419 protein-coding genes, 2 tRNA genes, 2 other RNA genes, 2 pseudogenes and 2 riboswitches (2 of these 427 running past the window's edge) are annotated in these 461,373 nt (G+C 58.1%); of the genes and pseudogenes, 222 read left to right on the top strand and 203 right to left on the bottom strand.

Features of this window, described 5'->3' with window-relative positions:
- The 3 genes in view from D0851_RS08410 to D0851_RS08420 are tightly spaced (at most 9 nt apart) and all read right to left on the bottom strand, a layout consistent with a single transcriptional unit that may run on beyond the window.
- Positions 1-1,997 carry the 5' portion of an FtsX-like permease family protein gene (locus D0851_RS08410; RefSeq protein ID WP_117618237.1) on the bottom strand. It extends 511 nt beyond the left edge of the window, so only the first 1,997 of its 2,508 coding nucleotides appear in the window; its start codon is at positions 1,995-1,997; the stop codon falls past the left edge of the window.
- Complete coding sequence (locus tag D0851_RS08415; protein ID WP_117618238.1) at positions 1,994-2,680, bottom strand: ABC transporter ATP-binding protein; 687 nt, start codon at positions 2,678-2,680, stop codon at positions 1,994-1,996. Before D0851_RS08415 ends, D0851_RS08410 begins: the two co-directional genes overlap by 4 nt.
- A gap of 9 nt (positions 2,681-2,689) precedes the next feature.
- Complete coding sequence (locus tag D0851_RS08420) at positions 2,690-3,451, bottom strand: outer membrane lipoprotein-sorting protein (RefSeq protein WP_227539489.1); 762 nt, start codon at positions 3,449-3,451, stop codon at positions 2,690-2,692.
- 297 nt (positions 3,452-3,748) lie between these two features.
- On the opposite strand from D0851_RS08420, the gene D0851_RS08425 reads away from it, so the two are divergent.
- The 4 genes from D0851_RS08425 to D0851_RS08440 all read left to right on the top strand — a co-directional run bounded on the left by D0851_RS08425 (position 3,749) and on the right by D0851_RS08440 (position 9,879).
- Positions 3,749-4,114 (top strand): hypothetical protein, encoded by a 366-nt coding sequence (locus tag D0851_RS08425; protein WP_117618239.1) that lies wholly within the window; start codon positions 3,749-3,751, stop codon positions 4,112-4,114.
- Positions 4,115-4,217: 103 nt separating this feature from the next.
- The gene (locus D0851_RS08430) at positions 4,218-5,459 is read left to right on the top strand and encodes a TolC family protein (protein ID WP_117618240.1); all 1,242 of its coding nucleotides are present in this window, start codon (positions 4,218-4,220) and stop codon (positions 5,457-5,459) included.
- Positions 5,460-5,472: 13 nt separating this feature from the next.
- Positions 5,473-6,666, top strand: coding sequence for an efflux RND transporter periplasmic adaptor subunit (locus D0851_RS08435; RefSeq protein WP_117618241.1), 1,194 nt, complete (start codon positions 5,473-5,475; stop codon positions 6,664-6,666).
- A 15-nt stretch (positions 6,667-6,681) separates the two neighbouring features.
- Positions 6,682-9,879 (top strand): efflux RND transporter permease subunit, encoded by a 3,198-nt coding sequence (locus tag D0851_RS08440; RefSeq protein WP_117618242.1) that lies wholly within the window; start codon positions 6,682-6,684, stop codon positions 9,877-9,879.
- 131 nt (positions 9,880-10,010) lie between these two features.
- Here the strand turns inward: D0851_RS08440 and D0851_RS08445 are convergent, their stop codons facing one another.
- The 6 genes from D0851_RS08445 to D0851_RS08470 all read right to left on the bottom strand — a co-directional run bounded on the left by D0851_RS08445 (position 10,011) and on the right by D0851_RS08470 (position 15,234).
- Positions 10,011-11,084, bottom strand: a complete 1,074-nt coding sequence (locus tag D0851_RS08445) for a YncE family protein (protein WP_117618243.1) — start codon at positions 11,082-11,084, stop codon at positions 10,011-10,013.
- A 53-nt stretch (positions 11,085-11,137) separates the two neighbouring features.
- The gene (locus tag D0851_RS08450) at positions 11,138-11,524 is read right to left on the bottom strand and encodes a DUF302 domain-containing protein (RefSeq protein ID WP_117618244.1); all 387 of its coding nucleotides are present in this window, start codon (positions 11,522-11,524) and stop codon (positions 11,138-11,140) included.
- 11 nt (positions 11,525-11,535) lie between these two features.
- Positions 11,536-11,889, bottom strand: coding sequence for a hypothetical protein (locus D0851_RS08455; RefSeq protein ID WP_117618245.1), 354 nt, complete (start codon positions 11,887-11,889; stop codon positions 11,536-11,538).
- Between the two features lie 157 nt (positions 11,890-12,046).
- Positions 12,047-12,796, bottom strand: coding sequence for a copper resistance protein B (locus tag D0851_RS08460; protein WP_117618246.1), 750 nt, complete (start codon positions 12,794-12,796; stop codon positions 12,047-12,049).
- On the bottom strand, positions 12,793-14,574 hold the full coding sequence (locus D0851_RS08465; RefSeq protein WP_117618247.1) for a copper resistance system multicopper oxidase: 1,782 nt from the start codon (positions 14,572-14,574) through the stop codon (positions 12,793-12,795). The genes D0851_RS08460 and D0851_RS08465 overlap by 4 nt, the downstream gene beginning before the upstream one ends.
- A 96-nt stretch (positions 14,575-14,670) precedes the next feature.
- Positions 14,671-15,234 (bottom strand): cupredoxin domain-containing protein, encoded by a 564-nt coding sequence (locus D0851_RS08470; RefSeq protein WP_117618248.1) that lies wholly within the window; start codon positions 15,232-15,234, stop codon positions 14,671-14,673.
- Between the two features lie 199 nt (positions 15,235-15,433).
- Between D0851_RS08470 and D0851_RS08475 the strand changes: the two genes are divergently transcribed.
- Together D0851_RS08475 and D0851_RS08480 are read left to right on the top strand one after the other, a co-directional pair.
- Entirely contained in the window at positions 15,434-16,099 is a 666-nt protein-coding gene (locus D0851_RS08475; protein ID WP_117618249.1) for a response regulator transcription factor, read from the top strand.
- A complete protein-coding gene (locus tag D0851_RS08480) occupies positions 16,089-17,420 on the top strand; it encodes a sensor histidine kinase (RefSeq protein WP_117618250.1) in 1,332 nt (443 codons plus the stop codon). Before D0851_RS08475 ends, D0851_RS08480 begins: the two co-directional genes overlap by 11 nt.
- Before the next feature lie 33 nt (positions 17,421-17,453).
- Here the strand turns inward: D0851_RS08480 and D0851_RS08485 are convergent, their stop codons facing one another.
- Positions 17,454-18,824: a hypothetical protein gene (locus D0851_RS08485; protein WP_117618251.1), complete on the bottom strand. Its 1,371-nt coding sequence runs from the start codon at positions 18,822-18,824 to the stop codon at positions 17,454-17,456.
- A gap of 85 nt (positions 18,825-18,909) precedes the next feature.
- Positions 18,910-20,370: a hypothetical protein gene (locus D0851_RS08490; RefSeq protein ID WP_162893706.1), complete on the bottom strand. Its 1,461-nt coding sequence runs from the start codon at positions 20,368-20,370 to the stop codon at positions 18,910-18,912.
- A gap of 231 nt (positions 20,371-20,601) precedes the next feature.
- On the opposite strand from D0851_RS08490, the gene D0851_RS08495 reads away from it, so the two are divergent.
- Positions 20,602-21,894, top strand: coding sequence for a hypothetical protein (locus D0851_RS08495; RefSeq protein ID WP_117618253.1), 1,293 nt, complete (start codon positions 20,602-20,604; stop codon positions 21,892-21,894).
- A gap of 61 nt (positions 21,895-21,955) precedes the next feature.
- Here D0851_RS08495 and D0851_RS08500 read toward each other — a convergent pair whose 3' ends face one another.
- Positions 21,956-24,382 (bottom strand): copper-transporting P-type ATPase, encoded by a 2,427-nt coding sequence (locus D0851_RS08500; RefSeq protein ID WP_227539492.1) that lies wholly within the window; start codon positions 24,380-24,382, stop codon positions 21,956-21,958.
- Between the two features lie 294 nt (positions 24,383-24,676).
- Here D0851_RS08500 and D0851_RS08505 point away from each other — a divergent pair, with 294 nt between their 5' ends.
- Both D0851_RS08505 and D0851_RS08510 read left to right on the top strand, forming a co-directional pair.
- A complete protein-coding gene (locus D0851_RS08505; RefSeq protein ID WP_117618254.1) occupies positions 24,677-25,717 on the top strand; it encodes a type II glyceraldehyde-3-phosphate dehydrogenase in 1,041 nt (346 codons plus the stop codon).
- Between the two features lie 2 nt (positions 25,718-25,719).
- Positions 25,720-26,835 (top strand): phospholipase D-like domain-containing protein, encoded by a 1,116-nt coding sequence (locus tag D0851_RS08510; protein WP_117618255.1) that lies wholly within the window; start codon positions 25,720-25,722, stop codon positions 26,833-26,835.
- 23 nt (positions 26,836-26,858) lie between these two features.
- Here the strand turns inward: D0851_RS08510 and D0851_RS08515 are convergent, their stop codons facing one another.
- Positions 26,859-29,207 (bottom strand): heavy metal translocating P-type ATPase, encoded by a 2,349-nt coding sequence (locus D0851_RS08515; protein ID WP_117618256.1) that lies wholly within the window; start codon positions 29,205-29,207, stop codon positions 26,859-26,861.
- 286 nt (positions 29,208-29,493) lie between these two features.
- Between D0851_RS08515 and D0851_RS08520 the strand changes: the two genes are divergently transcribed.
- On the top strand, positions 29,494-30,762 hold the full coding sequence (locus D0851_RS08520; RefSeq protein WP_117618257.1) for an SAM-dependent methyltransferase: 1,269 nt from the start codon (positions 29,494-29,496) through the stop codon (positions 30,760-30,762).
- 152 nt (positions 30,763-30,914) lie between these two features.
- On the opposite strand, the gene D0851_RS08525 is transcribed toward D0851_RS08520, so the two are convergent.
- Genes D0851_RS08525 through D0851_RS08540 form a run of 4 tightly spaced genes read right to left on the bottom strand, consistent with a single transcriptional unit; the run spans position 30,915 to position 35,885 of the window.
- Positions 30,915-32,324, bottom strand: a complete 1,410-nt coding sequence (locus tag D0851_RS08525) for a hypothetical protein (protein ID WP_117618258.1) — start codon at positions 32,322-32,324, stop codon at positions 30,915-30,917.
- Positions 32,325-32,355: 31 nt separating this feature from the next.
- The gene (locus tag D0851_RS08530) at positions 32,356-33,204 is read right to left on the bottom strand and encodes an outer membrane lipoprotein-sorting protein (RefSeq protein WP_117618259.1); all 849 of its coding nucleotides are present in this window, start codon (positions 33,202-33,204) and stop codon (positions 32,356-32,358) included.
- Positions 33,201-35,663 carry an efflux RND transporter permease subunit gene (locus D0851_RS08535; protein ID WP_117618260.1) on the bottom strand — a complete coding sequence of 821 codons (2,463 nt, stop codon included), beginning with the start codon at positions 35,661-35,663 and terminating at the stop codon, positions 33,201-33,203. The genes D0851_RS08530 and D0851_RS08535 overlap by 4 nt, the downstream gene beginning before the upstream one ends.
- A gap of 18 nt (positions 35,664-35,681) precedes the next feature.
- Positions 35,682-35,885, bottom strand: coding sequence for a DUF2892 domain-containing protein (locus tag D0851_RS08540; RefSeq protein WP_053113999.1), 204 nt, complete (start codon positions 35,883-35,885; stop codon positions 35,682-35,684).
- A 224-nt stretch (positions 35,886-36,109) separates the two neighbouring features.
- On the opposite strand from D0851_RS08540, the gene D0851_RS08545 reads away from it, so the two are divergent.
- Complete coding sequence (locus tag D0851_RS08545; RefSeq protein WP_117618261.1) at positions 36,110-36,415, top strand: ArsR/SmtB family transcription factor; 306 nt, start codon at positions 36,110-36,112, stop codon at positions 36,413-36,415.
- A gap of 493 nt (positions 36,416-36,908) precedes the next feature.
- On the opposite strand, the gene D0851_RS08550 is transcribed toward D0851_RS08545, so the two are convergent.
- From D0851_RS08550 to D0851_RS08565, 4 genes are all read right to left on the bottom strand, one after another.
- On the bottom strand, positions 36,909-37,262 hold the full coding sequence (locus D0851_RS08550) for a c-type cytochrome (protein WP_117618262.1): 354 nt from the start codon (positions 37,260-37,262) through the stop codon (positions 36,909-36,911).
- The gene (locus D0851_RS08555) at positions 37,263-37,574 is read right to left on the bottom strand and encodes a c-type cytochrome (RefSeq protein ID WP_117618263.1); all 312 of its coding nucleotides are present in this window, start codon (positions 37,572-37,574) and stop codon (positions 37,263-37,265) included. It abuts the gene before it with no gap.
- Between the two features lie 12 nt (positions 37,575-37,586).
- Positions 37,587-38,774 (bottom strand): porin, encoded by a 1,188-nt coding sequence (locus D0851_RS08560; RefSeq protein WP_117618264.1) that lies wholly within the window; start codon positions 38,772-38,774, stop codon positions 37,587-37,589.
- 432 nt (positions 38,775-39,206) lie between these two features.
- Positions 39,207-39,665 carry an ATPase gene (locus tag D0851_RS08565; RefSeq protein ID WP_117618265.1) on the bottom strand — a complete coding sequence of 153 codons (459 nt, stop codon included), beginning with the start codon at positions 39,663-39,665 and terminating at the stop codon, positions 39,207-39,209.
- Between the two features lie 515 nt (positions 39,666-40,180).
- Here D0851_RS08565 and D0851_RS08570 point away from each other — a divergent pair.
- Entirely contained in the window at positions 40,181-40,903 is a 723-nt protein-coding gene (locus tag D0851_RS08570) for a cytochrome c biogenesis CcdA family protein (RefSeq protein ID WP_117618266.1), read from the top strand.
- Here the strand turns inward: D0851_RS08570 and D0851_RS08575 are convergent.
- The 3 genes from D0851_RS08575 to D0851_RS08585 form a co-directional block, all read right to left on the bottom strand.
- Entirely contained in the window at positions 40,900-42,486 is a 1,587-nt protein-coding gene (locus D0851_RS08575) for a hypothetical protein (RefSeq protein WP_117618267.1), read from the bottom strand. The two genes, D0851_RS08570 and D0851_RS08575, sit on opposite strands and share 4 nt — an antisense overlap.
- 58 nt (positions 42,487-42,544) lie before the next feature.
- On the bottom strand, positions 42,545-43,966 hold the full coding sequence (locus tag D0851_RS08580; RefSeq protein WP_227539493.1) for a hypothetical protein: 1,422 nt from the start codon (positions 43,964-43,966) through the stop codon (positions 42,545-42,547).
- Between the two features lie 298 nt (positions 43,967-44,264).
- Entirely contained in the window at positions 44,265-44,618 is a 354-nt protein-coding gene (locus D0851_RS08585) for a hypothetical protein (RefSeq protein ID WP_117618268.1), read from the bottom strand.
- A gap of 361 nt (positions 44,619-44,979) precedes the next feature.
- Here D0851_RS08585 and D0851_RS08590 point away from each other — a divergent pair, with 361 nt between their 5' ends.
- Both D0851_RS08590 and D0851_RS08595 read left to right on the top strand, forming a co-directional pair.
- Positions 44,980-46,809, top strand: a complete 1,830-nt coding sequence (locus tag D0851_RS08590; RefSeq protein ID WP_117618269.1) for a copper resistance system multicopper oxidase — start codon at positions 44,980-44,982, stop codon at positions 46,807-46,809.
- 20 nt (positions 46,810-46,829) lie between these two features.
- Positions 46,830-47,594: a copper resistance protein B gene (locus tag D0851_RS08595; RefSeq protein ID WP_117620335.1), complete on the top strand. Its 765-nt coding sequence runs from the start codon at positions 46,830-46,832 to the stop codon at positions 47,592-47,594.
- Between the two features lie 156 nt (positions 47,595-47,750).
- On the opposite strand, the gene D0851_RS08600 is transcribed toward D0851_RS08595, so the two are convergent.
- From D0851_RS08600 to D0851_RS08610, 3 genes are all read right to left on the bottom strand, one after another.
- The gene (locus D0851_RS08600; protein ID WP_117618270.1) at positions 47,751-48,224 is read right to left on the bottom strand and encodes a hypothetical protein; all 474 of its coding nucleotides are present in this window, start codon (positions 48,222-48,224) and stop codon (positions 47,751-47,753) included.
- A 117-nt stretch (positions 48,225-48,341) separates the two neighbouring features.
- Positions 48,342-48,572: a hypothetical protein gene (locus D0851_RS08605; RefSeq protein WP_117620336.1), complete on the bottom strand. Its 231-nt coding sequence runs from the start codon at positions 48,570-48,572 to the stop codon at positions 48,342-48,344.
- 27 nt (positions 48,573-48,599) lie between these two features.
- On the bottom strand, positions 48,600-49,955 hold the full coding sequence (locus D0851_RS08610; protein WP_117618271.1) for an APC family permease: 1,356 nt from the start codon (positions 49,953-49,955) through the stop codon (positions 48,600-48,602).
- A 364-nt stretch (positions 49,956-50,319) separates the two neighbouring features.
- Here D0851_RS08610 and D0851_RS08615 point away from each other — a divergent pair, with 364 nt between their 5' ends.
- From D0851_RS08615 to cadR, 4 genes are all read left to right on the top strand, one after another.
- Positions 50,320-51,228, top strand: a complete 909-nt coding sequence (locus D0851_RS08615) for a cation diffusion facilitator family transporter (RefSeq protein ID WP_117618272.1) — start codon at positions 50,320-50,322, stop codon at positions 51,226-51,228.
- 179 nt (positions 51,229-51,407) lie between these two features.
- Positions 51,408-52,250 (top strand): cytochrome c oxidase assembly protein, encoded by an 843-nt coding sequence (locus D0851_RS08620; RefSeq protein ID WP_117618273.1) that lies wholly within the window; start codon positions 51,408-51,410, stop codon positions 52,248-52,250.
- Complete coding sequence (locus D0851_RS08625) at positions 52,247-52,867, top strand: SCO family protein (protein ID WP_117618274.1); 621 nt, start codon at positions 52,247-52,249, stop codon at positions 52,865-52,867. Before D0851_RS08620 ends, D0851_RS08625 begins: the two co-directional genes overlap by 4 nt.
- Before the next feature lie 56 nt (positions 52,868-52,923).
- Positions 52,924-53,382: a Cd(II)/Pb(II)-responsive transcriptional regulator gene (gene cadR, locus D0851_RS08630; protein ID WP_117618275.1), complete on the top strand. Its 459-nt coding sequence runs from the start codon at positions 52,924-52,926 to the stop codon at positions 53,380-53,382.
- 153 nt (positions 53,383-53,535) lie between these two features.
- Here cadR and D0851_RS08635 read toward each other — a convergent pair whose 3' ends face one another.
- Positions 53,536-54,453 (bottom strand): AEC family transporter, encoded by a 918-nt coding sequence (locus D0851_RS08635; RefSeq protein ID WP_117618276.1) that lies wholly within the window; start codon positions 54,451-54,453, stop codon positions 53,536-53,538.
- Positions 54,454-54,647: 194 nt separating this feature from the next.
- On the opposite strand from D0851_RS08635, the gene D0851_RS08640 reads away from it, so the two are divergent.
- Genes D0851_RS08640 through D0851_RS08665 form a run of 6 tightly spaced genes read left to right on the top strand, consistent with a single transcriptional unit; the run spans position 54,648 to position 60,200 of the window.
- Entirely contained in the window at positions 54,648-55,097 is a 450-nt protein-coding gene (locus tag D0851_RS08640) for a c-type cytochrome (RefSeq protein ID WP_117618277.1), read from the top strand.
- A gap of 10 nt (positions 55,098-55,107) precedes the next feature.
- Positions 55,108-56,523, top strand: a complete 1,416-nt coding sequence (locus D0851_RS08645) for a cbb3-type cytochrome c oxidase subunit I (RefSeq protein ID WP_117618278.1) — start codon at positions 55,108-55,110, stop codon at positions 56,521-56,523.
- 57 nt (positions 56,524-56,580) lie between these two features.
- On the top strand, positions 56,581-57,537 hold the full coding sequence (locus tag D0851_RS08650) for a 4Fe-4S binding protein (RefSeq protein ID WP_117618279.1): 957 nt from the start codon (positions 56,581-56,583) through the stop codon (positions 57,535-57,537).
- A gap of 9 nt (positions 57,538-57,546) precedes the next feature.
- On the top strand, positions 57,547-59,370 hold the full coding sequence (locus D0851_RS08655; RefSeq protein ID WP_117618280.1) for a nitric oxide reductase activation protein NorD: 1,824 nt from the start codon (positions 57,547-57,549) through the stop codon (positions 59,368-59,370).
- Positions 59,371-59,375: 5 nt separating this feature from the next.
- Positions 59,376-59,948 carry a cytochrome c oxidase subunit 3 gene (locus D0851_RS08660; protein ID WP_117618281.1) on the top strand — a complete coding sequence of 191 codons (573 nt, stop codon included), beginning with the start codon at positions 59,376-59,378 and terminating at the stop codon, positions 59,946-59,948.
- Positions 59,949-59,960: 12 nt separating this feature from the next.
- Complete coding sequence (locus D0851_RS08665) at positions 59,961-60,200, top strand: cytochrome C oxidase subunit IV family protein (RefSeq protein WP_117618282.1); 240 nt, start codon at positions 59,961-59,963, stop codon at positions 60,198-60,200.
- A gap of 97 nt (positions 60,201-60,297) precedes the next feature.
- Here the strand turns inward: D0851_RS08665 and D0851_RS08670 are convergent, their stop codons facing one another.
- Genes D0851_RS08670 through D0851_RS08690 form a run of 5 tightly spaced genes read right to left on the bottom strand, consistent with a single transcriptional unit; the run spans position 60,298 to position 63,795 of the window.
- A complete protein-coding gene (locus tag D0851_RS08670; RefSeq protein WP_117618283.1) occupies positions 60,298-60,672 on the bottom strand; it encodes a hypothetical protein in 375 nt (124 codons plus the stop codon).
- Positions 60,638-61,426 (bottom strand): CbbQ/NirQ/NorQ/GpvN family protein, encoded by a 789-nt coding sequence (locus tag D0851_RS08675; RefSeq protein WP_117618284.1) that lies wholly within the window; start codon positions 61,424-61,426, stop codon positions 60,638-60,640. Before D0851_RS08675 ends, D0851_RS08670 begins: the two co-directional genes overlap by 35 nt.
- The gene (locus tag D0851_RS08680; RefSeq protein WP_117618285.1) at positions 61,423-62,133 is read right to left on the bottom strand and encodes a hypothetical protein; all 711 of its coding nucleotides are present in this window, start codon (positions 62,131-62,133) and stop codon (positions 61,423-61,425) included. Before D0851_RS08680 ends, D0851_RS08675 begins: the two co-directional genes overlap by 4 nt.
- Positions 62,134-62,170: 37 nt before the next feature.
- A complete protein-coding gene (locus tag D0851_RS08685) occupies positions 62,171-63,403 on the bottom strand; it encodes a cytochrome D1 domain-containing protein (RefSeq protein ID WP_117618286.1) in 1,233 nt (410 codons plus the stop codon).
- Between the two features lie 26 nt (positions 63,404-63,429).
- A complete protein-coding gene (locus D0851_RS08690; RefSeq protein ID WP_227539495.1) occupies positions 63,430-63,795 on the bottom strand; it encodes a c-type cytochrome in 366 nt (121 codons plus the stop codon).
- A 215-nt stretch (positions 63,796-64,010) separates the two neighbouring features.
- Here D0851_RS08690 and D0851_RS08695 point away from each other — a divergent pair, with 215 nt between their 5' ends.
- The 9 genes and pseudogenes from D0851_RS08695 (at position 64,011) to D0851_RS08735 (ending at position 72,260) form a co-directional block, all read left to right on the top strand.
- Positions 64,011-65,735, top strand: coding sequence for a nitrite reductase (locus D0851_RS08695; protein WP_117618288.1), 1,725 nt, complete (start codon positions 64,011-64,013; stop codon positions 65,733-65,735).
- A 27-nt stretch (positions 65,736-65,762) separates the two neighbouring features.
- Complete coding sequence (locus tag D0851_RS08700) at positions 65,763-66,227, top strand: AsnC family transcriptional regulator (protein ID WP_117618289.1); 465 nt, start codon at positions 65,763-65,765, stop codon at positions 66,225-66,227.
- 41 nt (positions 66,228-66,268) lie between these two features.
- Positions 66,269-66,769, top strand: coding sequence for an AsnC family protein (locus D0851_RS08705; protein WP_264756480.1), 501 nt, complete (start codon positions 66,269-66,271; stop codon positions 66,767-66,769).
- Positions 66,753-67,235, top strand: coding sequence for an Lrp/AsnC family transcriptional regulator (locus D0851_RS08710; protein ID WP_117618290.1), 483 nt, complete (start codon positions 66,753-66,755; stop codon positions 67,233-67,235). Before D0851_RS08705 ends, D0851_RS08710 begins: the two co-directional genes overlap by 17 nt.
- A complete protein-coding gene (locus D0851_RS08715) occupies positions 67,210-67,725 on the top strand; it encodes an Lrp/AsnC family transcriptional regulator (protein ID WP_117618291.1) in 516 nt (171 codons plus the stop codon). The genes D0851_RS08710 and D0851_RS08715 overlap by 26 nt, the downstream gene beginning before the upstream one ends.
- Before the next feature lie 13 nt (positions 67,726-67,738).
- Complete coding sequence (gene nirJ / locus D0851_RS08720) at positions 67,739-68,935, top strand: heme d1 biosynthesis radical SAM protein NirJ (RefSeq protein WP_117618292.1); 1,197 nt, start codon at positions 67,739-67,741, stop codon at positions 68,933-68,935.
- A 38-nt stretch (positions 68,936-68,973) separates the two neighbouring features.
- Positions 68,974-69,804, top strand: a pseudogene (gene cobA, locus D0851_RS08725) (uroporphyrinogen-III C-methyltransferase); the annotation flags it as partial.
- Between the two features lie 4 nt (positions 69,805-69,808).
- The gene (locus tag D0851_RS08730; protein ID WP_117620338.1) at positions 69,809-71,302 is read left to right on the top strand and encodes a nitrite reductase; all 1,494 of its coding nucleotides are present in this window, start codon (positions 69,809-69,811) and stop codon (positions 71,300-71,302) included.
- 250 nt (positions 71,303-71,552) lie between these two features.
- Positions 71,553-72,260: a Crp/Fnr family transcriptional regulator gene (locus D0851_RS08735; RefSeq protein ID WP_117618294.1), complete on the top strand. Its 708-nt coding sequence runs from the start codon at positions 71,553-71,555 to the stop codon at positions 72,258-72,260.
- Between the two features lie 96 nt (positions 72,261-72,356).
- On the opposite strand, the gene wrbA is transcribed toward D0851_RS08735, so the two are convergent.
- The gene (gene wrbA, locus D0851_RS08740) at positions 72,357-72,956 is read right to left on the bottom strand and encodes an NAD(P)H:quinone oxidoreductase (protein WP_117618295.1); all 600 of its coding nucleotides are present in this window, start codon (positions 72,954-72,956) and stop codon (positions 72,357-72,359) included.
- Between the two features lie 189 nt (positions 72,957-73,145).
- Between wrbA and trhA the strand changes: the two genes are divergently transcribed.
- Positions 73,146-73,811, top strand: coding sequence for a PAQR family membrane homeostasis protein TrhA (gene trhA, locus D0851_RS08745; protein ID WP_227539496.1), 666 nt, complete (start codon positions 73,146-73,148; stop codon positions 73,809-73,811).
- Here trhA and D0851_RS08750 read toward each other — a convergent pair whose 3' ends face one another.
- A complete protein-coding gene (locus D0851_RS08750) occupies positions 73,812-74,375 on the bottom strand; it encodes a Yip1 family protein (RefSeq protein WP_117618297.1) in 564 nt (187 codons plus the stop codon).
- Between the two features lie 73 nt (positions 74,376-74,448).
- Here D0851_RS08750 and D0851_RS08755 point away from each other — a divergent pair, with 73 nt between their 5' ends.
- The 3 genes from D0851_RS08755 (at position 74,449) to D0851_RS08765 (ending at position 78,042) form a co-directional block, all read left to right on the top strand.
- Positions 74,449-75,606 (top strand): NnrS family protein, encoded by a 1,158-nt coding sequence (locus tag D0851_RS08755; RefSeq protein WP_117618298.1) that lies wholly within the window; start codon positions 74,449-74,451, stop codon positions 75,604-75,606.
- Positions 75,607-75,864: 258 nt separating this feature from the next.
- Positions 75,865-77,457, top strand: coding sequence for an antiporter (locus D0851_RS08760; RefSeq protein ID WP_117618299.1), 1,593 nt, complete (start codon positions 75,865-75,867; stop codon positions 77,455-77,457).
- Positions 77,458-77,625: 168 nt separating this feature from the next.
- Entirely contained in the window at positions 77,626-78,042 is a 417-nt protein-coding gene (locus D0851_RS08765; RefSeq protein WP_117618300.1) for a globin, read from the top strand.
- 79 nt (positions 78,043-78,121) lie between these two features.
- On the opposite strand, the gene D0851_RS08770 is transcribed toward D0851_RS08765, so the two are convergent.
- Positions 78,122-79,624, bottom strand: coding sequence for an MFS transporter (locus tag D0851_RS08770; protein ID WP_117618301.1), 1,503 nt, complete (start codon positions 79,622-79,624; stop codon positions 78,122-78,124).
- A gap of 47 nt (positions 79,625-79,671) precedes the next feature.
- A complete protein-coding gene (locus D0851_RS08775; RefSeq protein ID WP_117618302.1) occupies positions 79,672-80,133 on the bottom strand; it encodes a universal stress protein in 462 nt (153 codons plus the stop codon).
- Positions 80,134-80,432: 299 nt separating this feature from the next.
- On the opposite strand from D0851_RS08775, the gene D0851_RS08780 reads away from it, so the two are divergent.
- On the top strand, positions 80,433-81,800 hold the full coding sequence (locus tag D0851_RS08780) for an MFS transporter (RefSeq protein ID WP_117618303.1): 1,368 nt from the start codon (positions 80,433-80,435) through the stop codon (positions 81,798-81,800).
- A gap of 229 nt (positions 81,801-82,029) precedes the next feature.
- Here the strand turns inward: D0851_RS08780 and D0851_RS08790 are convergent, their stop codons facing one another.
- The 3 genes from D0851_RS08790 to D0851_RS08800 form a co-directional block, all read right to left on the bottom strand.
- On the bottom strand, positions 82,030-82,473 hold the full coding sequence (locus tag D0851_RS08790; protein ID WP_117618304.1) for a YtoQ family protein: 444 nt from the start codon (positions 82,471-82,473) through the stop codon (positions 82,030-82,032).
- 52 nt (positions 82,474-82,525) lie between these two features.
- Positions 82,526-83,983, bottom strand: coding sequence for an NAD-dependent succinate-semialdehyde dehydrogenase (locus tag D0851_RS08795; RefSeq protein ID WP_227539497.1), 1,458 nt, complete (start codon positions 83,981-83,983; stop codon positions 82,526-82,528).
- Between the two features lie 111 nt (positions 83,984-84,094).
- Complete coding sequence (locus D0851_RS08800; RefSeq protein ID WP_117618306.1) at positions 84,095-85,402, bottom strand: M24 family metallopeptidase; 1,308 nt, start codon at positions 85,400-85,402, stop codon at positions 84,095-84,097.
- Between the two features lie 126 nt (positions 85,403-85,528).
- On the opposite strand from D0851_RS08800, the gene D0851_RS08805 reads away from it, so the two are divergent.
- Positions 85,529-86,665 carry a LacI family DNA-binding transcriptional regulator gene (locus D0851_RS08805; RefSeq protein ID WP_117618307.1) on the top strand — a complete coding sequence of 379 codons (1,137 nt, stop codon included), beginning with the start codon at positions 85,529-85,531 and terminating at the stop codon, positions 86,663-86,665.
- Here D0851_RS08805 and D0851_RS08810 read toward each other — a convergent pair.
- The 6 genes from D0851_RS08810 to D0851_RS08835 all read right to left on the bottom strand — a co-directional run bounded on the left by D0851_RS08810 (position 86,662) and on the right by D0851_RS08835 (position 93,285).
- A complete protein-coding gene (locus tag D0851_RS08810; protein WP_117618308.1) occupies positions 86,662-88,209 on the bottom strand; it encodes a sugar ABC transporter ATP-binding protein in 1,548 nt (515 codons plus the stop codon). The genes D0851_RS08805 and D0851_RS08810 overlap by 4 nt on opposite strands.
- Entirely contained in the window at positions 88,206-89,156 is a 951-nt protein-coding gene (locus D0851_RS08815) for an ABC transporter permease (protein ID WP_117618309.1), read from the bottom strand. Before D0851_RS08815 ends, D0851_RS08810 begins: the two co-directional genes overlap by 4 nt.
- 28 nt (positions 89,157-89,184) lie before the next feature.
- Complete coding sequence (locus tag D0851_RS08820) at positions 89,185-90,189, bottom strand: ABC transporter permease (protein WP_117618310.1); 1,005 nt, start codon at positions 90,187-90,189, stop codon at positions 89,185-89,187.
- 65 nt (positions 90,190-90,254) lie between these two features.
- Entirely contained in the window at positions 90,255-91,229 is a 975-nt protein-coding gene (locus D0851_RS08825) for a sugar ABC transporter substrate-binding protein (protein ID WP_205422298.1), read from the bottom strand.
- Between the two features lie 120 nt (positions 91,230-91,349).
- Complete coding sequence (gene groL, locus D0851_RS08830; protein WP_117618311.1) at positions 91,350-92,951, bottom strand: chaperonin GroEL; 1,602 nt, start codon at positions 92,949-92,951, stop codon at positions 91,350-91,352.
- A 40-nt stretch (positions 92,952-92,991) separates the two neighbouring features.
- A complete protein-coding gene (locus D0851_RS08835) occupies positions 92,992-93,285 on the bottom strand; it encodes a hypothetical protein (RefSeq protein ID WP_162893707.1) in 294 nt (97 codons plus the stop codon).
- A 147-nt stretch (positions 93,286-93,432) separates the two neighbouring features.
- Here D0851_RS08835 and D0851_RS08840 point away from each other — a divergent pair, with 147 nt between their 5' ends.
- The 9 genes from D0851_RS08840 (at position 93,433) to D0851_RS08880 (ending at position 103,172) form a co-directional block, all read left to right on the top strand.
- Positions 93,433-94,236 carry an SDR family NAD(P)-dependent oxidoreductase gene (locus D0851_RS08840; protein WP_117618313.1) on the top strand — a complete coding sequence of 268 codons (804 nt, stop codon included), beginning with the start codon at positions 93,433-93,435 and terminating at the stop codon, positions 94,234-94,236.
- Between the two features lie 331 nt (positions 94,237-94,567).
- Entirely contained in the window at positions 94,568-95,821 is a 1,254-nt protein-coding gene (locus D0851_RS08845; protein WP_117618314.1) for a hypothetical protein, read from the top strand.
- A gap of 178 nt (positions 95,822-95,999) precedes the next feature.
- Positions 96,000-96,980: a sialic acid TRAP transporter substrate-binding protein SiaP gene (locus tag D0851_RS08850; RefSeq protein ID WP_117618315.1), complete on the top strand. Its 981-nt coding sequence runs from the start codon at positions 96,000-96,002 to the stop codon at positions 96,978-96,980.
- A 91-nt stretch (positions 96,981-97,071) separates the two neighbouring features.
- Positions 97,072-97,602 (top strand): TRAP transporter small permease, encoded by a 531-nt coding sequence (locus tag D0851_RS08855; protein ID WP_117618316.1) that lies wholly within the window; start codon positions 97,072-97,074, stop codon positions 97,600-97,602.
- Between the two features lie 10 nt (positions 97,603-97,612).
- Positions 97,613-98,887 carry a TRAP transporter large permease gene (locus tag D0851_RS08860; RefSeq protein WP_117618317.1) on the top strand — a complete coding sequence of 425 codons (1,275 nt, stop codon included), beginning with the start codon at positions 97,613-97,615 and terminating at the stop codon, positions 98,885-98,887.
- Positions 98,888-98,910: 23 nt separating this feature from the next.
- Positions 98,911-99,951, top strand: coding sequence for a thiamine pyrophosphate-dependent dehydrogenase E1 component subunit alpha (locus D0851_RS08865; protein ID WP_117618318.1), 1,041 nt, complete (start codon positions 98,911-98,913; stop codon positions 99,949-99,951).
- 13 nt (positions 99,952-99,964) lie between these two features.
- Positions 99,965-100,960, top strand: a complete 996-nt coding sequence (locus tag D0851_RS08870) for an alpha-ketoacid dehydrogenase subunit beta (protein WP_117618319.1) — start codon at positions 99,965-99,967, stop codon at positions 100,958-100,960.
- The gene (locus tag D0851_RS08875; RefSeq protein ID WP_117618320.1) at positions 100,950-102,266 is read left to right on the top strand and encodes a biotin/lipoyl-containing protein; all 1,317 of its coding nucleotides are present in this window, start codon (positions 100,950-100,952) and stop codon (positions 102,264-102,266) included. The genes D0851_RS08870 and D0851_RS08875 overlap by 11 nt, the downstream gene beginning before the upstream one ends.
- A gap of 21 nt (positions 102,267-102,287) precedes the next feature.
- Entirely contained in the window at positions 102,288-103,172 is an 885-nt protein-coding gene (locus tag D0851_RS08880; protein ID WP_117618321.1) for a 2-oxo acid dehydrogenase subunit E2, read from the top strand.
- Between the two features lie 204 nt (positions 103,173-103,376).
- Here D0851_RS08880 and D0851_RS08885 read toward each other — a convergent pair whose 3' ends face one another.
- Positions 103,377-103,751, bottom strand: coding sequence for a SirB2 family protein (locus D0851_RS08885; RefSeq protein ID WP_117618322.1), 375 nt, complete (start codon positions 103,749-103,751; stop codon positions 103,377-103,379).
- Between the two features lie 126 nt (positions 103,752-103,877).
- Here D0851_RS08885 and D0851_RS08890 point away from each other — a divergent pair, with 126 nt between their 5' ends.
- On the top strand, positions 103,878-105,062 hold the full coding sequence (locus tag D0851_RS08890) for an NnrS family protein (RefSeq protein WP_117618323.1): 1,185 nt from the start codon (positions 103,878-103,880) through the stop codon (positions 105,060-105,062).
- Positions 105,063-105,119: 57 nt separating this feature from the next.
- Here D0851_RS08890 and D0851_RS08895 read toward each other — a convergent pair whose 3' ends face one another.
- Positions 105,120-105,650, bottom strand: coding sequence for an SRPBCC family protein (locus D0851_RS08895; RefSeq protein ID WP_117618324.1), 531 nt, complete (start codon positions 105,648-105,650; stop codon positions 105,120-105,122).
- A gap of 344 nt (positions 105,651-105,994) precedes the next feature.
- On the opposite strand from D0851_RS08895, the gene fabA reads away from it, so the two are divergent.
- Complete coding sequence (fabA, locus tag D0851_RS08900) at positions 105,995-106,504, top strand: bifunctional 3-hydroxydecanoyl-ACP dehydratase/trans-2-decenoyl-ACP isomerase (protein ID WP_117618325.1); 510 nt, start codon at positions 105,995-105,997, stop codon at positions 106,502-106,504.
- Between the two features lie 11 nt (positions 106,505-106,515).
- Positions 106,516-107,727 (top strand): beta-ketoacyl-ACP synthase I, encoded by a 1,212-nt coding sequence (gene fabB, locus D0851_RS08905; RefSeq protein ID WP_117618326.1) that lies wholly within the window; start codon positions 106,516-106,518, stop codon positions 107,725-107,727.
- Positions 107,728-107,733: 6 nt separating this feature from the next.
- On the opposite strand, the gene D0851_RS08910 is transcribed toward fabB, so the two are convergent.
- Positions 107,734-108,090 (bottom strand): helix-turn-helix transcriptional regulator, encoded by a 357-nt coding sequence (locus D0851_RS08910; protein WP_117618327.1) that lies wholly within the window; start codon positions 108,088-108,090, stop codon positions 107,734-107,736.
- A gap of 207 nt (positions 108,091-108,297) precedes the next feature.
- On the opposite strand from D0851_RS08910, the gene yegQ reads away from it, so the two are divergent.
- From yegQ to D0851_RS08950, 8 genes are all read left to right on the top strand, one after another.
- Positions 108,298-109,614: a tRNA 5-hydroxyuridine modification protein YegQ gene (gene yegQ / locus D0851_RS08915; RefSeq protein WP_117618328.1), complete on the top strand. Its 1,317-nt coding sequence runs from the start codon at positions 108,298-108,300 to the stop codon at positions 109,612-109,614.
- Positions 109,615-110,094: 480 nt separating this feature from the next.
- Positions 110,095-111,543, top strand: coding sequence for a Fe-S cluster assembly protein SufB (gene sufB, locus D0851_RS08920; RefSeq protein WP_117618329.1), 1,449 nt, complete (start codon positions 110,095-110,097; stop codon positions 111,541-111,543).
- A gap of 90 nt (positions 111,544-111,633) precedes the next feature.
- The gene (sufC, locus tag D0851_RS08925; protein WP_117618330.1) at positions 111,634-112,419 is read left to right on the top strand and encodes a Fe-S cluster assembly ATPase SufC; all 786 of its coding nucleotides are present in this window, start codon (positions 111,634-111,636) and stop codon (positions 112,417-112,419) included.
- A 15-nt stretch (positions 112,420-112,434) separates the two neighbouring features.
- Complete coding sequence (sufD, locus tag D0851_RS08930; protein ID WP_117618331.1) at positions 112,435-113,721, top strand: Fe-S cluster assembly protein SufD; 1,287 nt, start codon at positions 112,435-112,437, stop codon at positions 113,719-113,721.
- 6 nt (positions 113,722-113,727) lie between these two features.
- Entirely contained in the window at positions 113,728-114,981 is a 1,254-nt protein-coding gene (locus D0851_RS08935; protein ID WP_117618332.1) for an aminotransferase class V-fold PLP-dependent enzyme, read from the top strand.
- A gap of 13 nt (positions 114,982-114,994) precedes the next feature.
- Positions 114,995-115,348: a HesB/IscA family protein gene (locus tag D0851_RS08940; RefSeq protein WP_117618333.1), complete on the top strand. Its 354-nt coding sequence runs from the start codon at positions 114,995-114,997 to the stop codon at positions 115,346-115,348.
- 104 nt (positions 115,349-115,452) lie between these two features.
- A complete protein-coding gene (gene sufT / locus D0851_RS08945; RefSeq protein WP_117618334.1) occupies positions 115,453-115,995 on the top strand; it encodes a putative Fe-S cluster assembly protein SufT in 543 nt (180 codons plus the stop codon).
- A gap of 125 nt (positions 115,996-116,120) precedes the next feature.
- Positions 116,121-116,591 (top strand): SufE family protein, encoded by a 471-nt coding sequence (locus D0851_RS08950; protein ID WP_117618335.1) that lies wholly within the window; start codon positions 116,121-116,123, stop codon positions 116,589-116,591.
- 13 nt (positions 116,592-116,604) lie between these two features.
- On the opposite strand, the gene D0851_RS08955 is transcribed toward D0851_RS08950, so the two are convergent.
- Both D0851_RS08955 and D0851_RS08960 read right to left on the bottom strand, forming a co-directional pair.
- A complete protein-coding gene (locus D0851_RS08955; protein ID WP_117618336.1) occupies positions 116,605-117,834 on the bottom strand; it encodes a flagellar assembly protein T N-terminal domain-containing protein in 1,230 nt (409 codons plus the stop codon).
- Between the two features lie 9 nt (positions 117,835-117,843).
- A complete protein-coding gene (locus D0851_RS08960; protein ID WP_117618337.1) occupies positions 117,844-118,392 on the bottom strand; it encodes an LPP20 family lipoprotein in 549 nt (182 codons plus the stop codon).
- A gap of 248 nt (positions 118,393-118,640) precedes the next feature.
- On the opposite strand from D0851_RS08960, the gene traF reads away from it, so the two are divergent.
- From traF to trmL, 5 genes are all read left to right on the top strand, one after another.
- On the top strand, positions 118,641-119,945 hold the full coding sequence (gene traF / locus D0851_RS08965; protein WP_117618338.1) for a conjugal transfer protein TraF: 1,305 nt from the start codon (positions 118,641-118,643) through the stop codon (positions 119,943-119,945).
- Positions 119,946-120,071: 126 nt separating this feature from the next.
- A complete protein-coding gene (locus D0851_RS08970; RefSeq protein ID WP_117618339.1) occupies positions 120,072-121,193 on the top strand; it encodes a multifunctional CCA tRNA nucleotidyl transferase/2'3'-cyclic phosphodiesterase/2'nucleotidase/phosphatase in 1,122 nt (373 codons plus the stop codon).
- Positions 121,194-121,202: 9 nt separating this feature from the next.
- Positions 121,203-121,949, top strand: a complete 747-nt coding sequence (locus tag D0851_RS08975; RefSeq protein WP_117618340.1) for a pteridine reductase — start codon at positions 121,203-121,205, stop codon at positions 121,947-121,949.
- A 129-nt stretch (positions 121,950-122,078) separates the two neighbouring features.
- Complete coding sequence (locus D0851_RS08980) at positions 122,079-123,257, top strand: acetyl-CoA C-acetyltransferase (RefSeq protein ID WP_117618341.1); 1,179 nt, start codon at positions 122,079-122,081, stop codon at positions 123,255-123,257.
- A 5-nt stretch (positions 123,258-123,262) separates the two neighbouring features.
- The gene (trmL, locus tag D0851_RS08985; protein WP_117618342.1) at positions 123,263-123,727 is read left to right on the top strand and encodes a tRNA (uridine(34)/cytosine(34)/5-carboxymethylaminomethyluridine(34)-2'-O)-methyltransferase TrmL; all 465 of its coding nucleotides are present in this window, start codon (positions 123,263-123,265) and stop codon (positions 123,725-123,727) included.
- Positions 123,728-123,812: 85 nt separating this feature from the next.
- On the opposite strand, the gene secB is transcribed toward trmL, so the two are convergent.
- Both secB and D0851_RS08995 read right to left on the bottom strand, forming a co-directional pair.
- Positions 123,813-124,316 (bottom strand): protein-export chaperone SecB, encoded by a 504-nt coding sequence (secB, locus tag D0851_RS08990; RefSeq protein WP_117618343.1) that lies wholly within the window; start codon positions 124,314-124,316, stop codon positions 123,813-123,815.
- A 144-nt stretch (positions 124,317-124,460) separates the two neighbouring features.
- Positions 124,461-124,877, bottom strand: a complete 417-nt coding sequence (locus D0851_RS08995) for a rhodanese-like domain-containing protein (protein WP_117618344.1) — start codon at positions 124,875-124,877, stop codon at positions 124,461-124,463.
- A gap of 147 nt (positions 124,878-125,024) precedes the next feature.
- On the opposite strand from D0851_RS08995, the gene gpmI reads away from it, so the two are divergent.
- From gpmI to D0851_RS09015, 4 genes are all read left to right on the top strand, one after another.
- Entirely contained in the window at positions 125,025-126,572 is a 1,548-nt protein-coding gene (gene gpmI, locus D0851_RS09000) for a 2,3-bisphosphoglycerate-independent phosphoglycerate mutase (RefSeq protein ID WP_117618345.1), read from the top strand.
- Between the two features lie 20 nt (positions 126,573-126,592).
- Positions 126,593-127,726, top strand: a complete 1,134-nt coding sequence (locus D0851_RS09005) for a murein hydrolase activator EnvC family protein (protein ID WP_117618346.1) — start codon at positions 126,593-126,595, stop codon at positions 127,724-127,726.
- A 97-nt stretch (positions 127,727-127,823) separates the two neighbouring features.
- The gene (locus D0851_RS09010; protein WP_117618347.1) at positions 127,824-129,233 is read left to right on the top strand and encodes a S41 family peptidase; all 1,410 of its coding nucleotides are present in this window, start codon (positions 127,824-127,826) and stop codon (positions 129,231-129,233) included.
- A 38-nt stretch (positions 129,234-129,271) separates the two neighbouring features.
- Positions 129,272-130,054, top strand: a complete 783-nt coding sequence (locus tag D0851_RS09015; protein WP_413773555.1) for a divergent polysaccharide deacetylase family protein — start codon at positions 129,272-129,274, stop codon at positions 130,052-130,054.
- Between the two features lie 38 nt (positions 130,055-130,092).
- Here the strand turns inward: D0851_RS09015 and hisF are convergent, their stop codons facing one another.
- The 5 genes from hisF to D0851_RS09040 form a co-directional block, all read right to left on the bottom strand.
- Positions 130,093-130,866 carry an imidazole glycerol phosphate synthase subunit HisF gene (hisF, locus tag D0851_RS09020; RefSeq protein WP_117618349.1) on the bottom strand — a complete coding sequence of 258 codons (774 nt, stop codon included), beginning with the start codon at positions 130,864-130,866 and terminating at the stop codon, positions 130,093-130,095.
- Positions 130,867-130,874: 8 nt separating this feature from the next.
- The gene (gene hisA, locus D0851_RS09025) at positions 130,875-131,612 is read right to left on the bottom strand and encodes a 1-(5-phosphoribosyl)-5-[(5-phosphoribosylamino)methylideneamino]imidazole-4-carboxamide isomerase (protein WP_117618350.1); all 738 of its coding nucleotides are present in this window, start codon (positions 131,610-131,612) and stop codon (positions 130,875-130,877) included.
- 182 nt (positions 131,613-131,794) lie between these two features.
- Positions 131,795-132,436, bottom strand: a complete 642-nt coding sequence (hisH, locus tag D0851_RS09030) for an imidazole glycerol phosphate synthase subunit HisH (RefSeq protein WP_117618351.1) — start codon at positions 132,434-132,436, stop codon at positions 131,795-131,797.
- A 71-nt stretch (positions 132,437-132,507) separates the two neighbouring features.
- Positions 132,508-133,101: an imidazoleglycerol-phosphate dehydratase HisB gene (gene hisB / locus D0851_RS09035; RefSeq protein ID WP_007153401.1), complete on the bottom strand. Its 594-nt coding sequence runs from the start codon at positions 133,099-133,101 to the stop codon at positions 132,508-132,510.
- Positions 133,102-133,239: 138 nt separating this feature from the next.
- Positions 133,240-133,701, bottom strand: coding sequence for an SRPBCC family protein (locus D0851_RS09040; protein ID WP_117618352.1), 462 nt, complete (start codon positions 133,699-133,701; stop codon positions 133,240-133,242).
- Between the two features lie 193 nt (positions 133,702-133,894).
- On the opposite strand from D0851_RS09040, the gene D0851_RS09045 reads away from it, so the two are divergent.
- The 8 genes from D0851_RS09045 to D0851_RS09080 all read left to right on the top strand — a co-directional run bounded on the left by D0851_RS09045 (position 133,895) and on the right by D0851_RS09080 (position 141,844).
- Entirely contained in the window at positions 133,895-136,057 is a 2,163-nt protein-coding gene (locus D0851_RS09045; RefSeq protein ID WP_117618353.1) for an AsmA family protein, read from the top strand.
- Positions 136,057-137,124, top strand: coding sequence for an A/G-specific adenine glycosylase (gene mutY / locus D0851_RS09050; protein WP_117618354.1), 1,068 nt, complete (start codon positions 136,057-136,059; stop codon positions 137,122-137,124). The genes D0851_RS09045 and mutY overlap by 1 nt, the downstream gene beginning before the upstream one ends.
- Positions 137,125-137,199: 75 nt before the next feature.
- Positions 137,200-137,472, top strand: a complete 273-nt coding sequence (locus D0851_RS09055) for an oxidative damage protection protein (RefSeq protein ID WP_117618355.1) — start codon at positions 137,200-137,202, stop codon at positions 137,470-137,472.
- Positions 137,473-137,593: 121 nt separating this feature from the next.
- Positions 137,594-137,669: transfer RNA gene (locus tag D0851_RS09060), tRNA-Phe, on the top strand.
- A 332-nt stretch (positions 137,670-138,001) separates the two neighbouring features.
- Complete coding sequence (locus D0851_RS09065) at positions 138,002-138,286, top strand: type II toxin-antitoxin system HigB family toxin (protein ID WP_117618356.1); 285 nt, start codon at positions 138,002-138,004, stop codon at positions 138,284-138,286.
- 12 nt (positions 138,287-138,298) lie between these two features.
- On the top strand, positions 138,299-139,498 hold the full coding sequence (locus D0851_RS09070) for an ImmA/IrrE family metallo-endopeptidase (RefSeq protein WP_117618357.1): 1,200 nt from the start codon (positions 138,299-138,301) through the stop codon (positions 139,496-139,498).
- Positions 139,499-140,283: 785 nt separating this feature from the next.
- Positions 140,284-141,375, top strand: a complete 1,092-nt coding sequence (locus D0851_RS09075; protein ID WP_117618358.1) for a helix-turn-helix domain-containing protein — start codon at positions 140,284-140,286, stop codon at positions 141,373-141,375.
- A complete protein-coding gene (locus D0851_RS09080) occupies positions 141,350-141,844 on the top strand; it encodes a type II toxin-antitoxin system VapC family toxin (RefSeq protein ID WP_117618359.1) in 495 nt (164 codons plus the stop codon). Before D0851_RS09075 ends, D0851_RS09080 begins: the two co-directional genes overlap by 26 nt.
- 390 nt (positions 141,845-142,234) lie before the next feature.
- Here the strand turns inward: D0851_RS09080 and D0851_RS09085 are convergent, their stop codons facing one another.
- The 3 genes from D0851_RS09085 to D0851_RS09095 form a co-directional block, all read right to left on the bottom strand.
- Entirely contained in the window at positions 142,235-142,675 is a 441-nt protein-coding gene (locus D0851_RS09085; protein WP_117618360.1) for a universal stress protein, read from the bottom strand.
- 220 nt (positions 142,676-142,895) lie between these two features.
- Positions 142,896-143,648, bottom strand: coding sequence for an NYN domain-containing protein (locus tag D0851_RS09090; RefSeq protein WP_117618361.1), 753 nt, complete (start codon positions 143,646-143,648; stop codon positions 142,896-142,898).
- Positions 143,649-143,728: 80 nt separating this feature from the next.
- Entirely contained in the window at positions 143,729-143,884 is a 156-nt protein-coding gene (locus D0851_RS09095; protein ID WP_162893708.1) for a hypothetical protein, read from the bottom strand.
- A gap of 197 nt (positions 143,885-144,081) precedes the next feature.
- Between D0851_RS09095 and D0851_RS09100 the strand changes: the two genes are divergently transcribed.
- A complete protein-coding gene (locus D0851_RS09100; protein ID WP_117618363.1) occupies positions 144,082-144,960 on the top strand; it encodes a sodium:calcium antiporter in 879 nt (292 codons plus the stop codon).
- 3 nt (positions 144,961-144,963) lie between these two features.
- Positions 144,964-145,584 (top strand): homoserine/homoserine lactone efflux protein, encoded by a 621-nt coding sequence (gene rhtB, locus D0851_RS09105; protein WP_117618364.1) that lies wholly within the window; start codon positions 144,964-144,966, stop codon positions 145,582-145,584.
- A gap of 12 nt (positions 145,585-145,596) precedes the next feature.
- On the opposite strand, the gene D0851_RS09110 is transcribed toward rhtB, so the two are convergent.
- The 8 genes from D0851_RS09110 to dctP all read right to left on the bottom strand — a co-directional run bounded on the left by D0851_RS09110 (position 145,597) and on the right by dctP (position 153,773).
- Positions 145,597-146,040: a DUF4124 domain-containing protein gene (locus D0851_RS09110; RefSeq protein ID WP_117618365.1), complete on the bottom strand. Its 444-nt coding sequence runs from the start codon at positions 146,038-146,040 to the stop codon at positions 145,597-145,599.
- A gap of 136 nt (positions 146,041-146,176) precedes the next feature.
- A complete protein-coding gene (gene glcF / locus D0851_RS09115; RefSeq protein WP_117618366.1) occupies positions 146,177-147,385 on the bottom strand; it encodes a glycolate oxidase subunit GlcF in 1,209 nt (402 codons plus the stop codon).
- A gap of 2 nt (positions 147,386-147,387) precedes the next feature.
- Positions 147,388-148,455 carry a glycolate oxidase subunit GlcE gene (glcE, locus tag D0851_RS09120; protein ID WP_117618367.1) on the bottom strand — a complete coding sequence of 356 codons (1,068 nt, stop codon included), beginning with the start codon at positions 148,453-148,455 and terminating at the stop codon, positions 147,388-147,390.
- On the bottom strand, positions 148,448-149,920 hold the full coding sequence (locus D0851_RS09125; protein ID WP_117618368.1) for an FAD-linked oxidase C-terminal domain-containing protein: 1,473 nt from the start codon (positions 149,918-149,920) through the stop codon (positions 148,448-148,450). The genes glcE and D0851_RS09125 overlap by 8 nt, the downstream gene beginning before the upstream one ends.
- A gap of 40 nt (positions 149,921-149,960) precedes the next feature.
- Positions 149,961-150,386, bottom strand: coding sequence for a GlcG/HbpS family heme-binding protein (locus D0851_RS09130; RefSeq protein ID WP_117618369.1), 426 nt, complete (start codon positions 150,384-150,386; stop codon positions 149,961-149,963).
- 22 nt (positions 150,387-150,408) lie between these two features.
- The gene (locus D0851_RS09135; protein ID WP_117618370.1) at positions 150,409-151,944 is read right to left on the bottom strand and encodes a TRAP transporter large permease; all 1,536 of its coding nucleotides are present in this window, start codon (positions 151,942-151,944) and stop codon (positions 150,409-150,411) included.
- Positions 151,941-152,645, bottom strand: coding sequence for a TRAP transporter small permease subunit (locus tag D0851_RS09140; RefSeq protein ID WP_117618371.1), 705 nt, complete (start codon positions 152,643-152,645; stop codon positions 151,941-151,943). Before D0851_RS09140 ends, D0851_RS09135 begins: the two co-directional genes overlap by 4 nt.
- A gap of 102 nt (positions 152,646-152,747) precedes the next feature.
- Positions 152,748-153,773, bottom strand: coding sequence for a TRAP transporter substrate-binding protein DctP (dctP, locus tag D0851_RS09145; RefSeq protein WP_205422330.1), 1,026 nt, complete (start codon positions 153,771-153,773; stop codon positions 152,748-152,750).
- 373 nt (positions 153,774-154,146) lie between these two features.
- Between dctP and D0851_RS09150 the strand changes: the two genes are divergently transcribed.
- The 6 genes from D0851_RS09150 to astE all read left to right on the top strand — a co-directional run bounded on the left by D0851_RS09150 (position 154,147) and on the right by astE (position 159,389).
- Positions 154,147-154,905, top strand: coding sequence for an FCD domain-containing protein (locus tag D0851_RS09150; protein WP_117618373.1), 759 nt, complete (start codon positions 154,147-154,149; stop codon positions 154,903-154,905).
- 154 nt (positions 154,906-155,059) lie between these two features.
- Positions 155,060-155,830 (top strand): ABC transporter ATP-binding protein, encoded by a 771-nt coding sequence (locus D0851_RS09155; RefSeq protein ID WP_117618374.1) that lies wholly within the window; start codon positions 155,060-155,062, stop codon positions 155,828-155,830.
- A 98-nt stretch (positions 155,831-155,928) separates the two neighbouring features.
- Entirely contained in the window at positions 155,929-156,681 is a 753-nt protein-coding gene (locus D0851_RS09160) for an ABC transporter substrate-binding protein (protein ID WP_117618375.1), read from the top strand.
- A gap of 48 nt (positions 156,682-156,729) precedes the next feature.
- On the top strand, positions 156,730-157,434 hold the full coding sequence (locus tag D0851_RS09165) for an ABC transporter permease (protein WP_117618376.1): 705 nt from the start codon (positions 156,730-156,732) through the stop codon (positions 157,432-157,434).
- A gap of 3 nt (positions 157,435-157,437) precedes the next feature.
- Entirely contained in the window at positions 157,438-158,160 is a 723-nt protein-coding gene (locus tag D0851_RS09170) for an ABC transporter permease (protein ID WP_117618377.1), read from the top strand.
- A gap of 158 nt (positions 158,161-158,318) precedes the next feature.
- Complete coding sequence (gene astE, locus D0851_RS09175; protein WP_117618378.1) at positions 158,319-159,389, top strand: succinylglutamate desuccinylase; 1,071 nt, start codon at positions 158,319-158,321, stop codon at positions 159,387-159,389.
- A gap of 62 nt (positions 159,390-159,451) precedes the next feature.
- Here the strand turns inward: astE and D0851_RS09180 are convergent, their stop codons facing one another.
- The gene (locus tag D0851_RS09180; protein ID WP_117618379.1) at positions 159,452-162,478 is read right to left on the bottom strand and encodes an efflux RND transporter permease subunit; all 3,027 of its coding nucleotides are present in this window, start codon (positions 162,476-162,478) and stop codon (positions 159,452-159,454) included.
- The gene (locus D0851_RS09185; RefSeq protein WP_117618380.1) at positions 162,478-163,557 is read right to left on the bottom strand and encodes an efflux RND transporter periplasmic adaptor subunit; all 1,080 of its coding nucleotides are present in this window, start codon (positions 163,555-163,557) and stop codon (positions 162,478-162,480) included. The genes D0851_RS09180 and D0851_RS09185 overlap by 1 nt, the downstream gene beginning before the upstream one ends.
- 165 nt (positions 163,558-163,722) lie before the next feature.
- Here D0851_RS09185 and D0851_RS09190 point away from each other — a divergent pair, with 165 nt between their 5' ends.
- Positions 163,723-164,367, top strand: coding sequence for a TetR/AcrR family transcriptional regulator (locus tag D0851_RS09190; protein WP_117618381.1), 645 nt, complete (start codon positions 163,723-163,725; stop codon positions 164,365-164,367).
- A 32-nt stretch (positions 164,368-164,399) separates the two neighbouring features.
- On the opposite strand, the gene astB is transcribed toward D0851_RS09190, so the two are convergent.
- The 7 genes from astB to aceE form a co-directional block, all read right to left on the bottom strand.
- Positions 164,400-165,740 carry an N-succinylarginine dihydrolase gene (astB, locus tag D0851_RS09195; RefSeq protein ID WP_117618382.1) on the bottom strand — a complete coding sequence of 447 codons (1,341 nt, stop codon included), beginning with the start codon at positions 165,738-165,740 and terminating at the stop codon, positions 164,400-164,402.
- Between the two features lie 14 nt (positions 165,741-165,754).
- Entirely contained in the window at positions 165,755-167,230 is a 1,476-nt protein-coding gene (gene astD, locus D0851_RS09200; RefSeq protein WP_117618383.1) for a succinylglutamate-semialdehyde dehydrogenase, read from the bottom strand.
- On the bottom strand, positions 167,218-168,318 hold the full coding sequence (astA, locus tag D0851_RS09205) for an arginine N-succinyltransferase (protein WP_117618384.1): 1,101 nt from the start codon (positions 168,316-168,318) through the stop codon (positions 167,218-167,220). Before astA ends, astD begins: the two co-directional genes overlap by 13 nt.
- 64 nt (positions 168,319-168,382) lie before the next feature.
- Positions 168,383-169,402, bottom strand: coding sequence for an arginine N-succinyltransferase (locus D0851_RS09210; RefSeq protein WP_117618385.1), 1,020 nt, complete (start codon positions 169,400-169,402; stop codon positions 168,383-168,385).
- A gap of 9 nt (positions 169,403-169,411) precedes the next feature.
- Positions 169,412-170,626, bottom strand: coding sequence for an aspartate aminotransferase family protein (locus D0851_RS09215; RefSeq protein WP_117618386.1), 1,215 nt, complete (start codon positions 170,624-170,626; stop codon positions 169,412-169,414).
- Between the two features lie 348 nt (positions 170,627-170,974).
- A complete protein-coding gene (aceF, locus tag D0851_RS09220; RefSeq protein ID WP_117618387.1) occupies positions 170,975-172,660 on the bottom strand; it encodes a dihydrolipoyllysine-residue acetyltransferase in 1,686 nt (561 codons plus the stop codon).
- Positions 172,661-172,670: 10 nt separating this feature from the next.
- Complete coding sequence (gene aceE / locus D0851_RS09225) at positions 172,671-175,334, bottom strand: pyruvate dehydrogenase (acetyl-transferring), homodimeric type (protein ID WP_117618388.1); 2,664 nt, start codon at positions 175,332-175,334, stop codon at positions 172,671-172,673.
- A gap of 658 nt (positions 175,335-175,992) precedes the next feature.
- Between aceE and D0851_RS09230 the strand changes: the two genes are divergently transcribed.
- A complete protein-coding gene (locus D0851_RS09230) occupies positions 175,993-177,357 on the top strand; it encodes a KamA family radical SAM protein (protein ID WP_117618389.1) in 1,365 nt (454 codons plus the stop codon).
- Here the strand turns inward: D0851_RS09230 and D0851_RS09235 are convergent.
- Positions 177,354-178,802 (bottom strand): hypothetical protein, encoded by a 1,449-nt coding sequence (locus D0851_RS09235; protein WP_117618390.1) that lies wholly within the window; start codon positions 178,800-178,802, stop codon positions 177,354-177,356. The genes D0851_RS09230 and D0851_RS09235 overlap by 4 nt on opposite strands.
- A 164-nt stretch (positions 178,803-178,966) precedes the next feature.
- Positions 178,967-179,830 (bottom strand): thioredoxin, encoded by an 864-nt coding sequence (gene trxA, locus D0851_RS09240; protein ID WP_117618391.1) that lies wholly within the window; start codon positions 179,828-179,830, stop codon positions 178,967-178,969.
- Positions 179,831-180,038: 208 nt separating this feature from the next.
- Here trxA and lon point away from each other — a divergent pair, with 208 nt between their 5' ends.
- Complete coding sequence (gene lon, locus D0851_RS09245) at positions 180,039-182,489, top strand: endopeptidase La (protein ID WP_117618392.1); 2,451 nt, start codon at positions 180,039-180,041, stop codon at positions 182,487-182,489.
- Between the two features lie 144 nt (positions 182,490-182,633).
- Positions 182,634-183,899: a PQQ-dependent sugar dehydrogenase gene (locus D0851_RS09250; protein WP_117618393.1), complete on the top strand. Its 1,266-nt coding sequence runs from the start codon at positions 182,634-182,636 to the stop codon at positions 183,897-183,899.
- Between the two features lie 14 nt (positions 183,900-183,913).
- Here D0851_RS09250 and D0851_RS09255 read toward each other — a convergent pair whose 3' ends face one another.
- The gene (locus tag D0851_RS09255; RefSeq protein ID WP_117618394.1) at positions 183,914-184,381 is read right to left on the bottom strand and encodes a MarR family winged helix-turn-helix transcriptional regulator; all 468 of its coding nucleotides are present in this window, start codon (positions 184,379-184,381) and stop codon (positions 183,914-183,916) included.
- Positions 184,382-184,546: 165 nt separating this feature from the next.
- Here D0851_RS09255 and D0851_RS09260 point away from each other — a divergent pair, with 165 nt between their 5' ends.
- The 10 genes from D0851_RS09260 to D0851_RS09305 all read left to right on the top strand — a co-directional run bounded on the left by D0851_RS09260 (position 184,547) and on the right by D0851_RS09305 (position 194,892).
- Positions 184,547-185,455, top strand: a complete 909-nt coding sequence (locus D0851_RS09260; protein WP_117620340.1) for a tetratricopeptide repeat protein — start codon at positions 184,547-184,549, stop codon at positions 185,453-185,455.
- 74 nt (positions 185,456-185,529) lie between these two features.
- A complete protein-coding gene (locus D0851_RS09265) occupies positions 185,530-186,642 on the top strand; it encodes a branched-chain amino acid ABC transporter substrate-binding protein (protein WP_117618395.1) in 1,113 nt (370 codons plus the stop codon).
- Positions 186,643-186,803: 161 nt separating this feature from the next.
- On the top strand, positions 186,804-187,727 hold the full coding sequence (livH, locus tag D0851_RS09270; RefSeq protein ID WP_117618396.1) for a high-affinity branched-chain amino acid ABC transporter permease LivH: 924 nt from the start codon (positions 186,804-186,806) through the stop codon (positions 187,725-187,727).
- Entirely contained in the window at positions 187,727-188,998 is a 1,272-nt protein-coding gene (locus D0851_RS09275) for a high-affinity branched-chain amino acid ABC transporter permease LivM (protein ID WP_117618397.1), read from the top strand. The genes livH and D0851_RS09275 overlap by 1 nt, the downstream gene beginning before the upstream one ends.
- Positions 188,999-189,004: 6 nt before the next feature.
- On the top strand, positions 189,005-189,760 hold the full coding sequence (gene livG / locus D0851_RS09280) for a high-affinity branched-chain amino acid ABC transporter ATP-binding protein LivG (protein ID WP_117618398.1): 756 nt from the start codon (positions 189,005-189,007) through the stop codon (positions 189,758-189,760).
- 9 nt (positions 189,761-189,769) lie between these two features.
- The gene (locus tag D0851_RS09285) at positions 189,770-190,471 is read left to right on the top strand and encodes an ABC transporter ATP-binding protein (RefSeq protein ID WP_117618399.1); all 702 of its coding nucleotides are present in this window, start codon (positions 189,770-189,772) and stop codon (positions 190,469-190,471) included.
- Between the two features lie 146 nt (positions 190,472-190,617).
- The gene (locus D0851_RS09290; RefSeq protein ID WP_205422302.1) at positions 190,618-191,058 is read left to right on the top strand and encodes a hypothetical protein; all 441 of its coding nucleotides are present in this window, start codon (positions 190,618-190,620) and stop codon (positions 191,056-191,058) included.
- A 557-nt stretch (positions 191,059-191,615) separates the two neighbouring features.
- Positions 191,616-192,080: a DUF3015 domain-containing protein gene (locus D0851_RS09295; protein ID WP_117618400.1), complete on the top strand. Its 465-nt coding sequence runs from the start codon at positions 191,616-191,618 to the stop codon at positions 192,078-192,080.
- Between the two features lie 89 nt (positions 192,081-192,169).
- Positions 192,170-194,035 carry a DUF4105 domain-containing protein gene (locus tag D0851_RS09300; protein ID WP_117618401.1) on the top strand — a complete coding sequence of 622 codons (1,866 nt, stop codon included), beginning with the start codon at positions 192,170-192,172 and terminating at the stop codon, positions 194,033-194,035.
- Positions 194,005-194,892, top strand: coding sequence for an alpha/beta hydrolase (locus D0851_RS09305; protein WP_117618402.1), 888 nt, complete (start codon positions 194,005-194,007; stop codon positions 194,890-194,892). Before D0851_RS09300 ends, D0851_RS09305 begins: the two co-directional genes overlap by 31 nt.
- Positions 194,893-194,995: 103 nt before the next feature.
- Here the strand turns inward: D0851_RS09305 and pnp are convergent, their stop codons facing one another.
- From pnp to ftsH, 16 genes are all read right to left on the bottom strand, one after another.
- Positions 194,996-197,131 (bottom strand): polyribonucleotide nucleotidyltransferase, encoded by a 2,136-nt coding sequence (gene pnp / locus D0851_RS09310; protein ID WP_264756472.1) that lies wholly within the window; start codon positions 197,129-197,131, stop codon positions 194,996-194,998.
- Between the two features lie 399 nt (positions 197,132-197,530).
- Entirely contained in the window at positions 197,531-197,800 is a 270-nt protein-coding gene (rpsO, locus tag D0851_RS09315) for a 30S ribosomal protein S15 (protein WP_099617538.1), read from the bottom strand.
- 77 nt (positions 197,801-197,877) lie between these two features.
- Complete coding sequence (gene truB / locus D0851_RS09320; RefSeq protein WP_117618403.1) at positions 197,878-198,819, bottom strand: tRNA pseudouridine(55) synthase TruB; 942 nt, start codon at positions 198,817-198,819, stop codon at positions 197,878-197,880.
- Positions 198,816-199,241, bottom strand: coding sequence for a 30S ribosome-binding factor RbfA (gene rbfA, locus D0851_RS09325; RefSeq protein WP_117618404.1), 426 nt, complete (start codon positions 199,239-199,241; stop codon positions 198,816-198,818). Before rbfA ends, truB begins: the two co-directional genes overlap by 4 nt.
- Positions 199,242-199,266: 25 nt before the next feature.
- Positions 199,267-201,819, bottom strand: a complete 2,553-nt coding sequence (gene infB, locus D0851_RS09330) for a translation initiation factor IF-2 (protein WP_117618405.1) — start codon at positions 201,817-201,819, stop codon at positions 199,267-199,269.
- Positions 201,820-201,837: 18 nt separating this feature from the next.
- The gene (gene nusA / locus D0851_RS09335) at positions 201,838-203,331 is read right to left on the bottom strand and encodes a transcription termination factor NusA (RefSeq protein WP_117618406.1); all 1,494 of its coding nucleotides are present in this window, start codon (positions 203,329-203,331) and stop codon (positions 201,838-201,840) included.
- A 54-nt stretch (positions 203,332-203,385) separates the two neighbouring features.
- Positions 203,386-203,847: a ribosome maturation factor RimP gene (rimP, locus tag D0851_RS09340; RefSeq protein ID WP_117618407.1), complete on the bottom strand. Its 462-nt coding sequence runs from the start codon at positions 203,845-203,847 to the stop codon at positions 203,386-203,388.
- A gap of 320 nt (positions 203,848-204,167) precedes the next feature.
- Positions 204,168-204,252, bottom strand: a tRNA-Leu gene (locus D0851_RS09345).
- Positions 204,253-204,259: 7 nt separating this feature from the next.
- Positions 204,260-204,640 (bottom strand): preprotein translocase subunit SecG, encoded by a 381-nt coding sequence (gene secG, locus D0851_RS09350; protein ID WP_117618408.1) that lies wholly within the window; start codon positions 204,638-204,640, stop codon positions 204,260-204,262.
- A gap of 24 nt (positions 204,641-204,664) precedes the next feature.
- Positions 204,665-205,423: a triose-phosphate isomerase gene (tpiA, locus tag D0851_RS09355; RefSeq protein WP_117618409.1), complete on the bottom strand. Its 759-nt coding sequence runs from the start codon at positions 205,421-205,423 to the stop codon at positions 204,665-204,667.
- A 75-nt stretch (positions 205,424-205,498) separates the two neighbouring features.
- Positions 205,499-206,842 (bottom strand): phosphoglucosamine mutase, encoded by a 1,344-nt coding sequence (gene glmM, locus D0851_RS09360; protein ID WP_117618410.1) that lies wholly within the window; start codon positions 206,840-206,842, stop codon positions 205,499-205,501.
- Positions 206,842-207,672: a dihydropteroate synthase gene (folP, locus tag D0851_RS09365; protein WP_117618411.1), complete on the bottom strand. Its 831-nt coding sequence runs from the start codon at positions 207,670-207,672 to the stop codon at positions 206,842-206,844. The genes glmM and folP overlap by 1 nt, the downstream gene beginning before the upstream one ends.
- A 92-nt stretch (positions 207,673-207,764) precedes the next feature.
- A complete protein-coding gene (locus D0851_RS21050) occupies positions 207,765-208,079 on the bottom strand; it encodes a group II intron maturase-specific domain-containing protein (RefSeq protein ID WP_413773548.1) in 315 nt (104 codons plus the stop codon).
- A 23-nt stretch (positions 208,080-208,102) separates the two neighbouring features.
- Positions 208,103-208,498 (bottom strand): reverse transcriptase domain-containing protein, encoded by a 396-nt coding sequence (locus tag D0851_RS21055; RefSeq protein WP_413773549.1) that lies wholly within the window; start codon positions 208,496-208,498, stop codon positions 208,103-208,105.
- Positions 208,419-209,024, bottom strand: coding sequence for a reverse transcriptase domain-containing protein (locus D0851_RS21060; protein WP_413773550.1), 606 nt, complete (start codon positions 209,022-209,024; stop codon positions 208,419-208,421). Before D0851_RS21060 ends, D0851_RS21055 begins: the two co-directional genes overlap by 80 nt.
- Before the next feature lie 663 nt (positions 209,025-209,687).
- Positions 209,688-211,631: an ATP-dependent zinc metalloprotease FtsH gene (gene ftsH / locus D0851_RS09375; RefSeq protein WP_264756473.1), complete on the bottom strand. Its 1,944-nt coding sequence runs from the start codon at positions 211,629-211,631 to the stop codon at positions 209,688-209,690.
- A 397-nt stretch (positions 211,632-212,028) separates the two neighbouring features.
- Between ftsH and yhbY the strand changes: the two genes are divergently transcribed.
- On the top strand, positions 212,029-212,340 hold the full coding sequence (gene yhbY / locus D0851_RS09380; RefSeq protein WP_117618412.1) for a ribosome assembly RNA-binding protein YhbY: 312 nt from the start codon (positions 212,029-212,031) through the stop codon (positions 212,338-212,340).
- 82 nt (positions 212,341-212,422) lie between these two features.
- On the opposite strand, the gene greA is transcribed toward yhbY, so the two are convergent.
- The 7 genes from greA to grpE all read right to left on the bottom strand — a co-directional run bounded on the left by greA (position 212,423) and on the right by grpE (position 222,226).
- Entirely contained in the window at positions 212,423-212,902 is a 480-nt protein-coding gene (gene greA / locus D0851_RS09385) for a transcription elongation factor GreA (protein WP_117618413.1), read from the bottom strand.
- Between the two features lie 4 nt (positions 212,903-212,906).
- Positions 212,907-216,125: a carbamoyl-phosphate synthase large subunit gene (gene carB / locus D0851_RS09390; RefSeq protein WP_117618414.1), complete on the bottom strand. Its 3,219-nt coding sequence runs from the start codon at positions 216,123-216,125 to the stop codon at positions 212,907-212,909.
- 80 nt (positions 216,126-216,205) lie between these two features.
- Positions 216,206-217,336, bottom strand: a complete 1,131-nt coding sequence (gene carA / locus D0851_RS09395; protein WP_117618415.1) for a glutamine-hydrolyzing carbamoyl-phosphate synthase small subunit — start codon at positions 217,334-217,336, stop codon at positions 216,206-216,208.
- 219 nt (positions 217,337-217,555) lie between these two features.
- Positions 217,556-218,356, bottom strand: a complete 801-nt coding sequence (gene dapB / locus D0851_RS09400) for a 4-hydroxy-tetrahydrodipicolinate reductase (protein ID WP_117618416.1) — start codon at positions 218,354-218,356, stop codon at positions 217,556-217,558.
- A 48-nt stretch (positions 218,357-218,404) separates the two neighbouring features.
- Positions 218,405-219,532, bottom strand: coding sequence for a molecular chaperone DnaJ (dnaJ, locus tag D0851_RS09405; RefSeq protein ID WP_117618417.1), 1,128 nt, complete (start codon positions 219,530-219,532; stop codon positions 218,405-218,407).
- A gap of 78 nt (positions 219,533-219,610) precedes the next feature.
- Positions 219,611-221,536 (bottom strand): molecular chaperone DnaK, encoded by a 1,926-nt coding sequence (gene dnaK, locus D0851_RS09410; protein ID WP_117618418.1) that lies wholly within the window; start codon positions 221,534-221,536, stop codon positions 219,611-219,613.
- A 90-nt stretch (positions 221,537-221,626) separates the two neighbouring features.
- A complete protein-coding gene (grpE, locus tag D0851_RS09415) occupies positions 221,627-222,226 on the bottom strand; it encodes a nucleotide exchange factor GrpE (protein WP_117618419.1) in 600 nt (199 codons plus the stop codon).
- 277 nt (positions 222,227-222,503) lie between these two features.
- Between grpE and recN the strand changes: the two genes are divergently transcribed.
- Entirely contained in the window at positions 222,504-224,183 is a 1,680-nt protein-coding gene (gene recN / locus D0851_RS09420) for a DNA repair protein RecN (protein WP_117618420.1), read from the top strand.
- A 118-nt stretch (positions 224,184-224,301) separates the two neighbouring features.
- Here the strand turns inward: recN and fur are convergent, their stop codons facing one another.
- Positions 224,302-224,712: a ferric iron uptake transcriptional regulator gene (gene fur, locus D0851_RS09425; RefSeq protein ID WP_117618421.1), complete on the bottom strand. Its 411-nt coding sequence runs from the start codon at positions 224,710-224,712 to the stop codon at positions 224,302-224,304.
- A gap of 128 nt (positions 224,713-224,840) precedes the next feature.
- Here fur and D0851_RS09430 point away from each other — a divergent pair, with 128 nt between their 5' ends.
- Positions 224,841-225,167, top strand: a complete 327-nt coding sequence (locus D0851_RS09430; RefSeq protein ID WP_117618422.1) for an outer membrane protein assembly factor BamE — start codon at positions 224,841-224,843, stop codon at positions 225,165-225,167.
- Positions 225,168-225,169: 2 nt separating this feature from the next.
- On the opposite strand, the gene D0851_RS09435 is transcribed toward D0851_RS09430, so the two are convergent.
- The 3 genes from D0851_RS09435 to D0851_RS09445 all read right to left on the bottom strand — a co-directional run bounded on the left by D0851_RS09435 (position 225,170) and on the right by D0851_RS09445 (position 227,592).
- Positions 225,170-225,451 carry an RnfH family protein gene (locus D0851_RS09435; protein WP_162893710.1) on the bottom strand — a complete coding sequence of 94 codons (282 nt, stop codon included), beginning with the start codon at positions 225,449-225,451 and terminating at the stop codon, positions 225,170-225,172.
- On the bottom strand, positions 225,448-225,894 hold the full coding sequence (locus D0851_RS09440; protein WP_117618423.1) for a type II toxin-antitoxin system RatA family toxin: 447 nt from the start codon (positions 225,892-225,894) through the stop codon (positions 225,448-225,450). Before D0851_RS09440 ends, D0851_RS09435 begins: the two co-directional genes overlap by 4 nt.
- Before the next feature lie 72 nt (positions 225,895-225,966).
- A complete protein-coding gene (locus D0851_RS09445; protein ID WP_117618424.1) occupies positions 225,967-227,592 on the bottom strand; it encodes a sodium-dependent transporter in 1,626 nt (541 codons plus the stop codon).
- A gap of 188 nt (positions 227,593-227,780) precedes the next feature.
- On the opposite strand from D0851_RS09445, the gene smpB reads away from it, so the two are divergent.
- The 15 genes from smpB (at position 227,781) to D0851_RS09540 (ending at position 247,886) form a co-directional block, all read left to right on the top strand.
- Positions 227,781-228,260 (top strand): SsrA-binding protein SmpB, encoded by a 480-nt coding sequence (gene smpB, locus D0851_RS09450; RefSeq protein ID WP_117618425.1) that lies wholly within the window; start codon positions 227,781-227,783, stop codon positions 228,258-228,260.
- A 140-nt stretch (positions 228,261-228,400) separates the two neighbouring features.
- On the top strand, positions 228,401-229,819 hold the full coding sequence (locus D0851_RS09455) for a WS/DGAT/MGAT family O-acyltransferase (RefSeq protein WP_117618426.1): 1,419 nt from the start codon (positions 228,401-228,403) through the stop codon (positions 229,817-229,819).
- 90 nt (positions 229,820-229,909) lie between these two features.
- Positions 229,910-230,274: a transfer-messenger RNA gene (gene ssrA, locus D0851_RS09460) on the top strand.
- A 179-nt stretch (positions 230,275-230,453) separates the two neighbouring features.
- Entirely contained in the window at positions 230,454-231,686 is a 1,233-nt protein-coding gene (locus tag D0851_RS09465) for a tyrosine-type recombinase/integrase (RefSeq protein ID WP_117618427.1), read from the top strand.
- Between the two features lie 31 nt (positions 231,687-231,717).
- Positions 231,718-231,936 carry a hypothetical protein gene (locus D0851_RS09470; protein ID WP_117618428.1) on the top strand — a complete coding sequence of 73 codons (219 nt, stop codon included), beginning with the start codon at positions 231,718-231,720 and terminating at the stop codon, positions 231,934-231,936.
- A 15-nt stretch (positions 231,937-231,951) separates the two neighbouring features.
- On the top strand, positions 231,952-232,557 hold the full coding sequence (locus D0851_RS09475) for a hypothetical protein (RefSeq protein ID WP_117618429.1): 606 nt from the start codon (positions 231,952-231,954) through the stop codon (positions 232,555-232,557).
- Between the two features lie 506 nt (positions 232,558-233,063).
- Positions 233,064-233,264 carry a helix-turn-helix transcriptional regulator gene (locus D0851_RS09480; RefSeq protein WP_117618430.1) on the top strand — a complete coding sequence of 67 codons (201 nt, stop codon included), beginning with the start codon at positions 233,064-233,066 and terminating at the stop codon, positions 233,262-233,264.
- Entirely contained in the window at positions 233,257-233,655 is a 399-nt protein-coding gene (locus D0851_RS09485; RefSeq protein ID WP_117618431.1) for a hypothetical protein, read from the top strand. The genes D0851_RS09480 and D0851_RS09485 overlap by 8 nt, the downstream gene beginning before the upstream one ends.
- Positions 233,655-234,575 carry a toprim domain-containing protein gene (locus D0851_RS09490; RefSeq protein WP_117618432.1) on the top strand — a complete coding sequence of 307 codons (921 nt, stop codon included), beginning with the start codon at positions 233,655-233,657 and terminating at the stop codon, positions 234,573-234,575. The genes D0851_RS09485 and D0851_RS09490 overlap by 1 nt, the downstream gene beginning before the upstream one ends.
- A 143-nt stretch (positions 234,576-234,718) precedes the next feature.
- Entirely contained in the window at positions 234,719-236,050 is a 1,332-nt protein-coding gene (locus D0851_RS09495) for a YfjI family protein (RefSeq protein WP_227539530.1), read from the top strand.
- A 3,357-nt stretch (positions 236,051-239,407) separates the two neighbouring features.
- Positions 239,408-242,164, top strand: a complete 2,757-nt coding sequence (locus tag D0851_RS09515) for a phage tail tape measure protein (RefSeq protein WP_117618436.1) — start codon at positions 239,408-239,410, stop codon at positions 242,162-242,164.
- 26 nt (positions 242,165-242,190) lie between these two features.
- Positions 242,191-242,433 (top strand): hypothetical protein, encoded by a 243-nt coding sequence (locus tag D0851_RS09520; RefSeq protein ID WP_117618437.1) that lies wholly within the window; start codon positions 242,191-242,193, stop codon positions 242,431-242,433.
- Between the two features lie 1,247 nt (positions 242,434-243,680).
- Positions 243,681-246,086, top strand: a complete 2,406-nt coding sequence (locus tag D0851_RS09530) for a type I restriction-modification system subunit M (RefSeq protein ID WP_117618439.1) — start codon at positions 243,681-243,683, stop codon at positions 246,084-246,086.
- Complete coding sequence (locus D0851_RS09535; protein WP_117618440.1) at positions 246,079-247,398, top strand: restriction endonuclease subunit S; 1,320 nt, start codon at positions 246,079-246,081, stop codon at positions 247,396-247,398. The genes D0851_RS09530 and D0851_RS09535 overlap by 8 nt, the downstream gene beginning before the upstream one ends.
- Before the next feature lie 35 nt (positions 247,399-247,433).
- Positions 247,434-247,886 (top strand): macro domain-containing protein, encoded by a 453-nt coding sequence (locus D0851_RS09540; RefSeq protein WP_117618441.1) that lies wholly within the window; start codon positions 247,434-247,436, stop codon positions 247,884-247,886.
- Positions 247,887-248,078: 192 nt separating this feature from the next.
- On the opposite strand, the pseudogene D0851_RS09545 reads toward D0851_RS09540, so the two are convergent.
- The 7 genes and pseudogenes from D0851_RS09545 to D0851_RS09585 all read right to left on the bottom strand — a co-directional run.
- Positions 248,079-248,534 (bottom strand): annotated as a pseudogene (locus tag D0851_RS09545) (IS3 family transposase); the annotation flags it as partial.
- Positions 248,535-248,623: 89 nt separating this feature from the next.
- Positions 248,624-250,147 (bottom strand): group II intron reverse transcriptase/maturase, encoded by a 1,524-nt coding sequence (gene ltrA / locus D0851_RS09550; RefSeq protein ID WP_117618443.1) that lies wholly within the window; start codon positions 250,145-250,147, stop codon positions 248,624-248,626.
- A gap of 594 nt (positions 250,148-250,741) precedes the next feature.
- Positions 250,742-251,062 (bottom strand): IS3 family transposase, encoded by a 321-nt coding sequence (locus tag D0851_RS09560; RefSeq protein ID WP_162893711.1) that lies wholly within the window; start codon positions 251,060-251,062, stop codon positions 250,742-250,744.
- Between the two features lie 137 nt (positions 251,063-251,199).
- Positions 251,200-251,484 (bottom strand): helix-turn-helix domain-containing protein, encoded by a 285-nt coding sequence (locus D0851_RS09565; protein WP_061333982.1) that lies wholly within the window; start codon positions 251,482-251,484, stop codon positions 251,200-251,202.
- Between the two features lie 335 nt (positions 251,485-251,819).
- A complete protein-coding gene (locus D0851_RS09575; protein ID WP_162893712.1) occupies positions 251,820-252,617 on the bottom strand; it encodes an XRE family transcriptional regulator in 798 nt (265 codons plus the stop codon).
- 210 nt (positions 252,618-252,827) lie between these two features.
- Positions 252,828-253,046 carry a hypothetical protein gene (locus tag D0851_RS09580; protein WP_117618447.1) on the bottom strand — a complete coding sequence of 73 codons (219 nt, stop codon included), beginning with the start codon at positions 253,044-253,046 and terminating at the stop codon, positions 252,828-252,830.
- Positions 253,047-253,128: 82 nt separating this feature from the next.
- Complete coding sequence (locus D0851_RS09585) at positions 253,129-253,701, bottom strand: hypothetical protein (protein WP_117618448.1); 573 nt, start codon at positions 253,699-253,701, stop codon at positions 253,129-253,131.
- A 193-nt stretch (positions 253,702-253,894) separates the two neighbouring features.
- Here D0851_RS09585 and D0851_RS09590 point away from each other — a divergent pair, with 193 nt between their 5' ends.
- From D0851_RS09590 to D0851_RS09610, 5 genes are all read left to right on the top strand, one after another.
- Positions 253,895-257,227 (top strand): type I restriction endonuclease subunit R, encoded by a 3,333-nt coding sequence (locus tag D0851_RS09590; RefSeq protein ID WP_117618449.1) that lies wholly within the window; start codon positions 253,895-253,897, stop codon positions 257,225-257,227.
- Positions 257,227-257,922 (top strand): M48 family metallopeptidase, encoded by a 696-nt coding sequence (locus D0851_RS09595; RefSeq protein WP_205422303.1) that lies wholly within the window; start codon positions 257,227-257,229, stop codon positions 257,920-257,922. Before D0851_RS09590 ends, D0851_RS09595 begins: the two co-directional genes overlap by 1 nt.
- Before the next feature lie 139 nt (positions 257,923-258,061).
- Positions 258,062-258,736 (top strand): phosphohydrolase, encoded by a 675-nt coding sequence (locus tag D0851_RS09600; protein WP_162893713.1) that lies wholly within the window; start codon positions 258,062-258,064, stop codon positions 258,734-258,736.
- Positions 258,737-258,739: 3 nt separating this feature from the next.
- Positions 258,740-259,282, top strand: coding sequence for an ImmA/IrrE family metallo-endopeptidase (locus D0851_RS09605; RefSeq protein WP_117618452.1), 543 nt, complete (start codon positions 258,740-258,742; stop codon positions 259,280-259,282).
- The gene (locus D0851_RS09610) at positions 259,279-260,370 is read left to right on the top strand and encodes a beta family protein (protein ID WP_117618453.1); all 1,092 of its coding nucleotides are present in this window, start codon (positions 259,279-259,281) and stop codon (positions 260,368-260,370) included. Before D0851_RS09605 ends, D0851_RS09610 begins: the two co-directional genes overlap by 4 nt.
- Here D0851_RS09610 and D0851_RS09615 read toward each other — a convergent pair.
- Complete coding sequence (locus D0851_RS09615; RefSeq protein ID WP_117618454.1) at positions 260,359-261,069, bottom strand: sce7726 family protein; 711 nt, start codon at positions 261,067-261,069, stop codon at positions 260,359-260,361. The two genes, D0851_RS09610 and D0851_RS09615, sit on opposite strands and share 12 nt — an antisense overlap.
- A 191-nt stretch (positions 261,070-261,260) precedes the next feature.
- Between D0851_RS09615 and D0851_RS09620 the strand changes: the two genes are divergently transcribed.
- Positions 261,261-261,884 (top strand): DUF6088 family protein, encoded by a 624-nt coding sequence (locus D0851_RS09620; RefSeq protein ID WP_117618455.1) that lies wholly within the window; start codon positions 261,261-261,263, stop codon positions 261,882-261,884.
- A gap of 221 nt (positions 261,885-262,105) precedes the next feature.
- On the opposite strand, the gene D0851_RS09625 is transcribed toward D0851_RS09620, so the two are convergent.
- The 4 genes from D0851_RS09625 to D0851_RS09640 form a co-directional block, all read right to left on the bottom strand.
- A complete protein-coding gene (locus tag D0851_RS09625; protein ID WP_117618456.1) occupies positions 262,106-262,993 on the bottom strand; it encodes a hydrolase or metal-binding protein in 888 nt (295 codons plus the stop codon).
- Between the two features lie 62 nt (positions 262,994-263,055).
- On the bottom strand, positions 263,056-264,057 hold the full coding sequence (locus D0851_RS09630) for a YqaJ viral recombinase family protein (protein WP_205422304.1): 1,002 nt from the start codon (positions 264,055-264,057) through the stop codon (positions 263,056-263,058).
- A gap of 86 nt (positions 264,058-264,143) precedes the next feature.
- Positions 264,144-265,106, bottom strand: a complete 963-nt coding sequence (locus tag D0851_RS09635; protein ID WP_117618458.1) for a DUF932 domain-containing protein — start codon at positions 265,104-265,106, stop codon at positions 264,144-264,146.
- Between the two features lie 31 nt (positions 265,107-265,137).
- The gene (locus D0851_RS09640) at positions 265,138-265,488 is read right to left on the bottom strand and encodes a hypothetical protein (RefSeq protein ID WP_117618459.1); all 351 of its coding nucleotides are present in this window, start codon (positions 265,486-265,488) and stop codon (positions 265,138-265,140) included.
- Between the two features lie 190 nt (positions 265,489-265,678).
- Here D0851_RS09640 and D0851_RS09645 point away from each other — a divergent pair, with 190 nt between their 5' ends.
- Both D0851_RS09645 and D0851_RS09650 read left to right on the top strand, forming a co-directional pair.
- Positions 265,679-267,628, top strand: coding sequence for an ATP-dependent nuclease (locus D0851_RS09645; RefSeq protein WP_117618460.1), 1,950 nt, complete (start codon positions 265,679-265,681; stop codon positions 267,626-267,628).
- A gap of 16 nt (positions 267,629-267,644) precedes the next feature.
- Positions 267,645-269,519, top strand: coding sequence for a UvrD-helicase domain-containing protein (locus tag D0851_RS09650; RefSeq protein ID WP_117618461.1), 1,875 nt, complete (start codon positions 267,645-267,647; stop codon positions 269,517-269,519).
- A gap of 259 nt (positions 269,520-269,778) precedes the next feature.
- Here the strand turns inward: D0851_RS09650 and D0851_RS09655 are convergent, their stop codons facing one another.
- Positions 269,779-270,168 (bottom strand): S41 family peptidase, encoded by a 390-nt coding sequence (locus D0851_RS09655; protein ID WP_117618462.1) that lies wholly within the window; start codon positions 270,166-270,168, stop codon positions 269,779-269,781.
- Between the two features lie 109 nt (positions 270,169-270,277).
- On the opposite strand from D0851_RS09655, the gene istA reads away from it, so the two are divergent.
- Together istA and istB are read left to right on the top strand one after the other, a co-directional pair.
- Positions 270,278-271,783 (top strand): IS21 family transposase, encoded by a 1,506-nt coding sequence (istA, locus tag D0851_RS09660; RefSeq protein WP_162893660.1) that lies wholly within the window; start codon positions 270,278-270,280, stop codon positions 271,781-271,783.
- Entirely contained in the window at positions 271,770-272,510 is a 741-nt protein-coding gene (gene istB / locus D0851_RS09665) for an IS21-like element helper ATPase IstB (RefSeq protein ID WP_092034459.1), read from the top strand. Before istA ends, istB begins: the two co-directional genes overlap by 14 nt.
- A gap of 39 nt (positions 272,511-272,549) precedes the next feature.
- On the opposite strand, the gene D0851_RS09670 is transcribed toward istB, so the two are convergent.
- On the bottom strand, positions 272,550-273,560 hold the full coding sequence (locus D0851_RS09670) for a S41 family peptidase (RefSeq protein ID WP_162893714.1): 1,011 nt from the start codon (positions 273,558-273,560) through the stop codon (positions 272,550-272,552).
- A 138-nt stretch (positions 273,561-273,698) separates the two neighbouring features.
- Between D0851_RS09670 and D0851_RS09675 the strand changes: the two genes are divergently transcribed.
- Together D0851_RS09675 and D0851_RS09680 are read left to right on the top strand one after the other, a co-directional pair.
- On the top strand, positions 273,699-274,355 hold the full coding sequence (locus D0851_RS09675; RefSeq protein ID WP_117618464.1) for an SDR family NAD(P)-dependent oxidoreductase: 657 nt from the start codon (positions 273,699-273,701) through the stop codon (positions 274,353-274,355).
- A 187-nt stretch (positions 274,356-274,542) separates the two neighbouring features.
- On the top strand, positions 274,543-275,430 hold the full coding sequence (locus tag D0851_RS09680) for a chemotaxis protein (RefSeq protein WP_117618465.1): 888 nt from the start codon (positions 274,543-274,545) through the stop codon (positions 275,428-275,430).
- 30 nt (positions 275,431-275,460) lie between these two features.
- Here the strand turns inward: D0851_RS09680 and D0851_RS09685 are convergent, their stop codons facing one another.
- The 4 genes from D0851_RS09685 to mqo form a co-directional block, all read right to left on the bottom strand.
- Positions 275,461-277,131: an acetolactate synthase large subunit gene (locus D0851_RS09685; protein WP_117620345.1), complete on the bottom strand. Its 1,671-nt coding sequence runs from the start codon at positions 277,129-277,131 to the stop codon at positions 275,461-275,463.
- 47 nt (positions 277,132-277,178) lie between these two features.
- A complete protein-coding gene (locus D0851_RS09690; RefSeq protein ID WP_117618466.1) occupies positions 277,179-279,209 on the bottom strand; it encodes a hypothetical protein in 2,031 nt (676 codons plus the stop codon).
- A gap of 52 nt (positions 279,210-279,261) precedes the next feature.
- Complete coding sequence (locus tag D0851_RS09695) at positions 279,262-280,494, bottom strand: ATP-grasp domain-containing protein (RefSeq protein ID WP_117618467.1); 1,233 nt, start codon at positions 280,492-280,494, stop codon at positions 279,262-279,264.
- A gap of 157 nt (positions 280,495-280,651) precedes the next feature.
- Complete coding sequence (mqo, locus tag D0851_RS09700; RefSeq protein ID WP_117618468.1) at positions 280,652-282,133, bottom strand: malate dehydrogenase (quinone); 1,482 nt, start codon at positions 282,131-282,133, stop codon at positions 280,652-280,654.
- Positions 282,134-282,484: 351 nt separating this feature from the next.
- Between mqo and D0851_RS09705 the strand changes: the two genes are divergently transcribed.
- The 3 genes from D0851_RS09705 (at position 282,485) to D0851_RS09715 (ending at position 285,217) form a co-directional block, all read left to right on the top strand.
- Positions 282,485-283,468 carry a calcium/sodium antiporter gene (locus D0851_RS09705; protein WP_205422305.1) on the top strand — a complete coding sequence of 328 codons (984 nt, stop codon included), beginning with the start codon at positions 282,485-282,487 and terminating at the stop codon, positions 283,466-283,468.
- A 134-nt stretch (positions 283,469-283,602) separates the two neighbouring features.
- A complete protein-coding gene (locus tag D0851_RS09710; RefSeq protein WP_117618469.1) occupies positions 283,603-284,829 on the top strand; it encodes a sulfite oxidase in 1,227 nt (408 codons plus the stop codon).
- 58 nt (positions 284,830-284,887) lie between these two features.
- Positions 284,888-285,217, top strand: a complete 330-nt coding sequence (locus D0851_RS09715; RefSeq protein WP_117618470.1) for a c-type cytochrome — start codon at positions 284,888-284,890, stop codon at positions 285,215-285,217.
- A 35-nt stretch (positions 285,218-285,252) separates the two neighbouring features.
- Here D0851_RS09715 and msrB read toward each other — a convergent pair whose 3' ends face one another.
- Both msrB and msrA read right to left on the bottom strand, forming a co-directional pair.
- Complete coding sequence (msrB, locus tag D0851_RS09720) at positions 285,253-285,678, bottom strand: peptide-methionine (R)-S-oxide reductase MsrB (RefSeq protein ID WP_117618471.1); 426 nt, start codon at positions 285,676-285,678, stop codon at positions 285,253-285,255.
- 10 nt (positions 285,679-285,688) lie between these two features.
- Positions 285,689-286,342 carry a peptide-methionine (S)-S-oxide reductase MsrA gene (gene msrA, locus D0851_RS09725; RefSeq protein WP_117618472.1) on the bottom strand — a complete coding sequence of 218 codons (654 nt, stop codon included), beginning with the start codon at positions 286,340-286,342 and terminating at the stop codon, positions 285,689-285,691.
- Positions 286,343-286,621: 279 nt separating this feature from the next.
- Between msrA and D0851_RS09730 the strand changes: the two genes are divergently transcribed.
- Positions 286,622-287,596, top strand: a complete 975-nt coding sequence (locus tag D0851_RS09730; protein WP_117618473.1) for a metallophosphoesterase — start codon at positions 286,622-286,624, stop codon at positions 287,594-287,596.
- Here the strand turns inward: D0851_RS09730 and D0851_RS09735 are convergent.
- From D0851_RS09735 to D0851_RS09795, 13 genes are all read right to left on the bottom strand, one after another.
- Entirely contained in the window at positions 287,593-288,075 is a 483-nt protein-coding gene (locus D0851_RS09735) for a CDP-archaeol synthase (RefSeq protein ID WP_117618474.1), read from the bottom strand. The genes D0851_RS09730 and D0851_RS09735 overlap by 4 nt on opposite strands.
- 40 nt (positions 288,076-288,115) lie before the next feature.
- Entirely contained in the window at positions 288,116-289,492 is a 1,377-nt protein-coding gene (locus tag D0851_RS09740; protein ID WP_117618475.1) for a class II fumarate hydratase, read from the bottom strand.
- Positions 289,493-289,559: 67 nt separating this feature from the next.
- Complete coding sequence (locus tag D0851_RS09745) at positions 289,560-289,844, bottom strand: hypothetical protein (RefSeq protein WP_117618476.1); 285 nt, start codon at positions 289,842-289,844, stop codon at positions 289,560-289,562.
- Between the two features lie 134 nt (positions 289,845-289,978).
- The gene (locus tag D0851_RS09750) at positions 289,979-291,739 is read right to left on the bottom strand and encodes a NahK/ErcS family hybrid sensor histidine kinase/response regulator (protein WP_117618477.1); all 1,761 of its coding nucleotides are present in this window, start codon (positions 291,737-291,739) and stop codon (positions 289,979-289,981) included.
- Positions 291,723-292,886 (bottom strand): alcohol dehydrogenase-like regulatory protein ErcA, encoded by a 1,164-nt coding sequence (gene ercA / locus D0851_RS09755; RefSeq protein WP_117618478.1) that lies wholly within the window; start codon positions 292,884-292,886, stop codon positions 291,723-291,725. The genes D0851_RS09750 and ercA overlap by 17 nt, the downstream gene beginning before the upstream one ends.
- Before the next feature lie 44 nt (positions 292,887-292,930).
- Positions 292,931-294,769: a prolyl oligopeptidase family serine peptidase gene (locus D0851_RS09760; protein WP_117618479.1), complete on the bottom strand. Its 1,839-nt coding sequence runs from the start codon at positions 294,767-294,769 to the stop codon at positions 292,931-292,933.
- Between the two features lie 164 nt (positions 294,770-294,933).
- Positions 294,934-295,596 carry a hypothetical protein gene (locus D0851_RS09765; RefSeq protein ID WP_117618480.1) on the bottom strand — a complete coding sequence of 221 codons (663 nt, stop codon included), beginning with the start codon at positions 295,594-295,596 and terminating at the stop codon, positions 294,934-294,936.
- Between the two features lie 257 nt (positions 295,597-295,853).
- A complete protein-coding gene (gene pqqE / locus D0851_RS09770) occupies positions 295,854-297,008 on the bottom strand; it encodes a pyrroloquinoline quinone biosynthesis protein PqqE (RefSeq protein ID WP_117618481.1) in 1,155 nt (384 codons plus the stop codon).
- Positions 297,005-297,280 carry a pyrroloquinoline quinone biosynthesis peptide chaperone PqqD gene (pqqD, locus tag D0851_RS09775; RefSeq protein WP_117618482.1) on the bottom strand — a complete coding sequence of 92 codons (276 nt, stop codon included), beginning with the start codon at positions 297,278-297,280 and terminating at the stop codon, positions 297,005-297,007. The genes pqqE and pqqD overlap by 4 nt, the downstream gene beginning before the upstream one ends.
- Positions 297,280-298,035: a pyrroloquinoline-quinone synthase PqqC gene (gene pqqC / locus D0851_RS09780; RefSeq protein ID WP_117618483.1), complete on the bottom strand. Its 756-nt coding sequence runs from the start codon at positions 298,033-298,035 to the stop codon at positions 297,280-297,282. Before pqqC ends, pqqD begins: the two co-directional genes overlap by 1 nt.
- Positions 298,032-298,961 carry a pyrroloquinoline quinone biosynthesis protein PqqB gene (gene pqqB, locus D0851_RS09785; RefSeq protein WP_117618484.1) on the bottom strand — a complete coding sequence of 310 codons (930 nt, stop codon included), beginning with the start codon at positions 298,959-298,961 and terminating at the stop codon, positions 298,032-298,034. The genes pqqC and pqqB overlap by 4 nt, the downstream gene beginning before the upstream one ends.
- 55 nt (positions 298,962-299,016) lie before the next feature.
- Positions 299,017-299,088 carry a pyrroloquinoline quinone precursor peptide PqqA gene (gene pqqA / locus D0851_RS09790; RefSeq protein ID WP_007153157.1) on the bottom strand — a complete coding sequence of 24 codons (72 nt, stop codon included), beginning with the start codon at positions 299,086-299,088 and terminating at the stop codon, positions 299,017-299,019.
- A 270-nt stretch (positions 299,089-299,358) separates the two neighbouring features.
- The gene (locus tag D0851_RS09795; RefSeq protein WP_117618485.1) at positions 299,359-300,879 is read right to left on the bottom strand and encodes an aldehyde dehydrogenase family protein; all 1,521 of its coding nucleotides are present in this window, start codon (positions 300,877-300,879) and stop codon (positions 299,359-299,361) included.
- Positions 300,880-301,252: 373 nt separating this feature from the next.
- Positions 301,253-301,359: riboswitch (guanidine-I (ykkC/yxkD leader) on the top strand.
- Positions 301,360-301,416: 57 nt separating this feature from the next.
- Here D0851_RS09795 and D0851_RS09800 point away from each other — a divergent pair.
- From D0851_RS09800 to D0851_RS09820, 5 genes are all read left to right on the top strand, one after another.
- Positions 301,417-302,142 carry an urea amidolyase associated protein UAAP1 gene (locus tag D0851_RS09800; RefSeq protein ID WP_117618486.1) on the top strand — a complete coding sequence of 242 codons (726 nt, stop codon included), beginning with the start codon at positions 301,417-301,419 and terminating at the stop codon, positions 302,140-302,142.
- A gap of 12 nt (positions 302,143-302,154) precedes the next feature.
- Complete coding sequence (locus tag D0851_RS09805; RefSeq protein ID WP_117618487.1) at positions 302,155-302,793, top strand: urea amidolyase associated protein UAAP2; 639 nt, start codon at positions 302,155-302,157, stop codon at positions 302,791-302,793.
- The gene (uca, locus tag D0851_RS09810) at positions 302,784-306,419 is read left to right on the top strand and encodes an urea carboxylase (RefSeq protein ID WP_117618488.1); all 3,636 of its coding nucleotides are present in this window, start codon (positions 302,784-302,786) and stop codon (positions 306,417-306,419) included. Before D0851_RS09805 ends, uca begins: the two co-directional genes overlap by 10 nt.
- A 69-nt stretch (positions 306,420-306,488) precedes the next feature.
- Positions 306,489-307,556: a putative urea ABC transporter substrate-binding protein gene (locus tag D0851_RS09815; RefSeq protein ID WP_117618489.1), complete on the top strand. Its 1,068-nt coding sequence runs from the start codon at positions 306,489-306,491 to the stop codon at positions 307,554-307,556.
- Positions 307,557-307,779: 223 nt separating this feature from the next.
- Entirely contained in the window at positions 307,780-308,391 is a 612-nt protein-coding gene (locus D0851_RS09820) for a TetR family transcriptional regulator (RefSeq protein WP_117618490.1), read from the top strand.
- On the opposite strand, the gene D0851_RS09825 is transcribed toward D0851_RS09820, so the two are convergent.
- Positions 308,374-309,273, bottom strand: a complete 900-nt coding sequence (locus D0851_RS09825; RefSeq protein ID WP_117618491.1) for a bifunctional transcriptional activator/DNA repair enzyme AdaA — start codon at positions 309,271-309,273, stop codon at positions 308,374-308,376. The genes D0851_RS09820 and D0851_RS09825 overlap by 18 nt on opposite strands.
- A 91-nt stretch (positions 309,274-309,364) precedes the next feature.
- Positions 309,365-310,723, bottom strand: a complete 1,359-nt coding sequence (glnT, locus tag D0851_RS09830) for a type III glutamate--ammonia ligase (protein ID WP_117618492.1) — start codon at positions 310,721-310,723, stop codon at positions 309,365-309,367.
- A gap of 421 nt (positions 310,724-311,144) precedes the next feature.
- Positions 311,145-311,258: riboswitch (guanidine-I (ykkC/yxkD leader) on the top strand.
- A 66-nt stretch (positions 311,259-311,324) separates the two neighbouring features.
- On the opposite strand from glnT, the gene D0851_RS09835 reads away from it, so the two are divergent.
- Entirely contained in the window at positions 311,325-312,140 is an 816-nt protein-coding gene (locus D0851_RS09835; protein ID WP_117618493.1) for an ABC transporter permease, read from the top strand.
- Positions 312,140-312,925 (top strand): ABC transporter ATP-binding protein, encoded by a 786-nt coding sequence (locus D0851_RS09840; protein ID WP_117618494.1) that lies wholly within the window; start codon positions 312,140-312,142, stop codon positions 312,923-312,925. The genes D0851_RS09835 and D0851_RS09840 overlap by 1 nt, the downstream gene beginning before the upstream one ends.
- Before the next feature lie 72 nt (positions 312,926-312,997).
- Here D0851_RS09840 and D0851_RS09845 read toward each other — a convergent pair whose 3' ends face one another.
- The 3 genes from D0851_RS09845 to pedF form a co-directional block, all read right to left on the bottom strand.
- Positions 312,998-314,773, bottom strand: a complete 1,776-nt coding sequence (locus D0851_RS09845) for a PQQ-dependent methanol/ethanol family dehydrogenase (protein ID WP_117620347.1) — start codon at positions 314,771-314,773, stop codon at positions 312,998-313,000.
- A 193-nt stretch (positions 314,774-314,966) separates the two neighbouring features.
- On the bottom strand, positions 314,967-315,923 hold the full coding sequence (locus tag D0851_RS09850) for a substrate-binding periplasmic protein (protein WP_117618495.1): 957 nt from the start codon (positions 315,921-315,923) through the stop codon (positions 314,967-314,969).
- 75 nt (positions 315,924-315,998) lie between these two features.
- Positions 315,999-316,427 carry a cytochrome c-550 PedF gene (gene pedF / locus D0851_RS09855; protein ID WP_117618496.1) on the bottom strand — a complete coding sequence of 143 codons (429 nt, stop codon included), beginning with the start codon at positions 316,425-316,427 and terminating at the stop codon, positions 315,999-316,001.
- Positions 316,428-316,742: 315 nt separating this feature from the next.
- On the opposite strand from pedF, the gene D0851_RS09860 reads away from it, so the two are divergent.
- From D0851_RS09860 to D0851_RS09875, 4 genes are read left to right on the top strand one after another with little or no spacing between them, the layout of a single operon-like run.
- The gene (locus D0851_RS09860) at positions 316,743-317,867 is read left to right on the top strand and encodes an ABC transporter substrate-binding protein (protein WP_264756481.1); all 1,125 of its coding nucleotides are present in this window, start codon (positions 316,743-316,745) and stop codon (positions 317,865-317,867) included.
- 42 nt (positions 317,868-317,909) lie between these two features.
- Positions 317,910-318,887, top strand: a complete 978-nt coding sequence (locus D0851_RS09865) for a YVTN family beta-propeller repeat protein (protein WP_117618498.1) — start codon at positions 317,910-317,912, stop codon at positions 318,885-318,887.
- A complete protein-coding gene (locus D0851_RS09870; protein ID WP_117618499.1) occupies positions 318,884-319,606 on the top strand; it encodes an ABC transporter ATP-binding protein in 723 nt (240 codons plus the stop codon). Before D0851_RS09865 ends, D0851_RS09870 begins: the two co-directional genes overlap by 4 nt.
- Positions 319,607-319,608: 2 nt before the next feature.
- Positions 319,609-320,415, top strand: a complete 807-nt coding sequence (locus tag D0851_RS09875) for an ABC transporter permease (RefSeq protein ID WP_117618500.1) — start codon at positions 319,609-319,611, stop codon at positions 320,413-320,415.
- 15 nt (positions 320,416-320,430) lie between these two features.
- Here the strand turns inward: D0851_RS09875 and D0851_RS09880 are convergent, their stop codons facing one another.
- The 3 genes from D0851_RS09880 to D0851_RS09890 are packed head-to-tail and all read right to left on the bottom strand — an operon-like array spanning position 320,431 to position 322,896.
- The gene (locus D0851_RS09880) at positions 320,431-321,105 is read right to left on the bottom strand and encodes an ATP-binding cassette domain-containing protein (protein ID WP_117618501.1); all 675 of its coding nucleotides are present in this window, start codon (positions 321,103-321,105) and stop codon (positions 320,431-320,433) included.
- A complete protein-coding gene (locus D0851_RS09885; protein WP_117618502.1) occupies positions 321,098-321,874 on the bottom strand; it encodes an ABC transporter permease in 777 nt (258 codons plus the stop codon). Before D0851_RS09885 ends, D0851_RS09880 begins: the two co-directional genes overlap by 8 nt.
- Positions 321,871-322,896: an ABC transporter substrate-binding protein gene (locus tag D0851_RS09890; RefSeq protein WP_117618503.1), complete on the bottom strand. Its 1,026-nt coding sequence runs from the start codon at positions 322,894-322,896 to the stop codon at positions 321,871-321,873. Before D0851_RS09890 ends, D0851_RS09885 begins: the two co-directional genes overlap by 4 nt.
- Positions 322,897-323,161: 265 nt before the next feature.
- On the opposite strand from D0851_RS09890, the gene D0851_RS09895 reads away from it, so the two are divergent.
- The gene (locus tag D0851_RS09895) at positions 323,162-323,839 is read left to right on the top strand and encodes a response regulator (RefSeq protein WP_227539531.1); all 678 of its coding nucleotides are present in this window, start codon (positions 323,162-323,164) and stop codon (positions 323,837-323,839) included.
- A 29-nt stretch (positions 323,840-323,868) separates the two neighbouring features.
- Here the strand turns inward: D0851_RS09895 and D0851_RS09900 are convergent, their stop codons facing one another.
- From D0851_RS09900 to ltnD, 10 genes are all read right to left on the bottom strand, one after another.
- Complete coding sequence (locus D0851_RS09900; RefSeq protein ID WP_117618505.1) at positions 323,869-324,738, bottom strand: NAD(P)-dependent oxidoreductase; 870 nt, start codon at positions 324,736-324,738, stop codon at positions 323,869-323,871.
- Between the two features lie 29 nt (positions 324,739-324,767).
- Complete coding sequence (locus D0851_RS09905; RefSeq protein ID WP_205422306.1) at positions 324,768-326,228, bottom strand: aldehyde dehydrogenase family protein; 1,461 nt, start codon at positions 326,226-326,228, stop codon at positions 324,768-324,770.
- A 23-nt stretch (positions 326,229-326,251) separates the two neighbouring features.
- Positions 326,252-327,526 (bottom strand): TRAP transporter large permease, encoded by a 1,275-nt coding sequence (locus D0851_RS09910; protein WP_117618507.1) that lies wholly within the window; start codon positions 327,524-327,526, stop codon positions 326,252-326,254.
- Positions 327,523-328,137, bottom strand: coding sequence for a TRAP transporter small permease (locus D0851_RS09915; RefSeq protein ID WP_117618508.1), 615 nt, complete (start codon positions 328,135-328,137; stop codon positions 327,523-327,525). The genes D0851_RS09910 and D0851_RS09915 overlap by 4 nt, the downstream gene beginning before the upstream one ends.
- 66 nt (positions 328,138-328,203) lie before the next feature.
- Positions 328,204-329,205 (bottom strand): TRAP transporter substrate-binding protein, encoded by a 1,002-nt coding sequence (locus tag D0851_RS09920; protein ID WP_117618509.1) that lies wholly within the window; start codon positions 329,203-329,205, stop codon positions 328,204-328,206.
- A 62-nt stretch (positions 329,206-329,267) separates the two neighbouring features.
- Positions 329,268-330,230, bottom strand: coding sequence for a D-erythronate dehydrogenase (gene denD, locus D0851_RS09925; protein ID WP_117618510.1), 963 nt, complete (start codon positions 330,228-330,230; stop codon positions 329,268-329,270).
- Positions 330,231-330,300: 70 nt separating this feature from the next.
- On the bottom strand, positions 330,301-331,095 hold the full coding sequence (gene otnI, locus D0851_RS09930) for a 2-oxo-tetronate isomerase (RefSeq protein WP_117618511.1): 795 nt from the start codon (positions 331,093-331,095) through the stop codon (positions 330,301-330,303).
- 20 nt (positions 331,096-331,115) lie between these two features.
- Positions 331,116-331,763, bottom strand: coding sequence for a 3-oxo-tetronate 4-phosphate decarboxylase (gene otnC, locus D0851_RS09935; protein WP_117618512.1), 648 nt, complete (start codon positions 331,761-331,763; stop codon positions 331,116-331,118).
- Positions 331,760-333,040 carry a 3-oxo-tetronate kinase gene (gene otnK, locus D0851_RS09940; RefSeq protein ID WP_117618513.1) on the bottom strand — a complete coding sequence of 427 codons (1,281 nt, stop codon included), beginning with the start codon at positions 333,038-333,040 and terminating at the stop codon, positions 331,760-331,762. The genes otnC and otnK overlap by 4 nt, the downstream gene beginning before the upstream one ends.
- Positions 333,041-333,042: 2 nt before the next feature.
- Positions 333,043-333,978, bottom strand: a complete 936-nt coding sequence (ltnD, locus tag D0851_RS09945) for an L-threonate dehydrogenase (RefSeq protein ID WP_227539499.1) — start codon at positions 333,976-333,978, stop codon at positions 333,043-333,045.
- Between the two features lie 114 nt (positions 333,979-334,092).
- Here ltnD and D0851_RS09950 point away from each other — a divergent pair, with 114 nt between their 5' ends.
- A complete protein-coding gene (locus D0851_RS09950) occupies positions 334,093-335,133 on the top strand; it encodes a LacI family DNA-binding transcriptional regulator (RefSeq protein WP_117618514.1) in 1,041 nt (346 codons plus the stop codon).
- Between the two features lie 213 nt (positions 335,134-335,346).
- Here the strand turns inward: D0851_RS09950 and D0851_RS09955 are convergent, their stop codons facing one another.
- The 4 genes from D0851_RS09955 to D0851_RS09970 all read right to left on the bottom strand — a co-directional run bounded on the left by D0851_RS09955 (position 335,347) and on the right by D0851_RS09970 (position 341,726).
- Positions 335,347-337,611 carry a hybrid sensor histidine kinase/response regulator gene (locus D0851_RS09955; RefSeq protein WP_264756482.1) on the bottom strand — a complete coding sequence of 755 codons (2,265 nt, stop codon included), beginning with the start codon at positions 337,609-337,611 and terminating at the stop codon, positions 335,347-335,349.
- Positions 337,586-338,755, bottom strand: coding sequence for a nitric oxide-sensing protein NosP (gene nosP, locus D0851_RS09960; RefSeq protein WP_413773556.1), 1,170 nt, complete (start codon positions 338,753-338,755; stop codon positions 337,586-337,588). Before nosP ends, D0851_RS09955 begins: the two co-directional genes overlap by 26 nt.
- 240 nt (positions 338,756-338,995) lie before the next feature.
- Positions 338,996-340,108 (bottom strand): porin, encoded by a 1,113-nt coding sequence (locus tag D0851_RS09965; protein WP_117618516.1) that lies wholly within the window; start codon positions 340,106-340,108, stop codon positions 338,996-338,998.
- A 172-nt stretch (positions 340,109-340,280) separates the two neighbouring features.
- Positions 340,281-341,726, bottom strand: coding sequence for a WS/DGAT domain-containing protein (locus tag D0851_RS09970; protein WP_117618517.1), 1,446 nt, complete (start codon positions 341,724-341,726; stop codon positions 340,281-340,283).
- A 368-nt stretch (positions 341,727-342,094) separates the two neighbouring features.
- On the opposite strand from D0851_RS09970, the gene D0851_RS09975 reads away from it, so the two are divergent.
- Both D0851_RS09975 and D0851_RS09980 read left to right on the top strand, forming a co-directional pair.
- A complete protein-coding gene (locus D0851_RS09975; protein ID WP_117618518.1) occupies positions 342,095-343,018 on the top strand; it encodes an alpha/beta hydrolase in 924 nt (307 codons plus the stop codon).
- Positions 343,019-343,109: 91 nt separating this feature from the next.
- Positions 343,110-343,859 carry an FFLEELY motif protein gene (locus D0851_RS09980; RefSeq protein ID WP_117618519.1) on the top strand — a complete coding sequence of 250 codons (750 nt, stop codon included), beginning with the start codon at positions 343,110-343,112 and terminating at the stop codon, positions 343,857-343,859.
- 20 nt (positions 343,860-343,879) lie between these two features.
- Here D0851_RS09980 and D0851_RS09985 read toward each other — a convergent pair whose 3' ends face one another.
- A complete protein-coding gene (locus D0851_RS09985; protein ID WP_117618520.1) occupies positions 343,880-344,158 on the bottom strand; it encodes a polyhydroxyalkanoic acid system family protein in 279 nt (92 codons plus the stop codon).
- A gap of 125 nt (positions 344,159-344,283) precedes the next feature.
- On the opposite strand from D0851_RS09985, the gene ubiE reads away from it, so the two are divergent.
- The 9 genes from ubiE to D0851_RS10030 all read left to right on the top strand — a co-directional run bounded on the left by ubiE (position 344,284) and on the right by D0851_RS10030 (position 350,364).
- The gene (ubiE, locus tag D0851_RS09990; RefSeq protein ID WP_117618521.1) at positions 344,284-345,075 is read left to right on the top strand and encodes a bifunctional demethylmenaquinone methyltransferase/2-methoxy-6-polyprenyl-1,4-benzoquinol methylase UbiE; all 792 of its coding nucleotides are present in this window, start codon (positions 344,284-344,286) and stop codon (positions 345,073-345,075) included.
- Complete coding sequence (locus D0851_RS09995; RefSeq protein WP_117618522.1) at positions 345,075-345,716, top strand: SCP2 domain-containing protein; 642 nt, start codon at positions 345,075-345,077, stop codon at positions 345,714-345,716. Before ubiE ends, D0851_RS09995 begins: the two co-directional genes overlap by 1 nt.
- Positions 345,713-347,356 (top strand): ubiquinone biosynthesis regulatory protein kinase UbiB, encoded by a 1,644-nt coding sequence (gene ubiB / locus D0851_RS10000; RefSeq protein ID WP_117618523.1) that lies wholly within the window; start codon positions 345,713-345,715, stop codon positions 347,354-347,356. The genes D0851_RS09995 and ubiB overlap by 4 nt, the downstream gene beginning before the upstream one ends.
- Before the next feature lie 27 nt (positions 347,357-347,383).
- Positions 347,384-347,800: a phosphoribosyl-AMP cyclohydrolase gene (gene hisI / locus D0851_RS10005; RefSeq protein ID WP_117618524.1), complete on the top strand. Its 417-nt coding sequence runs from the start codon at positions 347,384-347,386 to the stop codon at positions 347,798-347,800.
- Between the two features lie 12 nt (positions 347,801-347,812).
- A complete protein-coding gene (locus tag D0851_RS10010; protein WP_117618525.1) occupies positions 347,813-348,142 on the top strand; it encodes a phosphoribosyl-ATP diphosphatase in 330 nt (109 codons plus the stop codon).
- An 89-nt stretch (positions 348,143-348,231) separates the two neighbouring features.
- Positions 348,232-348,465, top strand: a complete 234-nt coding sequence (tatA, locus tag D0851_RS10015) for a twin-arginine translocase TatA/TatE family subunit (protein ID WP_117618526.1) — start codon at positions 348,232-348,234, stop codon at positions 348,463-348,465.
- Positions 348,466-348,476: 11 nt separating this feature from the next.
- The gene (gene tatB, locus D0851_RS10020; protein ID WP_117618527.1) at positions 348,477-348,866 is read left to right on the top strand and encodes a Sec-independent protein translocase protein TatB; all 390 of its coding nucleotides are present in this window, start codon (positions 348,477-348,479) and stop codon (positions 348,864-348,866) included.
- Complete coding sequence (gene tatC, locus D0851_RS10025; RefSeq protein ID WP_117618528.1) at positions 348,863-349,648, top strand: twin-arginine translocase subunit TatC; 786 nt, start codon at positions 348,863-348,865, stop codon at positions 349,646-349,648. The genes tatB and tatC overlap by 4 nt, the downstream gene beginning before the upstream one ends.
- The gene (locus tag D0851_RS10030) at positions 349,645-350,364 is read left to right on the top strand and encodes a 16S rRNA (uracil(1498)-N(3))-methyltransferase (RefSeq protein WP_117618529.1); all 720 of its coding nucleotides are present in this window, start codon (positions 349,645-349,647) and stop codon (positions 350,362-350,364) included. Before tatC ends, D0851_RS10030 begins: the two co-directional genes overlap by 4 nt.
- 6 nt (positions 350,365-350,370) lie before the next feature.
- Here the strand turns inward: D0851_RS10030 and D0851_RS10035 are convergent, their stop codons facing one another.
- Genes D0851_RS10035 through D0851_RS10055 form a run of 5 tightly spaced genes read right to left on the bottom strand, consistent with a single transcriptional unit; the run spans position 350,371 to position 355,761 of the window.
- The gene (locus D0851_RS10035) at positions 350,371-351,285 is read right to left on the bottom strand and encodes a DUF808 domain-containing protein (protein ID WP_117618530.1); all 915 of its coding nucleotides are present in this window, start codon (positions 351,283-351,285) and stop codon (positions 350,371-350,373) included.
- Between the two features lie 24 nt (positions 351,286-351,309).
- Positions 351,310-352,533, bottom strand: coding sequence for an FAD-dependent monooxygenase (locus tag D0851_RS10040; RefSeq protein WP_117618531.1), 1,224 nt, complete (start codon positions 352,531-352,533; stop codon positions 351,310-351,312).
- The gene (gene ubiH / locus D0851_RS10045; protein ID WP_117618532.1) at positions 352,526-353,809 is read right to left on the bottom strand and encodes a 2-octaprenyl-6-methoxyphenyl hydroxylase; all 1,284 of its coding nucleotides are present in this window, start codon (positions 353,807-353,809) and stop codon (positions 352,526-352,528) included. The genes D0851_RS10040 and ubiH overlap by 8 nt, the downstream gene beginning before the upstream one ends.
- A 6-nt stretch (positions 353,810-353,815) precedes the next feature.
- Positions 353,816-355,135 (bottom strand): Xaa-Pro aminopeptidase, encoded by a 1,320-nt coding sequence (gene pepP, locus D0851_RS10050; RefSeq protein WP_117618533.1) that lies wholly within the window; start codon positions 355,133-355,135, stop codon positions 353,816-353,818.
- 26 nt (positions 355,136-355,161) lie between these two features.
- A complete protein-coding gene (locus D0851_RS10055) occupies positions 355,162-355,761 on the bottom strand; it encodes a UPF0149 family protein (RefSeq protein WP_117618534.1) in 600 nt (199 codons plus the stop codon).
- A gap of 260 nt (positions 355,762-356,021) precedes the next feature.
- On the opposite strand from D0851_RS10055, the gene D0851_RS10060 reads away from it, so the two are divergent.
- From D0851_RS10060 to D0851_RS10075, 4 genes are all read left to right on the top strand, one after another.
- Positions 356,022-356,228, top strand: a complete 207-nt coding sequence (locus tag D0851_RS10060; protein ID WP_117618535.1) for a TIGR02449 family protein — start codon at positions 356,022-356,024, stop codon at positions 356,226-356,228.
- Entirely contained in the window at positions 356,228-356,524 is a 297-nt protein-coding gene (locus D0851_RS10065; RefSeq protein ID WP_117618536.1) for a cell division protein ZapA, read from the top strand. Before D0851_RS10060 ends, D0851_RS10065 begins: the two co-directional genes overlap by 1 nt.
- Before the next feature lie 63 nt (positions 356,525-356,587).
- A non-coding RNA gene (gene ssrS, locus D0851_RS10070) (6S RNA) lies at positions 356,588-356,769 on the top strand.
- A 4-nt stretch (positions 356,770-356,773) separates the two neighbouring features.
- Positions 356,774-357,409 (top strand): 5-formyltetrahydrofolate cyclo-ligase, encoded by a 636-nt coding sequence (locus D0851_RS10075; RefSeq protein WP_117618537.1) that lies wholly within the window; start codon positions 356,774-356,776, stop codon positions 357,407-357,409.
- Here D0851_RS10075 and D0851_RS20190 read toward each other — a convergent pair.
- Positions 357,391-357,552 (bottom strand): hypothetical protein, encoded by a 162-nt coding sequence (locus tag D0851_RS20190; protein ID WP_162893715.1) that lies wholly within the window; start codon positions 357,550-357,552, stop codon positions 357,391-357,393. The genes D0851_RS10075 and D0851_RS20190 overlap by 19 nt on opposite strands.
- Positions 357,553-357,821: 269 nt before the next feature.
- Positions 357,822-359,357 carry a threonine ammonia-lyase, biosynthetic gene (gene ilvA / locus D0851_RS10080; RefSeq protein WP_117618538.1) on the bottom strand — a complete coding sequence of 512 codons (1,536 nt, stop codon included), beginning with the start codon at positions 359,355-359,357 and terminating at the stop codon, positions 357,822-357,824.
- A 151-nt stretch (positions 359,358-359,508) separates the two neighbouring features.
- Between ilvA and rpiA the strand changes: the two genes are divergently transcribed.
- The 3 genes from rpiA (at position 359,509) to ppa (ending at position 362,504) form a co-directional block, all read left to right on the top strand.
- A complete protein-coding gene (gene rpiA, locus D0851_RS10085; protein WP_117618539.1) occupies positions 359,509-360,189 on the top strand; it encodes a ribose-5-phosphate isomerase RpiA in 681 nt (226 codons plus the stop codon).
- 145 nt (positions 360,190-360,334) lie between these two features.
- Complete coding sequence (locus D0851_RS10090) at positions 360,335-361,474, top strand: acyl-CoA dehydrogenase family protein (RefSeq protein ID WP_117618540.1); 1,140 nt, start codon at positions 360,335-360,337, stop codon at positions 361,472-361,474.
- A gap of 502 nt (positions 361,475-361,976) precedes the next feature.
- On the top strand, positions 361,977-362,504 hold the full coding sequence (gene ppa / locus D0851_RS10100; protein WP_117618542.1) for an inorganic diphosphatase: 528 nt from the start codon (positions 361,977-361,979) through the stop codon (positions 362,502-362,504).
- 79 nt (positions 362,505-362,583) lie between these two features.
- Here ppa and D0851_RS10105 read toward each other — a convergent pair whose 3' ends face one another.
- Positions 362,584-363,636, bottom strand: a complete 1,053-nt coding sequence (locus D0851_RS10105; RefSeq protein ID WP_117618543.1) for a DUF2333 family protein — start codon at positions 363,634-363,636, stop codon at positions 362,584-362,586.
- Between the two features lie 360 nt (positions 363,637-363,996).
- Between D0851_RS10105 and D0851_RS10115 the strand changes: the two genes are divergently transcribed.
- The 13 genes from D0851_RS10115 to D0851_RS10175 all read left to right on the top strand — a co-directional run bounded on the left by D0851_RS10115 (position 363,997) and on the right by D0851_RS10175 (position 380,117).
- On the top strand, positions 363,997-365,607 hold the full coding sequence (locus tag D0851_RS10115; protein WP_117618545.1) for a diguanylate cyclase: 1,611 nt from the start codon (positions 363,997-363,999) through the stop codon (positions 365,605-365,607).
- Positions 365,608-365,890: 283 nt separating this feature from the next.
- Entirely contained in the window at positions 365,891-366,331 is a 441-nt protein-coding gene (gene aroQ, locus D0851_RS10120; protein WP_117618546.1) for a type II 3-dehydroquinate dehydratase, read from the top strand.
- Between the two features lie 27 nt (positions 366,332-366,358).
- Entirely contained in the window at positions 366,359-366,820 is a 462-nt protein-coding gene (gene accB, locus D0851_RS10125; protein ID WP_117618547.1) for an acetyl-CoA carboxylase biotin carboxyl carrier protein, read from the top strand.
- An 18-nt stretch (positions 366,821-366,838) separates the two neighbouring features.
- Positions 366,839-368,185, top strand: a complete 1,347-nt coding sequence (accC, locus tag D0851_RS10130; protein WP_117618548.1) for an acetyl-CoA carboxylase biotin carboxylase subunit — start codon at positions 366,839-366,841, stop codon at positions 368,183-368,185.
- A 2-nt stretch (positions 368,186-368,187) separates the two neighbouring features.
- Positions 368,188-369,084 carry a 50S ribosomal protein L11 methyltransferase gene (prmA, locus tag D0851_RS10135; RefSeq protein ID WP_117618549.1) on the top strand — a complete coding sequence of 299 codons (897 nt, stop codon included), beginning with the start codon at positions 368,188-368,190 and terminating at the stop codon, positions 369,082-369,084.
- Between the two features lie 61 nt (positions 369,085-369,145).
- On the top strand, positions 369,146-370,369 hold the full coding sequence (locus D0851_RS10140) for a DUF3426 domain-containing protein (RefSeq protein ID WP_117618550.1): 1,224 nt from the start codon (positions 369,146-369,148) through the stop codon (positions 370,367-370,369).
- 224 nt (positions 370,370-370,593) lie between these two features.
- Positions 370,594-371,592: a tRNA dihydrouridine synthase DusB gene (gene dusB / locus D0851_RS10145; protein WP_117618551.1), complete on the top strand. Its 999-nt coding sequence runs from the start codon at positions 370,594-370,596 to the stop codon at positions 371,590-371,592.
- Complete coding sequence (gene fis / locus D0851_RS10150; RefSeq protein WP_117618552.1) at positions 371,589-371,906, top strand: DNA-binding transcriptional regulator Fis; 318 nt, start codon at positions 371,589-371,591, stop codon at positions 371,904-371,906. The genes dusB and fis overlap by 4 nt, the downstream gene beginning before the upstream one ends.
- A gap of 78 nt (positions 371,907-371,984) precedes the next feature.
- Positions 371,985-373,565 carry a bifunctional phosphoribosylaminoimidazolecarboxamide formyltransferase/IMP cyclohydrolase gene (gene purH / locus D0851_RS10155; protein WP_117618553.1) on the top strand — a complete coding sequence of 527 codons (1,581 nt, stop codon included), beginning with the start codon at positions 371,985-371,987 and terminating at the stop codon, positions 373,563-373,565.
- 122 nt (positions 373,566-373,687) lie between these two features.
- Positions 373,688-374,974 carry a phosphoribosylamine--glycine ligase gene (purD, locus tag D0851_RS10160; protein ID WP_117618554.1) on the top strand — a complete coding sequence of 429 codons (1,287 nt, stop codon included), beginning with the start codon at positions 373,688-373,690 and terminating at the stop codon, positions 374,972-374,974.
- Between the two features lie 194 nt (positions 374,975-375,168).
- On the top strand, positions 375,169-377,310 hold the full coding sequence (locus D0851_RS10165) for a TonB-dependent receptor family protein (RefSeq protein ID WP_117618555.1): 2,142 nt from the start codon (positions 375,169-375,171) through the stop codon (positions 377,308-377,310).
- Positions 377,311-377,494: 184 nt separating this feature from the next.
- Complete coding sequence (locus D0851_RS10170; RefSeq protein ID WP_117618556.1) at positions 377,495-378,433, top strand: alpha/beta fold hydrolase; 939 nt, start codon at positions 377,495-377,497, stop codon at positions 378,431-378,433.
- Between the two features lie 109 nt (positions 378,434-378,542).
- Positions 378,543-380,117 carry a cation:proton antiporter family protein gene (locus D0851_RS10175; protein WP_117618557.1) on the top strand — a complete coding sequence of 525 codons (1,575 nt, stop codon included), beginning with the start codon at positions 378,543-378,545 and terminating at the stop codon, positions 380,115-380,117.
- Between the two features lie 2 nt (positions 380,118-380,119).
- Here D0851_RS10175 and senA read toward each other — a convergent pair whose 3' ends face one another.
- A complete protein-coding gene (senA, locus tag D0851_RS10180; RefSeq protein ID WP_117618558.1) occupies positions 380,120-381,511 on the bottom strand; it encodes a selenoneine synthase SenA in 1,392 nt (463 codons plus the stop codon).
- A 380-nt stretch (positions 381,512-381,891) separates the two neighbouring features.
- Between senA and D0851_RS10185 the strand changes: the two genes are divergently transcribed.
- On the top strand, positions 381,892-383,268 hold the full coding sequence (locus tag D0851_RS10185; protein ID WP_117618559.1) for a sigma-54 dependent transcriptional regulator: 1,377 nt from the start codon (positions 381,892-381,894) through the stop codon (positions 383,266-383,268).
- A gap of 12 nt (positions 383,269-383,280) precedes the next feature.
- Positions 383,281-384,354, top strand: a complete 1,074-nt coding sequence (locus D0851_RS10190; RefSeq protein WP_117618560.1) for a transporter — start codon at positions 383,281-383,283, stop codon at positions 384,352-384,354.
- A 117-nt stretch (positions 384,355-384,471) separates the two neighbouring features.
- Here D0851_RS10190 and D0851_RS10195 read toward each other — a convergent pair whose 3' ends face one another.
- The 5 genes from D0851_RS10195 to D0851_RS10215 all read right to left on the bottom strand — a co-directional run bounded on the left by D0851_RS10195 (position 384,472) and on the right by D0851_RS10215 (position 389,129).
- Positions 384,472-384,951: a hypothetical protein gene (locus D0851_RS10195; protein WP_227539252.1), complete on the bottom strand. Its 480-nt coding sequence runs from the start codon at positions 384,949-384,951 to the stop codon at positions 384,472-384,474.
- Between the two features lie 17 nt (positions 384,952-384,968).
- Entirely contained in the window at positions 384,969-385,661 is a 693-nt protein-coding gene (locus D0851_RS10200) for a C39 family peptidase (RefSeq protein ID WP_117618561.1), read from the bottom strand.
- 12 nt (positions 385,662-385,673) lie between these two features.
- A complete protein-coding gene (locus D0851_RS10205) occupies positions 385,674-386,024 on the bottom strand; it encodes a hypothetical protein (protein WP_117618562.1) in 351 nt (116 codons plus the stop codon).
- A gap of 59 nt (positions 386,025-386,083) precedes the next feature.
- Positions 386,084-387,163 carry a hypothetical protein gene (locus tag D0851_RS10210; protein WP_117618563.1) on the bottom strand — a complete coding sequence of 360 codons (1,080 nt, stop codon included), beginning with the start codon at positions 387,161-387,163 and terminating at the stop codon, positions 386,084-386,086.
- Positions 387,164-387,536: 373 nt separating this feature from the next.
- Positions 387,537-389,129, bottom strand: coding sequence for an isocitrate lyase (locus D0851_RS10215; protein WP_117618564.1), 1,593 nt, complete (start codon positions 389,127-389,129; stop codon positions 387,537-387,539).
- 279 nt (positions 389,130-389,408) lie between these two features.
- Here D0851_RS10215 and D0851_RS10220 point away from each other — a divergent pair, with 279 nt between their 5' ends.
- Genes D0851_RS10220 through D0851_RS10230 form a run of 3 tightly spaced genes read left to right on the top strand, consistent with a single transcriptional unit; the run spans position 389,409 to position 391,652 of the window.
- Complete coding sequence (locus D0851_RS10220; protein WP_117618565.1) at positions 389,409-390,902, top strand: DUF1538 domain-containing protein; 1,494 nt, start codon at positions 389,409-389,411, stop codon at positions 390,900-390,902.
- Positions 390,899-391,276, top strand: coding sequence for a transcriptional regulator (locus D0851_RS10225; protein ID WP_117618566.1), 378 nt, complete (start codon positions 390,899-390,901; stop codon positions 391,274-391,276). The genes D0851_RS10220 and D0851_RS10225 overlap by 4 nt, the downstream gene beginning before the upstream one ends.
- A complete protein-coding gene (locus D0851_RS10230) occupies positions 391,263-391,652 on the top strand; it encodes a CBS domain-containing protein (protein WP_117618567.1) in 390 nt (129 codons plus the stop codon). Before D0851_RS10225 ends, D0851_RS10230 begins: the two co-directional genes overlap by 14 nt.
- Positions 391,653-391,659: 7 nt before the next feature.
- Here the strand turns inward: D0851_RS10230 and D0851_RS10235 are convergent, their stop codons facing one another.
- Together D0851_RS10235 and dauA are read right to left on the bottom strand one after the other, a co-directional pair.
- A complete protein-coding gene (locus D0851_RS10235; protein ID WP_117618568.1) occupies positions 391,660-393,606 on the bottom strand; it encodes a CASTOR/POLLUX-related putative ion channel in 1,947 nt (648 codons plus the stop codon).
- Between the two features lie 71 nt (positions 393,607-393,677).
- Positions 393,678-395,429 (bottom strand): C4-dicarboxylic acid transporter DauA, encoded by a 1,752-nt coding sequence (dauA, locus tag D0851_RS10240; protein ID WP_117618569.1) that lies wholly within the window; start codon positions 395,427-395,429, stop codon positions 393,678-393,680.
- A gap of 112 nt (positions 395,430-395,541) precedes the next feature.
- On the opposite strand from dauA, the gene D0851_RS10245 reads away from it, so the two are divergent.
- Together D0851_RS10245 and D0851_RS10250 are read left to right on the top strand one after the other, a co-directional pair.
- Positions 395,542-395,721, top strand: coding sequence for a CopG family transcriptional regulator (locus D0851_RS10245; protein WP_117618570.1), 180 nt, complete (start codon positions 395,542-395,544; stop codon positions 395,719-395,721).
- 25 nt (positions 395,722-395,746) lie between these two features.
- A complete protein-coding gene (locus tag D0851_RS10250) occupies positions 395,747-396,751 on the top strand; it encodes a ChaN family lipoprotein (RefSeq protein ID WP_227539253.1) in 1,005 nt (334 codons plus the stop codon).
- Between the two features lie 32 nt (positions 396,752-396,783).
- Here D0851_RS10250 and D0851_RS10255 read toward each other — a convergent pair whose 3' ends face one another.
- The gene (locus D0851_RS10255) at positions 396,784-397,851 is read right to left on the bottom strand and encodes a beta-N-acetylglucosaminidase domain-containing protein (protein WP_117618571.1); all 1,068 of its coding nucleotides are present in this window, start codon (positions 397,849-397,851) and stop codon (positions 396,784-396,786) included.
- A gap of 128 nt (positions 397,852-397,979) precedes the next feature.
- Here D0851_RS10255 and D0851_RS10260 point away from each other — a divergent pair, with 128 nt between their 5' ends.
- From D0851_RS10260 to D0851_RS10285, 6 genes are all read left to right on the top strand, one after another.
- Positions 397,980-398,438 carry an ATPase gene (locus D0851_RS10260; RefSeq protein WP_117618572.1) on the top strand — a complete coding sequence of 153 codons (459 nt, stop codon included), beginning with the start codon at positions 397,980-397,982 and terminating at the stop codon, positions 398,436-398,438.
- A gap of 148 nt (positions 398,439-398,586) precedes the next feature.
- Complete coding sequence (locus D0851_RS10265; protein WP_117618573.1) at positions 398,587-399,663, top strand: TRAP transporter substrate-binding protein; 1,077 nt, start codon at positions 398,587-398,589, stop codon at positions 399,661-399,663.
- Positions 399,664-399,764: 101 nt separating this feature from the next.
- On the top strand, positions 399,765-400,310 hold the full coding sequence (locus tag D0851_RS10270; protein WP_117618574.1) for a TRAP transporter small permease subunit: 546 nt from the start codon (positions 399,765-399,767) through the stop codon (positions 400,308-400,310).
- Positions 400,307-401,602, top strand: coding sequence for a TRAP transporter large permease (locus tag D0851_RS10275; RefSeq protein WP_117618575.1), 1,296 nt, complete (start codon positions 400,307-400,309; stop codon positions 401,600-401,602). The genes D0851_RS10270 and D0851_RS10275 overlap by 4 nt, the downstream gene beginning before the upstream one ends.
- Positions 401,603-401,846: 244 nt before the next feature.
- Positions 401,847-403,160: an SAM-dependent methyltransferase gene (locus tag D0851_RS10280; protein ID WP_117618576.1), complete on the top strand. Its 1,314-nt coding sequence runs from the start codon at positions 401,847-401,849 to the stop codon at positions 403,158-403,160.
- Positions 403,160-404,284, top strand: a complete 1,125-nt coding sequence (locus tag D0851_RS10285) for an NAD(P)/FAD-dependent oxidoreductase (RefSeq protein ID WP_117618577.1) — start codon at positions 403,160-403,162, stop codon at positions 404,282-404,284. Before D0851_RS10280 ends, D0851_RS10285 begins: the two co-directional genes overlap by 1 nt.
- Positions 404,285-404,384: 100 nt before the next feature.
- Here D0851_RS10285 and D0851_RS10290 read toward each other — a convergent pair whose 3' ends face one another.
- Entirely contained in the window at positions 404,385-405,827 is a 1,443-nt protein-coding gene (locus D0851_RS10290) for a dihydrolipoyl dehydrogenase (RefSeq protein WP_117618578.1), read from the bottom strand.
- A gap of 173 nt (positions 405,828-406,000) precedes the next feature.
- On the opposite strand from D0851_RS10290, the gene D0851_RS10295 reads away from it, so the two are divergent.
- Complete coding sequence (locus tag D0851_RS10295; protein ID WP_117620352.1) at positions 406,001-406,672, top strand: LysE family translocator; 672 nt, start codon at positions 406,001-406,003, stop codon at positions 406,670-406,672.
- Here D0851_RS10295 and D0851_RS10300 read toward each other — a convergent pair.
- Positions 406,617-407,669 (bottom strand): 3-deoxy-7-phosphoheptulonate synthase, encoded by a 1,053-nt coding sequence (locus D0851_RS10300; protein WP_117618579.1) that lies wholly within the window; start codon positions 407,667-407,669, stop codon positions 406,617-406,619. The genes D0851_RS10295 and D0851_RS10300 overlap by 56 nt on opposite strands.
- A 352-nt stretch (positions 407,670-408,021) precedes the next feature.
- On the opposite strand from D0851_RS10300, the gene D0851_RS10305 reads away from it, so the two are divergent.
- Positions 408,022-408,810, top strand: a complete 789-nt coding sequence (locus D0851_RS10305) for a secretin N-terminal domain-containing protein (protein ID WP_117618580.1) — start codon at positions 408,022-408,024, stop codon at positions 408,808-408,810.
- Positions 408,811-408,812: 2 nt separating this feature from the next.
- On the opposite strand, the gene D0851_RS10310 is transcribed toward D0851_RS10305, so the two are convergent.
- Positions 408,813-409,319: a DnaJ domain-containing protein gene (locus D0851_RS10310; protein ID WP_117618581.1), complete on the bottom strand. Its 507-nt coding sequence runs from the start codon at positions 409,317-409,319 to the stop codon at positions 408,813-408,815.
- 335 nt (positions 409,320-409,654) lie between these two features.
- Between D0851_RS10310 and D0851_RS10315 the strand changes: the two genes are divergently transcribed.
- Complete coding sequence (locus D0851_RS10315; protein WP_117618582.1) at positions 409,655-410,752, top strand: efflux RND transporter periplasmic adaptor subunit; 1,098 nt, start codon at positions 409,655-409,657, stop codon at positions 410,750-410,752.
- On the top strand, positions 410,752-413,847 hold the full coding sequence (locus D0851_RS10320) for an efflux RND transporter permease subunit (RefSeq protein WP_117618583.1): 3,096 nt from the start codon (positions 410,752-410,754) through the stop codon (positions 413,845-413,847). The genes D0851_RS10315 and D0851_RS10320 overlap by 1 nt, the downstream gene beginning before the upstream one ends.
- Before the next feature lie 66 nt (positions 413,848-413,913).
- Here D0851_RS10320 and D0851_RS10325 read toward each other — a convergent pair whose 3' ends face one another.
- Together D0851_RS10325 and D0851_RS10330 are read right to left on the bottom strand one after the other, a co-directional pair.
- Positions 413,914-414,879, bottom strand: a complete 966-nt coding sequence (locus D0851_RS10325; RefSeq protein ID WP_117618584.1) for a helix-turn-helix domain-containing protein — start codon at positions 414,877-414,879, stop codon at positions 413,914-413,916.
- Between the two features lie 113 nt (positions 414,880-414,992).
- The gene (locus D0851_RS10330) at positions 414,993-416,660 is read right to left on the bottom strand and encodes a putative bifunctional diguanylate cyclase/phosphodiesterase (protein WP_117618585.1); all 1,668 of its coding nucleotides are present in this window, start codon (positions 416,658-416,660) and stop codon (positions 414,993-414,995) included.
- Positions 416,661-416,896: 236 nt separating this feature from the next.
- Here D0851_RS10330 and D0851_RS10335 point away from each other — a divergent pair, with 236 nt between their 5' ends.
- The 5 genes from D0851_RS10335 to D0851_RS10355 all read left to right on the top strand — a co-directional run bounded on the left by D0851_RS10335 (position 416,897) and on the right by D0851_RS10355 (position 422,224).
- Positions 416,897-418,156, top strand: coding sequence for a methyl-accepting chemotaxis protein (locus D0851_RS10335; protein ID WP_227539254.1), 1,260 nt, complete (start codon positions 416,897-416,899; stop codon positions 418,154-418,156).
- A 111-nt stretch (positions 418,157-418,267) separates the two neighbouring features.
- On the top strand, positions 418,268-418,582 hold the full coding sequence (locus D0851_RS10340; RefSeq protein WP_117618586.1) for a DUF3301 domain-containing protein: 315 nt from the start codon (positions 418,268-418,270) through the stop codon (positions 418,580-418,582).
- A gap of 139 nt (positions 418,583-418,721) precedes the next feature.
- The gene (locus D0851_RS10345) at positions 418,722-419,648 is read left to right on the top strand and encodes an esterase/lipase family protein (RefSeq protein ID WP_117618587.1); all 927 of its coding nucleotides are present in this window, start codon (positions 418,722-418,724) and stop codon (positions 419,646-419,648) included.
- A gap of 7 nt (positions 419,649-419,655) precedes the next feature.
- A complete protein-coding gene (locus tag D0851_RS10350) occupies positions 419,656-420,750 on the top strand; it encodes a lipase secretion chaperone (RefSeq protein ID WP_117618588.1) in 1,095 nt (364 codons plus the stop codon).
- Between the two features lie 79 nt (positions 420,751-420,829).
- Complete coding sequence (locus D0851_RS10355) at positions 420,830-422,224, top strand: sensor histidine kinase (RefSeq protein WP_117618589.1); 1,395 nt, start codon at positions 420,830-420,832, stop codon at positions 422,222-422,224.
- Here D0851_RS10355 and D0851_RS10360 read toward each other — a convergent pair.
- Positions 422,157-422,816 carry a response regulator transcription factor gene (locus tag D0851_RS10360; RefSeq protein ID WP_117618590.1) on the bottom strand — a complete coding sequence of 220 codons (660 nt, stop codon included), beginning with the start codon at positions 422,814-422,816 and terminating at the stop codon, positions 422,157-422,159. The two genes, D0851_RS10355 and D0851_RS10360, sit on opposite strands and share 68 nt — an antisense overlap.
- Positions 422,817-423,025: 209 nt before the next feature.
- Here D0851_RS10360 and D0851_RS10365 point away from each other — a divergent pair, with 209 nt between their 5' ends.
- The 3 genes from D0851_RS10365 (at position 423,026) to D0851_RS10375 (ending at position 426,680) form a co-directional block, all read left to right on the top strand.
- On the top strand, positions 423,026-424,348 hold the full coding sequence (locus D0851_RS10365) for a substrate-binding domain-containing protein (RefSeq protein ID WP_227539255.1): 1,323 nt from the start codon (positions 423,026-423,028) through the stop codon (positions 424,346-424,348).
- Positions 424,349-424,503: 155 nt separating this feature from the next.
- Positions 424,504-425,799, top strand: coding sequence for a pyridoxal phosphate-dependent aminotransferase (locus D0851_RS10370; protein ID WP_117618591.1), 1,296 nt, complete (start codon positions 424,504-424,506; stop codon positions 425,797-425,799).
- Between the two features lie 56 nt (positions 425,800-425,855).
- Positions 425,856-426,680 (top strand): inositol monophosphatase family protein, encoded by an 825-nt coding sequence (locus D0851_RS10375; protein WP_117618592.1) that lies wholly within the window; start codon positions 425,856-425,858, stop codon positions 426,678-426,680.
- Between the two features lie 425 nt (positions 426,681-427,105).
- Here D0851_RS10375 and slmA read toward each other — a convergent pair whose 3' ends face one another.
- The 9 genes from slmA to D0851_RS10415 all read right to left on the bottom strand — a co-directional run bounded on the left by slmA (position 427,106) and on the right by D0851_RS10415 (position 435,721).
- On the bottom strand, positions 427,106-427,693 hold the full coding sequence (gene slmA, locus D0851_RS10380) for a nucleoid occlusion factor SlmA (protein WP_117620354.1): 588 nt from the start codon (positions 427,691-427,693) through the stop codon (positions 427,106-427,108).
- A gap of 159 nt (positions 427,694-427,852) precedes the next feature.
- On the bottom strand, positions 427,853-428,662 hold the full coding sequence (locus D0851_RS10385) for a thiazole synthase (RefSeq protein ID WP_205422176.1): 810 nt from the start codon (positions 428,660-428,662) through the stop codon (positions 427,853-427,855).
- A gap of 78 nt (positions 428,663-428,740) precedes the next feature.
- Positions 428,741-428,941 carry a sulfur carrier protein ThiS gene (thiS, locus tag D0851_RS20320; protein ID WP_205422177.1) on the bottom strand — a complete coding sequence of 67 codons (201 nt, stop codon included), beginning with the start codon at positions 428,939-428,941 and terminating at the stop codon, positions 428,741-428,743.
- A gap of 22 nt (positions 428,942-428,963) precedes the next feature.
- Positions 428,964-429,377, bottom strand: coding sequence for a DUF423 domain-containing protein (locus D0851_RS10390; protein WP_376788048.1), 414 nt, complete (start codon positions 429,375-429,377; stop codon positions 428,964-428,966).
- Complete coding sequence (locus D0851_RS10395; protein WP_117618593.1) at positions 429,367-430,167, bottom strand: symmetrical bis(5'-nucleosyl)-tetraphosphatase; 801 nt, start codon at positions 430,165-430,167, stop codon at positions 429,367-429,369. The genes D0851_RS10390 and D0851_RS10395 overlap by 11 nt, the downstream gene beginning before the upstream one ends.
- On the bottom strand, positions 430,160-430,990 hold the full coding sequence (gene rsmA / locus D0851_RS10400) for a 16S rRNA (adenine(1518)-N(6)/adenine(1519)-N(6))-dimethyltransferase RsmA (protein ID WP_117618594.1): 831 nt from the start codon (positions 430,988-430,990) through the stop codon (positions 430,160-430,162). The genes D0851_RS10395 and rsmA overlap by 8 nt, the downstream gene beginning before the upstream one ends.
- Entirely contained in the window at positions 430,987-431,997 is a 1,011-nt protein-coding gene (gene pdxA / locus D0851_RS10405; RefSeq protein ID WP_117618595.1) for a 4-hydroxythreonine-4-phosphate dehydrogenase PdxA, read from the bottom strand. The genes rsmA and pdxA overlap by 4 nt, the downstream gene beginning before the upstream one ends.
- Positions 431,997-433,337 (bottom strand): peptidylprolyl isomerase, encoded by a 1,341-nt coding sequence (locus D0851_RS10410; RefSeq protein ID WP_117620356.1) that lies wholly within the window; start codon positions 433,335-433,337, stop codon positions 431,997-431,999. The genes pdxA and D0851_RS10410 overlap by 1 nt, the downstream gene beginning before the upstream one ends.
- Before the next feature lie 62 nt (positions 433,338-433,399).
- Positions 433,400-435,721, bottom strand: coding sequence for an LPS-assembly protein LptD (locus tag D0851_RS10415; RefSeq protein WP_117618596.1), 2,322 nt, complete (start codon positions 435,719-435,721; stop codon positions 433,400-433,402).
- A gap of 246 nt (positions 435,722-435,967) precedes the next feature.
- On the opposite strand from D0851_RS10415, the gene D0851_RS10420 reads away from it, so the two are divergent.
- The 3 genes from D0851_RS10420 to D0851_RS10430 are packed head-to-tail and all read left to right on the top strand — an operon-like array spanning position 435,968 to position 438,454.
- The gene (locus D0851_RS10420; RefSeq protein ID WP_117618597.1) at positions 435,968-437,008 is read left to right on the top strand and encodes an aminoglycoside phosphotransferase family protein; all 1,041 of its coding nucleotides are present in this window, start codon (positions 435,968-435,970) and stop codon (positions 437,006-437,008) included.
- A complete protein-coding gene (gene murU, locus D0851_RS10425; RefSeq protein ID WP_117618598.1) occupies positions 437,005-437,703 on the top strand; it encodes an N-acetylmuramate alpha-1-phosphate uridylyltransferase MurU in 699 nt (232 codons plus the stop codon). Before D0851_RS10420 ends, murU begins: the two co-directional genes overlap by 4 nt.
- Positions 437,690-438,454: a DnaJ domain-containing protein gene (locus D0851_RS10430; protein ID WP_227539257.1), complete on the top strand. Its 765-nt coding sequence runs from the start codon at positions 437,690-437,692 to the stop codon at positions 438,452-438,454. The genes murU and D0851_RS10430 overlap by 14 nt, the downstream gene beginning before the upstream one ends.
- A gap of 2 nt (positions 438,455-438,456) precedes the next feature.
- Here D0851_RS10430 and D0851_RS10435 read toward each other — a convergent pair whose 3' ends face one another.
- Positions 438,457-439,404 (bottom strand): DUF3530 family protein, encoded by a 948-nt coding sequence (locus D0851_RS10435; RefSeq protein ID WP_117618599.1) that lies wholly within the window; start codon positions 439,402-439,404, stop codon positions 438,457-438,459.
- 117 nt (positions 439,405-439,521) lie between these two features.
- Between D0851_RS10435 and rpe the strand changes: the two genes are divergently transcribed.
- The 6 genes from rpe (at position 439,522) to trpC (ending at position 445,047) form a co-directional block, all read left to right on the top strand.
- Positions 439,522-440,208, top strand: coding sequence for a ribulose-phosphate 3-epimerase (gene rpe / locus D0851_RS10440; protein ID WP_117618600.1), 687 nt, complete (start codon positions 439,522-439,524; stop codon positions 440,206-440,208).
- Positions 440,205-440,894: a phosphoglycolate phosphatase gene (locus tag D0851_RS10445; RefSeq protein WP_117618601.1), complete on the top strand. Its 690-nt coding sequence runs from the start codon at positions 440,205-440,207 to the stop codon at positions 440,892-440,894. Before rpe ends, D0851_RS10445 begins: the two co-directional genes overlap by 4 nt.
- Positions 440,895-440,925: 31 nt before the next feature.
- The gene (gene trpE, locus D0851_RS10450; protein WP_117618602.1) at positions 440,926-442,413 is read left to right on the top strand and encodes an anthranilate synthase component I; all 1,488 of its coding nucleotides are present in this window, start codon (positions 440,926-440,928) and stop codon (positions 442,411-442,413) included.
- A 16-nt stretch (positions 442,414-442,429) separates the two neighbouring features.
- Complete coding sequence (locus D0851_RS10455; RefSeq protein WP_117618603.1) at positions 442,430-443,011, top strand: aminodeoxychorismate/anthranilate synthase component II; 582 nt, start codon at positions 442,430-442,432, stop codon at positions 443,009-443,011.
- Between the two features lie 11 nt (positions 443,012-443,022).
- Positions 443,023-444,051, top strand: a complete 1,029-nt coding sequence (gene trpD, locus D0851_RS10460; RefSeq protein WP_117618604.1) for an anthranilate phosphoribosyltransferase — start codon at positions 443,023-443,025, stop codon at positions 444,049-444,051.
- 174 nt (positions 444,052-444,225) lie between these two features.
- A complete protein-coding gene (trpC, locus tag D0851_RS10465; protein ID WP_117618605.1) occupies positions 444,226-445,047 on the top strand; it encodes an indole-3-glycerol phosphate synthase TrpC in 822 nt (273 codons plus the stop codon).
- Positions 445,048-445,196: 149 nt separating this feature from the next.
- On the opposite strand, the gene D0851_RS10470 is transcribed toward trpC, so the two are convergent.
- The 3 genes from D0851_RS10470 to D0851_RS10480 all read right to left on the bottom strand — a co-directional run bounded on the left by D0851_RS10470 (position 445,197) and on the right by D0851_RS10480 (position 447,376).
- A complete protein-coding gene (locus tag D0851_RS10470; RefSeq protein ID WP_117618606.1) occupies positions 445,197-445,811 on the bottom strand; it encodes a DUF4202 domain-containing protein in 615 nt (204 codons plus the stop codon).
- Positions 445,812-445,910: 99 nt separating this feature from the next.
- A complete protein-coding gene (locus D0851_RS10475; RefSeq protein ID WP_117618607.1) occupies positions 445,911-446,528 on the bottom strand; it encodes a glutathione S-transferase family protein in 618 nt (205 codons plus the stop codon).
- Between the two features lie 113 nt (positions 446,529-446,641).
- Entirely contained in the window at positions 446,642-447,376 is a 735-nt protein-coding gene (locus D0851_RS10480) for an alpha/beta fold hydrolase (protein ID WP_117618608.1), read from the bottom strand.
- Positions 447,377-447,793: 417 nt separating this feature from the next.
- On the opposite strand from D0851_RS10480, the gene D0851_RS10485 reads away from it, so the two are divergent.
- The 4 genes from D0851_RS10485 to D0851_RS10500 all read left to right on the top strand — a co-directional run bounded on the left by D0851_RS10485 (position 447,794) and on the right by D0851_RS10500 (position 451,888).
- Positions 447,794-448,762, top strand: a complete 969-nt coding sequence (locus tag D0851_RS10485) for an ABC transporter substrate-binding protein (RefSeq protein WP_117618609.1) — start codon at positions 447,794-447,796, stop codon at positions 448,760-448,762.
- A 98-nt stretch (positions 448,763-448,860) separates the two neighbouring features.
- Positions 448,861-449,895: an ABC transporter permease gene (locus D0851_RS10490; RefSeq protein ID WP_117618610.1), complete on the top strand. Its 1,035-nt coding sequence runs from the start codon at positions 448,861-448,863 to the stop codon at positions 449,893-449,895.
- Between the two features lie 10 nt (positions 449,896-449,905).
- The gene (locus tag D0851_RS10495; RefSeq protein WP_117618611.1) at positions 449,906-450,964 is read left to right on the top strand and encodes a quaternary amine ABC transporter ATP-binding protein; all 1,059 of its coding nucleotides are present in this window, start codon (positions 449,906-449,908) and stop codon (positions 450,962-450,964) included.
- 84 nt (positions 450,965-451,048) lie between these two features.
- Positions 451,049-451,888 (top strand): substrate-binding periplasmic protein, encoded by an 840-nt coding sequence (locus tag D0851_RS10500; RefSeq protein WP_117618612.1) that lies wholly within the window; start codon positions 451,049-451,051, stop codon positions 451,886-451,888.
- Here D0851_RS10500 and D0851_RS10505 read toward each other — a convergent pair.
- Positions 451,864-452,838, bottom strand: coding sequence for an META domain-containing protein (locus D0851_RS10505; protein ID WP_227539258.1), 975 nt, complete (start codon positions 452,836-452,838; stop codon positions 451,864-451,866). The two genes, D0851_RS10500 and D0851_RS10505, sit on opposite strands and share 25 nt — an antisense overlap.
- 144 nt (positions 452,839-452,982) lie before the next feature.
- On the opposite strand from D0851_RS10505, the gene D0851_RS10510 reads away from it, so the two are divergent.
- The 5 genes from D0851_RS10510 to modC all read left to right on the top strand — a co-directional run bounded on the left by D0851_RS10510 (position 452,983) and on the right by modC (position 457,396).
- Positions 452,983-453,720 carry a glutathione S-transferase family protein gene (locus D0851_RS10510; RefSeq protein WP_117618614.1) on the top strand — a complete coding sequence of 246 codons (738 nt, stop codon included), beginning with the start codon at positions 452,983-452,985 and terminating at the stop codon, positions 453,718-453,720.
- Positions 453,721-453,940: 220 nt separating this feature from the next.
- On the top strand, positions 453,941-454,873 hold the full coding sequence (locus D0851_RS10520; RefSeq protein WP_117618615.1) for an alpha/beta hydrolase: 933 nt from the start codon (positions 453,941-453,943) through the stop codon (positions 454,871-454,873).
- Positions 454,807-455,616, top strand: coding sequence for a molybdate ABC transporter substrate-binding protein (modA, locus tag D0851_RS10525; RefSeq protein WP_117618616.1), 810 nt, complete (start codon positions 454,807-454,809; stop codon positions 455,614-455,616). Before D0851_RS10520 ends, modA begins: the two co-directional genes overlap by 67 nt.
- Positions 455,617-455,648: 32 nt before the next feature.
- Complete coding sequence (modB, locus tag D0851_RS10530) at positions 455,649-456,326, top strand: molybdate ABC transporter permease subunit (protein WP_117618617.1); 678 nt, start codon at positions 455,649-455,651, stop codon at positions 456,324-456,326.
- Positions 456,323-457,396, top strand: a complete 1,074-nt coding sequence (gene modC / locus D0851_RS10535; RefSeq protein ID WP_117618618.1) for a molybdenum ABC transporter ATP-binding protein — start codon at positions 456,323-456,325, stop codon at positions 457,394-457,396. The genes modB and modC overlap by 4 nt, the downstream gene beginning before the upstream one ends.
- A 23-nt stretch (positions 457,397-457,419) precedes the next feature.
- Here modC and crp read toward each other — a convergent pair whose 3' ends face one another.
- Positions 457,420-458,061, bottom strand: a complete 642-nt coding sequence (gene crp / locus D0851_RS10540) for a cAMP-activated global transcriptional regulator CRP (protein WP_007153756.1) — start codon at positions 458,059-458,061, stop codon at positions 457,420-457,422.
- 264 nt (positions 458,062-458,325) lie between these two features.
- On the opposite strand from crp, the gene D0851_RS10545 reads away from it, so the two are divergent.
- The 3 genes from D0851_RS10545 to D0851_RS10555 all read left to right on the top strand — a co-directional run bounded on the left by D0851_RS10545 (position 458,326) and on the right by D0851_RS10555 (position 460,785).
- A complete protein-coding gene (locus tag D0851_RS10545) occupies positions 458,326-458,748 on the top strand; it encodes an OsmC family protein (RefSeq protein ID WP_117618619.1) in 423 nt (140 codons plus the stop codon).
- Positions 458,749-459,008: 260 nt separating this feature from the next.
- Complete coding sequence (speD, locus tag D0851_RS10550; protein WP_117618620.1) at positions 459,009-459,803, top strand: adenosylmethionine decarboxylase; 795 nt, start codon at positions 459,009-459,011, stop codon at positions 459,801-459,803.
- A gap of 136 nt (positions 459,804-459,939) precedes the next feature.
- Complete coding sequence (locus D0851_RS10555) at positions 459,940-460,785, top strand: pirin family protein (protein WP_117618621.1); 846 nt, start codon at positions 459,940-459,942, stop codon at positions 460,783-460,785.
- A gap of 13 nt (positions 460,786-460,798) precedes the next feature.
- Here the strand turns inward: D0851_RS10555 and D0851_RS10560 are convergent, their stop codons facing one another.
- Positions 460,799-461,373 carry the 3' portion of a phosphoribulokinase gene (locus D0851_RS10560; protein ID WP_117618622.1) on the bottom strand. Its footprint extends 292 nt past the window's final position, so only the last 575 of its 867 coding nucleotides appear in the window; the start codon falls outside the window, past its right edge; the stop codon is at positions 460,799-460,801.

Consider the following 461,373-nt stretch of genomic DNA (forward strand, 5'->3'; position numbering starts at 1 on the left):
GACTTGTTCAGGGTGCGCGCCAGCGCGGCGCTCCCGGCGCGGTCCGACAGCCGCAGCGCGATCCGCGAGGCTTCGTCCCCCTGCAGGCTGCCCAGGCGACGGGCGGCCTCGATATCGATAAACGCATACTCACTGTCGAACAGGTCACTTCCGGTACGGTAGATACCGCGAATCGCCTGAGCCCCGGAGGCCAGGTCGCCGCCGGCCTGTTGTACCGTGATGACCAGTTTGTCGCCCAGCCGGGCATCCAGCTCCTCAGCCAGCTTTCGGCCAATCACGATCCCCTGGTCGCCTGACTGAACGTAGGCTCCCTGCTCAATATAACCGGCAAGTTCGGTGACGGCCCTCTCCTGTTCCGGCGCAATACCCACCAGTTCCACCGGCAGACTTTTCCCCGGATTCGCCACCATGGCACGAAGCACCACCCGCGGCGCGGCGGCCTCCACTTCAGGGCGCGCCCGCAACTGCCTCAGCAGCGTCGGGCTGTCGGCGATGCGCAGGGCTGGCGACAGATCGACGGCGTGCCCCGCTTCCATCACCTGCACGTGCCCGCTGAGCTGCTGGGTCGAGTTCTGGATCATCTGCTCGAAGAAGCCATCGGCAAAAGCGTACAGGAACAGATAGGCCGCCAGCCCGAACGCGGTGGCGGAGCCGGTAATCACTGACCGTCTCGGGTTGCGGAACACCGAACGGAGTGCCATTTGCGCGAAAATCAGCAGCCGGTGATCGGACGTCACCTGCCAGTGAATCCGGCGGATGCGGTTAATCACCTTGCGCCTGGCTCCCATCGCCTCCAGCGGACTGTTGCGACTCGCCTTCCAGGCCGGGAGGGCGGCCGCCAGCAAGGCTACCGAGACCACCACAACGCCAATCACCACCAGACGCTGGAATTCAATGGTGGGATAAACGATGCCGCTGAGCCCCGGCATGGTATCCATGGCCTTGATATAGGCGCTGAAATCCAGCCCATACCTGCCGAAATAGCCGGTCAGCGACAATCCCAGCACCAGCCCCAGCAGGTAGCCGAGGCCGGCCAGAATCGTGGTTTCCAGAAGCACCAGCCAGACCACACGGCTGCCGGGTGTACCCAGCGCCAGCATCACGCCAAACTCCCGGCTACGCTCCAGTACCGACATCAGGATGGTGTTGACGATACCGGCGGCCACTACCACGAACACCACGAAGATCACGATATAGGCGACGGCGTCGTGAAAGGCCACCATCTGCACCAGCGATGGCATCAGGGCCGGCCAGCCCAGGACCTCCACGTCGTGGCCCTGCAGCCGATCCCGCACGGCGCCGACCACCTGGTCGAGCTGGTCGGCATCCTGTACCCGGGCCGCGATCTCGGTAAACCGCCCCTGAAAGGCATACAGCGCCTGGGCCGAGGCCAGGGGCATCTGGGCCAGGAAGCCATCAATGCGCTTGATGCCGGTCTCGAACACGCCCACCACCTCGAACCGGTCGGCGCCGATGGAGCCGTCCGCCGCCTGCACCACCAGCACGAGCTCGTCGCCGGGGGAGACATCGAGGGCACTGGCGGCGTCCACGCCGACAAGGATCTCATTGCCGGCGGCCAGATAGCGGCCGCGGACAATCGACCGGTCGAGCCGGGTGACCCTTGGCTCCGTCGCGCTGTCGACGCCCATCACCTGCAATGCCCGTGACTGGTCCGCTCCGCTGGCCAGGGCATGCCCCATCACCCTGGGCGTGGTTGCCGCCACACCGGTTACAGCCGACACCTCCCCGGCAAGATTCCGACGCTCGGCCAGGGCGATGTTCATTTCCCGATCATCATGAAAGCCGCGCTGATGCACCTTCAGGTCGCCGGTTACATAACCGGTCATGTTATTGATCATCTGGGCGTTGATGCCATCGATGAATGCCCAGATAAACACCAGCCCGCCGACACCCACGGCCACCGACAACAGTGTGATGGCCGTGCGCCGGCGATTGACCCGGAGATTGCCAAAAGCCAGCCGTAACCACGCCATCATGGCCGTCGCTCCTCACGCTCGACACGGCCATCCCGGAGATGGATTATCCGCCGTGCGCGTTCCATCACCATCGGGTCGTGGGTGGAGAACACAAAGGTAATGCCGTGCTCGGCATTGAGCCCTCGCATCAGGTCCAGAAGGGCCGCGCCGGTGGTGGAGTCGAGATTGGCCGTAGGCTCGTCTGCCAGGACAATGGCCGGCTTGCTGACAATCGCCCGGGCCACCGCGACACGCTGTTGCTGGCCGCCGGACAATTCATGGGGCAGGCGCCGCTCCAGTCCCTGCAGACCGACCTCCACCAGAATGCGCCCGGCCTCGGCGCGGCGCTCCCGAAACGGCACTCCGCGAAGCATCAGCACATATTCGACATTCTCCTGCGCCGACAGCACACCGATCAGGTTGTACTCCTGAAACACAAAGCCGATCTTCCACAACCGCAGAAGGGTCCGCTTCTTGCGGCTGAGCCCGGTGATTTCCTCACCCGCCACCTGGATACGCCCGCTATCCGGCTCGTCCAGGGCTCCAATCTGGTTCAGCAGGGTGGTCTTGCCCGACCCTGACGGGCCCACCAGCGTTGTGAACTCACCGGCGTCGATGGCGACCGACACTTCATCCAACGCCTTGACGGCAATCGAATCCTGACGGTAGATCCGCGACGCTTTCTCCACATTGACGATGCTCATACCGGGCCCTCACTGTGGGTTGCGCAGGCGGCGCAATGAAAACAGCGCCTCATCGAGCGGCAGGTCGAATTCGATGGACTCAATCGTGATCACCGTGCGGGACTCGGGGTTATCGGCGTCCACCATCGTCCAGCGGGTGGGAATGCGGCGCCCGCCCATGGTTTCGATCTGGTCATAGGTCATGCGCTTGACGACCTGGTCGCGCTCGCCATAGTAAGCAGCCGACACCGGGATAGCATCGGCGCGGATCCTGAATTCCAAACGGCTCCACACCACCGGCGCGTCGGGCCGGGGCGTCGAGACGATCCGGTACACAGGCACCTCGCCCGAATCGTCGGTCTCGACCAGCTCATGGGTGTAGTCTTCAACGAACGAGCTTTCCTTGACCAGATCGTCGTTGCTGAAGTTTGAACCCATCCAGGGCTGCAGCATCATCGATGGCGGGATCTTGATGGTGCGATCAACCTTGGGCAGGTAATTCCACATGGCATCGCCGATTCGCAGCGAGCCAATGCCAGCCTCTTTTTTGGGCGCGTGAATGCGGATCAGCGTGTACTCCGGGCGGTCCATCCAGGCTTCCAGTTCCAGAGTGCGGGTCCAGTACTCCGATTCGATCCGCATGGCGAAACGGCCGTGATTGCTGTCGGACCAGAGGGTGTCCTCCATGCCGGCCACCAGTTGTTCAGCATCCGGAGCCTGGGCCAATGCCCGGAAGGAATAGACCGCCAGGGTCAAAATGAGTGCAGTAAGGGTAAACGATTTGTGGCTCATACGCGTTCTCGGATTGTCTGGTTATCGTTATTTTCTGCTTATTGTTGCTTTCTAGCAGGTATGAGTGCTCAAAGGTCAAGCAAATAGTCCGGTTGCTGCGGAAGAACCGACAAATTTAACAGTTTTAGGCGAAACGGCCGGACCCGATGCTGGAAATTATAGCCAAAATCAGGCCAACCCGTTGGCATTGTTGATGTTTTAATCTTGTTTGGAGCGGCAGCGGGATCTCGTCTATAATCCGATGGTCTTTCGACACTCGTGTAGTGAGCCTGCCCGCTTAAGGATTTCTCCGTTCTCATGATCCGCCATTATTTGACCTGTTTACTGGCTTTACTGATTGCCCTGCAATCGGCGGTTGCCATGGCGGACACCCATAGGTTTCATCAATCGGGGACGGAACACCTGGAATTCGACCATACGCACCCGCCCACTGATACCCCGAACAACAGCCAGCTCGCCAAGCAGACCGCCAACCAACCCGACCTGTCTTTATACGATTGTCGCCATTGCTGCCATTGCCATGGCCAGGTCCAGGGCGCAGTGGTCCTGACCGGAGCGGCTTCACACCTGGCTGTCTTGCTCTCAGGAAACGGCCAAGCCGACTATCAGGCCAACCTCACCTCCGGCATTTTCCCTTCCCTGTTCCGCCCTCCCATCGCCTGATTACATCGCAAAAGCGCGTCACCAGCCGCTGTAGCCCAGGGCTACAGCACCACAATGGCATTTATTCCAGGGTGATACATCATGGAACCGCAGGACTATCATTATGAGACGATTTGACTGGCCCTGGCAGGCCTTGCTGAGCGCGTGCGTGCTTGTCCTGCCCCTGCTTGCCCACGCACAAACTTCCGGCTGGGACGCCTGGCTGGCATCCCAGGTACAACAACACCCTGACGTGCTCGCCGCTCGCGAGCAATGGCTGGGTTCCAACGCCAGTGCCGATGCGGTGGAGCAGCCTATCTACAACCCGGAGCTGTCCACCGATCTGGAGCGTAATGGCGACGACGACAACTACCGCGTCGGCGTTCAGCAGACCATCGACTGGTGGGACAGACGGGGCGCAAGACGGCAGCAAGCGGGCTATCTGCGAAGCGCTGCCGAAGCGCTGTACCGGCAACGAGTACTGGACAAGACCGCTGAGGCGGTGGCCGCGCTGGTTGAGTGGCAGTCGGCCAGTCGCGCCGCGGCCATTAGCCAGGCGCAACAGGAGCAACTCAACACCCTGCTCGAACTGGTGGAGAAGCGCCAGCAGGCGGGTGATCTGGGCAGCATCGATGCCGAACTCACCTTCCTTTCCCTGTCGCAACAGTTGGCCCAGGTCGCCGAGGTGGAAGCCACCTTGCAGAGGGCTGAAACCAGGGTACGCGAGCTGCTGCCGCGGTGGACCCCGGAGCGGGGCGGCATTCCCGATGATTTCTGGCCGTCCACGCCAGGCCCTGTCCCGGATCGGGAGCTGCTGGGGCATCCGGCGGTGGCCAGCGCGCACGCCCGCTGGCAGTCGCTGAAGGAGGAAGCCGAGGTGACACGGCGTAGCGCCCGGGCGGAACCGACCGTTGGGCTCAATGCCGGTCGTGATGAAGGCGAGAGCGTTGTCGGGCTGACCTTCTCCATCCCGCTGAATGTGCGCAACAACTTTCGCTTTGAGACCCGCACCGCCGAACGCGCCGCGCTGGAGGCGGAAGCCCGCTTCCAGGCCGTTTACCGCAAGCAGCGTTTTGACTGGCAAGCCGCCTACGCCGCCTGGCAGCGCTATGAACAGCAATACCGCCGTTGGCAAGACGTCGTCCGGGGGCGGGTGGAGAACAGCGCCGAACTGCTGGAACGCCAGTGGCGCAGCGGTGACCTGTCCACCACCGATTATCTGCTGGCCTTGAATCAGCGCGCCGAGAGCCTGCGTTCAGGCATCGAATTGGCAACACAGACACGGCTTGCGCTCACCGAGGTGCTCCAGCAATCGGGCCGCCTGATGCGCGCGACTATGCCCGCAACAGCGCCAACGAATGAATAACAGGATGACAAATATGAACAAAACACTGACAGCTCTTCTGGTCGCTGGTCTTGCGACAGCAACCGCAAGCCTTGCCAGGGAATCTGAGTCGGGGCATGCCCACGAGTACGAGAAAACCACGCCTGCCGCAGCCCATGGCGATCAGGGTGAAGGTGACGATCACCGCGAGGAAAGTCACGGGGAAAGTCACGGGGAAGCCGCTTCCACGTCCTTGAATCCCGCGCAGATGACGCGGGCGGATATCCAAGTGGAGGCCCTTGCCGCCAGCCCGGTCGATTATCGGCTTTACGCGCCGGGGGAAGTCCTCTCCAACGGCTACACCAGCTACCGGGTATCACCCCGGGTAGCATCAGTCGTGCTGCGCCGACACGTCGCACTCGGTGATCACGTCAAGCAAGGTCAGTCTCTGGTCACCCTGTTCAGCGAGAGCGTGGCACAGGCACAAGCCGGCTACCGCACGGCCTGGTCCGAGTGGCAAAGGGTGCGGGAACTGGGGCGTACAACCGTGGGGGAACAGCGTTATGTCAGCGCCAAGGCCAGCCTTGAGGCGGCCCGGGCAACGCTGCTGGCCTACGGCCTGTCCAACTCGGATCTGCAATCGCTGGCGTCACCGCAATCCGTGGCATTGGGAGAATATACCCTGCGCGCCGAAATCGATGGCGCAGTGCTTTCCGACGATTTCGAGCAGGGCCAACGTATCGAGGCGGGCGCACCGTTGATTGCGCTGGCGGATGAAGAGCAGCTCTGGGTGGAAGCCCACCTGCCCGCTAACCTCTCCCTGACCCTGGGTGCCGGAACACAGGCCGACGTCGTAACCGGCGATGTACGCGCAACGGCCGCGGTCACGCAGGAGGCCCACACCATCGATCCCATCACCCGCACCCGCACCGTGCGCCTGCTGGTGGACAATCCGGAACACCGCCTGCACCCGGGCCAGTTTGCCGAGGTGTATTTCCGGTTCCGCACGCAAAAACCCGTGCTGGCGGTACCGGAAACCGCGCTGATGCGCTCAGCGGACGGGGACTGGACGGTATTCGTGGAAGACCATCCCGGCGAGTTCCAGCCGGTGGAGGTCGAGTTGGGCCGTGCACTCGGGCAGTTACGTGAAATCACCGGCGTCCGGCCGGGGACCCGTATCGTAACCAGGGGCGCGTTCTTTGTTGCCTCGCAGATCGCCAAGGGCGGCTTTGACCCCCATAACCACTGAGCAGCAGGAGACCCCATGTTTAACCGAATCATTGATTGGGCGGTCACCAACCGGTTGCTCGTGGTAATAGCGCTTATCACACTGACGGTCAGTGCCGTTTTTATTATTCCCAAACTGAACCTGGATGCCTTTCCGGATGTGACCAACGTGCAGGTGTCGGTGAATACCGAGGCGCCAGGGCTCGCCGCCGAAGAGGTGGAGCAGCTCATAACTTACCCCATCGAAGCAGTGATGTATGCCCTGCCTGACGTCGAGGAAGTGCGCTCCATTTCCAAGACCGGCTTGTCTGGCGTCACCGTGGTATTCAGGGGCGGCACGGACATCTATTTTGCCCGGCAACTGGTGTTTGAGCGGCTTCAGGCCGCCAGGGAGCTGATTCCCGATGGGGTTGGCACGCCGGAAATGGGACCGAATACCTCCGGCCTCGGTCAGGTCTATCAGTATCTGCTGGTGGCCGAACCGGGCGCGGGTTTTGATGCCATGGCCCTGCGCAGCCTCAATGACTGGGTGGTAAAGCTGCTGCTGATCCCGGCCGAGGGCGTGACCGATGTACTCTCTTTCGGCGGTGAGGTGCGCCAGTACCAGGTCAACCTGAACCCATCCCGGCTATTGGCTTACGGCCTCAGCCAGGACGACATTATGGCGGCGCTGGAGCGCAACAACACCAATGTCGGCGGCTGGTATATGAACCGGGGCCAGGAGCAACTGGTGATCCGGGGTACCGGCTGGCTGGATCATGGCGGGCAGGGGCTGGAGCAGATTCGCCAGGTGCCGCTGAAAACCGTGGACGGCACCACCATCACCGTAGCCGACGTGGCTCAGGTGGCGCTGGGCAGCGAGATCCGCCAGGGCGCGGTGACCATGACTCGCAAAAATGCCGTCGGCGAGGTGGAGAATCTCGGCGAGGTGGTGTCCGGAATCGTGCTCAAGCGCATGGGGGCCAATACCAAGGCGACCATCGACGGAATCAATGACCGCATCGGGCGTATCAACCAGGCATTGCCCGAAGGTGTCCGCTTCGAGGCATTTTACGACCAGGCCGATTTAATCACCCAGGCGGTGCGGACCGTCGTCAATGCCCTGTTGCTGGCTTTCGTTTTCATCGTGGTGATCCTCGCGCTGTTCCTGATGAACCTGCGCGCCACTTTTCTGGTGTTGATCTCAATCCCGATCTCAATTGGTATCGCCTTGATGGTTATGTCGTGGTTTGGCCTGTCAGCGAATCTGATGTCCCTGGGAGGGATCGCGGTGGCCATCGGGATGTTGGTGGACGGCTCTGTGGTGATGGTGGAGAACATGTTTAAACATCTGACCCACCCGGATGCAGAGCATGAAACCCATAGAAAAGCGCTGGTGAGTTCCGATGACGAAGACCCGGCTGATGCAGCCCATGACCGCCACGGCATTGCCTTGCGCCTGCAGGAGGCCGGCAAGGAGGTGGCCCGCCCCATCTTTTTCGCGACCGCCATCATTCTGGTGGTTTTCATGCCGCTGTTCAGTTTCGAGGGTGTCGAAGCCAAGCTGTTTCAACCCATGGCCATCAGTATCATGCTGGCCATGCTCTCCGCGGTTTTGGTGGCCCTGATCATCGTGCCAGCATTAGCGACCTACCTCTTTCGCAGCGGGGTCCGGCAACGCGAGAGCTTCGTATTGAGGCCGCTCGATTTGCTCTATCGCAAGGGTTTAACCTGGGCGATGGGGCACGGCAAACTGGTGGTGGGTATTGCCGTTGTCATGGTGGTGTCCGCCGCGCTGGTCCTGCCCCGCCTGGGCACCGAGTTCGTGCCGGAACTGGAGGAAGGCACCATCAACCTGCGCGTGACACTCGCCCCCTCCTCCAGCCTGGACACCGCGCTGGAAGTGGCCCCCAGGCTGGAGGCCATGCTGATGGAGTTCCCGGAGGTCACCTATGCCCTGTCGCGTATTGGCCGGGCTGAAATCGGTGGCGATCCTGAACCCGTCAACAATATTGAGATATATATCGGCCTCAAACCGGTGCCGGAATGGACCAGCGCCGACAACCGCTATGAACTCCAGTCGTTGATGGAGCAGAAACTGGAGCAACACCCGGGCTTGCTGTTCAACTTCTCGCAACCTATCGCAACCCGCGTGGATGAGTTGCTGTCGGGTGTCAAAGCACAGCTTGCCATCAAACTGTTTGGGCCTGATCTCACCGTGCTGGCCGAGAAGGGCCAGGCCATTGAAGCGGTGGTTAAGGAAATAGCAGGTGCCCGCGATGTGGCCATGGAACAAATCGCCGGTGAGTCGCAACTGGTGGTGAAACCGGATCGCCGTGCCTTGTCCCGTTACGGCCTGGCTGTGGGCGACGTGATGGAGCTGGTGCGCGAAGGGCTGGGTGGCGCCAGTGCCGGCCAGATCATCAATGGTAACGAACGCTACGATATCTATGTCCGCCTCGCCGAACGTTTTCGCGAGAACCGCGAAGCCATTGCCGACCTGCGCTTACAGGCCCCGTCGGGTGCCTGGGTGCGCCTCGGAGATGTGGCCGCGGTCGGTATCGCATCGGGACCGCCACAGGTGCGTCGTGATGACGTACAGCGCCGGGTGGTGATACAAGCCAATGTCCAGGGGCGCGACATGGGCAGTGTGGTCGCAGATATTCGTCAGGCGATTGCCGGGCAGGTGGATCTGCCAACCGGCTATTCCGTGGATATCGGAGGCCAGTTCGAGAACCAGCAGCGGGCCCAAAAACGCTTATCACTGGTGGTGCCGGTTTCGCTGGGACTGATCGCCTTGCTGCTCTATTTTGCCTTTGGCTCGGTTGGCCAGGCCATGCTGATCCTGGTGAATGTTCCGCTGGCCGTGATTGGCGGCGTATTTTCACTCTGGGTTTCCGGCCAGTACCTGTCAGTGCCCAGTTCCGTGGGCTTCATTACCCTGTTCGGTGTCGCCGTGCTGAACGGGGTCGTCATGGTGGAAAGCATCAACCAACGGATTGCGGACGGTCTGACCATTGCCGATGCCGTGTTTGACGGGGCCGTTTCAAGACTTCGGCCGGTGTTGATGACCGCCATCACCTCGGCGCTGGGGCTAATCCCCATGCTGCTCTCCAATGGCGTTGGTGCGGAAATACAAAAGCCTTTGGCCAGTGTCATCGTGGGCGGGTTGGTGACAGCCACGTTTTTGACACTGTTTGTCTTGCCGGTGTTGTTTGCCTGGTTTTCAAAAGGCAGGTTAAAGGACAGGGAATAAACCTTTGAGCCTGCTGCTGCCGTTCCGGTGGCGGCAGGCCTGTTTGCCATCAATCCACGCGGGGTATACCCGGGTATCCGCCCGCCATGGTCGGGTTATGGGTCGCCGGTTCAGGCCCTGCGCCGGCCCGGTCAATGAGACTGGATCGAAATCTGATGGCCGGTGCCATTCAGCGCAATCTCGTCAATAATTTCAAGGGATGCCGGATCGAGCACCCAAAGCCTGCCTTCGGCACGACTGGTAACCAGCAGGCGGCCATTGCCGGGAGATACCGCCAGATGGTAGGGGGCCGGCGCCAGTGACACGCTGTGGCGGGTCCCGCTGGCAAGATCGATCCGGACGACCCGGTCGCCGCCCTTACTGGTTGCGTACAGTATCCCGCCGTCGGCGCTCAGGCCAACGCCATGAGATTCCGCCCCGACATCATACCTTGCCGCCACGGCGCCTTTGGAAAGCTCCAGGGCAACAACCTGGCCCGCGTCGACATCATTGACATAAAGCCGTTCGTTGCCGGGGGCGAGCACCATATGCTCCGGACTACCGCCAACCCGAAGATTGCGTTTGACGAACCAATGCCGGGTATCCACTTCGCTGACCGTGCCGTTGCCGGTATTGCTGACCAGCAGGGACTGACCGTTGTCGGTCGCTGCCAAGTAGTTGGGCGCCGGGCCCGTCGCCACGGTTTCAACCAGCTGTCCGGACTCCAGGTCAACCACACTGATACCGCCGCCCATGGGATGCGTGGAAACAGCGTAGCGACCGTCAGGGGTCACCAGGACATGGTGCACCGGCCCAGGCACCTCCAGCGTGCGGGCAATCGCGTTCGTGGAGGTATCGACAACATAGATCCGACCGGTATTGGCGTCTTCCGGAGTTGCAGCGGGCGCACCACCCCCATGATGGGCGGCATGTTCGTCTTCCGTCACGCCCTCCGGGCGACTGACCGGTTCCTGGCTGTCGTGAGCGGTCAGGCTGCCGGCAACCAGATAGCGGCCATCGGGTGTCAGTGCCGAGCCATGGGTATTGATGGTCCCGCTGATCGTCGACGTTATCTGGTAACTTTCCAGATCAATAACGCCCACGGAATCCGCCGTCCCCATGGGTACGAATGCCCGGGCACTGTCTCCCATCGCCGTCAGGGATAGGCTCATCAGGACAGTGGCTACCAGCGAGGAGCGCCACCGGTTACGCGCCTGGAGTTTCATAAAACCACCTCCTCAGGTCAGGATACAACGGGAATCAGATCTCTCTCGGTCACTCAAATCGATTCAACAACCTTTAAAAGCATTTCCCTGACTTTTCCAGCAACCTGCTTGAGCTCGTCGTTATCAATAGCGGTCATGGAAGCCACGGGGTCTATCGCGCTGACCTCGATACCCTCCACAACTTCGCGAAGAATGACGTTACACGGCAGCATCGCGCCGACACGAGGCTCCACGCCAATGGCTTCCCAGGCCATACCTGGATTACAGGCCCCGAGAATCCGGTACGCAGACATATCCTTGTCCAGCTTTTTCTTCATCGTGGCCTTGACGTCAATTTCCGTCAGCACCCCGAAGCCGTGATCGGTAAGCGCCTGACGCGTTCGTTTGTCCACCTCCTCGAAACCCACATTGCTGACAAGTCGATTGATAGTGTATGACATACAACCTCCTGTTATTTTTTCATGGGTGGAATTTTAGAACAGCAAAACGGCTCATGCTTGGCATTGGCCCGGACGTTGTCGTCCGTATAGCGATACCACGCCAGTTTCCGCCGGGTCCACCAGCCCGCTTTCAACCGGCCTCCATGGAGCTCGATCAGCTCCAGCAGCTCATCGGTGGACCAATGGGTCCCATCGAAGGTGACATGCAGCTGGTTGCCCGGTTTGCGCTCGGCAAAATCGACGCAGGGATGGTGGTTGAGTTCGTGGATAAAATCGTCCCACTCACTCTCGCCAAGGTCTTCGACGGTCAGTTTTCGGCGCAACAGAAACTGCGCCTGATTACTTGCTTTGTGTGCTTTGGTCATGGGAGTGCACCTCGTTGCCTCGCTACCTACCCTCTATCACACCATGCCAACCTGAACTGCGACTGAATACAGGTGGAAATTCCAGGTGGACTTGACCCAGATCAAAGTGTAGACAGAAACGGGCCCGGGGAGTATCCCGGGCCCGTCAGCCCCACGATCAGAACGCGATGCGGGCGCCGATCACGGCAAACCAGTCTTCCGTACCACCGCCCCCGGCTTTGGCGAAATCCGCGGTATCGCCGTACTTGCGCTCGTGCACCACACCCACATAGGGCGAGAACGTGCGGTCAATCAGGTCATAACTCAACCTGAGGCCGGTTTCGGTGGACACCAACCCCTTGCCGACGCCAATTTCCCGGTCCTCGCTGAACGCTACCGTCGCATCCAGAGTCGCATACAGGATCCAGTAGTTGGTCAACAGCCACTCGTATTCGGCATCCAGGTCGGCGGATGTGTCGCCCTCGTCACTCATGTACAGGTTCGCATCGATCTCAAACCACTGGGGCGCCAGCCCGACAACACCGAGCACCGCGTACGTCCGGTCCGGACCCTCGGGCGTGTCGAACCGGACGCCGGCTTTGGCATCAAAGAACCTGGAAATCGGCACCTGCCCCACCAGCTGATTTTCCAGTGATTCGTAGGCCCGCTCCTCCAGGCTGTACTCACCTTTTGAAATCCACCGGAGTTTCAGATCGTCGGTGCCGTAGAAGGAATCCGCATCCCAGACTCCCAGCTCCTCATCATCGTCACTGTAGCGGTATTCAAACTCCTCCAACTGCACACCCCAGGTCGTGAGCGGCTGCTTACGCGCGGTGGTGTCGGAAATCATCTCCTGAGCCGCTAACGCGGTTGGGAAGCCGATCGAAACAAGCAGGCTCACGGCACCCAGGAATCGGATACGGCTCATGCATCACCTCCTTCTTCGGTCGTGGCGTCTGCCTTTGCCTGAGCCGACTCCGGGCCACCCTCAACAATCACCTTGCGGAACATACCGGCTGCCGCGTGATAGGACAGGTGACAATGGAAGGCCCACTGCCCGGGTTCATCAACCTCGGTTTCCATATAAACTGTGGTTCCGGGCTGTACGCTGACAGTGTGCTTGATGGGATTCCACTGGCCTGCACCGACCTCGAGAATGGACCACATACCGTGAAGGTGCATAGGGTGGGTCATCATGGTTTCGTTCACAAACTTGAAGCGGACTCGCTCACCGTACTGGAGACGAATCGGATCCGCATCCTCGTACTTAACGCCGTTGATGCTCCAGATATAGCGCTCCATGTTGCCGGTCAGTCGAAGCTCGATTTCCCGGGTCGGTTCCCGGTCTTCATACAGCGGGTTTTGAGCTTTCAGGTCTGCATAGGACAGGAATTTGCCGCCATTCGCCGCCACGGGCACAAGGCCACTGCCCTTCGCGTAGAACGGATCGCTCGCGCCACCTTTGGGCATCTCCATGGAACCGTGGTCCATGCCCGCCATGCCCGAATGATCCATCTCCTGCATGTTCGAATGATCCATACCGGCCATACCGGAGTGATCCATCCCCTTCATGGACGGGTCGCCCATGCCGGACATGCCGTCGGTACCGCTCATATCCATACTGCCGTGGTCCATGCCAGCCATGCTACCGTGGTCCATACCGGGCATGCCGCCCATATCGGCCATGGTCAGGCGCGCAGGCTCACGCAGTTGGGGAACGGCGGCTTCCATTCCTTCTTCCGGAGCCAGCGTTGCTCTTGCATAGCCCGAACGGCCCATGGACTCAGCGAAGATGGTGTAGGCCTGCGCCTCCCTGGGCCGGACAATGACATCGTAGGTTTCTGCCACGCCGATCCGGAATTCGGCGACATTGACCGGCTGTACGTTATTGCCGTCTGCCTGCACAACCGTCATATCCAGGCCGGGAATCCGAACGTCAAAATACGTCATCGCCGAGGAGTTGATGAAACGCAGCCGGACGCGCTCCCCCGGTTCGAAGAGGCCGGTCCAGTTCTGCTCCGGCCCCTTGCCGTTGATCAGACCGGTAAAGCCCTGCAAGTCCTCGACATCCGCTTTCATCATGCGCATGTTACCCCAGGCCATCCGGTCCCGGACTGTGCTCATCAGTCCGTTTTCAGAAACGTCCGAAAAAAACTCACCCACCGTTTGCTGCTTGCGGTTGTAGTAATCGGGTATCATTTTCAGGTTCCGCATGATGCGGTCACCGGAGTGCGGGTGTTTGTCGGTCAGCTGAACCACGTACTCACGGTCGTAACGGAACGGCTCACGCCCCTCGGGTTCGATGACAATGGCACCGTAAGCACCGTCAGGCTCCTGGAAGCCGGAGTGGCTGTGAAACCAGTAGGTACCCGTCTGCTGGATGGGAAACTGGTAGGTAAAGGTTTCTCCCGGCCTGATTCCGGGGAAACTGATACCGGGCACGCCGTCCTGATCGAAGGGAAGGATCAGCCCGTGCCAGTGAATGGAGGTCATCTCATCGAGGTTATTGGTCACATTGATGGAAACCTCTTCGCCTTCCCTGAAGCGCAGAACCGGCCCGGGGGATTTGCCATTGTATCCGATACCCGTTTTGACAAAGTCGCCGGTATCGATTTTTACCCGATCTACTGTCAGGCTGTATTCCCCTGCCAGGCCGATCACCGGCAACAGCAGAGCCGCAAGGCCTGCCAAAAGGGTTGTGTTCATGGTTTTGATTTCTCCCGACTACAAAACAGTCTATGAGGAATGCCCGCCACGCCGACGATTTCGCCGGCGCGGCGGGTACGATTGATCAGAAAGGGATCAGTCGAAATCCACTTCGCCATACATGCCGGCCTGATAGTGCCCGGGCACGTTGCAGGCAAACTCGATATCGCCTTTATCGGAAAACTTCCAGACCACTTCCCTGCTCTGTCCCGGCTCCAGCAATACGCTGTTCGGATCGTTGTGTTTCATGGCCTTGCCATTCCCCATATCCATTTCCATCATCTCGTGGTTGAGCGTGCCGCCCTGGATAATCCCGTGCTCAACCATCATCATCATTTCCTTCTGATGGGCTTCGTGCATGGCGGGCGTGCCAATATTGAATTCGTGAACCAGGTTACCCTTGTTCTGCACCACGAAGCGCACGGTTTCCCCGGGCTTCACGTCAATCGAGTCCGGCTCGTAGTAGTTGTCATGCATTTCGACGGTGATTGTCCGGGAGGCTTCCGAGGCCTTTCCCGGTTCGCCGTTGCCGGCACCGTGCCCACCGCCGTGCCCGCCACCATGACTGTCGCCATGCCCGTCACCGTGAGCACCCGCTGCAAACGCCGTTGCGGACATCGAGATCGCGGCTGCCGCAACCAAGAACTTTGATGCTTTCATCCCATCTTCTCCTGTAGTGATTTATAGTAAACGCCTGAGGCGTCTTGCCCCGAAAATTGAGCAATGTCCAGAATCGGTTGATACCATCACTCACCAACCTGAATTCTTGCTGAAAATACCAAAATAATTATTATTCAGGCTGAATTCAGGCGTTTCAGCGAGACTGCGCCGGTCATATTGCCACTGGAAAGGAACAACTATGCGATTACTATTGGTCGAAGATGATCGTTTGCTTTCACAAGGCCTCACACGCCAATTAGAGAAATCAGGGTTCAGTGTGGATGCCGCCTACACGGCGAAAGAGGCTATCGTTCTTGGCGAGCAGGAGGATTACCGGATAAGCATATTAGACCTGGGCTTGCCCGATGGTAACGGTCTGGATGTGCTGAAAAAATGGCGAGCGAACCGCGTCAGCTTTCCTGTATTGATTTTGACTGCAAGGGACGATTGGCACGATAGAGTCAATGGGCTGAAAGCCGGGGCGGACGACTACCTGGCGAAACCTTTCCAAACGGAAGAACTGATCGCCCGCCTTAACGCCATAGTGCGTCGAAGCGAAGGAAGAGTCCATTCCCTGGTAAAGGCCGGCCGCTTCGAGCTGGACGAGAATCGCCAGAGCCTGAAACTGGAGGGAGGCACGGAACACCCCCTGACAGGCACCGAGTTCCGCCTGTTGCGCTGCCTCATGAGCCGGCCTGGCCAGGTTTTCTCGAAAGAGCAACTGATGGAACAGCTTTACAACCTTAATGACAACCCGAGTGAAAACGTTATCGAGGCCTATATCCGGAGGCTAAGGAAGCTGGTAGGCCCCAAAACCATCTCAACACGGCGCGGCCAGGGGTATCTGTTCAACGATGTTTCATAGGAAACCAGCGTCAGTCAAGGGAACTCTGCTTGCCCTGCTATTGCCGGCCAGCATTGGCCTGATGGTTCTTGCGTGGCTGGTGCACGGCTTGTTGCTGGAACGGATGTCCAGGGAATTCGTTGAAAGCAGGCTCAAGGACGAAGTCGCGTTCCTTGTACACCAGATTCGCACGTCGAATGGTCGCGTGGATACGCTCCAGACCGGTGATTACTTCCAGGATGTCTTCCATCACGCCTTTGCCATACGGTCGCCCTCCGGGACAATCATTTCGCCCGAGGCCTGGGCGCCTCTTTTAACGCCCTTGATTGAGTCCGGCAATGACGGAACCCTTCGGGTGCACGACACAGAAATAGCTGACGCACCCTCGGATATCCTTGCCTATCGAAAATCCTTTCAGGTAGGCGAAACGCCTATCACTGTGATTGTCTCCGAAGATCTCGGCGCATTGAAACGCAGTCAGGCAGAACTGCATGCCTGGACTGCCATCGTCTCCGTTTTGCTGATACTGCTTCTGGTCGCCGTGATCTGGTTCGGCATTACCCTATCCATGCGCCCTGTTGTAACACTCAAGGCTGCACTAAAAAGGCTCCAGGATGGCAAAATTTCGCGTATTGACGTCCAGTCTCCCGAGGAGTTTCAGCCCCTTGTGGAGCAGCTCAACCAGTTGCTCGACTCTTTGGATCAGCGACTGGAGCGCTCACGAGACGCCCTGGCAAACTTGTCCCACAGCGTTAAAACACCCATCGCAGCTGTCCGGCAGATTCTGGACGACAAAAGCCACCCTCTAAACAACGATCTGAGGCACCAGATGGCAGCCCGGCTGAATGACATCGACAAACAGCTTGAAGCGGAAATGCGGCGCAGTCGTTTCGCCGGCCCGCAGGTTGGAAAAAGTGCGTACCCCTTGAAGCAGGCCCGGGATCTTCTTTGGATGCTAGGCCGTTTGTACCCGGAAAAATCCTTTGAGCTGTCCAGCGCCCTTCCCGAGGAAAGCCGCTGGCCGGTTGAAGAGCATGATTTGAACGAGATCCTGGGAAATTTGCTGGATAACGCGGGAAAATGGTCGAACGGTTACGTTGAACTTTCCTTATCACAAGACAACGGGTTAACTCGCATGGTCGTGACCGATGATGGCCCAGGAGTCAACGAAAACGAAATGACCAGCCTGGGTCAGCGCGGGCTACGTCTGGACGAACAAACACCGGGGCACGGCCTTGGGCTCGCCATAGCGAGAGAAATCGTTGAGCGTTACGGTGGGCACGTTACCTTCTCAACAGCTTCTGGTGGTGGCTTGCAAGTGACTGTCGAGATTCCTAATTGACCCTCTATCTGACGCTTTTAAAGGGTCGACGAATTAGCCAGACGGGACACTGTATATGTATATGTGGCTAGCTCCCTGACTGTCACTCTCCTCATTAGCCAGAACGACCAATATCGATTCGTCTCCAGTTATCACGTATGAAAAATCGATCACAAAGGAATTAATCTCACGAATTGGAGTAATCGAGAACCCAGCGCCCGGCGAACTTCTATCCCAACTTGCGCTAACCATTACATCCGATCCTGAAGCGGACGTTAACCCTGCAAAAGCCCCCCTGCGCTTTCTCAGAAAGGTTATAACCTCCCCCTCCTCAGCCATAACCTTCCGGGGAATAGAAAGGTATTGTTCGTTGACGGAATAAGCGTAATCGGGAGTAGTAACGATTTTCCTCTCCTTTAATGGCATAGCGACCCTTGGCAAAGAAACTCTACCCAACTCAAGCCTGGGGAAAGGCTTCCCACCGGGAGACTGCAGCTCAAGATAGCTTTCCGCGACACTGACCCTCGTAGCGTCGTCGATGGGGAAAACTGAAAAGATTTCTCTGTCAGAAAGCGACGAACTCTCTTCGCCAGCTCCGATCCCTGAACCCTTCACAGAGGCAACCATCAGTTTCCCGATGTCTCCGGCGAGCAATTCATATCGCTGGACATGCAACTGGTTATTAATAAACCTTATGGCAACATTCTCTGTTTTTTCAGTTTCTTCCCGCAGCTCCTCTCCAGAGACCTCGAAAAGTTGAGAGTAGATCTTCGTGTATTGCCCCTTGCCTGAGATGTCCCGATCCTGCCCCCATACCACTGCAATCTCAGGATTCGGATCTGAGTCTGACTGGCCAATGGAAAGGTAAATCGCTTTCGAGTTTTTGATGTCTGATTGGAGTTTATCAATTACCTGTATGTTACCGTCCTTGAGTGACCCCAACGCCAGCGTTGCATTGGAAAGAAAAATCAGTCGGCTATCCGCACGGGCTGACCCAGGCAGCGCTTCAACCCTCTCTGGATTAAAACCTGCCGGCAACGGTAGAATTCTCTGTGGAGAAGTACTGAAATCAGTGACTGAAGTTGCCTGTTCCGCCTGATCAACAAACGTTGAAAGCAAGTATTTCTGTGAGTCAGCGGATTTAATGGAGATCGCAATTTTATCATTTACTTCAAGAACTTCCAGAACAAGCCCTTCATCGGAAAATCCGGAACGACCGAAATTAACATCAAACCCCCTAACACTAAGGCGCCCCAACAGCGCCAGGAATTCTGTATCTTTATCCAGATCCGGCACATTCGAAACAACACTAATGGCTTTTTTTCCAGTCCATTCCGACAGTGAATCCAGAGGAAGGTCGTAGCCCTCGGCCAGGGCATTCGGCAACACGAATAAAAAGACAAGAAAGGCCAGAACTCGTTTCACAATATGCCCCTTAAAAAGAAATTGAGGCCGCCGGTTACGGCGGGCCTCAATCGTTTTGCGATAAATTGAAAAACCTCTCTAGCTTTTAGTAATTCCAGTTAAGCTCGAGCATTGCAACATACCCCGCATCGTCTGCACCGGTCGCATCTTCAACGCCCTTACCCGGCAGGAAGCTGGAAAGCACCAGTCTTGGAGCAAAGTACTCATTGGCCTGGTATTTCACGGCTAAATCCAGCTCGGTACCCGCGAAACTGTCCACCGACCCACTGGCCGTGCTAAGCGATTCAAGCCCCCCGGTCTGTTGGAACCACATCGGGAAGATCTGTGCCTGGTAGGACAGCTTCGGCGAGATTGCCGCAAGGTTACCGGAGCTTCCGAACGACAGCATGATCTGTCCCGGGTTGTTACCGGTACCCGCGTTGGATATACCACCGTAACCCGCTCCTCCAGGACCGGCCTGATCAAGGGCCACACCAAAGAGACCCGAAGCAATAGCCCGGTTGGAGTTAGGCTGCCAGCCCATGAACTGGCCATCGATACCGATCAGCGGCGAATACCGGCCAATATCGGTTATCCCCAGCCAGCCTTCTACGTCGTTGTCGGTTGGATCGTCATCACCGCTCGCCACCCGGAGTGCGATAAAGGGGTTGAACGCCTCACTCACCGGGTATTCGACGCTCGCGTAGCCCGCATAGGCGCTGATGTCATTGTCGGAATTATCAACCACTGTGCCATTCTCAAGCGTGGATGACCCGCCATTGAAACTTCCCGTTACCCCAAGCACTTCGGCGCGGATTTTCAGGGCTCCGATATTGCCAATGTACTCCACACCGAAATAGGTCGCCACGGCGTTCTGCTGCTGATTATCACTAAACGTCAGGATTGGAGAGATTCGACTGCCGCCCCCCAGATCGATATCAAACTTCGAGGCATAGACATCCCAGTCCTCCTGCCCGTTGACCTGAGCTATGGTGGGCGAACCCGACCGCGAGATCAACCCATCGTTGATTGGCATCCAGTAAATGTCGTAACCGCCCCACGAGGTCTTTCCCATGGCGCCGAACAAGGGATGGTCGTCGCCGTACAGCAGCCCCCCGGAGGCCAGATCGATATTTTTGAAGGTCCAGCCGCCCTGAACGGTGAAGGCCGGATCAAAGGTATAGGTAAAGTAAGCCTGCTCCAGGCCAAACCGCTCACCACGGAATGCACGGTCAACGGAGTTGGCGTCCAGGGCAAAGTCGTTTTCAAGGAGTATCTTCCCGGTCCAGTTCTTACCGGTGGCGACAACACCAAGCCTCACTTCCGCCCTGACGTGCTCATCGCCCACCTGAACTGCACCGGCAGACGTTCCCGTGGCACCATCATCAAGACTGCTGTCCAAATCAAAGTTGGAAAAGTAAGTTGGCTGAAACTTGCCCTGGGTGATTATGTCCAGTTTCACGCCCGATGCTGTGGGCACCTCCAAAGCCATGGCAGCGGGAACCCCATTTACGGCAAGCAACGCGCCCAAGCACCCCTGACCGATGCGTTTTCCTGTTATTTTCATTGTTCCTCCGACGTCTCTATATGAGATTTTTGTTATCTGGTAACGGCCGAATTCTCCAGCCTGTCAGAGGTATAGCAAAGAAAGCTCAAACTGTAAACTGAAACAGACCTGAAAACCGTTGTCTGGCATCTGTTTGACGAGGATTAATGCCGACACTATAGTCCAGACCGTTTATGATAACTGACACCCGCTTCCACACGCCGAACAACCCACCTCAGCTACGGGCTCCAGATGCAAGACTCGACCCACGGTTACCAACGGACGGCCAATACCCACGCGGATCGACTTAACCAACAGTGCTACTGCGTCACTCTCGACCGCAAAGCCCTCGACAAAAGCCTGCTGACTCAGTTGGCGGACGCTGGAAACGAACCATCCACGGTCTCCGAACTCCACCATCTTTTTTCAAACACACCGGTTTTCGTCCCCCGGGCCGACATAGCGACGATGGAACGGATCGTTCAGGCGATCGAATCAGCCACCGAACTTCCGTCGTACCTTGAGCGTGTACTGTCCTGGGCACCGGAAATCGCACGCTTCGATCCCGGCCCCATAGGGGCGTTCATGGGCTATGACTTTCATCTGGGCCCCGACGGCCCCCGGCTGATCGAGATCAACACCAATGCCGGCGGCGCGTTTCTGAACGTTGTGCTGGCGAGGGCCCAGCACCGATGCTGTGACCCATCTCAACCGACCGCCGTAACCCATCGGGCGCTCGATGGGTTCGAGGACGCGGTGTTCACAATGTTCAGCCGGGAGTGGCAAAGACAGCATGCCAATTCCGTACCCAGCCGCCTGGCCATTGTAGATGATGCCCCGAAGACCCAGTTTATGTTCCCCGAGTTCCGGTTGGCCCAACAGCTTCTCCAGGCGAAAGGAATTGAGACGTTGATACTCGATCCCTCGGAGCTTGAGTATGCCAGCGGCACGTTGACAGCCTGTGGCAGGCCCATTGACATGGTGTACAACCGGCTGGTGGATTTCGCACTGGACGCCCCGTCCCATGCGACGCTCAGGCATGCGTATCTGGACGGCGCGGCGGTGGTAACGCCCAACCCCCATGTGCACGCCGTGCTGGCTGACAAGCGAAACCTGACCCTGCTATCCGCTCCCCAGTCGCTACGGGACTGGGGGCTAAATGAGGCGGATGCAGACTATCTGGAGAGGGCCGTGCCGAGAACCAGGCAGGTTTCGAGGAATGACGCGGCTGAGTTGTGGAGTGCCAGGCGCCAACTGTTCTTCAAGCCGGTTGCGGGCCATGGCAGCAAGGGCGTCTACCGGGGCGACAAAGTGACCCGGCGCGTTTTCGAAAACATTCTGAATGGCGGTTATATCGCACAGGACCTGGTTCCCGCAGGAGAACGAACCCTGAGAATTGACGATGCCGTGGCCACCAGAAAAGTCGACATTCGCCTGTACACATACGCTGGCAAAAGTCTGCTTGCCGCTGCACGTATATATCAGGGTCAGACAACCAACTTCCGCACGCCCGGAGGTGGGTTCGCGCCGGTCTTTCAGGTGTGAAGATTACCTCTCAGTCAGTCTTCACCCAGTGAGAATAAGGTTGGGGGGCTTTTCAGCCCCCCTAGATTTTCTCGCGACGCAGACGCAGGGAGTTCATCACCACTGACAAAGAAGACGCACTCATTGCGAACGCCGCAAAGATAGGTCCTATCAGAATGCCAAAGAATGGATAGAGCACGCCCGCCGCTATCGGCACGCCCGCACCATTATAGATCAACGCGAAAAACAGGTTCTGTTTGATATTGCGCATCGTCGCCCGGGACAGCCGTCTGGCGCGGACAATACCGTCGAGGTTGCCCTTGACCAGGGTAAAGCCTGCGCTCTCAATGGCGACATCCGCGCCGGTTCCCATCGCAATACCGACATCGGCCTGGGCCAGGGCAGGCGCGTCATTGACCCCATCCCCTGCCATCGCCACCTTGCGTCCCTGGCTCTGAAGCTCGCGAATGATACTGGCCTTATCTTCTGGCAGCACGTCGGCGCGAATCTCATCAATACCGAGTTTGCCCGCCACTGCCTTAGCTGTGCGCTCATTGTCACCCGTTGCCATGATGACGCGGAATCCCGCGGCATGTAGCGCCCTCAGCGCGGCCGGCGTTGTTTCCTTGACGGGGTCGGCAACGCTTACAAGGCCCGCAACGGCGCCCTCAAGCACCACAAACATAACCGTTTCACCCTCGTCGCGCCTGGCATTGGCAACCTCCATCAGATGGCCGCCGTCCAGCCCCAGTTCCTCCAGCAGCCTGGCATTGCCCAGTGCCACCGGCTTGCCATCAACAACCCCTTTAACCCCTTTGCCCGTGACCGCTTCAAAGTCGTCGGCCTTGCCGAGTGTCACGTTGCGTGCCTCAGCACCGGCAACAATGGCTTCGGCAAGCGGGTGCTCCGACCCCTTCTCCAGCGTGGCCGCCAGCCTCAGGACTTCGGTCTCGTCATGATTCGATTCCGGCAGCACGGCCACCAGCTTTGGCTTGCCTTCTGTCAGGGTGCCGGTTTTATCGACAATCAGGGTGTCCACCTTGGCAAAACGCTCCAGGGCTTCGGCGTTCTTGATCAGCACACCCACCTGGGCGCCTCGCCCCGTCGCTGTCATGATCGACATGGGTGTGGCCAGCCCCAGTGCGCAGGGACAGGCAATGATGAGAACCGCCACGGCGGACACGAGCGCGTAAGACAGAGCCGGCGCCGGCCCCCAGATGGCCCACGCCACGAAGGACAGGGCCGCCACGGCAATCACGGCCGGCACGAACTTGCCGGCCACCATATCGGCAAACTTCTGGATAGGCGCCCGACTGCGCTGGGCATTGGCGACCATTTCGACGATCTGGCTGAGCATGGTATCCGCCCCCACCCGGGTCGCCTCCATAACCAGACTCCCGGTACCGTTGATGGTGGCCCCGGTTACCTTGTCACCGTCGACCTTCTCCACCGGAACCGGTTCGCCGGAAATCATTGATTCATCGATGGATGAGCGACCTTCAACAACCACGCCATCCACCGGCACCTTGTCACCGGGGCGCACCCGCAAATGATCACCGACCTTCACATCCTCCAGAGCGACCTCTTCCTCGGTGCCATCGGGCCGGATCACGCGCGCCGTTTTCGCGGCCATATCCAGCAGCGCCCGAATGGCTTTGCCGGTGCCCTCACGAGCCTTCAGCTCCATCACCTGGCCCAGCAGGACCAGCGTGACAATAACGGCTGCCGCCTCAAAATAAACGCCAACGTTACCCTCGGAGTCCCGGAAGCCTTCCGGGAAGATCCCTGGCAGGAGCACCGCCACGATGCTGAAGATGTAGGCCGCCCCGACCCCCATGCCAATCAGGCTGAACATGTTCAGGTTCATTGTGCGAAACGAGTTGTAGCCCCGGACAAAAAAGGGCCAGCCGGACCAGAGAATCACGGGCGTGGCGATCACGAGCTCAATCCAGAGCGAGACCCGCTCACCAAAGAATTCGCGAACGGCCATGATGCCAACATAGGGGGTCATGGTCAGAATCAGCAGGGGGACCGTAAAGACCAGGGCAACCCAGAAACGGCGGGAGAAGTCCACCAGCTCCGGGTTGGGGCCCTCATCGTCAACGGCGGCGGACTCCGTTTCCAGCCCCATGCCACAGATAGGACAGGCGCCGGGCTTGGTCTGGCGCACCTGAGGGTGCATGGGACAGGTGTAGACCACACCCGAATATCCAGGCGGCACGCGATCATATTTCCGGTCATCGCCTGACGGTTTTTCATGCTCTCCGGAACACTGGTGCGAATGACCGGAATGATGGTGCGAATGACCGGAATGATGGTGCGAATGACCGGAATGGGAGCTCGTTCCGGCCTGCTCCATAGGCACAAGGTGCATTCCGCATTTGGGGCAGTCTCCCGGCTCGTCGGATACCACCTCCGGATGCATCGGGCAGGTATACTTCCCCCCTGCTTCTCCGGCTACAGTATTCTCGTCATTCTCGTCACGAGCGCTATTATGTTTTGCAGACATCGTCCGTTCATCCTTTCGTTTGTTCCAGGCCAGCCACACAGTGTTCGACCTGGCTCCCGGTAATGGAATTGCCGCATGATGGTTTATCATCCCACTACACCAGACTGAACTGAATCTGAAAAGGACTTTAGCGCCATTTCTTTTTTGACTGGCATCAACTTTTCGCAACTGCCAGTGCACCAAGATACATATTCACAGGGATGTTCAGTTGAAATTCAGCCTTTGCCTATACTGTGGTTACACTGGGGATTTGGCAGGATCGTTCACTCTTTTTCAGGAAACCGGGGGGCAAATATGGCCGTTCAGGGAATTATTCGGGTCGCCATCAATGGCTATGGCGTTATTGGCAAACGGGTAGCTGACGCCGTTGCCGTACAGAAAGACATGGCCCTGGCCGGCGTGGCTGACATTGCCACGGACTGGCGGCCACGGGCCGCCCTGCACAAGGGATACTCGCTTTACGGCGCCACTTCGGAGCATGCCGCCAGCATGAGGGCCGCAGGGCTTGATGTCTCCGGCACGCTTGACGACCTGCTTGAGGCCGCGGACATCGTGGTGGACTGTACACCGAAACACCTGGCCAGCAAGAACATCGAAACCTACCGGCGGCTCGGTATCAGGTTCATCGTTCATGGCGGCGAGAAACATCAAAGCACGGGCCATTCATTCGTTGCCGAGGCCAACTACGCCAGCGCTGTCGGCCGTGACTGCACGCGCGTTGTATCGTGCAACACGACGTCGATCATTCGTACCCTGTCAGCGCTCAAACGCCACGGGCTGCTGGACCGGGCACGGGGAACCCTTCTGCGCCGGGCCACCGATCCCTGGGAGAGCCATCAGGGCGGGATCATGAATACCCTCGTGCCAGAGCCGGAGATTCCCAGTCACCAGGGCCCGGACGCCCAAAGTGTCGACCCGGACCTGGATGTGGTAACCATGGCGGTCAAGGTTCCGGAGACACTGGCCCACCTGCACTACTGGTCGGTACAACTGACACGTGATGCGAGCAGGGACGAAGTGCTCGACGCGTTTCGCACTTCCTCCCGCATCGCCCTTATCCGGATCAGTGACGGGCTCAGCGCGATCAACAGCGTCAAGGAGTTGATGGCCGACCTTGGCCGGCCTCACGACAGCCTGTATGAAGTCGCGCTTTGGGAAGACATGCTCAAGGTGCAGGGTAATGAGCTGTTCTATGCCTATATGGTCGACAACCAGGCGATTGTTGTTCCGGAAACCATCGATGCCATACGCGCACTTACCGGGGCCGAACACGATGCGGAAGCGTCGATCAGAAACACCAATGACAGCCTGGGTATCGGCTCTGTTGGCTTATAGATATGAACGGCAACCCCGGCGACGCCGCCTGTGAACCCGCGAGCGGGGCCGTGAAGGATGTGTTCAGGCTGTTCGGTGAGGGAGACCAACTCTATGCGGAGATGGCCCGCTCGATCCGTACCGCCAGCCAGCGTATCTTTCTCGCTTCGTATATCCTGGCGGCGGACGAGGTGGGGGCTGAGCTGCTCGATGAACTGATGAAGCAGTCCCGCCACGGCCTCGACGTGCGAATTCACGTTGACGCGCTGGGCTCAAGCGGCGTCCTTACGCGGCAGCACTGGCGCCAGCTCAGGGCCGCCGGCGTCCGCCTGCAGCGCTTTCACCGCTGGAGCTGGCGGCAACCGATGCGCTATAACCGTCGCGATCATCGTAAACTGCTGGTCATTGATGGTGAAACGGCGTATATCGGCGGGTTCAACATTCATCGCGAGGGTTCAAGGCGCTTTTACGGCCCCCAGCGGTGGCGCGACATGCATGTCTGCATCAACGGGCCCCTGGCCACAGAGGCTGACGCTCTGTTCAACGCCTTCTGGTGCGGTGACACGCAATGGAACCCAGGCAGTCACACAGTCGGCGACAGCCGGATCATTCCCAATACAACACGCACCTGTCGTGTCCAGTTGCGGTGTGCCATCAAAGAGCAACTGGCCGGAGCATCAGACAAAATCTGGCTGGCGACGCCCTATTTCGTTCCGGATCGTGGATTACGCAAACTACTTGTTCTCGCGGCCCGCCGGGGGGTCGATGTGCGGATTCTGACCACCGAAAAGACCGACTCGACCCCCGCACAATGGGCTGCCCGCGCCATTTACGGAGAACTGTTGGAACACGGCGTTCGCATATTCGAGTACACACCCCGGCTATTGCATTCCAAAGTACTGCTCGTTGACGATGCCTGGGGCAGCATAGGGACCGCGAACTTCGACTACAGAAGTTTGTTTATTAACTATGAACTGACGCTGATCTCCACAAACGAAGCCCTGAATGACCAGTTAAGAAACGAGTTCATAACTGACTTGCAGGATGCCAGTGAAATCACTGGCATCACCTGGAAACACCGCGGCTTCATAAAAGGTGTGTATGACACGCTTGGACTGTTGCTACGCAAGTGGCTTTGACGCGGGCCCACGCAGATCGGGGCTCAGCTTGCCGCCGCATGGATACCCTCCAGCCGCGTCCGTTTGAGCAGCATGGCATTCACCGCGACCAGGACCGAACTCCCCGACATGGCCAGCGCCGCCACTTCCGGGCTGATGACAAAGGGGTAGAACAGGCCAGCGGCCACCGGAAAGGCAATCACATTGTAGGCAACTGCCCAAAACAGATTCTGGTACATCTTCCGCAGCGTCGCCCGTGACAGCTCAATCGCCCCCACAACGTCGTAAGGGTCGCTTTTCATCAGCACCACGTCGGCACTTTCGATGGCAACGTCCGTGCCGGCGCCAATCGCGAAGCCTACGTCGGCCTGTGTCAGCGCCGGGGCGTCATTGACGCCGTCGCCGACCATGCCCACTCGCTTGCCCTGGCCTTGCAGCTCTTTTACCTTGTCTGCTTTTTGCCCCGGCAGGACATCGGCGAGAACGGTGGTGATGCCAAGGCTCGCCGCGATCCGGTCGGCGGTCGCCTTATTGTCCCCGGTCAGCATGGCAACCTCGACGCCTCGTTCACGCAACTTGGCTACCATTGCCGCAGCCGTCGGTCGCGGGGCATCCGCAATGGCGATCAGGCCAACCAACTGGCCCCCGTGCGCGATGTGCACGACCGTCTGCCCGGCCCCCTGGAGCCGCTGAGCCTCGGAATCCAGACCATTCATCGCAACCTGGCGTTCGTCCATCAGACGACGGTTGCCCAGAAGAACCTCCCGGCCCCCGATTTCGGCCTGCGCACCTTTGCCTTCGATGTTCTGGAAGCCGGACAATGTCTGCACCTCCAGATCTGCCGCACGCTTCGAAATCGCCTGCGCCAGCGGATGATCGGAGCCCTGTTCCACAGTGGCCGCCAGCGCGAGAACCTCATCAACCGTCACATCGGAAGCGGCAACCACCTCGACCACCTCGGGCTCGCCCATCGTCAGTGTCCCGGTCTTGTCAAAGACCACCATGTCGAGTTTGGTCGCCTCCTCCAGCGCGCCGGCGTTCTTGAACAGAATCCCGTTCATGGCGCCCAGGCCGGTACCCACCATGACCGCCATCGGCGTGGCAAGCCCGAGCGCGTCAGGACAGGCAATAACGAAGACCGTGATGGTCAGCGTCAGGGCGAAAAGCAGCGGCTGACCTATCCACCAGAACCAGGCCGCGAAGGTCGCAAGACCAATGACGACCGCGATCAGCACCAGCCATTGGGACGCCTTGTCGGCAAGCAGCTGCGCCGGGGCCTTGGAGTTCTGGGCTTCCTGCACAAGCTTGACGATCTGTGCGAGCGCCGTGTCGGCACCAACCTTGGTTGCGCGGTATTTGAAACTTCCGCTTTTGTTGATGGTCGCCCCGATCACCGCATCGCCGGGCTTCTTAGGCACTGGCATGGATTCGCCGGTCAGCATGGATTCATCAACCTGCGACTCACCTTCCAGGACTTCACCGTCAACGGGGATCTTGTTGCCGGGCCGGATGATGATGACATCATCCTTGAGGACATCCGAGGTGGGGACCTCAGTTTCGCGCCCGTCGCGCAGTACATTCGCCATGGGCGGAGCAAGATCCATCAGCGAGCGAATGGCATTTGAGGCCCCGGCGCGGGCACGCATCTCCAGCCAGTGACCGAGCAGGATAAAGACCAGAAGCACTGCCACCGCTTCATAGAACTGAACACTGGGAAAGAAGAAGGTCGCGCCGACGCTGAACAGATACCCCGTGCCCACGGACAGGACCACGAGCACGGCCATGTTGAGCACTCCGTTGCGAAGCGCTCGCCAGGCGGCGACGAAAAACGGCCAGCTCGGGTAGAGTACGGCGGCGCTCGCCAGGAAAAACAGCCACAGATCCAGGCGGAGGCCAAATGGCGGCGCCGGGGGTATGAACACCTCGCCCATGGGCGAATAGGCAAAGATGGGGATGCTGAAAATCAACGCAATCCAGAAGCGATTGCGCATATCGCGCGCCATGGCTTCCATGCTCATGCCGCCGCCATGGCCCATCTCATGGGCCGCGTGATCCACGGGCGGCGCTGCCTCGGCTTCGGCGCGGGTATTGTCCGCGCCCGGGTGATGATGACCGGCCGGTTTTGCGGCGGCACCAGACTTACCTTGCGAAGCCTCCGGCGCACAGACGCGCTTCGGCACCAGCTCGCCGCCGCAGTGATAGCCGCACTCGACGACTTTCGCCTTGATCGCCTCAAGGTCGGTACGCGTTTCGTCATAGACCACGGTGGCACTGCCCGCGACGTAATTCACTTCAACCTTGCTCACACCCGGCAGCCGGGAGAGCTGTTTTTCAACGCCCCTCGCGCTCAATGTGGAGATCAGGCCAGCTACCTCGATAACCTTGACTGTCATAAATCAATCCTTTTGATTTTGATATGAGACAACATAGACCATAAACCAGAAAACCAGACGCAAAAAAAAGATATCCGTTACAGCTGTTTTGGGGCCGGGTGATCCGGGGCAAGCCGCGGGCGTGTAACGAACAGGCCGACTTGCCGTCATAGTATATAGTTTACTGATGTGATTACTCGAACAGCGAAGTGCCGGTACGCCGGCTTCGCTAGCACAACCCGGAATCAAATGATCCGGAGAAGTGATCATTTCAACGACACAAAGGTCGCAGCAACGAGAAAACACGATGTGGATAAAACTGCTTTCGATTTTTCTGAAGCGTCTGATCAGGCAGGGGAGCCTGGTTGTCGTCTATCCTGACGGACGATCAATACAATACGGTGACGGGTCGACACCCTCCGCCACCATGCGTTTTCACGCGCACTCCCTGCCACGCAAACTCCTGATCAATCCCGAGCTCACACTGGGCGAGGCCTATATGGACGGTACACTCACGGTCGACCAGGATGACCTCTATGGTCTGATTGAGTTGCTGGTCATCAACCTGAAGCGCCAGTCCGATGCATGGCACCTTCGCTGGCAGGCAAACCTCCGTCAGCTTCATCGCAGACTGGCGCAGTTCAACCCGGCCGGGCGGGCTCAGCGCAACGTGGCACACCATTACGACCTGTCCGGCACGCTGTATGACCTGTTTCTGGACCCCGACCGCCAATACTCCTGCGCCTATTTTCGCGAACCGGGCGACACCCTGGAAACCGCCCAAAGAAACAAGAAATCCCTGATCGCCAGCAAACTCCTCCTGGCGCCGGAACAACGGGTTCTCGACATCGGCTGCGGATGGGGCGGGCTTGGGCTTCACCTTGCCCGTGACTATGGTGCCCGGGTCACCGGGGTAACCCTGTCGCAGGAGCAACACAGGATCGCCGAAGAACGTGCTCGCGCCGAGGGTCTTGGCGACCAGGCCCGGTTCCGGCTGCAAGACTACCGCGACATCGACGGCACTTTTGACCGGATCGTGTCGGTGGGCATGTTTGAGCATGTCGGAGTGCCACACTACAAGGAGTTCTTCGCCACCCTGCGAGACCGGCTCAAAGACGATGGTGTGGCACTGCTGCACACAATTGGCCGGGCCGACGGACCAGGATCAACCAACCCCTGGATCACCAAATACATATTTCCCGGTGGCTACAGCCCGGCCCTGTCGGAAATCCTTGCCGTCGTCGAGCAATCCGGTCTCTATGTCACCGATGTCGAGGTGTGGCGGCTTCATTACGCCGAGACTCTGAAGGAATGGCGCAATCGGTTCGAGGCCAGCCTGGACCGGGTACGGTCGATCTATGACGAGCGGTTCTGCCGCATGTGGCGGTTCTACCTGGTTGCCAGCGAAGTGGCATTCCGGCACGACGGTCTTGTCGTCTTTCAGATCCAGCTTGCCAAAAAACAGGACGCGGTGCCGCTCACGCGGGATTACCTGGCCAGCCGGGACAGACTGGGCGAACCGGCCACCAGGGACGGAGAGAAGATCACTGATCGCGAGGTATGGAACGCCAAGTGATGGTTTTCATTCGGCCGGAGGAGTCAATAAAAAACAGGCCCGACTCAATGTTATTCGTCATGTGATGTCACTGGTGGACTGTCCGGAAAAAGATGGACTGGCCCCGCCCGGCAAGAGCTCAACCGGCACTTCGGCATCAACACCTAACCTTTTCAGAACCCATAGCGCACCCCCAGATACAGGTTATTGTTGTCCTGAAACTGACCGAAGAAGGTTTCCTCCCGGGCGCCGAAAAACAGGTTCCCGCCGGCTTCAACAGAGAGATGATCATCAACCTGATAGCCCACCCGGGGGCGCAGGTACGCGTCCCGGTCCGAGGGCGAGTAGAACAGGAACAACGACCACTCCAGATTCTGGCTGTGTGTCAGCCATGTCAGCCGCTGGGTGAGGACGTGGCGATTCTCGTCCCGCACCGGGGCACCAGGGGGCAAGGCCCGCCGGTAGGCCTCAAACTCGCCCATGCGCTCAAGGTAGTATTGCAGGCCCAGGGTCAGGTTACGGGCAATTTCCTGCTCATAGCCGAGCAGCAGGCGCAGCTCGCTGTTGCGCACCGTGGGATCGTCGCCATCGCGGTCGGCGCGGGAATCGTAATAGCCCAGTTCGACGTTGCCGATGCCCGGCCCCACCGGCCCGCGCAGGCTGGCGCCGAGCACCGACAGCGGAGGAAACCTGGCCCGACCGCTGGCCGGATCAGCCCCGGCCGGGCTCTTCCAGAAGCCGTCGTAGCCGTAGAGCGCGACCTCGTAGGCGCCAAGGTTACGGTACAGCCGGGCGGCCCACTCGTCGTCTTCGAACGCGTCCGCCGGGCGGTCCGCCAGTACAACCGCATTGCGCCCGGTCAGCCGCCCTTGCCCTGTGTTGAAGAAAGAGAGACGGCGGCCGTCGATGAAGCGATCAGCGTCAAACCGGGGGGTGTAGACAAGGTCAAGATTGGCCCAGCTGGAAAAAGCCGAGACCTTCAGCGCGTCCGAGGGCGCCTTGAGGTACTCCACATCGCGGCCGATAAAAAACGAGACCCAGTCCTTGGGAAACAGATCGTTGATGAACACCAGGTCGCCGGTTCCCCAGGTTAGTATCTGGCGCCCCAGCTTGACATCGGTGTCCGCGCTCGGCGAAAACACCAGGCTGGCCTCGCGCAGGTCGAAGGCGCCCTCACCCGATTCCAGGTCCACCGACCGATCATCGTCCAGGTCGTCATAGAGAAAATCGCCGGTAAGGCGCAGCGTTGCTCCCTGGAAATACTTCTCCGCCTCAAGCTGCAACCGGGTCTCGGCGATGGAGAGATCGCGCTCGTAAGGATCATCGCCCAGCCGGGTTCCGCCCCGGGCTTCCCAGAAGCCACGCAGGCGAAATGGCAGCGCCGCCGCAGCCGGTCGGTCGGTGGTTTGTTCTGCCCCGGCCTCACCCCCGAGGCCTGCCGGCAGGGCCGGTTCCTCGGTATCGCTGGCTGGCGCGCCCAGCCCCTCCGGCAGCTCGGGCGCAGCCGCCCATAGCGCCCCGGGCGCCACACCGAGACCGATACCCGCCAGCAACATGCCCCAGAGCAGGCTTCTGGTGTTCATCCACGCCCTCCTGCCCTCAGTGCAGCCGAGGTCACCGCAGGTACTCCATCGGTGCCCGGCGCAGGTAACGCTCCGAGAAGACGTCTTCCGGCAGACCCAGGTCATAGTCAATGCCGCTGTAGGCCAGCTCCGTGGTGCCACCGTTGCGCAGGTTCTCCATCCTCGCCTTCGTGACCGTGGGGTAACCCTGCACCTTCTCCACCGCCAGCGCGGTGTAACGCCGGTAGAGGTTGCCACTGTCGTCGACATACTCGGTGCGAACCGGCAGGAAGGACTGCTTGTGGATATAGACATCGTAGTAGGCGAATTCAACCTCCCCGGGCCGCCTGGGTGTGTTGCGCACTACGTAGTAGTTGTCCGTGGTCTCGATCAGCTCGTGGCTGTCGTCATCAATACTGCGCCCCGAGATATCCTCGTAGAAGAAATCCGAGCCGACGAAGCTGGTGCGTTTGTCGGAAGCGGCAATTCGCTTAACCAGATCCAGCGCCGGCAGGTACAGCCAGCGGTCGTCGTCCCGGTCCTGGTGTTTCCACACCAGCAACGTCATCTGGCTCACATCCGCCGGTCGCCGGAAATAGACATAGTACTTCTGCTCGCCACGGTAGGCGCTCCCCTCAATGGCATCTGTCTCCGGGCCGTCCCGCCGCAAAATGGTAAGCTCGCGACTGCGGGTACGCCCCTGGCGGTCAGTGATGGTCATGGCGACCCTGGCGCGGCCATCACGCCCCTGGAAGTAGGAGACCATATTGGCACGGTTGACAATGCGCTCCACCGAGGGCGCAGCGCCGGCATCCTGGGCCAGGGCAATGGGCGCGATGCCCAGCGCCATCACCATCAGGGCCAGCTTTCGGAACAGGGTAACAAGCCAGTATCTACTCATTGCACGCCTTCCTCTTGGTTTTGCGGATTCGGGACGGCCCTGTGGGCGCCGGGAAACAGCCACCGTTGCAGCAGGGTTACCAATGCCGGCAGGATCAGCAGTGTGCTCAGGCCGGCGGTCAACAGAATGGCCGCGATAAACACCCCCACCGTCTGGTAGGGCACAAGCGGTGCCGCCAGCAGCGGCAGGAAACCAACGCCAAGCACGATGGCGTTGCGGGTTATTGCCCGTGCCGGCTCGCCGAACATCGGTGCCACCGAGCGACGCCAGGAGCCTGTCTCGGCCTGGATGGCGCGGGCGCGGGCCAGGAAGTGGATGGCGTAGTCCACGGCGAGCCCCAGACTCAGGGCGCTAAGCACGGCGACCGGCATATCGTAGTTCTTGCCGATGATACCGATCAGACCGTAGATGGCCCCGATGGTCACAGTCAGGGGAATCATGCACAACAGTCCCCAGAGCAAAGAGCGGAACAATAAGGCCATCAGCAGGAGCACGACCACGAAACTGCCGAACAGGGCCATGGCCATGCCGCTGACCATTTTGTCCTGCCAGACCACATTGATGTAGTTAAGACCAAACCAGCGTGCCTGGATCGACGCAGGCGGAGGGTTGGCCGCGATGAAGTCGTCGAGCGCCTGAACCACCCGGCTCATATCCCGGTTGTCGCCACTGGTAAGCTGAACCCAGATGCTGGCACGGCGGTAGTCGGGGGTAACGAAGTGCCAGAGATCCTGGGGGCGGTGGCCATTCTGGTAGGTGAGCAGGGTCTGCGCAACCGCCGCCGGACTGTCCGGAATGCGAAAGGCTCCGGCATCGCCGCCCAGCAGTTCGCGGTGAACGGTTTTGACCAGATCGGCGACGGAGTTGGACTTGCCGACCACGCCGGTCTCGCCCAGCCGCTGCTGCAACCTGGCGATGTAGCGCAGGACTTCGGGGCGTTTGAAGATCTGGTTGTCCTGGGCCGCGTTATCCCCCTCCGGAACCAGCGCCAGATAGGCCATGTAGGTGCCGCCGAAATGTTCGTTGAGCACCCGGTCTGCCACCCGGATGGGGTGCTCGGGCTCGAACCACTTGACCGGGTTATCGTTGATGCGGATCAGGCTGATGCCATAACCGGCGGCCACCACCACGACCATGGTAACCACCAGCACCGCCCTGGCGTGGCTGACCACGCCCTCGCCGAGGCGACGCAGCCAGCGCCCCATGACCGTATCCTGGTCCGGGTCCCCGGCGGCGTGACCGAAGCCGGTGAGCCGCCGCTCCGGCATCAGCATGATGTAAGCCGGAATGAAGGTCACCGTGCACAACCAGGCCAGGAACACACCAATCGCGATAAAGATGCCGAACACCTGAACGGGCGGGATCGGGGTGAGTGCCAGTGAGGCAAACCCCGCCATCGTCGTCAGGGTGGTGAACAGCATCGGTTTGAACAGTATCCCCATAACCTCCCGGATGGCCCGGTGGCGGTCACGATGCAGGGGATAGCGGTCGAAGAATTCCGAGAGGATATGCACCGCGTCCAGCACCGCAATGGGCATGATGAATACGGGGATCATCGAGCTCATGATGTGGACGGTGCTGCCGCTGATCACCAGCAGCGCCATGGTGCTCGCGGCCGCCACCATGGCCACGATCATCGCCGAGGTAATGAGCCGGACGTGGCGGAAGAACCACCACATCACCAGGAAGATGACCAGCATTGCCAGTGGCGCCGAGATCGCCATCTGATAGAACATCTGCACACCAAAGGTGTCCTCCGCCACGGGCAGCCCGGTGATGTAGACCTGATCGCCGGTATCCTTCCAGCCAGCGACTTTGTCAAGCAGGGCTTCGCGGACCCGGTAACTCATGTCCTTGCTGGTCAGCGGCAGGTAAAGGGCGACTGCCTTACCATCGGCGCTGACCAGGGTATTGTCGAACAGCGGAATGCGTTGCGCACGCTCAAGAATAGCGAGCGCCTGGTTGCGGGTATCCGGCGGCTCTGGCATGAGCCAGCTGAAACGAACCGAGCCGACCCCCTCTTGCTCAATGTTGTCGACCCGCGAGAGCGCGAGCATATCCTCCTCGACCACGCCCTCCTGCCGGCCCGGGTTGTCCGGATCGGGCCACCTGAGCGTACTGGCATACTCCGTCAGCTCATAGATGCGCCGCAGCGAGCCGACATTGAATACCCCGTCAGGGTTGCTTTCGTTGACCACACCCACCACGACCATGTCATAAAGCGAGAATTGCTCCTTCATGTCGTCGTGGAAAACGCGCACGGGTTCGTCGGAAGAGAGCATGTTCTCGGGGTCGGTATCGATGGTCAGCGGATTAAGCAGACCAAACCGCTCGGGCCAGACGCTTGGCAGCGCCGCCAGCGCCACCAGCGCCAGCGTGGCAACCACCATGGCCCAAACGGTCAGTCGAGGACGGTCAGTGGCGAACTCTAGCCAGGAACCCTCGGTCTTTTCAGCCATTGACAGCGCCTCCGCAAGTCAGTCGAAGGCGGCGCCGGGCTTCTTGCCCAGGGCCTTGAGGATCTTCGCCAGAGGGCAGAATCCGCTGAAGGCAGCCTGCAGCATGTTGGCGCCCACAAACGCGGTGAACCACAACCAGTAAGGTGAGTGGAGCTGGGAGAGAGCCAGACTTACAAGAATGAAAGATCCTGCGAAGGCGAGTACAAGGCGGTCGATAGACATATGCCCCTCCTGTTATAGTAGCGCGTTCCGGCACTTTCAGCAGATTGCGCACTGCGCTGGCTGCGCTGAAAGTACCCGTACATAATACCTGGCATGGCCACGTGCCGGGCCATGGAGGACCGGAGCCTGCCAGACGACGACGGGCAACACTTGACTACCTGGCCAAGAGCAGCCGATCATCTGAACCAAGCCTAACATATTCACGATTGCAGAGCTATGAATGTATGAATAAAAATCAGATGTCGGAAGCGGCGGATCAGGCCACCAATCTGCTAAAGGCCCTCTCCGGGCGGAGCCGGCTGATGATCCTCTGCCAACTGGTCGACGGAGAGCAGGCGGTGAGCGAACTTGCGGATGCACTGGAGATGCGCCAGGCGGCCGTCTCCCAGCAACTCGCCCTGCTGCGCAAGGACGGCCTGGTATCTGCGCGCCGCGAGGCGCGGACCATACACTACTCCCTGGCGGGAGAGGAGGCGCGCCGGATCATAGAAGTTCTGTATGAGCTGTTCTGCGATACCGACGCACTATAAAAAGCAAGCCTTTACCATGGCCGCAAGAGAAACTGATGATGCCGGCGAAGTGGTGTTCACCTACTCGAATCGACCCGGACCACACGGTCGCGCCCGATCTTTTGGACAATACCCTCGCTGCGCCACCCTTCATGAGCTTCGCGGCTGCTTTGCGAAGCAAGTTGTCAACCTGCTCAACTCGCTCTGGCTCAACGATAGGAAAGCCTGTCTGGCACTTGATACTCGTAGTCTACTCCCGGACATGGCACCACAGGATCCATCGGTCAATTTGACCGCCAGGGTATCGCGCCTCAAAGCCTATCTAGGGTTATCTGCGGGGGCTACGGGGATAGTAGTAACCAGGATCGCAAGAACGCAGCGCGACTGAACTGCGCACCCGGGGATTCTCAGGAGGGTATGGGCGGGTAGGCGGGCAGGGGCCCGCTTCCCCGACTCACGAACAATCAGGGCAACACGGGCATGTACCAGCCCCGTGTTGCCCCGACTTCAACTGCTATTTGCCTGAGAAGGCCTGGCGCATGTATTGGACGATGGCCTCGGCCTGCTCCATGGTCAGTGAACTGATGCCGCCCTTGGCGGGCATCGCCATGGACGAGCCGGGGCTCTTGAACCCCTCCATGATGTGAGTAGCCAGTACGTCATCACCCTTGGACAGCCGGCCATCGCTCTTGGTGAAGTCCGGAACGCCGGGCAGCTTGCCTTTCCCGTCTGCGCCATGGCAGGCGACGCACGTGGTGTTATACAGTTTTTCGCCGGCTTCCACCTGGTCAGACGAAGCCGCGGCTCCGGCTGGGTACGCAAGTATCCCGGCGGCCAGGCTGGCGATCAGAAAAGATGACCTTTTCATTTATTCCCCCCCCTTGCTATCTGCGGGATCATTGCTCTTCTGGAGAAAGGCTAGTATGTCCCGCACCTCCTGCCCGGTCAAGCCCGCCCTGATGCGCATGTGAATCATGGTTGGCTCCCAGACATCGTCGCGGAACTCGGCCGGGTCGCGCATGTTATGGCACCGTGCGCAGTTGTCGGCCCATGACTGGGCGCCCCGGATGAATGCCATGGGATCGTCTGCGTCCTGAGCCGCTGCCGAGCCTGCGCCACCGACAACAAGCGCGGCGACTAATACAGCGTTACTGATGAGGTTCCGGTTCAATAATTTCATGCTAATACCCTCTTAAAATCCGTAAGCCAACTGAACGTTGAAGCGCTCGTCATCGTCAATAGCGTTGTCATCGTAGTCATCCACGGTGTACGCCGCCTTGATGATAACATTGTTTGCGAACAGGTAATTCACCCCCGCGGACCACTGGGAGCGGTTTGTATCGGCATCCGGGGTGTCCAGGTCACCCAAGCGGACAACGCCTTCCCACTTGGTATCCGGCACCCGGTACGCCGCCTGCGCATACCAGGCTGTGTATTCGAGCTCTTCAGCCGCCACACCATCGAAGATCGTGCTGTTGGCTTCGCTTCCCACGGTCTGCTGTATGAATTCACCACGCAGTTGCAGGGTGGCAATGTTGTAAACGGCGTCCGCACCCAGAACGGTGTAATCACGGTCCGGCTCTCCCACGGCCAGCTCAGACACCTCGTGCCCCTGGCCCACTCCGATCTTGCCAAACGCGCCGGACAGCCCCAGCTCCAGCGCCGGCACCGGCAGGAAGCCCACCCGGCCACCGTACACAAAATTGCCATCGGCGTTGGATGCGGCAGCCTCGGTTTCCAATTCAACTTCCGCTTCTTCGTTGGGATCATCCTGATCAACTAGAAGTGTCGGACCGTTCGAGGTGAACAGGGCATAGTTGGCGCGCATCGACCCGCTCAGGGGAAAACCGCCTCGCAACTGAACGCCCAGGTCGGCAAGCGGCGCCGCGCCTCCGTGGCCAAAGCCCACGGGTGCGGTCGGCAGCTTGTTGATCCAGGCTGGGTGAACATTCTGGCGGAACTGGCCAATGGGGCTCAGAAACTTACCCGCGACCAGCGCCATGTAATCGTTCAGGATGAGATCAATGGTCGCGTATTCCGCTGCGATTTCGGTTTCACCATCGGCATTCGTCTCGATTTCAAGCTCGCCTTCAAACAGCACCCTGTCGGAAAACTGAAAATGAAAGATCGGCGCAAATCGCGCTGCTGTAAAACCGTCCTCTTGCCTGTCGGAGCCACCCACGAAATCAATGTTGCTGTACCCGGACATATGCAGCTTGGACAGCGTATCGAGGTTGTTGCTCTTTACATCCTCCCGCAGGGCCGCCATCTGCGACTCAAGGTTAGCAATTTTTGATTCGGTGTCTTCGTTTGCGATCGCGGCCCCGCTTGCGAATACGGAGGCTGCCAGCGACAGCTTAATAAAATGGAGTTTTTTCATAGGTGCACCCTTCTGGGTTAGATGAAGAGACGTATATAGCTGTTCCGGAAAAAGGCTTTCGAAAAGCTACTGATCCAAAACATGAACAATTAGACACCTTGAAACTGAAACGAAACTGAATTTTTCGGCCTGGCCGCCCCGACCTTGATTCACGTCAGTTTTTATTCCCGCCTGGCGGCAAAAGCCCCGGGCCCCGGGCCCCTGCCTCCGCGGCGACAAAGACTTGATAATTGTCACGCTGCACTATCCGAACCCCAGGCCCTGCTTCCAGACCGCAATCGACCAATACACGTGTCTGGCCGGTTTCAACCTGGAGCCGGTCGCGGTCTCCGTTCCACCCGGGAATGTGATGTTCATCTGCGCTCATCCTCCGCCTGATTGAGAAAATGCCGGATCGGTGCCCGGAAATCAGAGCGCTGCTTCAGTGGATGATCAGAGGTCGTCCATTCGTCCGACCTGACGGGCCAGTCGCATCGATTCGTTCTGTTCCATGGTTAACAAAGCCTGGAACAGTTCCCTTGCCTCGGGAATCTCCGCCCGGTCCGCCATGGCTTTATAGAGGTCGGCGATCTGATCATGAAAGTCGAATACCTCCCGGCAAATACCCTGGAAATCAAGCTTTGCGTACGGCTCATCACAGGTACGGTGAGTTTTGACGGGATTATGCGAAAGGTAATCAAAGACTCTTGTTTCTAGCGCCCTGGAATCCCCCTGACGTTCAAACTCGCTCACGATCCGCTCCATTTCGGACTCATGGGCCGCCAGATAGTCCAGCAGTGCCCGGGCCCGCTCCTCTTCATTTTTTGTCGCACAGTGGGACAGACAACTCGCCAGGTGTGAGTGCAGATCCCGCGTCCAGTCAATCAATTCACCAAAGGTTCTGATATGCATTTCGTTGTCCCCGCTTTGTTTGGGTTGATGGCTTTGTTTGGGTTGATGATTGCCAGCCCGGTATAAGGTTCCCTGTTCGAAGTAAAACCCTGCAATCTGAACTCACCCTGAAAACCAGCAAAAGAAAGTAAAATTCCGGCCCTGGCACTGGTTAATATGATTTGCATCAATCCCATACCACACCGGGGGCGGCAACTCATACTGCGCTGAACCGAAACTGAACAATCGCCACTAACTGATCCGGATCTGACAGGAGTCAAGTCTGGATCATTTCATGGACACTCAATACCTTACTGCTTGACATGTGAGTGGCTCAGAGGTTTTATGATCCGATGCGGCTTCATCGCCGGGCCACAGGGCCGGGCAGACCGGATATCCATTCATATTCACCGGCAGTGCCGGCGGCGCCTGGCCACCCCCGGGGCTGGCTGTCAGGAGATCAGCATGAGAAAATCACTTGTCGCAGGCTTGCTCTCGCGTGCCATCGCTTCCATAAAACGATACGAGGTCTGACTATGCCCGACCTGGCAAGCTGGGGAATCCTGGCCGCGTTCCTGGGCGGACTGGTGTCTTTCTTCTCGCCATGTACATTACCCCTTGTGCCCGGCTACCTGTCCGTTGTTACCGGCGGCGCCGTTAGTGAGGCATCAAACCGCCTGAAAGCCTTGTGGCTGAGCTGCTGTTTTGTCCTCGGGTTCAGCGTGGTTTTCGTGGCGCTGGGCGCAAGCGCCAGTCTTCTGGGGCAATGGCTGATGGCCTACCGGCAGGAAGCCAATCTGGTGGCGGGCCTGCTGATCGTGCTGATGGGCCTGTTCATGCTGGGCTGGTGGAGCATGCCGGCAATGCAACGGGACTGGCGCCTGGGGCAAACGCTCGAGGGAGGACGCCCCACAGCGGCCTTTTTGCTGGGCATCGCCTTTGCCGTCGGCTGGACGCCCTGCATCGGCCCGATACTCGGAGCCATACTGGCGCTCAGTTCCACCCACGCCAACGCAGAAACGGGCATGTTGTACCTAGCGGTGTATTCGCTCGGCCTGGCACTCCCGTTTCTCGGAACCGCGCTGTTCATCGAGCATTTTCGCAAGCGAGTGCGCGGATTCAGCCGCTGGAGCAGGCCGCTAAGGGCACTGGCGGGCCTGGTGCTGATCATCATGGGCATAATGGTGCTGACCGGCCAGATGACCTGGTTCGCCACCTGGATGCTGTCGACCTTTCCCGTGTTGGGAAGGCTTGGCTAGTGTCCCAGGTCGGCTGGAAGCCGGTAGAGCCTTGTTGCGCCTTCCCCGGCCTTACTATCTCCACCTCGGCTTCCTACCGAGAAAAAGAACAGCCCACCGCTCCCATAGGCCGGCTTCGCCGAGCGGGGTATGGATACCCGGGATCTTCCCAGAACCGATGGCGAGCCCGGGTTTGCGTCCAGCCAGTCGATAGCGACGACATCCCTGGGACCTGCGGCCTCCGCAGGGCTCGGGCGCTGCGCGATACCCACCATGGGGCGCGAAATCCTATCCGCCCCTCCGGTGCCGCCGACAAACGGGTTACCCAGGGACAGGGTTCTTGTCGGACTGAAAATCAGTTCCGGGTTTACCTCAAACCGGATTTCCGAGCTGACAAGAGGGTCCATATCGTAGCTGAACTGCAATTCCGGGCCATTACCGGAATACACAGAGGCTTTACCGTCAAACGCACTTACAAAAGCCAGATCGCCGCTGTCTGTCTTGCCCAGAACCCGGGAGCCCAACACCCTGAAACCCGGCGTCAGGGCGCTGAATGTGTCATTGGCGCTTTCCGCCATCTTCTCTTGCCCCGGCATAACCGTGTAAATCTTTGACCCGAAGCCGTGCTCTGCCGTATAGGACTGCCCCAGAATGGTGTCACTCCGCCCATCCAGGTCGGTATCATGCACGCCCATCATCAATGGCGAAAACCCGACCAACATGGCTCGGTCCCCGTCAAGCCTGACAACAGAACCTGACACCCGGTAATCATCCCATTGGTTGACCAGCAGATAAAGCTCACCGGCACGGCTATACCAGTCCATGTAAATGATTCTCTCGCCACGCGGAATATCAACCTCGGCGATTTCGCTTACAGAGCCATCGGAGCGCCCCGAAAAAAACCTGATTGTCTGCTTGCCTTCCAGTGCCACGACATAACGCCCCGGGATTTCATGGACCGCAATCGAACCTGCCCGGCCCGGCAACTCAAGAGCAAGCTCGGCCTCCGCCTCTCCCGCAACACGAAAACTCTCTTCCTTTGAGTATGAAGCTGCGCCGATATCAATCATCCCGACCAGCCAGGTTTGGTCATAGGTGACAACTACCCTGCCCTTGCTTATTAACTCGAACGTCAGAGAGGGCTCTGCCTTGCTTTCCTCATTTTCCCAGACCAGGCGTGGAAACATGGATTTCAGTTCTTCTGCCACGGGCCCGCTTTTTTCGGTTGTACTTTTAATTACGGCCGGCAAAGGGCCAAACCTCTCCACAACGGCATTTACACCAGGCATGGGCCCGGACAGCAGCTTGCCAACGAATTCTTCCGGATTAATCCGTAAAATACCGATTACGGACCGGCGGTCACCGACCAAACTGGCATCGCCGTTCTGAACGGGTTTTGCCGTAACGAAAACATCCCCCACCCCCGCGACACTATTGTGCCGGTCTATGTAAACCAGACCTTCGTCCTTGTCGATCCGGCTGATCGCGGAAACAAAAGGATCGAAGCGCTCAGCTGCGAAACAGAGCTGTCCGGTTATTGTAAAAACAATTAAAACGACAAAACGAAAGATCCGGACGGTGGCACAGCTGATTACATTCGTCATACAGAGGCTCTTCGAAAGGAATAAGGTGCGAAGCGTCGGCTTCGCACCTTCTGGTCAGTTAAAACTTATACCGGACGCGGCCGGCAACATGCACAATGTCCTTATCACTCTGGCCGTTTTGAAGCGCGCCTTCCTCAAGTGCATCCACTGCATCTCCCGCAAGCAGATAAGCCGCTTCCGCCGCAATTTCCAGGGACGGATACGGAAGATAGCTCACCCGTCCACCGAACTCCAGGCCCAGATCTTTTGATGAACTCCCGTCAGCCAGCGTAATGGCTTCCGCCAGCCGGTTGTACACCAGCATTCCACTGAGCTTCAGGTTAGGCCGGACCTTGTGATCGAGCTGGATCTTATTCAGGAAATAGCCCTTATCCAGGATATAAGGCGTCTCGGCGAAATAATCATCGTCCGTGAAATTTTCCTGGAAAATCATGCTGTCCGTCAGATCGACGTCCGTGGAGATGAACGCATCGAAATTGGAATCCTGCTCATTGCTGTCCCCTGATGCATACACCATTGTGTAGGTGACGGTATTGGGACCGAACTGCAGGCCAAGCTCGCCACGGCCCAGAAAGGTGGACAGGTCATAGCTGGTGTTCGGATTCACAGCCCCGTTTATAGGGTTGAAGTTAACACCTTCTATCGTTCCCGTCTGGGCGATGGCGGTACCCTTGAGGAAAAGCCGGCCTGCCGACGTCTCCCTGTTGTAGTCGAAGGTCGCACCCAGGTTTGACACCGAGTATTCCGAGTTATCAGCAATCAGCTTCAGCTCGTAGTTCCTGCTATTGATTTCGCCGACCCCCTCTGCAACCTGATTGTTCATCTGATACAGATAAAAAATTCCGGCGTTCAGGTTGGGCGAAAAGTGCTTATCCAGGTTCAGCGCAAAGTTATCAGCGCCATCCCAGCCCTCGTCTTCCGGGGAGTCGTTGGCGCCCTCGTTGGTGGAGTCACCACGCCCCCACAGAAGCTGATAGTCAATACCAGACTGAAGCTTCCCGGTCAGCACCACAGCGGTTGCGGTCTCATTCCAGACATTGGCGTTGACCGAAACCGGCTGCAACCCGATTTTCAGACGCTGATCAACGGTATCGGGCAAAGCGAAGTCGACGTAAGCCCAGCGAGTCTCGACATTTACACCGTCACCGGAAAAGTCGCCACCTGAACCCTCGCCGAAGCGAATGCCGCCGATTTCGGTTGCGTACACGCCCTTGACCATTCCATCGTCAGAGGCGGCGGTGAACCAGAACCGGTATTTCATTTCACCATAAGTCTCGGTGGGATCGCTGTCTTTCAGCGTACCGCCACCCGAGTTTCCTGTTCTGAACCAATCCCTCTGATTGGTGTAGGCCTGAAACCGGTTGTTCATGTCGCCATGAAAATCAAATTCGGCCGCCATGACAGGGTTTGGAGCATACACTGCGGCTGCTCCGAGAATCGCCAGGTAAAGCGGGCTGCGCTTAAGTTTCAGTTGCTTCATTGTGATCCCTATTATTAGTCGTCTTATTAGTCGTCAGAAGAGCTCAGCAAACGGACCTGATGGTCGGTCATTCCGCCGTGTCGCATACAGCAGGGCAACCAACCTCCTGATTGCAGGCAGGCCGCAACCAATGAAACCTGAAACGAAGCTGAAAATCCAGAGGGCTTACGACTTATGTCTTAGGCAGGACTGGTAACATGTCGGAAACAAAGGAGTTAAGGCCGTTTTTGGTGACCGCCTGGACGGTCACCTTTACAACAGATCGAATATCAGCGCGAAGGATAAGGGCTTGATGACCTCAATGGCCGGATTTCTCCGCCCCTTTCGATTTCATCGGCTGATCCTTCATCGACCCCTCCATTTCCTTCATCATTCCCATGCAGCCCTTCATGTCTCCATGCATCATCTGCATGTTTTCCTGCATGGCTTTCATATGGTCCTGCATCAGTTCCTGGCGCTTGGCAGGGTCCTCCTCCTGTTTGATCCGGCTCATCAGCGCCTGCATTTCTTCCATATTCTGCTGCATCGCCGCTGCGCTCTTCTGGTCCTGCTCATGATGCTTTGCATTGCGATGCTGATCGTGATCCGCCGCCAGGGCCGGCATGGAAAGCAGACCGGCAATGACAGTAGCAACAAGTGTCAGTCGTTTCATGGTGTTCTCCGTCCGTCGAGTAATTGGGAACTGCGATTGCGTCAGCAGGTGTCCCCCGCTGACCGGGCCAGATTCTGACCGTCTGCCTATAAGATAGTACAAGCTTCGGTCAAGGTGAAGCCAGCCAATACCAGGAGGGATCGGCCGGCTCGCCGGAACACTGCCAGGGGCCGGACCCCGTGCCCACGGCCGCGCCAGGCGGTTCAGTCTCGTTTCAGCTACAGTGTGTAGGATAAAAACGGTAATGCGAAAGCGAGCGTGTGAGCACGCCCGCAGCGATTCAAGCAGTCATCAGTAGATTCACGCAGTCATTAATACACGCAGTCATTAATAAAAGTGCCATGAAAGGCAGGAGCAGCGTATGAACGAGCAACATCCTGACACCGGATTATCCAGGCGGCGCCTGATCCAGGGGGCTGCCGCAATGGGCCTTATCGCCGGTTTTGACAGCCTGATGCCGGCGTTTGCCAGGGGCAACCTGGACAACTCGAATGTTTATCATACCGTGCGTGACGGTGCCGATATCTATGATCTGACCATCGCACGAACGCCTCTCACGATCGGGTCCAAACTCTCGAAACAGCCTATTACCATCAACGGCACTCTGCCTGCACCCCTGATTCGGCTCAAGCAGGGCCGCGAAGCGATCATGCGCGTGACCAACACCCTGTCCGAGGCAACGTCCATTCACTGGCACGGTCTGATACTGCCGTTTCGGATGGATGGTGTTCCGGGGGTCAGTTTTCCGGGCATCATGCCGGGCGAAACCTTCGAGTACCGTTTTCCGGTCGAGCAGCACGGCACCTACTGGTATCACAGCCACTCCGGGTTTCAGGAGCAGCTTGGCCACTATGGACCGATCATTATAGATCCGGCTGAGCCCGAGCCAGTCAGCTATGACCGCGAATACATTGTGGTTCTCTCCGACTGGACCTTCGATTCTCCCGCCGATGTCTTCCGCAACCTCAAAGTGTTTGAAGGCTATTACAACTACAACCAGCGCACCGTTGGCGACTTCTTCAAGGATGTCGAAACTATGGGTTGGGATGCCGCGTGGAGCAAAGCCGGCATGTGGGGCAGAATGCGAATGAGCCCCCGGGATATCCTGGATGTAACCGGTTCTGAATACACCTACCTGATGAATGGATCGCCTTCCGCCAGCAACTGGACCGGGCTGTTCCGTCCCGGCGAGAAAATTCGCCTGAGATTCATCAACGCCTCGGCGATGACCTTCTTTGATGTCCGTATCCCGGGACTTCCGATGACGGTTATTTCCGCCGACGGTCAGCCAGTGCAGCCGGTCGAGACCGATGAATTCCGCATTGGCGTGGCCGAAACCTACGACGTTATCGTGGAGCCAACGGACATGGCTCATACCGTGTTTGCACAGGCCCAGGACCGGTCCGGGTTCGTGCGCGGCACACTGGCTACCCGAAAGGGTCTGGAGGCCCAGGTTCCCCCCATGTACCCGCGCACTGAACGGGGCATGGCGGCCATGGGAATGGGCGCCATGGGCAAGAGTGGCGGCCAGGCAATGCACGGCGGCATGGACATGGCCCACGGCGACATGGCCGGAGATTCAGGTGGCATGAATATGGACCATGGCCGGATGAACATGGACACCTCGCCTGACAAATCCAGCCTGAGCCCCGTTCCGACCGCGGGGCGCCCGGTATCCCATGGCCCGGACAATCACGGCCCCGGAGCAGCAATGGTGGCTTCCAGCCCCCAGTCACGGCTGGATGAGCCCGGCGTTGGCTTCGAAACCGTGGATCACAGGGTGCTGACCTACTCCCAGTTACGGAGTATTGATGGCTGGCCCGACAAGCGCCCGGCGGAACGGGAAGTGGAGCTCCACCTTACCGGCAATATGGAGCGTTACATGTGGTCGTTTGATGGCAGGAAATTTTCCGAGGTGGATGGCCCGGTCAAATTCTACCATGGTGAACGCCTTCGCCTGATCCTGGTCAACGATTCAATGATGGACCACCCCATTCATTTGCACGGCATGTGGATGGAGCTGGAAACCGGGGCGGGTGAGCATCGACCGCGCAAGCACACGATCTCTGTCAAACCCGGTGAGCGGGTGTCTGCACTGATAACGGCGGACGCACCCGGCGACTGGGCGTTCCACTGCCACCTGCTCTACCACATGGACGCAGGTATGTTTCGTGTCGTGTCGGTCGTTTAACGGGATAGGGGATGATCACTATGATAAATCGCATAAAGCTGGTTGTGGGCGCGTCGGTCTTCACCATTGCCTCCGGGGCCGGTGCCGCGGGTACCGGAGTGCAGGCCGAGCCGGACTGGACACTGCCTGTTCATGACAATGAGATATTTGGCCAGTTACTGTTTGACCGGATGGAATATCAGCGTGATGGCAACAACGAGATCGCGCTCTGGGATGCCCAGGCCTGGGTCGGCACAGACCGCAAGCGGCTCTGGATTGAAACAGAGGGTGAGACTAATCTGGCCACCGAGGGTGGCGACGTCGAAAACTTTGATGCTCAGTACAGCTATCGCCTGGCCCCCTTCTGGGATATACAGACAGGGCTGGGCGCTCAGGCAACCTTCGGCCCGGGCCAGAACAAAGAGCGTTATTCGGCACTTATCGGCCTGCAGGGCCTTGCTCCCTACTGGTTTGAGGTGGATACCAACCTCAGGGTGACGGAAGACGGCGACCTGTCGTATGATTTCGAGGCCGAATACGACTGGTTACTGACCCAAAGGCTCATTCTGCAAGGCCGGGGGGAAACCCTGGTGGCCTTCAGTGATGTCGAGGAATGGGGCGTCGGCAGCGGGATCAACAATATTGGCCTGGGACTCCGGTTGAGATACCAGCTTTCCCGGGAGTTCGCTCCTTACGTTGGTGTTTCCTATACACGCTACCTGGGCAACACAAAGGATCTCCGTGAACGCGAAGGCGAGGATGTCGAGTCCTCCAGTTTTGTGGCGGGTATCCGGTGGTGGTACTAAGGCGCCCGCGAGGCCCCTGCCAGCACCGGCAATAACCAGTAACAAGACGGCATTTTGCAGGAGGATTTCAGGAGGCAGGCCCATCGACCGGGCCTGCCTTAACCCTGAGCAAAACCACTGCAAGGAAGCGTCGGGGTTAACGACGCACAGCGGCCCCTACTCCAGCCCGTGATGCTTGCCTTCAAATAACTTGACGTTTCTGATGGTGCCCCCGTCATTTATAAGCTCATAACCACCATCACCGAGGGATTTGATTTTATTGCAGGAATAGTACCGCCCGTAGACAGTGGTACAGAATTTCCCGTCTTCAACCTGCCAGCTACCGAGATAGTGGGTGAGATTTCCTTGTTGTTCCCTGAACTTTGTCATGCCATAGATCGACCCGTCGGGGTCGTAGTATTCGTGAAACGTGCGGGTGCGGAAATTATCCTGCGCATCCCGAAAGACCATTTGAACCGTGTTACCCACTAAAATATCTGCAACATCCTGACCTGAAAGGACTTCGCTCGCCTGTAGCAGTGGCGCTTTAAATACCATGAAAACCAACACCAGTTGTAAGATTTTCGTTCGCACTATCTGATCTCCCATCAATAAACTCGACAATTGTTCATCCGTTCCTGTCACTTCCATCAACGAACACTGAATTCAACCTGGAATATATCCCTTCCTGTCATTTTTTTCGATATCAAGCCGCCCCTTTTAAGCACCTCTCGAAGAAATGAATTGCGAGCGACGGGAATCCGTTGCTCAGCTACCATCATGGTTTCCCGCTTTGCCTGCCGGCCAATCCGCGAATGCGATAAAATAGAGCAGAACAAGGTTGACGATGGGTATCAGTATCAGAATGCCCATCCAACCCGGATAGCCCGTGCGCTGGCAAATACGCCAGGCCGGGATGACGACTACGATGGCAATCACCAGCATCCACAGCCAGTGCCCGGCCCACATGGTGTTGCCAAACATGTTTTCCCCCATCATGATACTGCCCTCCATGTTGAATTCCGATTACTGGTGACCGTGAGCATGGGATTCCTCGTGGCCGGTTTCTTCGGCGGCGGCAGCTCTTTTCAGGAAAAGCTGCCCGGATACCGCGATCACGATCATTGTGGCAACCGCCACGCCAATGACAAACGGGTCGGTATTCAGTTTGACCCAGACAAAGCCGCCCAGCACGAGCAAATCCAGACCGATGGCCGTTGCCGGCACCCACGCCCTGGCCTTCACATCGTCGCGCAGGTAGCGAAGCACGCCCCAATGGATGGCAATGTCCATAACCAGGTAGAACACGATACCCAGGGCGGCAATCCGGGAAAGGTCAAAGAAGGCTGTCAGAGCCAGCCCCAGGACCACAGTGTAGACCAGCGTGTGCTTCTGGATGCTGCCCGGCATACCAAAATGACGGTGAGGGACCAGTTTCATTTCAGTCAGCATGGCAAGCATGCGCGAGACCGCAAAAATGCTGGCCAGAATGCCACCCGCGGTGGCCGTCATGGCAATGGCGACCGTGAACCAGAGGCCATAATCCCCCAGCGCCGGACGCGCGGCAGCCGCAAGGGAGTAATCCTGGGTCTTGATGATTTCCGCCAGGGACAGGTTGCTGGCCACGGCAAAACCGACCAGGGTGTAGATCACCACGCAGGCGGCAATGGAAATAATGATGGCGCGACTCACGTTCCGGTTAGGGTTTTGCACCTCGGAGCCGCTGTTGGTGATGGTGGTGAAGCCCTTGAAGGCCAGTATTCCGAGCGCCGTCGCACCCAGGAAATTGCCTGCGGTTCCGGCCTCGCCCGGGCTTGAGAAATCCACCGCCAGGCTGTCGGCAATCCAGACGCCCACCAGCCCGAAAACCAGTATACCGCCGATTTTCAGAAACCCGATAAAGGAAGCCACGCCCTGAATCATCCGGTTACCGAGCAGATTGATCAGAAACGCCGCCAGGATCAGCGACACACCCAGAATGGACACCATGCGACCACTTTCATCACCACCGAACAGTTGCATGGTGTAGGAACCGAAAGTACGCGCGAGGAAGCTCTGGGCGATCACCATCGAGAAATACATCAGCAAGGCGTTGAACGCGGTCGGCAGCCGATTGCCATAGGCTTTGTAAAGGTACATGCCAATGCCCCCGGCTGACGGCCAGGCATTGGAAATCTTGACGTAGGAATAAGAACTGAAGCTGACGATCACCGCGGCCGCCAGAAACGCCAACGGGAAAAGAACCCCCGTCATCTGCGCCATTTGCCCCGTAAGGGCAAAGATACCGGCGCCGATCATGACGCCGGTACCCAGCATAACGGTTCCCGTGAGGGTGAGACTGCCTTCCTTGTAGCGGGTGGTTCTGTCTTGCCCCCTGCTCATTCAACCTCCTGTTTTTTCATGGGTGGGATTTTCGAACAGCAAAATGGCTCATGGTTGCCTGTTGTGTGCCTTGGCCATGGGAGTGCGCCTCGTCGCCTGAGTTACCCCCTTTCCTGTATCACACCATCCCAACCTGAACTGCAACTGAATACAGGAGGCAGTTCCGGGTGAACGTGATCTATATCAAAGTGTAGACGGAAACGGGCCGGGGGAATACCCCGGCCCGTCAGAGCAAAGCAATGGCGAACCCGGGTCAACCGAGATCAGGACTCGACGAGCAAACACCGGCCGCCGTCCGGGATTGACTCTGTAGTTACTATAAGGTTTAAAACATGCACTCAAGCTCCGTTCAATAGAGGCAGGAATGCACAGCCACGAACCTAACAGCCACGACCACGGCCATCACTTCGACACTCATAACCGCTCCTTTGCCATCGCGGTGATTCTCAATACCCTGTTTGTGGTTATCGAAGCGGTTTATGGCGTTTTATCAGGGTCTCTCGCACTCATCGCAGATGCCGGCCATAATCTCAGCGATGTCATGGGACTGATAATGGCCTGGGTGGCCAGTTGGCTGGCCAGCCGGGCGGCGACCCATAGCAAAACCTATGGCCTGAAAAAGACCACCATTCTCGCGGCTCTATTCAACGCACTCATTCTTATCGCCGCGGTTGGCGGGATTACCTGGGAGGCAATCCAGCGCCTGACAAACCCCGCTGGGGTTGCCGGTTTGACCGTGGTCGTGGTTGCCGGAATCGGGGTGCTGATCAACGGCGCAACAATGATGTTGTTTGTCAAAGGTCAGAAAGGCGATATCAACATACGGGGTGCCTTCCTGCACATGGCCGCCGACACTGCGGTATCGGTGGGTGTCGTGATCTCAGGCATAGTACTGATGTACACCAGCCTGACCTGGATCGATCCGGTAGTCAGCCTTGTCATTGCCGCTGTTATCTTCCTGGGCACCTGGCAGTTGCTAAAAGACTCCGTAAATCTGGCTGTAGATGCCGTACCCAAAGGGATCGATCCCGCAGCTGTTCGCGAGTGTCTGGAGAGTCTGCCAGGCGTGCACTCTGCCCATCATCTTCATATCTGGGCCCTGAGTACGACCGAGAACGCGCTGACAGTCCACCTGGTGAAGCCTGATCCACTGGGCGATGACCGGATCATCAATGATGCCTCAGCGATACTGGCAGAGGAGTTCAACATCCAGCATACGACGATTCAGTGGGAACGATGTGATAGCGAATGCCCGAACACCACCCACTGTTAACGCTGTATGCAGATGGTTACGGGGGAGCTCGTGCGCGACACGACTGAACGCTATCAGCGTCTGGGCCTACCTCACCGCCGCCGGGCGATGTATCCTTACGTAAAACAGATTCTCACTGAATATCCAGGCAACGTGCGCTCAGGCCAACAACAAAAGACAACAACTGACCCGGCAACCCTATGTCTCTGATTGAGTACCTGGCACCATACGATTTCTCGCCGCTGACCGTACTGAGCTTTATGCTGGTACTGGGTTTTTATGGCGTCGGTCTTTTACGGATGCCGGAAGAAGACAGGCCCGGGTCGGTAAGGATTATGGTCTTCGTTCTGGGCGTTCTGATTGCTTATGGGGTCATGCAAACCCGATTCGATTACTACTCCCAATACATGTTCTTCGTCCACCGCGGCCAGCACCTCGTTCTTCATCATCTGGGCCCCATACTGATTGCCCTGTCCAACCCATTGCCGGTAATGCGGTTCTGGTCCCGGCAAATAAGCCCTGGATTGAAGAGCCGGCTTCGCCCCCTGGGATGGCTGTATCGATTTCTTCAACACCCCCTGATCGCCTCCGTCCTGTTTGTGGGGCTCATCTATTTCTGGTTATGGCCGCCAATTCATTTTGATGCCATGCTCAGCCGAAACCTTTACTGGGTTATGAACTGGAGTATGTTGATTGATGGAATACTCTTCTGGTGGTTGATTTTTGATCCTCGCCCACCTGCCACCACCCCTTCTCTGGGCTATGGCAAGCGCATACTGCTCCTGGCCCTGGTGGCGATACCGCAGATGGTGCTCGGGGCTATGATCGTGTTTTCAAGAGGTATGGTGTACGACGTTTACGAGGTCTGTGGCCGGGCCTGGCCCATGGCGCCGGAGACCGACCAGCTTCTTGGCGGCATGCTGACCTGGATACCACCCGCGATGATGAGCATCCTCGGCATTCTGATTATCCTGAGACGCGCCATGCGGGAAGACGGGAGTTTCACCAGCCGTTCCAGCCAAGTGGGGGAGACAACGTCATGAATACCAGCCCTTTTCGGCGACACACCGGCACACTGTCGCTTCTCGCCCTTATTCTGATGACGCTTGTTGTCAGCGGCTGTTCAGGGGAAGAGGAAAACTGGAACGGCAAAGACATCAGCGGCCTGATGCCCGGTCTGGAGTTTGAATTAACAGACAGCCAGGGCAGATCCGTAACGGCCGAGCAGTTTGACGGCAAGGTAAGGTTGCTGTTTTTTGGCTTTACCTCGTGCCCGGACGTCTGCCCTACTGCCTTGCAAAAACTCAACCAGGCCACTGAAGGCCTGCCACCGGGGCTGCAGGACGATGTCCTGACACTCTTTGTCAGCGTTGATCCAGAGCGGGATTCGCCGGAACGCCTGGCGGCCTACGTCAATTTCTTTGGCGAGGGGATCATCGGGTTAACCGGAAAAGAGCCGCAGCTTCGCGAGCTTGCCAAACGGTACCGAACGACCTTCGGTTATGAGCAGCCCGACGAAAACGGCAACTATGCTGTTTCTCACAGCAGTGCGGTTTACGTTTTTGACCGCGAGGGAAAAGCGCGACTTCTGATCAGGCCAGATCTTGGCGTGAACGAGATTCGCCAGGACCTGATCGCCCTCGCCAAAGCTGACACGTAATGACCGGTCAGAATGATGACTGAGCCCGGCTACCGGAGTTACTGAGAGGATACACATTGAAGATCGGCGAACTTGCAAACGCAACGGCTGTGCCCTCGGAAACCATCCGTTATTACGAAAAAATCGGTTTGCTGCCGGAACCGGACCGGGACAGCAGCGGCTACCGCTGCTACCGCCCCGCCCATCTGGACCGCCTGCTGTTTATCAGGCGTTGCCGCAATCTTGATATGGCCCAGGACGAAATCCGTGAGCTGATCCGGCTGGCCGAGCTGCCGGAGGCGGATTGCAGCGAAGTGGATGCCCTGCTGGCACGCCATCTGATCCACGTTCGGGAGCGCCTGAGGGAACTGGCGAGCCTTGAAGAAACCCTGGTGCAACTCCAGGAGGCCTGTTCGGATCGTCGCACGGTCAGGGAATGCGGCATTCTTGGCGGGCTCAAGTCTGAACTCGAGACTCCGGAACCTGAGGGCCGGCACAACCATGTGCCAGGCACCCACGGCCCCGGCCAGACCTGACCCAGAACCCCACCAAAACGCTTGATCCTGTAGTTACTACAGGGTTTTCAATAAGGCCATCTGAACGCAGGAGGTCTTTATGGCGTGCAACTGCTCCGCCCCCGAACCCAAATCCCCGGCGCCGCCGGCAACGGCGTTGTCCTCACACAGCCATTAAAATGCCAGGGAAATCATCACCGGAATAAACGCCAGGGCAAACAGCGTGGTCAGCAGCACCGTGCCTGCTGCCTGCCTTGGCGAGGTATCGAGCAGGGTGGCAATGACCACCGTGTTGGCGGCAATCGGTGTGATCGAAATCAGGAACAAGGCCTGGTGCACCGCCGGCCCATAGATCCCCAGAAGCGTTGCATCGACCCACCAGAACACGATGGCCACCAGGGGCCAGACCACAAACTTCCCGAAAAAGGCCAGCGCGGTGAAGCGGACGTTGCCCGCCAGTCCCCGGAAACTGGTGATACTCATACCGATGATCATCATGCCCAGGATGCTGTAGGCGCCGCGCAGGTTATCGAACAACGGCACAAAAATCTCCGGAATGCTCACACCCGCCAGGTTCAGGGCCACCGCGACCAGAAAGGCGTACACCGAGGGCAGCCTCAGCACCCGCCAGAGGGCATCCCTTAAACCATACCGGCCTCTCGCGGCGAGGTAAAAGCCCACTGAATTCTCGAACAGCGTGGTACCCAGCATACACACAATGTAGAGCCCCAGCCCCTCTTCCCCGAACAGTAACAGCGCCACCGGCACCCCGAAGTAGCCGGTGTTGCCGGAGCCCACACAGAGGGGAATGAGGTTGGCACTGCCATCGGTAAGAACCTTTTGCGCCAGCTTCAACTGAACGATCCCCAGTACGGATGAGATTCCGAAAACGAGGAAGGGCAGCAGGATGACCTCTGGAGAGAGCGGCGCCACCATAACGCCGGAAAACACCACCGACGGGGTCACGATGTACAGCATGATGCCGGCTATATGCCGGCCGCTGGCCTCAAGATAGCGGCCGGCAATCCAGCCGAGGACGACGGTTACATAGAGCGGAATCAGCTTGAAGAAAAGGGCAAGAGCGGCAGCCATCGGCTCTCCATGGGAAAGGCAACATTTCCGGACAGATAGGGCGCGAAGTCTACCACCTACCCCTCCGGAGGTAACTCCCCGGCGCAATGGTGAAATAGCCAGCCATGCTTGATAATCATCAACAGCATTGTGGATGCATCTTTATATCCTAGCAGGGCAGTCAGGTATTTCACAAAGACCGAGGAGAGAGACCCATGGCCGAGCGCTTTACCAAAAGCATGGCCAGGAACATATACCTGGGAGGAAGTGCATTCTTCGTCCTGTTGTTTCTGGCGCTGACTTTTGATACCCAGTTGCGGGCAATGCCCGAGCGGGACAACCGAGACCAACTCACCGACCAGGTGGTTCGTGGCAAACATGTCTGGGAGAACAACAACTGTGTCGGTTGTCATTCCCTGATGGGTGAAGGTGCGTACTTCGCGCCGGAACTTGCCAATGTATTCGACCGCCGCGGTGGTAGTGACAGCGACGTCTTCAAGGCATACATGAATGCCTGGATGAACGCCATGCCCACCAACGTGCCCGGCCGCCGCCAGATGCCCCAGTTCAATCTGACCGATCAGGAAATCGAGGATCTCGCCGCCTTCCTGGAATGGACATCAAAGATTGATGACAACAACTGGCCACCCAACATCGAAGGCTGAGGGAGCAGACATGAAATACGAATCTCAAAAAGTGGCAATGCCCTACTTCATCTTTGCCCTGGTTCTGTTTGCCGGCCAGATTCTGTTCGGCCTGATCCTGGGACTCCAGTACGTGGTGGGTGACTTCCTGTTCCCGGAAATCCCCTTCAACGTAGCGCGGATGGTTCATACCAACCTGCTGATTGTCTGGCTGCTCTTCGGCTTTATGGGGGCAACCTATTACCTGGTTCCGGAAGAGGCACAAACCGAGTTGCACAGCCCGCTGCTCGCCTGGATCCTGTTCTGGGTTTTCGCCGTTGCCGGCACCCTGACCATCCTTGGCTACCTGTTCGTGGACTACGCCACCCTGGCCGATGTCACTATGAACAAGCTGTTGCCAACCATGGGGCGGGAGTTCCTTGAACAACCCACGATCACCAAGATAGGCATCGCACTGGTAGTTGTCGGTTTCCTCTACAACATCCTGATGACCGCCCTGAAGGGTCGCAAAACCGTGGTCAATATTGTCTTGATTACCGGCCTGATCGGCCTGGCGGTTCTGTGGCTGTTTTCTTTCTACAACCCGGGCAACCTGACCCAGGACAAGTACTTCTGGTGGTTCGTGGTGCACCTGTGGGTGGAGGGCGTCTGGGAGCTTATCATGGGTGCCATCCTGGCCTATGTGCTGATCAAGCTCACCGGTGTTGACCGTGAAGTCATCGAAAAATGGCTGTACGTGATCATCGCTATGGCGCTGATTACCGGCATTATTGGTACCGGGCACCACTTCTTCTGGATCGGGCCGCCCGAATACTGGTTGTGGCTGGGGTCTGTATTCTCCGCCCTTGAGCCGCTGCCGTTCTTCATGATGGTGATCTTCGCCTTCAACATGATCAACCGGCGCCGCCGCAACCACCCCAATAAGGCCGCCATGCTGTGGGCCATGGGGACTGCCGTGATGGCGTTCCTGGGCGCTGGCGTGTGGGGCTTCCTGCATACCCTGGCCCCGGTCAACTACTACACCCACGGCAGCCAGGTTACCGCGGCCCATGGCCACATGGCCTTCTACGGCGCCTACGTGATGATTGTACTGACCATCATCTCCTATGCGGTTCCCATCATGCGTGGCAGGCCTTACGGCAACAGCAATACCGCGCAGATTGTCGAGATGTGGGGCTTCTGGCTGATGACCATCTCCATGGTGTTCATCACCCTGTTCCTGACCGGCGCCGGTATCCTGCAGATCTGGCTGCAGCGGATTCCGGAGAGCGGTGAGGCACTGTCGTTCATGGCAACCCAGGACAACATAGCCCTGTTCTACTGGATGCGCCTGGTCGCCGGCAGCTTCTTCATGGCAGGCCTGGTGGTGTACTTCGGCAGCTTCTTCATCAAGGGGCAGGCGTCCCCGGCTGAGGAAGTCCGTGGCCCTGCCACTCAGGACGCATAACAACCGCAGGCCGGGGCCAATCGCTCCGGCCTGCCCAACCCTCAACGGATACTTGCCGTGCATGAGCAGAATTTCCCGAACAAGGACACTCTCCAGAACAAACGGTTGCTGACCCGCACCGCGTTCTTCGGGCTGTTTCTGCTTGCGCCGGTACTTAATATTTTTCGATACGACCTTACGGAAACCCACTTTGTCATTTTCGGGTTTCCCCTGTCATTCAATCTCGAACTGGCCTGGGTCAGCCAGAGCTCACCGGCGGAAGTGGCCGGGCAGATCCTCGTCTGGTTCGTACTTCCCATTACCCTCCTGGTACCCCTGGTGCTCTGGATCGCCTGGAAGTGGGGGCGAATCTACTGTGGCTGGCTGTGCCCGCACTTTTCGGTGGTAGAAACCATCAACCATCTGATGACCCGGGTTACCGGCCGCCCCACCCTTTACGAGGCGCTCCGGAAAGGCCGGCGCGGCAAGGTCCTGCACTGGGCCGGACTGGTTCTGGTATGCGCGCTGATCGGTTTTTCCTGGGCACTGGCGATGCTGTCTTATCTGTTGCCGCCGATCCCGCTGTATACCGATCTGGTTACCGGCAACCTGGCGGTCTACCCAGGCATTTTCCTGGCGGTAGCCACCACTCTGTTTACACTGGATTTCCTGTTTGCCCGGCACCTGTTCTGCAAATACGGCTGCGCCTTCGGGGTGGTGCAGAGCATTGCCTGGATGACCAACGGCAAAGGCAGGGTTGTCACCTTTGATACCGAACGGGCCGCAGCCTGCCGCGACTGCACCAGGGCCTGTGACGAAGCCTGCCCCATGCGGTTGCCGACCCGCAGCCACAAGCGGGCAAAATTCACCTGTACCCAGTGCCTGCAGTGTGTCAGCGCCTGCCGTGAGGTGCAGAAGAACAACCCGGAAGGCTCCCTGTTGAGCTGGGAACCCGGAGAACCCGGCAAACAGACCGTGCTGATTCCGGTTCGCCAGGTTGATCCGTCACCACGCAAGCAACACGCCGGAGCCTGAGGAGTTGAAATGGAAGAGTGGGTAGGCTTCAAATGGCACGAGTACATCACCCGGCAGGCCATGGGAGAGTTCCCCGAGCACGCGGTGCATCTGAAAGACGAGGCGCGAACCCTGGGTGTGCTGTTCCGGGCCCTGGGCGGCGACCCGGCCCTCAGCCTGGTTACCGCGGAACCCCGGCATTTCCGTACCCGGCGCCGTTTCCTGCAGAAGCTGGCAGGCACCCACAGAAAGTTCGAACTGGCCTGGCGGGATGAGCAAAGCCTTCGGCTGCCGGAACGCCTGGCCCTGTTTCCCTCCAAAGCCGTTAACCGGGATCTCTATCTCTGGCTGGCAGCCCTGGCCTCCCTTGGTGAACTGACGGACTCCGACTGGCTGACCGGCAACCAGGCCATGGTCCAGACCCTGCTGGCCAAATGGCCGGGGCTTGAGCCGGTTTACCAGCGCCTGGTACGCCATACCCTGCAATGGCGCCCGGATCCGACCACCCTGCCGCCAGCCGAAGGTCGCCGTGAAAAGGCCATTCGCCAGGCGCTGATTGATCCTGGCAGCGTGGAATGCCTGCCGCGTGCGGAGTCCGACCCCTGGCCGGTTGTCATCTGGCTTTACCCCACAACCACACCCGGCAAGGCGACCGGCCCGACCACCGGAGATGATGAAGCGACCCCGACACCGGGTGGACTGGCGAAAAAGCGCAAACGCCGGCGGGCCGAACGGGTGGACGCCTTCGATAAAGATCAGGGCCTGATGCTGTTCCGGCTGGAAAGCCTGTTTTCATGGAGCGAATTTATCCCTGTGGACCGGGCCGGTGATGACACGGAGGAAGAGGATGCCGACGCGGTGGCTGACGACATGGACATGATTTCTGTCTCTGAAGACCGCCGGGAAGCCTCCTCCGCCATCAAGTTTGATCTGGACCTGCCCTCGGAAGAAAACGATGACCTGCACCTGGGGCCCGGCATCCATCTGCCGGAATGGGACTGGCGCAGCCAGAGTTACCGGGAACGTTTCTGCTGCCTGCAGCCAATGCTGAGCAAGGATTCTATTCCGACCAGGCTGCCGGACCACCTGTCCAGATCGGCCATGAGACTGCGCCGACAGTTCAGTGCCCTGAAGCCACTCCGGCAATGGCAACGCCGACAGACCGAAGGCGAGGAACTGGACCTGGACGCCTGCATGGAACGGGAAGTCCAGCACCGCCGGGGCACCGGCGTCATCGACCAGAAGCTGTTTCGCCGCTGCAAACAGAATCAGCGGGACCTGGCGTGCCTGATTCTGGCGGACATCTCCATGTCCACGGATACCTTTATCAACAACAGCCAGCGGGTGATCGAAATTGCCCGGGACGGCTTACAACTGCTCAGCGAAGCCCTGCAGGCAAGCCGGGACCCCTTTGCGATTTTTGCCTTCTCCTCACGCCGCCGGGACCATGTGCGCTTCCATCACATCAAATCGTTCGACGAGCCCTACAACGACATCAGCCGGGGTCGAATCCAGGCACTGGAGCCGGGCTATTACACCCGCATGGGCGCGGCCATCCGTCAGGCCACCCGCATGCTGCAGGGGCGCCACGAACACCAGAAAATCCTGCTCCTGCTCACCGATGGCAAACCCAATGACCTGGACCTGTACGAAGGCCGATACGGCGTGGAAGACACCCGAATGGCGGTTCAGGAAGCCCACAAGGCTGGCCTGACCCCCTTCTGCGTCACCATCGACGACGACGCCAGCGAATACCTGCCCTATATCTTTGGCAGCAACCATTTCGTGGTGATCAAAGACCCAGCGCAGTTGCCGCTTCAGCTCCCCAAACTCTATATGAACCTGACCCGCTGACACCCATGCACGCATCTGCCCCGACACGCCATCACCTCCCCGGCGATCTGGCCGTCTGGTTCTTCATATTTGCGGAACTGGCCGTTTTCGGCATCCTGTTCATCGGCTTCGGCGTTGCCCGCAGCCTGGACCCGGCAACCTTCACCGCCGGCCGAGAGGTATTACACCCCTGGACCGGCCTGATCAACACCATCGGCCTGATCACCGCCAGCTACCTGGTAGCCGTCGCCGTCCACCGCCTCCGTCACCGCCAGCCATGCGTTACCCCGTTGCTCTGGGGCGCCATCGCCGCCTCCTCCATCTACACCTTCGGCAAACTCTGGGAGTACGCAGACCTCTACGGTAACGGCTATAACCTGGGTACCGACACCTTCTTCATGTTCTATTTCTTCCTGACCTTCTTCCACTTCATGCACGTGGTACTGGGCCAGATTATCCTGGTGGTACTGGCGGTGAAGGTTAAGCGAGGCGACTACAACGGGGACGACATGAATGGCATGGAGTCCGGCGCGTCTTACTGGCACATGGTGGATCTGGTGTGGCTGGTGTTATTTCCGATGCTGTACGTTCTGGCGTAAGGAGGAGAGCCCATGTTAGCGGTTTACATCGCCCTGATGGTTTGCACCATGACGCCAGTGATTGCCATGCAGGCAGGCGCTGATGCTTCCGTTCTGGTGTGGCTGGTATTTGCACTGGTGATCGTGAAAGCCGTTCTTCTGGTCGATCACTTCATGGAAATGCGGCATGCACCCATTGGTTGGCGCTTTGCCGCGCAAGCATGGGCGCCGGTAGTGGTGGCAGTAATTGCAGGATTTCATGCCGTGAGCTGAACATGGGGTCAGATGAAAGCGTTCATCTGACCCCGTCTTCACATGGCTCCGCACGGTTTTGGAAAGCCTCCCCTGATCGCCGCCCAGAGCTCTGCGGTTACCGATGTTTCTGAGGAAAATAAGGCGGCTTGTCACCAATCGCCTGAGCCAGTGCGATCATCCCCCACAGCACAAACGACGTGTGCAGAGTGATCGACCAGACAATGGCACCGGTCCAGAAGTTACCGGTGTTGCCAAACAGCAGCCAGAGTACCCCCACACCGGAGAAAATCACCACCGCCCCGATGATCGACATATAAAACGCTGCGCGCGTATGAGCCTGTCGCAACGCCGGTGCCTCCCCGGAACGGATGAACAACCAAACCAGCACCGAAAACCCGATAACCGGCAGGGCCAGCAGGTTCAACAGATACCAGATCACTGGCACTACCGCACCACTACTGTCCTTCGCCTGACCTCCCGAATACCGCATACACCACCTCCATGAGTGCGCTGACCGTTGCTTCGTCGTCTGATAGTGGCTCTATCATCCCGGCACGGCAAGCCTCGCCGACCGGCACGCCGGCCCGAACCAGGTGGGCGGTGTGAATCAGCAGCCGGGTCGATGCCGCCTCTTCCAGATCGTGATCCTTCAGGTTACGAATTGATCGGGCCAGGTTGACCAATCGTTCCGCCAACTCCCTGTCGCAACCGGACTCCTCGATCACGATTGTCTGCTCCTCCGCCGCGCCCGGGTAATCGAAACTCATTGAGACAAAGCGCTGCCGGGTGCTCGGCTTCATTCCTTTCAGCAGGCTCTGGTACCCGGGGTTGTAGGAAACCACCAGCATGAACCCGGGCGCCGCTGTCAGCACCTCGCCGGTACGCTCAATCGGCAGTTCCCGCCGGTCATCCGCCAGCGGGTGCAGGACCACGGTCGTGTCCTTGCGCGCCTCCACCACCTCATCAAGGTAGCAGATGCCGCCTTCACGCACTGCCCGGGTCAATGGCCCGTCTTGCCAGTAGGTGCCTTCCGGCCCGATCAGGTGTCGGCCCACCAGGTCAGCGGCGGTCAGGTCATCGTGGCAGGCAACGGTATACACCGGCCGCCCCAGTTTCTCGGCCATGTGCCGGACAAAACGGGTCTTGCCGCAGCCGGTGGGACCCTTGATAAGCACAGGCAGGCCGTTATTTGCCGCGGCCTGAAAGAGTTCGATCTCGTTGCCTGCCGGTTGGTAAAACGTCATTGTGTTGAATCCTCTGAATACTGACTGTCGGGCAAGGCAAAGCCGTATACCCATTCGGGGAAGACCACAAACATCTGCGGGTCGTCTGACCGCTGCCTCCGGCCCAATGCCTGTTCACAGGCCTCTGCGGCCTGGTTCCAGCCGGCCTGCCGGAACCAGCCTGCGGCCTTCACCGGTTCGCCCCGCCAGCTCACCACCAGGTTATTCCCGGTCAGGAACGGCTTCACAAATCCCAGCTCGGAAACCGCCGCATGGGTGTTGTTGTGAAGCAGCAACCCCAGGGCAGAACTGTAATCACCGGCTTCGTAAAGGCGCCCCGGCTCAGGGATGATGCCTTGTTGCCTGAGCGCGGCCAGCGGCAGGCTGGCCCCCAGTGGCTCCTTGCCGGCAACCGTTGCCAGGTCACGACCCCGCAGTTCCCGGATATGCCTCACACCGGCCGTCCTGCGGGTTACCCAGACAGGAACCGGTAGCCGGCCATCCCGGTTAACCGCTTCCAGAATTGGCACCGAACCCTCCGGAACGGCTGGCAGGAACGCCAGGGCAAGGCCCGGGGCCTCGGTATTAAACCGGATATCGGCCTCACAGCCCTGAGTTCGCAGATAGTCTGTCAGCCGATAGCGGGCGACCTCGGTGACACTGGTCGCGGACTCAACCCCAATCAGAATCCGCGCGTCCCCGGCACTGGCAGGTGCTGTAAACGACAAGCCAGCCAGTAGGACGCCAGGCAACGCCCGCCGTAATTCAAAGACCGAGCGCATGGGCCCGGCTGGTGAAGAAGATGCCGCTGGGCTTTTCGGCACTGAGCGTTGCAACCGGCTCCAGCGTACGGGTGTTGTATACGGTCACCCGGTTACTGTCCCTGGCTGACACCCACACTTCTTCGCCCCGGGGCGTGAATTCCATGTGCAGAACCGCATCGCCGGGCTCCAGGGTGCGGATAATTTCCCGGGTCTGTGAATCGATCACCTGAACCACATCGTTGTCCGGGTGGGCGAAGCTCACCCAGATCCGGCGATTGTCCGGGCTGGCCATCACGAACACGGGCTGGCCCTGCACCGGGATACGATCGGTCAGGGACCAGTCGCTCAGGTCAGCCACCAGCACCTGGTGGTGACCAACGGCCGGCACAAAGGCCTGGCCATCGGCGATGGCCCAGCCCTCCAGGTGGGGCATCTTGTACACCGGCAGCTTCTGCTCGCCCTTGCCATAATCCGGCAGAATTTCAGTCACTCCCTGCCCCGGTCTCCACAGATCCAGCATCGACAAGCCGTCTTCGCCAAACAGGCCGGCAATGTAGTAACGGCCGTCCGGGGTGATCAGTGCGTCGTAGGGTGATTTGCCCGCTTCGAACCGGGTGATTTCGGCCGACGTATTACTCATGTCGAGGGTCCAGATCTCTCCCGCGTCGAACAGGCTGAACACAAACAGGTTCCCCGGCGCGTCCACCAGCCCGACTGTTTTTGACTGGCCAGGCTCATCGTGCCCGCTGGTGTAGGTGGCCGGGACATCCGCCACCAGTTCCAGGGTCTGGCTGTCGAACACCTTCACACCACCGGGCTGGTAGTTGGAGACAGCCACATAGCGGCCATCCTGAGAGATAGCGCCGCCAATGCTGTTACCAGACTGGATAACACGGTCGACAATGGTTCGGGTCAACAGATCGACTTTGGTGAGGCCGCCATCCCGCCCGAATACGTAGCCGTATCGGGCGTCCCGGGAGTAGACCACTGACGCGTGGGACAGATCCCCCAAACCCGCAATTCGCCCCAGCACCTCATGGCGGGAGGTGTTGATAACCAGCACCGAGCCGGTGGCCCGCTCAATGATCAGGCCAAGATCGCCGGTGCCCATGAGTTCCGGTCGGGACTCTGATCCTGAGCCCTCCGATCCGGGGAACGCCTGGCAACCACTCAGGCCAATAGCCAGAAGTAGTGCCAGTAACAGATGTGCGGGCCGCTTGAATGCAGGATCCATGATTGATCATTCCTCCAGATTGGCCCTCAGGGCGAAACCAGTGCACCGGATTTCAGCTGCTGGCTGATCCAGTGAATTTCTTCCGGGGACAACAGTGGCTTCCAGGGTGGCATGGCGGTATCCGGAACACCTTCGCGGATAATGGCTGCGATGGCCTCCACCGGAAGCTCTCCGAGATCCTCTGGCCGCAGCGGCGGGCCCAGGCCACCACGCAGGGTGAGGCCATGGCAGGAGCCGCAATCCTGAACCACCAAATTGGCAAGCCGGGCCTCGTCCGCATTCCGGCCCCGGGCGTCGTCACCCATGGTCACGACTGGCGCCGTGGCCAGACCGGACAACAGGACAGCCGAAACCAGAATCCGCCTTTGGTCTTCCCGCCAGAAACCCTTCACACGCTGCATCCTCCCGAGTGTTGTCCGCATCCTGACGACACCCATAAAACCCATCGTTGATATTGGTTAAAAGAGATCACTAACACCAGCACTATTATGGCATACCCCTGTTAGGGTAGATGGCGGTCAAACAACAGATATCTGACATAAATCAAGGTTCATCAGGGTAAAGAAGCGAAACCTAGAGGGACTCTTAAATCCAAGGAGAGAACCTGATGAGAGTCACCAACCTGTTTTTCCAACCACTGGCACTGGCCGTCGCTGTTGCGTCCTTCGGCGCACTGACGGCTCATGCCGCTCCCAAGGACCCCGACCCCTCGGCGACCGCCTATGAGGGCACAGCCAGCTCTGTCGACCCCGGATCCGCGAAAGTGGTGCGCACGCCGGGCGCCCCGGACCTGACCGACGCCGAGTTCGAAAAGGCCAAACAGATTTATTTCGAGCGTTGCGCCGGTTGCCACGGCGTTCTGCGCAAGGGCGCAACGGGCAAGCCACTGACCACCGACATCACCCAGGAGCGGGGTATCGACTACCTCAAGGCCTTTATCAGCTATGGCTCACCCGCGGGCATGCCGAACTGGCTGACCTCCGGCGACCTGACCGAGGAAGAAGTGGAGCTGATGGCCAAGTATGTGATGCATGAGCCGCCCCAGCCTCCGGAATACGGGCTGGAAGAAATGAAGGCGACCTGGGAGGTTGTCGTCCCGCCTGAAGAACGTCCGACGAAGCAGATGAACGACCTGAACCTGAAGAACCTGTTCAGCGTGACCCTGCGGGATGCCGGCCAGGTGGCACTGATTGACGGCGACACCCATGAAATTGCGCACATCATCGACACCGGCTATGCGGTTCACATTTCCCGCATATCCGCTTCCGGCCGTTATGTCTTCGTGATCGGCCGGGACGCCCTGGTCAACATGATCGACCTGTGGATGGAAGAACCCAGCACCGTTGCCAAGATCAAGGTCGGCATGGAAGCCCGCTCCGTGGAAACCTCCAAGTACAAGGGCTACGAGGACAAGTACGCCATCGCCGGTACCTATTGGCCACCCCAGTTCGTAATCATGGATGGCCAGACTCTGGAGCCAAAGAAAATCGTCGGTACCCGGGGCATGACCGTGGATACCCAGGAATATCATCCGGAACCCCGGGTGGCCGCCATCGTAGCTTCCCACAAGCACCCGGAATTCATTGTCAACGTGAAGGAAACCGGCAAGATCATGCTGGTGAACTATGAGGATCTGGACAACCTCTCTATCACCAATATTGATGCAGCCCGCTTCCTGCACGACGGTGGCTGGGACAGCAGCATGCGCTACTTCCTGACGGCCGCCAACCAGTCCGACAAGATCGCCGTGGTTGACTCCAAGGACCGCAACCTCGAAGCCATGGTGGACGTGGGCAAGATTCCCCACCCCGGTCGCGGCGCTAACTTCGTGGATCCGGAGCATGGGCCGGTCTGGGCAACCAGCCATCTGGGCGACCCAACCATCCAGCTGATTGGCACCGACCCTGAAGGTCACCCGGACAAGGCCTGGAAAGTGGTCAGAACCCTGAATGGCCAGGGCGGCGGCTCACTGTTCATCAAAACCCACCCGAAATCCACCAACCTCTGGGTTGATACCGCCCTGAACCCTGCTGAAACAGTGAGCCAGAGCATTGCGGTATTCGACATCAACAACCTGGAAGCGGGATATGACGTGCTCCCGATCGCCGAATGGGCCGATCTGGGAGAGGGCCCGAAGCGGGTCGTGCAGCCGGAGTACAACGTTGAAGGCGACGAAGTGTGGTTCTCGGTCTGGAACAGCCAGGACAAGAAATCCGCCCTGGTGGTTGTCGACGACAAGACCCGGAAGCTGAAGAAAGTGATCAAGGACGAACGACTGGTAACACCTACCGGCAAGTTCAACGTCTACAACACCCAGTACGACGTGTACTGACCGGTTCCGGCCCGGGGGAGAGCACTGATGAGACTGGATACCACTGACAAACAACTGATCAACCTTTACCAGCGGGACCTGCCCGTCTGTGACAGGCCCTACCAGGCCATGTCCCGACAGCTGGGCATCGCCGAAGAGGAGGTCATTGAACGACTTCAGTCACTCCAGGACAGCCAGGTTCTCAGCCGGGTCGGACCGGTTTTTGAGCACAGCCGGGCAGGCGCGAGCCTGCTGGCTGCCCTGGCGGTGCCGGACGAACAGATCGATCTGGTGGCCGCCCGGGTGAATCTCGCTCCCGGGGTGAATCACAACTACGCCCGGGAGCACACCTACAACCTCTGGTTTGTCATGACCGCGCCCGATGAGGACACCCTGGAAGAGCGGCTTGATGAACTGGAACACCAGCTCAGGCTCCCCATGCTTCGACTGCCGATGGTGGAGGCCTACCACATTGACCTGGGCTTTGAGATTGACTGGGAGGCCCTGCCGTGAACCTTCGCCACGCCCCGGAATATCTGGCGGTGGTGCCGGAAATCGCCGGGGCCGGGCCGGTCAGTGCCTGGGGATTGCTTCGGCTTCGGCGCCAGCTGGAGCTTGGTCTTCCGCTAACACCACGGCCCTATGAGAAACTGGCTGAGATGACCGGGCTCTCCGAACAGGAAGTGATGACAGCCATCAGACAGTGGCAGGCCCAGGGGCTCATCAAACGACTCGGGCTGGTGGTCCGGCACCGAACGCTGGGTTACGCCGCCAATGCCATGGTGGTCTGGGATGTCCCGGACAGTCAGGTTCAGGATCTGGGCCGCACACTGGCCCGCAAATCCTTCATCACCCTCTGCTATCAGCGCCCTCGCCGACTCCCGGATTGGCCCTACAACCTGTTCTGCATGATTCACGGCGTTGACCGGCAGCGGGTCATTGACCAACTGAACATGTTGATCGCAGAGCATGGCCTGGAACAGACACCCCATGCCGTACTGTTCAGCACCAGGGCCTATCTGCAACGGGGAGGCCGTTATGTCAGCAGCAACTGAGCAAACTCAGGCAACTGCCGAATTCACAGAGATGGAACGGGCGGTCATTAACCGTTTGCAAACGGGGCTACCACTGGTGCACCGACCCTATGCCGCGGTCGCCGGCGAACTGGGCATAACCGAGCAGGCGCTTCTGCACACCCTTGAGGACCTTCTGGACCGTCGAATTCTTACCCGTTTCGGTCCCATGTTTCACGCCGGAGAAATGGGCGGCGGCCTCACGTTGGCCGCCATGCGGGTCCCGGAGCAGGACTTTGAAGATGCCACCCGAAAGGTTAACGCCTTCGACGAGGTGGCCCACAATTACCGTCGGGAACATGAACTGAACATGTGGTTTGTTCTGGCCACGGAAGCCCCGGAAGACATCGCCCGGGCGATTGCCGGGATCGAATCCGCAACCGGCTATGCCGTCTACAACATGCCCAAAGAGGAAGAGTTCCATGTCCATCTCCACTTCCCGGTCTGACCAGGAATACGTGCTCTGCGAGCTGGACCGGAAACTGATCCTGGCCACCCAGGGCGGTTTGCCCCTGGTGCCGGATCCCTGGGGCACCCTGGGCAAGGAACTGGGGCTGCCGGCCGACGAGGTTCTGGCCCGTTTTCAGCGCATGCAGGACGCCGGCGTTATCCGCCGGGTCGCCGCCGTCCCCGATCACTACCGCCTGGGCTATTGCTTCAACGGCATGACGGTCTGGGATGTCCGCGACGACGCCATCACCGACATGGGCCGGCAGGTGGGCGAGTTGCCCTTCGTCAGCCACTGTTACCGGCGCCCGCGCCACTTGCCCTACTGGCACTACAACCTGTTCGCCATGGTTCACGGCACCAGCCGTGACGAAGTCGAGGCCAAGGCTTCGCAGATTCAGTCAGTGCTCGGAGACACCTGCCGGGGGCACACCATTCTTTACAGCTCGGCCATCCTGAAAAAAACCGGTCTGCGGCTGCGGAAATCATGAGAGAGGAAGCACCATGTTCAGAATGACCCGCTACATCAAGAGCCTGATGAACCCGGCTCCCGTGCGCCCGGTCCCGAAACCGGCCGGGCCGGTGGTAATCTGGAACCTGATTCGACGCTGCAACCTGACCTGCAAACACTGCTATTCCATCTCCGCCGATGTGGATTTCAAGGGCGAACTGAGCACTGATGAGGTCTACACCGTGATGGACGACCTCAAGGCCTTCGGCGTGCCCGTGCTGATCCTGTCCGGCGGCGAGCCGCTGATGCGCCCGGATATCTTCGACATCTCCCACCGGGCCAAAGCTATGGGTTTCTATGTCGGTCTTTCCACCAATGGCACGCTGATCACCGAAGAGAATATCCGGCAAATCGCCGAGGCCGGCTACGACTACGTGGGTATCAGCATCGACGGACTGGAACAGACCCACGACGAGTTCCGCCAGAAAAAAGGCGCCTTCGCGGCCTCCATGAAAGCGGTTGAACTGTGCAAGCAGGCGGGTATCAAGGTCGGCCTTCGCTTCACCCTCACCCAGGACAATTTCCCCCAGCTACCGGACATGCTCAGGCTGCTGGACGACCACGACATCGACAAGTTCTACCTGTCGCACCTGAACTACTCCGGCCGGGGCGGCCGCAACCGTAAGCGGGATGCCTGGTACGAGATGACCCGGGAAGCCATGACCCTGCTGTTCGATCACTGCCACGACGAGCTCCGGCGCGGCATCGAACGGGAATACGTCACCGGCAACAACGATGCCGACGGCCCCTTCCTGCTGCAGTGGGCCGCGGAACACTACCCCGATCAGGTTCCGGCCCTGGAACAACGATTGACGTACTGGGGTGGCAATGCCTCTGGCGTGAATATTTCCAATATCGACAACCTCGGCGAGGTTCATCCGGATACCTTCTGGTGGGACTACAACCTGGGCAATGTCCGGAACCAACCTTTCTCCCGGATCTGGTCCGAAGCCAGCGACCCGCTGATGACGGGTTTCCGCCAGACACCAAGGCCGGTGAAAGGCCGCTGCGCCGACTGCCGTTACCTGGCCATCTGCAACGGCAACACCCGGGTACGGGCCTATAATATTTCCGGTGATTTCTGGGAAGAGGATCCCGGCTGTTACCTCACCAATGACGAAATCGGTGTCCTTGATATGCCCCGGCGCGTCGCCGCCCCGGTTACCGAGATTCCGGTTCACAACCTCTAAGGACAAGCATCATGACAACCAGTCAAAGGAAGAAGTGCCTGGTGGAGTTCCAACTGGCGGAACAACCCTTACGGGCCGGAGAGGTAGCCATCGTGGGAGCCGGCCCGGGAGACCCCGGCCTGCTGACCCTGCGGGCGCTGATGCTGATACAGCAGGCCGATGCCATCGTGTATGACCGCCTGGTGTCGCCCCAGATCATGGAACTGGTGAACCCGGCTGCCGAACGCATCCACGTGGGCAAAGCCAGCGGTTGCCACTATGTACCCCAGGAAGACACCAATGAACTGCTGGTGCAACTGGCCGTAAAACAGCGCCGGGTTGTGCGCCTCAAGGGCGGTGACCCATATATTTTTGGCCGTGGTGGCGAGGAAGCGGAGTTCCTGGTGGACAACCACATCGATTTTCAGGTGGTACCAGGCATCACCTCCGCCGCCGGCTGCGCCTCATACTGTGGCATCCCACTGACGCACCGGGATTACTCCCAGAGCGTGACCTTCGTAACCGGCCACCGCAAGGCCGACCAGTCCCTGGAACTGAACTGGCGTGTGTTGGCAGCGCCGGGCCAGACCCGGGTGTTCTACATGGGGCTCCACAATGCCCCGACCATTGTCCGGGAACTCACTGCCCATGGCCTGCCGGGAGACTGCCCTGTGGCCCTGGTGGAGCGGGGAACCACGCCACAACAACACATGGCGGTCACCACCCTGGCAGACCTGGAAGCGACCATTCTCCGTGAAGGTTTCCAGCCCCCGACACTGATCATTGTCGGTGAGGTTGTCCGTCTTGCCGACAAACTGGCGCAACCCTCCACAGCAGGCTGGCATTGCTGCCAGAGTGAGGCCGCTGCAGCCAGTGCGGGGGCCGGCTGACATGATGAACCGAAAAAACGCCCTGCTGATTCTGGCCGCCAGCCTGCTGATCCCCGCATCGCTGCAAGCCAGCCCAGCCCCGGAAACCGGGGCGCTTTACCAGCAACACTGCGCCAGCTGCCACGGCTCCGATCGCCTGGGCGGCATGGGCCCTGCCCTGCTGCCAGAAAACCTTTCCCGGCTGAAAAAGCCCGAAGCCGAGAACACCATCCGCAACGGCAGGCCCGCAACCCAGATGCCGGCCTTTAACGATATCCTTGGCAGCGAATCCATCACGGCGCTGGCGGACTACATTTATCGCCCGCCCGCCAGCACACCCACCTGGGGCCGGGCAGACATCCTCGACAGTCATTTGCTGCCCCACCCACAAGGCACGTTACCCGATCAGCCGGTTTACCAAGCCGATATGATGAACCTGTTCCTGGTGGTGGAAATCGGTGACCACCAGGTTACCCTGCTCGACGGCGACAGGATGGAGCCCATCCATCGTTTCCCAAGCCGCTACGCCCTGCATGGCGGTCCGAAATACAGCCCGGACGGCCGTTACGTCTACTTTGGCTCCCGGGACGGCTGGATCACCAAATACGACCTGTACAACCTGAAAGTGGTGGCGGAAGTGCGTGCCGGCATCAACATGCGCAACATCGCCGTCTCCGCTGATGGCAACTACGTAATGGCCGCCAACTACCTGCCCCACACCCTGGTGCTGTTCGATGCCGACAACCTTGAACTCATGGACATCGTCCCGGTGGAAAACGATGCCGGTGAAAGCTCCCGGGTCAGCGCCGTGTACGCGGCCCCACCAAGGGACAGCTTCATCGCCGCCCTGAAGGACATTCCCGAAGCCTGGGAAATCAATGTGGAAGATGGCGAGGCCAAAATCCGCCGGATGCAAACCGACACCTGGCTGGACGACTTCTTCTTCGACCCTGGCTACGAACACCTCATCGGCGCCGCCCGCGACGGCAAGCACGGCTACGTGATCAACCTCGACACCGGTAACACCATCGCCGAACTCCCTCTCCCCGGCATGCCGCACCTGGGCTCCGGCATTACCTGGGAGTACCAGGGCAAACGGGTCATGGCCACTCCGCACTTCCGGACAGGCGCCGTTTCCATAATCGACATGGACAACTGGGAGGTGATCAAAACTCTGGAAACGCAAGGTCCCGGATTCTTCATGCGCAGCCACGAGAACTCCCGCTACGCCTGGGTGGACGTATTCTTCGGCCCCAACAAGGACAAGGTCCACGTTATCGACAAGCAGACGCTTGAAATCGTCAAAACGTTACAACCCGCTCCCGGCAAAGTTGCTGCCCATGTGGAGTTTGACCGATACGGCAAAAAACTGCTGCTGAGCATTTGGGACAAGGACGGTGCCGTCATCGTCTACAACGCAGACACGCTGGAGGAAGAAAAGCGCATTCCGATGAACAAACCCTCCGGCAAATACAATGTCTGGAACAAGATCAATTATGAGGAAGGGACCAGTCACTGAGGGCTTACTCTGATGGCCAGCAGGAATGAACCCGGGGTCAGATGTGAACCTGTGAACCTGTGAACCTGGGGTCAGATGAAAGCGTTCATCTGACCCCGTCTTCAACCCCGTCTTCACCGAGCCATCCCTGGCCCTCCCGCTACTTCGCTGCTCTAATCGATTCAGTGAAAAAGCCTTAATGATTTAAGTCATTTCAAAACATGCTTTTTTGATACGATAATTGACCCACAGTCCAAACAGGGTCAAAGCCATGAATTCAATTTTCAGGCCAGACGTATCCTCGCCCCCCTGCATGCTCGGAGAAGACAATACGGATATCATCCGGCAAGATACCGCACCAGAGTCAACGGCGCTGCTGAATGGCCTGAGCCGGGTATTTGGTATCCGCCTGGCAGGCCATGAAAACGATCCGGACGCACGGTTTCTGGCAGACCTGGCCCGCCTGTTTCATCCGTGCAGGGTTGACGCCGAAACCGCCATGGAGAAGCACGACACCCCCTGGGCGAACGTTTACCTGGTTCAGTACGGCATCCTGCGGCTTTTCCGGGAAGCACCCAGCGGCAAGGTCTCCGTACACCATTTCTTTTCCGAGGGCGATATGGTCTGGCCGGTCTTTGGCCGCAGCCGCACCGTACGAAACACGCTCTGCCTGACCACGGTAACGCCGGTAACCGCCTGGATGGCTGATTTTTCCGCTTTCCGCTCCGCGATCCAGTCTCACGGTGAGGGGCTCTGGCCGAGGTTCGCCCTTGCCCTGACCGAGGAGATAGCGGAGCTGACCAGCATGAGGGAGTTCCGGAAGCACACGATGCCCGCCCGGGAACGGTATAAGCTGCTGCTTGAAGAATATCCGGAACTGGTCAGGCGTGTACCAGACAATCAGCTGGCGTCCTGGCTGGGAGTGGTTCCTGCCACCTTCTCCCGACTGAAAACCGGTGCTGCAGGCAACCGGTCGTAAGTTCCGGAACAGGGCCGGCTACAACATAAAAAAATGGGCAGCAAGCTCTCACCTGCTGCCCTGAAAAACGCTCAACGCCTGACCAATACTTTGCTGTTAGCCGTGCAGCTTTACCGCCAGCTCAGCCACATGCCTGCCCTGATAACGGGCAATCGTCAGTTCTTTCTCGCTGGGCTGCCGGGAGCCGTCACCACCGGCGATGGTGGACGCACCGTAGGGCGTTCCGCCGTTGGCTTCGGAAATGTCGAACAACTCCGGAATGCCATAGCCCAAGGGCACGATCACCATGCCGTGGTGGGCCAGCGTGGTCCAGAACGAGCTGATCGTATGCTCCTGACCGCCACCGGTTCCGGTAGAGGCGAATACACTGGCCAACTTGCTGTGGAGTTTGCCTCCAGCCCACAGGCCACCGGTCTGGTCCAGGAAGGTGCGCATCTGGCCGGCCATGTTGCCGAACCGGGTCGGAGTGCCGAAGATGATGGCGTCGTAATCCGCCAGCTCTTTCGGATCTGCCACGGGGGCCTCCTGTTCCGCCTTGCCGCCAGCGCTCAGAAACGCCTGATCAGCCATGGTTTCCGGCACTCGCTTGATGGTGACTTCAGCGCCGTCCACATCCCGGGCGCCGTCTGCAACGGTGTTGGCCATCGTTTCAATGTGGCCGTACATGGAATAATAAAGCACAAGTACTTTTGCCATTGGAAAAACCTCCTCTGCCTGTCATTTGATAAGCCAAGAATAACCAGCGACGGGTTACAGAGAAACCGGAAGTTTTCCGACAGGTCGTTCAGTTTTTCTGAACAGGGTCACAGGATGTTCATCCGGCCTGTTGCGTACACCTGTACGCTCAAGTAGTTTAGGAGCATGACTAATACGGAAGACCTTTCAATGACAACAACTCCATCCCCTGCGCAAAACATCCACCATCGCATCGAGGAATGGCTTAACAGCGCCACCCATGGTCTGGGTGCCTTGCTCAGCGTTGTCGGGACCATCACTCTGGTCGTGGGTGCCAGTCAGCTCGGTGACGTCTGGAAAATTGTCAGCTTCGGTATTTTTGGCGCTTCTCTCATCCTGCTCTACATGGCTTCTGCCCTTTATCACGGCGCCCGGCATCCGGAATTGAAAAGAGCCTTCAAAACCCTTGACCATTGCGCCATCTTCCTGCTGATTGCGGGCACCTACACGCCTTTTCTCCTGGTGAACATGCGGGGAACTGTGGGCTGGACGCTATTTGCGGTAATCTGGTCGCTGGCCATAACAGGCGTGGTGCTTAAGGTTATTTTCAGGAACCGCTTCAAGCTGGCGCGTGTCGGTATCTACGTGGCCATGGGCTGGCTGATCACCGTTGCTTCCTCGGATCTGGTTGCCAGCCTGAGCGAGACGGCCCTGAACCTCACCATCGCCGGCGGCATTTTGTACACCGCCGGCGTCGCCTTTTATCTGGCAGACCGCATTCCCTACATGCACGCCGTCTGGCATCTGTTCGTGATCGGCGGCAGCGCTTGCCATTTCAGCGCCATTTATTTCGGCGTCCTGCCCTACACAGCCTGATCAGAACCCCCACACCATCGCCATCAGTACGCCCCAGGCAAGCAAGGACGCCGCCATAACAATGTAGGTGGCAGACATGGCTACCACGTCATTATCCGTTCGCTCACACAGGGAACGAACGCCCTGATATACCAGCGCACAGGACAGGAACAACCCTGCAAACACCGCAACCACGCTCACCGCCAGAGCCGGCACCAGCAACGCCAGTGACGACAGCCAAAGCGGCAGCGGAGCAATTGCAGCCAGCAGATAGGCATCCCCGTAACTCATCTTCAATTGATGGCTGTTCATCACGGCGTGAATCAGCCACCCCATGACAAAAAACGTGAGCAGTTCGGCCAGAAACAGAATGGTGGTGATAAACCGCCATTGCTTGTCACCGAACCCCTGAATAAAACCATCCCCATAGTGCGTGCCTGCGTAGTAAAGCAGCACCGGTGGCAGGAACGACATAGGGACGACAACAACCCACGCCAGGAATGGAATGGAAAGATTAAGGCGCCGAAGCTCAGACCAGGCACCATTGCCGGAAAACGGTAAGCGAGCAAGTTGTGTAATATTCATGATGCACCTTTACAATGTACCCCATGTTATTTTTACTGATAGCCCCGGGACGTGAACGGGTCAAGGACACGAGATGACTTCGGACAACTCGGGGATGCCCCGTAAAAACATGCATGCGTTCTGGCTGTTCTTTCCTGCGGCCTCGCTTCTGGCTGCATTGGCGGTGCCTCTGTCCGTATACAGCGCCCTGTCTGGCACAGGCTGGCCTCCGGGGCTTTTGGGCTCAGGGCATGGCCATGAACTGATTTTCGGCTTCGCCCTGGCCCTTGTTGCAGGCTACACCCTTGGCCCCCAACCACGGCGCGTACTTGCGTTGTTATTTCTGCTGTGGATCCTCGCCCGGATCAGTTGGCTTCTGGCTCCGGAGAACCTGGCCGCTCAACTGCTCAGCCCGGCTTTTGCCCTGTTGCTCGCCCGCCACGCCGTGCCAAGATTCCAGGCTGCAAAAAAATGGCGTAACCGGATTACAGGCCCGCTGATTCTGATTCTTTGCCTGTTGTCGGTCGTTTTCTGGTTTGCCAATAGCATACTGGCCGGAAGTATTCAGCCAATGCCCGGAACCCGGCCGGTAATGATGGCCGCCATTGTCGGCCTGCTGCTGCTGATGACGTTTATCGGGGGCAGAATCATCGCGCCGGCAGTGGCGGGAACCCTGGAGAAAAGAGGCATTCCCCTCAAGGCAAGGGTGCAACCACGGATTGAAGGGATGCTGTTGATCATTCTGCCGCTGGCACTGGTTCTGACCTTTCTGCCATTCGCGGCTGCGGGGGCAGGACTCTTATTGCTGATCTCGGCAGTTCTGATTGTGATTCGCGCTATCCGCTGGGAGCTCTGGCATTGCGGAAACCGGCCGGACCTGCTGGTTCTGGCCCTTGGTTATCTGTGGCTGGCGGCAGGCGCCGGCGCCACCGGGTTCAGTCTTTTGCAGGGAACTGACCCAATCCCCGCCATGCATCTGATCACCATTGGCGCCCTTGGCACGCTGTCCACCAGTGTCATGCTCCGGCTGGCCTGGCAGCGCGCCAGACGGACCACGCCACCCTCCTGGCAGGTTATCGGTATTGCTGTCGGTATGGCTATTGCGGTGCTCGCTCGGCTTGATGCGGGCGTAACGCCTTTCGCGAAACCCCACGTACTCTGGTTGTCGGCTGTGAGCTGGTCCGGCACCTACGCTCTCGTCGCCCTGCAGCTTGTTGTACTGTTCCGGCATAGCCAGAACCGCCGGAAATGATTGGCTACCTCTACTGCGCCAGCAGTCTGAATGCCTACTCATTTCGAGATATCACCATCGTACTCAATTGATTTTATTAGATTTTAAGAAACAAAAACGCATCGGTATTTTCGCCGGGAAACCGGTCAACTGACACGCCGTTTTGTCCTTGAGAAATATCAAGCATGACTCCCTGCCCTGCTTTGCACAATGGTGTCGAGAAACCCGGATGCCGCCAGGTTTGCGGTCAGGGGCACGTTAACCGAGGGAGTCAAAATCATGGCCAAAACCAACGCAGACATCGAAAACTGGGATGTCGAGAATGAAGAATTCTGGGAGCGGGAGGGCAAGCGCATTGCTTCCCGCAACCTGTGGATTTCCATCCCCAGCCTGCTGATGGGCTTTGCCGTCTGGCTGATGTGGGGAATGATCACCGCCCAGATGAAAAACCTGGGTTTTCCCTTCAGCATTGAACAGCTGTTTACCCTCTCTGCGATTGCAGGCCTGTCCGGCGCAACCCTGCGGATCCCGGCCTCATTCATGATCAAGATTGCCGGCGGGCGGAACACGGTGTTCCTGACCACCGCCCTGCTGATGATCCCGGCGGCCGGTACCGGCATCGCCCTGATGAACCCGGATACACCCTTTATCGTGTTCCAGGCCCTGGCGCTGCTCTCCGGTATCGGTGGTGGCAACTTTGCCTGCTCCATGAGCAACATCAGCACCTTCTACCCGAAAAGCAAACAGGGCTACGGCCTGGGCATGAACGCCGGGCTGGGTAATTTCGGCGTGACCACCATGCAGGTCGTCATTCCACTGGTGATGACCGTTGGCATCTTCGGCGCCCTGGCCGGTGACCCGATGCAACTGCAAAGCCCCAGCGGCACCCTTATCGGCCGTATTGAGGCAGGTACCGACACCTGGATCCAGAACGCCGGATTTATCTGGCTGGTGTTTTTGATTCCGCTGGCGTTTGCCGGCTGGTTCGGCATGAACAACCTGAAAGTGGTTACCCCGAATCCCGGTAATCCGCTTTCGGCGTTTGGCAAGATTCTTGGCCTCTATGGCGTCGGCATTCTGACGTCCATTGCAGGCGTCTGGGCCCTGGGCGTGCTGAACATGTGGCTGGCCCTGCCCCTGACCATCGTGCTCACGCTGATTCTTCTGCGGCTGATCCCGGGCGACATCAAGCCCAACATCCAGAACCAGTTTGCCATCTTCAGCAACAAGCACACCTGGTCCATGACCGTGCTCTACATCCTGACCTTCGGCTCGTTTATCGGCTTCTCCGCCGCCCTGCCGCTGTCCATCAGCGTTATCTTCGGGAACATGATGGACGTTGCTGCCGACGGCACGGTAACCCGGGTGGTGAACCCTGATGCGCCGAGCGCACTGACCTGGGCCTGGATGGGGCCGTTTGTGGGCGCCCTCATTCGCCCGGTCGGCGGCTGGATTTCCGATAAGGTCGGCGGCTCCATCGTTACCCAGATCATCTCGGTTGTGATGGTTGCCGCCTCTGTGGCCACCGGCTACGTGATGATGCTGGCGTACAACTCCACTGATCCGAACGTCTACTTTGCGCCCTTCCTGATTCTGTTCATTATCATGTTCGCCGCCAGCGGTATCGGCAACGGCTCAACCTTCCGCAGCATCGGTTTCATCTTTAACCAGCAGCAGAAAGGCCCGGTTCTGGGCTGGACATCAGCGGTTGCTGCCTACGGTGCATTCATCGCGCCACGGGTGATGGGCCAGGAAATCCAGGCCGGCACACCGGAAGTGGCCATGTATGGGTTTGCGGTGTTCTACGCCCTCTGCCTGGTAGTTAACTGGTGGTTCTACCTGCGCAAGAATGCCTACATCAAGAATCCGTAGAGCTGACACTGCCCGTAACAGAACCGGCGCCAGCGATGGGGTCGGTTTTTTTGTTTGCGGTACGGAGGCAGTAGCTCCGTCTTAAGGTTTGCATTTGGCAGTAAGACTGACCAGTGCTAGGTTTTAAACAGGGGCGAAGCGCAACCCTCTCGCCGGCCGGAGCCAGTCATGTCCTTCGATGATATCTTTGACGCCAGCTATGAACGTGTCGTAATACCCCGTCCCGGCAGTCCGGACTTTTTTGAAGCCTTTTACCGCCGCTTTCTGATGTCGTCGTCGGAAGTCCGCATGCTCTTTCGCAATACGGATATGGCAGAACAACGACATATGCTGAAGAAATCGTTTTTCAGCCTGGTTTCGTTTTACGCAAGCGGCATTATTGACGACGTTCTCCGTCGGACGGCCTACCTGCACAGTGCCCGTCAACTCAACATCAAACCGCACCTCTACGACCTATGGCTGGAGTGCCTGATCGACACCGTAAGGGCTTACGATCCGGAGTTCAGCGACGATGTTGAGCTGGCCTGGAGGCTCATCCTCAGCCCCGGGATCACCTACATGAAGTTTGGCTATTACCATTTCTGAGTATCGAAACAGGCATTCGACAAAAACAAAAAAGCCGCCGGGGGGTGACCCGGCGGCTTTACGGCTGCTGGCTATCAGGTTATCCGACAACAACAGCCTGCCGGCGACGCTCTTCCTCTTCAATCTGCAGATCCACGGAAGACACGTGGTATTCCTCCGAGAACCCGCTCTCAGGCTCTTTCAGCCACATCATGCACAGCAGCCAGCTGACAAATGCGCCACCGGCAATGATGTAGAAGAACTGAGAGGGCGTTACAAAGGTGAAAATAGTGAGGTACACCACCGCGCCCACATTGCCATAGGCACCCGCCATCCCGGAAATCTGGCCGGTGAGGCGACGCTTGATAGAGGGAATGATTCCGAATGTCGCACCTTCCGCACCCTGCACAAAGAAGGATGTGAACACGGTGATCCCCACGGCGATGATCAGGGGCCAGTTGGAGTTCATCAGGCCCATCAGCGCGAAGCCCACCGAGATCCCGAACATGTAGCTGAGCATCACAAACCGGCGATTGCCCATACGGTCTGAAACCAGGCCACCCATCGGGCGTGCCACCAGGTTCACGAAGGCGAAGGAAGCAGCGATCAGGCCGGCAGCGGTGGCGCTCAGGCTCCAGGTTTCCTCGAAGAACATCGGCAGCATGGAAACCACCGCCAGCTCGGCACCAAAGTTCGCGAAGTAGGTGCTGTTCAGCGCAGCAACGCTGTTGAACGGGTATTTGTCATCCTCGGGCACGCCTTTTTTAAGGATCGGCACGTTCACCCTCAGGATCTGGACAATCTGGTAGCCCACAATGGCGACAATCACAGCGTAACAGATGGCCGCTCCGGTGGCACTCAGGTACCCCATGTTTTCGATACGCCAGACCAGAATACCAAGCACACCCACCAGCGGAATGGTCCACAGGATCAGCTTGATCATGTCGCCCCAGTTGCTGACTTCCAGCGCCACCGCCTTGCGCGGCTTGCGATGAACCGTGCCAACAGGGCCGTCGGTAATCGCGAACCAGTAGTAAACGCCGTAAGCCGCCATCACGATCGCGCTTTGGGCGATGGCCCAGCGCCAGCCATCTTCACCGCCATACATTTGCAGGGCGATGGTCGGCAAGGTGATTGCCGCGGCAGCGGAACCGAAATTGCCCCAGCCAGCATAGAAGCCTTCGGCAAAGCCGATGTCTTTCGGTTTGAACCACATGGCGGTCATGTGGATACCCACCACAAAGCTGGCACCAATGGAGCTGAGCACCAGGCGGCTGACCAGGAGCTGGGTCATGGTGTTGCCGAACGCAAATACCAGGGCAGGGATGGCCATCAATACCATCAGTACCGAAAACACCCGGCGGGGGCCGAAGCGGTCCAGGGCCATGCCCACGATAATCCGGGCAGGTATGGTCAGCGCTACGTTGGCGATGGCAAACAGGCGAAGATCATCCGCGGTGAGCCAGTTGACGCTTTTGAGCATACTGGATGCCAGCGGCGCCATGTTGAACCACACGTAGAAGGTTATAAAGAATGCGATCCAGGTCAGGTGCAGGGCCCTGACTTCCGGATTTTTGACGTGGAAAACGTCTGCGACTTTCATGTCAGCCTCCCTGGGCTATCAGATACAGAAACGGTTAGGCGCCAGTCTCAACGGCTGGGCAAAATAAGGAGCGGACACTGGATCCGGCGGGCGAGGAAGGAACTCACGCTGCCGAAGGTCATGTAATCCAATTCGTCCACGAAATAGGTCAGCGAGCGGGCGATAAATCCGCCGTCCGGTTCATTGCTGTGGCGCGCAATAACGAGCATATCGGGATGGATCTTTTTCTCCGCGGCGTACAGCAGCATTTTCCGCGCATCCCCCTCAAGCAGCATGCTTTCGGCGGAAATCTGCTCCTGCTCGCACACTCCCAGGGCCTCAGCAAGGTGCTCTTTCAGTTCGGCCACTTCCTGCTGGAACAGGTCTTCGTTTCCGGAGGTGATATCCCGTGGGTTTTCAGCAACCGCAACCAGGGTGATCACGGGTTTGAGATCGCGGAACATGGTGATGGTCTGAGCCAGAGCCAACCTGGCGTTCCTCGAACCGTCGTAGGCAATCATAATGTTCATTTTATGGGTTCTCCCGAAGGCGTTTTTCATCGCCCGTGTAAGGGGCAGGCATTGGTATCTGCCAGCATTAGCCCACACTCCGGCGCCCCCCATAATTGACGGAAATCAACGTTCGCAGCATGTACCCCACGAGAGAAATCAAGGGTCTATCCCTCCGGCCTCGAAAAGCTCCGATCACCTACCACCACCGCCCCCAGCAGGAGGTACCTCCAATGCCCCGCATCGGAAAACCCTGTTTTTGGTAAGGTTTAGGCGATGTTTTCAGACATCGTTTAATGAATGTCCGGAGGGAGCGGAGCATGGCCAATAGCCCGTCAAAACCAGAGCAATATCGTGCGCTCGGTTTATCCACATTTGCCTTCACCCTGTGCTTTGCGGTGTGGACGATTTTCTCCATCATCGGAATCCGCATCAGCGAAGATCTGGGGCTGTCGGATACCCAGCTTGGCCTGCTGATGGCCACCCCGATTCTCACCGGCTCCATCAGCCGGCTGTTCCTCGGTATCTGGACGGACCGCTATGGTGGCCGCTGGGTATTTGGCATCCTGATGCTCACCACCGCCGCCTGCGTGTACCTGCTGACCTTCGCAACCACTTACCTGATGCTGCTGGTGGGCGCCCTGGGTGTCGGCCTGGCCGGTGGCGCCTTCATCGTCGGCGTGGCCTACACGGCGGCATGGTTTGAACCGGAACGCCAGGGTACGGCGCTGGGGATTTTTGGCGCGGGCAATGTGGGTGCTGCGGTAACCAACTTCGGGGCCCCGTTCCTGTTGGTCGCGTTCGGCTGGCAGAGCACGGCTCAGATCTACGCCACCGTGCTGGCAATCATGGGTGTGGTCTTCATCCTGCTGGCCAGGGAGGACCCTCTGGCCGCAGAGCGGGCCGGCACCAGGGCCAAATCATTCATGGAGCAGATGGAGCCGCTGCGTGAGCTGAGGGTCTGGCGGTTTGCTTTGTACTATTTCTTCGTATTCGGCGCTTTTGTCGCCCTGGCGCTCTGGTTGCCTCACTTCCTTATTGGCGTTTACGGCCTGGACATCAAAACGGCGGGCATCATCGCCGCGCTCTACACCATTCCGGCGTCACTGTTCCGTGTCCTCGGGGGTTGGATGTCGGACCACTTCGGTGCCCGCCGGGTGATGTACTGGACCTTCGGTGCCTCCGTTGTCTGTACCTTCCTGCTGAGCTATCCGCCCACCGAGTATGTGGTGCAGGGCATCGATGGCGATATCCGCTTTACCCTTGAGATGAGCCTGCCGGTGTTCGTGGCGCTGATCTTTATTCTGGGTTTCTTCATGTCCCTGGGTAAGGCGGCGGTCTACAAGCACATTCCTGTCTACTATCCGATGCACGTGGGCGCTGTGGGTGGCGTTGTCGGGATGATTGGCGGACTCGGGGGATTCATTCTGCCACTGGCCTTCGGCGTGCTGAACGACCTCACCGGAATCTGGCAGAGCAATTTTATGTTGATGTTTGTGATCGTCGCAGCCGCCCTGGTGTGGATGCACTATGCGATCCGATCCGCAGAGCGGGTTGAGTGGGCTGCCAACGAGGAACGAACCGATTTGCCAGAGCTGGCCTCTCCCCAACTTTTCTACCCACTGAACCGGAAAAAACAGCAGGAGCCTCTGATCGAGCCACCCCGGCGAAAGAGCCGACTGCAGTGAGCGAACCGCCGATGCGTATTCCAGACGAAGCCTGCCACCCATTCCACGCGAAAGCTGCCACTGATTCCACGGCAAGGCTGTCACCTTGGCAGGCTGCCTGACTCACTCCATCAAACTATCAAAATCGTTCGGCACGGGATAACTTAACGGTACTCTGCCCCTTTTCATCCGGAGAGGGCCAGATGCCAGCGAAGAGGTTACCAATGTAAGATCAAAATTGCTGCATCCGTCACCGCACAGTGGTTACATATTGCAACACCTCAACCACCTGTTCCGGTGTCTGAGCCCACGCCATGGCTGCAGCATCTACCTCCTTCAAGGGATGTACGATGTCCTCGCCGTGAAGCGTGATATAGGGCCTACCTAAAGCCGCACAGTAACCGGCATCGAAAGCGGCGTTCCACTGCTTGTATTTATCGCCGAATCGGATCACGGCCAGATCGCACTGTTCCAGCATCGTCTTGGTGCGAATGCCATTTACTTTGGACGACTGATGATCCCGCCAAAACGGAACCTCCGGCACGCCCAATATATCACCGGCGGCATCACTGGCTCCGTGATCGGTGACGGGTGCTGTAAACTCGACGGGCAACCCCAGCGCTGCCACACCGGCCTGAAGCTGTTCACGCCAGTCAGTATGAATTTCACCAGAAAGGTACACAGTCCAGCTCATTTAAAACTCCTAGCTTGTTGTCGGGCTATTCTTTATAAATACCTGAAAAGGCCTACCATGATGTCGCTATATATTGGGTTTCGAGGAACTCTTTTATACCATCCTGAGCACCTTCCCGGCCTATACCACTTTCCTTCATACCACCGAACGGAGCGGCGGGGTCAGATACAAAGCCGCGGTTTACGCCAACAATGCCTGCGTTCAGCCTCTGTGCGATTCTCATCGCATTACCGACATCCTCGCTGAAAACATAGGCAGCGAGGCCGTAAGGCGTGTCGTTGGCCTGCTGGATAACAGAACCCACATCCCGAAAGCGGACCAGGGGCGCAACGGGACCAAACACCTCCTGATCAAGAATACGCGCGTCTGGCTCGACATTTTTAAGCACCGTTGGTGCGAAGAAAAAACCTTTCTCGTGAAGCGCCGTACCACCGGTTGCAACAGTGGCTCCGTCCTCCACTGCCTCAGCAACGATGGCCTTTAGTTTTTCCAGTTCCTTACGGGAAATGATCGAGCCCACATCGCTGTCCGCGTCTAACCCGTTGCCAACTTTCAGTTCCTCAAACCGCTCTACAAGTCTGTCGCAGAACTCATCGTATATCGCGTCGTGAACAAAAAGTCTGTTTGCAGCAATACAAGACTCGCCGGCATTGCGCAATTTGGCAACAAAGGCCCCCTCAATAGCCGTATCAATATCCGCGTCCTCACAGACAATAAGCGGGGCATTTCCACCGAGCTCCATCGATGTATTGAGAACCCTTTTGGCCGCCGTACCAAGCAGAAGTCGTCCGACACCCGTGCTACCTGTGAAGGAAATTTTTCGCAACCGATGATCACTCACCAGCGCCTCGGTTAGCATACCCGCATCATCAGTCGTTAAAACGTTTACAAGACCATCGGGAACGCCGCAGCGTTGCATCAAATCTGCAAGGTACATGGAGGTAAGCGGGGTCTCTTTTGGTGGCTTTACAACGACACCGCAACCAGCGGCGATCGCTGGCGCAATTTTTCGGGTAATCATCGCTGCCGGGAAATTCCATGGCGTAATCAGCAAAGCCGTTCCCACCGGTTGGTGTGTCACAACAATCGTATGTTTGCCACTGGGGGACTGTCGCATTTCCCCGCCCAAACGCAGAGATTCCTCCCCATACCAACGGAAAAATTCCGAGGCGTAATCAACCTCGCCAGTTGACTCCTTCAGGGTTTTACCTTCCTCAAGCGTAATCAATCTGGCAATGGTGTTCTTTTCTTCCTGCATCGTGTCGAAAATGGTCCTCAAAACCTCGGAACGCTCTCGTGGCGTTCGGGCCAGCCACTCGGTCACCGCCCTATCGCATGCATTCATAGCCATTTCTGCATGCTCGGATGTGCAGTTAGGGACAGCCGTAATGACCTCCTCCGTTGCGGGATTGATCACATCGAACTTTGTTGCGGTTTCTGTAATCCACTCGCCATTTAAAAACAGCCCGTTAGGCACGCTTTTCCCAACTTCTTCAATATAAAATTTCACAAAAAAGACTCCCATGTTCGGGATTTAAAAACATCTACGGAACGACCGGCCTGGCCCTGAAGACGGTGCTGAACACAAGATCGCAGTCACCGTCTTCATGTCACATTACGATCAGTACTTGTTAGCGATGAAAAGATCCTTGGACGGGAATAATGTGATCACCTGACATCCGTCCGGAGTCACAACAACCTCTTCTTCGATGCGAGCAGCACCGTTTCCGTCAGCGGCGGGGCAGTATGTTTCGAGTGCAAAAACCATCCCCTCCTGTAATTCAAACGGACTGTCAAACGATACAAGCCGGCTTATGATAGGTCGCTCGTGCAGCGCCATTCCCAAACCATGGCCAAACTGCAGACCAAACGCCTCCATCTCATTGGGGAAGCCAAAGTCAGTCGCCTTAGGCCACACGGCGGCAATTTTATCGGTAGTCATCCCGGGACGAACCAACTCGATTGCAGAGTCTATCCACTCCCGCGCCTGCTTGTAGGCGTCTTCCTGCGACCTGGTAGAGCTGCCGATATTCAGAGTGCGGTAGTAACAGGTGCGATACCCCATGAACGCCTGAATAATATCGAAAAATGCTTGATCACCCGGCCGGTACATGCGGTCAGTAAAATTATGAGGGTGCGGGCAACAGCGTTCACCGGATACGGCATTGATTGCCTCCACGTCATCAGAGCCGTTGTCGTAGAGAAACTTATTGACCAGGGCCACCATCTCGTTTTCCCGGGTACCCGGGCGAAGCTTCTCCGCCAGGTGATCGTAGGCGCCATCCACCATCGTGGCGGCCATATTCAGGAGAGTGATTTCATCCTGGCTCTTGATCTGTCGCGCATCCAGCATGATCTGTTGCACATCTCGTATTTCCAGACCGGCTTCCTGGAGTGCAAATAACATTGGCGGCTCGGCGACATCTACGCCCACCGGCATATCGGCAACTCCCTCAGCTTTGAGGATATCCCGAATCTCTTCCGCCGCACGCTTGAAAAGACCAGCTTCCTGGCCAATAGACCCTCTCAAGCCAAGCATGCCAGCCCGACAACGATCCTGCTTCAGCCAGGGTGCGTAGATCCGATGGTGAGCGGCAGCTGATCCGAAATCCCACAAATAGGGATCAGAATTGCCGGTAAACAGGGCGTAACGACAAAACTTATCCCGCGTCCACTCGCCAATAACCGAGCTGGTAAGGTAGCGAATGTTGTTGTTGTCAAAACACAGAATGGCGCCGAGATCGGAATCTGCCAGAGCGTTTCGGGCCCTCCCCGTCCTGTAGCGATGCAAACGGTCATAGTTCACGCGCTCCTCGAAATCCACATGCATTCTGCCCGGCGCCGGTATGGGACGTCCCCAAACCCAGTGTGGATCTACATCTTCGGAGCGAACAATGGTTGGCTCGCTGGGTTTCACTGTTTTAGCCATGATTCCTCCTGGTGCAACGGCAAAGAAAAGCCTGATTCGCGTACGATTGCTAACACAAAACACTTTAGTGCAAACGTTTGCGTAAATCAATTTTAAATCTGCAAAGAAGCCATAAGTTCAGTGCTTATGTATACTGTTGATATCGGATTCATAGTTCCGGCACACAGTCCGCAATCAGCTTTTCAGTCTCCTTTCGGGTTTTTTGCTTTGATACAGAAAAAACGAGTCACGCTTCGCGATTTGGCGGAGCACCTGAACATTAATACCTCCACGGTTTCCCGCGCTCTTAGCGAGAAATCGAATGGGATGATCTCTCCTGAAGTAGTGAAACGCGTAAGAAAGGCCGCTGAGGAAATGGGCTATAAGCAAAATGCGGCTGCCTACGCGCTCAAGGTTGGGAGTACCAAAACCATTGGTATGATTATTCCGGACCTGATGAATCCGGTGTTTCCTCCGATTATCAGAGGCATACAGAGCGTGCTCGACCAGTACGGGTACACTGCATTTCTGGCTTATAGCCAGAACAATGAGGGAGTCGCCCGTACTGAAGTAGAGAGGCTTATAAGCCGCGGGGTGGATGGCATCATTTACGCCGCAGCTTTCCGCAAGGACAGTGTTGTGGATTTATGCAAAAAGCAGGGCGTACCGCTGGTTCTGGTTAATCGAGTGGTAGATCAGGGCGATGTAGACACCGTGAAAGTCGATGACACGCTTGGTATCAGAATGGCGGTCGACCACCTGTTAGATCTTGGCCATCAGAAAATCGGGTTTATTGCAGGCCCCAAAGACATATCTGTTTCACACATCCGGCTACGCGCCTTTACGCAAACCATGTCCGACCGTGATTTGGCCGTGGACCCGCACCGCATTGTCGAGGCCCACGCGCTTTCAGAAACCGCCGGGGAGGAAGCAATGTCGCTATTTCTCCAAAAAAATCCCGACGCAACAGCGGTGATTGCGTCAAACGACCTCATTGCGCTGGGCTGTATTACTGCTATGACACAATTTGGTTATACCTGTCCAAAGAGAATGTCCATCGTTGGCTTCAACAATATGCCTTACCTGGACTGGTTCGCGACGCCTCTCACGACGGTGTCCATTCCCCATTTCCAGATGGGGGAACGATCCGCCGATCTGCTGCTGAAACGGATCAAGTCCGGTAACGCTGACTTTCACGAGGAAGTGTTACTGAAGCCCAGGCTTGTCGTCCGTAAATCAACGGCCGCGCCGGCCAAAACCAGAAAGAAAATCGAGGCCTCTTAAGACGCCTCGGCAACCTGCCCGGTAATGGCCCGGATTAGCAGGTCCTCAGTCACTTCGCTACGATCAAAGCATCGTGTTATCCGGCCATCGTACATGCCGATAATGCGGTCACTCACAGTGAGAACTTCGGGCATTTCAGAACTGACAACAATCACCGCAAGGCCGGATTTTGCCAGCTCCCTGATCAGGTGATGGATCTCTGATTTTGAACCGACGTCAATCCCCCGTGTTGGCTCATCCAGAATCAGAATCTTCGGCGAGGTGCTCAACCATTTGCCAATCACCACTTTCTGCTGGTTGCCGCCACTTAAGTTCTGCGTGGAATAATCCCAGCCCGGAGTCTTGATCCGGAGTTTTTTCCTATACTCTTCAAAGGTCTCTTTCTCAGCAGCTGCATTGATCCAGCCAAGCTTGGTAAAGGTGCTGATATTGGCCAATGTGGTGTTATCTTTACAACTCATCCCCAGCACAAGGCCCTGCTCTTTCCGGCTTTCCGGTACCAGCCCAAGCCCTTGATCTATAGCGTCAGAGGGCGAATTTATGCCCAGCTGTTTGCCATTGATCCTGATTTCGCCCGAGTCCGGCTTGCGCAGGCCGAAGATGGTTTCCATCACTTCGGTGCGGCCAGCCCCTACCAGGCCATAGAAACCAACCACCTCACCGATGTGTACGTCAAAAGAAACGCCCGAGTACAGACCTTCCACGCTCAGATCACTGACCTGAAGGGCTTTCTCGCCAAGTTCAGGGGGTTCGTGGGTAATGTCGGAATCAAGATCGCGGCCGATCATGCGCTGGGTCACTTCGTCTTCGTTGGTTTGCGCCGTATCGAAGGTCTCCTGGTAGACACCGTCGCGCAATACAGATATCCGGTCAGACAGCTCGAAAATCTCATCCATGCGGTGGGAGATATAGACAATCGCAGTGCCACTCTCTCTCAGCTCCCTGATGACACCGAAAAGAACCACTTTCTCATAGTCTGTCAGCGACGCCGTCGGCTCATCGAAGACCACGACTTTCGGCTGGAAAACCAGCGCACGGGCAATTTCAACCATCTGTTGATTGGCGATCGACAGGCTGCCCAGGCGCTCCGTGGGCTTGAACTTGCAGTTAAGGCGCTCCAGGATTCCCTCGCAACGCCTGTTCAGTAGGCCATTGTTAACGAACCACTTCGCCATTCGGGGCATATTCCCCAGGAAAACATTCTCACCTACGGTCATATCCGGCACGAGGGACAATTCCTGATGGATCAGCAGCACGCCGTGATCTCTCGCTTCCAGCGGTGTTCGCATCTGGACCCGCTGATCTTCAAGAACAACCTCACCGGTGTCCGGCTGATAGATGCCCGCCAGTATTTTCATCAAAGTGGATTTGCCCGCGCCATTCTCTCCCAGAAGCGCATGAACCTCTCCGGCTCGAACATCCAGATCCACACCATCCAGAGCCTTCACACCCGGGAAGGATTTACTGACGTTTTTCAACTCAAGCAACGGTTTCTGGCCTGAGACCGGGCCTATCGACTCTTTCACGTCAACTTGTGTGCTCATGCGCCTACCCCTTGACCTTGCTGTTCCGCAAAGCGTTTATCAATAATCAGAACGATGATTAAGATCGAGCCCAGAATAATCAGAACGTAGAATGACGGCACCTGAAGCAGGTTCATCCCGTTTCTGAGTATCGCAATAGCCAAAACGCCACCAAAGGTTCCAATGATGCTGCCAAAGCCGCCCGTCAGGCGCGTGCCGCCGAGAACCACCGCAGTAATTGCCCAGAGTTCGTAATTACGACCAAGGTTAGGTGTGGACGCACCCATCTGGGTGGACAGAAGAATGCCGGACAGCGCCGCCAGGAAACCCACCAGAATAAAATTGATCAACATGTGCGGCCCAACGCGAATACCAGCCTCTTTGGCCGCAACCCGGTTACCACCCACCGCAAACACATTGCGACCGTGAACGCTGTATTTGAGCATCAAATGGGCAAGGATGGTCAGTGCAATGAAAATGAGCGCCAGCGTCGGAACAGAAAACAGCGTACTTGAACCAAAGTCGGAATAGGCAAAGTCGAATGCGTAAAAGGATTGCTCTTCGGTGTAGATAAAAACGAGCCCCCGCACACCAATCATCGCCCCCAGTGTGACAATGAACGCATCAACACCGGTTTTCCAGGCGATGATGCCGTTCAGCGCACCGATGGCAATACCGGACAGCAGCCCGACGCAAACCGCCCCGGGGATGCCGAGGGCCGGCTGCAGCCCTACCGCAAGGCTGGCAGCCAGAGCCACCGTAGCGCCCACAGACAGATCAATGTTGCCGTTGATCATGACGTAGGTCATCCCGAGAGCAATCAGCCCGATCGTCGACGCCTGCACCAGGATATTGCTGAAATTATTCAGATCGAAAAAATAGGGCGACGAAAAGCTGAAGAAAATAGTAATGGCAAGAACGAACAGCCAGATGGGCTGTTTTGTTGCGATGGCGAATATACGTTTCATTGTTTTTGTCCCCGTTATCTGTCGGGTTTTAATAAGTGCTGAGCAGCTTTCCACGCTTGGCGGCGATATCCAGCCATACGGCGACGATAATAACGCCCCATGTAACGAGCCACTGGGTGTAATATGGGTAGCCCAACAGCAGCAAACCGTTCTGGATCAATGCAAGAATGAGCACGCCAATGATGGTCCGTACAATGCTGCCAGAGCCGCCCAACAGGCTCGTTCCCCCGAGAATGACACCAGCGAGCACAAGCAACTCATAGCCCTCACCCACATTGTTCTGGGAACCCATAACCCGGGAGCCCAGAATCAGGGCCGCGCAACCGGTTGTGAACGCAGATAACAGGTAGGTGCTGAATACCAGGCGATTCCTCCGCAGCCCCGAGAACAGAGCCGCCGTGCCATTGCCGCCGATGGCGAATATCTTTCGCCCGAAACCGGTTTTGACCAGCACGATTTGCAGAATGATTCCAAGCGTGATGAAAAGCAGTGCCGGTACAGGTATGCCAAAAAGCTCCTCTCGGCCAAAAAAGGCAAACCAGGTGTTTTCCTGGTCAGCAATATCGACGTTCTTGCCGCCGGTATAAACGAGCGTGATCCCTTGAATGGCAGACAGCATCCCCAGGGTCACGATCAGCGAATTCAACCTCAGATAACCAATCAGGTAACCGTTTACCGCACCTATCAGAAGGGTGAACAAAAACATCAGCACGATGGCCATGCCAGGGTCCACCTTGTCATGCAGATCCACCACCAGAACAGTTGAAAAGGACAGCAGAGATCCAACCGAAAGGTCGAGATTACCGCCGATGACCACAAAGGTGACGCCCAATGCAATGGTGCCGATAATTGAGGCCTGCATCACGACGGTAAAAAAGTTGTCAGCACTGAGAAACTTGCTGCTAGCCAGTGAAAAGACCACCACGCAGACAACAAAAGCCACTGAAATGCCGTGCTTTCCAAAAAACTGAAGCGGCGATACGTCCTTTCCAGGCAAACCTGACTTTAACGACTCCACCCATGCTTTCATCATTTGACTCCAACCAATGGAGGGGCCCCTGTTTTCCGGGGCCCCTTATTACCTTCAGATTACCCTGATCAGAAAACGGGCTTTTCGAATTCGTCCATGTTCTCCGGTGTAATCTTTGGCGTGTCAAAATAACTCAGTTTCTCAACCTTTTGGCCCTGTGCAACAGCAATTGCAGTCTTCAACGCGTTGCGGGCATCCTCGGCGGGTGACTGATACACTGATCCGTGGTATTCGCCGCGGGCCATGGCCTCGTATCCAACCGCAAAGTTGGTTGCACCAATGAAAACAATATCGTCAGCTCGGCCCGCAGCTTTTGCGGCGTTGAGCGCTCCAACACCCATGTTATCGTCGGCTGCATACACACCATCGATGCTGTCATAACGAGTCAGGAAGCCTTCCATCGTCCGCTGTGATTTCTCGCGATTCCAGTCGCCGGGTTGCGTATCCAGAATAGTCACATTGGGGCAAACCTCAGGGAGACGATCCTCAAAGCCTTTTTGCCGCTCAACGGCGGTTGTATATCCTGGCTTCCCAGTGATCTGAACGATCTGACCTTTGCCGCCGAGCTGGTCACACATCATTTCAGCAGCATACGCGCCCTGTTGGATGTTGTTAGGACCGGAGAACGACGCAATCAGTGGCTGTCCCGCTTCCGCAATATTGGAGTTTGTAACGACTACAGGAATTCCCTTATCCACAGCGCCTTTAATAGCCGGGACAACCGCCTGACCATCGGTTGGCCAGATGATTATCACATCAACCTGCTGTTGAATCAGATCCCTTACCTGGGAAATCTGGCGGGCAACATCCCCGCCTGCATCAAGCACCACGGCCTCTACGTTATCTGCCTCAGCAGCTGCCTCCTCAAAGGCCTGCTCATAGGTGGTCTGATAGCTATCTACGCCGACGTTATTCTGGGTGATGCCAATTCTAAAGGTTTCTGCCTGCGCCATTGCTGACAACCCGAGGCTGACTGCTCCGGCGATCGATAAGACTTTGCCGACATTTCCGATAGTGCGAACTGAATTGATCTGGGTTTTCATTGTTAAAGCTCCGTTGATTGTTTTTAGACGGATCGTGAGGGTTTTCTACAGCCCATTACTCACTATGGCAAAGCCAGTCACACAATGCAAACGTTTGCATGAAAGCTTCCGTTTTCCTTCTTAGTGTTGATGCCCCTCCTCTACTTCACCCTTTTCAACAAGCAAAACCTCGGTCGTAATGAGCAGAGTTGCGAGTGAGGACGCCGTCTGCACAGCCAGCCGTGTAACTTTTGTCGGATCAATAATGCCTGTTTCGAACAGAGACTCCATTTCCCCCGTTGCTGCGTTCAAGCCGTAATCCAGCCTCTGACCCCGAATATTTTCGATAACCACCCCGGGGACCAGGCCTGCATTCTCTGCAATCGTAGACAACGGAGCTTCCAATGCTCTGATAGTGAGGGCATATCCGGCCGCTTCATCCGGGGACAGCTCGTCCGCAGGCTCCATTACTTCAATTGCCCGGACCAATGCTACGCCACCGCCTGGCACATACCCTTCTTCGACAGCAGCACGCGTGGCCTGAATAGCATCGCCAATACGATCTTTTCGCTCTTCCATCTCTATTTCGGTAGCGGCCCCTACCTTGATTACCCCAATACCGCCGGAAAGTCGTGCCTTGCGCTGCATAAGCTTTTCCCGGTCATAGTCTGAAAATGCATCCGGTAGCTGCTGCTTAATCTGGTCAATTCTGTCAGTAATCGCATCGGGATCGCCCAGACCGTCCACGATCGTGCAGGTATCCTGAGTGATAACCACTCTTTTAGCGCTGCCAAGATCAGCTTCCTGAAGATGAGAAACAGCCACTCCAAGTTCATCCGATACCAGGCGGGCACCCGTCAATATCGCGATATCTGCAATCATGTTTTTACGCCGGTCACCGAATCCCGGAGACTTTACAGCCGCCACTTTTACCCGGCCTTTCATATGATTAACGATAAGCGTTGGCAGGGTGTCATGCTCAAATTCTTCGGCAATAATCAGAAGTGGACGCCGACTCTTCCCCACCTCTTCCAGAAGCGGGACCAGGTCATTAAAGGCATCGAATTTTCCGTCGATGGCCAGAATCAGCGGGTATTCAAAATCCACCGACATGGTCTTGTGGTCGTTAATAAAATGAGGCGATGCATATCCACGGTCAAACTGCATGCCTTTGACCAGGTTCAGCTCAAGGTCAAATCCTGTTCCGTCCTCAACCGTTATCACACCTTCTGTGCCAATTACGCTCATGGCGTCGGCAATCATTTTGCCGACTTCAATATCTCCATTTGCGGAGATAGTGGCTATACGGCGAATGGACTCAGGATCATTGCACGCCTGTGACATTTCATTGAGCGCAGTAACCGCATCTCTGGTTGCCCGCTCTATCCCACGCTTGACAGCCACCGGGCTCATATTTGCCGCGACCGCCCTCATACCTTCAACCATAAGCGCCTGAGCCAGAACCGTCGCGGTTGTCGTTCCGTCCCCGACCTCTTCATTTACCCTGGACGCAACGTTCCGGGCCAGACGCGCCCCGGTATCCTCTATCTCGTCAGACAGTTCCGTCTCTTTTGCAACCGACACACCATCCTTTGTTACGTATGGAAGGCGATCTTTCTTACTGATCACCACATGTCGACCACAAGGGCCTAGCGTCGCCTTAACCGCATCACCGAGTGCGTTGATTCCCCGCAGCAACGAATTCCGTGCTTCCTGATTAAACTGAATATGTTTCGCCGACATAAGCAATAAGCTCCTGATTAATAACGATTGGATGTTCTTTTTATTGTTCGCTGACCCAGGCGAGCACGGCGCTGGTATGAATGATTAATCTTTCACGACCAGCGGCTGTTACAAGTTCGCCCTGACCGGTTGAAAAAAAGACGATATCGCCCCGTTTTATGCCTTCAAGACGGGACAGCGCTTCATAGCCCCCCTCAACAAAACGCCCTTTCGGGGATTCTCCCGAGCTTCTGTTCGACATCACGATACCTTGGGCTGACTCGTGCCGTTGCTCAATGAATTCCAAAACCAGTCGATCCGGAGCGGGATGCAACGTCATAATCAATTTCTCCAATTGGTAAATGCTTTCTGCTTACTGACACTTTCTTGTTTGCGTAGCGCACACCATCAAACTTAGCGCAATCGTTTGCATTTGTAAAATTCGTTCGCTAGACTTATTTTTCCACTCGATACCCAAACAACGATAAGATGCGGGGAAACTATGGATAAGACACGTTTACAAAGTAAAAACTGCCTGATTACTGGATCAGCCAGAGGTATTGGTGCGGCTGTTGCCGAGTATTATGCGGAACAGGGCGCAAAGGTTTGTATTGCAGACATCAATATCGAAGGGTGCGAACAGGTTGCTTCCCGGATTCGCGAGAAAGGCGGGGAGGCGATAGCGGTTGCTCTGGATGTAACCAGCCGAGAACAAATGAAAGCGGCTGTTAAGGCCACAGTTGATGCGTTCGGCAGTTTAAACGTGATGGTTAATAACGCTGGCATCAACAAGCCTCTGATGTTCATGGATATTACCGAAGAAAACTGGCGACAGATCATGGACGTGAACGCCTGGGGCTGCCTGGTTGGTATGCAGGAAGCAGCCAGGCAGATGATCGAACAGGGGAAGGAAAATGGCCCCTACAAGATCATTAACGTAGGCTCAATCCTGAGCAGGCAGGCTTTTGACGATGTCATTCCCTACTCATGCAGCAAGCACGCTGTTATGGCAATGATTAATGGTGGGGCCAAGGCACTGGTAGACCACAACATCACGGTTAACGGCTATGGCCCAGGTGTCGTGAGAACAGAATTGTGGGAGCAGCTAGACAAAGACTTGGTGGCCATTGGGAAATTTGAAAAACCCGGACAGTCTATGGATGAGTTGGCCGAAAACATGATTCTCATGAAGCGTTACTCCTATCCCGAGGACATCGTGGGAACCGCGTCATTCCTGGCAAGCAGTGAATCTGATTACATGACTGGCCAGCTGCTCATGATCGATGGCGGCATAGTGATGCAATGACCCACCTCCACTCATAGGGGCCTCTGAGTAGTGGTAACTCGTCAATAATGGCCTGATGTTGAACAGGCGCCCCAATATTGTGCTCAACATACCCCCTCCCAATTCATGGGAGTTTGCGCCAGCTTTTTGCTGGCGCCTTTTTCTGACCATTCCCGATCCATGCAAGCGTAGAAAAACTACTTTTCCGGCCCCGCCGCCAGTGATCTTCACTGATAAGAGAGCAAAAAATTTTTGATTTTCGTGCAATCGTTTGCATTGCTTCGATTGTTCTGCTAGAAAGTAACTGCGGACTTGCATATTCCACACAAACAAGAACAAAGCGGAGATAACTATGATTAGCGCGATGCTAAAGGTTCAGACTAATTTTCGGAGATTATCTGTTTTCACTGGCGTGCTCGCAATGCTTTGCACTTCCACAGCTATTGCTAACACATCACCTGGTTACCAGATAGACGATATTGAGAAACGTCTCGCAGACATCGAGAACACCATACCCCTCAGATTTGGTGTTGGCGTCGAGACCCTCTACATTTACGCGGACCATTCCGAATCCAGTCGCGAAAAGGTCGGTGATTTCTTTCTCGACAAGCTCGAACTCATTGTCAGCGGGGAGTGGGACAACGGGCTCTATTACGAGTCGAGATGGGATTATCAGGTGACCCAACAGGGTTTTTTCCCAGCCTGGACCTACGTGGGTCTGAAACATAACGAAGCGTGGTCAACCTCCGTAGGCGTTATTATCCAGCCTCTTGGAGCAGGTGTAGACGGTTCTTATTACGACAACAGCTTTCTCAGTGATGTGCCTCTGTGGATAGGCTTGGCAAACAACCCCGAGCTTGGCATCAAAACCCACTACAAGCAGGACAATTGGCACTGGGTGTTCAGCTTCACTAAAAATACCGAGCGAAGCGGCGGTAATGCCAATGCCCGTTATCGGCCCGACGTCGTTGCCCAGGGAGAGATAAACCCGCGCGGATTTGCTGACGAAACCTTTTTCGCAGACGTTGAGCCCACGAACACTTTCCACGGTGGTGGTGCTTACACGTTTTACCTGGATGGGGGTTCGACGTTGCAGTTGGGGTCAAACGGACAGTTTGGAGATTACTTTAACACTCGTACCAACGGTGATGGTGGCGACCATTGGGCAGCTACTGCTTTTGCAAACTATAGAAACGGTGGCTTTGCACTCACCGTTCAGGGCCTGGCTTATGACCGGAATGTCAAAAACGCGCCTGGCGTGAATCAGACCGAAGATTCAATTGCGCTTTCAACAGGTGCCTTGATACCGGCCGATGGAAAGGTCTATTCAACCCGTATCTCCTACTCCATGCCTCTGTCTGTCGGCATCTTTGAAGACGTTAAGTTCTATCACGATTACGACTATCTCGCGAGTGGTAGCGAGGACATGTTTACCTCACTTGACACACAGTTCAGCATCGTTGGTGTTCATCTCTCGAGGGGTGCGTTTAATACGTGGATAAGCATGCTGACGTCAAAAAACGCGAACTTTGCGAATGGTGGGCCGGCCAGGAACGATGATGAGTGGAACTCACAGTTCAACATCGTGGGCGCTCTTTATTTCTGATCAAGTCGCGTAAGAGCGGCTCAGGCCAAGGATTGCCCGTGCATTACTCAGAATATCAGAACGAGCCCGCCCGCACTTCTGTAGGCGGGTTTTGCTCAAAACATTATCGAGAACGAGTAGAGCCTCGAACAAACGGACTCCGTCCGTTCTCGAACCTACCAACTTTCTTGGAGGAGAAATGACAAACATCTTCAGTATTCCGGGTGTACTTGTAGCCGGCACTCTTGCCTTGACCGGACCAGGAAACGTCCTTGCGCAGACAGAGTTGAGATGGGCCCATGTCTACGAGTCGCAGTCGCCCTACCATGAGTGGGCGGAGTGGGCCGCCAAAACCTTTGAAGACCGAACCGATGGCAGGTATACGATTGAGGTTTACCCCGCATCCTCGCTGGGCAAACAAGTTGACCTCGCCGAAGGCCTGGAACTCGGTACGGTGGATATCATCTATGATGGCCAGTTCTTTGCGAGCCGCCGCTACGGACCAATAGCAATCGGCAGTGCTCCGTTCATGTTTCAGGACTTCGCGCATTGGGAAGCCTATCGCGACTCCGACCTCTTCCTTGATCTGGCCGCCGGATATGCCAGTGCCACCGGCGACCATATTGCCGGGCTGGTGTACTACGGTCAGCGCCATGTAACGTCGAATAAGAGGATCCAGACGCCTGCCGACATGGAAGGCATGAAGATCCGCGTTCCCAACGCATCTCTCTACAAGATGTTTCCTGAAGCTGTTGGCGCCAACCCCACCCCTATGGCATTTGCCGAGGTGTATCTGGCGTTACAGCAAGGCGTAGTGGATGCCCAGGAGAACCCACTCCCGACCATTCAGCTCAAGAAATTCTACGAGGTTCAGGATTTCATCACGCTGACTGGCCACATCACCGACGCGCTGCTCACGATTGTCGCTGGTCGCCTGGAGGACCGCTTGCCTGAACAAGATCATGAAATTCTGATGTCCGTGTTGAAGGAGGCAGCCGAGGGTGCCTCGGGCGACATCCGCACCGCTGAACTTGAGCTGGTGAGCTGGTTCCGCGAGCAAGGAACGGCTGTCAATGAAGTTGATCGTGCGCCCTTCCGAGCCGCGGTAGCTGACGACCTGAACGGCCCGCAGGTGGGCTGGGACCGCGAGACTTTCGACAGGCTGCAAGCTCTCAAGTGATCAAACACAGCCGGCCGCATGTAGTTCTGTAGCAGCCGGCCACTTTTCGGGTTTAGCGCCCTGCAAGGCGCAAACTATCGAGGACCGTGACATGCCTAATCAGGCCCGAATACCCGACAACCCTAAACAAAAGGCTCACGTTCCAGCCTTTGATGCAGGACTTCTGATCATTCTGTTCTGGACTCTGGCGTTTGTGGTCTTTGTTCAGTTTTTTACGCGCTACGTGCTGAACGATTCCATCGGCTGGACCGAAGAGCTCGCGCGGTACCTGCTGATCGTTGTTACCTTTGCCGGCGCCTGCGTCGCGGTTAGACGGAATACCCACATATCGGTTGAGTTCTTCTACCGCTATTTGCCACCGGGCGCAGCGCGTGGATTATCGATGATCGTTGATCTTCTTCGGACACTGTTGTTTGCAGCACTTACAGGGCTCACCTTTCAGCTTGCAGGTAATACCCGTCAGATGATGACGGCGATCGATATGCCGAAGTCAGTGCTATACGGCTTGGTTGCCGGCTGCTTTGCGCTGATGACGATCTATTCAGTCATGGTTACATGGCGCCATCTGGTCAGCGGAAAGTCGGACGTGTCGCCTGATGTAAAGACCGGTCATGGACAGTGAGGGGTAGTTTATGCTGATCCTGTTCGGAACCCTCGCGCTGCTTTTAATCATCGGGATGCCAGTCGCGCTGTCGCTGGCAGGCGCTTCGCTGACGTTCCTGCTAATCGAAAGCTCTTTGCCTCCGGTGGTGGTTGTACATCGCATGATCAACGGCGTCGACAGCTTCCCTCTGCTAGCTGTGCCCTTCTTCATCCTGGCGGGCAGCCTGATGAATCACAGCGGCATTACCGACCGCATTTTTGCCTTCGCCAAAGCCCTGGTTGGCTGGATGCGTGGAGGACTGGGGCACGTGAACGTCGGTGCCTCGGTTTTGTTCGCGGGAATGTCCGGTGCAGCGGTTGCAGATGCCGGTGGTCTGGGAACCGTTGAGATCAAGGCCATGAAGGAAGGAGGTTATGACCCGGATTTTGCCGTAGGCATCACCGCTGCATCCTCAACGATTGGCCCACTGATTCCGCCATCCCTGCCTCTGGTCATTTACGGTGTGGTTTCTTCAACCTCAATCGGGCAACTTTTTGCAGCCGGCCTGCTGCCGGGACTGCTGATGGCGGTGGCGCTGATGGTCATGGTTGCCTGGTATGCGAAAGTCCGCGGTTATGGCCGTGATGCGGGATTTGCCTGGGTGGTGCTTTGGCATACGTTCAACCGCGCTTTTCTGTCCTTACTAACTCCCATCATCATAGTGGGCGGTATCCTGGCTGGGCTGTTCACCCCGACCGAGGCGGCCATTGCAGCCTGCGCTTACGCACTATTCCTGGGTGGCGTCGTCTACAAAGCCCTGGATTTCTCCAGGATCAAAGCGATTTCCATGGATACGATCGAAACGACCGCCATTGTGCTAATGATCGTCGCCGCCGCCTCGATCTTCTCCTGGATCCTCACTTCCAATCAAGTCACCGCGATGGTTGCGGATGCGATTCTGGGCCACACGCAGAACCTTTTCCTGGTGCTGTTGCTCGTCAATCTCGTGCTTCTGGTTGTCGGCTTTTTCATGGAGCCGGTGGCCGCTATCACCATCCTCACGCCCGTCCTGTTGCCCGTGGTGACCTCAATGGGCGTGGATCCTGTGCATTTCGGCATCATGATGATTCTGAACCTGATGCTGGGGCTGCTAACTCCACCTGTGGGCATGGTGCTCTATGTGCTCGCCCGGGTTGCCGGTATCAGGTTTGAGAGTGCGGTGCGCGCCACCGCACCCTTCCTCATCCCCCTGGTCATCGTGCTCCTGCTTATCACTTATGTTCCGGCTGTATCACTGTGGTTGCCGGAACTGCTCTATCGTTAACCGCTGAAGACTGGATAACTGACATGACTCCCAAAACCAAGACCAAGACCAAAGCGAAGACCGAACCAAGCCTGAGCAAGGACGAGTACCTGCGGATGTATACCCAGATGGTGCGCATCCGGAACTTCGAAGACAACGCAAATCAGCTTTATCTTTCCGCCAAGATGCCGGGGCTGACGCACATGTATTCCGGAGAGGAGGCCGTTGCAGTCGGCATCTGTGAAGCACTGAAAGACACCGACCGCATTACCTCGACCCACCGGGGTCACGGGCACTGCGTGGCCAAAGGTGCAAACTTCAATGAAATGTTCTGCGAATTGCTGGGCAAGAAAGAAGGCTATTGCCGCGGAAAGGGCGGCTCAATGCATATTGCCGATCAGAGTCACGGCAACCTCGGGGCCAATGCCATCGTTGGCGGCTCCATGGGGATGGCAACCGGCTCGGCCCTGCGTGCGAAGTTGCTGGGCAAGGATGACGTGACCGTCTGCTTCTTCGGCGACGGCGCCACGGCACAGGGCCTTCTTTACGAAGTCATGAACATGGCTGCGCTGTGGCACCTGCCAGTTATCTACGCCTGCGAGAACAACGGTTATTCGGAATACACCAAAACCGAGGAGATCGCCGCCGGTTCGATTACCGCCCGCGCCGAGGCTTTTGGCATTGAGGCGTTCAAAGTGGATGGCCAGGACGTGCTTGCCGTCAACGAGCTAAGTAGAAAACTCGTCGAAAGGTGCCGGAATAACGAAGGGCCTTTCTTTATTGAGCTGAAGACCTATCGCTACCACGGGCACCATGTGGGTGACATTAACCGTGAATATTATCGCTCGAAACAGGAAGAAGCCGACTGGAAAGACAACCGCGACCCGATCATCCGCTTCCGCGGTTGGCTGGTCGAACAGGGCCTTGCCACTGAAGATGAGATCGAGGCACTGAATGATCAGATCAAAGAGGACGCGAAAAAAGCCGTCGCTTACGCCGAAGCCGCGCCCTATCCGGATACCTCAGAAGTAGACATGCATGTCTACGCCGAAACCGACCCAGCCACCCTGCGCGTCGGTGGATGAAGGAGACCAAGATATGAGAGAAATCACCCTGTCCCAGGCTGTAAACGAGGCGCTTGTCGAAGAGATGCGCCGTGACCCCACCACTTTCATCCTCGGTGAGGACGTGGCCGAAGCCGGCACACCTTTTAAAGTACTTTCCGGCCTGGTCGAAGAATTCGGCACCGAACGCGTGATCGACACCCCCATCTCCGAGCCGGGATTCCTCGGTATCGCCGTAGGCGCTGCCATGACAGGCGCGCGGCCCATCGTCGACCTGATGTTCGGAGATTTCATTTATCTGGTGATGGACCAACTGTGTAACCAGGCGGCCAAACAGCAGTATATGTCTGGCGGCAAACTGAGCGTGCCCATGGTAGTGCGGACCAATCTTGGCGCTACCCGCCGCTCCGGAGCACAGCACAGCCAATCCCTGCACGCACTGGTTGCGCACATCCCGGGGCTCAAGGTGGCAATGCCCTCCTCAGCTTACGAAGCAAAAGGGCTGATGAAGACGGCAATCCGCGATAACAATCCAGTGGTCATCTTCGAAGATAAGCTGATGTACCAGGACAAGGCCCCGGTACCCGAAGAGGAATACCTGATTCCTTTTGGTGAGGCCAAGATCAAGCGAGAGGGGACTGACATCACACTGATCGGCACGTCTTCCATGGTGCAGGTGGCCGAAGCCGCTGCGAGAATTCTGGAAGCTGAAGGCATAAGTGCCGAAGTGATCGATCCGCGCACTATTGTGCCGCTGGATGAGAAAACACTGCTGGAAAGCGTCCGGAAAACCAGCCGCGCTATCGTAATTGATGAGGGCCACCAGAACTACGGTGTCACCGGCGAGATCGCCAGTCGCCTTAACGAAAAGGCCTTCTACTATCTGGATGCACCTGTACTGCGAATGGGGGCAATGGATGTTCCTGTGCCGTTCAGTCCAGTGCTTGAAGATCTAACTGTGCCAACGCCCGAAGGCGTGGCCGCGAACGCTCGTAGACTCTGCGCGGGGGAGATGATTCATGCCGCTTGATGTCATCATGCCAGCACTCGGGATGGCGCAGGACACTGGCGTCATTCTGACCTGGCACAAATCACCCGGGGACCCGGTTTCTGAGGGAGATGCCTTGTTCGAGGTAGAAACCGATAAAGCAGCCATGGAAGTCGAGGCGCAGGGCTCCGGCTACCTGACAGATGTAACCGCCGCAGCGGGCGACGAAGTCCCAGTGGGAAAGGTGCTCGCGCGCATTTCAGAAACGCCCGAGGGAGGGGGAACCACGCCTGACACCTCCGATGATCAACCCAAGAAAAGTGTGGGAAGTGAGGATCAGACAGACTCTGCCATTCCCGAAGGCGAAGAGGTCATTATGCCCGCCCTCGGCATGACACAGGATGTCGGGCTGATTGTCGCTTGGCGCAAATCGCCCGGCGACGCTGTGTCCGCGGCTGATATTCTGTTTGAAGTCGAAACCGATAAATCTGTTGTGGAAGTCCAGGCAGGCCACGACGGCTTTGTCGCGGCTCTGCTGGCAGAGGAAGGCGAAGAGGCCCCGGTCGGGGATGTGATCGCCATTATCTCCCGCGAAAAGCCGGAGGCGCCTGTCAGTCGAAGTCAGAGGGAACGTAAAGCGCCGACCACAGCACCTCCCGCTCCCTCGACGACAAAGAGGCCGGCTCCGGCGCCCAAAGGCAGTTTGCGTCCCGCCAAGCCTGCTCCGTCATCGGATTCGCGGATCCTGGCATCGCCCAAGGCACGGCGACTGGCACTCGAGCGCGGCCTGGACCTTTCGCTGCTCGCCGAACAAGGGCACCCTCAGCCTTACCATGTCAAGGACCTGGAGGTTCTGGAAAACCTTCCAAAGGCCATCGCTCCCCAAGGTTCTGCCATGACAGCCAGCCGTTGTATCTCCGCCGAGGTGAGCTCGGATGGCTTTGAAGCCTTTGCCGCATGGGCCGCCAAAGAAACTGGCCTGGCCGATGCCAGTGCCCTGCTAGCCGCATTCGCAGGAACCAGTCTTGGCCGGGAAAACACTATCGTGGCACTAGAAGCCTTCGGAGAGACTCGCCTTTATAAAGTTCGTGGACGCCGCCTTGGCAATCTGACCGAAGCCGACTCTGACACCACGCCTGACGTAAGGCTGCGTGATTTGCGATTTGGCCACCTGAGTTCCATTCAGGTGGGCCCTGAAGACACCCCGGTGATCAGCATTTTAACTACGGGTACCGGGTTGAAGCTGACGCTGGAATGCACCGCAGAGCAGATGAATGCATCCACGGCGATTAACCTTCTTTCGGATTTTGCAGGTCGCATGGAGCAACCGCTCCGTCACCTGCTCTGAGCTATAGAGTGGAAGCCAATCATGACTGATATTATTGCACCGCCCTCGGTTCGGGCCTTGGCCCGGGAAAAGGGCATCGATCTCAAGAAACTCGCCAACGATCTGGGCCGCAGGAATATTGTGCGAGAAGATCTTAATGACGAAAAGCCAGCCGCCTCAAAAGTCCCGGCCGGGGACACGTCCCACTGGGACGTCGACCACTCCCTCTACGGCCCGGTGAGCGAAGAGCCCCTCAGCCGTTTCGCGAAAGTAGCCTCCGCTAACCTGTCGGCGGCCCAGGCACTGATTCCAGCAGTCACGTATCACGAACGTGCCAATATCAGCGCTGTCGAAGCCTGGCGCAAAGAACTCAAACCAGAGGCGCAGTCTCGTGGGTTGAAGCTCACGGTGCTCGCTTTCAACGTTATAGCCCTTGCCCGTTGCCTGGAGGAATTCCCCCGTTTTAACGCATCGCTTTCAGCCGATGGTCAGACACTAGTGTTTAAAGAGTACGTGCACATAGGCATCGCTGTAGATACCCCATACGGCCTTATGGTACCGGTGATTCGCGACGCTGACACAAAGGGTCTGTGGCAAATTGCGGCTGAAATCGCCGATCTAGCCGAAAGAGCACAGAACCGACAGGTTGGCGCGAGCGAGATGGGCGGCGCCTCAATGACCATCACAAATTTAGGTAGCATTGGCGGCGTTGGTTTCACACCCATCGTTAATCCACCTGAAGTGGCTATCCTGGGCCTCACTCGTCCAGAAACCGTTCCGGTCTGGGATGGTGAGTCTTTCCATCCGGTGCCACGAGTCTCGCTGGACCTTAGCTATGATCACCGAGTGATCAATGGCGCTGATGCAGCGCGTTTCTGTGCACGCTACTCATCAATGTTGTCTGACCCGCGTCGAATGGTGGTGTAAGAGCGTGTACTGATGATTTCTGAATAAGTCGGGTTGATTGTTTTTGGCAAGACAATGGGATGCGCCGGCTCGTGCCATCCTTGCAGAAAATGGATGGGGGGGACAATATTCCCCGCCAGTTCCAGGCTTTGCAGCCACCGCTGGCGGGGTTGACAAAGCGGGTTGCCGGGAGGGACCGGGAATAAATACCGGGCGCAGTGCCTTCTAAAAAACCGGCTTCGTCACTGCCAGGTGGAAAATGACAGTGACCTGCACCAGCGCAATCACGGCTGCAGCCACCCGCACCGGCGTTGCCTGCGTTGTCCGCAAAGCAAACAGACCGGCAATGATGTAGCCGATCAACAGCAAGATTTTGGCCGTCAGCCAGCCATTCACGAATGGCATCCAGGGCGTCACAAACAACAGGCTGATGGCCGCTATCAGCAAGACCGTGTCATTCGCATGCGGAATCCAGCGCAACGGTGTTTTCCGCCAGTCGGGCCTGCCAACCGCATCCAGCAGCAGACGCAGAGCAAACAGCACAACGGTCAGATAGGCCGTGGTCATGTGTAGGTGCTTGAGAATTAGATAGGCACTCATAAATCATCCCGTTGTGAATCAAAACGATGGCGGCATTGTACGCAAAGATACCCCGAACCGGGTATGTTCTTTCTATCGGCTCGCGTATAACATGTACTGTAATTATATGTATAAGCGGAGACAACCATGCCGGCGATCCCCACCACCAGCCAAACCGAAGCCGCCAGCGTCAGCCAGCTTTTCAGCTATCCGTTCCGGATTTTCTTCCTGTCCATGACGGTACTGGCGCTGCTTGCGATCCCCCTCTGGATCATGCAGGTCAATGGTGTGATCAGCCTGCCCCTGGCCCTGCCGGGCCTGTTCTGGCATCAGCATGAGATGTTGTTCGGTTTCCTGTCGGCAGGCATCGCCGGCTTCCTGCTGACCGCAGTCTGCGTGTGGACCCAGACGGAGCGCACCTACGGAACCAGACTGGTATTGCTCTGGGGCGTCTGGCTGGCCGGCCGCCTGCTGCTTGCTTTCGGTGCGGGCCTGCCGGACTGGCTTGTGCATACCGTGAACCTGGCATTTCTGCCCCTGGTCATGCTGGATGCCGGCTGGCGGATCTGGCGCGCCCGCCAGAAGCGCCAGCTGTTGATCCTGCTGGTTCTGGGGCTACTCTGGCTGATGCAGATAGGATTCGTGACCCAACTGGATATGACCTTCAGCTACGGTGCCCTGATCATGGCCATGGCGCTGATCAGCATCATTGGTGGGCGCATCACTCCGGCCTTCACCACCGGCTGGCTTCGTCAACGAGGGCTGGACAGCGCTGCCGTGAAAACTGTCCCAGCCCTGGATATGACCACATTGTTCAGCCTGATTCTGCTGATGGTCTCCCTGGTCACTGGCTGGCAAACCGTCACCGGCGTATTGGCCATTGTTGCAGGCACCCTGATGCTGGTGCGACTGGCAGGCTGGAAAGGCTGGCTGGTTCGTAAGGAACCACTGCTCTGGATTCTGCACCTGTCCATCCTCTGGGTGCCCGTGGCCCTGTTCCTGCTGGCCGGCACACTGCTTGCCGGCTGGCCATCCAACGCCTGGAGCCACGCCGCCGGCACGGGCGCAGTGGCCTGCCTGATTTTCGGCGTCATCGCCCGCGTCTCCCTCGGTCACACCGGCCGGCCGCTGGTTCTGCCCACAGGCATGGTGACCGCATTCATCGCCATTCACCTGGCCGCACTTATCCGGGTGCTGACAGCCTTCGAGGTTATCAGCTGGCATCCGGGAATCAGCGCCAGCGCGCTGCTCTGGTTGTTCGCGTTTGGCATGTTCCTGTTCCGCTACACCCGGGTACTGGCCAGTCCACGCCCGGACGGCCGCGACGGATAAACGCCCGGAACACTCGAATAAAGGCAGACGAAAAAAGGCAGGCCCGGGAGCCTGCCTTTACCGTTCAGCCCACTCAGGCTGCCAGTTTTTCCGCGCCAACTCGGCAAATGCGGACCGCGACTCGTGAAAACGGGCGGCCGGAAATGAAATTCTGATGCCTTCCATCGCCGCCATCAGCATTTCCAGGTGCGCATCCCAGCCCGCACAGGCAATGGCGATCAACTCGTCGTCAGGGAGAAAAAGCGTGAGGGTAAGGATCGTCCCGCCACCGTCCGGGGACAACTCCCAGACCAGTGGCCGTTCCGGATCATCGCCGGCACTCCAGGAATACGCCAGCAGACAGTGGGGTTCGCAAGCGCTGATCCGGCAATCGATGGGTGTGCCACTGTTGCCAAAATCCAGCTTGACCCTGCCACCCCGCTCCTGTTCCAGAGTGCCCGGTGCCAGCCACTGGCTGAGGCACACGGAATCCGTCAGCATTTTCCAGACGACCTCGGGCGCATATCCGATTTTTCGTTGCAGCCGGGCGACAACCCACTCTCCCTCACGCCAGATGTTTCCCTGAATGTCATCAGCATCCAGTGCCATCAATGCGCCCTCCTTTTATACCATTCCACCTTGCCCCATACCTGCGGGCCAGCAGACAAATAAAAGACCCTGAACATTTATATTTCTTACTTTTCATAGCCGCAAACCCATACATACCGAATCATGAGTTGCATATTCCCCAAGGAATCCCACGGTATCCGGTGTATCAACGGCTCTGTTCAAGGGCCGGTTCACACGTTACCACCATGCCGCTGGCAGATCTTTGATGACCATCAACCCCTCACCCCGGCAAAAAAGGCAATCATCCACTAAAGGTCAATACCGAAACGCCCAATTCGCGCTAAAGTATGAGGAAATCATTTTGTAACTGAGATACTGGCACTATGAACCCGGATCATTTTGATAAAGAAGACCTGATCAGATGTGGCCACGGCACACTCTTCCCTGGCTCCATGCGTCTGCCCATTGATGAGATGCTGATGTTCGACCGCGTCACGCATATAGCAGACAACGATGGCCTGTATGGCAAGGGCAGTATCCTGGCGGAACTCGACATCAACCCGGACCTCTGGTTCTTCAAGGTGCACTTTGTTGATGATCCCGTTATGCCCGGATGCCTGGGGCTGGACGCCATGTGGCAGCTGGTCGGCTTCTTTCTGGCCTGGGGTGGCGGAGAAGGCAAGGGCCGTGCCCTGGGTTCCGGTGAAGTAAAGTTTACCGGCCAGGTGCTGCCTACTGCCAAAAAGGTGACCTACCGCCTGGATCTCAAGCGCGTGATCAGGCGCAAACTGACCATGGCAATTGCCGATGGCCGGATGGAAGTGGACGGCCGGGAAATCTACACCGCCAAGGACCTCCGGGTTGGCATGTTCACCTCGACCGATGATTTTTAGGAGTTAACAAGATGCGTCGTGTTGTAATTACTGGTATGGGCATTGTTTCCAGCCTTGGCACCAACCAGAAGGACGTTGCCCAGTCCCTCAAGGATTCCCGTCCCGGCATCGGCTTCAGCGAAGAAGCACGGGACAAGGGCCTCCGCAGCCACGTCTGTGGCCAGATAAACCTGAACCTTCCGGAACTGATCGACCGCAAACTCTGGCGCTTCATGTGCCCGGCCTCAGGCTATACCTACCTGGCCATGCTTGAAGCCATCGAACAGGCCGGCCTGACCGACAAGCACATCAAGGCCGACACCACAGGCATTATTTTCGGCCAGGGGGGCGCCTCCACCGTTGAGCTGCTCGATTCCATCGACACGCACCGTGACCGCGGCATCCGCCGGGTGGGCCCCTATCGCGTGCCCCGCACAATGGGCAGCGCCATTAACGCCTCCCTCTCAACCGGCTTTGGCATCCGCGGCATCAACTACGGCATTACCTCCGCCTGTGCCACCAGTGCACACGCCATTGGCCACGCTGCAGACCTGATTGCGCTGGGGCGCCAGGATGTAATGTTTGCCGGCGGCGGCGAGGACATCCACTGGACCCTGAGTCTGTTGTTCGACGCCATGGGCGCCCTGTCCACCAAGTACAACGACACGCCGGAACTGGCGTCCCGCACCTATGACGCAAACCGGGACGGTTTCGTTATTTCCGGTGGCGGCGGTGTTCTGGCCCTTGAAGCGCTGGAACACGCAGAAGCACGCGGCGCAAACATTCTGGCGGAGATCGTCGGCTTCGGTGCGACTTCCGACGGTGCCGATATGGTTGCCCCGAGCGGCGAGGGCGCGGTGCGCTGCATGAAGCAGGCCATGAAGCATCTGGACGGCGAGATCAGCTACGTCAACACTCACGGCACCAGCACCCCGGCAGGCGATATCACCGAGCTGAAAGCACTGAAGGAAACCTTCGGCGACAAAATCCCGCCGCTGAGCTCCACCAAACCCCTGTGCGGCCATGCCCTGGGTGCGGCAGGCGTGCATGAGGCCATTTACAGCCTGATCATGCTGCGCGAGGGTTTCATTGCTCCGTCGGCCAACATCCAGACCCTCGATGAAGGGGCCGAAGGCTACCCGATCGTTCGGGAGCGCATGGACAACCAGAATCTGGACCTGGTGATGAGCAACAGCTTCGGCTTTGGCGGCACCAACGCCTCGCTGGTGTTCAAAAAGGTCTGAGCCGGATCAGGACAGCCTGACAGAACGATATTCAGCCGGGGATGTTCCCATCCAGCGCTTGAAAGCCCGGCTGAATGCGCTCAATTCCGAGAACCCGAGCTGCTCTGCAATTTCCACGAGTGGCTTGGTTTTATCCTGCATGTAGGTCAGCGCCTGTTTACGGCGAACCTCCTCAAGCAGGCGGGCAAACGTCAGCCCTTCCCGCTTCAGCTTCTTGTGCAGCGTGTAGCGGCTCATATGCAGCTGCGACGCCACGACTTCCACACCAACCTTGCCACGGGCAAGCTGTACACTGATCAGGGAACTCACCCTAAGACTCAGCGAAGCCCGCGCCACCTCTGGCGTCAGAGGCTTTGATCCCATCTGGAACTCCTCTTTTCCGATTCTGTGGCCATATTGGCCGACGCTGTGAGCGTACACTTGTTAGCCGAAAACAATCAATACTACCTTTGAGCAGGGTCAAGGGAACCTCCGCCAACGTACGGCAAAATACCCCGCTTTTCAGAATGGCGGCATCCCCTGCCAGGGCCCGCCAACCAGACTGACCTGAACGGACCACCCGGAGCCAACATGAACACCCCGGAACTGCTTGCCCCCGCAGGCACCCCTGAACACCTCGAAACCGCCTTCGCCTACGGTGCGGATGCCGTCTACGCCGGCCAGCCCCGCTACTCCCTGAGAGTAAGGAACAACAGTTTCAAGGATGTTGCAGCCCTCGGCTCCGGAATCGCAAGAGCCCATGAACTTGGCAAACAGTTCTACCTTGTCTCCAACATAGCACCTCACAACAACAAGGTACGCAGCTATCTGAAAGACCTGGAGCCGGTACTGGAACAAAAACCCGATGCCCTGATCATGTCTGACCCCGGACTGATCATGCTGGTGCGGGAAAAATGGCCGGACCAGCCCATACACCTCTCGGTGCAGGCCAACGCCGTTAACTGGGCAACTGTGGAGTTCTGGCGCAGACAGGGCATCAGCCGGGTAATCCTTTCCAGAGAACTGGCTCTTGACGAAATTCGCGAGATCCGCGACCGGGTCCCGGACATGGAACTGGAAGTCTTCGTGCACGGCGCCCTGTGCATGGCCTACTCCGGCCGCTGCCTGCTCTCCGGCTACATGAACCACCGGGACGCCAACCAGGGCGCCTGCACCAACGCCTGCCGCTGGAACTACAAGGAAGTCCAGCACAGCCATGACCAGACCGGCGACCTGATCGCCACCTGCAGCGGCGGTGTGCAAGACGTGGAGCCAAAAGAGCTCCTGCTGGAAGAGCCCAATCGCCCCGGAGGCTTCATCCCCGCCTACGAGGACGAACACGGCACCTACATCATGAACTCGAAAGACCTGAGGGCCGTCCAGCACGTAGCGGAACTGACCAAAATGGGAGTCCACTCCCTGAAAATCGAAGGCCGCACCAAAAGCACCTACTACGTAGCCCGCACCACCCAGGTGTACCGCCGGGCCATCGACGAGGCCGTACACGGCAAGCCCTTTGACATGAACCTGATGGACGAACTCGAAGCCCTCTCCAACCGCGGCTACACCGAAGGCTTCCTCCGCCGGCACGTACCCCGGGAATACCAGACCTACGAACAGGGCTCATCGTTCCTCGGCACCCAGCAGGTTGTAGGCACCATAACGGATGCGGATGACCGATGGCTGACCATCGACGTGAAAAACAAATTCGCCCCAGGCGACCAACTGGAACTGATCAACCCGGCCGGTAATATTCGTTTCTCCGCTGATATCATGGAAAACCGGAACGGCGAAACCATGGAGTATGCCCCGGGCAGTGGCCATATCGTGAGAATTCCGAAACCAGAACATTTGCCAAAATCTCTGGATTTCACCTACCTGACCAGAATCCTTCCCGCCAGCGAATAGCAATTAGTTTGAGGCGTCAGGCGGGTCTGCCTCCCAAAACCGTGCATTGCCATGGATGGCAATGCCGAGCCCCCATGGACGGGTTCACGGCGTGTTTTGGGAGGCAGACCCGCCTGACGCCCCCTCCATAATACGCCGTCCTGCCCGAGGCCAGACTATCAAGGCTATTGGCAGCCCCCTTAGTGCCCCAAAGGCCGATTAAGGTATAATCACCTCACGCACAAATTAATACCTGACTAATTTACTCTGGTATTGTATAATCGCCAGCCAGAAGCAACGGATTCAGCCTGTTTTTCTGCTTACTTTTCAGCATCAGGCCACCAGAAATCCGTCATCCAAAAAGCGATTGCAGGGCGCACTCACCGGATGAGCGACCACTGCAACACCCAAACTGATGACATCCGATCGACAGCCCGCCTATGAGGCTGCCGGCGACACCAAGGGCGCAAGCCCGCGATGAGAGAATACGGAGCGACGATCATGGCGACCACCGACACCGAGGTGAACGAGCTGATCAAACGGGAATACGAGTACGGATTCGTAACAGACATTGAATCCGACACGTTCGAACCCGGCCTTAATGAAGACGTTATCGCCCGCCTTTCCGGCCTCAAGAAAGAACCGGAATGGATGCTGGAGTGGCGCCTGAAAGCCTACCGTCGCTGGCTCGAGATGGACGAGCCGGACTGGGCCCACGTGGGCTACCCGAAAATCGATTACAACTCGATTTCGTACTATTCCGCGCCCAAGCGCCCCGAAGACATGCCCCAGAGCCTGGACGAGGTGGATCCGGAACTGCTGAAAACCTACGAAAAGCTGGGCATCCCCCTCCACGAGCGCGAAAAGCTGGCTGGCGTAGCCGTCGATGCCGTATTCGATTCCGTTTCCGTCGCGACCACTTTCAAGGAGCCCCTCGCCAAAGCCGGCGTGATTTTCTGCTCCATCTCCGAGGCCGTCCGCGATTATCCGGAGCTGGTACAGAAGTATCTGGGCACCGTGGTACCCCACGGCGACAACTTCTTTGCCGCACTGAATTCGGCGGTCTTCTCCGACGGCACCTTCGTGTATGTGCCCAAGGGCGTGCGCTGCCCCATGGAGCTGTCCACCTACTTCCGCATCAACGCAGCCAACACCGGCCAGTTCGAGCGCACCCTGATCATCGCCGAAGACAGCAGCTACGTGAGCTACCTCGAGGGCTGCACCGCGCCCATGCGGGACGAAAACCAGCTGCACGCGGCCGTGGTTGAGCTGGTGGCCCTGGACGATGCCCAGATCAAATACTCCACCGTGCAGAACTGGTACCCGGGCGACGAAGAAGGCAAGGGCGGCATCTTTAACTTCGTGACCAAGCGCGGCGCCTGCATCGGCAAGAACTCCAAAATCTCCTGGACCCAGGTCGAGACCGGTTCAGCGGTAACCTGGAAGTACCCGAGCTGCGTACTGCGCGGCGACAACAGCGTGGGCGAATTCTATTCCGTGGCGCTGACCAATAATTACCAGCAGGCCGACACCGGCACCAAGATGATCCACCTGGGCAAGAATACCTCCAGCACCATCATCTCCAAGGGTATCTCCGCCGGCAAGAGCTCCAACGCCTATCGCGGGCTGGTGAAATTCGGCCCCGGCGCGGAAGGCGCGCGCAACTTCACCCAGTGTGATTCGCTGCTCATTGGCGACCGCTGCGGCGCGCACACCTTCCCGTACATAGAGAGCAAGAACAAGTCCGCCATTGTCGAGCACGAGGCCACCACGTCCAAGGTCAGCGATGAGCAGATGTTCCTCTGCCGCCAGCGTGGTATCGATCCGGAGCAGGCCGTGTCCATGATCGTGAACGGCTTCTGCAAGGAGGTGTTCAGGGAACTGCCGATGGAGTTCGCTGTCGAGGCCGGCAAGCTGCTCGAAGTGAGCCTCGAAGGGTCCGTTGGTTAACTATTTTGCCTCGCTGCGCCGAACGTTTTGCGGGCACCGAAACGGTTTAATTTACATACAGAATTTCAGAATACAGAGAGAAGCCGACAAATGCTGAGCATCAAGAACCTGCACGCATCCGTTGAGGACAAAGAAATCCTCAAGGGTATCAACCTGGAGATCAAGGCCGGGGAAGTTCACGCCATCATGGGCCCCAACGGCTCTGGTAAGAGCACCCTGTCGCAGGTGCTGGCAGGCAACGAAGCATTTGAAGTCACCGAGGGGGAAATTACCCTGAATGGCGAAAACCTGCTGGAGCTTGAAACCGAGGAACGCGCCCGCGAAGGCATTTTCCTGGCATTCCAGTACCCGGTGGAGATTCCCGGCGTGAGCAACCTTCAGTTCCTTCGCACCGCCGTGAACGCCATGCGTCACCACAAGGGCGAAGGCGAGATGAACGCGGCGGAGTTCATGAAGCTGGCCAAGGAGGTCTCCAAACAGGTAGATCTGGATCCGGCCTTCCTGAAACGCGGCGTCAATGAAGGCTTCTCCGGCGGTGAGAAAAAACGAAACGAAATCATGCAGGCGCTCCTGCTGCAGCCGAAGCTGGCCATTCTGGATGAAACCGATTCCGGGCTGGACATCGACGCCCTGCAGGTGGTCTCCAACGGCGTTAACGCCCTGCGCGCAAAAGACCGCGCCATTTTGATGGTGACCCACTACCAGCGCCTGCTGAACCACATTGTGCCGGATTACGTGCACGTGCTGGCCGGGGGCAAGATCGTTAAATCCGGCGGCCGTGAGCTGGCCCTGGAGCTGGAAGAACGTGGCTACGGCTGGCTCGGCATCAAGGATGAAGAAACCGCCGACAGCACAGCCAACGTTTCCGGCAACTAAAAAGGAGGTCGCGGAATGAAGCCAGCACCAACCCTTTCTACCGCGTTCCTGCATCCGGCCGGGCACTCATTGCCGGAGCCTCTGGCTGCGCTGCGCAAGCAGCAGGGCTCCAGCCTTGTGGATCTGCCGCTGCCCACCCGGAAAACAGAGAACTGGAAGTACTCGAGCAAGTACCTGAAGCTGACCGACGATATGGCCATCTCGCTGCCCGCGGAAGGCAAGTCCGGCAGCAGTCTGGCGGTGCCCGGCTACAAGGTAGTATTGCTGAACGGCATCATGATGCCGGAAGCCAGCGACTACCCGGACCTGGATGGCATAACCATTGAGCGCTTCGAGGACCTGGACAGCGACACCGCCACCTGGCTGGCCGGGCGCCTGGATCACGCCCTGGATAGCCAGTCAGTGCAGATCTCCCGCCTCAATACCGCGCGGTTTGAAGATGGCCTGCTGATTCGTCTGAAGCCCGGCGCGGTTCTGGACCAGCCACTGTTCATTGTTCATGAAACCAGTGCTGATGCCAGCGGCTCTGCCTACCCGCGCATTTACGTGGACGCCGGCGCTAACAGCCAGATCACCCTGGTGGAAGAGTACATCTCCGGCGGCAGCGAATCGGTCATGGTGAATACGGTAACCGAGCTGAACCTTGGTGAAGGTGCCGACGTCACCAGCATCCGCCTGAACATGGAAGGCGAGAATGTTCAGCATATTGGCGCAACCGGCGTCCTGCAGCAACGCAGCTCCCGCTTTGAAAGCCACTGCGTCGGCTTCGGCGGCCTCCTGCGCCGGCACGACCTGCAGGTTCGCCTGGAAGGTGAAGGGGCGGAGTGCAAGCTCAACGGCGTGGTGGTAACCCAGGGCAAACAGCACTACGACAACCACACCACCATTGAGCACGTGGCGGCCCGCTGCAACAGCGAAGAAACCTATCGCAACATTGCCGCGGATCAGTCCCACGCGATTTTCAACGGCCGGATTCATATCCATCAGGACGCCCAGAAGTCCAGCGCGGATATGAACAACAAGAACCTGCTGCTGTCCAATGGCGCAGAAATCGACACCAAGCCGGAACTGGAAATTTACGCAGACGACGTCAAGTGTGCCCATGGCGCCACCATCGGCCAACTCGACAAAATCTCGCTGTTTTACCTGGTTTCACGAGGTATCGGCCGGCGCGAAGCCAATGTCCTGCTCACCATGGCCTTCATCAACGAGCTGGTGGAGCAGATCCCGGTAGAAACCGTTCGGGAAACGGCCCAGGGCCGGCTGAACCAGTTCTTTGAACAGACATTCCAGGAGGCGTAACCGGCTATGACCGATCTGTCCGTGGCAAACACAACCAGGCGCCCGACCTTCGATGTGGAGGCCATTCGCCAGGACTTCCCGATCCTGTCACAGCAGGTGAACGGAAAGCCGCTGGTGTATCTGGACAATGCCGCTTCGGCCCAGAAGCCAGAGGCAGTGCTGGACGCCATGGACCGCTATTACCGGGAAATGCACTCCAACGTTCACCGGGGTGCCCACACTCTCGGGGATCGGGCCACGGTCGCCTTCGAAGGTTCCAGAGAGACGGTTCGCGGGTTCCTGAACGCCGACAGCACCCGGGAAATCATCTGGACCCGTGGCACCACCGAGGCCATTAACCTGGTCGCCAACGGCCTGGCCCCGCGACTGAAGGCCGGCGACGAGATCCTGGTCAGCCACATGGAGCATCACGCCAACATTGTGCCCTGGCAGATGATTGCCGAGCGTACCGGCGCGAAAGTGGTTCCCATCCAGGTAACGCCGGAAGGTGAGCTGGACCTGGAATCCTTCACCAGCCTGCTGAACGGGAAGACCCGGGTACTGGCAATCACCCATGTTTCCAACGTGCTGGGCACGGTCAATCCGGTGGCGGCGCTGATCGAGCAGGCCAAGGCCCTCGGCATCATCACCCTGGTGGATGGCGCACAGGCGGTACCCCATTACCAGCCGGATGTCCGGGCGCTGGGTTGCGACTTTTACGTGTTCTCATCCCACAAACTGTTTGGCCCCACCGGCATTGGTGTGCTCTACGGCAAGGCCCAGTTGCTGGAGGAGATGCCTCCCTACCAGGGCGGTGGCGAAATGATTGAGCGGGTATCGTTCGAGCGCACCACCTGGAACACCCTGCCCTACAAGTTTGAAGCCGGCACGCCGGCCATTGCCGAAGCCGTGGGCCTGGGGGCGGCCATCGACTATCTCCAGGGTCTGGATCGCCAGGCTATGGAAACCGCGGAATCGGCGCTGCTCGAGCGGGCCAACCAACTGGTGGAAACCGTTCCGGGCATGGAAATCATTGGCACCGCAAAACGGAAAGTGCCGGTGATGTCCTTTAAAATTGCCGGCCTGCACCCCAGTGATATAGGCACCCTGCTGGATCAGCAGGGTATCGCCATCCGCACCGGCCACCACTGCGCCATGCCGCTGATGGATTTCTACGGAGTTCCCGGTACAGCCCGGGCCTCCTTTGCGTTCTACAATACCCTGGACGAGGTGGAAGCATTGTTTACCGCCCTGCGGAAAGTCCAGCGCCTGTTTGCCTGATGGAGATGGAATCATGACAGCTGAAATCTTCACCCCGACCGTCGCCGTCACCATGACGCCCAGCGCGGTCACACACGTGCGCAAACAACTGGAGAAGAAACCGGAGGCCAAAGGCATCCGGCTGGCCATCAGGAAAAGTGGTTGCTCCGGCTTCAAGTACGAAACCCAGTGGGTGGAAGAAGCCGCAGCCGACGACAGGGTGTTTCATATTGATGGCGTTGACGTCTTCGTTAAAGAGGAACACCTGCCACTGGTGAACGGCATCGAGATCGATTTTGTCACCGAAGGCGTGAACTCCATGTTCCAGTTCCGCAATCCGAATGCGACCGCCGAGTGCGGGTGCGGCGAGAGTTTTACCGTAGCGTGAAATTGGGGTCAGATGAAATTGGGGTCAGATGAAATTGGGGTCAGATGAAAAGTTCATCTGACCCCACACTAATAAACACAGGATACAGCGAGGCAAGTCTGGGCATGCAAGAACGGGAAGTGGTCCTGACCAAACGCGAGGTGGAAGCCAGACTCGTTCCTTCCGGGACCGAGATCATGATTCCTTCGGACACCTTCGTGACCATCACACAGTCACTGGGTGGTACCTTCACCGTTGCAGTCAACGGCAACCTTGCCCGCATCGAGGGCCATGACGCCGACGCCCTTGGCAAGCAGCCACTGGAAAGCAGCTTCGACACACCGGAAGACGGCACCGTCAACGAAAATCAGGTGTGGGAAGCGATGCGCAACTGCTACGACCCGGAAATTCCGGTTAACGTAGTGGACCTCGGCCTGATCTACGAATGCAAGATCGAGAACGGCACCGAAGACGGCAACCACGTGTACGTCAGAATGACGCTAACCGCTGCCGGTTGTGGCATGGGGCCGGTGATCACCGAAGACGTCAAGCGCAAGCTCGAACATGTGCCGAACGTCGACAAGGTGACCGTGGAACTGACCTTCGATCCGCCCTGGAGCAACGACATGCTCACCGATGAAGCCAAGCTTGAACTGGGGATGCTGTGAAGGTTGAAGGTGGGGTCAGAAGAAAGCCTTCTTCTGACCCCGTTTTCCCCGCAGGCTTCAAACCGCTAACATGGGGTCAGATGAACGCTTTCATCTGACCGCGTTTTCATAACAGTAGCAACCACATGACCGCCACTAAAGACGATTTCCTGAACAACCCGCTCGGTAGAGACACCACCCTCGAAGACGTTCTGGATGGCTTCGAGTTGCTGGACGACTGGGAAGAGCGCTACGCCTACATTATCGACCTGGGCAAACAGCTGCCGGCCTTTCCGGACGAAGCCCGGATTGAAGAGAACTATGTGCACGGCTGCCAGAGCCAGGTCTGGCTGATTCACCATTACGACGACGCCAGCGGCCGTCTCTACCTGCTGATTGATTCAGATGCCATGATTGTTCGTGGCCTGGCCGCCATCATTCTGGTAGCACTGAACGGGAAACCCCCACGGGACCTGCTGGCAACCGACATTGATGAGCTGTTCGAGCAGCTGGATCTGTTCCGCCACATCTCCCCCACCCGAGGCAATGGCCTGCGGGCCATGGTCGGCAAGATCCGGGATATTGCCGCCGCCGAGGTGGCTGACGCCGCAGACTGAATGAGCTCAACGCCTACCACAGGATGGCAATATCATCCCTCTGTATATTCACCATGCCACCCAGCTGCGGCATGGTTCCGCGGCTGGACTGAGGCTGAACCCTGTCCAGGGTTACAGAAAGCCGGCTATCGTTCAGTTCCGGCGTGGCACCGGGTGAATCCAGGTAAGCGGTGCTCCGGTACAGCTTCAATTCGTCGCCAGGCCTGAGCCCTGCAGTTGCGCCGGATCCCAGCGTCACCAAATGCCCATCCACCCGGGCAATCCGGGTAATAAACGGCTGACAAGCCAGGGCCTCGGTAACCGCTGTCGCCATTTCTTCAATGACGCCATTTACAGACCGGCCATAGGCGGTTTTCCGGAACCCCTCCGAACCAAAGCCGACTGAGCTGCCGGGGCCTGCATCCCAATCTGCTGATGTCGCGAACCTCTGCTGATAGACAGGGGAACCGCTGAATCCGTCATAAACGACAAGATCCGCAGCAAACCGACGTTGCTGATCCACCGCACCAATGCCACGCTGCATTCTGTCCAGAACCGATGTGCCCCAGGCGGAGGGATCAGCCACACCCAGATCCCGGATAACGCCCGTTACCACAAACTGAACCTCCATTTCACGAGCCACCTGTAACACATTGGTCAGCTGGTTGTTGCCCTGCCAAACAGTGGGTGCGTTCAGAAGGTCGGTAAACACCCGTGATGTGGTGGCGCCAAAGACCTGAAAGCCACCCTGCTCCATCAACCGCTGTTGCAGCTGGTGCGGCAAGATTTCGCCGGCGTCATCAATACGCCCTACCCTGGCCTGGTCCGGATACAGGACCGGAAACCCCGTAACCGCCACTCGCTTCTTCAGCCGGCTCGACTCACCGGCACTGCATTGTCCTACCCGACTCTCACTGATATCACCCCGTACAACCACCCGCAGCAAATTGCCGCTCTGGTACTCGTCAATAATCCGTACATTTCGTGCCCGCGCACTGGAAGCCAGGCGTATCCGCGATTCGGTGATAACACCGTTTTCCATGGTGTCGTGGGTGCTCACCCGGGCTTCATACTGCAACGAGAGATCCCTGATCGCGGCCTTGCGGGCCTCGGCACGGGCGGTCTCAAGATCCCCGTTATAGATACTGGCGTGGCCCACACCTTCCAGAACCACGGCCTGCGCCCCGGTGGCAAACACCAGCGGCAGGGCCAGGGCGCACAGCACTATCAGTGACGACAAACGCAGTGATGACAAACACTTCATAATTTTCGATCACTCAAGGTAATACAGGGAATCGACGCCCTTGCTCTGCACATCGCCAATACTGTCATTGTCCCGCGGCACGGGGATCGGGCACAGGTCCCGAACCTGATCCTCTGCAACCTTGGCAACACAGGCCCGGAACCGGGGTTCCAGCTTCAGCTCCATAACCGTTTCAAAAACCCCGTCGCTGTGCTCGTTGACTGCGACCAACTTCGCGCCGCGGAGATAGCTGTCGACATAGGTTCGGAACGTGTCATTGCGCAAAACGAAGTCATTGACGGTGGAGCTGCCGTAAACCACGGTGCCGTATACCCGCTCAACCAGGTTCCGGTAGGCATCCAGTTGCGAAGCCCGCCGGGCCATCAGACGCTTGCGGGTGTCCGAGCGCTCCGATCCGGCATCTTTATAGGTCCCCAGACCACTCACCCGAACAGTAATGGGCTCCAGCCTGGTATCCTCCCGGGACTGTTTGCCGCCATCACCCTGATAACTGCCAACCGGCGCACAGGCAGCAAGACTCGTTGCCAGCAGAGGGATCAGTATCCAGCGAAGGGTCATTGCTTGTCTCCAGAAAACGTCATTTCCGGTTTGCCATGAAAGAATTACGCCAGTTTTTCTAAGCCCCTGATATTTCGGTTAACAGACGCAAAGCGCACCGACCCGTCAACCCGATGCGGCAAAAACCTGCCTCTGTTTACACATCAAAAACAAACCGTTACCCCATGTGTCATGTGCTGGAAAACGTTCTGCATTAACCTTTCAGTTACGTAATATTTATTTTGCCTTTTTACCCGACAGGATTCTTCATGACCGGACACCGTCTAACCAAGCTTTCTGCTGCCATTGGCCTCTCCGTTGCCACCACCTCGGCACTGGCCAGCCCCCAGTCTTTTATGTCTGCCCGCTCCTTTGCCATGGGCGGCACCGGTGTTGCTGTTGCAACGCCTTCAACGGCCCCGACTGACAACCCCGCGATGATGGCTGCGGATCACCACAGCTGGAATGATGACTTCGGATTGATGCTTCCATCAGTTAACGCCCGAGCCGCCGACGAGGAAGAAACGGTTGACCAGGTTGATGATATTCAGGATGTGATTGATGACCTTGAATCCCTGGTCTCTGGATTCGATCCGAACACGGACGATCCGCAAATCATTCAGGATGGTGCAGCCGACCTCCGAGACAGACTGACCGCCTTCGACAGCGACACCATGCGAGTAAACGCAGGGCTGGGGCTGGGTTTCGCGGTCCCCGGCAAGTCATTCGCCGTGGGTGTGTTTACCAATGCCAACCTGACGGCGACTGTTCGCGGCGACGTTTCTGGCCAGGACACAAGCTTGCTCGATGATATTGCCAATGCCGCGAATGCACAGGATGTCGACACCGCGATTGACCAGCTTATCAACCCGGATGGCACCCTGGACCTGACCTCAAGAGGCAGAATCCTGGCCTCCGCAGTCGGGGAAGTCGGAATCTCCTTCGCACGCCAGTTTGAACTCCCCAGTGGCAATAAGTTTCAACTGGGACTGTCCCCGAAATACGTGGAACTGAGAACATTCCAGTACACCGAGAGTGTCTCTGCTTTCGAGGACAACGACTTCGACGGTGATCAATACCAGACCGACAAAAGCGGCTTCAATATGGATATCGGCGCCGCCTATGCCTTCGGTGAAGAACAACAATGGAACGCCGGCATCGTGGTGAAAAACCTCATCCCCATGGAGCTGGATTCCGCAGCCAGCCGTCCGGCACTGGGCGAGGAAGTCCGGACCCTCGAACTTAACCCGATGGTCACCACCGGCATTGCCCATAAAGGCGAGTACCATGTCGTTACCGCGGAAATTGATCTGACCAGGAAGGAAGCCTTTGGTTTTGAGGACGATACCCAGTGGGTGGCGCTGGGCGCTGAATTCGATGCCTTCCGCTATGCCCAGCTGCGTGCCGGGGTTCGCCATAACCTGGCCAGCAACGAAGACAACGACGGCATCGAGGAAAAAACCCAGTTCACCGCCGGTCTCGGCCTGAACATCCTGGGCGCCCGCCTTGATATCGGCGCCCTGTACAGCGATGCGGATGTAGGTGCTGCGCTGGAGCTTGGTACCGCGTTCTGATCGGAAACTGAAATTGGGGTCAGATGAAAATTTCATCTGACCCCAATTTCACCGTTCCCGGATTTGCGAACCTGCCTCCCAGACCGGATAATCCACGCACACTTTCCGAAAGGAATCAGGCATTCCATGCAAGCCTATCTGGTTGGCGGTGCTGTTCGTGATGAATTACTCGGCCTTGAGGTCAAGGACCGGGACTGGGTCGTGGTTGGCGCAACGCCTGACGAAATGCTTGCCAAGGGCTTCAAACAGGTTGGTGCGGACTTTCCGGTATTCCTGCACCCGGGAACCCGGGAGGAATACGCGCTGGCCCGTACCGAGCGGAAGCAGGGGCGTGGCTACCATGGTTTTACCGTATACAGCGCACCGGATGTCACCCTGGAACAGGACCTGAAGCGACGTGATCTGACCATCAACGCCATAGCGAAAACCGAAGGTGGCGATCTGGTGGACCCCTTCCAGGGCCAAGCCGATTTAGCAGACCGGAAGCTGCGCCATGTGTCGGAGGCGTTCGCCGAAGACCCGTTACGAATCCTGCGCACCGCCCGCTTCGCAGCCCGCTTCCGGCCCCTGGGATTTACTGTGTGCGACCAGACCATGGCCCTGATGCAGAACATGGTGGATGCCGGTGAAGTAAACCACCTTGTGCCGGAGCGGGTCTGGCAGGAGATACAGCGGGCTCTGCACGAACAGGCGCCAGAGGCGTTCTTTGAGGTTCTCCGTGACTGCGGGGCTCTTGGCGTGCTGATTCCGGAACTCAATCCGTCAGAGGTTTTCTCTCTGGCAATGGAGACACTTCGCTGCATCCATACTCAACCTGATACCAGTTCCGAAGAGCGCTTCGCCGCCCTGCTGTCGCCTCTGGATGAGCAAGCAGCCATTGCCCGGGCCAAGGTCCTGAAAGCTCCCAATGATTGTCAGAATCTGGCACGCCTGGCGACGGCGTTTATACCAAAGGTACAGGAAATGAACTCTCGGAATCCCGAGGGTGAATCATTGCTGGATCGGCTCGACCATGCGGACTTCTGGCGCCGACCGGGGCGTTTCGCACAACTGCTTAACGTACTGGAATGCGCCCTCCCGGATAGCCGGAACAGCCTGAAACTGCTTCGGACCGCCTCCGACGCCGCAACCGGCGTTGACCCCAAGACTCTTCTGACCCATGGTTATAAAGGCAAGGCACTCGGGGAGGCGATCCGTACCGAACGCCTGAAACGCATTGCCGATGCCGTCACCCCGCCCAGTCACTGAGGAGTTGAAATGCCCGCCACTGCTCCCGTTGCACTGATCACCGGCGCTGCCCATCGCCTTGGCGCGCAAACGGCGAAGACACTTCATCAAAGGGGCTGGAATCTGGTGGTTCACTACCGGAGCAGGGAACAGCAGGCCCGGGAGCTGGTTGAAGACCTGAACCGGGAGCGCCCGGATTCCGCTTATGCGGTTCAGGCTGATCTCGGCCTGACTGGCGATGTGAACCGGTTGGCGAGCGAGGCCATTACCCCGTGGGACCGACTCGACGCACTGGTAAACAATGCCTCGGCGTTCTACCCCAACCCGACAGAAGTAGCCACCGAGGACGACTGGAACACCGTCCTGCACACCAATCTCCGGGCTCCATTCTTTCTGCTTCAGGCCTGCCTTCCGGCGCTGCGGGAAAACGGAGGCAGTGTGGTCAACATGATCGACATATACAGCGAAAGGCCTCTTGCCGATCACCCGCTTTACTGTGCCAGCAAGGCAGGCCTCGCTGCACTGACCCGTTCATGGGCCAAAGACCTGGCACCCGATGTGCGGGTGAACGGCGTTTCGCCGGGAGCCATTCTCTGGCCGGAGGGGGGAGCCGCGATGGATGAAAAGCACCAGCAGGCCATTCTCGAGAAAACGCCGCTGGCGCGCACCGGCAACCCGGATGATATCGCCGGGACCATCGCTTTCCTGATCTGCGACGCGCCGTTCATTACCGGGCAAATTTTAGCCGTCGATGGCGGCCGCAGCCTGAATATGTAGAGTGCCACCCGGCGTTCCCCGCCCGCTAACTTTGGCCAACCGCCGCTTTCCGGATACAATACTTGCAGTTTTCAATCCTGCACGCGCTGGGGCTCAGGCCCACGCGCGCCATTGACCCGGAGAATTCCCATGCGTGATGTCGTTATTGTTGCTGCCCGCCGTACTGCTATCGGAGCCTTTGGCGGAGGTCTCTCCAGCCTGCGCGCAGACCAGCTGGGGACCGCCGTCATCAAGGCGCTCCTGGAGGAAACCGGTGTCGCCGGCGACCAGATCAACGAAGTGGTTCTTGGCCAGGTCCTTACTGCCGGCTGCGGCCAGAACCCGGCCCGCCAGTCCGCCATCAACGCCGGCATTCCGGCATCGGTGCCCGCCATGACCATCAACAAGGTGTGCGGCTCTGGCCTCAAAGCGGTCCATATGGCGGCACAGGCCATTCGCTGTGGCGATGCCGAGATGATGATCGCCGGCGGTCAGGAAAGCATGAGCCAGGCGCCCCACGTCTTGCCCAACAGCCGCAATGGGCAGCGCATGGGCAACTGGTCCATGGTGGATACCATGATCAACGATGGCCTCTGGGACGCGTTCAACGACTACCACATGGGCATTACCGCCGAGAACGTCGCAGAGAAATACGGTATCAGCCGTGAAGAGCAGGACGAATTTGCCGCCGCTTCCCAGCAGAAAGCCGCTGCCGCTCGCGAAGCCGGCTACTTCGATGGCCAGATTGTTCCGGTCTCCATTCCCCAGCGCAAAGGCGATCCGATCGTGGTTGACCGGGACGAAGGCCCCCGTGACGGCGTGACTGCCGAGGGACTGGGCAAACTTCGTGCGGCTTTCAAAAAAGACGGCACTGTCACCGCTGGAAACGCCTCGTCACTGAACGACGGAGCGGCTGCGGTGATGGTGTGCAGCGCGGAAAAAGCCAAAGAACTGGGGCTGACGCCGCTGGCCACCATAAAGGCTCACGCCAACGCAGGGGTAGATCCCACCATCATGGGAACCGGCCCGATTCCGGCCAGCCAGCGCTGCCTGAAGCTGGCCGGCTGGAGCGTTGACGATCTGGACCTGGTGGAAGCCAACGAAGCCTTCGCGGCCCAGGCCATCTCCGTGAACCGGGATCTGGGCTGGGATACCAGCAAGGTGAACGTCAACGGCGGCGCCATCGCCCTGGGCCACCCGATCGGCGCCTCCGGTTGCCGCATCCTGGTCTCGCTGCTTCATGAGATGGTGCGCCGGGATGCCCACAAGGGACTGGCCACCCTGTGCATCGGCGGCGGCATGGGCGTTGCCCTGGCTGTCGAGCGCTAAGCTTCATGCTCCACGTGGTGCTGTACGAACCGGAGATACCGCCGAATACCGGCAATATCATCCGGCTGTGCGCCAACACCGGCTGCCAGCTTCATCTGATCGAACCCCTGGGCTTTAGCCTGGAAGACAAACAGATGCGGCGGGCGGGGCTGGATTACAGTGAGTACGCCCGGGTTAAGGTCCACAAGGACTACCCGAGCTTTCTGGACAGCGAGCAGCCGGAACGCCTGTTCGGGCTGACCACCAAAGGCAGCCACCCCTACCATGAAGTGAGTTATCAGGGCGGCGACTATCTGATGTTCGGCCCGGAAACCCGGGGCCTGCCGGCCGGTATCCGTGAAGGCCTGCCGCCAGAACATCGCCTCAGGGTTCCCATGCGCCCTGAGAGCCGCAGCCTGAACCTCTCCAACACCGCCGCGCTGGTGGTTTACGAAGCCTGGCGGCAACTGGGATTCAACGGAGCAGTGTGAAGTTGGGGTCAGATGAAAAAGGGGTCAGATGAACTTTTCATCTGACCCCTTTTTCATCTGACCCCGTATTCGGAAAGTGCCAGCCTCAGTGAGTCTGCTGCTCTTCCTTCGCCTCACCCGCCGCTTCTTCCTGCTTGCGTTTCAGAGCCTGGGCGTAGATGGCATCAAAATTCACCGGCGCCAGCATCAGGGCCGGGAAGCTGCCCTTATTCACGATGCCGTCAATGGCTTCGCGGGCATAGGGGAACAAGATAGTCGGGCAGTAGGCACCGAGCATCTGACCCAGTTGCTGGCCTTCAATACCCTGAACCAGGAACACGCCACCCTGCTGGATCTCGACGATGTAGGCAACCTTCTCACCCACTTTGGCCGTCACGGTCAGCGAAAGCACAACTTCGTACTGGTTGTCGCTCACCTTGTTGTGGGACGTATTGAGGTCCAGGTTAACCTGTGGCTTCCACTGCTCCTGAAACACCACCGGAGAATTGGGTGATTCAAAAGACAGGTCCTTCACGTAAATACGCTGAAGGGCAAACTGGGGTTGGTTCTGGTTGTCACTGCCTGCTGCGGCTTGCTGATTCTCAGCCATGTTCAGTCCTTTCGTTCTCGGTCATGGGCCCGGGGCCCGTTGTTATGGAGTGTTGTGGAGTTTGCTGCCGGAACAGTTTACGTCGAGGCTACGCCGGCTTATGTGAAACAGTGCGGCAGATTGATCTTCAGATCAAGAGTGGCCTTATTTCTTCACCAGCGGAAGATTGCTGGCCTTCCAGTCAGAAACGCCACCGTTGAGACGCACAACATTGCTGAAGCCTTCGGCGTTCAGCTGCTTGACCGCCATCGCTGAATGCTGGCCCATCTTGTCAGCAACAATAATCTGCTTGTCTTTGAACTTGTTCAGCTCGGCAACCCGGCTCTTGAGGCTGTTCAGCGGAATATTGATGGAACCGGTAATGCGCCCTTCACCGAATTCCTTCCGGTCCCGGATGTCCACCACGATGGCCTCATCCTTGTTGATGAGGTTAACTGCGCCCTGGGCCGAGATCTTGGCACCGCCACGACGGGACTCCAGAATAAGAATCGCGACCAGAAATGCCACAAACAGCGACACAAGAATGTAGTGATTAACGACAAATTCAAACAACCGGCCCATGAATTTACCCCGATGATGAGTTTGGCGGGATTATACACAGCCTGCTCCCCGGACAGAAGGTGACGAAACTGGCCTGTAAATGCGAGAATAGACAAACTGAATTTTTGGTTTAGTAAATTTACTAACATTTTACTTCCGGACTGAATGATGACTGCAATGCGCAAGCCGACTGCCCTGATTATCCTGGACGGCTGGGGCCACCGCGACCCGGCTGAAGACAATGCCATCAGCACCGCCAATACCCCGTTCTGGGACAAGCTCTGGCAGAATCAGCCAAAGACCCTGCTCAACACGTCGGGCATGTTTGTTGGTTTGCCTCAGGGGCAAATGGGTAATTCGGAAGTCGGCCACATGAACCTCGGCGCAGGGCGCGTGGTCTATCAGAGCCTGACCCGGATCGACAAGGATCTGGAAGAAGGCACCTTCCAGAGCAACGAAGTGCTTTGCTCGGCCATCGATAAAGCCGTTCAGGGTGGTCGCGCTGTTCACCTGATGGGGCTGATGTCTCCGGGTGGCGTGCATAGCCATGAAGACCATATTCTGGCCGCTGCCGAACTGGCTGCCGCTCGTGGTGCAAAGGAAGTTTACATACATGCCTTCCTGGACGGCCGGGACATGCCGCCTCGCAGTGCCAAGCCCTCTCTGGAGAAAGCAGCAGCCAGATTGAAGAGCCTGGGTGTAGGCCGTGTCGCCTCCATCGTTGGCCGTTATTACGCCATGGACCGCGACAACCGCTGGGATCGTGTTGAAGCCGCGTACAACCTGATGACCCAGGGCACATCCGAATTCACAGCAACCGATCCGGTATCAGGCCTTGAGCAGGCCTACGAGCGCGGCGAGAATGACGAATTCGTGATGCCCACTCGTATTCACGCACCGGGGGAGCCAGAAGGCACCATTAACGACGGCGACACGGTTCTGTTCATGAACTTCCGGGCCGACCGTGCCCGGGAAATGACCCGCACTTTTGTGGAGACGGACTTCAACGGTTTTAAGCGCCGCAAACTCCCCGAACTGGCGGATTTCGTGACGCTGACCGAGTACGCGGCGGACATCAAGGCATCCTGCGCCTACCCCCCGGAGCAGTTAACCAACGGTCTCGGCGAATATGTGGCAAATCAGGGCAAGACCCAGCTCCGGATTGCTGAAACGGAGAAATACGCCCATGTCACGTTCTTTTTTAACGGCGGCCTGGAAACACCGTTCGAGGGCGAAGACCGGATTCTGGTCCCCTCCCCGAAAGTCGCCACCTACGACCTGCAACCGGAAATGAGCGCGCCGGAAGTAACGGACAAACTCGTAGAAGCCATCAAGAGCGGCAAATACGACCTCATTGTCTGCAACTACGCCAACGGCGACATGGTTGGCCACACCGGCAAGCTGGCTGCCGCCATCAAGGCCGCCGAGTGTCTCGACGAGTGTGTAAAGCGAGTGGTTGAAGCGCTGAATGAAGTGGGCGGCGAAGCCCTGATTACGGCGGACCATGGTAACTGCGAGCAAATGACTGACCCCAATTCAGGGCAGGTTCATACCGCGCACACCATTGGCCCGGTTCCGCTGGTCTACACCGGCCACCGCGAGGTGACGCTGAAAAACGACGGCAGCCTGAGCGACGTGGCGCCCTCGCTGCTGACCCTGATGGGACTGGACCAGCCGAAAGAAATGACCGGGCACAGCCTGGTTCAGATCGGTTGATCCCGGCGCGGACCCACCCCTTGCGACTGCCTGCAATGCTGGCGCTCACCCTTGTTCTGGGTGCGGCGCCGGCGATCTCCCAGCAAGAGGTCACACCGGCCCAGATCGAGAAACTCAAGGAACGTATTGAGGAGATTGATGACTGGCTGGCGGATGCCGAAGAAGACCGATCCTCCCTGGAGCAGCAGCTCGCTTCGACTGAACGCACCATCAGCCGCCTGACCCGGGAACGCCGCTCCCTGCGCCAGCAGGTGGAACAGCAGCAACAGCGACTCAAGGAACTGCAGAAAGAAGAGCAGGAACTCACCCGCACGCTGGACCGGCAACGGGAGAGCCTGAAGAAACAGATCCGGGCTGCCTGGATGGAGGGCGACGCGCCGGCGGTAAAGGTTCTGCTGAATGAGATCGATCCGGACAGGATCGCCCGGACCATGACTTACTACGAGTATCTGAGCAAGGATACGGTCACCCGCCTTGAGGTGTTCAGGAAAAGCCTGCAGGAACTCAAAAACACCCGCGCCGCAGCGCAGGCGACACGGGTGGAACTGGCCCGAACGGAAGATGATGTGGCCAGGCGCCAGCAGGAATTGGCGGCATCCAGAAAGCAACGGCAGCAGACCCTCGCATCGCTCAACGCCGACATCAAGAACCGGCTCGGCGAACGGGAAGAACTGACATCCGACCGCAAACGACTGGAAAAACTGCTTGAGGAAGTTCAGCAGGCGATCAATAACATTCCTTCGCCCAACGAATCCCGGCCCTTCGCTTCACTACGGGACAAGCTGCCCTGGCCTGCACAGGGGAAGGTTCTCAGCGGCTACGGAGACAGGTACGCCGATGGCAGATTGCGACGCAATGGCCTTCTCATCGGCACCGAAGAAGAAGCGGAGATACGGGCAATTCATTATGGCCGGGTGGTTTTTGCCAACTGGCTTCGGGGCTTTGGCCTGATCACCATTATTGATCACGGCGACGGCTACATGACACTCTATGGCCACAGCAGCAGCCTGTTTACCAGCCCCGGAGACTGGGTGGCAGCCGGCGAACCCATCGCCCTGGCCGGGCGTACCGGCGGCACGGATTCTCCAGCCCTGTATTTTGAGGTTCGGCACAATGGCAAACCTGACAATCCGGGCCGGTGGCTGGCAAACTGACAGGCTGCGGGAGGGCTGACAAACGTCCCGGGTAACGCCATACTGTCGGGTGTCAGGGAAACCAGTCCAACTATCGGAATAAAAACGGGATATGTGAATGAAACGGGTCAGAAGTACACTCCATGCCTTTCCATTACGCAGCATTGCACTCGCTACCTGTTTCGCCACCGCATCCGGTCTGGCCTGGGCCCAGGAGAAAAACTCCGCTACCGAACAACTGCTCGAAGGCATCCGGGACGGCGAACGGGTTGAAATCCGCCTCCCTGACCCGGAAAAGCAGCTGCCTCTGGAAGATCTCCGAAAATTTACCGAGGTGTTCAGTCGGATAAAAGACGCCTATGTAGAGGAAGTGGATGATCGACAGCTGCTTGAAAGCGCCATCAAGGGCATGCTGTCAGACCTGGACCCCCACTCCACCTATCTTGCCCCCAAGGATTATGAGGATCTGGAAGAAAGCACCTCCGGAGAATTTGGCGGGCTCGGCATTGAAGTGGGCATGGAGAATGGCTTCGTAAAGGTAATCGCACCGATTGATGACACTCCCGCACAAAAGGCCGGGGTTCAGGCCGGAGACCTGATTATCAAGCTCGATGAGAAGCCGGTGAAAGGCATGGGCCTCGAAGAAGCAGTCCAAATGATGCGCGGCAAACCCGGCACCATCCTCACTCTGACCATCATGCGTGAGGGCGAGACGGGGCCCATTGAGATCAAAGTCGAGCGCGACATCATCAAGGTCACCAGTGTGAAATCCCGGATGCTGGAAAACGGCTACGGCTATGTCCGGATTACCCAGTTCCAGGCGGATACCGGCTCGCAGTTCAGAGACGCCCTCGGCAACCTCGAGGGCGAACTGGGCCGCGATCTCGATGGTCTGATCATTGATCTGCGTAACAATCCGGGTGGTGTTCTTCAGGCGGCCGTGGAATCCGCGGACGTGCTCCTTGATGAGGGGCTGATTGTTTATACCGAGGGCCGCATCCAGAGTTCGCGCCTTCGCTTCAGCGCCGGAGCCGGCGACGTCATGGAAGGCACTCCGATTGTGGTACTGATTAACGGAGGCTCTGCTTCTGCCTCCGAAATCCTGGCCGGAGCCCTGCAGGACCATGAACGCGCTGTGATCATGGGCACCCAGTCCTTCGGCAAGGGCAGCGTTCAGACGGTCATTCCCCTGGATGAAACCCACGCGATCAAGATGACCACTGCACGCTACTACACACCGAATGGCCGCTCCATCCAGGCAACCGGCATCAAACCGGATATCGAAGTGCGCCCGGCAGAGCTGAAGGAACTGGACAGCAAACCCTTCTTCACCGAGGCAGACCTGAGCGGACACCTGGAAGGCCAGGACGAGAACAAGAAGCAACAGGACAATAAAACCCTGGCGGAGGACGAAACCGCCTCCCTGGCAGACAGGGACTACCAACTGCGCTCGGCTCTTAATCTGCTCAAGGGCATCCGGATTCTGAGTCCGCAAGGCAAAGGCAAGGCAGAAGGAAGCAGTCAGTGAAATTGGTAGGCTCCCTGCTGGCATTTGCCCTCTCGGTTGTGCCCACCCTGGTAGCAGCCGAGCCTGCAAAACAGGCGCTGCCTCCGACCATTGCCATCATTATTGATGACATGGGACACAGCCTTCACGAGGGCAAGCGCCTGGCCAACCTGGATCAGCCGCTGACCCTCGCCTTCCTGCCCTACCGCAGGCATACCGATACCCTTGCCCGGCTTGCCTATCGGAAAAACAAGGAAATCATGCTGCACGCCCCGATGGCCAACACACGAAGCTTCGGGCTTGGCCCCGGCGGGCTGACGCCCGATATGGACGAGCTGAGCATGGCAATGACGCTCCGGCGCGCGCTCCGCTCCATTCCTCACGTACAGGGTGTGAATAATCACATGGGTAGCCTGCTAACCCAGCAGCTCCAGCCCATGGACTGGGTAATGAAGGAGCTCTTTCGCTACCCGGTCTATTTTGTAGACAGCCGCACCATTGCTGCATCAGTCGCCGGTGATGTGGCTGCCGCTTACAGGATTCCCACCCTGAACCGGGATGTCTTTCTCGACCACGAACAAACCGAGGAGTTTGTCGACCGCCAGTTCAAGCTGCTGATCCAGCGTGCGCGGGAGAACGGCAGCGCCATCGGCATCGGCCATCCACACAAAGTCACCGTGGACTATCTGGAAAAGCACCTTCCGGAACTGGACGCCCAGGGCATTGCCATCGCTACCGTGAGTGGCCTCTGGGCCATGCGCAACAGCAACCAGAAGATGTTTGCAGAGGGTGAGAAGCAGGCCATTCGACCTGCTTTTGCACGTAAAAAAGGGGTCAGATGAAAGCTTTCATCTGACCCCTTATTCGCCGGCTTTCATGTTCAATCGCGGACTTCTATCCCCAGAGCCTTCATAAAAGCTTTGGCCTCGGGAATGGTGTGCTGGCCAAAGTGAAAAATGGAAGCCGCCAGAACCGCATCGGCACCACCCTGGGTCACGCCATCGGCCAGGTGCCGCAGCTCCCCGACACCGCCGGAGGCGATCACCGGCACAATGACAGCATCTGAAATTGCCTTGGTCAGGCCCAGATCGAAACCGATCTTGGTGCCGTCCCGGTCCATACTGGTCAGCAGCAATTCCCCGGCGCCCATTTCGACCATCTGGCGGGCCCACTCTATGGCGTCCAGGCCGGTTGGCTTGCGGCCACCGTGGGTGAAGATTTCCCAGCGAGGCTCCCCGCCTTCCTCACTGACCCGCTTGGCATCAATGGCCACTACGATGCACTGGCTGCCAAAACGCTCCGCTGCTTCACGCACAAATTCCGGGTTGAAGACCGCCGCGGTGTTGATCGAGACCTTGTCGGCGCCGGCATTCAGCAACTTGCGAATATCGTCCACAGTACGCACACCGCCACCCACGGTGAGCGGAATAAACACTTCCGCCGCCATCCGTTCGACAGTTTCGTAGGTGGTATCACGGCTTTCATGGCTGGCCGTTATATCGAGAAAGGTAATTTCGTCGGCACCCTGCTCGTTGTAGCGGCGGGCCACTTCCACCGGATCGCCGGCGTCGCGGATATCCACGAAGTTAACACCTTTTACAACGCGGCCTTTGTCGACGTCCAGACAGGGAATAATACGTTTCGCCAGAGCCATATGTCGTCTTACCCCTTCAGGCTGTCACAGAAGGCCTGGGCTTCAGCCACATCCAGCGTGCCTTCGTAGATGGCACGGCCGGTAATGGCACCGAGGATACCCTTATCGGCCACGGTAGCCAGGCGCCTGAGGTCGTCCATGTTGGTGACGCCGCCGGAAGCAATCACGGGAATGCCGCCCTCTTCCGCCAGTGCCGCAGTGGCTTCCACGTTAACGCCCTGCATCATGCCGTCGCGGCTGATGTCGGTGTAGACAATGGCGTCCACGCCGTCGTTGGCGAACCGCTTCGCCAGGTCGGTAGCCATCACTTCGGAGACTTCCGCCCAGCCGTCGGTCGCAACGCGGCCGTCTTTGGCGTCCAGGCCAACAATGATGTGGCCAGGGAAGCGCTTGCACATATCGGTAACGAATTCCGGCTCTTTCACCGCCTTGGTGCCGATGATGACCCACTGCACGCCGGCCTTCAGGTAGGCTTCGATGGTTTCCGCGGAGCGGATGCCGCCGCCGATCTGGATCGGCAGATCCGGGTATTTTCGGGCAATGGTCTGAACGATTTCGCCGTTTACCGGCTCGCCGGCGAAGGCACCGTTCAGGTCCACCAGGTGCAGGCGGCGGGCGCCGGCTTCCACCCAGCGGGTGGCCATATCTACCGGGTCGTCACCGAATACGGTGGAGTCGTCCATCCGGCCCTGGCGCAGGCGCACGCATTTGCCGTCTTTCAGATCAATGGCGGGGATAATGAGCATATTTTCTAGCTTCCTCGGAGATGGCCGATCAGATACCGGAGATAGTCGCCCACCCTCCGCTACGGGGAGCTACTGCCGGAACACGCTGTGAATACGTCCCTGTGAGCTTGCCTGCAGCATCCATGCTGCAGGCAGTCCCGGCAGTAGCTCCCCGCATCGAAGGGCTGAAACATTCCGGTCCGTCAGCTCTTTCCAGTCCAGTTTGTGAAATTCTCTAGCAACTGCAAACCCGCCCGTGCACTTTTCTCCGGGTGGAACTGCACTGCAAAAATGTTGTCTCTGGCCACCGCTGCTGCAAGGTCTACGCCGTAATGCGTGCGGCCGGCCATATCGGCATTGCCCTCGGCTTCCGCGTAGAAGCTGTGCACGAAGTAGAAACGGTCGCCCTCCGGAATGTTGTGCCACAGGGGGTGATCGATGGTCTGGTGCACCTGGTTCCAGCCCATGTGGGGCACCTTCAGGCGTTCACCGTTTTCCGTGAGGTGGTCACCAAAATAACGCACCTCCGAAGGGAACAGGCCGATGCAGTCGACGCCGCCGTTTTCTTCACTGCGGGACATCAGGGCCTGCATGCCAACGCAGATGCCCAGGAATGGTCGGTCCTGGGACACTTCACGAACCAGGGTGTCGACGCCCAGGCGGCGGATTTCGGCCATGCAGTCGCGGATGGCGCCGACGCCGGGAAGGATCACATGGTCGGCTTCGCGGATTTTGCCAGCGTTGTCGGTGACCAGTACGGTGGTGTCCGGGGCGACGTGCTCTACCGCTTTTTTGGCAGAGTGAAGGTTGCCCATGCCGTAGTCGATTATGGCAACGGTTTTCATGGTTGTTGCGGTGTCCTTGATTGACCGGTGAAAAGTGACCGGTTACAGCGAGTCTTCTTGCGACGAGCCTTTTACAGCGAGCCTTTGGTGGACGGAGTAATACCCGCCATGCGCTCGTCCATTTCAATAGCCATGCGCAGGGCGCGGCCAAAGGCCTTGAACACGGTTTCAATCTGGTGATGGGTGTTCTTGCCCTTCAGATTGTCAATGTGCAGGGTCACCATGGAATGGTTCACGAAACCGTGAAAGAACTCCTCGAACAGGTCCACATCGAAGCCACCAACGGCACCCCGGGTATAGGGCACGTCCATCATCAGGCCGGGACGGCCGGACAGGTCAATCACAACACGGGAAAGGGCTTCGTCCAGCGGCACATAGGCGTGGCCATAACGGCGAATGCCTTTTTTGTCACCCACCGCCTGCTTAAAGGCCTGGCCCAGGGTGATACCGATGTCCTCCACCGTGTGATGGTCATCAATGTGCAGGTCGCCCTTCGAAACGATGTTCAGATCCACCAGGCCGTGACGGGCAATCTGGTCCATCATGTGCTCCAGGAAGGGCACGCCGGTGTCGAAACTGGATTTGCCGGTGCCGTCGAGATCGATCTCAACGGTGATCTGGGTTTCAAGGGTATTTCGTTCTACCCGAGCCTTACGTTCGGCCATGGGGACTCCGTGACAATTGAGCGGCATAGCGCCGGAAAAAATCTATCCGGCGATTATACCTTTTATGTCCGCCTGAGTCCCACAACCGGTTTAATCGCTCCGATAGCAAAGCGCGGTTAATCCGAAAGAAAAGCGCGGTTAAAACGCCTTCTTGAGGTTATTCATGTAGGTATCCACGAGGCTGTTGAACTCGTGCTTGATCACCGGGCTGATCGCCAGTTTCAGCAGGCTGGGCAGTGGCAAAGTAAGCTCAGCGCTGGTCTGGAATTTCACTGCCGTGGCCTTGTCACCCCTGGACTTAATGGTCCAGGAGCCGCTCACCACCCCGTTGCCCTCACCTTTAACGGGGTCCCAGGTAATCTTGCCGGCGTCTTTGTCTGAGTAATATTTGCAGGCATACACGGATTGGATCGCGTGCTTGTCCACGCCCACCTTTTCCATTTCCCACCGGTAGGCGTTGTCGCCAAGGTCGGTCAGCTTGTGGACCTTGGGAAAATGGCTGGCGGAACGTGGCACATCCGCCAGCAGGTCAAACACTTCATCATAACTACCCGGTATTTCAAGCTCCCGGTTCAGCTCAATCGAAACAGTAATAGCCACAACCAACTCCTTCTTGTGTTTATAGGTATCAATGTAGTCGGAAAATCAAGGACGTGTATTTTGGCCCAACACTACGGCATTGTCATACTCCTGCGCTGTTAATTTGTTAACCCTGCGTTATCCTTTGGGTCATTGGCGTCGGTATTCTCCGCGAATACTGCAAGCTCCCAACATTAGGAAGGAAGCCTGAATCATGAAAGCCGTCCGTTATGTGCTGATCACCCTCGTTGCGCTGGTCATTCTCGCCGTGGCTGCCGTTGCCATCGCCATGGCCGTGATCGACCCCAACGACTACAAACCGCAGATTGAACAGGCCGTTGAGAAGCAGACCAACCTCGACCTGATTCTCAAAGGCGACATTGGCTGGTCTTTCATCCCGCTGGGGTTTGAACTGAATTCCGTAGAGGCCACCCTGGAAGGTGATCGTTTCGTTGCTCTGGAAAAGCTGGTTGCCCAAATCGACTTCTGGTCACTCATTGCCATGTCGCCCCGGGTGAATACCTTTGTGCTGGACGGGCTGGACGCGCGCCTCGAAGTAGACGAACAGGGCAACGGCAACTGGACCCGCATCATGCCCGGGAAGTCCGCCGGAGAGGCAGCCGCGGAAACAGCCGGGACCCAGGAGGAGCAGGCACAGGAAGATCAGGGTGCCGGCGGCGAGCCCCTGAACTTCAACGTGGAGAATGTTCAGATCAGCAATGCCCAGGTGCACTACACCGACAAGAGCACCGGCCAGTCGGTCACCCTGGAAAACTTTACCGTTAACGCCAGCAACATCACCCTGGGTTCCGAGTTCCCGCTGGAGATCGGATTCCGGGTTGCCACCACCCAGCCGACCCTTGAGGTGGATGGCAACATCAGTGCCCGTCTTGCCGCCAACGAAGCACTCAACGAGTTCGCCGTATCCGGCCTGAAAGCCGTGTTCGATATGGCCGGCGAACCGTTCGGCAGCAAAGAGGTCACCGCTGAACTTGGTGGCTCTGCCAAGGCAAACCTGGAAAACGAAACCGCAACCCTGAGCGACTTTACCGCCAGCCTTGCCAACCTGTCCCTCAGCACGGAACTCACCGTGAACGGGTTCGGTGACAAACCGACCCTGAGCGGCAAGGTATCCATCGCAGATTTCTCCCTCAGGAAGCTGCTAAGCAACCTCGGCCAGCCAGCCGTTGAAACCCGTGACAAAGGCGTTCTTGAAGCCCTCGCCTTCTCCACCAGCATCGGCGGCCCGGCCGGCAAGGTGGAGCTGTCCGACCTGACCATCAAACTGGATGACACCACCTTCAATGGCTCCGGCAGCTACAACCTCGCTGACACTGGCATCGTCTTCAACCTTCAGGGCGACCAGCTGAATGCAGACCGCTACCTCCCCCCTCAAGCAGAAGGCGATACAAAGCAGGCCGCCACCCCCGAAAAGGCGACAACCGGCCCGGAAGGCGATCTGTTGCCACTGGAAACCATCCGCGGCCTGCTGCTGGACATTGATCTGGGACTCGGCCAACTGATTGTCAGCAACCTGACCATCAAAGAAATCAAAGCCAGTACCACAGCGAAAAATGGCCTGTTAAAAGTGGATGAGTTCAGCGGCAAGCTCTATGAGGGCCGCTTTAGCGCCAACGTAACCATCGACGCCCGGAGCGACAACCCGAAATGGACCATTGGCTCAGACGTTACCAATGTGCAGACCCTGCCCCTGCTCACCGACCTTGCCGACGTGGACATGCTCGGCGGTGGCGCCAACCTCAAAGTGAACGTCACCACCACCGGTAACCGCATCTCGGCACTACGCAGCAACGCCGATGGCCAGGTCAGCTTCAACCTGGCGGAGGGCCAGTTCCGCCGAATGAACCTGACCCGCATGGCCTGCCAGGGAATTGCTCTGGTTAACCAGGATCAGCTGACCACCACCGACTGGGGCACCAGCACCCCGTTTAACGACATGCGCGGGACCCTGAACATCAACGGCAACACCCTGAACAACACCGATCTGGTGGCCTCACTGGCCGGCATGCGCCTTGAGGGCAAAGGAACCATAGACATGGAACAGAGCCAGCTGGATTACGAGGCGGGGCTTCGAATCGTGGGTGAGATTCATCGGGATAACGCCTGCCGGGTTACCGAGTATGTGGAGAACGTGGTTATTCCGGTGGAATGCCGGGGCAACTTTGCCGAAGATCCCGCCGGCCTCTGCTCCTTTGACGGATCACGTTTCCGGGATACCCTGAAAACCATCGCTGAAAATGCCGCCAGGGCCAAAGTTAAGGAGAAAGTTGACGAGACCAGGACAAAAGCCGAGGAAAAGGTGAAAGAGAAGCTGCAGGATAAACTTGGCGACAAACTCAAGGGCCTGTTCAACTGATGCCCGACCGATTCGCCCAAAAACTGCTGCAATGGTACGACAGCCACGGCCGGCATGACCTGCCGTGGCACCATAACCGGAACGCCTACCGGGTGTGGGTCTCGGAAATCATGCTGCAGCAAACCCAGGTAACCACCGTTATCCCCTACTTTGAAGCGTTCATGGAACGCTTCCCGGATGTCCAGGCGTTGGCCGAAGCACCCGTAGATGACGTGCTCAGCCACTGGTCCGGCCTTGGCTATTACGCCCGGGCCCGCAACCTGCAGAAAGCCGCGCAAACGGTCGTTCGCGACTTCGGTGGTGAGTTTCCACAAACCCAGGAAGAGCTCGAGTCCCTCACCGGAATCGGCCGCTCGACCGCAGCGGCCATACTGGCCCAGGCCTTCGGCATTCGCGCCGCCATACTGGACGGCAACGTGAAACGGGTACTGGCCCGCTACCACGCCATCCCCGGCTGGCCCGGCCAGACCGCCGTGCTCAACCAGCTCTGGCAACGGGCCGAGGAACACACGCCAGAACAACGGGTGCGGAATTATACCCAGGGCATTATGGATCTGGGCGCCATGGTGTGTACCCGTAGCCGCCCGGCCTGTGACAGCTGCCCATTGCAACACGGCTGCCAGGCCTATGCCCGGCGCGAAACATCACTCTATCCGGGCTCAAAGCCCAGGAAAGCCAAACCGGAAAAGACTACCTGGATGATGATCCTTCAAGACAGCGAGGGCCGCATCCTGCTGGAGCGTCGCCCACCCAGCGGCGTCTGGGGTGGCCTCTGGAGCCTGCCGGAACTGGACCCGGCCTACGGGGCAGACGAACTCCAGGAAGCCTGTGAACAGAACCTCGGGCTGGATTGCGGAGAACCGGAACTGATCAGCGGCTTCCGCCACACCTTCTCCCATTACCACCTGCACATTCAACCCGCCCGCCTGAACGTGGCCAGCGGCTCTAAAAGCATTGCAGACCAGGGCCACCTGAAATGGCTGCACCGCCATGAAGCCCTGAATCTCGGGTTACCGGCGCCGATTCGTTTGCTGCTCACCAAACCGGAGCAAACCGCCCTGCTTTGAGCCGGCCCGCTTGCGCTTTCACCCGCAACGATCTGTTATCATCACCGCCAGTGACACTTACCAACAGGAGCCACCATGAGCCGTACCGTGTTCTGCCGCAAATACCAGAAAGAACTGGAAGGCCTGGATTTCCCCCCGATGCCCGGCGCCAGGGGCCAGGACATTTTCGAAAACGTATCGAAGCAGGCCTGGGAAGAATGGCAGGCCCAGCAGACCATGCTGATCAACGAAAAACACCTGAGCCTGATGGACCAGAACACCCGCAAATACCTGCAGGCGCAGATGCAGCACTTTTTCAACAACGAGCCTTTTGACAAGGCCGAAGGCTACGTACCGCCGGAGCAGTAAAGCCGGATTGATCAAAGCCTGAGCGACCCTGAAAAGATTCAGAAATTTTTCCGGCTCAGCCTTGACTCAAAACATCGAAACCGGTTTAATAGCGCCCCGTTGCACTGCAGTAGCGCAACATGCCCGGATAGCTCAGTTGGTAGAGCAGGGGATTGAAAATCCCCGTGTCGGTGGTTCGATTCCGCCTCCGGGCACCACGAATTCAATGACTTAGCCCGCTTCTTGCGGGCTTTGTTGTTTCTGGTGTCCACCAAGTGTCCACGGAAAACTAACAGCCAATCTCTTTAGCCAGTGTAAGGCTTTTACGGGCCCCTTCTCTAACGCCGTTTAGCTTTCCGGTCAGCGAGCTCAGTTGAGGCAACTCGCGCAAAGGCAAACCCTCTGCGGCCGCTAGCGGAAAAACCGAGTTCACCTTTAGCTCAATCAGGGTGGCCTTGACAGCCAACCTTCTCACTCCTTATAACCAGACGTTATTTTCCCATTTAGGGAACATTTGATAAAATTCCCGAAAAAGGAACTTCGCCATCCTATGAAGGTCTTAGCCCGGAACAAGCTGACCGACTTCATGCGCAAGCACGCTTCCTCCAAGAAGGCTCTTGAAGCGTGGTATGCAGAGGCAGAAAGAAGCAACTGGCAGACACCACAAGACATCAAGAATCGATTCGCCAGCGCCGACTTTCTCGCCGATAACCGGGTCATATTCAACATCAAGGGCAATCACTTTCGGCTCGTGGTCAAGGTTCGGTACCAGGGTGGCATTGTCGTGGTGGAGTGGGTTGGAACACACGCGGACTACAGCAAGCAAAAACTCTAAGGAAACAGCATCATGGACCATCTGAAAATCATTAAAACTCCGGAAGAGCATGAGGCTGCTCTGGAGCGCCTTATGGTACTGATGGACGCTGGCCCGCTGGAGGGTTCCCCGGAAGCTGACGAGCTGGAAGTGTTGGCTATGCTGATTGAGCAATACGAGCAACGCCAGTTCCCTATCGACCTTCCTGACCCTGTAACAGCCATTCGCTTTCGCATGGACCAGCAGGGCCTGAAGAATAAAGACCTCATTCCCTTTATCGGTTCAGCATCCAAAGTCAGTGAGGTACTGAATGGAAACCGCCCGCTCAGCCTGAATATGATTCGCCGGCTGAATCACGGTCTTGGCATACCGGCAGACATCCTGATTCAGGAGCCCGTTCAGGAGACTGCCAGCGAAAAAAACGTCGACTGGCAAGCGTTCCCCTTGGCGGTCATGCTGAAGCGTGGGTATTTCGAAGGCTTCGAGGGTTCCCTTCAAGAACTGAAAGAATACGCAGCAGAGTGGTTGACGCGACTTTTCAGCGGTGTGCGAGGCGGTTTTGAGCTGGAACCGGCAATGCTGCGCACGGCCGCTCACCTTCGCACCAACGACAAGGTAAGCGACCGCTACGCCTTATGGGCCTGGCAGGCAAGAGTTTTACAGAAAGCCGCAGAGCAACAACTACCTGGCTCATACAAAAAAGGCACAGTTACCCTGGAATGGATGCGTAATCTCACTCGGCTATCCTGGTCCGGGAAGGGGCCTGAACTGGCGCGGGAGTATCTTGAAAGGTCCGGCATCCATCTCGTTATTGAACCGCATTTACCCAAGACCTACCTTGACGGCGCAGCCTGCGTAGCTGCCAATGGCAACCCGGTCATAGCGCTGACACTTCGGTATAACCGGCTCGATAACTTCTGGTTCACTCTCATGCACGAACTTGCCCACGTTGCGTTGCATCTGGACGGTAATGAAGCCTGGTTCATCGACAACCTGGATGCCGAAACCGAAGACGACCAGGAGCAGCAAGCCGACGCTCTTGCGCAAAGCGCATTACTGCCAGATAGCGTTAACTACCGATCAATTACCCTAGCGGCCTCGGTCCGAAAGCTCGCAAATGAGCTGAATATTGCGCCAGCGATTATTGCCGGCAGAGTTCGACACGAAACGGGAAATCACAGGCTGTTTGGAAGCGCCTTCAGAGAGAAAGTAGGCACCGAGCTCGAGTGCTAGATTATTCAAGACTGGCCTTGCCCTCAAAGAGAACGGGACGCTACTTCGACAACTTCAAAGACAACAACTGCGTGGCCATTGGCTGGAACGGCCTGGGCGCTACATCTGGGCGGCACTCAGCGACACCAAAAAACCGTACCTGACTGATTTTATTGCCGTCGTTTTTTGTCTACTGCTGCCATCAACAGCATTCTTCAGATCGAAAATCCCCGTGTCGGTGGTTCGATTCCGCCTCCGGGCACCATTAAGAATTCAGACAAAGCCCGCCTTGTGCGGGCTTTGTTGTTTCCAGCAGCCTGTCGGACTTAAAGCTGATCTACTGTGCCGGTGGCTTTATCGCTCAACCGGCAGTTCCAGCCCCGTCCAATAGGCTTCCGTACTGCCAGTGGGGCGAACCTTAACCATGGACAGCCTGGAATCCTCACACCTTCTTTAATCCGAACACAACTGCCTGAAAGAAAGTGCCATGCCGAAGGGCGCGCAGAATTTCGTTTTTTTCAGGCCTACTACTCACCGTCAAAAGGCGATAAGGATATAGCTGAGCTTGGATTACTCAAATTCGATATTACGGATTGAATGACGTTCTCCCGGTATGAGCCACCCAAGCCGGGAACCCTTCCTCAATAAAGCCCTTCCAGACTTCCAGCTTTGAGAAGAAATCCCGTTCTGTGCAAAAAACACTACATCTTGTGTCGTGCTGTGATAAATCCACATATAAGGTTGACATCCATTAACTTTAACCTAAAATTGTCAACCAGCAGTTGTCACCCTAAAGGAATAGAGCCATGTTGCATGATCGGTTGCGTTGTGCACGAGTCCTGAAAAACATGTCACTACAGCAGGTTGCGGACCAGTTGGGAGATATTTCCAAGCAGGCTCTGTCGAAATATGAACAGGGCAAAGATGCGCCCAATTCCACCCGTTTAATACAGCTCGCGGACGTGCTGGAGGTAAACCCTGAGTATTTCTTTCGTTCCGATTCCGTCAAGCTTGGCGAGGTAGACTTTCGGAAGCACTCTGCATTCGGCAAAAAGCAGCAGGAAGCGGTGAAAGAGCAAGTTCGGGAACACCTGGAACGGTATCTGGCTGCGGAGGATCTGTTTGAAACCGAGCACGCTGCCGATGGGTTCGCCCAATGGCGGGAGTGCTTTTCGGTGTCTAATGTCGACGATATTGAAAAGGCCGCAGAAGACCTTCGGAAAGGATGGCATCTTGGCACCAACCCCATTGCAAACCTAACTGAAACCCTGGAAGAGAATGGCATCAAGGTGGTTGGCCTGAAAGCTCATGAAAAATTTGATGGGCTTTGTGCTGTGGTTAACGATGGTGCTGATGCTGTGATCGTAAGCAATATCGAACGCCCCGGAGAACGGCAGCGATTCAATCTGGCCCACGAACTGGGCCACCTTGTGATGGACATACCAGAAGCGGTTCATGGCACTCGTGATGAAGAAAACTGGTGCCACCGCTTTGCAGGCGCATTCCTTTTTCCCGCCAGCCAGGTGAGAGCAACTTTCGGCACCAGCCGCCGACGGGTGCTGTTCAAGGAGTTTTTGCTGGCCAAAGAGGAATGGGGAATCTCTATCCAGGCGCTTCTGCGGCGACTCTATGATCTGGACATTGTTCAGCAGGGCTTCTACCAAAGTACTTTTCGTTTCTGGTCGTCCAAGGGCTACCGGAAGGATGAACCGGAACCTCTGGACCCGGAGAACTCCTATCGCTTGCGTCAGATCGTATACAGGGCATTGGCGGAGGGGCTAGTAACCCCGTCCAGAGCGGCTGAGTTACTTGGCGTCGGTCTGGGAGAGATCGAGGATGTGATGGCAAACGGACAAGCAGGTGAGGGCGCCGATGCCCACGAAAATTCTCGTCTCTGACACGAATATCTGGATAGATCTTCACCGCTGCAACCTTTTGGAGACGGTATTCGAGCTACCCCATCAGTTTGTCACCACAGAGTTTGTCTGGCGGGAGCTGCGCAAGCCTCCGGGACAGCAATTAACGGATCTTGGGCTGACCATTGAGGCGCTCAGTCGTAGCGAGACGCTGCAGCTATTCGACCTCAAGCAGTCTCTGAACAATTCATCGCTGGCGGATGTGTCCTGCTATTTCGTGGCCAGGGAGAGAGGGTGGACCCTGCTAACGAATGATGGTGACCTGCGAAAATCTGGCCACCAAGCGGAGTTGGATGTCCGAGGTGTACTCTGGATTCTGGATGAATTGGAGTTTCACCGGGGACTGTCGCCAGCTAAGCTCGCGAGTGCTCTAGCTTCGATGCTCTACTCCGGCGCACGCTTGCCAGACGAAGAATGCGACAAACGCCTTACGAAGTGGCGCAAGGGCTGAAATCCGAATTTTTCTTCCAAGCTGTCAATCTACCGCCATAACGACAGACCTGCACCGCCTTCAGGTCGACGTTTCCCGGCAGTACTCATTGCTTCAGGATGAAGTCTCGAAAAAATGAACATTTTCCCCTCTGGCCAGCATCATACTTGGCGAGGTGGGCATCAAGATCTTCAGGTCCCGCTGGGAAAGCTGCACTGCGAAGGGCAAGCTGGCAACATCGGACGTGTTGGTGATCGACAATAAAGACACAACCCTGCAAAACCACCCGCCGCATGCAACGCCGGACATGGGTCGCCGACTTGTTTTCTCTTCTTCGCTTTTTTAACTGATGGGCCTGGTTGCCAGAAAAACCGAACCCTGATCGCGGTTTTTCTGGCAACAGGGCCGACGTTATTCGCTTACAACCGTCACCGGCCCGGTGGCATGCCTGACAACCTTTTCGCTGATACTACCCAGAGTAAGACTGCGCACCAGTGAATGGCCGCGCCTGCCCATAAACAGGTGAGCGCCCGGATTGTTTTCCAGGTATTCAATAATTTCCTTGGCAGGATCACCTTTGAGAAGGACCTCTTCAGCGGGATCGGCCGTCCCGCTCACGGCCTGTCTCGCGGCATCAAATATTTTGCGCCCGTAACTTTTTGCCTCTTCCTCAATATCACTCGGCCATACGCCGCTGACAACCAGTCTCTCCACCTTTGTGCCCGGAAACACAGCTAACAATTTGAGCGGTTGGCCGGTAGATTTAGCCAGTTCGGCTGCCATTTTTGCTGCGCGTAACGAATGATCCGAACCGTCACAAGCAACCACAATGCTCGGAGTCCCTTTGGCCATGGTCCCCTCTCCTTTTATGTTGGATGTGCAATCAACATAACATTGATGCGAAAGCCGGATGGTTGACTCAGGTCATACCCCCGGATGAATCCTTAAGAGCCGCAGGCTCTGAGGGACACCATTCACTCCTTTGAATCCCCGGCATGAGTTTAGATTACTATGCCCGAAAGTCCATGCGCAAAGCCCGCCTGGCGCAGGCTCTGGCGCCTCTGATATCTGCTTACTTCTGTTCTATCGGCTTGTACGCCCGATACCCCTGCCCGTTGGCGCCCTTCTTGACCGTGAAATATTCCGATCTGGCTACCAGCAAATCAGAGAACTTCTTTACACCGTAGGTCCTTGGGTCGAAGTCCGGGCGGGTGCGCTTGAGGAAGGAGCCGGCCGCAGAGAAAGTCGCCCATCCCTGGTCGTCCTGGGTCTGTTCCCACGCGCGTTTGAGCAGTGCGACTTCCTCGGGAAGCTTTTCGTGTTTCTTTTTCCGGGGTTCGGTTTCGGTTTTTGCCGGTTCGCCCGGAGCCGCCTCATCGGGGTACTCAAGGTTTTCCGTGAACAGGAAATCGTCGCAGGCACTGCGGAATGAAACCGGAGTCTTTTTCTCGCCGAATCCAAATACGTAGATCTCAGACTCCCTCAGACGGGAAGCCAGTTTGGTGAAATCACTGTCGCTGGAGACAAGGGCAAAGGCATCGAACTTGGAAGAGTAAAGCAGGTCCATAGCGTCGATAATCATGGATGCATCGGTCGCGTTCTTGCCCTTGGTGTAGGCGAACTGCTGGATCGGCTGGATAGCCAGTTCATTGAGGACCGTCTTCCAGTTTTTGAGACTGTCCACAGACCAGTCACCGTAAGCGCGCTTAACAACCACATGCCCGTGGGAGGACAGCTCTTCGATGATCAGGGGCAGCTTTGACAACTGGGCGTTGTCGGCGTCGATTAAAACGGCGATCTTCTTGTGCTGTTCAAGATCCTTCAATGTACTTCTTCCAAGCTTGTTGGCTCACTCCAGGGCACCGCCCGGGAAATTCTCACCAAGGATTTCCGTAAAACCACCCATCAGGCGGCCTTGCGGAAATCCTCGGCTCGAACGGCCTTGCCCCGCCGGCGCTTGTATTTCGTTTTGCCTTCAACCACTCGCATCTGGTATTTCGGGGTTTTCAGGTCGCGCCTGATAGCGCTTTCCTGTGTGGGCTTTGCCCGTTTCTTGGCCATGACAGTTGTGCCTCCTTTGGCGTTTTCATGGATTTGTTTTTCCATACCCAGTTTAGCAGATTCCGGTACTACTTCCGCGCGGGCGACATCCGGAATATCACGCACGCCACCAGGGCATTTATACCTATTGCCGGAACCTGTGGCACCATAGATTCTTGTGCCGCCGAGACGGTAATTGACTAAAAGGAGTTCTTGAAATGCTGATGGCCATTGGGGCAATCCTTGCGGGCCTGGTTCTGCTGGTGTGGAGTGCGGACAAATTCGTGGAGGGCTCAGCCACCACGGCCCGCCATTTCGGGATGCCGCCCCTGCTGATTGGTATGGTTGTGGTCGGCTTTGGCACTTCCGCACCAGAGATGGCGGTGTCCGCTCTGGCGGCTTCCCAGGGCAATCCGGGGCTGGCGCTGGGCAATGCCTATGGCTCGAACATCACGAACATTGCATTGATTCTCGGTATCACGGCATTGCTGGCGCCGATTGCGGTGCATTCGCAGGTTCTGCGGAAAGAGCTGCCTATTCTGATTCTGGTGACAGCCTTTGCCGGCTGGCAGCTTTGGGACGGCGAGCTCTCCCGCCAGGACGCCGTTGGCCTGATCGTGGTGTTCGTGGCGCTGCTTGGCTGGAGTATCTACCAGGGAATCAAACAACCCGGAGACACCATGGCCAATGAGATGACAGATGAGCTCAAAGCCCACGCCATTCCCTTGCGGAGGGCAATACTGTGGCTGGTTATCGGTCTGACCATTGTGGCCGTTGGCACATCACTGCCTGAACTGGCCTCATCCATAATTGCCGCTCGCAAGGGTGAGCATGATCTCGCCTTGGGTAACATTCTGGGTTCCAATCTGTTCAACACACTCGCGGTTGTGGGTATTGCCGGACTGATTGCGCCGATGTCGGTAGCGCCGGAAGTTCTTTCCCGGGATTTCCCGGTAATGGCCACACTCACCCTCGCCCTGTTTGCCATGGGGTATGGTTTCCGTGGGCCGGGTCGTATCAACCGGTTCGAGGGTTCTGGTCTGCTGCTTGCCTTCGTGGGTTATACAGTGTATCTCTTAGCGTTTTCAGGAGCTTAAGTTATGTCACTCACAGCCTGGCTCACTTTCCTGATTGCAGCCGTACTGATCAGCGTTTCCCCGGGCGCCGGGGCCATCAATACCATGAGCAATGGCATGCGCTACGGTGTTCGCCGCTCACTGCCCGCAATCATGGGACTGCAGTTGGGGTTCGGTATCCAGATTCTGTTGGTGGGTGCCGGGCTGGGTGCCATTATTGCCTCCTCGAACATTGCTCTATCCGTGATCAAGTGGCTGGGTGTTGCTTACCTGGTCTGGCTGGGCATTTCCAAATGGCGCGAGCCAGTGATGGAATCCATGGACGATGACCGCCAGCCGGTGAGCGGACACAAGAGGTTCTGGAACGCGACATTTGTAAACCTTACCAACCCCAAGGCAACGGTCTTTCTGGTTGCCCTGTTTCCCCAGTTCCTGGTGGCCGGTGCGCCCCACGGACCCCAACTGATCACCATGGGAACCACTCTGATACTGGTGGATTGCCTGGTCATGCTCGGCTATGCCCTGCTGGCCAGCCAGCTGTTCCGCTTCATGACCTCGGCACGGCGCCAGCAGCAGATGAACCGGGTGTTTGGCGGCCTGTTCGTCACCGCCGCCGTGGCGCTGGCCAGCTTCAAGCGAGCTTAGCAGGCGAGTGAATTAACGCAGGATGCATTCCCGGCTGAGTTTCTGACTTAATGTCCGGCGCTGACGCCTTAGGCTGTTCCCCCTGTCGTTGCTGTAGCCGGCCCGTAACCTGGACTGAATCTGGTCCAGCTTACGCCGGTACTTGCCACAGGTTTTTTCCAGCCTGGCGCTGGCTCTTTCCCGGGCATTGGTATCGGGTTTACCGGGGCGACCAGAGGGGGACAGCAGACCGCTCACCTCTTCTCGAATCCCGGAAATACGCTCCTCTTGCCTGAGATTTTCAGACATCGGCACAGTAGCAGGCGCCCGCACCTGAATCCGTTTGTGGGGAATTTCCCCTGGCGGGTAATCCGAGAAATGCGCCACGCCCTGGCTGTCTATCCAGGTATAGACTTCGGCGTGGGCAACAGCGGCGAATACAACAGACACAACAAGACTCGCCATTATCCTTGGCATACGGTTCCACTCCCTGTGGTTCGGTAAATTGCCGCGGCAGTATAACGAAAAAAACCGTGAACATGGGGTCAGATGAAAAAGGGGTCAGATGAAAATTTCATCTGACCCCTTTTTCATCTGACCCCGATTTCAGGTTTTACTGATCCAGAAGCTCAATCCAGTGTTGCACGGGAACCGGCGACCTGGTCTCCAGGTGCATCTGGCAACCGATGTTGGCGGTAACGATGCGGTCGGGGTTATCGATGGTCAGCGCCTTGAGCTTGTTGCCCAGCAGTTTCTGGCTCATCTCCGGTTGCGTAACCGAGTAGGTTCCGGCAGAGCCGCAGCACAGGTGCTTGTCTTTGGTGGCAGCGAGATTTACGCCGGCCCGGGTCAGCACCTGTTCGACCACTCCACTCTGTTTCATGGCGTGCTGCAGGGTGCAGGGGCAGTGGAACGCCACCTTTCCGGGATTCTGGCGCACCTTGAGCTTCTCCAGATCCTGTTTCAGCAGGAAGGCGCCGAGATCGATGCACAGTTCACTGACCTTCTGCGCCCTGGCGGCATACACCGGGTCATCTTTCAGAAGATGGCCGTAATCCTGAACCATGGCGCCACAGCCGGAGGCGGTCATGATGATCGCTTCTGCGCCTGCTTCGATGGCGGGCCACCAGGCATCAATGTTCTGGCGCATTCTTTCCAGGCCCTTCTCGTGCTCGGAAAGATGATAGTTCACGGCGCCACAACAGCCGGCTTCCGGTGCCTCAACCATGGTGATACCAAGCCGGTCCAATACCCGCGCAGCAGCGGCGTTGGTGTTGGGTGTAGCGGAGGGCTGCACGCAGCCGGCCAGTGCCAGCACGATCCGGCTGTGGCTGGCCGCCGGCCACGGATTCGCCTGCTTTCTGGGCGGTACCTTGGTGCGCAGCTTCTCCGGCAGCACCGGGCGGAACACCTGCCCGAGACGCAGCAGAATGCCGAACAACTGGCGGTTGGGAATGACCCGGGCCATGGCCCAGCGCAGCCATTTGTCTTTCGGATCGCGGGGCAGCTCCTTCTCCATCAGGCCACGGCTGATATCCACCAGGCGGCCATACTTTACGCCAGAGGGGCAGGTGGTCTCGCAGCTGCGACAGGTGAGGCAGCGGTCCAGGTGTTCCCGGGTTTTGTCCGTAACTTCCGCACCTTCCAGGAACATTTTCATCAGGTAGATCCGGCCCCGGGGACCATCACGTTCGTCGTTCAGTTCCTGGTAGGTCGGGCAGGTTGCGGTACAGAAGCCACAGTGCACACAGGCCCGCAGTATCGACTCGGCTTCCTGGCCTTCCGCGGTGTTGGCAAATTGTTGAACCAGATTAGTTTGCATAGTTACAACCAGCTGTATAAGCGTCCGGGATTGAAGATGTTATCCGGATCAAACGCATTCTTGATTCGGCGCTGAATGCCTTTCAGGGCCTCCGGCTGATGGTGCATCACTTCACCGGAGCGGTCGCCACCCCGAAACAGGCTGACCTGGCCGCCCGCAGCGCGCGCCACCGGTTCCAGCTCTTTCAGTTCACCGGTACCCCGGAACCAGCGTTGGGAACCGGCCCAGTCGATGAACCAGTTGCCTTCCAGCTCCGGCGTGGCTGCGGTTGAGCCAACGGAGAAACGCCACAGCGGCACGTCATTACCGGCGAAGAACTCGTGCTGCATGTCCTGCACCTGCTGCCAGAACTGATCGCCCTGCTCCATCACCTCGCCGGACCATTTTTCGGCCGTGGCCTCAACACCGGATTTTGCGCCGGACAGGCGCAGATAGACCTTGCCGTCCACCCAGCAGGCAGCCGTGATCGGCTTGGGCTCGGCGGCGCGGCTGTTCATGTAGTGAATCACCTCGTCCATGCCCATTTCCTGAATCAGGGTCAGGGACGCAGCAGGTCTGGGCATCACTTTCATGCTAATTTCGGTAATCACGCCAAGCGTGCCGAGGGCGCCGGCCTGAAGCCGTGATACGTCATAGCCGGCCACGTTCTTCATGACCTGACCACCAAAGCGAAGGTGCTCACCCTTGCCGTTCAGCAGCCGGATACCCAGGACCTGGTCCCGTACCGAACCCGCCCACGGACGGCCCGGGCCGGAAAGATTGCAGGCCAGGGTGCCGCCGATGCTGGAGGCAGCACCGAATCTGGGCGGTTCGAAATGCAGGCACTGGCCCTGTTCGGCCAGGGTGGCCTCGATCTCGCTCAAAGGCGTACCGGCACGAACGGTCAATACCAGTTCGACCGGATGGTAATCCACGATGCCGGAATGTTCGCCCACGTTGAGGGTTCCGGCATCCGGGTCGGCTTCCCGGCCCATAAAGGCCTTGGTTCCACCGCCGACAATATTGAGTTTGTGCCCGCTGTCCCGGGCCTGGAGCACCTGCTCCTTCAGTTGTTGGGAAATATCAGCCATGGGCGGCTTCCGTATGGTCGTGCGTGTGTTGTTTATGCTCAAGGGAGCGGTATTCCTGGCAGAATCGCAGTGCCGGCACGCCCTTGCCCGGGTTGAGAATACCGGCGGGGTCGAAGGCCGCTTTCACATCGTGGAACTGCTGCAGCTCCTCATCGTTGAACTGCACGGCCATCTGGCGGATTTTTTCCACGCCAACGCCATGCTCACCGGTGATGCAGCCACCCACTTCCACACACATTTCCAGGATGCGGGAGCCAAACGCCTCGGTGCGCTCAAACTCGCCGGGCACGTTGGCGTCAAACAGGATCAACGGGTGCAGGTTGCCGTCGCCGGCGTGGAACACGTTGGCCACGCGCAGACCGAACTCCTCGGACATCTTCTCCATTTCCGTCAGAACGTAGGCGATCTCACGGCGGGGAATGGTACCGTCCATGCAGTAGTAATCCGGCGAAATCCGGCCGACTGCCGGGAACGCGGATTTACGGCCTTTCCACAACAGCGCACGCTCTTCCTCGCTCTGGGAAGTACGGACGGAGGTAGCCCCCAGCTTGCGGAACACGTCCTCGGCCTGGGCGATGTGCTCATGCACCTCTTCTTCGGTACCGTCTACTTCGCACAGCAGCAAGGCTTTGGCATCCCTCGGGTAACCCGCCTGGGCGAAGTCGTCGGCCGCGACGATCGCGTGGCTATCCATCATTTCCAGGCCGCCGGGAATGATCCCGTGGGAAATAATGCCGCCCACGGCATCGCCGCCCTTCTGCACATCATCAAAACCGGCCATAACCACCTGGGCCACTTCCGGCTCCGGCAGCAGTTTTACTTTTACTTCCGTCACCACACCCAGCAGACCTTCAGAGCCGGTCATCAGCGCCAGCAGATCCATGCCACAGCTGTCCAGGCCATCGCTGCCCACGGTGACCACATCACCCTCGGCGGTCACCATCTCCACGCTAAGAATATTGTGAACGGTCAGCCCGTACTTGAGGCAGTGCACGCCACCGGAATTCTCCGCCACATTACCGCCGATGGTGCAGGCGATCTGGGACGAGGGATCCGGGCCGTAGTAGAGACCATACTGGGCCGCCTCTTCACTGATGGCCAGATTACGAACACCAGGCTGAAGCCGTGCCGTTCGCCCCAGTGGATCAATCCCGATGATGCGGTTGAACTTGGCCAGCGACAGCACCACGCCCTCTTTATTGGGCATGGCACCGGCACTGAGCCCGGTTCCGGCACCACGGGCCACCACCGGCACTGCGTTCTCGTTGCAGATGCGCATCACGCGCTGCACCTGTTCAACGGTCTCCGGCAGAACCACCAGCAACGGCATCTCGCAATACATGGACATGCCGTCGCATTCGTAGGGCTTCATGGTTTCGTCATCGGTGATGACGTAGTCCGGGTCGATAAACGACCGGAACTGCTCCACCAGCTCGGCTTTGCTAACTTTCGGCTTGGTAGTCATAGCACTCTCTGGGTTTGGATTACATCAAGTGTGACAGTCATCAACCGCGTTTTGTTGCAAAGTGGTCAAGACCGGCCTGGGCACAATCCATGTCCTGCTGGGGCGTACCGGAACTGATTCCGATACCCCCCACCACGTCGCCGTCAACGATCACCGGCAAGCCACCGCCAACTGAGCTGATGCGCCCGCCCACTTCGGTGTGAATACCAAAGGCCAGGCTGCCGGGCACGTTCACCTTGTTGTAGTCGTGGGTGGCTTTCTTCGCCGCCGCCGCCGTGAACGCCTTGTCCTGGGCAATGGTCACACTGGTGATCTTGCCGCCGTCCATGCGCTCGAAGGCCACCAGGTTGCCGGATTCATCCACGATGGCAATGCACATGGGCACGCCGATTTCCTGGGCCTTGTTCGCGGCGCCTTCAATGAGAATTCGTGCTTCAGCCAGATCCAGCCGATTGATTGTCAACATAACGTATTACTCCTTGAATTAATTAACCGTAGACCAGCCCTGGCAGCCAGGTTACGAGGCCGGGAATCAGGATACACATGAACAGCCCGAGCGCCTGAATCGCCAGGAACACCAGGGACGACTGGAAAATCGTGGCCATGGATATTTCCGGCGGGCATACGCCGCGGAGGTAGAACAATGCGTAACCGAATGGCGGACTGAGGAACGACATCTGCATATTGACCAGATAGAGCACGCCAAACCAGAGCACAACGTCATCACCTGCCACAGGCGGGAAGCCCAGCAACCCCGGGAACTCCAGCGCTTTAACAATAGGAATGAAGATAGGAACTGCCAGCAGCAGAATACCCACCCAATCCAGGAACATACCCAGAACCACCAGCAGGAACATCAGCAGGAACAGAATGCCGTATGGCGACATGCCAGTACCCAGGATGGCGTCCGTGACAAATTGCTGCCCACCCTGAAGGATGTAGAAGCCAACAAAGACCGAGGCACCGAACATGATCCACAGCACCATTGCGGATGCCTTGGTAGTGGTTACGGATGCTTCCCGCAGTCCGGCAATGGAGAACCTGCCGTGCATCATGGCCACCACGATGGCGCCAAAGGAGCCGATACCGGCCGCTTCCACGGGCGTTGCGATGCCGCCGAACAGCAGGCCCAGCACCAGAAATACCAGAATCAGTGGAGCAATCAGGTTTTTCGTGAGCAGCAGCTTTTCCTTCAGGGAAATCCGCTCTTCCACCGGTACAGGCGGCCCCAGCTTCGGATTAATCCAGCTGCGGATCAGCACATAGGCAATATACATGGAAGACAGCATCAGGCCCGGGATCACGGAGCCGAGATACAACTCACCGACCGATTGCTGTGCGACAACCGCGTACAGAATTGCCAGGATTGAAGGAGGAATCAGTATGCCCAGAGTACCGCCAGCCATGATCGAGCCCAGAGCGATCTTCTGATCGTAACCGCGCTTGAGCATCGCCGGCAGAGCGATGATACCCATCGTGACAACTGCGGCTCCAATGACACCCACCATGGCTGCAAGGAGGGTGGAGGCCAGGATGGTTGCTGTCGCCAGACCGCCGCTCAGGCCACCCATCCACTTGTAGACCACACTGAACATTTCCTCAATCAGGCCGGCGCGTTCAAGCATCGAAGCCATGAAGATAAACAGCGGTATCGCCGCCAGATCAGAGTTGGTCATCATCGGGAAGATGCGCCCCGGCACGAGGTTCAGCATCAGTGCGTCGCCCACCAGGTAGATGAACATCACCCCTAGACCACCGGTCACGAAAGCCAGCGGCAGCCCCATCATCAGGGCCACGGCAAGGGAACCGAACATCAGATAGGTCAAAGGCCCGATCTTGACGTCAGAAAGGCTACCGGAGAGCTTGAACAGGAATTGCTCATCGCTCCACGGATCGTAGAAAAGAATGTTGATCATTTCGACACAGATGACAAACGCCAGTGCCACTGTGGCGATAATCATCAGCCAGGTACTCAGCTTCCCGACAAGGTTACTGCCCGGCGCAGTTGTTGTATTTGTAGTCATGCGGTGCGCTCCCGGCCAAGACGGACAAACAGGACAATATCCTTGATCAGCTTGGATGTGCCTGCGAGTAAAAGAAGTATTGAACCCAGAACCATCATGCCTTTGGCCGGCCAATGCTGGATGCCCCAGGTCTCAACCGTGGTCTCATTCATGGCGTAGGAATCCTGGAAGAAGGTCCAGGAGGTAACCAGCAGAATCAGGGCAAAAATGAAGAAGAACATGGAAGTAAAGATGTCCAGGCCAATTCTTCCCCTCGGCGGCAGCATGTTGTACATCACATCCACACGCACGTGGGCGCCATGAAGCATGGCAAATGCGCCCGCCAGCATATACTGCATACCCAGCAGCAGGAAGCTGGCTTCATGGACCCAGATGGTGGGCATGTTAAAGATATAGCGCATGACCACCCCAAAGAAATAGAACACAACGGCATTGATTGTCCAAAACGACACAAACAGACCGGATTTGTCGCACATCCAGTCCACTACCTTGGTAAACCAGTTCCCTTCGAACTGGAGATAGATAAGAGGATCATCCTCTTCCGCCTGTAATTCCCCCGGTGTCAATTCCGGCTCGGCACTCCCGCCTCCGTGACCACTACTCCACCTGTCCCAGGCCATCATGATCAGCGGCATGACCGCAAGCCAGCCCCAGTAGAACCAGTGCGGCATTACGAATCCGAAACCTTCAAGATCAGACATGTTGTTGCTTCCTCAGCCACAAAACGGGGAAGGTGGGACCCCCCCTTCCGAAGCTGTCCCTGCCCTTCCCCTTGTTTCTTTTTTTATTGATTTGACAAGGCGTTACCGGCCCGGCACACCTTCAAGATCAGACTCATCGATATAGCCGACGGTATCGTTCATCATATACTCGATCTGCATGTCGAAGATGGCACGGGCATCTTCGTCTTTGTTCGCCCACTTATACCAGATCGGGATGGCTCTGCGGCGCCATTCATCCACATCCTCCTGGCTCAGACGGCTCACGGTGTCACCCGCATCCTTGAACTTCTTCATGGCCTCAACGTTGCGCTTCTGAATGGTCAGGTAGTGCTTCTGGGAATAGATGCGCACTTCATCCTCAACCAGTTGCTGGAGTTTCGGATCCAGAGCGTTCCAGGCACGCAGGTTGACGGTCAGATCCATCAGGTCCACCGGCTGGTAGATCGACATTACGCCCGGAGGTCCGAACAGAATGTAATCTGTCACCTGGGAAAAGCCCAGTTCCCAGTTCACCGCCGGGCCCACGTAATCGGCTGCGTCGATGGTGCCCTTTTCCAGGGCCGGGAAGATGTCAGAGCCCGGCAGACTCACGGTAGAAGCACCGAACGCCTGAAACACCTCAGCGACCATACCACCGGGAACCCGGAGCTTCATGCCTTTAAAGTCTTCGAGACTGTTTACCGGGGTCTTGGAGTGAATGATATTTGCATCGTGCTGGATCGGCCCCACATAGAACAGCCCGAACTTCTTGTAGATTTCCCGGGTCTTCTCCAGCATGCCCAGTGAGTAGAACATGGTGTCCCACTGGTGAGGCTGATCCGGGCCGCCGGGATAGGATGACAGGAAAACCGAAGCGGGAATCTTGCCGGACCAGTACAGAGTGAACGGGTTCATGCCCTGAAGAACGCCACTGCGAACCGAATCGAACAGTGAATTGCTATCGGCGGCGACAGCCTTGGCAGGGAAACATTTGAAGATCAGTTCCCCGCCGGACTTCTCTTCCATGCCATTACACCAGTCCTCAAACAGGTCATAGCCGACCGTGCCCGCATCCCAGACAGACTGGATTTTCCAGGTTGTTGCAGCCTGGGCCTGGCCGGCACCCATCAGCATCGCGCCGGCGAAGGCGGCGCCTACAGCGGCAGTTTTAAGGAAACTTCTGCGAGGTGGGGTCTCGCCCGTATCACATTTATTCCGGATGTTATTCTTCGAATTCATCGAAACGTCTCCGTTGGCTTTGTTGTTATGAGCGTCATAGCAACGCCGGCACAGGCCGGCATTACCATGATATTCGTAGCCATTCCCGCTTTAGTCCAGTTCCGTAACTACTGGTCAGACCAGTTTTTGAAGTATTAAAAATGGACGAAATACTCTGAATCAGCCATATTTAACGGGCTCGGACGCGTATCGGTTGGCAGATTAAGCAACAACAATCAGAACCATTGACTGGTCAGACCACAGAGCACAAACAGGCACCCAAATGGCAATCTCCCAGGAAATTTCTTACCGGCTGGAACGGCTCATCCTTGATGGCGGGCTCGCCCCGGAGCAGAAAATACCCTCCGAACGGCAATTGGCGGCGCGGCTGGGTGTTTCCCGCGCAGTCATTCGCGAAGCCCTGCACGAGCTTCAGGGTCGAGGGGTTATCGAAACCCGGCATGGCAAGGGCTCATTTGTGGCCAGCATGGTTCCCGGCTCCAACGATCTGGGTGAACAGAGCCCGCTGATGCATCTTTTCGAAGGCCACCCCCGAACCCTCTATGATTTGCTGGAAGTGCGGGAGCAACTTGAGGGTCAGGCGGCCTACCTGGCAGCACAACGGGCAACCCGGCTGGACCGGCACCGGATCACCAAGGCGTTCCGTGCTCTGGAAGACACCGATCCGCTCAGCAACGCCCGACCCGACCACGGCTTTCACCTGGCCATTGTGGAGGCCTCCCACAATCCGATTCTGGTGCACGTGCTCAATAGCCTGAAAAACATGATGCTGTTGACCGTTCAGGCATCCGTTGCCAACCTCAACCCGAGGGAAGAGATGCGCAAGAAAATTGTCCGCCAGCACAGGCAACTTTATGAGGCGGTAATTTCCGGCAAAGCCGCCAGCGCCCAGAAAGCCGCCACAGCCCATGTGCGGTTCGTCAGCGAAGCCATGCGGGAGATGGAAAAGGAAGGCAGTACGCTGATCCGCCTGCCGGTCGGCGCAGAGGCCGGGGCGCATTACTCACAGGCCACGACCTGAGGATGGCAAACGCTTGCATTGATCACCCATTCGCCCACAATGAAATGCAGCGAACGGCGGTGAAATACGGTGAAACGCCCTGTTGAAGGTATTGATTTCTGCATCCACAGTCCGTAAAACATGCGCCTTTGAATTACAGCCTCAGGAGTCACCCATGGCGGACCAAGCGCCTTTGATCTGCAGGGACATTCACAAGACCTTTGATCAGCTTGAAGTACTCAAGGGTATTTCACTGGAGACCCGCAAAGGCGACGTGGTTTCCCTGATCGGCAGCTCCGGCTCCGGAAAGAGTACCTTCCTGCGTTGCATTAACCTGCTGGAAACGCCCACATCCGGCGACATTATCGTGCACGGCGACCCGATACGGTTCACCACCAACCGGAAAGGCGAACGCATTCCTGCGGATAACAAGCAGGTTGAACTGATCCGGGCAAAACTTTCCATGGTGTTCCAGAGCTTCAACCTCTGGTCCCACATGACCGTGCTCGAAAACATCATTGAAGCGCCCATCCACGTGCTCAAGGTGCCCAAGAAGGAAGCGATTGAGCGTGCCGAGGCCTACCTGAACAAGGTGGGCATCTACGAACGCAAGGATTACTATCCGGCCCAGATGTCGGGCGGTCAGCAGCAGCGGGCCGCCATTGCCCGGGCCCTCGCCATGGAGCCGGAAGTCATGCTGTTTGATGAGCCCACGTCGGCTCTCGATCCTGAGCTGGTGGGTGAAGTGCTCAAAGTTATGCAAAGCCTCGCCGAGGAAGGCCGCACCATGATCGTGGTCACCCACGAGATGGCGTTTGCAAGGGATGTGTCGAGTCAGGTCCTGTTCTTGCATCAGGGCGTGATTGAGGAACAGGGTACACCGCGGAAAGTGTTTGATAACCCGGACTCGGAACGCATGAAACAGTTCCTGGCGCCCAAGTTCTGACACGCGGTGCTATCTTGAGCCGGTGAAGAAATAAAAGCTGGAATCAAAAATTCCATTAAAAATAAAGCCCAAAAGGCAAACCACTGGAGAAGTGACACATGAAAAAACTGATTGTTGCAGCAAGCTGCGCCCTCGCCCTGATTGCAGGCGGTGCACAGGCCCAGGAACGTAGCCTCCGCATTGCATTCGACGTGCCCTACGAGCCGTTTGAGTACAAAGACGAGAACGGCGAGCTGACCGGTTTCGAAGTGGAACTGGCCGAAGCCATGTGTGAAGAAATGAACGCTGACTGCGAATTCGTTATTCAGTCATGGGACGGCATGATCCCGGGTCTGCTGGCGCGTAAGTTTGATCTGATCATGTCTTCCATGTCCATCACTCCGGAGCGGGCCGAGCGGGTTCTGTTCTCCGAGCCGTACTACAACACCCCGGGTGGCTGGTTCGGCCCTGAGAGCTTCAACACCGACGTCACCGACATGGACGCCATGAAGGGCAAGACCGTGGGCGTTCAGCGTGGCACCACCATGGACACCCACGTAACCGAAAACATGGGCGGCATTGTGACCATCAAGCGTTACACAACCGCCGATGACATGGTTCTGGACCTTGAAGGCCAGCGTCTGGATGTCGTCTTCGTAGACTATCCGGTAGGCGAGCAGACTATACTGCCCAAGGAAGGCTTCAAGGAAGTTGGTGAGCCCGTAAAGCTGGGTGAGGGTGTTGGCGTTGCCATGCGCAAGCGAGACGCGGATATCGCAGAGAAAGTGAATGCAGCCCTTCGCACCCTGAAGGAAGATGGTACCTACGACACCATCATGCAGAAGTACTTCGCTTACGACATCAAGATGTAATCTTACTGGGGCGGCCGTTAAGGCTGCCTCTGCTTACCGGACGTTCCCATGCTCGATCTGAAAGGTTATGGCCCGGCCCTGATAGACGGGGCAATCGTTACCCTTGAACTGGCCTTCCTCTCTCTGGCCCTCTCGGTTGTCCTGGGACTGATTGGCGCGCCTGCCAAACTGTCGCAAAGCCGGGTTGCCAGGGGCATCGCCACCACCTACACCACGCTGATCCGTGGCGTGCCGGATCTGGTCATGATGCTGCTGTTTTATTACGGCGGCCAGGTTGCAGTGAACATGCTCTCAGACTACATCTGGGAAGCCTACGAAATCGACTTTTTCTTTCAGTTCGATCCGTTCATCTCTGGCGTGGTAACGATCGGGCTGATCTTCGGCGCCTACATGACCGAAACTTTCCGGGGTGCCTTTCTGGCGGTTGAAACCGGCCAGATTGAGGCCGCCCGCGCCTACGGCTTTACCCGCCTGCATACCTTCCGCAGAATCATGCTGCCTCAGATGCTTCGTCATGCACTGCCCGGGCTGGGCAATAACTGGCAGGTTCTGCTGAAAACCACGGCACTGGTGTCGATCATCGGGCTCACGGACATGGTCCGGGTTGCCGAGGAAGCCGCCAAGGCAGAGCGGATGCCTTTCCACTTTTTCATTCCGGTGGCGTTCGTCTATCTGGCCCTGACGGCGGGGTCCGAGCTGTTTATCAAATGGCTCGACAAGCGCGCTAACGTCGGCGTGATTCAGGGGAGTTAACGGATGCCTGATTTCATTGCCGAGTGGCTCAACCAGAACGACATTTTTACCGCCATGACCATCATGGAATACTGGGATGGTCTGGTGACCACCGTCCATCTGGTGTTCCTGTCATTGGTTATCGGCTTACTGATGGCGGTACCACTGGCCATTCTCAGAACGGTTCGCAACCCGTTCGTGTCCGGGCCAGTGTGGCTGTACACCTACCTGTTCCGCGGTACACCGCTGCTGATCCAGCTGTACATTATCTATTACGGCCTGGCCCAGATTGAGGGGATACAGGAGACTTTCTGGTGGGAGATCTTCCGGGAGCCGTTCTACCCGGCCCTGCTGGCATTCACACTGAACACCGCAGCCTACACCACGGAGATTATCCGGGGTGCAATTGTGTCAACACCCAATGGTGAAATCGAGGCGGCCAAGGCCTATGGCATGAACTGGCTCATGCGTATGCGGCGTATCGTGCTGCCGAGTGCCGCGCGGCGTGCGGTTCAGGCATATTCCAATGAGGTGATTTTCATGCTGCACGCCAGTGCCATTGCCAGTGTGGTCACTATTGTCGATCTTACCGGGGCGGCGCGTAACATTTACTCGCGGTTTTATGCGCCGTTTGATGCGTTTATCTTTGTAGCGTTTTGCTACATGGCGCTGACCTTTATTCTGGTGTTTGCGTTTCGCAAACTTGAGAATCATCTGCTTCGACATCAGCGGCCGGTAAGCGGCTGAGCCTGCTGATTTCGGCTTAAGTGCCCGGGCAGGCAGGGTGTTGCCTCCCGGGAGACGCTACGAGCACATCCATGTGCGCTTGTCTGAAGCCATCCATGGCTTCAGACACTCCCGGGAGGCAACACCCTGCCCGCCCCCAGACTTGGTTCGGGGATTCTATGTCGGCAAAACACGACCTTTTCGGAACTCACTCTGACTGGCTTTTCCACACCCTCGACAATTCGAAAGCCTCACTTCCTGAAACCAAAACCTTCCTTCCCGACGGAACCCGCATCAGCCGCAAGGCCGTTGGGGTTCTGGACATTGTTCCGCCCGCTGGCCGGGGCAATCCGAATTCCGAGGCGATCATCGTTTCCGCGGGTGTGCATGGCAATGAAACCGCACCTGTCGAGGTTCTGAACGAACTGGTTTCTGAGCTGATCAATGGCGAGTGGGAACTTGCCTGCCCGATCTTGTTGATTCTGGGTAATCCGCCGGCGATGGTGGCCGGAGAGCGGTTCACGGAGGTGAACCTGAACCGGTTATTCAATGGTGCACACGGACGGAGCGAGTACGACGGTCTGGCGGAGGCGGCGCGGGCGCAGTTGCTTGAGGAGGCTTGCCGGCAGTTTGCCATGGCAAATCCCCAGGCGCTTTATCACTACGATCTGCACACCGCCATTCGTCCCTCCCACCGGGAGCGGTTTGCCTTGTATCCTTTTGTGGCCGGGCGACAGGTTCCGGTCAGGCAGTGTGATTTTCTACTGGAGGCGGAGGTGGAGACGTTGCTGCTGCAACACAAGGCGGGCACGACGTTTTCGTCGTTTTCGGCGTCGCTGTTGAAGGCTGAGAGTTTTACCGTGGAACTGGGTAAGGTTCGGCCTTTCGGCCAGAATGATCCGGGGCGTTTCTCGGGCATCCGGGATGCCTTGCGGCGGCGGCTCCGGGGGCAACCTGCGCCTTCACCGCAGCCACCGTTTGACCAGTTGACGGTGTTTGAGGTGGTGCATGAAATCCTGAACACCGGAAAGAATTTCCGGTTTCACATCCCGGATGATGTTGCCAACTTCACCGAGTACCAACCCGGCACGGTGATCTGGGAGGACGATGAAACCAGCTACCGGGTCGGGCATTCGCCGGAGGCCATTGTATTTCCCAACCCTGAGGTTCCTGTGGGCCAACGTGTCGGTTTGATGATCAGACCGAAAACGGGTTCGAAGTTGGGGTCAGATGAAAAAGGGGTCAGATGAAAATTTCATCTGACCCCTTTTTCATCTGACCCCAACTTTGACTTGACCCTGACTTCAGCGGGTCAGGCCGGGGCGTTTTCAGGTTCCGGTACGCTGGCTCTGATCAGTTGGGTACATACCGCCGGGATCACCAGCAGGGTCAGCACCGTGGAAGCCAGCAAACCTGAGATAATGGCCCAGGCCATCGGTGGCCACAAGGTGGAGCTGGAGAACGCCAGGGGCAGCAGACCGGCCACGGTGGTTGCCGTCGTCAGCAGAATCGGGCGGGTGCGCTGTTCTGCTGCGCTGCGCATGGCACCCCTGATGTCCTTTCCTTTCTCCAGTTCCCGGTCCATGACATCCAGAAGCACAATGGCGTTGTTTACCACGATACCCACCAGGGCAATAACCCCCAGCAGGGACTGGAAACCGAAGGGGGAACCGGAAAGCACCAAACCCGGGAAGATACCGACGGCAGCCAGCGGTACCGTCAACAGGATAATCCCGACCCGGCGGAAGGAATTGAACTGCAGCAGCAGGAAAAACAGCAGCAACAGCATGCCGATAGGTGCCGCTGTCAGCAAAGCCGTATTGGCCTCACCCGAACCTTCGGCATCACCGCCCAGTTCCATGCGCGTGCCCGGCGGCAGGGGCGTCTTGTCAAGGGCTGCGTACAGGCCCTCCAGGGCCTGACTGAAGCTGTAGCCGGTTTCCAGGTTCGCCGTTACCGTGTTCATTCTGACGCCATCGCGCAGGTACCGGGCGGCGGGTTCCCAGGTGGTAGACACACTGGCTACCGCCGACAGGGGCACGGCATCCCCGCGATCATTGTAGATGTTGACGGACAGCAGGCGTGAGAGCGACAGCGCAGTGCCTTCCCGGGACCGCAACACCAGGGGAATGGGGTCCTCCTCCTGGCGATAGCGCTCGGCCACCACACCAAAACTCTGGCCATAAAGGCTTTGGGCCACATCGGCGCGGGTCAGGCGGTACCGGGCCGCAGTGGCGTCGTCGACGTTAATCGCGATGCTGGGCACGCCGATATCCAGATCATGGCGCACATCAACCGTGCCCTCAACGCCCCGCAGAATACTGAAGACCTGTTCCACTGCCCTGGCCCGGGTGTTGTCGCTGGCGTGATAGATCCGAATTTCCACCGGTGCGGCCCTTGGTGGCCCCTGCCCGAGCACACCCACGGTCACGTCCAGCTCCGGCATCTGCTCGTTTACATGAGCGCGTATCCAGCGGGTCATATCGGCGGTGTCTTCAAGGGTTGGTGTGGTGACAACGAGTCTGGCGCGGTTCGGAGCCTGAGGTGCCTCCTGGAGATTGTAATAGAATGACGGCCCGGTGTAGCCCACAAACCGGTGCACCGCCAGGGCATCGGGCCGGGCCCGGATAGCCCTCTCAAGGACTGCCGTTGCGTCCGAGGTGCGGGACTGGTCAGTACCCTCGGGCATGTGAACTTCAACGATGACTCTGGGGCGATCAGCATTCGGAAAGAACTGCCGTGCCATAAAAGGCGTCATGGCCAGACTGATGGCGACCAGAATGGTGCCGGCGGCAATCAGGCGTCCGGGGTGCCGGGCAACCAGGCTGCCCAGAAAACGGGCCAGACCCGTAAACCGGTCCTCTCTGCTTTTCCGCGTTGGCTTCAGGAACTTCGCAGCCAACAGGGGTACAGCGGAAATGGCCAGCAGATAGCTGACCGACAGGGTCAGCATGATCATCACCGGCACCCCCCGGGTGAAATCGGCGGTGCCGCCCTTGGACAGCAACAAAGGCGTAAACGCCGCCAGAGTGGTGCCGGTTGAGGCACCCAGAGGTCCGGCCAGTTCAGTCACCGCCTTACGCAAAGCATCGAGGCGACGCATCCCCTCGTCCAGGTGTCCCTGGATGCTTTCAACAATCACGATGGCGTTATCAATCAGGATACCGAGGGAAATTACCATACCAATCACGGCAATCTGATGCAGAACGCCGCCGCCCAGATCATAGAGCCCGACACTGATCAACGCCACCATGGGCAGGATGGATGCGACCAGCAGACCCATGCGAATACCCATGCCGGTGAACACCACTGCAACGATGATCAGCACAGAGAGCACCAGGCTCCAGGCCAGGTTGTCCAGCCGTTCCTCCACCTTGTCGGGCTGGAAGAACATTTCCCGGATCTCGTAGGGCTCAAACTCTGCGCGAATCCGGGCCACCCGTTCCCGTACCCGCTGGCCAAACCGGATTGCATCGGTGGTGCCCTCTTCCATGATGATGGAAACCAGCACAACCCGCTCGCCGTCGTACCAGGTTTCCGGCTGCCGGGGTTCCGCTGGTCCGCGCCAGACATCCGCCGTTGCCGCGAGGGGCACCTGGGAGCCGTCAGGCAGTTCTACAGGCGTGGCGCGGATGGCGTCAATATCGGCAAATTCGCTGTTGGGAAGCACCGACAGGCGGCGGCCATTGACCACCACGAAGCCGCCGGGGATGGTCTGGTTGCGCCGCGCCAGCGTGTCCAGCACCCGGGCCGGGGAAATGCCCAGGCGGTAGAGCGCGGCATCATCCAGGGCCAGGGTGACCTGTTCATCGGCATCCCCTTCCAGTGCAATCCGGGAAACACCCGGAATATCCGACAGGTTCTGCTTCAGCCGCTCGGCAACCTCCGTTAGTTCCGTGACCGACGGCGAGCCACCTACGGCCATGACGATTGCAGGATTGTCGATCAGGCGGTCATCAAGCACCATTTGCCCCACATCATCCGGAAAGTCCTGCCGCGCCCGCTCCATGGCCTGGCGCACCCGATCCCAGGCTGGGTCGGTGTCATAGATGGTGTCATTCAGGCGCAGCCGGACAATGGCCACCCCGGTGCGGGCAGTCGCCTGGGAGAAATCGACCTCTTCCACTTGGCGAAGCTCGTCCACCAGCGGCTGCAATACAAGCCGCTCCACAGCATCGGCGCTGGCGCCCGGGTAGTTAATACTGATCAGCCCCGCCCGGTAAGGAAACGACGGATCTTCCTGACGTGGCATGGTGCTGTACGCCGCAATGCCAAGAAGGCAGAGCATGGCAACAACCATCCCGAGAAGTCGCTGGCAGTTCAGGAGCCGGCGAGTCATCAGCGCACCTCCACGGCATCACCGTCGGCCAGCCGGGTCATGCCCGCGTACACCACCTGATCACCGGGAGCCAGATCACCGGACTTGACGACTACCCTTTCGCCGACAACCCGATCCACGACCACGGGAACCCGTTTGGCGACCTTCTCACGGACCCGGAAAACACTGGTACCCTCGGCATTCCGGACCACAGAGAGCAAAGGAACCGTGAGTGCCGATTCGCGTACCAGGGTTATCCCCACCTCCACAGGTTCGCCTGGCTCCAGGGTATTGACCGGCAGACTGACCAGCACCGGGTGCAATTCACCACGAATGGCGCCAGCCTGGGCGATCTCCACGACAGAACCGGTTTGCGAAGGCTGGCTGCGGTCCTGCACCGACCAGACCGGCAGGGCCTGCCGCAGTTGCACGTGGTTCAGCAGATGGGCGGGCACTCGCACTTCCACTTCCCGGCCTTCCGGCGAAGACAGGCGCATCACCGGCTGGCCGGCGGCGACGAATTCATCCTGCTGCACCAGCAGGGCTTCCACACGTCCGGAGAATGGTGCCCGCAGGGCACTTTCTTCCAGCATTTGCGTGGCCTCCGCCAGCGAGGCACGAGCCGTGGCAACACTGGCTTTCAGGGAATCGCGCCGGGCGGCAATCTGCTCCAGGTCCTGTTCGGAAACCACACCACGTTGATGCAGCCGGCTGGAACGTTCCCACTCACGTTTAGCCTGCTGGTACCCGGTTGTGAGCTCGTCCAGCCGGGCTCTGGCGGAATCCCGCACCGGCTCCAGGGCGGGGTTGTAAACCCGGGCCAGAACCTCACCAGCCTGCACCTTCTGGCCCAACTCAACCGCCCTCTGTTTCAGGGTGCCGCTGACCTGAAAGGTCAGGGTTGCCCGCTGGCTGGCGCGGACAATTCCGGAAAACCTGAGGGGCATATCCCGGTTTTCACCACCGCCCACCTCTGAAACGCGCACCGAAACCCTTTGCTGCTCAGGCTCCGATGACACGTCACTGGCTTTGCAGCCGGACAAGAGTAGTGAAAAGAACGCGAGGGAAACTATGGCAACGGAAATACGAAGTGGCGTCATGATTCATCCTTTCGTCCATGCTCATGTTGTTGGCGGGGCCCGGTCCGTGGCAGCCCCGATGATTGTTTAAGACATCATGTCATTCTTTGACATTTTGTCAATAATCGGGTTTGATCCAGTTTCAGGTATCATGTGCCAGCTGTTGCCACCTAACCGGATGATTGAATGAGCGAACCGCTGAAAACCCGCCGGGAGCGGGAAAAACAGGCCCGTTACGACACCATTCTGGACGCCGCCGAACTGGTGTTTTCAGAGAAGGGCTACGAGCGAACCTCAATGGATGACATTGCCCGCACGGCCAGCCTAAGCCGGGCGCTGCTGTATGTGTATTTCAAGGATAAGGCGGCGATACAGCGGGGCATTATGCTCAGGGCCGGGCACAGCCTGTTCCGTCGCTTTGAAGAAGCGCGGCAAACCGCCGACACCGGCCTGGCCCAGATCCGGGCGATGGGCGAATCCTATTACCGTTTTTATCTGGAGGAGCCGGACTACTTCTCAGCACTCACCAAGGCCTCCACGGCCATGATCGAGGCCGACGAAAGTCAGGCGGAGGAGATGCTGTGTTCCAAGTCAGACCTGATGGAACTGATGGTGGCAGCAATCAAACTGGGGCTTCAGGACGGCACCATGAACCGGCGGCGGATCAGCGATCCGGCACAGACCGCCCTGTACCTGCGGGGCGCGCTGCATGGTGCGATCCTGCTGTGCCAGTCAGAAACGGGCGAGGGCAACGACGGCTTCCCGGCCGAACAGCTGATCCGGCACACCATGGACATGCTGACCTCGTCGATTGCAGCCTGTCGGACTTAAGGCTGATCTACTGTACCGGTGGGACACGGACGCTAACGCTGGAAATCGTAGATTGAGCCGAGCCCGAGAATACCGGTGAGTTCGTCCAGGGCTTTCCGGACCTCTTCCAGCAGCATGGGGTCTGCCAGGTCATCCTGGCTCAGCTCATCCCGGTAATGGGCTTCCACCCAGGTGGTCAGGCGCTCATAGAGTTCGTCAGTGACAATGACCCCCCGGTGCGTGGCTTTGAGTTCGTCATCGTCCAGAACCACACGCAACCGCAGACAGGCCGGGCCACCGCCATTGCGCATTGACTGCTTGACGTCGAACACTTCCACCGAGGTGACCGGCCCAGCGGATTTCACCAGATCATCCAGATACCGGCTAACCGAAGCCACTTCCCGGCACTCGCCAGGCACGGCCAGCAGCATGCCGTCGGGCGTGTTCAGTAACTGGCTGTTGAACAGGTAAGAGGCCACCGCGTCTTCAACCGGCACCTCAGCACGGCTGACCCGAATCGCTTCAAGTTCGGCACCGGTAAGACGTTCCCGGATATTCGCCAGCACCTGGTCTTCATTCAGGAACGCCGTCTCGTGATAGAACAGGGTGTTTCCGTTGCCTACCGCGATAACATCGTTATGGAAAACGCCGGCATCAATGGCTTCCGGGTTTTGTTGGGCAAACACCGCATGCTGACCCTTCAGGCCATGCAGTCGTGCAATCGCCTGGGAGGCCTCCAGAGTCTGTCGGGCCGGATATTTTTCCGGGGCCGACGCCTGTTCGTTAAAGGCGACCTGGCCGTAAACAAACAACTCTACGCCGGGCTCCCCATAGCCGGCACACAACCGGGTATGGTTGGCGGCGCCCTCGTCACCAAAATGACTGACCGAGGGCAGCGCCGGATGATGGGCAAAATAGCTCTCATCGGCAAAGATCGCTTTCAGGGAACGTCCGGTTACCTTGTGTTCGATGGAGCGGTGGAACTTGGCGCTCAGGTTGGCCGGGGTGAAATGCACCCGGTGATCCGTGGTATCGGCACTGGGCGAAACCGTGGCGGCATTGGCCGTCCACATGGACGAGGCTGAGGATACCGCCGCAAGAATCGACGGGCTGGCTTTCGCCGCCTGCTCCAGCACCCGGGCTTCCGTACCCTCAAAGCCAAGAGCCCGCAGCGTCGGAATGTGCGGCCGCTCATGGGGCGGGAGAATACCCTGCACATAGCCCCTGTCCGCCAGCCGTTTCATCTTGGCCAGCCCCTGGAGCGCCGCCTCCTTCGGGTTGGACGCCGATCGCACGTTGGTTTTCGACGCCACGTTACCCCAGGACAGCCCGGCGTAATTGTGGGTGGGGCCAACCAGGCCGTCGAAGTTTGCTTCTACCGCGTGTTTTGCCATGGCAGTCGGTTCCGTTAATCGAAGTTCAGGCCGGGGGCAAGCGTGTCTGGCAGCTCACTCTTGCCGCCTTCCAGTGACGCCATGGGCCAGGCGCAGTAATCGGCAGCGTAATAGGCGCTGGGGCGGTGGTTGCCGCTGGCGCCAACACCGCCGAAGGGTGCCGCACTGCTTGCGCCCGTGAGCGGCCGGTTCCAGTTTACGATACCGGCCCGAACCTCCTCCACCAGCCGATCATAGAGTTTCCGATCATCGGTCAGAATACCGGCCGAGAGCCCGTAACGGGTATCGTTGGCCAGCTCCAGGGCATCATCAAAGCTCTTGTAGCGGTGGACCGTGAGCAATGGCCCAAAGAATTCCTCATCGGTCAGATCGAGCCCGGTCGCGTCGATAATACCCGGCGACAGCAGTCCGGTATCGGGTTTGAGGGACGTCATCTCCAGCAGGGATTTACCGCCCTTCTCCAGCATACCGGTCTGGGCCACCAGGAGCTTATCCGCAGCTTCGGCTGAAATTACCGCCCCCATGAACGGCTGAGGATCGGCATCGAACTCACCCACCTTGATCCGGGAGGCGACCTCCACCAACCGGTCCAGGAAGGCAGCACCCTTTTTGCCCCTGGGAACCAGCAGCCGACGGGCGCAGGTGCAGCGCTGACCGGCCGAGAGAAACGCCGACTGCAGGGCATGGTGAACAGCACCGTCCACGTCATGAACATCCTGAACAATCAGCGGGTTGTTGCCGCCCATTTCCAGGGCCAGGATTTTCTCCGGCTGGCCGCCGAACTGTTTGTGCAGAAGGTGACCAACCGTTGAACTGCCGGTAAAGAACAGGCCATCGATCATCGGGTGGCTAGCCAGCGACTTCCCGGTATCGGCAGCGCCCTGCACCAGGTTAATCACGCCGTCTGGTATGCCTGCCTTCTCCCAGAGCTTCACGATCACTTCCGCGACCCCGGGGGTCAGTTCACTGGGTTTGAACACCACGGTATTACCCGCCAAAAGTGCAGGCACAATATGCCCGTTCGGCAAATGCCCCGGGAAATTGTAGGGGCCGAATACGGCCACCACACCATGGGGGCGGTGCCGGAGCACCGCATGGCCGCCGGCAACGTCCGATTCAGAGTGGCCGGTACGCTCGTTATAGGCTTTCACGGAGATGCCGATCTTGCCAATCATCGCTGCCACTTCGGTCCGGGACTCCCACAGGGGTTTACCGGTTTCCAGTCCGATCTGGTAGGCCAGTTCCTCCTTGTGGGCTTCAAGCAACTCGCCAAAGGCTTCGACCACTGCCTGGCGCTCCACAAAACTTCTTCGCCGCCACTTCAGAAAGGCGGTGCGCGCCTCACGCACGGCCGCGTCAACGTCTTCAAGGTTGGCACTTTCACCATCCCAGACTGTCTCGCCGGTCACTGGCTGGACAGATTCGAAGGGAGCACCATGGCCCTGAAGCCATAGCCCGTCGATAAACAGTTCGCCTGTCAGCTTTGCCATTTCGATGCACCTCCCGGTACTGAACTTCTAAATATATTTTTGGCCAACATCCCCGAATCTTTCAAGGGTGCCAAACGAACCGGATCACCGGACTCAACCTGCAAGGCGTCTGCAACTTCCGGTGGCAAACTGACCGTATCCGGGCCGATGCAATCCATTGGCAGGGTCGTTACCCGAAAATCCCGGAAGGACCGGTTTGACACCATTACACGCTCATCGGCCGGAACATCCAGGTTCACCGGTTTACGGATGACCATGGCATGCCGGTTGACGCTTTCTCTTACGGTGCGGATGTTGTGAACAAAGGCCTCTAGCACCGGACCGCCATCAAAGATGTCCACCAGTCCGTTGAAATTGAACCCCTCCTCCTGAAGCATCCTGAGCGCCGGAGCCGTGTTGCCATGCACCCGGCTGATCACTGCCCGGGCCGAATCCGGCAACATGGGCAGATAAATCGGATATTTCGGCATCAGCTCGGCGATAAACGACTTGTTGCCAAGCCCCGAAAGCACGTCCGCCTCACTGAATTCCATGTCGAAGAACTTGCTGCCCAGGGCATCCCATAACGGGCTGCGCCCCTGCGCGTCAGAAACGCCCCGCATCTCCGCGAAAACCTTGTCCGAAAAGTGCTTCCGGAACTCGTCCAGATACATGAACCGGCAACGGGAGAGCAGCAGACCATTGCCACCGCCCTTGTACTCATCAGAAAGCAGCAGCGAGCAGATCTCGCTGGTATCAGTCATGTCGTTAGACAGATGCAGCGTCGGGGTGCGCACGTGCACGCCGAGCTCCTTCGAGGCGTTCACTGCAACACTCAGCCGGTAGTTGTAAAACACCTCGTCCAGACCAACCCGAGCCTGGATTCCACTGATTCCGACAGTCTTCTTTCGCTGGATATCCTCAAGCGCAAACAGGTAAAGCCCGGCCTCCGGCGCACAGCGCTGATTGAAGGTTTCCCGGGCGTGGCTGATCTTCCTCTCCAAAAGCTCCCGGTCCGCGGGCAGCGTTGTGAGCCCCTTGCCGGCGCTCTGCGCCATAGTGTAAAGATCGTCCAGATCGTTTTCCTGAAGCGGGCGAATTACCAGCATGGTGTCGCCTCTCTGTTTCCGCGATTTAACTGAATAACCGTTGGAATGCCTGTCCGAATCGCTGTCATAGCGGCGCGATCCTTACCCGGTCACCCGCGGTCTTGTTCAGCACCTTCCAGGTGTTGACCGGCACCTTGAGTGTGTCTTCCAGAGTTTCCGCAACCGGTGTCAGGGTGCAGCGGAACTGGTCCCGCTCCCCTGCCGCAATCAGACAGGTTTCGCCAAGGTCATGATTGGCGGCATGCAGGGGTTTCGGGTGGCTGGTCACCAGGGTTCTCAGGCTGTCGGTGCGCGCCTCCAGTACTGGCCCGGCGTCAAAAATGTCCAGGTAGCAGCCGGGCTGGAATCCCTCCCGCTGGAGCAATTTGAAGTTCGGTACAGTTATCTCATGCGGTTGCCCCAGCGCCTTCTGGGCCGCCTTGCTCAGCAGGGTGACATAGATCGGATTGGGCGGCATCAGTTCAGCGATAAAGGTTTTACTCAGCTGCCCGGAATACTGATCTGCCGTTTCAAAATCCATATCAAAGAAATGTCGGCCAAGGCTGTCCCAGAACGGCACGCTGCCGTCATCCAGTTGCACACCCTGGATTTCCACTGCCACCCGTTGGGTAAACCATTCCCGATGATCGGCGATGAACAGAATCCGTGCACGGGATAGCAGCTCGAACGCCTCACTGTCACGGAGTTCCGGCCGGATCGAGAACGAACACAGCAGGGTGACATCGGTCAGAAAGTGGGAGGGATACAAGACTTCTACCCGCCTTGATACACCCAGCTCATGGGATGCGTGAATCAGCGCATCGCGCCGGTAACTGTAGAAGGGCTGACCATTGCCGGCCCTGGCATCGATACCAGCCGTGCCCGCGATCTCTCCGGTTTCAGTGTTTTCCAGCACGAACAGGAACCTCGGTGGGTCATCCTCTGTGCTGATCTTGCCGGCAAAAGACGCCAGTGAATGCTCAATCTTGTATGCAAGGGCATCGTTTTGTTTGGGCAGGGTGGAGGAAAGGCGGGCACTCTGGGTGCCCGCGATGGCGAGAATCTGGTCCAGATCATCCGGCTGCGCCGGACGTACCAGCCACATAGGAACTCCTTAGGCCGTCAGTTTTTTAACCGCCGCTTCGAAACGATCGAGGGCTTCGCCGATATCCTGCTCGGGAATGATCAGTGACGGCGCCAGACGAATCACGTTAGCACCAGCCATCAGAACCATCACGCCCTCGTCCAGACCTGCATTAAGAAAATCCCTGGCCTTGCCCTGCCACTGCTCGGTGAGCACACAACCGAGTAACAATCCGGCCCCGCGAACTTCACTGAACACGCCATAACGCTCACCAATATCCATCATGCCCTTGCGGAGCCTTTCGGAGCGCGATTTTACACCCTTGAGAATCTCCGGCTGGCTGACAGTATCCACAACCTTTTGGCCAACGGCGCAGGCCAGGGCGTTACCGCCATAGGTGCTGCCGTGGGTTCCGACGCCGAGACTGGCAGCTACCTTTGCGGTTGTCAGCATGGCTGCTATCGGGAAACCACCGCCCAGGCCCTTGGCACTGGAGAGAATATCCGGCACCACGTTGTACATCTGGTAGGCATACAGGTGGCCGGTTCTTCCGACGCCGGACTGCACCTCGTCGAACACCAGCAGGGCATCGTTGGCATCACACAGCTGGCGCAGACCTTCAAGGAAAGCCTGGTCGCCCGGCATAACACCGCCTTCACCCTGAATGGGCTCTACCACCACGGCGCAGGTTTTTTCCTTTGAGATCAGCTTATTAACCGATTCCAGATCATTGAACTCAGCGTGGTGGATACCACCCGGAGCCGGCTCAAAACCTTCCAGATATTTGGGCTGGCCACCGACACTGACGGTAAACAGGGTGCGGCCGTGGAAGGAGTTCCTGAACGAGATGATTTGGTTTTTTTCCGGGCCGAAGTGCTCCCAGGCGTAACGGCGGGCCAGCTTGAAGGCGGCCTCGTTCGCCTCACCGCCGGAGTTGGCAAAGAACACCCGCTCGGCAAAGGTGAGATCACACAGGGTTTTGGCCAGACGCAAAGCCGGCTCATTGGTCATCACGTTGGACAGGTGCCAGATTTTCTCGGCCTGATCGTGCAACGCGCCTACGAGTCCCGGATGGCAATGCCCGAGGCAGGTCACCGCGATACCACCCTGGAGATCAATAAACTCGCGGCCTTCCTGATCCCAGATCCGGGAGCCCTCGCCTCGTACCGGAATGACGGAACCGGGGGCGTAATTGGGCACCATGACTTCATCGAACAGTTCGCGGCTGACGGGTTCTTTATTCATAGATCTCTCTCGGGAAAGCGGCTAAACGTATAAAAATAGTAGAGTGACCGAACCGGACAAGTACGTAGGTGTGCGGACTCTTGCACCATAATACGCCACTCAGGGCATAAGAACATCCGGTTCCCTGGCTGCAGGGCGTGATTGTACGGACGGGGCCAATGACTACCTGTGCCGCTACAACAGCAACTACCTGGATGGTGCACAGCGTAAAGCATCAAATCATTGATCGACCTGACGCAACTAGCGCGCTAAAGAGAAGTGCGAATACCGGGGAGCCCGAACGACGAAGGCCGGTAAGCCTTCGTCGTGCCACCCAACCCGTGGGCAGGGTGGACGCCAGACTTCAAATCAAAGCAACAGGGACCGAATATCCCCAAGAAGCTGACTAAGCAGCGACGTAAACCGCGCCGCATCCGCCCCGTTCACCGCCCGGTGATCGTAAGACAGAGACAACGGCAGCATCAACCGGGGCTGGAACTCCTTGCCATCCCAAACCGGCTTCATCGCCGCCTTGGAAACCCCCAGAATCGCCACCTCCGGCGTATTCACAATCGGCGTGAACGCCGTGCCGCCAATACCACCCAGACTGGTGATGGTAAAGCAGGCACCCTGCATCTCGGCCGGCTTCAACTGCTTGTCCCGGGCCTTCTGGGCCAGCTCGGCGCTTTCCGCCGCCAGCTCCCATAAGCCCTTCTGATCCACATCCCGGATCACCGGCACCATCAGCCCATTGGGCGTATCCACTGCAATCCCGATGTGAATGTACTTCTTGCGAACCACCTCCTTGCGCTCCATGTCCAGCGACACGTTGAACTGAGGCAACTCCGCCAGTGCCGTGGCACAGGCCTTCAGCAGGAACGGCAGCGGCGTCATCTTCACGCCCTTCTTCTCGCCGGCTGCCTTCTGGGCCTTGCGGAACTCCTCCATATCGGTGATATCCGCATCCTCGAACTGGGTCACATGGGGCACGTTCAGCCAGCTGCGCTGCATGTTGTTGGCAGTGGCGAACATTATCCGCGACATGGCCTCGCGCTTGACCTCACCAAACTGGCTGAAGTCCGGCAGCTTGACGCCGGGGATACCAGAGCCGGTGGCAACGCCACCACCCTGCTGGGCCTGCTTCAGCTTGCTTTTCACATAAGCCTGAACGTCGTCTTTGACAACCCGGTTCTTCGGGCCAGAGCCCTTGATCCGGGCCAGATCCGCGCCCAGCTCCCGGGCCAGTTTGCGCACGGCGGGGCCAGCGTGGACCTTAGCGCCTGGTGTGGGCGGCTCATAGGTAGCCCCTTGGGGTTCGGGTTCGGGCGCGGACTCAGCGGCCTGCCTGGACTTTTCTTCAGGTTCCGGCCCGGGCTTTTCTTCCCTGCCGGACTCTTCCTTGCCGGACTCCTCAGAGGCCTCCTCCTCACCGCCACCGTCTTCCTGAACGGTCATTTCCAGCAGTTCGTCACCTTCCGAAAGTTTGTCGCCCTCGGACACCAGGATCTTGCTCACCTTGCCCGCATAGGGCGAGGGAATCTCCATGGTGGCCTTGTCGGATTCCACCGTTACCAGCGGATCGTCAGCCTCGATGGTATCGCCCTCAGCGACATTGATTTCGATAACCGGAACGTTGTCGAAGCCATCCAACGCAGGAACCTTCACAGTTTCCTTGCGGGAGCCGCCGGAAGCCTTCTTCGGCGCCGGCTTGCTTTCTTCTGACTTTTCTTCCTGTTTGCTGTCGTCCTTTTCCTCGGCTTTTCCTTCGGACTTTTCCTCGGGCTCGTCACTGCCGGTATCAGAGCCACCGGCATCGCTGCTGGCTTCCATCATCCCGACAACATCGCCTTCCTTGACCTTGTCACCCACCTTGACGGTGATCTTGGTGATCTTGCCGGCACCGGGTGACGGCAACTCAACCGAGGCTTTGTCTGACTCAACGGTCAGAATCGGATCTTCTTCCTCAACCGAATCCCCCACGCTGACGGTGATTTCGATAACCTCGACCTCATCCGCACCGCCGAGATCCGGAATCTTGATTTCCTGTTCACTCATGGCGGTCTCCTTAGCTCAGCACCGGGTTCGTTTTGTTGCGATCGATTCCGTATTTGCGCATGGCTTCGAGAACCACATCGTTCTTCACCTCACCATCCTGGGCCAGGGCAGACAGCGCGCTTACCGTCACGTAGTAACGATCCACTTCAAAGAAGCTGCGCAGCTTTTCCCGGGTGTCACTGCGGCCGAAGCCATCAGTACCGAGGGTCAGGTAGGTTTTGGGAATAAACGCCCGGAGCTGCTCGGAGTGCAGCTTGATGTAATCGGTGGAAGACACCACCGGCCCAGCCTGCTTCTCCAGGCACTGGGTGACATAGGCCTTCTTGGGTTTGTCATCCGGGTGCAGACGATTCCAGCGCTCTACGTGCTGGCCTTCACGGGCCAGCTCGTTAAAGCTGGTGACGCTCCATACATCGGAAGCCACGCCCCAGTCGTCTTTCAGCATCTGGGCCGCAGCGCGCACCTCGTTCAGGATGGCGCCGGCGCCAAGCAGCTGAACCCGGGGCGTTTTCTTGCGGCCCTTGGTTTCAACAGATTCGAACAGGTACATGCCCTTGATGATGCCGTCCTCGCAATCCTTGGGCATCGCAGGCTGTTCGTAGTTTTCGTTCTCGACAGTCAGGTAGTAATAGACATTCTTGTTGTCCTCGAACATCTCTTTCATACCATGACGGAGCACCACGGCCATTTCGTACCCGTATGCCGGATCGTAGGCCTTACAGTTCGGAATGGTGTTGGCCAGAACGTGGCTGTGACCATCCTGGTGCTGCAGGCCTTCGCCGTTCAGGGTGGTCCGGCCGGCGGTACCGCCGATCAGGAAACCACGGGCCTGAATATCACCGGATGCCCACGCCAGATCGCCCACCCGCTGGAAACCGAACATGGAATAGAAGATATAGAACGGAATCAGCGGGAAGTTATTGGTGCTGTAGGAAGTTGCTGCTGCCATCCAGGCCGCCATGGAGCCATCTTCGTTAATCCCTTCCTCAAGGATCTGGCCCTTTTTGTCTTCCCGGTAGTACATGATCTGGTCACGGTCTTCCGGAACGTACTTCTGCCCCTCGGCCGTGTAAATGCCCAGTTGACGGAACATGCCCTCCATACCGAAGGTACGGGCTTCGTCCGGCACGATCGGCACCACCCGCTTTCCGATACGTTTGTCTTTGGTCAGAGCCGTCAGTATCCGGACAAAGGCCATGGTGGTGGAAATTTTCCGCTCTCCAGAACCTTCCAGCACCGCCTTGAAGATGTCGAGCTCCGGAATCTGCAATGGCTGGCAGTCCTTGCGCCGCTTGGGATAGAAACCGCCTAATTCCTGCCGGCGTTTTTTCATGTAGACGATTTCCGGGCTATCCGGTGCCGGGCGGTAATAGGGAACGTCCTTGAGCTCGTCGTCCTTCAGCGGCAACGCAAACCTGTCCCGGAACGACTTCAGTTGCTCGATGTCCAGTTTCTTCAGGGAATGCGCGGTATTCTGTGCCTCACCGGCCTCGCCAAATCCGTAGCCCTTGATGGTATGGGCCAGGATGACGGTCGGGCGGCCACCGTTGTTGTGGATGGCGTGATGGTAAGCGGCATAGATCTTATAGGGGTCATGGCCACCGCGGTTGAGCTTGTTGATCTCCTCATCAGAGAGGTTTTCAACCAGCTTCGCTGTTTCGGGGTACTTGCCAAAGAAGTGTTTGCGGGTATAAGCAGGTCCGTTGCTTTTATAGTTCTGCAACTCGCCATCACAGACTTCGTCCATGACCCGCTGCATCTTGCCGTCCTTGTCGCTCTCGAACAGGGGGTCCCAGTGACGACCCCAGACCACTTTCAGCACATTCCAGCCGGCACCCCGGAAGACACCCTCAAGCTCCTGTATAATCTTGCCGTTGCCCCGCACAGGCCCGTCCAGACGCTGAAGGTTGCAGTTAACCACAAAAATGAGATTGCTCAGGTTTTCCCGGCCGGCCATGGAAATGGAACCCAGGGTTTCCGGCTCGTCACATTCACCGTCACCAACAAAGCACCAGACTTTGCGATCACCCATTTCGACGAGCTCCCGGCTGTCCAGGTACTTCATGACGTGTGCCTGGTAAATGGCCTGGATGGGACCCAGACCCATAGAAACCGTCGGGAACTGCCAGTATTCAGGCATCAGCCAGGGGTGCGGGTAAGAGGACAGCCCCGTGCCATCCACTTCCTCCCGGTATTTGTCCAGATCCGTTTCGTCGAAACGGCCTTCCAGGTAGGAGCGGGCATAGATGCCCGGCGAAGAATGCCCCTGGAAATAAATCAGATCGGATTCGCGTTTTTCGTCGCCGCCATGGAAAAAGTAGTTGAAGCCCACGTCATACAGCGTTGCTGCCGACGAGAACGATGAAACATGCCCACCCAGATCTCCGGGCCTCTGGTTAGCGCGCATGACCATGGCCATGGCATTCCAGCGGATCAGGGAGCGAATCCGGCGCTCCATAAACAGATCACCGGGCATCGGCGCCTGCTGGGAAACAGGAATACTGTTCCGGAATGGCGTGGTGATGGAATAAGGCAGCTCGGTGCCATCGCGGCTCGCCCGCTCGGAGAGCCTTTCAAGTATGTATTTGGCCCGGTCTACGCCTTCGTTCTCGATCAGAGATTCCAGCGCGTCCAGCCATTCACTGGTTTCAATGGGATCATCGTCCTGGTACATCAAACCCTCCCCTTGGCATCAAAAAGTGCGGCGCGGCCACGATCAGCAGCCTGGCGCGCAGCGGTGTCGATAAGCTGCGATGAATTGCAGTGTGTTGTTGTGGGTATTTCCAGCCTGACAGGCGTACCGGCTTGCAGCACACAGAACCTGTATAAAGCATAGAACAGCTTTCACACTTTTCCTGCCTGATCGCCCCTGATTCACGGGCTTTTGGCCTCAGGTTGACCGGCATTCTGGTGAAGTGCGCGGATCCGCCTACCCGATTCGTAGTATTTTTACTACATTTTGCCTGCCAAATTCAATTCAGGCCGCTTTTAAATCCATTCATGGCAGGCACCTTGCGGTTACTTACGGAAGAATGACCGTTTTCGGACCAGCAGACAACCAGACTGCGACCAATGTCGTAGCATTCTTATCAAACGGCATTTTCATTACACGCTAAAAGATCTCAATTCTGGATTTACCTGTATTTTCGGCGCATTTAACGTTTATTGCTGAATTTTCAATCAGATCTTCTTATACGCACGCCTGATTTATCGATACTTTTTGGTTAGACCTGAAAATAAATTCCGGTTTATGTATACTGCCTGACCGATTTTTAACCACCCAAAAAGTGGTCCAACCACTTTATGACATGGCACTAATCAGAGGGCGATCTATGAACTCCATCGTCACCCTTCCGAACCGGATTCCCACTACAGAATTCGAGGAACGGCGTTTCAAGGTCTACACAGACCGCCAGCTCGACAAAATTGAAGTCATTCAGAATCTCCCTGAAGAGACTCTGTTTGAAATGAAGGTGGTAGCCAGCGTGCTGCCGTTCCGGGTTAACGAATATGTGATCAACGAACTGATCAACTGGGACAGGGTACCGAACGACCCGATCTATCAACTTGTCTTCCCTCAAAAAGGCATGTTGAAAGACGAGCATTACGAGCGCATGGCAACAATGCACCGGGAAGGTGCCGGCAAGAAAGAGATCCAGGCCGTTGCCAGGGAGATTCGGGATGAACTGAACCCGCACCCGGCTGGCCAGATGGAAATGAACATGCCGGAGCTGGACGGCGAGGTGCTGGACGGCGTTCAGCACAAGTACCGGGAAACGGTTCTGTTCTTCCCTGCCCAGGGCCAGACCTGCCACTCCTACTGCACCTTTTGCTTCCGCTGGGCGCAGTTTGTCGGTGACAAGGACCTGAAGATGGCCAGTACCGAAGCCGGGGAATTGCACGGCTACCTGCAGGAGCACACCGAGGTAACCGACCTGCTGGTGACCGGCGGCGACCCCATGGTGATGAAGACCAAGAACCTGGTGCAGTACCTGGAACCACTGCTACAGCCGGAGTTCGATCATATCCAGACCATCCGGATCGGCACCAAGGCCCTCACCTTCTGGCCGTACCGTTTTGTGACGGACAAGGATGCGGATGAGCTGATTGACCTGTTCGCAAGTCTGGTGGATGCCGGCAAGCACGTGGCCATCATGGCCCACTACAACCACTGGCAGGAAATCACCACCGACATCGCCGAAGAAGCTATCCGCCGCCTTCGCGCCACCGGTGCCGAAATACGCGCCCAGGGCCCGCTGATCAAGCACGTGAATGACAATGCCGACGACTGGGCCAAGCTGTGGAACAAGGAAGTGCAACTGGGCATCATCCCCTACTACATGTTTGTCGAGCGGGACACCGGCGCCAAGAATTACTTCGAAGTGCCACTTGCCGAGGCTTTCCATATCTACCGGGAAGCCATGAAGCAGGTGTCTGGCCTGGCCCGTACCGCCCGCGGCCCGTCAATGAGCGCCGGCCCGGGTAAGGTTGAGGTGCAGGGCATCACTGAGATCAACGGTGAGAAGGTATTTGTGCTTCGCTTTATCCAGGCCCGCAACCCGGACTGGGTGCAGCGCCCGTTCTTTGCCAGGTACAGCGAAACGGCCACCTGGCTGCATGAGCTGGAGCCAGCCCTTGGGGAGGAAAAGTTCTTCTTTGAGGACGAGTACGAAGAGATGAAGAAGGGTAACGGCTAATCGCTACTTCCTCGACCAGTCGGGTCGAGGAAGTAGCGCTGCAATAGGTCCGGGTCATCAAAATGGCGACGGCCAGTGAACGCAACCGCATGCTGGCCCCATTGGCGCATGGCACCGGCCGACACCACCCCCGTGGGCCAGAGCAGGAACCGCTCCAACCGCTCGGACCCGGATACAAGGCCGTCGGAAGCAAACAGCCGCCCGCCCTCGGGTGAACGCCCGCGCAGGTGATCGTATGGCAGGAAATGGTAGACATGATCCGCCACCTGATCCGGCGCCGTTCGGGACGCCACCAACTGATGCTCGCCCGCAGACAGGTAAAGCGTCATGCCGGTATCCGTCTGCGGCACAGCACCGGCTATCCAAAGGGGCTCCTCACCAGCGGGAACCCCATCCACAGGCAACAGCCCGGACTCGACAAGCAGCCACTGATGGTAGCAGCCGCATGAATGGACGAAATCGTAGACCAGCGGTAAACCGTCCTCGCCGAGTGTGACCCTCCAGAAGAAGCCATCCAGCGCACCAGCATAGATATCCACGGCCGCCGCCGGTGGCCGGGAAGCGAACCAGATCAGATAGTTCAGTTGCGGCAGCACCTGGCCATCGAACCGGGTATAGGACAGTCGAGTATAGACAACAGGGGTGGGCTCGAATAACAACTTGCCATCGCTCCGGCGGGCAGGGCGGCCTGGCACGTCATTGCCGTCCCGCGTCTCCAGCACCCAGGTGGGCGCATAGCGGGCAAACAGGGCCTGGGACTCCGCCTCGCTGAACATCGGAATCCGCAGTGTGCTGCGACGCGAGGCCCGTTCCAGCAATCCGGCGAAATCCTCCTGGCCGACGGGTTCCGGCGGTGCGTAAACCGTCCAGGGATAGGCAGGTTGATAGGGCAATTGGTAATCCTCAATCAACTCCCCCATCACCTTCCTGGCACGCCACTGAACCAAGGGCGCCATCAGGGGATACAGGCCAACCACCTGTGCCAGGCCGCGATAGCTGTCAGGCACCGACCTGGCAACGTCCAGCCTATGCCAATCCTTGCCACCGCGCTGAAGCCGGGCAGTCGCCGCTTGCCCACATTCCCGAAGCGCTGCCAACCGGCCGGGGCTTACGCCACCCAGACTGTCCGCCTCATGAGCCCGGGCATTCACGGCTTTCAGGTGCGCTCGCTGCAGCCATTCCTGGCGCTGTGCAGCCGACAAACCGGAGAACTCGAAACTGGCAAGGAAGCGGTCAACCCGCAAATAGGGAAAGCCAGGCGGAGACCAGGCCTGAGCATCAAAGTGGTTGCCACCAACCACCTCCTGCTGCCACTGACGGAACAGTTTGTCACACTCGAAGGTGACAGCTTCGATAGGCGCGGAAGAATAATTCTGTGAGGCACACCCGCCGATGCCGACAACCACCACTATCAGAAAAGCCGGGAACGCTGCCCACCGTCGCATCGCTGTTGCCTCCAGTCTGTCGACTTCCTGCAATTCGGACAGGCAGCAAGTTCTCTGGTTCCAACCATCTGTTGTGATCGCTGGAACGACAGGGTTTCCTTGGCAGACAGTTTACCAGTCGGGTTTCGCCTGGGGCTCTACCCGCTCCTGGCTACTCGAACGGATCAGTGCATTAGGGTGTACAACTTCCGCCGGTAAGTTCGAACATCCGCGTTATTGTTCCCCAGCTTGTCAAACAGCTCGATCAGGGTGGTTTTCGCCACTTCGTCTTTATACTGGCTGTCCACCTGCATCAGGCGAATCAGCAGATCCATGGCCTCAGCGTTGTTTTCCTGTAATACGTGATGAAGGGCCAACTGGTGCAGTGCGTTCGGGTCTTTCGGGTCCTGCTCCAGTGCCATCTCCAGATCCTTGATCGGCGGCAGCTCCGCTGACTGCTTCAGGAACTTCACCCGGGCCGCCAGCTGTTTGGCCTGGTGCTGCATTTTCTCTTCCGGCGGCAGGCTCTCGAGCACTTTCTCAGCCGTTTCAAGGTCGCCCATTTCCGCCTTCAGCTGAGCCAGATCAATCAGCACCTTCAGGTTTTCGGGGTCTTTCTGGTTCATCTCCGAGAGGATGGCCAGCGCACCTTCCACATCCCCCTCTTCCCAGATGCGGTGAGCCTTGTCGTAAGGGTCTTCCTTCGGAGCCTCAACGTGCTTGTCGAGGACCTTGCGGATCTCGCTCTCCGGCAGGGCGCCGTTAAAACCATCCACGGCCTGGCCATCCTTCACGAGTATTACCGTCGGCAGGCTACGCACGCCCAGGCTGGAGGTGAGCTGCTCCTGTTCGTCGGCGTTGACCTTCGCCAGCATGAAGGCGCCCTCGTATTCATTGGCCAGCTTCTCCAGCAGCGGCATCAGCTGCTTGCACGGGGCGCACCATTCGGCCCAGACATCCACCAGAATGGGCGTGCTGGCCGAGGCCTCCATGACCTTCTGCTGGAAGTTTTCCATGGTGGCTTCAAAGATGTAGGGAGAGTTGCTCATGCAGGGCACCTGAAAAAGTCGAATGAATCGTTGGGAACTGCCAGTGGACATGGGGCCAGATGCCGGAAAATCAAGCGTAACCCGGTAAAAGCCAGCGCCTTGAAATAACCGTATCTGCCGTTACATAGGCTATTAAGCAACGCTTGGGAAATGACTTTGAAAACGCACCCGGGCGACTCACAACCTTCCCGGATGGATACTTCACGGCATGAATGAAGACGCGCGCAAAGATTCACTTGAGGACTTCGAAGAGGACGTGACGGAATACATCGGCAAGGACGAACACAGCAAGAGCCTTGCCCTGCCCCAGCAGATGATGCCCCGGCGAATGTATGTGCTGCCGGTTTCAAATCGCCCGTTCTTTCCGGCCCAGGTGCAGCCTGTGGTGGTTAACCAGAACCCGTGGCAGGAAACCCTGAAGCGGGTAGGTGAGACCGACCACAAGGTGCTGGGCATCTGCTTTGTGGACGAGCAGGAAGCTGAAGACGGCATACCCGCCAGTGACCAGTTGGAAACCACCGGCTGTGCCGTTCGCGTTCATCATGCCCAGAACGAAGGCGGCAAGGTCCAGTTCATTGCCCAGGGTCTGCAGAGGTTCCGGATTGCCCAGTGGTTACGCCGCAAGCCACCGTACCTGGTGGAAGTGGAGTACCCTGCCGAGCCGGAAGAAGAAGCCGATGAACTCAAGGCCTACACCCTGGCCATCATCAGCTCGATCAAGGAATTGCTGCGCACCAACCCGCTGTACGGCGAAGATGTTAAACAATACCTGTCCCGCTTCGGGCCGGACGACAGCTCGCCCCTGGCCGACTTCGGCGCTTCCATGACCAGTGCTCCGGGCCGGGAGCTGCAGGATGTGCTCGACACCGTCCCCCTGCTCCGCCGCATGGAGAAGGTATTGCTGCTGATGCGCAAGGAACAGGAAGTGGCCCGCCTGCAGTCAGAAATCAGCGAAGAGGTCAACGCCAAGGTTCAGAAGCACCAGCGGGAGTTCTTCCTGAAAGAACAGCTGAAGGTCATCCAGCGCGAGCTGGGCATGGCCAAGGACGACAAGACCGCAGATGTGGAGCGGTTCGAGGAACGGATGGCCCAACTGAATCCGCCGGAGGCCGTCCACGAGCGATTCAATGATGAAGTTCAGAAGCTGCAGGTGCTGGAACAGGGTTCGCCGGAATACGGTGTTACCCGCAATTATCTCGACTGGCTGACCCAAGTGCCCTGGGGCGTTCATTCCGAGGATCATTTCGATCTGACCGAAGCGCGCCGGATTCTGGACCGGGACCACGATGGTCTGGACGACGTGAAAGACCGCATCGTCGAGTTTCTGGCCGAAGGCACTTTCAAGGGAGAGGTCAGCGGCTCCATCCTGTTGCTGGTGGGCCCGCCTGGCGTGGGCAAAACCTCCATCGGCCATTCCGTGGCAGACGCGCTGGGGCGGAAGTTCTACCGTTTCAGCGTGGGCGGCATGCGCGACGAAGCTGAAATCAAGGGCCACCGCCGCACCTACATCGGCGCCATGCCCGGCAAATTCGTGCAGGCGCTGAAGGATTCAAAAGTGGCAAACCCGGTGATCATGCTGGATGAAATCGACAAGATCGGCGCCTCCTACCAGGGCGATCCGGCCTCGGCTCTGCTGGAAACCCTGGATCCGGAACAGAACCGTGAGTTTCTGGACCACTACCTGGATGTCCGCATGGACCTTTCCAAGGTGCTGTTCATCTGCACCGCCAACCAGCTGGACACCATCCCCCGGCCACTGCTGGACCGCATGGATGTCATTCGCCTGTCCGGTTACATTGGTGAAGAGAAACTGGCCATCGCCAAGCATCACTTGCTGCCAAGACTGCTCAAGCGGGCCGGTCTGCTGAAAAAGCAATTCAATATCACGGACGCCGCCATCCGGCAGGTAATTGAGGGCTATGCCCGCGAGTCCGGTGTGCGGAATCTCGAAAAGCTGCTGCACAAGATCCTGCGCAAAGGCATTGTGAAATTGCTGGACAATCCGGACCAGCCGGTAAAAGTAGGCGTCTCTGATCTGCAAACCTACCTCGGCCAGCCGTCGTTCAGAAAAGAGAAATCGCTCAAGGGCACCGGCGTTGTCACCGGCCTCGCCTGGACTGCCATGGGTGGCGCCACTCTGAGTATTGAGGCATCCCGGATTCACAGTTCCCAACGCGGCTTCAAACTGACCGGCCAGCTCGGGGACGTGATGAAGGAGTCGGCCGAAATCGCCTACAGCTACGTCTCATCAAACCTTAAACGCTTCAGGGGCGACCTCACCTTCTTCGACAAATCCTTCGTGCACCTGCACGTACCGGAAGGCGCAACACCGAAGGATGGCCCCAGCGCTGGCGTCACCATGGCGACCGCGCTGCTGTCCATCGCCCGCAAAGAGGCACCGCAGCAGAATCTGGCCATGACCGGAGAGCTGACCCTGACCGGGCAAGTACTGCCAGTGGGCGGTATCCGCGAAAAGGTTATTGCCGCGCGACGGCAGAAAATCAATAACCTGATTCTGCCAGAGGCAAACCGTGGGGATTATGAGGAGCTGCCGGAGTATCTGAAAGAAGGCCTGACGGTGAATTTTGCCCGGCACTACAATGATGTATTTCAGGTGTGCTTCGGCAACAAACCCCGCAGAGAATCCAGTGTCCATTGAAATAACTGGTCTAACCAGTGAGCAATTACATTGACGCTTTCCGGACCTTTGTCTTTACTCGATTTGACCTTGATCAAAAAGTGAACGATCGGTAGTCCCAAGGCTACCGACATCCTACTCGTTGGCAAAGAGAGTGGTAAAACAATGAACAGGAAAGCCTCAATTCTCTGCGTGGCCGCGGGCCTCGCTGTCATTCCTTACGCTCATAGCCAATCCGACGACACCCTGAAAAAGCTGGGCAATTTCCAGACCACGGGAAAGGCCGGGTTCACGGTCATCGACCAGAAAAGTGACAGCGCTGACGCCATCCGGAAAACACTGGAAAAAATCCAGCTTCCCGAGGGCTTTGAAATCAGCCTCTACGCCCTGGTCCCGGATGCCCGCCACATGGCGGTAGGCCCACAGGGTGTGGTCACCTTTGTAGGCACCCGGAAAACAGAAGTCTGGGCGGTCACTGACCGGGACAAGGACCGGGTGGCCGACGAGGTCAAGAACTTCGCGCCTTCCCTGGCCAAGGCGGTTCCCAATGGTCCCTGCTTCTCACCAGACGGTGTGCTCTACATCGCCGAGCAGAACCGGGTGTTGGCGTACCCCGCCGCCGAGTTCTTCTTTGAAGGCGGCGATGTGGTCGCATCCGAAGTCATCCCCCAGGGCGAGCTGATTCCCGAGGAGTTTGTAAGTTACAACCACACCGCGCGGGTCTGCGATGTTGGTCCGGACGGCAAGCTCTATATCTCGCTGGGCCAGCCCTACAATGTGGCGCCGCGCGAGTACCTGGACACATTCAGCGAATGGGGTATCGGCGGCATGATCCGGGTGAATCAGGATGGCACCGGGCGCGAAGTTTATACCCGCGGCATCCGGAACTCCGTCGGACATGATTTCCACCCCACCACGGGAGAGCTCTGGTTCACCGACAATCAGGTGGACGGAATGGGAGACGACATTCCCCCGGGTGAGATCAACCGGCAAACCGCCATGGGCCAGCATTTTGGCCATCCCTGGTATGGCGGTGGTGATGTCCGCACCAACGAATACAAAGGTGACGAAGTTCCGGTCGACGTGATCTTCCCGGTTTCCGAAACGGTAGCCCACGCCGCAGACCTGGGGATGGTGTTCTACACCGGCAATATGTTCCCGAAAAAGTATCAGGGCGGCATTTTCTCCGCGCAGCACGGCTCCTGGAACCGGACCACGCCCATCGGTGCAAGGGTGATGTTCACGCCCGTGGATTCGGAAGGCAATATTGCCGGGGAAACCGTGCCCTTTGCGGAAGGCTGGCTGGATGAAAACGGCGAGTATCTGGGGCGCCCCGTAGACGTGGCCCAGCTGAAAGATGGCTCACTGCTGGTCTCTGATGATCTGGCCGGTGCTGTCTATCGGATCGCCTATACCGGTTCCGGCTCCTGAGCCTGACCCCTTTTTCACAGAACAGACCCAACCGTCAGCACCGGCGACGCGTCAATATCGTCGGCATCCATCATGTTGGCCACCCGCTGGAGTGAGGCCAGAATCATGGTCTGTTCCCACTCCGCCAGGCTCTGGAATTTCTGGATAAAATCCTCCTGCAGCGGATTGGGTGCCCGGGCAAGGAGCTCGGCGCCTTCGTCCGTCAGGTGGGCGTGTACCTTGCGTTTGTCCTGGGTACTGCGCACCCGGTAAACCAGCTTGCGATGCTCCAGGCGATCCAGAATCGTCGTCACCGTCGCCTGGCTGAGGCTCACCTTGTCGGCAATGGTTCCGATGGTGACCTCCCCCAGATCCCGAATCGTTCTCATGATCAACAGCTGCGGGCCCGTAAGCCCGGCGTGCTTGCTGAGGCGCTTGGAATGCAGATCCGTTGCCCGGATCACACGCCTCAGTGCCACCAGTACATCTTCGTAACTGTTCACGGCATTACTCCGATTCGGAATTGATAATTTATTTATACCACTAACTATTAGAGGTCTTTGCACCGGGAAATGCAAGCCACGGAGGTCCCCGGCATTTTTTCCGCCAGCCACTATGCTAAGGTCACGAACTTGTTCCATTTCCGACAGACCGACGGACAGAACCCGATGATCAAGTATTTTCTGCTTTTCCTCCTCACCATGGCATTTACCGGCACCCTGTATGGCCAGGACAGGCTCGGCCCGGAAGAAGAGCTAACCTCGGAAAACCTGGAAGAAAGCATAAAGACCCTGGAAAAGCCCATGTACACGCCATTCATAGAGCTTTACCTGCTGGAGGAAAGCAAGGCGCTGCGCAAAGAGATGATGAACACCCGCGCAGAGCTGATCGAAAAGGTGGTGGATAAAGAGCTGTCGGTCGCCGACAAGACCATGTCCTACGCGACCGACACGGTGACTTATTTCTTCTACCTGATCGCCGGTGCGACTTCAATTCTGGTGGTTATCGGATGGAACTCCATCCGCGATATGCGCAACCAGCTCACCAGCCTGGCGGAAAAAAGGGTGAACGAACTGGTGGTTGAGTACGAGAAGCGCCTGGAATTTATTGAGGACCAGCTCCGGCAGAAATCCGACATCATCCAGCAGAACCAGGCGGAGATTGAACGCACCAATGAAGTGCACTCCCTGTGGCTGAAAGCCAGCCAGGAAACCTCACAGCAGAACAAGATTGCCGCCTACGACACCATTCTGGATCTTCGCCCGGACGACGTCGAAGCCCTCAGCTATAAAGCCGACGCCGTTCTGGAGATGCAGGAGCCGCTGTGGGCCATCAGCCTGTGCCAGCGGGCCCTGAAACTTGCACCGGATAATGGCCACGCGCACTATCAGCTGGCATGTGCCTATGCCGAGATCGGCCGCTGGGAGGACGCTATCAGTACCCTGCAAAAAGCAATTGATATTTCCGAGGCATACCGGGACGATGCCTCCGTGGATGTCAGTTTCGAGCAGTTGCGCGATCATGAAAGCTTCCGCACACTGGTCTACCCGGATCAGGACGACGGCACGGATGCTTGACAACCAACCAGCTGTGGTGTTTTTTAGCTCGCTGAGAACATAAGAATAACCCTGAACAAAACAGGACAGACTCAATGAGAACTTCAGCAAAGAAACTCGTAACCGCTGTCAGCACTTCCATCGCCCTGATGGGCGCCGGCCACGCCGCCGCCGAAATCCAGATCGGTATCGCCGGCCCCATGACTGGCCCCGTCGCCCAATACGGTGACATGCAGTTTTCCGGTGCCCGTATGGCGATTGAACAGATCAACGCCAACGGTGGCGTGATGGGCGAGGAACTGGTCGCCGTGGAATACGACGATGTCTGCGACCCGAAGCAGGCCGTTAGCGTTGCCAACAACCTGGTCAACGATGGCGTCCGCTTTGTCGTCGGCCATCTGTGCTCAAGCTCCACCCAGCCCGCCTCGGACATATATGAGGACGAAGGCATCCTGATGGTTACACCGGCCTCTACCAGCCCGGAAATTACCGAGCGTGGTTATGAGCTGGTGTTCCGCACCATCGGCCTGGACAGCATGCAGGGTCCCGTCGCTGGCAACTATCTGGCCAGCCTCAACCCCGAGCGCGTCGCCATCATTCACGACAAACAGCAGTATGGTGAGGGCATTGCCACCGCCGTACGTGACACCCTCAAAGACAAGGGTGTGAAAATCGCCATGTTTGAAGGTATCACCGCTGGCAGCAAAGATTTCTCTTCCCTGGTGACCAAGCTGAAGCAGGCCGATGTCGACTACGTCTACTTCGGTGGCTACCATCCGGAGCTGGGCCTGATCCTGCGTCAGGCACGCCAGGCTGACCTGGACACCACCTTCATGGGCCCGGAAGGCGTGGGCAACAAGGACATCAACACCATAGCCGGCGAAGCTGCCGAAGGCCTGCTGGTTACCCTGCCGCCGGCGTTTGACCAGAAAGCGGCAAACCAGGAACTGGTTCAGGCTTTCGAAGCCAAGGGTGAAGACCCCTCCGGTCCGTTTGTGCTCACGTCCTACACCGCCGTTCAACTCATAGCCGAAGGTATTGAGAAAGCGGAATCCACGGATCCGTTCCAAGTGGCGGAAGCCCTGCGTAACGGCTCTTTCGAAACACCCATCGGCAAGGTTGAGTATGATAAGGCCGGTGATATGAAGTCATTCGAGTTCGTTGTTTACGAATGGCATTCAGATGGCAGTAAAACTCCGGTAAACTAAGCCAAATCGTTAAAAAACGGTAATGCGGAGAACACCTTCTCACCGGGATCCGGGAGAAGGTGTTTTTCCAGGCTCCTGTTGAACCTCCCCCGCCCGCGGTTCGGACATCCCGCGCCAGTGGTGTGGCAGCGGAGGGAGCAGGCTTTCGGAGCTCCAAAACAATGCAAGATCTCCTCTATTTTTCCCAGCAGCTCATCAATGGACTGACGATCGGGAGCGCCTACGCCCTGATCGCCATCGGCTACACGATGGTTTACGGCATCATTGGCATGATCAACTTCGCTCATGGTGAAATCTACATGATCGGTGCCTATACAGCCCTGATCGCCATCACCGGCCTTGCCACCCTGGGTATCGCGTGGCTTCCAGTGATCCTGATAGTTGCACTGGTTTGCGCCATGATCGTCTCCTGCGCCATGGGCTGGGCGGTGGAGCGGGTTGCCTATCGGCCGGTCCGCGGACGTCACCGCCTGATTCCACTCATCTCCGCCATCGGCATGTCGATCTTCCTCCAGAACTATGTCCATCTCGCCCAGGGCTCCCGCAACATCGGATTTCCCGCCCTGATTGACGGTGGCTTCCAGTTCGGCCCGGATGATGCGTTCAAGATGTCGCTCTCCTACATGCAGATCACCATCTTCGTTACCACTCTGATCTGTATGGCCGCGCTGTCCCTGTTTATTTCGCGGTCCCGTACCGGTCGCGCATGCCGGGCAGTTTCACAGGATCTGGGCATGGCCAACCTGCTTGGCATCGACACCAACCGGATCATCTCGGCGACCTTCGTGATCGGTGCTGCCCTGGCTGCGGTCGCGGGCCTTCTCCTGGGCATGTACTACGGCTCCATTGATCCGCTATTCGGATTTATCGCTGGGCTCAAGGCGTTCACCGCCGCCGTCCTTGGCGGTATCGGCAGCATTCCCGGCGCCATGCTGGGGGGGCTTATCCTGGGCGTTTCCGAAAGCATGACCTCCGGCTACCTCAGCGGTGAATACAAGGACGTGGTCTCTTTTGGCCTGCTGATCCTCATTCTGCTGTTCAAACCCACCGGCCTGCTTGGCAAACCGGAGGTTGAGAAGATCTGATGGCCGCTCAAAATCTGAAACACGCGCTTTTCTGCGCCGTTATCACCCTGGTTATTTCCTACCCGATTCTCGGGTTTAATCTGGAAGCACAGGGCATCAATGTCACCCTTACCGGGGCCGAGACCTCGACCATTGTGATGGTTTTCCTGGCTGCAGTGGTCGTCTTCCTGTTCCAGCTGTTCCGTGAAAGCGTGATGGCGACACTGAAAAGCATTCCAAGACCGCTGCCACAAACCCAGAAAGAGCCGATGGCTGAAAACAAGCGGGCAAGAATCGAATCCCGGGTACTCACCGTTATTATTGTGCTGGCCCTGTTCTGGCCCTTCTTTGTATCCCGTGGCTCTGTGGATCTGGCAACTCTGGTGCTCATTTACATCATGCTGGCTCTTGGCCTGAACGTGGTAGTCGGCCTGGCCGGCCTGCTGGACCTGGGCTATGTGGCCTTTTATGCCGTAGGTGCATACACCTTTGCTCTGCTTTCGGAGTATTTCGGCATTTCCTTCTGGATGTCGCTGCCGCTCGGGGCGCTTCTCGCGGCCCTGTTCGGGCTGGTACTGGGTTTCCCGGTGTTGCGGCTCCGGGGGGATTATCTGGCTATCGTAACCCTCGGTTTCGGCGAGATCATCCGCATTCTGCTCAACAACTGGACCAGCCTGACCGGTGGCCCCAACGGTATCGGCGGCATTCCGGAACCAACGCTCTTTGGCATGGAGTTCGGCCGGCGCGTCAAGGAAGAGGGCAATACCTCTTTCCACGAAACCTTCGGCATCGCCTACAGCGGTGAAGACAAGGTCATTTTCCTCTACCTGATATCCCTGATACTGGCCATTTTCACTGCCCTGGTGATTCGACGGTTCATGCGCATGCCGGTGGGCCGCGCCTGGGAAGCCCTGCGGGAGGATGAAATTGCGGCCCGGTCCCTCGGCCTCAGCCGCACCGCCGTCAAGCTGACCGCTTTTACCATCGGTGCCTTCTTCGCCGGCTTTGCCGGTACCGTGTTCGCTTCCAAACAGGGTTTTATCAGCCCGGAATCGTTCGTCTTCCTGGAATCGGCCATCATCCTGGCAATCGTTGTACTCGGGGGCATGGGCTCCCAACTCGGTGTGATTCTGGCGGCCATTGCCGTCACCATCCTGCCGGAGCTGGCCCGTGAATTTTCCGAATATCGCATGCTGATCTTCGGTGCCGCCATGGTGCTGATGATGGTCTGGCGTCCGCAGGGCCTGATGCCCATGCGCCGAATCCACATTGAACTGAAAAAGCAGGAGTGACAGACGATGCTTGATGTACAGAATCTGTCCATGCGCTTTGGCGGCCTGCTGGCAGTAGACCAGGTGTCTCTGGACGTTCAGGAACACGAAATCGTGTCCATCATCGGCCCTAACGGCGCCGGTAAAACTACCGTATTCAACTGTATGAGCGGCTTCTACAAGCCGACTGGCGGAAAGATCCTGTTCGAGGGGCAGGAAGTCCAGGGCAGACCGGATCACAAGATCTCCCGCCTGGGGATGGTAAGAACCTTCCAGCATGTCAGGTTGTTCAACCAGATGACCGTGGTGGAAAACCTCCTGGTTGCCCAGCACCGGCATCTGAACACGAACCTGATTGCCGGCTTGATGAAAACCCCGAATTACCGGGACCGGGAACAGAAGTCACTGGATCGGGCCGCTTATTGGCTGGATCGCGTGGGCCTGATGGACCTGGCCAACCGGGAAGCAGGCAACCTGGCCTATGGCCAACAGCGCCGGCTGGAAATCGCCCGATGCATGGTGACTGAGCCCAAGCTGCTGATGCTCGACGAGCCGGCAGCCGGCCTCAACCCGGCAGAGACCAAGGATCTCAATCAGCTGATCGTCAGCCTGAAAGAGGACTACAACGTTTCCGTAGTGCTGATTGAGCACGACATGAGCCTGGTTATGGACATTTCCGACCGTATCAATGTCATCAACCAGGGCAGGCCCCTGGCATGTGGTACGCCGGATGAAATCCGCCAGAACGACGACGTGATCAAAGCCTATCTGGGCGAGGCCTGAGGGGAAACCATGCTGGTACTAGAAGATGTCCATACCCACTATGGCAAAATCGAGGCACTGCACGGGGTTTCTGTCGAGGTCAAAAAGGGGGAAATAGTTTCTCTCATCGGCGCCAACGGCGCAGGCAAGACAACGCTACTGATGACTGTGTGCGGCCACCCCCAGGCCACCTCTGGCCGCGTTTTTCTGCAAGGACAGGACATCACTCGCGAGCCGACGGCGCGGATCATGCGCTCCGGCATTGCTATTGTCCCCGAGGGGCGGCGGGTCTTCTCGGGCCTGACTGTCGAAGAAAACCTCCATATGGGCGGGTTCTTCAACACCAGGGCCGAGATCCGCAAGAGCCAGGACCATGTCTACGAGCTCTTTCCCCGCCTCAGGGAGCGTGAGCACCAGCGCGCCGGCACCATGTCTGGTGGCGAGCAGCAGATGCTTGCCATTGGCCGGGCGCTGATGAGCAGGCCGAACATGATTATCCTGGATGAGCCTTCCCTTGGTCTGGCTCCGCTGATCATCAAGCAGATCTTCGAGATCATCGGCCACCTGCGCGACGAAGGCATTACGGTTTTCCTGGTTGAGCAGAACGCTCATCAGGCTCTCAACCTGGCCGACCGTGGTTACGTGCTCGAAACCGGCAAGATTCGCCTGCACGATACCGGCAAGAATCTGCTGGCCAACCCGGATGTTCAGAACGCCTATCTGGGCGGCTGATTGAGGTGGCCCCTTCAGTTTTTACATTTTTTTAAGAAATCCAACAATTACCGCCGCGACACAAGTTTAACCAATCTGTAATATTCCGCCGGTCGGAATAGGTACGCTTCCGTCATCCTGGAGTTATAACTAATTAAGGAATAAAAATGATTCTATCTCGATCAAAAGGCGTGGTACTGAGTGTTGTTCTGAGCGTCCTGATGATATCTGGCTGCGCAACACCGCTCTCCTCAGGGCAAAAACAGGAGTACCGCGGCTATCAGGCCAAAGGTCTGGCCGTCGAAGAGAAAAACCCGGGTGCTGCCGCAGCTCTTGGAATCCTGCCCGGTTTTGGTTCTTTCTATGTGCGTGAATACGGCGCTGGCGTTGTAAATCTCCTGCTATGGCCGGCCTCAATCCTGTGGGATCCAATGAGCGGATACCAAGGCGCACAGTCAATCAACTATTATGCGACGAAGCAGAAAATTGACCAATTGAAAGACAAAGAAATCACTCAGCTGGAAGATCAGCTAATGATGGAAACGATCGACAATAGAGAATATGTTTCCGCAAAGCGTGAGATTGACAACAAATACTCTGCATACTGACTGGGATTAACACCTGCTGGTCACTCCAGTAGCCGTGATTCCCAGCACTCTCAAATGAAACCAGAGCTGCCTGAACGGTAGCTCTGGTTTCAAAAAATAATCTAAATCTACGTAACACTTTCGATTGCGACTTTATAGACCGCAACGGTTACATTAATGGTGCCATAAACGACGCAATGTTCTTTCTCACGGTGTACCACTGCGCACCGATCACATCAGCTCCTGACGCGGCAATCGCGTTGAATGCAGCTATATTTCGGCCTTCACGGCCGCACACACGATACTGAATTACTCCACATCTAACATTATGGACTTTTGATAGACCATATAAGACCCACGGAGAATATAACCACGTGATCAGTTTTCTCCGTTTTTTCAGGCCAAATCAGTCACTCACCCATCGGTAAGCTTGCGTTGGCAGGATTTGAACTATACTCAAGCCAACGGTCATCCTGTCTCCATAAGACCAGTTAGGGCCGTTTTCGCAATGCTGCCCTGCGTCAGGGGCGGCATTGTGTATTGCGACGACAGCTTTAAACCACACAAAGGAGTGGATAATGAAAAAACTGATCGCAGGTGCAATTCTTCTGGGTGCCTCCTCCATGGCCTTTGCCCAACCGGGCTGTGGTGTCGGTGCCATGATCTGGAAAGGACAGTCCGGCATTGCCCCCCATGTACTGGCTGCAACCACGAACGCAACCTTTGGTAACCAGACCTTTGGCATGACCACAGGCACACTCGGCTGCCAGACCAACCAGTCTGTCCAGTCCATGGCCATGTACATGGACAGCAACATCGACAAGGTCGCCCGGGACATGTCTCGCGGTGGTGGCGAAAACCTGGATACCCTGGCAGTCCTGCTGGGCGTCGACGAGGCTGACCGTGACAGCTTCCGAAAGGTGCTGCAGGACAACTTCGCCACCATTTTCCCGAGTTCTGACACCACCTCCGGCGAAGCCGTCGATGCCATCGTCGCCCTGTTGGAAAAGAATGAGTCGCTCAGCAAGTACGTGGCGGCCTGACCCAGATCTATTTAAAGGATGTTCGTGCGCCAGGGAGGGCGCATCGCTCCACCCTCAACACCGTTCAACCCCGGATACAGCACACACCCATGGGCAACATGCTTCGTATTGGGCCAGTTCTGATCTGGCTCGCAGTCAGCCTGCCGACCCAGGCAGAGACGCCTGAGAGCAAACCCGACCTCCACTTTGACCCGGCCTGGCTGGCGCTGGTTCACTATCAGCCGGACTCTTTTGGCGACGGCTACACCAGCCAGGCAGACGATCCGGCATTCTTTCTGAGCGACGACGGCAAGCACTCACCGAAGGCGGAGCTGAAGGCAACCCTTGAGGCGATCCAGCGACCCGGGGAAGGCGATAAGCACGCCCGCTGCCGGTTCCCTGCGCGGGAGGCCTGGCTCCGGCAACAGGTTGACCTGTCGTTACCGGATATTGACTGCCCGGGCTACCAGGAATGGTCCGAGGCCCTGAACACGGAAACTGTGACGCTGGTGTTCGCCGCCTCTTACCTGAACAGCCCGTCTTCCATGTTCGGCCACACCTTCCTGCGACTGGATCCTCCCCAGGACGACGACGAAACCAACCTGCTGCTGGCCAACACCATTTCCTATGCCGCCGACGCTGCCGCCCACGACAACGAACTAATGTTTGCCTACAAGGGCATCTTCGGCGGCTACCCCGGCATCACTACGGTTCAGCCCTACTACGAAAAAATCCGCTTGTATTCCGACATCGAACATCGGGACCTATGGGAATACAAACTGAACCTCACCCAGGACGAAGTGGACATGATGGTCGCCCACGCCTGGGAGATTCGGGACCGGAATTTCGATTACTACTTCTTTGATGAAAATTGCGCTTATCGTCTGCTGGCTCTGATTGATATCGCCCGACCGGGCACAGACCTTCTGGGCGAAGTGAACACTCACGCAATCCCCTCGGACACCGTGCGCTGGGTGGTGGACAAAAACCTGGTCAGCGACGTGTATTACCGGCCCTCAGCGGCCACGTCGGTGGCTTACAGCCTCGCCACCCTTGCCGAAGACCAGCAGACTCTCGCGGCCGCGATCGCCAATGGTTATGTCGACCCGGATGCCCGTGAAGTGGCCAGCTTGCCACCGGAGCAACGGGCCCAGGTTCTGGATGCCACCTACGACTACGTCCGTTACAAAAGTGAAGCGGACGGCTGGCCCCGGGAAATCGCCGCGCCCCTGTCCCACGACTTGTTGCGAGAGCGTAGCCGTATCAACGATGCGCCACCGCCACCGGAGCCTGTTGAGCCCCTGGTAAGGGACGATCAGGGCCACGACACCTTCCGCCTGAGTGTTGGCACCGGCCAGCAGGCACACCGGGAGTTCACCCAGCTCACGTTCAGGCCCGCCTATCATGACCTGCTGGACCCGCCAGCCGGCTACCGCACCGGAGCCCAACTGCAATTCCTGAGACTGGACGCCCGACTTTATACCGACAACAATGAGCTCCAGCTGGAACAGCTCACCGGCGTGGAAATCCGCTCACTGAGCCCCCGCAACGCCTTCTTCTCGCCGCTTTCCTGGCAGGTCGGCTTTGGTGGCCGCCGAACCGACACAGGCAACGACAGAGTACTGACCCCCTACCTGGAAGGCGGCGCTGGCGGAAGCTGGCGTCTTGGCCACCAGACCCAGGCCTTTGCCATCGCCACCGCCGACTTGGAAATCGACGACGACCTGCGCCGTGGTTACGATGCCGCCCCGGGCGCCGATGTCGGGCTGCTGCACCAGAACAACCGCTTCAGCGTGCTCGCCGGTGCCAAAACCAAGGCCTGGATTGTCAGCAGCCAGCATCGCCAGGACCAGCTGTACGCCAAAGCCAACTGGCACTTCGGCCGTGAATTCAGCCTGTTTGCCGAGTTCACCCGTGAAGACCACTTCGACAGGTACCAAAGCGCATGGCAAGCCGGACTCCACGCCTATTTCTGATACCCGGCGCAGCCCGCCTCGCCGGGCTTGCGCTCACCCTCCTGCTGCTTCCGGGTTGCAGCAGCCTCTTCTTTTATCCGGACCGGGTCACCTACATCACCCCGGACCGCCTGAACCTCGATTATGACGACATCTACATCGACACCGCAGACGGCGAAACCCTCCACGGCTGGTGGCTGCCCGCGGAAGCGCCCGAGAACGATGCCAAGGGCACCGTCTACTTCCTCCATGGCAACGCCCAGAACATCAGCAGCCACATCCTCAACGTTGCCTGGCTGCCCCAGGAAGGCTACAACGTCTTCACCATCGACTACCGGGGCTATGGCAAATCCACCGGCGATCCCGACATCGAAGGCGCCCTCCACGACGTCGAAACCGGCCTGCGCTGGCTGGCCAAAAGACCCGACTTGGTGGGCGACCGACCAGTTTACATCCTCGGCCAAAGCCTCGGCGGCGCACTGGGCATAGCCCTCGCCGGCGAATGGACCCGGCGCGAGGAGCAACCCCGGCTGAACGGTGTGATCCTCGACGGCACGTTTTCAGGGTTCCGCGCAATCGCCCGGGAAAAACTCGACACATTCTGGCTCACCTGGCCGCTCCAGATTCCCCTGAGCTGGACCATCCCCGCGGATTTCGAAGGCATCGACCGGATCGCGAGCATCAGCCCGGTTCCGGTAATGATCATTCACAGTGTTCGGGATGGGATCATTCCGTTTCATCATGGAGAGTCGCTTTATGAGGCCGCAGAGGAACCGAAAGAGTTTTTGCAGACGGATACGCCTCATGGGGCGACGTTTGTGATTCCGGGGTATAAGGAGGCCGTGCTGGAGTTTATTGCAGAACGCGGGGACAGGTGAAGATGGGGTCAGAAGAAAGCGTTCTTCTGACCCCGAATTTGGCAGCGGGTAAAGCTGGGGTCAGATGAACGCGTTCATCTGACCCCGTTTTCAGGGTTTGCTATCAGGCAGAGAAATCGGTCGGCTGGTCGCCTTCCTTGATTTCCTTCATGGACAGCTTGACGCGGCCACGGTTGTCGACATCCAGAACCTTAACCAGAACTTCCTGACCTTCGCTCAGCTCGTCAGTCACATTCTCGATGCGGCGATCAGAAATCTGGGAAATGTGCACCAGACCATCCTTGCCAGGCAGGATATTGACGAAGGCACCGAAGTCCACAATGCGCTCAACGCGGCCCTTGTAGATAGCGCCAACCTCGATCTCCGCAGTGATTTCCTTCACCCGGTTCACCGCCGCCTGGGCTGCTTCCTGGTTATCCGCGTAGATCTTCACGTTACCGTCGTCATCCAGATCAATGGAAGCACCGGTTTCGTCACAGATGGAGCGAATCATGGAACCGCCCTTACCGATAACGTCACGGATCTTCTCCGGATTGATCTTGATGGTGGTGATGCTCGGCGCACGGGAAGACAGCTCGGCGCGGGGAGCGGAGATAACCTTGTTCATCTCGCCCAGAATGTGCAGACGGGCTGCGTGCGCCTGCTCAAGAGCAAGCTCCATGATCTCGTCGGTGATGCCGTTGATCTTGATATCCATCTGCAGGGCAGTCACGCCCTCTTGGGTACCGGCAACCTTGAAGTCCATGTCGCCCAGGTGATCTTCGTCACCCAGGATGTCGGTCAGAATCGCAAACTTGTCGTCTTCCTTGACCAGACCCATGGCAATACCGGCAACCGGTGCCTTGATCGGCACACCCGCATCCATCAGCGCCAGGCTGGAACCACAGACCGAAGCCATGGAGCTGGAACCGTTGGATTCAGTGATCTCGGAAACCGCACGGATTGCATACGGGAACTCTTCCAGAGTCGGCATAACCGCCAGAACGCCCCGCTTGGCCAGACGACCATGACCAACCTCACGACGGCCCGGGGTGCCAACACGGCCTGCTTCACCAACCGAATACGGAGGGAAGTTGTAGTGGAACAGGAACGGGTCCTTACGCTCGCCTTCCAGGGCATCAATGATCTGCACATCGCGGGAGGTACCCAGCGTAGTGGTCACGATGGCCTGGGTCTCGCCACGGGTAAAGAGGGCGGAACCGTGAACACTGGGCAGAACACCCACTTCGATTTCGATCGGGCGAACGGTTTTGTTGTCACGGCCATCGATGCGGGGCTTGCCCTCAATAACCTGATGACGAACGATGGCTTTCTCCACCTTGCCAAAATACTTTTTGACTTCATCCGCGGAAGGCTGACCTTCCTCTTCGCCGGCCAGTTTTTCAACCAGTGCCGTCTTGATTTCGCCCAGACGCGCGTAGCGCTCCATCTTGTCGCGAATGCCGTAGGCTTCCTCGATGGCTGCGGAGGCCTCGGCCTTGACGGCATTCAGCAGCTCAGTGTTCTCTGCCGCTGGCTGCCAGTCCCAGCGCGGCTTGCCGATTTCAGCGGCAAATTCCTTGATCGCGGCTACGGCCACCTGCATTTCCTGATGGGCGTACAGAACACCACCCAGCATCTGGTCTTCCGTCAGGCCCTTGGCTTCGGACTCAACCATCAGAACCGCGTCTTCGGTACCGGCCACCACCATGTCCAGCAGGGAGGTTTGCAGCTCTTCAAACGTCGGGTTCAGGAAGTAGCCGCGCTCGTTGGTGTAACCAACGCGGGAGGCGCCGATCGGGCCATCGAACGGGATGCCGGAGATAGACAGCGCCGCCGAGGCGGCCAGCATCGCGGCAATATCCGGATCCTGATTCTTGCTGGAGGACATGACCGTGGTAATGACCTGAACTTCGTTCATGAAGCCGTTCGGGAACAGCGGACGAATCGGACGGTCGATCAGGCGGGACGTCAGGGTTTCCTTCTCGGAAGGACGACCTTCACGCTTGAAGAAACCACCGGGGATTTTGCCCACGGCGTAGGTCTTCTCGAAGTAGTTCACGGTCAGCGGGAAAAACGGCTGGCCAGGCTTGGCTTCCTTGGCGCCAACAACGGTACCGAGCACCGAAATATCATCAACGGTTACCAGCACCGAACCGGTGGCCTGGCGGGCAATACGGCCGGTTTCCAGAGTGACGGTCTTGCCGCCAAGCTCAAACGATTTCTTGAAAGGTTTCAGATCCACAAAAAACTCCTGCATTAATTCTTCATATAGATTGGATAGATCGCGAAGACGGGGTCGAAAGCTTCGAATAAGGGGTCAGATGAAAGCTTTCATCTGACCCCGGGTTCATACCCCGAATTCACGCTGTTCTGCAGATGATGTGATGTGATCCGAAGGGCAACCCGTCTGAAAGCTAACAGGCTGTTGCAAAACCCCGGTCTGTCGGGCGGCAATTCCATAGGCCGCCGGGCCCGGGTTTTTTCAACAACCTGCTATCAATTTCGGCTTTCCATTACGACAAGGAATCCTTCGGTGCCACGGACAATACAACTGCAGTGCGAGACAAGCACAACCAGCAAGCCCCGCAAAAGGACCTGCTGGTTGAAGACTGCCACCGGCGTCACCGGCCCAGCCCTCAGGTCGTAAAGACCCGGATCAGCGACGCAGACCCAGACGCTGGATAAGCTCCAGGTAACGGTCAGCGTTCTTGCGCTTGAGGTAGTCCAGCAGCTTACGGCGCTGGTTTACCATCCGGATCAGGCCACGGCGGGAATGGTGATCCTGCTTGTTGACCTTGAAGTGATCCTGCAGCTTGTTGATGTTGGCGCTCAGCAGTGCAACCTGAACTTCAGGAGAACCGGTATCGCCATCACCTTGCTGAAAATCATTAACGATCTGTGCTTTCTCATTGGCAGAAAGTGCCATAACTCACCTCATTGTTGCGATGCTTTCAGATCCGGCCGAACCGCGCATCTCTACAGCCCGGCTAAACAGCGTTGCGCCTATGGCTTGCCGCTGCTCTTCACCAGCCGGCGGGGGACCAGACTGGTCTCCTCACCTTCCGGGAATGCTTCTGCCAGCCCGACAAAACCTTCACTGCGGTTCTCTTTTGCATAGACACGCACGAAGCCTTCATGGGCTTGACCCGGTATTCTAACCGGTTGTCCGTTCAATATCGATACCAGCGCCGGCCCCGCCAGATGGTGCTCCGGGAACATGGACAGCGCGGCATCCGGGGCGACCAGAAGGCCGTCCAGGCTTTCGCCACGCTCTCGCATGTCTTCCAGGTCTTTGACCACATGGGCATTGGCCAGGGTGAACCCCGAAGCCATGGTACGGCGCAGGGCCGATACATGGGCGCCACAACCGAGGGCTTCGCCAATATCCTCAACCAGTGAGCGAATGTACGTACCCTTGGTGCAACTGACGGCGATATCCAGCTCATTCTCACGAATGTCCAGAAGTGTCAGTTCGTAGATGGTGACTGGCCGGGCCGGTCGCTCCACTTCAATGCCTTCCCGGGCGTATTCGTAGAGCGGGCGCCCCTTGTGCTTAAGCGCCGAATACATGGAGGGGACCTGCAGGATATCGCCCCGGAACCGGTCCAGAACCGGCTCCAGCACCTCAGAGGAAAGACCTGCCGGTACCGGCTTCTCGGCAACGATGGCCCCTTCACTGTCGCCAGTTTCGGTGCTGATCCCGAGCCGTGCGGTGGCAATGTAGGCTTTGTCGCTGTCCAGCATCATCTGGGAGAACTTGGTGGCCTCACCGAAACACAGCGGCAACACACCGGAGGCCAGCGGGTCCAGCGCACCGGTGTGACCCGCCTTGGCCGCACCGAACAGACGCTTAACCTGTTGCAGAATGCCATTGGAGGTGACACCCAGCGGCTTGTCGATCACCAGAATGCCGTTGACGTCACGGCCCTTGCGTCTGCGGCTCAAGCGTTACGCTCCGGATCGTCCTGGCCTTCACCTTCATCACGGTCCACGGCGGGCTTGTCACCAACAGCTTCGCGAATGAGGCTGTCCATCTTGCGGCTATAGCCCTGCAAAGCATCAAAATGGAACCGGAGCTGCGGCACAACCCGCAGCTTCATGGCACGCCCCACCTGCCCGCGAAGAAAGCCCGACGCCTTGTTGAGAACAGCGATAGACTCTTTGACTTCCGGAGACTCCTCCGTCAGCTCTTCGGTGGAAAGCAGGGACACGTAGATATCGGCGTAGCCAAGGTCACGACTGACCTTGACTGCATTTACCGTAACCATGCCCACCCGCGGGTCTTTGACTTCCCGCTGGATGAGCTGGGCCAGCTCCCGTTGCATCTGATCGCCGATGCGATCAATCCGGCTGAACTCTCTTGGCATCAGGCTTCCCTTAACCTCAGGCGCATCATGCGCCGGTGGACTCAAGCTTGCGCTCGACCCGGACGCGATCGAATACTTCGATCTGGTCGCCGACTTTCACGTCGTAACCCTTAACGCCGATGCCGCACTCCATGCCATTACGGACTTCAGGAACGTCGTCCTTGAAGCGGCGCAGGGATTCCAGCTCACCTTCAAAGATAACCACGTTGTCCCGAAGAACCCGGATCGGTTTATTCCGGTAAACGGTACCTTCGGTCACCATGCAGCCAGCCACCTGACCAAACTTCGGCGAACGGAAGACGTCGCGAACATCGGCAATGCCGACAATGTCTTCACGGAATTCCGGTGCCAGCATGCCGGTCAGGGCTGCCTTCACATCATCAATCAGGTTGTAGATGATGCTGTAGTAGCGCAGATCCAGACCTTCCTGCTCAACCAGGCGTTTGGACGCTGTATCGGCACGAACGTTGAAGCCGAAGATAACGGCGTTGGTTGCCATGGCCAGGCTGACGTCGGTCTCGGCAATACCACCGACACCGGACGATACAATCTTCACCTGAACCTCGTCATTACCAAGGTCCTGCAGGGCTTTGGTAATGGCTTCCAGAGAACCACGAACGTCGGTCTTGAGCACCACATTGAGGGTTTTGACCTCGTCCTTGCCCATATTCTCGAACAGGTTCTCGAGCTTTGCCGCCTGCTGGCGCTGGAGACGCTGCTCCCGCTCGCGGGTCTGGCGGAACTCGGCCAGCTCTTTGGCCTTCTTCTCGTCGGCAACTGCGAAGAATTCGTCACCGGCATCCGGTGTTCCGTTCAGACCGAGGATTTCGACCGGAATGGAGGGGCCAGCTTCCCTGACCTGTTTGCCGGCTTCATCGGTCATGGCCCGGACCTTACCAAAGTAGGCACCGGCCACAACCATGTCACCCTGGCGCAGGGTACCATTCTGAACCAGTACGGTTGCAACGGAGCCGCGTCCACGCTCAAGACTGGACTCGACCACAACCCCTTTGGCCGGGGCGTCCGTTACCGCCTGCAGCTCCAGAACTTCGGCCTGCAGCAGCAGAGCTTCCAACAGATCGTCGATGCCCGCACCGGTGTGAGCAGAGACCGGCACAAACTGGACATCACCGCCCCAGTCTTCCGGAATCACTTCCATACCGGCCAGCTCCGTCTTGATGCGATCCGGATCGGCTTCTTCCTTATCCATCTTGTTCATCGCAACCACGATGGGCACACCGGCTGAACGGGCATGCTGGACAGCTTCCTTGGTCTGGGGCATCACACCGTCATCGGCTGCAACCACCAGGACCACGATATCGGTGCACTGGGCACCACGGGCACGCATCGCAGTAAATGCAGCGTGGCCCGGCGTATCCAGGAAGGACACCATGCCGTGATCCGTTTCAACGTGGTAGGCACCAATGTGCTGGGTAATGCCACCGGATTCACCGGAGGCCACCTTGGTACGGCGGATGTAGTCCAGCAGTGACGTTTTGCCATGGTCAACGTGACCCATCACACTCACAACCGGAGCGCGCTGGGTCTTTTCGCCGCCTTCAAAGGAGAATTCGCTCAGAACCTCCTCTTCGAACGCGTCATCGCTGACTGTCTTGGGCGTGTGACCCAGTTCTTCGGTCACCAGAACGGCAGTTTCCTGATCCAGTGCCTGGTTGATGGTGGCCATAACGCCCATACCCATCAGGGTCTTGATTACGTCAGCCGACTTGACCGCCATGCGCTGGGCAAGGTCTCCTACAGTAATCGTTTCCGGAATCTCTACTTCTCTGACCATTGGTTTGGTCGGCCTCTCGAAGCCATGACGCTTCTCTTTGGGTTTCTTTTTCGCACGTAGCGGCTTACGCAGCGTGGTATCTTCCTCGTCTTCGGAGATCACCAGCGGCTCTTCCACCGGACGAGCGCGAGGACCGCGATGGCCAGCCTGCTTTTTCTTGGGCTTGCCTTCTTCGACCTCGTCGCTGCGTTCGCGAACCTTTTCTTTCTTCTTCTTCGGCTTGCGATCCTTGCCCTCGCCCTCAGGCGGTGGCATGGGAATGTCTTCCGGAGCGGGAGCTGGCTCTGCTGCTTTCTTCGGCTCTGCCTTCCCGGCCTGTTCCTGCTGTGCAGCCTCTTCCGGGGTCGCTGCCTCAGCCGGGGACGGCTTCTCAGCCTCCGCCTGTGGAGCCTGCTCGGCTGCCGCCTTTGGCGCTTCTTCCACCGGCGGCTGCTCTTGCGCCTGCTCTACGACCAGCTCTTCCTGTTTCGACGCTTCAGCTTCAGGCTGCAGTTCAGCCCGCTTGATGTACGTACGGCGCTTGCGAACCTCAACATTGACGGTTTTTGCCTTGCCCGCCTTGAGGGTCGTGGTGGTCTTGCGCTTCAGGGTAATCTTGCGCGGCTCGGCACCGGCCTCACCGTGGGTCTTTCTCAAATAGGCCAGCAACTGCTGCTTCTCATCGCTGGAGACAGAATCACTCTCGGAGCGGGCCTTCAGGCCAGCCTCCACAATCTGCTTCAGCAAACGATCCACGGGAGCGCCTACATCTTCGGCCAGTTGTTTTACCGTTACTTCAGCCATACTGGTCCTCCTCCCGAATTAGGCCTGGTCTTCAAACCAGGGGGCACGTGCGGTCATGATAAGCTGACCGGCACGCTCTTCATCCATACCATCAATATCGAGCAGGTCGCCAACGGACTGCTCTGCCAGATCTTCCATGGTGCGCACACCCATGCCAGCCAGCTTGAAGGCCAGGCTACGGTCCATGCCGTCCATACCAAGAAGATCCTCTGCCGGCTCGGCACCCTCAAGTGCCTCCTCGCTTGCCAGGGCCTGGTTCAGCAGGACATCCTTGGCACGACGACGCAGTTCAGTGACGGTCTCTTCGTCAAAACCTTCGATCGCCAGCATCTCTTCCATTGGCACATAGGCTACCTCCTCGATCGAAGTAAACCCTTCCTCAATCAGCACACCGGCGAACTCTTCATCAATATCCAGGTTGCCAGTGAAATGCTCGACAAGTCGATTGTACTCCTGCTCCTGACGCTCACCGGCTTCTTCTTCGGTCATCACGTTCAGGGTCCAGCCTGTCAGTTCGGTAGCCAGGCGAACATTCTGGCCGTTCCGGCCAATCGCCTGGGCCAGATTGTCTTCCGCCACAGCCACTTCCATGGTGTGCCGGTCTTCATCCATTACGATGGAGGCAACCTCCGCCGGGGCCATGGCATTAATCACCAACTGGGCCGGGTTATCGTCCCAGAGTACGATGTCGACACGCTCACCACCGAGCTCGTTGGAAACGGCCTGAACGCGGGACCCGCGCATACCAACACAGGCGCCAACCGGATCAATGCGGCGATCATTGGTTTTTACTGCGATCTTGGCCCGGGAGCCAGGATCCCTTGCGGCACCACGGATCTCGATCAGCTCTTCCGCGATTTCCGGCACCTCAATGCGGAACAGCTCGATCAGCATCTGCGCTGCGGTGCGGCTCAGGATCAGTTGGGGGCCGCGATGGTCGGTACGGATCTCCAGAAGCAGGGAGCGCACCCTGTCGCCCATACGGAAGGTTTCCCGGGGAATCAGGTGCTCCCGGGGCAACAGCGCCTCGGCGTTACTGCCCAGATCAACAATGACATTGTCGCGAGTCACTTTTTTGACCGTACCAGACACCAGCTCACCAACACGGTCACGGTAGCTGTCGACAATTTTCATGCGCTCAGCTTCACGGACCTTCTGGAAGATAATCTGCTTGGCAGCCTGGGCTCCGATCCGACCGAAGGCCTCGGATTCAATTTTCTCTTCATGAATATCGCCCGGCTTCAGCGCCGTGTCGATTTCCTCGGCTTCCTGCAGAGTGAGCTCTGTACCCAGCGCAGGAACCGCATCGTTGTCCACAACCAGCCAACGGCGGAAGGTTTCATATTCCCCGGTTTTCCGGTCGATCGAAACCCGGATATCCGCCTCTTCGTCATCAAAGCGTTTTTTGGCCGCGGTGGCCAGTGCCAGCTCGATCGCTTCGAAAATCACATCCTTCTCGACACCTTTCTCGTTCGAGACGGATTCAACCACCAGCAAGATCTCTTTACTCATTGGATTGCCCTGCCCTCAACATAAACTGTGCGTCCACTGACTTTTTCATATCGTTCATTCGAATACCGGTACGATGTGGGCCTTTTCGATGCTGTCAAAAGGCAACAGATATTCGTGGTCATCAACCACCACCACCACATCATCACCTTCGACACCCTTGATGAGCCCCTGGAACTTCCGGCGCCCTTCAAATGCCATCCGGAGACGAATCTGAACCTGGTGGCCGACAAAGGCTTCGTATTGCTCCAGACGAAACAGCGGGCGATCCATCCCCGGGGATGAAACCTCCAGTGTGTATTCGGTCTGGATGGGATCTTCCACATCCATCACACCGCTGATCTGGCGACTGACTTTTTCGCAGTCCTCGATTCCGATACCGTTCTCGGCATCGTCAATAAATACCCGCAGCAGGGAATGATGGCCCTGTGAGCGGAATTCAATGCCCCAGAACTCATACCCCAGACCCTCAATTACAGGCCGAAGAATGTCTTCCAGTTGTTTAAGCTTGGCTGACAAGTTACGCCTTCTCCGTTATCAGATTTACCGGCCCCAAAAACAAAAAAAGGGCTGTTTTATCAGCCCTTTTTATGCACCAGGGCCCTTTGCGCCAGGCCCCTTAATCAAAAAGCCCCGAACAATGGGGCCTTTTGTTGCAAGAACTCGCAGGAAGCAAACCGATGTACCGCTTCCTGCTGACAGACACCTGGCCTGCCAGAAACCCGCCAGCACCACGCGGCAGGTCCCAATCTCCGCCGGAGTATAGAGACGCCGGGCAGAGTGGTCAAGGACTGACCAAAAAAAACGGCCTGGAGAGTCCAAGCCGCTTTTCTTCTATATGGTGCCCGGGGCCGGACTCGAACCGGCACAGCTTTCGCCACTACCCCCTCAAGATAGCGTGTCTACCAGTTTCACCACCCGGGCAACATTCTTACTCGAGTTCAGGGAGACCAGACTCCCCGCCCCCGGTTTCGCTGGAGGAAGCCTTACCATTTCCAGCGGCACTGTCAGCCGGTGCGGTGGCAGCGGATTCCTCGACTACAGGAATACCTGCTTCCCCGGCCAGTTCGGCGCGCTGCTTGGCAAAGACCGCCAGCGAGAAACTTGTCACAAAAAATACAATGGCGAGCAGAGTCGTAAAGCGGGTCAGAAAACTGCCACTACCCTGACTACCGAATACTGTCTGAGAGGCACCACCACCAAAGGCAGCTCCTGCGTCAGCACCCTTGCCCTGCTGGATCAGCACAAGACCCACCAGCGCCACCGCGATCACGACGTGCACAACGACAACCAGTGTCTCTAACCAATCCATAACGACTCTCGCGAACCTTTAACTTTAGGCATCTGCCGGAACCGCCCGGCAAATACTTACAAATTCTTCTGCTATCAGCGACGCTCCGCCGATCAAGCCGCCATCAACATCCGGCTCGGCAAAAAGCGCCGGTGCATTATCCGCTTTTACACTGCCCCCGTAAAGCAGCGATATCTCTTCCGCCGGGGCACCCATCCCTGCCAGCACTTTTCTGATCGACGCGTGCATGGCCTGGGCATCTTGCGCGGTGGCTGTTTTGCCGGTGCCAATAGCCCATACAGGCTCGTAAGCAACGACAACACGCGACCACTGATCCGGCGTCACTGCTGCCAGCCCTTTCCGGACCTGACCTGCAACAACCGACTCCGCCTCGCCAGCCTCCCGCTGTTCAAGCGTTTCACCGACACAGACGATGGCGTCCAGATCATTGCCAACGAGGCGCTCAACTTTTGCAGCCACCATGTCGTCGCTTTCAGCAAAGATCTGACGACGTTCAGAGTGACCCACCAGACCGTAACGGCAACCCTGATCTCTTGCCATCCCAGCGGAAATCTCACCGGTATAGGCTCCGGATTCCCACTGCCCGACGTTCTGAACACCCAATGCCAGCGCATCACCGGCCTGGGCGACCGCATCTCCGATATAAATTGCGGGAGGAATGATAACAACCTCAACGCCATTATCAAGAGACTCGACCTGGGATCGCACATAGCCTACCAGCGTTTGGGCCAGGTCTCTTGACCCGTTCATCTTCCAGTTTCCGGCTACGATCTTACGACGCATAACAGTTCCCGAACGTGAGGGAGGGCGAACTATACAGCACTCCCTCCCGGCAGACAACCGCCTGAAAACACAAAATTAAGCGGCAGAATTCTCCACCACTTTCGCCAGTTCCTCGACAACCCGCAGGATATCCTCTGCGTCCTGTCCTTCGGCCATAACCCGGATCAACGGTTCGGTTCCAGAGGCTCTGAGCAGGATTCGCCCGGAGCTGCCCAGATCAGATTCGGCCTTTTGCACCGCAGCAACAATGTCGTCTCGGCTGAACGGATCGAAACGCTGGCTTACACGCACGTTAATCATCTTCTGAGGCAGCTTGCTCATGCCCAGACGGATGTCGGAAAGCGTCTTCCCCGATTTTCTGACCGCCAGCAGGGTCTGCAACGCCGAGACAATCCCATCTCCGGTACTCGTGCAGTCACGAATAACCATATGACCCGAGCCTTCACCGCCGAGTACCCAGTTGTTGGCCACCAGGCGCTCCATTACGTAGCGATCGCCGACATTGGCGCGCTCGAATTCGATGCCAATCTCATTCAGTGCCAGCTCGACACCAAGGTTGGTCATCAGGGTACCGACAACCCCGCCTTTCAGGCTGCCCTCCGCAAAGCGCTGGGAGGCAATCACGTAGAGAAGTTCATCGCCATCCACTTCGGAGCCGTCGCGGTCCACCATCAGCACCCGGTCACCGTCGCCGTCAAAAGCGATGCCAAGATCCGCCCCCTTTCCAACAACAGCTGCCTTCAGCGCTTCCAGATGGGTAGAGCCAACGTTCAGGTTGATATTCAGACCATCGGGATCGGCGCCAATCACCGACACCCTGGCGCCAAGCTCACTGAATACCTTAGGGGCAACGTGATAAGTGGCACCGTGAGCGCAATCCAGCACGATTTTCATGCCATCCAGGGTGAATTCGTTCGGCACGGTACTTTTGCAGAATTCCACATACCGGCCCGGGGCATCGTCCACCCGAGAGGCCTTGCCAAGCTCCGCCGGCTCACACACCTGAATCGGCATGTCCAGCCAACGCTCGATTTCCGCTTCCAGGGCGTCATCGAGCTTGGTGCCGTCAGCCGAGAAAAACTTGATGCCATTGTCGTGATGAGGGTTATGGGACGCACTGATCACGATACCGGCCGAGGCCCGGAATGTACGGGTGAGATAGGCGATGGCTGGTGTCGGCATCGGGCCAAGCAGTTTTACATCAACACCGGCGGCTGAAAGCCCGGCCTCGAGGGCGGATTCAAACATGTAACCGGAGAGGCGGGTGTCCTTGCCAATCAATACACTGTTGCGATGGCCATCGCGCTTGAACGCCTGACCGGCGGCCCAGCCCAACTTGAGCATGAATTCGGGGGTAATCGGAAACTCACCGACACGGCCGCGGATGCCGTCGGTGCCAAAATATTTTCTTTCGGACATTAGCCTGCCTCCTTCACTGCCGTCACCACACGGACGGCGTCCACAGTTTCCCTGACATCGTGCACGCGAATTATGCTGGCACCTTTCATGGCGGATATTGTCGCGGCCGCGAGACTTGCGGGCAACCTTTCATTCACATCGCGTCCGGTGATATGGCCGAGCATGGACTTCCGGGAAACCCCAATCAGCAGCGGGTGCCCGAGGATATGCATCTGCTCAAGGGAAGCGAGCAGCTGCAGGTTGTGCTCGAGACTCTTGCCAAAACCGAAGCCCGGGTCGAGCAGAATATTCTCCGGACGAACGCCGGCCATTTCGGCTACACGCATTCGCTCCGAGAGAAACGAACTCACCTCCCGGCGGACATTCCGGTACTCCGGGCAATCCTGCATGGTGTCCGGCTCGCCCTGAATATGCATGATACACACCGGTATGGCAGCCCGGGCGACCACCTCCGGCGCGCCTTCCCGCTGAAGCGCACGCACATCGTTAATCAGGCCTGCCCCGAGTTTCGCCGTTTCCGCCATCACTTCCGGCGCACTGGTGTCCACCGAGACCACGGCATCCAGCTCTCGGGCAACCGCTTCAACCACCGGGCAGACCCGATCCAGCTCTTCCTGAACCGACACCGGCGTCGCACCCGGACGGGTCGACTCACCACCGATATCGATAAATGTCGCACCATCGGCCACCATTTGCCTGGCCCGCTGGAGAGCCACGCCAGGCCGGTTGAACTTCCCTCCATCGGAAAAGGAATCCGGCGTTACGTTTAAAATCCCCATTACGTGGCAGCGGGACATATCCAGCTCCCGCCCGGCAAAATTCATTTTCATGGCAAACCTTTTTCAGACTGGATCGAGTAGGAGGGGGAGTTACCTCCCCCGTCCTCTCACACCACCGTACGTACGGTTCCGTATACGGCGGTTCATGGCTGGCTCTGAAGCCGAGTCATCGTATCCAACAAGCTTACCAGAGACAGGCGGTTAAAGACCTTCTTGGGGAGTGCGGCATTCATATGCGATGCCCCGCTATTCCACCAAGGCCCGCGCCCGTTTGTCGCGCTTTTCCAAGCCCGTTCCTCCACCAGTCCAAGCCGCATCAGGTTGCGAGCTCGAGTGTGAACTCGCTTCCATTGTCGCCACAGGATCAGGCGGAGTCGTCGCCGTACCCACCCGTCCATCGCCTCTACCGAGCGCTTTGAGTCGGTCAGGCGTAGTAGTTCGCCCCACCCTCGCAGCACTGGATTCAGGTGTTGGATGGTGGTCAGCAGGCGATCGCCCCCGTGATCGTCGGAGCAAACTGACGCGGTTGGCCTGATGAGCTTTCAGGCTCTTGGGCATCCTCAGCCGAACCTGTTTGTGCCAGCTTACGCTGTAACCCAGATAGCTCCGGCGCCAAGGCCGATCCCACGGCGCTTTTCTCCGTGTTGATCTTCAGGCGCAAGTGCGTTTCCAGATAGTGGGTGAGGCTGGCCATGATCCGGTGCCCGGCTCGCTTGCTACGAACGTAGATATTGCAGTCGTCCGCGTAGCGGCAGAACCGATGGCCCCGGCGCTCCCAGCTCCCTGGTCCAGTTCGGTCAAAAAGAACATTGGAGAGCAGAGGCGAGAGCGGGGCCGCCTTGTGGCGTCCCTTCCCGTCTCGGGCTGACCACCCCACCGTCCAGCATGCCGGCTTCCAGATAACGTCGGATCAGGGTCAGTATCCGGCGGTCGGTGATGCGACGAGCCAGCAGGCTCATCAGCACATCGTGGTTGACCCGGTCAAAGAACTGGGCCAGATCCAGATCGACCACCCAACGGTGGCCCTCATTGATGTGCTGCTGCATCGCCTTGACCGCCTGATGGGCACTTCTCCCAGGCCGGAAGCCGTAACTGTGATCCGAGAAGGTCGGTTCCAGCATCGGGCTCAGCACTTGGTGAAGGGCTTGTTGAATCAGGCGATCTTGTACCGTCGGAATACCCAGTACCCGTTCGCCGCCTTGCGGCTTGAGGATACTGACCCGGCGTATGGGCTGAGGATGGTAGCGTCCGGCCAATAAGCGCTCACGCACCGTTGGCCAATGCTGTTGCAGGTGGCCTTTCAGGGCCGTTGTGGGCATCTGATCGACGCCAGCTGCGCCCTTGTTGGACACCACCCGCTGATACGCACGCATCAGGTTCGGGCGCTCAAGCACCTGTTCCATCCGCGCGTTCGGGCTCCGCGTTCGTCCACGAATGAGCCTCCGCGTCTGCCTCGACACGGGCACCAGTCTCTGCCGGATTCCGTCCGGCGCCTCCCTGATTGCCCTGACCCATCCGGGCCGCTTCTGTCTTCATAAGCACACCACGAGCACTCATCGCCTACTTGCGGTCAACCATGTTCAGCCCTTCAGTGTGCGGTGACACACCTACTATGGCCTCTGCTGAGTTCTGGCTTCCCATCCCCACCCCTCACGAGGTGAGTAGCACGGTGGCAGAAAACCAGACTTCCCAGGGTAAGACGCGTGACCTTCACACTTATACCCGCCGCATCTACGTTCACACCTTCTGTGCAAGTATCGGGCTTTGACGATATTGGCCGCCTTACCCGGTGTGACCGCCTCGTATGCGATTTCTGTTCGTCAGGTCAGTGTTTTGCCTGCGGCTTCCTTCAGATTCCACCTCGCGATGGACACCCTTGCCGTCCGGCTAGTGGTTCCCCTTACCGGGCCCACAGGGGACTTGCACCCCCAAGTCATCCGGCCAGCACCACCTGTACCGGAACAGCGCCCGTCAAGGCGCTACGCGCCATGCCTGGCGCACCAAAACAAACGCCGCCCGGGATCCGGGCGGCGCTGGGAGCTACAGGGGTTTCCTGGCCGGCAGAGTCAATGCTCTCCGGCAGGTCGGCCGACACCCGGATGACGACCGTCATCGGAAGCCTTGGGCTCCGGCGCCACTTCAGGCTCATCGACTTTCACACCACCTGCGGGACCACTGTCTCCCCAACCTTTCGGCGGACGAGGTGTTCGGCCCTCCATGATGTCGTCGATCTGGTGACGATCGATGGTTTCGTACTTGATCAGCGCATCGGCCATCATGTCGAGCTTGTCGCGGTTATCGATCAGAATCTGCCTGGCCTTTTCGTAGCAGGTGTCAATGATGTTGCGGACTTCTTCGTCAATCCGCTGGGCCGTTTCCGGCGAGTACACCGTCTGGGACTGGCCGGCGGACATGCCGAGGAACGGCTCTTCGCTGTCAGTGTCGTACTGAAGCGGCCCAAGCTTTTCGGACAGCCCCCAGCGGGTCACCATGTTGCGGGCCAGGCTGGTCGCCCGCTCGATATCATTGGATGCACCGGTGGTAACGCCATCAAACCCAAGGGTCAGCTCTTCGGCAACACGGCCACCGAAAAGACTGCAGATGGAGCTGATCAGGAAACGCTTGCTGTGGCTGTACTTATCCTCTTCAGGGAGGAACATGGTCACACCCAGCGCACGGCCGCGAGGAATAATGCTGACCTTGTAAACCGGGTCATGCTCCGGCATCAGCCGGCCGACAATGGCATGGCCAGATTCATGGTAAGCCGTGTTCCGCTTTTCCTTCTCACTCATGACCATGGACTTACGCTCGGCGCCCATCATGATCTTGTCTTTGGCCAGCTCGAACTCTTCCATGGAAACCAGGCGCTGGTCACGACGCGCCGCAAACAGGGCAGCTTCATTCACCAGGTTGGCCAGGTCAGCACCGGAGAATCCGGGTGTACCACGGGCAATCAGAGCCGGTTCTACGCCATCCGCCAGGGGCACCTTCTTCATGTGCACCTTGAGGATCTGCTCGCGGCCGATGATATCCGGCAGGCCAACGACCACCTGGCGGTCGAAACGGCCCGGGCGCAACAGCGCGGGGTCCAGAACGTCCGGACGGTTGGTGGCGGCGATGACGATAACGCCTTCGTTGCCTTCAAAGCCGTCCATCTCAACCAGCAACTGGTTCAGGGTCTGCTCGCGCTCATCATGACCACCACCCATACCGGCGCCACGATGACGACCGACCGCATCAATCTCGTCGATAAAGATGATGCACGGGCTCTGCTTTTTGGCCTGCTCGAACATGTCGCGAACACGGGATGCACCCACGCCCACGAACATTTCCACGAAGTCGGAACCGGAGATGGAAAAGAACGGCACCTTGGCTTCACCGGCAATGGCTTTGGCGAGCAGGGTTTTACCAGTGCCCGGCTGACCCACCATCAGAACGCCTTTGGGAATGCTGCCGCCAAGACGCTGGAATTTGCTGGGATCCCGCAGGAAGTCCACCAGTTCTTTGACGTCTTCCTTGGCCTCATCAACGCCGGCCACGTCACCGAAGGTTGTCTTGATCTGATCTTCACTCATCAGACGGGCCTTGCTCTTGCCGAAGGACATGGGGCCTTTGCCGCCGCCACCTCCCTGCATCTGGCGCATGAAGAAGACAAACAGCGCGATGATGATCAGTATCGGGAACGCAGCCACCAGCAACTGTGTCCACAGGCTCTGGCGCTCAGGCTGCTTACCGATAACCTCAACGTTGTTCGCGAGAAGATCGTCCATCAGCTTGTTGTCAGACACCTGCGGACGGATTGTCTGGAACTGGGAGCCGTCACCACGGGTACCCTGAACCTCCAGCCCATCGATTGTGACCTGACGGACCTGCCCTTGCTGGACCATCTCCACAAACTGGGAATAATTGACTTGTTGGCCGGTGGTGGTGGGAGAGAAATTCTGAAACACCATCAGCAGCACGGCGGCTATAATTAGCCAGAGAACCAGATTTTTTGCCATATCGTTCAAGGATCATCACCTGTGAATTGAAGGGTTAGCTTTTCGAAAGCACCCTTTTCAGACACCTTACACCAATTGTACGCCCGTCCACCAGAAACGGCCCATCCGTATCGGCCACACGGGACATACAGATTTTCCGATGAAAAGCGGCCATACCATTCATAGTGGGCGCCATATCTGAAATTACAACAGCGACACCAGACCACCCCCCAACTTCCTGGTACTTTTTGACCCAGAGTCGATCAATTTGTTCCTTCGGCCTGCCAGCGACCACTTCAATAACTTCAATACATGTTAACGGCCATTTTTACGGCAAGACGATCTGTTACAATCCTTCGATTATACGTTCAAGTCTGCGCATACGCCGCTGACCTTTTGTTAATTGCATCGATAAAGAGATTACATCATGAGTCTTTCACCGGAACAGCGCCGGGAATACCGGGCCATTGCCCACAATCTGAAGCCGGTCATCATCGTTGGCGACAAAGGTCTGTCGGAGGGGCTGCAGGAAGAACTGGAGCGCGCCCTGAATGATCACGAGCTGATCAAGATCAAGGTGGCAAACCAGGATCGCGAAGCAAGGCAGGAAGCCATCGCGGCACTTTGCGAGAGTTCCGGCGCCGAGCTGGTCCAGACCATCGGCAAAATCGCCGTGATCCTGCGCCGCGCGAAGAAACCCAACCCCAAGCTGTCCAACCTACTGCGCCACAAGCACTGATCCGACGCCCGGGAAGCAGGAAACGTGAACATGGGGTCAGATGAAAGCTTTCATCTGACCCCATGTTCACCGCACCGGGTGATCAGACGTATTCGACTTCCTCGATCTCGTATTCCACGGTACCAGAGGGCACGCGAATCGCGACCACGTCACCTTCACTCTTGCCAACAAGGGCCCGGGCGATGGGTGAGGAAATCGACAACTTCCCTGCCTTGATGTCGGCTTCGTCCTCACCAACGATTTTGTAGATGACTTGCTCATCCGTGTCCATGTTGAGCAGATGGACAGTGGTGCCAAAAATCACCTTTCCGGTGTTCTCCATGGCGGTGACATCAATCACCTGGGCGCCCGACAGCTTGCCCTCGATTTCCTGGATACGGCCCTCGATAAAGCTTTGCTGCTCCCGGGCGGCATGGTATTCCGCGTTTTCTTTCAGGTCGCCGTGCTCACGGGCGTCGGCAATGGCCGCAATCACCCGGGGACGATCTTCGGACTTCAGCTTCTGAAGTTCCTGGCGGAGGCGGCTCTCCCCCTCCTTTGTCATCGGTACTCTGTCAGCCATAGTCTCACTTTCCTGCGTGAAGATCCTGAAGGCGGCGTACAGTGCGCTCCGGGCCGAACTTGATGGCCCGGCAGAAGGCTTCGCCGCCCGCCAGTGTCGTTGTGTAGGTTACCTTGGTCTGCAATGCCGACTGGCGGATCTGGGCCGAGTCGGAAATCGCCTTGCGACCTTCGGTGGTATTGATGATCAGCTGAACCTGACCGTTCTTGATGGCATCCACGATGTGCGGACGACCTTCACGGACCTTGTTCACCCGGTCAACCTCAATTCCGGCCTCTTTCAGGGCCTTGGCGGTACCGGTAGTAGCAATCACCTTGAAACCGGCCTCAACCAGATCACGGGCAACTTTCGCGGCGCCCGGCTTATCCACGTCGCGCACCGACATGAACGCAGTTCCCTTGGTCGGCAAGCGATCGCCGATCGCGAGGGCGGCCTTGGCAAAGGCCTCATCAAAGCTGTCACCCAGGCCCATGACCTCACCGGTCGACTTCATTTCCGGCCCGAGGATCGGATCCACCGCCGGGAACTTGTTGAACGGGAATACCGATTCCTTCACCGCGTAGTAGCGCGGGATGATTTCCTGGGTGAACTCCAGTTCCTTCAGGGTCCTGCCCGCCATCACCCGGGCCGCCACCTTGGCCAGGGACACACCAATGGCCTTGGACACAAAGGGCACAGTCCGGGACGCGCGCGGGTTGACCTCGATCACGTAGATCTCGCCGTCCTGCCAGGCCAGCTGGACATTCATCAGGCCCACCACATCCAGCTCGATGGCCATCTTCCTGACCGCGTCGCGCATCTCGTCCTGAACCTGCTGGGACAGGGTGTACGGCGGCAGCGAACAGGCGGAGTCGCCGGAGTGTACGCCGGCCTGTTCGATGTGCTGCATGATGCCACCGATGACCACGTCCTTGCCGTCGCAGATGGCGTCAATGTCCACCTCGATGGCGGCATTCAGGAAGTGATCCAGCAGCACCGGGCTATCGTTGGAGACCAGAACCGCGTTGCGCATGTAGCGCACCAGTTCTTCCTCGTCGTAGACGATCTCCATGGCCCGGCCGCCCAGCACGTAGGACGGACGCACCACCAGCGGGTAGCCGATTTCACGGGCCGCCAGAATGCCTTCCTCGTGGCTGCGCACGGTGGCGTTTTCCGGCTGCTTCAGGCCCAGGCGGGTGATCATCTGCTGGAACCGCTCCCGGTCCTCGGCGCGGTCGATGGCGTCCGGGCTGGTGCCAATAATGGGCACGCCGGCCGCCTCCAGGCCACGGGCCAGCTTCAGCGGAGTCTGGCCGCCGTACTGGACAATCACACCCTTGGGTTTTTCAACGTGGATGATTTCCAGCACGTCTTCCAGGGTGATCGGCTCGAAGTACAACCGATCGGAGGTGTCGTAGTCGGTGGACACGGTCTCCGGGTTGCAGTTGATCATGATGGTTTCATAGCCGTCCTCACGCATGGCCAGGGCCGCGTGAACACAGCAGTAATCGAACTCGATACCCTGACCGATCCGGTTCGGGCCGCCACCGATCACCACGATCTTTTCGCGATCACTGGCATCCGCCTCGCACTCTTCCTCATAGGTGGAGTACATGTAGGCGGTGTCGGAGGCGAATTCCGCGGCGCAGGTGTCCACCCGCTTGTACACCGGACGGATGTCCAGCTCGTGACGCAGCTTGCGCAGGCTCACTTCGGAGATGCCCAGCAGCCTGGCCAGGCGAGCGTCGGAGAAGCCCTTGCGCTTGAGGCGGAACAGGGTGGCCTGGTCGATGTCGGCCTTGCCGGCACTCTTGAGCGCCTGCTCTTCCTTGATCAGGTCCTCGATCTGCACCAGGTACCAGGGGTCCACGTGGGTGTGCTGGAAGACATCATCTACGCTCAGGCCGGCGCGGAAGGCATCCCCAATGTACCAGATCCGGTCGGCACCGGGCACGTTCAGTTCACGGGTCAGGGTTTCCCGGGAGTTTTCGGAATCCAGGTCCTCAAGTTTCTCATCAAAGCCTTCAGAGCCCACTTCCAGCCCGCGCAGGGCTTTCTGCAGAGATTCCTGGAAGGTCCGGCCAATGGCCATGACCTCACCCACGGATTTCATCTGGGTGGTCAGGCGGGCGTCGGCCTGGGGGAATTTCTCGAAGGTAAACCGGGGAATCTTGGTGACCACGTAGTCGATGCTGGGCTCGAACGAGGCCGGGGTGACGCCACCGGTGATTTCGTTGCGCAGCTCGTCCAGGGTGTAGCCCACCGCCAGCTTGGCGGCGACCTTGGCGATCGGGAAGCCGGTGGCCTTGGAGGCCAGGGCGGAAGAACGGGACACCCGCGGGTTCATCTCGATCACCACCATGCGGCCGGTGTCCGGGTTGATGCCGAACTGGACGTTGGAGCCACCGGTTTCCACACCGATCTCACGCAGCACCGCCAGGGAGGCGTTCCGCATGATCTGGTATTCCTTGTCGGTCAGGGTCTGGGCCGGGGCCACGGTAATGGAATCACCGGTGTGCACGCCCATGGCATCGAAGTTCTCGATGGCACAGACGATGATGCAGTTGTCGTTCTTGTCGCGGACAACTTCCATCTCGTACTCTTTCCAGCCGATCAGGGATTCGTCGATCAGCAGCTCGTTGGTCGGGGACAGGTCCAGACCACGGGTACAGATTTCCTCGAATTCGTCGCGGTTGTAGGCAATACCGCCGCCGGAGCCGCCCATGGTGAAGGATGGGCGGATAATGCAGGGGAAACCGATGTCGTCTGCCACTTCCCAGGCTTCCGCCATGGTGTGGGCGATGGTCGCGCGCGGACACTCCAGGCCGATTTTTTTCATGGCCTTGTCAAAGCGATCGCGGTCCTCAGCCTTGTCGATGGTATCGGCGTTGGCACCGATCATTTCCACGCCGTGCTTTTCCAGGATGCCCTGCCTTTCCAGATCCAGCGCGCAGTTCAGCGCAGTCTGGCCACCCATGGTGGGCAGCAGTGCATCCGGCTGCTCTTTCTCGATGATCTTTTCAACGGTTTTCCAGGTGATCGGCTCAATGTAGGTGGCATCGGCCATCACCGGGTCGGTCATGATGGTCGCCGGGTTGGAGTTAACCAGGATCACCCGGTAACCCTCTTCGCGCAGCGCCTTGCAGGCCTGGGCTCCGGAGTAATCAAACTCGCACGCCTGCCCGATCACGATGGGGCCGGCGCCCAGGATCAGGATGCTTTGGATGTCGGTACGTTTTGGCATGTCTTGGTATACCTGTCAGCAACTGTTGAATTCTGGCAGCGCAACACGCGGCGCCCGTGAGTTTTCCGTGGCGATCAGCCTCAGGCAGATCGCGTCTCCATCAGGCGGATAAACTCGTCGAACAGGGGCGCCACGTCATGAGGACCGGGGCTGGCTTCCGGGTGTCCCTGGAAGCTGTAGGCCGGCTTATCGGTCCGGCGGATGCCCTGCAATGTGCCATCGAACAGGGACTTGTGAGTCGCCTCCAGATTGGCAGGCAGTGTTGCCTCATCCACGGCAAAGCCGTGGTTCTGGCTGGTGATCATCACTGTGCCTTGGACCAGGTCCTGTACCGGATGGTTGGCACCGTGGTGGCCGTGGCCCATCTTCATGGTTTTGGCGCCGCTGGCGAGGGCCAGGAGCTGGTGGCCCAGGCAGATACCAAAGACCGGGATGTCGGTTTCCAGCACTTCTTTAATGGCAGTGATGGCGTAATCGCAGGGCTCGGGATCCCCCGGGCCATTGGACAGGAACACACCGTCCGGATTCATCGCCAGCACTTCCGAGGCCGGGGTCTGGGCCGGCACTACGGTGATGTCGCAGTCACGGGACGCGAGCATGCGCAGGATGTTCAGCTTTACACCGTAATCCCAGGCAACCACCTTGAACCTTGCTTCTTTCCGCTCACCGTAGCCCTCGCCCAGGGTCCACTCGGTCTCACTCCAGGACCGGATCCTGTCGGAGGTGACTTCTTTCGCCAGATCCATGCCCTTGAGGCCGGGGAAGGCTTTGGCCAGCTCCAGTGCGCGCTCGGCAGTCGCGTTTTCGCCAGCCACGATGGCGCCGTTCTGGGAGCCCCTGTCCCGCAGGATCCGGGTCAGGCGGCGGGTATCAATGCCGGCGATCCCAACAATGTTGTTGCTTCGCAGGTAGTCGTCCAGATTTCCCTTGTTGCGCCAGTTGCTGGCCAGCAGCGGCAGATCCCGGATGATCAGGCCGGCGGCCTGGATGCGATCTGACTCGACGTCTTCTTCGTTCACACCGGTGTTGCCGATATGCGGGTATGTCAGGGTGACGATCTGGCGGGAATAGGACGGGTCGGTCAGGATTTCCTGGTAACCGGTCATGGCGGTGTTGAACACCACTTCACCACTGGTTTCTCCGTCAGCGCCAATGGCGCTGCCGTAGAACAGGCTTCCGTCTGCGAGTGCAAGGATTGCTGGTGTGCTCAAGGCTTGTATCCTCATCGAGTGGCGTATCGGTTCGTCACGAACAGGAACGCAAGCGCAAATTCAGGTCGCAAAAAAGCGAGAGGGAGTCAGAACTCCGTCCCGCTTTTTTGTAGGCCGGGAACGGTTTTTGTTCCCTGGGCGTTTTTCAAAGCTACGCTTGGTGCAGTTAAACCGCCTCATTGTAAAAAATATGGCGGTTTTTGTCCACGGGAAAAGCCCTCACTTCAAATCCAGAACATCCTGCATATCATAAAGTCCGGCCGGCTTACCCTTCAGCCAGAGCGCCGCCCTCATGGCGCCCTTCGCAAAGGTCATCCGGCTGCTGGCCTTGTGGGTCACTTCGATGCGCTCACCTTCGGTAGCGAACAGCACAGTGTGATCGCCCACCACATCACCGGCACGGATGGTTTCAAAACCGATTTCCCTGCGAGTACGCTCACCCGTAAAACCTTCGCGGCCATAGACGGCACATTCTTTCAGATCGCGACCAAGGGCATCAGCGACAACCTCACCCATCCGAAGCGCGGTGCCAGAAGGAGCGTCCTTCTTGTGGCGGTGATGGGCCTCGATGATTTCGACGTCGTAGTCGTCACCCAGGGTCGCAGCGGCAGTGCGCAGCAGATTGAGGACGACGTTAACGCCGACGCTCATATTAGGCGCAAACACCACGGGTGTGGATTCTGCAGTCAGAGCCAGTTGCTGTTTTTCGGCGTCGGACATGCCAGTGGTGCCAATGATGAGCATCTTGCCACTGGCTTTGCAGAACTCGGCGTTTTCCAGGGTCAGGTCCGGGAAGGTGAAATCGATGAGGACATCGAAATCATCCTTCACGTCGGCCAGGCTGCCGGCCATTTTCACGCCGGTTTTGCCAAGGCCGGTCATTTCGCCGGCGTCGGCACCGATCAGACTGCTGCCCGGCTCTACGACGGCGGCACCGAGTTCAAGGCCTTCGGTACCGTCAACGGCCTCGATCAGCACTTTTCCCATGCGCCCGGCGGCGCCGATGATTGCTACCCTCATGCTCGCTTTCCCTTTTTAACCCTTGTTGAACCCTAAGAGCTTGGCCCGTCAGAATTTCATTTCGTCGAAAAAGCTCTTCACACCCTCAAACCAGGAGGTTTTCTTGGGGCCGTGATCGCTTCCGTTGCTGGCATCGAGGGTCTTCTGGAACTCATTCAGCAGCTCTTTCTGGCGCTTGGTCAGGTTTACCGGTGTTTCCACAATCACCCGGCACAGCAAGTCGCCTGCGGGGCCGCCACGAACCGGGTTAACGCCTTTGTTGCGCAGGCGGAAAAGCTTGCCGGTCTGGGTTTCGGGCGGAATCTTGAGCTTCACGCGGCCATCCAGGGTCGGCACTTCCAGCTCACCGCCGAGGGTCGCATCCACGATGCTGATGGGCACTTCACAGTAGAGGTTGCGGCCATCACGGGTGAACAGGGAGTGCTCGCGCACGGCGATCTGTACGTACAGGTCACCGGGAGGTCCGCCATCGACCCCCATTTCGCCTTCACCGGACAGGCGGATACGGTCGCCGGTATCCACGCCGGGCGGCACTTTAACAGAGAGCGTCTTTTCTTCCTGAACCCGACCCTGGCCATGACAGGCCTGGCAGGGGTTCTTGATGATCTGGCCAGAACCGCGGCAGGTGGGACACGCCTGCTGCACGGTAAAGAAGCCCTGCTGCATACGTACCTGCCCCATACCCTTACAGGTACCGCAGGTTTCCGGGCGGGAGCCTTTTTCGGCGCCACTGCCGCCACACACTTCACATTCGCGATGTCCGGGAATCTTGATCTGGACGGTTTTGCCTTTGACGGCTTCTTCCAGGTCCAGCTCCAGGGTGTAACGCAGGTCGGCGCCACGGGTGCTGCGGCCACGGCCGCCGCCACCACCGAAGATATCGCCGAATACGTCACCAAAGATGTCGGAGAAGCTGGCTCCGCCGCCTCCGAACCCACCACCGGCCTGACCATCTACGCCGGCGTGACCGAACTGGTCGTACGCCGCCCGCCTGGACTGGTCCGCCAGTATTTCGTAGGCTTCGCTGGCCTCTTTGAACTTGTTCTCGGCTTCCCTGTCGTCCGGGTTACGGTCGGGGTGGTACTTCATCGCGAGCTTTCGATAGGCTCGCTTGACTTCCTTCTCGTCCGCATCCCGGGAAATCCCGAGAATTTCGTAATAATCGCGCTTGGCCATGCTGTTAAAACCCTGTTTTTAAACGCGGAAAACGCGGAGATGCCCCCGCGTTTTCCAACTGCCTGATGTACTTCAGATTTATCGCTTGTCGTCGTCTTTCACTTCTTCAAACTCGGCGTCCACGGCGTCGTCAGCCTGCTTTGCCTGGGCATCTTCCTGCCCACCAGCCTGCTGTGCCTGCTCGGCCTGATCTGCGTACATCTTCTGGGCCAGCTCGGAAGAGACTTCGGTCAGCTTCTGGGTCTTGGCCTCGATGTCTTCCTTGTTGGAACCCTCCAGAGCTTCTTCCAGCTCTTTGATGGAAGCTTCGATAGACTCTTTCTCGCTGTCGCTGACCTTGTCGCCTGCCTCTTTCAGAGTCTTGCGAACGGCGTGCACCATCGCGTCGCCCTGGTTGCGGGCCTGGACCAGCTCTTCGAACTTGCGGTCCTCGTCAGCGTTGGCTTCGGCGTCACGAACCATCTTCTCGATTTCATCATCGTTCAGGCCGGAAGAAGCCTTGATCACGATGGACTGTTCCTTGCCGGTGGCCTTGTCCTTCGCGGACACGTTCAGGATACCGTTGGCATCGATGTCAAAGGTGACTTCGATCTGCGGCACACCGCGCTGGGCCGGCGGAATGTCGGCCAGGTCGAAACGGCCCAGGGACTTGTTCTGGGCAGCCTGCTTGCGCTCACCCTGAACCACGTGAATGGTTACGGCGGTCTGGTTGTCTTCCGCTGTAGAGAAAGTCTGCGACTTCTTGGTCGGAATAGTCGTGTTCTTCTCGATCAGCGGAGTCGCCACGCCACCCATGGTTTCGATACCCAGGGTCAGCGGGGTTACGTCCAGCAGCAGAACGTCTTTCACATCACCGGACAGCACGGCTGCCTGAATAGCAGCACCCATGGCCACGGCCTCGTCCGGATTGACGTCCTTGCGAGCCTCTTTGCCGAAGAACTCTTTTACCTTCTCCTGCACCAGCGGCATACGGGTCTGACCACCAACCAGGATAACCTCGTCGATCTCGGCGGCCTTCATGCCGGCATCCTGCAGAGCCACTTTACAGGGCTCAAGGCTGCGCTGAACCAGGTCTTCCACCAGGGATTCCAGCTTGGCGCGGGTCAGTTTCACGTTCATGTGCTTGGGACCAGACGCATCCGCGGTGATGTACGGCAGGTTAACGTCAGTCTGCTGGCTGCTGGACAGCTCAATCTTGGCCTTCTCGCCAGCCTCCTTCAGACGCTGCATCGCCAGGGAATCACCACGCAGATCGATGCCACTGTCTTTCTTGAACTGGTCTGCCAGGAATTCAATGATTTTCAGGTCGAAGTCTTCACCACCCAGGAAGGTGTCACCGTTGGTGGCAAGAACCTCAAACTGGTGCTCACCGTCCACGTCCGCGATCTCGATGATGGACAGATCGAAGGTACCACCACCCAGGTCGTAAACTGCGATGGTGCGATCGCCGCTCTTCTTGTCCATGCCATAGGCCAGGGCAGCCGCGGTCGGCTCGTTAATGATACGCTTCACATCCAGACCGGCAATCTTGCCCGCATCTTTGGTGGCCTGGCGCTGGCTGTCGTTAAAGTACGCCGGAACGGTAATAACCGCTTCCGTTACCTTCTCGCCCAGGTAGTCTTCCGCAGTCTTCTTCATCTTCTTCAGAACTTCTGCAGACACCTGCGGCGGCGCCATTTTCTCGCCCTTAACTTCTACCCAGGCGTCACCATTGTCCGCCTTGGCAATCTTGTACGGCACCATTTTGATGTCTTTCTGAACCACGTCGTCTTCAAAACGACGACCGATCAGACGCTTGATGGCGTACAGGGTGTTGTTCGGGTTGGTGACCGCCTGGCGCTTGGCTGACTGGCCAACCAGGGTTTCACCATCGTCGGTGTAGGCGATGATGGACGGGGTGGTGCGATCACCCTCGGCGTTTTCAATAACCTTGACCTTGTCGCCATCCATGATGGCTACACAGGAGTTGGTCGTTCCCAGATCTATACCGATAATCTTGCTCATTGAGTCACTCCAATTCTTCTGAATGCTTTCCCGGAGGCCCGGCCTCCGCTGTCGCTATTTAATGGCTATATTGGCGCTTTAATCGGCTTTTCAAGCCTGCTCATCAATTTTTGGTGCATCTTCTGCTTTGGCGACGACCACCATGGCCGGACGTACCACACGGCCATTCAACAGATACCCTTTCTGCACTACGGCCACCACGCTGTTGGGTTCGGCGTCCGGGGCCGGCACCATGGACATGGCCTCGTGTTGCCGGGGGTCGAACGGTTCGCCCACCGGGTTAACCGGCTCAACATTGAATTTTTTCAGGCTGGACATGAACAGGCTCAGCGTCATTTCCACGCCTTCCCGAATGGAAGCCACCAGCTCGCCGGACTCTTCCTGGCCTTCGGTGCTCTCAACCGCCTTTTCCAGGCTGTCTGCAACCGGCAACAGCTCCTTGACGAACTTCTCCAGGGCAAACTTGTGGGCTTTCTCCACATCGATCTCGGCACGACGGCGCACGTTCTGCATCTCGGCCTGGGAGCGCAGCATCTGCTCCTGGAACTCCTGAACCTGAGCCTTCAGCGCATCCACCTCAGACGTTTCGCCTTCGGTGGAATCCTCTTCAGCCGTCCGGGCTTCCTCTTTGGCAGCCTCAAGGGCTTCGTTCAGCTCCTCGTGCTCGTTGCGGTTCTCATCAGTGCTCATGGCTACTCCTGCTTGGTCTTCAGCGGCCTTCTTTTCTGTGGCCGGTTGAACATGGGCTCCGGCCGCAGCGCGCCGGAAAAATGTCGTTGCGAACGGATATGGGGCCCCGCTTTCAGGTTTCAACCACCGGCGCCTGCATTCCTGAAGAAAATCACATCACAGGTTTGCAAACAGGAAAAACCCTGTATATATTCACAGTTACTGTATGTATTCACAGCATCGAACAGTAATATAAGACTGCTCAACCGGTTTTCAGAAAGTCGCGGAGGTTATCTGCATGCTTACCCAGCTCACGGTTTCCAACTACGCCATCGCCGAACGGGTGGAACTCCAGTTCAGCAAAGGCATGACTGCACTTACCGGCGAGACCGGCGCCGGCAAATCCATCGTGCTGGATGCCCTGGGCCTGGCCATGGGCGGCCGTGCGGATGCCGGCGCAGTTCGCCACGGAGCCAAGCGCGCGGACATCACGGCCACATTTGATGTATCCACCATCCCCGAGGCAACCGAGTGGCTCGCAGAGCATGAGCTGGATGATGAAAATGACTGTATACTTCGCCGCGTTATCAGCAAAGACGGCCGTTCCCGCGCCTATATCAATGGCCAGCCCTGCCCGCTGAATCACCTCAAGGAACTTGGCGGCGTGCTGATGGACATCCACAGCCAGCACCAGCACCAGTCCCTGCTGCGCAAGGAAACACACCGCAAACTGGTGGATGAGTTTGCCGGCGCCGAGGCCCTGGCCGCCGATACCCGGGAGGCGTGGAAAACCTGGAACCAGATCCGCCAGCGCCTGATCGAACGGCAGCAAAACGCCGATGAAGCGGAAGCCAAGCTTCAGTTGCTGCGTTACCAGGTGGAAGAACTGGACCGCCTGGCACTGGAAAGTGGCGAGCAGGAGCAGCTGGAACAGGAACAGGCACAGCTGAGCCAGGCGGACACGGTTCTGCACAACAGCCATCAGGCTGCCCTGCTGTGCACGGAAGACGAGACCAGCGCCGCCGATCTGGTCCGCCAGGCCCTGCAGCAGCTGGAACAGCTTCCGGTAGACGTGCCGGCACTGGCCGACACCATCCAGATGCTGAACGAGGCCCAGATCCAGATCAGCGAAGCCGGCGACAACCTGCGCCACTTTGTCGAGGATTACGAGGCGGATCCTGCCAGGCTGGCAGAAGTGGAAGAACGGCTGAGCGCCATCTACCAGATGGCGCGGAAGCACCGGATTACCCCGGAAGAGTTGCCGGAACTGCACCAGCGCCTGAGCGCCGAACTGGCCGAACTGGAAGGGGGAGAAGGCAGCCTGGAACAGCTGGAAGCGGAACTGGCCAGCCAGCGCAGCCGGTTCGATGCGCTGGCTGGCCAACTGTCGGAGGCACGCGCCAAGGCTGGCGCCGAGCTTGACCAGCGCGTAGCCGCAGAGCTCGGCCAGCTGAGCATGCCCAACATGCAGTTCATCACCCATCTGAACCGCAACACCGGCGAAGAACCTGCGGCCCACGGTCTGGAGGAGATTGAATTTCTGGTCAGCGCCAACCCCGGGCAACCGGCACGACCACTGGCCAAGGTTGCCTCCGGCGGCGAGCTGTCACGTATCAGTCTCGCGATTCAGGTGGTGGTCGCCCAGACCTCAACCACACCGACCCTGGTCTTTGACGAAGTGGATGTCGGTATCGGCGGCGGCACTGCCGAAGTGGTTGGCCGGCTGCTGCGCACACTGGGGAGCAATGGTCAGGTGCTTTGTGTCACCCACCTGCCGCAGGTCGCGGCCCAGTGCCATCAGCACCTGTTCGTCAGCAAGTTCACTGATAAGGATGCCACCTTCTCAAAAATCGAAACACTGGACGACCAGGGCAGAATCAGCGAAGTGGCACGAATGCTGGGCGGTGTGGACATGACAGACCATACGATCGCTCATGCCAGGGAAATGTTTTCAAAGGGTCAGGCAACTCACCACTGACCCGAAAGAACCAAACCTCTACCCCTCTCGATCCTGAGAGCTGTTGGGGCGGGCCTGAACACCCGCCCCCTTTTTCTGCCTGGCGCTTCCTTCTACCTGGCGCTTCCGCGGGCCGGAATCAGGATTTGATCGGCTTGACGTAAAGAATCAGACTGTGGTCCACGATTTCGTAACCGCGCTCTTTGGCGATCTTCTTCTGACGCTCTTCAATCATTTCATCGAAGAACTCGATAACCTCACCGGTCTGAGTACAAACCATATGATCGTGGTGATCATCACCGGCCATTTCAAAAACGGCATGGCCGCCTTCAAAGTTGTGGCGCAGCACCAGCCCTGCCGCCTCAAACTGCGTCAGCACCCGGTAGACCGTCGCCAGCCCCACGTCATCCCCCTGATCCAGAAGCTTCTTGTAAACATCCTCGGCGCTGAGATGATGCTCTTCGGCCGTCTCCAGTATGTTGAAGATTTTCACTCTCGGCAGAGTCACTTTCAGACCGACTTTTCGTAATTCGGCGTTTTCAGATGACATGTTACTATTCACTCTTTGGTGTGCCTCACGGCTTCCGGTATGATGAAGCCGCCATTAAACGTAAACGGTTAACCCGTGTCACACCTGCCTCGGGCAGGCGATTTCAAGATAGAGGATTTCCCCCGGCGATGCAAAAGCTCACAGCTCTCATTCTCACTCTCGTTCTATCCGGTTGTGGTTTCCCGGGCGTTTACAAGATCAACGTCCAACAGGGAAACATCGTAACCGATGATGAGCTGTCGCAACTGTCCGAGGGCATGTCCCGCAGCCAGGTGCATGCAGTGATGGGAACACCACTCATGCTGAACCCGGTCGATCTCTCCCGGGAATACTATGTGTATACGTTTCAGCGGGAAGGTGGCGATATCACGGAGCAGCGAATCATCGTTTATTACGAAGGCGATCAATACGCCCATTACGAAGCACAGCTGCTCGAAGAAACCCCGGCTTACTGAGCTCAGGCTTTCTTCTTCGCCCGATTCAGGCGCGCCTGTTTCGGGTCGATCCTGAGCGGTCGGTAGAGCTCCACCCGGTCTCCCTCGCGGAGTTCATGGGTCGCAGGATCCTTGATGACCTTCCCGAACACGCCCATGTCAGTGGCATCCACATCAATTTCCGGGAAAATATCAGCAATACCTGAGAGTTTCGCTGCCTCCAGCGCGGTCACCCCCTCAGGAGCCTTCACCGGAACAATTTCCTGTTTGTCCGGGCGGGCATAGGCCACTTCCACCTGAATCATGCACCCTCCGTCCGATAAAGATCATCCGCACGGCGGCAGAACGCATCCACCATGGTATTGGCGGCCTGGCTGAACACCGGTCCGAAGGTGATTCGGGACAGGGAACCGGAAAATTCAAACTCAAGAGAGAGAATCACCTTGCAGGCGTTGTCGTCCAGCGATTTGAAGAGCCAGCGACCGGTCAAATTCCGAAACGGACCCTCCACCAGGTTCATCTCTATCGCATCAGGCATTAACAGCTGATTCCGGGTGGTCAGGGTATGCCGTATGCCACCCTTGGCAACTTCCAGGGAAGCGGTAATCTGCTCCGGATTCCGCTCATGAATCTCGGCGCCCGCACACCAGGGAAGGAATTCGGGGTAACGGGCAATGTCGTTTACCAGGTGGAACATGCGCTCGGCCGAGTGCATTACCAAAGCTGTTTTGTCGATCTGATGGGGCATTGGAACCGGTTGTCCTGCTTGCAAACACGCTGTCAAAGGGTGGCGGACTTCTGAAAAGGAAGACAGTCTCAATCACACGCTATGATAAAGGATATCGTCCTCTTTTGGGGCTTTTTCCCCCGACTTTCCGTTCTTGTCATTTTCCGCCGGCGGCGACTGCCCAGCGGCGGGCACGGTTTCATTGCCCGCGGATTCAGCCCCGGACGGCTCCGCCGATGCCCGGGCATCGACAGGCTCCTCCAAAGGTGCCGCCCTGTCACGGGACAGTAACGTCGCAGGCTGCCCACACCACACCGCCGTGCTGTCGCTGTCACAGAGGTTCGACAGTGAAAACGCCGTGTATTGAACGCCAATCCAGGCAACCACAAGTGGCAACACCAACCGCATCACCCAGAACCAGATACCGGCGAACAACCCCGGTGCCGCACCCAGCATCGTGCGGGAAAGGTGCCGGGTCAGGCCCCAGCCGGCAAACAACGCAATCAAAATGGCGACCAGAGGAATCAACAAGCCACCGGTCACCAGCTCCAGCCACCGGAAAATGGTGGCGCCGCCAACACGCTCCTGTGCCCACAGATTGAACGACAGTAGCGATGCCAGCCCAGCCAGCCATACCGCCAGGCCGATCAGCACCACAGACATCCCCCGCGGCGCCCCGGTCCATTCACGGAACCAGCCAACGATGGGTTCAAGCAGGTTCAGCGATGTGGTCCAGACGATCAGCACCACCATAAGAAATACGGTGGCAATCACGAACTGACTTGCCGGCAGCTGGGCCAGCGTTACGGGCATGGAAACGAACAACAGGCTGAACCCACGTTCGCCATCAAAGCTATTGCCGTCCGTGGCCATGGCAAAGATCATCAGGCCGGCAAGGATCGCCACCAGGGTATCCATCAGAACAGCGGCAAGAATCGAACGCTTGAGGCGGGTATGAGGCGTGGTGTAGGAACCAAGAATCGCCCATACACCCATACCCAGCCCCAGAGTATAGAACGCGTGGAACAAAGCCGCTTTCAGACTTCCCCAACTGAGGTCTTCCGGGTGCATGGCCAGAATCTGGCCGACGGCACCATCTATCCGCCCGTACCAGACCGCCAGAGCGAATAACATCAGCATCAGCACCAGAGTTCCCGGCACCACCACACGCAGCGTCCGTTCAAGGCCTTTGACAACCCCCTGCGCCGATACCCAGATCACCAGCAGCAGGAAAAAGATATGCCAGCCCATGAACATCCGGTACTCGCGAGGGTCTGAAACCAACCCGGCCAGGATCGCCGTTGCCTCAGCGTCTCCCGCCCCGGAGAACCGCCCCAACGCGCCAAAGAAGACATAAGCCAGAGCGATGGAACCGAATACCACCGTAAACGACAGCACCAGGAAGGCCGCAAGAATGCTGAGCCGGCCCACCGCCATCCAGGCGCGGGAACGTTTGGCACTACGAATCAGGCCGTCCATCGCCAGCACAATACCGTGGCGGGCATAACGACCAAGGGCGGCCTCCGTGACCATCAGCGGCAGGGTGACCAACAGCAGGCACGCCAGGTAGAGCAGGATGAACAGGCCGCCACCGTGCAGGCTGGCCAGATAGGGAAACTGCCACAGATTGGCGAGACCAACGGTCGCACCCACCGCAGCCCAGAAGAAAGTTGATTTTCGGGTGAAGGACCCGACATGTGTCTGATACGGCGTAGGCATTCGCGCCCCTGAGACCCCTGAATAAGTCTGGGTCAGTATTGTAGCCGAAGGATCCGGCCGCGCACGAACTGGTAAACGCCGTGTCGCTGATTTCGTGACCGGTCCGGCACTCCTGGGCTACAATGCGCCTTTTTCCGGCTGCACAAACGCCGGCCCGTTCATTCGTCCGACCCCGGATTCATTGATTCATGAGCAAGAAAAAACCCGGAACGCCGAGCAGTACTATTGCACTGAACAAGAAGGCGAAGCACGAGTATCACATCGAGGACCGCTTCGAGGCAGGTCTCGCCCTGCTGGGCTGGGAAGTGAAATCCCTGCGCGCCGGCAAGGCCCAGCTGGTGGACGCCTATGTACTGCTCAAGGACGGCGAAGCCTGGCTGCTCGGCTCTCACATTACGCCACTGATCGCCGCGTCTACCCATGTCATTGCAGACCCGACCCGCACCCGCAAACTCCTGCTGCACGCCAAGGAAATCGCCAAGATCGTCGGCAAGGTAAACCAAGCCGGTTACACCTGTATTCCGCTGGCACTCTACTGGAAAAACAACAGGGTAAAGTGCGAGATTGCCCTGGTAAAAGGCAAGAAACAGTTCGACAAGCGCGCCACCGAGAAAGAGCGGGACTGGAACCGCCAGAAGCAGCGCATCCTGCGCGATACCAACCTCTGATTACGGCCCCGCACCGATTACCAAATACCTGACACCGGTCATGGCCAGCACCGGCCGGTGTGTCGCATACTCAGTCTCTTTGTTCAGATTTCCAACAGGCCTATACTCGGGAGTCCCGGTGCATGGCAAAGGGAGAGCTTATGTCACCTAAACGGATACCCATGTCCGCCGTTGATCGGGCGTGGCTGCGCATGGACACCCCCCAGAACCCCATGATGATCTGCGGGGTGTGGACGCTGGAACGTCCTGTTTCCATGAATCGCCTCAGGCACACGCTTGAGGAGCGATTCCTGTGCTTCAACCGATTCCGGCAACGGGTTGTGGACACCGGAGACCGTGCCTACTGGCAGGATGACCCCCTGTTTGACCTGGACAACCACCTCCACCAGATCGCCCTGCCGGGAAAGGCCGATAAAGCCGAGCTCCAGAAACTCGTCAGCGACATGAACAGTACCTCGCTGGATTTCCGGCAACCGCTCTGGCAAATGCATTACATCGACAATTATGGGAGCGGCGGTGCACTGCTGATCCGCATCCACCATTGTATTGCCGATGGCATCTCCCTGGTTCGGGTCATGCTGTCACTAACGGATAAAACGCCAGAACCCAAGCTGGGTAAAGTAGCGTCAACGCGTCATTCAAAACCCCGCCAAAGGTCCACAGTCCAGCAATTGCTCCACCGCGCGGTGAACAACGCGCAAACTGCCACAAATCAGGCCAGGCTGTTCATTCAGTCCGTCCGGGAAGAGCCTAATTACCCTCTCAAACTGGCGTCCACCGCCAGTGCCGTGGCCCTGGACCTCATCAAACTCGGCCTGGCCCCCGTCGAGCCCAAAACCGGATTGAAGGAGCCACTTTCCGGGCGCAAACAGGTAGCCTGGGCAGACCCTCTGGATCTGGCCGAAGTGAAAGCGTGCGCCAAGGCTCTGGGTGGCACCATAAACGATGCATTGCTCTGTACGGTCACCGGGGCTTTACAGCGGCATTTTGCAGCTCATAAGGAAACCGTCCCCGAGTGCGGAATCCGCGTGGCCGTTCCGTTCAACCTGCGACCTCTTGATCAACCCATAGAAACCCTCGGCAACAAGTTCGGCCTGGTGCTGGTTACCCTGCCGGTGGAAGTGATGGACCCGCTCATGTGCTTCCGACAGGTTCAGGAGAACATGAATCGGCTCAAGCGATCCTATCAGGCCCAGGTCACCTACAGCCTTCTTGATTTATTCGGTCGAGGCCCCGATGTCATCGAACGGAGAGCTCTGGACCTGCTCAGCAACAAAGCCTCCGCCGTACTGACCAACGTGCCAGGGCCGAAAGAGGCTCTGTACCTGGCGGGCAGTAAGCTGACCCAGCCTATGTTCTGGGTACCCCAGAGCGGCAACATCGGCATCGGCATGAGCATTCTCAGTTACGCCGGCACCGTTCAGTTTGGCATTACCGTCGACAAGGCCATCCACGCCGATCCAAATGCCGTGATGGACTACTTCCGGGAAAGCTTCCAGGCCCTGAGCCACGCGGCCCTGGCCGGCAGGCATGGCAGTCATGAACGCAAGGCCAGCTAGGCCGGTAGGTACATTTACCGGCCCGGCGGCACAAAACTGCAACAAACAAACCTTGAAGTCCGGCGAACCGGACACATATACTGGGTGTAAGGGGACGACATGGCTTCGACGCTGGTGGCGATCCCTTGAGTGCATGTCGAGATGGCAGCGAATCTCGTTAATCCAAAGCTGCAACGCAATAGTCGCAAACGACGAAAACTACGCACTAGCAGCGTAAGCTGCTAGTCGTCCTGACCGGGTCGCCCGTAGCCCGGAAGCAACATCTCAGGACGTCATCGCTTACGGGATGCTCCGTTATCCAGAGTTCACTGGCTAGCGGCTAAGATTTAAAGAACTCGGTTCCTGCACCCTGGCTCTCGGGTCGCTCGAACTTAAATCAATAGAGAGACGCTAAACATGTAGACCTCAAGGCTGAGTACTGGCGGACGCGGGTTCAATTCCCGCCGTCTCCACCAAATTCTAAAACGGAGCAATCCGAACACCTCTAAAACCCGCGTAACTGCGGGTTTTTTAATGCCTGAGTGTTGCGCAGTGGTTCGCCGGAATACGTTGAAAGCCGGGAAAAGTGGGGGTACATTTAGGGGTACATGGCTCAAGGTTAGATTTTTATACCCCCAAACGGACACCCCCAGCAATGAAACAGGCCGTTAACAAGCTGGCTGCCACCAGCGTAAAGAATGCCGAGTTCAAAGACCGCGCCTTCAAGCTGTTCGACGGGGCCGGGCTCTTCCTTCACGTTCAGAAATCCGGGAAGTATTGGCGGCTGAAGTACCGCCATGCCAAAAAGGAAAGGCTCTTAGCCCTGGGGGTATATCCTGAAGTCAGCTTGAAAGATGCCAGGGCCGCACGGGATGAAGCCCGCGCCCTGCTCGATAAAGGCATAGACCCCAGCAACCACCGGAAGCAGATAAAGCACAGCCGGTATGCTGCCGCCGCCAACACCTTTGAAGCGATTGCTCTGGAGTGGTACAGAGAGGTACACCAAAGCGCCGTGGTTGAAGAACATGCCGGCCGCAACCTTCGCCGCCTTCAGGTTCACGCCTTTCCGCACATAGGCCGCCGCCCCATTGGAGAAATCACCCCCGGTGAATTACTGGGGGTACTTCGAAAAGTAGAAGACAAGGGGCACATCGAGACCGCCAGACGAGTTAAGACCCTGTGCGGGCAGGTGTTCCGCTACGGGATCGCCACCGGAAGAGTTGAGAGGGACATTACCCCAGACCTGCGGGACGCTCTCAAAGTACCCCCAACTAAACACCACCCTGCCATTACCAAGCCGGAAGAAATCGGGCCTTTGATGAAAGCGCTTTATGGCTATCCCGGACACTTCGCCACCTGTGCAGCCCTCAAGCTGGCCCCGCTACTCTTTGTTCGCCCTGGTGAACTACGGCAGGCGGAATGGGCGGATATTGACCTTAAAGCCGCTGAATGGAACTTCACCGCCAGCAAAACCGGGTTTCAGCTTGTTACACCGTTGCCACGGCAGGCCGTGGAAATCCTGAAAGAGGTTCAAGCAGTGACAGGCCGGGGCCGGTATGTGTTCCCCAGTGTCCGGGACAGAAAGCGGCCCATGAGCAATGCCACTATCGGGGCAGCTCTCGGACGGTTAGACCTGAAAGACAAAATGTCCGCTCATGGCTTCCGCGCCATGGCCCGCACTGTGCTGGCGGAACACCTGGGGTTTCGTTCCGAGTACATAGAGCAACAGCTAGGCCATTCTGTCCGCGATACCAACGGCAGAGCCTACAACCGAACCACACACCTTGAAGCCCGCCGCGCCATGCTGCAAACGTGGGCAGATTTTCTGGATGAACTGAGAACCGGCAAGGGGAATGTAGTAGCCCTCAACCGTGGCAAGACAGCCTAAACCTGACCACCACTGAGAAAGGAACATAACCATGAACGCAATGGAAACGATGCAAGCTGAACAACTGGAAAAGCTGAGGGAAGCCACGGAAGTAGTGGCCAGACTGCAACAGGAAATCTTAGCAGCCAGGGGCTGCACGGGCCGCCCTGAATTTCTCGATAAGGATTTGTACATTGGCGGGTTAGCCACCGCGTCAGAGCTACTGAATGGGCAACTGTTCGACCTGATAGAAGCCAAACAATCAGCTTGATTGCTGGCGGGTCCAATGCCTGAGTTTGTTGTTGTCCTTGAGACCACCGGCCCGGACGGGGAGCCATGGGAGCAACCTGTATCCCCTCGCTTCTTGTCTGAGGTGGAGGCCGCTGCCTGGCGAAAAAAGAACAAGCTACCCGCGCACTGTCGAATAAGGCAGTTGGCAGGTATCGCTGATGAAGCAAAGGCCCTGCTTATCGGCCCGGTTCAGGAGTCGCTTAAGCAAAAGTGGCAGGCTGGGGATGCACAGGCCCTAATGGAGGCTGTTCAGAAATATGGATACCTTCAGGAGCCTTTGCCGCTCTGGTGTTGGGCTGCCTTCCATGAAGCCGCTTTGAAGCTCTCGATGTATGAGGTTAGAGACCTGAACGAAGCCTTCGGATTCGATCCCAAAAAGCGGGGCCGGCTGACAGATCGGAACAAACAAGCCCAGTTGCAATGGCCTGTCTTCCTAGTCTGCGAAGATTTGAAGAGAGAAGGCCGGACGGTTAGTCCGGATATGTTCGATGAAGCGGCAGGCATTGCAAGTGATCGCCTGGGTGTTCAAATAGGTAAAACCACAGCACAAAAATATTATTACGCAATTAAAGAATTATTGAAGGCACATCAACCCGATTAAGACCGCCCCTCACCTAACAACCTCAATGGCGGACCAAGGCCCGGTTCCCTGCTGTCTGCCAGCTGCTGAACCTTCCTGTACCTGGTGATGATCCCGCCAGCCGTTGGGGGTATCTCAGGCCGGGCCGGCTGCCCGTCCCGCCTGCCGTTTGCCGAAGCCCGCCAGAGGCTGGGGGGTACCTCCCCCGTGTGGCTCTGTGCTGGCGGTTCACTGCCCTGCCGCCGGGAGCCGGCCTCTTGCTGTCGCTGCTGCCCTCCCGGCACGGGATCAGGCCACCGGCCTGCCCGCCAGCCGGAGGGCGGCTCCCGGTTCCCTGCTGTCCGCCAGCTGCTGAACCGCCCCTGTACCTGGTGATGATCCCGCCAGCCGTTGGGGGTATCTCAGGCCGGGCCGCCAGTCACTACCGCGATAAACAGTAATGTCACGGGAATACTCCCATGACTGGGTTTAATAACCTCATTCCGCTAAGGCCCTGAAACATCCTTTAACGACCGAAGGTGGAAATTATGACTGACCGTGTATTACGTAGAAAAGAAGTAACTTCAATGGTTGGGCTCGGGACAACCAAAATATATGAACTGATTTCAGAGGGCCGGTTTCCAAAACCTATAAAGCTTTCTGTTCGCTCCGTTGGCTGGCTTGAGTCGGAAATTCAGGCATGGATCAAGGAGCAGGCGGAAAAGCGGGAGACTAGTTCGAATGCTTGAATACAACAGCCCTCTCACTTCCTTTCGTGACAGCCTTTTGAGGCTAGCCGTTCGTTTGATAGAAGCCCGCCAGCCGGGAAACGATGCACAACTTCCACGTGAGTTGATAACAGACAGCCTTATTCAAGGATTGATTGAGATAGCAACAATATCACCCTATGACCTCAACTCGATGCCGATACAGGTTGCTGAGACCACGAAAAGGCGAGCCGTTAAAGCTGTTCGGACCTTGATAGGCGGGCTGTTTCAAGGGGGATTGCCAGAAAAAAAAGCCTATCAATTTTTTACTATGAAAGACCTGAACTTGTTGTTCTACACCCATAGCCAGCTGTCAGGAGCGGAGCGCTACTTAGACATACCGTTTCAGGTTATTACCGGCAAGGGGCAGTGATGAATAACCAATTCAGCGTTGGGGACATTGTCGCCCGATTTCGCCAAGTGCTGGCAGATGCCGGCTTACCTGCTGCCCCTGAAACGAACTTCATTTGTGATGGAGAGTTGCACCGGTTCCGCGTTGAGAGCGACAAGAAAGGCAGCCGTAACGGTTGGTATGTCCTGCACCTGGACGGGGTGCCAGCTGGAGCTTTTGGAAGCTGGCGGGCCGGCATAGCAGAAAACTGGTGCAGCAAAGGACAGGACCAACTGACGGAAGCAGAGCGCCGCCAGCTTAGGGAGCGCATGGAAAAGGCCAAAACGGCCCGCCAGTCACAACTGAAGCAACGACACGCCACCGCTGCACACCGTGCCCGGAAACTGTGGAAGAGCGCCAAACCTGCTGCACCGGATCACCCTTACCTGGTGAACAAACAAGTCCAGCCTTTCAGAGCCCGCCAGATCGGCCCGGCTCTGGTACTCGATATAAGGGGCATACGCGGGGAGCTTTCAAGCCTTCAGTTTATTCAGCCGGACGGCTCCAAAAAACTGCTATCAGGGGGAGCCAAACAAGAGCGGTTTATACCTGTAACCGGTGCAGCTGCCGGAGAACCTGAAACAGTTCTGATCTGTGAGGGCTGGGCAACGGGGGCAACCTTGGCCGCTTCCATGCCTGATGCCTTCGTGTTGGCGGCCATTGACGCCGGGAACCTTCCCGCTGTGGCAGTGGCAACCCGTCAGCGCTGGCCCTCATGTGACCTAATCGTGTGCGGAGATGACGACAGAAAAACGGAAGGCAACCCCGGCGCTGCTGCCGCACGAAAGGCCGCGGAGCTATCGGCTGCCCGCCTTGCTCTCCCCGAATGGCCTGAAGGGTGCCCGGCGCACCTCTCCGACTTCAACGACTTGGCAACCTGGCTGAATGAGGTGAAGCAGTGACCGACACCGGAAAGAATAACCCTCCTCCCCTGGTGAATCCCCGCGAGATCAACATACCGCTACCGCTGCCACCAGATCAGCCCCCAGTTGTGCCCCTACCGCTGGAGGCATTACCGGAGCCTCTAAGCGCATTTGTTGCAGATGTGGCAAAACGCCAGCAATGCCCGCCTGATTACGTGGCAGTGACCGCCCTGTGTGCGCTCTCCGCCGTTGTGGGCAACAAGATTCGGGTTTGCCCAAAGCAGCATGATAACTGGGCAATTGTCCCGAACCTGTGGGGGGCTGTCGTTGGCGGCCCTGCTTCCAGTAAATCGCCGGCCATGGGTGCCGCAATGGCACCGCTGAAGGATATGGAGCGGGCCGCCTGGCGGGTATATGAACAGGAAAAGGCAGACTATGAAGCTGCTCTGAAGTTGGCGACCATTGAAGAAAAACAGGCCAATGACAACGCCAAACGGCTGAACAAAAAGGGGGACAAGGAGGGAGCCTTAGAGGCCCTTAAGTCAGTAGAAAAACCAGAAGAGCCAACGCGGCAACGGCTGATCGTAAACGATGCAACTATTGAGAAGCTGGGGGAGCTACTGAACGAAAACCCAAACGGCCTTCTGTTGGTGCGTGATGAGCTGGCAGGCTGGCTGTCGAAGCTTAGCGGAGAGGAAGGCCAGGGGGACCGGGCTTTTTACCTTGAGTGTTATGACGGGGATGGGCGTTACACCTTCGACCGGATAGGCCGTGGAACCGTCGATATTGAATCAACCACTCTTGCAATTATTGGCGGAATTCAGCCGGCCCGGATTGCTCCACTAATTCGCGGGGCCACCCGTGGTACTGACGATGACGGTTTGATTCAACGTGTGCAGCTGGCGGTATGGCCGGACATTCCCTCCCGGTTCAAGTGGCACGATGCGCCGCCAGACAAGGATATTTTCAGGGCATACGCTGACTGCTTCCACCGCCTAGCGGCCCTGCCGAGAGAGGGGAAGCGGGCACGGTTCAACGATGAAGCGCAATCGCTCTTTATCGAATGGATGGAAGAGTTGCAGGCCGAGGCCCGAAGCGGAGACCTTCACCCCGTGATAGCTGCCCACCTGGTGAAAATGCCGAAAACCGTATCAGCCCTCAGTTTGATTTTTGAGCTTATCGAAACTGGGGAAACCTCAATTTCTGGTAAATCACTGGCTATGGCCCTGGAGCTGGCGGACTACCTGAGAAGCCATTCAGAGCGGTTGTACTCAATCGTGAGCAATTCCGCTATCAAAGCGGCAAAGCTCCTGCTGAAGCGGCAAGACAAACTGCCGTCACCCTTCACGCCTCGCCAGATACAACAGAAAGGATGGTCTGGGCTGTCCGACAAGGATGAAGTTTACGATGCCCTGACAGTGCTGCTAGATCATCACCAGATTAAGCGGGAAGCTGTTCCTAATACTGGTGGGCGGCCCTCTATCCGTTTTCATTGGAACACGGGGGCTATGTAATGGGACGCTGGCTTGAACGATTAAAGCAAACCACCCCCGGTGGGGCCACCAGTGAGACAATACAATCAGGGGGCACCATCGAACCTACAGAACCTACTAAAGCCCCTTCCGTGGGTTTTGTAGGTAGCGTATCCGGGGGTACACCAAAAACAATATCCGTGCACCGTGAGATAGTCAGAGCCTGTAACTTGGCCGGGCTCTCCCTGCGAGACCTGGAAGCCGGCCTATCTGATGATGACCTGGTAGATATTCGACAAGGGATCGTGACTGCTGAAGTGCTGGCGGACTATGGAAGGCTGTTCAAGGACCCTGGCTATTTCTGGAAGCGAGACACCAGCCAGCCAGCACCATGGGGTAAAGAAACCAAACACCAAACAATGTCACCAGTAAAGGTGGAGAAGCCTTCGACCTTCAACGCATGGCCACCACGGAAGCAACATGCTCGGGATCAGTTCATTGATCACGTTATGGATTGTGACTACTGCTACGGCCCTCGGGACAGATACTGTGAGATCGGCAGCAAGTGGCGGGAGTTCTTCTACTCTCTGAGGTAGGTCCTGAGCCTACCTCCCCCTCCGCCTGGCGAATCTAATCCCTCCCCCAGTCCATCCACTTCCTTTACCCAAATACCCCCGTCTCTATGGGCACCTCGCTTTATCCTGTTGCCGTTGTCAGTCGTATCGAATACATCCCAGACCTGACGCCCGGACCATGCTCTTCATAGCCTGACAGCAGGCGCTCTGGCCAAACGCAGATAGGTGAATCAGTTTATCTGACAGATATATTGCGGGTCCTTCTACGAGGTACAACGCTACACGGGTTGCGCAGACGCGATTTTTTTCTACACATAACAATAACTTAGCCTTCCTTCCTATGATTTTTTTGTGCGTTATTTAAAGTAACAACACGGACAAGCTCGGAAGCCTTGGGAAGATCAACGGACAGAAACGGATAAACAAAGTAAGGAAGACCAGAAAAATTGAACGATGATCAACGACGCTGAACCGCCCCTGCATCTGGTGATGATCCCGCCAGCGGCTGGGGGTACCTGCCCCAGTCCGGGCCGGTGCTGGCGGTTCCACCGTCTGCCATTGCCCTGACACCGGGAGCCGGCCTCCCGCTGCTGCTGACCTTCAGGCACGGGAGCAGGCCACCTGCCCGCCCGCCAGCTGCTGGCGGTTCCACCGCCTGCCGTTGCCCTGGTACGGGGAATCGGCCTCCTGCTGCCCCTGCTGACCTTCCGGCACGGGATCAAGCCACCGGCCTGCCCGCCAGCCGCTGGGCTCCAGTCACAGCGAATTCCCCTTAGCGCCATAGACTAGGAACCACTTAATTTATAACAATAAAAAGGGTTTTGTAGGTTTTGTATGTATTTATATATTACTAATCAACAATCCACTTTTTCAGGCCACCGCCCTGCCCGCCAGCCGGAGGGCCGCTCCCGGTTCCCTGCTGCCCGCCAGCTGCTGAACCGCCCCTGTACCTGGTGATGATCCCGCCAGCTGCTGGGGTATCTCAGGCCGGGCCGGGTGCCATTTGCCAAAGTCCGCCAGCGGCTCAAGGTACCTGCCCCAGTCTGGCCCTGTGCTGGCTGTTCACTGCCCTGCCATTGCCCTGACACCGGGAGCCGGCCTCCCGCTGCTGCTGACCTTCAGGCACGGGAGCAGGCCACCTGCCCGCCCGCCAGCTGCTGAGCTACCCTGTTCCTGGTGATGATCTGCCACCGCTGGGGGTACCTGGGACGGGCCGGCTGTCCGCCCTGCCTGCCACCTGCGGAAGCCCGCCAGCGGCTGGGGGTATTTCAAGCCGGACCGTTGCTGGCGGTTCCACCGCCTGCCGTTGCCCTGGTACGGGGAATCGGCCTCCTGCTGCCCCTGCTGACCTTCCGGCACGGGATCAAGCCACCGGCCTGCCCGCCAGCCTGAGGGCCGCTACCGGTTACCTGCTGTCCGCCAGCTGCTGAAACCGCCCTGTACCTGGTGATGATCCGCTGCCGCTGGTGCGCCCCTGCTTTTGGCGTGACCCCCGGATATGCTACCTACAAAACCCACGGAAGGGGCTTTAGTAGGTTCTGTAGGTTTGCGATATACGACCGGCCCGCAAGTACTCCAACGGCTGGGGGTACCTACCCCAGTCCGGGCTAGTGCTGGCGGTTCACTGCCCTGCTGTTGCCCTGACACTGGGAGCCGGCCTCTTGCTGTCGCTGCTGGCCTCCCGGCACGGGATCAGGCCACCGCCCTGCCCGCCAGCCGGAGGGCCGCTCCCGGTTCCCTGCTGCCCGCCAGCTGCTGAACCGCCCCTGTACCTGGTGATGATCCCGCCAGCTGCTGGGGTATCTCAGGCCGGGCCGGGTGCCATTTGCCAAAGTCCGCCAGCGGCTCAAGGTACCTGCCCCAGTCTGGCCCTGTGCTGGCTGTTCACTGCCCTGCCATTGCCCTGACACCGGGAGCCGGCCTCCCGCTGCTGCTGACCTTCAGGCACGGGAGCAGGCCACCTGCCCGCCCGCCAGCTGCTGAGCTACCCTGTTCCTGGTGATGATCTGCCACCGCTGGGGGTACCTGGGACGGGCCGGCTGTCCGCCCTGCCTGCCACCTGCGGAAGCCCGCCAGCGGCTGGGGGTATTTCAAGCCGGACCGTTGCTGGCGGTTCCACCGCCTGCCGTTGCCCTGGTACGGGGAATCGGCCTCCTGCTGCCCCTGCTGACCTTCCGGCACGGGATCAAGCCACCGGCCTGCCCGCCAGCCTGAGGGCCGCTACCGGTTACCTGCTGTCCGCCAGCTGCTGAAACCGCCCTGTACCTGGTGATGATCCGCTGCCGCTGGTGCGCCCCTGCTTTTGGCGTGACCCCCGGATATGCTACCTACAAAACCCACGGAAGGGGCTTTAGTAGGTTCTGTAGGTTTGCGATATACGACCGGCCCGCAAGTACTCCAGCGGCTGGGGGTACCTACCCCAGTCCGGGCTAGTGCTGGCGGTTCACTGCCCTGCTGTTGCCCTGACACTGGGAGCCGGCCTCTTGCTGTCGCTGCTGGCCTCCCGGCACGGGATCAGGCCACCGCCCTGCCCGCCAGCCGGAGGGCCGCTCCCGGTTCCCTGCTGCCCGCCAGCTGCTGAACCGCCCCTGTACCTGGTGATGATCCCGCCAGCCGTTGGGAGTATCTCAGGCCGGGCCGGCCTCTGGCGGGCGCTTCTTCTCCTGACGTTGCTCCAGTGCCGGGAGCCGGTCTCCCATTGTCGCTGCTGTCCTGCCCGCCAGCCGCTTCCGGGATAAACACAAAGAACGCGGGAATACAGAAAGCAGGGGGCCTTTTAGTGTTAAACCGGGGCAGCTTTTAGACTATTCGGAAGGGGCGGAAAATGGCGGACCTAAGCAAGACAGTAGAAATCATCTTTGGCGGGACTGACAAAACCGCCGGAGCGATTACTTCAGTAGGGCGGAACCTTGATGCTTTATCAAACCGTGTCGGAAATATAACCGGGCCGCTGGCAGGGGTTACAGATAGTATTCTTAAGCTAGATGCAGCTTTGGCAGCTTTAGGAGTGGCCGCTCTGGCGTTTGCCACCAAAGAAGCGATTACCTTTGAAGCTGCATTGATTGACCTGCAAAAGGTCATGGGTGAAGGCGAGGGAAACGCGAAGGATTATGCGGACCAGTTCAGCCAACTATCCAGCCGGTTCGGTGTCGATGCTGGAGCGATAATCCAAAGTACCGCCGATTTCAGGCAGGCGGGCTATGATATTGAAGAATCGCTATCTCTGGTTGAACAGTCACTGCTAGCGGTAAACGCCGCTGATCTCACTACGAAACAATCCAGCGAACTGCTGATTGGTACCTTGGCGGGCTTTCAGGCTCCGGCTTCAGAAGCGGCAAACCTGTTAGATGTATTAAATGGGGTGTCGAATCAGGCCGGGGCCTCAGTAGAGCAACTCGGAGAAGGCTTTAAGATTCTGAGCCCAATTGCTAAAACGCTGGGGCTATCTTTTGAAGAAACAGCGGCCCTGCTGACACCGGTTGTTGAAGTAACCCGCTCGGGCTCTGAATCCGCGAACGCTCTGAAAACGGCAATCAGCAATCTGATTAAGCCTACCAAGGAACGCAAGGAACTATTAGAGCAGGAACTTGGCATTCAACTTGAAGTGAACGGCCAACGCCGGGACACAAAAGACGTTCTCTATGATCTGATTGATGCAACTCAAGGCCTCGACAACACCGAAAAACAGCGGGTTGCAACGGTGATTGCCGGTGCTGAGCAGATGAGCCGATTTCTTGCAGTACTCAACGGGGCGGAGCGCTCAGAAGAAATACTAAAGGTAGCGCTGAATGCTGGCGGTTCAGCCCTGGCGGAATTCCAGACCAAAACAGAATCCGCTCAGTTCGCACTTAAGCAACTGAGAGCGGCCTTTACCACTGCCGCTGCTACTGCCGGCCTTGAATATATCGACCAGACCAAAGCAGTTACTGAAGCAACTACGAACCTGGTGGATTCATTCCGGCAAGCCGCGCAAGGGGAAAATGCTGATGTGCTATTTGATGCTCTGAGGGGCGGTCTTGAGTCTTTCGCGGAACAAGTAAACATTATTGCGGAAAATCTGCCGGAAGCCTTTGAAGGTCTCGACTTCTCGCAGCTGCTAACTGCCTTCGACGGGCTTAGCGATGAACTGGGAGACGCCTTTGAGGCGGTCTTCGGCACGGTTGATCTCTCAACGGTTGAGGGGCTAGAAAGTGCACTTCAGAAAGTCGTTGACGCCTTCACCGCCCTGGTGAACATATCGTCCGGAATTGTTAGTGGTCTTGAACCACTCTTCTCGGCAATTGGTACCGGCATTCAGGAATTCCAAGACCTTGATGCGGCCACACAACAAAGCGTCGGGGAGTTGCTGGGCATTGCGAAAGCAATTGATACCGTATTGCCCGCCCTGAGCGCCCTTGGTGGTGGTCTGGAGTCAGTCGGTAATGGCATGGTAGCGCTGGCAGGGGTGCAAGGGTTCAAGGCGATACTCGGCAACCTCGGGAGCATTCAGGGAATAGCATCTTCAGCTGGTAAAGGCGGGTTGATTGGCTTGGCCCTAGCTGGCGGGTATGGGGTAGGAAAACTGATTAACGCATACGTTATTGAACCGATGGAGAAGGCATTTGGGACTTCTATTGGCTCTTGGCTGTATGAGCAATTCAACGCGGAAGAAATAGAGAAGATTAAAAAGGAGCTTGCGCCCCTCACTGAATCAGAAAAGAAACTTGCGAAAGAAACAGGCGAACTGAAGCAGCTGAATGACCGATTGGCGGATGCCCTAGATAATACGAAACAGGCCGCTGAACTGGATACAGAAGCCCTGAATAAACGGGCCGCTGAGCTGGTGAGGAATGCGAACCAGCAAGACAAGTTCAATAATTCCTTGGAGGAATTTACAGGGAGCCAGCGCAAAGCAACGAACGCGGTAGACGATCTAAACAACCGTGTTGAACGCAGCGGGGGTGCCCTGGGTGAAGTAGGAGACACTACAAGGAAACTGGCAGAAGACAATAAGAGCCTGGTTCTCGGATACGATGAAGCAACCGGAAAAGTAAATAGCTGGACTGGTGGTGTGATTCGCTCCAATAAAAGCCTCGATGATGCAGCGGAGAAAACACGAAAGGTCATTAATGAGACAGCGGACTATCGCTTAGAGCTTGAAAAAATAGACAGCAACGAACGAATCAAAAGAATTGAAGCCGTTGTTTCTCTGGATATTGCAGAAGTCGAGGCTAATGCAGATAAAGTGGTTGCGCTGGCCCAGTCCATTGGTAAGGCTTTCACAGACTCAACGGGGCTAATTGAAAAGCTGTTTGGTGGATACGATGACGCGAGTAGATCGACTCAGATTGACCTATCAAAGCAGATTCGTAAAGAGAATGAGCTTAGAGAAAAAGCCTTCGAACTTCAGGAAAAAATGACGAAAGCGGAAATTGATTACATAAAGGAAAAAACGCGACAGCTCTCGAAAGGTGATGCAATCATAAAGGTCGATGGTGATGGCCTCGCCCCCCACTTGGAAGCCTTCATGTTTGAGATTCTGGAACGCATTCAGGCGCGAGTTAACGCCGAGGGTGAAGAGATGTTACTTGGCCTAAGGTGAACATCTGAACTTTGACTGGAAACAGTATGGCAATCGAACAGCTGAAGAAAAGATATGCAAACCATCCCTTGGGGACGGCGCTTCAGGAGCTTGATAAAGCAACTGATATAAACATGCTGCATAGAGTTTATATATCAGCAAAGACCATGGTTCTCTTACTGAAATATCAAACGGAATTAACGGAATCCGAAGCAAAGACACTAGACGAATACATTGAAAGCCGAATAACAGTCTTTCAGCCCGGAGGCAATCAGAGCAATTATTCATAACGGGATCAGGTGCCCCATATTCTAAACCGCCCTGTACCTGGTGATGATCCCGCCAGCCGTTGGGGGTATCTCAAGCCGGGCCGGTGTTGCAGGTGCAGGGCGCTTGCCCAGTCTAGCCGGCGGCCAGCAAGTACCCCCCCGACTCTTTATATTCCTTTTAGATATATGCTGAAATTCTAGTGAACGGATTTTGCTTATATCTATAACATAATGTTTATTAAAAATAAAAACTGCACAATTACGGCAAGAATAAGATTTATGCAAAAACCGGGCTAAGAATATTTTGATCTATAAACAAGCGAAGACACTTTTCCTGTGCTGCTGTTCCTGGCGTACACCTGCCGCCCTGGCAGATACCCCCAGACCGTGACCCTGCTGGCGGCCATGCCGTTGCCCTGATACCGGGAACCGCTCTCCGGCTGTCCTTGTTGGCCTCCGGCCATAGGATCAGACCACCGGGCCACCGACTTACCTGAAGGCAGCTCCCGGCTGAACGCTTCTGTTCCTGGTGAGATCCGCACCACCTATAACCAATGATGCAGAAAAAATAATTTCTACGGTTGCACCTAAGGATTTTGGCAGTTTTCAGAGCGGTTAAGGTACGACCAAATCAAGGGGTATGGCTTCGATGATGGGGGTATTTATGGGGGTATAAAGAAAACTACAATTCATATTAAATGTTTAATATCATTGTCTTACATGCGTTACGGCATTGGACGCCGTCTCCACCAACCAAGAGTTTCAGGATGTCCAGCGAGATCCACTGAAACGCCCTAAAGCCCCGGAAACGGGGCTTTTTTATGCCTTTCTGGTCCAAAAGAGTGTCAAAATTAATCGAGAGTGCATACGTCTACCCCGAGAAACAGGCTTTCCTCGAGTTCGCCAAGCACCTAAAAGGCGTGAACGCAGTGGTTATGTGTAGATCTCAACGGAAGCCATTCCTGCCTCTCAAATACGAACAAGTAGGGGATCTGCGATATGAGCAGGAATACACCGTTTCCCGTATCGGCGAGGATCTACAGGTATCTCTGAGCGGCAATCGCACCAAAGAGCTTCTGCCTTGGCATCTCGTCAAATAGATCCAGGTAGCCCTGGCTACTCCAAATCCATTTCCCACCTGACCAGTTGATCATCCCTCCCCGAGCGGGCAATATCACCTCAACCAAACGCAGCAGTCGCGACGCCCTCCAAACCAACATGTCGCACCTATCGCTCCGCGTTCCCAGAAACACCAAACGGAAGTACTAATGGCATTAACGCTCGAACAACTCGAACGCCACCTATTCAAGGCCGCCGACATTCTGCGGGGTAAGATGGACGCCTCGGAGTTCAAGGAATACATCTTCGGCATGTTGTTTCTCAAACGCTGCTCCGACGTTTTTGAGCAGCGTTATCAGGAGGTGGTCGCAAACCAGGTGGCCAAAGACAAGGGCCAGGTTGAGGCGGAAGCCATCGCGGACATGGAGAACTGGTACAAGTCCACCTTCTACGTCCCCAAGCAGTCCCGCTGGGATTTCCTGATGAACGACGCCCACCACGGCGTGGGCAACTACCTGAACAAGGCCCTGGCGGGGCTGGAGGAGCACAACGTCAGCCTGGCGGGCGTGCTCGAACATATCGACTTCACCCGCAAGGTGGGCTCTACCACCCTGCCCGACAAAAAGCTGCGGGATCTGATCGTCCACTTCAGCCAGTACCGCCTACGCAACGAGGACTTCGAGTTCCCGGATCTGCTGGGCGCGGCCTACGAATACCTGATTGGCGATTTTGCTGATTCAGCCGGCAAGAAAGGCGGCGAGTTCTACACTCCCCGCTCCGTGGTACGCATGATGGTGCGACTGGCAAATCCCCAGGAAGGCCAGAGCGTTTACGATCCCTGTTGTGGGTCCGGCGGTATGCTGATTCTGTCGAAAGAATACCTGGAGGAGCAGGGCGGCGATCCGAAACACCTGTCACTGTTCGGGCAAGAGGCGTCCGGCTCCGTCTGGGCAATCGCCAAGATGAACATGCTACTTCACGGCATCACCAGCGCCGATCTGCGAAATGAAGACACTCTGACAGACCCCCAGCATGTGGATGGCGGTGAACTGATGCGCTTTGACCGTATCCTCACCAATCCGCCCTTCTCCATCGGTTTCTCGCCGAGCACACAGTTCCCTGAACGGTTCCAGTACGGTCAGGTACCGGAAGGCGCCAAGAAAGCCGACCTAATGTTTCTCCAGCACATGGTCGCCAGCCTGAAATCCGACGGCATGCTGGCCACCGTCATGCCTCACGGCGTGTTGTTCCGGGGTGGTGATGAGAAGCGCATCCGTGCTGGCCTGCTGGAGAACGACCTGGTGGAGGCCGTAATCGGTCTGGCGTCCAGCCTGTTCTATGGTACCGGCATTCCCGCCTGCATATTGATCCTACGCAACAAAGGCGCCAAAGCGCCGGAACGCAAAGGCAAGGTGCTGTTCATCAATGCCGACCGGGAATACCACGAAGGCCGTGCCCAGAATCACCTGCTGCCGGAACATATCGAGAAAATCGTCAGCACATACGAGGCCTTTGCCGAGGCTGACAGCTTTTCGCGCGTTGTCAGCCTGGATGAATTGCGGGAAAACGATTACAACCTGAATATCCGCCGCTATGCAGACAACGCCCCACCACCGGAACCCCAGGATGTACGGGCACACCTGGTGGGGGGCATTCCCCTGAAAGAGGTTCAGGCCAAACAATCTCTGTTTGATGCCCAGGGTCTGGACCCCATGGATTTGCTCGTAGCCAAGCAGGGCGAAGAGGATTACGTGGATTTCCGGGAAAGCCTCACCGACAAGGCCAGCATTAAACCGGTTATCGAACAAAACGAAGGCGTCCAGCACAAAGAAGCCCGGCTCAAGGATACTTTCGAAAGCTGGTGGCAGCAGCGGGGCACCCACATCGGCCAGCTCTCCGGCAACGGCCAGCAACTGAGCGCCCTGCGGGAAGAACTGATTGGCACCTTTACCCACGCCCTGGACCCCATCGGCATGCTGGACCGGTTTGCCGTGCGCGGCATCATCGCCGGCTTCTGGGACCAGAACAAAAACGAATTCCGCACCCTGCAGGCTCGTGGCGTGCTGGGCGTGGTGGACGCCTGGCGCACCAGCATCATCACTCTGCTGGAAGACGACCAGAACAAAACCAATCCACTGGACCACAAACTTGTGATGTTCCTGTTGGCAGACTACGTGGCCGAACTGGAAGACCTGCAAGCTCGCAAAGCAGAATTGGACGCCCGAATCAAAGCAGCAACCGCCCAATCGGAGGAAGACGACGACCCCGAACCGGACGAAGACGCGCCTACCGAGGCGGATATCAAAGTCTGGAAGGCTGAGCGCACCAAGGCCACCAAGACCCTGAAAGCCAAACAAGCCAGCTTTGAGGCGCGACTTAACGAAGCGGTGGATTCACTGGATGAAGCCGGCGCCGCTGAACTGATGCTGACGATTCTGCATAACGACATGCTGGGGATACTGGACAATTACATTCGGAAGCAGAAGCAGGAAGTCATCACTGCATTTGAAATCTGGTGGGACAAGTACTCGGTGACGTTGGCGGATATTGAAGCGGAGCGGGATGAAGCCGCAAGTATACTGAAGGGATTCCTTACAGGGCTGGGCTATGACTGATTACGAACGTACTTTAGCTGATCTACCAGATGACTGGGCGATAGCAACAGTTGAAGATTTGGGATCAGTAGTTAGTGGCGGAACGCCCAGTCGGGAAATAGCTAATTTCTGGGGGGGCACCATTCCGTGGGTTACCCCCGGCGAGTTGACTTCATTAAATACAAAGACGCTCCACCTGACTAATGAATCGATCACCGATGAAGGGCTCCGCCAAAGCGGCGCCAATCTTCTCCCTGCTGGCAGCCTGCTAGTCACTACTCGTGCATCTCTTGGATACTGTGCTATCAACTCGGTCCCGGTAACGACCAATCAGGGTTTCAAGAACATTGTCTTTCGTCAAAGCTCAAATCCTGATTTTTATTACCACTGGTCGAGAAAGATAAGCTCAGAGCTGAAACGCAGAGCGTCCGGGACGACCTTCCTGGAGATATCCGGATCAGACTTCAAGCAAATTAAACTCCCTGCTCCGCCCTCAGCAGAGCAGCAAAAGATCGCCCAGATCCTCGACATCCTGGACACCCAAATCCAGAAAAACGCAGCCCTGATCGCCAAGCTAGAAAAAATCAAGGAAGGCCTGCTCCACGACCTGCTAACCCGAGGCGTCGACCAGAACGGCCAGCTCCGCCCCGCGCCTGATCAGGTGCCGGAGCTTTATAAGAAGTCAGCTTCAGGATTGATTCCTAAGGAGTGGGAAGTTCGCCAACTCGGAACCATGTCTGAAATTGTTAGCGGTGTAACCCTGGGAGGACCGCAGCCCAGCAGTTCATGGCCTCTGGTCGCATACCTCAGAGTCGCAAATGTGCAGGATGGGTACCTCTACCTTGAGCAGGTCAAGTTCCTTAGGGTCAAACCTGCAGATGTCGAAAAGTTCCGCTTGATTCCTGGTGATGTATTGATGAACGAGGGCGGTGATTTCGACAAACTGGGTAGAGGCACTGTCTGGGAGGGTGAAATAGAGCCCTGCATCCACCAGAATCACGTTTTCCGTGTCCGAACATTTCCCGAATTGTTAGACCCGTACTTTTTGGCGTACTTTTCCGGCTCCTCAAGGGGCAAGGCCTACTTCGTCAAATCGTCGAAACAAAGCACGAACCTCGCATCAATCAACTCAATGCAGCTAAAGGCTTTTGAAGTTCCAGTGCCGCCTTTTGCAGAGCAATCAGCGATAGTCGATTATCTTCGGTCATATAAAAAGCGTCTCGAATTAGAGGGCCGCAACATGGGGAAACTGAAGGCTCAGAAAACCGGCTTAATGGATGATCTCCTCACCGGCCACGTCCGCGTCACTCCCCTGCTCAAGGATGCAGTATGACTATCCTCGACGGCACTAACACTGAGGTTTAATTCATGATTGAGTATTGTCGAGGAAATTTACTGGAGGCCGACGCAGAGGCACTGGTGAATCCCGTTAACACTCAGGGCGCTATGGGAAAAGGTCTTGCCTTGGCATTCAAAAACGCATTCCCGGAAAATTTCCGTGCCTATACGCAAGCTTGCCAATACGGTCAGGTCAGGACCGGCAAAATGTTTACAACCGAGCAGCAAACACTGCTTGAACCTCGCTGGATCATCAACTTTCCAACCAAGCAGCACTGGCGCGATCCATCGAAGCTGGAGTGGATAGACCAGGGGTTGGCAGATCTCAGAGCAGTGCTGGCCGAGAAACAGATCTTATCCGTTGCCATACCGCCACTTGGATGCGGCCTTGGCGGGCTGGACTGGGAACTGGTCAAACCACGAATTGAAGATGCGCTTGCTGACCTTGCTGGCACCCGGATACTGATCTTTGAGCCCTTATAGCCCAAGCATGAATAATCGACGACGCATCAAATAGCAGCATGCGTATCTTCCAGCTGACGCAGGTCCGCTAGTTTCAGGTTATCCAGTTAAGAGCTGGCCCTGGCCAGGGTGATGCGTTGCTCATTGAGGTGGACCCAATCAGTTGGACAACCTGATGGTGTTCCTAAGCTATGATCCTGTTGTTTCCCTGGCTCAGGCTGCCAAGGCTATGGTTTGCCCATAGTACACCTCATCTGGTGTTTGATAATCAAGGTTTTGATGGTACCGGGTCTGGTTGTAATGCCGGAAGTACCGGTGGAGCGCCTGTTTCAGGTGCTGTCCATCCTCGAATGCAGTGAGGTAGACGCACTCGTGTTTGACGCTGCGCCAGAGCCGTTCCACGAAAATGTTGTCATGGTAGCAGCCTTTGCCGTCCATGCTAATCCGGATGCCATGCTCTTTGAGAACACTTGTGAAGGCCTCGCTGGTGAACTGGGCACCCTGATCAGTATTGAAGATTTCCGGCGCTCCATGGCGCTGTAGGGCCTCCTCCAGGGCATCAATGCAGAAGTCTGTGTCCATGGTATTGGAAACCCGCCAGGCCAGCACCTTGCGGCTGTACCAGTCGATGATGGCGACCAGGTACATGAAGCCCCGAGCCAGCGGAAGTAGAGTAAGAGGCAGGGCGTAGTCGGACTATTTCCCTGCCTCTCCTCTCCGAACCGGACGTGCACCTTTCAGCGCATCCGGCTCTCCGCCTAAACGCTGGCGAAGGCCATAGCAACTTCGGGAAAGCGAGAGGTCCACGTGTTTCTGGACTCTGTCCTCAGGTAGGGATTACCATCTGGAAGACGCCAACGGAATCGCTTTTTCCCGTGACCGACGAGTCGGTATAGGATAGCTCCACTGAATAGCCCCTGATTGGTTTTGCCATACAGCACCCAAGTCTTACTTTGACCTGAAGCCGGGACTTTGAACCAGTGACGCATCAGCGGTTTGAGCCGGGAGCGATATTTGCGGCCCAGCCAATGGGCCAGTTTCCAGAACACGACACCATCGATGTAGCTGAAGACTTTCGCTTTGTAATCGACGAACTGATAGAACGCCGCCCAGCCTTTCAGCTTTCGGTTGATGGATTCGACCATGTCGATTTTGCTTTCACTATAATTGCCTGACAGCTTAGCGGTTAAAGATGCTGCAAAGTTACGTGCCTTATCCCGGGGGATCGTCGCCACCACCCGCATATCGCCATAACGGCTTCGCTTGCGGATGATGCGATGCCCCAGGAACACGAAGCCGTCGTTCACATGGGTAATCTTGGTTTTATCCATGTTAAGTTTCAGCTTAAGAGTTCCTTCCAGCATCTCCCGGCATTCTTCTCTAATCGCCTCTGCCTGGGCTTTGGTGCCCTTGACGATAACCACAAAGTCATCGGCGTAGCGGCAGTATGCGACAGCTGGCTTCCATTGTCGGTTCTCTCGGATGGCTGAGCTTCGACCGATCTGGATACTGTGGTTCCAGTACCATCGATCTTTCCGGGCTTTCTTGCCAAGGTAGCGCTGGTTCAGGTGCTGATCGAATTCATGCAACATGATATTCGATAGCAGTGGTGAGATAACGCCACCTTGGGGCACGCCTTCGCTTGCCGCCCGGAATAGGCCTGCATCAATGTGACCGGCTTTGATCAATCGCCAAAGAAGGTTCAGGAAGCGTCGGTCCCTGATTCTGCGGCGTACAGCTTTCATCAGCAGCCGGTGATGCACGGTGTCAAAGTAGCTGGACAGATCCCCTTCAATGACCCAGCGTCCACGCGTTTCACCATTGTCCGTCAGTTGTAGTTTTACTGTGCGGATTGCATGGTGAACGCTTCGCTCCGGTCGGAACCCGTAGGAGAGCGTATGGAAGTCGCTTTCCCACATGGGCTCCATCGCCATTAACATAGCCCGTTGAACGATGCGGTCGCGCAAGGTGGGGATGCCCAGTGGCCGTTGCTTGCCGTTGGCCTTCGGGATATACACCCTTCGAGCCGGTAACGGCTGATAAGCATCAGAGAGTAAATCGTGCCTGATTTGCTTCAGAATGGTCGGCAGTCTGGCCTGAACAGTCAGCTTGGTCTCCCCGTCTATCCCGGGCGTGTTTGCCCCTTTGGAAGATAGGGTGATCCGAGCTGCTTCTGTAAGCCAGTCAGGCTGTGCTATCAGGCGCAACAGCCGGTCCACCCGGCGAGCGGGGTCGGCTGTTGTCCAAGTCGCTAGCTTGCGTTGCATTTCGCTGATTATCAAAGGTCTTCACCTTGTTTGGTCAGGTAGTTTGCTTGGCAAACACGTTTAAACTGCTCCCCTTCGCCATGTAATGGGCTTTCCCCATCGCGGACTACTACGGGAGCTCCGCCAGTCAATTTGGCATCGGGGTCATGCCCCTTTGGCATCCAATATTGACCTTCCCCGGTTCACCTATCTGGACTCCAGCATGCTGAGGAGGCTGCCCATCGCACTCTTTACCCTTGCTTGCCGCAAGTTGACAGGAAGCAGCAGTCCGTTCTGTGATGGATACTGCTGTACCAAAGCCCTAGCTACTAATTCAGGCTTCTTCGTTCGGCAGCGCTTACATTTCAGACTGCCTCACCTTCCTGTACGGCTTATCAGGTCACGTAAGCCGTGGTGACATTTCAACCCACAGAGGCGGATGAATGGGTTCATGTTCTTCAGCCTTTCAACACTCAGCCTTGAGGATCATCTTGGCTTAGTGACCTCGCCTCAATCCCCGTTGTCAGCGGGTTACATCACCCTGCGGGCATACCGCAGGTCACTGCCGCTCAGGCTCACCACCCTCACAGTAGGTGGGATTGTTTCGTTACCTCTTCATGAGGTAATGGTTCAATATTCCAGATAGACTCGTGGTTCATTTGAGCTTCCGTGCTCGCCCTGAACTCCGGGCACACTATAACTGATATCAGCCGCCCACACCTGATTGGGGCGGTCGATCATCAGCCCTTTGAGCAGGTACGGATAGATCTTGTGCCCGTCACCCGGAATGCTGGTTCTGGGCCGCGGATACACGGCCTGAATGCCCATGATGCGCATCAGCCGTTGCACTCGCTTGCGATTGATCTGATGGCCCTTACGCTGCAAGTAAACACGCATCTTGCGAGAACCATAATACGGTGTTTCCAGATGCTGCCGGTCGATCAGATGCATCAAATTCAGGTCCTCCTGTGGCTGTTCACGAGGGACATAATAGATCGAGGAACGGCTCAGCTTGAGCAGCTCACACTGGCGCGAAATGCTGACCTGGGGATGACCACGCTCGATCATCGTCAACCGCTGTTGACGGCTTACTGATCGAGCTTGCGCGACAAAAAATCGCGTTCTACCGTCAGTCGGCCGATCTCGCGATAAAGCTCGTCAGAACTGGGCTCGTTGGACTGCTTGCCAGACTTTTTCTTGCCTTCGAAGAGGTCCGGAGCATTCTCCAGCAGCTCACGCTTCCAAGTGCTGACCATGGTGGGGTGGATCTGGAAACGGGCAGCGATTTCGGATGTGGTCTGGTCACCCTTGAGGGCGGCCAGGGCGACTTTGGACTTGAACGATGCGCTGTATTGCTTGCGTTTCTTGCTCATGATTCTCCTCCTTGTGGAGATGATGAATCAGAGCTTAGGCACCTGTCCAAATTTCGGGGTCCACTTCACATGAAGGGCATCTAGCACAGTGCCTACATAGCTTTTTCCAAAGACTCTCACCGGCTCCTTGAAGCGATAGCGGGAACCGCCGCTGCTCTGTCGTTCAATCACAGGCAGGGATTGTTTCCACCTGCGGTAGGCCTGGTAGTCTTCCTGTGGAAGCAACCCAGAATCCATCATCCTGCGCAGAATGACTTCGGGACTGACACACCAGCGCCGGGCATCGTCTTCCAGGAACAGGTCATAGGCCGTTACGTCATCTTCCGGGAAGCGCTTTAGTCCAGCTTCTCCAAGAACTTTTCTGGTACAAGCAGGTTACCCGCAAATCGATTCGCTGCGACCTCGTTAACGCTGTGGCTATAGAAATCGTCTTCGTCATCGACAAAACTCTCGCGGTGAAGCAGCAAATGACCCAGTTCGTGCATCATGGTAAAGGCTTGGGCACCTTCGGATTGCTGCTTCTTGATGAAGATGACCGGAAAGCTGTCGAAATACAGGGAAAAACCCCGAATGGGACTTTCCTTGGGAATCTGCCACTGCCCTGCATAGCCATTACTCAGGAAGACCAGAATGTTCTTGGCCTCCACAGCTGCCCGCATATCGGCAAAACTCTGCCCCGGCTGAAGCCCAAGCCAAGCGCGAGCTAACTTCGCTGCCTGCTCTGGTCGCGGAGCATTCACCGCAAATTTTTCTGGATACCAATCTGTCTCAGCCGGCTCACCCAAGTCTTCACGGAGACTAAGGTAAGTGAGGCGCTGACGCTCGGTTCGTTCAACCAAAGCACGGAAACGGGGGCTCAGTTGAGGTTTCTGATTATTCAGTGTCCGGAACTGGACAGAATGAACGCGTCCCTCACTGACGGGGCCCTCTTCGAGAAAAAACAGCAAGCCTCGGTTGAAGTGTAAGGCTAGCTTCTGCAACTGTTTGACGGAAAGAGCTTCCTTTCCCTCAAGTGCCTTCTCAAGGGTAGCGAGGGCAATACCTGTCTCGTGGGCAAGTTCCTCAACAGAAACACCCAGGTCGTCACAGCACCAAAGAATTCGAGACGGGTTCACACCCTTGATCTTTTCCATAGCGCGAATCATAGTAGGAGACCCGTTAGATATCAGCGATCAGTTAAACGCAATTGCGATCAAAATCAGTGCGCTGAAACAGGGGGAACAAAAGTGGCTATTGATGAGCTTAATCGAGAAAGCCATGGGCAAAAAATCACTGGCCTGAAAACAGAGAGGCCCGCTATACAGCGGGCCTCTCCTAAAGCAATCGAATCATGTTGTCAGCTTTCAGGCCTTTTGGCCAGCCATACTAACTGGCTCGTTGACCCAGCGCTGCTTGAATTTGCGCAGTTTGACAGCTGAAACCTTGTACTTTGGCTTCTTTGGCATCCCCAAATCTTGCCTGGCCTGTTCAAGCTGTTGATCTGTCGGATTTTCCGGTACAGAAACTTTGCATCCAGACGGCTTATGCAGCTCATCGTGGTGCATCTGTTTTGCGGCGCTCATAAGACCACCTCCTATTCGATTGTTCATTAGTATGCACAATGCCGTGACTAGACACAAATACGAGCATGCCACGACGCACTTATCACCCATCAAGATTCAAGTAAAAGTAGTCATACGGAAAGTTTCTGTCACTCTCGCGATACCGGCCCTCAAAAACTTCCATAAAATATTGAAAAACCTGTGCATTTTTATTTGGGCGGGTCAACAACACACGCCTTTTATCGATCAGTGAGGCATAGTAAGCGGCGCACTGAACCGCTATACCCGTGATATAGCCTTGGAACGGGTTGTCTATCGGGTTTCCTGAGAGAAAATCAATTCGAACATGGCTTGTAGCTTTGTGACCTTTGGAAACACGACCCTGCGCTGCGCCGACAAGCCTCGCTGATTCTCGCGCTTCCGGCACATAGAAAATCCCGACATCAAAGTTCCGTGGCCTTTTGACGTTATTGGTCCGGGAAAGCAACTCCAGCCAATCCAGCCCTGAATTCCAGTGAGCAACCTCACTTCGAACGTTTTCCTCACTCAGGGCATCCAGCATCAGGTGGCCCCCAAACACATCCTGAAACTCGTCCATGCAGAGTTTGTAGGCCTTTTGCCTGATAAGCAGATAACGCTTCCAGGCCTCGCTTTTCTGCAAGCTTTGGGAAGACACGTAGTTTCCTTTCGGTTCTATTTACGTCAACTAGAGGATGAACGACTACTCGTTGACCTCCGGTCGCCAAGCATAATAGGTTGAACTGCAACTGTTAATGGGTGGATATGCATTCACTGCTATGATCTGATTAAGCGCAAACTCTGAACTGCGCCCCCAAAACGTCAAACCTGGTGTATCAAAAGGAGCAGTAATGCCCGGCCCGGAGTATACCGAAGTTGAGCTCCCCTTTATTCAACAACTGGAGCAAGAGGGCTGGGATTACATCGAGGGCTCCCTGGATTCCCCATCCGTCACCCATCGCGAAACCTTTGCCCAAGTCATCATGGAGCCTCTGCTTCGTGATCGGCTACTGGCGATCAACACCCGAAACGGCGACCCCTGGCTCGATGAACGGCGTCTTGATCAGGCCGTCTCCGCCATTACCCGCCTTCCCGCCAACAAAGTAATGGAAGCCAACCAACTGGCAACCGGACTGCTCCATGGCGGCATCACAGTAGAAGGTTTGTCAGATTGGGATAGTGGCAGGGGCCAGACCATCCAGTTTATCGATTGGGCTACCCCTGAGAACAACACCTTCACGGTGGTGAATCAATTCAAGGTCAAATGCCCACCAGGCCATGATGGCTGGAAAGGTCACGTCATTCCGGATCTTGTTCTGTTCGTGAACGGCATTCCCCTGGTGGTCATCGAGTGCAAAAGCCGCACTGTTCCTGAGGGCCTTCTGGACGCCGTGGATCAGCTACGCCGATATTACGATCAGCGTCATCAGGATCTCGAAGTAGAGGAACACGAAGGTGCCCCTGCTCTGTTCTTCACCAACCAGTTTATGGTGGCCTCCAATTTCGATGATGCCCGGGTGGGAACCATTGGTGCCGGGTTCAGCCATTACCTCAACTGGAAAACCGTGTCGCCACGCGCCGAAGCGGAAGTTGCCGAAACACTGGGCGTCACATCGCTTTCCTCCCAGCAACGATTGATTGCGGGCATGCTGCCTCCGGCCAACCTGCTGGATATTGTCCGCCACTTCACGTTATTCATGCCTATGGGAGGGCAGACCATCAAACTGGTGTGTCGGTATCAGCAGTATCGGGCCGTCACACGAGCCGTTCAGCGTCTGAAAACCGGTAAAACCCGATCCGAGGACGGCGAACACGACCGCCGTGGCGGGATCGTCTGGCACACCCAGGGCAGCGGCAAAAGCCTGACGATGGTGTTTCTGGTCCTCAAGCTTAGAACCGATCCGGAACTGCGCCGCTTCAAAGTCGTCGTGATTACGGACAGGAAGGATCTGCAGGATCAGCTATCAGATACGGCAGAGCTGACCGGGGAGACCGTCAAAGTGGCTGGCAATACCGGCAAGCTGAAATCCATACTGGGGCAGCCAGGACCCGGGCTTGTGTTTGCGACCATCCAGAAATATCGAGAACATGAATCGGCTTCTCCGGCCTACCCTCCGCCCAAGCCCCCACGCGGTCTGGAAATCGATCGACGGGATGCCGCAGACAACCCGGAAGGCAAGCCGGCGAAACCCATCCCCTCTCGCCCCATTGGTCTGATCAATGAAAACCCGGACATCCTGGTGATGATCGACGAAGCTCACCGCACCCAGGCCGGTGATCTCCACGCCAACCTTTTGCAGGCGGTACCCAACGCGGCCCGGATTGGTTTTACCGGCACGCCCATCATCATGGGCAAGAAAAAGCAGACCAGCGAGATCTTCGGCGACTACATCGACCGCTACACCATCAAGGAAGCGGAGAACGATGGCGCCACTGTACCGATCCTTTACGAGGGCCGAACGGCAGAGGGTGCGGTTAAAGAGGGTACCAACCTAGATGACTTGTTCGAGGACCTGTTCAAAGAACGCACCAAGGACGAACTGGAACTGATCAAAAAGAAATACGCCACCAAGGGCCAGATCTTTGAGGCACCTCGCCTGATTGAGGAAAAGGCAGCGGACATCCTGCGCCATTACGTCACCAACATCCTGCCCAATGGTTTCAAAGCCCAACTGGTAGCCTATAGCCGAAGAGCCGCCATACGCTACCTGGGAGCGCTTAAACAGGCCAGGACGAAGCTTCTTGAGGAGGCCATGGCACTACCTCCTGAAGACAAGAACATCAGCGAGACCGAACTGATTAACCGGCCACCCAGAATCAAGGCGGCCATCAAAGCCTGGCAGTATCGCGAATTACTGCAGGAGCTTGAGTTTGCGGTGATATTCAGCAGCAGCAACAACGATGACAGCAGTTGGGCCCAGTGGAGTGACCGTGCAGAAATCGAGCAGAACATCAAACAGTTCAAAAAACCTCTGTTTCACAAAGACCCGGAGAAGGCCGACCCGCTCAGCTTCCTGATCGTAAAGTCTATGCTGCTGACCGGCTTCGATGCGCCCATCGCAGGCGTGATGTATCTCGACCGCCCCATTCGGGAAGCGGAATTGCTGCAATCCGTTGCCCGGGTCAACCGCACAGGTTTCGGAAAGCGCTGCGGGATCGTGGTGGATTACTATGGCGTTGCAAACCACCTCAAAGAAGCTCTGGCTGCCTATAGCGATGAAGATATTGAGGGCGCTCTCCAGAGCCTGAAAGACGAAATCCCGCTGCTGCGGGATCGTCACCTTAGGGTTGTGGATGTACTGAGGAAACAGGGTGTCGATAGCCTGACGGATACAGAGGAAGCCGTTACTGCGTTGGGCGACGAGCGGCTTCGAGCAGAATTCATCGTGAAATTGAAAGAGTTCAGCCGGACACTGGATGATGTCCTGCCACGCCCTGAAGCATTGGAATTCGTGAACGATGCCAAACAACTGGCCCATATTCACGCACTGGCCCGAAACCGATACAAAGACAGCCCTGAATTGGGCAAAGACGTTGGCAGTAAAGTCCGCAAGCTGATCGACGACTACATGATCTCGCTGGGCATCAACCCCAGGATTCCGCCAGTTCAATTGACCGACGCCGACTTCGATCAACACGTTAATCGGCAAGTCAGTGATCGGGCCAAGGCGTCTGAAATGGAGCACGCCGTTCGCTCCCATGTTAGAAAGCACCTGGACGAAGATCCTGTGAAATACACCAAACTCAGTGAACGCCTGAAGGAAATCCTGGAGCAAATGGACGGGCTCTGGCAGGAGCAGATGGATGCGTTTTCGGACGTTATTCGGCAGCTCCGAGATGATGAGACTTTGGAGGGCGAGGCAGTTTCGGCTCTTCCAGCAAATCACCTTCCTTTCTTGCGAGAGATGGTCAAGGCACGATTAGGTGAAGACACTACGCCTTCCGCAGACGAGCAGGAGAACCTGGAACAGGCCACCGTATCCGCTATTCAGATAATCACAGAAGACTTGCGCATCCCGGACTTCTGGAAGCCTTCTCACCTGCCAGACCAGGAGCGCCTGAGAGGCAGACTGTTTGAAGAGTTGTTTGAGCTGGACCTTTTTCCAGTCGGCCAACTGGATGCCCTTCTCGACAAATTGATCGACCTGGCCAAAGCAAATCACAGCAAGCTGGTGAACCCGTGATGGAATTGCAGGTAGACGACCTGACCTTCGAGGTGCGCCACAGCAACAGGCGCAAAACATTGGAGATCATCGTCGATCGTGAGGGCGACCTGGTGCTCGCAGCGCCAAAGGGCACCGAAGAACAACTGCTCAAAGATTTTGTTCAGGAAAAAAAATTCTGGATCTATCAGAAACTGGCCGAGAAAGCAGAGCTGCTTAAGCCCCAGCCTCGCAAAGAGTATGTGACTGGCGAGGGCTTCCTGTACCTGGGCCGGAGCCACCGGCTGAAGCTCGTTGATGACCAGCAAACTCCCCTCAAACTCATAGCAGGCCGATTCTGCCTGCGAAAAGATCTGCAGCCTGAGGCGAAGCGGCACTTCATTCACTGGTACAGCAACAAGGCACAGATTTACCTGAACGAGAAAGTTCAGGCCCTGGCCTCACGGATGGGCGTTGAACCAGCTGGCGTCAAAATCCAGGATCTAGGCTATCGCTGGGGTTCTTGTGGCAGGGGTAACCGCCTGTACTTTAACTGGAAGACGATCCTGTTACCGCGCGAGATCGTGGAGTATGTGGTGGTGCATGAGCTAACGCATCTGCATGAGCCACACCATACACCCCAGTTCTGGAAGCGGGTTGAGCGGGTAATGCCGGATTTCGAGCGGAGAAAGGACTGGTTGGCTAAGAACGGGATCGGGGTGGAGGGGGTTGAATAAATCCTGAATTCCAACGGCAATAGCGTGCTTGACCCCGGGGAGGCGTCCATTTTTGTCCTTAATATCCTCTACGATGCTTCAAAACGTTTCCCAATTCACTTAGACTAATATTATCAACAGTTGAGCAGTCGTGTGATCTATGCCGCCTAATACTGACAACGATATTTCTAGATCTAAAAGAAAGCCAGTTTTAGCAGCTATTTTGGCATCAATAGTCACAACTTCGCTCCTGTTATTTCTATTTTTAGCTAGTATTGTTTGGGTCCCAGAGCCAGTTCTGCTTGAATTTTTTGGGTATGAGCGTCCCGTAGGTATCACTGATTCAGCCGATGCTAATGATAGCCAAGTGCGGAAAGTAACCGGTGAGTTATCGGAAAAAAGAACAGTCATTAGCCTTAAAGAATATTGGGGATTTCAAAGCAGCTTTTACGAAACCGTAATCACAATTCTCATAGCGATTAACGGCTTAATAGCCGCCGCAGCTGTTCTTTATATAAGAGGAAGCTCCCATGAGAAAGCTGAAAGCGCTGCAAATGAATATCTAGAAGGCCCTCTTTTTAAATATATATTAAATGATTCAGTATCTTCCCAGTGGAAAGAACAATTACACAGCGCCCAAGCAGATATCAATAATATAATTAAAGATCTTGAGCTCTACCCCGAAACCATTGAAAGGTTGAGAACAAATTACGAAAGACTTCAATCTGAAAACAAAGAATTAAAGCAGCAGATTCGCGTGATCGCTGAGCGCATAGCATCTTCCGACACGTCTGATAACGAAGGAAGTGCTTTTCAAATAAAAAGTCAGGAATGATCTATGGCATTTGTTAGAAAGGCAGTAAAAGAAAATCGAGTACCCCCAGAGTTTGAGGACCTTTCTACTCCTGAAGATGTTGTCAAACTTGCAAAGAAAAAAGGTATTTCGACCTCACCTCTAAATGTTTCAGAGCTTTCAATGGAGCTCGGCATTATCGTACGTTTCGAGCCAATGCCCGACGATGATTCTGGCACTCTTTTTAAAGAAAAAAAGACTGGCCAATGGGTAATGATAGTTAATTCCTTACATCACCCCCATCGACAGCGATTTACAATTGCGCACGAAATTGCTCACAGGATTCGTCATGCAGCTAATCAAGATGAATTCAATGATAAAGCATTCTTCCGCAATGGCGACTCAAACTGGATGGAAACAGAGGCCAATAATTTTGCTGCGACAATTTTGATGCCAAAGGAAGATTTTACTAAAGCTGTAGATTCAGGAAAAACCAAAATAGAAGAAATTGCTGCTCATTTTCAAGTTTCATCAATGGCGGTCAGAATTCGCGCAAAAGCCCTAGGTTTTGATGGGCACGGCTTATGAGCAATTATAAGTACTTCCCTATTATTAAGACTCGAGACGCAGAACTTAGATGTTTTGAACATATATCTGATTCTAATTTGAACCAGATGCTTCCTATTTATGAACTTACCAAATCAAGAAAGACTACTAAAACGCCTGATGGCGATATTCATAGACGCATGTCTAAAATAAAAGACTTACAGCATGGGCGTCCATTTATCTTGGACCTTAGCACTGATGAAGCATATTCGAACCCTCAGATAGAGCAACTTTTATCTGAGCGCGGTAGCTTTTATGAGTGGCAGATCTTCATCTTTGAATTATACTCAGAGCTTAATATTATTCCAATGATTCACGTATATGAAGACGACAATGGCATACTTGAAGAAGTAAAGAAGTTTGTCAGTTATGCATCCTCTAAAAAGAACCTTCTAGCTATACGTCTTCCTTTTGATCTTACTCCAAATGAAGTAGATTTCTATCTGAGCCCGATTCGTGACAACCTCAAAAATAATAGTAAACTGATCGTATTGTTGGATGCTGGCTTCATAAGACACGAAGCAGATGCTGATACGAGCAAAATATCTAACATGTTTATTGAAACCTTCCAAGCAGTTTCCAAATGTCTCAGTAACCGCCTTGAGGATGCAGTCATGCTTTGCTCCTCTTTTCCCTCAAGCCCAGCACAAGAGGGAGCTAAAAATGCAAGTAACCGTGCCGAAGCAGACTCTGAGGGAGAATTTACCATATATGAGGAAATTATTTATCAAGAAATTCTTATGGAAGGGGTTCACATCAAATATGGCGACTATGCGTCAATAAATAACGAACAAATAGAGATACGAGGAGGAACATTTGTCCCTCGTATTGATATCGCTTTACCCGATGGAAAGACGTTCATCTACAAGCGCTATCGTCGAGATGATGGCAGCTATCAAAGATGTGCCAATAAAATGATTGAAGACGAACGCTACGTGAATAATAAAGGATGGGCGGATGAGGAAATTGCTCTTGCAGCATCCGGGAAACCTACGGGAATCAGCCCCGCCTATTGGATTTCCGTTCGCATGGAATACTATATTAACTCCAGATTGAAATTAAGAACGTAGTACGAGCTCAGTAGGCGCGCTTCTCGTAATTGTCTGGATGTCATCGGGACTAAAAACAGAATTCACGTCCCCTTTGAGCAACTCCATTGAGGGTGCATATCGCTCAAACAGCTGCGTCCTTGAATGCTCATAAAGATTTCTCAAGGTACAAACCTCTGAAGCTTGTTTACACAATTCATGCTTCGAGCGTAAGTCGCTCCTGCCAGTCAGTTTCCGCAGAGTGTCCGAACTCAACACACTTGCCAACGCCTCCTTGTTCAACCGTTTATAATGTTTGGAACGGCGAACAAAGCTAACTTCTCCATTCTGAACCATTACAATTCCAAATGATGACGGCACGGTCTTTCTAACTGAAGAAATATTCTTGGCCACACATACGACGTAGCAGAAATCAAAAAAATCCTTATAACTTTCTAACTGATAGTCCAATCGAGATACTTTGTCCCCCTCGGATTTAATTTCGAAACCTGTAGCTTCGTTACCAGATAACATAACTATGTCAGCCCTCCGAGTCCCATAAGAAAATGGGACTTCAGCGGCAAGAACAGCATGAGGAAATTCACTATAAAGGGAAGCGACAAGGCTGATCTTGATCTGAATTTCATTCACTGGACTTGCACCTGTATAAATAAACAGTATTATGAACGAACGATCGAAAAATGCAACATCTGCGTTCGCTTCAATAATTAATACCTCCAACCGTATACCGGATTGCGAGTGTTGTGTTACCCGCCCCTCCGGAGGATTACGTTGAGAAGACCTTTGACCTTTGCTTCCTCCACGAAAAAACTCCCGATAAACCCTACGGTCCTGACATCAATCCTCTTGGAGTCCCAAGCATTAAAGGACTATCATGAATCCACTGCGGTTTCGCTATGTCAGATTAAACCATGTCCACGTCAGGAAAAATAACCCGTCGATTGCGGTACATGAGGCGGGGCGTCCCGTTTTCCATTAGCCAGTTCCATGAACTTGGCTCCTCTGCGTCTATACAAAAAACGCTGAGCAGGCTTGCTCAAGAAGGCGTGGTCGAGCGCGTGGCCAAGGGACTCTATGTTCGACCCAGGTCCCTGGCCAGCATGCCATCGATCAAGATCACGGCAAGTGCTGAACAGATCGTTAAAAAATGGGCACAGCAGTATGGCTACACTCTGGTAAGGCAGGGTGTTGAGTCCGCCTATCGACTTGGGCTCCAGAGACAGGCTCCCGTCAGAACAGTGTTCTGGAGTAACGGTGCCAACAGAACGTTTTCAGTTGACAATGAAGTTGTTGCGGTTCGGCATGTTGCGGAGTCCAAGCTGCGATGGAAATCACGCCCGGAAGGTGAGTTGTTGCGAAGCTTCACTGTCACCCCAGCCAATTCCGTCAAACTTAGCGAATTGAAGAATGCTCTTTCTAGGCTGAAACTTTCCGAAGCCGAGGTCCGCACGGCAATCAAAAAGCTGAAAGCGGTGCCACTGCCGGAAGGATGGCAGGTCAAACTGGAGCAGCTTGAAAAGGAAATGATGGCTTGACGGACATTTTCGAGTTTTTCGCGACCCGAAAAAACATGATGACCTAAGAGCCATCCCGGACTTTGGCGCCCAAAAACATGCCGGGATCAAACTCGACAATCCAGACAAGTAAAGGCAAGCTGGAAAACACACTCGGAGTCCGACACACAGCCAATATTCCCCATGAAAAAATAAAAGGTAACCAGGATGGGTGGCCCGCTAACCGGGCTACCCTCTGCGACCTACTTATGCGAAGTCTCAGTCAAATTCTGAACCTTCCTCAGACTTGCCTTGATTGATGACGGTCCCGAGGAGCACTCGTCCAATTTAAAAGGATAGAACTCCTCAACCACCTGACTCATTTCATCCTCATCGTATTCAAACAACGCATTACCAAATCCCTTCACAGCTGCGGAATCCAGCCCAGCCTGGTCAACACCCTCCTCTTTTACCAGCATGGCCTTTTCCCTTGCCTCAGCCACCGCTTCCAGCAATGACACCCCCTCCTTGATCACCAGATCCACATAATAGATCGGCGTGCGATGACTTTGTGTCGTACTTTTGCCCCGCAGCTTCAATTCCAGCGGCATGTACGCCAATAGACCACCAGAGACTGCCTGGTAGTAGCTCAGCCTGGCAGCGAGGGTTCGAATGCTGTTGTAGCCGGTCGTCCGGAAGATAAAAGTCCCGAGATCATCGTCGTCACCGACCTTGACGTTCAAGCGGCCATAGGGCTTGCACAGGCCACCTTTGCCGAACTCGCAGAGTGTTGGCCCCGGGCATGGCAAAGACTGCACTCCTGACTGCGTCAGGCGCTTACATGTGTCGCCATTACCTACACACATAGGCCGCCCGCTTTTCCGGTCGAACATGGTGTACTCGGCCCGCAGATTCAGATCAGCGTCGTTGAACAGCATTCGTACCGGGATTGTCCGCAGTTTCCTATTTGGGGCATTTTTTCTCAGTTCCTCGTCCATGGGGTGAGGCACCCAGCCATCCTTTTCCTGGATCTGGGAGGTGATGGTAAATTGATCGTCTTTCTGCGGTAGCCGGATGCCGTTCTTTTCAACGACCCTACCGATGCTAATACGCCCCAACACGGGAGGCGTGATGGCTAAACCTTTAATCATGATGACTCTCCTGTAAAAAGGACCACGGGGCACTCGTCATGCCCGCGTGGCCAATGGGGTATTCATGCTTGGATGAGGAATCGACGGCTTCCTGGCTTCGTCAGTGGGTACTGTTCCAGAATCTCTGGCTGATCCTTCAGCAGCTGTTTCACGTTAAGCCCAACGGAATCCTTGCTCCGCTTCCAGCTCACGCTGCCACTCGGGAAGGTTGCCTTTGAGGCTTCTCCCATCTGACTCTCGATTCGCTGTTTCAGGTGGGATTCGGTAGAGCTGAGGGCTTCCATTTCCTTGCGGATTGCCAGCAATTCGTCGAACGCATCAGACAGCTCTTTGCTTTGGCTGAAGTCCAGGGTCTCTCCTCTGTCCACTGGGTACAGATGGCGCAAGGCACGTTCAGCTGAATCGGTTCCATCGACCGGTGGCGGGGTATCCGTTTCCACGAAATCCCAGAACTGGCGCTCCAGCACGTACAGCGCTTCGATGAGCTCTTCATTCCGTTCAATCCGGTAGATCTTCAACTCCTGGCCACACAGCAGAACGCACACGTCCGCCGCCTGTTTGCCGGTGACTGCCAGCTGGTGCTGCACCTGGCACTGGATGTAATCCGGCACACCCTCTTTCCAAAGACGTGACCCGAACTCCCCTGCCGTTTTGCACTCAAGGATCTGCACGTCCTGATCGGCCACCACGGAATAATCCAGGTTGGCCAACATCCAGTGCTTTTCGGGATCGGAGTGCTGCAACACTGCATTGACCCGGCGTACCTTTCGGCCAGTCTTCTGGCTGTATTGCTCAGCAACGATCGGTTCCAAGATATGGCCCCAATAAACTGGTGACGATGGATCGTCCGAATCCGGTTTTGGTAAGCCAGCGTCTCTGCCGGTTTTAACCATCCAGAGCTCAAGCTGGGATTGATAAGGGTTCATGCCAACGGCCGCAGCGGCATCGCTACTACCAATGCCCTGCTTGCGGACCTTCAGCCATTCGTCGCGACTAAGGCCCTTGGTGGAGACCAGGCGTAATGCTGGCTGTTGTTTCTGAATTGTGTTTGCATTCATGCCCATAGTGTTTTCCTCCAGACATAAAAAAGCCCGCCAGAGCATCAGGCTCCGGCGGGCTTTATGGCGGTTTTGAGATTTGTGGGATTGGCTCAGGCCACCAGTGACATGGCCTGCTCTAAAGCACGGTTCTTTACAGCGGCACCGGTTCCGAACCAGGCGGAATCCAGTCGGTGGTCCACGGTTTTCGCCCGGTGTTGGTGATCGATGAACTCAGTAACGGCATTCAGCAGGCCGTAAGCCGTACCTTCTGAAGATGCCAGGTTGGCACCCATGCCCTCGCCTTCATACAGACCCAGAGCCCTCGCCATGGATCGCTCGTTGGTTTTGCCGACGCCAGTACCGGAATCATCGGTGAACACCTTGAGAAAATAGTTTCTGGCCTCGGTGGCCTTAACCTTTCGTTCGCTCAGGGCCTTCAAGCGGTACATGAAGTCATCCCAGGACGAGACAGAGATACCCAGTTGCCTCTTCACCAGGTCAGCATCGAAGGCCATGTTGTGCTTCACCTTGACGGCATTTGCAGTAGAGCCTTTCAAAGCAACCGCGAGAGTGTTGTTGCACACCACGCGGATACTGGTGAACTGAGCGATGGTTGCCATAGTGCCGTCACACGCGGTGGCCAGTAGCACATAGGCATTAGTCTGATCGTTGCCCTTGAGCATGCCAGATTGTCCGGTACGGGCGAGTGCCCACATTTTACGGCCACCTTTCAGAACACCTGCAGTTTCAAGCTCAAAACCCGATATCTCGGTCAGATCCCGATAAAACTCCAGAATCTCTTCAGGCTGGACCACTTTGAAGCGATTACCGACTACCGACAAGGGGGCCTTGGTATCCGAGCGGTAAAGCACCTTGCTATCTGGGTAGGACAGGATTTCACCCAGGCTGCTACTGGCATTGGTGACATAGCGGACAGGACTTTCCTGGATCTGCCAGTCCAGGCCCGCTTGTTTTGCCCAGACCTCCAGGGGCTGATTGGAAGTCAGTTCATTCCCCAGACCATGCCAGGGGGTTTGGCCAACGTAGGCCATTTGCTCGATGAGATGAGCCATGGTTGTTCTCCTGTGGAGTTTGCGAGGGGGATCAGTGGATATCGTCGCGGGAGTCGGGATCGGTACTGAAGGAATAGCCGCAATCAAGGCAACGGAGGTTATCCAGCACACGGTCATCCAGGACGTCGCCCAGAATAACGCCAGCGGACGCACCGGTAGCACCACCCAGTAGCGCGCCGATGACAGCACCACCGATACCGCCAACTGTCGCACCGATAGGACCGGCAACGATACCGAGGGCAGCACCTGCTTGGGCGCCAGCGGTTGCAGCGGCATAGCCGCCATAGGTACCTGCAGACGCACCGACTACGCCAGCGGTTTTCTTGCCGTAGTTGTTCTTACCAATCCGCCGGGACAGGCAGTTGGGGCATTGTTCGGACATTGGAAATTACCTCTGTGAATTGGGAGAGAAGGCACTGTCAGTGCCCTGGTTCACAGAGGTGATATATGTGTCAGTTTTATTTGAATAAGTTCTGCCCTGACATACAGAAAGATTTCAGCCAATATGAACAGGCATTTCCGGAGTTAATTGCGCGCTGCAGCTCAATGATGCGAGCCACCTAGGGAGTTTTATGTTTATAGAGAGCATCAGTCTTACCAGCTTTCGGTGCTTCGGCCCGATTTCACAACGTATTGATTTGGACCCAGGCCTGACCGCGCTAGTGGGATTCAATGGTTCGGGAAAAACAGCACTAATGCAGGCGCTCCAACGGCTATTCGGCATCACCGGAGATCAAAGAAGACTTCGCCGTCAAGATTTTCATATTCCGAGCGACGAAAGCATATCTCCAAGCGAACGAAACCTTGCCATTGAAGCCGTTATAGCATTTCCAGAGCTGTCGTCTGACGAAGCTAGCGCACGTTCTGTTCCTGAATTCTTCCATCAGATGGCTGCTGATGAACACGGAAACCTGAAATGCAGAATCCGCTTAGAAGCAACATGGATAGATGATGGCTCTCTCGACGGAGCCATCGAGCAAAGGTATTTTGCTGTCAAAAAGTTTGGAGAATTCGAAGACGCGGACTGCATGGACGTAAAAGCTACAGACCGAAGCCGAATCCAACTGATCTATGTACCGGCTTCAAGAGACGGGGCATCCCAAGTGACCGCATTTTTGCGAGGTCGGCTTTGGCGGGCAATTAACTGGTCAGATGGTGTAAGAAGTACATTTGTTGAAGCAGGCTCGACTCTCAATGCCGCATTCACGGGAGAGACGGCTGTAGATACTGTGGCAAATGCCGTGAAACGGCGATGGCAAGAGGTCCATACTGCCGGCACCGACACTACTCCGATATTTCGGCCTATCGATCTGCGATTCCAAGAATTCATACGTAAAGTAGAGGTCGTCTTCCATCCGGATGAAGCGGGTCGAGAGCGAGCCCTTGATGATCTAAGCGATGGCCAGCGCTCGCTTTTTCATCTAGCAATGACGGCATCAACCCTTGATGTTGAGACCAGCATTTCAAACGATTCCACTAACGCGGGATTCCAGCCTGGAGGCATACCCCTTCCTGCACTCACTTTGATAGCCGTCGAAGAGCCGGAAAACAATCTCGCACCGTTCTATCTATCACGGATAGTCGGGCAGATCGTAAATTTAACTGGCGGTAATCATGCACAAGCAGTCCTATCAAGCCACTCAGCAAGCATTCTTGCGCGAGTCGATCCCTCCCAAGTAAGACATTTCCGGCTAAAATCACCTGACAGAACAGCGCAAGTTAAAGCAATAACATTGCCGGAAAACCAGGAGGACGCCTCGAAATTCGTACGTGAGGCCGTTCGCAGTTACCCCGAATTATATTTTGCCCGCTTCGTCGTTCTTGGAGAGGGAGCCTCTGAAGAAATCGTCATCCCGAAGGTCAGCCAAGCCATGGGGTGCGACATTGACCGCTCAGTAGTGTCAGTGGTTCCATTGGGCGGGAGGCACGTAAACCACCTCTGGCGCCTTCTTGCCGGCCTGGAAATCCCCCATGCCACTCTCCTTGATCTTGACCGGGGGAGAGAAGGCGGGGGTTGGGGTCGAATCAAAACCGCATGCTCTCAGCTGATGGAAATCGGGGTCACTCCACAACAGATTTTTCAATCTCCATCACCTAATGGGCCCTCTCATGATCTCGCAACGTTCGATGCGCGATCGGATGACGATTTAGCAGGACTGAATCAATGGTTAGGCTTTTTAAGAAGGCACAGCGTGTTCTTTTGTGACCCTCTTGACCTTGACTATTCGATGCTCCGCTCACTCCCCATGCATTATCAGGTTGTTGAGGATGGCCGAAACGGCCCGTCTTCCCAAGGGGACCCACGGACAGCTGTCCTAGGAGAAGGGGGAAACGGGAACCTTTATAGCGCAGACCACGATCAGTCCTTGCGTTGGTACCGCTACCTCTTCCTGGGGAGGGGAAAGCCCAGCACACATGTTCGTGTATTGAGCAGCATTCCCACCGAGCAACTGTCAGCGCAAGCGCCTGAGGAGTTGAAGGCTCTCATCGCAACAGTGGCTAACAACCTAACACCCCAGTAATCGAAGGTCGGCTCGAATGTTGCTCACCCAACCGCATCAATGGCACCCGCGAGGCATAGCAGACTTGGAACCAGCTGCGTGGCAGGCGCTAAAAAACGATAGCTCAACGTGCGTTATTGCCGGGCCCGGTGCAGGCAAGACGGAATTTCTGGCTCAAAGGGCTGCCTACCTACTTGAGACAGGAATATGCCCTGCACCATATCGAATACTCGCAATTTCATTTAAAAGTGACGCAGCCTCGAATTTAGGAGAGCGTGTAAATAAGCGGTGTCCGGAGGAATTATCGAACCGATTCTCCTCGGTGACCTTTGATGCCTTCACAAAAAGCCTAGTTGATCGCTTTCTTGCGGCCATACCGGCCGATTGGCGTCCGACAGAACGATATGACATTGAATTTCCACCACGCCGGAAGATCGAACAGTTCCTTGCGGGCTCCGCGGCTCAATGGCCAGGTGAGGTACCGGATTTCAGCCCAAATACCTTCGAGTCGCGTTGGGTCGGAGCTCATAGACTTCCCATTGCTCGTCATACACCTAAAACGGCCACCGAATTTATTATTCAGTGTTGGTGGGACGAACTTTTGCGGTCCTACCACTCTTCCAAGCTGACTTTTGTTGCGCTGAACCGTCTAGCAGAGCTCTTGTTGCGCGCGGTACCTCATGTAAGGCGTGCTTTGCAGCTAACGTACCCTTTCGTCTTTGTTGATGAATTCCAAGATACGACATATGCACAGTACGATTTTCTTCTTTCAGCATTCAATGGTGGAGAAATCAGCGTCACCGCAGTGGGAGACAACAAACAGAGAATAATGACTTGGGCAGGCGCCAGAATTGACGCCTTTGAACAGTTCAGCCACGACTTCAATGCGACCAGCATTCCTTTATTATTCAATTTTCGCTCTTCTCCAGAACTTGTGCAGATTCAACATGTTGTTGCCAAAGCTCTCGATCAAGGTGTTACCGAATCCAAGTCTCAATCAGTCAATAGAATAGATGGGGACGTCGCTCAGGTATGGTGCTCTACTCGAATCAGCGATGAGGTGGAGTACTTGGCCAGCTGGCTAGTCACCGATATGAGGGATAGAGGAAATACTCCTCGAAATTACGCCATCCTGGTAAAACAAAGGGCCGACATTTTCGAGAAGAACCTTGTTACCCCACTTATGAAACAAGGTCTACAGGTAAGGAACGAAAGCAAAGCAATAGGCAAAACGACGCTCCAAGATCTTTTATCCGACCATTTTTCCTGTACTGCAATCGCCATGATGCGACTAGGGGCTTCACGCCAGGCACCAAGGGCATGGGAGCTATGCGTTAACGCGGTTAGGGAGCTCCGAGCTGTTCCTCCATCTGACGACGTTGCAGAAAGACGCATTGAATCTGAATTCGAATCTTTTTTAAAAGACCTTCGCGAAACAATGGAGGGCCTAGCACCGACTGAGACCAACGCCCATCTGATATCGAATAAGATCGTTGACTTCTTGGGCCTGAAGGAATTTGCACGCTCTTACGTTCAGTACTCTACAGGGGATCTTCTGGAAATCATGGTAGAAGCCTTCTGCGAGTACCTTGCCGAATCTGCCAAAAGCGCAATATCTTGGGAGGCGTGCGTAGATTCATTCGAAGGGGTTGACCAGATTCCTCTGATGACAGTACATAAGAGCAAGGGACTTGAGTACGACACAATTGTCTTTCTCGGGCTTGATGATCAAACATGGTGGTCACATACACCAGGAAACGCTGAAGGGCTTGCAACTTTCTTTGTAGCACTCTCTCGAGCCAAACAAAGAGCAATCTTTACCTTTTGCTCAGAGCGTGGTGGTCGGGTAAAGGTAGATGAGCTTTTCCAACTGCTGACCTCTGCTGGGGTACCGGAGATCGATCTCATATAGAGCACATCACTAATTAGTAGCTAACTAATATTAACGGATTCCGATACAGGCTGGTTCGGTAAAAAGCTCCTCATGCAGCAAAATTGTGGGTAACATTGCGGGTAACGGCAAAAAAATTATTTAATAACTATAACTAAATCAATTTTTTAAAGATGTTTTTATAGGGACGCCGTCTCCACCAACCAACCGAAAAGCCCCTGATTTTAGGGGCTTTTTTCGTTCTACACCGTCCGGAATATCCACCACCAAAGCACCCCCGTCACGCCCCGGCCAGCTTAAGCACCCGCTCCAACATCGGGTCCTTGCCCTCCTCTCGCCCCTTCCGGCCAAGGTAATACAGGCGGATATGGGGCGGGATACCGACATCTTCATACAACTCGCCGTCGTAGGCCCGGTAGATCTCGTTGGATAAGGTCAGGTGCCAGCCATTAGGCAGGTGGCGCTCAAGGGTATCGGAGAGGATGCCATGGGTGGGCTCGCCAATCAGGGTGAGGCGGGGATGTTGCAGCAACGAGAGCACAAAGATTTCTGCAGCACTGGCCGTCAACTCGCTGGTCAGCACAAACAGGTTGCCACGGAACGTCCTGCTGGCAGGCGCGACATGGATGCTCTGTTTACCGGTTGTTAGTGGCCAATTAAAATGACCCACTACTGGCCATTAATTTTGACCCACCCCCGGGTGGCCGTCAGGCCACAGAACCAGCTACTGTCCCCCGCTTTTATCCATGGCCGGGGGCATGTCAGTGAAGGAGTGGGTTGTGATACACAAGATCAAGGCACTGCACGATAACGGCAAAGGGCTGTCGATCCGCGCCATCAGTCAGGAACTGGGGTTGTCCCGCAATACCGTTCGCAAGTACCTGCGGATGGAGGTGGATGCGATTTCAGAACGGTTTGCAGACCCCTCGCGGAGCAAGCGACTCGATGATCACCGGGATTATCTGGTGCATTTGCTCCAGCAGTTTCCCAAGCTCAGCGCCGTCAAGATTGCCCGCAAGCTGCAAGAGAGGGTTGGCGAGTTGTCGGCCTCGGATCGCACCATCCGACGCTATGTGCGGGTGCTTAAGGAGGAAGTGGCCTCGGCCCAGATGCGCTACTACGAACCCATTCTGGACGATGTGCCGGGTGTTCAGTGTCAGGTGGATCCGGGTGAGTTGCGCGGCGTGCTGATCGGTGGCGAAGAGCGGATTCTCCACTTCGTGGTGTTCGTGCTGTCCTTCTCACGGCTGATGTACGTGGGTCTGGCCTTCCGCCCGCTGGATACCCAGACGTTTATCCAGCTCCATGACGAAGCCCTGCGTTACTTCGGTGGCCTGCCAGAGGAGTGCGTCTACGATCAGACCAAGCTGGTGGTGATCAACGAGCAGTACCGGGAACTGACGCTAAACCAACGGTTCCATGAGTATGCCACCACGGCCGGGTTCCGGATCCATGCCTGCGAAGGCTATGACCCGGAGAGCAAGGGCAAGGTGGAAGCTGGCGTGAAGTACGTCAAGCAGGATTGCCTCTACGGTGAAGTCTTCCGGGACCAGGAGCACGTGCGCCAGCACGTGCAGGACTGGCTTGAGAGCGTAGCCAATGTCCGCATCCACGGCACCACCGGAGAACCACCCCGGGAACGCTTCGAACGGGATGAGCGAGAACACCTGGAGGCTTACCTGTCACCAGCTTGCGTGCAATCTGTGGCCCACGAGACACGTCGAGCCGACAAGACCGGCCTGATCGCCTGGAAGGCCAACAAGTACTCTGTGCCCATGGCCTGGCAGCAGGCCCGGGTGGGCGTTCTGGAGTCCGGCGGCCAACTCCACATCAGCGACCTGAACACAGGGGAAGTCATTGCCAGCCATGCTCTGTGTGCCGATAAAGGCAAGGTAATCAAGAACACCCACCACTACCGGGATCATGCCCAGCGGGTGGCCACCCTTGAGGGTAAGATCAACGACCTGATCGGCAGTGACATCGGGCCACGGTTGTGCCAACAGCTCAAGCGTTCCGAGCCCAAGATCTACAAGGACCAGCTGGTGGCTGCCCGTGACCTGCTCAAGCGCCATGCGCCCGTGGATCCGGCATTAATTACGACGCTGGCAGAGCGTCCCGGCATGACCGCGACACGGCTGCAAAGTTATCTGGAAGCAGCCCAGGCCGCCGTTCTCCGGGAGCGACAGCCGGAACCGCTATCGGAACCAAAAGAAACACTGGATCTGAGCGCTTACCGCCATATTGGCCGCTCCAGTGGCCAGGGGGTGACCCATGAGCCAGCTTGAACAGACCGTGGCCCGTTACCGCAGCCTGCGCCTGAGCGCGGCCGCCGACGAACTGACCAACCTGCTGGCCGAGGCTGAAGCCAACGAGATGTCCTATCTCAGCTTCGCGGACCGGCTTGCCGAGCACGAACTGACCCAGCGCCAGGACAAACGCATCCGCCGGAACCGGAAAATGGCTGCGTTCCCAGCGGAGAAGCGCCTGGAGGGCTTCGACTACCGGCACCAGACCACCATTACCAAACGCCAGGTCAATGCCTTGCTGGACTTCCAGTTCATCGACGAGCGAAACAACCTGGTGTTCATCGGTCCGCCCGGTGTAGGCAAGACCCACCTGGCCATCGGCATTGGCCACAAAGCTGTGGAGGCCGGCTACCGGGTGCTGTTCCGCAACGCTCTCGATCTGGTGGAAGAACTAGAGCTGGCCGAGATGAAGGGTGAGCTGAAAAAGCGGGTCAGCCAACTGGCCAAGTACGACCTGCTGGTCATCGATGAACTGGGTTACCTGCCCATGACGCGGCAGGCCCGGTACAACCTGTTCCAGCTGATCAACAGCCTGTACGAATACCGGTCCATCATCCTCACCACCAACAAGGACTTCACCAGTTGGGGCGAGTTCTTCCACGACGACAACGTGGCGGTGCCGATCATTGATCGGGTCATCCACCATTCACACATCTTTATGCTGGGAGGAGAAAGCTATCGGCTGAAGCAGAAAACGACAGGCTAGACTATGAAAGGTGGGTCAATTTTATTGGCCAAAGGTGGGTCAAAATAAATGGCCATTGACACCGGTGAAGCCGTTGCCATGGCGGGCTGCCTTGGTGAAAGCCAGCCGCTTGCGATCCATCAGGTAGGCGGCAAACCGCAGCGCGACACCATCATAGCCGCCGCCGTTGCCGCGGAGGTCCACCACCAGATTGGGAAGCTCGCCAATATCGGTGAGCACCTTTTGCATTATACCGTCCACGGCGTTCAGGTCTGCCGCTGGCTGGCCGGTCTTGCCACTCTGGCCAGCCATGGCGCGGATATTGAGGTAGCCGATGGCCTCGTTGAGCCGCCCCCACTCCACCAGCCGGTTGCCGCCATGGCTTACGCCATTCGCCAGATATTCCTCATGGATGACATCGTGCAGCCATTCTTTCAGGTCGCCCAGATAACTGGTGAGTTCCCGGTCATCACGGGCGTCTTCCAGCTCCCGGGTCAGCCGCTGGTATAGCGCGGGGTGGGCACCGGCGCTGTAGTGGCCCGAAGGTGTGTGCAGGCGTATATGGCCGTCCTTCAGTGGCCGCAGCATGGCCGCCATGGTGGCAAACAGGGTTTCTCGTGAGCTGCCCGCGTGAATTTGCGGGCGATAGGTGCGGTACACCTCATCCCAGGCCACGCCTTTGAGTTCAAACAGGGCATACTGCTCGGCGAAGGTTCGCCAAAAGATCTCGAAGTTGTACTCCGGGTCCTTGGGGTCATGCTTGAGGGTTTCGGAGGCACTCGTTGGTAATGCTTTCAGGCGCCGAAAGCCAATACGTGCCACGCCACTGACACGGTGAGCACTGAATGCCTGTCCGCCAGGGGAGACCTCAAGGTCTTCGTAATAATGACTGAGTTCCTCAAGGCTGCCCGCATAAAGCTTCCGGCAACTGATGGCGGTTTCCTCAAACAAGGTATACCGGTCACTCTCGATCCGCAGTACCTTACCATAACCTTGCGAGCGCCAGACACCCTGAAGGTTTTCGAAAACCGGGGCAGACGTGGCACGATTGCGCCGCTGGCTTAGCTTCATAGAGCACTCCAGGCCCGTTTGTGCGACGCTTGCAAGCATGGGCCCTGCGCCCGGGCATCGTAGGATCCTTACCAATAATTAGAGTAGTCAGTTCAACACTAAAAGGTAAGTAAACACCAACTTAAGGGAGACTCGCGAATGTCGATACTGATTACGGGTGCCAACCGTGGCATTGGCAGCGCACTGGCCACGGAGTGGCAAAGTGCAGGAGCCGAAGTTATTCCGACGGCCCGGAACTCCCCTGGCATGGAGCCGCTGGATGTCGCCGACCCGACCAGCATCAAGGCGCTGGCCCAACGGCTTGAGGGCCGTCCAATCTCCACCTTGATCTGCAATGCCGGTGTTTCTCTGGATAAATTCGATGATCTGGAAACGGGATATGCTCCGCAACTCTGGGCCCAGTCGTTTGCCGTCAATGTAACCGGTGTCTTTCTGGTGGTTCAGGCTTTGCTCCCCAACCTGCGAGCCAGCAGGGACGCCGGCGAAGCTCCAAAAATTGCGATCATTGCCAGCCAGATGGGTTCACAGAGTACCCCGGCGGGTAACCGGTTTATTTACAGGTCTTCCAAGGCCGCGGCCATAAATCTCGGGCGCAATCTGGCGGTGAGCCTTGAGAGGGAAGGTATAGCGGTCGGTATCTACCATCCGGGCTGGGTTGCGACAGACATGGGAGGCGATTCAGCAGATCTGACGTTGGAAGAAGCCGTGCCGGGCCTTCGCAATCAGATTGACAAGCTCACGATATCCGGGACCGGGTGCTTTAAATCCTGGGACGGGTCTGACTGTGCATTCTGAGTATCAGAAGGATTCTGTCACCATTTGAAACAAACCTCCTGAATTCCGTTTCACCATAAAGCTGCTACTATTGCTACAGAACTTTAGTCCCTGGGCTATGCAGCCTCCGGCAAGCGCCACACTGAACCAACCCCCTTGAAAAAGCTCCTGCCGCCGGGGGCTTTTGCATTTGAAAGGATCCGGCTTTATGTCCAGCAAAGCGAAGCAGACCCAGAAACTTCTGCTGTTCCGGCTTTCCGGCGAACGTCTGTTCGGCATTGGCACCCTGAAGATCCGCGAAATCCTGCCTTTCATGCGGTTGACCAAACTGCCTCACAGCCATCATGCGGTGATCGGTACGGCGACCTTCCGGGGTTCCGCGGTTCCGGTGATTGATATGGCGGCTGCAGTGGGCTATCCGCCGCTGAGCCGGGAAGAGCAGGAAAAGGCCTCGATTATTGTCACCGACATCCAGCGCCAGGAGATCGGCTTTCTGGTACGCAGCGTTCAGCAGATTATCGAAACCAACTGGAAAGCGGTGATGGCGCCGCCCAAGGCTTTGGGCAGCAAGGCCTTTATTACCGGTCTGCTGGACCTGGATGGCGATATCATCCAGTTGCTGGACGTGGAATTGCTGTTGGCCAAGGTGTACCCGGAATCACTGAACACGCAGGATGTGATGCTGACGGATGTTCAGAGCGAGACTCTCAAATCCCTGAACATCCTGATGGTGGATGACTCCCAGGTGGCCCGTAAGCAGTTGTCAGACGTGCTGGACAGCAAGGACATTCCCTATCAGGTAACCTCCAACGGCGATGACGCCCTGCAGATCCTGCTGAGGGATGACGAGCTGGGCCGACCCACGGACATTCTGGTCAGCGACATTGAAATGCCGGGGCTTGATGGTTACGAGCTGACGTTCAACGTGCGGGATAACTCGGCGCTGAAACAGCCCTACATTATTCTGCACACGTCATTGAACAGCGAGATGAGCCTGAGCTATGCCAACCAGGTGGGCGCCAATGAGGCGCTCACCAAGTTCGATGCAGAAGAATTGCTTAAGGCGATGCTGAGAGGGGCAGAGCAGGCCCGGTGAGCCCCGAACTCCGCAATAAAACTTAACCACTTACAGCCTGCAGGTCATCTCCGCCAATTCCTCGTCAAAGACCCGGCGGTTTTCGCTGTAATCCACCGGCACTTCGACCAGATGCACCCCGCCCCCGGCAAGGGCGCTTTCCAGAGTCGGCCGCAGCTCTTCCGTGCGGTTAATGCGGTGCCCGTGGGCGCCGTAGGATTGAGCGTAGGTGACAAAGTCAGGGTTGCGGTAGTCCAGGCCAAAATCGGTGTAGCCTTCCTGCCCCTGCTTCCACTTGATCATACCGTAGGCGCCATCACTGATGATCAGCACCACCAGGTTGAGCTCAAGGCGCACGGCGGTTTCCAGCTCCTGGCTGTTCATCATGAAACCGCCATCGCCACAGATGGCCATCACCTTGAGATCCGGGTACAGCATCGAGGCCATCATGCCGCTGGGCAGGCCGGCGCCCATGGAGGCCAGGGCGTTATCGAGCAAGACGGTGTTGTTGTCGTAGGCTGGATAGTTTCGGGCAAACCAGAGTTTGTACATGCCGTTGTCCAGCGCAATGATGCCGTCCTCCGGCATCACCTGGCGGACGTCATGGACAATCCTCTGGGGAATCACCGGGAAGCGGGGGTCTTCGGCCCGTTCCTGCAGGTGAGAGTCCACCGCCTGCTTCACCTCCATCAACCGGGTGAAATCATGATTGGAACACTGGCCACAATTCTCCGCCATGTATTCCACGCTGTTAGCGATATCCCCCACCACTTCGTGCTGGGGGAAATAGACAGGGTCCACATCGGCCGCGCTGAAATTCACATGAATCACTTTCTTGCCACCGGGAGTCATGAAAAATGGCGGTTTTTCCACCACATCATGGCCCACATTGATCACCAGATCGGCGCGGTCGATGGCACAATGCACAAAATCGCCGGCAGAGAGCGCGGCATTGCCGAGATAATGGGGATGCCGTTCATCGATAACACCTTTGCCCATTTGCGTCGTAAAGAACGGGATGCTGGTTACATTCACCAGGTGAAGCAGTGCCTCGGACACTCGCTTCCGGTTGGCACCGGCGCCAATCATGATCACCGGGTGCCGGGCTTCACGCAACATGTCGCAGGCCATTTCCAGGCTCTTCTGGCTGGCCGTGGGCCGGCGGGCATCGCTGGGTTTGAAGATGTGGGTATCAGATTCCGGCTTCTCGGCTGCGATATCTTCTGGCAACTCAAGATGCACGGCTCCCGGGCGCTCTTCCGAGGCCAGCCGGAAGGCCTCCCGCACCTTGGCGGGTATGGTGTTGGCGTTACTGATCTGCCGAGTGTACTTGGTCAGCGGCCGCATCAGGTCCACCACATCCAGAATCTGGAAAAGGCCCTGTTTGGAGGATTTGATCGGCTTCTGGCCGGAAATCATCATCATGGGCATGCCGCCCAACTGGGCGTAGGCCGCAGCGGTAACGAGATTGGTGGCACCGGGCCCGAGCGTAGATAGGCAGACACCGACCCGGCCCGTCAGCCGCCCGTAGGTGGCCGCCATAAAGCCGGCCGCCTGTTCATGGCGATTGAGCACCAGTTGGATACTGGAGGTCCTCAGCGCTTCGAGAAACGCGAGGTTTTCTTCACCAGGCACCGCGAAAATGTATTTGACGCCTTCATTTTCCAGCGCCCGGATAAACAGCTCGGCTCCGTTACGGGCCGGATGTTGCTCGTTGGCCATGCGCTTCCTCTCGATCATGAGCTCCAGGTGATCAGCAGATTTCGGAATCACTCGGTTCTGGGTGGCTCCGCCTGGAGAGCATGGGCATCCGCGGGCACCCGGTCTGCACCCCAACTGCGATACACACCCTCTGTTACGCGGCGAAGTTCATCATCGCTCACTCCTGCCGGCTCACCCCGTTCCAGTGGATCATAGTGAAAAATGTAAAGCCGTGAAGTGAACATTTCAAAGGGCAGTGACGATTCCCCGAAGCGCTCGCCGCAACCGGAGGTACTCACCTGTACTCCGTCACCCCAGTTCTGGCCGCTGTCGTTGTTCGGGTTGAAGAAATACACCCGCATCTCGCCTTCCGGGTCCAGCGTCACCCGAAGAACGGTAATGGCGTGCCAGCCAATGAACCGGGCGGCACTGTCGGTAACCGCGATGCCGGCCGGTTGGGGGTGTATCAGCGGCTGATTGCCGTTGTAGTAGGGATGGTAACTGGCGTAAAAATGCCGGATAAACCCTTCCAGGTCAGTGAGCTTGCCGGTTGCCACATCCACATTGATGGCAAAGCCACGCCCGGCGGACCAGCCGTGGAATTCAGGGTTCACCCATTTATGGGGGTCGCCTTCACGGCCGATGCATAACCGGCCCATCTCAGCGTAGATCCGGTCCAGGTGTGGTACCACCACAAGAGAGACCGGATCGAGGTCCAGAGTTACTTCCGAAGCCACGCCGCCCGCGCTTCGGGCAGAGGAAACCGGCTGCCCCTCAAAATGCATGACGATTTCATTGTCCCGGGCCGCCCAGGCGACCATCTGCAACAGGTAATCCGGGTCGTTGTAGGCCCACATTGACAGGGCACGGGCAGACTGGCAGGTGGGGTTATTACCCTGCCCCACGCCCAGTGGCTGCCCCAGCATGTTCAGCACGCCCTGTATCAGCCAGGCAGCAGGCTGGGGCTGATAGCCATAGGCAAACTGCAGACGCTCCCGGGCCTCGGGGCAAACCGACAGCCGCACCTGGCGCCAGATCGCCGGCGCCACCGGAGGCTGGTACAGAATACCCCGCTCCAGAAGCAGGGCCAGGCCGTAAAGGCCCTGGGCTGTCTCGGGAAAAATGGATTCCTCAATCAGGGTGCGCACCAGTTCGCTGTAGCAAAGCAGGCAGTCCCGCCCGGTGCCTGAAAGCCCCAGAGCATCACTGAGCAGCGAATTCCGATCCTCGAGGATAAAGCGAACAAAACAGGCGTGGTAAGGCGACACCAGGCCGGTGTCGTGCATGGACCGGGCAAAACCGGTAGCTTCGTTCTGTAACGCAGCGCTGTCCATGGATTCCAGCCGTTGCTGGTATACCGCCGTGCCCGGGTCTTCGCTGCAGGCCCGCGTAGGCCCGTACAGGCTGGAAATCAGCCGGTCGGCACCACGGCCGGCACTGCCCAGGTCAGCATCCGGATCTGCCCGGCAGATTGCGATCTGGGTGATCATCCGGCGCACGTCACTCACACGGATCGGCCGTTGCTCGAGAATGCGCCAGATCTCCTCGATCAGGCTATCGATGACGTGTTCATAGCCGATATGACTGGCCACATACTGAACCAGGGACTGACTGATCAGCGCCAGCTTACCCTGCTCCCGCTCCGCTTCGCCGGTCATCCCGAACAGCAGCCCCAGATTAATAGCCAGCACCTGGGTCAGGTAATGATGGGCCTGCTCCGCCGAAACGCTCGGATGCAGGTAGCTGCCCCGGGCTACCAATAACAGACGGAGCTCACTGAAGGCTTCAATCACCACGGTGTCGGCATTCTGGCTCTGCAGCGAGAAGGTGGTGAGTGAAGGCAGAAGGGTGGCGGGATCGGCCCAGTCGGTGCCGTCAAACACACCGGCCTCTTCAAGCCGCTGTGCTCGCGCCTCGATGGCCTGACATCCGTCCGGCTGCAAAAGCACACGCCGGGCAATATCAAACAGTTTGGGAAGTTTGCCGGCCTTTGCAAAAGGCCGGCTCTCTTCCATCGCCACAATGGAGTCGTCCAGTTTTTGCACCAGCTTGTCAAAGTTGACCACTGGTGCATGACTGACCGGTTGATTTTCACTCAAACGAGATTCCTCAGGGCCTGCATCAAACCCATTTCATTAATGCATGCCTCGATTATACATAGAAATCGAGTTCTTCCTGATGTTTGAGCAGATCCCGCATGACGTAGGGATCTTCACCGAAGAAGTAAACCAGCCCCCAGTGGGTACCGAATGCGGTGCGCTTGGTGACCGTCTCTTCCATCGGCGGTGTCAGTTCATGGGATTCAAAGTACTCGTGATTCTCGGTTTCTTCCGGAATCTCGAGGCGGCTGACCACGCGGCGACGCGGGTAAACACCGAAACAGCCGGCGTAACCTTTGGCATCCACCACTTCTTTCGGGAAGAACGCGGCGATTTCCTCTTCGGTGGTTTTCGGATCGAACGCCAGGATCATGCCCTGGTAGGCGTTGAAACCGTAGGCCCGTTCCAGCAGCTCGAAGACCTTGAAGCCAGGCGGCCGGTACGCCACCTCACCAAAGTACATGGTGCCATCGCTGGTCACGAAATACTCCGGATGGACAAAGCCGAATTCAATATCAAAAGTCTTGATCAGCTTTTCGATCTCAGCGGTAATCTGGGCACGGTATTTTTCCAGGTCCGGCGTGGCTGGCACGAATACCGAATAACCAAGAGTGACGTACTCGGAAATGTTCAGGAAGCGGATCTTTCCGTTGTGGATCCAGGCCTCGACAGCGAACTCCCAGCCATCCAGGTGGGACTCCATCAGTACCGGAAATTCCTCATCAGGAATGGTATCCACCTCATCCGGGGTACGAATCACCCGATGCCCCAGGCAGCCGGCCTTGTCGAAGGCCTTGAGGTGAATGGGGTCGTTCGGATCCCCGTCCAGTTTCAGCAGGGTCTGGTTCACCCGCTTCAGGAAGCGGATGACGTCATCATGGTCATGGGCTTCTTCAAAAATACCCACCCGGATACCGCCCAGCTGGGCGCGGCGTTTCATCAGTGCCTTGTCGCGCAGCAACATGGCCTGGCCAAAGAGCCTTGGATTGCCCATCAGCACCGAGTTGATGGCTCCGGCCCACTCTACGGTCTCTTCAAACAGGGGGATGGCAACGTCCACTCCCTTGTCCTGGAGGATATGGGCAATCTCGACGGAACGGTCATTCAGGCGTTCGAAGTTCCAGGGCACGTAAGGAATATCGTGCTCTGTGCAGTAGGCCTCGGCCCAGTCGGGCGCGACGACCACATAGCGGCGGTCGAACTTGTCAGCCGCTTCAATGGCATTCAGGCTCCAGCCCAACAGCGCGATATACCCTTTCTCAGGATTGTAGTTTTGCTCGGTCATAGGCTCACTCCTTTACTCAGGGTTTGCCTTATAACCCTACGCGGACAGCACAAAATCGCAAATTTTGTGCCCTACTTAACCCAAAAAAGCACTGTGACTGCCTGGAGCGAATCCAGCAACCACAGTGCTTTCCGGTTTCTTAGATCGTTTGGGAATATCAGCCCAGTTTCAGGGTAGACAGGGTCCGCTCCCGTACTTTGGTCAGCAGCGCTTCATCATTCACCAGGGACTGGCCATAGGACGGCACCAGTTCCTTCATGCGCCCCTGCCACTGCGGAGTCCTGATCTTATCCGGGAAGCAACGCTCGATAACGTTGATCATCGCATTGGCCGCCGTGGACGCTCCGGGCGAGGCTCCCAGCAACGCTGCCAGGGTGCCGTCTTTGGCCGCCACTATTTCGGTGCCGAATTCCAGCTTGCCGCCACCACCATCAATCTGCTTGATAATCTGTACCCGCTGGCCGGCCATCCGAAGCTGCCAGTCTTCCTCTTTCGCTTCCGGGAAGAAATTGCGCAGCGATTCAACCCGGTCCGGGTGCGACTGGAACACCTCACCAATAAGGTAGCGGGTCAGGTCCATATTGCTCTTGCTGACCGAGAGCATTGGCCTCAGATTGGTGGGTTTCACCGAACCGAACAGGTCAAAGATGGAGCCCTGCTTGAGGAACCGGGTGGTAAAGCCCGCAAACGGTCCGAACAGCAATGCCGGCTCACCGTTGATGATACGGGTATCCAGGTGCGGCACGGACATCGGGGGCGCCCCGATTGGTGCCTTGCCGTAAACCTTGGAGTGATGCTGCTCAACGATGTCCGGCTTGCGACATACCAGCCACTGACCACTGACCGGGAAACCGCCGTAGCCAAGGGCTTCATCAATGCCGGATTTCTGCAGCAGCGGCAGGGCACCACCACCGGCGCCCAGAAACACAAAGCCGGTCTCCAGCTTGATCAGCTCTCCGGTTTTCTGGTTTTTGACACGCACTTTCCAGCGGCCGTTATCACGCTGGTCGATGTAATGCACGGGGCAGTTGGTCATCAGCTCGAAGTTCGGCTGGGTTTCCAGCCACTTGACCATACTGCGGGTGAGTGAACCAAAATCCACGTCCGAGCCGTGCCTGATCCGGGTGGCAGCCACGCGCTGCATCGGATCCCGGCTCTTGACCACCAGGGGCATCCACTCTTCCAGATCCTTCGGGGACTCGGTGTATTCCATTTCACGGAACAGGTGGTGAGCACTCAGACGCTCGAACCGGCGTTTCAGGAAGGCAACGTCTTTCTCACCCCAGACAAAACTCTGGTGCGGCGTACGATTAATAAAGCTGGTGGGCTCTGGCAGAATGCCCTGCTCAACCAGATACGACCAGAGCTGCAGCGACACCTCGAACTGGGCATTGATCTGCAGGGCGCGTTCGATGGCCACATCGCCATCGTCGGTTTCGGGCGTGTAGTTGAGCTCGCAGTAGCCGGCGTGGCCGGTGCCTGCGTTGTTCCATCCGTCCGTGCTTTCATGGGCAACGTGGTCGAGACGCTCCACCATGACGATGTCCAGGGACGGATCCAGTTGCCTGAGCATCATGCCGAGAGTGGCGCTCATGACGCCACCGCCGACCAGCACTACGTCTGCCTGTCTAACGGCCATTGGTTTTCACCCTAGCTAGTGTTGAGCTTTTTTGCCCCCTCACGATCAGCAAGAAGGCCTGTCGGAAGCCGGCCCGGCGCAAGGTATAAGAGCGCCGCCGTCTGCTTCCGGTCTGAATGTGGGCGCGATTATCCCGATTTTCGCCGAAATAATAAATTGCGATTGTCAATCGGTGCTTATGCGGGGGACTTTTACGCGCATTTTCCCGGCTTTGGTTTACAATAACACCGCCACTTTAGTCTGATGGTGATCCCAGGTCTTACATGCGTTACCTTACACACCTCCCGGAAGCCAGCGCCCAAGCCTGAACGCGAGCGCTGACACTCAAACATTTTTTTACCGAGGTTTTCTATGCTGATGGCAGTTGGCGCAATCATCGCCGGCCTGATTCTGCTGGTCTGGAGTGCTGACAAGTTCGTGGAGGGCGCTGCGGCGACCGCCAAGCACCTGGGTATGCCAACCCTGCTGATCGGCATGGTGATCATCGGTTTTGGAACTTCAGCCCCGGAACTGGCGGTTTCCGCCATGGCCGCCGCGGACGGCAATCCCGGTCTGGCCCTGGGGAATGGTTACGGCTCCAACATTACCAACATCGCCCTGATCGTCGGCCTGACGGCGATCATCGCACCGATTGCGGTGCACTCTCAGGTCATTCGCAAAGAGTTGCCCTTGCTGATCGTGCTGACGCTGATTGCCGGCGCCCAATTGCTCGACGGCGAACTGTCACGGCTGGACGGCTGGGTATTACTGGCGGTTTTTGCCGCGGTAATGGGCTGGTCCATCTATCAGGGCATGAAAGGCAAGGCCGACCCGCTGGCCGGAGAGACAGGTGCCGAAATCATCGCCCACCCCATGCCCCTGAAAACCGCCATCATCTGGCTGGTTATCGGCCTGATTCTGCTGATCGTCAGCTCCCGCCTGCTGGTGTGGGGCGCCGTCACCATTGCCCAGAGCCTGGGAGTCAGCGATCTGGTGATCGGTCTGACCATCGTTGCCATTGGCACATCCCTTCCGGAACTCGCCTCGGCCCTCGCTGCCGTAAAAAAGAACGAGCACGATCTGATCATTGGCAATATCCTGGGCTCGGGCATTTTCAACACCCTGGCCGTCGTGGGTCTGGCTGCCGCGATCCAGCCGCTGTCTGTTGATCCGGAAGTCCTGTACCGGGACTGGACATTAATGCTGGCGTTAACGGTGGGCCTGTTCCTGATGGGCTTTGGCCTGGCCGGCCGGCACAAACAGGTCAGCCGGGTTGACGGCACCATCCTGGTGCTGGTTTACGTGGCGTACACCGGCTACCTGCTCTCCACTGTGGTCACCGCCGGAGCCACCTGAACCTCCCCGGATAACGCACAAAATAATTGCTCAATTATTAGCCAGGCCCTATAAGTAATAAGGATATTACCTGCTCGCGCCAACCGGGCAGCCCATCGCCGTCCAACGACAAGCCCAACAAGGAGAGACGGATCATGAAACCCGAAACAGCCCTACAACGAGGCCCGAATAATCCGGACCCTGAGAACCCGGCCCGCCGAAGCCTTCTGGTCGGCAGTGCCGGCGCCATGGCCGCAGTGAGCCTGCTTGGCTTCACGCCGCTGGCCAGGGCCGAGGAGCCGAAATCGCTGCCCGATTACGCCGCATGGAAAGAACGCAACGCCCTGATTGTGCACAGCGCCAACACCATGGAAACCCGGCGGGGCGCTATCGGAAACGGCGTCATCACGCCCAGCGATCGCCTGTTCATTCGCAATAACCTGCCGGCCCCTCCGGCCTCGGTAACCGAAGATCCTGACATCTGGGAAGTTCGTATCGAAGGCGTCAAAAATCCTCGCACCCTGACGGTCGGGGATCTCAAGAAGATGGGCGTCACCACCGTTGCCTCTGTACTGCAATGCTCCGGTAACGGCCGGGCCTTCTTCCCGCACGGGGCCAGCGGCACCCAGTGGTCTGTTGGTGCCGCGGGCTGCATCATGTGGACCGGCGTACCCCTGAAAGATGTGGTGGAAGCGCTGGGCGGCCCGGCAGAGGGTGCCCGCTACATCACCAGCACCGGCGGTGAAACACTGCCTGATGGCCTTGATCCCAAGACGATTATCGTGGAGCGTTCAGTGCCCACCCGGGCAATGCAAAGTGCGTTGCTGGCCTGGGAGATGAACGACAAACCACTGACCCACACCCATGGCGGCCCGCTGCGCATGGTAGTGCCCGGCTACTACGGCGTGAACAACGTCAAGTATGTGAAAAACATTGCCTTTACCGAGAACCAGACCGACGCCAAGATCCAGGCCTCCGGCTACCGGATACGCGCCGTTGGTGTGAAAGGCGCACCGGACCAGCCGTCCATGTGGGAGATGAATGTCAAATCCTGGGTCACGGCGCCACTGGAAACTGCGCGGAGTGGCCGGAACATGATCTACGGCGTGGCCTTTGGCGGCACCGTAGCCCTGGAAAAAGTGGACGTGTCCCTGGATGGCGGCAAAACCTGGAAACAGGCCCGCTTCCTGGGCCCGGACCTGGGGCCCCATGCCTGGCGACCCTTTGTGATGGCTGCAGAGCTGCCTGCCGGCGAACATCGTATTGTCAGTCGGGCAACAGATACTCATGGCAACAGTCAACCGGAGGGCCGGATCGATAACGAACGTGGCTACGGCCACAATGGCTGGGGCGACCACGGAGTCACGGTCACCGTCAGTTAATAACCCACGGGGCTGGCCAGGGAAAACGGCCGCCCCGACTCTCCCGGAATGCAAGAACATGAGAAAGACTGCAGTACTTGCAGTACTGTTGGCGGCCCCCCTGACCGGACTCTCGCCTCTGGCGCAGGCCGGTGATATCGAGAAGGGAAAACAGGTTTTCACCCAGGAGGCGCAGCCATCCTGCACTGTGTGTCACACCCTTGCAGACGCAGGCTCTGCTGGCGCTATCGGCCCGAATCTGGACGAACTGAAGCCGTCCAGAGAACAGGTTATCAACGCTGTCACCGGTGGCGTTGGCATCATGCCGGCGTTCAGTGAATTCCTGTCCTCGGAACAAATCAGGGCCGTGGCGCATTACGTCGCCAGGGCCACAGGTGGGGATAAGTAAGATTCCGGGGGCGGAACCGCCCCCGTTTGCAAGGTTTATCCGTTTTCCCTGAACACCATCGCGACCGAGTTCAGGCAGTAGCGCTGCCCGGTCGGTGGCGGACCGTCCGGAAAGACGTGCCCCAGATGACTATCGCACCGTGGACACCGGATTTCGGTACGGCTCATGCCCAGGCTGGTGTCTTCGATATAGCGGATATGGTCTGAATCAAGGGGCTGAAAGAAACTCGGCCAGCCGGTCCCTGAATCAAACTTGGAGCTGGAACTGAACAGTGGCAGGTCACAGAGCCGACAGTGGTAGACGCCGGCTTTTTTGTTGTCCAGCAATGTGCCGCAGAACGGGTGCTCGGTACCGTGGTCCAGCAGCACACGTTTTTCATCAGCCGACAGGTCTGCGGCTTTCTCCTCAACCTGTGCCTTGGTCAGTGGTGTCAGGTCATAACCTGCAGCGGAAACTCCCATATGTGCCTCCTCAGGCCATGCTGTCTGTGCCGTTGCCCGTGTACTCAGGTTTCAGGCGGTCACCATAACTGTCCACCAGTTTTTCCATTTTCGGCGCGGCGACGGCCATAATGTAGGGCTGGTGCGGGTTCCGGGCGGCAAAGTTCTGGTGGCACTCCTCCGCCGGGTAAAACGCTTCCAGCGGTTCCAGCGTGGTCACAATCGGATCCGGATAGACGCCGGCCTGATTGAGCTGGTGGATATAGGCCTCTGCTACCCGTCTCTGCTCCGGTGTTTGGTAGAAAATGGCAGAACGGTACTGGCTGCCACGGTCATTGCCCTGACGGTTGAGCTGGGTAGGGTCATGAGCCACGGAGAAAAACACTTTGAGCAGCTCGCCAAAACCGACCTTTGCCGGATCATAGTGAACATCCACCACCTCGGCGTGCCCGGTGGTACCGGTGCACACTGCCTCGTAATTGGCTGAGCTGGAATGCCCACCGGCATAACCGGACTGCACGCGGGTTACGCCATCAATGGCCAGGAACACCGCCTCGACGCACCAGAAACAACCGCCAGCCAGAACGACTCGCTGCTCACCCCCGGCTGCTGGCAGATCCTGCCCGGGATCCGGAAAACGGCTTCGGGGTACGCTCAGACCTGTAATACTGCACGATGTCGTCATGGTGACCTCTGCGTTCGGGTTTGTCTGCCTGTAAGGAATGGATTGTGGCTGGAAATTGGCAGATTTGCCAACTGCCGGGAAGACAGCCTTTCACTACCTGCGCTCTCTATCACTAGTACCTTGTTTATATTCGTTATCGGGTATTGAACACGGCTCTGGCATCAAACATGAACATTGTGTCGTTTTGGTTGCATACCATTGAGGGCCAACCATAATGACAGACAGGGTTTGCCACTTTGCACATCGGCCATGCCCGGCTCGGCATACAAAGGAAGAAAAATGACGGCAAGGGCCCGCACACCGGAAAACCAGGACGAACTCCTGGAATACCGCCTGAGCCTGAGACTTGGCCCCGTTCATGCCCGCCAGAGACTCGGCATTGAACGGGAAGCCGAAGCGAAGGTTTTCGGGCAGGATCACAGCTCCTTCCATCTGGAAAACTGGGCCACGGCTCCCGGTTTTATCCGTACCTGCCTGATAATGGTGGGGATGTGGGGTCGTGGCCAGAACAACAGCCGGCGCCTGAACACGGTGCACAATCGATTCCACCTGCCAAACCTGCCAGCCGCCTTTGAAGGTTACCGCATTCTGCACCTGACGGATCTGCATGTGGACATGGACGAGGCCAACCTGCAGGCAGTTCTGCGCGAGATCGAGCCCCTGGACTACGATCTGTGTGTACTGACCGGTGACTACCGCAAGCTCACGTGCGGGCCCATCGAAGATGCCCTCGACGGCATGTCCCGACTGCGTGATGGCATCCGGGGCAAAGCCTACGCCGTGCTCGGCAACCACGACAGTGTCCGCATGGTGCCGGCACTGGAAGACATGGGCTACCAGCTATTAATGAACGAAATGGCCCCCCTTGGACGTAAGGGCCAGACCCTGTACCTGGCGGGCGTGGACGATGCCCACTTCTTCAAGGTGCACAACCTGCATCGGGCCGGCGACAACATCCCGGCCGGGGGAACCAGCATTCTGCTCAGTCACACCCCGGAGATATGGCGCGAAGCCGCCCACGCCGGTTATGACGTATTTCTGTGCGGCCACACCCACGGCGGCCAGATCTGCCTGCCCGGTGGCATTCCCGTCACCCTGGATTCTAATTGCCCGCGCAGCCTTGGGCGCGGTTACTGGCGGATGAATGGCATGCAGGGTTACACCTCACCCGGCTCCGGCACTTCGGTGGTGAACGCCCGGTTGAACTGCCCTCCGGAGGTCACCATCCATACCCTGACGCGAGGGCCGGATTAATGGGGCTGCCGGCGGATGCCGATGCGATAGAGCAACGGTGAAGCGAAGATGTTCGACAGGGTAAAGAGCACCACCACACCAATGACCACCCAGCCACTGACAGGCAACCACCACATTGCCAGCAACATGGGCAGTAGCGATTCGGGGATCTGATCCAGACCCAGGGCCCTGGCGCTGGAAGCCAGGCCCCACCGCCGCTTGACGAAGCTGCTCAGCATGTCACCAATGAGCCCGAAAACGCCGAACATAAACCCGAAAATGAATCCCAACCCGGTGATCAGTGAAAACAGCCCGCAGGCGAGGGCCCCAGACACTACACCCCGCCAGGTCTTGCTTTTACCCAGGATGGGGCGGCCGTCTTTCCACAGGCGGCCACCATCAACCGGCGCCGACCAAATGCCCTTGAGCAGGCCGGCAGCAACTACCGGTGCCCCATTGGCAAGCACCAGCATGACAAACAGCTCCAGGGATATCAGCAAGCGCGTGGGCTCCCTCTGGTACAGTCGGTCATATAACCGGTCAGGCGATGCCGCCCCGGGTCAGCTTCAGCGGATCCATGAGTTCTTCAAGCCTGTCGCGGCTCAGACCGCTGCGCTCCTCGGCAACATCGATCACCGGTCGCCCGGTGCGGTAGGCCTCCTTCGCAATATCCGCCGCCAGGCTGTAACCGATTTCGGGATTCAGCGCGGTTACCAGCACCGGGTTCCGTCCCACTCCGGCATTCAGGTTGTCAGCGTTGACTGTGAAATCCCGGATCGCCTTGTTCGCCAGCATAATCGACGCATTGGTAAGCAGGTCCGTCATGTCCAGCAGGTTACCGGCCACCAGGGGCAGCATCACATTGAGCTGGAAGTTTCCGGACTGTCCGGCCATGGCCACCGCGCTGTCCAGGCCCGTGACCTGGGCTGCGACCATGGCCACCGATTCCGGAATCACCGGGTTCACCTTACCTGGCATAATGCTGCTGCCCGGTTGCAGCGCCGGCAGGCTGATTTCGGCCAGGCCATGAATCGGCCCGCTGTTCATCCAGCGCAGGTCGTTGGCGATCTTGGTGAGCACAATCGCCACACCGCGCAGCTGGGCAGAAAGCGCCACCGGACCATCCACCGCACTCTGGCCGGTAAACTTGTGTTCCAGTGAGGTAAAAGAGTAGCCGGTATTGGCACGCAGGAACTTGATGAACTGGCCGGAAAATTCCGGTAATGCGTTGATACCGGTGCCTACCGCGGTACCACCCTGGGGCACGGCCAACAGTTCGTCCGCTGCCGCTTCCACCCGTTTCTCCGCGGCCAGAAGCTGCTCCCGCCAGGTTCTCAGTTCCTGACCCAGGGTAACCGGCATGGCGTCCATCAGGTGGGTTCGTCCGGTTTTTACCTGGCTTGAGAAAGCCGCCTCCTGCTCATAGATCACGCCGCGCAGGTGCGAGAGTGCCGGCAGAAGTTTTTCCTTCACGGCGGCGACTGTGCTGACGTGAATGGCCGTTGGGATCACATCATTGGAGCTCTGGCTCATGTTGACATGATCATTCGGATGCACCTCGTAACCGGCGTTGCGGGCGATGCTGGCAATCACCTCATTCACATTCATGTTGGTGCTGGTCCCCGAACCGGTCTGATACCGGTCGACCGGAAACTGGTCCGCGTACGCGCCGTCCACCAGATTCTGGCAAGCCTCTGCAATCGCGTCCCGAAGATCGTTGTCCAGAAGTCCGAGACTGGTATTCGCCTCCGCTGCCGCACGCTTGATCTGCGCCACTGCGGCAATGAACGCCTGGGGCATCGGCTGGCCACTGACCTGGAAATTCTCGACCGCACGCTGGGTCTGCGCGCCCCAGAGCGCGTCCGTGGGAACCTGGATGTCTCCGAGACTGTCGGTTTCCGTTCTGTATTCGCTCATGCTCCCTCCTGTCCGTCCGTTTGCACTTTGGCCCCTCCGGCGTTTACGTAACGCTGCCGGCTGTGTCTCAGCCGCCGCCCTGGGATCTCAACCGGACATGGTCGCAAATGCCGGTTACCTGCTCAAAATTCAGGATCAGGGTATGAACGGTATTGGTGTAGGTATCGTGCAGGTGAAACTTGTACCGGTGCTGCTTTTCACCCTGCAGGAAACCATCGTATTCACGTACCAGCTCCCGCACGTCGCCCCCGGAATCCTGGTTCCAGGTGGCGTTGAACGGGCCCAGAACGGCACCGCCGGCCAGGCATACAGTGACTTCATGGTTGGTAAGGCTGTTTTCCGGAATACTCATGGCTAATCTCCCTTCAGGTCTGCCTTTGGTAAGTGTAGTCCGGCGGATCTTTCTTTGTGCGGTAATGCCCTGCTTTGTGCGGTAATGCACTGCTTTGTGCGGCAATTCCCTGGTCAGGCACGGGAGGGAGATTCTCAGGCAGAGGCAAGAAGGCTGGTCATCAGGGCCCTGAGCCGGTTGGGCTTGACCGGTTTGTTCAGGATCGGCAGGTACTGGGCCCGCAAAAGTTTACGGGTATCGTCACTGCGGTCTGCGGTGATGATGGCGGCTGGGATGTCCCGGCCAAGGTAACGACGAACCCCGTGAACGGCGTCGTAGCCGGTCAGCTCGTTGTCCAGATGGTAATCGGCGAGGATGATGGCCGGAATCCGGTCGGCGTGCTCCAGCACTTCCAGTGCCTGAACCTTGCTGCCGGCGGTGAGCACCTCACAGCCCCAGCGTTCCAGCAGTACCTGCATGCTCTCAAGGACCGCCGGCTCATTGTCGATGACCAGAATGGAGAGTCCGCCGAAGCCATCGGAAAAACCCTGAAGCGCACCCGCACGGGGCATTTCCGGCAGGGCTCGCGCCGGCTCCAGCGGCAGAGTCAGCACAAACCGGGAGCCGCGCCCGGGCCTGGAAGACACGTCAATGTCATAACCCAGAATCCGGACCATACGCTCAACAATGGCAAGCCCCAGGCCCACGCCCTGGCGGCCACCGGTGTCATGGGGCAGTAACTGGTGAAATTCCGTGAAGATATCCCGGAGTTTGTCTTCCGCTATGCCCACCCCAGTATCCCAGACCTCGATCCGCAACTGGTCACCCCGTGCTCTCAGGGCCAATACAACGCCCCCCTTTCGGGTGTAACGCAAGGCATTGCTGAGCAGGTTGCGGAGAATGCGCGTCAGCATGCGCTGGTCGGTTTTGACCACGACCGGGATGGTCCGAACCCGGAAGGCCAGTCCTTTATTGGCGGCGACCGCCTCAAACTCCTCAGCCAGCGACCTGGCGAGGGCGGCCACATCGGTATACACCAGATCCGGTTTCATGGCCTGCTGGTCGAGTTTCGAGATGTCCAGCAAATCCGCCAGCAGGTCTTCAGCGCCCTCGAGCGCCCGGTGTACCTGATGCACCATCCGGGTTTCCTGCTCCGGCAAGCTGCTCTCCTGAAGCGCGGAAACCATCAACCGGGCGGCGTTCAGTGGTTGCAGCAGGTCATGGCTGGCCGCTGCCAGGTATTTATCCTTGCCAAGGTTGGCTTCCCTGGCTGCCTCCATGGCCACCACCAGTTCCCGCTCGACCTTCTCCCGCTCCTCAATCTGGTAGCGCAGGCCGACGTTGGCGTTCTGAAGCGCCTCGGTGCGTTCTTCCACCCGACGCTCAAGAGTCGCATTCAGCTGTTCCAGTTTTTGCCGGGCCAGCACCCGCTCGGTGATGTCGGCCACAAAGGCTTCCACCACTTCTGGCCCGAGATCCGGCCGCCGCAACAGGGTGACGGCCACATGGACCGGCTTGCGGTCCGCCCGTTGGAAGCGTGTCTCCCGGGCGCTCAAACGGCCTTCATTCAGAAGTTCCTGGCGAATGGCATCGAACTCACTGGCACTGCAGAACAGCTGTTCCCGCAGCCGGATAACCCGCTGCGTCAGGGCCTCGGCACTTTCATAACCGCAAATTCGCGCCATGGCGGGGTTGCAGGCCAGGAAGCCACCCCGCAGGTTGGCCTGGAAGATGCCATGCAGGGCGTTCTCGAACAGCCACTTGTAGCGGTTGCGCTCCTGCTCCAGCTCCTCAATCCGCTCCTGCAATGCCGGGTAATAGTTCTTGCGGACCGACTGGCTGCCGAGGCCAAGAAGATCGCCAACTTCGTAGCCACTGTCGTGTTCGTCGTCCTGAACGTCAGAGCGCTTCTTCATAGACAACCTGAACGTCCCTGAGCGACGACTTGCGGGGATTGGTGAGAATGCAGGGGTCCTGAAGGGCAAAGCCGGACAGGTGGGGAATATCCGAAACGCTGACTCCCAACTGGGCCAGGCGTGCTTCCAGTCCCACTTTGCGTTTCAGCTCAACGATTCGCTGCATCAGCCGTTTCTTGATCTCCGGCTTGCTCATACCCCGGGTATCGATATTCATGGCCTCGGCCACCCGGCGGAAACGGTCCTCCGCAGACTGGAAGTTGTAGGCCACCACGTGCTCCAGCAACAGCGCGTTGCACAGCCCGTGGGGCAAATCCAGAAACCCGCCGAGGCTGTGGGACATGGCATGCACCGCCCCCAGAATTGCGTTGGAAAACGCCAGCCCGGCTTGCATGGAGGCCAGCATGATCTGTTCCCTGAGGTAAGGATTGGCGATATTTTCCACCAGGGGTTCCAGATTCCGGTTGATCAGCCTGATGGCTTCCAGGGCATGGGTGTCGGTCAATGGCCCGCTGCCGGTAGACACGAACGCCTCAATGGCGTGAACCAGGGCATCCACGCCGGTACAGGCGGTCAGGTAGGCGTCCATGGTTTCCGTGACTTCGGGATCAATCAGGGACACATCTGGCACCACGGCTTTGCTGATGATGGAAAACTTGAACCGGCGGTTCGGGTCGGAAATGATCGCAAACTGGGAAACATCCGCCGATGTGCCCGCGGTGGTCGGGATCAGGATCAGGGGCGGTGAGGGGTTGGTGATGGTGTCCACGCCCTCGAATTCCAGAATATTGCGGCCGTGGGTGGCAACAATACCGATGCCCTTGGCGCAATCCATCGGGCTGCCGCCACCGATGGCAACGATGACATCACATTCACTGGATTTGTACAGCTCGGCTCCGGTCATCACCTCGTCGACCCTGGGATTGGGTGATACGCCGGTAAATACGGTAGAGCGAATTCCCGCGTCGGTCAGCAGGGTTACGATCTCGTTGACCCAGCCTGCCGCGGCCACGCCCGGATCAGACACCAGAAACACATGCCGGGCACCGAAGTTACTGGCGAAGTTGGCCACCGACTTCCGGGAGCCGGCGCCGAAGACAATTTCCGGTGATACGAACTTTCGCAGGGCGGAGATGTCGTGGCTCATCAGACTCTACTCGACCGTTTGTTGTTATAGGCGTAGCCGAGAGTTTAACTCATGTTCTCCGCCCGTTCATTGGCCTTGCGGCCATGCCTCCGATAAAAGCTGAACATCCTTTCCAGCATGTCCGCCTGGTTCGCCTGATGCCGGAAACCGTGGCCCTCCTGCTCAAACCAGTGCAATTCCGATGTGCGTCCTGCTGCCTTCATGGCATCAACCATGGCGCGGGTCTGTTCAGGCACCACGACTTTGTCCTGCCCACCCTGAAAAAAGATCATGGGCGCGGCAATACAGTCGGCGTGGTAAAGCGGCGTTCGTTCGCGCCAGCGCTCGGGGTTAGCTCCTGGTGGCCCCAACAACCAATCCAGATATCCGGATTCGAAGCGGTGGGTCATGGCCCTCAGCCGCAGCGGGTCTGTCACCCCGAACATGCTGGCGCCGGCGGTGAATTTCCGGCTCTGGATCATGGCCATCAGGGCCGTGTAACCACCGGAGCTCCGCCCCTGGATAAACACCCGGCGGCCGTCCACCAGGCCGACAGACACCAGGTGATCCGCGGTCCGCTCCATATCCTCAACATCTGCCTCACCCCAGCGCCCCTCAAGGGCAAGCCTGAATTTACGGCCAAAACCACTGCTGCCGCGATAGTTCACTTCGGCAACCGCAAAGCCTCGCTGGCACCAGTACTGCACCTGGGGACTGAACACCGGGTAGGCAGCGGAGGTGGGACCACCGTGGGCCATGAGAATCAGCGGAGGCAACTCCGGCGAGGCCAGTTTCGGTGTGTAGAAGAAACCATGGACCGGCTGTTCGCCGTGCTCAAGTGCCGGCACTTCAATATCCAGCGGCAGCGCAGGCCTTGAACCCGGCAAGGGGTTCTCGCCACCCGCCAGAATCCTGGCCTGCCCGGTTTGCAGTTCGATCTGCAGGACAGCATCCAGATGGGTCGCTGATCGGGCAACGCAATACAGGCTACCGCCGGAGGCCCGGAGGTAACGAAAATCGCTGTAGTCCCGGGCCACCCGGAAAGCGTCACCGCCTTCCGGTGACAGCAACCACAGCTCTCCCGATCCGTTGCGATACTGCACCCGAGCCCAGCCGCCATTGGCAAGCGGACAATGATGGCACTCCCCCAGTTGCCAGGGCGCGTTAGCATGGTCCAGCTCGGCAGACTGGCCCGAGTGCCAGAGTCCGTCACCGATCAGGGTGTCGAGGTACCAAGGCTGCCACCAGCCGGCGTGATCAGATAGCACCCACAACCGGGCGCGATCGAAGACCGGTTGCTGAACGGAGGCTTCTGAAGGCGTCGGCCAGTGGCGGCACTCGCAGAGGCCACCATCTTGCACTACGCCCGCTGTCCAGAGCCGGCTGCGAACCCAGGGCATGTCCGGCAGTTGCCAGCTTGTCCAGGCCAACTTCCTGCCGTCGGCAGACAGCGCGGGCGCACTGTAGAAGTCCTGACCGGAATGGAGAGTCCGAAGCTCACCGTCCACAGAGACCGCCACCAGCTGCTGCTCGCCACCGGCCTCGCGAACGGCCAGCACCCTCTGCCGGGGCGCATCGGCGATCAGTCCGCCATAGGTGGCCCCGGGATCATCGGTAAGCAAGGAGCAGGTGCCGTCGGCCAGATCGATAAACCGGATCTGCTGATCCTCACCGACCACGAACACACCGGTATCGGAAGCCGCCAGCGCGCCGCCGCCGTAACCGTTCACCCGGCTACGGATGCCCAACCCGTCCGGGCCCAGGCGAGCGGGCCCCTGTTCGGACAGATACCAGAGATTAGCGTTGCCTTCGGCCGGATCGGTCTGTACCCAGAAAACACCGGCCGAAGAAACCGCGAGCTCGCCTCTTTGAGTATGGGCTGCGCAGGCCTCATAGGCGCTCATAGGGGTATTGTCAGGCGCTGACCTTGCGGGTGTGGATGCACAGAAGGGGCCCTCAGCCCCGGGAGAACAGTCGGGAGTTGTCCGCATTTCGATACAGGAGCGGCAGGGCTCCGGCATCCAGCTGTCGCCGCAATAATGGTTAGGGAGGGAACCCGGGCAGGTCATTACAGCTCCATTCCCAGTTCCCAGCGATAGATCACATCGTCGGACTCCGCGTTCAAGCCAAACGCAACGCCCGCCTGGAGTTCCAGGAGGCTGGAGCCCACCCTGACCTCAGCCAGGATTGCGGGCCCCAGCAAATGGTTGTTTCGGGCCCCGTAATACTCCAGTGCCGGCTGAAAAGTTTCAGACTTCGTATAGGCAGCCTGTATCGAGCCGGTCAGCTCAAGCTGCTCGTCGTCTTCACCAAATGAACGGCCGACCAGAACATTGGTCAGAACCTGGTAGTGATCGGCTAACTGCCTTTCATAGAGCGGCCCAATGGTTATCTCACTGGCTGTTCCCCGGTGTTCTTTTGATAGTTCAAGAAACAATCCCGCAGCACTCTCATGATCCTGAAAAAAATTTCCAATCAATTCAATTTCATATTCGTCCAGTGAATAAGCGCGTCCGGGACTCTTAATTGCGTTGAAGTTGAGCTCGGCACTGAAGCGATCAGTTATCCCGTAACCAATTTCCCACTGATCAAACCGGAGATTGTCGTCTTCGCTTCCCTGACTGTCCAGAAACGCGCCAACCACACCGATTTCGAGATCGCCTGCCGTGATCCGGGGGGAGTATATTTCATCCACCGCAAGCTCCGCCTCGGCGGCAAAGGGCCAAAACAAACACAAGACGACCTGTTTCGGTCGGACTGGATGACGACACGCGCCTGGATTGTTCTTTGCTCGAAACATTGGTCACCTGTACGAGGTTATGGAGAGTGAGACTCCTGCACCGTGCCTCACAGTAATATTGGGAAATGGCCAGACATGGGCACGACTATCACCAACCGCGGCACGGGCATTTTCATGAGCGTGGTACATCATCAGCACTTCCCTCTCATCTTATTGATCGGCAACATCCCCGGGCTTCAAGGCAATGCTCAGCCCCGGAAGAACAGTCGGGAGTTGTCCGCATTTCGATAGATGAGTCCAGTAAGGCCGGCCGTGGCGTGATCGGCAGCGTTCCTCGCGGCCAGGATTCGATCATGGTGAGGGGACTTGCTGCAGACTGGGTCGGCGTTATCGGCATTGCCGGTCAAGAGATAGGCCTGGCAGCGGCAACCTCCGAAGTCTTGTTGCTTCTCATCACAGGAGCGGCAGGGCTCTGGCATCCAGCTGTCACCCCGGTAGTGGTTGAAGCCCGGGCTGTCGTACCAGATGCTTTGAAGATCCTGGTCCCGGACATTGGGGAAGTCGATGGGCAGCAGGCGGGCGCTGTGGCACGGCAGCGCAGTGCCGTCCGGGGCTATGGTCAGGAACAGGTTGCCCCAGCCGTTCATGCAGGCTTTTGGGCGTTCCTCGTAGTAGTCCGGAGTGACGAAAATCAGCTTCATGGCCGAGCCGGTGGCGTCCAGGCGTTTACGGTACAGGTTCACTTCCTGCTCCGCCTGCACCAGCTGCGTTTTCGAGGGCATCAGCCCTTCCCGGTTCTCAAAGGCCCAGCCGTAATACTGGCAGGTCGCCAGTTCCACATAGTCCGCCCCCAGGTGCTCACACAGGGCCATGATGTCGTTCATCTGGTGGATGTTGTGGCGGTGGATCACGAAGTTGAGCACCATCGGGTAGCCCGCCGCCTTGACCGCCCGGGCCATGGCCAGTTTCTGGTCAAAGGCCTTGCGGGAGCCGGCCACGGCGTTGTTCAGCTCGGGGTCCGAGGCCTGGAAACTGACCTGGATATGATCCAGTCCGGCCTCGGCAAAGGCAGCCACCTTGGCGTCGGTCAGCCCCAGGCCTGAGGTAATCAGGTTGGTGTAATACCCCAGCTGTCGCGCCTCGGCGATCAGCTCCGGCAGGTCCTGGCGCACCAGGGGCTCGCCGCCGGAAAAGCCCAGTTGGACGGCGCCCATGGCCCGGCCCTGGCGTAGCACACTCACCCACTCGTCGGTGCTTAGCTCCCGTTCGGTCTGGGCAAAGTCCAGCGGGTTGGAACAGTAGGGGCACTGCAGCGGGCAGCGATAGGTCAGTTCCGCCAGCAGCCAGAGGGGCGGCCCCGCCTTATGGGGGTTGACCGGTGTGGGTGCGTGCGAGGTGTTCATGACAGGTCGATCCAGTGGTGTTGCTGCGCATCCTGCAGAAAATCACTCACGTCCTTGCCGAGCGGTCCGGCATCCGGGAATTGCTGCTCCAGGGTGGCAACGATGTCGGCCACACTGCGCTGGCCGTCCACCTCGTTGAGAATAGCACCGGCGCTGCCGTTCAGCTTCACCATACCTTCCGGATACAGCAGAACGTAACTTTCCTGGGCGGGTTCCCACTGGAAGCGGAAGCCACGGCGAAAACGCGGAACCTGGTGCATGGCAACCCCCATTACAGCCCCCGGTGCCAGACCTGCTGGTCGGTCACCGTATGGTAGGGCGGCGTACGGTGGCCGTAAGCCATGGTCATGGCATCCAGCATGGTCCACAGGATATCCAGCTTGAACTGCAGAATTTCCAGGGCCCGGGTCTGCCCGGCGCCGGTGGTGAAGTAATCCAGGGTGATGGTCAGGCCGTGTTCCACGTCCCGGCGGGCCTCCGACAGGCGTTTGCGGAAATAGCGGTAGCCGCCCTCGTCAATCCACGGATAGTGGCCCGGCCAGCTATCGAGGCGAGACTGGTGGATCTCCGGCGCGAACAGTTCGGTCAGCGAGGAACAGGCCGCCTCCTGCCAGGTGGCCCGGCGGGCAAAGTTCAGGTAGGCATCCACCGCAAACCGGACACCGGGCAGCACATGGCGCTGGTCGATCACTTCTTCCCGGGTCAGACCCACCGCTTCGGCCAGGGACAGCCAGGCCTCGATACCACCCGCATCGCCGTCGTGGCCGTCGTGGTCCAGAATCCGCTGCAGCCAGAGCCGGCGCACGCCGGCGTCCGGGCAGTTGGCCATGATCGCGGCGTCCTTCTGGGGAATCCTGATCTGGTAGTAATACCGGTTGGCCACCCAGCCACGAATCTGTTCCGGCGTGCATTGTCCGCCATACATGGCCTTATGGTACGGGTGGTGGATGTGGTAATACTGCCCCTTGTCCCGGAGGGCCTGTTCAAAATCCGTGCGGTTCATGGCGGTGTTGGCTTTGGCGTTCATGGCGGCCCCGACAGGTCGATATGCATTCCGTCCCAGGACACCTCAATCCCGTGGCGCGTCAGCTCCGCGCGCTCCGGCGAGTCCTCGTTCAGGATCGGGTTGGTGTTGTTGATGTGAATCAGGATCTTGCGGCTGGCCGGCAGGGTGTCGAGCACCTCGATCATGCCTCCGGGGCCACTTTGGGCCAGATGCCCCATGGCCTGCCCGGTCTTGGTGCCCACTTCCTGGCGGATCATCTCGTCGTCGTGCCAGACGGTACCGTCCACCAGCAGCACATCGGCTTTTTTCATCCAGTCCAGGATGCGCGGGTCCGGTTCGCCGAGGCCCGGCGCATAAAGCACTGTCTGCCCGGTGCGGGTGTCCTCAAGAAAAATACCGATGTTATCCCCCGGGTGCGGGTTATCCCGGCGCGGTGAATACGGCGGCGCGTTGCTCAGCAGCGGAATGGCAGTCAGTTCGATGGACGGTGCGCAGGGAATCGTAAACGGCGACTGTTCAGAGGCCGCCACCCGGCGCCAGTTCAGGCCGCCGTTCCAGTGCCTGAGCATGGTAAACAGGGGGAAACCGCCGCTGAGATCCTCGTGTACCTGTTCGGTACACCAGACGTCCATGGGCAGCCCCTCGCGAAGCGATAGCAGACCGGTGGTGTGATCCACCTGGCTGTCCATCAACAGGATAGCATCGATGCCGGTGTCCCGAAGCGCCCTGGCCGGCTGCATGGCTTCAAAAGAAGCCAACTGGGCGCGAATATCGGGAGCTGCGTTGAACAGGATCCAGTGCTCGCCGTCTTCACTGACGGCAACGGAAGACTGGGTGCGGGCACGGGCGTTCAGGGTGCCCTGACGGAAGCCGTCGCAGTTGGCGCAGTTGCAGTTCCACTGGGGAAAGCCACCGCCAGCGGCGGAGCCCAGAACGTGAATGAGCATGATTGGAAACTCCGGAAGTAAAACGGCCAGCCACTCAGGCTGGCCGCCTCAGCACTCAGCGGTTGGCGAAGTACATGGTGACTTCGAAACCGATGCGCAGATCCTCATAGGCTGGTTTGGTCCACATAATGCTTACCTCTGTTGTCGTAATTGTTAGCGCATTGCGGGTGAATCAACGATATTGCCGATAACCCACTTCTCATCCTAGTTGACGGGGATAGGAGATCAATATGGTACTTTGGCACTGTTTTGGGGCCTCCCCAAGTTGTAATAAGTCCGACAGGCTGCTGGAACGAAAAAAAGGCCCTGGGAAGGGCCAAAAGAGGTCAAGGTGCACATCCGATGTGCAGGCTCACAGGCGGGCCCGTGTGGAGAAGCCCGCCTGCCGCTCAGAGAATCAGAAGAAACCCAGTGGGTTGATGTCGTAGCTGACCAGCAGGTTCTTGGTCTGCTGGTAGTGGTCCAGCGCCATCTTGTGGTTTTCACGACCAACACCGGACTTCTTGTAACCACCGAAGGCGGCGTGGGCCGGGTATTGGTGGTAGCAGTTGGTCCAAACACGGCCGGCCTGGATGGCGCGGCCCATGCGGTAGGCACGGTTGATGTCGCGGGTCCACAGGCCGGCACCCAGACCAAACTCGGTGTCGTTGGCGATGGCCAGAGCTTCTTCCTCGTCCTTGAAGGTGGTTACACCCACCACCGGGCCGAAGATTTCTTCCTGGAACACACGCATGTCATTCTTGCCTTTCAGCAGCGTGGGCTGGACATAGAAGCCGTTGTTGTACTGACCTTCCATTTCCTCACGGCCACCACCAGTCAGCACTTCCGCACCTTCCTGCTTGCCGATTTCCAGGTATGACATGATCTTGTCGAACTGCTCCTTGCTGGCCTGGGCACCCACCTGAACATCGGTATCCAGCGGGTTGCCACGCTTTATGGCCTTGGTGCGCTCGATGACTTTGGCCATGAATTCGTCGTACATGTCTTCCTGAATCAGGGCGCGGGAGGGACAGGTGCAAACTTCACCCTGGTTGAAGAATGCCAGCACCAGGCCTTCCACACACTTGTCGATAAATTCCGGCTCAGCCTGCATCACGTCGGAGAAGTAGATGTTGGGGGACTTGCCACCCAGCTCGACGGTAGAGGGGATGATGTTCTCGGCGGCACACTTGAGGATGTGCGAGCCCACCGGCGTGGAGCCAGTGAAGGCAATTTTGGCGATGCGCTTGCTGGTGGCCAGGGCCTCGCCGGCTTCAATGCCGTAACCGTTGACGATATTAACCACGCCCGGTGGCAGCAGGTCGCCAATCAGTTCCATCAGCACCAGGATGCTGGCCGGGGTCTGCTCAGCCGGCTTCATCACGGTACAGTTACCCGCCGCCAGGCAAGGCGCCAGCTTCCACACCGCCATCAGCAGCGGGAAGTTCCATGGAATAATCTGGCCCACAACACCCAGCGGCTCGTGGTAGTGATAGGCCACGGTGTTGTTGTCGATAGCACTGGAGGTATCTTCCTGGGCGCGGATACAACCGGCAAAATAACGGAAGTGGTCCACTGCCAGGGGCAGGTCGGCGTTGATGGTTTCACGCACTGCCTTGCCGTTGTCCCAGGTTTCAGCAACCGCCAGCATCTCGATGTTCTGCTCAATGCGGTCGGCAATTTTCAGCAGAATGTTGGAACGCTCGGTGGTCGAGGTCTTGCCCCAGGCCGGTGCAGCCTTGTGGGCCGCGTCCAGGGCCAGATCAATGTCTTCGGCGCCGGAACGGGGAATCTCACAGATAACGTCGCCGGTGATCGGTGTGATGTTCTCGAAATACTGACCCTTCAGCGGGGCCACCCACTCGCCACCGATGTAGTTCTCGTAACGGGACTGGAAGGAAACGACGGAGCCATCCTTTCCTGGTTGTGCGTAGATCATGGTTTCGACCTCTTGTTGTGTTTGTCGCAGGGCAACGCGGCCTTTCGCGTTTACCTATTCAATGTAGACGCCAAACCCGGAAAGTTGAATGGTGCGATGGAGGCGAAAAACTCCTCCCTTGGTAGTAGATGACCGGAACGCCATGCCAACAGCGACCTGAAGCGCAATACACCCGCCCGAAATCCGCACTGCAGACGCGCCAACCGATGCACAAAAACAGTGCGAACGCCCAGGCAGGAAGCAGGCTACGTTGAGCTCAAAAATAAAACCCTATTAAAAACAGAACGTTACTGATTGGCACAGACTCTGCAGATGATCCATTACGCAGCGAGAAGTCGGTTACTGAAACCACAATCAACGCGCCACAATCTGACCAATGGTCAACTAGGGTTCCGGTCTGCCATCAATCCGTGCAGACGGCTGGTCCGAGAGTTGACGACCTTTTCCAAGGTTACACGGCGGGACAAAAGCCCGGGAGGATCGCTCAGTTACTGACGCCTCTCGCTTTTTAAATGCCCTAACCAGGAGGAAAAGGCCATGTTGCAAACCGCAACCCCCCTCTACGACGATCTGATTCCCGGCGGATCCCACTGGTCTTTCATCATGCGCCGCGGCCACGTGCTGCGCCTGATTGACGAAACCGGCGGTGCCAACGTCGGCATGTTGATGTACAACCCCGAGAACCCGCTCGAGCGGTACAACATGCCGGACACCCTGAAAAACCAGCACACCTTCTTGCTCACCAAGGGCCATGTCCTGCTTTCGGATATGGGTCGGGTGTTCGCCTCCATCATCCGCGACGACCTGGGCTGGCACGACACCGTGAGCGGCACCTGCAACGCCGACCTGGTGGAACGGCGCTGGGGCAAAAAGACCTATCAGGAAGCCCATAACCACTACCACCGCAATGGCCTCACCAGCTTCCTGAACGAACTGGCCAAATACGGCCTGGGCAAGAAGGACTTGACCGCCAACCTGAACTGGTTCAGCAAGGTGAAAACTGATGACGAAGGCAACATGGCCTTCGACGAGGGGCATTCCCACGCCGGCGCCACCGTCGACCTGCGATTCGAGATGGACACCATCGTGGTGCTGAATACCTGTCCGCATCCGATGAATCCGGCCAGCGAGTATCCCAGCCACCCCGTGCGTTACCAGCTCTTCACGGCGGCACCGGTGACCGATGCCGATCCCTGCAAGATGTCGTCACCGGAGGCCACCCGGGCCTTCGCCAATAACGCCCTGTACCACCAGTTCCAGTAACGGAGGCCGGAGATGATCAAACAAAGCGCACTGAACCCCGAAAATGCCGCCTTCCGCGAAACCGTACCGGCGGGCGAGTATTTCCTGAAAGTCGTGAAGGCCGGCGAGACCATCCGCATCCTGGACCTGGAAGGCAACCAGGCCGCCGACACCCTGTTCTACAACGCCCACAACCCCACTGAGCGGTACAGCGCCGTGGACACCATCCGTGAGCAGGGCAACGTTTACCTCACTGCCGGCTCGAAACTGGTGTCCTCGGAAAACAACGTGATGCTGGAGATCACCGCCGACACCTGCGGTCGCCACGATACCGTCGGTGGCGCCTGCGCAGCAGAGAGCAATACCACTCGTTATGCGCTGGCGAAAAAGTGCATGCACGCCTGCCGCGACAGCTGGCTGGTCGCCGTCGCCGAGCACGAAGAGCTGGGCATGACCAAGCGGGACATCACCCACAACATCAATTTCTTTATGAACGTGCCGGTGACCGCAGACGGCGGCCTGACCTTTGCCGACGGCATTTCCGACGCCGGCAAGTACGTGGAACTGGAAGCCAAGATGGATGTGCTGGTGATGATTTCCAACTGTCCGCAGCTGAACAACCCCTGCAACGGCTGGAACCCGACACCGATCGAGGTGCTGGTATGGAGCTGACCGGCACCCTCAACAACCCCAACAAGGTCCTGATCGCCAACCGTGGCGCCATCGCGTGCCGGGTGATACGTACCCTGCGTGCCATGGGGCTCACCTCGGTAGCCGTCTACGCCGAAGCGGATGCAGATTCCCTGCACGTGCGCCAGGCGGATGAGGCCTACTCACTGGGCGAAGGCTCGGCGGCCGCGACGTATCTGGACCAGGACAAGCTGTTTGAGGTTGTCCGCAAGAGCGGTGCCGGGGCCATTCATCCGGGCTACGGGTTTCTGAGCGAAAACGCCGGTTTCGCCCGGCGCTGTGACGCCGAAGGTGTGGTATTCCTCGGACCGACACCGGAACAGATGGAACAGTTCGGTCTCAAACATACCGCCCGGGCCCTCGCAGAGAACGCCGGCGTACCCCTGCTTCCGGGCACCGGATTGCTGACCGATCTGGACGCGGCCCTGGAATCTGCCGACAACATCGGCTACCCGGTGATGCTCAAGAGCACCGCCGGCGGTGGTGGCATTGGTATGTCCCGCTGTTACAGCGCCGAAGATCTGAGCAAGAGCTTTGAATCGGTTCAGCGCCTGAGCCAGAACAACTTCAGCAACAGCGGTGTGTTCCTGGAAAAATTTGTGGAACACGCCCGTCATATCGAAGTGCAGTTGTTTGGCGACGGTGAAGGCCAGGTGCTGGCTCTGGGTGAGCGTGACTGCTCCGCCCAGCGCCGCAACCAGAAGGTGATTGAGGAGGCCCCGGCCCCGGGACTGACCGACGACGTTCGTAACCGCATGCACGCTACCGCCCGCCAGTTGGGCGAAAGCATCGCCTACCGCAGTGCCGGCACCGTGGAGTTCATCTACGATCCGGACACCACCGAGTTCTACTTCCTGGAAGTGAATACTCGCCTGCAGGTAGAGCACGGCGTCACCGAGCAGGTGTACGGTGTTGACCTGGTGCGCTGGATGGTCGAACTGGGTGCCGGCACCTTGCCGGACCTGGCAGAACTGGGCGGTAACCTCACCGCCTCCGGCCACGCCATCCAGGCCCGGATCTATGCGGAAGATCCCAACAAGGACTTCCAGCCCGGTGCCGGGTTGCTCACCAACGTGACCTGGCCTGAAGGGGACGGTCTTCGGATCGATACCTGGATTCAGCCGGGTACAGAAGTCTCGGCGCTGTTCGATCCCATGCTGGCCAAGGTCATCGTGCACGAACAGGATCGCGAGTCGGCCCGCCAGCGGCTGATGCAGGCTCTGGATGCCAGCCAGCTGTATGGCATCGAAACCAACCTCAAGTACGTGCGCCAGGTGCTGGACGACCCGCGCTTTGCCGAAGGCCGGCTATTCACCCGTACCCTCAACGAATTCGATTACCGGCCAGCCACGGTGGATGTCCTCAGCGGCGGCACCCTGACCACCATTCAGGATTACCCGGGCCGCATCGGCTACTGGGAAATCGGCGTGCCGCCGTCCGGTCCGTTCGACAGCTACTCCTTCCGTCTGGGCAACAGGCTGCTGGGTAACCCCGAGGGAGCACCCGGACTGGAAATCACCCTCAAGGGCCCGATACTCACGTTCAACCGCGCCACCCAGATTGCCCTGACCGGGGCGACGCTGGAGGCCACCCTGAACGACGAGCCGGTGGATTTCTGGCAGGTGATTGACGTGCCCGCTGGCGCCACCCTGAAACTGGGCGCCACGACGGCCGACGGCGCCCGGGCCTATGTGCTGTTCCGTGGCGGCCTGGACTGCCCGGAATACCTGACCTCCTGCAGCACCTTTACGCTCGGGCAGTTTGGCGGCCATTGCGGCCGGGCGCTCCGGGCCGGCGATGTGCTGGCCCTGCCGGATGCGGAACCGACGACCAGAACCACCCTGCCCGCCGACCTGAAACCGACCATCGGTAAAACCTGGAAGCTGCACGTCACCTACGGCCCCCATGGTGCGCCGGACTATTTTACCGGCGCGGACATCGACACCTTCTTCGCCAGCGAATGGGAGATCCACTACAACTCCAGCCGCACCGGCGTCCGCCTGATCGGGCCGAAACCGGAATGGGCCCGCAGCGACGGCGGTGAGGCGGGTATGCACCCCTCCAACATCCACGACAATGCCTACGCCGTGGGGACGGTGGATTTCACTGGCGACATGCCGGTAATCCTGGGCCCCGATGGCCCCAGCCTGGGCGGCTTCGTCTGCCCGGTGACGGTGATCAGTGCCGACCTCTGGAAGCTGGGCCAGCTCAAGGCCGGCGACAAGGTGCAGTTTGTGCCGGTGAGCCAGGATCAGGCGGTTGCCCTGCGGGCAGCGCTGGATGAATCCGTGGCCACACTGACGTCGGCCACCGCCCATATCACCCCCATGAAACCAGAGACGCCGATCCTCGATGCGTTGACGCCCGAGGAACACGAAACCGGCGTGGAGTACCGGGCTGCCGGCGACAATTACGTGTTGGTGGAATACGGCCCCATGGAGCTGGATATCCGCCTGCGATTTCGCGCCCACGCCCTGATGCTGTGGCTGCGTGAGCAGAATCACGACGCCATCCTGGAGCTGACACCGGGCATCCGCTCCCTGCAGGTGCACTACGACAGCCAGAAACTGAACCAGCGTACTCTGCTGGATCTGCTGATCAGCGCCGAAAAGGAACTGGAGAAGCAGCCGGAATGGGATGTGCCGGCGCGCGTCGTGCACCTGCCCCTGTCCTGGGATGACGAGGCCTGCCAGACCGCCATTGCCAAATACATGCAGTCAGTGCGCAAGGACGCACCCTGGTGCCCGAGCAACCTGGAGTTCATCCGCCGTATCAACGGGCTGGGCAGCATCGACGAGGTGAAAAAGACCGTGTTCGATGCGAGCTACCTGGTGATGGGCCTGGGTGATGTCTACCTGGGCGCTCCTGTGGCTACGCCGCTGGACCCACGGCACCGGCTGGTGACCACCAAGTACAACCCGGCCCGGACCTGGACCGCGGAAAACTCCGTGGGCATCGGCGGCGCCTACCTGTGCATCTATGGCATGGAGGGGCCCGGTGGCTACCAGTTTGTCGGTCGCACCCTGCAGATGTGGAACCGCTACCGCACGACGGACTTGTTCGAGCCCGGCAAACCCTGGCTGCTCCGGTTCTTCGATCAGGTGCGCTTCTATGAAGTCAGCGCCGAGGAGCTTCAACAGATCCGCCGGGACTTCCCCAACGGCGACTACCCGATCCGGGTCGAAGAAACCCGCTTCAACCTGAAGGACTACGAGCAGTTTCTGGCCGACAACAACGACGAGATCCAGACCTTCACCGGCAAGCGCAAGCAGGCCTTCGACGAGGAACTGCAACGCTGGATCGAATCCGGCCAGATCAATTTCAGCTCCGAGGCGCCCATCGAGGACACCGGCGAGGGCGATATCGCCAACCTGCCAGCCGGCCAACACGCCGTGGAAAGCCACGTGGCCGGCAACCTGTGGGAATGCCTGGTCCAGCCCGGCGACACCATCGAGGCCCAGCGACCGGTGGCCGTCATCGAATCCATGAAAATGGAAATCGAGCTACTGAGCCCGGTGAGCGGTCGCGTGGTAGACGTGCGCCGGGAAGCCGGCCAGGCAGTATCACCCGGAACGCCGGTGGTGATCGTGGAAGAGACAAACGAGTAATGCCAGCAACCATCACAAACTGAAAAAGACCAAACCTGCACACACGGGCAAGACCCGAGGAGAGACACCATGAAAACAACTGACCTGAGCAAACGCCTGGCCGCCGGCGTGTTGACCGCTTCCCTGGCCATGGGGGCTCTCGCTGAGGAAAAGGACTCCTTCAGCATTGCCTGGACCATCTACGCCGGCTGGGTACCCTGGCAGTACGCCGAAGACTACGGAATCATGAAGAAGTGGGCGGACAAGTACGATATCGAAGTGGATATCGTGCAGGTGAACGACTACATCGAATCCATCAACCAGTACACCGCCGGCCAGTTTGACGGCGTGGTGGCCACCAGCATGGACGGCCTCTCGATTCCGGCGGCCTCAGGCGTGGACACCACCGCCCTGATCGTGGGTGACTATTCCAACGGCAACGATGGCCTGGTGTCGAAGGACGCCAAGTCGATTGAGGACCTTGAAGGCGAAACCGTGCATCTGGTGGAGCTGTCCGTTTCCCACTATCTCCTGGTCCGTGCGTTGAACACGGTTGGGCTGGAGGAGCGCGATATCAGCGTGGTGAACATCTCTGATGCCGACCTGGTGTCCGCCTTCCAGACCGACGACGTTCGTCATGTCGCCACCTGGAACCCGCTGCTGGCAGAGGTGGCAGCCTACCCGGGCGCCACCAAACAGTTCGATTCCAGCCAGATTCCGGGTCACATCAAGGATCTGACTCTGGTGAACTCCGAGACCCTGGAAGACAACCCGAACCTGGGTAAGGCCCTTGTCGGCGCCTGGTATGAAACCATGAGCATTCTGGCCTCAGACTCCGAGAAAGGGCAGGAGGCAAGAGCCTTTCTGGGTGAATTGTCCGGTACCGACCAAGCCGGCTATGAAGCCCAACTGGCCGGCATGAAGATGTTCTGGGAACCGCAGATGTCGGTGGACTTCATCAACAGCGAGGAAGCCCGAGAAGCCATGGACAGCGTTCGCCAGTTCTCTTTCGACAAGGGCCTGCTTGGCCAGGGCGCCATGAGCCCGGATTTCGTTGGCATCGAATTTCCGGATGGTTCAATCATGGGCGACGAAGCCAACGTGAAACTGCGGTTTAACGACAGCTACATGCAGATGGCAGCCGACGGCGAGATCTAAGTCCGGTCATTGCTTGCCTTGATGGACAGCTGAGGGCACGATTACTCGTGCCCTTTTTTGTGAGCTTGGGAGCACGGTTGGGGGCGGATGGCCTCTCCAAAACACGCTCCTTCGGCCCATCCCTGGGGCGCTTGGGCTCCGCCATCCATGGCTCCGCACAGTTTTGGAGAGGCCATCCGCCCCCAACCCCGAGCACCCGAGTAAACCGGAGAAAAAACCACCTATGCGTCGTACCAAGGAAGATGCCGAAAAAACCCGCCAGACCGTTCTTGAAGCGGCATTAAAACTGTTCAGTCGGGATGGCTACTCACTGACCACATTAAGCCGGATTGCAAAGGAAGGGGGCTGCAGTCGTGGGCCGATTTACTGGCATTTTGAGAACAAGGACGATCTGTACGAAGCGGTGCTGGCCTATTCTCAGGAACCGCTGGAAGCACTCGTCGCAGAATGTTCAGCCATGCGCGATACCCCCATTGCGGCGATGGACCATTTTATCGAGCGCTGGCTGGGGTTGTTGGCTAACGACAGAAAGTACCGGCAGTCGTTTGAAATCCTGCTGAACAAGACCGAACTCACCGATGCCATGAGCCGCACTCTGAAACGGGAGCGGGCATTGACCGCGTCGATTATTGCCATGTTTCGGGATCTGGTTGGCCAGGCCGTTCAGCTTGGTCTGATCAAAACGGAGGAAGATCCGGAAGATCTGGGGCTGTTGAGTTATACCTACCTGATGGGTATCACCCAGACCTGGCTGTTCGCGCCGAAGCTGTTTTCATTGAAACAGGAGGCGGCATTTTTCCGACGGCAATTCTGGGTGTTACTCGGCCGTGACTGAACGCTCCTTCTCAAGCAACTGCTGTTTGCGGTCGAGGCCCCAGCGATAGCCTCCGAGCGAGCCGTCGCTTCTCAACACCCGGTGGCAGGGTATCAATATCGCGATGCGATTCCTGCCGCAGGCGGAGGCCACTGCCCGAACCGCTTTGGGTTCCCCAAGGCGCCTTGCCAGTTCTGTGTAGCTCACCACCTCGCCTTCCCGAACGCTTAACAACAGCTTCCAGACTCTTGTCTGGAAGGCAGTGCCACGAATATCGAGAGGCACGTCAGGGCGGGGTTTGTTTTGGCAGAGGTGTTCATCAAGCGCGACCATCCAGGCATCCAGTTCCGGAGACTCACTGGCCCCTGACGGGGCGAGCCGGGCTTTCGGGAATTCCTTCTGCAGTTGCTCGTGCAAGGTCTCTTCATCGTCGCCAAATTCGGCAAAGCACACACCCTTGTCGGTGGCGGCCATCATCAGCAGGCCAAGTGCAGTTTGCCTGCTGGCATAGGCGATCATTTCACCTTCGCCGCCTTTTCCATAACGCGACGGCGGCATGCCCACCTGCCGGTCCGGTGCGCCATACACCCGGCTGACCGAGCCAAAGCCGGCATCGTAGATGGCATCGGTGACGGCCTGGCCAGTTCGCAGCGCCTGTTTGAACGCGCGCATCCGGAGGGCATCCTGATAGGCCTTTGGCGATAACCCGAAGGTCTCCTTGAACGACCGTTGAAGATGGGAAGCTGACAGCCCGGCAATCTCAGCGAGATCGGCCAGCCTGAGCGGCTCATCGGGACGGCTTTCGATGTATCTGGCCAGGGCCACCATCCGGTCTGCAACCGGGGTTGCGGCTTCGGGTTCTCCAGAAGCAGGGGGCAGCGGATGGTGCTGTGATCTGGGCATGGTTCAGGTCCTGTTTATCCGTCTCTCCACTCGCCCACACTATGCCGTTATCCATCGGTCGCTGCCATCCGTTTCTTGCTGCCCTGGGGGGTCAGAACATCTTCAGGTAACGGTCGACCTCCCAGGACGACACGTGGTTCTGGTAGCTCTCCCATTCGCCTTTCTTGTAATCGACGAAACTCCTGAACATGGCTTCGCCGAAGACGTCCTTCGCCAGCGGATCGGCCTCGAACGCCTCGACGGCTTCACCGAGGTGACGAGGCAGGTACTCAATACCCTGGGCAGCAATGTCGGCATCGCTGTAGTTGTACATGTTTTCATGGTGTGGCTCGCCGGCATCCAGGCCCTCGCGAAGTCCTTCCAGCCCGGCCGCCAGGATCAGGGCGCTGCCGAGGTAAGGGTTGCAGGCAATGTCTGCAGCGCGACATTCAATGCGACCGCCCATGCTGGGAATGCGAATCATGTTGGTACGGTTGTTGGAGCCATAACACATGAACACCGGCGCCCAGGTGGAGCCGGACATGCTGCCCTGGCGAACCAGACGCTTGTAGCTGTTCACCGTAGGGGCGATCACCGCGCTGATAGCCGCGCCGTGTTTCAACACGCCGGCAATGAAATGGTAAGCAATCTTACTGATGCCACAGTTGTGCAGGTCATCATCCCTGGGCTCGAACAGGTTCTCACCGGTTTTGATGTCGGCCAGGGACATATTGTAGTGGGCACCACTGCCGGTGCGGTCAGCAAACGGCTTCGGCATAAAGCTCGCGAAAGCGCCGTGTTTGCGGGCGATTTCGTTGGCCATCATGCGGAAGAACACCAGACGGTCCGCCATGGTCAGGCCATCGGCGTATTTGAAGTCAGTTTCAAACTGACCGTTGGCGTCCTCATGGTCGAAGGAGTACACGTCCCAGCCCAGTTCGTTCATGGCGTCCACCAACTCGTCGATGATGGGCAGATTGTCCATCAGGGCGCGGGGGTCGTAGCAGGGCTTACCCAGGTTGTCCCGGTCACTCAAAGGGGCAAAGCCGCCGTCTTCGGTGTCACGAAACAGGAAGAACTCGGTTTCAATCCCAAGGTTGAAGCGGTAACCCATATCGGCGGCTGCGCTGAGCTGGCGCCGGAAGATGTTGCGTGAACAGGCTTCGAACGGCTCACCATTGAGGTACAGATTGCCCGGAAACCAGGCCAGCCGGCGATTCCATGGGCAGATGGCCAGCCCGTTCGGATCCGGCATGGAAGCGACTTCATCGTCGGAGATGTCCTGGGGCACGCCGTCCAGAGCCGCACCGGTGTACAGCTCGGAGCCCTCCATCATCTGCCCCAGGTGGGCAACGGGAACGAACTTGCCTTTGGTGACACCATGAATATCAACGTAGCTGGCGATAGCGTACTTCACGCCCGCCTCGGTGAGTTTTTCTTTCAGGGTCTTGGTGTTGGTCAGTTCTGTCATCGTTTTCCTCTCTTCAGCCCGGCGACGCGGACAGTCGGTTTGTCTTCTGGCACGTTTTTTCCTTTGATCTAACCATTCAACTTACATGCCAGTATGTATGTAAGTTGGATTATGCGCCGCTCAAACAGAGCCAGAAAAGACGGAATCTGAGGACAAAGTTATGGATTTACAGTGGATTAAAGCCGACTTCGAGGCCGGCCCGGTCCCTGCTGGAGCGAGCAGGCTCATGACAGTGCACCCCGAACCGCCCCGCACCATATTGGCGCATACTTGCTGCCAAATTCGCCCCGACTCCCCCGTTATTGCCCGCTTGATGTATCTGGCACGCCATCTGCACTGTTAAGAACAGACGGTTTTCAAAACCCCGATCCGTTCACAGCACTGTGCACAACATCGCAGACAGAGCGGCGAACACGAAAGACAAATGGGTGACTAGGGTTCCGGTCCGGGCAGGCACGCAACAGCTACCCGGATGGCTGGTCCGAGAGTTACCGACCTCTGGGAGGTTACACGGCGGGACAAAAGCCCGGGAGACCGAATCGCAAGGGATGCTGTTGCCCGCGATAACCTTGCCGTGTTGTGTGACCAGAGGAGACAACCTATGCGACTGATCAACCGCCATCCCGGACGGGCCTCGGCCACCCTGCTGGGCCTGCTGCCCTTCCTGCTGATCATGCTGATCTATAGCCTGGCCTCCCAGGAGCGCCTGGCGGAAAACCCCAACGACAAACTGCTGCCCGGCCTGGAACAGATGACCGCTGCCGTGGATCGGATGGCCTTTCAGGAGGATCGCCGCAGTGGCGACTACCTGATGTGGCAGGACACCACCGCCAGCCTCGGACGGCTGGCGCTCGGCGTTGGCATTGCCGCGTTGCTGGCCCTGGTGGTGGGCATTCTCAATGGCGTTCTGCCTCTGGTAAGGGCCAACCTCGCCCCTCTGGTTTCGGCGCTTTCGATGGTGCCGCCTCTGGCCATACTGCCCATACTGTTTATCGTGTTCGGCCTCGGAGAACTCTCGAAAGTCATGCTGATTGTCATCGGCACCGCGCCGATCATGATGCGGGATGTGGCGCAGCGGGTTCGGGAGCTGCCGGGCGAACAGCGGATCAAGATCCAGACCCTGGGCGCCAATTCCTGGCAGGTGATCACCCGGATGGCCCTGCCTCAGGTATTGCCCCGCCTGATCGACGCCGTGCGCCTTAGCCTTGGCCCGGCCTGGCTGTTCCTGATCGCGGCGGAGGCGATTGCGTCTACCGAAGGCCTCGGTTACCGGATCTTCCTGGTGCGGCGCTATCTGGCCATGGATGTGATCCTGCCCTATGTCATCTGGATCACGATTCTCGCCATTGTTATTGATCAGTGTCTGCGTTTAACCAACCGCAGGCTGTTCCCTTGGTACAACGCAGGAGGCCACTGATGAGCTTTATTACCGTCAACAATCTCTGGAAAGAGTATGGTGACCAGGTGGTCCTGGAAAACCTGAACCTGACCGTGAAACAGGGCGAATTCTGCACTCTCGTAGGCGCCTCCGGTTGTGGCAAGTCCACCTTCCTGAAAATGTTGTTGGGCCAGGAAACCCAGACCCGGGGTGAGCTATTGCTGGAGGGTGAGGCCTTCCCGGGAGAGCCGGACCGCAACCGGGGTATCGTGTTCCAGCGCTACTCGGTGTTCCCGCACCTGACCGTTCGCCAGAACGTACTGTTGGGTCTGGAGCTGGAGCAGAAGCCCTGGCTGGGCAAGCTGTTCGGCAGCGCCCGGCGTGAGGCTCTTGAAAGAGTGGATGCCATGCTGGAATCCGTAGGCCTGACGCCCTCGGCGGACAAATGGCCTCACGAACTCTCTGGCGGCATGCAACAGCGACTGGCCATTGCCCAGTCCCTGATTATGCGCCCTCGCGTGCTGTTGCTGGATGAGCCCTTCGGTGCACTGGACCCCGGTATTCGCGGGGACATGCACGACCTGCTGTTGAAGTTGTGGCGGGAGACCGGCACTACCATTTTCATGGTCACCCACGATCTTCAGGAAGGCTTCTATCTGGGTACCCGGCTGCTGGTGTTCGACAAGATCCGCAACGACCCCCACGATCCCCAGGCGTTTGGCGCCACGATTACCTATGATCTTCCGATCGGTCAGACCGACCGCAAACTGTTTGACGACATCAACGAATCCGTTATCCAAACCGCACGGCATCAGGCGGCCTGAACGTGTGAACACAAAAGGGGCCGCCCGCGGGCAGCCCCTTTCAGACCGGCAGAACACCGGCGCTTTCCAAGATCAGTTGCTGGCAACGCGATCCTTTGGCAGCTTGAACGTCCAGACCATACCGCCCTGGTTGAAGTGCTTCACCACCCTGGCGACTTCACCACCCCAGAGCGGAACCGCACCACCCCAGCCGGAGGCCACGGAGACATACTGCTCGCCGTCCATGGTCCAGGTCACCGGGGTACCGACCACACCGGAACCGGTATTGAATTTATACAGCTCCTCGCCAGTCCTGGCATCAAAGGCCTTCAGGTAACCCTCCGGGGTGCCGGTGAAGACCAGGTTACCAGCGGTCGTCATGACACCACCCCACAGAGGTGCGGTGTTCTGATAACGCCACACTTCCCTGCCGGTTTTCGGATCCATGGCGCGGAGTACGCCGATGTAATCATCATTCGCCGGTTTGATGGTGAAGCCGGCACCCAGGAACGCCGCACCCCTCTTGTAGGAGACTGGCTCATTCCAGATGTCCATGGACCACTCGTTGGAAGGCACATAGAACAGGCCGGTCTCCTGGCTGTAGGCCATGGGCATCCAGTTCTTGCCGCCCAGAAACGCGGGCTGTGCAACCACGACTTCACCCTTGGTTCCTTCCATGGCAGAAGGGTCGCCAGGCCGTCCTCCCTCTTTATAGATCGGGCGGCCGGTCTTCGGATCAAGGCCTTCCGCCCAGGTGATCTTGTCGACGAACGGAAAGCCACGGATGAAATCGCCGTTCTCACGGTTCAATACATAGAAGAACCCGTTACGATCCGCGGTTGCCGCCGCTTTCACGGTCTTGCCGTTTTCCTGGTAGTCGAAGGAGATCAGCTCGTTGACACCGTCATAGTCCCAGCCGTCGTGGGGCGTGGTCTGGAAGTGCCACTTGATGCTGCCGTCATCCGGATCGATCGCCAGACGGGAAGACGAGAACAGGTTGTCACCCGGGCGCAGGTGCGAGTTCCAGGGCGCCGGGTTGCCGGTGCCGAAGAACAGGGAGTCGGTGTCCGGATCGTAGGTGCCGCCCAGCCAGGTGGCCGCGCCGCCGTGTTTCCACATATCGCCGGGCCAGGTTATGCCGGCCTTACCGCCGGAAATGCCGTTCTCGATGGCCTTGCCATCCTTGTAGACATAGCCCATGTGACCTTCAACGGTCGGACGAGTCCACAGTAAATCACCGGTATTCGGGTCGTAGGCTTCCACCTTGCCGACAATACCGAACTCACCGCCGGAAACACCGGTGATCAGTTTGCCTTTCACCACGATGGGGGCGGCGGTAATGGCGTAGCCGGCCTGGTAATCTGCCACCTTCTTGATCCACATCGGCTTGCCGGTGTCCTTGTTCAGGGCAACGAGTTTGGCATCCAGAGTGCCGAAGATAACCTTGTCGCCATACAGGGCGACACCCCGGTTAACCACATCACAACAGGGCATGATGCCATCCGGCAGGCGGGCGTCGTACTGCCAGATTTCCTCCCCGGTCCTGGCGTCGATGGCGTAGACACGGGAATAGGAGGCGGTTACGTACATCACGCCGTCCTTGACCATCGGCTGCGATTCCTGGCCACGCATTTTCTCGCTGCCGAACGAGAAACCCCATACCGGCTGCAAATACTGGATGTTGCTGGTATTCAGATCGTCCAGGGTGCTGAAGCGCTGGCCCTGGGTGCCCATACCGTAACTGACAATGTCGCCCGGCGTTTTATGATCATTGATGATGTCTTCGTCGGTGACCGCATAGGCCCCGTACGACACCGCCAGCGCCAGGGTGCTGGCGGCAATGCGAATCCCGAACTCGTTCGATCTCATGGTTGCGCTCTCCAATTCTCTTGTTTTCGGTTCTTTTGTGTTCGTTTCAGGGCGAACCGGGAACGTTTCCCGCCTCTGGTACGATTCTTCGCCTTGGCGGGAAAGCCAGCAATTGCCCCCCGGAACAGGTTTTCTCATCACTTGGTCGTACTACCTGAAAGAAATCGCTCGCCGGGGTTGGCGGGCTGCGGGATCAGAGTTCGCCCTCGGCCCGGGCGATGGCCTGCTGATCCAGAAACTCCCGGTAGTAGTCGGGCACGCTGTAGCGCAGTTCCTGGCTGGCAAACAGTTCGTTCAGCTCGCCACTCTTGACCAGCTTGTCGACAATGGCTTCCAGGGCATATCCCAACTGCCGATGGGTGTGTTTGATGGCCATACCCACATCCCACACCTGTTTGCCTATGCCGGGAAAACCATTACCCGCGGCTTTGAAACCAGCGTTTTCGGGTCTGGCCAGCTCATGATCGATTTCTGCCCGCATGCCCATCACGGCGCTGACCTCGCCCTCCCGCATGGCGCTGAACGCATCACGCACGTTGGGGTAATGCCGGACCTGCTCACGCATTCGCCCGCGCAGTCCGGAGGAAAGGTAGAAGTCCGGAAGGGTATCGATCTCCACGCCGATCGGGTGATACTGGAAAACAGCTACGGTTTCCACTGAGTCCAGCTTTTCCGGGTTAAAGGCGATCTGCCAGGTTTCCTGCTGGTAGGGACCGAACAGAACCACCTGCTCGTTGATGTATTCACCCGTGGAATCCTGCATGTAGGCATACTCCTTATCGTAAGGAACCCGCAGCATGACATCGGCCAGCCGTTGTTTGGCCAGGTAATGGCCCTTCCAGACGTTGTTACGCAGGTCGTCCCCCAGATTTTCATCCGGAGTGATCCAGTGCACTTTGAATTCGACACCCATTGCTCCGGCAATCCGTCGCCCGAGCTCGACATCAATCCCTCTGGGCTCGCCATCAACGTCATAGGAGTAGGGGGGGAAGTTTTCGTAGACACCCACTTTCAGGTAGCCGGACGCGAGGATGATGTCGTAGGTTCTCTGCGCCGGCCGGTTCAGGAGCTTGTCGCCGTCGTCAACCTCCTGGGCCAGAGCAATCTGTGTGAGAAGCAGCAAAGCCAGAATTCCAGACAGTAGTTTCATTGTTATCTCCCAACGACAACAGGCCGGCGCAGGGCCGGCCTGGGTTCAGGCATGGATAAGACGAAAGCGTTGCCATTACTCCGGCTTCGGCAGTGATTCCACATAGCTGCGAATGGCCCACATGGCGTTCTGGTCGAGGGTTTTCTTCCAGGAGGGCATACCCCGGGCAGTTCCATTACGAACACGGCCAATGAAGTACTCGTCATCCCATTCGGTGAGCTCGCGAAGATCCGGCGTCAGGCCACCCGACATAGCGCGGATACCGTGACAGCCGGCGCAGTTGCCCGCGTAGGCACTCTCGCCGATTTCAACGGCCTGGGCATTGAACTCGCCGTATTCATTGCCCTCACGGAACGGATTCTCGGTCCGCACTTCGTCACCGAGCTCCGGCAGGTTGCCCGTATCCACTTCCTGCGGTGTGACGTTGCCGTGTGCAAAGACCAGACCGGCCAGACCAAGCATGGCCGAAGCCATCAATGCTTTCAGTGAAAAGGGCGTTGCCATTGCTGCTACCTCTGTTATTGGATCCCTATGGTTGGCGATTGGACTTGTCGGATGCCAACTTGCTGACTTTCAGTCTAGGAACCCCCACGCCCGATCCGAATGCCACTTTGGAGTTTTTGACCTAGTTCCTTGGTAGTAGGCGGCAGGTGTCTGCCCGGAAAACTCCTCCTTAGGTACTGTCTGATTCCTACTTTCAGAATATTCCCGCCAGTACGTGCTTTCTCTAAACTCACACGAAAGACAACAAAAACATGGGGTACCTTCATGCCGTTTCGCCACCTGGCAGTTCTGACGGGGTTGCTGGCCGCCAGCCTTATGTCCTCGGGCGTGCCGGCGGAACCTCTCGACACAAGAATTGGCTACATCCAGTGGGTGCCGGATCAGGGCCCGGTGCTCTCGAACGTGATTCCCGAGCCAGAAGATGCGGGCCTGCGGGGCGCCGAGCTGGCCATGGACGACAACAGCACCACTGGCAGATTTCTGGGCCAGACCTACACGCTCCAGAGCACGGTGGCCAACTCCGCAGACGCGGCGATGGCCGCCTTCGACACCATGCGCAAGACCGGGATTGAGCTGTTTGTCGTGAATGCGCCGGTGGACACCCTGAAAGCCATCACCGACAAGGCCGGTCAGAACACCCTGATCTTTAACGCCGGGGCCCGGGATGACGCCCTGCGCACACGGCAATGCCACACCAACCTGCTGCACACCATGCCCAGCTATTCCATGCTGACCGACGCCCTCGGCCAGTGGCTGAGCCAGCGGCGCTGGAAGGAAGTGTTCCTGATTACCGGGCCCACCGGGGCCGACAAAGGCTGGGCGGATGCCTTTCGCCGTTCGGCCAAACGCTTCGGCCTGGAGATTGTCGAGGATAAACCCTGGACCTTTGACGCCGATCTTCGCCGCACCGTCTCCCGGGAATTGCCGCTGTTTACCCGGGCCGATGACTACGATGCCGTGGTGGTGGCGGATGTGCGGGGTGATTTCGGTGAATACGTGCCGTTTAACACCTGGTTGCCAAGGCCGGTGGCGGGCACCCAGGGCATGATGCCGGTGGCCTGGCACCGGGTGGTGGAAAGCTGGGGAGCCGCGCAGTTGCAGAACCGGTTCAGGGAACTGGCCGGCCGTGACATGAACAGCGAGGATTACGCCGCCTGGGCCGCCGTTCGCTCCATTGGCACAGCCGTAACGGATCTCGACAGTGCGAACCCCACCGAGATCCGCAATTTCCTGTTCAGCGACAATTTCCAGTTGGCCGCCTTCAAGGGCCGAAAGCTCACCTATCGTGACTGGAACGGCCAGCTACGCCAGCCAATCCCACTGGTTCACCCCCGGGGCCTTGTTGCCCGCGCGCCCTTCGAAGGCTTCCTCCATCCCTACAGCCAGATGGATACCCTCGGTTTTGACAAGCCAGAGAGCGAGTGTCGGATTAACAACTGATCGCTTCCGCGGCCGCATCTTAAAACAACAAGGAGCTCCACCATGAAATCTCTGTTCAAGCAAACCGCCCTGGCCGCCATGATCGCCCTCTCGACACCGGCCGCACTGGCCAGCCTGGCCTACGTATCCAACGAAAAGGACAACACCCTCACGATCATTGATACCGAGTCCATGGAAGTCGTCGACACCATCGGGGTGGGCGCCCGACCCCGGGGTATTCTGCTTTCCAGGGACTACACCAGGCTGTACATCTGCGCCAGCGACGACGACACCGTGCAGGTGCTGGACCTGGCCACCCGCAAGATCATCGATACCCTGCCCTCCGGTGAGGATCCCGAGCAGATCGCCCTGCATCCAAACAACAGGCACCTTTACATTGCCAACGAGGACGACGCTATCGTCACTGTCCTGGACGTCCACTCCAAAGAGATCCTGGCCCAGATTGAGGTAGGCGTGGAACCGGAAGGTATGGCGGTAAGCCCGGACGGCAAGTGGGCGGTCAATACTTCCGAAACCACCAGCATGCTGCACTGGATCAACACCGAGACTTTCGAGATCGAAAAGAACATCGTGGTGGGCCAGCGCCCCCGCCATGTGGAGTTCAGCAGGGACAGCAAGATTGCCTGGGCCTCGGCGGAAATCGGCGGCACCGTGCACATTATCGATGTCGACACCCTGAAGCAGATCCATGAGCTATCCTTCAGGGTGCCTGGGGTCAACCAGGACCGGGTGCAGCCGGTGGGCATCGAACTGACCTCCGATGGCAAATACGCCTTCGTCGCCCTCGGCCCTGCCAACCATGTGGCGGTGGTGGATGCCAGGACCTATGACGTACTGGACTACCTGCTGGTGGGCAGCCGGGTGTGGCAGCTGGATCTGGACAAGGACGAGAAGCATCTTTACACCACCAACGGTGTCTCAGGTGACGTGTCTGTGATCGATGTGGAGGACCTGAAGGTGATCAAATCCATCAAGGTGGGCCGCTACCCCTGGGGCGTGGTGATCGATCCCACTTCATGACTATAGAAGCCCGCAACCTCAGCTTTCGCTACGGCGACAAGCCGGTGCTCAAAGAGGTCAGCTTCGCGCTGACCTCGGGCCGTTTCCATGCCCTGCTCGGGCCCAACGGCGCTGGCAAGTCCACCCTGTTCGGCCTTTTGACCCGACTACTGGCGTTGCAGCAGGGGGATATTCTGCTGGCCGGCCAGTCCCTGAAAAAGCAGCCGGCCGAGGCCATGCGCAAGATCGGGGTGGTGTTCCAGCAGAACGCCCTGGACCTGGACCTGACCGTGCGCCAGAACCTGCAGTACCACGCCGCCTTGCACGGACTGTCCCGCAAGGAAGCCCGGGCGCGGGGCGACCGGGAACTGGCGCGCTTCGGGTTGCTGGACCGGGCCAACGATGCCGTCCGCCAGCTCAATGGCGGTCACCGCCGGCGGGTGGAGATTGCCCGGGCGCTACTCCATGAACCCTCTCTTCTGTTGCTGGATGAACCGACCGTGGGTCTGGACGTGGCCAGCCGCAAGGCACTGAATGAGCACGTGCGCACCCTTTGTGACGAGGACGGCCTGACCGTGCTCTGGGCCACGCACCTGATTGAGGAGGTTCGCGAGGACGACCGGGTGCTGATCCTGCACCAGGGCCGGTTGCTGGCCGACGGTACCGGACACGCCATCTGCCGGGCCCAAGGCACCCGGGATCTGGCGGAAACCTTCCATTCCCTGACCGGAGCCGGATAACCATGAAAGCTGCCCATTACTGGCACTGTTTTGTCGGCATACAGACTCGCGAGTGGCTGCGGTTCTGGCAGCAGCGCACCCGGTTTGCCAGTGCCCTGGTGCGCCCGCTGCTGTGGCTGGTGGTGTTTGCCGCGGGCTTCCGGGCGGTACTGGGGATTTCCATCATCCCGCCCTACCAGACCTACATCACCTACCAGACCTACATCGCCCCCGGCCTGTGCGGCATGATCATCCTGTTCAACAGCATGCAGGGGGCGTTATCCATGGTGTATGACCGGGAGCTGGGCAGCATGCGGGTGTTGCTGATGAGCCCGCTGCCCCGGCCATTTTTGCTGGTGACCAAGCTGCTGGCGATGGGGGTGGTGTCGGTCGGGCAGGTTTATGTGTTCCTGCTGCTGGCACTGCTGGTGGACGTGGAGCCGCCGTTGTGGGGGTATCTTGCGGTGTTGCCGGCGCTGGTGCTGGCCAGTCTTATGCTGGGGGCCATGGGGTTACTGATTGCCACCTGGATCAAGCAGTTGGAAAACTTTGCCGGGGTGATGAATTTTGTCATTTTCCCGATGTTTTTCCTGTCATCGGCCCTGTATCCGCTCTGGCGGATGAATGAGGCCAGTCCCTGGCTGTACTGGATCAGCCAGTTCAATCCGTTCACCCATGCGGTGGAGGCGATCCGCTTCTCGCTGTATCTGGAGTGGAACCCTGTAGCTTATGGCATTACTGCGGGGGTAACCGTGGTTCTGGTAATGCTTGCCACGGCCGGGTTCCGGCCTCAGCGGACCAAGATCCTCGGAACCTCCAAGACTGCTTGATCGAGCGGTAGTGGGCTATGGGGGACAGGCTAAATCAAGGTTACGAAGCCTCCCAAGAAGTCCATCAATCAAACCAGCCTCACCCACTGCATCATCCCACTGCAAGCGCGCCGGTTTGCCATCCAGGTACCAAAGTCGGTTTGCCAATATCTCGGCGTCACCACCATCGTGGGTAACACAGATCATCGCCATTTCGGGGTGAGCATCCAGAATGCCGGCGATCAGTTTTTTCAGCCCGCCCGCCATTACCGGATCCAGTGACGCAAAGGGTTCGTCCAGTAACAGCAAGTCCGGCTTCACCGCCAGACAACGTGCCAAGGCAGCCCTTCTGGCCATGCCAAGAGAAAGCTGATCCGGCAAGTAGTGACCGTAACCGGAGAGACCAACCTGACTTAGCAAATTTTCGGCTTCCTGCTCGGTTGCACCGACCAGACGGAGGTTGGCATTCAGGGTTCGCCACGGCAGCAGGCGGTGTTCCTGGAACAGATAACCCACCCTGAGCCTGTCGCGTCCGATGACCGCATCGTCCGGTATCGATCTGTCGAGGCCCGCAATGACATTCAGCAACGTGGTCTTGCCAATACCGGAAGGGCCGAGCAGGCAGATACGGTCGCCGGGGGCTATGGTGGTGAACACTTCCCCAAGCACAGGCTGGCCAAAATCCCGGCCGGCGATTCTGAGTTCAAGCATGGGCAGCCTCCGGCTGGCGCCAACGGCTTGAACGGCGTTCCAGGGGCTGGAGGATGGCCAGTTCGATGAGCTGCACTACGGCAATAAACGCAAGGCTGTAGGCGAGGATGGCGGCAACGTCGAAGACCTGGAAGGCCATGTACAGCTGGAAGCCAACGCCGCTGGAACGGCCGAGCAGTTCGACCACCAGGACGATTTTCCAGATCAGGGCCAGGCCACCGCGGGTGGCGGCCATCAGGTAGGGAAACAGTTGCGGCACCCAGACTTCGCGAAATCGCTGCCAGCGGGTGAAGTTGTAGACGGTGGCCATTTCTTCAAGGCGATAATCCAGACTGCGAGCCCCTTCCCGGACGGTGACGGCGACGTTGGGGACCTTGTTGATGACTACGGCCATCACGGCGGCCACTTCCACCAGGCCGAACCAGACGTACATCAGGATGATGGTGACCAGCGCTGGCAGGTTCAGCATCAACACCAGCAGGGGATCGAACAGGGCGTTGGTGGTTCGTGACCGGCCCATCACGATGCCGATGGCGGTGCCAAGAAGCATGGCGAGAACAAAGGCCACCAGGACACGCCCAAGGGTCGCACCCAGATGGTGCCAGAGTTCGCCGGAGGCGGACTCCCTTATCAGGGTGTCGAGCACATCCAGGGGCGTGGGCAGGAGTGGAGACTGGATAAACCAGGCAATCCATGCCCAGAGCAGGACAAACGAAGGCAGAACCACCCAGTAACTCCAGGCCGGCGGGCGGCCGGAGCGGGTGTTCACGGTTGTCTCCGGTAGAACAGCTCCGACGGCATCAGGTTGCCTGGGTCCGCACCGGTGAGCGCCAGCAACCGATATAGGTCAGTAATTCGCTGGTCCGTGAGAGGCGCGGGCGTGCCGGCGACAAAACCTTTGCGCAGTGCCGTGAAAACGCCCTCTTGCGGGCTGCCCATCAGGGGCCGCAACCGCTGCCAGTGGGATTTGTCCGCCGCCAGTTCGGCTTTTGCCTGCTGCAGGGACCCGGCGAAGCGATCCAGCAACGGCCCCTGGTTTTCAGCCCAGCCCGCCGGGAACACATAGCCCAGAACCGGGAGGTTCCGGTCCAGATTCATGGCGGTGAGCAGGTCGGCCATACCGAACGCGGAGCGCCAGCCGCCCTCTCCCTTCAGGCGGGCCGAAAAATGCCAGTAGGTGACGATCGCATCCACCTGGCCGCGCTTCAGGGCCTGGCTCAGCAGGGGTGGGGCGGCGAACTGGACCTCGGTGGATTGTGCCAGGTTGATCCCTTGGAGCGCGGCCACGTTCTGCAACAGTATCCAGCCTTTGCTGTCCGGCCCGCCAGCCACGCCGATGCGTTTGCCGGCCAGGTCGGCCACCGAACCGATAGCAGAGTCGCCGGCAACCACAATGTCGCCAATCCGGGAAGAGAACGGCACATAGAGATAGGGCGTGCCGGCCTGGAACCGGGACTGCGCCCACAGCAGGTCGGCCACCGCGCCGTTCACCGACTGGCTGGTGACCGCCAGGTGGGAAGCCGGTAGATTGGCAACGAGCTTCAGCTTGAGCTGGTAGCCGTTCTCGCGGTCCAGCCCCCGGTGAAGGATATGGTCCAGTTCCCAGTGCGCGGTGCCAAACTGCAGGACACTGACAGACAGCACCGGCAGCTCTTCAGGGTCACCGTCACTGCCATGGGCGGGACTCATCAGTAAGGACAGAAGCAATAGCGCGGCGATGACCACCCGGACAAAACGGGCCGCAGTCGGAAAGGATTGAAGAACTGACTTTATTGTTGGCTGTTGATTCATCCCTCCACGATACGAACCCCGCAGCCGGGCAAGAATAGTACTTTGGTGCCTGTTTTTTGGTGCGATGGTCGCATTCAACCCGGGACGAAGATCGCGTGTAATGAAATCATCACAATAATAACCAGAGGATCGGCACCGACTCCGTCGATCCCCTGCACAGGAGGCCGCCATGTTGGACGAGCTCGATGCCACACTCTCTTCCGAAAACCGCTATCATGATGCGGAAGCCAACCCCGGCAATGACAACAAACAGGTAGAGACATCCATGGAGCCGGCTTACAAGATCCTGATTGCCGACGACCACCCGCTCTTCCGCGAAGCCATCAGCAGCGTGATTGCTTCCGGCTTTGCGGGCAGCGAGATCATCGAAACCGCTGATCTGGACAGTGCCCTGGAAATCACCCGTGAAAATGACGACCTGGACCTGATCCTGCTGGACCTGAACATGCCCGGCATGCACGGGTTGACCGGCCTGATCACGCTACGTAATGAAGCGCCCACCATTCCGGTGGTGATTGTCTCCGCGGAAGAAGACAAACAGGTGGTGTTGCAGGCCATAACCTACGGCGCCTGCGGATTCATTACCAAGTCCTCTCCCCGGGCCCAGATGACCGAAGCCATCCAGCAGATCCTGAACGGCAATGTGTATCTGCCCTCCGACATCATCCGCACCGGCAAGGAAAGCAGTAACCGCCGCAGCCGGCATGAAGACAACCCGATATCGCCGGAACTGCTGAACTCCCTCACCCGCCGGCAGTTGCTGGTGTTGGAACGTATGTCCAAGGGAGAGTCCAACAAGCAGATCGCCTACAACCTGAACATCGCCGAAACCACGGTGAAGGCCCATGTCTCGGCCATTCTGCGCAAGCTTGGCGTGCATAACCGGGTTCAGGCGATTCTTTCCGCCAGTGATGTCGATTTCAGTCAGTATCTGAAGCGCTGACCAATTAGCGGTGAATAACAGAATCTGCGCTACACATTGAGCAGGCGGATCAGTTCCGGAACGGAGACTCTCTGATCATCAATTGACGCATAGAGCTCGCCAACTGCATCAGAGATTCCCTTTGCGCTTCCGAGTTTCTGAACCATGGCCCGGTAATAGCCGATGTCCTTGTTGGCGTTGGCAACGCTGAACCGGAAGCCTGACGGATCACCACGTTCAATATAAGGGCGGAGCCGCTCCAGTATCACCCCATCGCCACCGCCATTGCCGAGAACTTCCAATAGGGAACCGTCATCAATTCCGGCTCGGCGAGATGCAATAACGGCCTCTGCCAGTATGGCGGTGAATCCGAGCGACACATAATTGTGCAGCAGTTTCAGTGTATGGCCCGCCCCCACGTCCCCGGCATAACAGATCGTTTCCGCGAAGCACTCGAGCAACGGTGACATCTCGGTAAATAGCGCTTCGGGCGCTCCAACGATCAAATTCAGTCGCCCTTCCGCCGCCTCTTTAGGCGTGCGCGTCATGGCCGCATCCATGAAACGCCCACCGGCTTCGCTCACACGTCTTGCAACGTCTGACGTAGAACTGGGCAGAGCCGTGGAACAATCGATCACAACAGTGCCGGGCTTCAGTCCCTCCAATACGCCAGTGGCATCGAAAAGCACAGCGTTTACCTGAGGAGACCCCGTCACACAGAGAATAACTACGTCTGCGTCTCGGGCCACGTCGCAGCTACTCTCCAACGGCATGGCACTCAAGGCCACGAGGTCATCAACGGGCTGGTTACCAGGATGCTGCAAAAAAGCCAGGCGATGCCCCGCACTCAGCAGGTTCCAAGCTATGCCATGCCCCATCAGGCCAACGCCGATCAGGCCAACATGATACGTCTGTGGCATCTCACTCCTCCAGGTATGTTTGTTGGTCGCTAACCATGCCGAATGGCGACGGTCTTGATACGGGTAAAGCTGCGTAAGCCCTCGAAGCCCTTTTCGCGACCGTGTCCAGAGCGCCCCACGCCACCGAACGGCAACTCAATACCACCAGCGGCACCGTAGTTATTGACAAACACCTGGCCGCTTCGGATCTGTTTCGCCAGACGCAATTGTCGCCCTCCGTCCGCCGTCCACACGCCCGCGCACAAACCGAAATCCGTCGCATTAGCCTGTGCCAGCGCATCGGATTCGCCCTTGAAGCATTGAACCACAAGAACGGGCCCGAACAACTCCTCGCGCAGTAACTCATGGCCATCGGGGATACCGACAAGAACCTGAGGCACGACAAAGTGCCCACCTGCCGGTGCGGCCTCTGCCAAACGACCTTCGGCCAGTACCTTCACACCATCGGCCAAGGCCGATGCAAGTCTCGATTCAAGCACCGACTTCTGCCGGGCGTTGATCAGTGGTCCACAATCGGCATCGGCCTCACCGGCATCACACCGCAGGGAAGAAAAACGATCAGCCAGACGGCTGAGGAACGCCTCGGCTACCTCCTCCTGAATCAGCAAGCGACTGCCGGCGGAACAGGTCTGGCCAGCGTTCTGAACGATACCTTTAACAACCGCATCGAGCGCCGCATCAAGGTCGGCATCTGCAAAAATAATCTGGGGAGATTTCCCCCCAAGCTCCATGGTGACCGGAACGTGATGTCTGGCCGCAGCCTGGGCAACAAGCGTGCCAGTCTCCGGCGAACCGGTGAATGACAGATGTTGAATGCCTGAGTGGGCTGCCAGCGCAACACCTGCCTCGCGGCCCAGGCCAGGAACGACATTAAGCGCTCCCGCCGGCAGACCACATTCACTGGCCAGTTCAGCCAGGCGCAGCACACTGAGGCAGGCGTCTTCCGCCGGCTTTAGTACTACCGTGTTCCCAGCGGCCAGCGCAGCCGCCACACAACGCCCGAAAATCTGTGCGGGGTAATTCCAGGGAATTATTTGCGCGCAGACACCGTAAGGCTCACGCAGGGTCATCACGGCAAACCCGTTATCGAATGGAATGGTCTCACCGTGCAGCTTATCGGCGGCCCCACCGTAGAAACGAAAGTAACGTTCGCAGGCGGTTATATCGGCATCTGCCTGAGCCATGGGCTTGCCAGTGTCCGCACACTCCAGCGCAGCAAGTCTGTCGTGGTCATTTTTGATAGCATCAGCGAGGACCAGTAGCCACTCACCACGCCGACGGGCACTCCAGCTCGACCAGCTACCAAGCTGACCCGAAAATGCCTTGTCGGCAGCCAACGCGGCATTCTCGACTTCACGATGCCCACATCGGGCAATCTGGCTGATCGTTTCCCCGTGCGACGGCCCCTCTACCTTCAGGGTCGTTGCACTGGCAACCCACTCTCCGCCTATGAAGGCTTTGTCTGGCGGCATTACTGGTAGCGAGTGCATGCGATATTTCCTTTCGATAGCGTTCAATAAAGCAGATCAACCAACCCAAGCGAAATCCAGGGCACATAGGTGATGGCAATCAGACAAGCCAGAACCACCAGCACAAAACGCATCAGCCAGGGCAAGAGCTGGTCAATAGACAGCTTCGCCACCGCGCAGGCGGCGAAGAGGTTCACCCCGAGCGGTGGCGTGAACATGCCCAGCGCCAGATTGACCACGACAATCAGACCAAAATGAACCGGATCGATACCGTACTGGATCGCGATAGGGGTAAAAATCGGGGCCAATACCAGAATCGCCGCCGAGGTTTCGATAAACATTCCGACAATCAACAACATCACGTTGACCGCCAGCAGAAAAGCAATGGGACTGTCGAAGATGTTTGTCACCCAGGCCGCGACTTCACCGGGCAGCCCCGAGCGACTGATCAGAAAGCTGAACAGCGCCGCAGCGGCAATGATCAGCATCACCGCCGCCGTTGAAATCACGCTCTCACGGAAAATCGGGTACAACTCCGAGCGGGGCAGCTCACGATAGACCAGGCCTCCGACAATCAACGCGTAGACCACCGCCACGGCCGAAGCTTCGGTTGGAGTGAACACACCACCATAGATACCGCCGATGACAACCACTGGCATCAGCAAGGCCGCCCACGCCCGCTTGAACGCAGTCGGGAAATCGTGACGATCCTCCCTGTCCCGCAATCCGTACCCGCGTTTCTTGCAGAACAGGAAAAGAAACAGCAACAACGCACCACCAATCAGGAGCCCCGGACCAATACCAGCAATGAAGAGCTTGCCGATGGATGTGTCCGTGCTCACCCCGTAGAGAATCAGGGGAATGGAAGGCGGAATCAGAACACCCAGTTCCGCAGACGACGCCTGGATCGAAGCCGCCAGGGGACGCGGGTAGTCATGCTTCACCATGGCCGGTATCAAAATCGAACCGATTGCGAAGGTTGTGGCAACACTGGACCCCGAGACGGCCGCAAACATCATGCAGGTCAGGACGCAGGTCATGGCCAGCCCACCCTGCAGACCACCCACCATGGACTTGGCAAGATCCACCAGTCTGCGGGAGATGCCTCCAGCGGACATGAGATTTCCCGCCAGGATAAAGAAAGGGATCGCCATTAATGGAAAGCTGTCGATGCCGACGAACATTTGCTGGGGGACCAGCAGCAACGGCAGGCGCGAAAAGAATTCAATTCCGATGATGGATGCCAGAACGATTGATATCGCAATAGGAACACCCAGGCTGAACAGAATGATCAGTGAAAGTCCAATGGCTGCGTTCATGTTTGCTTTCCCCTTGAACCCGCCTTGTTTGGGGCAACCGCAACGGATTGTCCTTCGACAGCAGGGTACTCTGTAGATTCGACCGCCATGTCACCATTGCTGGACTTCACCTCTTCACGATCCGGCCCGATGGTCTCCTGACCCATGGCCTGACCCATCAGGCGAGCCACCACCGCAATCAGTGCGAAACCTGCTCCGACCGGCATTGCAGCATAAGCCCAGGCAATAGATATCCCCAGGCCAGACAGCATCTGCGACTGGACCCGGAAGGTCATCGCGGTACCGAAATAAATCAGAACAAGCAGTACCGTCGCGCAGCAACCTGCAATCAGCACCTCCAGCCAGACGAGTCTTCTGCCTGGCACCAGCTTATAGATGACTTCCACCGACATCATGAAACCACCCCGGAATCCGGGAGCTGCACCGAGAAAAACACACCAGATCATGGTTGATCGGGAGATAACCTCCGACCAGGTCGATGGAGCATCAAAGACGAACCGGGTCAATACCTGGTAGAACCCCAGAGCAACTGACACCGTCAGCATCAGAACCGCACCAAGCAAAGCCAGACGAGTCGTCTGACGCTCAATGCTGAGAAAAACTTGCAGCATCGTGGCCACCGTTTACAAAGCGGTCCCCCGGCACCATGAATTGATGCCGGGCGTGGTTACAGAGGTTCAGCAGTCGCTGGCACGGATACGATCAAGCATCTCGCTGCCATACTGATCCGTGTAGATCCCGTATGCGGGCTTGACCGCTTCTTGGAATGGTGCCTTGTTGATATCCGTTTTCACTGTCATTCCCTTGTCGCGCAGGAGCTTCACACCCTCTCGTTCAAGGCGGGACACCTCTTCCCGGGTGGCCTGGGCGGATGCCACGGCCGCCTGCTCAAACCAGCCGCGCTCTTCTTCACTGAGTCCGTCGAGAAGCACGGGCGACCCCAGAACCACTGCGGGTGAATAGACGTGGCCGGTAAGGGACAGATGATCCTGGACTTCCCAGAATTTTGTGGCGACGATCACGGTTATGGGGTTTTCCTGCCCATCGACGGTACCTTGCTGCAAGGCCGTAAAGACTTCAGGAAATGCCATGGGAGTTGGATGGACGCCCATCTGCTCGAAGGCCTCCATGTGAACTTTGTTCTCCATGGTACGAACCTTAAGCCCCTTGGCATCCGACGGGCTCGTTACGGGGCGCACGCTATTGGTCATATGGCGGAAGCCATTCTCGGACCAGGCCAGCCCCACCAGATTGTGGTTGGACATCTTTTTGAGCAGATCCTGACCGATTTCACCATCAAGCACACAGCGGGCCTGCTCATAATCCTTGAACAGAAACGGCAGGTCCAAGACATAGCTTTCAGGCACGAAGTTCCCCAGGGGACCGGTCGAGGTAATGACGACATCAACGGTACCGATCTGTAGCCCCTCGATCATTGCCCGCTCTCCTCCCAGCGAGCCGGAGGGATGCTCGACAACCTCAAACTCTCCTCCGCTGAGGCGCTCCAGGGTTTCTTCAAAAGCATCCGCTCCCACAGAGTAGTGGGAGCTGTCGGACAGGGTATGCCCGAGGGTGACGGTTCTTGCTGCCTGGGCGTTGATTGCGCCGAGGGCAAGTACAGTGGAAGTGGCACCGGCAATTGCGGTAGTCAGACTGCGGCGTGCAAACGTTACTTTCATTTTTGTTACCTCATTTTGCATTGTCACGCTAGGGATGAATCCCGGGGTGCGTAGGCCCGGAATCAGACACTTTCGTCCAAAAAAGCCTTAACGATATCGCGAAAATTCTGGTCACTCCTGAAGCCGAGCCTGCTTGCCCGCAGATTGGTGAATCTGGCGGGCCAACTACCAACAATGGCTTCGATGTTCCTGTCCGGTTCATACCGGACATGGGCCAGCGCTGATTCGCCGCCCACCTCTCGCAAGGTTTCGAGCATCTGGGCGACGCTGACGGTGATTCCCGGCAGCATGAAGGCGCGAAAAGGGCCTACCGCCTCGCCCGACACGCTGGCACCGTGGACGAGGGCATCGACGACCGTGGCAGGCGACATCACGAAGAGGTTCAGGCTGGTGTCCACCGGGCAGACTGCCTCTTCGCCATTGAGGGGCTCTCGCAGAATGCTCGATGCGAAACTTGAAGCGGCCGCGTTAGGGCGCCCCGGGCGGATCACAATGGTGGGCAGACGCAATACCAGGCCATCAACGATTCCGCGACGACTGTAATCGTTAATCAGCAGTTCACTCATGGCCTTCTGGGCGCCATAGGAATTCTGTGGGTGAAGTGCCGTCATGTCATCGAGGGTATCGGGCAAATCCCCGCCGTACGCTGCAACAGAGCTAGCCATGATCAGGCGTGTGCCGGAGAGCCCATGCAATCGACAGCCTTCAAGCAGAGCGCGGGTAACGTCGAAATTGACGCGCATGCCCAGGTCCAGGTCCGCCTCCGCGGCACTGCTGACTACGGCCGCCAGGTGATAGATCACATCGGGTTGCTCCGCCAGCACCTCGTCCAGTGCACCCGGCTGGCTGATATCCAGCGCCTGCGAACGAACTGTCACACCCCTGGCAATCGGACGATTCGGCTCCACTTGGTCAATCAGCGTCAGCCGACTCAGCGTCTGGCCGGCCAACTCCCCGGCCATGGCCAGACGGTCGACGAGTCGCTGTCCGAGAAAGCCCGCTGCTCCGGTGATGACGATATGCATGATTTGGGTTGTCCTCTTGTTGTTATGTCGTGTTTTCGCAGTCGGCGTAACGCTGTAAGCCGCCTTCTGTTCAGGTTGTAAGCCCGTGCATCCTGCCCCAAGCCAGCCCCTCCCGGGTATCGCCAGCCGGCCGGTACTCACAGCCAACCCAGCCCCGGTAGCCAAGAGCCTCCAATCGCGAAAGAACGCTGGGGTAACAAACTTCTCCGATATCCGGTTCATGGCGCTCGGGAACACCCGCGATTTGCACGTGACCAATATGATGAAACTGCCGTTCCAGGTGGCGAATAAGGTCGCCCTCCATGATCTGGCAGTGATAGATATCGAACTGGAGACGCAAATTATCGGCACCGACGGCCTTAATCACTGCCATAGCCTCATCCTGCCGCGACAGGAAATAGCGCGGCATGTCACGATGGTTGATCGGCTCGATTAGCAGGTCCAGCCCTGCCTTTGCCGCCTCCCGGGCGGCAAAGCGGAGGTTTTCCAGGTACGTAGCTTGATGCGCCGCCAGGGCCTCCCGGTCCGCTCCCTCGGGGACCAGACCGGCCATGGCGTGGATACGTGGGCAGTTCAGGGCCTCAGCGTAACGTAATGCCTCAAACACTGATTGGCGGAAGTCAGCCTCCCGACCAGGCAAGCTCGCAAGCCCCCGCTCTCCAGCACCCCAGTCTCCCGGCGGTAGATTGAACAACACTTGTTCGAGCTGCGCGTCTTTCAGCAGGCGGGCAAGCTCTTCCGGGGCGTAGGCGTACGGGAACAGATATTCAACCCCCTTAAAGCCAGCTTCGGCTGCCGCCCTGAAGCGGTCAGGGAAATCATGCTCCTGGAAAAGCATGCTGAGGTTCGCGGCCAGTCTGATCATGATCAATCCTCGTTTTCTGCTCAGTCGCGCGGGAAGCGCGCCTCGATGGTGGCGACTTGCTCGGGCGTCAGGCCGCGAGGATTATGCCCGTGCAACAGCAAGAACAACCTGGCGGTTTCCTCCAGCTCCTCGGTGGCATAAACAGCCGCCTCCAGCGACTTCCCTGCCACCACGGGTCCGTGATTGGCAAGGAGCACTGCACTGTGCTTGCCTGCCAAGCCGCGGACGGCATCGCCCAGCTTCGGATCACCCGGAATGTGGTAAGGGACCAGCGGCAGTCTGCCGACCCGCATCACATAATAGGCGGTTAATGGAGGAATACAGTCGCAGGGATCGATATCCGGCAGGCAGGACACCGCAACAGAGTGGGTCGAATGGAGGTGCACGATAGCACCAGACTGAGGCCTTTGCGTATACATAGCAGTGTGCAGAAACTGTTCCTTGGTCGGCGCGTCACCGTCAACCAATTGCCCGGCTTGATCAAGGCGAGAAATACGTGCAGGGTCAAGTCGCCCCAGACAGGCGTTGGTTGGCGTCATGAGCCAGCCACCGTCTTCCAGACGAGCACTGATATTACCACTGGATCCCATCGTAAGGCCGCGATCAAACAGAGACTGACCCAGGGTTGCAATCTGTTCGCGCAACAAGTTCACGTTACCGGCTCTCATGGCAACACCTCGAAAGCTCGTGTAAAGAAATCCTGACCACCGAAGTTGCCAGACTTGAGGGCCAGGGAAAGTGGTGGCCCGCTCTCAGTGGTCAGGGTCTGGGTCCAGGGAACGCCCGGATCGATCTGGCCACCAATTCGCATGGTGCGAATACCGAGCGCCGAGACCACGGCTCCCGAGCTTTCCCCACCAGCAACCACGAGACGACCAACCCCTTCCCGCACCAATATTGAGGCCAGGTGCCCCAGGGCCGTCTCTACGAGTTGACCGGCACGATGCGTTCCCAGGACAGATTGAGCCTCCCTGACCTGGCCGGGATCGGCCGACGCATAGACCAGCACGGGCTCATGCTTCAAAAGGCAGGCTCTTGCAAATGCCAGGGCATCCTCAAGGTGAGACTCGTCCTCAGCAAGTTTTAGAGGGTCAAGGGCGAATCCCGGCCACCGCTCAAGGAAATGGGCAACCTGCCCCAGAGTTGCCCGGGAGCAGCTACCGGAAAGTACCAGTGCGCCACCCGTACCAGGAGCCAGGCGGCCAGGCTCGTTTACCTCAGCCAACCATCCGCGCAGGCGATACTGACCCGGCAACGACTGTCCTAACCCCGAGCCGCCGGTTACCAACGGCATATCCACTACAGCCTGGGCCAGGGTTGTGAGGTCAGACTCATCAATTGTGTCGCAGATTACATGGCGGACACCCTGCGCTTTTAGGTTCTCCAAATGTTGACGGGTGGCAATATGCCCTCCGGACACGACAGGACGAGCGACCAGCCCTACCGGATGAGCCGTCTGCTTGGCCAACACACGCACCAGGTCGGCATCGTGCATGGGATTGAGTGGGTGGTCCTGCATGCCACTTTCATTTAACAGCCTGTCGCCAACGAAAAGATGCCCTTGATAGACGGTGCGGCCATTTATTGGGAAAGCAGGAACCATAACTGTTTGCGAAGCATCCAGGAGATCAAGCAAGGCATCGCTTACCGGTCCGATGTTGCCGCTGTCGGTAGAATCAAATGTCGAGCAGTACTTGAAAAAAATCTGATGGGCGCCCCGCCGCTGGAGCCACTTCAGGGCAGCCACAGAATCACCAATGGCACGCTGGGCGGGGCAGGAGCGAGATTTGAGCGCGACCACGACAGCATCGGCATCATGAACAACAAGATCCTCGCCGGGAACGCCAATCACCTGAACACAGCGCATTCCATTGCGAACCAGGTTGTTGGCAAGATCGGTTGCCCCGGTAAAATCATCCGCGATGGCGCCCAGCACTATACCCATGTTCAGGCTCCACCCGCATCATTGGCGGCCTGAGGTAGCGCAATTCCTGAAAGCCGTTCATAGACCTTGATAACCGCGGCATCGTCCTCTCGCCCGAAACCCGCTCCTTTGGCTGCAGTGAATTGCTGGAGCGCGCTAGAGGCAACGGGCGTGGGCATGGCCAGTTCACGTCCAGTGTCGTGCACAATATTGAGATCTTTAACAAAGATATCGACGGCTGAAAGCGGGGTGTAGTCTCCTTTGAGGATATGAGGGACCCGGTTTTCAAACATCCAGGAATTGCCAGCCGAGTTGGTAATGACTTCGTAGACGGTTTCCGGATCCAGTCCCATGCGGATACCCAAGGCCATTGCCTCGGCAGCCGAGGCAATGTGCACTCCGGCCAGCAACTGGTTCACCAATTTCATGCTCGAGCCAACACCGGGGGCGTCCCCCAACCGATAGACAGTTGCCGCCATCGCATCGAATACGGGCTCAGCAAGCGTGAATGCCCTCTCGCTACCAGACGCCATGACCGATAGTTGACCGGCCCGCGCCTTAACTGCCCCACCACTAATCGGAGCATCAAGCATCTGGATACCCGCGTTGCCAAGCCGATCACCGAAACGACGTGCAGTACTCGGGGCAACCGTGGAACATTGAATCACCAGGCTGTCCTGCATCAGGGAGCCGACAAGACCTGATTCGCCAAACAAAACCTGCTCGACCTGTGTTTCATTAACAACCACCACCAACACAACATCGCACTTCGAGGCCAGTGCCGCCGGACTCTCCACGCTCTCACCACCCGATTGGACGAAGGACGCCCGTGCGCTTGCGTTGACGTCACACCCCTTGACACGAAACCCACGGTCAAGCAGCGCCACGGCCGTACCCATCCCCATGGCACCAAGGCCTACAACGCCTACTCGGTGTAAATGTTTGGCTGTGTTTGTCACGTGCGAATCCCCTGGTTGTTGTTCTGGTTATGGTAGCGCTATCATGCTAGCGCTACCATTCTTGTAGCTGATAGCTTTAGTGACAGCAAGTTTCAGACACGAGGAGTACGACCAATGTCTAATAAGGAATCAACACTTCCGAGTCCACGCCGAAGGCGTGGTTCCGATAAGCCAACACTGAAACAGGTTGCAGAGGCCGCGGGTGTATCACCGATCACTGTATCCCGGGCACTGAATTCCCCAGACCGCGTCAACGATGAGACAAGAAGTCGAGTTCTGGATTCGGTGGAAAAGCTTGGCTATGTTCCCAACCTCGTCGCCGGCAGTCTGGCATCCGCAAATTCCCGGTTTATCGCCGTCATTGTCCCCTCCCTGGCGAATGCAGTGTTCATTGAAGTGATCAAAGGACTTCAGGAGACGTTTGAAACCAACGGGTACCAGATACTCCTTGGCAATACCGATTACGATCAACAACGAGAACACCAACTGGTCAGAACATTCCTGGGTTGGTCCTGCTCGGCGCTGGTCATTGCCGGTCTCCGTCACAGTGGGGCCTGCGTGAACCTGCTCAAGAGCTGGAATAAGCCCGTGATGGAAGTCATGGAACTTGGCGAAGGTCTGGATCTCAACGTTGGCCTGGACCATTACGAGGCCGGGCGCACCATGGCACGCCATCTTTTAGCGCGGCACTATCGTTCAATTGTTTATGTAGGTGCCTGTATGGACATGGATTATCGGGCAGGAATGCGGTTTTCGGGCCACAAAGAAGTGCTTGAGGAAGCAGGCATGCAAGCCGCGCTGATTGAACTCGACCGTATGGGGAGCCTGGAAGCTGGTGCTGTTGGACTAGACACTGTCCTTGAGCAATACCCACATACCGATGCCATCCATTTTGCCAACGACGATCTTGCTGCCGGCGCACTGCTCCACGCTCAGCGCATTGGCCTGAGCGTACCGAATGATATCGCTATTGCGGGCTTCAATGGGTTACCTATCGGCCGACATGTTACACCGAGACTTACAACCATTCAGTCACCTCGAGAAGCGATGGGGCGGCTAGCGGGAGAGCAAATTCTGAAGCGGCTTGAACATCAACCCGTTTCTCAGCCACAACATGATGTGGGATTCAAGCTTATAGTTGGAGAGAGCACCTGATTTACCCGCAATTGGTGCTTTCCCATTTCCCTTGATCAGAAGTGTTTCTGCAGAGCTTGGCGTGCATAACCGGTTCAGGCGATTCTTTCCGCCAGTGATGTCGATTTCAGTCAGTATCTGAAGCGGTAAAATCGGGGTCAGGTAAAATCGGGGTCAGATGAAAATGGGGTCAGATGAACTTTCATCTGACCCCATTTTCATCTGACCCCACTTTCAGTTTCCCAGCAGATGGCTTAGCGCACTGCGCAACTTCGGCGGCTTCACCGGCTTGTTCATCAGCAGGTGACCCAGCTCACGGATGTGCTGCTTGAGCTCGTTGGTGTAGTTGGCGGTAATCATCACCACCGGCGCCGGGCAGCGGCGGCGGCCGTTGATCTCCGCCACCACATCCACGCCGTTCTCATCGTTGTCCAGGTGGTAGTCCGCCAGTATCAGGTCCACCGGGCTGTTTGCCGGATCGAGCTGGCGTTCCAGGTCTTCCAGGGATACCGCCGTGACCACCTGACAGTCCCAGCCTTCCAGCAGGGTTTTCATGCCCTGGCAGATGGACTGGTCATTGTCGATCACCCAGATCCGGGCGCCACCCAGGCCGCTGTCGAAGGACACCGTGCGGTTCTGATCCGGCTCCGGTCGCGTAGGCTGCAGTCGGCCAAGGGGAACCTTGACGCTGAACACCGAACCCTTGCCTTCGATGGACGCTACCGTCACCTCATGGCCGAGCATCCGGGAGATCTTGTCCACGATGGCCAACCCAAGACCAAGCCCCTTGTCGGGCTGTGAGCCTGCTGGCCGGATGCGTTTGAATTCCTGGAAAATCTCGGTGAGCCTATCTTCCGGGATACCCGGGCCGGTATCCCAGACCTGCAGCAGGATATGATCCCTGCGCCGGCGGCAGCCCAGAAGAATTCGGCCATTGCCGGTGTAGCGAATGGCGTTGGTCAGAAAATTCCTGAGAATCCGGGCCAGCAGCTGGGAATCGGATTCCACGGTGGCGGAGCTGGCGACAAAATCCAGCCGCAGGCCCTCGGCCATGGCCATTTGCCGGAACTCCCGGGCGAGGTTGTTAAGCAGGTCCCGAAGATCAAAGGCCGTCACGTCCGGCGTGATGACGCCAGCATCCAGCTTGGAAATGTCCACGAGCGTACCCAGAAGATTTTCAACGTCGTCCAGCGATGTACTCACTGAACGTACCAACCCTTCGGCCTTGGGCCCGAATGACTGTTCCAGCAGCGCACTGGTAAACAGTCGGGCGGCGTTCAGGGGCTGCAGTAAATCGTGGCTGACCGCGGCCAGGAACTTGGTTTTGGAGAGGTTGGCCCGCTCCGCCTCCAGTTTGGCATCGCGAAGCCGGGCCTCCACCGCCGCCCGCTCGCTGATTTCCTGGCGCAACTGGCTGTTCAGACCGGTCAGCGCGGCGGTGCGTTCTTTCACCCGGCGCTCCAGGTTGTCATAAGCCTGCTCCAGGGCCAGCGCGGTCTTGCGGCGGTCGGTAATATCCCGGATCAGCACGAAGAAGCCGATGATGTCGCCCTGCTCGTCGAAATTGGGCACATAGGAGCGGAGCATGTAGCGCACCTCGCCCTGTTCTCCGGCTTCTTCGAATTCAAAGGTCACGTTGTGGCCGCCCATAACCTCCAGAATGTGGGGCAGCAGGCGCTGATACAACTCGGGCGTATGCACATGATCCAGGCGCTTGCCCAGGGGCGACTCGCCTTTGCGGCCATACCAGGCTTCATAGACCTTGTTGCAGAACTGAATGGTCATGTCGGCACCGACATAGGCAATCAGTGCCGGCACATGGTCGGTGACCACACGGATCCAGCGCTCGCTTTCCTCCAGCGCCTTGATACGCCGCGCCATTTCACTGTTCTTGACGTCGGTAATGTCGGAATACAGCACCACCAGCCCACCTTCCCGGGTGGGTCTCTCGGTCATCTGAACCCAGCGACCGTTTGAGAGCAAAAACACCACGCCTTCCGAATCCGGATGACCGTGCTCTTCGACAATCAGTCTGGAGGAGACGGCCTGCTCCTTGACCTCGTTAATACGTGTGCCCGCTTCAGGCACCTCGACACCGGCCTGGCGCCAATAGCTGCGGAACCGGCTGTTGCTCTGGATCAGGCGGTGCTGCCTGTCAAACAGGACAAACCCGTCAGCAATGCTTTCGATGGCATCGTTCAGGCGCTGGCGGGTGGTTTCAGCTTCTTCCCGGGCCCGGTTCAGGGCCTTGTTACTGCCCTTCAGCTCTTCCATGGCCTGATTAAGCGCTTCGGTGCGCTCCCGTACCTGCTCGGCGAGCACCACCGAGTGCTCGAAGGCGGCGTAGGGCTCGGGCTTGTGGGCGGAACCGGACTCCACCCGGACGATCAGGGCGTCACGAATCCGCCCGAGGCGCTTATTTTCCGCCTCAAGCTCCGCAATGCGCCGGTCCCGGTCATCCCGTGCGGGACTGTCAGTCTTGCCCGGAACGGATATCAGGCTGGCCAATGACCACCCCCGTAAAGGTCTGGTTGATGTGCATGCCGTCAAACTGCTCGCCATAGGTGTTGAAGCCGATCACCTTGTGGTGGCGCAGGAATTCCGAGACCGCCTCCACCTCCCCGGTCAGCTCCGCTTCAAGTCGCCGCAGGAAGCAATCGCAGCCGATGGTCACCAGGGGCGGTCCAACCACTCGCTCGGAGGCCTCAATCTGGGTGCGCACACTGTCCAGCAGGGATTCCGGCTCCATAGCGGTCATCACGATTCCGGTTTCCACCGCACAGTAGAAGGTCAGGCTCTTGTCCGGATTCACCCGCTGGACCGAGCGTACAAAGTAATGCCCGCCGATCTTCACCCCCATGGGCCGAAGGGCGAAGACCTTGCGGTCCAGGGCATCGACAGCCACACCCACGGCTCGGGCATAGGCATCGGCGGCAGGCTCGGCATTGAGTTCGTATACGGTCCGGCTTTCCGCGCAGGCATGGGTCACCACCAGTTTCTCACTGCGTTCAACCATGTGGTGAGTGGAAAACACCCGGAAATCCAGGGGTGTGTTCACCAGCAAAACGGTGGCGGCACCGGTGTGGAACTGGCCATCATAAAACACATGGGTGTTGGCCAGGCGCTCATCGTCGCCGGCAGAACCGCCGAACTGGGGAATGGTGCCCAGCGCGGCATTGAGAGTGGCCAGAACCAGTTCTTCCCGGCTGGAAAGACCGTCGAGAAGGGTTATCGCAAAGGTATTGCCCTTGACCGGCGCCAGCTTCGCGTCTCGACACGTGGACAACAGTCCGTCGATTACGCCTTGAGCGTCCTGCAGGGTGAAACGGTCCAACTCCCGGATCAGCGCGCAGTCGATGGCAAAGTAGCGATTGTCAAAGCCAATGGCGGTAATACATCCACGGCCATAGCCCTCCGGCGTGATCTCACCGGCGGATGTACACCCACACACGCGCACGCCCTGAAAGGCATGCTCGAGGGCGGTGCCAAGACGGCTAAGATCGTATTCCGCGGAACAGAAAAACAGCACACAGCCCAGGTGTTCGTGGTTGAGCTGACTGGCAAGGTTGGTGGCGGCCAGGATCGGATCGCGAACACTGGAGCTCGCTACCCGGACCGCGGGCAGGGTCGTCGCTGGCTTCATAAACGCGGATCCCGGAAACGGATGACTTTCCACCGATTCTACGGCATCGGCAAACGCAGCCAATGCGACTTCAGTGCTTTTAATGGGTGCGCCAAAATGTTCGTAAGTCATTGATTAAACTACCTCCTGAATCAATGCCTGGTGGCGCTGCCGGTTTCCGCGGGGGCAAACCGGCACTTTAGTCTTAGGCAACCCGCTGCTGGGAAGGTTCTCCTGCCATCCCCGGGGGCCGGCGGCTCCTTAAAACATGACGATGGCGCCGAGGGCGATGGTGTCCGCCTCAGTGGTTGTTACACCCGTGCTGCGGTTGTTGTCTTCGTACCTGTTGTACTCGGCAACCAGCTTGAAGTTGCTGTTGACGTCATGGAAGAAACCGAGGGTTGTGCTTTCCGTTTCCAGGTTCAGGATTTCCGCATCCGTCTCGCCATACGACAGGACAACACGGTTGGCTCCGAATGCGTAAGAGCCCTGAACCAGGAAGCCATCAGCATCGTCTTCGGTCACGGCGCCATTACCGATCAGGACCGGGTTGTCACCTTTGGAAGTGAAGCCGGAGGCTGCCAGGGTGAGACCCGCAACCGATGCCTTCAGGCCGTAGCCAAGACCGGTGCTGTCAACGGTGGTCGCGCCGTTTTCAGCCGACTGGTAACGGCCGTTCACCCAGCCCGCCAGGGCTATGTCCTTGAGGTTGGCGTTGTAGGTGACTTCGGACTCAAAACGGGGCGCTGAGTTCTCGTCATTGGCCCCGGTCACCGTATCCGCCGGATCCAGGACACCGGCTGCCACCTTGAAGCCACTCATATCCGGCGAGCGATAGGTAATCTGGGCGGAGGGTGTCGGATACGGATAGCCGGAGCGAATGTTGCCGAAGGAAACACCGCCCTCCAGGCCCGGCGACCCGACTCCCATCAGGATCTCGTCCAGGAAAATATTGGAACGGGCGTACAGGCCAAAATCCTTGCCGATCAGCACCTGGCCGAAGTCGCCGTCTACGGTAGCGTAGAACTGCCGCACATCAATCTGCGTATCTGTCGCGGTGCCAGCATCTGCGCCCAGGCTGTCATTGATGGTGGTCCAGAACGAAGACCGTCCGCCGAGGGTCAGATCCCCCATGTCCTTGCTGAAGTTGAAGCCGATGGTGTTGGGCAGAAAGCCCATCTTGACGCGTGAATCGCGGACATCGTTCAGTTTGTCGTCACGGTTTACGTAGAAAGCATTGAAGTAGCCGTCAACGGAAAAGCTGTTGCCGTCCTGGTTGTACAGTTCAACGGCGGCATTGACGCCGGCACTGGCACCCATGGCCGCTGCCATGGCAATGGCTAACCCTGATTTTCTGACGTTGTTGTTTTTCATAGTTCCCCCGGTTGTTTTTGGAAATCTGGGATCGGAGTTCCAGGTTATCCGGACACTCCAGGCATGGTCTGTCGCCTGAATTCCATGGTCGGTTATGCGGGAGAGGGGGGGAATGCGCCCAGGGAGCAGGTTTTCTGCTCATTTGGGAGGCATCTGAAATGAAACTTTGGGATTAGTACTTGTCGGAAAAACCGTCAGAAAAGCCGCCGGAGAGGCCACCGGGAAACTGTGCCAGTTCCTGCAGGCAATCGTTCAGGAAATCCTCGGGATCCGCCATCACGGCCTCGTCGGCAACCACGCCAAACTGCACCTGCCCGGCGTAGCTGACAATGCTGATGCCCAGGCCAATATTTCCGGCCTGGGGTACCCAGAACATCTGCTCGGTTATCCGGCAGCCGGCAATGTAGCGGGCCTCCGGAGTACCAGGCACGTTGGAAACCACCGCACTGGCCTTGCGGTAGAACACATCGGCAACCGGCTGCCGCCAGGGTTCCGGAATAACCGTGGCACTGGCCGCCAGCCCCCAGGCAATACCGGGTTGCCAGCTCTTTTTTAGCCGGCGGGTTTCGTGTTTGATGCGGTAGAGGCGCTCCAATGGGCTTTCGCCATCCACCGGCAAGGGTACGAACACGGTGCCGAAACAATTGCCCAGCGCGCCGGGCGCCGGCTGCAGTTGTTCCGGTAGCCGGCTGCGGATATCGACCGGTACCGCGGCATGGAGAATCGCCTCGTCCAGATCTTCACCTTCAATACCCAGACGGGTCCGGACCGCCGCTGCCACGCAGCTGAGCAACACGTCATTAATGGTGACATTGGTGGCTCTGGCAATAGCGCGAAAACGGTCCAGCGGTACCGGATCAGACCAGCGGCAGTGCCGACGCCCCAGCAGCGGCCGCCTGAGATCCGTCACCGTATCTTCCGGCTCCACCAGGAATTCCGAAAATTCGTGCACCAGATTCAGACTCTTCCGGGCTACCCGCTCCAGCAATCGGCCTGCGCCCTGCCATTGATTCCCACTGGCATCATCCGGCCCTGGACCGCTACCGGGCTGCTCCGAAGACGGTTCTGTTGCCATCAACTGTCCCAACCAGGCCTTTGCCGCCGATGTCCAGCGTGCCAATTCGGCGGTTTCTGCCGCGCCGTAAATAGCAGGATGCTGCTGAGGCGATGGCGGACACAGACGATCAAAGATACCCAACAGGGACAGACCATCGGCATAGCAATGGTGAATGCGCAGCAACAGCACGGCGCCGCCCTCGGCATTCGGGGCCAGCCAGAATTTCCAGCGCGGGCGGTACATGGGCAGCGGCTGATTCAGCCGGGCCGATACCCATTCCCGGAGAGTCTCCGGCGTAAAGCGGTCCACCACCACATCAAGGTGATGCCGCACATCAAACATCGGGTCCGGCTCCCACCACCAGGCCGGTGAGCGCTTGACCGGCAGATACCGGAAACGCTCCCAGGCCATCCAGTAAACCCTGAGAAATTCCCGGAAGCGTGGCGCCGTGAGGCCATCAACCCGCAACATCACGGTGATGGTCATGGGGTTTTCCGGGCGCTCCAGGGCCAGCCAAGCCGAATCCGCAGGTAGCAGAAGGTGCGATTGCTCGTGACTCAAACCCGAACGTCCCCGGAAGAATGGTGAAGGTATGTAGCCTCTGATTCACTCCTGAATCAGAGGCTACATAAAAACCGAACCCCGCATTGTGCCAGACAAGCCCCACAGGCTCCAGAGAAGGCAATGGTTCACGCCGTTACAAAAAATTACACGTGAGTAACTATTCAGCCCTATACTGGTTATAAGCCTTAATGCAATGGTTATTAAACACCCGAATCAGTCATCGGTTGGCTCTGGGAGACCGTAAAACTGGTACCCAGCGCCAATAACTCACGGGTCCGATCGGGGTACAAATCAGGGTACAAAAGGGTTACCAGCACACTCAAATTCCAATAACAGGCCGTTGCAGTGCTGGGGGGAGAGCAGTTATGAAAGCGAGCCATGTTCGCAAGCTGATAAAACCGATTGAAAGCGCCTACTCGGAAATGTTTTCGGGGCAGGTCTACCGCGTTGGCAAAGGCGCTGTTTCCGTTCGCAACCACAGCGGCAAGGCAGAACAGACGGTTGTCGGCGTGCACGGTTTTCTGGAAAACCACTGCTACTTCACCCAGGCCTACGAAGCGCCCACCACCGAACTGATTTTGCTGACCTGCAGCAACTACCATATCCCGGTCAACGGCATTACCCCGGAAGCCCCGGACTGGGAGGTGCCGATCAGGCATCTGGAAGGCACCATTGAGTACGATGCCTGCATTCTGAACCAGGCCCTGTCCAACCTGCCCACCACCGGGAATATTCGGGTGCACGGCCATTCACGGGGCGGCGCGGTGATTCTGGAGGCCATCAAACAATGGCCGGAGCTTTTTGAAGATATGGAGGTGGTACTGGAAGCGCCGGTATTGCCCCAGGGCAAACTTCATGCTCTGGTTACCACCCTTCTGGAACCCGTCAGCCACGGCATGTGGCCCTGGCTGATCCGCCTGATCAACAACGCGCCTTCCTCGACCTACGGCCAGACCTTCTTCGGCAAGATGAACCCGCGGAAGAAGCAACTGCTGAGCAAGCTGTTCTCGGCCACCAAAGACCATCTGACCATCGTTCGCAATATCGAGAACATCATGGATTGGATGGCGCGCACCGACACCAGCATCTATAACCACGTCCGCCACGGCACCTTCCTGATTCCGGCGGTGGACCGCATTCTCGATCGCTCCTCCATGTTGGCCAGTGCCCGCCAGAGCCCGACCACCATGAGAATCGTGGAAACCGAAGCTCCGAGCCATTTCATTACGCTCGACAGCAAGGAATGGGTACCCGGTTTTGAAACACTGCCGGCGGCCGCCCAGGGGTAGCGCCCTGCCCGACCTTACTGCAAGACCTCAGCAGCTCCGCTAAACTACGCCACTTCCTCCTTTATCATCAGGTTTAGTGGAGCCAACCCCCATGTACCGTGAGCGTCTTGTCGCGACCGAAACCCGCTCTGAAAGCGCTCGCCAGCTGCAGCAGCTGTTGCTGGACTATCACGATTTCCGGCAGTTGAAAGCGGCACATCCGTTGCTGGAAAATAGCTTCCGGGTGGCCGACTGGCAGGCAGAGCGCCTGAAAGCGACCCACCTCGATCTCTACCAGCACCCCGGTTACCACCACGGCCTGGAGTTTCTGCTGACCGATCTTTACGCGCCGGCCAGGATGACCCGCCGGGATGACAACATCGACCGGGTGTTCCCCAAGATGGTGAAGTGGTTGCCGGATAACCTTCTGGACACCTTTGCCGGCCTGGTCGAGCTGAACCTGATCACCCAGCAGCTGGACCTGGAGCTGGCAGAGCTCTTCCATCGACAAGGTATACCCACCGATTCGCTAACCATCGAGTACTATTGCACCGCCTACCGGGCCAGCGAACGGCTGGATCAAAGGAAAAAGCAGATTACCCTGGTGGCGGACGTCGGCCAGCAACTTGACCGTTATGTCCGCAACCGCACTCTGGGCTGGCTACTGTCCATGAGCCGCGGCCCGGCGGAAATGGCCGATCTCACCGATCTGCACAGCTTTCTGCACCGTGGCTACTCGGCGTTCCGGAAGATGAATGATGTAAATTTACTGATCGACCGGCTGGTCACCCGGGAGCAGCAGGTGATGCGCAACATCTTAGCTGGTCACCCCGAGCCTTTCAGTCTGCCGGGCGACCTGTAAAAGCCTCAGCCAGTGTCCCCTCAGGCCTTGATGATCTGGTCCAGCTGGGAATGAATTTCCTGCTCAATGCGCGACTTGAAAGGCCGCAGCATCATGCCCAACTCCAGATGGATATGCAGATCCGTTGGGGTGATGTTCAGGTGCCCCTTGACGCCACTGCGCTTGAATTTCAGATGGTCGCCCTCCCACTGGTAATGTACGTCGAACTGGCTGGACAGATCCTGCGCCAGGGCTTCGGCAGCCTGCCTTGCGTGTTCTTTATCCAGGGCGTGCGGGCGGTGTACGTCAATAACAGACATGAATCAGTTTTCTCTTAACTTTGGACGGATTTACAGTTTAGGGTGCGATTAAACTCACCGCCACCCTTGTAGCAACCCCGTCAACGGTTAGAATACGGGGTTCAGATTCTGACAGGACACCTCCCATGAGCGAGCAGCAAACGCCACCCCGCCAGGCCGGAAACAGCAACGGCCAGAACGACGTTACCCACTTCGGCTTCCGCAACGTGCCCAAGAGCCAGAAGGCGAGCCAGGTGGCAGAAGTATTCCACAGCGTGGCGGGCAAGTACGACCTCATGAACGATCTGATGTCCATGGGTATCCACCGTCTCTGGAAACGCTTCACCATTGAGCTTTCCGGCGTGCGACCGGGCCACCAGGTACTGGACATCGCCGGCGGCACCGGCGATCTGACCATGAAATTCTCGGATCTGGTGGGCCCCTCCGGGAAGGTTGTGCTGGCCGACATCAACGCCTCCATGCTGCAGGTCGGGCGTAGCCGGCTGACGGACCGGGGATACGCCGGCAACATCGAGTATGTCCAGGCGGATGCCGAGCACCTGCCGTTCCCGGACAACAACTTCAACGCGGTGTCCATCGCCTTCGGGCTGCGTAACGTCACCGACAAGGATCAGGCGCTTCGGGACATGACCCGGGCTCTCAAGCCGGGCGGCAAGCTGATGGTTCTGGAGTTTTCCAAGCCCACCAATCCGCTATTGAGCAAGGCTTACGATGCCTACTCGTTCTCCGCACTGCCGCTGATGGGCCAACTGATCGCCGGTGACAGCGAAAGCTACAAATACCTGGCGGAATCCATCCGCATGCATCCGGATCAGGAAACGCTGAAAGGCATGATGGAAAATGCCGGCCTGGTGAACTGCAAGTACTACAACATGACCGGCGGCATTGTCGCCCTGCATGTGGGAATCAAGCCCTGATGTTTCCCGGCCCCACCGTCCTTTCTGCCGTTACCGCCATCCTGGAAAGTGCCCTGAACCGGGCACTGGAGCTGGATCCGGCCGGACATCAGGCACTGATGGAGGCATTGGCAGGGCCGGTACAGCTCAACATCACCGATCCGATTACCTTCACTTATACCCTGGACCGGGCCGGTAAGCGGGTCCGGGTTGGCAGCCAGCCGGTGGAACAGCCGGCCCTGGAGATAACCGGCAAACCCATCGCCTTTGCCGCCCTGGCAACCGGCGACGACCGCGTCTTCGCCGATGGCCGCCTTCAGGTGACCGGCGACACCGCGCTGGCCCACCAGCTACAGCGCGCCCTGAACCAGCTTGAGCCGGATTGGGAAGCCGCCATGGCCCGCCACATCGGCGATGTCCCCGCCCATTTTCTCGGCCAGCGCATTCGCGGAGCCCTGCGCTGGAGCCGGCAGGCGTTTCATTCCCTCAATGCCAGCATCGAAGAATATGTGCACGAGGAAAGCCGCAGCCTGCCGGGGCGACGGGAACTGGAAGCCACGTTTGCGGATATCGATGAACTCAGCCTGCGCACGGAGCGGCTGGAGGCCCGGCTGACCCTGATTGAAAACCACGGCAAGACTGACGAACCGGAGAACCTGTGACCCGCCTGCAACGCCTGTTCCGAATTGCCTGGGTATTCTGCCGTTACCGGCTGGACACGTTCCTGCCCCTTTCCGAACTGCCGGCGCCTCTGAAGGTGTTTTTCCTGCTGGCTCCGTGGCACTTGTTCCCCCAACCCAAGCTTGATCGCGGCGACCGCCTGCGGCTGGCACTGGAGGAGCTGGGGCCGGTATTCGTCAAGTTTGGCCAGATACTCTCCACACGACGAGACCTGCTGCCGGATGACATGGCCGAGTCCCTGAAAACCCTCCAGGATCGGGTTCCGCCCTTTCCCAGTGACGTTGCCCGGGGCATCATCGAAACTTCCCTGGGCGCCCCGGTAGCAGACCTGTTTGCCGAATTCAGCCCGGATCCGATGGCCTCGGCCTCGGTCGCCCAGGTACACGCCGCGACGCTGCGCAACGGCCAGAAGGTCGTGGTCAAGGTATTGCGCCCCGGCATCGAAAAGGTCATCCGCCAGGACCTGGCCCTGATGTACCTGATGGCCGGGCTACTGGAAAAATACTGGTCCGAAGGCAAACGCCTGCACCCGGTGGAGGTGGTGGAAGACTACGACTCCACCATCCACGATGAGCTGGACCTGCAGCGGGAAGCCGCCAATGCCAGCCAGTTGCGTCGGAATTTCGAAAATTCCCCGCTTATTTACATCCCTTTCATTGACTGGGACTACACCCGTAAAACCGTGCTGGTGATGGAACGCGTTCACGGCATTCCCATCGCCGATACCGCCGCCCTCAAGGCGGCCGGTGCGGATATGAAAGTCCTGGCAGAGAGAGGGGTCGAGATCTTTTTTACCCAGGTGTTCCGGGACAGCTTTTTCCACGCCGACATGCACCCCGGCAACATCTTTGTGGATGTCTCCAATCCGGCCGACCCCCGCTATATTGCCATCGATTTCGGCATTGTCGGCACCCTGGCGCCGGATGACCAGAGCTACCTGGCCCGCAACCTGCTGGCCTTTTTCCGCCGGGACTACCGCCAGGTGGCGCAACTGCACATTCAGTCCGGCTGGGTACCACCGGACACCCGGGTTAACGAGTTCGAGGCTGCCATTCGTACCGTTTGCGAGCCCATCTTCGAGAAGCCCCTGAAAGACATTTCGTTCGGTCACTTCCTGCTGCGCCTGTTCCAGACCGCCAGGCGGTTCAACATGGAAGTGCAGCCCCAACTGGTACTGCTGCAGAAAACCCTGCTGAACGTCGAAGGCCTGGGCCGCCAGCTCTATCCGGAGCTGGACCTCTGGAGCACGGCCCAACCGTTCCTGGAAGCCTGGATGCGCAGGCGCATTGGCCCGTCCGGACTGATCAAGTCATTGCAATCACACTTGCCGTCCTGGCTCGAGCAGTCGCCGGAAATGCCTCAACTGGTGCACGACGCGCTGCTGCAACTGCGACATGCCGGCCCCACAGAGCAGCAGAATCGGGCTACACTGGAACTGCTCCGGGAACAGCAGGTCCGTACCGAGCGGCGCTGGCGCAGAACCGCTGTGGCCGCATTACTGGTTGCCGGAGCACTGGCCGGCACCCAACCCGAGTCCCGGCAGTGGGTTGAAGCGCTGCCCGCCTGGGGTTGGGCACTGTTCGCCATTGCCGGCGGGCTGGTGCTCCGGGGCGGCCGATAACCGATAAAGATTTCAGGATTCACAAAAATGCAAGATTACTCCGATAACGTCGAGACCCCTGACTGGCTGGACACCGTCCGCTGGACACCGGACGGCCTGGTGCCGGCCATTGCCCAGGACGCTGAAACCGGCGACATCCTGATGATGGCCTGGATGAACCGGGAATCCCTCAGGCTGACCGCCGAGGAGGGCCATGCGATTTATTGGTCCCGTTCCCGGGGCCAACTCTGGCGTAAGGGCGAAACGTCCGGCCATGAACAGGTGATCCGGGACATCCGGCTGGACTGCGACGAGGATGTCATCCTGCTGAAAGTGGAACAAAAAGGTGGTATCGCCTGCCATACCGGAAGGCGAAGCTGCTTTTACCGGTCCCTGAAAGAGGGTCAATGGGTCAGCGTTGACCCGGTGATCAAAGACCCGGACGCCATTTACGGCAGCAACTGAGGAGCACGGACAGTGAGTGATGTACTGGAAAACCTGGCCAGGGTTCTGGAAGCCCGAAAGGAAGCGGACCCGGAAACCTCCTACGTTGCCAGCCTCCATGCCAAGGGTCTGAACAAGATCCTGGAAAAGGTGGGAGAGGAGTGCACGGAAACCCTGTTGGCGGCCAAGGACGCAGAACACACCGGTGAAACCCGGGATGTGGTCTATGAAACCGCAGACCTGTGGTTCCATAGCCTGGTGATGCTGTCCGGCTTCGGACTCGGCCCAAAGGATATTCTGGACGAGCTGGCCAGCCGGTTCGACCTGTCAGGGCTCGAAGAAAAAGCGTCACGGAACAAGTGACCGGGAGTACCCCTAACGGGGATTTCCGCGAACCGGTTCTGGTAACGTACAATGTCACGGAACAGAAACATTAAAACGAGGACCCCGTAATGGGTATCAGCATCTGGCAATTACTTATCGTACTCGGCATTGTCATTCTGTTGTTCGGAACCAAGAAACTGCGCAACATCGGCAGCGACCTGGGTGGCGCCATTCGCGGCTTCAAGAAGTCCATGAGCGACGAGGACTCCAAGACCGAGAATCCGGACTCCCTGGAAGGCAAGACCGAAGAGCAGCCGCAACCGGCGGCTGAAGATAAGCCCCGGGACAAATCCCACAGCTGAGACCTGGCTGAATGTTCGATATCGGCTTTCTTGAGCTACTGGTCAGCGGCGTCATTGCGCTGTTGGTGCTTGGCCCCGAACGGCTGCCCTCAGCTGCCCGCGCTGCCGGGCGCTGGGTGGGTGGTGCCCGGCGCATGGTCAGCCAGTTCACCTCGGAACTGGACCGGCAGCTAAAAGCTGACGAACTCCGTGAAGAACTTCGCAAGGCGGGGGATGTTGGCCTGGACGACGTTCAGAAAACCGTGCGCGGCGCCCTGGATGAAGCCAAAAAATACGAGCACATGATCCTGCCCGGGAACGAAACCAAAACGCCCGGGAGCGCCGCCGCCGAAAACACCACCGATCAACCAGAAACCCCGCAAACAGAAACCCCGCAAAGTCCGCCGGATAAACGTTCATGAATGCAAAGCCAGACGGCAATCAGATGCCTCCGGAACACCAGGAAATGCCTCTGATTGAGCACTTGCTGGAACTTCGCAATCGCCTGCTGAAAATGGTTCTGGCGGTGGTTATCTGCTTTGCAGCGATCTACCCGTTCGCCAACGAACTGTATCTGTGGTTGTCCGAACCCATCCGTTCGCTGCTGCCGGTCGGCCAGACCATGATCGCAACCGACGTCACCTCGCCCTTCTTCGCGCCCCTGAAGCTGGCGCTTGTACTGTCGGTGTTTGCCGCCATCCCCATTATTCTCTACCAGCTCTGGAGCTTTGTAGCCCCGGGGCTTTATGCCCATGAGAAGCGGCTGGCCTTTCCGCTGCTGTTTACCTCGGTGCTGTTGTTTTACCTGGGTGCCGCTTTCGCCTATTACGTGGTGTTCCCCCTGGTGTTCGGTTTCTTCACCGCCATCGGCCCGGAAGGCATTGTTGAACTGCCCGACATCAGCAGCTACCTGAATTTTGTCCTGAAAATGTTCTTCGCCTTCGGTGTGGCCTTCGAGATTCCCATCGCCACCGTCCTGCTGATTCTGACCGGGGCCACCACACCGGCGGACTTGGCGGCCAAACGCCCCTATGTCGTGGTCGGCTGCTTCATCATCGGCATGCTGCTGACCCCGCCGGATATCATCTCCCAGACTCTGCTGGCCGTGCCCATGTGGATCCTGTTCGAGATCGGGATCCTGTTCGGCCGGTTGGCAAAACGGGAAATGGCGGAACCGGATACCGACGAGCCTGCCAGCGAATGAACCTGGCGTTACTGTTCGACGAAGACTTCGTCGGCCCTGACCGGGTGATCCTGCGAGGACGCCGCCTCGCCCATTTGCAGTCCGTTATCAAGGTGGCTGCCGGTGACTCGGTGCCCGTTGGCCGGGCTGATGGCAACATGGGGACCGGCGAGGTTCTGAGACTCACGGATACCGAAACAGAACTCCGGGTGACACTGGATCATACGCCGCCCGCTCCCCTTCCTCTCACGCTGATCCTGGCCATGCCCCGGCCAAAGATGTTCCGGCGGATCCTGCAAACCTGCGCCACCCTGGGCGTAAAGGACATCTGGCTGATCAACAGCTATAAAGTGGAAAAAAGTTTCTGGCAAACCCCATGGCTGTCTGAAGCACAGGTGAGGGAAAACCTCACCCTGGGGCTGGAACAGGCAAAAGACACCCGCATGCCCCGGGTGCAGATCCGCAAGCTGTTCAAGCCCTTCGTGGAAGATGAATTGCCGGCTCTGCTGGAAGGCAGGCAGGCTCTGGTGGCTCACCCCGGAACCAGCACGCCCTGTCCGGTTCACCTGAACCAGCCAACTGCCCTGTGCGTTGGCCCGGAGGGTGGCTTTACCACTTATGAAGTCGGCAGACTGGAAGAGGCCGGGTGCCAGGGCATCCATCTTGGCCCCCGGATTCTGCGCGTGGAAACCGCTGTAACGGTTCTGGTCAGCCGACTGTTTGACGCCTGCAGGTGAGGCCGGTCAGGCTGACCGTGCCTGCCACCACCGGGCCAGCGGAGTAATCAGCGCCACCAGAACCGCCCCGGCCAGAACACCGAACAGGCCGTTGGCAGCGGTGGGAATCAGTGCCCCGGCCATGCCGCCAAAACCCTCGGCAAAGCGATGAATGGCATCGTAAACCGGCGAAAAGCCATGGATGAGAATACCGCCGCCGACCAGGAACATGGCCAGAGTGCCGAGCACCGACAGCGTTTTCATCAGATACGGCGCCAGCCACAGTATCCCCTCACCCAGCCGCTGTAAGATCGGGTTGCCTGTCTGGCTGAGGTACAGTCCTCCGTCGTCCAGCTTGACGATACCTGCCACCAGGCCATAAACGGCGACGGTGATCATGATGGCGACCACCGCCAGAACCATGAACTGCATACCAATAGTCTGGGTGGTTACGGTGCCCAAAGTGATGGCAATAATCTCGGCGGAGAGAATGAAATCGGTCCGGATGGCGCCCTTGATTTTGTCCTTCTCGACCGCGCGAAGGTCCGCCTCAGGGCTCTTCAGGGCCTCATGCAGTTCCGTCTTGCGCTTCTGATCCTCCTCCCGGTGCAGGAACTTGTGCACCAGTTTCTCGAAGCCCTCAAAACACAGGAACGCACCCCCAAGCATCAGCAGGGGCGTGACCAGCCAGGGCATGAAGAAGCTGATCGCCAGGGCCGCCGGCACCAGTATCGCCTTGTTGATCATCGAGCCCCAGGCCACGGCCCACACCACCGGCAGTTCCCGGGCCGGTTTTACCCCAGTCACCTGCTGGGCGTTGAGTGCCAGATCGTCACCCAGAACACCCGCCGTTTTTTTCGTTGCGGCTTTGGTCATCAGGGCAACATCGTCCAGCACGGAGGCGATGTCATCGATCAGTACGAGTAAACTGCTTCCTGCCATTAAACATTCCTTTGTTGATGCGTTTCAGGCATTTAGGCCCATAGCCTCGGCGGCAATCCGGTTCTTGACCGGCCCCAACTGATTGAGCCAGCGCATGCCGGTGTTCCGTAACCAGCGCACCGGCAGTTCGTCGCGACCAAACAGCTGCCTGAATACTTCCATCGTGGCCATCATGGTGAGATTTTCACCTTTCCGGCGGCGCTGATAGCGCTCCAGAACCAGCTCGTTGGCCGGGTTCAGACCGGCCTTCCGGGCCCGTGACAGCTCGTCCAGCAGGGCGCGGACATCACCATAACCCAGGTTGGCACCCTGCCCGGCCAGCGGGTGAATGGTGTGGGCGGCGTCCCCCACCAGGGCGAAACCGGGGGCAATGTAGTTCTTGGCGTGGCGCTGGCGAAGCGGAAAGGCAAACCGGCGGGAAACCGCTTCAACCGCCCCCAGCTCCCGCTCAATGGCCCGCTCAAGCTCAGCCGTGAAATCAGCGTCGCCAAGCGCCATCAGCCGACGGGCCTCCTCGGTGTCCTGGGACCAGACAATGGAACAGAAATGCTCATCTCCGGATTCGGTCAGCAGGGGCAGGAACGCCAGTGGCCCGGTCAGTGAAAACCGCTGCCAGGCAGTAAACCGGTGGCTCTGGCTGGTGCGCACCGTGCATACAATAGCCTGCTGATCGTAGTCCCATTCCCGGGTTGGCAGGCCCAGCCACTGACGCAAGCGGGAGTTGGCGCCGTCGCAGCCCACCACCAGATGGGCAGCCAGCGCACGGCCATCCTCCAGTTCAACCGTCAAGTCGCCGGACCCACGCCGGCAGCCGGTCATGATCGCGCCTTCAATCAGCTCAACCGGGCTTTCTTCCAGGGCTTCGAACAGAGCCCGCACAATGCTCCGGTTCTCGATGATAGTTCCCAGGGCCCGAGCCTGGAGTTCCGCCGCCTCGAACTCTATACGCCCGGTTCCATCACCATCCCAGACGGTCATGCTCTGGTATGGGCAATGGCGGCCGGCGGTAATGCCGGACCACACCCCGAGTTGCTCCAGCAGTTGCTGGCTGGCAACCGAAATGGCACTGACCCGGGGCTCAAAATCCGCCACGGTTTCGGCCGGACCAGGCGCCTGAACCAGTGTTTTATGCTCAGCCCCCTCAACCAGGCCCACATGCCAGCCCTGGCGGGACAGGCCCAGGGCCAGGGCCGAACCGATCATGCCACCACCGGCCACCAGGATATCGAAGGTTGTTGAGTCACTCATGGCGCGTCCCGCCCCTGTTTAACCTGCCCGGACGGCTTATCACCGCCCGGCGTCCGCCCAGCCCCATGGCCTTGCGGGCAAACCAGCGTTTTGCTCCAGGCAGAAGATCAAGACCCACCAGCCCCGCATCCCGGGCGGCGGTGATCGGTGGCATCGACTGCCCAAACACCCGCACCAGTGAATCCGAGAACCGGACCGTCTGCTGCCAGTCCTGCCGATGCCGCGCCTGATACCGCCTTAGCACATCCAGGTCGCCAATGGATTTGCCCTGCTCTGTCGCCAGCCGGAACTGCTCTACCAACGTCATCAAGCCCCGCAGGGCGAGATTGAAGCCTTGCCCCGCCACCGGATGAAGCGCGTGGGCCGCATTGCCCACCAGAGCAACCCCGGGGCGGACGGGTTCGTCCACCGTGGTCAGCGTCAGCGGGTAATGATGGCAGCTGCCGATTCGGGTAAACCGCCCCAGGCGCCAGCCGAACCGTTCCTGCAGCCGCCGGCATTTGTCGGTATCCGGCAGCTCCAGAACCTCGGCCAGGGCCTCGTCGTTCAGAGTCCATACCAGCGCAGACTGATGGCCGGCGCAGGATGGGGAACCGTGGGGCAACAGCGCCATGGGGCCCGCATCGGTGAATCGCTCAAAGGCAGTAAAGCCATGATTATCACTGGTGGAGATGTTGGCGATCAGGGCATTCTGGCCATAACTGTGGTGACTGGGCTGGAAGCCGAGTTTCTCCCGCAATCCGGAGCGTCCGCCATCCGCCACCACCAGGCAGCGGGCAGTCAGCTCACGGGTGCCGTTGTCATCAGAGGTCAGTTGCACCCGAACGCCCTCGGGCATTGGCGTCATATCCGTGACTTCCGCCGGCGCCTGCCACTGAACATTGGTTTCCAGCAGCTCCCGCATCAGGCAAAGGCCCATCCAGCGGTTATCGGCGACGTAACCCAGGGCTTCCTGCCCGTGCTCGGAGGCGTGCAACCGGGTCGCCCCGAAATGGCCCCGGTCAGACACATGAATGTGGTGGATCGGCGTCGCATGTTCTGCCAGCCGGTGCCAGAGCCCAAGCTCCTCGAAGATCAGCCGGGAGCCCCAGGCCAGTGCCGTGGAACGGGCGTCGTAACTGGGCTGGTAACTCTCGGGCAGGGCATCAGGCGAGAGCGGGAACGCCTCCACCACGGTCACCCGCAGCGAGGGCACCATCCGGGCCACCGCCAGAGCGAGCGTTGCCCCGGCAAGGCCACCGCCGGCAATGATCAGATCGGTATCGGGCTTGGTCACAGGTTGTCAGTCCGCCATCAGGGCTTCAATGTCGGCGATGGTTTTGGGAGCCGCATCGGTCAGAACCCGGCAACCGCCCTTGGTCACCACCACGTCGTCTTCAATACGGATGCCAATGCCCCGCCACTTCTCATCCACATTGGTATTGTTCGGCGCGATGTAGAGCCCTGGCTCAACCGTCAGCACCATCCCTGGCTCCAGCTGGCGCCAGGCATCGCCCACCTTGTAATCCCCCACATCATGCACATCCATTCCCAGCCAGTGGCCGGTGCGGTGCATGAAGAAGGGCTTATAGGCTTCGTTGGCGATGGCGTCTTCCACCGTGCCCGACAACAGGCCCAGATCGATCAGGCCCCGGGTCAGCACCTCCAGCGCCGCCTCATGGGGCCGGTTCCAGTGGTTTTCCGGAGAAACCGCCTCAATGGCCTGGTACTGCGCCGCCAGGACCACCTCATACAAGGCACGCTGCTCGGTGCTGAATTTGCCGCTGACCGGGAAGGTCCGGGTAATGTCCGAGGCGTAGCACTGGTACTCGCAGCCGGCATCAATCAACACCAGGTCGCCTTCTTTCAGCGGCGCGCTGTTCTCGATGTAGTGGAGGATGCAGCCGTTGGCTCCGCCGCCGACAATCGAAGGGTAAGCCGTTGATCGGGCACCGTGTTCCATGAAGGTGTGGATCAGTTCGGCTTCCAGGTTGTATTCGAAGCCGCCTTTTCGGGCCCGCTTCATGGCCCGGCAATGAGCCTCGGCGCTGATCTCGCCGGCCTTGGCCATGACCTTGATTTCATTGGCGCTTTTGAAAAGCCGCAGGTCGTGAAGCAGATGCTCCAGAGCCACAAACTCACCGGGCGGGTGGGCACCACTGCGGACCTTGCTGCGAATCACCTTCACCCAGTCCATCACCCGGGCGTCGAAATGATCGTCCCTGCCCAGCGGGTAGTAGACCCGGCTGCGACCTTCGATCATGCCCGGCAGGATGTCATCAATGTCGGAGACCGGAAACGCATCGTCCAGGCCATAACGCTCAATGGCCCCCTCCGGGCCCACCAGAAAACCGTCCCAAAGCTCTTTTTCCGGATGCCGCTCCTTGCAGAACAGGACCGACTCGCCATGTTCCCGCCCCGGGATCAGGGCCAGTACCGCCTCTGGCTCACCAAAACCGGACAGGTAATGAAAATCGCTGTCCTGGCGAAACGGGTGCAGCACGTCCCGGTTGCGAACACGCTCCGGCGCCGCCGGAATAATGGCAATGCTGTCCGGCGCCATCCGCTCCATCAGCTTGCGACGGCGCTCGGCAAACTCCTTCAGAGGTATCATGGAGGTCATACACTCTCCTGCAGTCGTTGGCCTGCTCAGTGCAGGGTCGGCGATTCAGACGCCGGCTTTTCCGGGGCATTGAACTCGGTAAACACCGCCAGCGCCCCCAGCCGGATGTATTCGGTAATCTCCAGTAGCTGTTGCTCGCTTTCATCGTCCGCTTCCTCGTCGTCGGAAAGCTGGCTGATTGCTACCATATCCTCAATCAGCTCGCGAATCTCGTCCGGAGCCTGCCCCAAAGCCTCCCCGGCAGCCAGCGCCATTCCTTCCAGAAATCCCCGCACCCAGGCGACCAGGGCCTCAAGGCGCTGCTCAATGGCGTAATCATCGTCAGGCAATAGAGGATGGAAACTCATGTCGGCCGATTTCAAGAGCCCCAGAGCCTGATCGTAGGCCTTATTCATGAACGGGGCGAGGTCGCCGGACTCCTCGGCAGTGCTCTCGGGCAACCCCATGTGCTCGCACACCATCGCCAACCAGTCCAGTTCTTCAATACGGGATCCGGCAGCCAGCCGCCCACACAGGGCTCCATGCAATTCGGAGGGATGGCTGAACGCCTTGTGGGCGGTAAAGACATTGGCCCAGCGCTCAAATTCAGCGGCGCGGGCAGCACCGGAAGTGTCGGATTCTGACATGAAACAGGCGGATCCTGTGTTGTTGAATGAAGTGCCTATCCTAGCATTCAGGGGATGCCAAGGCACTTCCCGTCGGATGGCCCGATGATACCCCACTGGAGAACACGCCTGAACCCGACAGCAGGCGCCCGGATTCGCAGAGGCGGCTGATCAGTGATCTGCATCACGCAGGGGCTGCAATGACAAGCCTGTAAATTGACCGACTTACCATCCACACTTATAGTTGGCTTTAATAACCTCAAACCACTGCTGGGCACCTCATGGAACAGTCCGAAGTACAGGCATTAGCGGACAAGCTGGACAGGCTGATAGAGCACTGCCAGAAACTGGAGCGGGACAACGCCACACTGCGGGTGCTGCAGGATGACTGGAACCGGGAACGGGTCCAGCTGATGCAGAAGAACGATCACGCGAAGCACAAGATCGAAGCCATGATCGGCCGCCTTCGGGCACTGGAGCATCACTGATGGCACGGCAATCCACCACCGTTGAGGTGAAGATCCTCGACAAGGAATATCTGGTCGCCTGTCCTGAGGAAGAACAGGACGCACTGATCAGGGCCGCAAGGCACCTGGATAGCAAAATGCGGGAAATCCGCGCAGGCGGCAAAGTATTCGGCACCGAGCGCATTGCTGTCATGGCTGCCCTGAACATGACCCATGAATTGCTTGAACGCGACACCATGTCCGACGCCACCAGCACACTGCTCAGGGCCATGGACAACAAACTCGACGGTGCCCTCGGTGACGGCTCGGGCCATTAAAATCCGCACAGAATGCATGACAGGTGTTGCAATCGGCCCCGACCCTGCCCGTATAATGGGATCAACTTCCTGGGCTGTTCGCTATGGTCGGATACGTCCTCGAGCCGATGCGCATTACCCAGGTGGCTACTTCAGGGCATTGTGAGCACGTCCCCGTCAGGGGAAAGCCTAATATGTCACAGCGGCCACCGACCTTGAACTCTGGGTTCAAGGGCAACATCCGATAACGGCAGCCCGGGAAGCTTTATTTTGAGCCAGTTTATCGCCCCCCAACCGTTTGAATACCATCCGGACACCCTTTCGCGCAGTGACCTTCGCAAACGCCTTCGGCAGCACCGGCGCGCGCTTAGTTTCGAGCAGCAGCAACAAGCCGCCGAGTACCTGGCCCTGAACCTGCTGAAGAATCCCGACCTGCACCGCGCCCGCCACATTGCCATCTATCTGCCCAACGACGGCGAGATTGACCCGCATGTCTACCTGGACATTGCCCTGCGCAAGGGCATCCGCTTCTATCTGCCCGTACTGCACCCGATTCACGAAGGCAGACTGGTGTTCAGTCCCTATTACGACGGCGTGGAGCTGACCGCCAACCGTTTCGGCATTCCCGAACCGGCGTTCAGCAAAGGCCTTCGGCGCCCGGCATGGGCACTGGATGCGGTGCTGTTTCCGTTAGTGGGTTTTGATGAGAACGGCGGAAGGCTGGGAATGGGCGGGGGATTCTACGACAGGACGTTTGCCTTCAGCCGGATACGACCACGACTGGCCCCAAAACTGATCGGTCTGGCCCATGATTTTCAGAAAGTAGAAAAGCTGCCAGTAGAACCCTGGGACGTGCCCCTGCACAGCGTGGTTACCGATAAACGGCGTTACCGATTCACCGGCTGACTAATGACCTGAACAGAGCCTACAAGGCTGTTGGCCCTGCCATTTTTGTCTTCTGAGGTGTGGATGGATGTGAAACCGGTTATCACAAGGCCGATGGCAAAAATCAGCACAATGGCTTTGATGATGTCAGGCTTGCCGCCCATGGCTTCAGTTCCTCAAAATGCAGTTTTGAAAGTGTCGGGAAATCAGTGAGCTATTCTTGACTTCAAGAATCAGAAGAAAGACTAACACCTATCTGCACTTTTACAATTTTTGACAGATTAAAATTAGGTAAGCTTTGTGCACGGCGGCCGGCCAGGGTCTGGTAGGGCTTTCCAAAACACGCTGTAAATACGTCCCTGTACGCTTGGCTCCGCCATCCATGGCTCCGCACAGTTTTGGAAAGCCCTACCAGCCCCTGACCTACTCTACGTTAGCTCGATCGTGCATTTCCTTGCCCAAGAAACAGCTGGTAAGCCTCATTGTCCGTCATGTTTTCATAGCGGAAGCCGACCTTGTCCAGCATTTTCTCGAAATCCTGCACTTCGTCATCTTCCACCTGAGCCCCCAACAGAACACGGCTGTAGGCTGCGCCATGGTTTCGGTAGTGGAACATGGAGATGTTCCAGCGGGTGCCCAGTGACATCAGGAACTTCAGCAAAGCACCGGGGCGCTCCGGAAACTCGAACTGGAAAACCTTTTCGTTGGTAATGGTCGGCGCGTGGCCGCCCACCATATGGCGAATGTGCTGCTTGGCCAGGTCGCTGTCGGTCAGGTCGACCACGGAATAGCCATTCTCCCGCAGGTCCTGAACCAGGTCTTCACGGCCGTGGCCACCCGCTGCGATCTGGATGCCCACGAAAATCGTGGCATTGGTGGCGTCGGCATACCGATAGTTGAACTCGGTGATGCTGCGTTTGTGCAGGGCATTGATAAAGGTCTTGAACGCCCCCGGCTTTTCCGGAATGGTCACGGCCAGGATGGCCTCGCGCTTCTCACCGACTTCCGTGCGCTCGGAAATGTAGCGCAGGCGATCAAAGTTCATGTTGGCACCGCTCAGGGTGGCAATCAGGTTTTCGTCCTCAATCTGCTCCCGCTCGATGTACTTCTTGATCCCGGCCACGCCCAGCGCACCGGCCGGTTCGGCAATAGAACGGGTATCCTCAAACACATCCTTGATGGCGGCACAGATTTCGTCGGTGGATACGGTGATCACCTCGTCCACGTGGTCCTTGCAGATCTCCCATGGGTACTTGCCGATCTGCTTGACCGCCACGCCGTCGGCGAAAATACCGACTTCGTCCAGCACCACCCGCTTGCCCGCCTTCATGGCCGCCTGCAAACAGTTGGAATCCTCCGGCTCGACGCCAATTACTTTGACCTCGGGACGCAGATATTTGATGTACGCCGCCATGCCGGCAATCAGTCCGCCACCGCCAACACAGATGAAAATGGCATGGATCGGCTTGCTGAACTGCCACATGATTTCCATGGCCACCGTGCCCTGGCCGGCGATCACATCCGGATCGTCATAGGGCGGGATGTAGGTGTAGCCGTGTTTCTGGACCAGTTCCTGGGCATGGGCAGCGGCTTCATCAAAGGCATCGCCCTTCAGTACCACCCTGGCACCGTGGTCCCGCACTGAGCGCACCTTGATCTCAGGCGTGGTCTGGGGCATCACAATCACAGCCTTGATGCCAAGCTTTTTCGCCGCCAGAGCCACACCCTGCGCATGATTGCCAGCCGAGGCACAGATCACGCCCCTGGCCTTCTGCTCTTCGGAAAGCTGGGCAATCCGGTTATAGGCGCCGCGAATCTTGAAGGAGAACACCGGCTGAAGATCTTCACGCTTGAGCAGAATATTATTGCCAAAACGCTTGGACAGACTACGGGCTTCAGTGAGGGGTGTTTCAATGGCCACGTCATAGACGCGCGCATCGAGAATCTTCTTGATGTAGCGTTGCGGCATAGCAATTCCGGCTTTTGGTTGGTTTGCGGTTGATGGTCGGCTGGGAAAAACCCACAGTGTAGAAAGTTTGCACGCCAGCCGTCTATAAGCAGAGCGCTCTTAAGCGCTATAATGCGTGCAAATCCCATCTGATTTGCAGCCGGAGCCTCCCATGACCCAGGACGAACTGAAAAAAGCCGTCGCCAAAGCCGCCCTTGATTACATCGCCCCTCGTCTGGATAGCGACAGCATCATCGGCGTTGGCACCGGGAGCACCGCCAACTTCTTTATCGACCTGTTGGCCGAGCTGAAAACTGAATTTGACGGTGCCGTCGCCAGCTCCGAAGTCACCGCCGAGCGCCTGAAAAGCCATGGCATTCCGGTCTATGACCTCAACAGTGCCGGCGAACTGGAGTTTTATGTTGACGGTGCTGACGAAACCAACGAGCGCCTGGAGCTGATCAAGGGTGGCGGTGCCGCCCTGACCCGGGAGAAGATCGTGGCGGCGGTCGCCAAAACCTTCATCTGCATCGCAGACGACTCCAAGATGGTCGGTATTCTGGGCAAATTCCCGCTGCCGGTGGAAGTCATCCCCATGGCCCGCAGCCATGTTGGCCGGGAGATCGTCAGACTCGGGGGCGATCCGGTTTACCGGGAAGGCGTAGTGACCGATAACGGCAACATCATCATCGATGTTCACAACATGGACATTTCCCGCCCGATCCAGATCGAGGAAAAGCTCAACAACATCGTGGGCGTGGTCACCAACGGCCTGTTTGCCCGCCGCCCGGCTGATTTGTTGCTGCTTGGCACCAAAGACGGGGTGAAGAGCATTCCCCGCAAGGGCGCCTGAGCCTCCCCTACCTGGATTACGCAACAGAGCTGGCCTTTCGGGCCAGCTTTTTTATTGCCCCACGGAAGGCAAACCAAGCGCTTGCTTGGGTTCAGGAATTACGCGACACTGCTTGCCATTGATTCCGATCAGGGGGGACTCGACCATGTCCGATTACTTCAACGAAACTCACGAACAGGTGCGCCAGACTGCCCGCAAGTTCATCGATACCCATGTGCTGCCCCATATCGATGACTGGGAAGAAGCCGGCGAATTCCCGCGAGCGCTCTACAAAAAAGCCGGCGATGCGGGCCTGCTGGGCATCGGCTTCCCGGAAGCCCTGGGCGGCATCGGCGAAGGGGACATCTTTCTGAAGGTGGCCGTGTCCGAAGAACTCATGCGCTCCACCTCTGGCGGACTCGTTGCCGGCCTCGGCTCCCTGGATATCGGCCTGCCCCCGGTCGCCAAGTGGGCAAAGAAAGAGGTCCGCGAGCAGATTGTTCCGCCGGTACTCCGGGGCGAGAAAATCTCTGCCCTCGCCGTTACCGAACCCGGTGGCGGTTCGGATGTGGCCAGCCTCAAAACCAGGGCCGTTCGCAGTGGTGACCACTACATGGTCAACGGCAGCAAAACCTTCATCACCAGCGGCATGCGCGCCGACCATTACACCGTCGCCGTCCGCACCGGGGGCGAGGGCCACGGTGGCATCAGCCTGCTGCTCATTGACCGGGACATGCCCGGGTTCTCCACCGGCAGGAAGCTGCGGAAAATGGGCTGGTGGGCCAGCGACACCGCCGAACTCTTTTTTGAAGACTGCCGTGTCCCCGTCGACCGACTGATCGGCGCCGAAAACGCCGGTTTCATCGCCATCATGAGCAACTTCCTGGCCGAGCGCCTGAGTCTGTCCATCATGGCCTACATGACCGCCCAACTCGCCTATGAGGCAGCCCTGGAATACGCCCAGCAGAGGCTGGCTTTTGGCCGCAGCATCGCCGGCTTCCAGGTAACCCGCCACAAACTTGTGGACATGGCCACCCAGATTGACGTGGCCCGGGAATACACCTACCGCTGCGCTGCCCTGATGCAGGCCGGCAAGAACCCCATCAAGCAGGTAGCCATGGCCAAGAACTTCTCCGTGGACGTCTGCGAAAAGGTCACCCGGGAAGCCGTGCAACTGTTCGGCGGCATGGGCTACATGCGGGAAACCGTCGTCGAGCGCCTTTACCGGGACGCCAAAATTCTTTCTATCGGCGGCGGCACGACCGAAATCATGAAGGAACTGATTGCCAAGCAGCTCCGGCTCTAGGTTTCGTGGTGTGGAGGCGCATTTGAACCTTGTAGCCCGAGACTTTCGAGGAAGGGGTGTGTCAGGGGCCTCTCCCAAAACACGCTCCTTGCGGCACATCCCTGTGACGCTTGGGCTCCGCCATCCATGGCTCCGCACAGTTTTGGGAGAGGCCCCTGACACACCCCTACGGGATTCAGAGCATGCTTATCCCACAATTCGCATGCGTCGATTCCCGGCCTATCACCAAAGTTCGGGCGGCTATCTGCCAGGACCTTCCGAAAACGTGGAGCGCCAAGGATGGCGCGACCGAGCCCTACAGGGACGTATTTACGGGCGTTTTTCGGAAGGTCCTGGCAGATAGCCGCATGCACAAATGCCAGATACCCAGACAGGAGCCGCTTCAAAGTCCGGCCCGACCAAGGTTTAGTTTCGAACTGCAGGAGACTCCCGTATAATTGCGTCCACTTTTTAACCGCAGTTAGCAGTTAAACGTACCTTAACGTACCAGGAAGGATCGCACATGCAATTCGACAACATCCCCTCAGGTAAGAACCCGCCTGAAGACATCTACGTTGCTATCGAAATCCCGGCCAACAGCTCACCGGTCAAGTACGAACTGGACAAAGACATGGGCGCCCTGCTGGTCGACCGCTTCATGGCTACCCCGATGTTCTACCCGGCCAACTACGGTTTCATCCCGCACACCCTGGCCGACGACGGCGACCCCCTGGACGTGTTGGTAGTAACCCCCTACCCGGTTCAGGCAGGCTCCGTGATCCGTTGCCGCCCGGTTGGCGTGCTGAACATGGAAGACGAAGCCGGTGGTGATGCCAAGCTGGTTGCCGTGCCCCACGACAAACTGACCACCACCTACCATAACGTTCGGGAAATCACCGATCTGCCCGAGCTGCTGCGCGATCAGATCAAGCACTTCTTCGAGAACTACAAGACACTTGAGCCGGGCAAGTGGGTCAAGGTTCAGGGCTGGGACAACGCCGAAGCTGCCAAAAAAGCCATCGTGGATTCCGTGAACGCCTACAAGGGCTGATCCGGTAATTCCAGGGCACAAAAAACCGGGACGCGATGCCCGGTTTTTTTATGCTTGCCCACCCGGGACAGGTCATCAATCACCCCCGGGAAAGCAGATCTCGCATATCACTGATTGCCGCGCTGGCCCGGGAGAGATAGGCGGCCATGGTCAGTGAGTGATTGGCGAGTACGCCAAAACCGCTGCCGTTCAGTACCACCGGGCTCCACATTGGCCCCTGGGCACCCTCCAGCTCAATGATCACCTGTTTCATACTGGACATGGCATTTTTGTCCTGCAGCACCTTCCGGAAGTCCACCTCAATGGCACGGAAGATATGCAACAGGGCCCAGGAACTTCCCCGGGCTTCGTAGAGAACATCATCAATCTGGGTCCAGGGCGTCTTCACATCAATGCCCACTGCCTCTTCCTGCAGTGGGTTATCCATATCCATATTGGCCACTGCATCAGATACCGAGGCCTTGCCGACACTCTCGCCCAGTGTTCTTGAGAGGCTGCCGATTCTGGTTTCAAGGTCCGCCAGCCAGTTTGCCAGATTGTCCGCCCGAGCGTAGAACTGGGCATTGGCCTGCTCCGGACTCGACAGCCGGTTGAGGTAACGCTTCAGGGCTGCGATACCGCGACGGTATTCCGCTTCGGTAGACGGGATGGCCCAGCTTCCGCTGTCAAAATGAAACTGCGGCTCGGCAATGATCAGGTCCGGATCCTCTGCGGACTGGCTCTGGGATCGGGCGATATCGCGGCGCATGGCCCGGGACAGGTCCCGGAGCTGCACCAGCACGCCGAACTCCCAACTGGGCATGTTATCCAGCCAAACGCCAGGCGGGAATATATCGTTGGAGATATAGCCGCCGGGCTTTTCAAGCAGGGTTTCTGCGATCCGGATCATGGTCACCGTGGTCGCGAAACCCGTCACCGGTTCACGCTCCATGGAATTGGCTACAGAGCGGGTATATTCACGAACTGAAAACGCGTCGGGCTCGCTGCTCCAGTACATGCCGAGGACGACCGACACCAGGAGGTACACCACCAGCAAAGCCAGAATGAGTTTGCCAATAACACCGCTGCCCCCGGCATAATCCTGAACATCGTCTTTCCTGCCCCTGAAGTACTGTCTGATTTTGCCTGGCATATGACTTTTAATCCCCTGTCTGTTGATTGTCAGCGGCAAACGGCCGGCCAGGATGGTAACCCATGGCTCCGTCGATACCCAGCGTACAGAGTACCGAGTATTCCGCCGCAGTTTCCACTCCTGTGGGAGCATGGCCCGGCCGGCGATCTGCCCATCCCGGTGATTCGGATAATGAATCGACAGATACCGCCCGCTGGCCAGGTGATTGTGACCTGCACCGCAGAGTTGACAAACATTTACAGTGCGCAACCTACGCCGACAACATTAAACACTATAGACTCTGCAAAAGGACTAAGGTTGAAAAATTGTCCGCACCGGGGAAGGACGACCAATAACGAAAAAGAGACAGGCCGGAGCAGCATGAACGACGAAAGCCAGAAAGAAAAACTCAGGCAGCATTTCGCACGCCGTGTAACAACCCAGGCCCGGGTTGTTCTGGATACCTGGCAAAAGATTCACGAAGACGGTGAGAAGGCCGCGGCTCATCGCGGGGAGTTCGCCGCCGCCACGGACAAACTGGTCCGTTACGCACAACGTTTCGAAATGGTCAGCCACGCCGAAGCGGGCCAGACCATCCTTGAGCTGATCAACCACTGGGAGGCCGGTTCAGCGCTGGACGAGACTCTGGAACGGAAACTCCAGGATGCCATCGAAGCCCTCTCCCAAAGCACGCTGCGCCGGACGGACCGCAACAATCCCGAAGTGCCTCACCAGTTCCGTCGCACTCCGGTTTACATTGCCCTGACCCACCAGGAGATGGCAGCCCGCCTCATCCGTCAGCTGGAGTTTTTCGGCTTCCGGGCCTCAGCCTTTGCCAGTCCCGAAGATCTGACCGAAGCCTGCGCACTGCACAAGCCGGAAACCATTCTGGTGGATGTTAACTTTGGCGGCACGCCCAATGCGGGCATCGCCACCATTGAACATCTGCAGGAACGTCACGACACGCCCATCCCGATCATCTTCGTGAGCGACGAGGACGGTTCCATCGAGACCCGGCTGCAGGCTTCCCGCTGTGGCGGCGAGGAATTCTTCTATCCGGCGGTTGATCCCGGCCAACTGATCGAGAAGATCGAAACCTACACCCATGGCAATACAGTGGAGCCCTATAAGGTACTGGTACTGGACGACTCCCGGGCCCAGGCCAAATACATGGAGACGGTGCTGAAAAAAGCGGGCATGACCGCCCACATCATCACCGACCCGATGCAGATTATTCATGGCCTGGAGGAATTTTCTCCGGAGATCATCATCCTGGATATGTACATGCCAGGCTGCACCGGCATGGAAATCGCCCGGGTAATCCGCCAGCAGGACCGCTTTCACAGCGTACCCATCATTTACCTGTCGGCGGAAGAAGATGTCAGCAAGCAGCTCCACGCAATGAGCCTGGGCGGTGACGACTTCCTCACCAAACCGATCGATCCCAAACACCTGATTGCGACCATTCATAACCGCGGGCGGCGCGCGCGTTCACTGCTGGCGCTGATGATCCGCGACAGCCTGACCGGGCTGTTCAACCACACTCACACCCTGCACCTGCTGGACCAGGAAATTGTCAGGGCACGGCAGAAAGGCCAGCCTCTGTGCTTTGCGATGATCGACATCGACTATTTCAAGAAGGTGAACGACACCTTTGGCCACCCGATTGGAGACCGCGTGCTGCGGAGCCTGTCGATGTTCCTCAAGCAGCGCCTGCGCAAAACCGATCACATTGGCCGCTATGGCGGTGAGGAATTTGCCATCATCCTGCCCAACACCCGCCCAAGCGATGCGCGGAACGTGCTCAACGAAATTCGCGAACGCTTCTCGGAACTGCAGCGGCCAGCGGGGGACAGGGAGTTCAATGTTACCTTCAGTTGTGGCATCGCGGACTGGAATGAAGATACCTCCCAGGCCCTGTGCGAGCGCGCGGACCGGGCGCTCTACACCTCCAAGGAACATGGCCGCAACTGCGTTACCCTGGCGGATTGACCATCCAGCCCCGCCCCTGCCCCGCCGGGCAAGCTTCAGCCCTTGCCCGGCGCCTGCCATTTATGAAACCAACGTCGTATAGAAGTTCTTACCAACGTTCACGACAATGACTGTCATCAACGGAAAGATCCCGTTTCGCTTCATTTGCCGTCTTTTTACGACCAATGGACAACAGGGAAGATTGTCAAAAAGTGTTGATCTGAGGGAAACAAGCACGCACCATTGAGGGAACTTGCCGTTAATTTCGGCGATCCTGTTAAAAGACATCAAGGCAGACAGAACCATGTCGACAATTCTCGTGCTCCATGGCCCCAACCTCAACATGCTCGGCAGCCGAGAGCCAGAGGTCTATGGTTACGAGACACTGGCCGATATTGACGACCGGCTGCGGTCGCGGGCGGCAGAGCAAGGCCACCACCTGCTGCACCTGCAGTCAAACGCCGAATACGAACTGATTGAGCGGGTTCACGAAGCCCGGGCGGAAGGCGTGGATTTCATTATTATCAATCCTGCGGCTTTTACCCACACCAGCGTTGCCCTCAGGGATGCCATGCTGGCTTCGGGGATCCCCTTTATCGAAGTGCATCTTTCCAACGTGCATGCGCGGGAACCCTTCCGGCATCACTCCTATTTCTCGGATATCGCCAAAGGCGTTATCTGTGGGCTGGGCAGCCAGGGGTACGACCTCGCACTTCAGGCCGCCCTGAAACGCATTCACCGATAGACCTGACAAAACGGGACTGGACTGACTATGGATATTCGCAAAATCAAGAAACTGATCGAGCTGCTCGAGGAATCTGATGTCGAGGAGCTGGAGATTCATGAGGCCGACGATTCGGTGCGCATTTCTCGCCGCCGCGAGCCGGCCGCCGGCACCCACTACATGAGCCATTATCCGGCCCCCGCGCCGCAGGCGGCCCCCACTCCGGCGGCCTCTGCACCGGCCGCGGAAGAACCATCAGCGCCGGCAGCTCCGGCCGGCCACACCCTGAAATCCCCGATGGTGGGCACGTTCTATCGCTCCCCGTCTCCCACTGCCAAGGCATTTGTGGAAGTCGGCCAGACCGTCAACGTGGGTGATGTGGTCTGCATCGTGGAAGCCATGAAGATGATGAACCAGATCGAGGCTGACAAGAGCGGAACCATCACGGAGATCCTGGTCGAGAATGGCCAGCCGGTCGAGTTTGACCAGCCCCTGGTCGCCATTTCCTGAACGGGGTAATAGTTACTCATGGCCATGTTAGAGAAAGTACTGATCGCAAACCGGGGTGAAATTGCCCTCCGGATTCTGCGCGCCTGCAAGGAGCTGGGCATCAAGACCGTGGCAGTGCACTCCCAGGTCGACCGTGATCTGATGCACGTACGCCTGGCAGACGAGTCTGTCTGTATTGGCCCCAACAGTCCGACCGACAGCTACCTGAACATCCCGACAATTATCAGTGCGGCAGAAGTCACCGACTCCGTGGGCATTCACCCCGGCTATGGTTTTCTTGCCGAGAACGCCGATTTCGCCGAACAGGTCGAGAAAAGCGGATTCCGTTTTATCGGGCCCAAGGCCGAGACCATTCGCCTCATGGGTAACAAGGTGTCTGCCATCAACGCCATGATCAAGGCGGGCGTTCCAACCGTGCCGGGATCAGACGGCCCGCTCGACGAAGACGAAGAACGGACACTCCGTATTGCCCGGGAAATCGGATACCCAGTGATGATCAAGGCCGCGTCCGGCGGCGGTGGTCGCGGTATGCAGGTGGTCCACTCGGAAGCGGCCCTGCTCAAGGGTGTCCAGATTACCCAGAGCGAGGCCAAGAATGCCTTTGGCGATCCGACGGTGTACCTGGAGAAATTCCTGGAAACACCCCGGCACGTGGAGGTTCAGGTGCTGGCCGACATGCACGGCAACTGCATTCATCTGGGCGACCGTGACTGCTCCATGCAGCGCCGGAACCAGAAAGTCATTGAAGAAGCTCCGGCTCCGGACGTCAATCCGGAATCCCGGGAGCGCACCCTCAAGGCCTGCACCGATGCCTGCAAGGAAATTGGCTACGTTGGCGCCGGTACCTTTGAGTTCCTGTACCAGGACGGGGAGTTTTATTTCATCGAAATGAACACCCGGGTTCAGGTTGAGCACCCGGTCTCCGAAATGGTGACGGGCGTGGACATTGTCCGCGAACAGCTGCGTATTGCCAGCGGTCTGCCGCTGCAGTACACCCAGGATGATATCCGCATTTCCGGGCACGCCATCGAGTGTCGGATCAACGCGGAAGACCCGAAAACCTTCGTACCGAGCCCGGGCAAGGTCACACACTTCCACGCGCCTGGCGGTAACGGTGTGCGGGTTGATTCGCACCTTTACAGTGGCTACACGGTACCGCCGTTCTACGATTCACTGATCGCCAAACTGATCACCTGGGGTGACGATCGCGAGATCGCACGGCGGCGCATGAAGAACGCGCTGGACGAACTGCTGGTCGAGGGCATCAAGACCAACCAGTCCCTGCATCGAAAACTGGTACGCGACGGTGGTTTTAAGCAGGTAGACTTCACCATCCACTACCTCGAGAAACTGATGCGGGATTAATCATGCCCTGGATACAACTCCAGATCCCGGCTGATCCGGATAACGCGGATCAGCTGGAGGATCTGCTCATGGAGATGGGCTCTGACGCCGTCTCCATGGAAGATGCCGCCGACCAGCCCCTGTACGAGCCGGACCTCGGCACTACCCCGCTCTGGAGCCAGACCACCGTCGCCGGATTATTCGAATCCGACCGGGATATCGAGCAGCTTTGCGCCGATATCCGCGATGCCTGGCACCAGCAAACCCAGCAGGCGCTCCCGGAAATCGAAGTGACACTGGTTGAAGACAAGGACTGGGAACGGGCCTGGATGGGCGATTTCCAGCCCCTGAAATTCGGTGAACGGCTCTGGATTGTTCCCAGCTGGCACGAGGCTCCGGACCCGGACGCCGCCAATCTGATGCTGGACCCCGGCCTCGCCTTTGGGACCGGCACCCACCCGACGACTGCCCTCTGCCTGGAGTGGCTGGACGGACAGGATGTGCAGGGCAAGCAGGTCATCGATTATGGCTGCGGTTCGGGCATTCTTGGCCTGGCTGCCCTGTTACTGGGCGCAGACCATGTGATTGGTGTCGATACCGACCCCCAGGCCCTGGAGGCCAGCCGGGGAAACGCTCGCCGGAATGGCGTCGACGACAGCAAGCTGGACCTCTATCTGCCGGAGGACGAGCCCGACACCCAGGCGGACGTCATGCTGGCAAACATCCTGGCCCAGCCACTGATCGGCCTTGCGCCCCATCTCGCGGCACGGACCAGACAGGGCGGAGATCTGGTACTGTCCGGCATCCTGTCTCATCAGGCCCGGGAAGTGATGGCGGCCTACCAGCCCTGGTTCGTTATGGACGAACCCGAACAGAGGGAAGAATGGATACGCCTCACAGGGCGGCGTAACGACAGGTGACGAATACGGTCTTAACGACTAAACTCCGACACTCGTAGCCCAGTCGCTTTCAGGAAGAAGCATGACCCAAAGCAGCCTGCAGACACAGTGCCCGAATTGCCAGACCCGTTTCCGGGTAACCGACGAACAGCTTGGCATTGCCAAGGGCAAGGTGCGCTGCGGGAACTGCATGAGCGTATTCAATGCCATCGAGCACCAGGTCATTCCCGCCACCGGCCAGAGAGCCGGGACCTCAACCGCCCCTGAAAAGCCGTCACCCAAGTCACCACCATCGGACTCCGCCGGCGTCAGCGAGGAAGAGTTCGTCTTCGCCGACAACCCTGAAGAAGACGCGGCAGAAGGCCGTTATGCCGGCACCAAACTGACCTTTTCCGACGACGAACTCAGCGACAGCTTCCGGAGCTTCGACGAACGCGAAGCGACGGACTACAAGGATGCCGACACCGACACCTCGAACGAAGATGTGGATGAAAGCTGGGCAGAAGCCATCCTGAAAGACGACGAACCAGCGCGCCGGGAACAGACACCTGCCCCCCGCTCCGAACCGAAGCCTGAGCCGGTGCCCAAACCGGAACCAGAGCCCGAACTGAGCCTTGAAGAAGAACCGGTATTCGAACAGGCCCAGCCACCCTCACCGGCCCGCCCCGAACCCGCCAGCGCCAGTGATCCCTTCGACGACTTTGTTGGCGAGTCCGGCTTTGATTTTGATGAGCCAGATCGCCCGGGGGACTCGTTCCATGCCGAGCCACCCTTCAGGGACCTCCGACGAGATCCCGTCGGCGTTGACCCGGGCAGGGGTGGCGGCATCCGGACCCTGGTCTGGAGTCTGATTGTTCTGGGACTGGTGGGGGTTCTGGTCGCCCAGGTGACCTGGTTCCAGTTTGATCGCCTGTCGGCCATCCCGGAGCTGCGACCGTTTTACGAGAAGGGCTGCGAACTGGCAGGCTGCGAGCTCAAACCGCTGATTAACGTCGATGCCATCCAGAGCCGGAAGCTGGTGGTAAGGACCGACCCGGATAACCGCTCCCAGCTTGTTGTTGATGCCGTAATTATCAATCGCGCCGACTTTGAACAGCCGTTTCCGGTCATTGCCCTGACTTTCTCCAACCTGAACGGCGATGTGGTTGCCCAAAGCGTGTTCACACCTGGAGAATACCTGGCCGGGGAAGGCAAAGAACTGGACGCCATGCCGACTGACACGCCCGTTCGAATCGCCATCAGCATCCGGGATCCTGGCCGCGATGCCGTGAACTATAACATTCTGTTCCGCCCCGACTCACCCTGACGCAGCAGGCAGGTATTTACTCGGCAGGCATTGCCGGCGGCCATCGCGCAGAACAAAAGTCAACCAGAAAGAGCGAAAAATAATCAGTTTTTTCGCCATCAAGCCCCTTCAATCAAAGTGCCCCCGGCGGTATCATTAGCGCCCTTCGGATGCTGGATCGGTCATTAATTGAACAACCGCTCAGGTCCGGCCTTGCTAAACCCGCTGTGACACGGACTCAGATCATGCTGCCAATGGCAAAAATCGGGCCGTACACCTTGCCCAATCCATTGATTGTTGCGCCCATGGCTGGCGTAACAGACCGCCCGTTCCGGCTGCTGTGCCGGAGACTCGGTGCCGGCCTGGCAGTGTCGGAAATGGTTATAGCGGACAGCAAGCTCTGGCATACGCGCAAGTCCATGACACGCCTGAACCACGAAGGCGAACCGGAGCCACGCTCGGTGCAGATTGCCGGCGGTGATCCACAAATGCTGGCCGACGCCGCGCAACAGAACGCCCGGTTCGGAGCCCAGATCATCGACATCAACATGGGTTGCCCAGCCAAGAAAGTCTGTAACAAGGCGGCGGGCTCGGCACTGATGAAAGATGAAGTGCTGGTCCGCGATATTCTCGAGGCGGTGGTCAACGCAGTCGATGTTCCTGTGACTCTGAAAATGCGTACCGGCTGGGACCGGGACAATCGCAATGCTCTGGTTGTTGCCCGGATGGCCGAGGGCGCTGGCATACAGGCCGTGGCCATCCATGGCCGGACCCGTGCGGATAAATACGAGGGAAACGCGGAGTACGACACCATCGCCGAGGTAAAATCCCGCATTGGCATTCCGGTGTTTGCCAACGGTGACATAACCTCACCGGAAAAAGCGCGGGATGTGCTCCGACACACCGGCGCCGATGGCTTGCTGATCGGCCGTGCGGCCCAGGGCAGCCCCTGGATCTTCCGGGAGATTCAGCATTTCCTGGAAACCGGTCGCCATATGCCCGCCCCGGCACTGGACGAAGTGGAGGAGATCCTGAGCGAACATCTGCAGGCCCTGCACAGCTTCTATGGCGAGACCATGGGTGTGCGCATTGCCAGAAAACATGTGGGCTGGTATCTGCAGTCCCACGATCCGGGTAAACAGTTCCGTAAAGGCTTCAACGCCATCAATGATGCGCTGGAGCAGAGAGACACGATTCAACGGTATTTTGCAGGCTTACGAAATGGAGAGGTATTCGCAGCATGAGCGCTGAGACTTTGGCAAACGACAACCTGAGCACCCCGGCCAACGATGACACCCATCAGTTGCAGACGGTGAACAACAGCGGCAACAGTGTCACCCTGCGTGACAGCGTTGAGGTTGCCCTGAAAAACTACTTCGCCCAGCTGGATGGCGCTCCGGTCACCGAGGTCTATCAACTGGTCCTTTCCGAGGTGGAAGCCCCGCTGCTGGAACAGGTGATGAAGTACACCCGCAACAACCAGACCAAGGCTTCCACCATGCTTGGGCTGAACCGAGGGACCCTGCGCAAGAAGCTGAAGCAGTACGGTCTGCTATAATCCAGACATTCTTAAGGAGCCTCCCGGACACCATTCGCGAGGCCCTTATTCGTTCATCTCCAGCGAAGAAAGTGACCCATGGCACATCAGGCTAACACCTCCGTCCGTCGCGCGCTGATCAGCGTGAGTGATAAAACCGGCATCGTCGATTTCGGACGTGCCCTGACCGAACGCGGCGTCGAGCTGCTCTCCACCGGTGGCACCTACCGGCTTCTGAAAGAAAACAGTATCCCGGTAACGGAAGTCTCCGATTACACCGGTTTCCCGGAGATGATGGATGGCCGGGTAAAAACCCTGCACCCGAAGATCCACGGCGGCATCCTTGGCCGGCGGGGCACCGACGATGTCGTTATGTCCGAGCATGGCATCAGCCCCATCGATATGGTCGTGGTGAATCTTTACCCCTTTGAGGAAACCGTGGCGAATCCGGATTGCGATCTGCCAACGGCCATAGAGAATATTGATATCGGCGGCCCGACCATGGTTCGCGCTGCCGCCAAAAACCATAACGACGTCGCCATTGTGGTGAATGCGTCCGATTACAGCCGGGTTCTGAAAGAGCTGGATGCCAACGATGGCCAACTGAGCTACAGCACCCGTTTCGATCTGGCGGTCAAGGCGTTCGAACATACCGCCGGTTACGATGGCGCCATCGCCAACTACCTGGGCGGCCGCACGCCGGACAACGACAACGCCGATTTCCCGCGCACCTTCAACGCCCAGTTCGTGAAGGTCCAGGACATGCGTTACGGTGAAAACCCGCACCAGCGCGCGGCTTTCTATGCCGAGCGCAACCCGAAGGAAGCCTGCGTGGCCACGGCCAGGCAGTTGCAGGGCAAAGAACTGAGCTACAACAACGTGGCCGATACCGATGCCGCCCTGGAATGTGTGAAACCCTTCGCGGACCCGGCCTGTGTGATCGTCAAGCACGCTAACCCCTGCGGCGTTGCGATCGGCGCCGACATTCACCAGGCCTACGATCTGGCCTTCGCCACCGACCCCACTTCGGCCTTCGGCGGCATCATTGCCTTCAACCGGGAGCTGGACGCGGAGACCGCGAAAGCCATCATCGACCGCCAGTTTGTGGAGGTGATCATCGCCCCCACCATCGCCCCCGAGGCCGTGGAGCTGGTGTCTGCCAAGAAGAACGTGCGTCTGCTGGCCTGTGGCGAGTTTGACGGCGACCGCGCGCCCGCCATGGACTTCAAACGCGTGACCGGCGGCCTGCTGGTGCAGGACCGGGATCTGGGCATGGTGGCTATGGAAGACGTCAAGGTGGTCACCGAACGCCAACCGTCCGAGCAGGAGCTCAATGACCTGCTGTTTGCCTGGGAAGTGGCGAAATACGTCAAGTCCAACGCCATTGTCTACGCCAAAGCCGGGCGCACCATCGGTGTCGGCGCCGGCCAGATGAGCCGCGTTTACAGTGCCAAAATTGCCGGCATCAAGGCGGCCGATGAAGGCCTGGAAGTGAAAGGCTCCGTGATGGCCTCAGATGCCTTCTTCCCGTTCCGGGACGGCATTGACGCCGCCGCCGCCGCAGGCGTTACCGCTGTTATCCAGCCGGGCGGTTCCATGCGCGATCAGGAAGTGATCGACGCGGCAAACGAGCACGGCATCGCCATGGTCTTCACCGGTATGCGCCATTTCAGGCATTAATACGTGAACATGGGGTCAGAACCACAATTCTGACCCCGAACCGACTCGTGAACATAGGAAAGTGGGGTCAGAAGAAAGCCTTCTTCTGACCCCGGGTTAACCGGCTTCAAGGTAGAAAACTCATGAATATTCTTGTAATCGGCAACGGCGGACGTGAACACGCCCTGGCCTGGAAAGCCGCCCAGTCCCCAAAAGCGGATCGCGTGTTTGTGGCACCCGGTAACGCCGGCACCGCCCGGGAAGCCGGCCTGGAAAACGTCGACATCGACGTGATGGATTTGGACGGCCTGGCCAACTTCGCGGCGACCAACAATGTAGGGCTCACCATTGTCGGCCCAGAAGCTCCCCTGGTAGCGGGTATCGTGGATAAATTCGAACAGCGGGGCCTCAGGGTCTTCGGCCCGAGCGCAGGTGCTGCCCAATTGGAAGGCTCGAAAGCCTTCACCAAGGATTTTCTGGCGCGCCACGACATCCCGACCGCGGGCTACGGCAATTTCACCGACGTCGACGAAGCCCTGGCCTATGTGCGCCAGCAGGGTGCCCCGATTGTGGTCAAGGCTGATGGCCTGGCCGCCGGTAAAGGCGTGATTGTTGCCATGACCCTGAAAGAAGCCGAAGACGCGATCCGGGACATGCTTGCGGGCAATGCCTTTGGTGATGCCGGCAGCCGTGTGGTGATTGAGGAATTCCTCGAAGGCGAGGAAGCCAGCTTTATCGTGATGGTGGACGGCGAACATGTGCTGGCTATGGCCACCTCCCAGGATCACAAGCGCGTCGGCGATGGCGACACCGGTCCCAATACCGGGGGTATGGGCGCCTATTCACCGGCGCCGGTGGTGACCACCGATGTTCACCAGCGCATCATGGACGAAGTGATCTATCCGACCGTGCGCGGCATGGCGGCCGAAGGTCATCGCTACAAGGGCTTCCTCTATGCCGGCCTGATGATCGATACCAGCGGTGCCCCGAAAGTCATCGAGTTCAACTGCCGCTTTGGCGACCCGGAGACCCAGCCGATCATGCTGCGGATGAAGTCCGACCTGGCTGAACTGTGCAATGCCGCCATCGATGGCAGGCTCGATCAGTGTTCCTCCGAGTGGGATGAGCGCGCCTCGGTCGGTATCGTTCTGGCGGCCGGCGGCTACCCGGGCAGCTACCACAAGGGTGATGTCATCTCCGGCCTGCCCGACACCGACACCGACGGTGAAAAGGTCTTCCACGCCGGAACCCGGCTCAATGGAGATCGGGTGGTCACCAACGGGGGGCGGGTACTCTGTGCCACGGCTCTGGGCAATACCGTCACCGAAGCACAGAAGCGTGCGTATGAGCTGGCCTCCCGGATCCGGTGGGATGGCGTGTTTTATCGCAAGGACATCGGCCACCGCGCCATCGGCCGCGAGACCCACTGAGCCTGGCCGACCGATCCGATCCTATTCTCAATCCCCGGCCGACCGGGGATTTCTTCGCCTGACCTGACACCTGCCTGCGTCATAAGCACTGACTATTGACTTTATAGTTACGGAACCGTAAAGTTTCGCCCGAACGTAATAGTAATGATTGTCACTTACATTTCGAAAAACAAATGGTAATGGAGATTAACCACATGTTTAAACCTTCCCGCTTATCACTGGCCGTGGCTGTCAGCCTTGCCCCGGGCGCCAGTTGGGCAGTCGGCGATGATCAGCCCCAGATGCTTGAACCCATGGAAATCATTGGCGATGCGTCCGCAGCCCAGACCTTGCCAGGGTCAGGCTACGTCGTTGGTGAGGAGCAGTTGAAAACCGAGGTTGAGACCGACATCAACCAGGTACTGAAAACCGTCCCGGGCGTCTATGTGCGGGAAGAAGAAGGCCTGGGCCTGCGCCCCAATATCGGCATCCGCGGCGCCACGGCCGAGCGCAGCAGTAATATTACCCTGATGGAAGATGGCATTCTGATCGCACCGGCGCCCTACTCCAATCCGGCCGCCTATTATTTTCCGACACTGAAGCGCATGTCCTCGCTGGAAGTACTCAAGGGTGCCCCGCTGCTGCGCTATGGCCCGCAAACCACCGGTGGTGTCATCAACCTGATTTCCACACCCATTCCCGATCAGCGGCAGGGCTATGTTGAGACAGTCACCAACGACCGCGGCTCCACCGACGTTCATGTAACCTATGGTGACACGGCCGGCGACTGGGGCTACCTGCTTGAGACCGTCCAGCGCTCCGCGAAAGGCTTCAAGGAGATTGACCGCAGTAACCGCGATACCGGCTTTGATATCGAAGACTATGTCGGCAAGCTGCGCTGGCAGGGAGAGCGCCAGAGCGTGACCGCCAAGCTGCAATACTCCGAAGAAACCTCCAACTCCAGTTACCTCGGCCTGACCGATGCGGACTTCAGCCAGGATCCGAACCGGCGTTACGGGTTGTCCAGCATCGATCAGATGAACAATACCCACTCCGGTATCAGCCTGACCCATCAGTTCGACTGGAGTAATACCGTAAGCAGCACGGCCACCCTCTATCGCAACGACTTCAAGCGGAACTGGTTCAAGCTCAGCGGCGGCGGAAGCATCATCGACTCGGCAAACGGCGGCGACGCCAATGCCCAGGGTATTCTGGACGGCACAGTTGACGCCAGCGGCCTGGATTACAAAAACAACGCCAGGGACTACCTGTCCGAGGGCGTGCAGGTAAACTTTGATGTCGACATGGGCAGCCACCAGTTTGATTTCGGCGCCCGCTACCACGAAGATGAAATGGATCGTTTCCAGCCGGTCGATGTTTATGACCAGGTCAACGGCTCTCTGGTGTTCCAGAACACTGTCGCCCCCACGGGCAGCAATAATCGCTTTGAGACCGGCGAAGCCCTGAGCTTCTGGGCGCTCGACACCTGGCAGGCGACGGACAAGCTCAGCGTTAACCTCGCCCTGCGCTACGAGGATGTGAAAACCGGTCGCACCCAATACGCGGATCCCGGCCGCACAACCGTCGACAGCACCCGCGCCAATGACAGTGCTGAACTCCTGCCCGGCGCTTCCTTTACCTATGACCTGTCCCAAAGCTGGCAGGTTCTGGGTGGCGTGCACCGGGGTTTCTCCCCTCTCGGGGGTGGTGCCACGGCAAACGAAGAGCCGGAAACCAGCAAGAACTGGGAGGCCGGCCTCCGGTACTTTGGCAATGCGTTCTTCGCGGAAATGATCGGCTTCTACAGCGACTTCTCCAACAAGGCCGAAAACTGTTCCGTGGGCTCGCCGTGCAGCAATGGCGCAACCTCTGGCAGTTTTGTAACCGGCGAGGCTGAAATTTCCGGTGTTGAGTTCCAGCTCCAGACCGGCACCCGGGCGGGCGAGTTCTACCTTCCGGTCAGCCTTACCTACACCTTTACCCAGGCGGAAATCAGCAAGGACAATGCCGCTTCGGGCCTGAAAAAAGGCGAGCAGCTCAAGGACGTACCTGAAAACCAGATGAGCTTCCGGACAGGCATGGAACACCCGAGTGGCTGGGACAACTACCTTGTGGCCACCTACGTCGATGAGATGTGTGTCAGCGCGGGATGCAACAACACCGCCACGAAACTGGACGAGACCGAGTCCCTGTTCCTGGTCGATTTCATCAGCCGCTACGCACTGACCGCCAGTGCCGATGTCTTCCTGAAAGTGGACAACCTGTTCGATGAACAGCAAATTGTCTCACGTTTGCCCGATGGCGCCATGGCGAACCTGCCGCGCACCGCTTCACTGGGGTTAAGCGTTAATTTCTGACGAATGACCGGGTTGGCCTGGTTTCCGGGCGAACCCGCTGTGAATGGCCCACTGATGAGACCCGGCCCGTTGGCCGGGTCTTTTTTTAGTGCGGGCAGGGGAAGCAATTCCCATTTCCCGGCCCTAGAGTAAGGTAGACTGCGGACACAAAGTTCCGACCACATCGCCCAAAGGAGTCCCTTCGATGCGCCGCCCGTCACCGGTATACCTGCTGATCATACTGGCCGCTTCCCTGCTGTTCAGTGCCTGCTCTCGTCAGGACATCTACCAGACCGCGATTGATTTTGAACGATCATCGGCGGGTCTGGAGGCGGCGAGCGTGGCAGTGGGCAACCTTGACATCGCCTATCTCAGGAACCAGGAAGTGAGCGCAGGCGACACCATCGTCATGATCCATGGCTTCGGGGCCAACAAGGACAACTGGACCCGTCTGGCCGGCCACCTGACCGACGACTTCAATGTCTATGCGATCGATCTGCCGGGGCATGGTGACAGCAGCAAGCCCCTCGACATCGGCTACCGCCTGGAAGATCAGGCCGGTTATGTCGCACGCATCCTCGACGCGCTGTCGGTTGATAAGGCACACGTCATGGGTAACTCCATGGGCGGGGCGATTACCGCGCTTTACGCCGCCAATCATCCGGACAAGGTGCAATCAGCGGTACTGTTCAGTCCCGCCGGCATCCTGGAATACGAGAGCGAACTGGTGGATCTGGTTAAGGCCGGTGACAACCCCCTGATTCCGAAACAGCCCGGTGACTTTGAACGCCTGATGGACTTCGCACTGGAGAAAAAACCGTTTGTGCCCTGGCCCATTATGGGCGTGCTGGAGGAGCGCGCCATCGCCAACCGGGAGGTCAACGAGGTCATCTTTGCCGCCATTCGCGATGCCGGTTCCGGGGCAGATTTCCGCAATGCCATCACCCGGATCACGGCGCCGGTACTGGTCGTCTGGGGCAAGGAAGACCGGGTCATCAACTACCGTAACGGTGAGATCTTTGTGGCGGCGATACCCGATGCCTGGCTGGAGGTGATGGAGGGAATCGGCCACGCGCCGATGCTGGAAGCCCCCGAGGAGTCCGCACAACTGTTCCGGCAATTTATCGGGCCGCCGGCGGAGTAAACCGGATTTCCGCAAAAGTCATGGAATTCCGCCCTCAGCGACTACAAGGGCATGGGAAAACAGGGTAGCCTAGCAAGCATTGCACCCTTGATCTCTGAACTGACCACTCATGCCTGAAGCAATCTGGATAACTTTTGCCTTTGGTCTTGGCCTTCTGGTCAAGCTTGTGGGGCTCCCCCCTCTCGTCGGTTACCTGGCCGCGGGTTTTGTTCTGAGCGGCATTGCCGAAACAACCGGCGTCGTGATCGAAGAGACCGACGTCCTTGAGCGAATTGCGCACCTGGGTGTATTGCTTCTGCTGTTCACGGTGGGGCTCAAGCTGAAACTCCGGTCCGTGGTCAGCCCGGAGGTGATTGGTGGAAGCCTGCTGCATTTCGGGATCACCTGCGCCATCTTTACGCCGGGCCTCTATCTGCTGATGGAACTGTCCTGGAAGACCGCCTTTCTGCTGGCCATCGCGCTCTCGTTCTCATCTACCGTACTGGCCGCCAAGGTCCTGGAATCCAAGCGGGAGCTGCGAGCCTTTCACGGCCGAGTGGCCATTGGCATCCTGATCATGCAGGATCTTATCGCCCTGGTCGTGATGAGCGTGGCCGCCGGGCAGACGCCCTCGCAATGGGCACTGATTATCTTTGGCCTGCCCCTGCTACGCCCTGTGCTGTTCCGCCTGCTGGATGCCAGCGGCCACGACGAACTGCTGGTCCTGCTCGGGCTCTTGCTGGCACTTGTCATTGGCGGGCTGGGCTTCGAATCCGTTGGCCTGAGCTCGGAGCTGGGGGCACTGGTGTTCGGTGCCATGCTGGCGAATCATCCGCGATCCCAGGAACTCTCCAAGTCGCTCTGGAGTGTAAAAGAGGTTTTTCTGGTGGGGTTCTTCCTGCAGATTGGCATTGGCGGCCTGCCCGATGGGGAGGCCCTCCTGTTCGCGGTCATCGCTGGCCTGGTGCTGCCGCTCAAAGGTACCCTGTTCTTTTTCCTGCTGCTGGCGTTCCGGTTGCGGGCCCGAAGCGGCTTCCTTAGCTCACTGGCCCTGACCAACTACAGCGAGTTCGGGCTGATTGTAGCGAGCGTTGCGCTGCCCCAATGGCTGGTTCCGCTGGCGATTTCGGTATCGCTCTCGTTTGTCTTTTCCGCGCCTCTCAACCGCTTCTCCCACACGCTTTACGAGCGTTTCGCCCATGGCCTCAGCCGCTATGAGGGCAGCAAACACCATCCGGATGAACAGCCCCTGTCGCTGGGCGATACGCGGGTCCTGATCATGGGAATGGGGAGAACGGGCACCGCTGCCTACGATTGGCTGAGGGAGAAGCAGCCGAAACTGATGGGCCTGGATTCCGATCCGGCAAAGGCCGCCCAGCACCAGAAGGAAGGGCGTAACGTGGTCTTCGCGGACGCCGAGGATGCCTCCTTCTGGAACGGTCTGCACATGCCCGCCATTGAATCGGTGATCCTGGCCATGGGCGACATCGAGGGCAAACTGATTGCTGCGCGCACGCTCAGAACGATGGGTTTCAAGGGCTTTATCGTGGCTCACACCATGTACCAAGATGAAGCAAGACAGATTCAGGAAGCCGGCGCCGACGAGGCCTACCTGACCATGAGCGAGACCGGTGTCGCCCTGGCCAGCCACCTGATGGACAGGACACCCGCGAAACCCTCCCTGATTGTCGGCAAATCCGTGTAGCCTCAACACCCAGGGCGGCCACGTGGCGACTCATCGTCAAGCGCGCAGGTGCGAAACCCGGTATAGACGTCGTTGCGCACCGGCAGGTAAGCCTGGCGATAGGTGCCGCGAATCAGGCAGGAGGAGGTGGCGCAACCGCCCCCGCGGGTCACCTTGTGATCACCGAACTGCAGGGTCGACATGAACGGGTACATATCCACCCTGAAGCCGTCGTAGGGGAAGAACTGGCTGCTGGTCCACTGCCAGACCGTGCCCGTCATCTGGCGGCAGCCAAAGGGGCTGTCGCCGGCCGGGAAATCAAACACCGGATTCTGTGCCATGGCACGGCCATTCAAATCAGCGCGTTGCTCATCCGGCGCCGTGTTGCCCCAGGGAAAACGCCGGAACGGCTTGCCCGGGCGATTACCAAGGGCGGCCACCTCCCATTCAAACTCCGTGGGCAAACGACGCCCCGCCCACCGGCACCAGGCTTCAGCCTCCCAGAACGTCACATGGGTAACCGGTGCATCCGGGTTCAGGGGCTGCCAGCGATCAAACACCCGCTCCTGCCACTGGCCATCGTGCCAGCGCCAGTACAGCGGGTGGCGGGGAACACGAAGCAGGGGTTCGTCACTGCCATGAACCAGGGCAACATCGGATTCGGTCTGCAGCCATTTCCGCCCGCCGAAGGACCAGAGTTCGGGCCGCCGGTAGCCGCCATCCTCAACAAACTCCAGGAACCGGCGATTACTGACCAGACACTTTGAAATGGCAAACGGGTCCAGTTTTACAGTAAACCGGGGTTTCTCATTATCGAAGGCAAAATCCTCCCGGGCGTAGCGCTCCGAATCACCGGGCATGCCGATTAACCATTCCCCCGCAGGAATCAAGGCATCGCCATCATGCTGAACACCCGGCGCTGGCCGGTACAGATCCGTTCCCGAAGGTGCCGGATAGCCAACCGTCTGCCGGCACCAGATCAGTGACTCAACATGCATGTTCTGGTGATAGACCGCGTAGCGGTAAAGGTACAGCGCCTGGTCGGTCAGGGGCTGCGCCTTTATTCGCTCAGCCACCTGATCGTAAACAGTGTTGAAGTATTCAAGGGTTTTCTCGCGCCCGGGAAACAGGTCCCGGTTCCAGCGGTCGCGGTGCTCAACATGGAAGGAATCCCAGAGATCGTCCATGGACGGGTCGAAACTGGGCGTGCCATCGAGCAGGTTGAACACGAACACCTCGTAGAAAAAAGCGGCATGGCCCATTTCCCACAGCGGCGGATTCACCCCCGGATGCCAGGGCACATCCAGCAGCTTCTCGGGCAGAGAGCACACCAGGCTTTCCGTACGTTTCCGTGTCCACTCAAGCTGATCCAGCAGTTCCGCTCTGGCCTGATCCGTTCGGTCAATCGTCGTCATGTTTCGCCTCACTCATCTCAACCTCATCAAGTACCTGCATATCAGTATCCCAGCCAGTCAACAACACCTCCGTTAACAAGCCCCTGACACTCACTGTGGCACCCACATCCTTTACTCGCACTCTCCCCCGGTTTACAGACCGTGTCGGCAGACTTTACAGAAAACGTACTGTGACAAAATCCCCCGTTTCTAACCCGCTGAAACGACTGCAAGTGTTTAAACTGGCATACAACCTGAATGTCTGCCAGCAGGAGTTTCGCCTGTTTCCCCAAGCCGTATGCGGTCACAGGGCAGTGACCGGATCGAGCAGTTCCGGTATTACCAGCATTTACTGAACGTTGTGCAGTTCGTTTTCCCGGCAAGTTCTCAGGAGAATCGCCATGCAGGAAAAGCGACCGCTCGTTTGGTTGTCGGCGGTGTACCCGGTTTTCACAGCCAGCGAGCCAGTGTTCAGGGACTGGCAGCTGATTCATGTCTCCCTATCAGGCCGGTCGCTCACGGAAATGACACCTGACTCAGGCGCCAGAGTCGGCGTGTTTGATCTTGGTTCACTGACAGGGGATCAACTGGCTCGCCTGCCCGAATGGCTGGACGCCATCCCCGTCCAGCACTGGGTCGCCACGCTGGAGTCTCACCAGATTCAGAACCCCGATATCTGTGCGCTGATAAATCGCTATTGCAAGGACTACCACACACTGCCACTTCAGCCAGACCGGCTCAATGCCATCCTCGGCCACCTGTGGGGCATGTCGGAACTGCAGGAGAAGGCCTCACGGACGAAATCCGGTAGCTATCAAGAATTTGCCCTTGAGGGTGAGTCCCCGGCGATCCAGCAGGTCAGGGTGTTGTTGCAGAAATTCGCCCGCACCGAAGAACCGGTGCTTATCTATGGTGAGAACGGAACCGGTAAGGAAGCGGCTGCCAGCTTTATTCATGACCACTCGTTACGGAGGAACAAGCCGCTGGTCGCCGTGAACTGCGCCGCTTTACCCCGCTCCCTCACCCAGAACGAACTCTTCGGTCATGAAAAAGGCGCGTTTACCCATGCCATGAGTGCCCAGAAAGGCAGATTTGAAGCGGCCAATGGCGGCACCCTGCTACTTATTGGCGTGGATGAGCTCTACCCGGAACAGCAATCGGCGATTTTGCGTTTCCTCCAGGAGGGCCTGATAGAGCGCCTGGGTTCCAGTCATTCCATCAGCGTCGACACACGGCTCATCGCCAGCAGCACGAGACCGCTCGAACAGCTGGTGAAGACCGGGGCTTTCCGGAGTGATGTGTTTTACCGGCTTGGAAGTCTGCATGTGCTTTTGCCGCCGCTGCGGGAGCGGAAGGAAGATATTCCCATGCTAGCCAACCGGATACTCTCGGCCACACCCTCGGCCGAGGGTCCTCGGCACCTCAGTGACGCCGCCATTATCTGCCTTGCCGAACACCCCTGGCCGGGCAATCTCAGGGAACTGCAAAACCGGTTGCGTCAGGCCCTGTTGCTGGGTGACGGCCCCCGAATCGAAGCGGAGGATATGGGCTTTGCCGTTCCTCCCTCAGAAAACCAACACCGGAGCCAGGAACTGTCCCTCGACGCTTTCCGATCCCGGGCGGATCGCCAGGCGATCTCGATAAGTCTCGCACTTGCACACAACAACGTGTCGGCAGCCGCAAGGCTGCTGAACATTTCAAGGGTTTCGTTATACCGGCTGATGGACAAACACCAGTTCCCCCACGGTGCCCACACCCGGCCACCGAAGAATAACTGAAGGAGATTCCCCATGCATAAAAAAACACGCTGGATCATCCCGGTACTCACCCTGGCTGCTCCCATGCTTGCCGCGGCCGCACAGGTCGACAGGGATAGCACACCGGTATCCACTGGCACGGCTGGCCACACAGAGCCGAACGACAACTCGGCTACCGATATTGCATCAATAACTGCTGACCGGGGCATTGTCACCCGCCCGGGCCGCTTCACGATCGAGCCCTCCTTCTCCCATGCGTACAGCAACTCAACGGCGGTTGCGGTGGAAGGTTACACGGTGATACCTGCCCTGCTCATCGGGCTGATCAATATTTCGGAAATCCAGCGCGATATTTTCGTCGGCGCGATGTCACTCAAGTACGGCTTCACCAGTAAGCTTGAAGCGGCGGTTCGTGTACCCTACCTCAGTATCAGTGAGGACTTGAGAGAACGTGAGATTTTCAAGGGCACACCGGTGGATACTCTGCGCGAGTCCTCAGGCGAAGGCCTCGGTGATGTTGAACTCTCGGTTCGTTACCAGCTAACCGATGGCTTGGGCGGCTGGCCATACATTATTGGCGCAATGCGGGTGAAAGCGCCAACCGGAGAGGGCCCTTATGACGTCGAGCGACGGGTAATCGAGGGCGATGATGGCACTCCCATCGGCGTCGAGCTCGGTGATCGCCCCACGGGCACCGGTTTCTGGGCGTTCGAACCAGGTCTCTCATTCATCTACCCGTCGGACCCAGCCGTGCTATTCGGAAACCTGAGTTATGTCTGGACTCTCAAAGAGGAGCAGGGCTTCGAAAACGGGGGCACGGTCGACCCCGGCGACATTGTGCGTTTCGGCTTCGGAATGGGGTTTGCCTTTAACGACCGCACGTCCTTTAGCCTGGGCTATGACCACTCGATCATCCGGAAAACAACGTTCGAGAGGAATAACGATCTGTTTGCCGCCAACTTTGATCGTATACAGATCGGGTCACTATCGTTCGGCTTATCCCAGCGCCTGACGCGCGCCACAAGTCTGAGCCTGACGGTGAGTATAGGAGTTACGGAAAATGCGCCCAACAGCGAAATTACCCTGAAGCTTCCCATCAGTCTCTAGACATGATGGATTGACCTACCCCGCCTCAACGTCGTGGGTTATGTTGAAGGGGTAAAGCCAGACAACACAGCAGCCTGTCGGACTTAAGGCTGCTAGGCGGACAAGCTGGATAGCCGGTCAGCGGCCAAGCAACTGGACCAACTGATCACTGAGCCGTGCCGGGAACTGATTTCCGGCACCGACATTGTTCAGCTCGATGTTCAGTTGATGCATATTCTGTATCACAGTGCTATCAAGGCTGTTCTGAACGACGGTCATCCAGCCGTTGGGCCCCGCCATATTACTGGATACCCGAGCGCCGCCACTCCGGTTCGCGCTGATAACCTCGACTACTGTTTCCATTTGACTGTCCACCAAACCGCCGTTTACGGTCTGATTAAGATTGGGAATGGTCAAACGATTGATCACCAGGGTGTCACCGTTTATTCCGACGATCTGCTCCAGACCAATACTGATTTCCAGGCTGTCCATCAGGAAGCCACCCCGGTATTCAGACAGTTCCAGATCGCTCAGGGACTCAACACCAAGTGTCAGCTCTGCATGAACAGACGGCGTTAACGTGGTAAAGGAACTAACCAACAAAGCTAGAACTGGCATCCGGACCATCATGATCGTCACCATTCCCTTGAGGAGGGCCAGTAGGGCAGTGTGTGCCCGAGAGAAGGACCTTCCAGACCTGTCTGTGTCGGCGCCCTCGCCACTTGAGGCCAATGTCCGTCGCCGAGAAAGCCCTCTCGCCCTTCTTTGAGATGGCTGCGGATAACAAAGGCGGTGCCGTTCCAGTATTCGCTGAATTGTGCGTAGGAATACACCTTCAGCCCCCGGGCCGGATCCCCCACCAGGACTTCATCGTCACTGATCCCCTTGATCAGAACAAAATGCCGGAAGCCATCAATGTTCAACAACACAATCGTGGGTAAGCGCACCTTCTCCCTGAGGCCGGTCAACGGCATACGGAAACCATCGGCCTTGTACCCTCTGGACTCCAGATAGTGCTTCATATCGAGCATGGAGAAACCTTCCCGGCGCACCTTCTTTTCATCCGCCAACGCAAGCATTTCGATAAAGACATCGTGTTCTGTGACCTGGTCTTCGTAGTGAAAGGACAACAACGAAGCAACAGCTGCGGAGCCGCAACTGAAGTCGTATTGCTGGCGCATGACGCTGTCAAACCGGCGGTTCTCGAAACTGTTTACCTTTAGCCAGAAATCACCACCAATACCCGGCACCGTGACCGAGCCGGCGAAGGCAGTGGACCATAGCAGCCCGGCACTCGCGCAGATCGCAACAAGAACCTTTCTGGCCATGGCCCACCTCCGTCAGCGGTTAATCAGTATGTTGATTTGGGTACTGTCCTGAATGACCACCTGGTTACCGGTGTTCTGGATAACCGTGGCAACCCCGCTCATGTTACCGAACGCGTTGTCGGAAATACTGTTATTACCAGTGACAACATTACCCGACAGCAGGTTATCGGACACATTCGCATTTTGCTGGTTATCGTTAATCTGCCACTGCATCGGGACTCCCTGGCGACCGCTTGAATCCGCCAACTGATCTGCCGACAATGGCGTGGCCTCCATCCACTCCTCGGCCGATACAAATCCCGTTGCCCCGAACATTAACGCCAGCAAGGCAGCCTTCAGTTTCCATCTGATGACACGACCCATGGCAGTTCTCCCGGAATAACCGGGCCGCACCCGCTACAGGCAGGTGCGACCTGGATTCCTTATTGGGTGCCGCCACCGCTACCGGTGGACAGGTTGGACATTACACTGACATTAGCCTGTGTAACGCTGCCATTACCTGCGTTCTGGGCAAATGCCCCGACGCCGTTGAAGTTCGCTGAGCCACCGGAGATTTCGTTGCTGTTGCGAACTATGGTGTAGGAGCCGTCAGCGTTGGCACTACCGTATGTGGTTGCAGTACCCGATACGGTGCCGTTCAGATCGGCGCTATTCAGGAACACATCCAGATCCAGGGCCAGGGAGTTATCGGAACTATCATTGCCACTGTCAGACACAGTGGTGTTTCCGCTGTCCGCAACGTTGGTGGAATTGTCGGAGCTGTCATTTCCACTATCGGCAACGTTGGTGGAGTTGTCGGAGTTGTCGGAGTTGTCCGAATTATCCGAGTTGTCCGAATTATCCGAGTTGTCCGAATTGTCGGAATTATCCGAGTTATCGTTGCCACTGTCAGCGATCTTGAACGAATCGTTCACGCTGGTGCTGTTGTCGGAGTTATCTGAATTATCCGAATTGTCGCTGTTGTCGGAATTATCAGAGTTGTCCGAATTGTCAGAGTTATCCGACATGTCATTGCCGCTGTCAGCGATCTTGAACGAGTCGGCCACGTCGGTGCTGTTATCCGAATTGTCCGAGTTATCGGAGTTATCAGAGTTATCGGAGGCATCCGAATTATCGGTATTGCCACTGTCAGCGATCTTGAACGAGTCGGCCACGTCGGTGCTGTTATCCGAATTGTCCGAGTTATCGGAGTTATCAGAGTTATCGGAGGCATCCGAATTATCGGTATTGCCGCTGTCAGCGATCTTGAACGAGTCGGCCACGTCGGTGCTGTTGTCCGAGCTGTCCGAGTTATCCGAGTTATCCGAGTTATCCGAATTGTCGGTATTGGTGGAGTTGTTGTTACCTGAGTCGGTATTGCCGGATTGGTCATTATTGGCCGTGGAGGTATTATCCGCATTGGTGTTCGGATCTCCGTCACCCCCCTGGTCCGCATAGGCAAAACCGGAAACACCCAGACTCATTGCGATGGCAGCTGCTAGCAAACTTTTTTTGGTATTCATAATATCGCTTCCTTTTCGATTATTGGCTTTTAAGGGATCCGACCCAACCCGCTAGCCTTCAGGTAAGCCAAGGTCCAGACCCGCCAGAGAAATGGAGCGATTCTCGTGCCAGAATTAAAAAAAATACCTAAGCCAATATTTCTAAAGGCTTTTTATTTTTATTGCGTGAACGGGAAGCTTTCGCGGGGATGGAGAACTGTTTCAGGGATGAAACAGGCAGGGCGCGTGGAAAACATCGAAACCGAGGTTTATGCCGTGGTTTCAGACACATACACCTAAACGACAGTGTCAAAAAAACAAAACCCCGCAACGGGCGGGGTTTCGGGCTTGAAGCGAGCATTCAAGCCCGCTTCAGCAACACCTGAGCCTTCGATTAACCGAACTGGTTCATGGTGTTGTCTTTACCACCGGCTTTCAGGGCCGCTTCACCGGCGAAGAATTCCTTGTGGTCGTCACCGATGTTGGAACCCGCCATATCCTGGTGCTTGACGGTGGCGATGCCCTGACGGATTTCCTTGCGCTGTACACCGGCAACGTAGGCCAGCATGCCTTCGTCACCGAAATAGCCCTTGGCCAGGTTGTCGGTAGACAGGGCCGCGGTGTGGTATGTCGGCAGCGTGATCAGGTGGTGGAAGATACCCGCTTCACGTGATCCGTCACGCTGGAAGTTACGGCACCATTCGTCAGCCAGCTGACCCAGCTCGGTGTTGTCATACTCTTCGTTCATCAGCTTGGCGCGCTCGTAGGCCGATACATCCTTGCCTTCTTCCTTCCATGCGTCGAATACCTGCTGACGGAAGTTCAGGGTCCAGTTGAAGGACGGGCTGTTGTTGTACACCAGCTTGGCGTCGGGCACCACTTCCTTGATGCGGTTAACCATGGCCGCGATCTGGCCAACGTGCGGCTTCTCGGTTTCGATCCACAGCAGGTCGGCACCGTTCTGCAGGCTGGTGATGCAATCCAGCACAACACGGTCTTCGCCGGTGCCCGGCTTGAACTGGAACAGGCCAGAGGCCAGACGCTTCGGACGAACCAGCTGGCCGTTCTGCTTGATCACAACGTCGCCGTTGTTGATGTCTTCGGCCTTCTCGATAACCTCACCGTCGATGAAGCTGTTGTACTGGTCACCCAGATCGCCCGGCTCGTTGGTCACGGCGATTTTCTGGGTCAGGCCCGCGCCCAGGGAGTCAGTACGGGCAACGATAACACCGTCATCAACACCGAGCTCGAGGAACGCCAGACGCACGGCGTTGATCTTGGAGAGGAAGTCGGCGTGCGGAACGGTAACCTTGCCGTCCTGGTGACCACACTGCTTCTCATCAGACACCTGGTTCTCGATCTGGATGCAGCAGGCACCCGCTTCGATCATCTGCTTGGCCAGCAGGTAGGTCGCTTCGGCGTTACCGAAACCGGCGTCGATGTCGGCAATGATCGGCACAACATGAGTTTCGTGGTTATCGATCTGCCTGATCAGCTCGTCAGCCTTGGCGTTGTCGCCGGCGTTCTCGGCTTCTTCCAGGGCACGGAACAGGTGGTTCAGTTCCCAGGCATCGGCTTGGCGCAGGAAGGTGTACAGCTCTTCAATCAGGCCGGATACGGCGGTCTTCTCATGCATGGACTGATCCGGCAGCGGGCCGAACTCGGAACGCAGAGCAGCAACCATCCAGCCCGAGAGGTACAGGTAACGACGCTTGGTGGTACCGAAGTGCTTCTTGATGGACAGCATCTTCTGCTGGCCGATAAAGCCGTGCCAGCAGCCCAGGGACTGGGTGTACTGGGAAGTGTCATTGTCGTAGTTCGCCATGTCTTCGCGCATGATCTTGGCGGTGTACTTCGCGATATCCAGACCGGTCTTGAACTTGTTCTGTGCGCGCATGCGAGCGGCGTGCTTCGGGTTGATAGCGTTCCAGGTCGGGTGCTGCTTCAAAAGGGAAGCGATCTGGTCAACGTCTTGTGCGTAGGGCATGGTCTCAATCCTTTCTACGTTGGTTTTCTAAGTCGATGCGGAGAAGCGTACAGCAACTTCCGAAGCCAACAACCTGCTCACTTTTTGAGCGAAGCGCTGACGTTGAGGGTTACTTTAGTGGTTTCAAATTTATAATTGAAATTTATATGATCTATTTTCGGCATTTTTTTGGTGAATGAATAAAAAGACCAGGCCTTGAGTTGAATCAACACCACAACCGTCACTATTGTTACTGTTGCCAATGAGCACTTCCCACCGGAAACCCGTCAGGCGCAAACCGTGTTCTATCTGCGAGCTTTCAGTCATTCCCTTCTGCATGCTCTGAAGAATCTCTTTCCGATCCTGGCCGTCGTTCTCTTTTTCCAGCTCGTGATTCTCCAGCAGGTTCCGGAAAACACATTCGCGATGGCGTTGGGGTTGCTGATCGTGGCCGTGGGGGTTGCCCTGTTCCTCCAGGGCCTTGAATTAAGCATTTTCCCGGTCGGAAAGAGTCTGTCCAACCAGTTTGCCCGCAAGGGCTCGGTTCCTGTTCTGCTGTCGTTCGGTTTCGCGATGGGCTTTTCGGCGGTGGTCGCAGAACCCGCGCTGATTGCCGTAGCCCAGCAGGCCGAGGAAATCAGCGAAGGCAAGGTCAGGGCCCTGACCCTGAGAATCCTGGTCGCCGTCTCCGTCGGGCTGGTGGTTGCCGTCGGTGTGTTCAGAACCATCTTTGGTTATCCGCTGCACTGGTTCATGATCATTGGTTATATCGTGGTTGTGATAATCACCTGGTTTGCGCCTCCGGAGATTGTCGGCCTCGCTTACGATTCCGGCGGCGTGACCACCAATATCGTCACCGTTCCCCTGATTGCGGCCCTGGGCATTGGTCTTGCCGCCTCCATCCGCGGGCGCAATCCGCTAATGGACGGGTTCGGACTGGTTGCGCTTGCTGCCATGGTGCCCATGATCACCGTTCAGTTGTACGGGATTGTTGTGTATTCCGGGGAAACCGCGGATCCGTCCGTTTTGCCGGCTCTGGTTGCCAATACAAATGTGGAGGACGCTCCGGTTCTGCTCGCGATGTTGCTGGACCTGGCTGAAATGGTTCGGGATGTGCTTCCGATCATTATCACCATCCTGTTCTTCCAGTACCTGGTCTTGCGCCGGGGGCTGACCAATCCCCGCAGGATTCTGTCCGGATTTACACTGGTTGTCCTGGGGCTCTATGCCTTCGTTGTCGGCCTGAAGCTTGGCCTGTTTCCCATCGGCACCAGCATGGCCGAGCAGTTGATGAGCATGGAGGGTTTCGCCTTCGTCTACCTCTTTGCGTTCATGATCGGTTTTGCCACCACCATGGCCGAACCTGCGCTGATCGCTATCGGACACCAGGCGGAACAGGCGGCGGCCGGAACCATCAATGGCAACGCCATCAGGATCATCGTGGCGGTCGGGGTGGCCGTGGGCATAACCCTCGGAGTACACCGGATTATCAGTGGCGATTCGATTCACCATTACATCATCGGCGGCTATATTCTGGTCATCTTCCTGACCGCGCTGGCACCGAGGTACATCATTCCCCTGGCCTATGATCTCGGTGGCGTCACCACCTCCGAGGTCACCGTGCCCCTGGTGACCGCACTGGGCATCGGCCTGGCGAGCAGCATAGAGGGCCGTAACGTACTGATCGACGGTTTTGGCCTGATTGCCTTCGCGTCGATCTTTCCGATTGTTACGGTGATGAGCTATGCCATTATTGTTGAAATGCTTGCAAAGCAAAGGAAAACAGAGCCATGAAATTTTCCGTACTGGTTGCCATTGTTCCCGAGGATCAGGAGCAGAACTGTGTTGATGCGGCAAGAGACCTGGGCGCCGGGGGCATAACGGTGCTGTCGGGCCGGGGCATCAGTAACACCGCCAGGAAGACGTTCTTCGGGCTGACCTACGACGGCAGCCAGAGCGTTTTGCTGATGGTACTGGAGAAGGGCCTTTCACTTGATATTCTGAAATCCATCCAGAAAATTCTCATGCCAGACCACACCGATTCACAGGGACTTGTGTTCACCCTCCCCGTGGAACACCTGGGTGGGATCGATTTGTCACAGGTCGAGAAATTCGAACAACACCTGAAATGTTCACTGTATCCGGAGAACAACGATGAAACTGGTTAAAGATGTGATGGTCCGGGACATTATCACCATTACTCCGTTTGCCACCATCCGTGAGGCGCTCTCTCTGATGAAGAGGCACTCGGTGAAATCACTGGTGGTGGAGAAACAGAGCGAACACGATGCCTGGGGATTGATCACCTATACCAACGTGCTGAAAACCGTGATTGCGGAAGACGGCGACATTGACCTTCTGAATGTTTACGACGCCTGCGCCAAACCTGTCATCAGTGTCGGTGAGAGCCTGAATGTCCGGCATGCGGCAAGTCTGATGAGTATGTATCGAGTGAAGCGCCTTCTGGTGCTGGCGGACAATGACCTGAAAGGCTTTGTGGTGATGGATGACATTATGGCCGCCCTGCTCGAAAGCATCGACTGAAAACCGTTCAGGTCAGGCACAGCACCACCAGCCGGTCACCAGGCTGTAGCTCAAGATAGTCCTTGCGGGGCGGATTCAGTTGGAGGTGGCGTCCACGCTCATTCTCCTTGTGCCGGAAGATACCCAGAGCCAGCTCACCTTCCGCCGCCACCGTCTTCTCCAGAACCTGGAACGTGGCGCTGGCTGGCAACGGGTAATCCGCGGGATCCCGGAACTGGATTTCGGCCCCGCCGACGGTGAACAGCTCATCCAGAACCACCCGGAGTTCCCGCCTCAAGGCGACCTGGGCCAGGACGTGACTCAGAATCATCGGGCTGATCAGCATTTCACTCTGGTGCCCGTACAACAGGTGCCGGTTGTCCGGATCGCTCAGTTCCATAATCAACTGGGGCCGCCTTGGGGACTCGGCCAGGATGTCCTCAAGCTGGAGATACCCCACCATGGCCCGGGCATCCGCTTCTTCCCCCGATGCCAGCCGGTCGCTACTGAGCAGGATTATTGTGTCGTAGCCCGCCGGCTGAACCCGGCGGAGCTCCCCCTCCACCATGTAGTCCGCCTCGATATGGCCACAGGCCACCCGGCCGTGGCCTTCAACATACCGGGCAATGGCCTGTTCCCGCTCGCCTTTTGGCACCACGGAAACAAGGTCCAGCTCGAAGCTGCGATGGCCGTAACTTTCAAACTCAGCCACCAGGCTCGGAACCCGCCGATTCCAGCCAAGGACCAGCACACGGTGGTTGTTCTGATCCGGCGGGCGTGCCACGCGGGCCGCCTCGCCCCTGGCAATTGCCGGCATTGCCGGCTTTTTCGGATCGGGTTCGGTCTCGACGTAATCCCGGGCCATCATCACCACCCGGTCTTCCGTGTCGATCCGCGTGTCGGACGGCGCCAGCAAGCACACCTCCCAGCCAGCCACCCCGCGCCTCAGCAATCCCAGCACAATAACTTCAGGCCGTGCCGAAGCCAGCTCTCCAAGCGTCAGCCCAGCCACCGACTCGCCACCCCGGATATAGATTTCATTACCGTCACCGGCGGTAAGCAACTCGTTAAAGATTTCCGACAGCCCCGGGTGAAGGATATTCTGAACCATCAACCGGCTAATGGTGGCATCGCCGGCAACCACTTCCACCGCCCCTGGATAGGCCCGCTCAATCACCGGCAGCTTCCGTACATCCTGGATCTCTGCCACCACGAACGGCAACGAAGCCTGCAGATACCTTGCCTGCGCGGCGATGGAGAGCAGCGCCTTGACTGTTTCCACGTCCGATGTCACCAGACTGCCCGCCTCGTGGGTCGCGCTGGGCACAATCACCGCCGCGGCGTCCAGACAAGCCACCCGATGAAGTGCATCCGGCTGGATAGCCGACCCGGAGCGCAGAATGATCTGCCGGGCTCGTCGGCCAATGCCGGGCTCGTTTCGCAATTCGTGAACCTGCTGTGCCGATGCTTCTTCTGACAGCACAACCAGATTCAGCCTCTGGGTAGCGTGCTTTTCCAGGAACCGGCGTACTCGGCCGCTGGAGCCCAGCAATTCCGACAGCAGCGGCAGGGTCTGGCTGGTCCACCCCAGTACCACCACATGATTTTTCAGGGTTACCGGGGTAAGCCCACGCTCGAGCTCTGCCATTTTGGCAATCAACCACCGAGTCAGGATCGCCACCAGCGTACCCATGAACACGACATAGCCACTGATGGTCAGCAGGGTTGAGACAAACCGCTGCCAGGTACCCACATCGTCACCCAGATAACCGGGATCGGTCAGTCGCAGGAACGCCCACCAGATGGCCGAGCCCGGGTCCTCCAATTCCCCGCCCTGAGACACCACCAGCAGGCCGCCGACCAGAGAGATCAGGCCGATAAACACACCAACGACCAGGAGCTGAAACCCCGCCCCCTTGACCAGTTGGCGTTCCACAATAAATTTCAGGCGGTCGATCAGCCGGAAAGGCAGCATGGCATTCCTCTTGTCCAGAGCGTTTTCAATGCCTAAGGGTAAACTATCCGGGGACTTTAAGAATCAACGTTTTATCCGGAGGGCTGATCAGATTCAGAAGCGGGGTTACTGATCAGACGCAAGGCTTCTTCCAGGGAGGAAGTATAGCGGCTGACGCCGGACACCGGCGTCACACCAGCGCGAGCCAGGGTCCTCAGCGGCTGGAACTGGAGATCGGCAATGACAATCTGCGTGCCGTCCTGCTCGCAGGTGTCAATCAGCTTGTTCAGGGCAGACAGGCCCCCGGCATCAAGAATAGTGACGCCGTCCATATACAGGATAAACCCGCGGGCCTCCCGGGACAGTTCTGCCAGCTCCCCGAAAATCCGGTCGGCGGCCGCAAAGAACAGTGGCCCGTTGATTTTGAACACCTGCCAGCCGTCAGGCAGGCCAGAGTCAGCAACCCGTCTGTTCAGCGTGATGTCCGTCACCTTGGTCATCTGGGCCATTTCACGCATGAAGAGAACCGCCGCCAGCAAAACCCCGGTGGTGATCGCGATCACCATATCCAGCAACACCGTAAGCCAAAAGCAGGTGAGGAAAACAAGGATATCGCTACGTGGCACTGTTTTCAGAAGATGCACGGATTTGGGCGCCTCGCTCATATTCCAGGCCACCATCACCAGCAGCGCTGCCATGGCCGGCATGGGCAGAAAAGCCAACAGGCCAGCCAGCGAGACCAGCGCCAGCAGAACCACCAGAGAGTGAATCATTGCCGATACCGGGGACTCGGCACCGGCCCGGTAGTTGGCCGCGGAGCGTGCAATGGCAGCCGTGGCGGTAATGCCGCCGAAAAACGGGACAATAATGTTCCCCAGACCCTGCCCCATCAACTCACTGTTGGCACTGTGGCGCTTACCGGTCATGCCATCGAGTACCACCGCGCACAGCAGGGACTCGATGGCACCGAGCATGGCGATGGCGAAGGCCGCCGGCAGCAGTTCCCGGACCAGGGTCCAGGACAGTCCGATCGGTTCGCCGGAAGCGCCCATCTGCCGCCACGGCCAGGCGAACTCGGGCAAAAACGGCGGAATACCCGCCCCCATACTGCCATCGGGCATCAGATAGCTGAACCTTGAGCCGATGGTTTCGATGGATGCGCCGCTGGCATTGAACCACAGGGCAAGCAAGCTACCGACAATGACAGCCGGGAGGTGCGGCGGCACGGGGGTTTTCAGTCTCGGCCAGAGCAGCATCACCGCAAGGGTTACGCCGGCCACCAGAGTACTCATCCCATCCAGTTCCGGCAGTGCGCTGGCCAGCACCGCCAGCTTGTCCCAGTAGTGCTCAGGCATATCGCCAACCGGCAGGCCAAAAAAGTCCCGGACCTGAAGGGTGGCGATCACCACCGCAATGCCACCAGTAAACCCCAGGGTTACCGATTCGGGAATGTACTCAATAAACCGGCCCAGTCGCATCAAAGCCATAATCATCAGCAACACCCCCGACATCAGGGTTGCCAGCAGCAAGCCTCCCAGCCCGTAGGTCTGGGCAATCGGGTATAAAATGACCACAAAGGCAGCGGTGGGGCCGGATATACTGAAACGACTGCCTCCGGTCAGGGCAATCACAAAACCGGCAATGATGGCGGTGTAAAGCCCGTACTGGGGCGCAACACCACTGGCGATTGCCAGAGCCATGGCCAGTGGGATGGCAATGATCCCCACCGTGACACCGGCCAAAAGATCACGCAGGAACCGGCGGCCGCTGTAGCGTTCATCCAGACAGGATTCGCGAAGGGCATGGGCCAGCCGGAGGGAAAACAGGTGCGCGCGGTGGGGCATGAAAGTCTCGTTTATTGCAACACGTCGGGTTAGATTATATGCTCACCACATCCACATTCAATGTTAATCTGATTAACATATAACGAGCATTTCACAGAGAAATGAGTACCCCATGGAAAACCGCACTGCCCGTCTGACATTATTGATCGACCCGGAAAAAAAGGCCGCCTTTGAAGAACTCTGCAAGCAGGAGGATGTAACGCCCTCCCAAAAAGTCCGCCAGTTTATCCGGGAATACGTGGAGGAAAGGCTGGGGCCAGACTGGCGCGAAGATCGCAAAAACAGATCCTGATGAAAGCCGGAGCCTATTGATTGTCATGAAACCTCTCGCGCCGGCCCTGTTACTCTCCGTCCTGTTTGTTCTGAACGGATGCACCGCCATGCCCTCCTCCAGCAGCCCGAAAGGTCTGACCATACCGCAAACCCAGTACGACGCCCGGGTCGTTGAGCCGGAAAGCGGCGCCGCCCTCACTCCGGAGCAACTGGCCCGGCGCCTCGCTGAAACGGATGTCGTGATCGTAGGCGAATATCACGGGCACCATGGCTCGCATTTGCTGCAATCCCGGCTTCAGATGGCACTCTTTCGACAACAGCCCAGGCAGATCCTGTCTATGGAGCAGTTCAACCTGGACCGTCAGCCTGAACTGGACCGGTATTTAAAGGGTGAAACCGGGGAAACAGAAATGATTGAGGATGCCGGCGCCTGGGACAATTACCGGGCCTCCTACCGCCCCGTGGTGGAATTTGCGCGCCAGCAGAATCTGCCGGTCATTGCTGCGAATGCGCCGGCGGATGTTGTTCGCTGTGTCGGCCGCAAGGGGCCTTCCTATCTCGATCAGGTTTCCAGGAGTATCCGGCAAGCACTGCCCTCTGATCCATTCACGGACACCCCCGCTTACCGTGAGAAGTTTGCCGGCGCCATTGGCGCGAGCCACCAGGCCAACAGCACCATGAACGAACGCATGGAGAACACCTACAAAGCCCAGTTGCTCCGGGACAACGCCATGGCGGCACGCATTCTTGAGGCCAGGGCCGCATTTCCGGGATATCAGGTGCTGCACCTGACCGGCACTTTCCACAGTGAAGGCGGGCTGGGAACCGTAGCATTGCTGAAACAGAGGGCGCCGGCGCTTTCTGTTGCCGTTATCAGCCCGGTGTTCTGGCCGGCAACGAACAGTAAGCCTCCCCTGGAACAGAATCGATCAAAAGGTGACTTCCTCTACTTTATCCAGCCACTGCCCGACGAGTTCAAGGACCCGGAGCGCGAACGCGAAGCCATGACGGCCCGTTTCCAGCGCTCCGCCAGAAAAACCTGCGACTGACGAACGACCGGCGTTCAGGATAGCGGGCAGGCTTACTGGGTCGCCACCATTTCGTCCGTCACCTGGTACTCCCCGGCCAGCCAGCGCAGGATCTCAGTGGCGGCGGGGTGATCAAAGGCGTCGTAGGTATGCTGGAGGCTCTGCCGCTTTTCATCACTGATCCGGCCCAGGCCGGCATCCTGCAGCACCAGTAAATCGGCGTGGATCTGTGCCGCCAGCTCCCTCCCGAGCACTTCCCGTGCCACATGGCGAAACGCCTGACCATACTGGTAAGAAGGCCCCAGACGGTAGGACTCCGCGAGCGTGATCGCCGGGATGGCGGTCAGGGTTGGTTGCAGGGCCGGATTGATGCCATGGCCGGCCAGGTGGGCAGCGTTGGCTGCCGGTCTTCCGGTAAAGGCGCGCAGGTGCAAATGTTGTGACATCCGGTCGCCGTCATTGACCGGGTAATTGTCCCAGAGTACCGGCTTGCGCCCGAGCAGATCCCCGACCCGTTTCAGGTGCCCGGGGGAAATTTCCCGGGAACAGACCTCCTCGCCGGTCCAGAATATATTGATTGAATGGTCCAGCCTGCGACCCAGGGTTTCCAGGTAATCCGCCGGGCGTTCGCCGAACACCCGGTCCAGAACTGGATCGTCGGAATAATAACTGGGGCAGACGCTCAAACGCTTGATGGTTGTGCGCTCGCGAATCCAGTGCACGATCTCCACCTGGGTACCGGCAAGATTCGGCGTATCCGCCCGCATGTCATCAAACAGGATGGCCAGCTCATCGATACCCATGTTCTCCAGCAACGAAAGCTTTTCCGCCAGGGCCACGCGGGCATCGTCATCAAACCGGTTGAAGATTTCGAGCGGGCTCAGGCCTACCCCGAAACGCACACCTTCGCGCCGGCAAAACCGGGCAAACTCCGCCAGCTCCGAGGCCATGGCGGGCGGATGCGCCTGCTGCCATTTGCGGCGAAGGAAGGCGTCGGCTTTCGGGGCGTACAGATAAAAACCATATCCGTGGGGCGCCAGGGTCTGGACCAGCTGTCGGCGCTCCTGCCAGGTCCACACGGGGCCGTAGAATCCCTCGATGACTCCCAATGTCGTTGTCATGGCTATACACCCCATTCCAGCTGGTTCCCGGGTTCTCAAATCATGTACCCCTCAGACAACAATTTTGACTAGACTGATCATTATTGCCAACTATAAAAAACATGATCATTCCAATCAGGAGCAATGCGATGGAAATAAAAACCTTCGAGGATCTGATCGACTGGACCCGCCAGCTACACGCGTACCTGGCCAGATGCCTGCACGATTCAGCCAGCCTGAACAAGGACGAGCGAGCCAGCGCCCTCCTGGATTATCTGTCCAGCCATGAAAGCCTGCTGGAAAGAGCCGTGAGCGAGTTCGAAAAGCAGGCCGATCCGAAGGCGATGAAAACCCGCCTCTACGATTACCTGAACCATAGACCGATCAAGGCCAGCGAGGTTCCGGATACCCACTATGCCGGTATGAGTTTCACGGACATCGCACGGGAGGTCTTTCAGTTTCATGACCAGGTGATGGACCTCTATGAGTCCCTGATAGGAAAGGCCGAGATCCCCGAGGCCAAGTCGCTGCTGGAGGACTTGCTCGCCCTGGAGGAGCACGAAGCCATGCGCCTGGCCAGCCAGATCAGCCGGATGGAAGACCTCTGATCCGCTGTACGACCAAGGTCGTAAGAGCGACGGTTTTTGATTTTGTTTGCTAACGATAATTGCTACCGTGAACTAGCATCAAGAGTTGTTTAGCCCCAAAAAGGGCGAAACGCTCGACTCACAAAAACGATAAGAGGATAGAAGAGCAATGAAGATCCGTTCTGTTCTTTCCGCGGCTGTGCTGGCTGTGGCAACGACCTTTGCCGCCACGCAGGCGCTCGCCCAAGAGACTTTCACCCTCCGCCTCGCAGAAACCTGGGGGCCGAACTTCCCGATTTTCGGTGATACCACCAAGCGATTCGCCGAAACGGTCGAGAAGATGTCCGACGGACGCCTGAAGGTCCGTATCGATTCCGCCAATAAACACAAAGCCCCGCTGGGCGTGTTTGACATGGTCAAGGCCGGCCAGTACGACATGGGCCACTCCGCCTCCTACTACTGGAAGGGCAAGGTTCCCGAGACGCTGTTCTTCACCAGCATGCCATTTGGCATGAATGCCATGGAACAGTACGCCTGGTTCTACCACGGCGGCGGCATGGAGCTGATGCAGGAAGTGTATGAGCCCCACAACATGCTGTCGTTCCCGGGCGGTAACACCGGCGTGCAGATGGGCGGCTGGTTCCGCAAGGAGATCAAATCCCTGGAAGATCTGCAGGGCCTGAAAATGCGCATCCCCGGCTTCGCCGGCGAAGTGTTTGCCGAAGTAGGCGTCAACCCGACCAACATCGCGCCGGGCGAGCTCTATACCGCTCTTGAACGCAACACGATCGATGCGGTCGAGTGGGTAGGTCCGGCCCTGGATCTGCGCCTTGGCTTCCAGCAGATTGCCGACTACTACTACACCGGCTGGCACGAGCCGGCCACCGAGCTTCAGTTCCTGGTCAACAAGCGGGTCTGGGAAAAGCTGCCGGCGGACCTGCGGGAAATCATGCGTGTCGCCATGCGCACAGCTTCCTATGACATGCTGGTACAGTCTCAGCACGCTAACGCCGAGGCCTGGGCCAACATTCGCGAGGAGTACCCGAATGTTCAGATCAAGCGGTTCCCGGATGACATCTTCCAGGCCATGTACGCGGCCAACAACAAGCTGCTGAAAGAAGCAGCAGCTGAAAGCGACATGGCAGCCAGGATCATTGAGTCCCAGGCCAGCTACCAGAAACAGAGCCGTGCTTACACAGATATTTCCGAGCGCGCATACCTCAACACCATGGCCGAAGTCGAGTAAGATAGAGGCTTTAACGGAGCCGGGATCGCTCTCGAAGTGATCCCGGTTTTGTCGTTTATAGCAACCGGAAAATCGCCAGTCCGCCTGGCGGAGGATTATCAATGCGGTGGATTATCAAACTGGATGAGGGGCTTGCCCGCTTGTCCGTGTTCTGTGGCTGGGTCGCCTGTGTCGCGATGATACTGATGGCAGCCAACGTCTTTTACGACGTGGTGGCCCGTTACGCCTTTAACGATGTTTCAATCGGCATGCAGGAAATGGAGTGGCACCTCTATTCGGTGGTGTTCCTGCTAGGTATTCCCTACGCACTACGCACGGATGGTCACGTTCGCGTCGACGTCTTTTACACCCGCTGGAGCAACAAGGCCAAGGCCTGGATAAACCTGGTAGGTGCGATCATTTTTGTTATTCCCTTTGCCTACCTGATTGGCATCTATGGCTACGACTTTGCGATCGATTCCTACAACATGGGCGAAGGCAGCGGTGACCCGGGCGGCTTGCCCTATCGTTGGATCATCAAGTCTGTGATTCCCGTCAGCGCGGTTTTTATCGGCATTGCAGGGCTGAACATGGCCACCTATGCCCTGCGTGTCATGGCAGGCGACAAAGAGTACGAAGGTGAGCACAGCGCAGGAGGCCTGGCATGATTGGTATGATTATGTTCGGCGCCGCCCTGCTGATGCTGATGCTGGGGTTCCCGGTAGCCTTTACCTTCGGCGGCGTAGCCCTGTTCTTCGGAATATTTGCCGAGGGCATGGATCTGTTTGCCTTTATGCCCTACCGGATCATGAGTGTGATGCAGAATACCGTTCTGATGGCGGTTCCCCTGTTTATCTTCATGGGAGTTGTGCTGCAGCGCACCCGGCTGGCGGAGCAACTGCTGACCTCAATGGGACGACTGTTCGGTGGCCTGCCAGGCGGCCTGGCCATTTCCACTATTCTGGTTGGCGCCCTGCTGGCCGCTTCCACCGGCGTCGTGGGTGCCAGCGTGGTTGCCATGGGGCTGATTTCCCTGCCGGTCATGCTGGCACACAAGTACGACAAGCGACTGGCCACCGGCACCATCTGCGCCTCCGGCACCCTGGGGCAAATCGTGCCACCCTCGATCATACTGATCATTCTCGGCGACGTGCTGGGGCTTCCGGTGGGCGACCTGTTCAAGGCAGCCGTCTGGCCCGGCGTGGTTCTGATCGGGCTGTACATCGTCTATATCCTGATCGTGACCCGGCTTCGGCCTGAAACCGCGCCGGCCATGCCCGAGGAAAGCGGTGTTTCCCGCAAGAAGGAAATCCTCAACGCGCTGCTGGCCATCATCCCGCCGCTGGCACTGATCGTAGTGGTACTGGGTTCGATTTTCACCGGTATTGCCACACCCACGGAATCCTCGGCGCTGGGCGGTGTTGGTGCCGTGGTTCTGGCGATTATCTACCGGCAGTTTTCCTTCAGGATGGTCTGGGACGCCTCCAAGGACACTGTGAAGGTCACCGCCATGGTGTTCGCAATCCTGATCGGTGCCACCGCCTTCTCCATGGTGTTCAGCTACACCGGCGGCGACTATCTTCTGGAAGAGTGGCTGCTGCAACTGCCCGGTGAGAAGTGGGGCTTCATCATCCTGGCCATGCTGGTCATCCTGGTGCTGGGTTTCTTCATTGACTTCGTGGAGATCTCCTTCATCATCGTGCCGATCCTGGCGCCGGTGGCCGAAGCCATGGGCATCAACATGCTGTGGTTTGCGATCCTAATCGCCATGAACCTTCAGACGAGCTTCCTGACCCCGCCGTTCGGGTTCTCTCTGTTCTACCTGAAAGGCGTGGCTCCACCGGAAGTCCGGACCATCGATATCTACCGGGGTATCGTGCCCTTTATCCTGATCCAGATACTGGTGCTGGCGCTGATCGTGGTATTCCCCGAATGGTTTGGCATGAGCCCCTCCTACTGACCTTGCACGAATGCCGGGCCCCCGGGCCCGGTATTTTTTTACCTGACGCGACTCCCTCGCTCCCACCTGCCCTTCCCGATTTACCCGATAGTTTTCCCCGGTATTATTCCCGCCTGACAAAACCCGACAGTTTTCTATACTGAGTAGACAATCGGCAATTCTCAGGCTTATATTCGGGAAGCCCCGGCGCGCGAACGTCGCCGAAAGACATTGATGTTGAGGTTATCAAGGGAGAGCGGAGTCCATGAATCAGAGTACGACCCAGAAAACCCGTGACACCGGGCAGGAACAGAAAAGCCACGTTCTTACCCTGCCACTGGATCACACCCAGGCAGACCGGTCGCCCCATACCTACGAGCGCTGGCTGATCGCCAAGCTTGTGCGGATGGCTGGCGCCCCGCCGGTCCGGTTCCGGCTCTGGAACGGGGATGTTATCGAACCTGAGGGACAGCAGGCAGAATTTACCCTGCACCTGACCGACCCCAAAGCCCTGTATGCTCTGGTCACCAACCCCAATCTGGCCTTTGGCGATCTGTACAGCGCCGGACGGCTGGAAGTGGAAGGCGATTTGCCAGACCTGATGGAGACCCTTTACCGGGCCGTTTATGAGGCCCGCCAGAAATGGCCGAAATGGCTGGAGGCCCTGTGGCGCAATCACACTCCGCGATCCACCGGCATCTCCGAAGCCAAGGAGAACATCCATCACCACTACGATCTCGGTAACGAGTTCTACCGGCTCTGGCTGGACAACGCCGAAATGCAGTACACCTGCGCCTATTACGAAACCCCGGACCTGAGCCTGGAACAGGCCCAGTTGGCCAAGCTGGAGCACGTCTGCCGCAAACTCCGGCTCAAACCCGGTATGACCGTTGTCGAGGCCGGCTGCGGCTGGGGCGGGCTGGCCCGCTACATGGCCCGTAATTACGGGGTAAAAGTCCACTCCTACAACATTTCCCGGGAACAGCTGGACTACGCCCGGGAAGAGGCCCACAAACAGGGGCTGGATCATCTGGTCGAGTACGTTGAGGACGACTACCGCAACATCAGCGGCCAGTACGATGCCTTTGTGTCCATCGGCATGCTCGAGCATGTGGGCAAGGAAAACTACGCGGCCCTGTCCGAGTTGATCAAACGGAGCCTCAAACCCGACGGCATTGCCCTGCTCCACAGCATCGGCCGTAACCGCCCGATGCTCATGAATGCCTGGATCGAAAAGCGCATTTTCCCCGGCGCCTATCCTCCGAGCATCGGCGAATTCATGCAGATCTGTGAACACGGCGATTTCTCGGTACTGGACGTGGAAAACCTGCGCCTGCACTATGCCCAGACCCTCAACCACTGGATGGAGCGCTTCACTGAAAACGAGGATAAGGTAACGGCCATGTACGACGGGCACTTCACCCAGGCCTGGCGCATGTACCTGGCCGGCTCCATGGCCGCCTTCCGGGCCGGTTCCCTGCAGCTGTTCCAGGTTGTCTTCACCCACGGTGACAATAACCGGCTGCCACAAAGCCGGCAGGATCTCTACAACTTTCCCGCGGCACCCGAGGAGGCCTGATGGACTACTATGACCTGATCATCGTCGGTGCCGGCCCCGCCGGCTCCACCCTGGCCAGCGCCCTGGGGAACAGCGGCAAACGAATACTGATCATCGACAAACAGGGTTTTCCCAGAGACAAAACCTGCGCGGGCTGGGTAACGCCCGCAGTGATGGAAACCCTGAATATCGACCTGCAAGACTATGGCACCGGCCGAACCCTGCAGCCAATCCGGCGTTTCCGCATTGGCATGATGGGGCAAGCCGCCGTGGAAAACGATCACGGCGACGTGGTCAGTTATGGCATCCGCCGGTTCGAGTTTGACGAGTACCTGCTCAGCCGTGTTACCTGCCCGAAGCAGCTTGCCACGCCCGTCAAATCGATTGTCCGAAGGGGGGGGAACTGGGTCATTAACGAGACCTGGGAAGCGCCCCTGGTGGTGGGTGCGGGCGGCCACTTCTGCCCGGTGGCGCGGCTGCTTGGCGAGGGGCCCGGCAGCCATGAGACCGTGGTTGCGGCCAAGGAAGTTGAATTCGAGATGACACCGGAGCAGGCATCAGTCTGCCAGGCCCGGGGCGACACACCGGAACTCTGGTTCTGCCGGGACCTCAAGGGCTACGCCTGGGTCTTCCGCAAAGGCAATTACCTGAATATCGGCCTGGGCCGGGAAGACAACCACAAACTGACCGGCCACCTGCAGGCATTCGTGGAGGAGATGAAGTCAGCCGGACGAATCCCGGCGGATCTGCCCGGGCGCTTCAAGGGCCACGCCTATCTGCTGTACGCCCACGCGGAACGGCCATTGGTGGATGATGGCATTCTGCTGATCGGTGACTCGGCCGGTCTGGCCTATACCCAGAGCGGTGAGGGCATCCGGCCAGCGATCGAATCAGCGCTGATGGCAGCGGATGTGATTCGCCATGCCCCTGACTCTTCCGCCTCCTCGCTGCAGGTATACGGCGATGCCATTGCCGAGCGCTTCGGCAACCGTGCTGCCGACACGGAACAAGGCTGGCAGGTGCCGGACTGGGTCAAGATGCCCCTGGCCAGCACCCTGATGCGGTCGCACTGGTTTACCCGGAAGGTGGTGACGGAGAAGTGGTTCCTGCATCAGCAAGTGTCGCCGCTTCAAATTGCAGTCTGATCCGGACACCCCGACTTAGTGGCCGAGGTAGCTTCGATACATTCAGACAGTCTTTTCCTGCTGGGAAAGATAGTACTGCTTTATCCATACTGGAGCCGGGTCAGATTCCCGGCCCGCAATCAGTGCAACCTTCCTCCGGTGCCGGGCCGATACTGAGATTGCGGTTCAGGTCTTTCAGCGCGGTTCTCAGCCCCTCCTCGATCACCGGGTGATAAAACGGCATCTCCAGCATTTCGCTTACCGTCAGCCGCCGTTGGGCTGACCAGGCCAGCAGATGGGCAATATGTTCTGCCGCCGGGCCGAACATCTCCGCGCCCATGAACAAACCACTGCCGTGCTCACCGTATACCCTGAGTAGCCCGCGATTCTTGCCGATAACGCGGCTCCGGCCCTGGTCTTCAAAAGACACCTCACCAACGGCAAAGCGGCCGTGACAGCGTTCATCCACCTGATTGATGGTCAACCCCACGGTGGCGATCTGTGGATCGGTGAAGACCACGGCCAGCGGCGTCCGCCGCAGGCCGGCACGCACGTCCGGATATGTGCCTGCGTTGTCGCCTGCGATTCGGCCCTCATCAGCCGCCTCATGCAGTAAGGGCAGGCTGTTGTTGGCGTCCCCGGCGATGAATATATGGCTCTGGCCACAGCGCAGGGTATGGGGGTCAAACAGCGGCATCCCCTTCTCGTCCAGCTCAATGTCGGCATTCTGTATATCCAGCCCATCAATATTGGGCCGGCGTCCGGTCGCCGCCAGCAGGTAATCGAAAATCTCGGTTTTTTCGCCGCCATTGCCATCGGCAAGGGTAATGGCAACACCGTCATCAACCCGCTCCACTTTTTTCACGTCCGCGGCCGGATCCAGCGGAAACTCCTCGTTAAAGGTTTTCAGAGCATAGTCCCGGATTCGGTCATCCTGGATCGGACCGACAGCACCACCCACCCCGAACATCCGCACCCGGACTCCAAGCCTGCTCAGGGCCTGTCCCAGCTCCAGCCCGATTACCCCGGGGCCGAATACCGCTACCGAGTCCGGAAGGTCGTGCCACTCGAAGATATCGTCATTCACTACCAGCCGGTCCTTGGCGTCTTTCAGAAAACCCGGAACATTGGGCCGGGAGCCGGTGGCGATAATAATCCGCCGGGCGTGAACCTCTGTATCGTTACCAACCACGAGGCTGTTCGGCCCAGCGAAACGGGCATGGCCCATGAGGCGGTGCTCTTCGGGGAATTTCTCAACAGAGCGAATCACCGAACCCACGAACCGGTCCCGCTCCGCCCGCACCCGCTCCATCACCCGCCGGCCATCAACCTTGACGTCTCCGGAGGAGACGCCGAACAACTCGCCAAGCTGTATCTGACGGGCATTGTCCGCGGCGGCAACCAGAAGCTTGCTGGGCATGCAGCCGACTCTGGCACAGGTGGTTCCATACCGGTCGGCCTCAATCAGAACCACCTTGTCGGTGACTTTACGCACACGCTGATACGCCACCATACCGGCGGTTCCAACGCCAATAATGGCAACGTCTGCTTCTCGTTTGTTCATAAAAACAGTCTCCTGAGGGGCATTCCCGGAGCCCGGGAACCGGGAAAGGTTCGGTCGGATGTGACCTCAGTATAGAAGCCGTGGCAAGTTTCACCTGCCCCGTGAAAAAAACGCGGAATCAGCCTATGCTGTCAGACTTTTCAAACGACGGCGAACGCTCCGGGGGTGCAAACATGCAGAATTACTGGCCGGAATTTCTGACGGTCGCGCTGGTTCACTTGCTGGCTGTCGCCAGCCCGGGGCCGGACTTTGCCGTGACCCTCCGCCAGGCACTTTGTCAGAGCCGGAGGAATGCCCTCCTGACCGCCATCGGTATTGGCGCCGGGATTCTGGTGCATGTCGGCTACTCGCTGCTGGGCATTGGCCTGCTGATCCAGCAATCCATCGTCCTGTTCAGTATTCTCAAGGTGCTGGGCGCGCTGTATCTCACCTGGATTGCCATTCAGTGTCTGCGGGCCCGGGCCGGCGGCGTCCATGTGGAGAAGGGGCCAACGACCCATCAATCGGGTCTGGCCGCCCTGCGCCTGGGGTTTCTGACCAATGTCCTCAACCCCAAGGCAACGCTGTTCTTTGTCTCTCTGTTTTCCGTTGTGATCAGTCCCGGCACACCCATCGCCCTGCAAGCCGGATATGGCCTTTATATGGCACTGGCGACCGGGCTCTGGTTCGCTATGGTAGCCGTTTTCTTCACCCTGCCGCAGGTACGCAGGAGCTTCAATCGCTTTGGCCACTGGCTGGACCGGTTAATGGGTGGCGTACTGCTTGTGCTGGCCGGCCAGTTGCTGTTGTCTACAGTGAGCGGATCAGAGCCTCCGTCTGGGCCCATCCCAGGCACGGATCGGTAATCGAGCAGCCGTAACGCAGATCCTCGCCATCGTCCTGGCGGCCCGGTTCCAGGAAACTCTCCAGCATCAGGCCGCGAATATGGCGGTTGCCGGCCCGGCGCCGGGCCATCACCTCCCGGGCAATATCCAGCTGGCGCTCAGCCTGTTTGCAGGCATTGTCATGACTGCAATCCACCATCACTGCGGTGGACAGCCCTGCTTCTGCCAGCGTACGGACTGCCCGGTCAATGCTGTCGGCATCGTAGTTGGTAATGCCCCGTCCACCCCGCAGCACCAGGTGCGTGTCGGGATTGCCCCGGGTGGTGATCATTACTGGCACTCCGGTTGCGGACACTCCCAGGTGGTGGTGTGGATGGCTGGCCGACCTCATGGCGTTTGTTGCAACCACAATACCGCCATCGGTGCCGTTCTTGAAGCCAGTCGGCATTGGCAGACCGCTGACCATTTCCCGATGCACCTGGGACTCGGTGGTACGAGCCCCAATGGCGGTCCAGCTCACCAGATCGCCCAGGTAATCCATGGCGAACGGGCTCAACGCTTCGGTCGCAAGAGGTAACCCCATGGCAGACAGATTCAGCAGCAGTCGACGGGAACGTCGCAGCCCCTCATTCAGATCTCCCGATCCGGTGCGCCCGGGGTCGTACAGCAGCCCCTTCCAGCCAACTGTAGTCCGGGGTTTCTCCAGGTACGCCCGCATGACAATCAGGAACCGGTCGCTGACGGCATCAGCCAGTGCCTTCAGCTTCTCTCCGTATTCCAGGGCGGCTACCTCATCATGGATGGAACAGGGACCCATCACGATCAGGGTTCTGGCGTCGTCACCCCGCAGAATCCGCCGGATAGCCCGCCTCTGTTCACTTACCTGCCGAACGACCAAGTCACTCGCCGGCATCTCCCGTTTCAGCTCCGCCGGCGTCGGCAGAATGACTTCCTGCCGGTGCAGGGCCAAAGACTCCGCTGTCTGGTCTGTCAGTTCTGTGTTCAAGGGCATGTTCATGTCAGTGTTCCCGTTTCCCTGCGTCAGAATCAAAAAGCCCCGGCTGGGCTACCAGTCGGGGCTTTTTGAGTCCGGTGGCAGCCTGGGTTTTCTGCCGGGCTGCCTTCCTCGTTATTCGTTCGGTGAAGATGCTATGGGCGGCCCCGGCTCTGGCTAAAATAAAAGCCATAACCAAACCACCAGAAAAACACGGCCACGACTGCCGCCGGCCTGGCGCCGAAAGCTTGCAGAACATTCAATTGACAGATCGCGTGTGTCGTCTTCATGCTTTTCAATATATACCCCCGGTTTTCAACTTGGCAACCCGTGTGCCGGAATTTTTCAGTTCCGGCAGTAAGGTTGGGAGCGAGCAATGACCGCACATTCTGGGCGATACCCGCTATATCTCTTGCTGGCCGCACTCCTCGGCCTGTGTTCAAGCCACGCCATGGCCCAGGCGGAGACCCGGGACTACCAGCTCAACAACCGGTCCGCGGAGGATGTGGCGGCACAGGTTCGCCAGCTTTACCAGGGTTCTTCCGTGGCTGTCACCGCCCGGGGGGCACAACTGGTGGTTCGCGGCGAGCCAGAGTTGCTGGATGAAATTGGCAGGCTGGTTGACACCCTGGACGTGGCGCCGGTTCAGCTCCGGATTACCGTTCGCTCCAGAACCGACACCGGGGGCAAGCGGTCGGGAGCCGGCCTTTCCGCGCCCGGGGGCCGGGTGGAACTTTCGGCACAGCGGCGTGTGACCAGCACCGGCAGCACCCGGGAGAGAACGCTGGTTATGCAGGATGGCCAGTCCGCCCACATCACCTCGGGCCAGATCCGGACAATTCCGGTCGCCGTTCGGGGTGGCCGAAATCCGGCCGCCTTCCTTGAGCAGGTCGAAACCCGAAGCGGGTTTCTGGTCAGCCCGCAGGTAATTTCCAATCAGGCGGTTGAGCTGAGCATTGTTTCGTTCGAGGAGGATCCGGCGAGTCTGGACGGTTATGAAACCGAAGCCGTAGTCACCATTCGACGGGTCGAGCCGGGGCAGTGGGTGTCACTGGGCAGCACTGCAACCAGCTCGGCCCGGGAGCGCAGCGGAATTACCTATCAGGTTAACAGCAGCCGCTCCGACAACCGGAGCTTTGAAGTCAGAGTCGATCTTCTGCCCTGACCTCAGGCCTTGCGTTTGCTGAGCAAAACCTGCTTGGCTTCGTTGAGTTTGGCGGCCAGGTAATCGTTACCGCCCCGGTCCGGGTGAAGCTTTTGCATCAGCCGGCGATGAGCCATCACGATGTCCTCTTCAGAACAGCCGGCTTTCACTCCGAGGACGTCACAGGCTTCGCGCACCGACATCTGGCCACTCAGATCGCTGCCCGGGTCCGACTGCCGGTTTGTCTGCCCAGTGCCCCCACCCTGCTGCTTGTCCGCAAACATCCGGTTTATGGCAGGGGCGTATTTCAGTAACGCAGGCAGCTTGCGCAACAGCGGAATAACGGCAGCCACTGCGGCGGTCAGCACATGGATACGTCCCGTCAGAACCATAAAAACCAGAAGGGCGCCACCAGCCACCAGGACAACTTTCCAGGTAGCGGCCTTTTTCTTCTCGGCGGACAACGCGCCCCACTGTTTCAGAATCACAAACATGGCGGCTGCCAACGCGATTCCCAGAATCCACTGCATGGTTGATCCTTACCTTGAGTACGGTCGTAATTCTGTCACTGTCTCCTGTCACTTTACCAGCGCCTCTGCGCTGAAAACCGGCAGGCACCGAGACTGCTATGACTTCCGTCAAAACCGGCAAACCCGGAATCTAGCTAGAAATACTTACAACCCGGTGACAATGGCGACCTGAATTTTGTAGGATGCTATGCTTTGTCAAACATGAATGATTCACGTATTCAATCAGTCCGTCGTCGGGCAATGGATCGGCAAGGGAACGCAAATCGCCAGCCTCCCTGTATATTCACCGATATTTGAATCGCAACGACCGGACTCAGATTTCCAGGACCTGAACTATGCGCACTGCTTCCCGCTTTCTGATCGTCATCATTTTCCTCGGCGTGGTGTTCGGAGGTATCTTCGGCTACAAGTTCTACCAGTTTGGCCAGATGCAGGAGCAGATGTCCCAGCCCCAGCCGCCCGCCCAGATCTCCGCAACCAAGGCACAGACCGAAAGCTGGACACCCGCCATCAAGGCGGTGGGCAGCATTGAGGCGGTTAACGGCATTGAGGTTGCCAACGAGGTGCCCGGTGTTGTTGAGACCATCAATTTCGAGTCCGGTGACGTGGTTAAACAGGGCGACATATTGATCCGCATCGATGCCGCCATCGATGAGGCGGCCCTGCGCACACGCCGCGCCGAGGCACAACTGGCGGAGCAGGAGTTCAAGCGGGTTTCCGACCTGCTTCCCAGGCGCGCCGTTTCCCAGTCCCAGTACGATGAATCCAAGGCCAACTTCGATGCCGCCCGGGCCCGGGTTAACGAAGCCGAGGCCCAGCTCAGCAAGAAAATCATCCGCGCTCCGTTCGATGGCACCCTCGGCATCCGGATGGTCGACCAGGGCGAATACATTGCCACCGGCACCCCTATTGTCGAGATCAACATGCTTGATCCGATCTATGTGGATTACACCCTGTCTGAGAAAAACCTGCCAAACGCGAAGCCGGGTTATGCGGTGGTCGCCAAAGTGGCGGCGGTGCCCGAACAGGATTTCGAGGGCGCGGTCAGCGCCATCAACACGTCGGTCAACCCGGAGACCCGGACCGTTCGCGTTCGCGCCACCCTGGATAATCCCGAGAGCCTGCTGCGCCCGGGCATGTTTGCAACGGTCCTGACCCGACAACCGGGAGACAATGACGTGGTAACCGTGCCGCGGACCGCAATCTCCTATAACACCTACGGCGACTTCGTGTTTGTTGTTGAGGAAAACGACGAGGGTAATCTGGTCGTCAGCCGACGCACCGTCACCACCGGTGAGACCCGGAACACCCGCGTCGCCGTGCTTTCCGGCCTGGAAGCGGGTGAGACCATTGTCGCCAAGGGACTGCTGCGGCTGCGCGCCGGGCAAAAGGTCGCCATTCAGGACGAAGAGCCGCAGGAGGCACCTGAGTAATGCGCTTCACTGACATTTTTATCCACCGCCCGGTACTGGCGACGGTGGTCAGCCTGCTGATTCTGCTCCTTGGCGCAAGGGCCGCCATGGAAATGGAGATCCGGCAGTATCCGGAACTCGAGAGCACCACTGTGACGGTGACAACCGCCTATCCGGGTGCCAGCTCAGATCTGATCAAGGGCTTTATCACCACCCCCCTGCAACAGGCGATAGCGGAAGCCAGTGGTATCGACTACCTGACCTCCACCAGTTCCCAGGGCATCTCCACCATCGAAGCCAAGATGGTGCTGAACTATGACGCCAATGCGGCCCTGGCGGAGATTCAGGCCAAAGTGGCCAGCCAGCGCAATGTGCTGCCTGCCGAAGCCGAGGACCCGGTGATCACCTCTACCACCGGCGATTCCACGGCGCTGATGTACATTGCCTTCTACAGTACCGAGCTGGCAGTGCCCCAGATCACCGATTACCTGACCCGGGTTGTCCAGCCCCGGCTTCAGGCGCTCTCCGGTGTCGGTAAAGCCGAGCTGCTGGGCCGGAAATTCGCCCTTCGGGTCTGGCTGGACCCCGAACGCCTGGCCGCCGTGGATATGACACCCCCGGAAGTGGTGGCGAGGCTGCGTGCCAACAACTATCAGGCCGCCGTAGGCAACACCAAGGGCACCTACACCGAAATCAGCATGACCAGCGACACCGATGTGGCGGACCCGGACCAGTTCCGGAATCTGGTCATCAAACAGGCCGATGGCACCCAGATCCGCCTGCAGGATATTGCCCGTGTCGAGCTGGGCTCGGAAACCTATGATCAGTTGGCCCTGTACAAAGGGCAGCCAGCCACCTACGTGGCCATTGAACTGGCCCCCGGCGCCAACCCGCTGACCGTCGCAGGCCTGGTAAAGGGCGAACTGCCGGATATTGAGAGCCAGTTACCCTCCGGCCTGAACGTGCGACTGGCCTATGACGCCTCGGACTTCATTGAGGACTCCATCAATGAGGTGATCCAGACGCTGCTGGAGGCCATGATCATCGTTCTGGTGGTGGTATTCCTGTGTCTCGGCTCGGTACGCGCATCCATCGTGCCTTCCGTCGCCGTGCCACTGTCATTGATCGGTGGCGCCTTCATCATGCTGATGTTCGGTTTCTCGCTGAACCTGCTCACCCTGCTGTCCCTGGTGCTGGCCATCGGCCTGGTGGTGGATGACGCCATCATCATGGTTGAGAACGTGCACCGCCACATCGAGCAGGGCGAATCCCGCTTTGAGGCGGCAATCAATGGCGCGCGGGAGATGGCGGTGCCGATCATTGCCATGACCACAACGCTGGTGGCGGTTTATGCCCCCATTGGCTTTATGGGTGGCCTGGTCGGTTCACTGTTCACGGAGTTTGCCTTCACCCTGGCCGGCACCGTTGTCATTTCAGGCATTGTCGCCCTGACACTCTCGCCCATGCTGTCAGGGAAGGTGCTGAAGCCTCACGGTAACTCCGGGAAATTCGAGAGCCTGGTCGAGCGCAGCTTCAACGGCCTGGCGGCGGGTTACAAGTCTGCCCTGAGTTCACTGATGCAGACCAGGTCGGTGGTGGTGTTCTTTGCAATCGTGGTACTTGTGTCCATCTACTTCATGGTAACGATGAGCCAGAACGAACTGGCACCCACCGAGGATCAGGGCATTCTGTTCTATCAGGGCCTCGGGCCCCAGACCTCAACCCTCGACTACCTGCTGGAGCATGGTGATGAAATTCAGGAACGCATGTCTGCCGTTCCGGGGTACAACGAAGACTTCATGATCATCGGCATCACCGGTCCCAACGCGGTATTCGGTGGCTTCAAGATGGCGCCCTGGAGCGAACGGGACATCAGCCAGTTCGAAGCCCAGCCGCTGCTGGACGCTGAGCTGAAAAAGGTAACCGGTCTGCAGACCGCCGTATTCCCGCGGCCGTCCCTGCCTGGCTCCGGTGGCGGGTTGCCCTTCCAGTTCGTGATCACCACGGGCAGCAGTTACGAGCAACTGGACCAGGTGGCCGACGAGATGCTGGGTAAGGCCATGGCCAGTGGCAACTTTATGTTCCTGCAGAAGTCCATCAACTTCGACCGCCCGATTACCCGCATCAATGTGGACCGGGACCGGGTTGCGGATCTGGGTCTGTCGATGCAGGACGTTGGCCAGAGCCTGTCGAGCATGCTGGGAGGCGGTTACATCAACCGGTTCAGTATGGAAGGACGGTCCTATCAGGTTATTCCGCAGGTTGACCAGCAGTTCCGTCTGGACGCCCAGGCGCTCAATGAGTACTACATCCGTGCCGATAACGGTGCACTGGTACCACTGGGGAGTGTCGTGAGCTTCAGCCAGCAGGTTGAGCCGTCAAACCGGACCCAGTTCAATCAGCAGAACTCGCTGACCCTCCAGGGTGTGGTCATGCCCGGCGTTGCCGCCGGTAGCGCCATGGATTTCATGGAACGTACGGCGGAAGAGGTTTTCCCCCAGGGCTTCACGTATGACTACACCGGTCAGAGCCGCCAGCTTGCCACTCAGGGCAGCGCCCTGATGGTGACCTTCTTCCTGTCGCTGCTGGTGATCTACCTGGTTCTGGCGGCCCAGTTCGAGAGCTGGCGCGATCCGTTCATCATTCTGGTCTCGGTACCCATGTCGGTGGCCGGCGCCATGGCGTTTATCGTGCTCGGCTTCGCCACCATGAACATCTACACCCAGGTCGGGCTGATCACGCTGATCGGCGTGGTGTCCAAGAACGGCATCCTGATTGTCGAGTTTGCCAATCAGCTGCAAAAGGAACGTGGGCTGAACAAGTTTGATGCCGTGGTGGAAGCCGCCGCGATCCGTCTGCGGCCGATCATTATGACGTCCCTGGCGCTGATCTTTGCCATGGTGCCCCTGTTGATTGCGATCGGCCCGGGCGCGGAAAGCCGCTTTGCCATTGGCCTGACCATCAGTGCCGGCCTGGGTATCGGCACGCTGTTTACCATCTTCGTACTGCCCGCGTTCTATATCCTGCTGGGGCGGGACCACCATGGTTCGGGAGCCGACGAGTACTCGGACACGTCCGATGGTGACGATAACGGTAAGCCGGCAACGGCTCACTAAATCCGGCAACTGGAAAAACCCCGGCCACCATTCAGTGAGCCGGGTTCTTTATTGCCGTTCCGGAATTCAGTCCAGCGCCGGGGCCGGGGCAGAGACTGGCTTCCGGTGCTGCAGGTTGCGACGCCACTGCACGGTCTCACTGGGCAGTTCTCCGAAATGCTCCCGATAGAGGGCCGCGAACCGGCCAAGGTGGGAGAAGCCCTCATCAGCTGCATACCAGGAAATGTGGGGCACCTCGCACTGGCAATCCACCAGCCTGCGCCGCACCCTGATTAACCGGTTGCGCTGGTAAAACCGGTAGGGCGTCATCCCGGTTTCCCGCTTCATCAGGAAATAGAGGTTTCGCTCGCTGACACCGGAATGGCTGGCCAGCTCCCGCAGGTTAAAGTCCCAGGCAGGTTCCTGCCGGATTTTTTCGATCATCCGGACTATCCGGCGATCAAGCTCGGGGTGCCCGCGAGGTGGCGCCCCCTCATTCCGCTCCATTGCCGCCAGTTGCCGGAAGAGGTCATCGGTCAGCTCTCTTGCGTGAGCATCGTCCCTGAAAAAGGACGAGCTATGCAGATACTCCGTGATCAGATTCTGGCAGGCGGCAAGGCGTTTGTCGCCTTCGTCTTTGATCAGGCTGTCCGGAATTCCGGCTGCCGGCCGGAGAATCATGACCCGGCCATTCCGGGGCAGGCGCAGCCTGAACCGGTCTGAGGATCGGGCAGCCGTTAAATGCAGCATGGGCTGCCCCGGCTTGCCCTGCAGAGCGATCTCCGGGTCGCCGGCCAGCGGCAGCAGAAACACCGGATCTGACGCACTCCAGCAAGTGATCTCCATGGCCTGACTGGCCTGGATACAAACCACCCTGCCCAGACCGGACGTCAGTGCCGACAGGGCACCAGCCGTGCCACTGCCTGAGTGCAGCTGACACTCCACACCATCCCAACCAGAGAGCTTTCGCAGGGCGACAAGCCACTCTCCGGGAAACGCCCGGTTGAGTCGCAGATAGGCATCAAGTTCTTGATCGGGTGCTTTGTTTGGCATAAGTTTCGGGAGGAAAGTGGTTTTTACCCACTATCAGGGCAACCCGGGCGTTTCCAGTAGCCAGATGTTGCAAAACCCCCTGAAACCGGCGCTTTTTTTGCCTGTTATTGATGTTAATCAACCAGTGCACTGCCCAATGCCTGCCAGGGCAACGGTCTGGCCATTAGAAATCCCTGTCCCCGGTGGCACTTCAGTTCACGCAACCGGCTGTGCTGATCCTCGCTCTCGATGCCCTCTGCAACCACCTCCAGGCCAAGGGCCTCGGCAATCCCCAGAATCGCCGCGACAATCCGCGAATCCCCGGACTTGCCGCCAAGCCGCCAGGTGAACTGCCGGTCAATCTTGAGCACCTGAACCGGCAGGGTATGAAGGTAAGCCAGTGACGAGTAACCGGTCCCGAAATCATCAATTGCCACACCCACCCCCTGATGACCGAATTCCCGCAGCCGGTTCAGGCATTGCGGGGAAAGGTTCATCAGGTGGGTTTCGGTAATCTCGATTTCCGGCCGCCAGCCTATCCGCCGAATGCGGCAAAAGAGCGGACCAAGCAGCCCCTCCAGACGTGAATCGGTGATCTGACGGGCGGAGATATTGATTGCCAGCCGAAGGTCCCGGGGCAGCAATCCCGGGGAATCCGGGAGGTCGGCGAGGATACAGCGCACCAAATGCCCCGTCAGCTCGTGAATATGACCACGCTGTTCGGCAATAGGGACAAACTCGGCGGGTGAGACAACGCCAAACTCCGGATGCCGCCAGCGCAGCAGCGCCTCCAGTCCCGCGATGCGACCACTGTCAAGCCAATACTGGGGCTGGTAGACCACACTGAATTCTTCCGGAGCGGTTTTCAGGGAAGCCATCAGGGCCTCCGACAGGCGCTGTTCACGCCGGCCCTGCTCCGTAGCCACTTCGCTGTAGAGGCGGTAACAGGCCCGGCCAGCGAGCTTTGCCGTGTACATGGCCCTGTCTGCGTTCTGCAGCAACTCACTGCCTGTTTTGCCGTGCTCCGGATAAACCGCCGCGCCAACAGACGCTGAAAGAAAATACTCACGGTGATCGACCACCATCGGGGCCTGGAAAATGTGGATCATGCGTTGACAGACACCGTCCAGATCGTCCCCGGACTGCAACTCTATAATGGCCGAAAACTCATCGCCCGACAGCCTCGCCACCACGTCACCCCTTCTCAGAACGCTCTGGATACAGTAGGCGGCGTGCTGCAGCACGCGATCCCCGCATTCGTGGCCGTGGAGATCATTAACCGACTTGAAGAAATCAAGATCCACAAACAGCACGGCGAACCGGCGACTGTCACGGGCGCGCCGGGCCACACGGGCCTTGAGGAACTCCTGGAACAGGGAACGGTTCGGCAGCTCGGTGAGGGGGTCGTAGTAAGCCAGCGAGGCCAGGCGCTCGTCGCCCGCCGCCACATCGCCAACGTCCGTGAACACACCGGCCCAGAATCGACGATTTCCATGCTCCAGGGGATAGATTGTCAGCCACTGGGGATAGGTCTCGCCGCTCTTTCGGCGGTTCCAGATCAGCCCCTCCCAGCGCCCATGTCGCTCAAGGCTTTGCCACATGGCCTGATAGAACTCGGGCGAGTGCAGGCCGGAACTCAGTATCGACGGTGGCTGTCCAAGGACCTCATCTGACTGGTATCCGGTGACAGCGCAAAACATCCGATTGGCGTAGACGATTCGTGGTTCTGTCGTGGACAGCATGATTGCCCTGGGGTGGTTATCCACCAGGGCCCGGAAATCCTGTTGCTGCACTACCTGCATCCGCTGCTTACTCCTTTCAGCGATCCCTGAACCTGAACCCGGCGGATCAGGCATCAGCTTAAGCCGTATGTGTCGCCACAACAGCCACATATTGCAAAAACTGCGGGGTTTAGACCAAAGCACAAGAAAAACTGAGGGTTCGCTCAATTATTGCAATAACCGGATATCGGAGCGTCCGGATGCGGCCGATAGTTGACTGGCAATAACACGAACAGCGACCCAGGAAAGGATTTTCCATGCGCGTTAACCAACCTGTGACCCAGCGAGAGCGGGTGTACCCGGAACACTATCACCTGATAACCACAACCGACCTTCGGGGAAAGATCACCGCCGCCAATGAGGAGTTTGCCGAAGTGGCCGGTTACCCTCTGGACGAGCTGATGGGCCAACCCCACAACCTGATACGCCACCCGGATATGCCGCCAGGCGCCTTCGAGGATCTGTGGCGTACCATCAGGGCCGGTGAATCCTGGCGCGGGATTGTCAAGAACCGATGCCGGAATGGTGATCACTACTGGGTTGACGCGTTTGTGACGCCGATTCGCAAAGACGGCGACATTGTCGAGTTCCAGTCGGTCCGGACGCGACCCCACCCCGACCAGATCAAGCGGGCCGAAAAACTCTACAAGGCCTGGAACACGGGCAAGGTGCCCCGGCGCTATCTGGCCGCCAGCCCTCCCCTGGCCGTCAAGCTGTTCAGCCTTTATGGCCTCCTGGCGCTGGCCATTCCGGGATTGGCTCCGGGCGGGCTCAGCCTGGCCACCATGCTGGCCATCGAGGGGCTTTTGCTGCTGGTATTCGCCGCGCTGTTCTGGCTTACCCTGCCAATGGTGCGCGGCGCCCGCTCTGCCTGCTGCGCCGCGCATCCGGCCATGCCCTGGATCTACACGGGCCGCCGGGACGAAGGGGCCTGGATCGAATTCGACCGGCAAAAGCGGGACGCCATTCTCAGGGCCGTCTCCGCCCGAATGCATGGCAATATTGGCAAACTCCACGGCCGCAAGCAGCGGACGGTTGAATGGGTTGCCAACTCGGTGGCCAGCATCCGCAGTCAACAGGGTGAGATACAGGATATCAGCCGGGCGTTTGAGGAGCTGGCCGAGAGTGTCCGCCGGGTCAGCGAACTGACCACCCGCAGCCACCAGGCAACTGACGATGCACGCCAGTCCGCCGGACAATGGCGTGACCAGATGCGGTCAATGAATCAGTCGCTTTCCGGGCTGAAAAACCAGCTCTCCGCAGCCAATGAACGCATGACGACCCTGTCCGAGAAAAGCGATGCCATCGGCATGGTTCTGGACGTTATCTCGGACATCGCCGAACAGACCAACCTGCTGGCACTGAACGCCGCCATTGAAGCAGGCAGAGCGGCTTCTGGAACTCGGCAACCGGTCGGTCCGGAGCAGCGAAAACGCCCGGGAAGAATCGGAGCATCTCGGCAACAATGTCGACCAGGCGCAGCTGCTGACCAGCCATTTTCTGCAGATGTTGTGTGACCGACTGTTGCCGACGCCGGCGGCGGAGAAAAGGCAACGATTCCCCGAGCCAACGCAATAAGGTAGTCTGGCGATCAACCCTCTGAAAAACCATGGAAGATCGCTGAAACCGTGACTCTTGGAACCCTGTTCTGGCTGTTTGTGGCCGGATTCGCCGTCTGGTACTGGTGGCGCGCCAAAGCCATCAAGGATTTTGTACTTCAGGCCGCCCGTCGCTACTGCAAGACTATGGATGTCATGCTTCTGGACGATGCTGTATTCCTTCGGGGCCTCTGGTTCAAGCGCGATGATCAGGGCCGGATCCGGGTATGGCGCCGATTTCTGTTCGATTTCACGTCTACCGGCGAAGAACGTTACACCGGCCGCATCATCATGCTCGGCCAGCGCATCCAGCACATGGAGCTGGAGCCTCACCGGTTTTCCTGAACACTCCGCCATGCCCCGGCTTCACGCCCTCACCCAAATGGGCGATTCCCGCCCGCCCCTTTGGCCCGAATAATCGACAACGCATCGACGACCGTCGGCTGTAAAACGCAGCCGTCAACAAAAACAACAGGAGTCAACCATGCGTATCCGATTTACCGCAGCAGTCATGCTGGGGCTGGCCATGCTGTCCGCCTCGTTTCTCAGCCACGCCGGTTACACCCAGACCCGCTACCCCATCGTTCTGGTCCATGGCGTTACCGGCTTCAACACCATCGGTGGGCTGGTCAACTACTTCCACACCATTCCCTGGAACCTGGAGCGCAGTGGCGCACGGGTTTATAGCGCCAGCGTGTCTTTCGTCAACAGCAGTGAGCAACGGGGCCAGCAACTGGCCAACTATGTCAACAGCCTGGGCCATGCCAAGGTCAACCTGATGGCCCACAGCCAGGGTGCCCCCACCTCCCGGGTGACCGCCGCACTGATTCCCCAGCGGATTGCCTCGATCACCTCCATCGACGGCGTCAACAAAGGCTCCAAAGTGGCAGACGTGGTTCGCGGCATTCTTCCGCCCGGCAGCTATGTGGAAGGCGGGGCGGACGCCATTGCCAACGCCCTCGGCGATCTGATCAACGCCCTGTCCGGCGCCAATAACCCACAAGACGGACTGGCCGCGCTGGAGACCCTGACAACGCCCGGAACCACCAGCCTGAACGATGCGCTGGGCTGGAAAGGGGTTAACCGCAACGCCTGCGCCGGCACCAGCGAGGACGTGTGGATCAACGGCAACCGCATCAAATTCTTTTCCTGGACCGGCCGTGGCGTCTGGACCAACGTCTTTGACATCACCGACCCCTTCCTGGGCATTACCGCCCTGGCCTTCGGCAGCGAGCCGAACGACGGGCTGGTCGGCGTCTGTTCGACCATGATGGGTAACGTGATCGGTACCCAATACGACATGAACCACGTGGATGCCATCAACCACCTGCTGGGCGCCCGCTCCCTGTGGACCAATCCGGTTACCCTCTACCGTACCCAGGCCAACCGCCTGAAAAACCGCGGGTTGTGAGGCGATCATGAAACAGCCCCTCATCGGTCACCGTCGATGGCTGTTTCCCGTTGCCCTGTCGGCCATTCTGGCCGGCAGCGGCCTCTGGTACGGCATCAACGATTACCCGCCTTTGCCAACCGCCGAAGCGCCGCTTTCCAGTGCGCAGCAAACCGGGCCCGCGCGGCCCTCGCCCGGGACCCTTCCCGCAGCCGCGCCAGTGGAGGCCGGGGTTCCGCCGGCACCCAACACCACCCCCAGGTCACTAGGCCCAGAGCCTTTTGCGCCGTCCCTGGCCGGCACCGATATCGACGGCGCCCTGCAAGCGGACGCCAACGGCCAACTGGTCATCAACCTGCGGGTCCGCGACTTCTTCGACTATTTCCTCAGTACCGTCGGTGAGGTTTCGCCGGAAACAGCCATCCGCCAGATTGAGCAGATGGCCCGGACGCATCTGCCAGAGCCCGCTTCCGGGCAGGCACTGGCACTGCTTGACCAGTACCTCGCTTACAAACAGGCATCGCTGGCCGTGATGCAAACCCGACTGGATCCCCGCCGGCAAGGCGACGCCGGCTACCAGTTGGCAGCGCTGGGCGATGCCATGGCACAACTGAAGAGGCTTCGCCAATCCACCTTCGATGCCGAGGTTCACCAGGCCTTCTTCGGGCTCGAGGAAGCCTACAGCGAATACACCCTGGCCACGCTGGCCATCCAGCAGCGGGACGACCTGAGCCAGCAGGGCAAGCAGGCATTGGTTGAATGGCATCGGAACCAGTTGCCGGAGGCCCTGAAAACGACCGAGGAGCGCCTTTACGCCACCACCCGCCAGCAACAGGCACGTATCGCCGCCATCACCAATGCCAGCTCGGCGGACGCTGCCGGCCAGCAACTGACCGATCTTGGCCTTGACCCCGAGGGCGTCGAGGGCGTGGTGAGCTACCTGGAACATCGGGAGCGGTTTGATCAGCGCTTCCAGAGTTTTCAGGAGGCACTGAATCGCAAAGGCGCAAACGGACTGGCAGCACAGGATCTGGAAGCCCGTCGCGAAGAACTCCTGCTCCAGCACTTCCCAAACGAGCAGGACCGAACCTGGGCACGCCTTAAAATGCTCGATAGCAGCTGACCGGAATGTGCTCAGGCTCGCGAAAGCGCGGGCCTGAGCCCGCTACAATCCGGGGACTGGCCCGCCATTGGATACGGTGATGAATACCGAGCAGCTCAGACACCAGCAGGCAACCGGTTTCCCGCGACTGCGCTTTGCACCCGATCTTGAACAGAGTTACCGGAAAACCCGTGCATCGCTGGTCCGACAGCGGGCACGGCCCGTTTCCATCGTGGGCCTGATCCTGTTCCTGATCTACGCCGCCATGGATGTGCTGACCTTGCCCGCCGAGCTGGCCCGGGTCACCGTGTCCATCCGGCTGGCCATCACCTGCCCGGTTATCGCCATCGTGGTCTGGCTGGCTTTTCGCCCTGCGCCTTCAGACAGGACCTTTGAGCGACTCTATACACTGGCTTATTTCCTGGGCGGCCTCAGCGTGATTGCAATTATCGGCGTAGCCCGGCACATGGCGTTTCCGCTGCCCTACGAGGGTATGATCCTGATGCTGATGTTCGGCTACTTTGCCATGGGGCTGCCGTTCATTAGCGCTTCCATGGTCTCACTGGCTCTGGTTTTCAGCTATTTCATGACTGAACTATGGAGTGGCATGCCAAGCCCCGTCATCATGAGCAACCTGTTTTTCCTGATGACGGCCAACATCATCGGCATGGTGGGTGCCTGGACCAGCGAGTACCGCCACAGGGCCCATTTTCTCGACCGACAGTTACTGGACCTGATGCACCAGGCGGCCCGGGACGAGAGCCGGCGTAAAACCGAACTCATCACTGCCGCCAGTCATGACCTGCGCCAACCCCTGAATGTGATCGACATAACACTGGAAAGCCTTTCGCCGGGTTCCGGGGAGCCTGGCAAAAATCCGGTAACGACCCAGTTAAAGGACACCATCCGGCATCTTCGCCGCCTGCTTGGCACCGTGTTCGACAGTGCCCGGCTGAATGAAGGCATGATCCGGCCGGACATCCAGCCAACACCGCTGGCACCGATTTTTCGCGGCGTGGGTGATCTGATGACCGACTCGATGGGCATCCGAAAGATAGACCTGTTGATCGACCATGATTCCGGCAACCTAAAAGTTCTGGCTGATCCCGGTCTCCTGCTCCGGGTGCTTCAGAATCTGGTGTTCAATGCCGCGGAACACAGCGGCGGCACCAGGGTTCGGCTTGGTGCCAGTCGCCAGGGCCAGCATGTGCTTCTGACCGTCTCGGATAATGGTGCCGGCCTGTCACCAGACCTTAAGGACGACCTGTTTTCGCCCTATGTACGGGGACCCGGCCGAAGCGATTGCCCGGGCCTCGGGCTCGGCCTGACCATCGTCCGGGAGTTCTCTGCGCTGATGCAGGGGACCTGCGGTGTGGCCACGGAGCGAAGCGGGGGCTCGGCGTTCTGGGTACGTCTGCCTGCCGCGGCTACAGCCAACCCCGGGCCCGGGCAAGGCTCACGCATTCAGTCCGGTTGTGAACACCAAGCTGGGTGAATATCGCCTTGAGGTGGGTCTTGACCGTGTGCTCGGTCAGGCTCAGGCTCTGACAGATTCGCTTGTTGGGGAAGCCCTGGGCCAGCAACAGCAGAACGTCCATCTGTCTGGGGGTTAATGGCAGGTCCGGTGGCAGTGGCACAAGGCCACCGGGGAAATAGCCATCCCCCCGGATCACCGCCCGGACCATACTCACCAGTGCGGACCGGCCCGCCGACTTCGCCAGGAATCCGCTTGCCCCGGCCGCCCGTGCGGCCCGCACGGTATTTTCGTCTTCACTGCTGGAAATAATCACCACCGGCGGAGCCTCCCGGTAAGATGCCAGCCTTGGCAAAAGCGCCAGGCCGGTTTCGCCCTGCAGGGCGATGTCCAGCAGAACCAGCTCAAAGTCATCCTGATGGGCCAGCAGGTCGGCGGCGGACTCCACGCTCCGGACAGTGGTGACCGAAGCGGCCAACGCCTCCTGCTGCATCAACCCCGCCAGGCCCTGGGCGAACAGGGCGTGGTCATCGACCAGGAGCACCTTCGCCAGGGGCAACGGACGTTCGGAACGAACCCGGTGCCGGCCCGGCTCTGAAGTGATGGCCTCCATGGTTATGCCTCCCCCACTCTGTTTATTTTTGTTGCCGCAGACACGCCACTATAGGACAGGCTGGCCCATGGCTCCGCGGCCTGCTTAACATTTTTTACACGCTGGCCAGAAAGCCAGACATCGCACCCTGCAACTGAAACACAGATGTCATATTTCCGGAGCATTCTTTTCGTTTCTCAACCATCTGCCTAGTAAAGGTTTTTCTTAAAATGCCCCGACTCACACGGAATATTGCCACGTTATCCGGACTTTTTATCGCGACCATTCTGGCGCTACCCGCACAGGCCTATGAGCTGGAGATCCACGGCTCCAACACCGTTGGCGCAACTCTCGCCCCCATGCTGGTTACCGGCTATCTGAAAGAAAGAAGCGAAGGCAGGGTTTCAGCGAAAGGCACTGGGCAGGAAAACGAACAGATACTCTCTACTCGTCTGAACAACCGGCCAATGGAGGTGCTGGTCGCCGCCCATGGTTCGAGTACCGGTTTCAAGGCACTGGCTGCCGGTCAGGCAGACATCTGGGCGTCATCCCGCCCGGTGAAACCGTCGGAGGCGGAGCAGTTTCGTACCCGTGCCGACCTGACGGCCCTGGAGAGCGAACACGTCATTGCCATTGATGGCCTGGCGGTTCTGGTTCACCCGTCCAACCCGGTCAGTCAGATGAGCATTGACACCCTGGGGCGGATTTTCTCCGGGCAGATCCGGAACTGGTCTGAGCTGGGAGGCCCCGACCTGCCAATCCACCTGTACGCAAGGGACGACCGTTCCGGCACCTGGGACACCTTCAAATCCCTGGTTCTGGGGAAAACCTACACACTTGACGGGGAGGCCAGGCGTTACGAATCGAACGATCAGCTGTCCGATGACGTCAGCAGGGACCCATCAGGCATCGGTTTTTCCGGTCTGGCTTCCGTACACAACAGCAAACTGCTGGCGATTTCCGAAGGAAATGCTCCGGCACTGCGCCCAAACCAGTTGACCGTCGCGAGCGAGGACTACCCGCTGTCCCGGCGCCTGTTCATGTACACAGCCGGTAGCGAGATACCATCGCTGGCAGCCGGTCTGATTGAGTTCGCGCTGGGCCAGGACGGTCAGGCCCTGGTGGCGGAATCCGGGTTCATTTCCCAGAACCCCATCGCTGTCCGGCCGGAATTTGACGACTCCACGCCCGACAGTTTTCGCCGTCTGACCGGAAACTATCAGCGCCTGACGGTCAACTTCCGGTTCTCCGAGGGCCGGACCAAACTCGACAACAAGGCCCGCAGGGACCTGCAGCGGGTGCAACAATACCTTGCACGGAATGATCGATCCTCCGGCGACCTGTTACTGATCGGATTCGCCGACACCCAGAGCCATGAGTTGCGGGCGCAGATGATCTCGGAACTGCGCGCCCTGTCGGTACGCAAGGCGCTGCAAGAGGCGGATGTGCCGGACGTTGCCTATACCGGCTACGGCCAATACATGCCTGTCGGCGGCAGCGGCAGCCCCCGTAACGGTCGGGTGGAAGTCTGGATCAAGTCGCGTCAGCCCTGATCAGCCCGCCGGGGAACGCGGGTGAGAGCGACCAACGTTCGACCGGCAACTACGGCAATCACCTATCCGCTCCCCCATCACAGATATGTTTGGGTTTTCTATACTGACGGGGTCAATCTCAATCAACAGCCACTTCCAAGCAACAGACAGGGACAATGGACATCCAAAACGACCACCGTTTCGCGATCAACCTGAATGTGCGGGGCATCCAGCCCTCGGCCACCCTTCGCATCAACGAGCTGAGCAACCAGCTCAAGTCCCAAGGCAAGGACATCATCAAACTCGGGCTGGGGCAATCGCCCTTCCCGGTTCCCGATCGTGTGGTGGAGGCGCTCAGGGAGCACGCCCACGAAAAAGACTACCTGCCAGTCAAGGGCCTGAAAGGCCTCCGCGAAGCCATCGCCGGATACATTAACCGAAGTGAGCGCATGCGCTGTACATGGGAAGACGTTCTCATCGGCCCGGGATCGAAAGAACTTCTGTTCATGCTGCAACTGGCCTATTACGGCGATTTGCTGATTCCGCGCCCGAGCTGGGTGTCCTATGCCCCGCAGGCACGGATTATCGGTCGCTCGGTACACTGGCTGCCGACTCACGCCGAGAACAACTGGCAGCTGACCGCCGAGGAACTGGACATCGTCTGCCGCGACGACCCGTCCCGGCCCCGGATCCTGATCCTGAACTACCCGTCCAACCCGACCGGCTGCACCTACACCGACGATCAGCTGCTGGCCATTGCCAACGTGGCCCGCAAATACCGGCTGATCCTGCTGTCGGACGAGATCTACGGCGAAGTACACTTCGAAGGCAGACACAAATCCATCGCCCGCTATTACCCGGAAGGCACCATCATCAGTACCGGCCTGAGCAAGTGGGCCGGTGCCGGTGGCTGGCGTCTCGGTACCTTTATCTTCCCGCCGGAACTTCGACCGCTGCAGGACGCGATGGCCATCATCGCCAGCGAAACCTACACCGCCACCAGTGCGCCGATTCAGCATGCGGCCATTGCCGCGTTCAACGGCGGCGACGACATTGAAGAATACCTCAAGCAGTCCCGTCGGATTCTGAAAGTGGTGGGCGAGTACATGCATCGCCGCCTCAGCGAGATGGGGGCGGTGGTCCAGAAGCCTGAGGGCGCGTTCTATCTGTTCCCGGACTTCTCGGGTTTCCGGGATCAACTGGCGAAGAAGGACATCAAGACCAGCCAGGCCTTCTGCCAGGCCCTGCTGGAAAACACCGGCGTGGCCATCCTGCCGGCCAGCGACTTCGGATTCGTACCGGATCACCTGGCGGCCCGCCTGGCCTTTGTGGATTTCGACGGCGCCGAATCCCTACGGCTGGCGGGTGGCGACTACGCGGATCAGGAACTGGGCGACGAGTTCATCAAACAGGCCGGCCCGAGACTGGTCAAAGCCATGGACAAGATGGACCAATGGCTGAACAGCCTCTGATTCTGCCGTGTTAGACTGGCGCCCTCATTCTGCTACGGGATATCAACGAGGGCGCCATGTCTGATTCTGCTTCCCTGCTCGAGATTACCGACTTTGCTGAAACCCTGGCTCGCGAGGCAGGCGAACTGATCCGTCGCGAGCGTGCCGGCAATGCCCTGCGTACCGACTACAAACACCAGACCGAGCTGGTGACCCACGCCGATGTGATGGCCGATGAATTCATCACCGGCGCCATCCGCAAGCGATTCCCTGGCCATCGCATCCTCTCCGAGGAAACCATGCCGGACCTGAGCCAGGCCGAGGAGCTTGAGACGCCGCTGTGGATCGTGGATCCCATCGACGGCACGGTGAACTACGCCTACGGCCACCCCCAGGTTGCGGTGTCGATTGCCTATGCCGAAAAGGGCCGGGTCCAGGCCGGGGTTGTGCACGCACCGTTTCCCGGCGAAACCTTCCGGGCGACCCGTTCAGAAGGCGCCACCCTCAATGATCGTCCTATCCGCCACAGTGGCGCCACGGTTCCCCGGGACTCCCTGTTCGCTACCGGTTTTCCGTATACCAAGGACAACCTGGAACCGTTGGTCAAACGCCTGGACGCGATGATTCACCAGTGCCGGGATCTGCGCCGCATTGGTTCAGCGGCGCTGGACATCTGCTGGGTGGCCTGCGGACGCCTGGACATCTATTACGAAAACGTCAGCCCCTGGGACTTCGCCGCTGCCCGCCTGATCGCCCTGGAAGCCGGCGCCACAGCGGGTCATTTCAGCAAAGTGCCGGACGGTTACCCCGCCGACCTCTGGGGCCGGGACATCCTGATTTCGGCACCGGCGGTCTGGGAGCCGGTTCGCGGGATTCTTCGTGCGGCTTCCGGGTATGAGTGAGGTTTCGGAGCCAGCCTCTGTTGTGCAGCCTGCCGGCTTTAGAGGCAGGCATGGAATGGGAGCCTTCTTCCCGGAACCGCTACAAGCACATCCATGTGCGCTTGACTCCGGCCATCCATGGCCTCCGACATTCCGGGAAGAAGGCTCCCATCCCATGCCGACGTTACTTAGGTGATATTCGAAACCCGAACAAGGCAACATCGTAGGTCCGATTAGACAAAACCGTAATCTGACAATCGACCTACCGCTGATATATCTGATGATTCAGAAGGGATTGGTGGGATTGCCCTGCACAGAATGTTGGAGGCCAAGGATGGCCGGAAACAAGCGCACATGGATGTGCTCGTAGCGGTTCTGTGCAGGGCAATCCCACCAATCCCCTGCGCCACAAGCATCAGGCTACGAACCAGAAGCCAACTCGAAGCTTAGCCCCAAACACCTTCAGCAACCAACCCCCAACTCTCGTCGAAGTCGGTCGAAGGCAACCGCGAAAACGAGGACCGGACAAACCGTTGGATTCGGCCTTCCACGAACACCAGGACATAATCCGCCCCCCGGGCGGCACTGGTTCGGGGCCTCAGGCCCTGGCGGATTTCGCCTTCTTTGAGGGCCTGGCGCACCTGGGTTTCCAGGCGTTCGAAAAACTGCGACGCGCGTCTGCGCAGGGCGTCGTTCTCGCCCATCAGGGCATCGCCGGTCAGCACGCAGCACAGGCCCGGATTGCGTTCGGCGAACACCAGTACCAGATGCACCAGTTGTTGCAGGCGAACCCGCACATCCTCCTGCTCCTGGAGGATCACCTGGCAGCGTGAGAAAACCGCGTCTTCGGCAAACTCGATCAGGGCCTCGAACATTTTCCGCTTGCTCGGAAAATGACGGTACAGCGCCGCCTCGGTGACGCCCACGGATTTGGCAAGGCCGGCAGTGGTGATGCGGGCTCCCGGGTCGGTCTCCAGGAGTTCCACAAGGGCATGGAGAATCGCCTCGCGGCGACTGGGTTTCTGGTCAGTCATGGCAGGACAGCAGCGCTCTGATTTATCGTTGTCGGGGCCGGTCGTTGGGTGCCGGCCCTCGGTTATCTTTGAACCTGAGATCGGATGAATGCTTTCATCTGATCCCATTTTCAGCCGGGGTCAGATGAACGCTTTCATCTGACCCCAATTTCAGCCTTATCAAAAGAAGGTGCCATCAATCGGCGACGATGCGCTGGCATAGAGTTTCTTGGGCATCCGGCCGGCCAGGTAGGCTTCACGGCCGGCTTCAATAGCCAAGCGCATGGCGTTGGCCATTTTAATCGGGTCCTTGGCCTGGGCGATCGCGGTATTCATAAGCACCCCGTCGCAACCCAGCTCCATGGCAATAGTGGCGTCGGATGCAGTGCCAACGCCGGCGTCGACCAGCACGGGAACGCTGGCATTCTCGACAATCAGGCGGATGTTGTACCGGTTCTGGATGCCAAGCCCGGAGCCAATGGGCGCGCCCAGGGGCATGATTGCAATACACCCCATATCTTCAAGGCGCTTTGCCAGCAATGGGTCGTCGGAGCAGTAGACCATCACCTTGAAGCCGTCCCGGATCAGCTCCTCGGCCGCCACCAGTGTTTCGGTCATGTTCGGGTAGAGGGTCTTTTCCTCACCCAGGACCTCCAGTTTCACCAGATCGTGGCCATCGAGGAGTTCCCGGGCCAGTTTGCAGGTGCGCACCGCATCCCTGGCGGTGTAACAGCCAGCGGTGTTAGGCAGGATGGTGTAGCGTTCCGGAGAAATCACATCCAGCAGGTTGGGCTCATCCGGGTTCTGGCCCAGGTTGGTCCGGCGAACGGCAACGGTGACGATTTCCGCGCCGCTGGTCTCAATGGCATGACCGGTTTCCATGAGGTCGCGGTATTTGCCGGTGCCCACCAGCAATCGGGACTGATAAACCCGGCCGGCGATTTCCAGGGGTTTGTCTTCGGGAAGCTGCAGTTCGGATGTCTCTGTCATAGTGTTCCTGGGTAGCTTGAATTCGGGACGATGAAAACCGTCGGTACGGTGGCTCAATCAGCGGCAAGTGCACTATCGTCAGCCGCCACCAATGGCGTGAACAACTTCTACACGGTCGCCATCGCTTAGGGTAAATTCCGGGTGCCGGCTCCGGGGGACGATGTCCTCATTAACCTCGACGGCCAGCCGTTTGCCGCCGAGGGCCATTTTATCAATCAGCGTGGCAATGGTCGCGCCTGCCGGCAACTCCATCGCATCGCCATTTACCTGAACCTGCATGTGTGCTGCACCTCTGTATTCGTCATTTGTTCCGGCGTATCGCGGACATTACCAACAGTGCCCAACCAACCATAAAGCACCCCCCGCCGAGCGGAGTAACCGGACCAATCCAGCGGATGTCGGTCAGAACCAGCAGGTAAAGACTGCCGCTGAACAGCAGGATTCCAGCCAGATAAAACCCGGAGGCCCAGCACAGAAGTCTTCTGGACAGGCCCAGCCCGGATAACACCGCCACCAGAACCAGCGCAATGGAGTGGTACATCTGATAGGTGACGGCGGTCTGGAAAACTTCAAGACCCCGTTCGCTGACCAGGCTGCGCAGACCGTGGGCGCCAAAGGCACCGGCCAGCACCGCCAGAAGTGCCAGAAGGCCGCCGGCGACAAGGGGAGCCCCCAAAACGCGCCCGGTGCCCTGTTTTACGGAGTCAGCAGTCACAGTGGATCTTTTCTCCGGAGTCCAGATTCATCATGGTCAGTACGCCGCCCCAGACACAGCCGGTATCCAGGCCGATGAACCGATCATCTCCGGTGTTGCCTTCCAATGCCGCCCAATGCCCGAATACCACACGAGTATCGTCACCACGAGCGTAGCGGAACCAGGGGGCAAAGCCTTCCGGGGCACTGTCCGCGGAGTCCTTGGTGGTCAGCTCCAGCGTGCCATCCCCGGCAATAAACCGCATACGGGTGAAATAATTGGTAATAACCCGCCAGCGGTCCATGCCCGCCAGGCCTTCATCCCAGCACTCCGGCCGGTTGCCATACATGTGGGTGAAATAGTCTTCTGCGGCATTACCGCGGATCACCTCTTCCACCTCGCGGGCACAGCGCATGGCCTGTTCCACGGACCAGATATGGGGCAGCCCCGCGTGGGCCATGACCAGGTTGCGGGCCGGATCGTGAATACAGAGATACTGTTGCCGGAGCCAGTCCACCAGCCGGTCGTGGTCGGGCGCTTCCAGAATATCGGCCAGGGTGTCTTTACGGCGGGTTTCATGGCCACCCAGGGCAACCGCCAGCAGGTGCAGGTCGTGATTGCCGAGCACCACCACCGCAGAGCTCCCAAGGCTTTCAATGTATCTCAGGGTTTCCAGTGAGGAAGGGCCCCGGTTGATCAGGTCCCCCGCTACCCAGAGGCGGTCCCGTGAGGGTGAGAAGTCCACTTTGGCCAGAACATCCCTCAGGCGGTCGTAACAGCCCTGAATATCGCCAATGGCGTAGTCAGTCATTACTTACCTCGTTTGCCGTTTTAGCCGCGCCTTTTTCATCCGCCAACAGATCTGCAATGGCCACATAATCGGCCAGGCCCAGGTTCTCAGGGCGCAGGCCGTCGCTGATTCCCAGGCTCTGCAGCTGTGCCACTGACACCATGCCCCCAAGGGCCTTGCGCAGGGTTTTTCGGCGGGCGTTGAAGGCGGTCCGCACCACGGCCTGCAGGGTGGTCAGATCCCTGGCCGGATGTGGCAGGGTCCCATGAGGCACCAGGCGGACAATGGCCGACTCCACTTTCGGTGCCGGCCGGAAAGCGCCGGGGCCGACTTCAAATAACGGCTGCACCTTGCAGAAATACTGGGTCATAATGCCCAGACGCCCGTAATTGTTGTCCCCCGGTACCGCCGCCATCCGCTGCACCACCTCTTTCTGGAGCATGAAGTGCATGTCCTGCACGACACCTGCCTGCCCCAGCAGGTGGAAAATCAATGGCGTAGATATGTTATACGGCAGGTTGCCTATAATCCGCAGGGGCCGGTCAACCATCAGCTGGCTGAAATCGAACTTGAGCGCATCCGCTTCATGGATCCGGAATTCCGGGTAGTTGAAGAATTTGGTGCGCAGTACCGGAATCAGGTCTCGGTCAAGCTCCACCACCTGGAGCCGGGGGTTCACCGCCAGGATTTCCTCGGTCAGGGCGCCCAGGCCAGGGCCGATTTCCACGATCGAGTCATCCGGCCCGGGGTTAATGGCGCGGATGATGCGCTCGATAACGCCCGGGTCGTGCAGGAAGTTCTGACCAAACCGCTTTCTGGCCTGGTGGCCGGCTTTGTTACTCACGAACGTGTCTCTTGACTGGAAGATTTTTGACAGCGGGCCATTTGCTCACCCACTCTGATGGCCCTATGCAGGCTGCCGGAATCGGCCCGGCCGGTGCCGGCCAGATCCAGGGCCGTCCCGTGGTCCACGGAAGTGCGCACAATGGGCAGGCCCAGGGTGATATTCACGGCACGCCCGAAGCCCTGGAATTTCAGCACTGGCAGCCCCTGATCATGATACATCGCCAGAACGGCATCGGCCTGGTCGAGCCAGTGTGGCGTGAACAGGGTATCGGCCGGGAGTGGCCCGGTCAGTGAAATACCCTCACCCCGGAGTTTGTCCAGGGTTGGTTCGATAGTTTCAATTTCCTCACGACCAAGATGACCACCCTCACCGGCATGGGGGTTCAGTCCGGCCACCAGAATCCGCGGGTGTCCGATTCCGAAGAACCGTTTCAGGTCGGCATCGAGAATCCGGGTAACCTGGGACAAACGCTCCGGGGTGATGGCTGCCGAAACGTCCTTGAGTGGCAAGTGGGTGGTTACCAGCGCCACACGCAGCTGCTCAGTGGCGAGCATCATCACCACCCGCCGGACCCCGCACAGCTCCTGCAGAAATTCGGTGTGGCCACTGAACGGGATACCGGCCTCGTTAATCACGCCTTTATGAACCGGCGCGGTGACCATGCCATCAAAGTCTCCGCTCAGACAGCCGTTACCGGCGATTTCCAGGGTTCTGAGCACATAGCCGCTGCCGGCAGGGTCCAGCCTTCCTGGCTGGTGACTGGCACACCCCTCGACGTGCAGCACGGACACATGGCCCGCCTCCATTCGGGGTGCCTCGCCCGGGCGCCAGGGGTGCAGCACAACAGGTAACTCCATTTGCCGCGCACGGGCTTCCAGCAGCGGCTGGCTTGCAACCACCACAATTCCGGCCGTCCGGATCTCCAGCGCAAGCTGAAGACACAGCTCCGGACCAATGCCCGCAGGCTCGCCTGCGGTCAGTGCCAGCACCACGGGATCCGTCATCAGGAAACCGGCTCTTCTTCCGCGGGGGCATCGTTGGCGTACTCACCCTTGAACTCGACGAAGGCCTCGTCGCGGATTTCCCGGAGCCAGTTCTGCAATTCGGTCTCGAACTTGCGGCGGTAGATTGCCTGGCGCGCCTCAGACTCCCGTACTTCACCACTGATGTCCTTCTGACGGCGCTCCTGAACCTGCAGGATGTGCCAGCCGAACTGGGACCGGAAAGGCCCGCGGAACTCGCCGACATCAGCCTCCGTCATGGCCTGCTCAAACGCCGGCACCATCTGGCCCGGGCTCACCCAGCCAAGGTTGCCGCCGTCGGAGCCGGATACCGGGTCGTCGGAATACTCCTTAGCCAGGGCGCTGAAACCGGCGCCATTCTGAAGCTGTTGGTAGAGATCCCGGATCCTGGCTTCCGCCTGGCTGTCGGTTGTCGCTTCAGACGGCCGAACCAGAATATGACGAACGCGATGCTGCTGAATGACCTGCTTTTGCTCTCCACCGCGCTTGTCCATCACCATCACCAGGTGGAAGCCACTGTTGTTTTCCAACACCGGCGATGGCTCTCCCACCGCCAGATCCGGCACCACCGGAGCGACCAGAGAGGGCAGTTGCCCCTCGGCCCGCCAGCCCATGTCACCACCTTCAAGGGCATTGCTGGCATCGGATTCCGCGACAGCAACTTCGCGGAAATCACGCCCTTGGGCGATCTCGCTGCGCAGACGCTCAGCCTTTTCCCGGGCGGCTTCCATTTCAGCTTCATCGGAGGGATCGTCAACACTGACAAAAATATAGGCCAGCCGATATTCCGCACCGTTGTTTCCGCGGGCTTCCTGACTCTCCAGATAGTTCTCAACCTCCCGGTCGGTTACCCGGACCCGGGTACCCACCTGTCGCTGCTGCACCCGGCTGGTCAGCATTTCCTTGCGGATCTGCTCCCGGGCCTGGTTATAGGTAACCCCTTCCGCCTCCAGTTGCGCTTCAAACTCGGACAAAGCCATGCCGTTGCGATCAGCAATATTGGCCATGGTTTCGTTCAGTTCGTTATCGCTGATACGCATGCCGGCCCGGTCCGCCATCTGCATCTGGATCGAGTCGGTGATCAGTTGGTCAAGAACCCGTTCTTCCAGCACCTGTCTCGGCGGCAGTCCGGTACCCTGGGCTCTGAGCCGGCTGGCGATGGTGTTGATCCGGGCCTCCAGCTCGGTCTGAAGAATGACATCCTCATCCACGATGGCCACCACCTGATCCAGCAGTTTTCGCTCTGCCTGCACGGTCAGCGGTGCCATGACGGCGAGAAAAACCAGTAACGCTTGAACACCATGGCGAAGAGTCGCCTTCATAATCACCTCTGCAAATAGAATATGAGCCTGCATGCCAGTACGGGGCTTAGTCCCACTCCTGGTCAGGGAGTTCCGTACCGGCGACGCTCCCTTTCGTCAAACCCGTAAATCGCCTCGGAAATCCGCGCCGAGGCACCACCACTGCCACCCAGTCCTTTCAGTTGAATCTGAAACAGTATGCGCCCCTGAAGCTCCCGGTCGTAAGTCAGGTAATTCTGGTGAACCACCTGAATGCTCCAGCAGCAGTTGTTGTATTCAATGCCGGCCAGGGACCCCACCGTACGGTCAAGGCTTGAGTCGTAGACCCAGCGGCCGATCAGACTAACACGGTCCGTCACCGGGAAAACCGTCGCAATGTCTGACTGTTCCAGTTCATCCCGGCTATAGGTGTGCCCCAGACTGGCCAGGTAGCGGTAATCACTGGAATGGAAAGTCAGCTGACTTCGACCTTCCTCGGTATCACCGGTGTCGGGATCCCACAGGCCAGACGACCGGATCTCCAGAGTATCAAGCGGGTTGAGCACCACCTCACCCGCCAGCGGAGAGCGGCTCCGGGTTCCGCCCCCCTCACCAAACAGGGTTACCTCACGGTCGTCAAAGTACTGCACCTGGCCGATACTGAACCTGGCCCGCTCGGCACCGGTGAGCAGGTCATTGAAACGGCTGGTCAGGGCCACGGTCAACTGGTTGGCGTCACCTACCCGATCACCGCCGGTAAAGCGATCCGGCTGAAACAGCTGGTCAAACCGGAACGTCTGGAGGTCGGTGTCAAAGTCAGGAATGTCATTCTGATCCGCGTCCGCATTGGCCCATACATAGTACAGCCGGGGCTCAAGGGTCTGGTTGTAGGGCACATCAAACAGACTGCCCTGACGGTCGAAATAAAGCCCGTTATCCCACTCGGCAACCGGCACCGTGCGATCAAACGCGCCATCGCCGAGATCGTAATCATCGAGATCGTAGCGGGTGTAATCCACACTCACCGAGGGGCGACTGAAGCCCCACAACGCCCGCAGTGGCAGAGCCAGTTCCGGCCGGGCCCGGAACCGCTGACCGTTGGCCTGGTCCAGACCAGTCAGTCCTTCGTTATCACGGTAAAAAACGGTGTACTGACTCTCCAGATTCGCTTCCAGAATACCCGCGCCTGCCTGTCCCGCGTAGATTATTTCAGGCAGCTGGGCATAGGGCTTATCCTCATTGGCAATACTTTCACTGATGGTCTGGTAATCGTTAAGGTAGGCATCAAAATACTGCTGGTCGCTCCGGTAAGTGACCCCACCCTTTCTTTGCAGGTGGGTTGCCTGGTTAATCTCCAGGTTACGGTTCAGGTCGCTGAAATAGTCCTCGTCACTCACTACGGAAAAATCACCGTAGCCGGACCAGCCACCGCCGAACACCGCCCTCGTGGTGGCATCCAGAGCCCAGCGCTCGCCCGATTCGCCGGGATTCTCGGCCGCGAACTCCGAATCGCTGCCGATGTAGCCCAATTGCAGCGTCGTCTCGCCCAGCGAACTGAGATAGCGGCCCTCGGCCTCGTTGAACAGGCCCCGGCCATTCATGTACTGAGGCGTGAGCGTGGCGTCATAATGGGGGGCAAGGTTCAGATAATAAGGTAGCGCGAGAAAGCCTCCGCTACCGGCAGTGGAAGAACCGAACTGGGGATACAGAAAACCGGATTTCCGGCGGTCATCAATAGGAAAATTGGCCCAGGGCCAATAGAAAACCGGCACATCCAGAACCTCAAGGCGAACGTGCCTGGCAGTGCCAAAACCCTCCGCCCGATTCAGTCTGATATCCGAGGCGACAATGGCCCAGTCGTTCTGCCGCGGGCCACAGGTGGTCAGTAACCCGTCCTCCATCACGACCTGTTGCTCGCTGAGCCGTGACAGGCTGCCGGCCCGGCCACGCATTTCCGGCCCATGGAGCAGAAAAGTGGCGGTATTGACGTCGAGGCGTCCGGTCTCGACGTTGTAATTCGCGCTGTCACCGGTCAGCAGGAAGCCGTTGCCTCGGCTTACCAGAGGCCCCTGAACCGACACCGCCCCCTCGGCCTGGTTGTATCTTGCTTCAGAACCCGTTACCTGGAACTGGCCCTGTCGAATGCGTACATCGCCCTGAAGAAAGAGCTCCTGATCTATCTCGTAGCGGGCATTCAGGCCTCTGGCTTCCAGGGGCTGTTCCACGTCAACGCCTCCGGCAAATGCACCGCCTGCGCCTTCACCATTGCCGGACGGCAGGTAGCCGCCGTCACAGAACGCGGGCAATGCCAACCGGGTCTTTTCCGGCAACTCTGCCCTGGGCCGCCAGTCAATCTCCGCCGCCGACGGGGCCGTTTCTGCATGGCCAGTGGCCCATCCGAGCCCCAGCGTGCCAGCCACCAGCAATAGGCCATACCGGTGCTGCTGCCGGCTTATCGGCCTCTGCGGTGGGCGTTCTGGACATGGCACAGTGGCTGAATCCTGTTCCGGGTGAATGTGAGGACGGGCAACGTTAACAGCGGCCTAGTTTACACGTGCCCTCCGGGGTTGTTAACGGAAACTCCGCTGCAAAACCGTTTTACCCTCTTTATACTGGTCTGCTAACTTTCGCAGTCAGCGACAACTTAATTTAAAAGGATCGCAACCCGAGCCATGGACACCCGCCAGCAGTTGCTGACCGACTGGGTCAGACAGTTTCCGGGACTTGAACAGAGCAAACCCGAACCGGTTTCCGGCGACGCCAGTTTTCGCCGCTATTTCCGGGTCTGGCGGCGTGTGGGCCAGGATGAGCACACACCTTTTATCGTGATGGATGCGCCGCCGGAGCACGAGGATTGCGTGCCCTTTGTAGCCATTGCCCGACACTGGCACCGGCAAGGCGTGGCGGTACCGGACCTTGTACAGGTGGATCTGAAACAGGGCTTTGTGCTGCTGGAGGATTTTGGTGACCAGCTGATGCTCGGACAGCTGAACGATAACTCTGCCGGCCGGCTCTACCGGAATGCGCTGGATGAGCTGACCCTGATTGCCCGGCAGACCTCGCCCGCCAACTATCCGCTGCCGCCCTACGATGCCACGCTGCTTGAGCGGGAAATGGCCCTGTTCCCGGACTGGCTGCTGGAACGGCAGTTGGGCATGACGCTCGAAAACAGCGAAAAAGCCTTGCTGGACACCACATTTTCGATACTCCGTGAAAGCGCCCTGGCCCAGCCGGAAGTCACCGTGCACCGGGACTTTCACTCCCGCAACCTGCTGGTGCGTCAGGGCAAGGCCCGCCCCGGCGTCATCGACTTTCAGGATGCGGTGACCGGGCCGGTAACCTACGATGTGGTCTCACTGCTCAAGGATTGCTATATCCAGTGGCCGGAAGATCGCATCTGCGACTGGCTGGAGGCATTTCGCCAAAACGGCCTTGACGCCGGACTACACCGGGCAGACCGGGAAACGTTCCGCCAGTGGTTTGAACTGATGGGCATGCAGCGCCACCTGAAGGCAGCCGGAATATTCGCACGGCTGTCCATCCGGGATGGCAAGCACGCCTACCTCAAGGACATTCCCCGCACGGTGCAGTACCTGATTGTTGCCAGCAGCCGTCAGCCGGCCCTGCGCCATTTTCACGAGTGGCTCAGCGACCGGGTAATGCCCCTCATCGAGGCCAGCATCGGCCCGGCGCAGGAGCATTCGCCGCAGTGAAAGCCATGATTCTCGCCGCCGGCAAAGGTGAACGCATGCGGCCGCTGACCCTGGCCACCCCCAAACCCCTGCTTTGCGCCGGGGGCAAGCCGCTAATTGTTCACCACCTTGAGCACCTGCGCCGGGCGGGATTCAGCGAGGTGATCATCAATCACGCCTGGCTGGGTGACCAGATTGAAGAAACCCTGGGCACGGGCGAGCAGTTTGGCCTGTCCCTGCGTTACTCCCGGGAGGGTGAGCCCCTTGAAACCGCCGGAGGCATCGTCCGTGCCCTTCCCCTGATCACAGAGGGCGAATCCGGCTGGTTTCTGGTAATCAACGGCGACATCTGGAGCGACTTCGAACTGGCGAAACTCAAACCACCAGAGCAGTCAGACGCACTGCTGGTGGTCACCGATAATCCACCGCACCATCCCGGGGGTGACTTTTGCCTGACGCCACAGGGTGTATTGGCCGAATCCGGCCCTGACAGGCTGACCTTCACCGGCATCAGCCTGTTGCACCGTCGCCTGTTTGAGGGCCTGACGGATCAGGCCGGCAAGCTGGGGCCGGTCCTGCGCAAAGCCATGGGCGAAGGCCGCGTGGAGGGCCTCTACCATCCGGGCCAATGGGTGGATGTGGGAACTCCGGAACGACTGAGAGCGCTGGACCGGCAACTTCACAGCGGGGAGCCCGGAAACCATGGCAAGCGGTGACAAACAACCCGTGCTGCCGGCCCGAATGGAAGCCGAATTTTCCAGCCTGATGCGGGAACTCTCAGCGTGCGGCCATCAGGCACCTGCCCTGATCGAGCGGGCCCATTTGCCCCGGTGGTGCCGGCGCCCCCTGTTCTTTTTCCTTGGCTACATTGCCAGGGCGGAAGGGCGGGTCACCGAAGCCGACATTGGCTATGCCGAATCGCTGATCAAGGCCATGAGGCTGTCGGCACGCCAGCGCCGGCGTGCCATCAACTGGTTTCAGCAGGGCAAGGCCGCCGGACAACCGCCCTCTATCCGGGGGCTTGCCCTGAGGCTGTCCCGACGACTCTGGCCGGCACCGGCCCTGAAAACTGCGATCTGCCTGTGTCATGCCAGCCAGCTTGGTGGTCGCCCCGGTAAACCCCGGCGCTACCGCTGCGAGGATGCCATTGACCAGATTGGTCTGCCCGTGAGTGTCAGCGACGACATCTTTGACAGCTACGCCAGCAAGGTCTGGAGTCGCTACACAGAAAGCCAATCCAAACCAACCAGTTACCAGCAGGCGTGCGAACTGCTGGGGGTTACCCGGCGGGATTCACTGGAAGTGATCAAACGGGCCTACCGCAAAAAAGTGTCCGAATGCCATCCGGATAAGCTGGCGCAGCAGCAAGTCAGTACCAGCGAAAAAAATCTGGCCAAGGAACGGCTGCTGAATTATCAGCAGGCCTGGGAACTGATAAAACGGCACCACGCCGCCAGCCGACCATGATTTCACCGGGATTCCAGCCAGGCCGCAACGCGGCTGGCGATAGTATCGCCAAATGCCGCCGACGGCGGGCCGAACCCGGGAATCGGTTGCCGCTGGTAGCCGTCAGCCCCTGCCCGAAGCAGCTTCTCACCGGTACTCCAGCCCGGCTCACCACCGCCTGAGCCTGCCGGATGAAGGTCCAGCAATGCCGTGCCGAGCGAAGTGAGGCGCTCCGGCAAGTCCGCGCGGTCAGAGGGATAAAATTGGGGCGCGACCCAGACCAGGGCCGAGACGCTCGCCCCCTCCAGGATTCGGTTGGTCACATGAATGCTCGCCCGGCCAATACCCATAAGTGCCGGCGCCTCGTAGCCCCGCTCTACCAGCTCCGCCAGTCCTGCCTCCAGGGCCTGGCTGATCCGGTTGCGGTAGCGGGCCTCCAGATCATCCGCATTTTCCGGTGCCATCACGTCAATCATCACCGACTCGGTGGGCGCTTCATCATTCGCCTCCGGTCCCGGGGCACTCACAACTGGTCCCGCCAGCATTCTTTGCAAGGCAGGAGACGGGGCTTCCAGGCCAAGCGTCAGCACCGCCCACCCTCTCGCAGCCAATGCCCTGGCCACCGCTCCCGCCAATCCGGATGCGGCAGTTTCACCTTCATCAGCCAGAACCACCAGGGCACCCTGCGCCGGCAGCCTGGTCTCGGGGTAAAACAGCCCCAACGCGCGCACGCCCTCTTCAAGCTCCAGCCAGACGGCAGCCTCGGGAAATGCCTGACTCAGCCCCCGCTCGCCGATGCCCGTCCAGACCAGGGACCGACTGGCGGAACCGGCGCCTGAGCCCGCCTGCTCTGGCTTGGCGTTCGTCCGCGGGTCTTGACCCTGGGCAAGTGCGGGTGACACAACGGTTACGATCACGGCAATCACAACAAACCACCACAACCGGGGCCGGCAATTCTCGACTCTGAGCACAGATCCTGATCCTTTGACTGCGAAAAAACGCGACTGAGCTGTTAGACTAGCATTCACTTTGAATGTGCGGCAGGGACCGCTGACTACGCCATTATCAATTGTTTTGAGAGAGCCGTCATGAACCCTTACCTGATTGCCCCATCCATCCTGTCCGCCGATTTTGCCCGTCTGGGCGAGGAGGTCGATAACGTGCTGGCTGCCGGCGCCGATATCGTTCACTTCGATGTGATGGACAATCACTACGTACCCAACCTCACGATTGGCCCCACGGTCTGTGAGGCGCTGCGAAAGCACGGGGTGACCGCCCCCATTGACGTGCACCTGATGGTGTCACCGGTGGACGATCTGATCCGCATGTTCATTGACGCCGGTGCCAGTTACATCACCTTTCATCCGGAAGCGACCAATCACATTGACCGTTCATTGCAGCTGATCCGCGATGGCGGCTGCCAGGCCGGCCTGGTGTTTAACCCCGCCACGCCCCTGCACTACATGGACTACGTGATGGACAAGCTGGATATGGTACTGCTGATGTCGGTGAACCCCGGTTTCGGAGGCCAGAAATTCATTCCCGGCACCCTCGACAAGCTGCGGGAAGCCCGCAAGCGTATCGATGCCACCAACTACAATATCCGGCTGGAAATCGACGGGGGCGTCAAAACCGACAATATCCGGGAAATCGCCGAGGCCGGCGCCGACACCTTCGTGGCCGGATCGGCCATTTTCAACACCGGCGACTATCGGGCGACCATCGACGCCATGCGCGAAGAGCTGGAGCAGGCCCGCAAGGTGATCAATCAATGAGTCTTGCGGGGCTGTTCAGTCCGCGCTGGCCTGGCGTTGCCCTGTTTGATCTGGACGGTACGCTGGTGGACAGCGCGCCGGATCTGGCGGCGGCTGTCGATCAGATGCTGGAGCACCTGGGCCGTTCACCGGCCGGTATTGACCGGGTGCGGCAGTGGGTGGGCAACGGCGCGAGCGTACTGGTACGCCGGGCGCTGGCCGGGCAGATAGACTGGCAGCCGGCATGCCCCAAAGACGACGCCCTGTTCAAAGATGCCCTGGCGATTTTTTATCACGCCTACGGCACCATCAATGGTCAGTATTCCGTGGTCTACGCAGGCGTCGAAGCCTGCCTGACCCACCTCAGGAACCAGGGCTGCCGCCTGGGTGTGGTGACCAACAAACCGGAACAGTTTGTGGCGCCTTTGCTGGAACAGATGGGGCTGGATCACTGGTTTGAACTGAGCATTGGCGGTGACACCCTGCCGGTAAAGAAACCGGACCCGGCGCCCCTGCTTCACGCCATGGACGCCCTGGGCGGAACCCGCGGCACCACGGTGATGGTGGGTGACTCCGCCGCCGATGTGAACGCGGCGCTGGCCGCCGGCATACCCTGCGTGGCGGTCCGCTACGGATACAACTTCGGGCCCGCCGTAGACACCCTGGGTGCCGACGCGGTTGTTGATTCGCTCGCCGAGCTTTTGTAAAGATGCAAATCCGATTTCAGGAAACCGCACCATGACACCCGATCAATTCGCCGAGCTCGCCGACGCCGGCTTTAACCGCATCCCCGTGTACCGCGAGGTTCTGGCCGACCTCGACACGCCTCTGAGCACTTATCTCAAACTCGCCAGCGGGCCCTGTTCCTACCTGTTCGAGTCCGTCCAGGGCGGCGAGAAATGGGGCCGTTACTCCATCATCGGCTTGCCCAGCCATGAGGTGCTGAAGGTGTTTGACCACCGGGTCGAGATCAGCCGCGGCGGCGAGATTGTCGAAGCCAAAGAGGTGGACGATCCGCTGGCCTTCGTGGAAGCCTACCAGAGGCGCTTTCACGCTCCGGATCTGGACGAGCTGCCCCGGTTTAACGGCGGCCTGGTGGGCTACTTCGGCTATGACACCGTGCGCTATATCGAAAAGCGCCTGCGCAAGAGCTGTCCGCCCGATCAAATCGGTACGCCGGACATCCTGCTGATGGTGTCCAACGAAATCGTGGTATTCGACAACCTGCGCGGCAAGCTGCACCTGATTGTCCACGCCGATCCGGCTGTTGACGGGGCCTTTACCCAGGCCCAGGCCCGCATTGATGAACTGGAAAACCGCCTGCACCGGCAGACCGCCGATGCCCCCCGCACCCCGGAACACCTGCGCGGCAAGACCGTGGACGAGAGCGACTTCATCTCCGGCTTCAGCCGGGAGAGATTCGAAGCCGCCGTGGACAAGATCAAGGGCTACGTGCTCGACGGCGATGTCATGCAGACCGTCATCTCCCAGCGCATGTCGATCCCGTTCGAGGCGCCACCCCTGAACCTGTACCGGTCCCTGCGGGTGCTGAATCCATCACCGTACATGTACTTCCTGGATCTGGGAGACTTTCATATAGTCGGCTCATCCCCGGAGATCCTGGCCCGGGTGGAAGACGAGGAAGTCACCGTGCGCCCCATCGCCGGCACCCGCAAGCGCGGCGCCACCGATGCCGAAGACAAGGCGCTGGAAGCCGAACTGCTGGCCGACCCGAAAGAAATCGCCGAGCACCTGATGCTGATTGACCTGGGCCGCAATGACGCCGGCCGGGTCTCGGAAACCGGCACCGTTCGGCTGACCGACAAGATGATTGTCGAACGCTATTCCCACGTCATGCACATTGTCTCCAACGTGACCGGCCGACTGAAGGACAACACCAGTTGCCTGGACGTGCTACGGGCCACCCTGCCCGCCGGCACTCTCAGCGGCGCACCCAAAATCCGGGCCATGGAGATCATCGACGAGCTGGAACCGGTCAAACGGGGCGTTTACGGCGGTGCCGTGGGTTACCTGTCCTTCAACGGCAACATGGATACGGCGATTGCCATCCGTACCGCCGTGATCAAGGACAACACCCTGCACATCCAGGCCGGTGCCGGCGTGGTGGCCGATTCGGTGCCCCGTCTTGAGTGGAAGGAAACCATGAACAAGGGCCGTGCGATCTTCCGCGCGGTGGCCATGACCTACAACGATTTCGACCACTGAGGCGGAGGAACGGATTATGTTGCTGATGATCGATAACTACGATTCCTTCACCTACAACGTAGTGCAGTATCTGGCGGAACTGGGCGCGGACGTTCAGGTGCACCGCAACGATGAAATCACCGTTGAGGAAATCGAGGCCCTGAACCCGGAGCGCCTGGTGATTTCCCCGGGCCCCTGCACGCCCAACGAGGCGGGCCTCTCCATGGACGCCATCCGGCACTTTGCCGGCAAGCTGCCGATCCTGGGCATCTGCCTGGGCCACCAGGCCATTGGCCAGGTCTATGGCGGCGACATTATCCGCGCCGGGCGCGTGATGCATGGCAAGGTCTCCCCGGTGTTCCACAAGGATACCGGCGTGTTCCGTGGCCTGAGCAACCCACTGCAGGCGACCCGTTACCACAGCCTGGTGATCGACAAGACCACCCTGCCCGACTGCCTGGAAGTGACCGCCTGGACCCGCAACGACGACGGCTCCATCGAGGAAATCATGGGGGTGCGCCACAAGACGTTGCCGATCGAGGGCGTGCAGTTCCACCCGGAGTCTATTATGACGGAACAGGGTCACGAACTGCTGCGCAACTTTCTGAGAACACACTAAGAGGCCGACACATGGACATGAAAGAAGCTCTCAACCGCATTGCCTCCAACCTGGACCTGTCCCGGGAGGAAATGAAGGACGTGATGCGCATCGTCATGAACGGCGAAGCGACGGACGCCCAGATCGGTGCGTTTCTCATGGGTTTGCGCCTGAAAAGCGAAACCATCGATGAAATCACCGGCGCGACCGAGGTGATGCGCGAGCTGGCCACCAGGGTCACCGTGGACGCCGAGCCGCTGGTGGACATCGTCGGCACCGGCGGCGATGGCGCCAACCTGTTCAATGTCTCCTCTGCCGCATCCTTCGTGGTGGCGGCCGCTGGTGGCTTCGTGGCCAAGCACGGTAACCGTGCCGTATCCTCGAAAAGTGGCAGCGCGGACCTGCTGGAAAAAGTGGGTATCAACCTCAGCATGAACCCCGAGGAAGTGGCCCGCTGTGTGGAGCAGATCGGCGTCGGCTTCATGTTCGCCCCGGCCCATCACGGCGCCATGAAATACGCCATCGGTCCCCGTAAGGAGCTGGGCTGTCGCACCATCTTCAACATCCTCGGCCCGATGACCAACCCGGCAGGCGTTAAACGCCAGCTGATCGGCGTGTTCACCAAAGAGTTGTGCCGTCCCATGGCTGAAGTTCTGCAACGACTCGGCGCCGAGCACATCATGGTTGTTCACTCAAAGGATGGCCTGGACGAAATCAGTCTGGCGAGCGCCACCCACGTGGCGGAACTGAAAAACGGCGAGATCACCGAATACGACACCACCCCGGAGGACCTGGGCATCAAGAGCCAGTCTCTGGTAGGTTTGACGGTCGACACGGCCGAAGATTCCCTGAAGCTAATCAAGGCCGCTTTCGGACGTGGTCATGATGAAATGGCCGAAAAAGCACGGGACCTCATTGCCCTGAATGCCGGTGCGGCCATCTATGTCGCAGGCCTGGCAAGTACAACTAAAGAAGGCGTCGATATGGCCCTCGACGCCATGGGCTCTGGGCTGGCCGCCGGCAAGATGTCGGAGCTGGCTGATTTTTCCCAGTGTTTTTGAGGGCCAGAAATTCCGAAAGGATCTGACCAAGTTTGACGAGCCGGTGCTGGGGGCCTTTCCAAAACTGTCGGTAGCCATGGATGGCTACCGCCAAGCCCTACAGGGACGTACTTGCGGGCGTGTTTTGGAAAGGCCCCCAGCACCGGCTCCAGCACCCAATTCCGCAGGCATGAGATGACTGACAGACATTTGGACAAGACACCCACGATTCTTCTGAATATTGTGGATCGCAAATGGGAAGAAATTGATGAGCGCAAGCCTAAGGTCAGCATCGATGACCTGAAGGCCATGGCTGGAGACCAGCCGTCTGCAAGGGGCTTCGCAAACGCCCTGCGCACGCGAATTGAATCCAGAACCCCTGCGGTCATCGCCGAAATCAAGAAAGCCTCCCCCAGCAAGGGCATCCTCCGTGACCCGTTCGAACCGGAAGTCATTGCCGAAAGCTACGAAAAAGGCGGCGCCGCCTGTCTGTCCGTGCTCACCGACAAAGACTTCTTCCAGGGCCACGAGGGCTACTTGGTTGCCGCCCGCAACGCCTGCAGCCTGCCGGTGATCCGAAAGGACTTCATGGTCGCACCCTATCAGGTGTACGAAAGCCGGGCCATCGGTGCCGACTGCATCCTGCTGATCGCTGCCTGCCTGACCAAAAGCCAGATGCAGGAACTCGAAGGCATCGCCCACGACATCGGCCTGGATGTGCTGGTGGAAGTGCACGACGGCGAGGAACTGGACGATGCGCTGACCCTGAAAACACCCCTGGTCGGCATCAACAACCGCAACCTGCACACCTTCGACGTGTCTCTGGACACCACCTTCGATCTGCACGAACGGATCTCTCAGGACCGGCTGACCATCACCGAAAGCGGCATTATGACCAGAAATGACGTGGGCGCCATGACCTCACGAGGCATTTATGGCTTTTTGGTCGGCGAATCGTTTATGCGGGCTGAAGAGCCTGGTCAGAAGTTGCGAGAGCTGTTTTTTCCAGAAGGCTAACTCTCAAGCCTGAACAGGCCAGTGGGTACGACCTGCCAAAATCGTGCGGAGCCATGGATGGCGGAGCCGAGCGTACAGGGACGTATTCACAGCGTATTTTGGCAGGTCGTACCCGCTGGCCTGTGCACCAAAATATGCAAAAGGCATTATTACCCAGGCTTCGCCAATGCCTCCTGCAAGAGTTCCAGAAGATGGGCAGGCATTCCCTCAGCCAGCTTCAGCGCCGCCTCATGCCCCCGGGGCGACATCTTGCCCCAGGTCCGGCGCACGATGCGTAACCACTTCTCCCGGTCGTACTCCGCTTTCTCCTCATAGAAATCCGCGAAGTACCGCTCGAGGAAAACCATGCAGGCAACATCCTCCAGCAGCTGGGTGTCCTCATCCTGCCTGAGTTCGCGCTTGGTGAGAATCGTCTCCACCCGCTCGCATTCATCCGCAGGGTAGCCACAGTCCGCCATAATCTCCGCCGCCCGCCGGCCATGCATCCGGCCGCAGGCCTGGCGCCATTGATAGTAGGCCTTGCGGCCCTCCGGATAATCCTTGCGGGGCATCGTCCAGCGCTCGATGTGCTGGGCCCGGCAGGCGATCTGCATGCGCTCGGAGGGTTCGGCCTCCAGCTCGAACAGCCAGCGCGTCATGTGCAGGCTGTAGGCATATTCCTTGGGCAGACGCTCATCGCCAAACTGCTCCCGGTTCGGGTCCGCCTGGTTTGCCTGGTCGATGGCTTTAAGCGCGCATTGAAGACGTGAATCCTGGCCTGTCATTATCCTTCCTGAACTTTGTACGGTTTATCGGGTGACCATGTTGGGCGTGCTTCACCAGCGCTTCGGCACGCCGACAGTGAGCCCTGTGAAGCCGGGGGCTCAGGCCTGGGCAGAAGGACGCGCCTTGATGCGGTCATACCAGGCCTGGAGGTTGGCCTGCTCCGGCTTGATACGAATGTTCACCACCCGGGCAAAGGCGAGGGCGGTGAAGGCGTTGATATCCGCAGCCGTGAACCGGCCAAGGCAGATGTATTCCTTGTCCGCCAGGTGCTTATCCAGAAAATGCATGAACTTCTCCACGCTCCTGCCGCATTCCTCGCCCCATTCCTTGACCGGGTTCATCCGGTCCTTGAAGTAGCCGGTGGTGTGCTGGAAACACATGGCGGTGGGCATGAAAAAGTAATATTCGATCCAGCGCAGCCACTGCTCAAGCTGCGCCTTTTCCAGCGGGGTGTCGCCCAGCAGGCTGGGCGTATCCGGATAGCTCTCTTCGAAGTAGCGGCAGATCGCCATGGTTTCGGCAATGCAGGTGCCATCGTCCAGCTCCATCACCGGCACTTTTTTCATGGGATTGCGGGCGACATATTCGGGTGTCAGGTTTTCACCCTTCTGCAGGTCGATCTCGATGAATTCCGCCTTGTCGAGCAGGCCTTTTTCGGCCATGAACATACGCACGCGGCGGGGATTGGGGGCGGTCTTGGTCTCGAAGATTTTCATTGTTATCGGCTCCGTTCCTGATGATGTCTGGCGGTGTAAAAGGTCAAAAGCGAAAGACTGACCGGAAAGACGAAAGACTGACCGGAAAGAAGAGTTGCGTCAAGCAACCAATGCTATCGGTACAACCAGTTGCGAACCTGCCGGATGATCCACTCCGGCTCATCCAGTGGCAGGTCATGGCCGGCATCGGGGTGCAGTTTCAATGTCCATTGCCAGCGTTCTTCCAGGGCAGCACTGCAACGCCAGTGAACAATGCGGTCACCACGGCTGGCCAGCAACAGGGCATCCGGCAGGGGGCGCTTCTGCCCCGGCAGGTACCGCGCAGCCGCAGCCAGCTGGTTCACGGCATTGCGGGTGCTGACCGGGCGCTGGCGCTGGATGCTATACCACTGTTTCGCCAGGGACAACGGAACCTCATGATTGCAGGTAAGCCTGAGGATGTCCCGCTCCCGGTCAAACAGTTCCTTGCGGCCCAACAACCTTAGAATCCGGAGCCAGGCCCCTGGACGCATCCGTTGCCACGTCGGGCTGAAGCCGGAACTGGTGTTGATCAGGATCAGATTCTGAATTTCACCTTCGGAGACGTTCTGGGCCCAGTCCAGAGCAACCATCCCTCCCATGGAGAGCGCCAGCAGACTGAATGGCTTGGGAATATGACTTACCTGCTCACGCACTTTCTCACGAATACCGGCCACGGAGGCCGGACTGGGATCCCGATAGTGCACACCCGTACCAGGCAGATCGACGGTGTGAAAGTGGTGGTCCGGAAACGTTTCCTGCAGGCGGGCCGGAAAGCCTCCCCAGTGCGCCCGCTCCCGTGTCAGACCCCGCAACAGAATCCAGTGCATGCTATTGAGAATCCCGATACCAGTGCATGATGGCGGCCTCTCTCAGCATGGACTCCTCTTCCCGGGCCGGCAACCAGTTTTCGTGGCAGGAAAACGCCGGCATTTTCACGGTTCACCTATTTGTAGAAGTAATCCCACAAATGATTGCTACAACTTGTTGACGGTCCGCCGGGAGGCAGAACATGTCTCCGGTAAAGACGGATTCAGAATACGCCCTTGTAACTGAGCTGAGGTTCGTTATCCTTATATTTACGTATTAACCGAGACTCACTGATTTGTTCGACCATAACAACGACAATAAAACTGCTGTTTTCCCGATCCTTGCGGATCGCGGCCCCCTTATATCGGAACCTGTATCGGAAATAGCACCGACAACACCCTCAAAGAATCACAAACCCTGAAAAAGGAGAAGTGACTATGCGAAAGCTTACGTCTGCTGCAATACTTTGCGCGCTTTCAATACCCGCCATGGCCCAGGCCGATTGCGGCGAGGTATCCATCACCGAGATGAGCTGGGCTTCCAATACGGTCGTTACCAACGTGGCCAAATTCATTATGGAGCAGGGTTACGGCTGCGACGTGACTATTGTTCCATCCGACACCGTGCCCGCGGTGACCTCGGTTGCCGAAAATGGCGAACCGGACATTGTTACCGAGCTGTGGCTGAACTCGGCGGGCGAAGCCTACCTGCGCCTGGAAGAACAGGGCAAGGTAGAGCGGCTCGGCAAGGTGCTGGATCCAGGCGGCATTGAAGGCTGGTGGATTCCGACCTACCTCGCGGAAAAGAACCCCGAACTCACCACCATCGAAGGCGTGATGGCCAATCCGGAACTGGTGGGAGGCACATTCAACAACTGTCCGGACGGCTGGGGCTGCCGGGTTGTCAGCGATAACCTGATTCGGGCGCTGGACCTGAAAGGGTCCGGCATCAAAGTCTTTAACCACGGTTCTGGTGAAACTCTGGCGTCTTCCATGGCGTCGGCCGTACAGAAGAAAGAGCCCTGGTTCGGCTACTATTGGGGGCCGACCGTGCCTCTGGGCAAGTACGACATGACCCGGGTTGAGCTGGGCGAATACAAGCCCGAAGTGCACACGAAAAACCAGACCGCCAATGCGAAAAATCCGGGCGTTTCCGAATTCCCGGCAGCGACCGTCCTGACGTCGGTAACCAAGGATTTCAAAGAGCGTGAACCGGACGTTGCCGAGATGCTCAGCAAGCTGACGTTCAAAACCTCCACCATGAGCTCGGTTCTGGCATGGATGGACGCCAACAATGCCTCTGGTGAGGAGGCTGCTGTGTATTATCTCAGCAACAACAGTGACGAATGGTCAACCTGGCTGAACGACTCGGCCAGACAACGGCTGGCTAAGATTCTCAACAACTGATCAACCTGCCCCGCCCGGGACATCTTCCCTGACATGTCCCGGGCAGTTTCCCGAGAACCGATCTGATTTCAGACGCGCGCAGGAGAGACTGACCGCCCATGGCAACCTACGATTCCCTGTTTTCATCATTAGGCCTAAAAAAATGGTGCTCGGAAGGCACAAACAACGGCCCCATGTCGATGGCCGATTTGCTGAACAAAACCAGGGGAGAAAGCGCCGAACCAACATCGCTTTGGGAACTGCCGTTCCCATCCATGGATGCACTGAACGAGTCCTGTTCCGCCTTCCCCCAATCCCGGGAACTGACCAAGGGGCTTGAGCAGGGTTTTCTGGCGGTGAAGGACAGCCTAAGCCTGGTGCTCGACCCACTGACCCAGCCACTCAGCTGGTTCCTCGATGGCGCGCTTTACGCCATGCTCAGCACGCCCTGGTGGATTATTATTCCACTGTTGCTGGCGGTTGTTTATGTGGTGACCAAATCCTGGAAGTTGATGCTTTTTGTCGGGGGCAGCATCGTGCTTCTGGCGTTTATTGATCATTACGACTACGCCATGCAAACCCTGGCGATTATTCTTGTCAGCGCTTTTCTCTGTGTGCTGCTCGGGGTGCCGGTCGGCATTGCCATGGCCCGAAGCAATACACTCCAGCGACTGATCATACCGGTGCTGGACATGCTGCAGACGCTGCCGCCATTCGTGTACCTGATCCCACTGATTTTCCTGTTCAGTGTCACCGAATCAAAACTCTACGGCATCGCGATCATCCTCTACGCCATCGTTCCCGTGATCCGGCTGACCAATCTCGGTATACGGCTGGTTGATAAGGACGTCATTGAAGCTGCCGACGCCTTCGGCATGACGCCCCGACAAAAGCTCTACAAGGTCCAGATTCCGCTGGCCCTGCCCAACATCATGGCGGGTGTGAACCAGACCATCATGATGAGCCTTGCCATGGTTGTTATCGCCTCCCTGGTGTCCGCGCCCGGGCTTGGGGTGCTGGTTCTGCGTGGCATACGTAATCTGGAACTGGGCGTTGGTCTGGTATCCGGCCTGGGCATCGTGATCCTGGCGGTCATTCTCGACCGGGTAACCAAGGCATCACTGGCACGTATCAACGTTTCGCAGAAGCAGTGAGGAAAGACCCATGGCAAAAGACATCAAGATTTCGATAAGAAACCTGTTCAAGATCTTCGGCCCCACTCCGGATGTGGCGCTTGAGTATGTTCGCCAGGGCATGAACAAGGCCGATCTGCTGGAGCAGCAGAAACACGTTCTTGGCCTGAGGGACATCAATGTGGATATGCACGATGGCGAAATCACCGTGATCATGGGGCTCTCGGGTTCCGGGAAATCGACTCTGATCCGGCACCTGAACCGCCTGATTGATCCAACCGCTGGCGAGATCCGGGTCGACGGTGAGGACATCATGAACTTTAGCGAAGAACAGCTTCGTCAGCTCCGACGGGAGCGCATGTCCATGGTATTCCAGAAATTCGCCCTGCTTCCCCACAAGACCGTTCTGGAGAACGCGGGGATGGCCAAGGATATCCGCGGCTACACCACATCGGACTTCGAAGCCGATGCCAGGAAATGGCTGGCCCGGGTTGGCCTTGAAGGTAACGAATACCAGTATCCGCACCAGTTGTCTGGCGGCATGCAACAGCGCGTGGGCATTGCCCGGGCGCTGGTTTCCGACGCACCGATCATGCTGATGGACGAAGCTTTTTCAGCGCTGGACCCACTGATCCGTTCAGACATGCAGGACCTGCTGCTGGCACTGCAGGAAGAGCTGAAAAAAACCATCGTGTTCATCACCCACGATCTGGATGAAGCCCTGAAACTGGCCGACCACCTGGTAATTCTCAAGGACGGTGAAATCGTCCAGCAAGGTGATCCACAGGAGATACTGATCAACCCGGGCGATCCGTATATTGTCGACTTCATCAGTGATATTAACCGGGCACGGGTTCTCAGGGTACGTTCAGTGATGGGCCCGCCAGATTCCCGTGAAGCCACCTATGCTGGCGACATCTCGGAGAAAGATAATCTGGAGTCGGTGCTCCTGAAATCCGGCGGCGATATGTCTCTGAATTACCGGGTAATGCGGGACCAGGAGCATGTAGGCACCCTGCACATGAAAGACCTCGCCCTTGCACTGGTACCGACCCCGGCCTCAGAAGACCGGAGTAAAAGCGCAGCCTGAACGCCGCCGCAGGGTTACAAAACCGCTGCCAGGGTCTATGATCAAGGTAAAGCCGACCCCCTTCGGCACACCGGCTTTCCAACCATGTCAAGAGCCCTGGTTCTGTGTTTTACGCTCATCCTGGTCGCCTGCTCACAGTCAGAGGACCCATCAACACTGGTTCCGGAAGTGGCTGCAAAGGCGAGTGAAACTTCCCCGGCGGCCCGCGCAACGCAACCCCGCCAGAAGATCATTATTGGCGCAGATCCGTGGTGCCCCCACAACTGTGAAGCCGGCTCAGACCGTGAGGGTTACATGGTTGATATCGCCAGGGAAGTCTTTGCGCTGGCCGGAGTCGATGTCGAGTACGTCAATATGAGCTGGGCCCGGGCGATTCAGCAGGCCCGTGACGGGTACATTGATGGTGTTGTCGGGGCCTTACACGGCGATGTACCGGATTTTGTCTTCCCGGAGGAGGCTACCGGCCACACGGCGACGGCCCTGTATACCCATCCGGATAACGCCTGGAATTACAGAGGCACAGACTCTCTCAGCGATCTGACCCTGCTGGCCATCAACGGCTATTCCTATTCACCCGAGCTTGATGCCTACATTGCAGAACATCAGGATGATCCCGGAAAGGTCTGGATACTGTCCGGACCGGCTCCCCTCAGCCGGGCAATCGAATTACTGGACAAACACCGTTCGGATGTTTTCCCGGAAGACCGCGAGGTCATGGAGTTGGCACTGCAGCAGCAGGGGAACCCTATAGCCCTGCGGATGACTGATGTGATACACCAAGCCCCGATCTACATCGCGTTCTCTCCGGGGAACCAGGACTCAGAAGAGCTCAGTGACCTTCTTTCAGAAGGGACACGAGCCCTGAAGAAATCCGGGCGGATAGAGCAGATTATGGCCCGCTACGGGCTTACATGGCCGGAGTGAAAAGCCCGAATCGTATCGCCTTCCGGCGTGGACAGACGCAACTCCCCTTTTCGCCCGATTTTCGCTGAGGCGACTCTCCCCAGCAGATTGAGAAAACGATCCTCCTGTCGCATCAGAACGGGCGCACACGCCATCCGGGTTATCGCCATCGGTCCGAAGGCAATCCCTTCACCGCCAAGCTTGTAGCTGCCTGTGTAGCGGTTACACGAGGACCGGCCGGCAATCCGGTTATCCTCAAGAAACTCGATCGTGATTTGCGAACGATCAATGATTCCGCTGCCCGCGAGATTCTCCACGACCCATTCAGCACCTCTGAACAGGCGTTGCGGATCGCCACCACAGCCACTGAACTCCCCGCCATTGACGGCGAGGCGCACCTGCGCCGGATACTGGGCGCCCGACATGCTGTCCTCACAGAGCTGCTGGGCAACGGTCAGAGTAATTGACAGATCATCCAGCGTTGCAACAAATTCCCGGCCGTGCCGGTTGGCGGTCTGCAGCGCCACCGGAATGCGTCGGGTCCTTTCCTCTTCGTAGGGCCTCGTCAGCAAAAGCTCCTGACCCTCAATCGTCACATGCCAGAAAGGTTCGTTGCCCCTGGCCTCGAAAGGCATCTCCAGGCCACCCGGAGGCAGACATTCGGGATAGGTCTGCCCCTGTATGGTCAGGGTTGCTCTCTCACCCTTGTTCCAGAAACGGGTCGTTTCATCTCCCGGAGCAACATACAGAGCACCGGATGCACTCTCCGCTGGCTTCAGCAAAATGCGCCGATCGAGATAGTCTACGCTGATCAGCTTGCTATCCTCAGTGCCGGATACCCCGATCTCGAGCTGCCCGCACGAGTAAACCCCGGAAGCACGCTTACTGCCTTCGGGCAAGGAAGAGCAGGCAGTGGCGGCAAGTCCGGAGGCAGTGACGACAGACAGCATCAAAACTCGTCCTGAGTACATGGTCAGTTCCCTTGAAGACATGAATACAGACGCACAGTTTAAAACCCAACGGTCGCGAAGGCCAACGCCAAGGAATCGCGAGGCAGGGCTTCTTATACGGCGCCGCCGACATTATGCTAAAGGGCCGGATTCAGGAGACAACCCATGGCGCTGAAACTCTACCAATTTGCCATTTCCCATTACTGCGAGAAAATCCGCTGGGCCCTCGATTTTAAAGGGCTCAACTATGAAACCGTCAACCTGCTGCCCGGCCAGCATATAAAAACCGTACGAACACTGACGGGCAAGGCGTCGTCAGTTCCGGTGCTCGACCACGATGGGCAGATCGTTCAGGGCTCGGCCCGGATTCTGGACTATCTCGATGAGACCTTTCCTGAACGGTCGCTAACGCCGGATGATCCGGAATTGCGGAAGCAGGCGCTGGCCTGGGAGCATCGGCTGGATGAAGAGGCCGGGCCCGCCATTCGCTGTTACTCCTACCACCACTTTCTCCAGCGCCCGAAAATCGTTGTGCCCATGCTGGCCGCCGGTACACCGTTCTATAACCGGATACTGCTGAGCCTGACCTTCAGCCGGGTTGACGAAGTCATGCGCCAATGGATGAAGATCAACGAGAAAACCGCTGGGAAGTCCCGGCAGGTCATGGAGGGTCTGCTCAACGAACTGGCCGGCATATACAGCCAACAGGCGTTTCTGGTCGGCGACCGTTTTTCCCGGGCCGATCTGACCGCCGCAGCGCTGTTTGCACCCCTGTTCCAGCCCCCGGAATACCCGGTGCCCTGGCCCAAACCGGGGCGTATTCCGAAAGACATCAAAGCCTGGCTGGACCAGTGGCAACCTCAACTCCAGACACTGGAGAAAATTTACGCTGGTAACCGTTAAGGCAAACTGGCACTGGATGAACGGAGAGCCCCGGAGTACGGCATTACCCGACCGGTGCATTCCACTAACCTGATTGTGCTCTGGACTCACGAATACGTGGACCTGTTCCGCGACATGGCACAGCCAGGCAGATTATTGTCTCACCTCCAGCATTTATGGAAACCGCCGGAGTGGCAACGCCCGGCAACGTACAGGAATAACAAGGACCCGGGAAGGCACGATGAACAAACTCCCACTAAAGCTGAACGCAGCTGACGGCCACATTGTTTCCGGCACTGTGTTTTCCCCTGGCCATCCCCGGGCAGTCCTGGTTATCTCCCACGGTATGGCGGAGCATGCCGGCCGATATGCCGGTTTCGCCGAGTGGCTGTGCCATCACGGCATCGCCGTTGTTAGCTTTGATCACCGCGGCCACGGCCCAACCTGCACACCTGAGCAGCTGGGTCATTACAGCGATCAGAATGGCTGGCCCAAAGTCGTCGAAGACCTGCACCAGATAATCCGCTTTGCCCGGGACCAATATCCGGGCAAGCCCCTGATCCTGTTCGGCCACAGCATGGGCTCGTTCATCGCCCAGAGTTGCGTCCAGCGCCATGGCGACGCAGTGGACACCCTGATCCTCAGCGCCACCAACCGCATTCACCGCCCCGGGCTTCTGGCCTCAGGATTCCTGATCGGCCTGATCAGGCTGTTTCGCGGCCGACGCCATCGCAGCGCGACCATTGCCAGGATGACCTTCGGTAAGTTCAATAAACAGTTCCGCCCCAACCGCACGGACTGCGACTGGCTGAGCCGCGACCCGGAGCAAGTGGACAAATACCTGGCCGATCCGCTTTGCGGGTTCGAATGCACGACGGGGCTGTGGCATGATTTCGTTGAGGGTATGCTGTCCATCAACCCGGCGCTGTGGCGCAAAGACCTGCCGGTTCATCTGTTTGCGGGCACGGAAGATCCGGTCGGAGAAATGGGCCAGGGCATCCGGCACCACTTTCAGGCCATTCGCGAGGCAGGCGTTGAAACGGTCACACTCCGGCTGTTCGAGGGTGGCCGTCATGAAATGCTCAATGAAACCAACTCAGGGGAAGTATGGCAGCATATTTTGCAGTGCACTCCGGTCAACACCCGCTACTCAGAGGCCTCTGTGCCGGCCTGATCGCCCTCTCGCTCACAATGGCATCCGCAGGCAGCCAGGCAGCGATGGTCACCGCCGCGGTCGCGGCCAATTTTACCGGCACCATGGAGAAACTGATCCCCCGGTTTGAGCAACAGACCGGGCACAGGGTCCGTGCGAGCTATGGCTCAACCGGCAAGCTTTATGCTCAGGTTCGTCACGGCGCGCCGTTCGATGTTTTCCTTGCTGCCGACCAGGCCCGGCCGGAACGCCTGGAACGTGAAGGCGACGGCGTTGCGGGCACGCGCTTCACCTACGCCAGAGGGCGGCTGGTGCTCTGGAGCCGGGAAGACAATCTTTTCTCTGACCCGGAATCGTTCCTGGCCTCGGCATCTGGCCCCCGGATCGCTATTGGTAACCCCAGGACAGCCCCCTACGGCATAGCCGCAATGGAAGTGTTCGATCACCTGAATCTGTCAGAAGCCGTCCGGCCCAGGCTGGTCAGTGGCGACTCCATCGCACAGACCTTTCAGTTCGTGGCAACCGGCAACGCCGGCGCCGGCTTTGTGGCGCTGGCGCAGGTCCGTGCATGGAACAAGCCGGGAGGGTCAGTTTGGCTGGTGCCTCAGTCCCTCCACAGCCCGATTACCCAACAGGCTCAGCTACTCAAGCGTGGCAAAGACAATGCGGGAGCGGCCGCCTTTCTTGCGTTCCTCCAGAGCAAAGAGGCCCGGGCAATTATTGAAAAAGACGGCTACGATACGGAACCCATGCCGACAGACTGAGTCGGCCACCCGATTCACCGAACGGAGCATCCATGAGCCCGGAATGGCAGGCCGTCTGGCTGACCCTGAAACTTGCCGGCATCACCACCGCCTTGTTGCTCATAATCGGCACGCCCATTGCCTGGTGGCTCGCCCGCAGCCGTCACTGGTCGCGCCAGCCGATCGCAGCCCTTGTGGCCCTGCCACTGGTTTTGCCGCCGACGGTGCTTGGCTTTTATCTGCTGATACTGCTGGGCCCCGACGGCGCTATTGGTCAGCTGACGGAGAGCCTGGGCATTGGTCTGCTGCCGTTTACCTTCGAAGGCCTGGTGGTGGCTTCAGTCATCTATTCGCTGCCCTTCACCGTGCAGCCACTGCAGAATGCCTTCCTGACCATCAACGACAACCTGCTGGAAGTCGCGGCCACGCTCAGGGCCTCGCCCCGGGATCGCTTCTTCTCGGTGGTCATACCGCTGGCGCGCCCGGGCTTTCTGACGGCGGCCGTGCTCACCTTTGCCCACACCATTGGCGAATTTGGCGTGGTCCTTATGATTGGCGGCAACATTCCCGGTGAAACCAAAGTGCTCTCGGTTGCCATTTTCGACCATGTGGAAGCCCTGGAGTACACCCAGGCTCACTGGCTGTCCGCCGGCATGCTGTTGTTCTCCTTCGTGGTACTGGTCAGCCTTTACTCCCTGAACAACCGGCGGTACCCCGGGGTGGTCCGATGAGCCCCATCCAGGCCCGCTTCCAGTGCCGTTTGGAGAGCTTTCAGCTGTCTGTGGATCTGTCTTTGCCCGCCGGAGGGGTCACCGCCCTGTTTGGCCACTCCGGCTGCGGCAAGACCACCCTGTTGCGATGCATTGCCGGGCTACAGACCTCAGAGGGTTACCTGAATGTCGCGGGCGACTGCTGGCAGGACAGCTCGGGCTCCCGGCCCACGCACCTGCGTCCACTGGCCTATGTGTTCCAGGAAACCAGCCTGTTTCCTCACCTGTCTGTGCGCGGCAACCTGAACTATGGCTACCGGCGTATTCCTCCGGCTGAGCGCCGGATCCATTTCGATCAGGCGGTAAACTGGCTCGGGCTCACGCCTCTGCTGAACCGGATGCCGGCAAAACTTTCCGGCGGTGAACGCCAGCGGGTCGCCATTGCCCGGGCCCTGCTGACCAGCCCCCGGCTGCTGCTGATGGACGAGCCCCTGTCAGCGCTGGACCAGCCCAGCAAGCAGGAGATCATGCCTTATCTTGAGAACCTGCGGGGGAGCCTCGCCATTCCGGTGATCTATGTATCCCATTCAACCGCGGAAGTCGCACGCCTTGCAGATCACATCGTGATGATGGACAACGGCCGGGTCATCGCCGAAGGGCCGCTTCAGGAAACCCTGGCACGGACCGACCAGCCATTCGGCCTTGAAGCGGATGCCGGCGTGATTCTCAACGCAACCGTTGAGCAGGTTGAACCTGACTGGCATCTATGCCGGGCGGGATTCGATGGTGGTGAGTTGTGGCTGCGCCTGCATGACGGGCTATCGCCAGGAAACCCGGTACGAGTGCAGGTTCTGGCGCGGGACATCAGTATCGCACTGGCGGCGCACCCGGATCAGAGCATTCAGAATCTGGTACCGGCAGTCATTGACGAAATTGCCCGGGAGGTAACACCGGGCACGTCGATGGTTCGTCTTCTGGCGGGGCAGACGCCTTTTCTGGCACGCCTGACAACCCGGTCACTGCATCAGTTAGATCTGGAGGCCGGAAGGAGCGTCTGGATGCAGATCAAGTCCGTGGCGATTGTCGACTGAATCACCACGAGACGCTGTTTGCCTTAGCGGGTTCCGTAAACCACCATGGTCTTGCCCTTGACCCGCACCAGCCCCTGATCTTCGAGGGTTTTCAGGACCCGACCGACCATCTCCCGGGAACAGCCAACAATGCGACCAATTTCCTGGCGGGTGATCTTGATCTGCATGCCATCCGGATGGGTCATGGCATCGGGTTCCTTGCACAGGTCGAGCAATGTCCTCGCCACACGGCCGGTGACATCCAGGAACGCCAGGTCACCCACCTTGCGAGTGGTCTGGCGCAGCCGGGAGGCCATCTGCTCGCCAATGAAGTACAGTACCCGGGGATCCTGCTGGGCAATCTCCCGGAACTTGGTATAGCTGATTTCGGCCACTTCGCATTCGGTCTTGGCCTTCACCCAGGCACTGCGGGAATCCATGTTGTCGAACAAGCCCATCTCACCGAAAAAATCACCGGCGTTAAGATAGGCCATGATCATCTCGCGGCCGTCGTCATCTTCAATGATAACGGTTACCGAGCCTTTGACGATGTAAAACAGGGAGTCACTCTTGTCCCCGGCGTAAATGATCGTACTCTTGGCTGGATAGCGCCGACGATGGCACTGTGACAGGAAGTAATCCAGATGCTTGGTTTTCTGCTCAACCGGCTTGACGATAGTGGCCATAATGCGAGTCGTGCCTCCTCAGATACTGGCGGGTCCCATTGTTTGTTATTCACCCGGCTTTCCGTGCCGGTTCGTTCTTTTTTCTTGCAAAACTGCGCAACTTATAACAAGAAGGCCTGTTGCGGGCAACCGGAAAGAGTATACAACATGTATCCGGGCCCGGCTGCTCCCTCTCGCGGGTTGTGCTAGCATCCGGCCTCATAGGATCGACATCAGCGCTGCGTGTAACACCGGCCAACTGCAATCACAACGGAGAAACACCCCATGAAAGCAACTGTCGACTGGACCGGCAACGCCAGTTTCAAAGTTACCAGTGGCAGTGGCCACAGTGTTCAGCTCGATGGCCCGCCCGATCATGGTGGCCAGAATCTGGGCCCCCGCCCGATGGAGATGCTGCTGATGGGGCTGGGTGGCTGCTCGTCCTTCGATGTCATGAGCATTCTCAACAAAAGCCGACAGGACGTGACGGCCTGCCATGCCGAGCTCGAAGCGGAGCGGGCCGATGCAGTTCCCGCGGTCTTCACCCGGATTCACCTGCACTTCGTGGTCACCGGTAGCCAGTTGAAGGAAAACCTGGTCAAGCGGGCAGTCAGCCTCTCGGCCGAGAAGTATTGCTCGGCGTCCATCATGCTCGAAAAGGCCGGTGTTGCAATTACCCACAGTTACGAAATCCGCGAGGCCCAATAGCCCGGCAGGCCGGAGCCCCGGAAATCCGGCTCAGGGTCCTCTACGGCCCATTCTCCGCAGGCCGGATGCATGGGAAGTTACGGATGCTAAAATGTCATTGCACATACTATTCAACGCCACTTGCGGTGTGCATAATACGCACCCTCTCCGCCGGTCTGCGCAAAAGGTGAACAACCCGGTCAGTAGTCGGTGGCGGCCTCGGCAGAGCATCTAACAGCAGCTCTGCAGTCATTCATCTCCACGATCCGGAGGGGCTGAGCATGGAATCAAAACTCCAGCTGCACGGTTTTAACAACCTGACCAAATCCCTGAGCTTTAACATCTACGACATCTGTTATGCGCAGACCGAAGAACAACGTGAAGCGTACATCGACTACATCGATGAAATGTATAACGCCGAGCGCCTTACCCAGATCCTGTCTGACGTGGTCAAGATCATCGGTGCCAATATCCTCAATATTGCACGCCAGGATTATGAGCCTCACGGCGCGTCGGTTACCATGCTGATCGCCGAGCATGAACTCACCGGTGGCGAAGAGCCCGACAACGAAGAATCTCCGGGCCCGCTGCCGGATACCATTGTGGCGCACCTGGACAAGAGCCATGTCACTGTTCACACCTACCCGGAAAGCCATCCCCACGATGGCGTAAGCACGTTCCGGGCAGACATCGACGTGTCCACCTGCGGCCTGATTTCGCCGCTAAAGGTGCTGAACTACCTGATCCACAGCTTTGATTCCGATGTGGTCACCGTGGATTACCGTGTCCGCGGCTTCACCCGCGACGTGGACGGCACCAAACACTACATCGATCACGACATCAACTCGATCCAGAACTATCTGACCGAAGATACCCAGAATGCGTATCAGATGATCGATGTGAATGTGTACCAGGAAAACCTGTTCCACACCAAGATGATGCTGAAGAATTTCAACCTTGATAACTATGTGTTCGGTGTCAATGCCAGTGACCTTGAGCCACGGGAAGCCCAGTCCATTGAGGATCGCCTGCGCCGCGAAATGCTGGAGATTTTCTATTCCCGAAACGTGGAATAAGTGTTCACCGGTAGCGTCCTGAACAGGGCGCCACCGGTCCTTCAGTTTTTTTGATGTCACCCGCCAGATTTCTGCGTTTTATACTCGCCTCTCCTCCCGATTAAATAGTCACCAGGGCAAACGAGAGGAGGACACCATGACCCTGCGCTCCCTGAAACAGATTATTCCCGCACTGGAAACATCCGACGGTGCCGGTGTGCGTATCAAACGCTCTATTGGCCAGCGGCAAAATGTTCGCCTGGACCCTTTCCTGATGCTGGACGAGTTCGGCTCAGCCGAGGCGGCAGACTACATTGCCGGCTTTCCGTCCCATCCCCATCGCGGATTTGAGACCGTGACCTACATGATCGAGGGGCACATGCTCCACGAGGATCATCTCGGTAACCGTGGCAATCTGCACAACGGCGGCGTGCAGTGGATGACCGCTGGCCGTGGCATTATTCATTCGGAGATGCCCCAGCAGGAGCAAGGCGTGATGCGCGGCTTCCAGCTCTGGCTGAACCTGCCCGCCGCGGAAAAGATGACTGAGGCCGGTTACCGTGACATCCAGCCCGAAGAGATCCCGGAGATCGGCTTTGAAGGTGGCACGGTGAAGCTGATCGCCGGGGCAATGGTGGTCGATGGCCAATCCCATCGCGGGGCGATGCCCGACCGCAGCACCCAACCGGTGTACGCTGACATTCACCTGGCTTCCGGCGGCAGCCTTACCCTGCCGGTTCCGGAGACTCACAACGGCATGCTGTACCTGTACGAGGGGGACGCCCGTCTCGGTGACGCGGACCTGCAGCGCAGTGCCGCCAACATCCTCGGTGACGGGGACGGGATCCATCTCCATGCCGGAACCGCGGGTGCACGCCTGCTGCTGATTGCCGGCAAGCCCATCGGTGAGCCAGTGGTTCAGTATGGTCCGTTCGTGATGAACACCCGGGAAGAAATTGAGCAGGCGCTTCGTGATTACCGGGATGGCCGCCTGACCGCTTAACAGCCGTCGGCGCTCAGGCGAACGGCTTTCGGGCCATCAGCCGCTGGACCATAGGCCTGACAATCAGGTCCATGGCCAGCGGCATTTTTGTGCCCGGAATCACCAGAGTATCGTGGCGTGACAGGCTACTGCCGGAAATCACCTGCAGCAGATACGGAAACTCGACTTCCGAGGGATCCCGGAACCGGATCACCAACATGCTCTCATCTTCGGTGGGTACGTCCCGGACCACGAAGGGATTGGAAGTATCCACCAGCGGAATGCGCTGGAAGTTGATATGGGTGTGGGAAAACTGTGGCACGATGTCGTGAACGTAATCGTCCATGCGGTTGATGATGGTCTCCACAACCGCGTCCTGACTGTATCCGCGCTTATGGGTGTCCCGGTGGATCTTCTGGATCCACTCGAGATTGACGATGGGCACCACCCCGATCAGCAGGTCCACATACTGGGCAATGTTGCAGGTTTCGCTGACCACGCCGCCATGCAGGCCCTCATAAAACAACAGGTCCGTATCCGCAGGTAATGGCCCCCAGGGCGTAAAGGTTCCGGGTTTGTGGCCGGCCGCCACCAGTTTGCGGTCTTCAT

The sequence above is a fragment of the Marinobacter sp. Arc7-DN-1 genome (genome assembly GCF_003441595.1).
In the GTDB taxonomy this organism is placed as follows: domain Bacteria; phylum Pseudomonadota; class Gammaproteobacteria; order Pseudomonadales; family Oleiphilaceae; genus Marinobacter; species Marinobacter metalliresistant.

Bases quoted from the DNA above. Each gene is read 5' to 3' on its own strand.
- D0851_RS08415 (WP_117618238.1), bottom strand. From the start codon at position 2,680: ATGAGCATCGTCAATGTGGAGAAAGCGTCGCGGATCTACCGTCAGGAT.
- D0851_RS08420 (WP_227539489.1), bottom strand. From the start codon at position 3,451: ATGAGCCACAAATCGTTTACCCTTACTGCACTCATTTTGACCCTGGCG.
- D0851_RS08425 (WP_117618239.1), top strand. From the start codon at position 3,749: ATGATCCGCCATTATTTGACCTGTTTACTGGCTTTACTGATTGCCCTG.
- D0851_RS08430 (WP_117618240.1), top strand. From the start codon at position 4,218: ATGAGACGATTTGACTGGCCCTGGCAGGCCTTGCTGAGCGCGTGCGTG.
- D0851_RS08435 (WP_117618241.1), top strand. From the start codon at position 5,473: ATGAACAAAACACTGACAGCTCTTCTGGTCGCTGGTCTTGCGACAGCA.
- D0851_RS08440 (WP_117618242.1), top strand. From the start codon at position 6,682: ATGTTTAACCGAATCATTGATTGGGCGGTCACCAACCGGTTGCTCGTG.
- D0851_RS08445 (WP_117618243.1), bottom strand. From the start codon at position 11,084: ATGAAACTCCAGGCGCGTAACCGGTGGCGCTCCTCGCTGGTAGCCACT.
- D0851_RS08450 (WP_117618244.1), bottom strand. From the start codon at position 11,524: ATGTCATACACTATCAATCGACTTGTCAGCAATGTGGGTTTCGAGGAG.
- D0851_RS08455 (WP_117618245.1), bottom strand. From the start codon at position 11,889: ATGACCAAAGCACACAAAGCAAGTAATCAGGCGCAGTTTCTGTTGCGC.
- D0851_RS08460 (WP_117618246.1), bottom strand. From the start codon at position 12,796: ATGAGCCGTATCCGATTCCTGGGTGCCGTGAGCCTGCTTGTTTCGATC.
- D0851_RS08465 (WP_117618247.1), bottom strand. From the start codon at position 14,574: ATGAACACAACCCTTTTGGCAGGCCTTGCGGCTCTGCTGTTGCCGGTG.
- D0851_RS08470 (WP_117618248.1), bottom strand. From the start codon at position 15,234: ATGAAAGCATCAAAGTTCTTGGTTGCGGCAGCCGCGATCTCGATGTCC.
- D0851_RS08475 (WP_117618249.1), top strand. From the start codon at position 15,434: ATGCGATTACTATTGGTCGAAGATGATCGTTTGCTTTCACAAGGCCTC.
- D0851_RS08480 (WP_117618250.1), top strand. From the start codon at position 16,089: ATGTTTCATAGGAAACCAGCGTCAGTCAAGGGAACTCTGCTTGCCCTG.
- D0851_RS08490 (WP_162893706.1), bottom strand. From the start codon at position 20,370: ATGAAAATAACAGGAAAACGCATCGGTCAGGGGTGCTTGGGCGCGTTG.
- D0851_RS08495 (WP_117618253.1), top strand. From the start codon at position 20,602: ATGCAAGACTCGACCCACGGTTACCAACGGACGGCCAATACCCACGCG.
- D0851_RS08500 (WP_227539492.1), bottom strand. From the start codon at position 24,382: ATGTCTGCAAAACATAATAGCGCTCGTGACGAGAATGACGAGAATACT.
- D0851_RS08505 (WP_117618254.1), top strand. From the start codon at position 24,677: ATGGCCGTTCAGGGAATTATTCGGGTCGCCATCAATGGCTATGGCGTT.
- D0851_RS08510 (WP_117618255.1), top strand. From the start codon at position 25,720: ATGAACGGCAACCCCGGCGACGCCGCCTGTGAACCCGCGAGCGGGGCC.
- D0851_RS08515 (WP_117618256.1), bottom strand. From the start codon at position 29,207: ATGACAGTCAAGGTTATCGAGGTAGCTGGCCTGATCTCCACATTGAGC.
- D0851_RS08520 (WP_117618257.1), top strand. From the start codon at position 29,494: ATGTGGATAAAACTGCTTTCGATTTTTCTGAAGCGTCTGATCAGGCAG.
- D0851_RS08525 (WP_117618258.1), bottom strand. From the start codon at position 32,324: ATGAACACCAGAAGCCTGCTCTGGGGCATGTTGCTGGCGGGTATCGGT.
- D0851_RS08530 (WP_117618259.1), bottom strand. From the start codon at position 33,204: ATGAGTAGATACTGGCTTGTTACCCTGTTCCGAAAGCTGGCCCTGATG.
- D0851_RS08535 (WP_117618260.1), bottom strand. From the start codon at position 35,663: ATGGCTGAAAAGACCGAGGGTTCCTGGCTAGAGTTCGCCACTGACCGT.
- D0851_RS08540 (WP_053113999.1), bottom strand. From the start codon at position 35,885: ATGTCTATCGACCGCCTTGTACTCGCCTTCGCAGGATCTTTCATTCTT.
- D0851_RS08545 (WP_117618261.1), top strand. From the start codon at position 36,110: ATGAATAAAAATCAGATGTCGGAAGCGGCGGATCAGGCCACCAATCTG.
- D0851_RS08550 (WP_117618262.1), bottom strand. From the start codon at position 37,262: ATGAAAAGGTCATCTTTTCTGATCGCCAGCCTGGCCGCCGGGATACTT.
- D0851_RS08555 (WP_117618263.1), bottom strand. From the start codon at position 37,574: ATGAAATTATTGAACCGGAACCTCATCAGTAACGCTGTATTAGTCGCC.
- D0851_RS08560 (WP_117618264.1), bottom strand. From the start codon at position 38,774: ATGAAAAAACTCCATTTTATTAAGCTGTCGCTGGCAGCCTCCGTATTC.
- D0851_RS08565 (WP_117618265.1), bottom strand. From the start codon at position 39,665: ATGCATATCAGAACCTTTGGTGAATTGATTGACTGGACGCGGGATCTG.
- D0851_RS08570 (WP_117618266.1), top strand. From the start codon at position 40,181: ATGCCCGACCTGGCAAGCTGGGGAATCCTGGCCGCGTTCCTGGGCGGA.
- D0851_RS08575 (WP_117618267.1), bottom strand. From the start codon at position 42,486: ATGACGAATGTAATCAGCTGTGCCACCGTCCGGATCTTTCGTTTTGTC.
- D0851_RS08580 (WP_227539493.1), bottom strand. From the start codon at position 43,966: ATGAAGCAACTGAAACTTAAGCGCAGCCCGCTTTACCTGGCGATTCTC.
- D0851_RS08585 (WP_117618268.1), bottom strand. From the start codon at position 44,618: ATGAAACGACTGACACTTGTTGCTACTGTCATTGCCGGTCTGCTTTCC.
- D0851_RS08590 (WP_117618269.1), top strand. From the start codon at position 44,980: ATGAACGAGCAACATCCTGACACCGGATTATCCAGGCGGCGCCTGATC.
- D0851_RS08595 (WP_117620335.1), top strand. From the start codon at position 46,830: ATGATAAATCGCATAAAGCTGGTTGTGGGCGCGTCGGTCTTCACCATT.
- D0851_RS08600 (WP_117618270.1), bottom strand. From the start codon at position 48,224: ATGGAAGTGACAGGAACGGATGAACAATTGTCGAGTTTATTGATGGGA.
- D0851_RS08605 (WP_117620336.1), bottom strand. From the start codon at position 48,572: ATGATGGGGGAAAACATGTTTGGCAACACCATGTGGGCCGGGCACTGG.
- D0851_RS08610 (WP_117618271.1), bottom strand. From the start codon at position 49,955: ATGAGCAGGGGGCAAGACAGAACCACCCGCTACAAGGAAGGCAGTCTC.
- D0851_RS08615 (WP_117618272.1), top strand. From the start codon at position 50,320: ATGCACAGCCACGAACCTAACAGCCACGACCACGGCCATCACTTCGAC.
- D0851_RS08620 (WP_117618273.1), top strand. From the start codon at position 51,408: ATGTCTCTGATTGAGTACCTGGCACCATACGATTTCTCGCCGCTGACC.
- D0851_RS08625 (WP_117618274.1), top strand. From the start codon at position 52,247: ATGAATACCAGCCCTTTTCGGCGACACACCGGCACACTGTCGCTTCTC.
- D0851_RS08635 (WP_117618276.1), bottom strand. From the start codon at position 54,453: ATGGCTGCCGCTCTTGCCCTTTTCTTCAAGCTGATTCCGCTCTATGTA.
- D0851_RS08640 (WP_117618277.1), top strand. From the start codon at position 54,648: ATGGCCGAGCGCTTTACCAAAAGCATGGCCAGGAACATATACCTGGGA.
- D0851_RS08645 (WP_117618278.1), top strand. From the start codon at position 55,108: ATGAAATACGAATCTCAAAAAGTGGCAATGCCCTACTTCATCTTTGCC.
- D0851_RS08655 (WP_117618280.1), top strand. From the start codon at position 57,547: ATGGAAGAGTGGGTAGGCTTCAAATGGCACGAGTACATCACCCGGCAG.
- D0851_RS08660 (WP_117618281.1), top strand. From the start codon at position 59,376: ATGCACGCATCTGCCCCGACACGCCATCACCTCCCCGGCGATCTGGCC.
- D0851_RS08665 (WP_117618282.1), top strand. From the start codon at position 59,961: ATGTTAGCGGTTTACATCGCCCTGATGGTTTGCACCATGACGCCAGTG.
- D0851_RS08670 (WP_117618283.1), bottom strand. From the start codon at position 60,672: ATGCGGTATTCGGGAGGTCAGGCGAAGGACAGTAGTGGTGCGGTAGTG.
- D0851_RS08675 (WP_117618284.1), bottom strand. From the start codon at position 61,426: ATGACGTTTTACCAACCGGCAGGCAACGAGATCGAACTCTTTCAGGCC.
- D0851_RS08685 (WP_117618286.1), bottom strand. From the start codon at position 63,403: ATGGATCCTGCATTCAAGCGGCCCGCACATCTGTTACTGGCACTACTT.
- D0851_RS08695 (WP_117618288.1), top strand. From the start codon at position 64,011: ATGAGAGTCACCAACCTGTTTTTCCAACCACTGGCACTGGCCGTCGCT.
- D0851_RS08700 (WP_117618289.1), top strand. From the start codon at position 65,763: ATGAGACTGGATACCACTGACAAACAACTGATCAACCTTTACCAGCGG.
- D0851_RS08710 (WP_117618290.1), top strand. From the start codon at position 66,753: ATGTCAGCAGCAACTGAGCAAACTCAGGCAACTGCCGAATTCACAGAG.
- D0851_RS08715 (WP_117618291.1), top strand. From the start codon at position 67,210: ATGTCCATCTCCACTTCCCGGTCTGACCAGGAATACGTGCTCTGCGAG.
- nirJ (WP_117618292.1), top strand. From the start codon at position 67,739: ATGTTCAGAATGACCCGCTACATCAAGAGCCTGATGAACCCGGCTCCC.
- D0851_RS08730 (WP_117620338.1), top strand. From the start codon at position 69,809: ATGAACCGAAAAAACGCCCTGCTGATTCTGGCCGCCAGCCTGCTGATC.
- D0851_RS08735 (WP_117618294.1), top strand. From the start codon at position 71,553: ATGAATTCAATTTTCAGGCCAGACGTATCCTCGCCCCCCTGCATGCTC.
- wrbA (WP_117618295.1), bottom strand. From the start codon at position 72,956: ATGGCAAAAGTACTTGTGCTTTATTATTCCATGTACGGCCACATTGAA.
- trhA (WP_227539496.1), top strand. From the start codon at position 73,146: ATGACAACAACTCCATCCCCTGCGCAAAACATCCACCATCGCATCGAG.
- D0851_RS08750 (WP_117618297.1), bottom strand. From the start codon at position 74,375: ATGAATATTACACAACTTGCTCGCTTACCGTTTTCCGGCAATGGTGCC.
- D0851_RS08755 (WP_117618298.1), top strand. From the start codon at position 74,449: ATGACTTCGGACAACTCGGGGATGCCCCGTAAAAACATGCATGCGTTC.
- D0851_RS08760 (WP_117618299.1), top strand. From the start codon at position 75,865: ATGGCCAAAACCAACGCAGACATCGAAAACTGGGATGTCGAGAATGAA.
- D0851_RS08765 (WP_117618300.1), top strand. From the start codon at position 77,626: ATGTCCTTCGATGATATCTTTGACGCCAGCTATGAACGTGTCGTAATA.
- D0851_RS08770 (WP_117618301.1), bottom strand. From the start codon at position 79,624: ATGAAAGTCGCAGACGTTTTCCACGTCAAAAATCCGGAAGTCAGGGCC.
- D0851_RS08775 (WP_117618302.1), bottom strand. From the start codon at position 80,133: ATGAACATTATGATTGCCTACGACGGTTCGAGGAACGCCAGGTTGGCT.
- D0851_RS08780 (WP_117618303.1), top strand. From the start codon at position 80,433: ATGGCCAATAGCCCGTCAAAACCAGAGCAATATCGTGCGCTCGGTTTA.
- D0851_RS08790 (WP_117618304.1), bottom strand. From the start codon at position 82,473: ATGAGCTGGACTGTGTACCTTTCTGGTGAAATTCATACTGACTGGCGT.
- D0851_RS08800 (WP_117618306.1), bottom strand. From the start codon at position 85,402: ATGGCTAAAACAGTGAAACCCAGCGAGCCAACCATTGTTCGCTCCGAA.
- D0851_RS08805 (WP_117618307.1), top strand. From the start codon at position 85,529: ATGTATACTGTTGATATCGGATTCATAGTTCCGGCACACAGTCCGCAA.
- D0851_RS08810 (WP_117618308.1), bottom strand. From the start codon at position 88,209: ATGAGCACACAAGTTGACGTGAAAGAGTCGATAGGCCCGGTCTCAGGC.
- D0851_RS08815 (WP_117618309.1), bottom strand. From the start codon at position 89,156: ATGAAACGTATATTCGCCATCGCAACAAAACAGCCCATCTGGCTGTTC.
- D0851_RS08820 (WP_117618310.1), bottom strand. From the start codon at position 90,189: ATGATGAAAGCATGGGTGGAGTCGTTAAAGTCAGGTTTGCCTGGAAAG.
- D0851_RS08825 (WP_205422298.1), bottom strand. From the start codon at position 91,229: ATGAAAACCCAGATCAATTCAGTTCGCACTATCGGAAATGTCGGCAAA.
- groL (WP_117618311.1), bottom strand. From the start codon at position 92,951: ATGTCGGCGAAACATATTCAGTTTAATCAGGAAGCACGGAATTCGTTG.
- D0851_RS08840 (WP_117618313.1), top strand. From the start codon at position 93,433: ATGGATAAGACACGTTTACAAAGTAAAAACTGCCTGATTACTGGATCA.
- D0851_RS08845 (WP_117618314.1), top strand. From the start codon at position 94,568: ATGATTAGCGCGATGCTAAAGGTTCAGACTAATTTTCGGAGATTATCT.
- D0851_RS08850 (WP_117618315.1), top strand. From the start codon at position 96,000: ATGACAAACATCTTCAGTATTCCGGGTGTACTTGTAGCCGGCACTCTT.
- D0851_RS08855 (WP_117618316.1), top strand. From the start codon at position 97,072: ATGCCTAATCAGGCCCGAATACCCGACAACCCTAAACAAAAGGCTCAC.
- D0851_RS08860 (WP_117618317.1), top strand. From the start codon at position 97,613: ATGCTGATCCTGTTCGGAACCCTCGCGCTGCTTTTAATCATCGGGATG.
- D0851_RS08865 (WP_117618318.1), top strand. From the start codon at position 98,911: ATGACTCCCAAAACCAAGACCAAGACCAAAGCGAAGACCGAACCAAGC.
- D0851_RS08870 (WP_117618319.1), top strand. From the start codon at position 99,965: ATGAGAGAAATCACCCTGTCCCAGGCTGTAAACGAGGCGCTTGTCGAA.
- D0851_RS08875 (WP_117618320.1), top strand. From the start codon at position 100,950: ATGCCGCTTGATGTCATCATGCCAGCACTCGGGATGGCGCAGGACACT.
- D0851_RS08880 (WP_117618321.1), top strand. From the start codon at position 102,288: ATGACTGATATTATTGCACCGCCCTCGGTTCGGGCCTTGGCCCGGGAA.
- D0851_RS08885 (WP_117618322.1), bottom strand. From the start codon at position 103,751: ATGAGTGCCTATCTAATTCTCAAGCACCTACACATGACCACGGCCTAT.
- D0851_RS08890 (WP_117618323.1), top strand. From the start codon at position 103,878: ATGCCGGCGATCCCCACCACCAGCCAAACCGAAGCCGCCAGCGTCAGC.
- D0851_RS08895 (WP_117618324.1), bottom strand. From the start codon at position 105,650: ATGGCACTGGATGCTGATGACATTCAGGGAAACATCTGGCGTGAGGGA.
- fabA (WP_117618325.1), top strand. From the start codon at position 105,995: ATGAACCCGGATCATTTTGATAAAGAAGACCTGATCAGATGTGGCCAC.
- fabB (WP_117618326.1), top strand. From the start codon at position 106,516: ATGCGTCGTGTTGTAATTACTGGTATGGGCATTGTTTCCAGCCTTGGC.
- D0851_RS08910 (WP_117618327.1), bottom strand. From the start codon at position 108,090: ATGGGATCAAAGCCTCTGACGCCAGAGGTGGCGCGGGCTTCGCTGAGT.
- yegQ (WP_117618328.1), top strand. From the start codon at position 108,298: ATGAACACCCCGGAACTGCTTGCCCCCGCAGGCACCCCTGAACACCTC.
- sufB (WP_117618329.1), top strand. From the start codon at position 110,095: ATGGCGACCACCGACACCGAGGTGAACGAGCTGATCAAACGGGAATAC.
- sufC (WP_117618330.1), top strand. From the start codon at position 111,634: ATGCTGAGCATCAAGAACCTGCACGCATCCGTTGAGGACAAAGAAATC.
- sufD (WP_117618331.1), top strand. From the start codon at position 112,435: ATGAAGCCAGCACCAACCCTTTCTACCGCGTTCCTGCATCCGGCCGGG.
- D0851_RS08935 (WP_117618332.1), top strand. From the start codon at position 113,728: ATGACCGATCTGTCCGTGGCAAACACAACCAGGCGCCCGACCTTCGAT.
- D0851_RS08940 (WP_117618333.1), top strand. From the start codon at position 114,995: ATGACAGCTGAAATCTTCACCCCGACCGTCGCCGTCACCATGACGCCC.
- sufT (WP_117618334.1), top strand. From the start codon at position 115,453: ATGCAAGAACGGGAAGTGGTCCTGACCAAACGCGAGGTGGAAGCCAGA.
- D0851_RS08950 (WP_117618335.1), top strand. From the start codon at position 116,121: ATGACCGCCACTAAAGACGATTTCCTGAACAACCCGCTCGGTAGAGAC.
- D0851_RS08955 (WP_117618336.1), bottom strand. From the start codon at position 117,834: ATGAAGTGTTTGTCATCACTGCGTTTGTCGTCACTGATAGTGCTGTGC.
- D0851_RS08960 (WP_117618337.1), bottom strand. From the start codon at position 118,392: ATGACCCTTCGCTGGATACTGATCCCTCTGCTGGCAACGAGTCTTGCT.
- traF (WP_117618338.1), top strand. From the start codon at position 118,641: ATGACCGGACACCGTCTAACCAAGCTTTCTGCTGCCATTGGCCTCTCC.
- D0851_RS08970 (WP_117618339.1), top strand. From the start codon at position 120,072: ATGCAAGCCTATCTGGTTGGCGGTGCTGTTCGTGATGAATTACTCGGC.
- D0851_RS08975 (WP_117618340.1), top strand. From the start codon at position 121,203: ATGCCCGCCACTGCTCCCGTTGCACTGATCACCGGCGCTGCCCATCGC.
- D0851_RS08980 (WP_117618341.1), top strand. From the start codon at position 122,079: ATGCGTGATGTCGTTATTGTTGCTGCCCGCCGTACTGCTATCGGAGCC.
- trmL (WP_117618342.1), top strand. From the start codon at position 123,263: ATGCTCCACGTGGTGCTGTACGAACCGGAGATACCGCCGAATACCGGC.
- secB (WP_117618343.1), bottom strand. From the start codon at position 124,316: ATGGCTGAGAATCAGCAAGCCGCAGCAGGCAGTGACAACCAGAACCAA.
- D0851_RS08995 (WP_117618344.1), bottom strand. From the start codon at position 124,877: ATGGGCCGGTTGTTTGAATTTGTCGTTAATCACTACATTCTTGTGTCG.
- gpmI (WP_117618345.1), top strand. From the start codon at position 125,025: ATGACTGCAATGCGCAAGCCGACTGCCCTGATTATCCTGGACGGCTGG.
- D0851_RS09010 (WP_117618347.1), top strand. From the start codon at position 127,824: ATGAAACGGGTCAGAAGTACACTCCATGCCTTTCCATTACGCAGCATT.
- hisF (WP_117618349.1), bottom strand. From the start codon at position 130,866: ATGGCTCTGGCGAAACGTATTATTCCCTGTCTGGACGTCGACAAAGGC.
- hisA (WP_117618350.1), bottom strand. From the start codon at position 131,612: ATGCTCATTATCCCCGCCATTGATCTGAAAGACGGCAAATGCGTGCGC.
- hisH (WP_117618351.1), bottom strand. From the start codon at position 132,436: ATGAAAACCGTTGCCATAATCGACTACGGCATGGGCAACCTTCACTCT.
- hisB (WP_007153401.1), bottom strand. From the start codon at position 133,101: ATGGCCGAACGTAAGGCTCGGGTAGAACGAAATACCCTTGAAACCCAG.
- D0851_RS09045 (WP_117618353.1), top strand. From the start codon at position 133,895: ATGAAAGCCGTCCGTTATGTGCTGATCACCCTCGTTGCGCTGGTCATT.
- mutY (WP_117618354.1), top strand. From the start codon at position 136,057: ATGCCCGACCGATTCGCCCAAAAACTGCTGCAATGGTACGACAGCCAC.
- D0851_RS09055 (WP_117618355.1), top strand. From the start codon at position 137,200: ATGAGCCGTACCGTGTTCTGCCGCAAATACCAGAAAGAACTGGAAGGC.
- D0851_RS09065 (WP_117618356.1), top strand. From the start codon at position 138,002: ATGAAGGTCTTAGCCCGGAACAAGCTGACCGACTTCATGCGCAAGCAC.
- D0851_RS09070 (WP_117618357.1), top strand. From the start codon at position 138,299: ATGGACCATCTGAAAATCATTAAAACTCCGGAAGAGCATGAGGCTGCT.
- D0851_RS09075 (WP_117618358.1), top strand. From the start codon at position 140,284: ATGTTGCATGATCGGTTGCGTTGTGCACGAGTCCTGAAAAACATGTCA.
- D0851_RS09080 (WP_117618359.1), top strand. From the start codon at position 141,350: ATGCCCACGAAAATTCTCGTCTCTGACACGAATATCTGGATAGATCTT.
- D0851_RS09085 (WP_117618360.1), bottom strand. From the start codon at position 142,675: ATGGCCAAAGGGACTCCGAGCATTGTGGTTGCTTGTGACGGTTCGGAT.
- D0851_RS09095 (WP_162893708.1), bottom strand. From the start codon at position 143,884: ATGGCCAAGAAACGGGCAAAGCCCACACAGGAAAGCGCTATCAGGCGC.
- D0851_RS09100 (WP_117618363.1), top strand. From the start codon at position 144,082: ATGCTGATGGCCATTGGGGCAATCCTTGCGGGCCTGGTTCTGCTGGTG.
- rhtB (WP_117618364.1), top strand. From the start codon at position 144,964: ATGTCACTCACAGCCTGGCTCACTTTCCTGATTGCAGCCGTACTGATC.
- D0851_RS09110 (WP_117618365.1), bottom strand. From the start codon at position 146,040: ATGCCAAGGATAATGGCGAGTCTTGTTGTGTCTGTTGTATTCGCCGCT.
- glcF (WP_117618366.1), bottom strand. From the start codon at position 147,385: ATGCAAACTAATCTGGTTCAACAATTTGCCAACACCGCGGAAGGCCAG.
- glcE (WP_117618367.1), bottom strand. From the start codon at position 148,455: ATGGCTGATATTTCCCAACAACTGAAGGAGCAGGTGCTCCAGGCCCGG.
- D0851_RS09125 (WP_117618368.1), bottom strand. From the start codon at position 149,920: ATGACTACCAAGCCGAAAGTTAGCAAAGCCGAGCTGGTGGAGCAGTTC.
- D0851_RS09130 (WP_117618369.1), bottom strand. From the start codon at position 150,386: ATGTTGACAATCAATCGGCTGGATCTGGCTGAAGCACGAATTCTCATT.
- D0851_RS09135 (WP_117618370.1), bottom strand. From the start codon at position 151,944: ATGACTACAAATACAACAACTGCGCCGGGCAGTAACCTTGTCGGGAAG.
- D0851_RS09140 (WP_117618371.1), bottom strand. From the start codon at position 152,645: ATGTCTGATCTTGAAGGTTTCGGATTCGTAATGCCGCACTGGTTCTAC.
- dctP (WP_205422330.1), bottom strand. From the start codon at position 153,773: ATGGGTGCCGGCCAGGCCCAGGCTGCAACAACCTGGAAAATCCAGTCT.
- D0851_RS09150 (WP_117618373.1), top strand. From the start codon at position 154,147: ATGGCAATCTCCCAGGAAATTTCTTACCGGCTGGAACGGCTCATCCTT.
- D0851_RS09155 (WP_117618374.1), top strand. From the start codon at position 155,060: ATGGCGGACCAAGCGCCTTTGATCTGCAGGGACATTCACAAGACCTTT.
- D0851_RS09160 (WP_117618375.1), top strand. From the start codon at position 155,929: ATGAAAAAACTGATTGTTGCAGCAAGCTGCGCCCTCGCCCTGATTGCA.
- D0851_RS09165 (WP_117618376.1), top strand. From the start codon at position 156,730: ATGCTCGATCTGAAAGGTTATGGCCCGGCCCTGATAGACGGGGCAATC.
- D0851_RS09170 (WP_117618377.1), top strand. From the start codon at position 157,438: ATGCCTGATTTCATTGCCGAGTGGCTCAACCAGAACGACATTTTTACC.
- astE (WP_117618378.1), top strand. From the start codon at position 158,319: ATGTCGGCAAAACACGACCTTTTCGGAACTCACTCTGACTGGCTTTTC.
- D0851_RS09180 (WP_117618379.1), bottom strand. From the start codon at position 162,478: ATGACTCGCCGGCTCCTGAACTGCCAGCGACTTCTCGGGATGGTTGTT.
- D0851_RS09185 (WP_117618380.1), bottom strand. From the start codon at position 163,557: ATGACGCCACTTCGTATTTCCGTTGCCATAGTTTCCCTCGCGTTCTTT.
- D0851_RS09190 (WP_117618381.1), top strand. From the start codon at position 163,723: ATGAGCGAACCGCTGAAAACCCGCCGGGAGCGGGAAAAACAGGCCCGT.
- astB (WP_117618382.1), bottom strand. From the start codon at position 165,740: ATGGCAAAACACGCGGTAGAAGCAAACTTCGACGGCCTGGTTGGCCCC.
- astD (WP_117618383.1), bottom strand. From the start codon at position 167,230: ATGGCAAAGCTGACAGGCGAACTGTTTATCGACGGGCTATGGCTTCAG.
- astA (WP_117618384.1), bottom strand. From the start codon at position 168,318: ATGCTGGTAATTCGCCCGCTTCAGGAAAACGATCTGGACGATCTTTAC.
- D0851_RS09210 (WP_117618385.1), bottom strand. From the start codon at position 169,402: ATGTGGCTGGTACGTCCGGCGCAGCCGGATGATCTGGACCAGATTCTC.
- D0851_RS09215 (WP_117618386.1), bottom strand. From the start codon at position 170,626: ATGAATAAAGAACCCGTCAGCCGCGAACTGTTCGATGAAGTCATGGTG.
- aceF (WP_117618387.1), bottom strand. From the start codon at position 172,660: ATGAGTGAACAGGAAATCAAGATTCCGGATCTCGGCGGTGCGGATGAG.
- aceE (WP_117618388.1), bottom strand. From the start codon at position 175,334: ATGTACCAGGACGATGATCCCATTGAAACCAGTGAATGGCTGGACGCG.
- D0851_RS09230 (WP_117618389.1), top strand. From the start codon at position 175,993: ATGAACTCCATCGTCACCCTTCCGAACCGGATTCCCACTACAGAATTC.
- D0851_RS09235 (WP_117618390.1), bottom strand. From the start codon at position 178,802: ATGCGACGGTGGGCAGCGTTCCCGGCTTTTCTGATAGTGGTGGTTGTC.
- trxA (WP_117618391.1), bottom strand. From the start codon at position 179,830: ATGAGCAACTCTCCCTACATCTTTGAAGCCACCATGGAAAACTTCCAG.
- lon (WP_117618392.1), top strand. From the start codon at position 180,039: ATGAATGAAGACGCGCGCAAAGATTCACTTGAGGACTTCGAAGAGGAC.
- D0851_RS09250 (WP_117618393.1), top strand. From the start codon at position 182,634: ATGAACAGGAAAGCCTCAATTCTCTGCGTGGCCGCGGGCCTCGCTGTC.
- D0851_RS09260 (WP_117620340.1), top strand. From the start codon at position 184,547: ATGATCAAGTATTTTCTGCTTTTCCTCCTCACCATGGCATTTACCGGC.
- D0851_RS09265 (WP_117618395.1), top strand. From the start codon at position 185,530: ATGAGAACTTCAGCAAAGAAACTCGTAACCGCTGTCAGCACTTCCATC.
- livH (WP_117618396.1), top strand. From the start codon at position 186,804: ATGCAAGATCTCCTCTATTTTTCCCAGCAGCTCATCAATGGACTGACG.
- D0851_RS09275 (WP_117618397.1), top strand. From the start codon at position 187,727: ATGGCCGCTCAAAATCTGAAACACGCGCTTTTCTGCGCCGTTATCACC.
- livG (WP_117618398.1), top strand. From the start codon at position 189,005: ATGCTTGATGTACAGAATCTGTCCATGCGCTTTGGCGGCCTGCTGGCA.
- D0851_RS09285 (WP_117618399.1), top strand. From the start codon at position 189,770: ATGCTGGTACTAGAAGATGTCCATACCCACTATGGCAAAATCGAGGCA.
- D0851_RS09290 (WP_205422302.1), top strand. From the start codon at position 190,618: ATGATTCTATCTCGATCAAAAGGCGTGGTACTGAGTGTTGTTCTGAGC.
- D0851_RS09295 (WP_117618400.1), top strand. From the start codon at position 191,616: ATGAAAAAACTGATCGCAGGTGCAATTCTTCTGGGTGCCTCCTCCATG.
- D0851_RS09300 (WP_117618401.1), top strand. From the start codon at position 192,170: ATGGGCAACATGCTTCGTATTGGGCCAGTTCTGATCTGGCTCGCAGTC.
- D0851_RS09305 (WP_117618402.1), top strand. From the start codon at position 194,005: ATGGCAAGCCGGACTCCACGCCTATTTCTGATACCCGGCGCAGCCCGC.
- pnp (WP_264756472.1), bottom strand. From the start codon at position 197,131: ATGCAGGAGTTTTTTGTGGATCTGAAACCTTTCAAGAAATCGTTTGAG.
- rpsO (WP_099617538.1), bottom strand. From the start codon at position 197,800: ATGGCACTTTCTGCCAATGAGAAAGCACAGATCGTTAATGATTTTCAG.
- rbfA (WP_117618404.1), bottom strand. From the start codon at position 199,241: ATGCCAAGAGAGTTCAGCCGGATTGATCGCATCGGCGATCAGATGCAA.
- infB (WP_117618405.1), bottom strand. From the start codon at position 201,819: ATGGCTGAAGTAACGGTAAAACAACTGGCCGAAGATGTAGGCGCTCCC.
- nusA (WP_117618406.1), bottom strand. From the start codon at position 203,331: ATGAGTAAAGAGATCTTGCTGGTGGTTGAATCCGTCTCGAACGAGAAA.
- secG (WP_117618408.1), bottom strand. From the start codon at position 204,640: ATGGATTGGTTAGAGACACTGGTTGTCGTTGTGCACGTCGTGATCGCG.
- tpiA (WP_117618409.1), bottom strand. From the start codon at position 205,423: ATGCGTCGTAAGATCGTAGCCGGAAACTGGAAGATGAACGGGTCAAGA.
- glmM (WP_117618410.1), bottom strand. From the start codon at position 206,842: ATGTCCGAAAGAAAATATTTTGGCACCGACGGCATCCGCGGCCGTGTC.
- folP (WP_117618411.1), bottom strand. From the start codon at position 207,672: ATGAAAATGAATTTTGCCGGGCGGGAGCTGGATATGTCCCGCTGCCAC.
- D0851_RS21060 (WP_413773550.1), bottom strand. From the start codon at position 209,024: ATGGAACAGGTGCTTGAGCGCCCGAACCTGATGCGTGCGTATCAGCGG.
- yhbY (WP_117618412.1), top strand. From the start codon at position 212,029: ATGAGTCTTTCACCGGAACAGCGCCGGGAATACCGGGCCATTGCCCAC.
- greA (WP_117618413.1), bottom strand. From the start codon at position 212,902: ATGGCTGACAGAGTACCGATGACAAAGGAGGGGGAGAGCCGCCTCCGC.
- carB (WP_117618414.1), bottom strand. From the start codon at position 216,125: ATGCCAAAACGTACCGACATCCAAAGCATCCTGATCCTGGGCGCCGGC.
- dapB (WP_117618416.1), bottom strand. From the start codon at position 218,356: ATGAGGGTAGCAATCATCGGCGCCGCCGGGCGCATGGGAAAAGTGCTG.
- dnaJ (WP_117618417.1), bottom strand. From the start codon at position 219,532: ATGGCCAAGCGCGATTATTACGAAATTCTCGGGATTTCCCGGGATGCG.
- dnaK (WP_117618418.1), bottom strand. From the start codon at position 221,536: ATGAGCAAGATTATCGGTATAGATCTGGGAACGACCAACTCCTGTGTA.
- grpE (WP_117618419.1), bottom strand. From the start codon at position 222,226: ATGAGCACTGATGAGAACCGCAACGAGCACGAGGAGCTGAACGAAGCC.
- recN (WP_117618420.1), top strand. From the start codon at position 222,504: ATGCTTACCCAGCTCACGGTTTCCAACTACGCCATCGCCGAACGGGTG.
- fur (WP_117618421.1), bottom strand. From the start codon at position 224,712: ATGTCATCTGAAAACGCCGAATTACGAAAAGTCGGTCTGAAAGTGACT.
- D0851_RS09430 (WP_117618422.1), top strand. From the start codon at position 224,841: ATGCAAAAGCTCACAGCTCTCATTCTCACTCTCGTTCTATCCGGTTGT.
- D0851_RS09435 (WP_162893710.1), bottom strand. From the start codon at position 225,451: ATGATTCAGGTGGAAGTGGCCTATGCCCGCCCGGACAAACAGGAAATT.
- D0851_RS09440 (WP_117618423.1), bottom strand. From the start codon at position 225,894: ATGCCCCATCAGATCGACAAAACAGCTTTGGTAATGCACTCGGCCGAG.
- D0851_RS09445 (WP_117618424.1), bottom strand. From the start codon at position 227,592: ATGCCTACGCCGTATCAGACACATGTCGGGTCCTTCACCCGAAAATCA.
- smpB (WP_117618425.1), top strand. From the start codon at position 227,781: ATGAGCAAGAAAAAACCCGGAACGCCGAGCAGTACTATTGCACTGAAC.
- D0851_RS09455 (WP_117618426.1), top strand. From the start codon at position 228,401: ATGTCACCTAAACGGATACCCATGTCCGCCGTTGATCGGGCGTGGCTG.
- D0851_RS09465 (WP_117618427.1), top strand. From the start codon at position 230,454: ATGAAACAGGCCGTTAACAAGCTGGCTGCCACCAGCGTAAAGAATGCC.
- D0851_RS09470 (WP_117618428.1), top strand. From the start codon at position 231,718: ATGAACGCAATGGAAACGATGCAAGCTGAACAACTGGAAAAGCTGAGG.
- D0851_RS09475 (WP_117618429.1), top strand. From the start codon at position 231,952: ATGCCTGAGTTTGTTGTTGTCCTTGAGACCACCGGCCCGGACGGGGAG.
- D0851_RS09480 (WP_117618430.1), top strand. From the start codon at position 233,064: ATGACTGACCGTGTATTACGTAGAAAAGAAGTAACTTCAATGGTTGGG.
- D0851_RS09485 (WP_117618431.1), top strand. From the start codon at position 233,257: ATGCTTGAATACAACAGCCCTCTCACTTCCTTTCGTGACAGCCTTTTG.
- D0851_RS09490 (WP_117618432.1), top strand. From the start codon at position 233,655: ATGAATAACCAATTCAGCGTTGGGGACATTGTCGCCCGATTTCGCCAA.
- D0851_RS09515 (WP_117618436.1), top strand. From the start codon at position 239,408: ATGGCGGACCTAAGCAAGACAGTAGAAATCATCTTTGGCGGGACTGAC.
- D0851_RS09520 (WP_117618437.1), top strand. From the start codon at position 242,191: ATGGCAATCGAACAGCTGAAGAAAAGATATGCAAACCATCCCTTGGGG.
- D0851_RS09530 (WP_117618439.1), top strand. From the start codon at position 243,681: ATGGCATTAACGCTCGAACAACTCGAACGCCACCTATTCAAGGCCGCC.
- D0851_RS09535 (WP_117618440.1), top strand. From the start codon at position 246,079: ATGACTGATTACGAACGTACTTTAGCTGATCTACCAGATGACTGGGCG.
- D0851_RS09540 (WP_117618441.1), top strand. From the start codon at position 247,434: ATGATTGAGTATTGTCGAGGAAATTTACTGGAGGCCGACGCAGAGGCA.
- D0851_RS09560 (WP_162893711.1), bottom strand. From the start codon at position 251,062: ATGCATCTGATCGACCGGCAGCATCTGGAAACACCGTATTATGGTTCT.
- D0851_RS09565 (WP_061333982.1), bottom strand. From the start codon at position 251,484: ATGAGCAAGAAACGCAAGCAATACAGCGCATCGTTCAAGTCCAAAGTC.
- D0851_RS09575 (WP_162893712.1), bottom strand. From the start codon at position 252,617: ATGGAAAAGATCAAGGGTGTGAACCCGTCTCGAATTCTTTGGTGCTGT.
- D0851_RS09580 (WP_117618447.1), bottom strand. From the start codon at position 253,046: ATGAGCGCCGCAAAACAGATGCACCACGATGAGCTGCATAAGCCGTCT.
- D0851_RS09590 (WP_117618449.1), top strand. From the start codon at position 253,895: ATGCCCGGCCCGGAGTATACCGAAGTTGAGCTCCCCTTTATTCAACAA.
- D0851_RS09595 (WP_205422303.1), top strand. From the start codon at position 257,227: ATGGAATTGCAGGTAGACGACCTGACCTTCGAGGTGCGCCACAGCAAC.
- D0851_RS09600 (WP_162893713.1), top strand. From the start codon at position 258,062: ATGCCGCCTAATACTGACAACGATATTTCTAGATCTAAAAGAAAGCCA.
- D0851_RS09605 (WP_117618452.1), top strand. From the start codon at position 258,740: ATGGCATTTGTTAGAAAGGCAGTAAAAGAAAATCGAGTACCCCCAGAG.
- D0851_RS09610 (WP_117618453.1), top strand. From the start codon at position 259,279: ATGAGCAATTATAAGTACTTCCCTATTATTAAGACTCGAGACGCAGAA.
- D0851_RS09620 (WP_117618455.1), top strand. From the start codon at position 261,261: ATGTCCACGTCAGGAAAAATAACCCGTCGATTGCGGTACATGAGGCGG.
- D0851_RS09625 (WP_117618456.1), bottom strand. From the start codon at position 262,993: ATGATTAAAGGTTTAGCCATCACGCCTCCCGTGTTGGGGCGTATTAGC.
- D0851_RS09630 (WP_205422304.1), bottom strand. From the start codon at position 264,057: ATGGGCATGAATGCAAACACAATTCAGAAACAACAGCCAGCATTACGC.
- D0851_RS09635 (WP_117618458.1), bottom strand. From the start codon at position 265,106: ATGGCTCATCTCATCGAGCAAATGGCCTACGTTGGCCAAACCCCCTGG.
- D0851_RS09640 (WP_117618459.1), bottom strand. From the start codon at position 265,488: ATGTCCGAACAATGCCCCAACTGCCTGTCCCGGCGGATTGGTAAGAAC.
- D0851_RS09645 (WP_117618460.1), top strand. From the start codon at position 265,679: ATGTTTATAGAGAGCATCAGTCTTACCAGCTTTCGGTGCTTCGGCCCG.
- D0851_RS09650 (WP_117618461.1), top strand. From the start codon at position 267,645: ATGTTGCTCACCCAACCGCATCAATGGCACCCGCGAGGCATAGCAGAC.
- istB (WP_092034459.1), top strand. From the start codon at position 271,770: ATGAGCCAGCTTGAACAGACCGTGGCCCGTTACCGCAGCCTGCGCCTG.
- D0851_RS09670 (WP_162893714.1), bottom strand. From the start codon at position 273,560: ATGAAGCTAAGCCAGCGGCGCAATCGTGCCACGTCTGCCCCGGTTTTC.
- D0851_RS09675 (WP_117618464.1), top strand. From the start codon at position 273,699: ATGTCGATACTGATTACGGGTGCCAACCGTGGCATTGGCAGCGCACTG.
- D0851_RS09680 (WP_117618465.1), top strand. From the start codon at position 274,543: ATGTCCAGCAAAGCGAAGCAGACCCAGAAACTTCTGCTGTTCCGGCTT.
- D0851_RS09685 (WP_117620345.1), bottom strand. From the start codon at position 277,131: ATGGCCAACGAGCAACATCCGGCCCGTAACGGAGCCGAGCTGTTTATC.
- D0851_RS09695 (WP_117618467.1), bottom strand. From the start codon at position 280,494: ATGACCGAGCAAAACTACAATCCTGAGAAAGGGTATATCGCGCTGTTG.
- mqo (WP_117618468.1), bottom strand. From the start codon at position 282,133: ATGGCCGTTAGACAGGCAGACGTAGTGCTGGTCGGCGGTGGCGTCATG.
- D0851_RS09705 (WP_205422305.1), top strand. From the start codon at position 282,485: ATGCTGATGGCAGTTGGCGCAATCATCGCCGGCCTGATTCTGCTGGTC.
- D0851_RS09710 (WP_117618469.1), top strand. From the start codon at position 283,603: ATGAAACCCGAAACAGCCCTACAACGAGGCCCGAATAATCCGGACCCT.
- D0851_RS09715 (WP_117618470.1), top strand. From the start codon at position 284,888: ATGAGAAAGACTGCAGTACTTGCAGTACTGTTGGCGGCCCCCCTGACC.
- msrB (WP_117618471.1), bottom strand. From the start codon at position 285,678: ATGGGAGTTTCCGCTGCAGGTTATGACCTGACACCACTGACCAAGGCA.
- msrA (WP_117618472.1), bottom strand. From the start codon at position 286,342: ATGACGACATCGTGCAGTATTACAGGTCTGAGCGTACCCCGAAGCCGT.
- D0851_RS09730 (WP_117618473.1), top strand. From the start codon at position 286,622: ATGACGGCAAGGGCCCGCACACCGGAAAACCAGGACGAACTCCTGGAA.
- D0851_RS09740 (WP_117618475.1), bottom strand. From the start codon at position 289,492: ATGAGCGAATACAGAACGGAAACCGACAGTCTCGGAGACATCCAGGTT.
- D0851_RS09745 (WP_117618476.1), bottom strand. From the start codon at position 289,844: ATGAGTATTCCGGAAAACAGCCTTACCAACCATGAAGTCACTGTATGC.
- D0851_RS09750 (WP_117618477.1), bottom strand. From the start codon at position 291,739: ATGAAGAAGCGCTCTGACGTTCAGGACGACGAACACGACAGTGGCTAC.
- ercA (WP_117618478.1), bottom strand. From the start codon at position 292,886: ATGAGCCACGACATCTCCGCCCTGCGAAAGTTCGTATCACCGGAAATT.
- D0851_RS09760 (WP_117618479.1), bottom strand. From the start codon at position 294,769: ATGAGCGCCTATGAGGCCTGCGCAGCCCATACTCAAAGAGGCGAGCTC.
- pqqE (WP_117618481.1), bottom strand. From the start codon at position 297,008: ATGAACACCTCGCACGCACCCACACCGGTCAACCCCCATAAGGCGGGG.
- pqqD (WP_117618482.1), bottom strand. From the start codon at position 297,280: ATGGGGGTTGCCATGCACCAGGTTCCGCGTTTTCGCCGTGGCTTCCGC.
- pqqC (WP_117618483.1), bottom strand. From the start codon at position 298,035: ATGAACGCCAAAGCCAACACCGCCATGAACCGCACGGATTTTGAACAG.
- pqqB (WP_117618484.1), bottom strand. From the start codon at position 298,961: ATGCTCATTCACGTTCTGGGCTCCGCCGCTGGCGGTGGCTTTCCCCAG.
- D0851_RS09795 (WP_117618485.1), bottom strand. From the start codon at position 300,879: ATGATCTACGCACAACCAGGAAAGGATGGCTCCGTCGTTTCCTTCCAG.
- D0851_RS09800 (WP_117618486.1), top strand. From the start codon at position 301,417: ATGTTGCAAACCGCAACCCCCCTCTACGACGATCTGATTCCCGGCGGA.
- D0851_RS09805 (WP_117618487.1), top strand. From the start codon at position 302,155: ATGATCAAACAAAGCGCACTGAACCCCGAAAATGCCGCCTTCCGCGAA.
- uca (WP_117618488.1), top strand. From the start codon at position 302,784: ATGGAGCTGACCGGCACCCTCAACAACCCCAACAAGGTCCTGATCGCC.
- D0851_RS09815 (WP_117618489.1), top strand. From the start codon at position 306,489: ATGAAAACAACTGACCTGAGCAAACGCCTGGCCGCCGGCGTGTTGACC.
- D0851_RS09820 (WP_117618490.1), top strand. From the start codon at position 307,780: ATGCGTCGTACCAAGGAAGATGCCGAAAAAACCCGCCAGACCGTTCTT.
- D0851_RS09825 (WP_117618491.1), bottom strand. From the start codon at position 309,273: ATGCCCAGATCACAGCACCATCCGCTGCCCCCTGCTTCTGGAGAACCC.
- glnT (WP_117618492.1), bottom strand. From the start codon at position 310,723: ATGACAGAACTGACCAACACCAAGACCCTGAAAGAAAAACTCACCGAG.
- D0851_RS09835 (WP_117618493.1), top strand. From the start codon at position 311,325: ATGCGACTGATCAACCGCCATCCCGGACGGGCCTCGGCCACCCTGCTG.
- D0851_RS09840 (WP_117618494.1), top strand. From the start codon at position 312,140: ATGAGCTTTATTACCGTCAACAATCTCTGGAAAGAGTATGGTGACCAG.
- D0851_RS09845 (WP_117620347.1), bottom strand. From the start codon at position 314,773: ATGAGATCGAACGAGTTCGGGATTCGCATTGCCGCCAGCACCCTGGCG.
- D0851_RS09850 (WP_117618495.1), bottom strand. From the start codon at position 315,923: ATGAAACTACTGTCTGGAATTCTGGCTTTGCTGCTTCTCACACAGATT.
- pedF (WP_117618496.1), bottom strand. From the start codon at position 316,427: ATGGCAACGCCCTTTTCACTGAAAGCATTGATGGCTTCGGCCATGCTT.
- D0851_RS09860 (WP_264756481.1), top strand. From the start codon at position 316,743: ATGTCCTCGGGCGTGCCGGCGGAACCTCTCGACACAAGAATTGGCTAC.
- D0851_RS09865 (WP_117618498.1), top strand. From the start codon at position 317,910: ATGAAATCTCTGTTCAAGCAAACCGCCCTGGCCGCCATGATCGCCCTC.
- D0851_RS09870 (WP_117618499.1), top strand. From the start codon at position 318,884: ATGACTATAGAAGCCCGCAACCTCAGCTTTCGCTACGGCGACAAGCCG.
- D0851_RS09875 (WP_117618500.1), top strand. From the start codon at position 319,609: ATGAAAGCTGCCCATTACTGGCACTGTTTTGTCGGCATACAGACTCGC.
- D0851_RS09880 (WP_117618501.1), bottom strand. From the start codon at position 321,105: ATGCTTGAACTCAGAATCGCCGGCCGGGATTTTGGCCAGCCTGTGCTT.
- D0851_RS09890 (WP_117618503.1), bottom strand. From the start codon at position 322,896: ATGAATCAACAGCCAACAATAAAGTCAGTTCTTCAATCCTTTCCGACT.
- D0851_RS09895 (WP_227539531.1), top strand. From the start codon at position 323,162: ATGGAGCCGGCTTACAAGATCCTGATTGCCGACGACCACCCGCTCTTC.
- D0851_RS09900 (WP_117618505.1), bottom strand. From the start codon at position 324,738: ATGCCACAGACGTATCATGTTGGCCTGATCGGCGTTGGCCTGATGGGG.
- D0851_RS09905 (WP_205422306.1), bottom strand. From the start codon at position 326,228: ATGCACTCGCTACCAGTAATGCCGCCAGACAAAGCCTTCATAGGCGGA.
- D0851_RS09910 (WP_117618507.1), bottom strand. From the start codon at position 327,526: ATGAACGCAGCCATTGGACTTTCACTGATCATTCTGTTCAGCCTGGGT.
- D0851_RS09915 (WP_117618508.1), bottom strand. From the start codon at position 328,137: ATGCTGCAAGTTTTTCTCAGCATTGAGCGTCAGACGACTCGTCTGGCT.
- D0851_RS09920 (WP_117618509.1), bottom strand. From the start codon at position 329,205: ATGAAAGTAACGTTTGCACGCCGCAGTCTGACTACCGCAATTGCCGGT.
- denD (WP_117618510.1), bottom strand. From the start codon at position 330,230: ATGCATATCGTCATCACCGGAGCAGCGGGCTTTCTCGGACAGCGACTC.
- otnI (WP_117618511.1), bottom strand. From the start codon at position 331,095: ATGATCAGACTGGCCGCGAACCTCAGCATGCTTTTCCAGGAGCATGAT.
- otnC (WP_117618512.1), bottom strand. From the start codon at position 331,763: ATGAGAGCCGGTAACGTGAACTTGTTGCGCGAACAGATTGCAACCCTG.
- otnK (WP_117618513.1), bottom strand. From the start codon at position 333,040: ATGGGTATAGTGCTGGGCGCCATCGCGGATGATTTTACCGGGGCAACC.
- D0851_RS09950 (WP_117618514.1), top strand. From the start codon at position 334,093: ATGTCTAATAAGGAATCAACACTTCCGAGTCCACGCCGAAGGCGTGGT.
- nosP (WP_413773556.1), bottom strand. From the start codon at position 338,755: ATGAAGCCAGCGACGACCCTGCCCGCGGTCCGGGTAGCGAGCTCCAGT.
- D0851_RS09965 (WP_117618516.1), bottom strand. From the start codon at position 340,108: ATGAAAAACAACAACGTCAGAAAATCAGGGTTAGCCATTGCCATGGCA.
- D0851_RS09975 (WP_117618518.1), top strand. From the start codon at position 342,095: ATGAAAGCGAGCCATGTTCGCAAGCTGATAAAACCGATTGAAAGCGCC.
- D0851_RS09980 (WP_117618519.1), top strand. From the start codon at position 343,110: ATGTACCGTGAGCGTCTTGTCGCGACCGAAACCCGCTCTGAAAGCGCT.
- D0851_RS09985 (WP_117618520.1), bottom strand. From the start codon at position 344,158: ATGTCTGTTATTGACGTACACCGCCCGCACGCCCTGGATAAAGAACAC.
- ubiE (WP_117618521.1), top strand. From the start codon at position 344,284: ATGAGCGAGCAGCAAACGCCACCCCGCCAGGCCGGAAACAGCAACGGC.
- D0851_RS09995 (WP_117618522.1), top strand. From the start codon at position 345,075: ATGTTTCCCGGCCCCACCGTCCTTTCTGCCGTTACCGCCATCCTGGAA.
- hisI (WP_117618524.1), top strand. From the start codon at position 347,384: ATGCAAGATTACTCCGATAACGTCGAGACCCCTGACTGGCTGGACACC.
- tatA (WP_117618526.1), top strand. From the start codon at position 348,232: ATGGGTATCAGCATCTGGCAATTACTTATCGTACTCGGCATTGTCATT.
- tatB (WP_117618527.1), top strand. From the start codon at position 348,477: ATGTTCGATATCGGCTTTCTTGAGCTACTGGTCAGCGGCGTCATTGCG.
- tatC (WP_117618528.1), top strand. From the start codon at position 348,863: ATGAATGCAAAGCCAGACGGCAATCAGATGCCTCCGGAACACCAGGAA.
- D0851_RS10030 (WP_117618529.1), top strand. From the start codon at position 349,645: ATGAACCTGGCGTTACTGTTCGACGAAGACTTCGTCGGCCCTGACCGG.
- D0851_RS10035 (WP_117618530.1), bottom strand. From the start codon at position 351,285: ATGGCAGGAAGCAGTTTACTCGTACTGATCGATGACATCGCCTCCGTG.
- D0851_RS10040 (WP_117618531.1), bottom strand. From the start codon at position 352,533: ATGAGTGACTCAACAACCTTCGATATCCTGGTGGCCGGTGGTGGCATG.
- pepP (WP_117618533.1), bottom strand. From the start codon at position 355,135: ATGACCTCCATGATACCTCTGAAGGAGTTTGCCGAGCGCCGTCGCAAG.
- D0851_RS10055 (WP_117618534.1), bottom strand. From the start codon at position 355,761: ATGTCAGAATCCGACACTTCCGGTGCTGCCCGCGCCGCTGAATTTGAG.
- D0851_RS10060 (WP_117618535.1), top strand. From the start codon at position 356,022: ATGGAACAGTCCGAAGTACAGGCATTAGCGGACAAGCTGGACAGGCTG.
- D0851_RS10065 (WP_117618536.1), top strand. From the start codon at position 356,228: ATGGCACGGCAATCCACCACCGTTGAGGTGAAGATCCTCGACAAGGAA.
- D0851_RS20190 (WP_162893715.1), bottom strand. From the start codon at position 357,552: ATGGGCGGCAAGCCTGACATCATCAAAGCCATTGTGCTGATTTTTGCC.
- ilvA (WP_117618538.1), bottom strand. From the start codon at position 359,357: ATGCCGCAACGCTACATCAAGAAGATTCTCGATGCGCGCGTCTATGAC.
- rpiA (WP_117618539.1), top strand. From the start codon at position 359,509: ATGACCCAGGACGAACTGAAAAAAGCCGTCGCCAAAGCCGCCCTTGAT.
- D0851_RS10090 (WP_117618540.1), top strand. From the start codon at position 360,335: ATGTCCGATTACTTCAACGAAACTCACGAACAGGTGCGCCAGACTGCC.
- ppa (WP_117618542.1), top strand. From the start codon at position 361,977: ATGCAATTCGACAACATCCCCTCAGGTAAGAACCCGCCTGAAGACATC.
- D0851_RS10105 (WP_117618543.1), bottom strand. From the start codon at position 363,636: ATGCCAGGCAAAATCAGACAGTACTTCAGGGGCAGGAAAGACGATGTT.
- D0851_RS10115 (WP_117618545.1), top strand. From the start codon at position 363,997: ATGAACGACGAAAGCCAGAAAGAAAAACTCAGGCAGCATTTCGCACGC.
- aroQ (WP_117618546.1), top strand. From the start codon at position 365,891: ATGTCGACAATTCTCGTGCTCCATGGCCCCAACCTCAACATGCTCGGC.
- accB (WP_117618547.1), top strand. From the start codon at position 366,359: ATGGATATTCGCAAAATCAAGAAACTGATCGAGCTGCTCGAGGAATCT.
- accC (WP_117618548.1), top strand. From the start codon at position 366,839: ATGGCCATGTTAGAGAAAGTACTGATCGCAAACCGGGGTGAAATTGCC.
- prmA (WP_117618549.1), top strand. From the start codon at position 368,188: ATGCCCTGGATACAACTCCAGATCCCGGCTGATCCGGATAACGCGGAT.
- D0851_RS10140 (WP_117618550.1), top strand. From the start codon at position 369,146: ATGACCCAAAGCAGCCTGCAGACACAGTGCCCGAATTGCCAGACCCGT.
- dusB (WP_117618551.1), top strand. From the start codon at position 370,594: ATGCTGCCAATGGCAAAAATCGGGCCGTACACCTTGCCCAATCCATTG.
- fis (WP_117618552.1), top strand. From the start codon at position 371,589: ATGAGCGCTGAGACTTTGGCAAACGACAACCTGAGCACCCCGGCCAAC.
- purH (WP_117618553.1), top strand. From the start codon at position 371,985: ATGGCACATCAGGCTAACACCTCCGTCCGTCGCGCGCTGATCAGCGTG.
- purD (WP_117618554.1), top strand. From the start codon at position 373,688: ATGAATATTCTTGTAATCGGCAACGGCGGACGTGAACACGCCCTGGCC.
- D0851_RS10165 (WP_117618555.1), top strand. From the start codon at position 375,169: ATGTTTAAACCTTCCCGCTTATCACTGGCCGTGGCTGTCAGCCTTGCC.
- D0851_RS10170 (WP_117618556.1), top strand. From the start codon at position 377,495: ATGCGCCGCCCGTCACCGGTATACCTGCTGATCATACTGGCCGCTTCC.
- D0851_RS10175 (WP_117618557.1), top strand. From the start codon at position 378,543: ATGCCTGAAGCAATCTGGATAACTTTTGCCTTTGGTCTTGGCCTTCTG.
- senA (WP_117618558.1), bottom strand. From the start codon at position 381,511: ATGACGACGATTGACCGAACGGATCAGGCCAGAGCGGAACTGCTGGAT.
- D0851_RS10185 (WP_117618559.1), top strand. From the start codon at position 381,892: ATGCAGGAAAAGCGACCGCTCGTTTGGTTGTCGGCGGTGTACCCGGTT.
- D0851_RS10190 (WP_117618560.1), top strand. From the start codon at position 383,281: ATGCATAAAAAAACACGCTGGATCATCCCGGTACTCACCCTGGCTGCT.
- D0851_RS10195 (WP_227539252.1), bottom strand. From the start codon at position 384,951: ATGCCAGTTCTAGCTTTGTTGGTTAGTTCCTTTACCACGTTAACGCCG.
- D0851_RS10200 (WP_117618561.1), bottom strand. From the start codon at position 385,661: ATGGCCAGAAAGGTTCTTGTTGCGATCTGCGCGAGTGCCGGGCTGCTA.
- D0851_RS10205 (WP_117618562.1), bottom strand. From the start codon at position 386,024: ATGGGTCGTGTCATCAGATGGAAACTGAAGGCTGCCTTGCTGGCGTTA.
- D0851_RS10210 (WP_117618563.1), bottom strand. From the start codon at position 387,163: ATGAATACCAAAAAAAGTTTGCTAGCAGCTGCCATCGCAATGAGTCTG.
- D0851_RS10215 (WP_117618564.1), bottom strand. From the start codon at position 389,129: ATGCCCTACGCACAAGACGTTGACCAGATCGCTTCCCTTTTGAAGCAG.
- D0851_RS10225 (WP_117618566.1), top strand. From the start codon at position 390,899: ATGAAATTTTCCGTACTGGTTGCCATTGTTCCCGAGGATCAGGAGCAG.
- D0851_RS10230 (WP_117618567.1), top strand. From the start codon at position 391,263: ATGAAACTGGTTAAAGATGTGATGGTCCGGGACATTATCACCATTACT.
- D0851_RS10235 (WP_117618568.1), bottom strand. From the start codon at position 393,606: ATGCTGCCTTTCCGGCTGATCGACCGCCTGAAATTTATTGTGGAACGC.
- dauA (WP_117618569.1), bottom strand. From the start codon at position 395,429: ATGCCCCACCGCGCGCACCTGTTTTCCCTCCGGCTGGCCCATGCCCTT.
- D0851_RS10245 (WP_117618570.1), top strand. From the start codon at position 395,542: ATGGAAAACCGCACTGCCCGTCTGACATTATTGATCGACCCGGAAAAA.
- D0851_RS10250 (WP_227539253.1), top strand. From the start codon at position 395,747: ATGAAACCTCTCGCGCCGGCCCTGTTACTCTCCGTCCTGTTTGTTCTG.
- D0851_RS10255 (WP_117618571.1), bottom strand. From the start codon at position 397,851: ATGACAACGACATTGGGAGTCATCGAGGGATTCTACGGCCCCGTGTGG.
- D0851_RS10260 (WP_117618572.1), top strand. From the start codon at position 397,980: ATGGAAATAAAAACCTTCGAGGATCTGATCGACTGGACCCGCCAGCTA.
- D0851_RS10265 (WP_117618573.1), top strand. From the start codon at position 398,587: ATGAAGATCCGTTCTGTTCTTTCCGCGGCTGTGCTGGCTGTGGCAACG.
- D0851_RS10270 (WP_117618574.1), top strand. From the start codon at position 399,765: ATGCGGTGGATTATCAAACTGGATGAGGGGCTTGCCCGCTTGTCCGTG.
- D0851_RS10275 (WP_117618575.1), top strand. From the start codon at position 400,307: ATGATTGGTATGATTATGTTCGGCGCCGCCCTGCTGATGCTGATGCTG.
- D0851_RS10280 (WP_117618576.1), top strand. From the start codon at position 401,847: ATGAATCAGAGTACGACCCAGAAAACCCGTGACACCGGGCAGGAACAG.
- D0851_RS10285 (WP_117618577.1), top strand. From the start codon at position 403,160: ATGGACTACTATGACCTGATCATCGTCGGTGCCGGCCCCGCCGGCTCC.
- D0851_RS10290 (WP_117618578.1), bottom strand. From the start codon at position 405,827: ATGAACAAACGAGAAGCAGACGTTGCCATTATTGGCGTTGGAACCGCC.
- D0851_RS10295 (WP_117620352.1), top strand. From the start codon at position 406,001: ATGCAGAATTACTGGCCGGAATTTCTGACGGTCGCGCTGGTTCACTTG.
- D0851_RS10300 (WP_117618579.1), bottom strand. From the start codon at position 407,669: ATGAACATGCCCTTGAACACAGAACTGACAGACCAGACAGCGGAGTCT.
- D0851_RS10305 (WP_117618580.1), top strand. From the start codon at position 408,022: ATGACCGCACATTCTGGGCGATACCCGCTATATCTCTTGCTGGCCGCA.
- D0851_RS10310 (WP_117618581.1), bottom strand. From the start codon at position 409,319: ATGCAGTGGATTCTGGGAATCGCGTTGGCAGCCGCCATGTTTGTGATT.
- D0851_RS10315 (WP_117618582.1), top strand. From the start codon at position 409,655: ATGCGCACTGCTTCCCGCTTTCTGATCGTCATCATTTTCCTCGGCGTG.
- D0851_RS10320 (WP_117618583.1), top strand. From the start codon at position 410,752: ATGCGCTTCACTGACATTTTTATCCACCGCCCGGTACTGGCGACGGTG.
- D0851_RS10325 (WP_117618584.1), bottom strand. From the start codon at position 414,879: ATGCCAAACAAAGCACCCGATCAAGAACTTGATGCCTATCTGCGACTC.
- D0851_RS10330 (WP_117618585.1), bottom strand. From the start codon at position 416,660: ATGCAGGTAGTGCAGCAACAGGATTTCCGGGCCCTGGTGGATAACCAC.
- D0851_RS10335 (WP_227539254.1), top strand. From the start codon at position 416,897: ATGCGCGTTAACCAACCTGTGACCCAGCGAGAGCGGGTGTACCCGGAA.
- D0851_RS10345 (WP_117618587.1), top strand. From the start codon at position 418,722: ATGCGTATCCGATTTACCGCAGCAGTCATGCTGGGGCTGGCCATGCTG.
- D0851_RS10350 (WP_117618588.1), top strand. From the start codon at position 419,656: ATGAAACAGCCCCTCATCGGTCACCGTCGATGGCTGTTTCCCGTTGCC.
- D0851_RS10355 (WP_117618589.1), top strand. From the start codon at position 420,830: ATGAATACCGAGCAGCTCAGACACCAGCAGGCAACCGGTTTCCCGCGA.
- D0851_RS10360 (WP_117618590.1), bottom strand. From the start codon at position 422,816: ATGGAGGCCATCACTTCAGAGCCGGGCCGGCACCGGGTTCGTTCCGAA.
- D0851_RS10365 (WP_227539255.1), top strand. From the start codon at position 423,026: ATGCCCCGACTCACACGGAATATTGCCACGTTATCCGGACTTTTTATC.
- D0851_RS10370 (WP_117618591.1), top strand. From the start codon at position 424,504: ATGGACATCCAAAACGACCACCGTTTCGCGATCAACCTGAATGTGCGG.
- D0851_RS10375 (WP_117618592.1), top strand. From the start codon at position 425,856: ATGTCTGATTCTGCTTCCCTGCTCGAGATTACCGACTTTGCTGAAACC.
- slmA (WP_117620354.1), bottom strand. From the start codon at position 427,693: ATGACTGACCAGAAACCCAGTCGCCGCGAGGCGATTCTCCATGCCCTT.
- D0851_RS10385 (WP_205422176.1), bottom strand. From the start codon at position 428,662: ATGACAGAGACATCCGAACTGCAGCTTCCCGAAGACAAACCCCTGGAA.
- thiS (WP_205422177.1), bottom strand. From the start codon at position 428,941: ATGCAGGTTCAGGTAAATGGCGATGCGATGGAGTTGCCGGCAGGCGCG.
- D0851_RS10395 (WP_117618593.1), bottom strand. From the start codon at position 430,167: ATGACTGACTACGCCATTGGCGATATTCAGGGCTGTTACGACCGCCTG.
- pdxA (WP_117618595.1), bottom strand. From the start codon at position 431,997: ATGACGGATCCCGTGGTGCTGGCACTGACCGCAGGCGAGCCTGCGGGC.
- D0851_RS10410 (WP_117620356.1), bottom strand. From the start codon at position 433,337: ATGAAGGCGACTCTTCGCCATGGTGTTCAAGCGTTACTGGTTTTTCTC.
- D0851_RS10420 (WP_117618597.1), top strand. From the start codon at position 435,968: ATGGACACCCGCCAGCAGTTGCTGACCGACTGGGTCAGACAGTTTCCG.
- D0851_RS10430 (WP_227539257.1), top strand. From the start codon at position 437,690: ATGGCAAGCGGTGACAAACAACCCGTGCTGCCGGCCCGAATGGAAGCC.
- rpe (WP_117618600.1), top strand. From the start codon at position 439,522: ATGAACCCTTACCTGATTGCCCCATCCATCCTGTCCGCCGATTTTGCC.
- D0851_RS10445 (WP_117618601.1), top strand. From the start codon at position 440,205: ATGAGTCTTGCGGGGCTGTTCAGTCCGCGCTGGCCTGGCGTTGCCCTG.
- trpE (WP_117618602.1), top strand. From the start codon at position 440,926: ATGACACCCGATCAATTCGCCGAGCTCGCCGACGCCGGCTTTAACCGC.
- D0851_RS10455 (WP_117618603.1), top strand. From the start codon at position 442,430: ATGTTGCTGATGATCGATAACTACGATTCCTTCACCTACAACGTAGTG.
- trpD (WP_117618604.1), top strand. From the start codon at position 443,023: ATGGACATGAAAGAAGCTCTCAACCGCATTGCCTCCAACCTGGACCTG.
- trpC (WP_117618605.1), top strand. From the start codon at position 444,226: ATGACTGACAGACATTTGGACAAGACACCCACGATTCTTCTGAATATT.
- D0851_RS10470 (WP_117618606.1), bottom strand. From the start codon at position 445,811: ATGACAGGCCAGGATTCACGTCTTCAATGCGCGCTTAAAGCCATCGAC.
- D0851_RS10475 (WP_117618607.1), bottom strand. From the start codon at position 446,528: ATGAAAATCTTCGAGACCAAGACCGCCCCCAATCCCCGCCGCGTGCGT.
- D0851_RS10480 (WP_117618608.1), bottom strand. From the start codon at position 447,376: ATGCACTGGATTCTGTTGCGGGGTCTGACACGGGAGCGGGCGCACTGG.
- D0851_RS10485 (WP_117618609.1), top strand. From the start codon at position 447,794: ATGCGAAAGCTTACGTCTGCTGCAATACTTTGCGCGCTTTCAATACCC.
- D0851_RS10490 (WP_117618610.1), top strand. From the start codon at position 448,861: ATGGCAACCTACGATTCCCTGTTTTCATCATTAGGCCTAAAAAAATGG.
- D0851_RS10495 (WP_117618611.1), top strand. From the start codon at position 449,906: ATGGCAAAAGACATCAAGATTTCGATAAGAAACCTGTTCAAGATCTTC.
- D0851_RS10500 (WP_117618612.1), top strand. From the start codon at position 451,049: ATGTCAAGAGCCCTGGTTCTGTGTTTTACGCTCATCCTGGTCGCCTGC.
- D0851_RS10505 (WP_227539258.1), bottom strand. From the start codon at position 452,838: ATGTACTCAGGACGAGTTTTGATGCTGTCTGTCGTCACTGCCTCCGGA.
- D0851_RS10510 (WP_117618614.1), top strand. From the start codon at position 452,983: ATGGCGCTGAAACTCTACCAATTTGCCATTTCCCATTACTGCGAGAAA.
- D0851_RS10520 (WP_117618615.1), top strand. From the start codon at position 453,941: ATGAACAAACTCCCACTAAAGCTGAACGCAGCTGACGGCCACATTGTT.
- modA (WP_117618616.1), top strand. From the start codon at position 454,807: ATGGCAGCATATTTTGCAGTGCACTCCGGTCAACACCCGCTACTCAGA.
- modB (WP_117618617.1), top strand. From the start codon at position 455,649: ATGAGCCCGGAATGGCAGGCCGTCTGGCTGACCCTGAAACTTGCCGGC.
- modC (WP_117618618.1), top strand. From the start codon at position 456,323: ATGAGCCCCATCCAGGCCCGCTTCCAGTGCCGTTTGGAGAGCTTTCAG.
- crp (WP_007153756.1), bottom strand. From the start codon at position 458,061: ATGGCCACTATCGTCAAGCCGGTTGAGCAGAAAACCAAGCATCTGGAT.
- D0851_RS10545 (WP_117618619.1), top strand. From the start codon at position 458,326: ATGAAAGCAACTGTCGACTGGACCGGCAACGCCAGTTTCAAAGTTACC.
- speD (WP_117618620.1), top strand. From the start codon at position 459,009: ATGGAATCAAAACTCCAGCTGCACGGTTTTAACAACCTGACCAAATCC.
- D0851_RS10555 (WP_117618621.1), top strand. From the start codon at position 459,940: ATGACCCTGCGCTCCCTGAAACAGATTATTCCCGCACTGGAAACATCC.